The following is a 348,364-nucleotide window of genomic DNA, read 5'->3' as shown; positions in this document are numbered from 1 at the left end:
CTCGACATCTTCTACCAAGGCTAACATCAGACCCCATCTATACGGCGGACCGCAGGTGTGGAGTCCTCATCTTCTGCGTATTATATCGATAATCCCCGGTTCATACATAAGGCCTTCGAACCACAACTTCGAAGATAGTCAGTACCAAGCGAGTGTATAAACTGGAATATCGTCTAACTCAAAAGGTATTTCTGGAATATCTGTACCATTACTCTCGAGACAACAGACGTTCACTCGAGGAATTCACGACAGAAATATCGAATAGAGAGAAACCCGGAGCTGATTTGTGAGAGCGATAGTAGCCACTGCACGTTAATATACACCTGATAGCACGGCAGTTATGCGACTAGTGTGCACATCGTTTCATAGGGCTTGCTGTCGTCAGTGACCGCCGATCGCCGGTCCGTGCTGGCTATCAGCAGAAAATCGGGACAACAGTCCCTATGGTAACAACTGAAACGAGTGACACACAGACCACACAGCTGTCGTGCGAGCTGGTGTGCAGTGACGGTCAGTGGCTACTATAGCAGTTGTTACTATCGCATGTGGCTCAGACGTCGTACAACCGACTCGCCGTCGCTGAGTTCAGTTATGATCGGTATCGACAAGACGGCAAAACCGGTCTTGATGTGGACCCAGATGGCGCCACCTCGAGGGATCGACCGACGGCCAGGGTGCAACCGTCACGCCGACCACCCCGTTTCGGATGCGAAAATCAAAAGTAGGCAGCGACCAGGGGCCAGTGACTGGTTCGGCTCCGGTTCAGAAGCTCCCGTTTCCGAAACCGAGAGCAGTGGTCTCGAGTGGTTCAGTCGTTGGTTTGCAGCCGAATAGTGATCGGCCACAGAACGAGTTTTTTGCGGATGGGCCCTGACGGATTCGAACCATCGACCACTCGGTGTCTCACACAACCGCAGCATGGTGCAGTCGTGTTATGAGCCGAGCGCTCTAACCAGACTGAGCTAAGGGCCCGTTCTATTCGAGGCAAAACGCGCGCCGTAGTTAACCGTTGCTGTCCTGTTCGAGCGACAGGTCGATAGCAACACAACTCGCAGGCGCACTCGAGGGACGCGTGTCGTGGTGTTACTCGTCGGACTGGTAGTCCGACAGCGACTGATCAGTCCCGGCTTGTCGATGGCGTGTCGCAAGTCCGGCGAGGTGTGGGGCTTCAGGGACAATGAGCTTCTCACAGGCGGTTTGGCAGGCGTTCGTACTTCCTGGGAGACAGAACACCGGCGTGTCGACGGCGATGCCTGCCGTTGCACGCGAAGCCATCGCTCGAGTACCGACTTCGTCCCACGACAGTGACCGGAACAGTTCACCGAAACCGGGCAACTCGCGCTCGAACAGCGACTGCGTTGCCTCCGGTGAGACGTCGTCTGCGGTGACGCCCGTGCCGCCGGTGGTGAGTACGATGTCGATCTCTCGACGCGCGACTAGGCCACGAACCGCCGTGCGGATCGCCGAGTAGTCGTCCCGAACGAGCACTCGTTCGCGTACCTCGTGGCCTTCAGCTTCGAAACACGCCTGAATGGTGTCGCCGCCCGAGTCGTCCGGGTCCGTCTCGGCTGCCTGCGCGCGCGAACTCGAGACCGTCACGATGGCGACGTACAGCGGGTTGATGATGTCGTGGCCGTGATCGTCCGTCGTTCTTCGATCGTCTCTCTCGGCTGTCATACTGTGACATCCATGCTGGAAGGCGATAATCTCTCCCCTCGCGGCAGCATTCCAGCGAGCCAGCAGTCGACTCGAGCGACGGTTATTCGACGCTCGAAACCGTCGTCGTGTCACCCATTCCCGTCGGGGCGGGGTTCTCGAAGACAGACCAGTCGGCATCCATCTCGGCGTCGGTCAACAAACAGTCATCGAGTCGAGCCGTGAGCTCGTCCATCGACAGGTTTCGACCGATAAGTGCGAGTCGTGTCTCGCGGTCACCCCACTCCTCGTCCCACGAGAGGTCCGGCTGGGTGTCGCGGAACGCCGCCTGCCGGTCAGCCGAGAGGCTGGCGATCCAGCGACCGGTGACCTCGAGGCTCGTTTCCGTGCCGGCGTAGCTCATCGTAATCGCCTGGCGCTCGCGGCCGGCGATCCAACACAGTCCCTTCGCGCGCACGAGGCCGGCCGGCAGATCGGCGAGGACGGCCAGAAAGCGCTCGGGGTGGAAGGGGCGTCGCCGATGGTAGGTGTCGACTTCGATGCCGTAGCGTTCCGGTGGGTGGACGTGGCCGCCGTGATCGTGGCCGTCACTGTGGTCGTGCTCATCGACAGGGGTCTTGTGGTCGTCAGTGTGGGATACCTCGAGCGCTGCGTCGGCTTCGATCGCTTGCTTCCAGCCGGCTGCGTCGGATGCTGCCTCAAGGTCGAACCGACCGCTGTCGAGCAGCATCGTGGGGTCGACATCGCCGTACTCGGTCGTCACGATGTCGGCGCGGGGCTGTAGGGTCTCGAGCAGCGCCACGACCCGCTCGCGCTCCTCCTCGGAGACGAGGTCGCATTTGTTCACAACGAGCAGATCGCAGAACTCGATTTGCTCGAGTAGCAGGTCGCCCAGCGGACGGCTGCCGGTCTCGTCTGTGCCCTGTTGGGCCGGCGGCGCTGCGGCAGTGCTGTCTCCGAACCGATCGTAAAACCGTCGGGCATCGACGACGGTGACAACGGCGTCGAGATCGTACGGTCCGCCCGCGGGTCCGCGGACGAACTGGCGGGCGATCGGTTCGGGTTCGCCAACGCCGGAGGCTTCGACGACCAGATACTCGAACTCGTGTTCCTTCCAGAGTTGGATGACCGACCGTGAGAGCTCACCGCCGAGACTACAGCAGATACAGCCGTTCTCGAGGGCGAGGACCTCCTCGCCGGTCGTCAGATCGGTTCGGGCTTCGACGAGGTCCGCGTCGACGTTGACCGCGCCGACATCGTTGACGAGCACGGCGATCTCGCGCTCGTCTTCCTCGAGGAGCCGCGATAGCAGCGTCGTCTTGCCAGCGCCGAGTTCGCCACAGAGGATGGTGACCGGAACGCTCATGTACTCGTTTGCAGGCGCGAGTTCACGTCGTTCTTCCGGTTCGAACGGATCGACGCGTGTCACCCAGTCGTCGATCGGTTCTCGATCGGTCGACGGTCACTCATCGAGCAGGACAACCGACTCGGTGGGACCGCACGAAAGTGGTCGAACAGCGACCGGACACCTGCGTGGCCGTCAGGACCGACGAAGGTCCTCGAGTCGATCATCGAGCAGATACTCCTCGGCCCGGTCGATCGTGGGGGTGCCGTCGGCAGCGGTCTCTCGAAAGCGGAGTTCCATCCGCTCGCCCGTCCCCTCAGAAACAGGGATCAGGTACCGATTGTCGTTGACTGGATCGTAGACCGCAAAATACGCCGCCCGCCCGTTGTATCCACAGCCCCCGTAGTCGTCCCGTCGGTGATGGTTGCTAACGGTTTCGAACGCGACCGTCCCCGCACCGGATCGATAGGCGGTCTTGCACTCGAGGCGATGGAACTGGCCGCCGACTTCGACGACAAGATCGTACGCGTCAGTACCGTAGGTCGGGACGAGGACCGGAACGTCGCGCAACACGAACGCCGATTGGATGATCGCTTCGGTGGCGTGGCCGCGTTTCTGTGGTTCCTCGAGATTTTCGTAGCAGGTCGTGCGGTCGAGCATACCGAAATTCGCTGCGGCTTCCGGTATAAACGTCCGTCTCGTGTCGCTGTGTTTCCGGTATCCGTACAGCGCCCTCGCTCTTAGAAGTCGAGCGCTTGGAAAGCGGCGAGACCGGAACACGACTCGTTCCAGTCAGTTCGAAGATTCCGCGGAAAACCGTTGGACGCCGAAGCCAGGACTCGAACCTGGGACAACCTCGTTAACAGCGAGGTGCTCTACCATCTGAGCTACTTCGGCTTATCTCCAAGTAGCCGGGTGTATTTGATAGGGCTTTCGTTTTCCCTGCACCGTGTTCGACACCCTTTCACGCACTGCTCGAGTATCGTCGATCAATGAGCGAGGAGGAAGCTGCAGATGAGGAGTACGACGCTGTGGCGACGGCCGACGATGATGTCGAGTCGGTCGTCAACGCAGTCTCCGACCGCATCGAACCGGACGCAGCGGAGCGAGCACGCCTCCGTGATGTCGCAACGAGACTTGCCACCCGCGCCGAGAACACGGCGAGAGAACGCTGTCCGGACGCCGATGTCTTGCAAGTCGGCTCGACGGCCAGAGACACTTGGATCAGCGGCGACCGTGACATCGACATCTTCGTTCGCTTTCCCCCGACGGTCGACCGCGAGGACCTCGAGCGATACGGCCTCGAGGTCGGCCACGAAACGCTGCCCGAGGGCCACGAGGAGTACGCCGAGCACCCTTACGTCAAAGGCACCGTCGACGGGTTCGATATCGACGTCGTCCCCTGTTTTCGCCTCGAATCGGCAACCGAGATCCGATCGGCCGTCGACCGGACGCCGTTTCACACGCAGTATCTCGAGCAACGCTTAGACGACGACCTCGCTGCGGACGTTCGACTCACGAAACAGTTCCTGAAAGGGATCGGTGCGTACGGCAGCGATCTCCGGACACGGGGGTTCAGCGGCTATCTCACCGAACTGCTCGTCTGTGAGTACGGCGGCTTCCAGCCGCTGCTCGAGGCCGCAGCTGACTGGCAACCGCCGGTCGAACTCGATCCCGAAGAACACGCACGAGCGACGTTCGACGACCCGCTCGTCGTCATCGACCCGACCGATCCCGAACGCAACGTCGCCGCCGTCTGTTCGGCCGAAAACGTCGCGCGCTTCCAACACTACGCCCGCCGATTCCTCGACGCGCCACAGGTCGACCTGTTCGACCCCGACGAGCCGACTCCTCTCACGGACGTCGAACTCCGCAACCACATCGAGCGCCGCGGCACGACTCCTGTCGCCATCCGATTCGACGCGCCGGACCTCGTCGACGACCAGCTCTATCCACAGCTCGAGAAATCCCTCGATGGGATCACGACGGGACTCGACGACCGCGGCTTCGATGTCTTTCGGGCGACAGCGGTGGCCGACGAGACGGCAGCGGTCCTCGTCGAACTCGCCGTCAGCGAGCGGCCGGCTATCGAGCGCCACGACGGTCCACCGGTCCACGTGCGAAATCATGCCGATGGATTCTACGAGGCCTACGCCGACGAGCCCGAGGCGTATGGTCCATTCATCGAAGACGGCCGATACGTCACCGAACGACCACGGGAGTTTACCACGGCGCGTGCGTTCCTCGAGAGCGATCGACTCTTCGATGTCGGCCTCGGTGCCCATGTCGAGACGGCGCTCGAAGACGAGTACACGGTCTTACTCGGCGAGGAGATCACGACGCTACTCGAGGAGTTCGCGGAACCGCTCTCGCTGTATTTCGACCCTCGTCCCTGATTCGATAGGCACGCCACACAGCGCGAGTAAACGTAGAAAACGGTCGTTAGCCGCCGAACTCGAGTCCGTGTTCGTCTGCCACGTCCTCGAGAGTCGACTCGGCTTTCTCACTACAGCCCGAGTCGGGCTCGATCGGTTCGCGGCCATCAAAGGTCTCGTGGACGATCGCGACGCTATCAGCGAGGACATCGAGTCCGTACCCACCCTCGAGCACAAAGGCGAGTGCGGCGTCGACGTCGTCGGCGAGTGTTCGCAGTCGGTCGGTCATGAGGGCATACGCCTCCGTCGAGAGTCGAATCCGTGAGATCGGATCGTGACGATGGGCGTCGAAGCCGGCGCTGATCAGCAGACAGTCGGGGTCGAACGCTGAGAGTGCGCTGACGACCGGTCCTTCGACCGCCGACAGGTAGTCTTGGTCGTCCGTGCCGGCGGGCATCGGGACGTTCATCGTCGTCCCGTCGCCAGCGCCCTCACCGGTTTCGTCGATGGCCCCGGTGCCGGGGTAGAGCCCCTGTTCGTGGATCGAAACGAAGAAGACGTCATCACGATCATAGAAGATATCTTGCGTTCCGTTCCCGTGGTGGACGTCCCAGTCGACGATTGCGACGCGATCGACGTCGTGCTCGTCGGCATCGAGGGCATGCTGGGCCGCGACGGCGACGTTGTTGACGAAACAAAAGCCCATCGCGTCGTCGTAGACGGCGTGGTGACCCGGCGGTCGGCCGATCGAAAACGGCGTCTCCCGGCCACTGTCGCCCTCGAGTGCCGCGTCGACAGCCCAGCAGGCGAGCCCCGCGCTGTGGCGAACCGCATCCCAGGTCTCCTCGACGGCAGTCGTGTCGGGGTCCCAGTTCCCGCCGCCGTCAGCACAGAACTGCTCGACGGACTCGAGGTACGCCCGTTCGTGGACGGTCGCCATCGTTTCTATGTCGCATGGGTCGGCCTCGACGTACTCGACGCCGTGTTTTCGTTTCAGACGCTCTCGGATCGCTCGTAGCCGGTCCGGCGTCTCGGGGTGGCGCGAACCGGGATCATGTGCGAGACAGATCTCGCTGTAACCAAACTGCATCTCACTCGAACAACGAGAAGTACGTCTCGATGTCGTCGTCGATGATCGTCCGGCGGTCAGCGTGGCGCGCAAGGATGGCTGCCGCACGGGCAACGTTGTCCGCGTAGTCCTCGAGAATGTCTGCAAGGGCAACGCGGGCATCCATCGAGACACGATACCGATCATCGATGTCGAGTCGAGCGATACGGTCGACGGGTGCAACCGGCAACTCGAGGCCGTCTTTGTCGACGACCGTTTCGACGCCAAAGTCCGCCGCCATCAGCGTCTTGCGCCCGTCTTCGGTCGCTCGCTCGGCAGCACCGATCGCGAGTTCACTTCCGTGTTCTTGGATCCGTGTTGCAAGTTCCTTCGACGCGTCGGCACTCACCCGAAGATCGCCCGCGTTCCGCCGGATGATCGTATCCACCGGGGCGAACGGGAGTTCGACGTTCATACAATGATAGGCGAAGGTAACTCCCTTAACGCTTTTCCTAGCCGCGCAATGTGGTTGCTCGTGACCTCAGACGGGTTGTGTTCCGATGTCCCGCCGATCGCCAGCACGGGTCGGCGATTGGCGGTCAGTGATTCCAGGAAACCGTTTCAGAAGACGTCGTTTGCCTCGAGTCGGCCGTCGCGGACGACCCCTCTGGCAGTTACCTCCTCACCGAGTCCGACATCGGCGTCGGTGTCGACGCTCATCGTCGTCTCGCCGTCGTCCAAAACAACGGGGGTGCCGGCCTGTACGACGACACCGGTAAACTCGAGTTCGTCGCCCTCCGTCGGCTCGTCAGCGTCGGACGCGTCACCTGTGGCTGCAGTGTCCTCGAGTTCCGTCTCGTCGCCCGTCTCCCCAGTGTCGGAAAACGCCGACAGCCCGGCGTTCTGGTCGCTCGAGCCAGTTGACTCGCCCTCGTCGGTCGTCGCCGACTCGGACTCGAGAACCGTGATCGTCGACTGCCAGCCCGCCGAGGCCTCGAGGTCGTCCTGCCAGCCGTCTTGAATCTCGACGTCACCAAGGGCGACCTCGTCGCCAGGGCCGATATCGATATCGGCTTTCTCACCCCACAGCGCCACACGAATGTCGTCCGTCGCATCCTGTACGCGAACGTTTCGCACCTGCCCCTCGGAGCCGTCGTCGCGGTCGAACGTGCGTTTCGGGTCGGCCGAGCGAACGACGCCCGCGATATCGACCGTCTGGCCGATCTCGAGGTCCTCGATCGGCGTGCTCTCGGGAACGTACTCGACATCTTCGTCGACTTCCTCGACCGTTCCGCGGTTGCCGACGTGAAGTTCGAGACTGCCGTCGCGTTCTTTGACGTAGCCGTCGATCACCTCCACGGTCGTGTTCGGGTCAATCTCCGTCGCGAGATCGGCCTGCTCGTCCCATAACGTCACGCGTACGCGTCCGGTGGAATCGCCGAGCGTGAGGTTCGACACTCTTCCTTCGGAGCCGTCGTCGCGGTCGAACGTCCGGACGCTGCCAGTATCGAGGACGAGTCCGACGAGGTTGACGTTCGAGAGACCGAGCGAAAGCGCCTCGACGGTGTGGGTGTCGGTGACTTGTACCTCGCCGATCTCCGTGTCCGGGTCGGGTTCAACCTGATCGACGCTGATCTCGACGCCGGAAAAGCCCTCCTTGGGGCGGCCCTTGATCCGCAGCACCTGCCCTTCCTCGAGTTCGGAGATTGCGGCTTCGGCGTGTTCATCCCAGAAGGCCGCCCGTACAGCGCCAGTCTCGTCGGCGACCTCGACGTTGACGACACGACCGTCTTCGTCCTCGCCGTCGCGTTCGAACGTGCGAACCTCGCCGATACTCGTCACTTTGGCGACGAACTTCGCCTCCTCCATCCCGGGTTCGATGTCGGCGATACCGCCGACCTCGCTCTCGCCGACCTCGTGTGCGATGAGCATCGCCGCCGTCTCCTCATCTGCGAGTCCACCCATCTGCTCGACTTTCTCCTCGACGGCCTCGCGAAACTCCTCGAGAGAGACGTCGGCCTCGAGGTCCTCATATACGCCCTCGATGTCGCTCATTCTATGCTCGTGCATGAGTAGCCCGCGCATAAGCATTGTCCATTCGGTGTGTTCGAGCCCATCGTCGGGTGGTAGATGATCGTCGCACACTGCCCACTCGAGGGCGGGTTTGCCCGGTCAGCAGGACAGCGATCGCGTCCGAGCGCATACCCATGCTGGCCCCGCGTTAGTATATAAACTCACGTATCCGATAGCTAACAGTAACTCATTTCGTGACAGTTTGAGACACGCATGATCGGCCGATATAGCCCGTATACGACGAGTTCCTTTCGAAAGGCCTTTAATGTCCACGCGGTTACGATGAGATGAGTCCTGGTAGGGTAGTGGACTATCCTCTTGGCTTGCGGAGCCAGGGACCGGAGTTCAAATCTCCGTCAGGACGTTTTCACCGACGCAACACCGACGAGCGGAGCGAGTCGTTCGCGTCGGTGTAAACTCATATTCGGAGATTTGAGCAGACCAGTGGCAGCCCGCGCAACCGAGCGAAGCGAGGTGAGCAGGACCCTCTGGGCGTGTTCAAATCTCCGTCAGGACGATTTGCTTCAGCACAACACTACGAACACAGCGAGCAGTGCGTGCTGGAGGAGAATTATATACGGGATTCAAGCAAATACGTCACAGCTCAGAACGGCCGCTAGACACCATCAGGACGCTATCGAGATCGTACGAATCTATAGCAGCTGAAACGGGTTACAGACCGATCGCACAGCCGTGCTCGGGTGTGGAATGACGTTCAGTGGCTAGCTTCGACGTCCGGTCCAACAGTAAGAACAGGTGTGGAGGCCTCGCGAACGACACGCTGAGAGACGCTCCCGACAACGTTTCGTTCATACTCGTCGCCGCTCGTGCCCATTACGATGAGGTCGATATCGTGCTCGGCAGCGTAGTCGACGATACACTCCGCTGGGCTGCCCGAGTCGATGGTCGTCTCGACCTCGAGGCCGTGTTCGATGGCCTCGGTTGCGATATCGTCGACGGCATCACGTGCGTTCGCGCGGAGGTCGGCACGGACCGCGTCGATCCGGTCGTCATCGAGGACCAGAAACGCACGGTCGTCGACGACCGAGAGGACGTGGACGGTCGCGTCTCTGGTCGCCGCGATTTCGGCTGCGTGGGCGGTGACAACTGCTGCGTGGTCGCTGCCGTCGGTGGGAACGAGGATGTGGTCGTACATTGAGGACTAGTTAATCGAGTGCGTTTAAAAATGGGTTGCTGTGGTTCTCCAGCGGTGGGAACCACGTCCCCTCGAGCGCCGACGCAAGCGTCTCGAGGACCGATCGCAGGGCTTGTGTCGCTGTCGTCCGGTCCCGGCTCGTGCAACTGCTGTGACAGCAGATGGGTTTTTGGGGATGGGATGGGTAGCCGCCGCCAATGGACATCGCCGTCGGGATCGTCGCTCAACGGGACGACACGCGTGCACAGCAACTCGCTGCGACACTGATCGAGACGCTCGAGCGTGTCGCCGACCGCGAACAGACGACCGTCTCGGTCGTCGTCGACGACGCAAGCGCCGAGGCGGTCGATGTCCCTGCTGTTCCGGTCGCGTCGATGACCGACCGCGATCTCGTCGTGAGTATCGGCGGCGACGGCACGCTGTTGTTCGTTGCCCGCGAGGTCGACACCACACCGATTCTCGGGATCAACCTCGGCGAAGTCGGCTTTCTCAACGCCGTCTCCCCCGAAGATGCCCCTGCAGTTGTCACCGACCTCATCACCGAGTTTCGCGAATCCGGCTCGTTCGAGGGCCGCGAACTCGTCCGACTCGAGGCGACCGGCGAAGACGATTGGACGCTCGAGCCGGCACTCAACGAGATCGTCGTCCACGGGCCACGCCGGGGCCACGGTGGCGGTGTAACCGTCGAGACCCGAGTCGATGGGGAGTGTTACGGCGAAAGTCACGCCGATGGCGTGCTCGTGGCGACGCCGACGGGCTCAACCGCGTACAATCTGAGCGAGGGCGGGCCGCTGGTCCACCCGACGACGGACGCCCTTATCGTTACTCAGATGGCTGCCGTCGAGTCGATACCGCCGCTGGTCGTCAGCCCCGAAACCGACCTCACGATCTCAGTGTCGGATGCCGACACCGCCTACGTCATCAGCGACGGCCGAAACCGGCGTCGACTCGAGCCACCCACGACCATCACCGTCTCGCTTGCGCCCGATCCGGTTCGGCTCGTCGGCCCGAAGGGGAGTTTCGTCACGAGCCTCGAGAAACTCGAGTCGTCGTAATCGTCGCTCCCGAGGTCGATTCGCGCGACTCGATCATTCGAAGAGGCGCTCGAACTGTGTCGGCGGAACGGCCCCACGGGCGACCTGTCCCTCGTGGATGAACGTCGGCACACCCGTGATACCTCGTTGCTGGGCCATCGAAAACCGCTCCTCGAGGTCCGTCCGGACGCCATCGTCGTCGATCGCCGATCGAATCTCGTCGACTGGAAGCCCGACGTCGGCTGCGAGATCCGCCAGCACGTCGATGTCGCCGATATCACGCCCGTCCTGCCAGAGCGCAGCGTAAATCGCGTCGTCGAAGGCAGCCCACTGGTCGGGGATCTCCTGTTTGACGTACCACGACGCCTGCTGGGCCGGCAGCGAGTCGACCTCGATCGCGATCTCTTGGGCCATCTCGACGTCGTACTCTGCCTGCAGGCGACGAACGTTCTGTTTGGCCTGTTCGAAATACTGGTCGTCTTTGCCGTCGTCGACATCGTGATCGATCGACCCGTCCGGAGTTCGTTTCCCGCTTCGGAGGTCGAACGGCCGCCAGTCGAGTTCGAGCGGGTCGGAACGCGTCTCGCGGTACTGCTCGAGTGACTGTTTGCCGAGATAACAGAACGGACAGACGTAGTCGGCGTAGCACTCGAGTCGATCGACTGAATCGGTCATACACCTGCTAACGCGTCAGAGCGGAAAAGTCGATGGCAACCGGAACGACTCGCAAGCGCCGATCGGACCCAATCAGCGTCCGTTCGGATGCTCGCCTGCCGGCACGCCACCACTGTCGCCACCCTCGGCCGTCCTCGTCACGTCCGGCAGGTTCGGATCGCGGTAGGGGTTGCGCCCGTAGGCCGGGAGTTCGTCCTCGAGTTGGGCTTTGAGCACACGCCGAAGCCGGTTCAGGCTGGTCGTGTCCAGTCCGTAGTCGGCGGCGAGGCGTTTGAACGTCTCCTCGTCGGTGATGTCGTGGGCTCGGTACTGGCCGAACAACGCATCCATTCGCTCAGCAGAGAGAGCCTGTGCGTCGATGTCGTCCAGCCCGAAGTACGCCTGCCGGTCGACGTCGACGACGTGGCGGATCACCACCAGCGCGACTTTTTCGATCGCCCGCTGGCTGCCGAACTCCCGGAGGTCGATCTCATCCATGACGCCCAACGCGAGATCGCGCTGCCACGGCGTCACATCGAGGGCGTTACACAGCGCCTGCGTCGTCCGAAGACGATCGAGGCGGTGAGCACGCTCGCTGTAGCCCGGCGTCGCCGCGTGCTGTTCGTCGTGGAGGCGACGAACGCTCTCGGAGAGGTCCGCATCGGGCGACTCCGCACGGCCGATGACGGTCGCACTCGGCGTGACGACGCCCCACTGGCGGACCGTCGAATCGCGCTGGACGTCCGCTCGAGAGAGCGAACCGGAGCCAGGTCGTGTCTCGAGGCGCTGGTCCGCCTCGTACGCTGATTGCGGGCTGTCGCCGACGGCCGCAGACTGGCCGGGTTCAGCACCGTCGTCTCTCATTACGTCCCGCTCAGACAGGCAGACAGAAAAAGGCTCGCTCGTCTCGAACCGTCGCTCACGACGACTGTCCATCCGGATAACAACTCCTCGAGCGAGTGCCAGCGCTGGTGCGCTCGAGGAGACGAGGTCCGCGAAAAGCTCTTCGTAGCTTCACTTTGTGACCAGAGACACTTAAAGAGAAGCGACGTAGGTCACACGTCTATCGATAGTCACGACTCGCGAATCTGTGTTCCGGAGAACGTCCATCTCCCGTCATAGCTCTACCTTATGGGCAGAGGAACTTAAAGTGATGTCGAGAGGACGTGTTTGGACACCAGTCGCTGAGTAGTGTTGTGTCCTCGAGAAGCGACCGTTCTCCCGTCGTATCTTCACCTTGTGACCAGAGGCACTTAAATGGAGAACGGGTCGTGACTGCTGAGACGGAGTGCACTACTGAACCGCAGCGATCAGGCCGTCGATAAACTCGTCTAGCCGTTCGATCTCGGGGCCATCGCGTGCGTGTATCGCGGGGTCGATCTCTCGAGGCGGGTGGGCGAACTCGCGCCCGACGGCGTCGCCGACAGTGGCACCACCCTCGCCCGCGCGCTTGCGCTCGAGCAGGTCACGGGCTCGCTCGATCCGGTCGGCGTCGAAGACCGCGGGTGCCTGCTCGGTCAGGAACCGCTCGAACTCGAGGGCCGGCAGCTCGTGGCCGTCACGTTCCCCGGTGGCCTGCAGATAGCGGGCCGACATCGCCGCGCGAGTGATCGTCAGGTTTCGTTTCACCGTTGGTTTAGTTTGGGTTTCGGTGAATCGCTCGTCGTCGGCTGCGATCGTCATCGGTCCATCGTCGGTGTCGACGACGTATGCGTCCTCGAGCACCTCGACGATCGGGAAGAGGTCGTCGTCGCTGCGAACGAGATGGTGCGAGATGTACTTGCGGTAGTTGCTCGTGGCGATGCCACGCCACGTATGATAGAGCTCCATCGGATTATACGTCCGCTCGAGGTAGGTCGCGAGGTCGGCTGGATCGTACACGGTCCGATAGCGGATCGGACTGCGAAGGACGTCGATCGCACCCTCGTTGGAGTCCGCCAGCAGGCCCGCGAACGTGCGGACGTCCCAGCCCTGAACGTCGATCTCGTCGTACTCGCGGTTGATGGTCTCCGTAGGGCCTCGGAGGTGGGCGTACTGGCACAGCTCGGTCGGTACGAAGACGATGCCGACATCGTAGTCGCTGTCGGGACTCGCCGCTCCCCAGGCGTGACTGCCGCGGGCGACTGCCAACGCGACAGTCACGTCGTACTCGGACTCGAGTGTCACCAGTGTGTCGTCGACCGCGTCGAAGACGTGTGTCGGAACCGACGCAATGCTACTGCGTTCGGGTGGGAGTAATAAAAGCGGGCGGACCATGCCCAAATGCCCTTCGTAGCTTCACCTTATGACCAGAGGCACTTAAAGGACCTCGAGCGCTGCAGTCCGGCCCACCGTACTGAACGGCCGACAGTTGTCGTTGCTCGAGGCCGAGTCGCTGCTGGCCCAGCCCCGGCACTGAAATCGATCGACTGATCGGCTCGAAAAGGTCGGCTTCCGAAAGGTTGAATCGCGTCCTACCCTGAGTGCGCACAATGAGTCACCAGCTGCCGGACGTGCAGGCGTCGTCGCCCGACGTCACCGTCGGACTGAGTCAGGTTGGCGTCACCGGCGTCGACAAACTCGTCAAGATCGCCCGCGAGGGAAAACGCCCGATCGTACTCACCGCCGAGTTCGAGGTCTTCGTCGATCTCCCCGCCTGGCGCAAGGGTGCGGACATGAGCCGCAACATGGAGGTCATCGACGAGATCTTGGAGGATGCAACCCGTGAAGAGGCCTACCGCGTCGAAGAGGTCTGTGGGGAAGCCGCAGAACGACTCCTCGAGAAACACGACTACACCTCGAAAGCGCAAGTGTCGATGGAAGCGGAGTTCATGCGCCGCGAGCAGACGCCCGCGAGCGATCGTGAGACCCAACACATGGTCGACATCATCGCCTCGGCGACGGCGACCGAGGACGGCACGCGCGAGGAGATCGGCGCGGAGGTCACGGGGATGACCGTCTGTCCGTGCTCGCAGGGAATGTCCACCTCGCGTGCAAAGGAGACGCTCCAGAACCTCGGCGTCGAAGACGAGACGATCGCGCAGTTCTTGGACGAAGTCCCACAGCCGGGTCACTCCCAGCGAGGGCATGCAACGCTGACCGTCGAATCCAGCGGCGACCCCGAGATCGATCTGAACGACATCATCGACATCGCCCGCGACTCGATGAGCGCCCGGATCTACAACCTCGCGAAACGGCCCGACGAGGATCACATGACCTACGAGGCCCACGCCGACGCGAAGTTCGTCGAGGACTGCGTGCGCGCGCTGGCCGACGGCGTCGTCGACGAGTTCGACCACCTGCCGGACGACGCAGTGATCACGATGGCCCAGTCTAACGACGAGTCGATCCACCAGCACAACGCCCACGCCGAGCGCGTCGTCGAGATGGCGACGCTACGCGAAGAAGTCAACGGCGAGAACTGATCCGGACGCCCGGTTTTCGACGCCGCGCCTCAGAACTCGAGCGGCTCTGCTTCGTTCCACCGGGGAGCGAACTCCTCGTTGACGTTCGCGGCGAACTCGGGGTCTTTGAGGTCGATCATGCCGAACGCTTCGCCCGAGGAGAGCGGGTTCGGCACCTGAATGCAGACCTCGACGCCGTCGATGATGTTGAACGAGCCCGTGATGTCGTCGTTCGTCCGCACGTCGAAGTCCTCGCGCTGTTGAAGGGTTGCTCGGTAGCGCTTGCCCACGTCTTCGGAAAGCGACGAGACCATCTCGCGAGTCATCAGGAGGTCGACCGAGACACCTCGGTCGAGGGCGTCCTCGAGGTGGGCGTTGACCGTCTCGCTGACGGCCTCGACGTCCCACTGTGAGGCTGGATCAGCCGAGACCATGACGATGTGATCATCGGCGGCTGCAAGCCGCTCGAGCAACAGGTCGATCGTCTCCTCCGGACCGACAGCGGCGGTCCAGAACTGGTCTTCGACCGGTTCGGCGGCATCGAGTTCGTCGGCCAGATCGTCGACGATCGACTCGTACTGGTCTGCTTTTTCCTCGAGTTCGCGCTTCTTGTCGTCGAGCAGTCGGTCGAGCGCCGTCGACGGCTCGACGGCGACGTACTTCTTCGGCCGACTTGCGGTCTGGCTCCGGACGAGATTGTACTGCTCGATGCTGTTTAACACGTCGTAGATCCGTCCCATCGGGACGTCGCTCGCACGAGACAACTCCTTGGCTGTTGTGGGGCCGGTGTTGAGCAGTGCCCGATACGCTCGCGCTTCGTACTCCGAGAGCCCGAGATCCCTGAGGCTGGCCATATGAGGATCGATCAACCGAAGAAACATAAACGCTGTGGTGGTTTGACAGCGGCACAGTTGTCCCGCCACAGCCGGGCCTGCTGGCGTTACTCGTGGACGTTCTGAACGCGTTTACTCAACTCGTCGGGGGTTTCAGCGACCGACGAAACGCGGTCGCCGAGTTCGACCCGTGCCGTCCCCGGCTCGAGGTCGGCAGCGGCGGGAACAACGACCTTCTCGTGGTCGGCGAGTCGCAGGGCTGCCCGATGCAGGTCGCTGCCGGGCTCACTGCCAACCCTGATCACCAGCGGCCCCTCGAGCAGTCGCGAGACGGTCGTCGCGTAGCCGGCTACCTGGACACCGAAGCGATCGCTCGCGCCGGCGAAGGCCTCGAGCGTCTCCCGCGCGAGGTCGCGATAGCGCGGTGTGTCCGTCAGCACCGAGAGTTCGAGCAGCCCGTCCGCGATGGCGACGTTCGCGTCCAGCGGCCGCAGCGGGCGGTCGAGCAGGCCGGCCCCCACCGCCGGCGCGTCGAGGAACGAGTCCTCGTCGTGGAGGGAGTCGATCGTCGCGTCCGCGACCGCCGTTGCGTCCTCGAGAGCGCTCGGTTCGATCGTGCTCGCGGCGGTCGTCAGCGCCGACAGCGTGCGGGCCTGCGTGAGCAACAACGGAATCGGGTCGCCGTGTGCGTCGCGTTCGACGCCGCGCTCGAGGGTGTGAGCGGCCACGCCGTCAGTGAGCAGATCCGTTCGGAGCGTCTCGAGGGTGCGTTCGGCGTAGCGTCGTGCGCGCTCGTCGTCGGTGTAGGCGTAGTACGTACACAGCCCGTCGATGGCCAGTCCGTTGGGGCCGGCGAAGACGCCCTCGTCGACCGGCGGCTCGTCGGCGTCGGCGCGGTCCGTTGCATCGAGGGTGTGTGCGTCGGCCTCACCGGGCGCTTGGCTGTTCGCAAAGGCCGCAGCGTCGGCGTTCCACAGCGTCGTCGTGAGATACTCGATAGTTCGGTCGGCTGGCTTTCGATACTCGTCGTTGCCCGTGTGCAGGTAGGCGTTTGCGAACGCCCGAACGAGCGCGCCGTTGGAATCAAGCAGTTTCTCGTGGTGGAGCCCCGACCAGTTCGATTCACTCGCAAAGCGATAGAAGCCGCCATCGTACTCGTCTAACAGGTTCGCGCTAACCGCATCGAACGACCGCAGCGCCATCTCTCGGTCGCGTTTGAGCGCGAACTCGAGGGCGTCGGGCAACGGGAACTTCGGGCTGTCTCCCCAGCCGCCGGCTGTTTCGTCATAGGTTTCGGTGAGTTGGCCGAGCATTGCGGCTTCGACATCGGCCGTCAACTCGCCTGCAGGCGGGCTGTCTTCTCGGAGTGGCCGCGGAATCCGTCCGGCACCGCTTCCGTTGGTGTCCCACATGGTGCGGACGCTGTCGAGTACCTGACGCATCCCGTCCGTTCCGAGATAGCCCGCGCCGGTCAGCATCGAGCCGTCGGGGGCGAGAAACACCGTCGATGGAAAGCCGCCCATGTTGTACCGATCACGCACGCGCGGGCGACGGTCAGCGTCGACCCGGACCGGAACGAAGCTATCGTTGATGTTCGCCGCGATTCGTGGCTCGGCGTAGGTCGTGCGGTCCATCTCGTGGCAGTGATCACACCACGTCGCAGTGAGCGAGAGCAAGACAGGTTTGTCCGCTTCCGCCGCCTCGTCGAAGGCGTCCTGTCCCCACTCGCGCCACTCGACACGCGTCGGATCGTTCATACCGGAGCCTCGGTTGTCGCAGGCGTAAGCCCTTCGTTCGATACTATAGTAGCCACTGAAAGTCAGTGCATACCCAATCGCACGACGGCTGTGCGATCGGTGTGTAAACCGTTTCAGTTGTTACTATAGAGTCGACATCTCCATGACTCGAGGGCCCCACGCCCGACCGCAATCGTTTCGCTCATCCTGTAAAACACGAGAGTAAAGCGTTTTCACTCTCCACCGGCTATACTGTGGCATGCTCCGGTGGATTCTCGCACTATTGCTCATCCCATTTCTGGACGCAGTGTTACTCGCACTCGTTGTCACTCAGTTCGGCTTCATCAACTGGGTCGGGATGATACTGCTGGTCGTCCTGACTGGACTCGTCGGGATGTTACTGGTCCGTGCCGAGGGACGGCGAACGATCCGCAAGATGCAACGGCAACTAGTCGAGGGGAAGCCGCCGACGAACGAACTGCTCGATGGGGGCCTGCTGATCGCCGCTGGTGCCTTCCTGCTCACACCCGGACTGGTCACGGACCTGCTCGGGTTCGTACTGGTGCTTCCGATCACTCGAATTCCGATTCGTGCGGGGCTCAAACGCTTCGTGATCGTCCCCTATGCGGACAAGAAACCCGGCGGCTTCGCCAGCGGCAAGGTCTGGACTGTTGGCTTCCCGGAGGGCGGGATGGCTCAAAACGGGGCCCAGAACGGCACGGGAGAGAGCGGGGCGGGCGGTACGTACGACCTCGGTGCCGACGACTACTCCGTCGACGACACTGGCGAGGAGTCGTACACGATCGACTTCGGGACCGAACGCACGTCGGATACTGCCGACGAGTTCGACGACGATCCAGACGACCCCTCCGCTCGGTAGCGAATCTCAGGGCGATCGGAGAAAGAAACTCTTAAACATACCACCGAACAACTACTGAATGCGAACGCGGGCCAATAGCTCAATCAGGTTGAGCGCCACTCTGATAAGGTGGAGGCTCTCGGTTCAAATCCGAGTTGGCCCACTGGTTCTCCGACGTACAACTTCTCGAGTAGCAAACTCTGCATCGAACTCGAGTTTAAATGTTCGATTCCGGTCGCGGCGCTGGCGACTCGAGTGTCTGTCTCCGTCTCGTATATCCGGGACGGAGCGCTAGAACGGCCCGATGAGTCCGTCAGGACTGTTCCATGGGTTCTGATGGGATGTTCGCTTCGAGATCGGAGAGAGACCGGTCTCGAGTGTCCTCACTGCGTCCCGGTCGTGTTGACAGTTGGGTGTACGCCAGCAGCGAGTCGTCGTTGAGTACGACCTGTAAGATATCTCGTTCTGCGATCTCGTCGAACGTTGCCGTCGGCTCGACGTGCTGGTCGACGAGGTCGCCGTCTTGCTCGAGCAACAAGACGACGTGTTCTCCGTCGACGATTCGATCGACGACGGCGATGTACCGGGTTGCCCCGTCAGGGAGTTCGGCCGGTGCCGTGCCACCCGCTCGAGTGTGGTCGTCGTCTGCTGATGTGTCATCACAGCCGGGAACTGCACTGACGGCTGTCGAACTGACGACCAGTGCCGTCCCGAGCGAGCCGAGCGTCTGGAGCACTGTCCGCCGTGATTGTCGGTGTGGCATACCCCCGTTGGCCCCGTAATCAGTAATAAACGTGGGGACGCTGACGAGCGGCTGACATCGAACCGATCCCGCGGGGTCCACCGGGTGCATTGTCTTACGGTGTTAGCTCGAGACCAATATTGTTCTTCTATCGGTTACATTCGCCGAAGAGATTTTATCAGTTCCAGCCGACAGTCGCGTATGGCATTTACGTTGTCCGATGAGCACCACGCCATTCGCGACGCCGTCCGCGAGTTCGGCGAAAACGAGGTAAAACCAGTTGCCGAAGAACACGACCGCGAGCAGCTCTATCCCGAAGAACTGCGTAAGACGGCCGCCGAGTACGACTTCGTCGCGCCGGCGATCCCGCTCGAGTACGACGGCGCGGGGATGGACAAACTCTCGAGTACGATCGTCACCGAAGAGCTCTGGCGAGCTGACCCCGGGATCGGCTCGGCCGTCGGCAGCGCTGGCTTCGGGACGAACATGATCATCGAGTTCGGCGACGAGTGGATGAAAAAGGAGTGGCTCCCGAAAATCGCCGCCGGAGAGAGCGCCTCCTGTTCGATGATCTCCGAACCCGCACACGGCTCGAACGTCGCCGGGATGGAGACGGTGGCCGAGCGAGACGGCGACGACTACGTCATAAACGGCAACAAGATGTGGATCACCAACGGAACCGTCGCCGACGTCGGCGTTGCGATGGCCAAGACGAGTCCCGGCGAGGGCCACCGGGGAATCACCGCCTTCCTCGTCGAGATGGACACTGACGGCGTTTCGACCGAAAAGATCGACAACAAGCTCGGGATTCGTGCCTCTGACCTCGCCGAAGTCGTCCTCGACGACGTCCACGTGCCCGCCGAGAACGTCATCGGTGAGGTCGATCAAGGATTCTACCAGCTGATGGAGTTCTTTGCGTCCGGCCGTACCAGCGTCGCCGCACAGGCCGTCGGCGCCGCACAGGGGGCGCTCGACGCCGCCATCGAGTACGCCACCGAACGCGAGCAGTTCGACCGGAAAATCGCAGAGTTCCAAGCCATCGAGCACAAACTCGCCGAGATGGCGACGAAAGTCGAAGCCGCCCGCTCGCTGACCTACCGTGCCGCCAGTCAGGTCGAGAACAACAATCAGGACGTCGCCGCCCAGTACTCGAGTATGGCAAAGCTGTTCGCCAGCGAGATTTCGGTCGAAGTCGCCGACGACGGTATCCAGGTCCACGGCGGCGCGGGCTACGTCACGGACCACCCGGCCGAACGCTACTACCGCGACGCTCGTATCACGAAAATCTACGAGGGGACCAGCGAGATCCAGAAGAACATCATCGCCGACCAGCTCCTCTAGGACGGCGTCTGCGACCGGGTCGGGCTCGCTCGAGCGAACGCACGTTCGTCCCAACTGGTTAGGCAGTCAGCTTGTTCAGCTGTGTCGTCTACAGAGACGTGCCATCCGAAGACGTGGATGGCGGCCCCAGGGGCGCACGTGGAAAAACAACGGGGCCATTTTTCGCGCTTAGACGACGAGGAAGTACCACGCCATACCCACGCCACCGCCACCGAGGATGAGGGACGCGGCGTGAACGTCGCGGACGAACAGCACGCTGGTTACGGCTGCCAGAGCAACCGTGAAGCTGTCGACGAACGACTCGAGCGCCAGTGTCACGGTTGCGCCGAGGATCGCCCCGACGACCGCGGCGTTGACGCCGATGAGTGCTGACTGGACGATGTCGTTCTCCCGGACGCGCGAGAAGTACGGGAAGAAGCCCATGATGAACGCAAACGAGGGGCCGAAGGCACCGACCATCGCGACGAACGCCCCGACGACGGCGACCGAGACCAGCCCATAGGTGTCGAGCATGAGTTTGTAGCCGACGAACGCCGTCGTCATCACGACCGGGCCGGGTGAGAGTTGGCCGATTGCGATGCCGTCGACGAACTCGCGGCCGGTCATCCAGCCGAACTCGTTGACGACGTAGAGTTCGATGAAGGGGATCAACACGAGCCCGCCGCCGTAGATGAACGAGCCGGTGTAGATCATGAACGTGAACAGTTGCACCCACGGGTTCGCCCAGATTGCGAGGAGGAGTCCCCACAACGGGCTCGCTTCGATAGTTCGCCGTGTCGCCGGGCCGAGGAGGTCGAATAACCGATCACGAACTGCGAACGCGACGCCGACGACAAGCGCGACGATCGACCACACCGAGACGCGACGCCAGTTTCGACGAACCCACGTCGAGCGGTAGATGCCGACCGCGATCGCCCCGGCGACGACGAACTGAACGACTGGATTGGTGCCGATGGTGGCCGTCACGACGAGTGCAGCAGCGAGCAGTCCTACCAGCAGGTAGTCGATCGACCACGTCTCGGCGCCGAGCCGAAACTCGGTGTCGGCCCGTCCCTCCGCGAGCGCACTCCGTGCCATCGACCACGACGCCCCGACGATGAGTCCGATCACGACCGGGTTGATGCCGTAAAACAGCGCTTCGACCGACGGCACCGCCTGATAGGCGAAATAGAGCCACGAGAAGAAGACGACGATGACGAACGTCGGCAGCATGAAAAAGAAGCCGGCGACGACCGCGCCGAGATTGCCGGCGTAGATCCAGCCCATGAAGATCCCTAGCTGTGTCGAGGCGGGCCCGGGGAGGGTGTTACAGATCGCGAGCCCCTCCATGAACGTCGACTCGTCGGTCCACTCGCGGCTGTCCTCGCCGACGAGGTCGGACTCCATCATCGCGATGTGGACGAGCGGGCCGCCGAAGCCGACGAGACCGATAAACAGAAAGTATCTGGCGATCTCGAGCAGTTTTTGCCGCGACGGCGTCCCGCGATAGGGATCGGCCGACGACGCCGTCGCCGTGGTGGCAGTCACACGGCGAGTGACACCGCCGAAACGGATAACTCTGCAGCCCGAAACTGCGCCGTCTGGACGGTGAGGCTACGATCCGTTCCCGACCAGCTCTTCGTAGCGTGCGCCCGTCTGCTTCAGTGTCTCCGTCGAGTAAAGCCGTTCGTGCTCGACGGGGAGATACTCCGATGCGAGTTCGTCGATCTTGGCGTCGACGGCGTCGGCGTCGCGGCCGTGGATCATGGTAAACAGGTTGTACGACCAGTCCTGCTCCGGCCGCCGAGGCCGATGATAACAGAGCGTGACGTATGGGAGGCTACCTGCCCGCTGGCCCCACTCGTCTAACTGGTCGTCCGGGACGTTCCAGACGACCATACAGTTCGAGTCGAAGCCGGTGACGACGTGGTTGACGACACAGCCGATACGCTTGATACAGCCGGTTTCAGTAAGGCGCTCGATCGCCTCGAGGACGTTGTCGACGTCCGCCTCGAGCTCGTCGGCGAGATCCTGATAGGGCGTTTTCGAGAGTGGAAAGCCATCCTGACTCGCAAGCAAGAGGTCGGCTTCGAACGCGGAGAGGTCGCCGGTCGCCGCCTCGCTGATGTGGGTCGCCGAGGCGTCGGTACCGCCGTCGACGGATCGACTCACGGTGTCGCCGGGCGTCGCAGCTGCGGACTGGTGGGCCGTGCTCTCCCGTGCGAACCGGTCTGCGTTGACGACGGGGAACTCGAGATTGATGTAGTAATCGGTCAGCATCGGCAGGTTGAGCACCTCGCAGCCGGTGTGCGCTTCGATCTCGGTGAGGATCTCATCGCGCCGCGCCTGAGAGCCAGCGGTGACGACGAACCACATGTTCCACTCGTGGTCGCGGGCGTAGTTGTGGTTGACCTGCTGGTACTCGTTGATGATCGCCGCGATCTCGTCGAAGCGATCCGCGGGTGCCTGCACGGCGGCCAGCGTCGACGACCCGATCACCGGCGGGTTGAGGACGGCGCCGAACCGGCGGACGATACCTGACTCGTGGAGTTGGATGACGCGCTCGAGTGCGTCCGTCTCGTCGATGCCGAGTTCCGTGCCGATCCGACGGAACGGGCGTTCCTCGATGGGCACACCGCTCTGGTAGCCGTCGATGAGCGCTGCGTCGACGTCGTCGATGGCCTCACGCCACTCCCCCGAAAGGCTGCTCATTGGTGACCCTAGGGAGAACCCGCCTGTATCGTTTTCGGCTTCGAGTGTCGAAAACCGGCGTCTAGCCCCTCATTTGGCGGGGCCGTCGCCACCGGAAACGGGAGGCTTTTGCCCGGTCCGTTCGAACCCACGCCCATGGCGCAGGCATCCCAAGAGTTCGGCGAGTGGCCGCTCAAACGGCTGATGACCGAAGTCATCGGCTCCGGTCCAAAATCCGCCGACGACATGACGCACGCGCAGGCTCGAGAGGCGTTCCAGCGCATTCTGGCCGGCGAACCAGACGAGACGACCCTCGGGGCGTTCTGGCTGGCGAACCGCTGGAAACGAAACATCCCCGAGGAGCTGGCGGCCTACACCGACGTCATGCGCGAGGAGTCGGTCGTGACGGCAGAACCCGACGCCGACCCCGTCGACTGCGGGGCGAACTACGACGGCAAACACTCCTCGGCCGTCCTCGGCGTCGGTGCGGGGCTCGTCGCCGCGGCCGCGGGCACGCCAGTCGTCGTCCACTCCGGCGATCGCGTCCCCACACAGAAGGCTACGGCGTACAAACACGTCTTGGACGAACTCGGCGTGCGGACAGAACTCGAGCCAACGGAAAGCGCCGACATGGTCGACGAGACCGGCTTCGGCTTCTACTACCAGCCCGCGTTCAACCCCGGCATTCAGGACCTCTACGAGCGACGTGACCAGATGGGCGTGCGCACGTTCGTCAACACGATCGAAACGGTCGCCAACCCCGCAAACGCCGACGTCCACCTCGGCTCGTTCTACCACCTCGCGTTCGCAAAGAAGATGAGCGACCTCATCGCGGAAAGCGACGAACTCGAATTCTCGCGGGCGATCTTCTTCCAGGGAATGGAGGGCTACGACGACATCCGCCCCGGCTACACGAAGGTCGCCGAGTGGGACGAAGGCAACGACGAACTCGAGGACTACGAGATCGAAACCGCCGAGTACGGCATGGAGATGGAAAACGAAGACCTCGAGGTCGACGACGTCACCGCAGACTCGGCGTCGATCACCGAGGCCGTCCTCGCCGGCGAGCGCGACGACGAGTTCGCCGACGCCATCGCGCTCAACGGCGCGTTCCGGATGTACGCCCGCCAAGACGTCGACTCGCTCGAGGAGGGCCTCGAGACGGCTCGCGACGTCATCGCTGATGGCAGCGCTGAAGCGGTCCTCGAGGAACTTCGGGCGTTCTGATCGACAGGGACCGCTGTTCGATCGACTGTCGTGCGTTTTTTTGGTGGCGTCGTTACACACGGACACCGTCTGGTGTCGTTTCGAGACGAGAATCTCTCCACAGTTTCCCACCCGTCGAGTCGTAGTCGCTCGAAAACAGTGAACCAATTTATATAGTGTCCGTCCGATGACCGCGTATGCGACTCGAGAACAAGACAGTTGTTATCACGGGTGCAGCGTCAGGGATCGGCGAGGAGACGGCCAAACGGTGTGCCGAGGAGGGCGCGCGAGTGATCGTGACGGATATCGATCCCAACGGCGGCGAGGAGACCGTCGCCGAGATCGAAGCCGTTGGCGGGGACGCGACGTTCGCCGAACTCGACGTTACCGACAGCGAGGCCGTCCATGCCGTCATCGACGACGTCGCCGAGGACGACGGCCTCGACGTGGTGGTCAACAACGCCGGCATCGGTCACCCCGGTAGCAGCCTCGAGGAGATCGACGACGAGATCCGTGATTTCGTCGTCGACGTCAACATCAACGGCGTCTGGAACGGCTGTCACGCCGCACTGCCACATATGAAAGCACAGGGCCACGGCTCGATCGTCAACATCGGCTCGCTGGCGAGTTTCCTCGGGTTGCCCAAACAGGCAGCCTACTCGACGACCAAAGCCGCCGTGTTGAACATGACCCGGACCATCGCCGCCGAGGCTGGTCCCTACGGCGTCCGTGCCAACGCCGTCTGTCCGGGCTTTACGGAGACCCAACTGCTCGAGCAGTATCTGGCAGGACAGGACGACCCCGAGGCAGCCCGCGAGGCGATGGCCGAGGAGTACCCGCTCAAGCGGCTGGCGGAACCGGAAGAGATCGCGAACGCAGTCCTCTTTCTCGCAAGCGACGAGGCGTCGTTCGTCAGCGGCCACGGACTGGTCGTCGACGGTGGCTTTTCGACCTGCTGAGACGGGGCGTCGCTCACCGCTCGCGGACCAACGCGACACTCGCCAGTTGGTCGCCCGCGACGACGGTCGCCTCCTGTGTGAGCACGTAGAGCAGGCCGCCTCGATCCGTCGACGCCTCGTGGAGCGGCTCGTAGGTCGTCGGATTGTACACCGTCCCGACCGTCGTACCCTCGCTGACGAACTGGCCGACCTCGAGCGTCGGGTCCGGGCGGAACAGCCCTGATTCAGTGGCCGTGACCTGTCCGAGATGGTTGCGAGCGACCGTCTGCGCTCGCTCGGGGATGTCGCCGGGAAGCATTCCGAGGTGGCGACAGACGTCGAGCAGTCCGTCGACACCGATCTCGACGACGGCTTCGACGATCTGCTTGTTGTGTGCGAGTTCGGGTGTGATCGCTGGAATCCCCTCCTCGGCGGCGACGACACGAAGTTTCCCCGCGAACCCGCGCCGGTGCCACTCGTCTCTGGCGTCGTCGTTCGCCTGTTCGGAGAGCAAGAGACCGGTTCCGAACGCTGCCGCGAGCTGTCGGGCATCCTCGTCACCTTCCTGATAGACGACGTGGGGGAGCATATCCGGGCTACCCGTATGGAGATCGACGATAGCGTCAGCCTGACTGATCTCCTCCCAGAGCCGGGCTGCCATACGTTGGTGGAGACTGCCTTCGACGTCGCCGGGCCAGACCCGATTCATGTTCGGGTTGACGCTGTCGAGCACCTCCGGCGTCGTGTAGGAGACGCGATCGAACGTCAGCGGGTTCGCGACGGGGACGGCGACGACGGTCCCAGACAGTTCCTCGAGCGACAGGCGCTCGTGAAACCGTCGGAGCGTTTCAGCGCCGTTGATCTCGCGGCCGTGTTGGGCCGCCTGAACGTAGCAGGTCGGGCCGTCCTCGATGCCGTGATACCGGTGGATCGTCGTCGTGAGTTCTACGCCGGAAGGGAGTCGCGCAAGCGTGACCTCCTCGGCCGTATGCGTTCCAGTGTCCATGCAGCGTCGTTCCACGACCGCCGGTATGTATCTGCGGCCGCCTCGTGCCACCTGCGACTGCCGGGCTTTACGGTGGGTTCGTCGTGGGCACCGCGACTCGAGACCACTACCGTTTTCTGTCGGCCCGCCGTCGCTGACGCTATGGGAGACGTTACTGCGACCCTTCACACTAACAAGGGAGACATCGATGTCGAACTGTACGACGACCGCGCACCACGGACCGTCGATAACTTCGTCGGGCTGGCGACGGGCGGGAAAACGTGGACCGACCCCGAGTCGGGCGAGGAAATCGAGGGCGAGCCGCTGTACGACGACGTCGCCTTCCACCGTGTCATCGACGGCTTCATGATTCAGGGTGGCGACCCGACCGAAACCGGACGCGGCGGCCCCGGCTACCAGTTCGACGACGAGTTCCACGACGAGCTGCGCCACGACGATGCAGGCGTCCTGAGCATGGCCAACTCCGGGCCGAACACCAACGGCTCGCAGTTTTTCATCACGCTCGACGCCCAGCCACATCTCGACGACCGCCACTCCGTCTTCGGGAAAGTCACTGACGGGATGGACGTCGTCCGCGAGATCGGCTCCGTCGACACCGACCGCAACGACAAGCCACGAGACGAGGTCGTCCTCGAGTCGGTCTCCGTCGACTACGAGTAACGCCGAGGCTCGGCGACTCGAGCGAGTCCCATTTTATATCGGAGCCAGTACGGCTCGAGCGATCAGTCTCGCAAACGGCTATTCGACCGATTTGGCCCGGTTGTGGAAGTCACCACCACACTTCTCGCATTCACCGGGATTAGTTTCGGCCCTGACAATGTGTCCACACTGGAGACATTCGTACTCGGATGAAATCTCTGACGTGTCGTTTTCGACGTCTTGGCCGTGAGGCATACCATGATAGTCGGTCGCCAGACACAAAAACCTCGTGTCGTAATAACACACAGTTATGGCGACTGAATGAACGCACCTCGAGCCGTCAGTGCTGGCTGAGATTCGACAGGTGGCGGCCACCATATAGCCACGCAGTCGGCGTTCGACCGTAACGCGAAAGACCACGGAGCCGAACCATCAGCTAATGAGCGACGACGACGGTATCCAGCGCGCGAGCGACGTCGGCTCGTCGGATGCACCGCCGATCGAGGAAAAGCCCTACAAGATCATCTTCGAGGCGAACAAGTGCTTCGGCGCGGGCAAGTGCGCCGAGGTCAGCGACAACTGGGAGATGTCTATCAAATCCGGCATCGCCCAGCCGACCACCTACTTCTTCGGTGAGGACGACCTCGAGCACAACGTTCGTGCGGCGGATGTCTGCCCGGCGAAAAAAGACGACGGCTGTATTCACGTGATCGACCGCCGAACCGACGAGGAGATCGCGCCCGACCCCCACGGCGACGGCACCCTAAGTGTCGACTGGTAACGGCTCGCCGTAAGACGGCGTGTGTCATCCAGTCGGGATCGACATCGAAACGCACATTCCGGGTGGGGTACTATCCTCAAGTGCACTTCTGTGCGAGGGTAGCCAAGCAGGCCAACGGCGGTGGGCTTAAGACCCGCTCCCGTAGGGGTCCCTGGGTTCAAATCCCAGCCCTCGCATGTCGACGCGAACACACCGTGAGTGGCAACTGCAGCATCTGGATTTGAATCAGACCAGTCGCAGCCCGGGAAACGAGCGAAGCGAGTGACCCGGACCGTCTGGGCGTGGTTCAAATCCCAGCTCTCGCCTCCCAACTCGAACGACCGTGAGCGGCGACTGCGGCATCTAGGTTTGAATCAGAACCCTCGCACTGTTGACTCGAGTCCCAATCCTTGCCTCACGCACCCGTCCGAAACGAAAGATCGAGCGACGGTGCCGAATGCGTGAGTGCTCCCATCGAGATCACGTCGACGCCCGTTGCGGCGTAGTCCGGGACGGCCTCGAGAGTGATCCCACCACTGGCCTCCGCGAGGACGTCGTGGTCTTCGAGTGCGCCGACAGCCGCCGCGACGTCGTCGGGAGCCATGTTGTCGAGCAGGACGATGTCCGCTCCCGCTGCGGCCGCCCGCGGGGCGTCGTCGACGGTTTCGACCTCGACCTCGAGTTTCGTCGTGAAGGAAACGCGCTCACGGAAGTGAGAAATCGCGTCCTCGAGGCCCAGTTCGGCGATATGATTGTCTTTCACCATCACCATATGCGAGAGGTCCAGCCGGTGGGTGTCGCCGCCACCCGCGACGACGGCGCGTTTCTCGAGGCCGCGCAGGCCGGGCGTCGTCTTCCGCGTGGCGGCGATCCGAACGTCGTCGGATTCGGTGCGGGCCGCCTCGACGGCCTCGTGGGTGGCGGTCGCGATGCCGGCTGCGTGACCGACGAGATTCACTGCAACGCGTTCGCCACGGAGCACGCCGCGGGCTGGTCCCTCGACGCGGAGGAGGTTGTCGCCCGGTTCGACGGCGGTGCCGTCCTCGAGCGCGTCGACCACGTCGACGTCGAGATAGTCGAAGACCGCCCGCGCGGCCTCGAGGCCCGCCACGACGCCGGATTCGTTCGCGACGAGTCGGCCATCCGTCTCACCCGGCACCTCGTTGGTAACGTCGTGGTGGCCGAGGTCCTCCCGGAGCCAGTCTTCGATCTGTGTGTCAGTAAGCATGGGTGTGGTCGACCGTCTCACTCGAGTCGGCAACGACGTAGTGACAGCCTTTCGAATCGGGGTTCTCGCTCGCTGCCCGTGCGATCAGCAAGGCGGTGACACAGGCGTGCCGAAGTTCGTACAGTTCGCGAGCCGTCCGCGTGCGAATGTAGGCGTCGAGTTCGCCTTTGAGCCGCCGGAGAACGGCGCTCGCGCGGGCGATTTCGTCCGGGTCGCGCTCGAGGCCCAGCGACGCATCCATCGTCTGCTTGAGTCGGATGGCCTTCTCGGTGGCAAAGCGTTCAGGCAGGTCTGGGTCGCTGTTACGAAGGTCGGGTACCTCGACGACGGCGGGCTCGTGACCCGTTGCATCCGCGCCAGCACGCAGCCCCCAGACGAGTCCCTCGAGCAGGCTTGTACTCGCTAGTCGGTTCGCGCCGTGAACGCCGGTCCGTGAACACTCGCCGACGGCGTAGAGTCGGTCGAGCGAGGTTCGTCCGAACGCGTCGACGTCGATTCCGCCACAGAGGAAGTGTTCACAGGGCGCGACGGGGATTTCTGCGCCCTTGACACCTCGGTCGCGACACATCCGTGCGATCGCGGGGAATTCGGATTCGAACTCGCCCTCGAGCGTGCGCACGTCCAAGACGACCTCGCCGGTCGCTTCGCGTTCGTGGGCGACGGCGCGGGCGACGACGTCCCGCGGTGCGAGTTCGGCGTCGGGGTGGTAGTCGGCCATGAACCGATCGCCCTCGCCGTTTCGCAACACCGCGCCTTCGCCGCGCAGCGCCTCGGAGAGCAAAAACGGATCGTCCTGCTCTGTGGCTCCGCCGCTCTGCCTCGAGTCTCGTTGTGCCTCGCAACCGGCGTACGCGGTCGGATGGAACTGGACGTACTCGAGGTCGGCCACCTCGGCTCCGGCCAGCGCAGCCATAGCGATCCCGTCGCCCGTCGCATCGGCGGGGTTCGTCGATCGGGAGTACAGTTCGCCGATCCCACCCGTTGCGAGGATCGTCGCGCCGGCGAAGATCGGGTGACCGTCGGCCGCCTCGTCGGTCAGCACGCCGTGGATCCGTCCCTCGTGAGTGATGAGGTCGAGGGCTGCCGTGTCCTGTCGAATCTCGACGCGCTCGTGGTCGTCGAGGTAGTTGAGAAACGGCCGGAGGATGTGCGTGCCCGTCATCGCGTCGACGTGGAGAATCCGCCGACTCGAGTGGCCGGCCTCGCGAGTGTAGTCGAACCCGTCGTCGCCCTCGTCGAACTCGATCTCGAGGGTCTCGAGCAACACGTCCTCGATGGCGTCGTCGGCCTCCTCAAGGAGGACGTCGATCGCGTCCTCGTCTGCAGTGTCGTCGCTGGCCGCCAGCATGTCGGCTTTCAGGCTCTCGGGATCGCCGCGGGTGGTCGAGATCCCGCCTTGGGCCCAGTCGGTGCTCGCGTCGTCCGGCCGCTGCGCTTTCGTCACGAGGCAGACATCAGCGCCCGCCCGCGCCGCCGCGAGTGTTGCCGCACAGCCGGCGATGCCGGAGCCGACGATCAGTACGTCCGTCGTGTCGTGGTCTGGTGTCTCAGTCATGGTTAGATCTCGAGCATTCGCTCGAGGGCGAGTCCGGCCAGTTCTTTCTCCTCGGGGGCGACGTCGATCACGTTGCGCTCGCGGCCCGCAACGAGTTCCTCGAGTACCCACGTGAGGTAGTTGGGGTCGATCTGGCGCATCGCGTTGCAGTCCATACAGGCGTCCCCACACAACGGGAGGACGTTCACGTCCGGATGCCAGCGCTGGAGATGCTCGGTGAGGTGGATCTCGGTGCCGATCGCCCACGTGTCGCCGGGGTCGGCCTCCTCGACGGTGCGACAGATTTCGGCTGTCGAGCCGGCTTTGTCGGCGGCTTCGACGACTTCGCGCCGACATTCGGGGTGGACGATGACCTGTGCGTCCGGGTTCGAATCTCGAACCTGCTCGATGTGGTCGGTCGTGAACCGTTCGTGGACCTGACAGTAGCCATCCCAGAGGATGATGTCGCTCTCGGCGACCGCTGCGGCATCCTTGCCCTCGGGGTCCCACGGGTCCCACTCGGCGATTGCGTCTTCCATCCCCAGTCTGTGGGCGGTGTTCTCCCCGAGGTGTTTGTCGGGCAAGAACAGGACTTTATCACCCTTCTCGAAGGCGTACTCGAAGGCCTTGTGGGCGTTCGAGGAGGTACAGACGAGTCCACCCTGGCTCGCACAGAACGCCTTCAGATCCGCATAGGAGTTCATGTACGTGATCGGAATGATGGTCTCGTGGGGTGTTGCGGCCGTGATCTCGGCCCATGCAGCGTCGACCTGCAGCGCTTCGGCCATCCCTGCCATCGGACAGGAGGCTTCCATACTCGGGAGGATCACCGTCTGGTCGTCGTCGGTGATAATGTCCGCGCTCTCGGCCATGAACGTCACCCCACCGAAGATCACGTACTCGGCGTCCGCGTTGGCAGCCTCCTTCGAGAGCTGGTAGGAGTCACCGATGAAGTCGGCGTGTTCGACGATTTCTTGGCGCTGATAGTTGTGGCCGAGGATCACGACGTCGTCGCCGAGTTCCTCGAGTGCCGCCTCGATGCGTTCGGTTCGTTCGGACGTCTCGAGGTCCCGATACTGGGGCGGCAACTGCTCGAGGGAGTCGTATTTGAACAAACTTAGATCGGTTTCCAGCTCTGCCGTTTCCATTTTTACCATATCACGTCACCTGTGGTTGCTAGACATCACAAGATGCTATTGAATAACTTTTTCCTTCGGTATCTGATTATGGGTGATAACCACCGACTGGTACGCCAATAGAAAGTGCTAGCGCTATTGGTCTGTTTCGACAACAGGTTTTCGTGTCCTAACCGAACCGATGGCAGACCCATCGCACTGGCCGCGGTTTTCGCTTGAGTCCTCGGTTAAACGCTAGAAGAGCCCCGACGGTGTAGCCAGCCAGCCGCCAAGGAGAGCAACGACGAGCCCCCCAGCCAGCCACGGAAGGACGGGTTTGACGAGGAGTCGTGCTGCGCCGTCCTGCGGGGAGTCAGAGACGACGAACGCCGGCGTCTCCGGCCCGTCTTCGATCACTGCACTCACGTCTCGCATGGTCTCTCGCGCGTCGATATCGTACCGCGACTGGCCGAGGACGTAGCCGTCGTCACCCGCCTCGAGTCGCCGTTCGTGATACCGTCGGTCGTTGCCGGTCACGAGTTCGACGACGCGGAGATCGAGCGCGGTGTTCTCCGACTCGAGATCCGACTCGGTCTCGAGGAACTCCTTGATAGGGTCCGGTTCGGGTTCGCCGCCGTCGACCTCGACCGTAGTTGCCGTCTTCAGCGCCAGCGTGGCCCCGTCGGGATCGACCTGGACGCTCGCCGTCTCGTCCTCGAGTCGGAACCGGACCGCGTCGGACCCCGTCTCGACCGTGTTCCACGACGAGTTCTTGCCGCTGGACTGGTACTCTTCGACCTCGTACTCGTAAGCGAGACAATCACGCTTGGTCAGCGGTGCCGCCACGGTTCCATCAACAATGCTCGCGGTGCCCTCGAGTTCGACGGGGCCCGTGGCGTGTTCAATCGTGACGACGTCGTCGGTGTCGCCGCGATACACGTGATAGGCTGGCCGGAGCTTCCAGCAGCCAACGCCGATCGCGCCGAGTCCGGCGAGGACGAGCAGTGGTCCGATCATCGGTTGACGATTAGATTCCAGCTGGTAATACTGTTGATTCTCGAACATTCGTCGCTCGAGAGGAACACGACAGCGACGTGTTGGTCGGCGTTGGCTGCCGACCTTCCGACGGCACTACTCGTGGCGTAGCGCTTCGATTGGGTCGACACGGGCACCCCGCCAGGCGGGATAGAGTCCGGAGACGACACCCACACCGATGCCGACGACGATCGCGATGACGACCCAGTCGAGCGGGTACGCCATCGGCCACTCGAGCAGCCACACGCCGAGGTAGCCAGCACCGAGCCCGGCGGCGACGCCGACGATCGAACCGATCACGCCGAGGATGACTGACTCGACGAGAAACAGCTGCATCACGTCGCGTTTGGTCGCCCCGACGGCTTTCATGATCCCGATCTGGCGGGTTCGTTCGGTGACGCTGACGATCATGATGTTGGCGATCCCGATCGAACCGACCACGAGCGCGATCGCGGCGACGGCACCGATGAACACCGTCAGCTGATCGACGATATCGGTGAACTGCTCGATCGTATCCTCGACGGTCTGGGCCTGCATCTCGTGGTCGTCCTGTTTCAACTCGGCTGCATCGGAGTCGTCCTCGAGGTACTCGGTAACTGCCTCCTGGGCCGGATCGACGTCGTCGATGCGTTCGGTGCCGACCACCAGCGATGGATACGCCCGTGTTTCTTCGCCACGTGGCGTCTCGACTGTCGTCGTGTAGTAGGAGTCGACGGGCACGAACAGCTGTGGCGGCGTCTGTTCACCGAGTTCGGCCTCGACGACACCGCTGACTGTGACGTCTGCCGTCTCACCGTCTTCGAACGTCAGCGAGAGCTCATCGCCAGCCGAGACGTTGTCGTCGAACAGCTGGCTGGTCTGTTCGTTGATCACGGCTTCGTCCTCCCCTTCGAACGGCTCTCCCTCGACGAACGTCGAATGCTCGAACCGATCAGCCGTCGTCGCCTGTGCGCCGATCACGCCGGTTACCTGCTCGTCGCCGAGATCCGTCTGAGCGAGTTCGAGCGAGCCGTCCGGGGCGACGAACTCGACGTCGTCGATCGCCTCGAGCGCCTCGACATCGCGTTCCGTGTAGATCGGCGTCTCGACGAGCATGATGCCGACACCCGCCTCCGGCTCTGTCTGGGTCTGGACGGTCATCACTGGCTCCTGTTCGGCTTCGATATCACCGACGACGCTCTCTGTGAACCCGCCACCGAGTACCATGAACGTGATCACAGCAGCGATACCGATGATAACGCCAATCGTCGTCAGCGTCGACCGAAGCTTATGCGAACGGATCGAACGCCAACTGATTCGCAGACTCTCCCGGAGATTCATGGGTCCGTTTGCACCTCCTCGTCGGACGGCTGTGTCGCAGTGAGTGCTTGGTGACCGACCGCCACGTCTCGAGGTGCACCGAGATGTTCGATCTCCTCGAGGTAGCCGTCGACGAGGTGGACGATATGATCGGCGTACTCCGCGACCTGTCGTTCGTGGGAAACCAGCAGTATCGTCGTCCCCGCACGGTTGAGTTCGGCAAACAGGTCCATAACCTCGGCACCCGTTTCCGTATCGAGGTTCCCCGTCGGCTCGTCGGCTAACACGAGCGTCGGATCGTTTGCGAGCGCCCGAGCGATGGCAACCCGCTGGCGCTGGCCGCCCGAGAGCTCACTCGGCGTGTGCTCGAGTCGGTCGCCGAGGCCGACGCGCTCGAGTAACTGTTCGGCCCGTTCGTGTCGACTCGCCTCGACAGCGTCGTGAAAGACCAGCGGCAGGGTGACGTTCTCGGCGGCAGTCAGCCGCGGCATGAGGTTGAACGTCTGGAAGACGAATCCGATCTCGGTGCCCCGGAGCCGTGCTCGCTCGGCGTCGGAAAGTGCGCCGATCGCTTCGCCACTGACCGTAACGCGCCCCGCAGTCGGCGTGTCTAGACAGCCGATCAGGTTCATCAAGGTGCTTTTCCCCGACCCGCTCGGTCCCATGACCGCGGTAAACGACCCGTCACCAAGTGACAGCGAAATGCCGTCGACTGCATGCACCGGCTCGGCAAGCCGGTACGTTCGGCGGACGTTCGCTGCGGTGACCGCTGCCGTAGTCGGTTCGCCATTTAATGTCATGTGTTAGCATTCGCTACTCTGGTTGGGCAGTTAACAGTTACAGGTACTGTCTCGAGTGACAGACAGTCCGAGCCAATGGCAAGGGGACGGNGTGTTAGCATTCGCTACTCTGGTTGGGCAGTTAACAGTTACAGGTACTGTCTCGAGTGACAGACAGTCCGAGCCAATGGCAAGGGGACGGCGGCCGACAAGTGGCCGCGCCCTCTGAAACTGCATCTGTGCACAAGCTTGACCACGTCTCGTGTGGACGCCTCCGTATGATCGATCGCAACAGCCGCATCGTCTTCGGCTCGCTCCTGTTGTTCGTGCTCGCCCTCGCCGGGTCGATCATCGTCGAACTCCAGTACGGAATCGTCCTTCGAGAGTATCCGATCCTGTCGTTTCTCCTGTTTGCCGGGGTCGCCATCGCCGCACCACAGCTGTATCTCGCCGCGACCGACGACGACGTCCCACCTCGCACTCGCGTGCAGTTCGCCGCCGTCGCCACGGCCGTCTTAGCGCTCGCGTTCGCTGGCACCGCAGACGGTGGCCGCTCCCTGCTGATCACCACCATCGGCGCGTGTGCCGTCTTCGGACTCGTCTGTTACGAACTCCTCATCGAGTACCGCGCCTCGAGCGAGGAGTCCCCGACGAACGCCTCCTAAGTCCGTCCAGCCCTCGACAGTTCGCGGTTTCGAGCGAGCCGACAGCGTCAGCACTCGAGAAGCGAGATGAGACGAGTGGAATCAGCAATCCTTACGACCGGCCGCTGTCTTGGCCAACCCATGACAGACCCCGAGGACCTCGTCGAACGGGTGCGCGAGGGCGAGATTCGGCTTCACGAACTCGAGGACCACACGGATGCCGACACGGCTGCTGCGGCCCGTCGGCTGTTGATCGAACGCGAGACCGACACCGACCTCGAGACGATCGGCGACTACACGTTCCCCGCCGAGGCCGCGGAGCCGAACATCGAGAATATGATCGGTGCAGCCCAGATCCCGATGGGCGTCGTCGGCCCGGTCGCCGTCGATGGCGGCGCAGCGGACGGCGAGCACTATCTCCCGCTGGCGACGACCGAGGGTGCGTTGCTCGCGTCGGTCAACCGTGGCCTCAGCGTGATTGACACCGCCGGCGGCGCCGACGCTCGAGTGACGAAAAACGGGATGACCCGCGCCCCGGTGTTTCGGGTCGCCGGCGTCGCAGAAGCCGCCGAGACGGTCGAGTGGGTCACCGACAATTTCGAGACGCTGCTCGAGGCTGCCGAGTCGACGACGAGCCACGGCGAACTGATCGATATCGAACCGTACGTCGTCGGCGACTCCGTCTACCTTCGATTCGCCTACGACACGAAAGACGCGATGGGGATGAACATGGCTACCATCGCGACCGGCGAAGCCTGTGAGATCGTCGAGTCGGAGACGCCCGCGTCGCTCGTCGCGCTCTCGGGAAATCTCTGTTCGGACAAAAAACCCGCCGCCATCAACGCCGTCGAGGGCCGCGGACGCTCCGTCACGGCCGATGTCCTGATCCCCGGCGAACTCGTCGAGCAGCGACTGCACACGACCGCCGACGCCATCGCCGAGGCGAACACACGCAAAAACCTCACCGGCAGCGCCAAAGCCGGTAGTCTCGGCTTCAACGCCCACGCGGCCAACGTCGTTGCGGCCGCCTTCCTCGCGACCGGCCAAGACGAAGCGCAGGTCGTCGAAGCCGCGAACACGATCACGACCATGGACGCCCGCGAGCGCGAGGACGGCACCACCGACCTGTATGCCAGCGTCTCGCTTGCCTCCCTCGAGGTCGGCACCGTCGGTGGCGGAACGAAGCTGCCGACCCAGGCCGAAGCGCTCGAGGTCCTCGGCCTCCGTGGCGGCGGCGAGCCAGCCGGGTCGAACGCCGACGCGCTGGCCGAGATCATCGCCGTCGGCGCGCTTGCAGGCGAACTCTCCTTGCTCGCGGCGCTGGCCTCCCGGCATCTGGCAAGCGCCCACGAAGACCTCGGCCGGTAGTTGGAACCCCTATCCGGCGACCTCGCGGTCAGCGTTTCGAGTCCGAATCGTGACGACGGCGATGTAGGCCCCGCCAGCGACGAGCAACAGATAGCCCCCGAGAGTTTGCTCCCCGCTCGAGGCCGGCGCGACGAGGAACAGGCCGAGGGCGGCGACCCCGTGAGCGATGGCGAAGTCCCGGCGACCGTACGCGCCGTGGAGCAGCGAAACCGCAGCGAAGGTCGCGCCGAACGCACCGATCGCCAGCGACGCGGCATCGAGTCCCAGCACCGTCTCGTTGATGTACCGACCGTACGCGAACAAGCCAAGCGCAAGGAGCGTGCCGACACCGATCGCCGTCCCCTGTGCGTCCACCGTCTCGTCCATTTGCCACTCATTGCGGCCCGTGGTGGAAAATCCTGCCGTTCGACACCGCTTCGACTCCTTAGAGCAGTCGGTAACGGCCACGACTCTCGCTGACCACACCACGTCTCGTGAGTTTTTCGAGTACGGTTTCGACGTCCCCCGCCGAGACGCCGCGCTCGCTGGCGTAGTCGACCACCTCGTCTGCTGTCGGTCGCTCGAGGTCCTCGAGCGCCGCTTCGACGATCTCCTTTTTGCTCCCGCTGCGTGTCGGTCCGCGCGGATCACGATCACCGGCCGCTGTGACCGCGTCGACGTCGAGTCCGGATGCCTCGAGATACTCCGCGTCGTCGATGACACCGTCGGCCACCTCGTCCTCGAGAGCGTCGTAGGAGTCCAGTTTGGCAAACGCCTCGCCCTCGCCCTGCCGGCTCGCAAGCATCGATGCGCGCACGTCGCGGGCGTGGCCTGCGTCCTCGGTCTCGACGAACTTCTTGCGTTTCTCGAAGGCCCGCCGGGAGCCACAGCGGGGACACTGGGTCGTCTCCGAGCGACCCTCGATGATCCAGAGGTTCGAACACTCGCTACAGCCGACGACAGCGTACATACCTCGAGATGATCGCGGCTGCTAGTTCAACCTTCGCCACGCGTGGTGAAACTGAAACGGTTGCCCGTCCCGCCGACACCCGGTATTATGCGCCAGCGCGTCCTCTCGAGTCGTATGGAACGCGTGTCACTGTCCGACTGTGAACCGTCCGAAGCCGCCGACGGCGTCCACTTGGCGCTGCTGGCCGGCGCTGAGGACATGAACGTCCAACACTTCGAGATCGAACCCGGCGCGGTCGTCGACGAACACAGCCACCCCCACGAGCAGACAGGGTTCATCTACGAGGGTGAACTCGTCTTCCGCTCGGACGGTGAGGAGGTCGTCTGCGGGTCGGGAGATTCGTACGCGATCCCGGGCGACCAACCCCACGCGGCCGAGAACCGCGGCGAGGAGACGGTCCGCGGCGTCGACATCTTCAGTCCGCCACGGGAACAGCCGAGTTGGCAGGACAACGACTAACGCACTCGAGGCAGCTCCGCTCGAGAGGCTAGTAGCGAGTAATACCATGCTGTTATACCATCTCATCGTCAAGGGAGCACGATGGCAACGGAGACACGATCACAGGAGCGAACTGCGTTCGGAAGGGTGTTCAGCCGATTAGGGCCGACGTGGCTGGCCGGCGCGATTGCGGCGGGACCGGCGACGATGGTCAGCCTGCTCGTCGCCGGAGCGAGTTTTGGCTACGCACTGCTGTGGGTCGTCATCCTTTCGGCGATCCTCGGCACCGTCGGCCAGTATCTCGCGATGCGGCTGGGACTGCTCACCGAGGCGGGAATCGTCGCCGTCGTCGAAGACCATCTCGGCTCGTTTTGGGCCTGGGTGCTCGTCGTCGACGTCGTGTTGGCTGCGGGGCTTGCCCAGCTTGTGATTATGAAAACGCTTGCCGATGTGAGCGCGACGATCGTTGGAAGCGCGGGCATCGGCATCGCTGCACTGGCTGACCCCCGACTGTGGGGACTCACCTGGGCGGTGATCCTCGCGCTTGGGCTGGCGGGTGGTGGCTATCGGTTCGCCGAACTCGGTGCGAAAGTGCTCGTCTCGCTGGTCGTCCTCACGTTCGTCGCGTCGGCGTTCGTCGTCCCGATCGATCCGGCTGCGGCCGTCTCCGGGCTGGCCCCCGAAATGCCAGCCGGTGTCGGCGGTGCCGTCGTCGCCGCAGGCGTCCTCGGTGGCGCAGTCCATATCACGCTCCTGACGATGCAAAGCTACACGATGCGCGCGCGTGGCTGGACAGACGGTGATCGAGATCTCGCCACCATCGACGTCGTGAGTTCGATGCTCGTCGCCTTCGGGATCTACAGTCTCGCGATCTTCCTCGTTGCGGCGAGTGTCCTCCCCGCCGCTGGTGTCGACCCCGCGACGATCAACGAGATTCAGGCCGCCGAAGCGCTCGGCCCCGTCGCCGGCGAGTACGCGACTTGGCTGTTCCTCGCCGGTCTCTGGGGCGCCGCCGTCTCGACGCTCGGCGGGAACACGATCGTGCCGCCGTATCTCGTCGCCGACAAACTCGGCTGGGAGCAGTCTGTCGACGATTCGCGGTACCGGGCCGCCCTCGTCGTCGTCGCCCTCGCCTCGGCCGGCGGCGCGTTTCTCGAGGGCGCGTTCTTTCAACTGCTCGTGCTCGTGCTCGCCTTTGGCCTCGTCGGCACCCCCTTCGCGCTCGCGGTGATCCTCTACTTGCTGAACGATCCCGACGTCGTCCCCGAGACGAACTCCCACCTCGCGAATCTCGGCGGCATCGTGCTGTTTCTCATCGCGACCGTCCTCGCGGGCGAGTTCGTCCTCGAGGAACTCGAGACGGTCACGGAGCCGATGTCGGCGTTCGTCGTCGCCTTCGCGGGCGCGATGGCGCTCGCAATCGTCGGCCTCGTCGGCAAGTACGGACGGGACCGACTCGGTGCCGACTGACAGCCGTCTGGCCCCGCACCGGTCGTTCCGTCGAACGAAGGTTCAAGAGCCATGGCACCAACCACCACTCAATGACAGCACTCGAGGATGACGTGATCGTCGTCACGGGCGCAAGCCGCGGACTGGGACGGGCAATGGCCGAACGCTTCGTCGAGGACGGTGCACGGGTCGTGCTCACTGCACGCGATTCCGAACGGCTCGAAACCGTCGCTGCCGAGTTGCCGGGCGACTCACTCGTCGTGCCGGCGGACGTCCGCGACAGCGACGACGTCGAACGGGTGATCGACCGAACGCTCGAGCGGTTCGGCCGACTCGACACCCTCGTCAACAACGCGGGTGTGAGCCTACTTCACAAGGACGATCACGACGAACTCGGAGATATCACCGAAGACGAGTGGGACAGGGTCCTCGAGGTCAACCTCAAAGGCGTCTTCCTGTTCACCCGTGCGGCCGTCCCCCAGCTGTACGAACAGGGCCACGGGACCATCATCAACATCTCCTCCGGACTCGGTCGGCGTGCGATCCCCGGCGCAGCCGCGTACGTGAGCTCGAAGTGGGGACTCGAGGGACTCACCCGGGCGACCGCCCTCGAGAGCGAGCCCTATGGCGTCACCGTCAACGGACTCGATCCGGGCGGGCGAGTCAACACCGACATCTGGGCCCATCTCCCGGCAGCCGAACGTGAAGAGATCCTCCAGCCCGACGTGATGAACGACGCAGCGGTTTTACTGGCCGCACAGGGGCCCGACGGCGTCACCGGCGAGTCGATGACGGCCCAGGAGTGGGAACAACGCCTCGGCTGAGTGCGCGAGTCGAGTCGGCTGCCACGTCACTCGAGCGATTTTCGCATCTTCACGTGGGGAATGTCGGCTTCCATGAACGCCTCGCCGTACTGTTCGTACCCCAACCCGCGGTAGAACTCGGCGGCGCGAGTCTGTGAGTGGAGTTTGAGCGATGTCAAGCCCTGCTCGAGCGCGCGGGCTTCGACGGCGACCATCAACTCGCGGCCAACTCCCGACTCGCGGCATGACTCGAGTACCGCCACGCGTTCGACCTTTCCGAGCCCCGGTTTGGGTTCCCGCAGTCGGGCGGCCCCGATCGGTTCGTCGCCGTCGTAGGCGACGAAATGGGTCGCTTCGTCCTCGTGCTCGTCGTACTCGAGGGTCTCGTCGACGCCCTGTTCCTCGACGAACACGGTCTGTCGGACCGCAAAGGCGTCCGCCCGTTCCGTCTCGGAGCCGACAACGTGTACCTCAGCCATTGCGGGTGGCTACGTGCGAGCACACCGAGAGCGTTACGACCCGGTATCGGTCGACTCCCACACGCTGGAGCGTGGATCGTCGCCTCACTCGAGCACCGCCCGAACGTCGGCTTCGATCCCGTCCGCCTGACTGTCGGGGACACGATCGATCCAGAGCCGGTCCTCGGGTGTCGGCCGTGGAGTGGTCGGTTCGTCGGCCCCGCCGACGGCCCCCTCGTTCGCTGCGATACTGATCGGCTCGTCGCCGACTGGCTGTCCGGAGACCGGTGCCGTCCGAACGACGATGTTGTACGTCGTGTGCGTCTGGCCGCTGTCGGTGCGAAACTCGATGCGACGGATGCGAACTGGCGTGTCGAGCGTGACGTCGACGCCGGTGACCGCCTCGGCGACCCGACTGGCAGTCGCTGTCCAGTGGTCGTCGTGGCCGACGGGCGCAGCCGGCAGGGTCCAGCCGCGGCTCCCGTCGTTGCTCACCAACACGTCGCCGCCGTCGTTGACGACGCCAACTGTCACGTGGGTCTCGAGATCGCGTGCCGCCTCGAGTTCACCGCGCGTGACGGACCGCGTCTCGGTTTCACACTCGATATCCTCGCGCTCGCACAGCGTTTCCGGATCGGGTGACTCCATACGTGAGACGCATGGACAGCGCGTCGAAAAGCTACTGGTTGGACTCGAGGCCTGTAGGTTCGTTTGCGATGGGGGAGCAAGCGCTGTCCCAGTTCGCTGGTCCAGAAAAATGCAGGAAAGAGAAACGACCGCTCGAAAACTGGCTTATGCCAGTTTCTCGATGTTCTGGCGGCTGCGCCGCCAGAGGACGAAAAGCTCGTTTATGCGAGCTTTTCGATGTTGTCGACGACTTCCTCGGCGAACTCGCTGGTGGCGAGTTTCTCGGCGTCCTCGAGCTGGCGTTCGAGGTCGTAGGTGACCTTTCCGGAGGAGATGGTCTCCTCGACAGCATCACGAACGAGGTCTGCAGCGTCGTTCCAGCCCATGTACTCGAGCATCATGCGACCCGAGAGGATCATGGCGGTCGGGTTGACCTTGTCCTGACCCTCGTACTTTGGCGCGGAACCGTGGACGGGTTCGGCGAGCATCAGGCCCTCACCGAAGTTGCCACCGGGGGCGATGCCGAGGCCACCGATCTGGGCACCACAGGCGTCGGACATGTAGTCCCCGTTCAGGTTCATCGTCGCGACGACGTCGTACTCGTCGGTTCGGGTGAGGATCTGCTGGAGCATGTTGTCCGCGATGCGGTCGTTGACGACGACGGCGTCGTCTGGCGCTTCGCCGTCTCGTTCCTCCCAAAGCGTGTCCTCGGTGATGACCTCGTCACCGTACTCCTCGTTGGCGACCTCGTAGCCCCAGTCGCGGAACTGACCCTCGGTGAACTTCATGATGTTCCCCTTGTGGACGAGGGTCACGGAGTCACGGTCGTTCTCGAGGGCGTAGTCGATTGCCTCGCGGACGAGTCGCTTCGTTCCGAACTCGGTGATCGGTTTGACGCCGATACCGACGGGACCGTCGTGGATGACGCCCGTTGCGCCCATCTCGTCTTCGACGAACTCCTTGACCTGCTGGACTTCGTCGGAGCCGGCTTCCCACTCGATGCCGGCGTAGACGTCTTCGGTGTTCTCACGGAAGGTGACCATGTCCATCTCACCAGGGTTTTTGACCGGCGATGGGACACCGTCTAAGTGATAGGTTGGTCGAACGTTCGCATAGAGATCGAGCAGTTTGCGCAGGCCGACGTTCAGCGAACGGAAGCCAGCGCCGACGGGCGTCGTCAGCGGACCTTTGATTGCGACGCGGTGTTCTTTGATCGCTTCGACGGTCTCGTCAGGCAGGTTCTCGCCGTACTTTTCGCGGGCGGACTCGCCGGCGTAGACGCGCATCCAGTTGATCTCACGACCGGTCGCCTCGGCGGCGGCCTCGAGCACACTCTGTGCGGCGGGACCGACGTCGCTTCCGACACCGTCACCGTAGAGAATCGGGATGATCGGGTTGTCAGGGACCTCGAGTTCGGTTTCGGAACCGTCTTTCAGCGTGATCTTCTCCCCGTCTTCAGGGACTTCGATCTTGTCGTAGCTCATCTCATTTGTACGGTTCTTCGACGGAGGTAAAAGGTCTACCTTTTCCATCTAGGGGCGGCAAAAGTTGGGGCGATACAAAACCGAGTTATACGTGCTACGTGATGTGTTTACGGGGTTTTGCTGACCGAGACGAGCGAAACTCGGATTTAGTGAAATTGGACGTTTGTCTTCCAATATCCGAATATAGATTTGTCTTTCAATTTCATCCCCGCGAATCAGGAGTTTATGGAACAATCGTGTAAAACCCGCGCCAGCGGCAGTCGTGACGAGAACCGGAGGGATGAGAGTCACACCAGCGGATACCGTTCGGTGTAGCCGCCTACTCCCAGTACAGAGCAATCACCGCGACGCCAACAACGATGGCACACCCGCCGACGACCGCCAGCAGTAGCCAGCCGACTGGGGAGAGGAGACGCTCCTCGAGGAACACCCAAAGCGTGGCCAACACCGTGATGCCGACGACAACGAACGTCGTACCGATATCGACGTACTCTGGTTGTTCATCGACGACCAGTCGCCCGATCGCGATCGCTGCCATCACCGCACAGAAGACTGCAAGCAGGGCAACCGGTGTCATCGTCGTCGGAGGTACACAGGCCGGTGTGGTAAGTCTGCGGAATTTCGCCAGCACCGTTCTAACCCAACGGTTCGTCGCCACCCCGAACGGAGGTCTGCAACCGATATCGGGTCGCGAACACAACACACGGGCCGTCAATCGATCGCGCTCGTTCGCATTTCCGATACTAATTTTTCGTTTCGCGCATGCGCGAGAGTCGGCTCATCGCTCGAGCGACACCACGAACGAGGTGGGTAAAAGACGAGCCGTCGACCGGGACTGTGGCCGACAGGGTGGACCCACCTCGAGGCCGACGGAGTCCATCTGCTGGGTCCCTCGCCGGGTCAGACGGACTGCTGTCGTCACGGCCCGCCGAGTTCAGACCCGCCGCCCGTACTCGGGACAGCAGCCCGTCTCAGCCGTGCCCGCCCGAACGTGGCGTCTCTCACGCCGGATACTCTGACTTGCGCGAGCGATAAAACGCCGGTGACTGTTTCAGACAGGTGTGTGACACTATCGTCCGTTTCGACGGCCGTTCGCACGCCACTCGGTACGTCTTCGGGCAATCGTGTCACCCGCAGCGATCCCAGTTGGAGGCGGAACCTCTTTTTGTCGACCGGTACAACCCCGGTGCATGGCCGAATCAGAGGTGGATCTGACATCCGAGAAGTACGAAAAACACCGCGAAGCCGGCGAGATCCTCGCACAGGTTCGCGAAGAGACCGCCGAGCGCGTCGAGGTCGGCGCGAGCCACCTCGAGATCGCTGAGTACGCCGAAGATCGCATCCGCGAACTCGGCGCAAAGCCCGCTTTCCCGGTCAACATCTCGATCGACGAGGAAGCGGCCCATGCGACGCCATCCATCGACGACGACTCGACGTTCGGCGAGGAGATGATCAACCTCGATATCGGCGTCCACGTCGACGGCTGGCTCGCCGACACAGCGATCACCGTCGATCTCTCAGGGAATCCGGAGTTGGCCGAAGCATCCGAACAGGCCCTCGAGGCGGCGATTGATATCATCGAACCCGGCATCAACACCAGCGACATCGGGGCCGAAATTGAGGACGTCATCGACGGCTACGGCTTCAACCCCGTGGTCAACCTCACTGGCCACGGACTGGGCCACTGGGAACAACACACCAGCCCGAACATCCCGAACCGTGCCGTCTCGCAAGGCACGACGCTCGAGGTCGGCGACGTCGTTGCCATCGAGCCGTTCGCGACCGACGGCGGCGGCAAGGTCACCGAAGGCGCAAGCGAGGAGATTTTCTCGCTCCAGCGTGAGGGGTCCGTTCGTGATCGACAGGCCCGCAAGGCCTTAGAACAGATCACCGAGGAGTTCCGCACGCTGCCGTTTGCGACACGCTGGCTCGAGACCGATCGCGCGGAGATGGCGCTGCGTCGGCTCAAGCGAAACAACATCGTCCACGGCTATCCCGTGCTCAAAGAGGACGATGGCTATCTCGTCAGCCAGAAAGAACACACGATCATCCTCACCGAAGACGGCTGTGAAGTAACGACACAGTAGCGCAGCGGCAGCGATCGGCACATCTTCGAGCGTCGACGGCTGTGACTCGAGTCACATCGGGAGACCGGGCAACGAGGGCAAGCGAGTCCGGTGGACCAACAGTCGAGTGAAGCCCTAGGCGTTGTTCATCCGCTGACTCGTTCGGTTACCACACCGTTGACATTCAGCCACACGGTAGGGCTCACGGGAGAACTGCGCGTTCTCTTCTTTGAGACTTTCAGTTCGAATCTGGACGGACACCTCGTGAAGCGTGTCGAGATCGCAGTCGTCGCAGTGCTCGGTCATCCCATTGACGGAGTTGTCTGTCGTTGCCATTATCGGAACAATTCCGTAGTGTAGTCTTAAATCCCTGTTTCATTTCGTGGACTGACACGAACGGATCGAAAGACGTAATTACATCTACTATATTACGGCCTTAGGTCGGCCAAGACTGTTCATAGACCACTCTCAAACGTTTGAACGGTTCAGCGAGCGAGGAACGGGACAACCGCAGACTCGATCGCTCGAGAACGAGCACGCAACTTGGCGAGTCGAGACGACACATTAGTTGCTTGTAATCGATCGGCTGTGTACAAGCGGAGCTTGTACCGGCGCTGAACGGAACGGCCCGCTCTCAGGGGTGCTTGTGAGGTGTTTCAATGGGTACTATACGTCGCCTCGAGTGGGTGGCAGTATGGAACAGGTGTTCGCACCGTGGCGCATCGAGTGGATCAGGCGAGCGGACAAAAACCCCGATATCGACGACTGTGTGTTCTGTGAACTGCCCGAACAGGAGACAGACAGGGAGAATCTCCTCGTCGCACGCAGCGAGCACGCGTTCGTCATGCTGAACAACTATCCGTACAACCCAGGCCACACGATGGTGATCCCCCAAACCCACACTGGCGACTACAGCGAGCTTACCGACGACCAACTGCTCGATCATGCCCGCTTGAAACAGCGAACCTTCGACGCACTCGAGGTTGCCCTCGAACCAGATGGGTTCAACGCCGGCTTGAACCTCGGTGACGGGGCCGGTGGCTCCATCGGAGACCACCTCCACACTCACGTCGTCCCGCGCTGGCAAGGCGACACCAATTTCATGCCCGTCCTCAGTGACACCACGGTGATCGTCGAGGCACTCGAGGAAACGTACGACCTCGTCCACGAGGCGTTCGCCGAACAGGACGGGGCCATCGTCCCCGACGAGAACAGCGCCGTCGTCTTCGAGTGACGGTTACAGTGAGACGGGCTGCTGTCGGCACGGCCCGCCGACTACCGACCCGGTCTCTGGAACTCGGGACCACAGACCGCACGAACGGACGGCGCGTCGTCGAGTCGAGGGGCATCGAGGACGTGGCCACTCGAGCGTGGATTGGGTAGAGCCGGTGACGCGATCGCCGCTAGCCCGGATCGAAGGGGGCTCGTTTGTGATGTGCACGATGATAATATTGTTCTCTCAACGCAATACGGATTGGGCTGTGGAGAGAGCTGTGTCGAGGGAGGTTCTGATATTCGACGCGAAGTAGGCAGATATCCGCTGTCTAATCCGTTTTCAACGCAACTGAGTGCCTTCGCCCTGTTCTGATTGTATAGAATTGGGAAGTCACCGCAATACTTATGGTAGTGGTCCGCCAAGCCAGTATTGCATGTCAACTGAAAACCCGAGAACACTGGCGTTCGATTACGAGTGGGAGTACTCGCCACGCGTGTCGGTCCTATTCGGCGTCTTCACGCTTGTCGCCGTGATGGGCTGGTTAGTGACTGTTGCCCTCACAGCGATCCATTTCTTCGCCATTCCGGCGATTCCCGCCGACGCGCCAGTGCAAGGTAGTATCGAAGTCATCACGAGTCAGTGGGCGTACGTCTTCGGCATCCCGCTCGCGACGCTGGGCGGATTCTACTACCTGACAACCATCGGGCTCTCCCTCTGGTGGTTCGACACGCGCCACCCCTTGATCATCAAGATCCTGACGCCGATCACGGCCAGTGGTGTGGTGTTCTCGTCGTACTTCGTCTACCTCCAGTTGGGCGTCATCGGTGAGATCTGCCCGTTCTGTATGGTGTCCGCGGGCGCGACGATCATCCTGTTCGCCCTCGAGTTGGTGATCCTGCGAAAGAGCACGACGCCGTCGCTCTCGAACATGGCCGGTGACCTCGGCGACGTGATCGGAAAGACGAACCTCCCGCTGATCGTCTTCCCGGTGCTCGTCGGGCTGGTCACGCTCGCTGGCCTGTTCATGGTTACGCTCCTGCCGCTTCCGGACCCGGTTCCGTTCGTCTAAGCCGCTTTCTTCCTGTCGTTCACGTCGCTTGTTCAGCCGGTGAGCCGTCCAAACTGATCGTCACTGTCGAGTGATCTGGACACCTCCCGGTGGCTCGAGTGCGACTCGAGAAGCGAAGACCGCTTGCTGTGGCTGCTGTTGCTCGGTCGGCTGTTTCTTCCCACTCCGCTGAAATGCCGTCGACGAGCTCGCCACTCGGTGAGCAGGTGCGTCGACGGCAGAATCATGCACTCGAGGTCGGAACCGACGCCAAAACACTTGAGACCGAGTCGCTAGATCGGCTTGCCGAACGCGTACATCGTCTCGTGGGCCGTGATCTCGAGGTCGACGAAATCGCCGGGCTCGAGGCCGTGTTCGCTTGCGTTTTGAACGATAACCTGTCGGTAGGCCGAGTCTCGACACTTGACTGAGTCGGCGGTTCCCTCCTCAACGACGAGGACGTCTTCGCGTGTCTCGCCGACCATCTCGGCGTAGGCGTCGGCGACGAGCTCGCGTTTCGCGGCGCTCATCTCCTTGGAGCGCTCCTTTTTGATCGTCCCGCCCAGTCCTTTCATCTCGGCAGCGTCGGTGCCCGGTCGCTTGGAGAATCGGGTGACGTTGATCTTCTCCGGGCGGGTTTCCCGAAGGAGGGCCATCGACTGGGCGTGGTCGTGGTCGGTTTCCGTCGGGAAGCCGACGATGAAGTCCGTCGAGAGCGTCCAGTACTCGAGAGCGTCGTCGAACGTCTCGACGACCTCGAGATACTCATCGACCTGATGTTGGCGGCGCATATCCCCGAGGACGTCGTTCGATCCCGACTGCACGGGCGCGTGAAGGAAATCGTACAGTTCGTCGTGTTCGGCGAACACCGCAGCGAGTTCCTCGCGGATGCCGTGGACGCCTTTCGGGTTGGCCATCCCGACGCGGACGCGGAAGTCGCCCTCGATGGCACAGATTCGCTCGAGCAGCCGGTGGAGCTTTCGTTCGCCTTCGTCCCAGCCGTAGACGCCAGTGTCTTGGCCTGTAATGCGGATCTCCTTTGCACCGGCGTGGATCAGCGCGCGGGCTTTCGCGACGTTTTCTTCGATCGGTGGCGAGTCGATCTTGCCTGTTGCGTGTTTGGTAATACAGTACGAACAGTCGGACATACAGCCGCGAGCGATGGGCAGAATGCCGACGACGCCGTCAAGGATCGGCTCGGCGTCGGGGGTCGTGGTCGGACACTCGCCGTTGGTGACGGCTTCGGGAACCTCATCCCAGTGGAGCACCTGACCGTCGATATCTGCCTGCGCGAACTCCTCGCCCTGTGCGAGGGCCATACAGCCCGTAATGAAGAGATCGGCCGTCTCGTCGGCCAGTTCCTCGGCCCGACGGAGCATGTTCCGTTCGGTCTTCTCGACGACGGTACAGGTGTTCAAAATGGCGACGTCGGCGTCGTCCGGCCCGTCGACCCGGTAGTGGCCCGCATCGCGGAGCCGTCGCTCGATCTCACGGCTCTCTCCGCGATTCGACGTACAGCCGTAGGTTTCGATATGATAGCGGGCCATTCGCGTATCCGCTTCTCCGCGCTCGTCGGGCAAAAGCGCGACGGATTCCGGCGCTCGAGTGGGCTTACTCGTTCGAGCGATCTCCACTCGAGGCCAGCGACCAGAGCACGAGCGTGCCGATGATGACGACGCCGACAACTGCCGCCGTCGTCGCCGAGAGGTCGATGCCGAAAAACCCGAGCACCGTTCGCAGTTCGACGAGCACGACGACCAGAAACGCGATCACCAGAAGCAACTGGACACGAGAGAGAGCCATCGAACGATCACCCACTGTCCGTGTGTATGTTCCACTACATATAGTTTCGCCGGCACATCCACACCGCTCACGACGACCCCGTCTCGTCGCCGAGGCGCTCGTAGTGGTCGTTGACGACATCGAGCGTTGCGAGCAGGGCACCAAGGAGCACTGGGCCAAAGAACAGCCCCATGATGCCGAAGGCGTAGATCCCGCCGAGGACGCCGAGAATGATGACTGCCGGATTGATTTCGGCGTAGCGGTCGACGACAATCGGCCGCAGGTAATCGTCTGCAATACCGACGATGATCGCGCTGTAGATCGCCAGTCCGAGTGCGAGAATCGGCTCGCCGGTCAGCAGCAGATAGCCCACGGCAGGCCCCCAGACGAGAAACGCGCCGATGAGCGGAACCAGTGAGAGAATAACCATGATGAACGTCCAGAAGGCAGCGTTTGGAATGCCGGTGACGAACAGCCCCAGACCGGCGATGACGCCTTCGATGATCGCAATCAGGACGTGGCCGGCCAAGACGGCCCACATGACCTCGTCGAGTTCGCCGTACAGATCGTCCTGGACATCCGCTGGAAGCGGCGTTATTTCCCGGAGCCACACCATCAGCTCATCACCATCCTTGAGCAGGTAGTAGAGCAAAAACAGTGCGAGCCCGAGCCCGATCAGGGTGTGCGTAACCACACTGAACCACGCCGTCGTCTGCTCGAGGACGATAGTTCCGATCTGTTCTGCGGAGTCGACGAGTGTTGCCGTCAGATCGACCTCAAACCCCGTTTCGTCTTCGACCCACGCCTCGAACTCGGCGACCTGTAGTGTTTCGGGGTCGAGTTCCTGAACGAGTGCGGTGGCGTCGTCGGCGACGGCGAGGACGACTAGCACGAACGGAACGATGAAGACGACAACCGAAAGCAAGACGAGTGTAAACGCCGCAACTGTCGGCGAAACGTAGCCCTCGAGTCGAGTCTGTACCGGATAGCAGATGAAGGCGATGAGGACGGCTCCGAGGACGAACTGCAGAAATGGCGTCACCAGTTGCCACGAGAGGTACGCAAAGAGGAGGACGAGCGCCAAGAGATATCCTTTGCTCAGGTTCACAGTGGTTCCCTCCACGAAGTGTCGGATAAAACTGGTCCAGACGTGTCCCTCGATGAGAGTGTCACCGCGACTCGTCACACGGCTTCATGAGTCTGGTTCACTAACAGCCGAACGAATGCCGACCCAGCTCGATCCCCTCTCCCTCTCGGCCGATCTGCTGTATACGGTCACGACCGAGGGTGATACTGACTGGCTGCAAGACCGGCTCGCGACGCTCGAGCGAGCACGGCTACGGCGCGCACTCGCCAGCCGCGAGGGAAAACTCGCCTTCTGGCTCAACTGCTACAACGCCTACGTGCAGTTGCTCTCGGAGGACGACCCATCGGTCCTCGATGGCGGCATTCGAGACCGCTGGCGATTTCGCACCCGTGATCGGATTCCGGTGAGCGGTGTCCGGATGAGTCTCAATGATATCGAGCACGGCATGCTCCGATCGTCGAAACATCCGCTGGGACGTGGCTACGTTCCACGGCTGTTTCCCTCGTCGTTCGAACGGCGGTTCCGACTGGACGACTGTGAGCCACGGATTCACTTCGCGGTGAGTCACGGTGGCGATCACTGCCCCCCAGTGACGGTCTACTCGCCGGCCGACGTCGACACGGAGCTGAACATCGCCGTCGAATGGTTTCTCGAGGAAAACGTGACGTACGATCCGGACGGCAACGTCGCCACCGTGCCGCGGCTGTTTCGTCGCTATCGGGGTGATTTCGGTGGCAAACGCGGTATCGTCGCGTTCCTCAGGAAGCACGACGCGATCCCCGACGGGCGGACGCCATCGCTCCGGTACGAGTCGATGTCCCGGACGCCGGCGGTCGAGTTCGTCCGGGAGCCGTGAGCGCCCGTCAGCGCTCACCGTCCTCGAGTGTCGCCGTCGGTGCGTTGCGCATGACGCCGCGTGCGGCGCGTCTGGCGTTCGATCGCGAGGCGTACCCCTCACCGCTGTCGGCGATGATGTTGCCGTTCCAGTGGACCAACCGCCAGCGCCACTGTCCGGCGCGGTCTTCGTAGACCTCGAACCGACTGGTTCGCTCGCGGTGATCGGTCGCCGATGCATCCGTCTCCGAATCGCCCGCGACTACCGGCCGTTCACCCGGCAGCTCGGACGCGTCCTCGCCGTCCTCGAGTCGGAGCCTCGAGCCGTCCGGATCGTCCCACTCGAGCGTGAGTGTTAGTTCGGAGACCGTCGGCTCGGCATCGTCGTGGCGCGTCCCGACGGTCGCAACCACGTGCGAGGGGAACGTGACTCGGGTGGCCCGTTCGCCGTCGGTCAGCCACAGCGGCTTGTCGGCTGTCAGTGCCGTCTTGAGCTCGTCGACGACGGCGGCGAGTTCGTCGCAGTCGTAGGCTCGCTCGAGGTCGAAACCGTGGTCGGTCGATGGATCGCTCATATCCGATATCGTCTCGCGATCGGCAAAACAACTGGTATCGATGGCCACCCACCCGACAGGTCCCAGCTACCTGTCAGTAGGAGAGTCATTACAATACTCCGAGTATGGGACTGTCGAGTCGATGGGGGGACACTCGAAAGGGGAGTGCCAGCAGTGTGGCTCGTCGTCGGTGACGACCGAACGGATCGTCGAACATCGCTGTGGACACGTTAGCACAGCGACGGCTGTCGAGGACGGACCGTGTCCGAAATGCGGGCAGTCCACGCGGACAGACACGCTGGCGGCAGTCAACACCGTCTGTCGATGTCGTGACTGTGGGCGACGGTTCGAAGTCGAGTCCGAGCCGGCGGGAACCGCCCTCGAGCGCCGGGAGATTACGTTTCCCGAACTGCCGACGCCGACGCCCGGCGGTGAGCTTTCTTGGCTGCCGGATCGGTATCTTCCGACCTCGGATCACGGTCAGCGGCTGTTGGCGTCGGTGCTGGTCGTCGTGATCTTGCTGTCGGGAGTTGCCGTCGCCATCTCGGTCAGTACGGTGTTGGAATCGGAGCAGACCGACGCCGCACCGATCGACCGCACGTGGGAGGAGTACGACACCATCGTCATCTTCAGAAACGATGACATCCAGCCGTGGTACAACCCCGAAGCGATGCGAGCCGTCGATCAGGTGTTTATCGAGGAGGAAGTTCCCGTCACACTCGGGATTATTCCGATGGTCGGCGGCGAACAGCCGATTACGGCAGACGAGACGACCTGTTCGTACCTCCGCTCGCTCGAGACCGAGTATCCGGGCCAGTTCGAGATGGCACTACACGGCTACACACACGAAGCGCAGACCGACTTTTACAACGGCAGCGAGTTCGGTGGCATGCCCGCGACGACGCAGGCGGAGTGGCTGGCCGCTGGCGAGGAGCTCATGCACGACTGTGTCGACCGCCCGTCGAAGACGTTCATTCCACCGATGAACACGTACGACGAGAGCACGGTCGACGTGTTGGCCGAGGCGGAGTACTCGGTCGTCTCCGGCGGTGACTGGTTCACATCGATGCAGTACAACGCCACGCCACCGTTCGAGGCCGACGGCATTCGGCACGTGCCGGAGACTCAGGCGTTCGAGAACTGGACCGCCGCCGAGGACGGGACGGACGAGGTGCCGTTGTACGACCTCGAGACGCTGACCGACTCCTTCGACCGCTCCGTCGAGACCAACGCGGTCCACGTCCAGATGATCCACTACCAGTATTTCACGAGCGACCAGCGCCTCGAGCGCCTCCGGTCGCTCATCCAGCACATGAAAGCGACTGACGACGTCACGTTCATGACCCTCGAGCAGTTCGACGCTGGCCTCGAGGCGGACGAAATCGAAGAGACCGACGACGGCTGGCGGGTGCTCGAACCGATCGAGGCGACGACTGCGAACCGCGGATCGGTGGCGTCATGAGCCGGGTGGCTGCTGTCGGGGCCCGACTCTGGACGCGACTCCGGTCGGTCAGGTGGCTCTCGGTCGCGCTGTTTCTCTCGGCGGTGTTTCCGTTCTGGTTGCTCGTCGGCGTGATGGACGATGGCTCGCTGTACGCCGTCGCTGGCTTCGGGCTGCTCATGGCCTGCTACGTCGGCTGGTCGTACTACGTGGTCACGTACCGGCCCTGGTATCGTGGCGTCTTCGGCGTCGGCACGCTGGCGCTCGTGCTGTGTGGCTATGCGGTCGGCATCGTCGTGATCGGCTGGGTGGCTCCGTCCCCCATCCAGTTCGTCCATCTCATCGCGATCGCGCTCATCTTCATCTACTACTGGTTCATCGCCCTCATCGCCATCTATCACGATCAGGTCAGTGACTCGAGAGCGACGCCGTCGCCACCGTATCCATCACTGAGCGTCCTCGTGCCGGCGTACAACGAGGCCGGCTACGTCAGCCGAGCGATCACCTCACTACTCGAGGCGGAGTATCCGACCGAGCAGATAGAGATCATCGTCATCGACGACGGGAGTACGGACGAGACGGCTGCCGAGGCACGCTCGTTCGATAGCGACCTCGTTCGCGTCGTGACGAAAGCAAACGGCGGCAAGTACTCTGCGCTGAACTACGGCTTGCTGTTCGCTGAGGGCGAGATCATCGCCACGGTCGATGCCGACAGCATCGTCGCACCTGATGCACTCACACGGATCGTCGCCCCGTTCGCCGACGATCCCGACCTCGGGGCAGTCGCGAGCAACGTGACGATCTGGAACCGCGACTCGCTGTTGACTCGCTGTCAACAACTCGAGTACACGATCGGGGTGAACATCTATCGGCGGATGCTCGATCACTTCGGGATCGTCCTGATCGTCCCCGGCTGTCTGGGCGCGTATCGCCGCGACGCACTCGAGGGCGTCTTCGCGTACGATCCCGAGACGCTGACCGAGGATTTCGACGTGACGATGAAGGTCCTCCGTTCGGGTTACCGTGTTACCGTCAGCGACGCCCGCGTCTACACCGAGGCCCCGGATACCTGGGCCTCGCTGTACAATCAGCGGCTCCGGTGGTATCGCGGGAACTACATGACGCTGTTCAAACACCGTCGCGTCCTCGTCGATCCCTCCTACGGGTTACTCCATCGGCTCGCGGTTCCGTTCCGACTGGTCGAGATGTTCTTCCTGCCGATCGCGACCTGGATCATCCTCGGCTTTATCGTCTGGCTTGCACTCACTGGACAGGTCGTTCAGGTGCTCGCACTCTTCGTGTTCTTTACGAGTATCATCGTGCTCATCGCTGCACTCGGCATCCTGATCGAGGGCGAAGACTGGCGATTGCTCGTCTATGCACCCCTGTTCGTCGTCGGCTACAAACACTTTCACGACGCCTTGAATCTGAAATGTCTGCTCGACGTGCTCTCGAATCGCAAACTCGACTGGACACAGGCACAGCGGATCGAACAGCGGCGGGCTGACGACCCACCCCCGAAGTGATCGTGACTGCGCCTTACAGGTCGACGACCGCCTCGAGGGCGATGTCGATCGCGCGGGCGACGTTGTTCTTGGCCTTCTCGGGGAGTTCGTCGTCTTCGGTGTCGGTGCCTTTCTGCGTGCCTTCAACGAGGTTGCCGTCGACAGTACAGATCGCGCCGGCGCGCAGGCCCTTGCGGCGGGCCAGCGAGAAGACGGCGGCGGCTTCCATCTCGACGGCGAGCAGGCCGGCAGCCTCCCAGTCGGCGACGGCGTCCTCGGACTCGGCGTAGTAGGCGTCGTCGGAGGCGATAGGCCCGACGTGAACCTCTTCGTCGTTTGCCTCGGCGGAATCGACGAGCGCCGACAGCACGTCGTAATCCGGGACGGCGGGGTACTCGACGGCCTCGTACCGTTTCGTGGTCCCCTCGTTTTTCGCAGCGCCGGTTGCGACGACCATGTCGCCGATCTCGATGTCGGACTGGAGCGCGCCGGTCGTGCCGACACGGATGAACGTCTCGACGCCGACGTTTGCCAGTTCCTCGATCGCGATCGCGGCCGACGGACAGCCGATCCCGGTCGAGCAGATCGTCAGCTCTTGGCCCTTGTAGGTGGCGTTGACGACCTTGTACTCGCGGTTTTCGGCGACCGTTTCAGCCTCGTCGCAGTGGCTGGCGATCCGATCGACGCGGCCCGGGTCGCCCGGGATAAGGACGCGATCGGTCAGGTCTCCCTCGTCGACCAGCAGATGTGGTTGGGTTGCCATACGCCTGCTTTCGGTGGTGGCGAGAAAAAAGGTTCGAGGACGTGCCTCGAGTCCACCGACGTGAACGACGGCGACCCTCTCCCCACGCGGTGTGGCCGAATCGACGATTCGGACGGCCGACACGCTGTCACTCCCGGTCGGACCGGTCTCGCCCTGTGGTCCGGCCGGAGACTGGCGACAGTCGACCGTCGCAGTGGGTCGTTGTCCCGCCGATTACTCGGTCCGGTACACCTCGATCGAGTCGGGTCGAACCGCGACCGTCACCTCCTCGACTGTGAACTCGACGGTTCCCGACTGTCGGCTACATCCCCGCTCTGTCTCCGCAAAGAGGGCATCGAGTGCGTCGGGATCGATATAGTCGTACAGTCGTGTGTCGGTTTCCGCAACGTCCTCCCCATGATACTGTGCCAGCGCCGTTGCAGCGGCGATACTTGGCGACTCCTCCGTCGTCCGGTCGTACTGGATGCGCTGCCGAAACGTACATCCATGGGACGTACTGCTCTTTCGTTCTGTCATGTCTCTCCGTCACGTTCCCGTGACGTTCTATCCAAGTGGCCAACGCCTCCACTTATATACTTGCCGTCAGACAACGTCGGATGAGAACCGAGAGACAGCGGTCGAATTGGGGGTGTTCAGTTGAGGTGATTGACATATATAAATCACCGGTCACGGGTGATCGGCGAGAAACGCTTCGAGTTCGGCTCTCGTCGGCGCGCTCCGTGCCCCCTCTCGGCCCGCAGTGAGCGCCCCACAGGCGTGTGCGTACTCGAGGGCGGTCTCGATGTCACCACCCTCGAGTCGAGTCGCGAGAAAGCCCGCCGCGAACGCGTCGCCGGCCCCGGCCGTGTCGACGGGTTCGATGTCGAATCCGGGATGAGTGGCGGTTCCGTCCGGCGTTCGAACCGTCGCGCCGTCGTCACCGGCAGTGATGACGACGAGTTGGCCGTCCGTCTCGCCGACGTCGGCCAGCGCGTCGGCTTCGCGCTCGGTGACGAACAGCACGTCGGCGGCCGAAAGCGTCGCGTCGTACGCACGGTCGCCAACGCGGCGGCCGGGATCGAAACTGACGGTGACGCCAGCGTTCGTCGCGATGGTGGCGATCGCGGCCGCGGTCTCCGGCCGTTGACTCGTGAGATGGACGTGGTCGACCGCGCGGATGCGCTCGGCCTCGAGGTCCGCCGGCCGGATGGCCTCGTTGACGCCGTCGTTGCCAAGGATTGCGACCTCGCCGTCGTCGTCGACGAGCAGGTACTTAACGGCCGTTTCGGCCCCCTCAACGACGCGCAGTCCCGACAGCGAGACGCCCGCCTCCTCGAGAGCACGTCTCGCGAGACGGCCGGTGTCGTCGTCGCCGACGCTGCCGATGAGGCCGGTATCGATCTCCAGTCGGGCGAGTGCGGCGGCGACGTTTGCGGCGCTGCCACCGCCGGCTTGGCGGTGTGTACGGATCATCGCCTCGCCGTCGGCTTCGGGGAGGCGGTCGACCCGGAGCGTCACGTCCCAGTTGACGTGGCCAGCAGTGAGGACGGTGGGTGCCATTCGATGCTACAGCAAGACGATGGACGCCGAAAAAAGTCTAGGTGATAATAAAGAGCAAGACGTTGTGGACGCCCGGCCCGAGTCCCACCGCGGCGAGCAGTGCAAGGATCAGCCGGGCCTGTTGGGGCTGTTCGTCGACGTACTCTTTGAACAGTCCGAGGATCACCAGCGCGAGGACGACTTTGACGAGGACGAACAGCCAGCCGGCACCGATGTACGGCTCGGTCGGCAGCGTCTCGCCGGCCTCGAGGATCAGCCGCGAAAGGGGGACTTCCTCGGCGGCACCGAGGACATCGTAGCCGATCGCCGTCGAGACGCCGTCTAACGTGTGGCCGAAGACGACGAGGACACCGGTTGCGCCCGTCGTCGCGGCGACATCGGTAAATCGGAGACTGAGCACGACCCAAGCGAGTGCGGTGACGACGCCGGTGGCGACGACGGCGATAACTGGCCAGAACGGCTCGAACGTTCCCTGCTCCCAGCCGACGTTGAGCGTGATCATCGCGAAGACGGCGAAGAAGGCGGTGCCGGAGATGCCGACGAACCGCGCAATCGTCGGCTGAAGCCCGCCGGCGTACAGGAAAATCGCGATGATCCATGCAGCCCCGGCGACGATCGCCGTCACCAGATAGACGCTCGGCGCCGCAAACAGCGTCTCGATCTGGTCCGGATAGAGATCGAGTCGGTGCAGCACGTGCAGCGTCGAGCCGAACATCATCCACGGTGCAAACGCCAGCACGGTCCGATCAGTCACCGGCGGCTCAAGTGCCCACAGCAGTGCGATGATCCCCGCCAGTACCACAAGTATCGGGACGAGGAGATACCACGGCGGAAGCACGAACCCCTCGGGTACTACCATACAGGTACTGGCACACACCAGCGACTAACACTTTCCGATCCACAACGGCTTACTCGAGTAGATTTTTCTCCTGAGCCGGTGAGAAAGAAGTCCGCGTCGCAGCTGGTGGCCGCCTCGAGTCCTACGGTTCCCAGGGCTCGCCGATCGCGTCGCCGAACAGGTCCCGCATCAGCGTCACAATGCTCTCTGGTGGGAACTGGCCACGCTCGGTGACGATGGCGTCGACGTACCGCGGTGGCGTGACGTCGAAGGCGGGGTTCTCGACGACGAGTCCGTCGTCGGCGTCGCCGGCGTCGCTGGCGATGTCGGCTCGCTGTTCCTCGGAAAGCACCTCGGCGTCGTCTCGCATCTCGATTTCGACGGTGTGGCCGGTCATCGTATCTGGGTGGAGTTTGATCGTCTGTGCAGCGACCATCACCGGGACCCCGCGCTCGCGGGCGTTGACCGCCAACCCGCTGGTGCCGATCTTGTTGATCACGCTCCCGTCGGCGGCGATGCTGTCTGCCCCGACGAGTACGTGATCTGCCTCGTCGAGAGACCGCCGAGCCGCGTTATCGACGATCAATGTCACCGGCACGTCCCACTCGCGTAACTGCCGGGCCGTGATGTGACCTTGCTTGCGGGGTCGTGTCTCCTTGACGATCGCCTCGAGCGATTTGCCGTCCTCGAGGGCGGCCTCGAGACAGGCGAGCGCGTCCGTCGAGTGGCAGTGGGTCATCACGACGTCGCCGTCACACAGGCGATTCGAGCCGATCGTTCCGAGCGTGGTCTGGGCCTGCGCCAGTTCGCGTTGGAACTCCTCGGCGCGGGCGATCGTCGTCGCCCGACGGTCGGAGACCGTCTCGCCGTCCATCCCGCGAAGCACGTATCGGAGTGCGTTTGGGAGGCTCACCGCAGTTGGCCGGGTCTCATAAAGCGTTTTCGCGGCGGCTCGCAACTGGCGCTCGAAGGCGTCAGGCTCCGTTGCCGCCGACCGCTTTGCCTGTGTCGCAAGCGCCTCGGCAGCCGCGTCGGCGATGGTCGCCGCCCCTCGGATTCGCATCGCCTCGATGTCCTCGGCGGTCTCGATGACTGCCGGATCGACATCGGATTGACGGGAGACCATGGTAACTGATTGCACGCCAGCGGCCAAAAGTCATCGGGCGGGTTTTTGATCGTTCGACGAGTCCTCCCTGTATGAACCGCAGCGAACTCGCCCCCCTGATCGACCACACCGTTCTCGGCCCCGAGACCACGCCCGCCGCGGTTCGTCGAACCCTCGACGAAGCGGCCGAGTGGGGAATGAACGCCTGTATCCCGCCGTACGCCCTCGAGATGGCGACCGAGTACGCGCCCGACGTCACGCTCGCGACGGTCGTCGGATTCCCACACGGCCAGAACGACCACGACGTGAAACGGCGGGAGGGCGTCCTCGCCTGGAAGGCCGGCGCGGACGAACTCGACGTCGTCATCAACGTCGGTCGGCTGCAAGCGGGCGAGGACGACGCTGTCAGGGCCGAACTCGCCGAACTCGTCGCTGCAGTACCGATCCCGGTCAAGGTGATCCTCGAGACCGCCCTGCTGACCGACGCCGAGATCGAGCGAGCCTGCGAGGCCGCCGTTGCAGCCGACGCTGCGATGGTCAAGACATCAACAGGCTTTGCCGATGGTGGGGCGACCATCGAAGACGTCGAGCGCATGCGCGAGTATCTCCCCGTCAAAGCAAGCGGCGGCATCGGGAGCTACGACGATGCGATGGCCATGCTCGAGGCCGGAGCCGAACGGCTCGGGGCCTCGAGCGGCGTGGCGATCCTCGAGGGCGCACCGGAGTATAGTAGCCACTGAAAATCACTGCACGTATCGCACGATGGCTGTGCGATGCGTGTGTCAGTCGGTTCAGTTGGTACTATAGGACGGTCAGCCCGACTGCTGGTCGCCGTCGATGAACTGCTGAATCAGGTCGCTATCATCGCTGCCGAGTGCCGACCGAACCAGCAGATGGCCGCCCAACACGGCGGGGCTGATCACCGCGTCCGCACCAGCGTGCTCGAGTTTGCGGGTGTTCTCACGGTCGGTCGCAGCGGCGACGATGCGCGTGTCGGGTGCAAGTTGGTGGGCAGTGAGGATCGCGAGTGCGTCTTCGGCATCACGGTTGGTTGCGACGAGAATTGCGCGTGCGCGGTCAATTTTTGCCCGTCGAAGTGGCCCTTCATCGCTTGGGTTGCCGGTGATCACCGCAATCCCGCGGTCAGTGAGCGACGGGGCGACATCACGGTTGTTCGTTACGACGACGAACGCCTGGCCGTTGCTTGCGAGTTCGTCGACGATCGGTTCCGTCAGTTCGCCGTAGCCGAGGACGAGGATGTGATCCTCGAGCATCTCGAGTTGTGAGTCGGTCATCTTTCCGAGTGTTTTCGTGATTCTCGTCTGAATCGCTGGGCCGACGAGTGCCCCGATGGCGATACCGAAACTAGCCACGCCGAGAACGACCACGGACATCGTAAACAGCATCGCTTCATGGGTCTCCGGACCGATGTCGCCGTAGCCGACGGTGCTCGAGGTGATCAGCGTAAAATAAAAGGCATCGAGAATGTTCGTGATCCCGTCAAAATCCTCGCGGAGCGCGTACGCGCCGAAGGTGCCGTACGCCTGCACACCGACGAGCGCGCCACCGGCCGCGAGCTGTGTCGTGGTCAGCGCTAGCTCTTGGTCGAATCGTTTGCGGGTAAACAGGAGAAACGGAACCGAGAGCATCGAGAGCACGACCAGTGGCAGCGAGTACTGACTCACCTGTAACAGCCCCTGAACCGCCGTTACGGGCATGAGGATCAGCGTCGCCCACCAGCCGGCTCGCAGCCCCCGACGCAAAGCGAGCGCACTGCCGACCATCAGAAAGCCGGTCAGTGCGCCGGTAAAGCCGACAGCCTCCTGAACGGCGGCCGGGACGGACCCCGCGAGCGGGCCGTAATCGACAGTCTCCTGCCCGATATGCAACACTCCCGTCACGACCGAGAGGAGTGCAACGGACAGCGCAAGTCCAACGGCTGCACGAACCGTCACGATCCGTTTCCAGTTGTCCGGGAGCCGCTCGAACAGTGCCTCACCGACCATACACCGGGTCGGAGACGACATTAGTTAACGCCTCCGTCTCCGATGGACGGCCGCGTGGCGATCACCGAACGATGAACTCGCCCGACGACAGCCACCCCGATCGCCTGCCACCGCTCTCGAGTCGTAATCTCTGTGACCGGCTGCCCACGTCGGTACTCCTTTATCGCTCCCGGGCCTGTCGCCCACAATGACACTCCCGGTCGAGATACTGCTCGGGCTCTATCTCGGGCTCCTGACCGGCATCGTTCCCGCGTTCGTCGCCGGCTCGCTTGGCTTTCTCGTTCGCTACTTTACCGGCGTCACGCTCCCCGGGTTCGGTGTCGTCGTGCTCGCGCTGTCGATCGCGAGTGTGCAGGGTGGGCTGCTTGGGCTCGTCGAACCCGACATCGCCCAATCGCCACGGCTGCTCGTCGCCGTTCTCGTCGTCCTCATGCTCGCGCTCTACGCCCACAATCAGGGCGATAAACTCGGCGCGGAGCTCCCGCGCCGACTTTCGTTGACCTCGATCCGCCAGCGGACGCTGTCGGCCGACGTCGTCGAACTCGTCGGGACGATGGGGCAGGTGACGGTTCGCCCGACCGGCGAGATCCGCGATCTGGAAGGCTATCCACCGCTGTCGTCCGAGCTTCGGACCTCACTGAAGGCCGGCTCGTGGCGACTCCCCGCCGACATCCCACTCTCGGAACTCGAGGTTCGACTCGAGGAACGCCTGCGGACGGACCACGATCTGGCCGACGTCGACGTAACGATCGACGAGCAAGCGCGGGCGACGATTGTCGCCGCGCCGCCGTCGGGTGGCCTCTCTCGGCGAGTCCCCGAGGGACAGCGCGCCGTCTCGCTTGCAACGTTGGTCCCGACGGGGTTAGCCCGTGGCGATACCGTTGCGATTCAGTCGGGCGATCGGACGATCAACGGCACCGTCCTGAGTGCCCGAACCGAACGGGATGTGGCCGACGCCGACGCGGCAGCCGATGCCGAACCGGCGACGAACGGCTCGGCCGGAACCGACGACGGCGAGAGGGATACAGAGCCGGAGCCGCCGACCCGCCCGGCCGGGGCGAGTGCCGGCGGCGTCGGTCGTGTCACCGTCGCCGTCGCTCGTCGTGCGGTCGCGTCGCTGCTCGAGGCCGACCAGCCCCGACTCGTCGTGCACTCGCGGGGGACAAGCCAGGAGTTCGAGGCGTTCGGGCTGATCAGACGGGCCGGCTACGTCGTCCGCCGGCTCACGGTCGGCACGGCTGGCACCGACGACGGGCCTGTCACCACGGCGGACGTGACGGTGCTGGCCGTCCGCCGACAGGGCAGCGAGACGAGCGGTCGCCAGCACGGCTGGGTGTTCGGCCCCGGCATCGAACGCGCACTCGAGGCCGGCGACGAGGTGTTCGTCGCGGGTCCGGAGTCGGCGGTCGAGACGTTTTCGGAGGCGGTTGCCCGATGAGCGCGACACCGCGGCCTCGAGGGCGGCGACGAGGTGAGCGGGCGTGATCGAGTCTGTCGTCGCCCAGACGATCACGTCGGAGACGCTGTTCGACGCGATCGGGCGACTGCTTGGCTTCAGTTTGCTCGCGGGTGGCAGCAGTCTCGGCGTTGCGTTCATCTACCGCTGGTACAGTACCGACGAGATTCCCGAAGGGGTGGCGATCCTCTGTGGCGTCTCGATGGTCGCGATCTGGCTGAACACCAAGACGGCACTGCAGGATGCGATCATCGGCGAAACGCCGTTGCTCGACCCGGAGACAGCTGTCTACACGGTCACCGTCTTCGCCGTGAGTGCGATCGCCGCCGACGGCGGCCGGCGACTCGGCAATCACCTCGCTCGAGACGTGTTCTCGATGACGGCTCCGCAGACGATCACCGATGTCAGCGAACTCGTTCGCTCGGCCGGCCGCGTCGTCACCATCGACCTCCCCGCGGAGATCGCGGACGTCGACGGCTACGATCCCGTCCCAGCCGAGACGAAAACAGAACTCGCCGGTCAGACGGTGCTGTTGCCGCGTCGACTCTCGGAGGAGCAGCGCCGGGAGCGACTCACCGATCGACTCGAGCGCGATTACGGAATCGGTCACGTCGACGTGGAGTTCGCAGCCGACGGGACGATCACGTATCTCGCAGTCGGCAGCCGCCCGGCAGGGATCGGCCCCACGCTCGCGCCGGGCAGTGTCGCCGTCGCGATCCGTGCCGACCCTGCACCCGACGCCAGTCCCGGCGACGCCGTTCGCATCTGGCGCTCGGACGTGGCGCCAGCCCGGCGGGTCGCAAGCGGCGAACTTCGCGGTGTCGCGGACGACGTTGCGACCGTTGCGATCGACGCCGCCGACGCGAAAACGATGGGACACCGAGGGGCGACCGAACGGGTGTCTCCGACGGAGGATGATGGACCAGACACCGAAAGCGACGACCCGACGTACCGGCTGGTGACGCTGCCACGGGACGCCGAGGCGGATCGAGACCTCGTCTCGCTGCTTCGGGCGGCCGACGAAACCGTGACCACACTATCGGTCGCCGCGGGCGACACACTCGAGGGAGCAACGGTTGGCTCGCTCCCGGTACTCGCGATCGCCCTCGAGCGCGCCGGGACGGACGACGACCCGCTCGCGTTACCCGACGACGATGTTCGACTCGAGGCCGGCGACGTTGCCTACGTGCTGGGTCGCCCGGACGCCCTACGCCGGGTCGCTGAACTGGAGCGGTGAGGGGACGTCGTCGACGGCAGCACACACAGGGGAGCGGTAGCTACTTGCCGTCGGCACCGATACCGCCACGTATGCCCACGGAATGGAAACTCTTCGCAGATCTCGCCGAACACGCAGGCGACAAACACGTCACCGTCGACACAGCCGCGGGTGACACCGTCGGCGACGCCCTCGAGGAACTGCTCGACGGGCGTCCCGCCCTTGAGGAGCGCGTTCTCGACGACGACGGCGACCTCCGCTCACAGATCAACGTGCTTCGGAACGGCACGAACGTCTTAGTCGAAGAAGAAGGCCTCGAGACAGCACTCGAGGCCGACGACGAACTGGCGCTGTTCCCGCCGGTCAGCGGCGGATAGCCGCCGTCGATCCCGAACCACACAGGGACTCACGCCACCGCGAGATCGATCCCGAGGACGAAATCCGGCTCTTCCGCGAGTGTAACCCCCGTGTAGGCGGCGTCGCTGACCGCACGGGCGGTCTCGGGGATCAGGACACGCGTTTCGTCGGCCCCACAGGCGGTCGCGTCGCGAGCAATCGCCGCGAACAGCGAGCGCGCAGCAGCGGCGTCGTCCCACGCACCGACGCCGTACTCGGCCCACGTTTCAGTGCTCGAGTCGCCCGACTCATCCTCGATATCTCGTTCAACCGTTCGTGAACGGTAGGCCGCACCCGAAAGGCCAGCCTCGCCCTCGACGGCGAAGACGGCCGTCTCGTCCGCGAATCGGTCGAAATCTGCCCGCGTCAGCTCTCTGATCGCCCACGACGCTTCCGGGGCAAGCCCGAGTCCCGAGAGCTGGGTGCGGGCGTCGCTGTGAGTCCAGTAGCGCCACGCAGCGGTGGGATCGCTCGAGACCGACAGTGGTCCCTCGGCGTCCGGATCGGGGGTCGGGTGGGAGAACCGGAACTCAGTGATCGGCTCGTAGCCGCTGGCCCGCGCAGCACCGATCGAGACCGTGTTCCACGAGAAGATCATCACGCGAGCGACCGTTGCCCCCTGCGCTCGCGCCCAGTCGAAACAGGCCTCATTGAGCCGGTGGCTGACACCTCGTCCTCGGTAGTCGGCCGCGACGCGAATGCCCTGAAACCAGGCCTCATCGGCCGTGAGCATCACCGCCTGAACAATACCAGCGGCCTCGCCATCGACCGTCGCGAGGAACGTCTTCTTGCCCGTCTCGTCGTCGTCCTCGAGCCAGTCGTGATAGACCTCAGGAATGTAGTCACCGCCGCGGTCGGTCCAGATCTCGCTCGTAAAGTCGACGACAGCGTCGTAGTCGTCGTGGGTCGCACGGCGAATCTCGATGGAGGGGGTGGAGTCGGAAGCCATTGTCCGTGAAACATATTCACTCAGGTGGCCACACGTCAAAGCACTTCGCAGAATCGACAACCGGTGTCAGGTCCGACTGGACGACTCTATTTGATACGAAAGTAACACATTCAGGTATATTTATCAAACCGTGCGACCTACAGCCATGATAGGGGCTAGCATGAAGTCGGAACTACACCGTTCGGATATCGAACAGGCACGAGAGGGTGTCAAAGAGTTCTTGGAGCGGCGTTGCTTTTCGACGGAGACCGAACGGGAGATCAAGGCAGCTCTCGAGACAGATCCGTTGAAAGCACTTGAAACGGCGCTGCAAGCCCGTAACAACTGAGTTATTCCCAGGGCACCGACCGCTGTTGAATCTCGCCAGCCAGCGACGTCCCCATCGCCTCTTCGACATCCACGCTGTGCTCGAGTGCCCACATCAGTTTGACTTTCGCCGTCCCCGGCAACGTATCGCCGGCTTCGACGACGCCCGCCTCGAGCAGGTCTCGGCCCGTATCGTAGACCCGGTCACAGACTCGGCCCTCGAGACACTGACTCGTCATGACGACCGTCGTGCCGTCGTCGATCAGTTCTTCGATCCGGGGGATGAGGTCGGTGTGGACGTGACCGAGGCCGGTGCCTTCGATGATCAGGCCTTCGCTTCCCTCGACGACGTCGAGGAAGGCGGGGTCCATCCCGGGCGTGAACTTGAGCAGTTCGACGTCGTCCTCGAGGGCCGTGGCTCGCTCGAGGTCGACTGCGCCGCGCTGCTGGTAGTCACGACGGAATGTGAGCTCCTCGGTCTCGTACTCGACTTCGCCGAGCGGCTCCGCGCCGACGGTCTCGAACGCATTTCGGCGGGAGGTGTGGTTCTTCCGGACGCGCGTGCCGCGATGGAGCGCACAGACGTCGTCGCTTTCGGTCGCGTGCATACAGACCAGCACCTCCGCGCAGTCGCTTTTGGCGGCTTCGACGGCCGAGACGGCGTTCATCACGTTGTCGGAGGACGGTCGGTCGGCCGAGCGTTGCGAGCCCGTGAAGACGATCGGCACGGGCGTCTCGAGCATAAACGAGAGCGCCGATGCGGAGTACTGCATCGTGTCGGTGCCGTGCATGACGACGACGCCGTCGGCCCCGGCTTCGATCTCCTCGGCGACGGCGTCGGCGAGGTCCTGCCAGAGCGGTGGCTCCATGTTTTCCGAGAGAATGTTCGCGACGACGCGCCCGCGGTAGTTGGCCCGGCCCGCCAGATCGGGCACGGCGCGCAGGACGTCCTCGGCGTCGAACTGTGCCGTCACCGCACCTGTGCGGTAGTCGACCGTCGACGCGATCGTGCCACCCGTCGAGATGAGCGAGATCGTCGGCAAGTCGTCGTCGAACTCGATTTCCGAGGCGCCGTCGTCGCCCGTCGCATCGGTGCCGTCGATCTCGTAGACGTCCTCCGCGAGCAGTTCGACGTCAGCCTCGGCGCGGTCGATACCGACGTTGTAGCCGCCCTCGAGTTTCACGACGAGGTGGTCATCGGTGCTCGAGGGGAGTAACACGCCTTCGTACGTGCGATCCGCGCGGTCGACGCGAACGCGATCGCCTGGATTCATGCGTGGGCGTTGCGTGGCGTCGGACTTGAAGGCACGCTTTCTGCGGCCAGCGTCTCGACTGCACAGGCACTGTCAGCGCCTCCCCTCAGCCGAACAGACTGAGCAGAACCAGTCCCAGCCCAGTCAGCAGAAGAATACCGGCGATCATCGCGGTCAACAACTCGAGTGAGGACTCGGCATCAGCAGGCAACTCGAGTCGCGGATAGAGGTGGCGAGCAGCAACCAACACCCCGATTCCGAGGGCGAGTGCGCTGACACCGAACGCGAGCAACTCGGCGCTCATCGAACAGTGGTACCGCTCCCGGCGTGAAAAAACGGAGCCCTCGTATCGGGGAGCGAAAACAGCGGTGTGCACCACGCAGGGAAAAACCCATGCTGTCCGCTACGCAATGGGCTCATATGAGCGACCGCTCGGACGAGGTGACCAAACCCCGCGACACCGATGACCTCCTCGAGGAAACGGATCGGCTCCTCTCGGATGCTGGCCTCGAGGCCGGTAGCGATGAGACATCGGCGTCAACGGACTCCGAGAGGGGTCACCGTCCGAACGAAACGCACGCGTCGACGGCAGCCGACGATAGCACGCGGCGTGTCGGCCTCCGGTCGTGGCTTGCGGCAGACTCTTATTTCTCACCGAAGGCGTTTCTCGCGTTCGTCCTCCTTCTTGGAACCGGGTTGCTCGCCGGCGGGACGACGATTCCGATCGCCGGACGGATCATCGGCATCCTCGGCGTCGCGTTTGCGATCGGCCTCTTGACGTCCAAACGGCGCTATCTCGAGCTCACTGCCGCCGGAACGTCGGTCGGTGCGGTGTCTGCAGTGGCCAGTAACGCCTTTCTCGCCGCTGCGGGCTCGTTCCAGACCGTTGTCGCCGTTGGTGTCGCCGTCGGGCTCGTCGCCTCGCTCGTCGGCTACTACTTCGGCCGCGACCTGCGAACCGGGCTCACCCGTGAGATCGAGTGAGGCTGTCGTCCGTCGGGCTACTCCGTCGAGAGCTCCCAGCCACGTTCGGTCCGCTGGACGATCCCTTCGTCCGCCATCGACTCGAGGAGCCCAGCGACGACCTCGCGGGGTGCATCGACGTCTCGACTGAGTTCACTCACCGATTTCGGCTTCGTTCGGATGCTCGCCAGCACGTCGGCGTAGATTCGACTTTCGGGGCCGGTGCCGGCGGTTTCGGAGATCTGGTCGAGCACGTCACAGAGTCGACCTTGTACCCACCGCTGGGCCAGCGAGAGTTCGTTCTCGAGTTGTTCTAAGTCCTCGAGTGCGTGCAACAGGTCGTCGAGGTCGTCCATCTCGTCGGAAAAGACGTCGAGCGAGAGGTGTCTGCACGTCGTCATATCGAGGCTGCTGTTTGCAGGATAGGCGCTCTTGCTCGCAAACCCATACGGCGAGACGTTGACCTCGAGGCGAACGTGACGGGCGATATGGAAGTACTTGCGACGCTGGTCATCGACCCGGCTCTCGATCAGGCCGGCGTCCTCGAGTTTTCGGAGGTGTTCGATGACCGCTTTGGGACTCACGCCGAGGTAGTCGGATATTTCGGTGACATAACAGGGTTTGCGGGACAGTAACCGAAGGATTCGTCTCCGGTTTTCGTTCCCTAACAAATCCAGCAGTTCGGCGGAATCCATCACGAGAGGGTTGGGGGTCGGCGCTGAAAAGCGTGTCTGCTCGCTACTGGCGCTGCTGCCCGATTTACGGTCGGTATCGTCTCACACTGGCGACAGCGACCGGCGTCTCATACGGACTCGTCTCCAGCGTCCCCCGGCTCAGCCTGCGGATCGGGCCACAGACCGTCAGGGTTCGTTCGAATCTGGCTCGTCATCCGCGTCCGGGTCGTCATCCGCATCCAGATCGGCCCTCGAGTCCGATTCGGATGCAGGCTCCACGGTCGCCGTTGCGTTCGGTTCTGGGTCCGGATCGGTCGTCGGTGACGCCTTCTCGGCGCCGACGCCGGCGTTCGGCCCGGTCCCGGAAGTGTTCGTCTGCGGCCCGGCTTCGGCTCCCGTATCGGCGTTCGGTCCAGTCCCCGGCGACTCCGTCGGCGGTCCGGCATCGTCGGCCGGTCCGCCACCGGGTGCCCCGTTTCCGCCACCGAGTCCGCGAGCGATTTCGGCCACGTCGGGACCGCGAAGTTCCGACGCGTTTTCACGGAGGGTGGCGAGCCGGTCCTCGACGTCGGCCCCGTTGGCCCGTTTCTCGACGTGTCCGGCCGATCGCTCGAGGGAGTCGATCTCGACCGTCAGACGCGTCATTCGAGCCTGATACTCCCCACGGGAGAGGTCGTCTTCCCGTTCGCGAAGCTGGTCGCGTTCGGCCTCGAGGGCCTCGAGCCGTTGCTCTAAGGTGGTCGTTCGATCGTGAACGAGGTCCGTCCGGCTCTCGTTGTCCGCAGCGTCGTATTTCGCCTCGAACATCCCGTCTTCGACGGTGTTCTCAGTATCGGCTGCACTGGATTGCATGAACATCGAGACCGAGGTGGTGCTCTCGGACTCGGTGGTGTCAGTATCGGCAGTCGTCTCATCCGTTAACGCTCCAACGACGGCACCGCTTGCGATCGGAGCGACTGTGAGTCCGATCGTGGCGACCAACACGAGGAGCGCAACCGACCGAGTGGTGGTCATCACCATGTCCTATCCTCGAATATACTAAAAAGACGGACCTTCGTTCGAACCGTTCAATCCGTCTACGATCGTTGAAAACCGTTTGAGACGGACTGCTGTCCCTGTGTCCCGCCGATCGCCAGCACGGATCGGCGGTGGGCGAGACGTGACGACAGTAACCCGTCTGAAACGTTTCTCCCACAGCCCACGGTGGCGAGACTGTCGACCCCATGCCAACCTGATGTCGGTGGGTGACACTGATGGCCCCATCGTGTTCGGTCACAGACTGATCTTCTGCCCTGATAGTCCTCCGACTTAACTCTGTGCGAAAATAGTTATGTCTCGCCAACCCATGGTACTAACTACCATGTTCGAGGTGTTTTCCCGGAGCTACTATCTCGGACGACTCTACGTGACCCCCATAGACGGGAGTCACGCCCTCATGGATAGCGGACAACACGAACAGCTCAACGAAGCGCTCTACGCGAGCGGCGAGGGAATCGAGCGCCTCGACGCGCCACTGGTGATGAAACTCGAGTCCCAGCACTTCTCGGTCCACGGCGACGACGCCGTCCCGGCAAACACGCTTGCACTCCCCGAGTCGCTGCTCGAGGGCACCGACGTCCGAAACCCGCCCTCGCTTCGTGAGGTGTTGCTCGCCCGCCGTGAACGCGCCCAGCAGTTGCTCGCGTTCACCGGCGAGTGGTCGGCACCCGGAACCGAGCCGTCGGACGCCGGAACCTAGAAGTATTTTCGCTTCGCCTGTTCAGTCAGATGCTCGATGAGTTGCTCGGCCGCGCCTCGTTAAAAGCGCGCATCGACGAACTCGAGGAGGACAACGAGCGACTGCGAAAGCGCTACGAGGCCGAATCCGATCGCCGCGCGGAGGCCGCCACGGCCAGACAGGACGTCGAAGCGGAGGTGAACCGACTCGAGGACCGCATCGCCCAACTCGAGGGCGAACTCGAGCGAATCGGCGACGACGAAACGGGGCTCGAGGTTCGCCGCCGTGAACAGCTTCGCGGGAGTCGACTCGCCGAGGTGGTCGACCGACTCGCCTCGTTCCGAACGGGTCCCGAAGGCGCGTTGACGGCAGTCGTCGGCGACGACGGTCTCGTAGGACTTCGCGATGAGATCGCCGACGACCTCGAGGACGTCCTCGGCGAGCGAACCGCGCTCGTCGACGATGCCGCCCCCTGCGTGGTATGTGCCGACGACGCCGGCCTCATTAGCGTCACGCTCGAGCCACCAGTGAGTCTCGACGGAAACCACCGGGCCGGCTGGAGGGATCACTTCGCACTCGAGCGCGAGTGGGTCCTGCCGACCGGCCGCTACGCGCTCGCGCTCGTCCGGGCGGATCTGTTCGCGCTCGGAATCTACGACGGCGACGAGCGCGTCGACTACCGCGGGTTCGAAAGCGATGTCAAAGGCAGCCACTCGAAAGGCGGCTTCTCGCAGGCTCGGTTCGAACGCATCCGCGACGACCAGATCGATGACCACCTCGAGCGCTGTGTGGACGGCCTCGAGCACGTCCCCGACGACATCGAGCGCCTATTTATTGTCGGCCAGCGCGGCGTCGTCGACACGCTCGTCGATGACGCCGGCCTCGAGCCAGCCGGGACGGCCGCCGTCGACGCGACCGGCGACCCGAAACCGGCACTCGAGGACGCCCATCGGTCGTTCTGGACGACGGAACTACAGGTGCTTTGAGCTGACCACGCCGCTGGCTGGCATTCTCATGCGCTCATCGGGTCCAGTATTTACGGTTAAATAGGCCGTCGACAATGCTCGAGTATGCGCGTCGCAATTCTCGCACACGAGAAGTTCCCCGACCGGGCCAAAACCGCACTGGGCGTCCTCCGATATGCCGACTACGACGCCGTCGCCGTCCTCGACCGCGAGACGGCAGGCCAGCGCGTCAACGACTTCGTCCCCGACGTTCAGGACGCACCGATCTACGAATCGATGGCCGACCTCGAGACTGACGAGGTCGACGCCCTGCTGATCGGTATCGCCCCGATTGGGGGCGGCTTCGAGGAGAGCTGGCGGGCGGACGTCCGCACGGCCCTCGAGAACGGCTGTGACGTTATCTCCGGACTGCACTACTTCCTCGCCGATGACGAGGAGTTCGCTGAACTCGCCGCCGAGAACGACTGTGAGCTTCGAGACGTGCGAAAACCGAGCGACGACCTGACGGTCAGTCAGGGGATCGCCGACGAGGTCGACGCCGAGGTTATCCTCACCGTCGGTACCGACTGCTCGGTCGGCAAGATGACCGTCTCGATGGAACTCGCCCGCGATGCCCGCGAGGCCGGCTACGACGCCGCCGTGATCCCAACCGGCCAGACGGGGATCATGATCGAAGGCTGGGGGAACCCGATCGACCGGGTCGTCAGCGACTTCACTGCAGGTGCCGTCGAGGAGATGATCCTCGAGAAAGGCGACGAGCACGACTACCTCTTCGTCGAAGGGCAGGGCAGCATCGTCCATCCCGCCTACTCAGCCGTGACCTGTGGCATCCTCCACGGCTCGATGGCGGACAAACTCGTGCTCTGTCACGACGCCGGCCGCGAGGCGATCCACGGCTACGAGTCGTTCCCCCTTCCCGATCTCTCGACGTATATCGACCTCTACGAGAACCTCGCTGCGCCTGTCGCCGACAGCGACGTCGTCGCCGGCGCGCTCAACACGTCAAGCCTCGAGGACGACGCGGCTCGCGAGGCGGTCGACGCGTACGTCGACGCGATCGACGTCCCCGCGACGGACGTCGTTCGGTTCGACAGCGAGACGGTCCTCGACGCGCTGCTATGAGCCTCGAGACGACGTTCGAACGGCGCTCGCTCCCCCTCGAGTACCCGTTCACGATCGCACGCGGAACCGAGACCGAATCCGAGGTCGTCACGGTCCACGTCGAAGACGAGGACGGACGGGTCGGTATCGGCGGCGCAGGGCCGTCTCCGCATTACGGCGAGACCGTCGCCACCGTCGAGGCCGTCCTGCCGGACTTACTCGCCGTCGTCGAGGAAATCGACGACCCGCACAACCTCGCGCGGATCGAACGCCGCATGCGCGAGACGGTCGAGCGCAACCCCGCCGCCCGAACCGCGGTCAGCATCGCCTGTCACGATCTCGCGGCGAAGCGCCTCGACGTTCCGCTCTATCAGTACTGGGGACTCGACCCTGCCGACACGCTCGAGACCTCATACACCATCGGGATCGACGACACGGAGTCGATGCGCGAGAAGACTGAGACGGCACTCGAGCGCGGCTACGGCCGCCTGAAGGTCAAACTCGGCACGGATCGAGATATCGAGATCATCCGGACGATCCGGTCGGTTGCCCCCGACGTCGACCTCTTCGTCGACGCCAACGAGGCCTGGACGCCGCGTGAGGCAGTCAGGAAGATCGAGCGGCTGACCGAGTTCGACCTCGAGTTCGTCGAACAGCCCGTGCCCGCCGAGAACCGCGAGGGCCTGCGGTTCGTCTACGAACGCTCGGCGCTGCCGATCGCCGCCGACGAATCTTGTGTGACACTCGAGGATATCCCACAGATCGCCGATCGCTGTGACATCGCGAACCTGAAACTGATGAAGTGTGGCGGCCTTCGGGAGGCCAAACGGATGATCCACACCGCTCGCGCCCACGGCCTCGAGGTTATGTGTGGCTGTATGACCGAGTCCAACGCCTCGATCGCGGCGGCGGCCCACCTCGCGCCGCTGCTCGACTACGCCGACCTCGACGGCTCGCTGTTGCTCGCCGACGACCCCTACGACGGCGTGTCGATGCCCGACGGTCGGATCGACCTCGTGGCTCTCGAGCGACCGGGAACCGGTGCGGCTCTCGAGTAGTCACGGATCTGGACAGTCAGCATTTTCACCAGCAGGGGTTTATCCGGAGCGTCGGTGTGGAGATTCTGGTATGGACGACAGTGACGGCTATCGGTCTGTTTCCCGTCGAACGCTGCTACGGGCGTCGGCCGGGATAGCGACCGTTTCGGTAGTTGGCGCGGGGCAGGCGAGTGCAACGGAGCGCGTCTCGATCGACGGCTTTGGTGGTGCGTGTCCCGACGCGACCCTCGAGCCGAGCATGGGCCACTGCGTGGATGGCGGGATGGACGGCTGTGCGGACGACCACCCGGCGACGGTCGAACTGCAAGCCGCCGTACAGGAGACGCTCGAGGAGCGGTATCCGGACGTCGGCTCCCTGATCGAGGCGGGCTTCAAGCCCTATTTCGATACGCTCGATTGGGATGCCGACGGCTGGTCACACTGGATCAACCCGGAGTACGTCGGCGACGACGCGGTTCTCGACCCCGAACGGCCGGAATCGGTGCTCGTCGACAACGAAACGTGGCGCTCGATCGGCGTCATGTTCATCGCGACACGGGACGGCGAGCCGATCGAGCCGCCGGCAGTCTACGATGACGACGGGGACCGCTGCTCGCCATGGCACTATCACGCGGGCCTGCCCGGCCGATTCGCGTGGTGGTACTACCGACAGGCCTACGAGCGCGATTTCGAGACCGGCGACGTCTCACTGCCCTGTCGCACCCCCTGTATGTTGCACGTCTGGACGGTCGACCATCCCGAGGGCGTCTACGCCCACGACGGCCCGCCGCGGGAGTACCGCGATGGGGAACCGGCCGACGACCCCGGCTTCGAGACCGACGCCGAACCCGGCACTGACGAACTCGACTGGGATACCCTCCCGGAGAACCTCGTTCCCGAACAGCGCCCGGACGAGCTTGCAGCGCTGGTGCCCGGACTGTAGCGACTCAGCGCTGGTGCCCGAGTCTCACGCGTCGTCCGCGAGCCAGCCCCACGCCTCGAGGGCATCCTCGATCCGATCGACGGCCGTCTCGACGGCGCAGTCGTCGGTATCGATCTCGAGAGCAGCGTCGGGTTCGGCGAACTCCCGGTAGACGACGTGGACACCCTGCTCGTTGATTGGGGCGGCGCGGGTCCGGTTGCGCTCGAGGCAGGTCTCGAGGCTCGCCGTGACGTGGACGAATCGGACGTCCTCGAGGGTTCGAAACTGAGTTTGCCAGTGGCGCTTGTAGAACGTGCCGTCGACGATAGTGAGTTCGTCCGTGGGGTCGGCGCGAGCCCGGTTGGACAACTGCTCGTAGGTTCGACTCGAGAACGCATCGGAGTGATGGAGGGAGACGGCCTCACCGCGGGCCGCGAGTCGGTCGGCGAGCGCTGTCGCAATCGTGGTCTTCCCAGCGCCCGGCGGCCCACAGATGACGAGGATCACACGGCAGTCACGGCTGTCGGGAGGGGCTCGTGACACAACAGTCGTCGGATTCGGGTTCGCGACGGCGGACTTCCGGTACCCGTACCGATTTCCACGGTGCGGTCGAACGACACTGCATGGGCTACGATACTGCATCCAAGACCGACCCGGAATCAGTCGTCCCCGACGAATGGGGCGGTATGTGGTTTCTCAAAGACGAGCTCGGGACCGACCACCTCGGCGTCTCGATCCTCGAACTCGAGCCCGGCGGGAAGGGCAAAGCACACGACGAGACCGAGAGCGGACAGGAGGAAATCTACTACGTGGTCGCCGGGACGGCGGAGATCGAGTTACGCGACGGCGACGAGACGGTGGTGCTCGAAGAAGACGATCTGATTCGACTCGATCCCGACGAATCACGGCAGATCTTCAACCGTGGCGACGAGCGCGCAAAGCTCGTGTTGATCGGCGCGCCACGGTAGGCTCAGCCGAGGTCCTCGTCTCGTTCTGACTCGCGAAGAATAAACGGCCCCATCGCGAGGGTCCGCTGGGCGACCGTTGCGATTCGGAGGATGTACGTGATGAAGACGATGAACGGCGAGATTCCAACCACGAAGCCGGCGCTGGTTACCCAGACGAGATTGTCGATCCCGAACGTCGTTCCGAGCAGGGCGTTGCCGTCGACGTACATGATCATCACCCCCATCACGGTCAGCGCGGGCACCGAGATATAGAGTAGCGCCCGCGAGAGGTTGATCAGCTCCCACTGGAAATACAGCGTCTTGAAATGCTCTCGAGCCGGCCCGAACAGCTGTAACGCATCGATCAGCTGATCAATCTGCTCGGTTGCCTCCTCCGACAGTGAGTCTTCGTGATTCGCCCGGATCTTGCGGGCATCGTAGATCTTTCGCGAATAGTTGAAGTTGAGCGCGTTCCAGATCACTTCGAACGTGCCGAACTGGGCGTCCTCGAGGTCGGTTGTGACGCTCTCGGCGTTCCCAGTGACGTCCTCGACGTAGTTCGCGACCGCCGCCTGAAGGTTGTCGTCCCGTTCGTCTTCCATGACGGCCTCGAATTCAGTTGCAAGCTCGTGGATACCGTCGACGAGTTCATAGAGAAAGGCTGCGGGCTCGGGTGGGCTCGTAGCGCTGCCGATGATCTCCTCGACATCTCGTTGAAAGGCCATCGACTCTTGCATTCGTTCGCGCTGGTCGCCGACCGCGCCGAGTTCCTGTGAGAGCACCAGTTGGCTGATCGTGACGACGATCGAGGTCCCGGTGATGATCGCCCCGATAAACGACGAGAAAAAGAAGCCGACACTTCCCTGTGTGTCGACAATGACACGCAGCGGTGTGACACCGAGTACACTGAACGCGACGAGGACGACGTAGACGACTGCCAGTATCGCACCCGTGAACACCCACCGATTCAGCCGGAGCAAGAGCCACAGTCGAGTGCCACCGAGTCTGTCCTGACTGGCCGGCTCGCCGCTCGTATCCTCATCGTTCATCGACTGTCATAGCGGACAACGCCGAGGGGTAAAATACCTGAGCCGGGAACCGACGGTCCCGCTACCGACCGTCGACACCGTGCTCGACGCCAGCCCCCGGCCACAACGCGCGACCGATCATCGCGCTGTATCACCGATCGCGGTCGCAAAACGCGTCATCCTCGAGCGACAGGGGCGTCGCGTCAGCCCAGTAGTCGTCGATCGTCGTCTGCGCCCACGCGCGAACCGTTTCGTCGTCGGTATCGATCGACGCACGCAGGACGCCGTCGTCGTCTCGCAGGAGGAGGTAGACGACGTCGTCGAGGAGCATAACCGCGAGCGGGACGTCGCCGTCCTGTACGCGTATCGAGGCGGCATCCGTCTCGAGCAGCGTCTCGAGGCGACCGCGAAGCTCTGGATCGGCCGCGAGCGCCTCGATCGCACGCCGGGAGAACACCCCGTTGAACGTCTGTGCACCCGTTGTGGTGCGTTCCTGAACGACCGTTATCGTCTGTTCGTTGAACGCGTGAGAAAGCGTCTGCACGTCCGTGGCGTCCTCGAGCAACCCGAGTAGCCGAGATAACGGCGCGTTCGGTCGGGTCTGGCTCGGCGTCGTGATCGTCGCATCGGCCAGTCGTTTCAAGTCGAACGCCATTGCGTCGGCGGGCAGATAATCGACGACATCGCGAAGCCGTCGTTCGGTCCCGATGATCTCTTGGAGTTCGGTAAATCCCGACGCGACGAGTGTTCCCGTTGCAGTCGCCGAGTACTCGCTGCCCGTCCGACGAATCCACGACCGCTCCTGAAAATCACCGAGGATGCGGCCGAGCGTCGCCTGCGAGGCACCCGTCTCGCTGGCCAGTTCGTTGCGCGTGTGTGCTCGCTCGGCGAGCAACCGAAGGACGTCGACGCGGTTCGCCGAGAGCGCGAGGAACTCGATCTCCTCGAGTTCGGATTCCATACGGGTACTGGTCACTGTCGCACTATAGTGCTTTCGCACCCTGAAATAGTTTCATGGTGTGTAAGCATCCGACGCCGGTCAACTCTTGCTCGGGTACGGAGGCGTTTCTCGCCGCAACATATTTTCTGAACGAAACTATACCCCTGGCGCTCATATGTATTTCTAAGATGCAACTCGCCACCTCCATGCTGATCGGTCACCGATCAGCAAAATTGTTGTACGAACACCGAACAGAGGTGAGTCCGTGATCGATCGCCGCGCGCTCGGCTTTTTCCTCCTTTCGAGTCTGTTCTTCGGCGGAACGTTCGTCGCCGCGAAGGCTGGCCTCGAGTACTTCCCACCGCTTTTGTTCGTCGCACTGCGGTTTGACATCGCAGCACTCGTCATGCTGGGGTACGTCGCCGTAACCGCCTCGCGTGAAGAACTGCGACCCAAGACGCGAGACGACGTCGTCGGGATTCTCGCGACCGGCGTCCTCGTGATCGGGCTGGCAAACGCGCTCATCTTCGTCGGCCAACAGTACGCGACCAGCGCGGTCGGCGCAATCGTCTTCAGCCTCAACCCCATCCTGACGCCGGTGTTTGCAGCCGTGCTCCTCTCCGACGAGCGCCTCTCGCCTCGCGGCGCGGTCGGACTGGTCCTCGGCCTGCTCGGCGTCGCACTCGTGGTCAGCCCCGATCCCGCAAATCTGCTTGGTGGTGACGCCATCGGCCGTGTGATTCTGTTTGCCGGCGCGGTCAGTGCAGCACTCGGGGCCGTCCTCATTCGCCGGGCCGGGTCGAGCGCCACGCTCTCGAGCACGGCCCGGATCGCGTGGGGACTGCCGATCGCCGCAGCCCTCTCACACGGCTTTGCGCTGTCAGCCGGTGAGTCGATGAGCGCGATCACGTGGTCCTCGAGTGCCCTCGTTGCCCTCGCGTACGTCAGTCTCGTCGCCGGCGTCCTCGCCTACATCGCCTACTTCGGGCTGCTCGAGTCGACGGGCGCGATTCAGGCGAATCTGGTCTTCTATCTCGTTCCCGTCGTCGCGACGCTTGGTGGGTGGGCGCTGCTGGGAGAGGCCATCGCACCGCTTGCCCTCGTCGGGTTCTTGCTGATCTTCACTGGCTTTGCCGTGCTGGGCAGCGAGTCCGTCGACATTCGAACGTGGCTCCCTGAGACGGTCGTCGAGACGCCGGTCGCTGAGGAGCGAACGACGGTCACCGAAGAGCCGCGTGGCTTCCGGTCCGACTGAGACTCGAGTCGACCGATTTTGCCCTGCAAGACAGTACAGCCGTTCCCGTGTTCGGGCGCTCCGCGACGAGGAATCGGCGTCACACGCAAATCAGAGGGTTTAGGGGCTTGCCTTGTGAACTGGTGAAATTAGTATGTGTGCGAATTTCACCGAAGACGACATCGGAAAACCCGTCGAACGTACCGACGGAAAGGTGATCGGTACCGTTCAGTCAGTCGACACGGCGACGGCCCACGTCGAGCCGACGCCGGACGTCGTTGACCTCCTCAAGGTCCGCTTCAGCGGGGCTGAGATCGGCGGCCCGTTCATTCTCCACGAACCGGACGTCCGCGACATCTCCGAGACACGCGTTCACCTCGCAGATGGGTTCTCGAAGGCGAACGCACCGACTCCAGCCGGCGAACCGACGGCACAGCCGGACGCCGAAAGCGAACCAGCAGGTGCAAGCGGGTCCGCGGGAGCACAGCGTGCCGATGCGGACGCTGACGCCGGCGGCATCGGTCCGTTCAACACCCCGTTCCAGATCGGCTCCGCCGTCGTCGCGGGGCTGAGCTTCCTCATCGCAGTGGTCTTTCTCTGGACAGGATATCAGGAGTCGGAACTGCTTCTCGTCGGGCCGGAACTGGACATCATCTCCGGCACGGCAGGACTCATGTTAGCCGCGTTCGTTGGCACCGTTGCGCTCATCGCGGCCGTATACATGGAACCGGGCTTCGATCACTGAGCTTGTCGTCCAGTCTGTTTTAGGCGCCGATTGCATTCGAGCAGGCAGTTGTTTCACGGTATCCGACGGGTTTCGACCTCGAGTCGGTACACTGCTGGCCGGGAAAGCCGACGCCGACGCGCGAGTGTCCTCGGTCGGCTGCCGGGTCGAAAACTCAGTTGGGTTTGTGACGTAACAGTTCAGATTACACGCGACCCTGATTTCGCGCTCGAGCGAGGCGTCGACCTAGGAGCGACGTTCGCCGATGAGATCGCGGACGCGACCGGGGACATCGAGCAGGGAGACGCCGAACTCGAACAGCACCATCAGGGCGTAGACGCCGAGTGTCGACGTCCAGACGACGAACATCGCAAGGATCGCCCAGCCACCCGAGAGGAAATAAAACGCCGCGATGGACATCGCGGTGCCGTACAACAAGACGAGATACGGTCCCCAGTCGCGGGCGTGGCCGTGACGAACTCGGCGACGGACGTAGCGTTTGAGCTCGCTCTGGAGCGACTCTTTCTTGACAGTCCGGCGCTCGACGTTGTCTTCGAACGACTCGACGCGGTCGCGCAGCCGCTCGATCTCCTCGCGGAGTGCTTCGGGATCGTCGGATCGGTCCCGCGTTCGGGCGCTTACGCGGGCGCTCGTCCCGGTTTCCGCACCCGTTGCTGCGTGGTCCTCCGTCGCCCCCTCGTCGTCACCCGTGGCGTCGTCGGTCATCGCTTCTGTTGGGACCTGTCGAGCGCCGGGACTTTGTAGCTGCCGATCCATGTCACGGTTGGCAAGGACTGCGTTGAGGATCGCCCCGAAGACGAGGATCATCGCGCCGACGTAGAGCCAGATGAGGACCAGAAAGACAGCACCGAGTGCGCCATAGACGGCGTACTCGGTCGCAAACGCTGCATACAGCGAGAACGTACGACTCAGCACGAACCAGCCGATCGCGGCCACGACCGTCCCGGGAAGCGCCTCACGGATGCCGGTACCTGAATTCGGGAAAATGACGTACAGCGGCAGGAACGTTACGACGAGCCCGACCACGACGAACATCGGCCCGAGAACGCTGACGCCGACGAACGGCACGAACCTGATTATCACCTCGAGGACGGCGACGAGGGTCAGCCCGAACCCGATGACGACGAAGACGATCATCGCGTCCCAAATCGTGTCGAACAGCGATTTTGAGCCGGCAGTGCCGTACACTTCCGAGAACGCCCGATCGAGTCCGCGGAGCACCCGGCTTGCCGCCCACAACAGGCCGAGTGCCCCGAACACGGTCGCACTCTGTCGTCCAGTGTCATCGAGGACCGTCTCGGTGAGCAACTCCTGTGCCGATGGCGTGAGCACGTCGCTGGCGGCATCGGTCAGTTGCTCCGCAAGCGCCTCCCCACCGATCGAGGCGGTGATCCCCAGCCCGAGGAGAGCCAGCGGAACGAGCGAGATGAACCCATAGAAGGCGACGCCGGCCGCCAACAGCGTCAGCTGCTCGTCGCGTGCGAGGATGATAACGTCACGCACGACCTCGAGACCCTGTCTGTAGTCGAGCACGTTCGTCCATATCGACGGCCGGGACAATATGCGGTCGTGTCGGAATCGTTATCTGAAACTGTTGAGCAGACGCAGGAGAGAAAGCGGAGAGTTAGACGAGGTTGTCTTCAGTCGCCGCACGGATCTCGCCGACGCTGGCGTCGGTTTTGAACGTCGTGCCGCCGTAGTGGGCTCTCGAGGCGTCGAAGCCAGACGCCTGCAGATCCGCGAGGAACTCGTCCATCGCGTTGGCCGGCAGCCCCCAGTTCTTACAGAGTTTGTGCTGGTCGTAGTGGGTCGGCTCCTCGAGTTCGGCCGCGAGTGTGTCACAGAGTTCGCGAGCTTCCGGTGCGGTCTCGAACGTGTAGGGGATTTCATCGCGGACCGCAGTGACGAACTCCGTATCCTGAATCGGCCCGAGCCAGACCGGGCCGGCGGTGAGCAGTCGGCTGCCATCGCAGTACGGACACGTCTCGAGTGGGTTGGCGATCATCCCGACGTCCGTCTCGCGGTGGAGACAGTCCTCGCAGTGGTAGATGTAACCCAGTTCGCCGATCGCCGCGTCCGCAGCGGTCGGTTTGTGCTCGAGTTCGAGATAGGTGCGGACGTAGTGGCTGGTCGCGTGGGTGAAGATCGGCTCGATACCGACGTCGAAACGGGCTCCGCTGCGGGCAAGCGCGGAGATGAGAATACGGATGCCCATCTCGGTGTGGTAGTCGGTGTTCTGCGGGACGGCAGCGTAGGATCTGACGCCGCTATTGAAATGAGCCCCACACATCGGCGCGGTGTCGGTCGCGGTGACACAGAGCAGGTCTCGGCAGTTCCCAATGGCCGCATCGGCGAACGGCATCGGCGTTCCATAGGGGTCGAGATCGATCACGTCGAACACGCCCTCGTGCATGAGGGCGTTGACGTTTCGGTGTTCGACCCGTGCCTCACAGTCGTTTCGCTCGAGGTTCGTTCGTGCGAGGTCGACGGCCTCCTCGTTGACGTCACAGCAGGTCACGTCCCAGCCGTCAGCGGCCGCCCGGACGCCACGGACGCCGCTTGCCGTCATCGCATCGAGATACGTCTCGGCGCGGTCCTCGCGCTCGCGATAGGCCCGCAACGTTGCGATCGTCAGATCCCGGTTCAGTTCCTGTCGCGGGTTATAAAATACCGACTCCTCGACGCCCTCGGTCTGTTCGCCGGGGACCTCGAGTTCGACCCCGCCCTCGGTGACGCGCATACACTCTCTCGTCGGTAGCGGGCGAAAAGCGGTGTGGTCTCGAGCGGCATCGTTCGCACAACCAAACCGATTTTACAGTCCGGGACACAGTTCCGGTCGTGCCGGAGGCCAACCCAGTCGAGCGATGGCAGGCGGACCTCGAGGAGACGGGTGAACTCACGCCCGAGATCGTCGGGCAAATCACACGTCTTCACGACGACCGTGGGGTGCGCGCGATCGAGGCCGTCAGCGAGAACCGAGTGAAGGCCTACCGCGATTTCACAATCGTCGTCGGCTACGACGACGAGTACATCGTCGAGGACGGCGGCTGTACCTGCAAGGACAGCGAGTACAATCTCGATCCCGACGATCCAACGGATCGGTGCTGGCACGCCCTCGCCGTGGCAATCGCCCGCCGGGTCGGTCACGTCGACTACCACGATATGTGGTACTCTGACGTTCGCGAACTGGTATAATCGGACAGGTCCGTGTTTCTGCGTTATGCGGTGAGCGCTCGTGTATCAGCCTCGCGAACGCGCCGAATAACGTCTCGGACGGTATCCGCATCGTCCGGATACGTGCCGTAGACGATGGTATCCGCGTGGGTCTCGAGTTGCTGTGTCAGCCCCACGAGTCGGTCGGGATCGACGCCGTCCGTCGCGAGCTGGATCGTGAGGGCCGCCTCGAGATCTTCGAGTTCGTGAGCGAAGCCACGCGCCAGCGACTCCACCCAGTAGGTCGTCCCGTAGCTGACGTCACAGAGGGGGACGACGAATCCGTCAACCAACGGGGCGAGCGCGCTGGGCTCGAGACCGGCGCGTTCGCGGAGATTGCCGGGATAGGGATCGGGGTAGAGCGTCGTAAGAAGATCACCCTCAACGCGATCCGCTGCGGCGGCGACGAAATCGGTGATGACGGCAGTTCGCCACGCGTTGTGGTCTTCGTGGTCGCTCGCGTCGAATCGTCGTTTACAGCGCTCGCAGTGACAGAACGACGCCCCGGGGAATCCAGGTGTCGTGAGCCGAACGTCGCCGACGGCACCGACTCGCTCGAGTCGGTCGAGTAACCCGGCGCGGTAGTCGGGATCGGTCGGACAGACGGTGCCCCAGTGATGGCCGTCGGCGTCGGGTGTCGCACGCGTCCCCTCGGCCGTCACGGCGGCGCGCTCCGGTTCGTTGCGGACGGTTGCCGTGTCGCCCCAGCAGGCGACGGAGTTGACCGCCCCCGAAAGCGGCTCACGGCGCGTTCCATCGACGGACTCGGCGAAGAAGTGCGTAACATCACCGAAGTCGGCTCGAGCGAGGTCTCGGTCTGCAGTGAGGATGCCGTACATAGCCAAACGATCAACGACTGGTATGATAAATGGTGATGGAAGAACGGAACGGCCTCGAAAGAGCGTGACTGATACTGTCGGACAGTATGAAGACAGCGACCGGGTACTGATCCGTCAGTCGGACTCGTTACAGGCCGCGATGATGACCTCCGGATCGTCGATCAGCCGGTTTTCCATGTAGTTGCCTTTCCCCTTGCCGGCCCACTTGCGCTCCTGTTCGATGATCGAGAGGAACTCGAGTTCCGAGAGGATATCCCGCACCCGTCGCAGTTTGAGGTGGTCCGACTGGTCGCGATCACAGAGCCGTTTGTAGAGGTCGTACGCCTCGTTGGTCTTGACCGGGACGTCGTCGCCCTCCTTTTGCTGGGTGAGCAGCGCCATCGCCTCGAGGACGAGTTTCGCGTGACTCGGGCTCTTGGAGATGAGTTCGGCGAGGCGGCTGGTCTCCTCGCGTTCGTGGGCCTGATCGACACAGGCCTCCGTGACGGACTCGAGGTCGTTCTCCTCGGCGATCTCACCGGCGAACCGCAGAATGTCGATCGCCTTGCGGGCGTCACCGTGTTCGCGCGCTGCGAGCGCGGCCACGCGCGGGACGACGCCGTCCTCGAGGACGCCTTCGTGAAACGCGTCGGACCGGGAACGTAAGATTTCACGGATCTGGTTCGCGTCGTACGGCGAGAAGACGTACTCACGTTCACAGAGGCTCGATTTGATCCGTTCGTCGAGTGAGTCTTTGTACCGAACCTTGTTCGAGATGCCGATAACGCCGACCGTGCTCTCGGTGAGCTTTCCGGATTCGACCGCACGCGAGAGTTGCATCAGGATGTCGTCGTCTTCGATCTTGTCGACCTCGTCTAAGATGATCAAGGCGACGTCGTAGCGGCTGTCGACGATGCGCCACAGTCGGCGGTAGTATTCGGACGTACTCAGCCCCGAGTGGGGGATCGAGATTCCCGTTTCGTCCTGCTCGTTGAGCTGGTGGCCGGTCGACTGGACGGCCTGTGTTTCCGTCGACTCCTGCAGACAGTCGACGTAGGCGACTCCGATCGACACCTCGTTGTTCTTTGCACGCTCGATCGCCTGATTCGTGATGAACTTCGAACACAGCGACTTGCCGGTTCCCGTCTTTCCGTAGACGAGGACGTTGTTCGGCGTGTTGCCTCGAGTCGCCGGCTTGATCGCGTTCGCGAGGTTCGTCAGTTCGTCTTCGCGACCGATGATCCGGTCGCCATCCGGGAGGTGTGAGACTTGCAGGAGCTCTTTGTTCTGGAAAATTTCATTTTCGCTCCCGAAGTAGTCCGTGGCGTCCGACATTCAGTTATCCGTGGTATCGGAGGGGGCACTCTTAAGCGTTCGGAACCTGACTGCCGCTGTATTAGTAGGGATTCAGTGTCGTGAGTCCCTCACGCACGAAAAATCACACCCCTTAGTGCCGCTGTATGAGGTGGATGGAACCCCATACTTCCGCTGTATAGACGACACCACACCCCGTGGTTCCGCTGTATAGCTGTGAGACCCCGGAGTGCCGCTGTATCGCGAGTTGTGAGTTCCCCGACACCGGGAAGAAACGACGGACCCGATGGTGCTCGAGGACGGCGGGATACCGTATTTCCGCTGTATGGATTCAAAAGGGTTTCTATAGCGATCGAACTGGACGTTTGACACCCCTCGGTGCCGCTGTATATGAACACACACACACCCCGCGGTGCCGCTGTATCGGTGTGGAGGGGGTGTCGAGTTGAAACGGGGGGACGTGCGGATTCGAAGATCGGTCGACGGGCCGACACAACAGTGTGGGAACTGGGACACAGCAGTGGGAACTGGGACACAGCAGTGGGAACTGGGACACAGCAGTGGGAACCAAGCTACGACAGCAAAATCCGAACTACGACAGCGACACCCGAGCTACTGAGACGAGCAAAACCGTCGAAACGCGATCGAGAACGCTGTGGGATGATCGAAGACCCCACAGAAACTAGTTCGACCAGAGACCAGTTCGACCAGTCTCGTCACCGAGCGATATCGACCACGACGCACACTCCGCTGGATCACTTCCGAACCGATCGCTGTTTTCTCGGTTCGAACGTTATCACACACTCGAGCGCTGTCACTCGAGTTCGGATGCTGTCGCTCGAGTTCGGATGCTGTCACTCGAGTTCAGATGCTGTCGCTCGAGTTCGGATGCTGTCACTCGAGTTCAGATGCTGTCGCTCGAGNTCGAGTTCGGATGCTGTCACTCGAGTTCAGATGCTGTCGCTCGAGTTCGGATGCTGTCACTCGAGTTCAGATGCTGTCGCTCGAGTTCGAACATCGCAATTCGATTCGAAAATCAGCGATTCACGCACGCATCGGATCAACTCGAGTCACGTCGGCGTTCACTACCGAGTGAACGAATTTGCGTTCACTACACTCAATGGACTTTGACACAGGGTCTATATTTAATTCTACTGTGTTTGAGTTATCGATTGGTCCATCTCGTTCCGACTCGAATCTGGAAGAAACCGATCTCTGACAGCGGTCTCGAGCACCCACACCACCTCTTAATCTATACAGCGGCACTCCGGGGTGTGTCTCTCCACTCATACTGTCAGACAGCACGGTTCGAAGATCGGTCGCGCTACTGCGGCCGTCATCCCCGAGGACGGCCGTGAATTCACGACCGACGTCTCACTGACGGCTGTCCGACAGTATTACCCACAGTGACCAAAACGGATAATCACTCAACGACGAAACGGCTGCGACTCGATAACACGGGCCGCTTTCAACTATGCTGTCCCGATCAGTCAACTGTGCTGTGTCGACCAGCTACGGCTCGGCACAGAGTTCGACGAAGTTTCGCAGGATCTGCAGTCCCGTCTCACCGCTTTTCTCGGGGTGGAACTGCGTTCCGAAGACGGTGCCATCGTCGTTGGCGATGATCGAGGGGAACTCGCGTTCGTAGTCGGTCGTCGCGACCGTCGCCTCCTTGTCGTCGGGGGTGGCGTAGTAGGAGTGGACGAAGTAGGCGTACTCTCCGTCGACACCCTCGATGAGCGGATGGTCGCGCTCAATCCCGAGTTCGTTCCAGCCCATGTGTGGGACTTTCTGTCCTTCGGCGAACCGGACGTTCGTGCCCGGAATCAGATCGAGCCCTTGGACGGCCGCGTCGCCGTCGGTTTCCCCTTCTTCGCTCGTCGTCAACAGCATCTGCATGCCGAGACAGATCCCGAACAAGGGGGTGCCGTCGGCTGCGACCTCGAGGAGGTCCGCTCGAAGCGGATCGGCGTTCTCGACACCCTCGCGGAACGCGCCGACGCCCGGCAGAACGACACCATCGGCGTCGGCGAACGCGTCCGGATCGTCAGTGATCTCGACGTCGGCACCCGCACGCTCTAAACCGCGGGTGACGCTGCGTAGGTTCCCCAGCCCGTAGTCGACGACGACGACGGACGCAACCGACTGTGAAGACGAAGCGTTGCTCATACCCGTACTCGTGGTGGCGTGTTGAAGTCAATTACCCTTCGTGCAACCGGGTAGTGGAGTCGACAACACGCGAGGACTCGGCGCTCGAACTGGTGGCCTCGTCGACGCTCGAAGCGATGGTCTCTCTGAACAGTGTGGGGCCCATCGAGAACCGAACGGAGCTATAGTAGCCACTGACCGTCACTGCACACCGCATCGCACGACTGCTGTGCGATGCGTGTGTCAATCGTTTCAGTTGTCACTATAGAACCCGTCGAGCCGTGTCTGCCCACTGTCGCTATCACCCACGTCCGCGAGTTCTGCTGCTCGCTCGAGGGCGTTCGCGAACGTCGCCTCCTGACTGCGGTCGTACAGCGTCGCCGCCGGGTGGACACAGAGCAACACGCGCCGTGGCGTCCCCCCGATACGGACCTCCTCGAGTGAGCCAGCTTCTTTCGTGATCGCCACGGAACGCTCGAGTAAGTGCTCGCTCGGCACTTTTCCGAGGGTAACGATCACGTCCGGATCGAGCAGGTCGATTTCGTGCTCGAGGTAGCCCCGGCAGTGCTCGAGTTCGTCGCTCGTCGGATCGCGGTTTTCCGGCGGTCGACAGCGTACGCAGTTGGTGATTCTGACATCCGCACGCGCGAGGCCAACGTCACGAAGGCCGTCGTCGAGGACGGTGCCGCTGCGACCGACGAACGGTTCGCCCTTTTTGTCTTCCTGTGCACCCGGCCCTTCGCCGATAAACAGCACGTCGGCGTCCTCGGGCCCGGTTCCGTTGACGATCCGGCTCCGGGAATCGACGAGCGCCGGACACCGCGTACACTCGCTGACACAGAGCCCATTCATCTCTTCCATACTGGTGGCACAGACGGACACGCCCTACGTCTTTCGGGTCGTTGCTGTTTGGCACCTCGATGCAGTGGAGAAATTACTCCACAGCCCCGATCCAGTCGCCACTCATTCCAGTGAGTGGACGTACGCGTCGCCGGCTCGAGCGGCCTGCCGAGCCACCCGAATCGGCTCCGGACGACCGCCTTCGGGGGTGAATTCACGGACGATCTCGGCTGCCTCGGCGGCTCCGCAGCCGACGTGTCTGATGTAGATGGTCTCGTCGTTGACTGTCAGCGCCCGACGGGCGGGCAGCGCGCGATAGCGCTCGAGGCGAGCCTCGAGGGCGGGGCCGGAAAACGTCTCTTGAAGGGCGGTCTCGAGGCCGTCGCTCGTCTCGAACGTGACGGCGACCACCGGCCGCTCGGCGATCTCGTGGATGCGATCGACATCGAGTAGATTGTACCACGCGGGGGCGACGGCACCGACCAGCACGTACTGGACGTCGGGTCGGCCGAGTTCGCCGACGAGTTCGGTGACGGCGTCGGTCGCATCGGTGCCGCCGACGGTACACGGACGATACGCGAGGCCGTCGAGGACACGGTCGGCACGGACGACGCTACCGGCGAGTGTGCTTCGATCCTCACTGCGCCCGAACGACTCGGCGATCCCCAGCGCCCGCGCCCCGGGCTTCATCGATCAGCCGTCGTCTTTGATCTCCTGGAGGCGATCGAGTAATTCGTCGCTGGAGGCACCGTTCTCGAACTCGATCTCTCCATGATGGTCGTTTTCACTGGATTGTACCGCGTCGTCATCATCAAAATCGGCGTCGACTTCCTGCTGTTCGGATTCGTCGTAGCTCCCGAATCCCATACAGGACTATCTTCGTGCTTGGAACTAAAAAATCCCATGTGTCACCAAGTCACAATATTCCTCGAGACGTCGTGCGTCTCTGCCGTATGGCCGCACAACGTACGTGACCGCTACTATAGAGGTGCCTGTCAGGCGGCACCGTTTTGGACCCGGCCCTCGAGCCGTCGTGTATGGACATCCATCACGTCACCGACTCTGCGGAGACGTTCACCTGTAACGCGTTTCTGGCGGTCGGCGAGGAGACGACACTGGTCGATGCCGGCGCTGTCTCTTATACACATCTCTGATGGCGCGAGNCGTTATGACACATCAACACGGCGACCACGTCGCCCAGCTCGAGGCAGTCTGCGAGGCGTTCGATCCCGACGTTTACGCCTACGCCGAGCATCCGCTGCGAACCCACGCGATCGACGATGGCGACACCGTCACGATCGGCGACGAGACGTTCGAGGTCGTTTACACGCCGGGTCATGCCGACGACCACGTTTCGTTCGTCTCCGAGACGTCGCTGTTTTCGGGCGACGTGGTCGTCCACGACGACGGCGCGTTCGACTACGGCAGCTTCGGCCGTACCGATATGGCCGGCCAGTCCCGCGAGCGACTCATCGAGAGCATCGAGGACCTCCTCGAGCGACTTCCCGATGGCGGTCGCGCGAGCGACGCGAGTGCGGCCTCGGGCGACGAGCGAAGTGAGTCTGCCGGCGTCGATCACATGTACGCAGGCCACGGTGGCGTCTTCCACGGCGACGTTCGGGACGTCGTTGCGACGGCACTCGAGCGGGCAGAAAAGCGAGAGCCGAAATATACCGACGAGTAGCGTACACCCACTTGTTGACGAAACGCCGGCCGAACGGTACACTCGCTGTCCGGCTATTGGGTTGTAGAAAGTCGAGAAAACGGACGCAGACGGTCGGTTATGCGGCTCGTGCTTCCTTCGCCTTGGGGCGAAGCTTCTTGTAGCCGCATTTCCGGCAGCGGTTTGCGTCCTTGGCGTTGCGAGCATTACAGCGCATGCAGATCATTTTCTCGAGCGTCCGTTTCTCGGCTTCTTCGAAACTGGCCATATCGGTCCGTTAGCCCGTGGTGCATATAATCGCTGTGGTCTCGGGACCGAGCGGTGACGCAGACGAAATTGCAGGCAGTGGTCGCTGCTGTCGTGCTCACTGCCTTTTGGCAGCGTCATTAGCCTACTGCTGTTCGTCCTCGGCAGCCAAGTAGTCATCCTGGACCGCGACGATCTCACTCGAGTCCGCACACTCGCTGTAGCGGCGCAGTGGCTCCTCATTGAGTGTCAGAAACGTCTCGCCCCAGCGGAACGGCTCGAGCAGGGTTTCGGCCGCCTCGTACTCGTCGAAGATACAGCAGGCGGCGGCGAGCGCCTCGACGGTCGTCAGCTGAAACGGACGGCCGTAGTTGACGGGGTTGGCGGCGACGAGAAATGGCAGCGCCCGGTGGACGCCGTTCATCCGGAACGCGGCCGCTTCGGCAGACTCCCACGAACAGTCCAAGGCGACGAGCGTTCCGAGCCCGTCCTCGGCGTCGGCCGGCGACAGCGCCTGCTCGGCGTGTGGGTTGAGGACGACGCCGTAGGGGACTTGCTCCATCCGCCGATGGAGGATCGCCTTGTCGAACTTCTCGAGGCGACGCGCGGTGCATTTCTTCGGGTCGTCGTCGCCTTCGTAGTAGACGTGACACTCCACGAGCGGCCGTACGGACGGCCGAGAGAAAAGCGGTCCGAAACGGCCGCGACCACCCATGACACGACCCGACCACGTCGTGGCTGATGGGAGTCGGGTGCTTTTGTCGACGGCGACGAAGACGTTGGTATGGATACCGAGCCGAATACGGCTACTGACGCGGACGGTGATGGGGCTGCTCTCGTCCGACGGTACTACGCTGCACTCGACGACCACGAGTACGACGTCCTCGAGGAACTGCTCGCCCCTGAGTTCACGCAGGGTCGTCCTGACCGGGTGTTCGAGAGCCGCGCGGAGTTCGTCCGGTTCATGCGCGAACAGCGCCCCAACCCGGACACCAGCCACCGACTTGAGGCGGTCGTCGCCGGCGAAAACAGCGTTGCCGTCCGTGGTCGGGTACTCGACGGTGACACGGCGCTGTTCGGTTTTGCGGACTTTTTCGACCTCGAGGACGGAGAGATAGTCGGCCTCGAGACGTATTCCCGCTGATACTGTCGGATAGCCGTCAGTGAGACGTATCGACCGCGACGGACGGTCCCAGCGCAGCGCTCTCGTGGGGTGGGGGGACCGGGGAGTGGCTACACCATCCCCGTTTCTGAGGAGACGGTCGAAACGTGCGTCACCGGCAGAAGTGGACCCAGTACGTGTGCCCGTTCGAACATGTCACTTTCGTCTGTTCGCCGAACGCGGCAACGGAGTGGCTGAACCGTAACTCCACGTCCCCAGTTGGAATCGAAATACTCGTCGGGGTTCCACAGTCAGGACAGTCGACCTCTCGTATCGCCGTTATTTGCATTCGTGACCACCGTGTCATAATATGGCATGGAAGTATATAACAAATTCTTCGGGGAATCGAACGTGTCTTCATGCTATCATACCAACTGAGACGGTTTACGGTCCCGACCTCCCGCTGCGCACCGGCCCCGCCGCCCGTGATCGACGGTCAGTGATGACAACAGTCCAGACGAACCGAGTAGGGTAGGGTAGTTCACTATACCGTATTCATATGCGAGACACTGCGTGGTTTGGTACATAATGTCTTTCCACGGACATAGTATACCGTGGATAATAGTATGCTGTTAGTTATCAACACCCTTGTCCCTGCTAGCGGTTTGGCGACAATTGTTGCAGTCATGTCGGGGTTTATCTATCATTATATTTCTATACTGACCTGCATGAGTACCATTCGTGGCAACACATCTCACGAAGTGAAATATCGTATACAATTATTAGGGTCTTTGTGCGGACTGATCGGCTCGCGGTCAGCCGCCACGGAACGGGGGATTTCGGGTGAGCTTCCAACCAATGACTGATGCTGAATCCACGGAGACGGAATCGACGGATCGCCGCCTCGAGACCGATGGTGGTCACGACAACGTCGACTATCTCGACGAGAAGATCCACATGTTCAGGCCCGCGACGCCGTTCATGCAAGATCACCTGAAGGTGATCTGGGGGCTGTTTGCCGTCTGGGTGCTGTTTACGTTCGGACCCGTGACTGCGACGTGGGTCGCGACGGATTTCATGACGAGTACGCAAGTGCTTGGCTTCCAGTTGCACTACTTCCTGACTGCGATCGGCTCGCCGCTTGGCGCGCTCGTCCTGTGTGCAGCGTACGCCTGGCAGCGTGACCGACTCGATGCACAGTACGGCGTCGACCACGAGGCCGAGGCTGAAGCCGAGGCCGAAGCCGGCAAGGCTGTCGCCGCAGACGGTGGTGAACAGGCGTGATCGAGTCAGTCGCACTCGAGTCCGCAACCGGCCTCTTCGACGGCGGGTTCAAACTCATTCCGGCGCTGACGCTCGCGGCGATGCTCGCGCTGTTTTTGGGCGTCGGCTGGTTCTTCCGTGTTGCGTCGGTTGACGACATGTGGGTCGCTGGTCGTTCGATCGGGAGCATCGAAAACGGGATGGCGATCGCCGCAAACTGGATGAGCGTCGCCGCCTATCTCGGTGTTGCTTCGACCGTTGCCTTCCTTGGCTACTTCGGATTAGCGTACGTCGTCGGCTGGACGACGGGCTATTTCATCTTGCTGATCTTCCTGGCCGCGCAGTTCCGCCGGTTCGGGAAGTACACGGCCCCCGACTTCGTCGGTGACCGGTATTACTCCGATCTCGGACGGGCGATCGCGGCAACGACGACGCTGCTGATCGCGTTCGTCTACATCATTGCTCAGGGGAACGGCCTTGGGCTGATGGCCCAGTACATCTTCGGCGTCTCGTATGAGGTCGGCGTCATCTTGCTGATGACGATCACGATCGGCTACGTCGCGCTGTCAGGCATGCTGGGTGCGACGAAGAACATGACCTTTCAGTACATCATCCTTATCAGCGCGTTCCTGCTCGGTCTGTACGCGACCGGCTGGACGCAGGGATGGTCGACGGTGCTTCCATTCGTCGAGTACGGTGCCCAGTCGACGGAGATCGCGACGGAGATCGACCGGCAGTTCACCGAGCCGTTCGCGGATGCGGGTTACTACCACTGGATCGCCCTCTGTGTCAGCCTGATTGCCGGTACGTGTGGCCTCCCACACGTCCTCGTGCGGTTCTACACTGCTGACAACGAGCGCAACGCCCGCTGGGGAACCGTCTGGGGACTGGTCTTCACCCTCCTGTTGTTCCTTGGCACGACCGCCTACGCCGCCTACGGGACTCTGCTCTATCAGGAGAACGTCGGCGAGTACACCGAGATGACCGGTACGGAGGCCGACACGCTCGTCGTGCTCACGGCCCATCTCGCCGAACTTCCGGACTGGCTCGTTGGCATCGTCGCTGCGGGTGCAGTCGCGGCCGGGCTGGCGACGACTGCGGGACTGTTCATCTCCGCGTCCTCGGCCGCCGCCCACGACATCTATACGAACCTCTACAAGGAAGACGCAAGCCAGCGCGAACAGATGATCGTCGGTCGCCTGACGATTCTCGGACTCGGCGCAGTCGTCACGTATCTGGCGCTCAACCCGCCGGCGCTCATCGCCGAGGTCGTCGGGATGTCCTTCGCACTCGCCGGCACCGTCCTCTTCCCGGTGTTCTTCCTCGGTCTCTGGTGGGAAGACGCCACGCGTGAGGGTGCCATCGCTGGCATGTTTGTCGGGCTGTTCTTCGGCTTCGGCTCGATCGTCAACGAGGTCCTGCCGCAGTACGTCGGCGCGATCTCCGGTGACGCGATCGTCCCAGCGTTCGCGACGGTCGTCCCCGCGACGTCCTCGTCGCTCGTCGGTGTTCCAGCGGTCATGCTCACGATCATCGTCGTCTCGCTGTTTACCGAGGACCCGCCGGAGGACGTCAAGCGCCTCGTCCGACAGTGTCACAGCCCCAAGCCGATGCAGAAGATGGATTCGGCAGAAGACGTCGCCACTGACGGCGGCACTCCAGCAGACGACTAACGATGTACGATACCATACTCATCCCGACTGACGGAAGCGACGTTGCCGAAAACGCCATCGATCACGCGATCGATCTCGCCGAACAGTACGACGCAACGCTCCACGCGCTGTACGTCGTCGACACTGATGCGATCGATATCAGTCTCGGCACCGAACAGGTCCAGCGCATCAAAGAGGGCAAGTTCGGCGAGATGCCCGAACTGAAAGCGCGTGCCACGGCAGCGACCGACGTCGTCGTCGAGCGAGCAGGAGACGACCTCGAGGTCGTTCAGTCGATCGAAGCCGGCCGTCCTCACGCAGTGATCAGTGAGTACGCCGACGACAACGACGTCGATCTCATCGTGATGGGGTCGGCAGGACGTGGCGGCGTCCGCCGTGCAATCCTTGGGAGCGTCGCCGAACGCACGCTCAGAACCACACGCATCCCGGTGTTGGTCGTCGACGTTCGCGAAGACGACTGACGGGATGACCGATCGACGAACCCGCTCACTGGGTTCGTCTCCCACCGTGGTACTGATACTGTCGGACAGCACGATGTGAAGATCGGCCGCGACTTCGCGACCGACGTCTCACTGATTGCTGTCCGACAGTATGACTCCAGCATGACTCTCCCCTTGATATAGAGGGTTTTCGCTGCCCTATTTCCTACGAGATAAGAAATATAATTCGGATTCAAGTAAACAAGTTCCCTACTGTTATCTGTAGAGGTGACTCACGATGACAACAACTGCGAACAACCGATTGGAAAGTCGCCTCGGAGGCGTTACTCTCGAGGGGAAGCCCCACCATCTGAGCGCGTGGGCGATCGTTGGCCTGCGACTGCTGATGGGGTGGGTAATGCTGTCCGCGGGATGGGGTAAAGTAACGGGTGAGTTCAGCGCCTACGGCTATCTCGCGAACGTCGATCCGGCGAGTCCGGCAAGTGGGCTCTTCGGGATGATGGCCGAAAGCGCTGCGCTGATGACTACCGTGGACGTGATCGTTCCGGCAACGCAACTGCTCATCGGTCTCGCGCTGATCGCTGGCGTCTTCGTCCGACTGGCCGCACTCGGGGCAGCCACCCAGATGGTGCTGTTCTACTTCGGCAGCTGGGACGTCGCGGGCGGGCTGGTCAACGACCAACTCGTCTACGCCGCGATCTTCCTGACGCTGGGCGCGCTGGCTGCCGGGCGCATCCTCGGTGTGGACCGCTACATCGAGACGCACCCGATCGTCGAACGCGTCCCACAGCTCCGATACCTGCTCGGCTGAACGCCCTTTTTCTCCTCCCTCGAAATTTGCTTTAAATTACACCTCGAGCGAAGCCGATGTCACAATACCTACGTCCCCCCATCCGAAACGCGAGTGCAACGATGTCATCGATTCGCTCCATCCTGCGTGGACTTCTCGCCAGCGTCATCGGTATCCTCGTTATCGGCTTGCTGGCGACGATCGTCTTCGCTGTCGCTATTTTCGTCGTCTCGACTGGGGCCGGCCTCGCCGGCTACGATCCCAGTGCCGATTTCGTCGTCCTCTCGGCGGCGCTGGTCGTCGTCGCTGTCATCCTCACTGGCGGGTTCACGCCGCGGCTGTCCGGTGGGCGCGGTGACGACGAAACGGACGAGACGTTCGACGATCGAACATTCAACTGATTTTAACTGGTTTCCGACCGAAGTCGAGCTATGTCCCTCTCAGATGCCGTCACTGCTGCCGTCGCCGTGCTCCGTCGCCGGCCGGCTGACATCCTGCCGTGGTACCTCATCGGCGCGTCCGTCCCCGCGGTCGCCCGTGTGATCCCGTTTCTCGCGTTCACCGTGGGATTCGTCTATCTCGAGGTCACTGGACGACTCACAACAGCACAGGAGGCGATGACTGGACTCGAGACCGAGCCACCGGACCCGGACGCCGACCCCGAGGTGTTCGAGGAGTGGGCAACCGGGTTCGAACCCGTTCTCGAACCGTTGCTCACGCCGGGACTCGTTTTGCTCGTCGTCGTGACGATCATGGCGACGCTGCTCGTGGGCGTGGTCCTCTATGCAGCCGCTACTGCCGGCCAGCTGACGGCCTGTGCTGCGCGGCTTCGTGACGAGCGTGGGCTGACCGCCGGGCTCGCGGGTGCCCGGCGCTACTGGCTGCGGTTTCTCGGGTTGTACGTTCTGGAGATCGTGCTGTGGGTCGCCGTGTTCCTGACGGTCGGGATCGGCGTTGCACTCGTCGCTGCGCTCGTCGCGGTCGCCACCGGCTCGATGCTCGTCGCCGGCCTCGTGGCACTGTTTGCTGGACTCGTCCTCGTTGCTGCGCTCGCTGCCGTTCGGGCGCTGTTCGCGTTCGCGCCGGTGTCGGTCGTCGTCGACGACGCGACCGTCGTCGGATCGCTGTCGAACACCGTTTCGTTCGTCCGTGCTCGACCAGTCAGCGCCGGCTTCTACTATCTCGTCGCCGTCGGCACGATTCTGACGTTCTCGGTCCTCTCGGGCGTGCTCACGCTTGTCGATGTCACTGCCTTCCCCTCGCTGGTCACCGTCTTGCTCGTCTTTCCTGCCCTCGATCTGTTGAAGACAGGGCTCTACAGTGGCTCCCGGGGCCGCCTCTCCCCACCGGCCATGCCTGAACGATCGCTCCGCGACCAGTTCAGTGACGGCGTTCGACGTGGCTGGGCCGAGATGGCGGCGTTCGTCCGGGGCACACTCGGCACGCACGCGGCTGTCGTCGCGCTCGCCGTCATCAGCTTTTGGATCGGTTGGGAGGCCGCCGAACCACTCGTCGATTCGTTCGAGACGTCGATCTCGGCCCGCCTCGAGGGACATATCGCCCCGGCTGCGGCCCTCGAGTTCTTCGGCAACAACTGGCTGGTCGCGCTCACGACGGCACTCTCCGGGCTCGTGCTCGCGATTCCAGCGCTCGTCTCGCTGGTGTTCAACGGGCTGTTCATGGGCGTCTACGCACGCACGGAGGTAGCCCCGATGGAACTGCTCGCCTTCGTCGTCCCCCACGGGATCTTCGAGATTCCGGCGATCTTCATCGCCACGGCACTCGGCGTCCACCTCGGACTCGTCGGCTGGCGGACGATGCGAGGGCGAGCGACTCGAGCGGCGTTGGCCGATACCCTCGAGCGAGCGTTCTGGGTGCTCATCGGCGTCGGCGTCCTGCTGGCGATTGCGGCGGTGATCGAGGGCTTCGTGAGCCCGTACTACTTCCGGCTGTTCCTCTGACCGGCGTCCGGCTCACTCCTCGACGGTAATCGAGATCTCGTCGGGCTCGCCGAACGCACGATGGGGCCCGTCGGCCAGCTGGAGACACAGATCGTACTCGCCGGGCTCGAGTTCGATCTCTCCCTCGGACTGACCGTCGCCCCAGTGGTAGAAGCCGTCTTCTTCGGCCTCGTCGCTCGGACCGGGGAAGGTCTCGCCTTCCTCGAGACAGTCCTGGTCGACCAGCACGTGCAGGTGTCCCTCGCCCTCGACGGCCTCGCCAGCCGGCGCGAGTTCGATGCCCTCAGCCTCGCCTTCGATCTCGACCGGCGAGTCGACGGTGTCGCCGTCTTCTGGTGTCACGAACATTGCGGCCGCGTCGTCGGGTTGGTCCTCAACCGTGACCTGCTCGTCGTCTTCCTCGCCGTTTTCGACGTCGTCGTTGGTGCCGTCTTCCGGGTCGTCCTCCCCGAGACAGCCGCTGACGCTGATAGCACCCAGCACGGCGAGCGACCCGAACGTCCGCCGTGTGTAGGTCGGTTTTTCAATGCCCATAGCTAACACATATCGTTATTGTGCATCAGGCTTGTGAACGTTCAGCCGGGTATGGACAGCCTGTCATAATGGGTCTCTCACTCGAGTGAGTAACAGGTGATTGCGATCCCGTCGAAGCGGGATTACTCCGACGAACCGTCGCTATCGACGGCGCAGACGGCTCAGGCGTACGCCTCGAACTCCGCTCCGAACAGCAGGAAGTAGACGGTTCCGATAGCGCCGATCACTGTTGCAACCGTGAACGCGAGCGTCGGCGAGCCAGCAAGGAGCACCTCACCGGTCAGCGGGTTCGACACCCCTGCCCAGAGCAGCCCGCCGAGGGCGGCACTCGGAATGACGAGCAGGTTCCGAAGGAGGTAGTAACTGCCCGTGACACGGCCGCCAGCACCCTGCTCGGCCGGGCCGACGATCAGCGCCTTGTGGGCGGGTAAGCCGGCGAATCGCAGTCCGGAGACGGCAAAGAGCGCGGCGAGAACGGTCGCGCTCTCGGGTGCGCTAATGAGCAAGACTGGAAAGATCGCGTAGATGGCGAAGCCGACCGCGACGACGGGCTTTAATCCGACGCGCTCGGCGGCCTTCGCGGCCGGAATCATCACCAGCAAGGCGACGAGCATCTCGAGGCCGAGCAACACACCAAAGTACGACTGCGGGCTCAACTCGAGCGTACCGAGTGCGGGCACCGGAAGCGAGAGCCCGACCTCGAGAAATCGAGTGACGACGATGACGAAGAAGACGTAGACCATCCCGTTTCCGAACCGCACGAGCGTGTCGGCGATCAGCAACGGGCGGAGTTCCGTTGGCATGGCTCGCAGGTCCGCGATGAGCTGTGACCCTCCATCGAACGCTTTGCCGAGGCTGTCGGCGTCGGCTTCGTAGAGACTGTGCTGGACGATGGTGCCGAGGATACCGAAGACGATGGCGACGACCAAAATAAGCTGGAAGGCGACCACGACATCGCTATCGCTCGAGCCGAACGGAAAGAACAGTACGGCGGCGAGCAGCGGCCCGACGAGAAAGGCCGTTCGCCGAAACGTCTCGGTGCTTGCAAAGCCGGCAGCGAGCTGGGATGGTGATACGGACTGTTTGACGATCGCGAAACTCGCTCCGAGTCCGAACGATTTCCAGGCCTGTGCAAACACCAACCCGACGAAGACGGCGACGATCGCGAGCGACGTCGGCCCAACAGTGATGGCTGCAAGCGCGGGCGCGGCGAGCCAGATACCAAAGCCGAGCGTCGAACACAGCCCGAACGCGGTCAGCGCGTACCGTGAGCCGATCCGATCGGAAATCGCGCCGCCGGGATAGGGATAGACGGCGCTGATCACGTTGCCGACGGTCCCGAACAGGCCGATGACGACCGCCGTCGCGCCCAGTGCGGTCATATACTCGGCCATATACCGGCTTGTCATCTGGAAGCCGAGACTGAACGCGAACATCGCAATCGAGAGCACGAGCACGTCGCGCTCGAGGGCGAAAAACTGCCGAAACGAATCAAACGGGTCGACTTCTTCGCTGTCCGCCGTCTCCTGCTCGAGGCTCACATCGGTCTCGTTCTGGCTGTATCCGCTTTGCTGTTCCCCTCTGACAACAGTCGTCTGTCGGTAGACTGCGACACTCGAACTGCTCGTCGGCTGGTGAACACCGAACCAATAAAGACCAACGGCTTCGTCGTCAGGCACATGACGACGACGCTCGGAACGGCGAGCGCGAGGCCCGGAGAAATCGACACGGGCCGTCTCGAGGTCGGCGAAACCCGGGACGGACACCCGTTCGGTCTGCCCGTTGCCGTGATAAACGGCGAACGGTCGGGGAAGACCCTCTACATGCAGGCAGCGAGCGACGGCGACGAACTCAACGGCGTTGGTGTCATCCAACGTGTCGTCCCACGACTCGACCCTGCCGAGATCGCCGGCACGATCCTGATTGTCGGGATCGTCAACTACCACGCCTTTCAGGTCGCCGAACACCGCAACCCGGTCGACGATACGAAGATGAACCGGGCCTATCCCGGCAACGAGAACGGCACCTCGAGCGAACGGATCGCGGCCGCGACGTTCGAGGCCGCGACGCGGGCGGATCTGATCCTCGATCTCCATCAGGGCTCGACCAGCCGCATGATCAACGAGGTACGGGTTCGCTGTGGCACCCGCCACCGGCTCCACGACGAGTGTCTCGAGCTCGCGAAGGCCTTCGGCTGTGGCTACGTCTTGGATCAGAAAGGGCCTGACGGCCAGCTTGCCCGTGCAGCACCGAACGAGGGTATCCCGACCGTCGACCCCGAACTCGGCGGCTGTGTCGGCTGGGACGAAACGAGCATTCGAAAGGGTGTCGAGGGTGTGTTCAACGTGCTCACCCACTACGGCTTCCTCGATGGCGATGTCTCGCTCGAGCCCCAGACCCGCGCCCACGGGTTCGAGCAGTTCGGTGCGCCAAACGGCGGCCTCGTTCGCTTCAAACAAGAACTGGGTGCGCGTGTCCGAAGCGGTGACACGCTGTTCGAGGTGACGACCCCCTTTGGCGAATCGAAAGCCGAGGTGACGGCCGACAGCAACGGAATCTTCTGGCGAAGTCGCCGACTGCCACAGGTCGCAACGGGCGAGTACGTCTGCTCGGTCGCGACCGATATCAATACGTACTAACATGCCCGCTGCCCTCCACTGTCCGGCCTGTGACCGTGTCTACGACCCCGGACCCGACGAGCCATGGCGCTGTGGCTGTGGCCACGCCCTCGAGTTCGAAGCCCGGCCACGCCCACAGGGTGAGCCGCTGCCACTCCACCAACTCGACACCAGCGACGGCCTCTGGACGTTCTTCGAGTTCCTGCCGATCGAGAACCACGTCACGTTCCACGAGGGGTTTACGCCGCTCGTTGACGCCCCCGAATGGGACGCACAGTTCAAACTCGAGTACGTCTTTCCGACGGGCTCGTTCAAAGACCGCGGCGCGACGACGACGCTCTCTCGAGCCGTTTCCCTCGGCGTCGAGAAAGTCATCGAAGACTCCTCGGGCAACGCCGGCGCGGCGATCGCGACGTACGCGGCTCGTGCCGGCCTCGAGGCGGATATCTACGTGCCGGCGGACGTGACGCAGTCGAAGCTGATGGCTATCCAGCGGACCGGCGCGCGGCCGGTTCGGATCGACGGCGACCGACAGGCCGTCACGGCGGCGTGTCTCGAGGCCGTCGAGGGCGAAGCCCCTCAGATTCCGGATGCCGAGCGTGGAGCGGCCCCACGACAGACGGGGGCGGGCTGGTACGCCAGTCACGCCTGGAACCCGGCCTTCTATGCGGGGACGATGACGTTCGCGTTCGAAATCGCCGCCCAGCAGGGCTGGACCGTGCCGGATGCCCTCGTGCTCCCGATCGGTCACGGCACGCTCTTTCTCGGTGCCTACCGTGGCTTTTCGCTGCTCAACGAAGCCGGCATCGTCGACGGCATGCCGCGACTACTCGGTGCCCAGTCGGCGGGGAACGCCCCCATCGTCGACGAACTCGGCGGCCGGACGGTCGCCGAAGACGACGCCGACACCGACATCGCCGACGGCATCCAGATCGCCGAACCGGCCCGTAAAGCCGAGATCCTCGAGGCGATCGCTGAAACCGACGGCGACGCCATCGCGGTCGGTCCGGACCCGACCGAGAGCGCGCTCGATCGACTCCACCGCGGCGGCTTCTACGTCGAGCCGACCTGTGCGGTCGCCCCCGCCGCACTCGAGGCGTATCGCGACGCTGGCATGCTCGACGACGACGACACTGTTGTCGTCCCATTGACCGGAAGCGGACTGAAAACCCTATGAACGCCGAGCGCTGACGGTGTGGTAGATGGTCAGCCGTCCAGCCGACTACTGCCCTCGCTGTGGAACCTCCCTCGAGTCGACGACGGTCGATGGTCGCGAACGCGAACGCTGTCCTGCCTGCGAGAACGTGATCTGGCACAACCCAGTCCCCTGTGCGAGCGTCGCGGTCGTCGATCGGTCGCGACCGGAACCCGCAGTGCTCTGTATCGAACGGGCCGTTCCGCCGGGTGTCGGCGAGTGGACGCTCCCCGGCGGCCACATGGAGGTCGGTGAGGAGCCTGCGGTCGCCGCCGCCCGCGAACTCGAGGAGGAAACCGGCGTCTCGATCGCTGCCGACGCCCTCGAGATCCTCGACGCGACGGCGATGCCGCCACGAAACGGCAAGCACGTGACGACGATCCACTACGTCGCCGACTGGACTGACGCAAGCGGCGAGCCGTTGGCTGGCAGCGACGCGAACACGGCCCGCTTTTGGTCGCCAGCGGCCTTCGACGCCTCCGGGGAGACATTTCGCCCGATTCACGAGCAGTGGTTTCGGGCTGCAGTCACGTATTTCGGGTAACTGCCGATCCGACTGTTGACCGACTCGACGATCGACGAGCGGTGAAACCCGACATTCCTTTAGTTGCCCCCTGAATACGAGCGGGTATGTTCCTCTCCCTACGCGCGGAGGTCGAGGCCGCCCTCGAGGGGGCGCTCTCGGAACTCGAGTTCCCGACGGACGACCTCGGGATCGAAGAACCGCCCGAAGACGTACCGAGCGTGCTCGCCTCGAGCGTCGCCTTCCGACTCGCTGGCGAGGCCGGAGCCCCACCGCCACAGGTCGCAGGCCAGCTCGCAAACGAAATCGACGCCGACGACCTGACCTACGTCTCCGAAGTGCAGACACAGGGGCCGTATCTCAACTTCCTGCCGAGTGATGCCTACTTCGCCGCCACCCTCGAGACGGCGACCGAGGAAACCTACGGCGCACTTGAGGACCGTGAGGAGTCCGTCGTCGTCGAACACACGAGCGCGAACCCGACCGGCCCGGTTCACGTCGGCCGCGCGCGAAACCCCATCATCGGTGATGCGGTGGCGAACCTGCTCGATATGGCCGGCTACGACGTCGACCGACACTACTACGTCAACGATGCTGGCCGGCAGATGGCCGTCTTCACCTGGGCGTACGAAACGTTCGACGAGGACGACCTCGAGGACGAGCCCGAACGCGACCGCATCGAGTACGACCTCGTCCGGTACTACCGCAAGGGCAACGCCTACCTCGAGAACGCGTCCGAGAGCGAGGTCGAGGCGGCCGAAGCCGAGATCGAGTCGATCATGCAGGGGCTCGAGGCCGGCGACGAGGAGGCCTACGAGCGCGTCAGCGAGGTCGTCGATCAGGTGCTCTCGGGAATGAAAGCCTGTCTCGGCCGACTGCCCGCGGAGTTCGACGAGTTCGTCAAGGAGACGCGCTTTATGCGCAACGGCGACACCGACGACCTCGTCGCCCGACTCAAAGAGCTCGATGAGGCCGTCTACGAGGAAGACGCGTGGCAGCTCGAACTCGATAACCACGGTATCGACAAGAACCTCGTCTTCCTGCGCTCGGACGACACCTCGCTGTACGCCACCCGCGACCTGGCCCACCACGAGTGGAAGTTCAACACCTACGATCGCGCAGTGACGGTGCTCGGCGAGGACCACAAGCTGCAGGCCAAACAGCTTCGCACCACACTCGAGTTACTCGACAACGACACCGACGGGCTCCAGCAGGTGCTGTACTCCTACGTCAACCTGCCCGAAGGGAAGATGTCGACTCGTCGGGGCACCGGCGTCGATCTGGACGACCTGTTAGACGAAGCGATCGACCGCGCCCGCGAGGAAGTCGAGGACCGACTCGAGGACCGCCTTCGTGACGACGACCTCGGTACGGACGACATCGAGCGCATCGCCCATCAGGTCGGCATCGGCGCGGTCCGCTACGACATCGTCTCGAAACAGCCGACGAAAGCGATCACCTTCGAGTGGGAGCGGGCGCTCGATTTCGAGGCCCAGTCTGCGCCGTACGTCCAGTACGTCCACGCGCGCTGTTGTGGTATCCTCGAGGAAGCCGGCCTCGATCCCGAGGTCGACCTCGCGACACAAGACATCGAACTCGAGGCACTCGAGGCCGACCTGCTCGAGACCGAGGCCGAACGGGACCTCCTCGAGACGATCGCCCGCTTCCCGGCGGTCGTCGACGAGGCGGCCGACGACCTCGAACCACACCAGATCGCGACCTTCACGCGCGAGTTCGCCGACCGCTTCAACGGCTTCTACCGGGAGTGTCCGGTGCTCGCCGACGACGTCGACGCCGATGTTCGGGCGGCCCGACTCGCGCTCGTGGCCGCGTCGAAACACACGGTCGCGAACGCGCTGTCGATCCTCGGCGTGGAGCCGCCACGGTCGATGTAAATAAGGGACGCTCGTCGATTACCCGCCGCCGGGTAGTTTTGATAAAAAGTCGATACTGTCGGTCTGCTCACCGCGTTCGGTTGGCGCTACATTTCTGCCGTTTTGAGTTTCGATTCAATCTCGGCTTTCGATAGCTTGCCCTCGTGGTAGTCGACGAGCCATGCAACGTCGATCGAGTATGCGGCTATCGTCTCGCCGCTGTGGGTGATAAACAGCTCGATGGTCTCGATGCTGTCAGCGAACACCTCGTGGTCGACGAGCCCGTAGTCGAGATCGTCGGCGAGCGTTTCGAAGTCCGCGTACAGTTTCTCCTTCTCAGCCGTCTCGCTGTCGACGGTGATGACGAGCGTGTCGTCCTTGCGTTTGAGGGCCGAAATCGACACGTAGTCGCCGTTGAGCTCGAGTTTGTCTGTATCGTATCCGGGAACGTCGTCGTGTTTTTTGTCGTCTTTCCCTTTCTCGTCGGTTTTCTCCTTCTCGTCGGCTTTCTCCTTCTCGTCTGTCTCGCCGTTGTCACCAGTGTCACCGTTGTCACCGTTCGTCGATGATTCGGAGCCGTCGGTGTTTGATCCGCTCTCGTCGCTTGTTTCCTCGCTGGAACAACCGGCCAAGAGGGTCGCGAGCGCGGCACCACTGCCGAGGAGTACGTTTCGTCGCTCCATGTTCGTGCCGTCGCCATCGTCGGTGATTAGTAATGAGTCTGTTACTCTCTCACAACTCAGAGTGTTCGCTTCGGCTAGGCCTCGTCGCTCGAGTGTGCATCCTCGCCACAGACGAACCCGCTGGAGGGCGGTTTTACGTCGAACTCGATGACAGTATGGATCGCATTACGGTCAGCGATTCCTATTCGGTGCTGGATTCGGCTTCGGTGATCGCACTCGAGACGTCGTCGTGTGCGGCCTCCCGTTCGTCGTGTTCGTCGTCGGCGTCGGACCCGCCACCGGCCTGTCCGGCAGCGACGCTCAGTTCGGTGCCCGTCTCGTCCGTGGCGGTCTCGGGAACGTCGATCCCGGCGAGATCGGCTGCGAGCTGTCGGTAGGCGACGGCTGCGGGCCCGTCGGGCTCGTAGACGATCAGTGGTGTGCCGGCGTAGACGCTCTCGCGAGCCGCTGAATCTTCCGGGATCGTTGCCAACAGGTCCGTCTCGAGGCGCGTGGCGATCTCGTCGTGGGAGATGTCGCTGTCGGGCAGCGTGCGAGTTACGACGAGTCCGGTGACTGCCCCCCCAGCACGCTCGGTCAACTCGAGGGTTTTCTTCGAGTCGTGGACGGCTGCTGGTTCGGGTGTCGAGACGAGGATGACCGAATCGGCCAGCCCGAGCGGAAGGACAGTTTCGTGATTGACGCCGGCACCGACGTCGAGAAAGACGTAATCGAACCGGTCTCGAAGCTCCGCAACGACTTCGCGGAGCCCTTCCGGGGAGGTGTCGGCGTACTCGTCGAGGCTCGTGCCGCTTGGCACGGCGACGATGTTTTCTGTAATACTGTAGATCGCGTCGTCGATCGATGCGTCTCCGGACAATACGTCGTGCAGCGTCATCGAGTCGGGTGTCAGGCTGACGAACCCGGCGAGGTTCGCCATTCCGAGGTCGGTGTCGACGATAGCGACGCGCTTGCCGGCCTCTGCCAGCGCCGTGCCGAGGTTGACCGTCGTCGTCGTCTTTCCGACGCCCCCTTTCCCGCTCGCGATAGCATAGACCGTCTCGTGAGACATACTGGTGTACTGTCCGGACAGTGGCACGGGAACACCTTAAATCGTCACCTCAACTCCCGCCCCATGGAAGCTCGCCGACACGTCGGCGTTGGCGGCGAAACGGCGCGCTGTTCGGTGTTCTCGAGGCAGCCGCTGGCGTCTACAACTGCCGTCGCCCACATGGGATGTGGTCGTGACACGTCGGAAGGTGTGTCAAAGGATTCTTACCCACAGCACCGTTTTGTACGGACAATGAGCCAGGAGGGCGATCAGGAGCAATCCGACCGGAAAAAATACGAGTTCCGGAAGGTCATCGAGGATCTCAAAGATTTCGATGGCTCTGGAACACAGCTCGTGACGATCTACGTTCCCGAGGACAGACAGATCAGTGACGTGGTTCAGCACGTCACCCAAGAACACAGCGAGGCGGCCAACATCAAGTCCAAACAGACTCGAACGGCCGTCCAGGACGCACTGACGAGCATCAAAGACCGGCTTCGCTACTACGACGTCTATCCGCCGGAAAACGGAATGGTTCTGTTTTCGGGGGCTGTCGACTCCGGCGGTGGCCGCACCGACATGGTCACCAAAGTCTTAGAGAGCCCACCACAACCCGTCGAATCCTTCCGCTATCACTGCGACTCGGATTTCCTCACGGAACCGCTCGAGCACATGCTGGCCGATCAGGGGCTGTACGGCCTGATCGTTCTCGATCGCCGTGAGGCAAACGTCGGCTGGCTGAAAGGCAAACGCATCGAACCCGTCAAATCCGCCTCCTCGCTCGTTCCCGGCAAACAGCGAAAAGGTGGCCAGTCCGCCCAGCGTTTCGCCCGCCTGCGACTCGAGGCCATCGACAACTTCTATCAGGAGGTCGCGGGGATGGCAAACGACCTGTTCGTCGCCAAACGCCACGAACTCGACGGTATCCTCGTCGGCGGTCCCTCGCCCACCAAAGACGAGTTCCTCGACGGCGACTACCTCCACCACGAGATTCAAGACAACGTCATCGGGAAGTTCGACGTCGCCTACACCGACGAGTCCGGTCTGAAGGACTTAGTCGACAACGCCGAAGATGCGCTGGCCGACGCCGAGGTGATGAAGGACAAAAAGGAGATGGAGGAGTTCTTCAAGGAACTCAACGCCGGCGACCTCGCAACCTACGGGTTCGAGCAGACCCGACGCAATCTCGTGATGGGCGCGGTCGACCGACTCCTGATCAGTGAGGACCTCCGGAAAGACGTTGTGGTCTACGACTGTTCGGAGTGTGGGAATACGGATTACGAGGTGCTCGACCGGCGCAAGTCGACGCCCGATCACACCTGCAACGACTGTGGTGCCGAGGTCGAAGTGACCGACGACGACCGTGAAGACGCGATCGACCACCTCATCGAGATTGCCGAACAGCGCGGCACCGAGACCAAGTTTATCTCGACGGACTTCGAGAAGGGCGAACAGCTCTACAACGCCTTCGGCGGCTTCGCCGGCATCCTGCGCTACAGCACCGGCGTCTAGATACGAACCTGATTGCGACACCCGCTCTGGTCTTCAGACGGATTGCTGTCCCGATGTCACGTCGATCGCCAGCACCGGTCGGCGATCGGCGGTCAGCGACGACAGTAACCCGTCTCACAGCGTGCCCCGAAGATACACTGCATCGTCGGTGACTTTCTCGATACTTCCCTCGTCGAGCGGGTGCGCCTCGTCGCTTCGTGTTGCCCACCCGAGTTTCGCTTTGATCGTCTCGAGCAGTGTCGGGTTCGGTTCGACGTAGCCGCGGCCGTCACGGACGTCGACGAGTCGACCGATTTCGGTGCCGTCGGTGTTCAGTACGAGTTTCCCTTCGTCGGCTGTGGTGAGCGCATCCTCGGTCATTAGTAGTGAACTCGCCGTCTGCTTCCCGGCCGAATCCGGTCAGCGTCGGGGCCCGAATCAAGTGTTCGCAACAAGGCTGCGCGAGCAATAAACTGCGGAAATCGTTTCCATCAACTGCGGGACTGTTCCATCTCGAGGAGCCGAGCCCTGTTGTGTAGGCGCTGCTTACGCCCGCCGTCAGTCGGTCCAATCCGGTTGTACTCGAGCACAACAGAAGGGTTATGCTGGTAGTCACGTATTACCACTCGATCAATGGCCGAATCCCCGCCATTTGCCGCGTCGTTCGACGATCCGCGGATCACCCCGCAGTTCGTCCGTCGCGTAACTGGACCGACAGGCGAGTATCTCCTTCTCGGCGTCGTTCACGACCATCCGGCAAGCGTCGCCCGTGTCGAACGCGTTCTCGAGTCGGTCGATCCCGATCTCCTCGCACTCGAACTGCCGGCGGCAGCCCTCCCGCTGTATCGTGCGTACGCTCGCGAGGCCACGGCCGAGACGCCGCCGCGGTTCGGCGGCGAGATGAGCGCCGCGATCAACGCCGCACCCGAGGCCACGACTGTCGGCATCGATGCCCCGAACTGGTCGTTCGTCCGGCGACTCGTGATGCGGCTGCTCGCCGACCGCGTCTCGACAACGACGGCCCGACGCGTCATCTCGAGTCTCAGTGGCGCGACTCGAGAGGCGCTGACGTGTCGGCTCGCCGCGACGCTGACCCATGCGACGTCGATGACCGTCGCCTGTGACGACCCGATCGAGTACGACTGCACACACGACGAGTCGCCAGCCGAACAGGCCGCCCACGAACGCGCCCACGTCACCAGTGTGCAGGCGCTGCTTGGCAGCCTCGAGACGACCGACAGTGCCCTTGCGTACCGTGACGAAACCCGCGAGCAGTGCATGCTCGAGCGACTCGAGGAACTCCGGGCGACGACTGACGGGGCCGTGGTCGCCGTCGTCGGTGTCGACCACCTCGAAACGCTTGCGACTGCGCTGTCCGCTCGAGAGTGACAGTCCCGGATCGGACGTAACTCCAGTAACCCGTCTCAGCCACTGCGCGATTCACTGCCGGAGCGACGAGATACAGTTCCAGCAGTAGGTAAACGTCTGATCGGCCTCGTTTCGGACGCCACAGTGTGGACAGCGCATCGTTTCCCCATCGAACTCGAGGTCGTTGTCGTCCGTCTCGTCGTCGGGATCGACGTCGTCGGCCGACCCCGGATAGCGGTCGGAGCCGGCCGACGTGCGTGGGCTCGTATGGTTCGGTTCGACGAACGACGGCGACCCCACGTCGTCGTCGCCGCGGGCGTAGAAAACGTACAGTAGCAGGTGCAAGAGAGCGAACAGTAGTACGTAGCCGACGAGCCAGCCCCAGAGCTCCATCACCGTGACATACGCTCTCAAGACACTTGGCTATTACCCGCGCCCAATCGTGGTGAAAATATCCTGTGCCTGAACGTCTGGCTCGGCTAGAAGTCGCGACCGAACTCGTCGAAGACCTCGAGGTCCTCGGGCAGGTCGTACTCGATGCGGCGCTGTTCCTGTCGGTTGACGCCGGCGTCGTCGAGCGGTGTTGCGACGTCCTCCCAGCCGGGTTTGATCTTGACACTTTTCGCCGGCGCGCCGATCGCGATATGGTGGGCAGGCACGTCGTGCTGGACGATCCCGCGTGCGCCGATGATGGCGTTTTCGCCGACTTTACAGCCGGCACGGACCATTGCGTCGTAGGTGAGTCGAACGTCGTCTTCGACGATCGTGTGGTAGTTACGGACCTCGGTTTGGTCGACGACGTCGTGGTCGTGGCTGTAGATGTGGACGCCGTCCGAAACCGAGACGCGATCGCCGATCGTGAGTTTCCCGCGGTCGTCCAGATGCACGTCGTCGTGGACGACGGTGTTGTCGCCGATGGTGATGTTGTGTCCGTAGGTGAACGTCACGCCCTTGAAAAACCGGCACCCGTCGCCACACTCCTCGAAGAGATGGTTGGCGAGCATTCGGCGGAATCGCAAAGCAAACTCGACGTTGTCCGCAATCGGCAGGCTGTCGAACTGTCGCCACAGCCACTGGAGGTGTTTCGAGCGACGGAACTCCTCTTCGTCTTTCTCGGCGTAATACTCGCTCTCGAGGGTGGTGTTACAGGGGTCGTAACTCTGCAAGCGGACACGTTCGGCCGGGGAGACGTCCCCGCCGTCCTGCCAGTGTTCGTAGGCGTCGCGGTCGCCGGAGAGATCGATCAGGACGTCCTCGACTACTGAACAGGTGTCTTCGTCGCTCGCCAGCCGTCGGTCGACCTCGTCGATGAACTCGCGCATCCCCGCCTCCGCCTCGTCAGGGAGCGAGACGTACCGCTTTGTCATACTCCGACGTATTGCCCGCCGAGTTCATAGGGGTTCGGTTGTGCGGACGCTTTGCCAGCATTCGTGTGAGTTCGACCTGCGGACCCGTCCAGTGACCTCGTTTGTCCGGCTGTCAGCGCAGGACCGTCATAGACTGCTGCAATATATTCCGCTATCGACGACGTGATCGACAATCATTAAGTGCTTCAATCCGGAGGCATCGAACGAATGTCGCCCGACGGACGACGCCGTGGTCGATCGCTGGCCGTACCGAGAGACAGTGTTCCGACCGGCCAACTGGTCGAGAGATGTCCATGAACGCCGTCCAGCGCTCTCTCGGGGCGATCCGCTCGTACTGGACCGCCCTCGAGCGAGACTGGCAAAGCGTCGCCGTCGGGGCGGTGATCGTCGCCCTGACAGTCGGTTTCGAGATACAGATCCCCTGGTAGCGCGATGTCTGTTGACCGGCTGCTTCCGGGGCTTGTTGCGCTCGTTCTCGGAGCACTCGCCGCGCGCGCCATCGGCCTCACCGTCGGTCTCAACCATCTGCTCATCGCTATCGCGCTCGGATTCGCGCTGGCGAACGGCCCCGGTGTCCCCGACCGTCTCAGACCGGGAATCGCGACCCACAAACTCTGGTTAGGCGCTGGCATCGTCCTCATGGGCGCGTCGTTGACCCTCGAGGCGATCCTCGAGGTCGGGGCCACCGTCCTGTTCGTCGTCGTCCTCGTCATCGCCGTGACCATCGTCGTCGTCGAAGCGCTCTCGAGAAACGTCTTCGGGCTCGCCGAACAGCTCGGCTCACTGCTTGCCGCCGGGGCCAGCATCTGTGGCGTGTCGGCCGTCGTCGCCGTTGCGGGGGCGATCCGCGCCCGGGAAGACCAGATCGCCTACGCAGCGGCGACGGTGTTGTTGTTCGATGCGATCACGATCGTCGTCTATCCGATCATCGGGGGAGTGCTCGGGCTCTCGGATATCGTCTTCGGGGTCTGGGCCGGCGTCAGTATGTTCTCGACGGGACCAGTCGTCGCGGTCGGCTTCGCCTATTCGGAGGTCGCCGGCCAGTGGGCGACGATGACGAAACTCTCACGCAACGCCTTGATCGGGGTCGTCGTGCTCATCTATGCGAGCTACTACGCCCAGCAGGGAGAGGGGGGCCGCCCGTCCGTCGGGCTGCTGTGGGCGGAGTTCCCGAAGTTCGTGCTCGGCTTTATTGCACTCGTCGTCCTCGCGAGTGCGGGGGCGTTCTCGCCGGCCCAACAGACCGCGATCGAGAACGCCTACAACTGGCTGTTCCTCCTCGCGTTCGTCGGACTTGGCACCGAAATCCGACTCACTGAACTCCGCAACACCGGCCTCACGCCTGCACTCGCCGTACTGGTCTCGTTTCTCGCCGTCAGTGCGTTCTCGCTTGCGCTGCTCGTGATACTGTTTTAGTCACCGTCGAAGAACACGGCAATATTTTCGATCGGCGTCGTCGTTGTCTCGTCACCGCGAAATCGAACGGCTCAGCGATTGCCAGCTTGCTCGTCACTCGAGTGGTGTCACTCGTCCGGCGTCGACACTACACAGAACCGATCTTATCCCGGTGGAGAGCGGTTGTCGGGCCTGATATCCGGGAGTCCTCCCTCGAGCCCAGTCTGTGTGTGTCGAATACACGCATGAATACGAGAGGTTTGCTGCTTTCGGGTTGTACACCAAAGAATTGCAGCGGAGCAAGAGAGTACAAGTCCCTAGCGAATACGGGGTAATACTCATGGAACGCACCTATTCGCGTCGTTCTGCGCTACAGCTTGCCGGAGTTGGCTCGGTTGTCTCGCTTGCGGGCTGTTCGTCTGTTCTCGGCGGCGGCTCTTCGGTTCGTATCTCGGGTGGGGTCGGCCCACTGCCGATGGTCGAAGTCTGGGCGGACCGCTACGGAGACGACACGGACACCTCGTTCGATATCTCCGGCGGCGGCACTGGTGTCGGCGTCTCCGACGTTTTAAACGGTCAGGTCGACATCGCGATGATGGGTCGCGAACCCGAACCGGAGGAGATCGACCAGGGACTGTTCGCTGTCCCCATGCTCATCGATACCGTCGTCGCGACGGTCAACGCCGACAACCCCGTCCTCGAGGAACTCCAGGAAGACGGCCTGAGCCGCGAGGACCTCGAGGCCATCTTCACGAAAGAGGTCACGAACTGGGGCGAGGTCGTCGACGCGGACGTCGACGAGGAGATCACCGTCTACGGGCGCTCGGACGCCTCCGCAGCCTACAAGCAGTGGGGTGATTTCCTCGGCGGCGAGGACGACGCCTACACGCAGAGCGAACTCGAGGATCTCTCGGATGGCAACCACAACGGCGACCAGCCGGTCGCCGAAGCCGTCGGCTCCAACGAGACGGCCATCTCGCTGAACAACATCAACTACGTCTACGCTCTCGAGAGCGGCGAGCTCGAGGGCGACATTCGCCCGGTGCCACTCGATCACGACGGTGACGGGACGATTTCCGAGGATGAGGACTTCTATGACACCCGAGAGGAGTTCCTCGCCGCCGTCGAGGAGGGTCAGTATCCGGCCCCGCCGGCACGCGAGATGTTCCTCGCTTCCGACGGCGCGTTCGACGAGGAAGCCCACGACTTCGTCGAGTGGGTACTAACCGAGGGTCAAGAGTACGTCCGAGACAACGGCTACGTTCCGCTCGAGGCGGACACACTCGAAGAGGCACAGGACGACCTGGCCGAGGGGCCATAACTGAACGATGGCAGGGTCGACGGAGTCTAGGAGTCAACGGCGACTCGATCGGCGGCTCCTGATCGAACGCCTGAGCAGCCGCTGGTTGCAGGGGGCTGGCTACTTCGCCATCGCGCTGTTTGCCCTGATCGTGCTGGCGCTGCTCTACCAGTCGCTGCCGCTGCTGTCAGAGTATTCGCTGGTGCAGGCGCTGACGTCCTCGAACTGGGACCCCGCACAGAACGAGTTTGGCTTCCTGCCGGCGATCGTCGGCACGATCTACGTCACCGCACTCACGATGGCGATGGGCACCCCGATCGCGATCCTTGCGGCGATCTACATCGCCGAGTACGCCGAGGGACGGGCGAAGACGCTCGTCTCGTCGTTTATCGACGTGCTCGCGGCGATCCCGAGCGTGATCTTCGGACTGGTCGCGCTGATCGTCGTCGTCCCCTTCGTCGGCGACTACCTCGCGCCGGCCGTCGGCTCGAGTGCGACCGGTCTTGGCATCTTCACAGTCAGTCTCGTGATGGCGATCGTCGTCACTCCCTTCATGATCTCGCTGTCGGTCGAATCCCTCGAGGCCTTGCCCGACGAGCTTCGGGAGTCCTCGCTCGGCGTCGGCGCGACGAAGTGGGAGACGATCCGGTCGGTGCTGTTGCGGGCTGCGGGCCCCGGCATCTTCTCGGCCGTGTTGCTCGGCTTCGGTCGCGTCTTCGGCGCGACGATCGTGCCTGCGATGCTGATCGGCGGCCAGACCCACCTGCCGAGTTCGCCGTTTGCGACGGGCCAGACGCTGCCGACGCTGATCGTCAACGATTTCGGTGAGCTGATGAGCCTGCCGCTGACCCAGTCGGCGCTGATCTTCGTCGGCCTCATGCTCGTGGTCGTCGTCTGGCTGTTCAACTTCACGGCGATGCTCGTCCGCCGCCGCCTCCAGCGGAGGTGGCAGTACTGATGGACCGATACGCCAAACAGCGACTCTTCGGCCTGCTTGCTCGTGGCGCTGCCGCCCTCGTCGTCGCCGTGATGGTGCTGGTCGTCGCCGTGACGATCTACCGTGGCGGGCGCGTCTTCCTGACCGACCCCGCGATCGCGATCACGCCGCCGGGCTCCCGATACATGCTCGAGGGCGACGGCGGCTTCCTCCATGCCGTCCTCGGGAGTCTGTTCATCGTCGTTCCGGCGACGGTCGTCTCGGCAGTGCTCGCCGTCTCCACGGCGATCTATCTCCAGAGCGATTACTCGAGCGAGCGGTTCTCGGACGTCGTGAACATGTTCTTGAACGTGCTCTGGGGGACGCCACCGATCGTCTACGGTGTGTTCGTTCTGACGATCATCATCGCGATCGGTGCTCGAACGAGTCTGTTCTTCGGGATCGTCGCGATCGCGATCTTCCAGTACCCGATCATGACCCGCTACACCGACGAGGCGTTGCGGTCGGCTCCTGAGGCGGTCAAAGAGGCGACTTACGGCCTCGGCGGGACGCGATTCGAGGCCGCGCTGATGACGTTCCGCGCGGCGCTGCCGGGGATCATCGCCGGGATCATCATGGGCTTCGCCCGCGGCATCGGTGACGCTGCGACGGTGTTGTTCACCACTGGTCGAAGTACGAATATGCCGGGTGGCCTCTTCGAAGGGGCGACGACGCTCCCAGTGCTCATCTTCGATCAGGCGATGTCGTTCAACGCCGAGGTCCGCTCACACGCCTACGCAGCGTCGTTCGTCCTTATCGTCGCCGTACTCGCGTTGATCATCGTCTCGAAACTGCTTGCCGGACGCTACGCACGCTACGCACCAGGAGGTCGCCACTCATGACAGACACTGCACTCACTACCGAGAATCTCACCGTAACGTACACCGGAAACCGCGAAGTCGAGGCGCTGAAAGGCGTCTCGGTCGAGTTCCCAGCGAATCAGCTGACGGCCATCATCGGTCCCTCGGGCTGTGGGAAATCGACGCTGCTCAAATCGCTGAACCGACTTCACGAGATCCAACCCAACGTCGAGATTTCGGGCGACGTCCTATTGGGCGAGCAGTCGGTCTACAACACCGACGAGCCGGTACCGGAGCTTCGCAGACGGATCGGCTACGTCCCGCAGACGCCGACCGCGCTGCCGCTATCGATCTACGAGAACGTCGCCTATGGGCTGCAGATCCACGGCGACTACGAGTCGAAAGCCGACCTCGATGATCGGGTCGAACACTACCTGCGGAAGGTCAACCTCTGGAGCGAGGTCGAAGACCGACTCGACGCCCCCGGCGCAGAGCTATCGACCGGCCAGATCCAGCGGCTCTGTCTCGCCCGCTCGCTGGCCGTCGAACCCGACATCCTGCTCTGTGACGAGGTGACGTCGGCGCTCGATCCCGTTTCCGCCGAAACGGTCGAGGAGACCCTCGAGTCCCTCAAAGACGAGTATACGATCATCATGGTTACCCACAGCATGGATCAAGCCAAACGGCTCGCCGACGAGGTCGTCTTCCTCTATCTCGGCGACTGCATCGAGACGAACGACACCCGGTCGTTCTTCGAAAACCCACAGCACGAACGCACTGCGGAGTTCGTCTCGGGACATACCGTGGTCGGGGACGACGATGATGACGAGTCGGAGTCGACAGCCGCTGCGACCACAGTCGCAGCCGAGCGATAGCACGACGCGCCTGTCGTCGTCGCGTTCGACAGCCGGGCCGGTGACAGAATATATTTACCGTCCGGGTGCGAGTGGCCGACATATGTCCAATGGCGCGTTCGATGGGTACGGTGGACGCCACGTTCCCGACCCCCTGCAGGAACCACTCGAGCAACTCGCAACTGCCTACGACGAGGTCGCCGACACCGACGCCTTCCGCGCGGAGCTTCGTGAGCTCCTCGAGACGTTCGCCGGCCGGCCGACGCCGCTGTACTATGCAAGCACGTTGAGCGACCGGTACGGAGCCGACATCTACCTCAAGCGAGAGGACCTGCTCCACGGCGGGGCCCACAAGATCAACAACGCACTCGGCCAGGCCCTGCTGGCCAAACAGAGCGGCCGCGACCGGATCATCGCCGAAACTGGGGCCGGCCAACACGGCACCGCAACCGCGATGGTCGGCGCGTTGCTCGACCTCGAGACGGAGATTTATATGGGCGCGAAAGACGTCGCCCGTCAGGAGATGAACGTCTTCCGGATGCGGCTGATGGGTGCCGAGGTCAACGAAGTGACCCGCGGCGACGAAGGCCTCGCCGACGCCGTCGACGCGGCGCTCGAGGACTTCGCCAAAAACGTCGACGACACCCACTACCTCGTGGGTAGCGTCGTCGGCCCCGACCCGTTCCCGCGGATGGTTCGGGACTTCCAGAGCGTCATCGGTCGGGAGGCCCGCGAACAGTTCCAAGAGCGAACTGGCGATCTCCCCGACGCGGCCGTCGCCTGCGTCGGCGGCGGCTCGAACGCGATCGGTCTTTTCCATGCGTTCCGCGACGACGACGTCGACTTCTACGGTGCCGAAGGCGGCGGCAAAGGCGCTGACTCGAGTCGCCACGCGGCCCCGCTCGCGAAAGGGAAAGACGACGTCATCCACGGGATGAAAACGCGCGTGATCGACGACGACGTCGAGGTCCACTCCGTTTCGGCTGGGCTCGACTACCCCGGTGTCGGCCCCGAACACGCTATGTACAAGGCTATCGGCCGCTGTGAGTACACGGGCGTCACCGACGAGGAAGCCCTCGCTGCCTTCCGCGAACTCAGCGAGACCGAGGGAATCATCCCAGCCCTCGAGTCCAGCCACGGCATCGCGCGGGCGATCCAACTCGCCGAAGCGGGTGAGCACGAGACGATCCTCGTGAACCTCTCCGGACGCGGCGACAAGGACATGGAAACCGCGGCGTCGAAGTTCGATCTCTAACGGTATCGGCCGCCGCTCGAGTCGGCTTCCGTTTTCAGAGCGCCGAGCGAATACGGCTCGCTAGCTGTGTCGCCTCACTGTCAGTCAGCTCGCCCCGCGTCAGCGACAGCGCCACGTCATCGGCCTCGCTTCGCGGAACGAGATGGACGTGGGCGTGGTCGACGGCCCCGACTAGCGGCCCGCTGGTGTGAAAGACGCTGAATCCGTCGGGCTCGAGCGCCGCCTCGAGTGCCTTCGCGACGGTCCGAACCGTCTCGAAGACCGCGCTCGCGGTCGGTTCGTCGATCGTCAGCGCGTCTTCTTCGTGGCTGCGTGGGACGACGAGCGTGTGTCCCGTTACTGCCGGGTTGCGGTCGAGAAACGCACACGTCTGCTCGTCCTCATAGAGGACGTGAACCGGCAGGTCGCCGGCGACGATCCGACAGAACTCACAGTCGTCACTCATACTCGAACTGTCTCGTGGACGGATATATAGCCATCCCCACCAGCGCCGTCCTCGCCGTTCGCGTCGGTGTGGAGACTGCCTACAACAGGCCGTACGCTTCCTCGAGCGTTCGGTACTGCTCGAGATACGCCTCGGCGACGGCCGAGCGGTCGTAGTCGGCAAACCGGTCGTCGAACGTGCAATGCTCGAGGTCGCCGGCCGAGAGGATGGCGTCGGCGAGTTCTGCCTCGCTCGTCGTTCGAAAGCCCCGATCCCACCCTTCGACGAGTTCGTGGGCGCTCGAGTCGACGTGGTACTCGACGATGCCGACACAGCCCGATGCCAGCGCCCACAGCATCTCCGTCGGGAACACGCAGTGTTCGGCCGTCTGTGCGAAAACGTGTGCGCCACGGTAGGCGGCGATGCGTTCCTCGAGCGAGCAGTCGCCGACGAACGAAACTCGATCGTCGATCCGGAGATCACTCGCGAGGCGCTCGTACATCGCCCGTTCGGGGCCGTCACCGATGACGGTCGTTCGCCAGTCTCGACCTCGAAGCTCCGCCAGTGCGAGCAACAGGCTCTCGAGGTTTGCCCCCTCGTCGAGCCGGCGGGCGTAGATCACGTCGACCTGCTCGCCCGGCGGCACGTCCTGAATGCGCTCGAGGTCGATCGGGTTCGGGACCGTCTCGACGCGGTCGCCGTCGGCCCCGCGCTCTCTGAGCCACGTGGCGACGAGTGCCGACGGCGTGAGGATTCGAGCGCCCCGTTTCGCCGCCAGCCGCGTCCACCGATCGTCGTCGATCCCGCCGTCGCCGTCCCACTCGGTGAGCATGGGGACACGCGCAAGCGTCGCCCCGACGCTGGCCGCGAGGACCACTGCCGGAGAGTGTGCGTTTACGTGGACGATGTCGGAGTTCGATGCAGCGAGGACGAACGGTAGCCGGGCGAGAAACGACTTGCTGGCCTCGAGACCAGTGACAACCGCATGGTACGTGATCCCCTCTCGCTCGAGGGTCGACGCGTCGTCGGCCCAGAACTTGGCACAGTAGCAGTGGACGTCGTGTCCGTGGGCAGCCAGCAACTCGAGGACAGTCTGGAACCGGTGGTTCGTCTCGCTGTCGCGGTGAAAAACCGTCTCGAACGAGACGAACGCGAGTCGCATATGACGCGCGACGTAGTGACAGGATAAAAAATCACTTCTTTTCTCGAGTTACTCATCGCGAGTGTCAGCTGTCTCGTCACCGAGCGCTAGTCGTCGCCGATGGAGGCCGTTTCGGTGATGAACTCGGAAATCTGCTCGATGAAGTCGCCGTCATCGTCGTCGTCCTCCTCGTCGACATCGTCGTCACCGTCGGTTTCATCTTCTACATCCACGTCGCTTTCGTCCTCGTCGCCGTCAGTGTCGTCGTCAGCCTCGCCCACATCGTCATCAGTATCGTCCGTTTCGTCGCTGTCGTCGTCAGCCTCGTCGTTGTCGTCGTCCGTCTCATCGTTGTCGTCGTCAGCCTCGTCCACATCGTCATCAGCCTCGTCCGTCTCGTCGCTGTCGTCGTCAGCCTCGACATCACTCGCCCCTTCCTCGACTCCGTCGTCATCCTCGTCTTCGATGTCGCCACTGCTGTCGTCGTTCCCATCGTCATCGCTCTCGTCGCGCTCACTCTCGTCATCGGCTGTCTCCTCGCGCTCGTCGTCATCCGCCGTCTCGGTTGACTGCTCGTCGCCGGACCCGCTGTCTGCGTCGGTTCCGATGTCGGTCGAATCACTCCCGTCGTCGATCTCGGACTCGCCGCTCGAGAAGCCAGTGCCGACGACTGCGACCGTCAGCCCGAACGCGACGAGGACGACGAGGATCGTGACGAGGATCGCTGTGGTCGATGTCCCCTCGTCGGTGCGCCCACCCTGCTCTTGCATTACTCGAGCGATTCGTCTCGACGAGTTTTGTTACGCAGTACCTTTGCCCCGCTTCTCGAGCGCGCGTGTTATCAGCCGTGCGCGCTCTCGGACCGCGCTATGCTGGCGACGTGCGTACACTGGACGCTGTATGGCCAGCCTACTTTCGATAGCCGCCGCTGTTGTCACGGTTCCGTAACCCAAACGACTACGCCCTCGAGCGGCTAGCTGCGTGTATGAGCTACGAGATCGCCCGGTATCTCAACATCCGCAGCGCCTACGGCGCATCGTTTGGGCCCGACGGCGAACGGCTGTCGTTTCTGATGGATACGACCGGCACCGCGCAGGTCTGGACGCTCGAGGCCCCCCGCGCGTGGCCCGAGCAGCGGACGTTTTACGACGAGCGCGTGACGTTCGCCTCGTGGGCGCCCGAGCGTCCCGAACTGATCTTCGGGATGGACGAGGGTGGCAACGAGCGCGCCCAACTGTTCCGGCTGGACGCCGAGACGGGCGTCATCGAGAACCTGACGGCGATGCCCGACGCCAAACAACGTTGTGGCTCGGGGGGCCACAACGAGCCTCGCGCTCGCATCGCTCGCGCCAAACACCGCTGGGGCGGCTGGAGCCACGACGGCGAGCGCTTCGCGTTCGCGTCGAACCGTCGTGACGAGTCCGTCTTCGACATCTACGTGCAGGGCCGCGACGAGATTGGCGACGAAGCAACGCTCGTCTGTGAGGGTGACGGCTGGCTCTCGCTGTCGGGCTGGAGTCCCGACGACTCCCGCCTGCTGGTCTCACAAGCCTACTCGAACTTCGATCAGGATCTGTACGTGCTCGACCTCGAGGCCGACGAGCCTGAACTCGAGCACCTCACGCCACACGAAGGCGACGTCCGCTACGGGAGCGCCAGTTGGGCCCCCGACGGCGAGGGTATCTATCTCGTCACGGACGAGGGCGACGCCGACACGCTGTATCTGGCGTATCTCGATCTCGAAGGCGGGGCACAAAGCGCCCCGGAGACTCGAGCGGGGAGGAAAGCGACCCGCGAGACCGGTGTGCTCGAGACCGTTGCCGATGGAGACGGGTGGAACATCGACGGCATCGCACTGGACGACGAGACGGGCCGGTTCGTCTACTCGCGAAACGTCGAAGGCTACACCGAACTCACTGTTGGCGAGTTCGACGCCGACGACCCGACCGAGTTCGAGACGTTCCCCGAACCCGATCTGCCGGGTGGGATCTCCGGCGGCGTGAGCTTCGACCCCGATGCAGAGCGTTTCGCGCTCTCTACCACTGGCGATACGGTCAACACGAACGTGTTCGTGGTCGACATCGAAAGCGGCGAGGTCGAGCGCTGGACCGACGCCCCAACGGCGGGCATTCCACGCGCGTCGTTCGACGACTCCGAACTCGTCCACGTCGAGAGCTTCGATGGCCTCGAGGTCCCCGCCTTCCTCACACTTCCCGACGACGCCGAGGACGGCCAGACGCCCGTCATCGTCGATATCCACGGCGGGCCCGAGAGTCAGCGTCGGCCGTCGTTCTCGAGTGTCAAACAGTACTTCGTCGATCGAGGCTACGCCTACTTCGAGCCGAACGTCCGCGGCTCGGCGGGCTACGGGGCTGACTACGCCGCCCTCGATGACGTCGAAAAGCGGATGGATTCGGTGGCCGATATCGAGGCCTGCGTCGAGTGGCTCCACGACCACCCGGCTGTCGATCCTGACCGAATCGCCGCCAAGGGCGGCTCCTACGGCGGGTTCATGGTACTCGCGGCGCTCACCGAGTATCCCGACCTGTGGGCGGCCGGCATCGACGTCGTCGGCATCGCCAACTTCGTCACGTTCCTCGAGAACACCGGCGACTGGCGGCGTGAACTGCGCGAGGCCGAGTACGGCAGCCTCGCCGACGACCGCGAATTCCTGGAAGAAATCTCGCCGACGAACAATATCGAGCAGATCGAGGCCCCGCTGTTCGTTCTTCACGGCGAAAACGACCCCCGTGTGCCAGTCGGCGAGGCCGAACAGATCGCCGAGAAGGCCGCCGAACAGGGTGTCCCGGTCCGAAAGCTGATTTTCGACGACGAAGGACACGGCTTCTCGAAACTCGAGAACCGGCTCGAGGCCTACTCAGCGATTGCGGACTTCCTCGACGACCACGTCTGAACGCCACGGCGTGGCCCCGAATCGCCGATTCGGCATCGACACCAGACAGACGGTAGGCTCAGTCGATGACGCCGGTCTTCGTCGCGACCTCGCGTGCGGCACGCTCGTCCATGCCGTCACCGAGGATCGTGTACCGATCACGGATTTCGTGACAGGTGGTCAGCGCTTCGATAACGGTCTTGTCGTCGATGCCAAGCCCGTCCGCAGTCGTCGGCGCGTCGATACTCGCGAGTGCGTTCCGAATGTCTCGCCAGATGCCGCGTTCGCCGCCGTGTAAGTACGCAGTCATGATCGAGCCGACACCGACCTGATGGCCGTGTAAGGCCGCGTCGGGCGCAAGCCGATCGAGTTGGTGCGAGAAGAGGTGTTCCGCACCGCTCGCTGGCCGGGAGGAGCCGGCGATGCTCATCGCGACGCCCGACGACATGAGCGCTTTCGTGACGACCCAGGCCGACTCCTCGAGACCGGGGCGGATGAGGTCGGCGTTGTCGACGAGGATTTCGGCGGTCATCTCCGCGAGGGCGGCGGCGTACTCGGAGTACTCGACGTTTTTCAACCGGTGGGCGAGTCGCCAGTCCATCACGGCGGTGTAGTTCGAAATAATGTCGGCACAGCCCGCCGTTGTGAGTTCCCACGGCGCGTTGGCCAAGATTTCGGTGTCGGCGATGACCGCAAGCGGTGGCTCAGCGGCGACGCTGTGACGGGTGTCCCCATCCGGGACGGAGCCGCGATTACTGACGATGCCGTCGTGACTGGCCGCCGTCGGTACCGAACAAAAGCCCATCTCGAGGTGATAGCTCGCCATCTTGGCGATGTCGATGGCTTTCCCGCCGCCGATGCCGACGAGATAGGAGACGTCCTCGGCGTTGGCGGTCTCGATCACTCGCTCGACGGCGTCGAACGTTGCTTTCTCGATCGTGACGACGGCGGGCTCGACGCCGGTGGCTTCGAACGCCGTGACGATCGGCTCCGCGGCGACCTCCCGTGGCGTCGGGCTGGTCACGAACAGCGGCCGACCCTGCAATTGGAGGTCGTCGATGACGTCGACGACCTGATCGATGACCCCGTGACCGACGACGACGTTTCGCGGCAGACGAATCCACGTCGACTTCTCGAACATACGTGCTCTCACTCACCCATATGCCATGTGTTTTTCCTGTTGTCCGAACGATCGACCGACTGTCGGCGACCGACCTTCGAACCGTTCTGTCCGACAGTATGAGGAGTGTCTGGTCGTCGGTGCACCCGCGCCGCGGCAGCACGGGCTGTTGTCGGCCGCTCTCCGTGTGCCGGCTGTCCACCAGTATCACCAGCGATGACAGTCCCGCTCTCACAGGACTGGTTCTTTTCCCCCGTCCGTCGTACTCCCGCTACTCATGTCACCATCCAAGCGATCGGATCGACCCGGTGACTATCCGCTCGAGTGTGATCACTGTCACTACCCGATCCCGAACGATCCGGTGGAGACCGACGACGGCTACGTCTGTTCGACGGCCTGTCACGACGCCGTAGGCGACGACACGACGATGGCCGAGCCGAGCGCGTACAAGCGCATCGCGACGGGCGTCGAACCGCTCGACTCGCTCGTTCCCACCGGTGTCCCGTCGAATTCGTTTCTCACACTCGTCGGCGAGGCAGGCACCCGGTGGCGCGAACTCCTCACCGAACTCGTCTGGCGCGCGCTCGAGCGCGGCGAACCCGCCGCCATCCTCACCGCGACGACGCCACCGACGGCGGTCCTCGAGCGCTTTTTTGAAGCGGGGTGGAACGTCTTGCCTGCCCTTGAGGACGAGCGACTCCGGGTGATCGACTGTTTCACCCATCGGCTCGAAGACCGCGAGACATTCCTCGAGCGACGAAACAGGTGGATCGAGTTCGTCGGCGAGACCGCTGCCGACTCGATCGTCACGCTCGAGGAGCCGACCGCCACCGAGCCGATCCTGTCCGGCCTGAACGAGACACTAGACGATCTCGAGATGACCGAGACGGGGCTGGTGACCATCGATTCACTGGCCGAGTTTGAGGCCAACCATCGCCACGCCTTCGTGGCGGAGCTGCGAGCGTCGGTGTGCAAGGCGCGATACGTGCCGATCATCGCCGGCACGGTCGCCGATATTGGATCGGACTCCAGCAATGCGTTCGCCGACGGGATCGTCGATCTTCGGCTGGCCGACCACCTCGAGTCGGCTGTCAGGCACAGACAGCTCAGCGTTCGGAAACTCACTGGGGCACAGTCTCTCCCCCAATGGATCGCCTACGAGTACGACCCTCCACAGGGACTGCTCGTGCTCGGTTCTGCCGTCGACGTCGACGGACGTTCCACCGTATCGGACTCCGCTGAACTGCACGGACGGCAGTAACACCACGCGATCACGACTCGCGTCGGCACGAACCACGTTCGTTTTTATCACCTCGCCGTTGACCACCGGTATGGGTGGCACATACGTTCTCGTCGTCGACGTGTCTCGGACGACGACCATCGAGGTCGGCGCGCTGGGTACGTGTCCCTTTGCTGTCGGCACCTACGCCTACGTCGGCAGCGCCTTCGGCCCGGGTGGCTTTGCCCGCGTAGACCGCCACCGCGAACTCGCAACCGGCGAGCGCGAGACCCGCCACTGGCATATCGATTACCTGCTCGGTCATCCGACGACGACCCTCGAGCGCGTGGTCACGTTCCCCGACGCCGACCGGGAGTGTGAGCTGGCGACGTCGCTTCCGGGCGATCACGTCCCCGAGTTCGGGGCCTCGGACTGTGATTGTGCGGCCCACCTGCTCGAGACGCCGGGCAGAGACGCCGTCCTCGAGGCGGCAGTCGACGCCGGTGGGCTCGTCGACGAGGAGTGGTGAACTCGGGCCCCTGAGTTATTACGGATGCGTGTGAATCGGTAGCCATGAGTAACTCCGACACCAAGGTAGAACTCAGCGACGACGCGATGGCCCGATTCCCCGTCCCGGCGTTCGACGACCTCCCCGAGGATCTACAGGAGCGAATCGCCGCAGAGACCGACCGCGCTGGCTTCACGCCGAACGTGTTCTCGGCGATGGCGTACAAGCCCTCCCACTTCCGCGCCTTCTTCCAGTATCACGACGCCCTCGTCGAGGACGCCGCCTTAGAGCGCGAGGAGATCGAGATGATCGTCGTCGCCGTCTCCGGCGTCAACCACTGTTACTACTGTAACGTCGCCCACGGTGCGCTCGTCCGGATCTATGCCGACGATCCGCTGCTGGCCGACCAACTCGTCGCCAACTACCGGACGGCGGACATCAACGACGCCCACCGGACGATGCTCGACGTCGCCGTGACACTGACCGAGAACCCGACCGCGGTCGAACCGGCCGACCTCGAGGCGCTGCGCGAGGCTGGCTTCAGCGAGGAGGCGATCTGGGACATCGCGGCCGTCACGGCCTTTTACAACCTGAGCAACCGACTCGCGATGTTCGCGGAGATGCGGCCAAACGACGAGTTCCACACGCTCGGTCGCGAGTAACGGTGTCAAGCGGCCGAATTCCGGTTCCGATTCGAGCAACAGGAAACACGGCCGTAACGTGGACCCCGTCCCGACTCGAGCCGAACGGATCGCGGCGCTACTCGCGATCCTTGCGGTGGTGCTTCTGGTCCCGGCAGCCGCGCTCGGTTCCGGTATTGCCGTCGTCGTCCTGTTGTTCGTCGCGTTCACGTGCGGGACGATCGCGAAGGCGCGGACGGGACTCGACGGACTCCGAACGTTCGGTCTTCATCCGGTTTCCGACGACGACCCCAAAGCCGAACGATATCGTGAGCGACGGAACCGCCACGATGAGTGGGTTCAGGAAGCGGTCTCGTTCGATTACGACCCGCGGCTCGACCGCCTGCTGGCGGTCGGACTGGCAGTCGTCGGGGTCGGCGCACTGGTGGTTGTGGTCACCAGCGGCGACGGTGGTCGGAACACGACACGCCTGTTGGTCATCGCGCTAATCTCGCTCAACTGCGCGCTGATCGCCTATGGGGCGTCGTATATGAACGGTGACGACCGAGCGGAGTGAGTCGAGGGCAGACGAACTGCTGTCGTCATCGATCCCGCCGCCCGTGATCGGAACCGCAGCCTATCTCAGTCGTCGCTCGCCGCGAAACTGGCTGACTCGGCCTCGAGTTCGGTCTCGGGCACGCCGGGCAGTTCGGTGCGGACGTCGTCGCTGCCCTGCTCGGTGATCGCCTCGTGGTAGGCGTCGGGCATGACCTTGACGAAGGCCTCGAGCGCGCGCTCCCAGTTTGCGAGCAGGTGTTCGCCCCGCTCGGAGCCGGTGTAGGCGACGTGGTTCTCGACGAGTCGTCGCAGCATCTGTTCGTCTCGGTCCTCGAGGTCCTCGTGTAGCGAGACCATCCCGGTGTTCGCGCGGTCGGCGAACTCGTCGTCGGGGTCGTAGACGTAGGCGACGCCGCCGGACATCCCCGCAGCGAAGTTCGTCCCCGTCTCGCCCAAGACGGCGACGACGCCGCCGGTCATGTACTCACAGCCGTGGTCGCCAACGCCTTCGACGACGGCTTTCGCGCCGGAGTTGCGGACGGCGAAGCGCTCGCCGGCGACGCCGTTGACGTACAGTTGGCCGTCGGTTGCGCCGTAGAGGGCGACGTTGCCGATCGAGATGTTCTCGGTCGGATCGTAGGTGGCCGTCTCGGGCGTTCGAATGGTAAGCTTCCCACCCGAGAGGCCCTTGCCGACGTAGTCGTTGGCGCTGCCGTCGAGGTGCATCGAGACGCCGCTGGCGAGGAACGCCCCGAAGCTCTGACCGGCCGTGCCCTCGAGGTCGATCGAGATCGTGTCTTCGGGGAGGCCCGGTTCGCCGTAGCGGCTGGTGATGCGGTTCGAGAGCATCGCGCCGACGGTACGATCGACGTTCGTGACGCCGGTCGAGAGCATCACTGGCTCCTCGGTTTCGATCGCGTCGGCGGCGGCGTCGATGAGGTCGCGGTCGAGTTGGGCCTCGAGTTCGTGGTCCTGTTCGCGAATCTTGCGCCGGACCTCGCCCTCAGGTTTGGCAAGCACCCCCGAGAGGTCGACGCGGCGGGCTTTCGGGTGGTCGATATCCTCGCGCTGGGCGAGCACCTCGACGTGGCCGATCATCTCGTCGATCGTCTCGAAGCCGAGTTCGGCCATAATCTCGCGCAGTTCCTGGGCGATGAACGTCATGTAGTTGATGACGTGCTCGGGTTCGCCGGGGAAGCGCTTTCGCAGGTCCTCGCGCTGGGTGGCGACGCCGACCGGGCAGGTGTTGTTGTGACACTGTCGGGCCATCACGCAGCCGCTGGTGACCAGCGAAGACGTCCCGAAAACGTACTCCTCAGCACCGAGCAAGGCGGCGACGGCGACGTCGCGGCCGGTTTTCATCCCGCCGTCGGCGGAGACGCGAATGCGGTCGCGTAGCCCGGTCGCACAGAGCATCTGGTTCGCCTCGGCGAGGCCGAGTTCCCAGGGGAGACCGGCGTTTTTGATCGAGGTGCGCGGCGACGCACCCGTGCCGCCGGAGTGGCCCGAGATGTGGACCACGTCGGCGTTTGCCTTCGCGACGCCCGCTGCGACCGTGCCGATGCCGGCTTCGGAGACGAGTTTGACGTTGATGTCCGCGTCCTCGTTTGCCGCCTTCAGATCGAAGATCAGCTGTTTCAGATCCTCGATCGAGTAGATGTCGTGCAGCGGCGGCGGCGAGATGAGACCAACGCCCGGCGTCGACTTGCGGACGTGGGCGATCATCTCGTTGACTTTCTCGCCGGGAAGGTGGCCGCCCTCGCCGGGTTTCGAGCCCTGTGCCATCTTGATCTGGAGTTCGTCGGCCGAAGAGAGATACGTCGAGGTGACGCCGAAGCGGCCCGAGGCCACCTGCTTGACGTTACACTCTTTCTCGGTGCCAAAGCGCTCCGGCGGCTCGCCGCCTTCGCCCGAGTTCGACTTGCCGCCGATGCGGTTCATCGCAATCGAGTTGTTCTCGTGGGCCTCCGGCGAGAGCGAGCCAAGACTCATCGCCGCGGTCGAAAAGCGCTGGACGATGTCCTTGATCGGCTCGACGTCCTCTATCGGGACCGGGTCGCGATCCGAGTCGAACTCGAGCAACCCGCGCAGGGTCTGGAGGTTCTGTTGTTGGTCGTTGATCAGTTCTGCGAACTCCCCGTAGCGCTCGTAGTCGTTCGAGCGGACGGCCTGTTGGAGCGTGCCGACCGTCTCCGGGTTCCACTGGTGGTGAATCCCGTTCGAGCGGTGTTCGAACTCGCCGTGACGGTCGAGGTCGCCGTCGCCGTCCTCGAAGGCTGCGGCGTGGCGCTCGCGGACGTCCGCCTCGAGTTCGGCGAGACCAATCCCTTCGGTGCGGTTCTCGGTGCCCTCGAAGTACTCCGCGACGAGCGCCGAGTCGAGGCCGACGGCCTCGAAGATCTGTGCGCCTTGGTAGCTCTCGACCGTCGAGATCCCCATCTTAGCCATGATCTTCAGCAAGCCGTCCTCGAGTGCGCCGACGTAGGCGTCGATCGCGGTCGCCGTGTCCGCGCCGTCGGAACCGGCCGTGATGTCCGCGATCGTCTGGTAGGCGAGGTACGGGTTGATCGCGCCGGCACCGTAGCCGACGAGCGTCGCCATGTGGTGGACAGTGCGCGGGTCGGCGGACTCGACGACGAGGCCGACGTGGTTGCGCAGGCCGTTTCGCACGAGATGGTGGTGGACGCCACCGGTCGCGAGCAGGCTCGGGATCGCGGCTCGGTCCTCGTCGACGCCGCGATCCGAGAGGACCAACACGTCGTGGCCCGCCTCGATAGCCTCGACGGCGTCCTCGCGGACGCGTTCGATCGCCCTCTCGAGGTCAGTTCCCGGCTCCTCGCTCGTCGGCTCGTAGGTAATGTCGACCGTCGCGGCCGTGATCCCGTTGGTCGAACAGTCACGGATCGACTCGAGGTCGCCGTCGGTCAGAATCGGTGACTCGAGCACGAGTTGACGGGCGTGTTCGGGCGACTCGGTGAGGAGGTTGCGCTGGTAGCCGAGTCGGCTCTCCATCGACGTCACCAACTCCTCGCGGATGTAGTCCAGTGGCGGGTTGGTGACCTGTGCGAACAGCTGTTTGAAATACGAGAACAGCGGGCGGTTGAACTCGGTGAGCACCGACAGCGGCGTGTCGTCGCCCATCGAGCCGACGGGGTCTTTCCCCGTCTGCAGCATCGGCTCGATCATGTTGTCGAGTTCGTCGTGGGTGTAGCCGAATGCGGCCTGCTGGTCGCGCAGGTTCGAGACCGACTGGCGGGGTGCGCTGTCGTCGGTCGTCCGGATGTCGCCGAGTTGAACCTGTTCTTGCTCGACCCACTCGCCGTAGCGATCGTCGGTGAGGTCCTCGAAGACCTCGTCGTCCGGAATAACGCGTCCCTCGTTCGGATCGGCGAGGAACAGCTGGCCGGGCTTGAGTCGGCCGCGCTCTTCGATCTCCGATGGATCGGTCTCGAGCGCGCCGGCCTCGCTGGCCATAATCAGGCGGTTGTCGGTCGTCACGTCGTACCGACACGGTCGAAGGCCGTTCCGGTCCAACACCGCGCCGACGCGTTCGCCGTCGGTCGCCGCGACGAGTGCGGGGCCGTCCCACGGCTCGACCAGCGAGGCGTGGAAATCGTACCAGTCCTTGCGGTCTTGATCCATCGACTCGTCGCCGCGCCAGGCTTCGGGGACGAGCATTCGAAGGGCGTGCTCGAGGTCCCGGCCGTCTTGCATCAGCAGTTCGAGCGCGTTGTCGACGCTCGCGGTGTCCGACTGGTCCGGGTCGTCGATGATCGGCTTGACCGCCTCGAGATCTTCTAAGACGTCGCTCTCGAGATCGGTCTCGCGGGCGCGCATCCAGTTGATGTTGCCCTGAATGGTGTTGAACTCGCCGTTGTGGATGATGTTCCGGTATGGGTGAGCCAGGTGCCACGCGCCGAGCGTGTTCGTCGAGAACCGCTCGTGGACCATCGCGAACGTCGACTTCATTCGCTCGTCGGTCAGATCGGGGTAGTAGGAGGCGACCTGCTCGCCTTTGAGCAGGCCCTTGTAGACGAGCGTCTCCGAGTCGAGCGAGCAGACGTAGAAGCGCTCTGACCCGTCGATATCAGCGGACTCAACCTCGTTTTCGAGTGCCCGGCGAGCGACGTAGAGTCGCCGGTCGAACGCGTCGCCGGTGACGTCGTCGGTTGGTGTGACGACGACCTGCCAGACGTCGGGTTCGGCGTCGACGGCCGTCTGGCCGAGGTCCGCGTTGTTGGTCGGCACGTCGCGCCACTCGAGGGCCTCGAGGTTGTAGGTCTCGAGCGAATCTTCGATGATCGAGATCAGTTCCTCGCGTGCTGGGTCGTCCTGTGGGAAAAAGATCGAACCGACAGCGTAGGTGTCCGGAAGATCGGCCTCGAGAACATCCGCGAAGAACGCATCGGGCATCTGGAACATGATCCCTGCGCCGTCACCGGTGTTTTTCTCCGCGCCAGTCGTCCCCCGATGCTCGAGATTGACGAGGAGCTCGAGGCCGTCGGCGACGACGTCGTGTCCCCCATCACCGTCGAGGTCCATGACAACACCGACACCGCAGTTCGACCGCTCGTCAGTGGGGTCTGCAAGCCCCTGCGAATGCTTTGCAGACATGTGTGGCTGTGACATACGCACAAGTAGCGAAAACACCTATAAGAGGTTGATCCATAATGACTAAGTGTATTATAGACACATATAATCGAATATAAGGCATATGGTCCTTAATGATAGTAAATAATATACCGTCCGTCAGACGCCACTCGACAGTCGGCCTCAGCGCTCGCTGCTCGAGCCGACGGCAGCATACGGACTGCTGTCGTCACTGACCACCGAGTACCAGGACAGGTCGGTACTCGGCGGGACATTGGGGCAGCAGACCGTCTCACTGATCGAACGGAAATGACTGCCCGGTGTGGGCAGAAGTGTCAGAGGCACGTAGTGCTCACCCACCAGAGTGAACACCACGGTTATTCATTATGTTGCCAGCCATAAGCAGTATGTGGTTAAAGAATTAGGTCTGCCTGTTACTCCCTGCCACGAACTCCGTCGACGTCACAATCCAGTGTCAGGGTACGATCTCTCCTCGAAAATCGCCGGTTGATCGGGCCGCCGATACCGTTTCGACGGTCTCATCCGGACTGCTGTCGTCGCTTACTGCCGATCACCGACCCCGCCGCTGGTGGTCGGCGGTAAATCGGTACAGCAGTCCATCTCAGTAGGACTTCGCGAAGTATGCGATCTCGTCTGCGGGGTCGCCACAGACGCCACACTCGTCGTGGTCGGGTTCGGGAACCTCGCCGGCCGTCGTCCCGCCTTCGTCCTCGAGCGGCTGCATGACGATTTCGGCGGCGATCTTCTCTTTGATGGCTTCCTCGCAGGCCTCGTCGCCACACCACGACGTCTTCACGTAGCCGCCGTGTTTGCCGATCGTGCCGAGGATCTCCTCCGGACTGTACGCTTCGCGGACGTTCTCCTCGAGGTTTGTCTCGGCCGCGTCGTACAGTTTGTCGAAGACCTCGTCCAGATGCTCGTCGACGGCGTCGACGATCTCGTCGCGGTCCTCGACGGACTCCTCGTTGTCCGGCCGGTGAACCAGCGTGACCTCCTCGTCTTCGACCTCGTAGGGGCCGATCTCGAGACGCAACGGTACGCCGTTTAACTCGTGTTCGTTGAACTTGAAACCGGGGTTGCGCTCGTCCCGATCGTCGAGTTCGACGCTGAAGCCGGCCGCCTCGAGGTCATCGGCGATGTCCGCGGAGTACTCGAGGACGTCGTCTTTGGTGTCCTCCTGCCAGATGGGGACGATAACGACCTGCGTGGGCGCGATCGTCGGCGGGAGCACGAGCCCCTGATCGTCTGAGTGGGTCATGATGAGCGCGCCGATCGCTCGCCAGGACAGCCCCCACGAGGTGGTGTAGGCCGTTCGCTCGTCCTCGTCTTCGTCGGCGAACGTAATGTCAAAGGCCTCGGCGAAGCTCTGGCCGAGGTTGTGGCTCGTCGCTCCCTGAACGGACTTGCCATCGGGCATCAGTGCCTCGACCGTCGTCGTGGTGTCGGCTCCGGGGAACTTGTCGTGTTCGGGCTTCTTACCGCGCAGGACCGGAATCGCCAGCACGTCCTCGTAGAGGTTCTCGTACTGGCCGAGTCGGGTCCAGACCTCCTCCCACGCGCTTTCGTCGGATGCGTGGGCGGTGTGGCCTTCCTGCCACATGAACTCCTTCGTCCGGAAGAACGGCTTCGTCTCCGTCGCCTCCCAGCGAACGACCGAACACCACTGGTTGAGTCGCAGGGGCAGGTCGCGGTGGCTGCGGGTCCAGTCGGCCATGAACGGTGCGATGATCGACTCGCTGGTCGGTCGGACGGCGAGTCGCTCCTCGAGTTCGTCGTGGCCGCCGTGGGTCACCCACGCGACCTCGGGGTCGAATCCTTCGACGATGTCCTTCTCGCGCTCCAAGAAGCTCTCGGGGATGAACATCGGGAAGTAGACGTTGTCGACGCCGGTCGCTTTGAACTCGCTGTCGAGGGCGTCCTGAATGCCCTCCCACAGCGCGTAGCCGCGCGGTTTCGTGACGATGAAGCCGCCCATCGGGGCGTAATCCGCGAGACCTGCCTTCTGGACGACTTCGGCGTACCAGTCGCCGGGCTTGTGCGATTTCGACTCGGTGATGCCGAGTTCTTGACTCTCGTCGCTCATTGATTCGACATGCAGTCAGCGCGGGCTTAAACCATGCGAAGGCAGATCCACCCTGAAAACGGGGCGAGAACGGCCCGTCAGTTCACTCCGGTTCTCGGAGCTTTATGCAGGTGTGTGACACAGAGATGGGCATGAAAGCGATCCAGGTAGCTGACTACGGCGACAGTGATCAACTCGAGCTCATCGACGCCGAGCTTCCGGAACCGGGTCCGGGCGAGGTCCGCCTCGAGGTCGAAGCGGCGGGGATCAACTTCGCGGACATCATGCAACGCCGCGGCGTCTATCCCGGCGGTCCCGACGCACCGTATCGTCCCGGCATGGAGGCTGCGGGCACGATCGACGCGACCGGAGAGGACGTCGACCTGGACGAGGGCGACCGCGTCGTCGCGATGCTCAACGGCGGCGGCTACGCCGAGTACGCGACCGCGAACGCACAGATGCTCTTCCCGATTCCCGAGGGGATGAGCTTCGAGGAAGCCGCCGGCTTCCCCGTCCAGTTTCTCACCGCCCACAGCTGTCTGTTCGAGTGGGGCGGCCTCGAGGAAGACGAGTCGGTCCTGATCCAGGCCGCTGCGGGCGGGGTCGGCACGGCCGCGGTCCAACTCGCTTCGAACCACGGCGCGGAGGTATTCGGTACCGCGAGCACACAGGAGAAACTCGATCTCGCCGCCGAGTTGGGCTGCGACCATCCGATCAACTACACCGAGACCGACTTCCGCGAGGTCGTCGACGACGAAACAGACGGCGAGGGCGTCGACCTCGTCTTGGAGAGCGTCGGCGACGACGTCTTCGAACGCAGTCTCGACGCGATGGCCCACTTCGGCCGCATGGTCACCTACGGCGTCGCCAGCGGCGTTCCAGCCGCAGCCGAAAACCGCCGCCTGCTGTTCGAGAACAAGTCCGTTTCGGGCTTTCACCTCGGTCAGGCCGCCACCCACGACCCGAGTCGGATCATGAAGGCCGTCCCCGAACTCACCGAGGGGCTGACGACCGGCGACCTCGAGGTCATCGTCGGCGAGTCGTTCGCCCTCGAGGACGCAGCCGAGGCCCACCAGTACATCGAGGATCGCAAGAGCTCCGGGAAAGTCGTTCTCAAACCCTAACTCGAGGTTTGAGGTTCGTTTTCACGTTTCGACCTGTCGACCAGCGGTTCAACAGCCGTCTGTTCTGATACACTACTTTTCGTCCGAAATGCGGAGCGATACTCCCATTCGGTCAGCAATATACATGAGGCCGCCAAAAGCCCCGAGATATGTGAGGGCATTGAGTATGCCAGTCATCATCTCAACCATATCTATCATTAGTTAGTATTACTGTACGGTAATACTTTTATATTTATTTGTTCTACCGACCGATAATACACTCCTGTAGTATCCATTGAGACCGGTTGCACCTTCACCTATACTGACCGGGCAACTACTGGTGTGAACCCAACGCAGTGTCTTCTGACAGCTATCAATTATGGTGGCGAAGTCGTGCTGAACAGATGGCGCGAACAGCACAAGATTCGGACAGAAAGGATATATATAGTAATTTCGTCCCACCAGACATGAACCGCCGTGCGCTACTCGCTTCTGCTGGAGTTACCTCGGCCAGTTTCGCTGGCTGTTTCGACAACGTACGTTCAACCAGACGACTCGAGTACGAAGAATGCACCTCAATGATAATTCCTATGGATAACGTTCCTGAGGAAGTGGAAAAAGAGGTGACAACCGCTCTCGAAGACGGGTCATACGAGACAGATGGAGACCTCTACCTGACGGACATCATGGACCCCGAATCGTCTTATCTCAAATATAGTGCCCCTGAGTATGGGACCTATGGCGGTCGCTACTACCAACCCGTGATCAAGGCCAGTAACGGAACGACACGTCTCAGGATTGAAGAAGCAATTCCAACGGCCGGTCGGTCGATTCCGCTAGGTAATCTGTCTGGGACGGATATTTTTGTCTCGGTTCACATCACATTTGAACCATATAGTGAGACATTTGATAGCGAGGTTCTCATTGACGATGACTTTGAGGTTTCAGCTGAACAGGATGCTACGCTAGTAGAAGAACCGAAATACGGGTTCTATAGTGCTGAGATTGAATACCATTCAGAGAAGAAGATTGTTGAAGAAGAATGGGAAGTACATGAGAGCGTCAGTCCCACGCTTTACATTGTTGATGAATTTGGTGAAAAAGAACCCTTTGTAGAAACAAGTCCCGCCAGTATAAGATACTGTGAGTGGGACGAATCAGGCGAACTACTGTATTAGTTTGCTGAACCAATTCTGTCTGTTTAGTGTATAGTTCCTAATGTTCATCAGAGAGGTGTAGATAGCCGCTCTGATAACGCCTCCACCTGTACTGATCATTGAAGCTTGATAACCTCTCTCAAGACCGTCCACCGAAGCCCCACCTTCTACTCACGATCGGCGGCAAACGAAACGTTCCACTCGAGGTCGTGCCCGACGAAGTCAGCCTCGTCCAGTGGCCGCCCGCCCTCGAATCGGAACTCGCCGGCGACCGTCTCGCCCTCGAGGACGCCCGGAAGCCAGAGGTGGTCGTCGTCCCACATCTGTTCGTACGGTACCTCGTCGATCGCGACCCACTCGGGATACGCTTCGGCCGAGGCAGTCGCCTCGCCTGCAAATGACCGCGTACGGTAGACGTGACAGAACGTGTGTTTCTCGCCGTCGAGCAGAAAGCTGAGTTCGCCCGCTTTCTCGAGCGCACTGGCTTCGACCTCGAGGCCGACCTCCTCGCGCGTCTCGCGGACGGCACACTCGCGTGGGGTTTCGCCGGCCTCGAGTTTCCCGCCGGGGCCGTTGTACCACCCTTCGCCGAGGCCGCGTCGCTTCTCGATCAAGAGCACCTCCGTCCCGGCGTCGCGTCCCTCCCGCATCGGAAAACACAGCGTCGTCTCGCGCATATCCCAGCGTTCGCTCGCGGTGGGATAAGGATGTTCGCTCTCGAGCGCGGTCAGTCGTCGCTCGAGATCGGTAGTTCGGTGTCCTCCTCGGGGCCGCAGCCAAGCGACCGATGCGGACAGTACTGGCAGTGCTCGCCGGGCGTCGTCTCCTCGAGCGACGGATCGTCGACTGCGATAAGCGTCTCGCGGACGGCCGACCACGACGGGAGGTCGTCGGGTTCGATGAGGTCGACGCGCGGCCCGTCGACGTCGCCGACGTAGACGTAGCCGACGACCGAGAGTGGTTCGTCGAAGCGTTGCTCGCAGGCGCGGGCGTACAGCGCTAGCTGGGTGGCGTCGGTGGGGTCGATCCGCTCGGCCGTTGCCTTGTAATCGAGGACGGCGAGGTCGCCGTCGGGTGTCCGTCGGATCGAGTCGATGTAGCCCACGAGGCTGCCGGTGACGCCGTCGATGTCCTCGAGACTGAACGGCAGTTCCGCGGCGACTGGCTCCCAGTCAGCGACCGGGTCGTCGAACGCGGGAGCACTCGCCTCGAAGTAGCGCCTGATGCAGGCGACCACGGCCTCGCGGTGCTCGAGCAGATCACGCGCGGTCAGCTGTCGGATGGCGGCCGTCTGCCACTCTTTTATGGTTCGGTACTCCCGGTAGAACGCTTCCTCGGCGATGTCGTGAAAGAGCGTGCCGACGAGTCGCGAGCCCGTCCCGACACTGGGCATCGACGCCAGCGGATCGTCAGTCGCCCGCACGACGTGCTCGAGGTAATGCTTTCGCGGACAGGTGTCGTACGTTTCCATCGCCGTGTAGCTGTGTCGCATCGCAACCGGCAGCTCGGTTGCGTTCGAGAGCGTCTCGACGGGGAACCGAACCGTCTCGGTCGTCAGCGCAGACGCCCAGCGACTGCTCGGCACCGGTTGCGCCATCCCCTCGAGTTCGCGCTCGAGGCCGCCGAAACTCGCCGCGTCGGCCGCCGGCAGCAACGTTCCCTCGCGAAGCAACCGGCCGAGTCTGTGGACCGTGTCGATCGCCTCGCGCGTCTCGAGGGGTTCGTGCGGGCGGTCGTCGTAGCCGGCGTAGTAGGTGATGGTTCCCGGACTGCGGGCGGCCGACAGCGCGATCTCGTCGGTTCGGTCGACGACGGTTTCGGGATACGTCTCCTGTACGCGATCGAAACTCGCCCGCAGCGACGTCCAGAGGTTCATCCGTTCGCCTGTGACCGACCACTCGATCTCGCTTGCCAGACACGCCTCTGCGGTCGACGCCGCGAGTTCGCCCTCCTCGCCGTCGTAGTCGTACTCGGAGCCGAAGACGAACAGGTGGTTCTCGGCGCGGGTGAGCGCGACGTGCAGTACTCGCCACTCCTCGCCGACCGTCTCGGTCGCGAGGTCGGCACACAGCGGCGACTCGATCCCGTCGTCGAGCGCCGCCGCGAGCAGGCGGTACTGGGCGCGCTCGGCGTAATCGCGCTCGACACACCACTCCTCGTCGGAGAGGTAGGGGACGAGGACGGTGTCGAACTCGAGGCCTTTAGCCTGGTGGACCGTCATCACGTCGACCGAATCGGTCGACTGCGTGCCCCGCGTCCGGTCGGTGCCGGTCCCCTCGAGCGTTCCCTCCAGTGCGTCGACAAACCGTGGCGTCAGCGTCTCGATCACCGAGTCGGCGGTATACGCCTCGACGAAGCGCTCGACGCGCTCGAGTTCCTCACGCTCCTCGCTCGTCAGGAACCACTCGAGTCGCGTCAGTTCACGGAAGCGGCTGAAAAAGCCGGTCAGTGGATAGACGTCACGGAGCGTTTCGAGTGCCTCGAGGTGGTCGCGCGCTCGCTCGAGTCGGTCGGGGGACTCGAGGATCGCTGGATCGATCCTCATCACGGCATCGTACAGCGTCCCCTCCCGTCGCTGGAGCGTCGCGAGATCAGCTTCGGCGAGTCGGTACCGGTAGAGCAGCACACGCCGGAGGTGGGCGTCGGCATCGGAATCGACGAGCACGCGCAGATACGACAGCAGCGTCCGGACCCCAGGCTGGATCTCGCCGCGTGGCGAGCCCGAAATCTCGTAGGGGATCTGGCGGTCTCGCAGTTCGTCGGCGACCGCCTGTGCGTGGCGGTTCGTCCGCACGATGACCGCGATGTCCTCAAGTGTCCGTTGGGGGACGTTTTCCGCGTCGTCGTTGAGCAGCCTCGAGACGGTCGTCGCGACCTGTTCGGCCGTCGAGCGGTCGATTTCGTCGCTTTCGATTTTGACGACACGATCCGGTGGCTGGCGTTCCGTTCCAGTGCTGTCCTCGTCGTCAGTCGCGTACTCGCCGGGCGTGCGTCCGTCCTCACGCAGCGTTTTCGTCGATTGGGGGCCGTACTCACAGTGATTCGTTAGATCGAGGATCTCCTGTCGCGAGCGGAAGTTGAGCTCGAGTTCGATCGCCTCGTGGTCGTCGTAGGCGTCGGCGAGCCTGTCAAGCCCTTCCCGATCGGTGCCCCGCCAGCCGTAAATCGCTTGATCCTTGTCACCAATAGCCAGCAAGTCGGGCCTGTCGGGACCATCGGTGAGCTCGGTGATGAGCGCGAACTGCGTCTCGTCGGTATCCTGAAACTCGTCGCAGTAGACGTCGGTCCACTGGCTCGTGATCTCGTCGGCGATCGCGGGATCGTCGAGCAGTTCCGTCGCCGTTCGCACCAGTTCGTCGAAATCGAGCGTCCGCTCGTGCTCGAGGTGGTCGTGATAGTCGGCGTACACGTCAGTGTAGTGGCGTGCAAGACGCAGGAACTCGATGTAGTGTTTCAGCCGCCCGAACGGGCTCTGTTCGATCCGATTCGTCGCTGTCCGCCAGATCTCGTTGCCGAACAGGGCACGTGGCAGCTGCTTGGTCGTCGGATCCTCGAGATCGAGCACGTCGATCGTGTTCGTCACACAGCCCTGGAGCACCCGGAGATAGCGCTCGACGTCGCGGACGACGTCGTCTTCGCGGAACGTCGCCGGCGCTTCGGCGATCTGCTCGCGACAGAACTCGAGGAGCTTGCCGTAGCCGACCAGTGACTCGGTGGTCGCCTCGAGGTGGTCGTCGCTGTTGAAGTAGCGCAGCGCCTCGTTGTCGAAGGAAAGGTCGGCGCTCGCTCGGCGCTCGAGCCGGAGGACGAACTCGTTACAGAGCTCGAGGGTGCGGACAGCTGGCAGCTGTGTCTGTAGCTCGTCGGGGGTGATGTCTTCCTGGCTCATCGACTGGATGAACCGGTCGACGTCGGCGGCGAACTCCTCGGGTGTGCCGTCGCCACGCACTGATGCGGCCGCGAAGTCGTAGTCGTTTTCGGCGAGCAGCCGGCCGACGATCCGCCGGCGTGTGCGTTCTGTGATCACGTCGAACTCGGGCGAGTAGCCGAGGTAGTAGGCGTACTCCCGGACCAGCCGGTAACAAAACGAGTGATAGGTGTAGACGTCGATCGCCGCGGCGGCCTCAGGGTCGAGGCGCTCGGCGACCGCATCACGGATGCTGCCGGCGGCTTCGTTTGCGAACGTCAACACCAGAATGTCGTCGGGATCGACGTCGCCGCGTTCGATCGCGTGCTCGATCCGCATGAGCATCGTCGTCGTCTTCCCGGTTCCCGCGCCGGCGTCGACGGAGGTACAGGCTGCCCGGCTGTCGATGACGGCCTGTTGGTTCCCTTTCGGCTCGTCGACGGCCTGCGCTCGGTGTTCACCCATCGAACCGCACCTCCTGGGCGATGTACTCCTGACAGCAGACCGTGTACGAACAGTCCGGACAGGCGTGGTTCGAAATCGAATCCCAGCGGTCGGTCGGATCGAACGCGCCTGTGGCCAGGCGGCCGGCGACAGTCGCCAGCCGATCGTCGACGGTTCGATTGCGGTGTTCGTGTGTCATGCCAAACGTGTGGTGGTCGATGTAGACGTCGGTCAGATCTGCGACCTCGAGGCTCGTCTGGACGGTTTTGCGAGCCCAGTTGACCGCCGTCTGCGAGCGGTCAGCGAGCGGAATCCGGACGTACCGGCAGGTTCGGTCCTCGAGGCCCAACCGCCGGCAGTGGTTGCGAAGCCCGTCGATGACGACGGCGGTTTCGAACAGTGCGCCGACGAACGTCGGCTCGAAGACGTCCGCGTCGGGGTCGAAGTGGTCGGTAAACTGTTCGGCGACGGCCCCCTCCCACTCCGATCGGTAGCGCAGCAGGCCGAGCGATCTGAGCGTCGGGACGAACTGGACGCCGACGATCGCGGAGCCATCGGCGTAGACGTAGTCGACGCTCGCGTCGATCGACACCGTCGTTTCGTCCGTTTCTGGAACCGATACCGTACTCGAGAGCGAAAGCCCCGGCCCGATCACGGCTCCCTCGGTCGCCTCCGACGCCAGTCGTTCGATCCCGGCCGCGTGGTCGACGCCGACGCGGTCGACGTACGCTGTCGCGGTCGCCTCGAGCACTCGCCGTTCGTGGCGTCGCTGGGCCAGCGAGTGAAACGGCTCGTCGTGGCCGTCCCACAGCGTCTCGAGTCGCGTTTTGATGGCGTCTTCGAGGGCCTCACGGTCGGGATCGCCACGTCGAAGCCCGTCACAGATCGCCGTCCGCAAGAGAGCAACGCGGTCGTCGATTGTGGTGTCGTCGTCGCTGCCAGCGAGGCCGTGGTCGTGGGCGAACTCGTACCGGCGCGGACAGTGGAGATACGTCTCGAGGCCGTCGACCGTCAGTTCCATCGCGTCGGCCTTGCCGTCGCGGGCGTGCTCACTCATTGCGAATCACTTCTCCTGCAGCGAACTCGAACTGCGATCGCACTGCTTCGGCGAGGTCGTCGTCGATGTCGCCCGCCTCGAGGACGACCGCGATCTCCTCGAACAGCTCCTCGGTCGTTCCGAGGTCGGCCTCGCCGCCCGTACTCGCCTCCCGGAGGATTCGCTCGAGTTCGCCGTGGGGCTGGGCGAGCAGCGCCTCGAGGGCGTTTGTCTCGCCGTGGATCGCCGCCGTCGGCTCGTCGTCGACGCTCGTCAGCTCAAGGCCGGGCGTCGAGTCGAGCAGGTGCAGGTAACGCGACTCGTCGTACGTTCGACGCAGGCCGCCAGCGCCGCGTTCGTACGAACAGCAGTAGAGCTGCGTGCGGGCGGCTCGAGAGGCGAGGGCGAGCCGTCGCCGAGAGCGCTGGGCGTGGTACGTTTCGAAGGGGTCGCCGACGTCCTCGGGCGCGACGGTGGAAAACGTCGCCGTCAGCTCCGCTCTGGTAGGATCGGTGACGGCCGGATACGTTGGCATCTCGCGCAGCCACGCCGTCGGGAACAGCTGGGTGAGAAACTGCTCGCCGGGGTAGCTGTCGTCGGTCAGATCAAGCACGAAGACGGCCTCTCGCGAATCGTATTTCAGGTCGTCGACGGCACAGACCGTGACGCCGCCGGTTGGCGGTTGTGTGTCGACGGCGTGGACGTAGGGGGCGTCGTACTGGATCGTTCGTCGGAGCATCCGTCGCAGCCCCTGCCAGTCCGGCCCGACGAGATCCGTCTCCTCGACGAACCGGGCGATCTCGAGCACCCGACGGACGCCTTCGTACTGTTCGCGTGCGTCGACCCACGCCTCGTCGCGGGCGATGCGGCCTTTCAGATCCGTCCGGTGGAGCCACCGCTCGAGCGATCGGGAGACGCTCGAGCCGGCACACGACTCGAGTAGGTCGGGCGAGAACTCTTCGACGCGAGCCTGCAGTCGATCGAGCGAGACGTCGAGCGGATCGCCCGCGTCTCGATCGGACGTGGTTGTGTCGAACAGGTCGCGTCGCCCGGAGCCACGCTCGAGGGCACACTGCAGCGTCACGAACGCGTACAGTTCGTTGACGGCAGGATCCTCCGCAAGCGAGGGGGTGCCGATCGTCGCCGTTGGGATCCCGGCCTCGCGAAGCTGGGCTCTGGTTTCGGGCACGCGTTCGATCCGTGGCACTGCGACGGCGACGTCGTCGTACGTCCAGTCGTGGCGACCTCGGAGGGCCTGGATCTCGGTGGCGACGCGTTTGACCTGTCCACGTGCGGTTCGAGCGCGGATTCGGCGTGCCCGACTCGGTGCCTGCTCGGTGGCTTCATCCGCTCCCGCTGCCGACGGTGATCTTCCCGTCGCCAGAAACCGCGTTATCTCCCGGTGTGGCGGCTCGCTGTTCTCGCCGTCTTCGGGCCCTGTCTCGAGCACCTCCACCGCGAGGCCGTCGCCGACGTGGTCCTCGATGCGGCCGGATTCGACACGCGTGCGCTCGACGCTGGCATGGCGCTCGCCCAGACAAACGAGTTCCGCATCGTGGGTGAGCGCCCCGAGATAGCGCCGGTCGAGCCGCCGAAACTCTTCGAATTCGACGGCGAGAACGGCATCGACCGAGTCGGTGACTCTGGTTTGTAGCCCGTCAGCGTCCGCCTCGAGCACGTCGACGGTCCGCGGGATCACGTCTGCCCGCTCGACGTAGCCTCGAGCCTCGAGTTCGGCGTGGAACCGATCGTTCATCGCGTAGAGAAAGGCCAGACAGTCGTGTGGCTCGGCCTCGAACTCATCGCGGCGAAGCCGTTGGCGGGTCGCCTCGAGCAGCAGTTGCCCGACGTCGCGGGCGAAGCTCTCGTGGCTCGCCGCGCGCTCGAGATACTCCGGCACGTCGCGGCTGGCGCCGTCGATCACCAGCGAGATGAGCTCGATCCGCTCTTCGTACTCGAGGCGATCCAGCGTCGGATCGTACTCTTCGAGCACTTTCGAGGCGTGTTCGGGCAACGACTCGACACGTGGCGAGCGCGGGGTGCCGCTGGTCGCGTCGACTCCGGAAAGGGCGCCGGTCAGTGACTCGAGACCCGTCGGGTGTCGTTTCAAGACGAGGACGTTCCGAGGGCCGTACTCGTCGGCGAGGGCGGCGTATTCGGACGCGATCCGCTCGAAAAGGGCATCGCTGGGCGCAGGCTCGGAAAGGAGTTTGCAGGTGCCCTCGAGCGGGGCTGGAGGAGACGCCATCAGTTGATCTGTCCCTCAGTATGGCCGAGTTGGTATTTAAACCTGCGGCGGCTGTCGGCTCGAGCCCCTGCCGCATTGACAATCCTTATCACGTATACGTCGAACAACTAGTTATGGACGATATTTTCGTTGCGCGAATCATGTCTTCGTCGGTACATACGGTCTCACCGGACACGCTCGTCGAGGACGCCGGGAAGCTGATGCTCGAGGAGGACATCGGCTCGGTGATGGTCGTCGACGAGGACAACCAACTTGCGGGCATTCTGACGACGACGGACTTCGTTCAGATCGTCGCCGAACGCAAGCCCAAAGATCAGACGCCGGTCTCGACGTACATGACTCGGGACGTGATCACGGTCACCGCACAGGACGATATCCGTGACGCTGCGGACGTGATGGTCGAACACGGCTTCCACCACACGCCCGTCGTCGACGAGGACGAGGGCGTCATCGGAATGCTCACGACCTCTGATCTGACGTCGTACCTCTCGCGTGCGGAGACGCCGAGTCCGGAGTAAGACGCTGCTTAGCGCTCGTCTTCCTGCGTAGGTTCTGCTGCTTCGTCGGCTTCGGTCATCCAGCGAACGGTCTCGTCGAGGTGATCCCGAAGCGCCCGCGCTTCTGCCGGCGTCAGCGTCACATCTGCGTGCCCCGTCCCGTGATCGCCAGCCATCGCGTCGATACTCACCACGAGCCGATGGCTTCCGTCGTCTTCGGGTCGAACTGAGACGTCCGCTCGGTCGGGGTAGTCCCGCGGTGGCCCGAACTCGAGGTCAGTCTCGCCGCGGGTGACACCCACCTCGACGCGTTCCGGGTGCTCGAGATCGAACGAGTCCGTCGGGTCCTCCGCAATCCGTGTCGGCGTCGACGCCTCGGACTGCTCGTGATTGGTGTCCTCTTGCATAGGAACCACTTGGTCCGCATTCGCCTTGGCTGTATGGCCGACCACGGACCGATGACAGTCTCGTGCGGACGCCTGTCCGTCAGCTTCAGGACAGGATCCGTCTCAGTCGACAGCGAACGTTTCAGCTCCGAGCAACGCGCCGCCGACCCAGCACTCGCGGGCGAACCACGCGAAGTAGCCCACGACGAGGGCGGTGATGGCGATCTCGAGCGTTCCGAGCCCGGTGATGCCGTCGCCCTCGAGCAGTCCCACGGCGCTGATGGTGGCCCAGCCGACGGCGAGCAACGCGATCGCGACGGCGGCCACACGGGGCCACTCGAGGGTCACCGACCCGACCGAGACGCGCTCTCGTGTGCCGGCGGCGACCATCGAGCCGCCGACGACGACGAGCCACGCCACCAGCGCGACCGTGGCCGCATTCGTCGGCGTTCCGAGAACGAGGAAGCTAGCCGCCAGCAGGAGTGTGCCGAAGCCACCACCGGTGAGTCCGTGGCGAACGACCCGTTTTCGGCTGTTCATTGGGCTGTGTTTTGCGACCAGCCGCCGTTAACGGTTCGGATCGCTCCCCGAACGGTCGATCAGCATCCGCCTCGAGGCGTGACTCGACTCGCAACCGACGCCACGTCCGCCGTCTCGAGCGGCGGATGTCCAGTGTAGCCCGCGACGTTATCAGCGATCGGACGTAAGAGAGCGTCTATGGGTGAAAAAGCCACACAAACCGTGACCATGTTCATGGGGCTCGGCATCTTCATCTGGTACGTTTCACTGGGCGTCACGGCGAATCCGGTCGTTCGGTTGGCAATCCTCATCGGAGTGGGGGTGGTCGTGCCACTGCTCATCAACGAGCCGAGAACGAAACCGCAGCCTGTGAACCGCCTCGGGGTCAAGCCCCGAGGCTTCCCGTGGGTTAGTCGGACACTCCCATCCGACCATCGGCCTGATAGCCTCGAACGGTCGGGTGGGTCACGGTCGGGGCGTCCACGGCCCCCGATGCCTGCCGTCGTCGTCCGAAAATCGAAGATTTTCGTGATCACGAGAGACTCCGTCTCTCGGTCGACACCTTCCGAACAACTGGAAGGCTGTTGAGAGCAGGCACATTCCAATCTTGATGCTTCTTGATGCCTTTCACGGCGATATTGACGCTTGCACCACGGTCGCTGTGGTCTTGATGGGAACACGACCGACACTTGAACCGCTTCTTGTTGCGGTTCGCTCGCTCCGTATGTCCGCACATCGGACACCTCTGACTGGTGTACTCGGGGTTAATCCACGCGGTCGGAACTCCGTCGAACGATGCCTTGTAGGACGTATAGAACTGGAGGGCACGGAACGGGAGGTGGTGCAAGCGTCGGTTCATCCGCGTGCCGTAGTCGATACTGTCGTGCATCTCTTTGAGGTCTTCAAAGACGATGCACGGCTTCTCAAACTGCTGACTCCACTCCACGATGTGACGGCTCACTTTGTGGAGTCGGTCACGGACGAACCGTTCCTCACGCCCTTCCAACGTGTCGTGGATGCTGTCCTTCCTCGCGTTCTGCACGCGCTTTCGCATCGTGAAGTAGCGGTGGCGCTCGAACTTGATTTCGGGGAAGTCGATAACGAGCGTGCCTTCGACGCCATCCTCGGAGAGTGCGGTGAGGGACACGTTGTCCTCGTTCACGTCCACACCGATAACCGTCCGTGAGTCCTGCTTGTCTCGAACAGTCTGCTCGGTGTTAGTGACGTTGACGTGCAACTCGGCGCTCCCGCCGTGGAACAGGGCTTCCGCCGTCCCGATCTTCCACTCATCACTTTCGAGTGCGGTCTTGAGAATGTCGAGGTGGGCGTTACTTCCTTTGAGGACACCCTTGACGTGATTGTACGGTTTCGCGCTGATTCGGAACGCCACGTCACCGTCGTCGGTGAGAGACAGGTTGTACCCTTCCTCGTAATTGGCTCGAAGCGGGTACGGGCCGTCCTTGGTGTGACTCGGTTGGCCGAAGTCGTCGTACTCGTAGTAGTTCTCCATCGCTCCGAGTGCCTTGGCGACGACACGCTGTGTCGTGTTCTTCACGAGGTTGGCGTCGTCGGCCACGTGGTCGGGAATCGCATTCCAATCCACGCCTTGCTTGGCGAGGCGGATGGTTTCGTTGTACACCGAGCGGGCTTCGAGGGTGGCGTCGTACAACAGGCTCTCGTTGTCACTCTGGATGTCGAGTTGGAAGTCCAGCGTCTTGACGAGAGCCTGTTCGTCGGTCATTCTTCGTCTTGTTCGGTGGGTTCTGAGGTTCGGACGACCTTCACGTCAGCTCCCCGCCAGCGTTTGGGGACGGTGACGTGGGCGCTGTTCCCGAACGGCTTGACCTCGCCGTCGAGAACTTCCTCGCCGTCGATTTCAAAGCGATTCGCCATATCTATGTATATCCTTTGGATATACTTAACTGTATCGGTGGAGTGGGTTCGACATGGGCGAGAAGCGGTCGAACCACACGGTGTACAACGTCAACTACCACTTCGTGTGGTGTCCGAAGTACTGCCACGCCATCCCCTAACCAATCGAGGAGTCGCTGGAAGCGAGTTTCCGCGACGTGTGCGACGAGTACAGCTACGAGATACTGTCGTCGTCCGAAAATCGGAGATTTTCGGGATCACGAGAGACGAAGTTTCTCGAACGACACGCTCCGAGTGAGATTGTGCGAACGGTCAAGAGCATCACGGCACGGGATATGTGGGAACAACATGAGTCGTTCTTGGAGGAGTACCTGTGGGTGGTGGGTTTTGGGAGGAATCGTACTACGTGGGCACGGCAGGCAATGTTTCAACCGACACGATTGAGCAGTATATCGAGCGAACGGAACACGTTTAGCGTGGCTTACGGCCTTCACCCTCGGGGTCAAGCCCCGAGGCACTCGGCCTGCTCCGCCTGTAGACGATCCGCAGTGAACCGACGGCCGTGCCGGGGACCGCTTAATCGTCGTCCATCGGTGCCGTCACGGGCTCGACGCGTTCGCCGCGTGGCCCCTCGAGATCCACGTTCGGCAACAGGTCGCGCAGATACCGGCCTGTGTGGGAGTCCTCGAGGCGGGCGACCTCTTCGGGCGTGCCGGTGGCGACGATCTCGCCGCCGTGCTCGCCACCCTCGGGGCCGAGGTCGATGACGTGGTCGGCGTTTTTCACGAGGTCGAGTTCGTGTTCGATGACGACGATGGTGTTGCCGTTGTCGGTCAACCGGTGGAGGACGTCGATCAGCTTGCGCTCGTCCTCGCTGTGCAGACCCGTCGTCGGCTCGTCGAGCAGGTAGAGCGTCTCACCGGAGTCCTTCTTTCCGAGTTCCTCGGCGAGTTTGACCCGCTGGGCCTCCCCACCGGACAGCGTCGTCGAGGGCTGGCCGAGCGTCATGTAGCCCAGTCCGACGTCCTTCAGGAGTTGGAGGCGGCGGCGGATCTGGCTCGAGGACTCGAAGAACTCGTATGCCTCCTCGACTTCCATCTCGAGGACATCGGCGATGGTCTTGCCCTTGTAGGTAACGTCGAGCGTGGCGTCGTTGTAGCGTGCGCCGTCACACTCCTCACAGGGGACGTACACGTCCGAAAGGAAGTTCATCTCGATTTTGACCGTTCCTTGCCCGCCACACTCCTCACAGCGGCCGCCTTTGACGTTAAAGGAGAACCGCCCCTTTTCGTAGCCGCGCTGTTTCGCGAGTTTGGTCGACGCGAACAGCTCCCGTATGTAGTCGAAGACGTTCGTGTACGTCGCCGGGTTCGACCGTGGCGTGCGGCCGATCGGTGACTGGTCGATCAGGCGGACGGTTTCGATCTCCTCGAGTCCCTCGAGGGCGTCGTGGTCGCCCGGAATGACGCTCGTGTTGTCGTTCATCTCGCGGGCGAGACCTTTGTAGAGCACCTCGTGCATCAGCGTCGATTTCCCGGAGCCAGAGACGCCCGTGATCGCGGTGAAGTTGCCAAGCGGGATGTCGACGTCGACGTCGTCCAGATTGTGCTGGCGCGCCCCGCGGATCGTCAGCGCCCCGTCGGGATCGCGGCGCTCGTCGGGCACGGGAATCTGCCGGCGGCCGGAGAGATAGTCGCCGGTGATGGAGTCCTCGCAGGCTTTGATCTCCTCGACGGAGCCGTTGACGACGACGTCGCCGCCGCGTTTGCCCGGCCCGGGCCCCATGTCGATGACGTTGTCGGCCTGTCGCATCGTCTCCTCGTCGTGTTCGACGACGATCAGGGTGTTGCCGAGATCACGCAGTTCCGCCAGCGTGTCGAGCAGCCGGTCGTTGTCTCGCTGGTGAAGCCCGATCGAGGGCTCGTCGAGCACGTAGAGCACGCCGACGAGGCCGGAGCCGATCTGTGTCGCCAGCCGAATGCGCTGGCTCTCGCCGCCCGACAGGGTGGAGGCCTCTCGGTCGAGCGTGAGATACTCGAGGCCGACCTCACACATGAAGCCGAGTCGTGAGCGAATCTCCTTTAAGATCTCCTCGGCGATCACCTTCTCGCGCTCGGTGAGGTCGGCTTCCATCGACTCGAAGTGCGCTAAGGCGTCGCCGATGCTCATCGCGTTGATCGCCGTGATCGAGGTGTCATCGACGAGCACGGCTCGGCTCGCGGGCTTCAGCCGAGTTCCGTCACAGGCCGGACACTCCGTGACCGACATGTAGTCCTCGATGTGGTCGCGCGTCGAGTCGGAGTCGGTCTCGAGGTAGCGTCGCTCTAAGTTCGGAATCACGCCCTCGAAGCGCTTTTGCTTGCGCCGGGTGCCGTTTTTCGTCTGTCGTTTGAAGACGACTTCGTCGTCCGTGCCGTAGAGAAACGCCTGCCGGATGTCCGGGTCGATCTCCTCGAACGGTGTCGACAGCGGGATGTCGAAATGCGCTGCGACGGCATCCAGCCGGGTCTGGTAGTACGACCGGTTGTAGCTCCAGGGTTCGAAGACGTGTTTGAGCGGCTTGGACGCGTCCTGAATGACGAGGCTCTCGTCGACTTCCTTGGTCTCGCCTAACCCTTCACACTCGGGGCAGGCCCCGTGGGGCGAGTTAAACGAAAACGAACGCGTCTCGATCTCGGGGACGTCGATCCCACAGTGGGTACACGCCAGATCCTTCGAAAACTCGACGACGAAGCGGTCGTCATCAGCAGACTCATCGCCCAGCGCGCCCGTCTGGCGGGCTTCCTCGCCAAGATCCGCGGCGACCGCTTCGGAGGCCTCGGGGAGGATCACCTTCAAGACGCCCTCGGCCTCCTCGAGGGCCGTCTCGACGCTGTCGATGATCCGCGGGCGGTCCTCTGCGCTGACTTTCACGCGGTCGACGATGACATCGACCGTGTGATCGAAGTTCTCGTCTAAGTCCGGTTTCTCGAGCGTGAGATCGTGTTCCTCGCCGTCGACTTCGACGCGGGCGTACCCCTCCGAAACCAGTTCGTCGAACAGGTCCTCGAACGCCCCTTTCTGGTCGCGGACGACGGGGGCGGCGAGTTTGGCTTTGGTTCCCTCGGGGAGCTCGAGGATGCGTTCGACCATGTTCTGAGCCGACTGTTCGCCGACCTCGCGGCCACAGTCGGGACAGTGGGGAGTGCCGACGCGGGCGTAGAGGAGTCGGAGATAGTCGTGCAGTTCCGTCACCGTTCCCACGGTCGAGCGAGGGTTGTTCGCAGCGTTTTTCTGATCGATCGAAATCGCGGGTGAGAGCCCTTCGACGGTCTCGACCTGTGGTTTGTCCATCTGCCCGAGGAAGTTCCGGGCGTACGCCGAGAGACTCTCGATGTAGCGGCGCTGGCCTTCGGCGTAGATCGTTTCGAACGCCAGCGAGGACTTGCCGGAACCGGAGAGCCCGGTGACGACGGTAAACGCCTCTCGAGGGATCGTCACGTCCAGATCCTTGAGGTTGTGTTCCTCTGCCCCCCGTACCTCGATGTAGTCTTTGCTCATGGGTTGGTGGTGGCTGGTCGCGACATCGGTTGCGGACTCGCTGCTCGGTTCATTATGGATGCATCAGTGGCCGAACGAACTTAACGAGTCTGAAAGGCAAATAGCACGGTGTGTGCTAACAGCGGTTGACCGACGCGGTCCAAACTGACTTCGGCTGGAAGCCCCAATGGGGAGCTATGAGCGACGACACTGGAGCCGGGCTGTCGGTCGACGAGTTCGTCGACTACTGTCAGACTCAGGCTGGACTCCTCTCCGGACGCGTCGAGACGATGCGTGCCGAAGCCGACGACCTGCTCTCCGAGATCGATACGGAGATGGCTGAACTCCGCGGCCAACTCGAGGCACACACGGAAACAGTCGAGGGCCCCGACAGCCCGTCGACACCGGCTGGACCAGACAGCGGCGATCCCGATATCGACGCCTTCGAAGCCCTCGAGCGGGAGGTCAAAGAGAAACAGCTGCTCGTCGAGGCCAAACAGACGCGGATGGAACTCTTTCAGGAGTTGGCCGCGGGCTACACCGACCTCGCCGCAGAGTTACAGTCGTCGGTCGATGACGCCGACGCGGCGTTAGAACGGGTGGTCCACTTCGAAGCCGACCACGACGCGCCGGCGTACTTCGAGGAGCGACAGACGATGGTCGAAGCGGTCACGGACGCGCAACCGTCGATCGATGGCGAGTAACGCCGTCCACCGGTCATCGGCGTAGAACTCGACGTGATCGTCACGATGGCGGCCGGGGACGTGGACGGCTGCGTCCGCTTGGCATACCGACAGCAGCCCGTCTCACTCCGTCTCGTCGGTATGGACCGTCAACACCGGCGTCGTCGCCGTCCGCAACACACGTTCCGTGACGCTGCCGAGCAAGAGTCGGTCGAGTCCGCGTCGGCCATGTGTCCCCATCACGACGAGGTCGGCGTCGACGTCGTCCGTATAGGTCCGAATCCGTCGGTGCGCCGAGCCGTGTTGGACCGTCCGCTCGGCATCGACACCCAGCTGTTCGGCCCGTTTTACCCCTTCATCGAGGACCGACTCTGCGTACTGTTCGAACTGCTCGAGTCGGATATCGTCGCGCTCGTCTATGCCAACGGGGGCGACGTCGACCACCGAGAGCAGATGAATGGTCGCATCCAGCTCTTTCGCAATCGAAAGCGCCTCATCGAGGGCGGCATCGGCGTGACTGCTGCCGTCGATCGGGACGACGATCGTCTCGAGCGGATACTCTCGCCTGACCTCCGCGGCTCCCCGAACGACGAGGACGGGGACGGGAGCGTCCCGGACGACCGCTTCGGTCACGCTGCCGAGCAGGAGCCGACCGACGCCGCGTCGGCCCCGTGTACCCATGACGATCGCGTCGACGTCGTGGGTCGCGGCGTACTCGAGGATCGCCTCCCGCGGCTCGCCGGTATGGACCTCATCGATGACTGGGCTACCGGTTTCGCCTGCCCACTCGCGCCCGTCCGCGATCGGCTCGTCCGTCTCGTCCGGTCCCGAATCCGGGTCGATCACGTGCAGGATATGGACGGTCAGATTCTCCGCGGCAGCGATCGCGCCGGCGTACTCGAGTGCGGCGTTCGCCGGGCCGCTGCCGTCGGTCGGAACGAGAATGCGTTCGAACATACGATATCGTCACCGCAAGATCACTTACCGCTTCCCCACTGTTCCCAGCGGCCGGGAGGTGTCTCAGGCCATCCGGAGCGCCTCGAGTAGCGTCTCGATCTCCTCGTGGGTGTTGTACGCGTGGACCGACGCCCGAATCGCGTCGGGGCCAGGGAGCGTCCGGACGACGATGTTCTGCTCGGCGAGTCGCTCGACGGTTGCCTCCGGGTCGTCGACGGCGACCGTCACGAGTCCCGACTCGTACGCTCGCGGGCTCAGCAACTGCTCGTCGGGAACGCCGGCTTTCAGCTGCTCGGTGAGCGTCTCGATTCGGTCCGTGATCGACTCGAGGCCGATCTCCTCGAGACAGTCGATCGCCTCGAGCAGGCCAGCGTGGGCCACGGGACTCGCCGTTCCGACCTCGAACCGGCGAGCGCCGGCCTCGTAGCGATACTCATCGGCGTTGGCGTCGACGACGCTCCGGTAGCCGATCGCGGCGGGGACGAGTTCGTGCTCGTCCTCGAGGCCGGCTCGCACGTACAGAAAGCCGGAGCCGAACGGGCCGACCAGCCACTTGTGGCCCGAGCCGACGACGAAGTCGGCTCCCCACTGCCGGACGTCGATCGGGACCTGTCCGGGTGCTTGGACGGCGTCGACGAGCACGAGTGCCCCGGCGTCGTGGGCGATGTCGACGATGTCCGCGACCGGGAGCCGAGTGCCGTGGGTCCAGGTGAGCGAACTCACACAGAACAGCGTTGCCCCATCCGCCGCTGCGTGCACGTCCTCGAGATCGAGTCGTCCGGCTTCGGTCTCGAGGACCCGGACGTCGACGCCGTACTCGCGCTCGAGGCGCTGCCACGGGAGGATGCCCGAGGAGTGCTCGAGGTCGGTCCGGACGACGACATCGGTCTCGTCCCAGTCGATCGCCGTGGCGACGCGGTTGATCCCGTCCGTCGTGCTCTCCGTGAGGGCGATGTCGGTCGGTTCGGCACCGAGCAGCCCGGCGACGGCCGTTCGCGCGTCGTCGTACACGTCGAACGCGGCGGGGTACATCCCCCCCGGTCGTTGGCGACTCGTACTCGTGGGTCTCGAGACACGATTCGGCTGCGTCGACGACACGACGTGGGCTCGGGCCGCCAGCACCCCAGTTTAGGTACGTGCCGGTCTCGAGTGCGGGGATCGTCTCGCGCAGTTCCAGAGGCGTCATTGGCTACCCGTTAGTGGGCCGACGGGTTATACTGTCGGACAGCAGTCAGTGAGCTGTTTGGTTCTGTTCCCGAACGGCGGTAATTTGGTGATAGGTTTTATGGATCCCAGTGTCCAGTCACCCGTACCCATGCGTCTCTTCGCCCCGACGATCACGTTCGATGCGAGCGATCCCGAAACGACGGTCGCGATCGGCCACCTGTTCGCGTACCTCGTGATCGGGATCGCTGCAGTCGTGTTGTTGTATTACACGTTCGTCTACGTCCGTGACATCCTCGCGGCCGATGTCAGCGACGCACAGTGGTATCTTTTCGCCGGGATCGGTGCAGCGATCGTCTACGCGGTCGCCGGTGTCGGGACGCTGTTGCTCGAGGCCGACTGGCTCGCCGTGTTCGTCGAGGGTGCCATGTTGTTTTTCATCCTCTTTTTCGCGCTGGCGATCCGCGCGATGTACCACGCCGAACGGACCGGGAACGGTCGCTCGAGACTGCTCCCCGCGTGGGCTGATTACGCCGTCATCGCCGTCTTCGTCGCCGCGTGGTGGGGAACGTTCCTCGCCGGTGCCGACTGGACGCGTCCGGTCGTCGCGGCTGGCTGGGTGCTCACCTCCGCATGGGCGCTCCTCTATGCCGTTCAGGCCGTCCGTGTCCACGAGGGGACGACGCTCGCCGCGCTCACTCGCCACCTGTTGCCGGCGATCCTCTGTGTCGCCGGGATCGTCTTCGTCGATCTGGTGACGGGCTATCTCGCCGGCTACGGCGCCCTCGCCGACGCGACCTGGATCGTCGGGACGACACTGGTCGCCGCGTTCCTCTTCAACACCGCCGTCGCCATCCGCCAGCAGGGTGGCGAACTCGAGCGACTGTACGACTGGACGACCTGGCGCGAGCAGTCACTCGACTGATCCGGCCCGCCAACTCACTCTTTTATTCCTGCTCGAGGGACACCCGACGAGATCGAGCCGTTTCTCGCTGTCTTTTCGGACTGGGCGAGAGATTCTCCGTCCTGGATATCAGTAATATTCACTGGTATACTAGCCGAATGTGGTTTCAATTACTGCGTTGTACAATATTTTGGGGTTATATACCGGAATATCTGGCTGCTATCTCGGCTACTTTGTGAACTGACACCATAGATCATGTAGATGGCTGAAGAGACACGCAGTCGTCGTGGATATCTGAAATACGCAGGTGCCATCAGTGGGATTGCACTCTCGGGCTGTCTCAACGATGATGCTGACGCGTCGGATGACGACTCCACCGAGAACGACGAGACGGACGACGAACAGTCGGACGAACACGAAGTGATCGCTGGACCGGACGGCGACTGGGAATTCGACCCTGAAGAGCTCACGATCGCGGTGGGAGACACTGTGACGTGGTACTTCGACAGCCCCGGACACAACGTCACGTCGCATCCGGACGCAGACAACGCGTGTGAAAACCCGGAAGGAGCGGAGCCGTTCACCTCCTATGACGGGGACAACCACAACGCGGTCGTAGAGGAGGGGGGCGAATTCGAGCACACGTTCGAAGTCGCGGGGGAGTACGTGTACGTCTGTACACCACACACCCCACAGATGGCTGGAGAAATATACGTCGAAGAGTGATTATGTCATCAGAACACACAACCGACCGAACTCGAGACGAACAGGCCGACCAATCAACGAGAGACGACCGCCGCCGACGGTTTCTCGATCGGCGACGGTTTATGCTGGCAACCGGGACCGCAGCGACCGTCGCGCTTGCTGGCTGTGCCGGTGAGGAAGAGGCCGACGACGACGGCGAGTCGGACGACGACGCCGACGGCGACCCCGAACCCGGTGACCGAGAGTACTTAGAGGAGAAGTTCCCTGGCTTGCTGATCCACTCGGCGGACCCGGAGAACGCGGAAGCCGCCGAACGAGAGACGTACACCGAGTACATCACACCGTCCGAAGAACACTACATCCGAAACCACTATCTGGCCCCACGGATCGACGAAGACGAGTGGGAAATCTCACTCGGCGGACTCGTCGACGAGGAGACGGAACTCACGATGGCAGAACTCCGCGAGGAGTTCTCGACGGAGACAGTCACCCACGTGATGCAGTGTTCCGGTAACGGCCGATCGTACTTCGACCCGGAAATCGGCGGCAACCCGTGGATTTACGGTGCAGTCGGCAACGCCGAGTGGACCGGTGCGCCGCTCAGTGAGGTCTTAGAAGAGTACGGAGCCGACACGAGCGACGGGATGTGGGTTATGTTCGCCGGCGACGACCACCCCGAAGGCGAGCGCGTCTTCGCTCGGTCGATTCCGATGCAGAAGGTCATGGAAGACTGCATCCTCGCCTACGAGATGAACGGCGAGGAGATGACCGCCGAACACGGCCATCCCGTTCGTGTCGTCGTCCCGGGCTGGTACGGCAACAACAACGTCAAATGGCTCTCGGAGATCGAGGTCATGGAACGGATGATGATGGGCGACGACGAAGAACTGTTCTTCGAGGAGTACGAGACCGACGACTACGAGAACTACCTCCACTGGCAGCACAACTCCTACCGCATCCTCGCCGAGGGTCAGGAGTCGATCCGCGTCGAGTCCATCGACGAGTTCGATACGCGAGAACAGATGGATATGGAAGACAGCGGGGAGATGGAGGTTCCGCCGTACATCTACGACCAAACCGTCAAATCGTTGATCGGCTACCCCGGCATCGACGACACCGTTTCGCCACGGGATGAAGACGGCATGATCGAGGTCATCGGCGTCGCTTGGGCTGGTGACGACGAGGTCACGGAGGTCGAAATCTCCGACGACGGTGGCGAGACCTGGGAGAACGCGGAGTTCTTCGGCGAGGACAACGGTCCTTACGCCTGGCGACAGTTCCGCTACATGTGGGACCCCGAAGAGCCCGGCGACTACACGCTCGTCTCTCGAGCCACCGACGAACACGGTCGCTCACAGCCACGGGACATCTCGGACATCGACGACGGCCAGATTACCGTCGAAGACGACAGCTTCCCCTACGAAATGGGCGGCTACTGCCTCAACGCCTACGAACCCCATGGCGTCGATGTGACCGTCGAAGAGTAGTCAGTCCGACTGTCGTTTCCCGTACTTTTTCTCCCACGTTTTCGGGCTGTCGTCGCCCGGCTCGCCGTACACGTCGAGCAGTCTGACCTCGACCTCGAGGCGTTCGCCCGCGAGTTCGTGGTTGAAATCGAGCACGACGCGGTTGTCATCGACGGCCGTTACCCATCCCGTCCGGTTGTCTGCAGTCGTCACGAGGCTGTCTTCTGTGGGCACCTCACCGACCAACTCTTCGACGGCCTCTGTGTCGAGTTCGTGGACGTCATCCTCGTCGTACTCGCCGAAAGCCCGTTCGGGCTCGGCGACTTCGGTTCGTGTCTCACCCGTCTCGAGGTCCGTCACGGCGTCCTCGAGCACCGGTGCAACGCCGCCGTCGCCGACGCGGAACTCGAGTGGTTTGTAGTCTCGATGGTTGTGATAGATGCTTTCGCGCTGTGCGACGTCGACATCCGTCGTATCGACGATCGCTCCCGACTCGGGGCCGTCGACGAGCCGGGCAGTGTAATGGATCACCGCGATCTGCCCTTCTTTTGCCATATGAACACGTGTGACACGACACAGTAAAAAATCATCGTCGAGGCAGCCGACTGGATCGGCCAGTGTCGGCTATTCGAGGACGCTCTCGAGGGCGTCCATCGCTCGGTCGACCGTCTCGAGGTCGGCGTTGTACCCCATATGCCCGACTCGAAGGATGTCGTCGGCCATGTCACCGAGGCCGGTCGCCAGCACGACGTCCTCCTCGTCGGCGACTCGCTGTTGGACCCGTTTCGCCTCGCCCGGCAGCCGAAACGCCGTCACGGTCGGCGAACACCGTTCGGGGTCGGGATAGCACTCGAGGCCGAGGTCGGCCCCGCGCTCGCGACAGCGTTCGGCGGCCGTTTCGTGGCGCGCGTAGACGTCCTCGAGGCCCTCCTCGAGAAGCAGGTCGAGTGCCACGTCGAGTGCGGCGACGTTCGCGCTCAGATGCGTGTACGGGAACCCCTCGGAGACGTCTCGCCACGGGAGGAAGTTCGTATAGAGCGACGACGGTTCGCGGGCGTCCATCGCGGTCCACGCGCGGTCGCTGATCGCCGCCGTCGTCAGCCCCGGTGGGGCGCTGAAACACTTCTGTGACGCACCGAGACAGACGTCGATTCGGTCGGTCGGCACCGGCGTCCCGCCAAGCGAGGAGACGGCGTCGACGACGCTCACCACGTCGTGGTCGTCGAGCAGGTCAAGCACGGGCTCGAGATCGTTGAGCGTCCCCGTCGGCGTCTCGCAGTGGACCATCGTCGCCAGCGTGTACGGCTCGCCGTCGTCGGCCGCCTCGAGCGCTGCTGCGATGGCCTCGAGGTCGTAGGGCTCGTCGTATGGCACGGAAACGAGGTCGGCTTCGCCGTCGTAGGATTCGACGAAGTCGGCGAAGCCGTCGCCGTAGAGGCCGTTGGAAATGCAGAGCACGCGGTCGCCGGGTGCGACCAGCGAGGCGATCGCCGCCTCGAGGCCGAGGATGCCTTCGCCGCCGGGGACGACGACGTCGTGGGACGTGTCGTAGATCGTCTCGAGTTTCGCACAGACATCGGCGTAGCGATCCGCGAATGCGGCTTCGATATCCGGATTCGGCTGCGGGTCTGCCATCGCCTCCCTGACTGCCGGTGGCACCGCCGTTGGTCCTGGCGTGACGTTCATGCACAGTCATGGGACCCGCTCTCATTAGCGAGTTGCGGTTGGCACCGTCGTGAGGACCACTGCCAGCAGTGCTGGCCGGCTCAGATCGTTCCCCGAAGAACGATCTCGTCGCCGATCGACTCGAGCATCGACTCCGTGACGACGTAGTCTTCTTCGTCTTCGCCCTCGATACCCAGCGACGCGAGCACCTGTTCTGCGATCGAAGGGTTCGGATCGACGGCAGCGCGATTGTCGTCGACTTTCGCGACGATGCCGAGTTCTTTCCCCGCTGCGTCGACGACCGTTTTGCCGACATCGTCGTCAGTCAGTGTCGTGTCCATACCGTCTGCTTTCACGACGACTCGGATAACGTCCAGCCCGTCCCATGCCGGCCGAGACGTCGTCGGCGATGGTGGGCGTTGACCAGACGTCATCGCTCTCATCTGAGTCAGTTTTCCTGCCCCGACCTATTTGATGACGGCCGGCGATAGTACGACCGAAGCAACTGCTTCGTGACAGCCATGACCCACACAATCGAGATCAGCGACGACCTGAAAGAACGACTCGACAACCACTGCGAGGAGGACGAAACCTACGCGGAGTTCCTCGAGGAACTGGTCTCGATCTACGAGACCGAAGGCGCGTTTCTTCAGGAAGGCTACTCCGAGTGACCGCGGCGGATGGCACTCGAGTATCCGTACTTCCTGATCAATTTCAAGACGGCTACGGAAACGATCGGCGAGGAGGGGCTCGCGCTCGCCCGGACGATCGAGCGCGTCCGAGACGAGACGGGGTGTCGATTCGTCGTTGCCCCACAGCTCACGGATCTCCGACTCGTCGCCGAGCGAACGGCGCTCCCAGTGGTCGCGCAGGCCGCGACGCTCGCTGAGAACGCCGTGATGGGGGAGCCGACGTACGAGGCGGTCGCCGCCGCCGGCGCTGACGGCGTCTTCATCAACCATCCACAGAACGAGGCCACCTTCGCCGATGTCGCCCGCGCGGTCGATCGTTGTGCCGACCGCGGCCTCGAGTCGATCGTCTGTGTCAACAGCCGCGAACAGGGCCGGGCCGCGCTCACCTTCGATCCCGACTGCCTGCTGTTCGAGCGCCCCGACGACATCGCCAGCGAGTCGGGGATGGTCCGAACACATCCCGAGCGAATCGCGGCCTTCGTCGACATGGTCGACGCCGAGAACCCGCACACGAGGGTGTTCGTCGGCGGTGGCATCCGGACGGCCGCGGACGTTGAGCAGGCCTTCGCGTGTGGCGTCGATGCGGCCGGGGCTGCCTCGGCAGCGCTCGAGGCACCGGATCGAGCAGCGTGGTTGGAGTCGATCACACGTGGCGTTGTCGACGCGAGCGAGGAGACTCGAGGCTAGGGTTAGTCGTCGCTCGAGGGTCCATGTTCGCCCTCATGGTCCTGTTGTAAGTGCTCGATCGCGTGTAACTCCACGACGGGAACGACCTTGGCGACCGTGAGGAAAAACAGGATCACCATGCTGATCGTTCCGATGACGGACATGATCTCGATCAGACTCGGCACGTACACGCCGGGTGTTGCAGCGTAGATCTCGAACGTCGGGTGAAGCAGGCCGTCGACGACGAAGAGGATCTTTTCGGTGAGGGTTGCAGTGAGGATCGCGAGACTGGCGACGACGGCTCGTTTCTTACTGAACAGTGCGGGGCGGATCGCCTGTGCGAAGATGTAGGCGAGCGTCACGAGGACGAGGCCGATCGCAAAGAGGTAGAGTACGTTCGCGAAGTTCGCCTCCCAGACGGCCGCCAGTTCGATGGGTGCGGCGAACGAGCCGGTAACCATCTGCTGGAGCTGCAGCCACAGAAACAGCATCGAGAAGAAGCCGAGCCAGAGCGTGAGTCCGCGGAAGATGTCGTCGGTGATGATGTGGTCCCAGTCGTAGGCCCACCGGAAGCCATACGAGAGCAAGATCACGCCGCTGATTGCAGAGGTGAGCGCGATCGTCAGGAACTGCGGGCCCTGAACGGCCCCGAACCAGCCGGGCATCGACGGGATCAGGGCGAACAGCCACGGGATAACGCCGCCGTGGAGCAACAGCGGCGCCATGATGATGATGGCGAGTGCGAGCCACCAGACCATGCGCTCGACGACTTCGTCCTCGTTCTCTGAGTAGCCGATCGTCATGAACCTGTAGAACGGGTCGAGACGGTCGGGCAACTCACCGCGCAGTCGCGTGATATCGTACCGGAGCGTCAGCGAGAGATACGTCGCGGTCAACACAAAATACGCCGTGATGACGGTCACGTCCCACACCAGCGGCGAGTTGTGGACCGTGATATGGTAGTGTGTGAGCACGCTCGTCACCATTCGATCGGGTCGGCCCAGATGGATGATAATATAGAACCCCGCCGCGGAGAGGCCGGCGATCGTCAACAGTTCGGCCAGCCGGGCGACCGGCATATACCGCTCCATGCCGAGCAGCCGAACGGCGGCCGAGAGGATGATTCCGCCGTGGGCGATGCCGACCCACCAGATGAACGCACCGATGTACAGCCCCCACGTCACCCCACCTCCGGTCCCCCAGTCCGACAACCCGGTTACGACCATCCCCTGATACAGTTGATAGAGCCAGCCGAGCAGAAAGAGCCCAAAGAGCGCTCCGGCAACTGCGACCAGTACGAAGTACGTCTTTGACGTGTTCTGTATGGGTCGCAGAATGTCGGCCTTTTGTGGTGTTTTCGTACTCATTGTGGTAGGCTATCACTAGCATACTCAGTCCACGTTCCTTACAGCACCCGTTGGCCATGCAAGCCGCCCGAGCGAGACCGTCGTGGCAGCTGTGTGTCGAGGACGAGACTGAAGTGGCCACCGCCGCTACTGGCGTGTATGGTGCTGGTGGTCGCGCTCGACGATTCGGAGCCGGGGTGGAACGCTCTCGAGTACGCACTCGAGACCCATCCCACGGACGACATCATCGCCGTTCATGTGCTCGATCTCTCCAGCAGCGAGTACGGCGAGTTCGCACACCTCGGGCGGAAGGCGATGCGTGAGCGCCGTCGGGAGCGGGCGACCGCCCTGTTCGACGAGGCCCACGAGCGCGCGGCAGAACGCGACTGCGAGGTCGAGACCGAACTGCTGGTCGGCCACCCTGCCGCGTCGATCGTCGAGTACGCCGACGACCACGCCGTCGACCGCCTCGTCGTCGGCAGCCACGGCCGAGCCGGTGTCTCGCGGGTACTCCTCGGCAGCGTCGCAGAACGGATCGTTCGCCGGGCTCCAGTTCCCGTCACGATCGTGCGATAAGACATGACATCACAACTGGCGGTAGCGTATTCAAACACCCAGTAACGGGTCTCGGAGCCGCCGAACGGCGGGAATTATATACAAACCACCGCACATGTTCGTCCACTCACACGCCGTCGTGACTGAATAAACTAATATGGTTCCGAAATAGTCACAGGGTTATGAACAACCGCTACGATGTGGTCATTGCTGGTGCCGGGCCGGCCGGCGGCCAGTGTGCACGTGACCTCGCTGCTCGAGGCTACGACGTCGTGGTCCTCGAGACCGAGTCCGAAGACGAGTTCCCGCGCCAGAGCAACAAATCGACTGCTGGCACGTTCCCCTCCATGATGGCCTCGTTCGGGATTCCGGACGATGTCGTGATGCAGTACACCGACAGCGTCGTCCTCGAGTCGCCGACGAACCACTACGTCAACGAACAGCCCGGTGCCGTCCTCGAGTTCGCCGATTTCAAACGGTTCCTCGTTGAGGACAGCCGCGCCGATGGCGCGGAGTACCGATTCGACGCGCGTGTCACCGCACCGATCATGGAAAACGGTGAGATCGTCGGCGTCACGTACAACGGCGACGAGGAAGTCTACGGCGAGATCATCATTGACGCGACGGGGCCGGCCGCGCCGCTCGCGAAGAAACTCGGCGTCGTCGATCTCAAACGAAAGAACCACGCGATCGGTATCGAGTACGAGTTCGAGGGCATCGACATCGACCGCCCGGGCTTTGCAGACCTCACCGATGCGATGATGCTGCGACTGGACCACAACATTGCTCCCGGTGGCTACTCGTGGATCTTCCACACCGGTGGTGACACCGCCAAGGTCGGCCTCTGTTACATTCAAAACAGCAGCCACGACCAGTACGCACGTGACGACTTCTCGATCGACGATTATCTCTCCTATTGGGTCGAGACGGACCCGCGCTTCCGAAACGCCACGCGACTCGAGGGGAAACAACACCGTGGCTCGGCCCACATCCAGCTGCCGGAGACGATGCACACCGACCGATTCATGGCGATCGGCGACACCGTTCCGACGATCGATCCACTCTGGGGCGAGGGAATCAAGAAGTGTATGCAGTCGGGGCGCGCAGCGGCCGCGACGGTCGACAGCTGTCTCAAACACGGCAACCTCGAGCCGACCGCCGAAAACCTCGAGGTGTACGACACCCTCTGGCATCGTGACGTCGCGCCGAACCAGCGAAAACGGCTGTTGATGACGCAACTGCTCTATCTCGCCCCCAACGAGCGATACGACCAGTTCATGGCCGACCTTCGTCGCCTCGACAACGACACGCTCGCGAACGCAAATCGGGGGAACATCCCGGCGATCGCGAGACTGTTCGAGCCAAGTGACATCCCGATGCTGGCGAAGTTCGCCAAAGAACGGCTCAGTCTCGACAGCTTCCTGTAACAGCGCTCGAGCCGTCGGTGTTCGCCTTCGCTGTCGAGGTCGCCGCCGCGACGGTCTGTGGCGACCCCATTCGGCAGGGATTTGACGACTCTCGCTGTAGTCGGCCGTACGATGTTCGAGACGATTCTGATTCCGACCGACGGCAGCGACCACGCCGAGGCGGCCGCCGAGACGGCCATCGAACTCGCAACAATTCACGACGCTGCGGTCCACGTCGTCTGTGTCGCCGATACCGGGCCACTCGGTGACCTACGGCTCCCCGGCGACGCCGCAAGCGCCGAAGAGGCGATGCGGGGTCGCGCCCAAGCGCACGTCGATTCGATCGTCGAGCGCGCCGACGCGGCGGGTCTCGACGTGACCGGGACGGTCCTCGAGGGCCCGCCCGAACACGAACTCCTCGAGTACGCCGACGAGGTCGGCGTCGATCTCGTCGTGATGGCAACCCGCGGCCGCGGCGGCGTCCAGCGGATGGCACTGGGGAGCGTGACCGATCACGTTATTCGATTCGGTGAGATCCCCGTGTTCGTGGCCAACGCCGACGACGAATCGCCGTGACCTACCGTCGAACGATCGCATTGATCGCTTCCGTCCGGCGACCGATCGACCAGCCCAACAGCGCGAGGCCGACGTAGATCCCGAGCGCGGGCACGACGTATGCCTCGAGGATCGCCTCCGGTGTGAAGCCGAACGCGTCGAGTGCGGCCCCGAGCAACAGCGAGACGAGAAAGAGCGCGATCCCGATATCGGCAGTTCGCATGCTCGGCAACTCCTGTGGGTTCGAGCGGAGTCGCCCGGCCGCATAGAAGACGAGCGCGTAGGTCACCCAGCCGGCGACGAGTGCCAAGCCGGTCATGAACACCTCCTCGGGGAAGTATCGCGGGACGAACGAGAGATGGATCACCAGCGTGACGAGCAACGCACTGCCAAACAGCACGAACAACAACGGCCGTCGGTCCGAACTCATTAGCTCGACAGACAATCTCTGTACGCATTACTATTGTGTCATCACCCAGTTTCGAGGAGTGGCGTTGCACATCGCCGTGCTCACAGTCTCACTCGCGGACGGTGCCGTGTTCGTCGATCTCGCCGTTGACGATCCGGGTCGAGGAGATCCGTTCGCCGTCGTCGGCGAGGACGTACGGCGCGACGATTCCCGACAGCGGCTCGAGACCGCGCTCTCGGCGGCGTGCGTTGATCTCCTCGAGTTCGGGTGCCGTCTCGGGTGAGACGACCAGCGCGTCGATCGCAGGGTCCTCGGCGGCGATGCCGTGTTCGCTGGTGAGTTCGCGGATCTCGACGTCCCGATCCCAGTCGTCGATGGCGTCGATCTCGTCGGTCACTGCCTGCACGCGCTCAGCAAAAGTCGGAATCGGACGTGGCTCGTGGCGCGTTTCGACGGCGAGGTCGTCGCTCGTCAGCGCGACGACGACGCCATCCTCGCCGAAGCGCAGCGCGTGCTCGAACAGGGTTCGATGCCCGTCGTGGATCGGCCCGAATGTTCCGGCGACTACCACTCGCATGACTCACTCGAGGACGGGTCCGTCCATAACGGTGTTCCCGATCGGCAGTCACTCGAGCAGGTCGGCTGTCGTCATCACCGTCGCGAACTCGCCCTCGAGGTGGGCCAGCGCGGTTCGGTGGACCGTCTCCGCGTCGAAGCGCTCGCCGTCGAAGCTACGGTCGAACGTCGCGGTCGCGTCGGCGACGACCGTCACGTCGAAGCCACGGTTTTCGGCCATACGAGTAGTCGTCGAGACACAGTGATCCGTCGTCAACCCGGCAAGCACCAGCTGCTCGAGGTCGCGCTCGCGGAGCCACTCTTCGAGTCCCGTGTCGATGAACGCGCCGTTGACCGATTTGACGAACGTCGCTTCGCCCTCGAGCGGGGCCGTCTCGGGTTTGAACGCGAAGCCGGGTTCGTCGCCGCGCAACGGCGAATCGGGTTCGGTCGAGTCGTGACGCACGTGGACGATCGGGCGAGTCGTCTCGCGCCAGCGCTCGAGCAGGCGCGCTGCGTTCGCTTCGGCGTCGGGGTTGTTCCGCGTGCCCCAGCGGTCGGCGTCGAACCCCGTCTGGAAGTCGATCAGGACGAGGACAGCGTCCTCGAGCGTATGAGCCACGTCGCTCATGGGAGTCGCGCGGCGGGTTTCGGGTGCGCTCGCGTGACCGTCATCGGACACTCATCAGGAGCCTGTTCGTCGTCCGACGAGAGCATGTACTGGTGCCACTCGCGGTCGCCCTCGACACCCCAGTCGCCGATATCGGCGTGTGGACAGACGCCGTCGTACTCCTCGATACGATCCTGAATGACCTCTCGGGCGCGCTGGCCGGCGTCGGTGTCGGCCGTCACACCGAGGTTCTCGAACAGCGCTCGGGGCTGAAACGTAATCTCGAGGCCGATGGGACAGTAGCGGCTCTTTCGCTGGTCGTAAAACGGCGCTCGGCAGGTCGGGAACATGGGCTCGCCGCCGAGGCTGAACTCCCAGTGGGGGTCGTCCGGATCGGTTGGGATGTCCTCGGGCCACGGCTCGGGATCGTGTAAGTGCAGCGTCTGGAGGATGTGCCACAGCGTCTCGTGATACTCCCGCTCTGAGAGCGGCGCTTCGGGCGGCTTGAAGAACGTGACCATCGAGGCCCGATCGGAGTGGTCCTGATAGACGTCGAGGTACTCGAGGATTCGATCCCGTAGCGTCAACAGCGCGTCGGCGTCGCTCATCGAGGGGACGGCAGTGTACAGCGGCTCACCCTGCTGAACCGACTCGACGCCGAAGTAACACGGGAACGGACTCTCGTTTCGCTCACCGAGCAATCCCTCCTGAAACGACGCCCAGTGATCGGCGACCCACTCCGGAGTGTCGCCGTTTCGGACCCGCTGGTCGAGCGTCTCTTGATCCATCAGCGATTGGACTCCCGGCTCGTTCATGCTGTGACTCTTAGCGCTCGCAGGAATGTATGTTTAGGTTCGTCTCCCGAATTGGCTCACCGAACATATCCGGCTGGTCGCCGATAAGTTACACTCGTTCGATAGTCGCTCCCGGACGGATAACGCCACTCTCGAGGACCCGTGCACGAAGCCCGCCGCGATGGACGAGCGCCTCACGAACGCCCTCTCGCTCGAGGTGGGCCTCGAGATACGAACACGGCTCACAGAGCTCGGTCCCTTCACAGACGAGGTCACCGACCCGGAACCGCTCGCCGACGAGGTGGTTCAGCGCGACTCCCTCGGTCGTGAGATTCCGGCGATGGATGCCGTCCTCGAGGGCGATGTCGTAGTCGCGTTCGACTCCCTCGAGTGCCTCGCGTTCGATCAGCGTGCAGTCGCTGCCCGCCCGGTCGGCGAAGGTTCCTTCGGTGTCGAAGTAGCGGTCGCCCTCGAGGCCGCGGCCGGCGACCGCCCGCACTGACTCACGCGGTTCCATCGGCGCGCCCTGTTCGGCCGCAACGTGGATCGCACGGATCGTTCCAGTCGACGTCATTGCTCGAGCCAACGGACGCACGCAGGGTATATTGATCGTTCCTCGCACGGCGTCTCCGCGCGGCTTCTCCGCTGCTTATCGCCAGCGCCGGTTTCTCGAGGACGTGATGTCGACGCCGTGGCTGTAGTAACAGATCGGCGATCCCGCGGGCGGTTCGAACCCGTTGGCCTCGAAGAGCGTGTTCGTCTCGATCGTCACCGACGCCTCCCGGAGCGACCACGGCTCGTGGTCGATGTCGGCGTAGCGAATCGCCCCGTCACGGCCCGTCGTGTAGTAGCGATAGCGCTCGGTGAGAAACGCCGCGAGCGAGTCCGGCTCGGGACCGAACGACTCGCCGACTGGCGTGTACGTGCCCGAAAATCTGGCCGGGAACGCGCCCGGATGCCGGCGGTCGCTCTCGAACACGATCTCGCCGTCGGCGACGGTCATGTCGATGTCGGCGTAGTAGTACGGCAAGTGATGAAAGAGGCGCGCACCGAGGACGCCGAGGCCCCCCTCGGCGTCGAGACTGAAGAAGTAAATCCCGGGCTCGCCATCCCGGGTGACGTACGTCCGGAGGTTGAGTTCGGGCAGTTCGAACCCAACACCGCCGGGAACCCCGCGCGGGCGGACGTCGATGTTCAGGTACGGCACGACCGAGAGCCACGCCCGACCGTCGTACGTATCGACTGTGAGCCCCGCTGGAAGCCGTGTCGCGACGACGTCGGGATCGACTGGCCAGTTGGCAAACAACAGGTGTCGCCACTCCATCGCGATCGGAAGCACCATACACGACGTTGGTCGCACCGAGGTTTCAACCCGCTGCCAAACGAGTGATGCCGACTCATACGGGCTGCTGTCGTCACTGACCGCCGATTACCGACCCCGCCGCTGGTGATCGGCGGTAACTCGTTACAGCAGACCGTATCAGACCGTCTCGGGGAGCCAGCCGCCGTCGACCTCCACGTTTTCGCCACTGATGTACCCACTATCCGGATCGAGGAAGAAATACAGCGGGGCGGTCAGGTCCTCGAAGCTCGCAGGCCGCCCTCGAGGGAGGTCAGCGGGGAACTCGTCGGAGTTTTCGACGACGTACGGCGAGATGGCGTTGACGGTGATCCCGTCGTCTTGCGTGTCGGCCGCGAGCATCCGCGTGAACATCAACACGCCTGCTTTCGCGACGAAATAGGGGAAGTTCTTCGGGCTGACCAGCCCCTGCTCGCTCGAGGCGTAGCCGATGTTGACGATCCGGCCGTACGATTCCTCGCGCATCGCCGGCAGCGCGCGTTTCGAACAGAGATACGTGCCGTTGAAATTGGTCTCGAGCACTCGGTTCCACGTCTCGAACTCGAGGTCGGCCCAGTGGGCGGGCGCGAAATCACCGACGTTGTTGACGAGCACGTCGACGCTCCCGAGTTCCGACTCGACGGCCGCAAAGAGGTCGTCGACGCGTTCGGGATCGGTGACGTCACCCTGAACCGTCATCGAGTCGCTCGCGCCGCGTGCTGTTGCTTTCGCGGCCACCTCATCGGCTGCATCCGCACTCGAGTGGTAGTGTACGGCCGTCTTCGCGCCGCAGTCGGCCGTCGCTAACAGCAGTTCGCGGCCGACGCCTTTCGCACTGCCCGTCACGAGCACCGTCTGTCCCTCGAGGTCGGGTCCGTCCATACACGATGGTCGGCGACCGGGTGGAAAAGCACTCGGGACCGGATCTCGAGGCGTCCAGCTGCACAGCAGACACCGATTTGACAGGACGTCCAGAAGTTAAGTAGGCTGCCGAGGATAGTCGGGCTATGCCGCTTGATACTGTGCTCCTCGCTGTTGGTCCCGGTGACGCTGATCGACTCGACGAACTGGCCGAGGCTGTCGTCGAGGTCGCCAAACCGGCCGACGCGACTGTTTCGCTTGCCCACGTCTTTACGAGCGATGAGTACGACGAGGTGGTCTCCCGACTCGACTTCGCCGCCGGAGACGACGAGATCGACCCCAACGATGTCGCACGACGACATTCGACGATCCACGATCTCGCTGCGGTGTTCGACGACCACGACATCGACTACGAGATCAGCGGCGCGATCGGTGAACACGGGCCGACGATAATCGACCTCGCGACCAGTGTCGACGCGGACCGGGTCGTCGTCGGCGGCCGACGGCGCTCGCCGACCGGGAAAGCGGTCTTCGGCTCGACGGCACAGGAAGTCCTCCTGTCGGCACCGTGTCCAGTGACGTTCGTCAGAAACGACGCGTGATAGGGACTGGTGTCCCGATGTCCCGCCGATCCGTGGCTGGCGATCGGCGGTCACTGACGACAGCAACCCCTACGAGACGGCGTTCGTTCGGTCCTGCGTCTCGACCCGTTTCGGGACACTCACGGATAGCCCGTGGCGACTATCGTCGGAATACTGTGTCGACAAGAATACTTAAGCAGGTGGCACTACCACTGTGCTGACATGGCGATCGATACGATACTGCTTGCAGTCGGGCCGATGGATACCGTACGCGCAGAGGAACTCGCAGACACCGTCCTCGAGATCGCAGAACCACTCGATGCGAAGGTCGTGATCGGCCACGCCTTCACAGAAGACGAGTACGAAGACATCCACGACGACCTCGGCTTCGACGCCCGTGTCGACGACGTCGACCCCGACGAAGTCGCTGCCCGACGCGCACCGGTCGGCGACCTCGAGGAGATCTTCGCCGATGCCGGCGTCGAGTACGAGGTTCGAGGGGCACTCGGAGAGGTCAGCAGCAAGGTCGTCGACATGGCGATCGACGTCGATGCTGACCGAATGGTTGTCGGCGGCCGACGACGCTCGCCCGCGGAAAAAGCCGTCCTCGGCTCGGTTTCACAGGAGATCATCCTGCAAGCACCGTGTCCGGTCACGTACTTCCGTGACCTCGACGTGATGGAGTAATCCTGTCCGACAGAAGCCAGTAAGAAGTCGCGAACAGACGTCTTTTCGGACCGATTCGTGCGAACTGTCGAGCGCAGTGTCTCAGGATCGCTTATCTATCGGAACGGTTACTCGTTGCCGAGTACGATCTGTGTAGTTAAGTACGGTGACGGTCGTCGTTAGGACAAGATGGACTACTACGCGGGCGTCGATCTCGGCGCGACGAACGTTCGGGCCGCCGTCGCGACGAACGATGGGACGACGGTCGGTATAGACCGCCGTCCTACCCCACGCGGCCCGACGGGGATCGATGTCACGGAGGGTGTGCTTCGCACGGTTCGGAGTGCGTGTGGCAATGCGGGAATCACTCCCGAGGAGATCGCGGCGGCCGGAATCGGCTCCATCGGCCCGTTCGATCTCGCGGAAGGGGCCGTGATCGACCCGGCAAACCTGCCCGATTCGATCGATCGTATCCCGCTGACGGGCCCGATCGAGAAACTGATCGACAGCGACGACGTGTATCTCCACAACGACACCACGGCTGGCGTCATTGGCGAACGGTTCCACGCCGACCGCAACCCCGACGACATGGTCTACATCACGATTTCCTCGGGAATCGGTGCCGGCGTCTGCTGTGACGGCGTCGTGATGGACGGCTGGGACGGCAACGCTGGTGAGGTCGGTCACTACGTCGTCGATCCGCGCGGGCGACTGACCTGTGGCTGTGGCCACGACGGTCACTGGGAAGCCTACTGTTCGGGTAACGCGATCCCGAACTACGCGCGACTGCTCGCCGAAGACGACCCGACGATCTCGACCGACATTCCGCTCGAGAGCCCCGACTTTTCGGCCAAAGACGTCTTCGACTTTGCCGGCGAGGACGAGTTGGCCGATTACGTCATCGACCAACTCGCCCACTGGAACGCGATCGGTGTCACGAACGTGATCCACTCCTTTGCACCGATCGTGGTCTCCTTCGGCGGGGCCGTTGCCCTGCACAACGAGGAGCTGGTCGTCGACGCCATCCGCGAGCGCGTCTCGGAGATGGTGATGACAAACATGCCCGAGATCCGTGTCACCGACCTCGGCGACGACGTCGTCCTCGAGGGCGCGATCGCAAGCGCTCTGACCGGCGGCACGGGCGATCGCAAGCGACTGTAACGACGCCGTCGTCTCCGCGCCGTCGTGTCACTGCGTGCTACCGACCACGCGTTATTTGACCGGTCGGACGCTGGGTTCCGTATGCAGCGGAGAGCGTTCCTTCGAACGGGCGGTGTCGCCGGAGCCGCCGTGGCCCTCCCACAGTCGGTCGTCGCGTCGACAGCGTCCGGCGCGTCGACTGCACTCGAGTCCAGTCCCGACGGTGAGCCACTCGGCCGTGTCGAGGTCGACGGCGCTGCCGAAGCGGTCGTCGGCGACGACGGCGAGACGGCGTATCTCGCCGCCACCACTGGCTTCGTGACTGTCGACATCAGCGACCCTGCCGATCCCGCCATCCTCGCTGAGCGACTCGCTCTCGAGGTCGACGGCACTCGTATGACTGAGATCCTCGATGTGAGCGTCGACGGCGATCGGCTCGCTGTCGTCGGCCCGGCGAACAGCACGTCCGCAGATGTCTTTCACGGCTTCGTGATCTACGACGTGAGCGATCCTGCTGATCCAGTCGTCGTCAGCCATTACGAGACCGGCTTTCACATCCACAACTGCGTTCTCGAGGACGACCTGCTCTACGTCGTCGAAAACACCCCTGATGCTCACTCGCTCGTGATCTTCGACGTCGGCGACGAGCCGACCGAGATCGGCCGCTGGTCGTTGCTCGAGTACGAACCCGAGTGGGCCGACGTCTACTGGCTCGCCAGATACCTCCACGACGTCACAGTCGCCGACGATATCGCCGTCCTCGCCCACTGGAACGCCGGCACCTACCTGCTCGACGTCAGCGACCCGACCGATCCTACAATGCGCTCGCGGGTGCGAGAGACCGACCTCGAGACCCAACTCGAGCGTGGAAACGAGGACGCCCAGATGGGGCTGCCGGGAAACGATCACTACTCGGCTATAGACGACAGTGGCGACCTGCTCGCGGTCGGTCGGGAGGCGTGGGACACGGGTGGTGACGCCCCGGATGGACCGGGTGGAATCGATCTCTACGACGCCAGCGATCCGACCGCCCTCGAGTTTCGGGCGACGATCGACGCGCCCGCGGCCGATGACGCATCCTACTACGGCGGGCAGTGGACGACGGCGCACAACTTCGAGTTGCGTGACGATCGGCTCTACTCGTCGTGGTATCAAGGCGGTGTCAAAGTCCACGACGTGAGCGATCCTGCCGCACCCAAAGAACGCATGCATTGGCACGACGCCGACACTGCGGGGTTTTGGACCGCTCGTGTCGCCGACCCTGGCGACACGTTCATCGCGAGCAGTACACCACTGATCCCGAACACGGACACTGTGGGGGCGTTGTACACCTTCCGGACCGACCCCTCCGAGACGGCATCGAACGCGGACTCCACCGATTCGATCCCCGGCTTCACCGGCCTCGCTGGGGCTGTTGGACTCGCCGGTGGGGCCATGACCCTCGAGTGGCTGCGTCGCCGCCGCGGTGTCGACGAGCGCTGACAGGCTGGCGTGTCCTCCAGAAACGTTCAGGAACGACCGTGATGGTCGGTAGCAGCCGTCAAAACCTTATTGACCGCTCGAGTTCCTAGTTCGAACAATGACGGATTCCGACGCCAGATCCCACGCCGACGCCGAGCCATCACTCCACGAGCGGGTCGAAAACTGGCTCAGCCGCGAGATGCCGATCATCCAGATGCACGGCGGGACGAGCGCCGTCCGTGCGGCTGATCCGGAAACCGGTGAAGTGATTATCGAACTCGGTGGCGGCTGCAAGGGATGTTCGGTGAGCAACATCACGACGAGCAACATCGAGGCTGAACTGCTCACGTGGCCCGAAATCGACGACATCACGGTTCGCGTGCCCGATGCCCGCGAGAGTCTCGGCGGCCCCGATCAGGCCGAGTCGATCATGGGTATCGACCGGACTGAAGGCGGGCGCGGTGACTGGGGCTCGTCGAACCCGGGCAAAGACCACCTCTGAGACGGGCCGTTGTCCCGATTTGCTGACGGGTCGTGACTTCGTTGGAACCGACGGACAGCGGTCCGTCCGCCACCACGGCTCCGGCGCAGCTCTCGGCGTCCGTGACCCGCCGAACGACTGTGGAACGGTAACGTGGCTGGTGCGCTTTGGGAAGTCCTATATCCTTTTACGCTCCCACTACAGAGTCATAGACCATGATGACGCGTGGACGCCTGAACGCAGGAGGTGGCGGCAGTGAGTGACGACCCCGTCGACGAGGACGAGGCGGAAACAGATGGCGGCGTTCGCGCCTACACTGTTCGTCTCGAACTGGTCGATGAACCCGGCGAACTCCTTCGTGCACTCTCGCCGATCGCCAACAACGGTGGCAATCTGTTGAGTATCCACCACGAGCGCGGGAACATCACCCCTCGAGGGCACATTCCCGTCGAGGTCGATCTCGAAAGCCCGCCGGACCGATTCGACGGCATCGTCGATGCGCTTCGTGACGCCGGTGTCAACGTCATTCAGGCCGGTGCCGAACACTACGGCGAGGAGATCAGCGTCGTGCTGGTTGGCAATCTCGTCGAACGCGACCTCTCGAACACACTCTCGCGGATCGAAGACGAAGCCGACGCGGTCGTTCGCGATCTCTCGCTTGCTGCACCCGACGGCACGGACGCCGTCTCGAGCGCTCGAATCCGACTCGCGATCGATTCCGGTCGCTCCGATGCCGCACTCGAAGCGATCCGTGCGATCGGCTCGGAGAAGGAACTGACTGTCGTCGAACCACTCCTTGGAGGTGATTCCGCATGAAACTCGCAATTCTCGGTGCCGGAGACGTCGGCCGCTCGGTCGCCGACCTCGCCGGCGAGTACGGACACGACGTCGTTGCACTCGCTGACTCGACGACCGCCACAGTCGATGACGACGGAATCGACATCGCCGGCGCGCTCGAGCGAAAAGCCGGCGACGAAGCACTCGGCTCGAGTGAGCCCGACGACGTCTTCGACGCCGACTACGACGTCCTCGTCGAAGCGACCCCGACCACGCTGGACGACGCCGAACCCGGCTTCTCGCACGTCACACGCGCACTCGAGGCCGACCGTCACGTCGTGTTGGCCAACAAAGGCCCTGTCGCCGAACGCTACGAAGAACTCCGCGCGCTCGAAGCCGATAGCGCGGGCTCGATTCGCTTCGAGGCCACCGTCGGCGGCGCAATCCCAGTGTTGTCGACCATCGAAGACTCGACGCCACAGGCTGTCACCGCGGCCCGCGGCGTTCTGAACGGGACTGCGAACTTCATCCTGACGCGGATGGCCGCCGAAGGCCTCGACTACGAACACGTCCTTGCGGAGGCCCAGGACCTCGGTGTGGCTGAGGCCGACCCGACCTTCGACGTCGACGGCACCGACGCCGCACTCAAGTTCGTCATCCTCGCGAACGTCCTCGCTGATGGTGGCTTCTCGCTCGAGGACGCCACGGTCGAAGGCATCCAGAACATCCCCGGCAGCGCACTCGATCTCGCCGCCGAAGACGGCCGCACGATTCGGCTCATCGGCGAGGCGACCCGCGACGGCGTCCGCGTCGGCCCGCGACTCGTCCCCGAAAACGGCCCGCTTGCCGTCACCGGCACGCGAAACATCGTCCAGATCGAGACGCGAAACGCCGGCTCGCTGCACTCGAGCGGTCGCGGTGCTGGCGGCCCGGAGACGGCGACGGCAGTGCTCTCGGACGTTGGCCGGCTCCCACCGCTGTAGTCTCTGCCCGACGCGCCCCATCGTACACTTTTCATAGAACGTATCCTCTCCATCCGGAGACTCCAAGACCCGACCTTCGGTGGTGGCTCTCGGTTCTTCGGCGGGGAACTCTGCACGCAAACGATACTCCTCATGACTCTCGCAGTTCGTATAGGCGCCACTGAACGTCACTCCACACCGCATCGCACGACGGGAGCGCGGGTCGACGCGACCGTCGGAGTGTGCGCGGTTCGGAGCGTGCGCGGGTCGGAGCGAACGACGTGAGCGAGAACCGCGGATACGCGAACGGGGAGGAACGACCCGTGAGCGAACGACGTGAGCGAGAACCGCAAACTGGCGAGCGCGGAACGACGTGACCCGTTCGCCGTGCGATGCGTGTGTCAATCGGTTCAGTTGGCACTATATCACCCGGGACCCGCGGTTTCTCGAAAGCCGTACGCGTGAGCGCCGACTTCTCCCCCACATTGATATGTATCGCCTCGAGTGGGCGCGGGGTAGTGCTACCCGACGGCTTTCGCCCTGAAGTCGCTCGGTTTGGCGTATCGTTTCCGTCGATTGAACGTCTTGTGCCGTGTGAATACTAGACAAACCGCAAGAAGGCGTCGGGGTCGACAGAATACGCTTTCGAAATGGTTTTAACCGCAACGAGCAAAAGAGACCGATATAAGCGCCTCTGCGCGTGAGCTACAACAATGAGCGAACAACACCAGAACCTGGCCGTCATCGGCCACGTTGACCACGGGAAAAGCACGCTCGTGGGACGCCTCCTCTACGAGACGGGAAGCGTACCAGAGCACGTCATCGAACAGCACCGCGAAGAAGCAGAAGAGAAAGGCAAGGGCGGATTCGAGTTCGCCTACGTCATGGACAACCTCGCCGAAGAGCGAGAGCGTGGTGTCACCATCGACATCGCCCACCAGGAGTTCACCACCGACGAGTACGACTTCACCATCGTCGACTGTCCTGGCCACCGCGACTTCGTGAAGAACATGATCACGGGCGCATCCCAGGCGGACAACGCCGTCCTCGTCGTCGCCGCTGACGACGGTGTCGCGCCCCAGACCCAGGAGCACGTCTTCCTGGCTCGTACCCTCGGTATCGACGAACTCATCATCGGCGTCAACAAGATGGACGTTGTCGACTACAAGGAGTCGACCTACGACGACGTCGTCGAAGAAGTCACGCAGCTGCTCAAGCAGGTCCAGTTCAACACCGAGGACGCCTCGTTCATCCCGATCTCGGCGTTCGAAGGCGACAACATCGCCGAGGCCTCCGACAACACGCCGTGGTACGACGGCGAGACCCTGCTCGAGGCACTCAACAACCTGCCAGCACCACAGCCACCAACGGACGCACCGCTCCGACTCCCAATTCAGGACGTCTACACGATCTCCGGCATCGGTACCGTCCCAGTCGGACGTATCGAGACCGGTGTCATGAACATCGGCGACAACGTCTCCTTCCAGCCATCGGACGTCGGTGGCGAAGTGAAGACGATCGAGATGCACCACGAAGAGGTGCCAAAAGCCGAGCCCGGTGACAACGTTGGATTCAACGTCCGCGGCATCGGTAAGGACGACATCCGCCGTGGTGACGTCTGTGGCCCAGCCGACGACCCACCAAGCGTCGCCGAGACGTTCCAGGCCCAGGTCGTCGTCATGCAGCACCCATCCGTGATCACGGCTGGCTACACGCCGGTCTTCCACGCCCACACGGCTCAGGTCGCCTGTACGATCGAGTCGATCGACAAGAAGATGGACCCCGCAAGCGGCGAGGTCGCCGAGGAGAACCCCGACTTCATCCAGTCGGGTGACGCTGCTGTGGTCACCATCCGACCACAAAAGCCCCTCAGCATCGAGCCATCCAGCGAAATCCCCGAACTCGGGAGCTTCGCCATCCGCGACATGGGTCAGACCATCGCGGCCGGGAAGGTTCTCGAGGTCCACGACAAATAAATGCAGCAGGCACGCGTTCGACTCGCGGGCACGAGTCCAGATGACCTCGACAACATCTGCGACGACGTCCGTGAGATCGCGAACAACACCGGCGTCAACCTGAGCGGTCCGATCCCGCTGCCGACGAAGACCCTCGAGGTGCCGACCCGGAAGTCGCCTGACGGCGAGGGCACCGCCACGTGGGAGCACTGGGAGATGCGCGTCCACAAGCGCCTGATCGATCTGGACGCCGACGAACGCGCACTCCGCCAGCTCATGCGCATTCAGGTGCCAAACGACGTCTCCATCGAGATCGTCCTCGAAGACTAACGGCCGATCGCGATCGGAATCCGTTTTACACCGTTTTCTTCACATCGTCCCGGAGCGACGGCGTTCGATCGGCTTCAGACCCTCGCGTTGCCGTGAGGGCTTTTAGTTCTCGCCGCCGATACTCCGCTATGGCGAATCGCGCGCGTTCGCGGTCGGGACACAGAACCGGCCCGACCACCGACGGCTCGAGCAGCCCCATCTACGACCTGCTGGTCGTCTTCGCCCTCGTCTTCGTCCTCCAACAGCTGACGGCGTTGCTCAGTCTCGGTCTCATGGCCGGCCTGTTCGTCCTCACGCCGCCGCTGTCGGCGAACCCGTGGACGATCGTCACCAGCGTCTACGCCCACGGCAGCCTCGGCCACCTGCTCTCGAACAGCCTCGCGTTGGTCGTCTTCGGCTGGCCGGTCGCTCGAGCGACGACGCGGCTGCGCTTTCATCTCTTCTTCCTTGTGACGGGGGCGATCGCCGGGCTCTCGCAGATCCTCCTGACGAACGCCGCGGCCACGGTCCCGCTGATCGGCGTCGCCGGCACCAGTGGTGTCCTCGGAGCCAGCGGGGCCGTTTTCGCACTCCTCGGCTATCTCGTCGCCTCGAACCGGCTCTCGAGTGGCCTCCTCTCGGTCGTCGAGATTCCCCAGTGGCTGGCCGTCGTTATCGTCATCGCGCTCGCAACGGCCGTCACCCTGGCGACTGCGGCCCCCGGGGTTGCGCTGCTGGCCCACTTTACCGGGTTCGTCCTCGGATTGGTCGCGGGGCGTGCTCGCGTTCTCGCGGTGGCTCGCGCTGGTGTGTAATATGGCAGCCGCTGCCGCCGTCTTCGAAACACAAGCTACAAATACAAACCCCGGGTATGAATGCTCGAGGGCTCGTAGATCAGTGGCAGATCGCTTCCTTCGCAAGGAAGAGGCCCCGGGTTCAAATCCCGGCGAGTCCACTCCTTCACATCGCTTCGCTCGTTCAGTCGTGACTCGCCGAACATCGCAAACGCTTCGCGTTTGCTCAATCCCNATCCCGGCGAGTCCACTCCTTCACATCGCTTCGCTCGTTCAGTCGTGACTCGCCGAACATCGCAAACGCTTCGCGTTTGCTCAATCCCGGCGAGTCCATCGACAGTGTGTCCCGTCTCGAGCACCTCGAGAGTCGCTTCTGTAGCGATTCGATCGTACAAACACTCTCTCGAAGTTGAATGATTGCCGGTTCGGGATTCAATCTTGCACTGGCTGACGATTTTCTCGACGCTGAAGCACGACAACTATGAAAACGCACAACGGGTCGCTCGAGAGGCGATCGAGAAGTGGCGCAAGTCGGGGAACGATCCAGCCGACTTCGCGAGAATCCACATGGTCTGGCAGTCACCGGAAGGCGACACCGCGGCCCGTCCGCTTGGGAAGCTCGCGCCTGACTGGTAGCGCTGTCCCTCTGAGTGGCAACACTCGCTCGCCCCTTCTTTTCAGCAATTCAGATTGTGTTAGAGGTGTTATTGTCCAACTGTGGTTGTTGTTTGTTCCTCGAGGGCGGGGTCGGCACTGCGATCGCACCGCAACAGCTGCGGGGTCGTTTCGCGCTGCGTGCGAAAGCCCCCTTGGCGGGTGTCCCCAAGGGGACTGAGCCAAAAAATTACAACGCCCCCGCCCCGCCTCCGCACGCAGAACTCCAGTTGATCCACTCGAAATATAGGTAGCTATCCTTTGTGCCGTATCACTGTCCAAAACAAAGTCCAAAAGTAAATCAGAGGAAGTGCAAAAAGAATCATTGCTATTAGTTCTGGTTCACTACTTGATCGAAGATAATCTAGTAGATGGTAATAAATCGCAGCCCCCGCGATACCGTTAAGTACAGTGACTGTGTATCCAAAAAACCGCATTCTGTTTTGCGGCCATATTAAATCTAAAAGAATTTCCCAAGGATTCACATCCTCTCTCGTATTTCGATTTCTGGTTTTGATCTCACTCTGTAATCCTCTAATCTTCTCCCTCAGGTTCTCCAATTCGTAGTAGGAAACAGATGCTAGTGGGATTAATACACACGTCGCTATTAGCTTCCATATTTCTGGCGAAACAGTGTACAAGTAACCGAGAGATGCTACAGTCCAGAAAGCCATTTCTTCTTTACCCTCAGTGGCGGTTTTGGCTAATTCTGTGTTCATACCAAATGCGTTCAGTTAGTCCACATAATGTGTAACGGTTAGAGGCATTTGCTCCTAAGGGGGCAGGGCAATTGCACGGCGCGCAGAACACGCGCCGCGCTGAGGATAAGACAAACTGGCCGATGCCGGACAGTACAGAGATGTTGCAGCAGTGGTAGATGGGTGTGAGACCATGCTAACCGGAACTAGCGGAAGCGCTTAGGCGAGGGTCAGAAAATCGGATCAATTGAGATCGTCGCCTGTTCGGTCCTACAGTGATCCCCAATAGCTATTCGGGCATGACTAGCCTTTGATATTCTTCTCTAAGGTAATCATGGCAGTGACGTACAAATTCAGTTAACTCTGGCTCACCACCACTTTCATTTATTTCCTCTAGAGCTTCACCCACCCAGCGATTTTTTCGCACACCCAAATCTATCCACTCCTCTAACTCTCCAACAGGGACAATAAATATACCAAATTTTTTACAATCGTCTATGATGTTTCCTATCAGATTTTCCACCTCGCCACTAGCAGCAGCAACACCTTCATCTTTCAATTCCTCCCAATCTGGGCCAACATAATCGTCTTCTCCCATTAATGTGTTTATTTCATCACATTTTCGGTTTATTGGTTGTGACTCAGAATGGCTGCTATATGAGCGAACAAGGCCAACCAGGTCCTGTGGATTCCGTATTATGTCAAGGTCGACAATAGCAGCGCTCGGTATATCTGCTTCAGTAAGAACTGTAGTTATTTTTTTAATTGTCTGTTTGTTTTGACCATACGTATACAGGATATCTCGCTCATCTAAATTTTCGCTCGCAACGAAGCGATACACAGTAGCATCTGAGTCTGCCTCACAGACTACAACACCCTCGTGAAATATACCCTCAATGACTCGTTGAGAAGATAAAAGTGGATCAGAAGAAAGTTCTTGAGTCGTTTCAATCGACATTTCATTAAAAGTAGTCTGATCATCTCTGCGATTCAGACGGTGTACCGTAATATCAGGGCTGCTTGAGAAGGCTCCCCGAAGAAAATTAGAGTTATGAGTTGATATAATAACCTGCCCAGGTATTTGGTCGACATGATCTGCTAACCAACCGCCAAACTCTCTGGCCTGTGCAGGATGCAAAAATGCTTCAGGTTCATCGAGTAATACTGTTCGGTTTTGGCTTAATAAGAGGCTTAATACAACTCCAGCAAGGCTTCGATATCCTGCTCCTTGCTTATCTAACAAACGATAATCCTCGATTTCATCATTCGGGCCTATAAGATTGTTTTCTACGTCTCCAAATTCGTCATGCACCAATAGTTGGAATTTCTGTAGCCTTCTTATATCTAATATTACGTCCTTATTGAAAATCTGTTTAAAGGCAGCTCGCATCTCTTTCCGGGCCTCTTCTTCTTCATAGAGTTTTTGAACAGGATCTGTAGCAAAATCAGACTCTACGTCGTATGAGTTGGTTGATTCTGCTATTTCAAGGCGTGAACCAGCATCAAGATATGATATAGCGAATTGCCTAAAATTCAGATTTCTTATCTCTAGTTCGAAAAGTGAATCTGCGTTCTCCACTTTGTTTTCATGAGCCGGCTTGACCGTGACAGCGGGATAACCCTGTACCTCTGGACCCATACTGCGGAATTGTGTCCGCCCTCTCTGATCGACCGTCTCATCTAACTGGTCCACAAATTCGTCAAAGGTAACATCCAGCAGATCAATATCTTGAATAAGTATGGTTTCTGGTTCGTTCCTATAACTAGTTGTCATAATCTCTCTTATATCCCTTAATGTCTGTGATTTCCCAGTATTATTCGGCCCGACAAGAATGGTGAAATCACTGAACTCGACGAACTCTCCACTCTTTGTAGTCCCGCCTTCAATCATTATTATCTCCACTCATATTTCGAACACTAGTGTTAACTCCTTTTGATCTTTTCTGTACGAATTGCTCATTTGCCGTTACTGTTCTCTTTTGTCCGGAGCTACCTCCTCGGGGTTGTACGTCGGCAGAATCCATGCCCCAAATCTGCACACGAGATCGGAACCGCCGTGTTCACATTGCGAGTCGATCGCCACCTCGAGTCGGGAGTCATCGATCATGGCCTGACAGACCACTCTCGTTTTGGGCCGAGATAGGCCGTTGCGTGAGCCGAAAACCGAGGACTTCGGGGGTCGTGTATACGAGCGTGCGAATCAGAACCGACGGCGACTACGCGTCTCGACAGACGTAATCGAACGAGCAGTTGGTGTCTCCGACGGCAACAGGACAACGGTCGTGGTCAGTGCCTGCGATGCCGTCCCACACGTCGGCCGTGCTAGTCAGCCGGTCCTCGAGCGGGATATTTGACACTCGAGCAGCGCGGGACCGAATCAAAATTATGTACGATGAGGTGAACCTGCTGCTGTATCTCTGTCAAACGATAGAATCGATCGCGATCCTCGCCTGTTGAGTCCCGCGGTGGTCGCCGTTGCTGTGCCACCGGAGGAGCGGCGTTCGGCCGCACGAACCATCCGAATGACTGCGAACCAGAAATAGTGACTCGAGTCCGTCGAAAGGGCTGGAGCGGTAGGTGGTGGTTCGTTCCCAGCCCACATTTGGATTCATGAACCAGACTCTTTAATCACACGATGGGCCGTTTCGAAGCGGGAGCATGGCTGATCTCACGAGCGGCGAGTCAGAGGGATTGCTGTCGGCAGTGACCGCTGATCGCCGATCCGTGGCTGGCGATCGGCGGGAACTCGAGACACCAGTCTCTATCACACGATCGGACGCGCCCAGCCGGTTTCTCTCTGCACTGGCCGGCCGTTGTCGGGCGACTCCGCACTCGAGTAATGCAGAACCATTATAGATGCAGACGGAGAAGTATGCAGTTGGCTGGAGCGGTAGGTGGTACTGAACTCCAGTCCGACGTTCAGACTGCGTTGTGGCTCCGTCCGTGTTTTTTGCGCTCGAGGGGCCAGCAGTTGCGGGCCAACCGGTCGCAATCGGTCAGGAGTACGGGTGACAACTCGAGCACCGATTACCGCCCGGGCTTGCTTGCCAGCCAGCAGTGGACCCGTTCGACGACGGCTGCTGCGACAGCCGCACCGATCCGTTCGGGTGACTCAGTGAGATCCCAGCGATACTCGCCGTCGCGGGTGACGGTGGTCCAGTCGACGTAGCCGCCGCGATCCAACTCGAGTAAGACGGCCTCGAGCGTCGCCTCGTCGAGTTGGCAGTCGACCGTCGCCTCGATACGGGCGGCGAGCTGGCTGGTCGTCGCGAGGACGCGGTCGTCATCGGTCTCGAGTGCGGGGCTGGCGGGTAGCGTTGGGGACGGTGGTCGCTCAGTCATCGCTGCCCGAGTGGTTGTGAGGTGGCTCGCATGAAGCTGGGCCTTCATATCGTCGACAGCCAAGTGTGCCCCGAATCGTTAGGTGCTCGCGCCCCATCTAAGCTGGTATGCCGACCGTCTACGCTGCCCTCCGTGACCGCTTGCTCGCCTGCTCGAGCCCCGACCGTGGTCCCGAGACGTGGACGACGACGACAGCACTCGAGGGCCACACGCTCGAGTGTGTTGCCGCCTCGCCAGATCGACCGGACCGGGTGTTCGTCGGGACGTTCGAGGACGGCCTGTTTCGATCCCGGACGGGCGGTGAGTCGTTCGAGCGCCTCGAGACGGAGTTTGTCAGCGACGCCGTCATGTCGCTCGCTGTTAGTCCGCACGATTCGGACGTCCTCTATGCCGGGACGGAGCCGAGTCGCGTCTATCGCTCGACGGACGGTGGAGATAGCTGGACGCAGCTCACGGGGCTGACTGCCCTCTCCTCTGCCGACGAGTGGTACTTTCCGCCGCGGCCCCACACCCACCACGTTCGCTGGCTCGAGGTCGATCCGTTCGATCCCCAGCGGCTGTACGTGGGAATCGAAGCGGGAGCGTTCGTGTTGAGTCCTGATGGTGGCGAGACGTGGCTTGAGCGGCCTGCCGGCTCCCGTCGGGACAACCATACGCTGGCGACTCACCCTGAATGGGAGGGCCGGGTCTACACCGCTGCTGGCGACGGCTACGCCGAAAGCACTGATGGTGGCGAGACGTGGACACGCTCACAGGACGGACTCGCACACACCTACTGTTGGGGGCTGGCTGTCGATCCCGCCGATCCGGACGCGGTTATCGTTTCGAGCGCACACGGTGCCTCGAGCGCTCACACGGCCGAAAGCGCGGAGTCATACGTCTACCGGAAGACGGGTGGGGAGCCGTGGGAACGACTCGATGATCGTGGCCTGCCGATGGGTAGCGGTGTCGTTCGCGCGGTGTTCGATACGCCCGACGAAGAGGGCGCTGTCTACGCGCTGAACAACCAGGGACTGTTCGTCACCGACGATTTCGGCGACGAGTGGGGTCGCATCGGGATCGACTGGGACGAGGAACTCGAGAGCCAGACACCTCGCGGGATCGTGGTCCTGACGTCGTGACACGAGCGAACGAATCACTCGAGTAACCCGCGATTACGTCAGTTGGCGACGCTCGAGTGCTCGAGCAGGACGACGATCGCGACGGCGTGGACTGGTGCCAGGAGGGCGGTCGTCGCGACCGTCCCACCGGGAAGACTCGCGAGCGCCCACCCGGCGAGGCCGACGACGAGGATCACGCCGAAGACCGTCCAGCCGTGGCCACGCGTTCGGCGGACGCTCTCCAGCAGCGCTCGCTTCGGACTGCGGCCCGCGACGAGCAAGCCCGGAACGGCAAAGAGCCGGACGATGACAGCGAGATACAACACCAGCAGCGGCAGTCCCCACAGCCCCATCCCTTGGAGCGCGTCGATCGATCCGAGCCCCCGCTGGACGAGGTCGAACACGATAACGAACCCGAAGACGGTGCCCACGGTCGCGAGCCGTACATCCCGATTCATCGCGCGAGCCATCGTGATGACTCCCGCGAGGACGACCGCTACCAGGGGAAGCAGATACAGTGTGAACCCCCAGGCGAGATACTCCGGGTGGAGACCGACCAGCGACTCGAGTGGCGTCGCCGTCTGTGCCACGCCGGTCGGATAGCCGGCGTACTCGAGGTCGATCGAGAGGCCGTTCTCCCAGGGAATCTCCCGCTCGAGGGACGGGATGGGATCGTGCCGTCGGAGGGCGTCGGCAACGGCGAGAACGATTCCTGCGGCGACGAATGGAACGAGCATCGCCGGAGCCTCCCGGAGCCGACCGACAGCCGTCGAGAGGACGACGCCGACGGTCAACTCCCGCCGGCCGCCCCCGTCAGTTCGGTTGTGTGACACGGTCAGTTCGCCTCCTCGAGGGCCAACAGTCCTTCGTCGGTAAGGACGTACAACACGCCGTCGCCGACGATCGGCTGCGTGAAGTACGTCGCCCCCTCGTAGGTCCACCGTCGGTCGCCCGTCTCGGCGTCGATCGCGACCAGTTCGGAGATCTGGTAGCCGAGGTAGACGACGCCGTCGGCGACGACCGGGTCCGTGTCGGGACTGTAGTCGGCGATCCACTCTCGCTCGCCGCTCTCGAGGTCGATCGCGTGCAGCGACTCCACGCCGTCGGTGACGAACACTGTCCCGTCGGCGACGGCGGCGCTGCCGTCGGTGCCGTTCCCGTCGTGAGTGTACTCCCACAGCACGCTCCCGTCGGCCGGATCGAGCAGCGTGACCCCTTCTCGGTCGGGGACGACGAGTCCCGAATCGGTCGCTGTTGCCGGTCCGAAATTGCGGTATCTCAGGGTGCTCTCCGGGTGTGGTTCGGGTCTGACGCTCCAGCGAGTGTCGCCCGTCTCGGCGTCGAACGCGACGACGTCGCCGGGACGACTCGAGACAAAGACGGTCCCGTCGCGGACCGCCGGTCGGTTCGAACCGCTCGATTGTTCGTCGCCGACCGTACGCTCCCACCGGACGCGGCCACTGCTTCCGTCCACGGCGACGACGCGATCAGTATCGGGAACGATCGCGTACACCGCACCATCCGCAGCGACGGGTGACGGTTCCTGCGGAGACGAACTGGACCAGCGCTGGGTTTCCTGGCCGTGACTGGACCAGCGCTCGGCGCCAACCGACCGTCCGAAAACCTCGTAGCCGCCGTCCGCGCTTAGTCCGAGCAGTCCCTCCCGGCCACTGACGGCGAGCGTGTCGCTTCGGTAGGCGCTCGCCGTGGCTCGAGCCGGAGTCGACCAGTACTGGCCGTCTCGCGTGAACCGAATCTCGCCGGTGTCACGATCGAACGCGACGAGCGACTGCTGGCCAGTCGCGTACAACGTCTCCCCGACGAGAATCGGTGCCGTCAGCCCGTGCATGCTCGAGTCCGTATCTCGCTGCCACGCGACCTCGACGCCGTCTTTCGGCCCCCTCGAATCGGGGTTGTACCCGGTTCCCGCGGGATCGTACCGCGCCATTGGCCACTCGATTTCGGATACGCCTGAGACCGATATCTGTCCGTCTAGGAACCGGACACCGCCAACGAGACCCGTGAGGGCGAATCCGCCACCGGCGAGTACGTGTCGTCTGGAGGGCATCACCGAAGGGGTTCGTCCACAAAACATGTAAACACTCTCATTTGTTTGGGCCGAATTCAACGGCGGCCGTCAGCTTTGGCGTACTCAACAGAGCAGCGTTCTCGCCGGCCGACGGGAGAGACCGACTCGAGTGCCCGTGCAATTGGGTGCATGCTTCGAAATCCTTTTAGGCGCTACACGGCATAGTAGAGTAACTGAGTGATATCATGGACGTCGACATCATCTCCGAAACGGAGAACCCCATGTTGCATCGAGCGGACGTTACCTTCGAACTGACCCACGAGGACGCTACCCCCTCCCGTCTGCAGGTCCGCGACAGTCTCGCGGCCAAACTGAACAAGGACGCCGACGAGGTTGTCATCCGCAAACTCGACACCAAATTCGGAATGCGAAAGACCGTCGGCGAGGCCAAAGTCTACGACACGGCCGACGACGCCCGCGAGGTCGAACAGGACCACATGCTCGAGCGAAACAAGATCGGTGCCGAAGAGGCAGACGCTGAAGCGGAGGAGGCATAAGATGGCGCGCTACGAACTCTACAACGACGACGGAACGACCGACCGAGAAAAATGTCCACGCTGTGGCGACGTCTTCCTCGCCGACCACGGCGACCGCACCCACTGCGGCAAGTGCGGCTACACCGAGTGGGCATAAACCGGCACTGAGCGGTTTCACCACGTATCGCGTATTCCTGTAGACACCACACGTGAGTTCTGACACCCGAATTCTCGGCATCGAGGGCACCGCCTGGGCAGCCAGCGCAGCGGTGTACGACTGTGCGACCGACGACGTCGTCATCGAAAGCGACGCCTACGAACCCGAAAGCGGCGGCATCCATCCTCGAGAGGCCGCCGAACACATGCACGAGGCGATCCCGCGCGTCGTTGAAACGGCTCTCGAGCACGCCCGCCAAACCCACGACGGCCCGGAAACGGAGCCACCAGTTGATGCCGTCGCCTTCTCGCAAGGTCCTGGCCTTGGCCCCTGTCTGCGAATCGTCGGGACGGCCGCGAGGGCACTGAGTCAGGCCCTCGAGGTCCCGCTGGTCGGCGTCAATCACATGGTCGCCCACCTCGAGATCGGTCGCCACACCGCCGACTTCGACTCGCCGGTCTGTCTGAACGCGAGTGGGGCCAACGCCCACCTTCTCGCGTATCGCAATGGCCGTTATCGCGTCCTCGGGGAGACGATGGACACCGGCGTCGGCAACGCGATCGACAAGTTCACCCGCCACGTCGGCTGGTCACACCCCGGCGGCCCGAAGGTCGAAGCGGCCGCGAAAGACGGCGCGTACGTCGACCTCCCCTACGTCGTCAAGGGAATGGACTTCTCGTTTTCGGGCATCATGAGCGCCGCAAAGCAGGCCCACGACGACGGCGTCCCCATCGAGGACATCTGCTTTTCACTTCAGGAGAACATCTTCGGGATGCTCACGGAAGTCGCCGAACGCGCGCTCTCGCTGACCGGCAGCGACGAACTCGTCCTCGGCGGCGGCGTCGGACAGAACGCCCGCCTGCGCGAGATGCTCGAGACGATGTGCGACCAACGCGGGGCCGACTTCCACGCCCCCGAGCCCCGATTCCTGGGCGACAACGCGGGCATGATCGCCGTTCTCGGCGCGAAGATGTACGACGCCGGCGATACGATCGCACTCCCCGAGTCGCGTGTGAACCCGAACTACCGGCCCGATCAGGTTGCCGTAACGTGGCGTGGGGAGTCCAAGCGAAGCGAGGACCTCGAGCCCGACGCCGGCCGCGAGACGGGGACGGAACAGGGCGCCGAAGCCCTCGTGGACCTCGAGCCCGACGCCGGCCGCGTGAGAAAACGCCGCGAATCGAAGGGGTATCGCCACCCCGACCTCGACGATCGCCTTCGGCGCGAGCGAACGACGCTCGAGGCTCGGCTGACGAGTCTCGCCCGTCGTGAGGGCGTGCCGACGCCCGTCCTCTCCGATGTCGACCCGCTCGAGGCGACACTCGAACTCGAGTACGTCGGTGCGACCGATCTCCGTGAGGGGCTCTCCGTCGAGCGGGTGCGTGATGTCGGCCGTCATCTCGCACGCCTCCACGAGGCCGGATTCGTCCACGGCGACCCGACGACGCGAAACGTCAGGGTCGGCCGGCGCGCATCCGACGGTTCCAGTGGCGATGCGCCACGAGCGCGCACGTATCTCATCGATTTCGGCCTCGGCTATCACACCGATCACGTCGAGGATTACGCGATGGATCTGCACGTCTTCGACCAGAGTCTCGTCGGCACCGCCCCCAATCCCGACCCGCTTCGTGCGGCCGTCCGGGACGGATACCGCGAGGTCGGCGACGAGCGCGTCCTCGAGCGTCTCGCGGACGTGGAGGGTCGCGGCCGGTACGTGACCGCGTGATCACGCCTCGAGTCGAGCACCCAATACTCATATCACGGGAGACCGTACGGTCGCCCATGGCAGACAAGCCGACTTCCGGAGAGATTCTCGGGGTACCGTACAACTTCGAACGACCGAACTTCAGCAGCATGCTCTCTTCGTACTGGCAGCCCGGCGAGGGGATGCTCGTCGAGAAACCGTTCGGCGTCGGCTACACCCTGAACCTCGCTAACTGGCGCTCGTGGGTCGTCGTGCTCGTCGCGGGTGCACTCCTGTGGCAGCAAGAACAGGGCTCGTCCGAGGAGTCCCAAGACGCCGAAGACGAACCCGTCGAAGTCATCGTCGACGACGACAACTAACGTCTTTTACGGGTCACAGTGTGACCCGAATTCGAGTGCGTTCCCGAGACTCGTCTGAAACTGTGAGCCGCAGTGTTCCATCCCTCGAGCGAAGCGAGCGTCAGCAACCGACGCCTATTTTCCGTCCGGGACCCCCGCCTCGTACATGGCCATTCGATTCGTCACCGGTAACGAGGGGAAAGTTCGGGAGGCACGCGAGTACCTCGCCGATATCGAACCCATCGAGCAGATTTCCTACGACTACACCGAGATCCAGAGCGACTCGCTGGCCGAGATCGCCGCCCACGGCGCTCGAGAGGCTTTCGACGAGGCCGGCGGCGAACAGCCGGTGCTCGTCGACGACGCGGGCCTGTTCGTCGACGCCTTGGGCGGGTTTCCGGGGCCGTACTCGGCGTACGTCGAGGACACCGTCGGCGTCGAGCGGCTCTGGCGACTCGCACGCGAGGAAGAAAACCGCCGCGCACATTTCACGACCGTCCTCGCCTACGCGGACGAAACCGGCACCGAGACGTTCGAGGGGTCGGTTGCCGGCACGCTCGTCGCCCCGCGCGGCGAGGGTGGCTTCGGCTACGATCCAATCTTCGAGTACAACGGCCAGACGATGGCCGAGATGAGTACCGAAGAAAAGAACGCGATCTCCCACCGTGGTCGCGCGCTCGCTGCGTTCGTGGAGTGGTACGCCGACCGCGAGGCGTAACTCGAGTTCGAGCCCTATTCTCGCGGGTCCCGATCCGGACCCAGATACGACCCGCCTTCGACGGCCGCGTAGAGGCTCTCGGGATCAAACAGCCGTGCGAACGCGTCCGGCGGGCGAACGCTGACCGAGACGCGAGGCTGTAACGTAAGCCCGGCCCGTGCCGATCCGAGCGCGTCGTCGTACGACAGCAGGTGGGCCGCGCCGCCGCGATAGGCCGACGCGAGCGCCGGGTGGTCGCCTTCGGGCTGGTCGACGGCGACGCGGTCGGCCTCGAGCCGCGCCCGGTGGTCAGCCGCAAGGTCGGGATCGGCGAGGGTCGCAACCAGTTGTTCCGTCTGCTCGAGCAGCGGATCGCTCGCGACGAGGTCGACCCACGAGTGTCGACGGACGTGATCGAGCGCTTCGCGGGCGTCGCCGTCAACGAGGAGGTCGGCGGCGAGCACGTCTGCGTCCGCGACGACGCGTGCAGGGTCGGGCTGATCAGGCATCGTCGCCATCCTCTGTAGCCGCCAGTTCGTCGATCGTCACGTGGATCGACTCGAGGTCGACGTCGTACGCCGCGGCGCGGTCGAAGAGGGCGTCCCAGGATGCTGTCATCGCCGGCTGTTGGATGGCTGGGGGGAAAAACGGTCCGTCTCCCTGCTGGACTCGGTGTCGTGTCTGCTGGTCGCCCGGCACAGATCTGTCATTCGCGCTGGGAAACGAACCAGAACGCGACGGTCCCGAGGACGAAAGCGACGCCGACGTTGACTGCCACTCCGACGATGCCGACGCCGACGACGACCGCAATCCCGCGGTGGCCGTCGACGGGGGAGACGGCCGCGCGCGCGAGTTCGAGGGCGACGACGACGAGTAAGACGCCGAGTATGGACAGTGGGAACGCAGCCAGCAGCGCTCCGGTGGCGACCAGTGCGAGCGCGAGGTAGCCGACGCCGAGGATGATGTTCGCCCCGCCGGTTCGGGCACCGAAGGCGTACTTCCCCGCGAGTCCGCCGCTGCCGTGACACATCGGGATACCGCCGATCGGGATCGCCGCGAGACAGGTGACACCCATGCTCGTCGAGAGGGTATCGGGGGAGACATTTCGGTCGTAGAGATCGCCACAGAGCAGGGCGGTCGCGATCGCCGCGTTCCCGACCGTCATCCCGAGCTGGGCGACGGTGCCCTCGAGGGCCGCACCCGAAAGCGACGGCGTGCCTGCGGGAAAGAGCACGGGTGCGGGCATCTGCGGCGCTGGAAGGCCGGCCGTCACGACGGCCACACTGCCTCCGAGACCGAGGACGAGCAAGACGCTCACCTGTCGATAGCCGACGACGGCGAGCATCCCGACGACCGCGAGGCCGGCGACAGCAGTCGGGAGCGAGCCACTCGAGAGCCCGACGGCTGCCTCGAGCAACAGCAGGGCAACGGCGAACTGGACGCCGCGAATCACGGGCTCGCCGACGACCGTCTGAATGCGACCGACGAGGCCGAGGTTCCCGAGCGCGAGCAAGACGCCACCCGCGAGCAGCCCGGCGGCGGCGAGTTCGGGATAGGAAAGCGAGCCGACGATCGCCAGCCCGATCAGGGCCTTCATCGGCTCGACGGAAAGCGGCATACCGTAATACAGGCCCCAGACGATCTGGAAGACACCGAAGCCGACCAGCACATGGGGCAGCGAGACGCTCGTCGTCGCTGCGAGGGCGACAAGCAAGGGGAGGACCGTAACTGAATCTCCTAGCGCACCCGTCAGTTCTGCCGTCGAGAATTCGAGGCCGGAAGCGTTCCATAAACGGGGCGAATACGCCATCTACGGGTGATAGCGCCCCGACCGGTTTCACTCTTTTCAGTAATGGCTGTCAGTTACGTCTGCCAGCTCGAGAAAGCAAATACTGTTACCCGCCGCCGTCCCGTCAGCTCGCCTCGACGCTGCGGGACATCGTGTCGACGGCTCGTGACCGCCACTCGCCTCGCGCCACCGCCGAGCGGGCTTACTCGCTCGTGGCGGGGTCGATGTCGGCGATCACGTCGGACATCGAGTCGGCCGTCGAGACCGCCTCGGGGTCGACGTCGTCGGCGGCTCTCGCCTCCGGCAGCTCGTAGCCGCTTTCGGTGTCGTAGTGCTCGAGATGGGCGTTCAACTCGCCGGCGTGTTCGGTCAGCACGGTCGCGCTGTGGGCGACGTGTGAGAGCGCATCGGCCTGTGCGGCCGCCCGTCGGGCCACCTGCGCCGACGTCGTCGCCGTCGCATTGCTCGTCTCGGCGGCGTTTTCGACCAGCACGACGACCTCCTCCGTCGCGGCTGCCTGCTGTTGGGTCGCCGCAGAGATCTCCTGAACGCCGTTGTTCGTCTGCTCGGCGAGCTCTGCGATCTGCTCGAGTGCGTTCGCAGCGTTTTCGACGTCGTCGACGTTGTCTTCGATCCGATCGCGGCTGGTCCGGACCTCGTCGGCTGCCGAGATCGCTCGTCCTCTAAGCGTCTCGAGTCGTTCTTCGACGGATTTGACCGAGTCGTAGACTCGCTCGGAGAGGTTCTGAATCTCGTCGGCGACGGCACCGAACCCTTGCTCACCGCTGGCCGAACGGGACGCTTCGATGTTGGCGTTCAACGCCAGCATGTTCGTCTGCTCGGCGATGTCGCTGATCGAGTCGACGAGGTCGTCGATCTGTTGGGCTTCGGCTTCGAGCTGTTCGATCTCCTCGAGGGTGCGTTCGGTCTCGGTCTGGATGACGTCCATCCCGTCGATCGCATCGCCGGCGGCACGACTCCCCTCTTGGCCAGCCCGTGCAGTTCGGTCCGCCGTATCGGCGACTTCCGAGGCTGTCGCGGCGATCTCTTCGATCGTCGTGGAGAACGACTCCATCTCCGCGGCGACGGTCTGAAGCTGTTCGTGTTGTTCCTCGTTGTCCTCGGCGACCGTCGTCAGCGCCTCGCTCGTGCGGTCGCCCTCGGCCTGAACCGTCTCCATGCTCGTGTTCAGTTCGTGGCTGTAGGTGACGACCTCGCCGGAGAACGACTTCAGCGTCGAGAACGTCTCCTCGATCTCGGCGAGCATCTCGTTCGAGTTGTCCGCCAACGACACGACTGCGTCGTGGTCAGCAGGATGCTCGAACCGCTGGGTAAGATCGCCGTCAGCGATCGAGCCGGTCGTCTCGGCGTGTGTCTCGACGATGCGCTCGAGATCGCTCAGCGACTGATCGGTTCGTTCACTCGCGACCAACTGATCGCGAAGTGACGCGAGCGAGGTCTCGAGGTCGGCGACGGCGTCGTCCCCGTCGGTTCGAAAGTCGACGTCGCGGTCGCCGTCCTCGAGTTGGGCCGTCCGATCAGCGACGTCGTCGATCGCCGCACGAAGCTCGTCGCGCTGGCGTGGTGCGGTCCGGGCATCCGAGACTGCGGCAATGGCGATGGCGGCCACGCCGGTGGCGACGACACCGCCGGCACCGACGCCGAGCAGTTCCGGCGTCAGGGTGTCGAGGCCAACGGCAGCGAGGCCAACAACGGCGAGCCCGACGACGACGACGGCCAGTCCGAACCCAAGCGGTCGGGCCGTCTGTATCGCACCGGGAAGCGGTGAGCCATCGTCCGCACTCGAGGCGGCGTCAGTCATCGCTCCCTCCGGTGGTCGTGCTCGATGACTCGAACTCGAAGGTGGCCGCCGACTCAGCGTCGGCGTCGATCGTGGCCGTTTCGGTGCCGCCCCGTCGAATATCGAATCGGCAGGCGTCGTCACCCTCATGCATACACGTCTGTTCTTCGGCGATGAGGTCCTCGTCGAATCGCTCTGCGACGCCGGCGATCGCGCCGCGAGCGACATCACACAGCATTCGATCCGAATCGTAGGTGATCCGGACTCGGTCCTCGCCGAGGCGCTCCGAGCGGATTCGCGGTGTCGTCAGCGTCGTCAGATCCCGCGTCCGCAACGACGTGTGAAACTGTTGGATGTTCGCGATGAGTTCCAGCCCGTTCCACTCGTCGTCGATATGCAGATCGTACGTCTCGAGCAGTGACGGAACGACCCATTTGCCGTACTGGGTCAGGATCGTCCGTGGACTCTGATCGGTGAGTTCGCCGGCCGTACGGGCGAGTTCGTAGACGTCGCGATCCGGATAGACCGTTACCGGTACGTAGACTTTCTCCTCGATGTCCGCCTCTCGTTGAACGGAAAGCCAGGCATCTTCGCCGTACGTATCGACGACGAACGCCTGTAGCGTTTTTAGAATAATCCCGTGCATTCGGTCCCTCCCGACGCGGTTGGTCGGCTCGTTCTCGTGAAAAATAATTCAATATTCATGAGAGTCATTCTCTCTTTCAACTATACCCTGTTAGGTGTTTCCATCACCCCTGTGATATGTCCGGTATCGCTCTCTGCTGCCGGCGCTCGCCGTTCTCCGGCGAACGACTCGAGGACCACCACTGCTAAGCCCACCCAGTTTGATCTCTCGAGCGTGAGCGACCTCGGCAAAATCGACCGTTCGTTCTTCGACCGGCACATCGCGCCGAACCTCGGCGCGGAGCGCAGCGACGTCGCAGTCGGCCCACAACACGGTGTCGACTTCGGCGTCGTCGATATCAACGGGCAGGCACTGGTGACCGCGACCGACCCCGTCTCGATCCTGCCGGCGCTCGGCTTCGAGCGGGCAGCCCGGTTCGCCCTCGATCTCATCCTCGCGGATGTGGCAGTCAGCGGGATCGCACCGTCTCATCTCTCGATCTGTTTTACCCTCCCCGAGACGATGACCGACGACGAGTTCGCGACGGTCTGGGAAACGATCCACGAAGAGTGTGCCGACCTCGGCGTCGCCATCGTTACGGGCCACACCGCCCGCTACTCGGACCCCTCGCATCCGTGGGTCGGCGCGGCGACCGCGATGGGCGTCGGCGACCACGACGCGATCGTCCGCCCCGACGGCGCACGAGAGGGCGACCGCCTGCTCCTGACGACCGGCCCCGCCGTGGAGTCCGTCGGTCTCCTGAGTACCCTCTTCGGCGATCAACTCGAGCTCTCTGACGACGTCGTCGCCGACGCACAGGACCGACTCGAGGAGGTTTACTGCGTTCGCGATGCGCTCACTGCGGCCGCGGCCGGTCCCGTCAGGGCGATGCACGACGTGACCGAGGGTGGCCTCGCCGGCGCACTCAACGAGATGGCCGCCGGCGCGGACGCCCGGTTCACGATCGACCGTGACGCCGTCCCCATGCGTCCCGGCGTACAGGAGGTCTGTGCGGCCCTCGAGATCGACCCGTGGGCGGCGACCAGCAGCGGCTCGCTGTTGCTCGCTGTCGATCCCGGCGGTGTCGACGCCGTTCGCGACGCACTCGAGGATCGGGGAACCGTCGTCGCCGAGATCGGGCGCGTCGAGTCCGGGTCGGGCGTGGTCGTCGACGGCGAGGCACTCGAGCATCCGGACGTCGATCCGTCGTGGGACGCCTACGCCGAACTGGCCGACGCGGCCGACGAGGCCGACGAGTGACGCCGACTCCGGCTCCGTCGACGGCTACTCGCTGGCTTTCCACTCCTCGATGAGGTCGGATGCGGTCGTGCGGTCGGCGTTGTAGACCCGCGCTAAGTAGTCGAGACCGTCCTCGTACTCGTCTTCCGTGAACGCGTCCGTGCAATCCTCAGGGACGACGATCTCGTAGCCGTTGAAAAACCCAGTCGCGGACGTGTGGCGGACACACATGTTCGTATGGAGGCCGGTTATCACGAGCCGATCGACGCCGAGACTGCGGAGATGCTGGTCGAGCCCCGTCTCGAAGAACGCGTCGTAAAAACGCTTCTCGAAGACGTGGTCGTCGGCGTCGGGCTCGAGGTCGTCAATCACCGCGGCTCCCTCCGTCCCGCGCATCGCATGTTCGCCCCAGACCTCGAGTTCGAAGTCCTCCGGTCGATGCGCGTCGTTGGCGTAGACGACCGGCACGCTGTGTTCGCGCGCCGCTGGCAGCAACTCCTCGCGGAGCGTCGGAATGATGTTCTCGGCGCGGTCGGCGGCGATCTCGCCGGTCACGAAGTCGTTTAGCATGTCCAGGACGATGACAACATCTCCCATGATATCCGTTTGCTCGAGCGAACGATATCGCTTTGGGGTACAACACAGTTTCCCGGACTGTCACGGCTGTCTGCAACGACCGTAAGCGACAGCGCGACCGACGCCGACCGACCGACCATCACCGCTTAGTATAACCGCGGAATACTCTCTTACATGAGAACGCCCGCACCCGACAGCCGACCCGTGGCGCTGACGATCGCCGGCAGCGACTCCGGTGGCGGCGCGGGGATTCAGGCCGACCTCGCGACGATGGCTGCCCACGACGTCTTCGGGACGTCCGCGATCACCGCCGTTACTGCCCAGCACACCCGCGGCGTCGAGTCCTCGCACGTCCTTCCGATAGCGGAAGTCGAGGCCCAACTCGAGGCTGTCACGGACGATTTCGACGTCGGCGCGGCGAAGACGGGGATGCTCGCGACGACTGAGATCGTCGAAACGGTCGCCGACCACGCCACAGCGTTCGAGTTCCCGCTGGTCGTCGACCCCGTGATGGTTGCGACCACTGGTGACCGGCTGCTCGAGCCCGAAGCCGAACACGCCTACGAGACTCTACTCGGAGAAGCGACGCTTGCGACGCCAAACACTGACGAAGCCGCGGTTCTGACCGGGATCGATGTCACCGACGAGGCGACGGCTCGCGAGGCGGGTGAGACGATCCTCGAGACGGGCGTCGATGCGGTGTTGCTCAAAGGCGGCCACGTCCCTGGCGAGACGGTTCGTGACCTGCTCGTCACCGACGATGGGACCCGCGCGTTCGAGCATCCGCGGATCGACACCGATGCAACCCACGGCTCCGGCTGTACGCTCGCCGCCGCCATTGCGGCCCGGTTAGCGAAGGGCGACCCGCTCGAGGTCGCCGTCGAGGGGGCGACCGACTTTCTCGCCCGTGCGGTGCGCTACTACGCCGACGTCGGAGAAGGCCCCGGCGCGGTCAACCACACGGTCGAGTTGCGAAACGCCGCTCACCGAGAGCCAACGGCCGAAGCGGTGCAGGCGATTGTGGACCGACTCGTTGACGCCGACGTCTCCGCGCTCGTTCCCGAAGTCGGGATGAACGTCGTCGGCGCAACGCCCTATGCCGAGTCCGTCGCCGAGACGGCGGCCGTCGAGGGCCGTATCACGCGGACGCTGTCGGGGGTTCAGCCCAATCGCGGCGTTCGATTCGGCGCCTCGAGCCACGTCGCCCGATTCCTGCTGTCGGCACGCGAGTTCGTTCCTGACCTCCGGTTCGCGGTCAACTGCCGGTTCGGACCAGATGTCGAAGACGCACTCGAGGCACTCGAGTGGCCGGTCGCCGAGTACGACCGGGACGAGGAGCCAACCAAAGACGCGGAGGGGAGCACGATGGGCTGGGGCGCACGCCAGGTCTTCGAGGGCCGGACGGAGCCGCCGGTCGCCGTCCTCGACCGTGGCGACGTCGGGAAGGAAGCGATGACGAAACTCGTCGCGAGCGATCCCGAGACGCTCGCCGAGCGAGTGCTGGCGCTCGATCGTGAGGTGACCGAATGACCGCTTCCGGGACCGAAGGTGGAATCGAAACCGCGGCGGCAACCGAACTCGACGTCGGCATTATTCTCCCCCAGTACGGGACCACTTTCGAGACGGTTCGGGAGACGGCCCTCGAGGCTGAATCGCGTGGCTACGACGCCGTCTGGCTCGAGGACCACTTCCAGTCGTGGATCGGCGAGCCACGGCGAGCCACCCACGAGTGCTGGACGACGCTCAGTGCAATCGCCGAGGCGACCGACCGAATCCGACTCGGGACGCTCGTCACGAGCCAATCGTATCGTCATCCCGCGTTGCTGGCGAAGATGGCCGCGACGGTCGACCACGTAAGCGACGGGCGACTCGAACTCGGCCTCGGTGCGGGCTGGTACGAAGCCGAGTACGACCGCTTTGGCTACGAGTTCCGGGAGCCGCCGGCCGAACGACTCCGCCGACTCGCCGAGACGGTCGAAATCCTGCAGGGATTGTGGACGAACGATACCTACAGCCACGAGGGACGACAGCTCGAGGTCGACCTCGAGGACGCCTTCTGTGAGCCCCAGCCCGTCCAGGAGCCCCACCCGCCGATCTGGATCGGCGGTGGCGGCGAGCAGTTCACCCTCCGGTATGCGGCGGAACTGGCCGACGGCTGGAACTACGGGACGCTCGAGCCCGAGGGATTCGCCGAGAAACTCGACGTGCTCCGCGAGCACTGCGAAAGCGAGGCGCGCTACGACGAGATCCGAAAATCCGCCGAACTGTTCGTCTTCGTCGGCGAGACGACTGCCGAGGCCGAACGAAAGCGCGAGCAGTTCCGACGTGAGGTCCTGCCCGACGAGCCCAGCGAGCCACGTGAGTTCTTCCTTGCGGGCTATCTCGAGACGGCTCCCACGGGGACCCCCGAGGCGGCTCGCGAGCGACTCGAGGCGTATGCGGCCGTCGGTATCGAGACTGTCATGCTCGCGATACCGACCGCGGCCGACGACGGCGACGACAGTCTGGCGCTGCTGGCCGACGAACTGCTCGCGTGAAGGTGGTCCGCAGGCCGTTTTGGGTCGGGATGCCGGAACGGGAAGGCTCATTTTCGTGGCATACAGTGCCATGATACATGGTCGAGAATCCGTTTGAAACGGAGATCCGTGTCGGCGAAGTGCTGGAAGCGCAGGCGTTCCCCGAGGCGAACAAGCCCAAGATGACCAAGCTCTGGATCGACCTCGGCGAGGACCACGGCGAGGTCCAGTCGGCGGGACAGTTGGACCATCATTACGAGCCCGACGATCTCGAGGGCAGACAGGTGCTCTGTGCGACGACGCTCGGCTCGGTCCGAGTCGCCGGCTTCAAATCCGAGGTGTTGACCGTCGGCGTCCCCGACGAGGAGGGGTACCCGGTCCTCGTCGAGCCGGAGACGGACGTGCCACTCGGTGGGGTCCTGTTCTGATCGTCGACGACGGCGGCAACTGTTTCCCCCCGCCTGTAGTCAACAGTAACAATATAGGCCCGGCGTGAATCACGGCCAGTATGGGTGATACGTCGCCGTCGACTGACGGGACCAACATCGAAGGCGAGTCGCCGCAGGTCGAGCCGACGATCGAAACAGATGAGGCGACGATCACTGACGACGCCGAACTCGAGCGAACGATCGGGCTCACTGGCGGGCTCGCGATCGGGATCGGGACGATGATCGGTGCGGGTATCTTCGTCTTCCCCGGGCTTGCGGCGGGCAACGCCGGCCCGGCTGCGGCAGCGTCGTTTGCGATCGGAGCCGTCGTCGCGTTGCTCGTCGCGTTACCAGCGTCGGAACTCGCGACGGCGATGCCAAAGAGCGGCGGCGGCTACTACTTCATCTCGCGCGGGCTGGGCACGCTCGCGGGAGCCGTCGTCGGGCTCTCGCTGTGGTTCGGGCTGGTGTTCGCGACGGCCTTCTATCTCGTCGGCTTTGGCTTCTATGCCGTCGACACGCTCGCCGAACTCGGGATCGCGGTCGGAAACGAGCTCGTGATCCCGATCGCGGTGCTGTTCGGTGCGGGCTTTACCGTGTTGAACGTCACCGGAACCGAGAACGCGGCGAAACTCCAGAACGGGATCGTCGCCCTGTTGCTCTCGATTCTGGTCGTCTTCCTCGGCTACGGCGGCCTCGATGCGGCGGGAATCGTCGGCGACCCATCCGCACCCGAGCAGTTCGCGCCGTTCGGGACGATGCCCATCCTGACGACGGCCGCGCTCGTGTTCACGTCGTATCTCGGCTTCGCACAGGTGGCGACCGTCGCCGGCGAGATGAAAGATCCCGGCCGGAACCTGCCGCTGGCGATGGTCGGCTCGGTGATCATCGTCGGCGTGCTCTACGTGGTGACGATCTTCGTCGCGACGAGCGCGCTCGGGAGCGAACGCCTCGCGGAACTCGGCGAGACGGCGATGGTCGAGGTCGGTCGCCACTATCTCGGTGCGGCCGGCGCGTTCGCGATCGTCTTCGGTGGCCTGCTCGCGACGATGTCGAGCGCCAATGCATCGGTACTGAGCACGTCCCGCTCGATCTACGCCGTCTCGAGGGACGCCCTGTTGCCGAAACGGGCGAGCCGGATCAACCTTCGCTACGGCACGCCACACGTCGCACTGGGGATGGCCGGCGGGCCGATCCTCGTTTTGACCGCGACCGGGCAGGTGGAACTGCTCGCTGAAGTCGCCTCCTTCCTGCATCTCATCATGTACGGGCTCATCTGCGTTGCGCTGATCGCGCTGCGTCGCAACGAGCCCGACTGGTACGACCCCGACTTTCGGGTGCCGGGCTATCCCATCGTCCCGGCGCTCGGGGCACTCGCTAGCTTCGCCCTAATCGGGTTCATGCAGCCCGCCTCACAGCTCATCGGCCTCGCGATCATGCTCGTCACCGCCGGGTGGTATTTCTACTACGCCCGAGACGTGACGCTCAAGGGGAAACTGTAATGACACGCATACTCGTTCCACTGGCGATCCTCGAGGGTGAATCGGTCTCGGCCGGGCTCACGACGTTGCTCGAGCCGATGTACGTGACTGTACTCGGCTATCACGTCCTGCCCGAACAGACGCCGCCCGATCAGGCGCGGCTGCAGTTCGAAGATCGAGCAACCGATGCACTCGAGGACCTCGCGGCGGAGTTCGGAGCCGACGAGGGCACTGCCGACTATCGGCTCGTCTTCACCCACAACAAAAAACAGACGTTCGATCGGGTCGCCGCGGAGATGCGATCGGATGCCTACGCCATCCCGGGCACAACCGGGCCGGTCGATCAACTGCTCGTGGCCCTGACGGGCGACGTCGCCGTCGATCGGATCGTCTCGTTCGTCACCGAACTGGTCGGCGACCGCGATATCGGTGTCACGCTCTTTCTGGCAACCGACGACGAACACGCCGGTCAGGAGTCCCTCGAGGCGGCCGCCGTGACTCTCTTCGATGCGGGACTCCACGTCCGAACCGAACTCGCGGTCGACGAACCGCCACTCGAGGCGCTCGTCGACGCCGCCGCCGACCACGACGCGATCGTTATGGGCGAGCGAGCGCCGTCGCTTCGCTCGCTCATTTTCGGCGAGGAGACCGAACGCGTCGCCGCCGAGTCGGTCGGCCCGGTGCTCGTCGTCCGGAACACAGCAGACCGCGATGACACGGCGGACGCCGCCGATCAGCCGTCACCGTCCGACGTCGACGACTCTTGACCGACTTCGGGGGTATGTTGGCCAGTGACCCGCGAGACGTGGCCTCGAGCGCGTTCAGGACTCGTTGTCAGGGTCGTCTACATCGTCGGCTGTTGACGTGTCCGTCTCGTCGCCGATCGGGAGCTCAGTGTCGTCGACCGTGAGCTCGGTGTCATCGGCCTCGAGATACTCTCCACGAATCACGAGCACCGGATCGACCGTCCCCTTCGCCAGCGTTTTGGCCCGATCTCTGAAAATGAACCGCCGAATCGACGGCCGACTCTCGCCGACGACGAGCAGATCGTGCTCGCTCGCGGCCTCGAGAATCGCCGCCGTCGGTGAGCCGTCGACCACGAGCGAGCGGTCAATCCGGTCGCGGTCGACGCCGGTGTCGGCCAGCGCGTCGACGGCGGCATCGAGGAGTTCGGTGCCACGCTCACGATCCGTCTCGTCGGCGACGACGTGAAAGAACGTCACCGTAAGCTCGGTGCCAGCAAGCAGCGTCTCGAGATGCAGCGCAATATGCTCGAGGTTGACCTCCCCGCGGATCGCGACGAGTACCGACTCGAGTACGGGGGCCGGGTTGAGCAGCAAGACTGCATCACACGACGCTTCGACTGCGATGCGTTCGAACGTCTGCAGGCGATCGTGGGTGAAGACGAGCCGCGAACTGACGTCGAGACAGCCGGCGTCTTCGAACGCGGTGTGAAGTTCCTCGAGTTCGGCTCGAGCACGCGTGCCGTACTGGTCACGGGCCTGATCCGTCCCGGTCTGGTCGGGTAGTTCGCGATAGCCGAGCAAGACGATCGGAACAGATGCGAACGCATCGATGACTGTCGCGGGAACGGATTCGCCACCGAGGACATCGACCGGGATGAGGACGCGGTGGTCGCGGGGAGCAGCCATTATGGGATACCAGCCTCTAGGTCGAGGAGCGTAATAGTCCTCCGTAGCCCCATCGATGACTGTCATCGCGGCCAACCTCCCAGTCACCTGTCCATCGCGGATCCCGCAGGGTTTTAGCGATGGAAGGACAGTCACCGGGTATGACAGAGGCGACGGGAATCGTCGGGGAGTTCTTTTCACTCAAAGAGCAGACGGACGCCGAGTTGCTGGCGATGCAGTGTGGTGACTTCTACGAGTTCTTCGGCGAGGATGCCGAGACCGTCAGCGACGAACTCGATCTCAAGGTGTCCAAGAAGTCTTCCCACGGCTCGTCGTACCCGATGGCCGGCGTTCCACTCGCCGATCTCACGCCGTATCTCAAGGCGCTGGTCGAACGCGGCTACCGCGTCGCCGTCGCCGACCAGTACGAGACCGACGACGGCCACGCACGCGAGATCGTCCGCGTCGTCACGCCCGGCACGCTCCTCGAGACGACCGACGCCGACGCACAGTATCTCGCTGCAGTAGTCGACGGCAGTGGCTCGGACGCCTACGGGCTCGCCGTTGCCGACGTGACCACCGGCCGCTTTCTCGTCACGGAGGCCGACGACGCCGACGACGCGCTGACGGAACTGTACCGATTCGACCCGGTCGAGGTGTTGCCCGGCCCCGAGACGCGAACCGACGACGACCTGCTAAGCCTGATTCGCGAGCGCACCGACGCGGCGCTGACACTCCACGAGACCGAGAGTTTCGCCCCGAAACGAGCGGCCCACACCGCTCGCGAGCAGTTCGGCCGAGAGACGGTCGATCGACTCTCGGTTGGCGAGTCGACGATTTCGGCCGCCGGAGCGATTCTCGACTACGTCGAGGAGACCGGCACGGGTGTCCTCGCCTCGATGACCCGCATTCAGGCCCACCACGGCGACGATCACGTCACCCTCGATGCGACGACCCAGCGCAACCTCGAGTTGACCGAGACGATGCAGGGCGACAGCGACGGCTCGCTGTTCGAGACGATCGACCACACCGAGACTAGCGCCGGCGGCCGCCGCCTGAAAGAGTGGCTCCAGCGACCTCGCCGTTCGCTTTCGGTCCTCGAGCGACGCCAGGAAAGCGTCGCGGCACTGGCCTCGGCCCCACTCGCCCGCGATCAGATTCAGGACGTGCTGAGCGAGGCGTACGATTTGGCACGACTGGCCTCGAAGGCGACCCACGGCAGCGCGGACGCGCGGGATTTCCTCTCGGTTCGGGACACGCTGGCCGTCCTTCCCGAACTCGCCGAGGCTATCGCCTCGAGTCCCGATCTCGCGGCCTCGCCGCTCGCCGAAATCGTCGACCGACCCGACCGCGATGCCGCGCGGGAGCTACAGGACGCACTCGCAGCGGCAATCGCCGAGGAGCCGCCGTCGACGGTGACACAAGGTGGGCTCTTCCAGTACGGGTACGACGAGGAACTCGACGGGCTCATCGAGCGCCACGATGAGGTCATCGAGTGGCTCGAGACGCTTGCAGACCGCGAAAAGCAAACCCACGGTCTCGCTCACGTCACGGTCGACCGCAACAAGACCGACGGCTACTACATCCAGGTCGGCAAGTCCGCCGCCGACGGCGTCCCCGACCACTACGAGCAGATCAAGACGCTGAAAAACTCCAAACGGTTCACGACCGACGAACTCGAGGAGAAAGAACGCGAGATCCTGCGCCTCGAGGAGCAACGCGGCGACCTCGAGTACGACCTCTTCGAGGACCTCCGTGAGGACGTCGCCGCCCACGCCGAACTGCTCCAGGACGTCGGCCGGACGCTCGCGACTGTCGACGCGCTGGCCAGTCTGGCGACGCACGCAGCCGAAAACCGGTGGGTTCAGCCCGACCTCCACGGTGGGGATCGCCTCGAGATCGAGCAGGGCCGCCACCCCGTCGTCGAGCAGACGACGGAGTTCGTTCCGAACGACGTTCGACTCGACGAGGAGCGGGGCTTTCTGGTCGTCACCGGCCCCAACATGTCCGGGAAGTCGACGTACATGCGCCAGGTGGCCTGTATCGTCCTGCTCGCACAGGTCGGCAGTTTCGTTCCCGCCAAGGACGCCGAGATCGGCCTCGTTGATGGCATCTTCACCCGCGTGGGTGCGCTCGACGAACTCGCACAGGGCCGCTCGACGTTCATGGTCGAGATGAGCGAACTCTCGAACATCCTCCACACGGCGACCGACGAGTCACTGGTCATTCTGGACGAGGTCGGCCGTGGCACCGCGACCTACGACGGCATCTCGATCGCGTGGGCCGCGACGGAGTATCTCCACAACGAAGTGCAAGCGAAGACGCTGTTTGCGACTCACTACCACGAACTGACCGGCCTCGCCGAGAACCTGCCCCGCGTCGCCAACGTCCACATCGCCGCGGACGAACGCGACGGCGACGTTACCTTCCTTCGCACCGTTCGGGACGGCCCGACCGACCGCTCGTATGGCATTCACGTCGCCGACCTCGCCGGCGTGCCCGACCCCGTCGTCGACCGCTCGAGGGACGTGTTAGAACGCCTACGCGAGGAGAAAGCCATCGAAGCGAAAGGTGGGGCCTCGAGCGAACCCGTGCAGGCGGTGTTCGATGTCTCGAGCGGTCAGTTCCGCGGCCCGGCGAACACTGATGGCGGCGAGTCAGGCGAGGGCAGCGAGTCGATCGATCCCGAGACGAAGGCCGTGCTCGAGGACCTCGAGGGAATCGACGTGAACACGACGCCGCCGGTCGAGTTGATCGCGAAAGTCCAGGAGTGGCAAGCGCAGTTAGGGGAGTAACTGGCCGCGAATCGAGCGAAGAAACTGGCGAATTTTAATCTCTGGGACCGCAGACGAGAGCTGAGAACTGGAGTCGTCGTCTCTATTATCACTGATCGTCTCGCCGCTTGGATCGGCTGGAAACTTTACGTGAGCAGGACGATCGAGTGCGTTCCGTCAAGACACTCGAGAGCGAACCAGTTCTGACCGATCCTGCGGTTTGCCTCGTCGCCGAATCGGGGTTGTCGCGACAGTCAACTACTGATCGAGAGCTGGCGGTTGAATGCGTTGGCCAGTGGCACTCAGCCGAAATAACCATTGTTTTCCTACAGAGAGTGTTTCGGAAACGTCGTATAGGTATTCACGATATTCTCAACTATCGGTAACATTATACCGTGGTGGCGATGAGTTAGCATAATGCACGAATCGGATTACAGCGTGGCAGGTGAGACTGCGATCGTCACTGGCGCAAGCCAAGGAATCGGTCGAGCGATCGCAGAGACGCTCGCGGCGAGCGGGGCGAACGTGGCGATCTGCTCGCGCTCGATGGATCGTATCGGCCCGGTGGCTGAGGGAATCAACGACGCCGAGAACACGGGCGAGGCACTCGCCGTCGAATGTAACGTTCGCGACCGAGAGCAGGTCCAACGGCTCGTCGACGAGACCGTCGAGGCGTTCGGCGATATCGATATCCTCGTCACCAACGCCGGCGGCGAGTTCGTCGCCAACTTCGAGGATATCTCGGCGAACGGCTGGGAGACGATCCTCGATCTCAACCTCACGAGCACTGTCCACTGCACCCAACTCGCCGGCGAGGTCATGCGCGAGGGCGATGGTGGCGTTATCATCACCCTTTCGAGTGTCAACGGCCAACACGCCGCCCCCGGCGAGAGCCATTACGGCGCGTCGAAGGCGGCGATTATTCGGCTGACCGAGACGCTGGCCGTCGAGTGGGCCGACGATGGCATCCGCGTCAACTGTATCGCACCCGGTCTAATCCAGACGCCCGGCGTTGCCGAGACGCTCGGTATCGACAGCGAATCCATGCCACCACGCGAGAAGACCGATCGCCGTATCGGCCACCCCGAGGAGATCGCCGACGTCGTTCAGTTCCTCTCGAGTCCCGCCGCGTCGTTTATGACTGGCGAGACGGTGACCGTCAAAGGCGTGCCACGCGCGGGTAACTCGATGTCGCAGGGGCTGGGCCTCGAGTAAGACTGCCGGACGGAAGTCGTGAAAGATTCTCGCCGCCACGGGGTGGCGAGAATCTTCACACAGTTCCGTCCGATAGTATACCGGCGAGCAGGTATGTTTTTGCAGTCGCCGCGAAATCACCATGGTATGGACCTACAACACGCACTACAGGGCATCACCTGTCCGGTTGTTACGCCGTTCGACGACGCGGGCGCGGTCGACGACGACGCGTTCGGCGATGTCCTCGAGCATCTCCTCGAGCACGATATCGACGGCGTCTTTCCCTGTGGGACGACGGGCGAGTTCGCCAGTCTCACGCGCGAGGAACGCCGCCGCGTCCACGAACTCGCAGTCGAACACGTCGGCGGCGAGGTGCCGGTGCTCGCGGGGGCAGCCGCGACGAGCCGTTCCGACGTCCTCGCATACGCCGCCGACGCCGCCGACGTCGGTGCCGACGCCATCGTCGTCACACCGCCGTACTTCCACACGGCAAACGATCCCACCGGGAACCAGCAGTTCCTCGAGGAGGTCGCAGATCGCTCTCCACTCCCTGTGTTGCTCTACAACATCCCGGTCTGTACCGGCGGGCGACTCGAGCCCGAGACCCTCGCGACCGTCGCGACCCACGACAACATCGTCGGCCTGAAGGACTCGAGTGGCGACCTCGAGTACTTCCTGTCGGTCATGCGCCAGACGCCCGACGACTTCTGCATGCTGCAGGGCTACGACGCCCTGCTCGTCCCCGCACTCCGAATGGGCGCTGACGGCGGGCTGAACGCCCTGTCGAACGTCGCGCCCGAGGCGTACGGCGACCTGTACGAGACGTTCGACGAGCCTCGTGGCGAGGCGTTACAGGACGCCATCGCCCCACTGTTCGACGCCTGTGTCAGCTATGGCTTCGCGCCGGCGACGAAGGCTGCCCTCGAGCACCGTGGCGTGATCCCCACCGACGCCGTCCGGCCGCCGCTCGTCGAAGTCTCCGAAGACAGTCGCCCGGCGATCGCCAGCGCTGTCGATGGGCTGCTCGAGTCGGGACCGTAACTGCCATCGAACGCACTGGTCACCAATCCACAGTTTAACTTCGATTGAACGCAAGCCACAACGCATGCACCGAACGATCGGAACCGATGGGCGGCCGCCGACTGCCGCCTCGGATCGACTGCAAGAGCGTAGCACCTGCTTCCGGTCCGACGTTCACGAGCAGCCCGAGCTATGACCGGTGACCAGTCACCAGCGACCGATATCCACCAACTCGATGACGACACCGTCGCCCGAATCGCCGCCGGCGAGGTCGTCGAACGCCCCGCCAGCGCAGTCAAGGAACTCCTCGAGAACAGCCTCGACGCCGACGCCTCGAGCGTCGACGTCACCGTCGAAGACGGCGGTGCCGAACTGATCCGGGTCGCGGACGACGGCGCGGGCATGAGCGAGGCCGACCTTCGGGCTGCCGTCCGCCAGCACACGACGAGCAAGATCGAGGGCCTCGAGGATCTCTCTTCGGGCGTCGCCACGCTCGGCTTTCGCGGCGAGGCGTTACACACTATCGGCTCCGTCTCACGGCTGACGATCGAATCCCGGCCCCGAAACGCCGACGGCGCGGGTACGAAACTCGTCTACGAGGGCGGCGAGGTGACGAGCGTCGAGCCAGCGGGCTGTCCCGCAGGCACCATCGTCGAGGTCGACGACCTCTTTTACAACACGCCCGCGCGTCGGAAGTTCCTCAAGACGACGGCGACCGAGTTCGCCCACGTCAATCGTGTCGTCACCCGGTATGCGCTTGCGAACCCCGACGTGGCCGTTTCCCTGACTCACGACGGCCGTGAAGTGTTTGCGACGACAGGACAGGGCGACCTGCAGGCCGCTGTGCTGTCGGTCTACGGCCGCGAGGTCGCGTCGGCGATGATCCCCGTCGACGCCAACGGCGAGGACCTGCCACCCGGCCCCCTCGAGTCCGTCTCCGGGCTCGTCTCTCACCCCGAAACCAATCGCTCGAGCCGGGAGTATCTCGCCACCTACGTCAACGGTCGCGCCGTCACCGCCGATGCGGTTCGCGAGGGAATTATGGGTGCCTACGGCACTCAACTGGGTGGCGACCGCTACCCCTTCGTTACGCTCTTTCTCGAGGTCCCCGGCGACGCCGTCGACGTCAACGTCCACCCGCGCAAACGGGAGGTTCGATTCGATGACGACGACGCCGTCCGCCGACAGGTCGACGCCGCCGTCGAGTCGGCGCTGCTCGAGCACGGTCTCCTTCGCTCGCGTGCGCCTCGGGGCCGGTCGGCACCCGGCGAAGCGCGCCTCGAGCCCGGTGGGACGCAGGTCGACCAGCCACCAGCCGACGACCCCTCCACACAGGAGACGATTTTGAACACGGACGAGGCGGCTCCTGACGTGCGTTCGTCGTCGACAGCTGACACCTCGTCTACTGTCGCTGACTCGAGTGAGACGTCGTCGGAGACGGACGCACGCGAATCGGCAGGGTCGACTGCTCCCTCGAGTCAGCCATCCAACAGCGACGAGTCGACAGCTCGCTCGCTCGAGTCACACTCGACAGTCGACGCTGGCAGCGACGGGTCGGCGGCGTCTGACACCGGTTCGGCGAGCGACTCGCCGTCTGCAAACAGCCGTTCCGGGGCTCGCTCGAGTACCGAGCCGTCGACAGCCAGTCTTGACTCGAGTCGAAACCGCGAGCCGGGACGCAAGTTCGACGCCGGCACCGAACAGCGGACGCTCGCGGGCGATGTCGCGACCGTCGACGAAACCGCGTTCGACTCGTTGCCGTCGCTGCGCGTGTTGGGGCAGTACACCGACACGTACCTCGTCTGTGAGACGGCCGACGGCCTCGTTCTCATCGACCAGCACGCCGCCGACGAGCGAGTGAACTACGAACGCCTCAAGCGGGCGTTTGCCGACGAGCCCGCCGCACAGGCGCTGGCCTCGCCGGTCGACCTCGAGTTGACTGCCGTCGAAGCCGAGGCGTTCGAGAGCTACCGAGAGGCGCTCTCCCGGCTCGGATTCTACGCCGACCGAGTCGACGACCGAACGGTCGCCGTGACGACGGTGCCCGCCGTGCTCGAGGAGACGCTCGAGCCCGAACAGCTCAGAGACGTCCTCGCGTCGTTCGTCGAGGGCGACCGCAAGACGGGTGCCGAGACGGTCGACGCGCTGGCCGACGAGTTCCTCGGTGATCTGGCCTGTTATCCGTCGATAACCGGAAACACGTCACTGACCGAAGGGTCGGTCGTCGACCTGCTCGAGGCGTTAGACGACTGTGAAAACCCTTACTCGTGTCCACACGGCCGACCAGTGCTCGTCCAGTTCGATCAGACGGAGATCGAAGACCGGTTCGAACGGGATTATCCGGGCCATCAGGGCTGACCAGACAGACGTCGCTGTGGCGCCTGCTGGCGTTTGTGCGTTTTTGTCGGCTAATTCAAGCTGTTCGCTTAATCTCATCTCGGCCGGAGCGGCTGTCATGAACGTCCCAACCGATCGGCTCTTGCTGATGCTCGTCGCTGCGACTGGGTTCGCCGTCGTCGCTGGCGGGTGGGCAGCGGCTCTCGTCCACGCCGAAGCAACCGGACTGGAAGCGCTCATCCTCCGGGTCGCGATCGGGGCTGTCTTCTTTGTCGTCCTGTTTGGCTTTTGGACCCTCCTTTCTCGCACGGACGATCAAGCGGCGTGATACTGTCGGACAGCACGTGTCGCGCTGCACAGGTATAGTAGCCACTGAAAGTCAATGCACATCGCATCGCACGACGGCTGTGCGATGCGTATGTAAATCGTTTCAGTTGTTACTATAGACGGCCGTCGATGTGACGTGTCGATTCGAACTGCTCGAGCGTGCCGTTGCACTCAAACGACACGGACCCCACTCCGTCGACGACTGGGGCATCAGCGTCGCTCGTGACGATAGAGCCAGATCGCACAGAGAAATGCGATCGCGCCGGCGGCTGTCGCAATGGAAAACGCGATCTGGTAGCCGATTTCGGTGTAGACACGGGTGCCGCCGACGAGGTCTCCTGCCCAGTAGTCATCGAGTGCCCATCCCATCACCGTCGGGAGGATCGCCGCGCCGAAAAAACTCGCGCCGTTGATCGTCCCCGTTGAGAGCCCGCTTGCATTGGTCGGGTGGCGGTCCTTGACGATCGCATACGCAAGCAGGAACGATCCGATCAACAGGCCACTGAGAAAGTACACGAGGCCAACGATCGGCAGCGGCGGGTCGCCAACGACGGCGATGACGCCGAGACTACCCGTAAACAGGCCACCACCGACGACCATCAACTCGACTCGCCGCTCGAGTCGATCGGAGAGCCAGCCGATTGCCGGTGGGCCGATCATGATGCCGACGCTGCCAAACAGGGTGAATACGGACGCGTACGTGACCGAGACATCGTATATCTGGACGATGTAGGGGACACCCCAGAGGCCGAACAGGGTGAGGTTCACCCCAGTGACACAGAACAGCATGACGCTGACGACCCAGACCAACGGATCTCGAAGAATGTCCGAAAGCGACGTCTTGAGCTGTGTGTTCGTCAGTGTCGACTGTCCCGGTACCCCCTCGAGCGGCTCGAAGCCGGCTTCTGTCGGTGTGTCACGGACCAGCGCGAAGACGACGATGGTAAACAGCAGGCCGACGACGCCGAAGCCACCGATCGCCGTACGCCAGCCGGCGCTGTCGACGAGTATCGCAAGCGGCGTGGTGGCGAGGACGCCACCGAACCCGGAGAACGCGAAGGTGAGGCCGTTCATCGTTGCGAACTCGTCGGCGCGATACCAGTTCGCACAGAACCGAAGTATGCAGACGAAAATCACGCTGCCGCCGAGGCCGACGAGTCCGCGGGCCACGATGGCTGTGAGATAGCTGTCGGCGAACGCAAACCAGATCACGCCGACGTTCATCACCGCCGCACCGGCCGTCGCCGTTCGCCGTGGCCCGATTCGGTCGGCGAGGATCCCCGTCGGGATCTGCATAACGGCGTACACCCAGAAGAAGATCGCGTGCAGCGTTCCCAGTTGTGCGCCCGTCGTCCCGAACGCGCCCATGAGTTCCTCCGCGAGCACCGCCGAGGAGAGCCGATTCATGTTGACGAGCAGAAAGACGACGCCGAGCGTCGCCCAGAGGAGCCAGCGCCGTCTGAGTGGGTCCGCCCACAGTCGCATTCGCTGACAGTCTCTACTGACGGAGTGAAAAACTTGGCCAAGCGGCACGCTGTGAATCGCCGTCGCCGTGGACCCGGCCACACCACCAACGGTAGGATACTCGAGGCCGTACCGGCTGCTATGACCGCCGTACGCGAACTCGACGGGTCGGAGGCGGGCGGACAGTTCGTCCGGACCGCGCTGACACTGTCAGTACTGGAAAACGAACCCGTTCGAATCGAGAGAATCCGCGACAACCGGCCGAATCCGGGGCTCGCCCACCAGCACTTGGCCGTCCTCGAGACGATGGTCGAACTCTGTGACGCCGAGGTTTCGGGGGCGGAACTCGACTCGAAGACGGTCGCGTTCGATCCTGCCCTCGAGTCGACGGCGAATGCGACGGGCTGGCGTGGTCAGGACCGCGGCCGCCTTTCCGGTGGCAGCTATACCGTCGACATCGGCACCGCCGGCAGCATGACGCTGCTGTTTGATACCCTCCTCCCGCTCGCGTCGGTGCTCGACTCACAGCTTTCGGTGACGGTCACCGGCGGGACGGACGTCAAGTGGTCGCCGCCGCTGGATTATTTCCGCCATGTCAAACTCCCACTGCTCCGCCGGTTCGGTCTCACCGCCGCTTGTGATGTCGATCGACGCGGGTTCTATCCCAACGGTGGCGGCCGGGCAACGCTGCATCTCGCCCCCTCGAGTCTCGAGTCGATCGACCTCGTCGAGCGCGGCTCGCCCGCTGAGATCCGGCTCCACTCGGTCGAGTCGGCGTCGCTTTCGGATCGCGACGTGGCTCACCGGCAGGCCGAGGGCGCACTCGAGCGACTGTCGCTCGAGGACACCGGGATCGAACTCACCGAGCGCCGCGAATCCACTGTCTCGAGCCCGTCACCGGGCTCGGCGATCGTGCTCCGACTCGATCATGGAACCGGCATCGCGGGCTGGTCGGCACTCGGCGAACGAGGCACGCCAGCCGAACGCGTCGGCGAGGACGCCGCCGACGCCGCAAACCGGTTCCTCGAGGCGACGGGCGAGCCAGCGTCGCCGGTCGACCGCCATCTGGCCGATCAACTGCTCGTCTATCTCGCCCTCGAGGGCGGACAGCTACGCGTGCCCACAGTCACGGATCACGTCGCCACGAGCTGTGACCTCCTCGAGGCGTTCGGCGCGCAACTCGAGGTCGCACACGACGAGGCGGGGGAGACGGCGCTCGTGACGGTCGAATCGACGGTCGACGCGTAGGCGGGTGCTCGAGGCGTCTGCTGACGCGCCAGCTCCTCGCAAACACTCTAGGAAACCAACATAACGTCACAACTTATACGATAGCCGTTCGTTGGTCCGAGTATGATCGGCACACACCGTATCGAAACGCACGTCCAGAGGGCCGAGCCGTGAGCGATCTCGTCACCTTCGGCGAGACGATGCTTCGGCTGTCGCCGCCGGACAACGAGCGCCTCGAGGCCGCCGCCGAGTTCGAGGTGCGTGCGGCGGGTGCAGAGAGCAACGTCGCGATCGCCGCGGACCGGCTGGGTGCGACGGCGACGTGGCTCTCGAAGGTGCCGGAGACGCCGCTTGGCCGCCGCGCCGTCGGTGAACTCCGTCAGTACGGCATCGAGACTGATGTCGTCTGGAGCCACCGCGGCCGGCAGGGGACGTACTACCTCGAGCGGGGGGGCAAGCCCCGCGGGACGAACGTCATCTACGACCGGGAGAACGCCGCGGTCACGACCGCGGAGGCCCGCGAGTTCGATATCGACCGGATACAGGACGCCCGCGTCTTCTTTACGACCGGTATCACGCCCGCGCTCTCTCCGACGCTGCGGGAGACGACGATGAACATGCTCAAGGCGGCCAAACAGGGCGGGACGACGACCGCGTTCGACTTCAACTATCGTCGCAAGCTCTGGTCGCCCGAGGAGGCCAAGCAGACGATGACGAAACTGTTTCCGGGGATCGACGTGCTCGTGATCGCCGCTCGCGACGCCCGAGACGTCCTCGGCTTCGAGGGCGACCCGCGACAGCTCGCCCACAAACTCGGCTCCCAGTACGACTTCACCACGGTCATCGTCACCCGCGGGGCCGACGGCGCGGTCGGCTGGCACGACGGCGTCGTCCACGAACAGGGCGTCTACGACACCGAGACGGTCTCACAGATCGGCACCGGCGACGCCTTTACCGGCGCGTTCATCGCCCGCCGACTCCACGGCGAGGACATCCCGACTGCGCTCGAGTACGCCGCGGCGACGGCGGCGCTCAAACGAACGATCCCCGGCGACATCGCGCTGGTCACCAAAGACGAAGTCGACGCGGTCATCGCCAAGGGCGGGACGGCGGTTTCCCGCTGACGACAGCAGGCCAGTTGCCTAATCGACTCGTTTTCGTCACTCCCCGTTCGAAAGCGCTGTTCTTCTCGCTTCGGCAGACGCAGTTACCGCACTCGACTCGAGCGCACTGTCGACTCTGATACCGTCGTGTGACTGTCAGGCTCTGAGGCTGGTGAACAACGTTATACTAGCCGATGGGGTGTATGCGGACGGATCATGGGGACTGTCACCACCACACAGCTCCGGTCGATGTACGAGGATATGGTCACGGCGCGATACTACGAGGAGCGCCTGCAAGAGGAGTACATGGAGGGGAAGACGCCGGGGTTCGACATCAGCGCCGGGCCGATTCCGGGCGAACTCCACCTCGCGGCGGGCCACGAGGCAGCCGCGGCCGGCGTCTGTGCACATCTGACCGACGAGGATACCGTCACGGCACCGCACCGACCACACCACATCGCCATCGCGAAAGGCGTCGACCTGAAACGGATGACCGCGGAGATTTTCGGCCGCGAGACGGGGCTTAGCGCCGGTAAAGGCGGGCATATGCACCTGTTTGACCCCGACGTCAACTTCGCCTGCAGCGGCATCATCGCACAGGGCTGTCCGCCCGCCGTCGGCGCGGCGCTGGCCGCCATGAAGCGCAACGAATCCAGCGTCGCAGTCGCCTATCTCGGCGAAGGCGCGATCAGTCAGGGAGCCTTCCTCGAGTCGCTCAACCTCGCGAGCCTGCACGACCTCCCGGTAATCTTCGTCGTCGAGGACAACGACTGGGCGATCAGCATGCCCAAAGGGCGGATCAGCGTCCCACAGGACGGCTCAAAACGCGCTGCCGGATTCGACATGCCGGGGGTTCGGATCGACCACGACGACGCGACCGCGGTCTACGAGGCCGCCGCCGAAGCGGTCGGGCGCGCTCGAGACGGCAACGGGCCGACGCTCATGTCCGTACAGGTCCACCGCCGGATGGGTCATTTCATGGGCGATCCGGAGACGTATCGACCGGAGGCGGACCAACAGCGCCATCAAGAACGAGATTCCATCGAGCGACTGGCGGCCGACCTCGAGGCCGCCGGCGTCGACGAAGACGAACGGGAGACGATCCGCGAGGACGCCCACGCACGCGTCGACGATGCGATCGAATGGGCCAAAGACCAGCCCGAACCGGAGCCGGATGCCGCCCTCGAGGACGTGTTCTCGAACCCGCCGTCGGGTGTAACGGACGAGGACCCGACGCCCGAGTTCGCCGGCAACGGAGGTGCGGACCGATGAGCGACGACGAGGGGCGACAGGCGACGATGAGCACGGCGATGGTCGAGGCCATCGCGACCGAGATGCGAGATAACGACGAGGTGTTCTACATGGGCGAGGACGTCGCCGACTACGGCGGCATCTTCGACTCGACGGACGGCTTACTCGAGGAATTCGGCCACGATCGGATCATGGACGTCCCGATCAGCGAGACGGCCTACATCGGCGCGGCGGTCGGGGCCGCCCAAGCGGGAATGCGGCCGATTGCCGAGTTGATGTTCGTCGACTTCTTCGGCGTCTGTATGGACCAGCTCTACAACCAGATGGCCAAAAACACCTACATGAGCGGGGCGAACGTGAACGTCCCGATGGTCCTGACGACGGCCGTCGGCGGCACGTACAGCGACGCAGCCCAACACTCTCAGACGCTGTACGGCACCTTCGCCCACCTCCCGGGGATGAAAGTCGTCGTTCCCTCGACAGCCTACGACGCCAAGGGGCTGATGCACAACGCCATCCGGGACGACGATCCGGTCGTCTACATGTTCCACAAGCGGCTGATGGGTATCGGCTGGATGCCGGCCCCCGATGGCCCGAAAACCGCCGTTCCCGAGGAGCCCTACACCATCCCGTTTGGACAGGCCGACATCAAGCGCGAGGGGGCCGACGTCACCGTCGTCACGCTCGGCTTGCACGTCCATCGCGCGCTCGAGGCCGCAGCGAAACTCGCCGACGACGGCATCGATGTCGAGGTGATCGACCTCCGGACGCTCGTGCCACTGGACGAGGCGACGATCCTCGAGTCGGTTCAAAAGACCGGGCGACTCGTCGTCGTCGACGAGGACTACCGCTCGTTCGGCCTCACTGGCGAAGTCATCTCCCGCGTCGTCGAGGCCGAGCCGGATGCCCTCGAAGCCGTCGAACGGCTCGCCATCCCCGACGTCCCGCTGCCGTACGCGCGCCCGCTCGAGAACAGGGTGATCCCGGACAGCGACGACATCGAAGACGCGATTCGGAAGACCCAGCCATGAGCGACGACAGATCGCGCGTGGCGCTCGATTCGGCCGACTTCTGGCCCGAGGATACGGACGAAGCGGAGGGACTCGTCCTCGAGTGGTACGTCAGCGAGGGCAGCCAGGTCGACGACGGCGACCTGCTCTGTGAGTTCCAGGTCGAGAAGATCGATGTCGAGGTCGCCGCCCCGACGGGCGGGACCGTCGACGAAATCGTCCTCGAGAAAGACGCGGAACTCGAGCGCGGCGACACGCTTGCTTACCTCACGCCTGACTCGGGCACTGTGGACTGATTTCGCGGGCGTTATCCCGCGGTTTCGCCAGCCCGAACCGACTGTGCGTCCGGACGTGTGGACGGTTTTGTCAGAACCTACTTTATATGCGACTCGAATGTCCCGGGTACGATGACCCGAACTGTAGCTGTCGTCCTCGCAGTGCTCGTCACGACGGCGACCCTCTCGGCCGCCGCTGCTGGCGGGGCTGTGGGTGCGTCACAGCCAACCGAATCGCTGGCGGCGACGGATGCACAGGCCGACGGATACGCTGGCAGCCATATCGAATTCGCCACCTCGAGCAACGCCGTCGTCGACTACCGCGTCGGCGGCCAGCCGGTGTTCGAGAACGTCTCCGTCGAATCCCGAAGTGCCCACCACAGCCAGACTGGGATCGGTGCTGACGTCGGTCTCTCGGCCGTAACGAACCTCTCCGGAATCGGCCTCGAGATCGCAGCCCAGACCGAGACGCGGGCTGAGATCGCCACTGAGGGTTCGGCGTCGCTGTCGGCCCACGACACTGACCGCGGTATCCTGACGGTCAACGCCGGTGAGGACGCCCAGTACGTCCAGTTGAACCTCTCCGAGGAGAGCACCGCCGCAGTCAGCGACGAGGGCGACCGCGTCCACGTCGACAGCGGCGACCGAACCGGCGTCTTGCTCGTCGCTGGCGACGGCGACGTTGCCGTCACTGACACCGGCGATGTGGCTGCCGACCTCGAGCGCGAGTCGACGCTGGTCTTTCGCTCCTATGCCGACGACGAGCGCGACGACGACGCCGCCGAACAGGAACGGCTGATCGCCGACGGAACGGCGCCCGCCGAAGTCTACGCCGACGACCGTGACGGCGACCGCGTTGCAGACGTCGCAACCTATGGTCAGGACGTCGCCGTCGAGACCCATGATGAGGCCGCCGATCGCCTCGAGATGGCCGTCGAACGCGCCCAGCACGAGGGGACGGTCGTCATCGTCAGCGTCTCAGAGGCCGCACTCGAGGCCGTTGGCAGCGCCGACGACCTCGCGGTGACCGTCGACGGCGAGGCGGCCGCCGAAGCCGACTCCTACAGCGACCTCGAGGGCGGCATCGGCGAGGAACCGCGATATATGGTGACCCACTCGAGTGAGGCATCCGCAGCTGCCGACGTGCTCGTCGCAGTGGACCACTTCTCGGAGCGCGAGGTGGCGATCCAGAGCGACACCGAAGACGGTGCTGACGACGGCGACAGCGACAGCGTGCCCGGCTTCGGCATCGTCGCTGCCATCGGCGCACTGCTCGCCGCTGTCGGTGCACGCGTCCGGTAAGCTACTGCTGATACTGCCGGACAGAACTATTCAACGACCGGTCGCGCTACTGCGGCCGTCATCCACGGAGACGGCCGCGATTTCGCGACTGGCGTTTTANGAACTATTCAACGACCGGTCGCGCTACTGCGGCCGTCATCCACGGAGACGGCCGCGATTTCGCGACTGGCGTTTTACTGACTTCTGTCCGGCAGTATGAGTTCCGACGTGTGACTGTCGACGATTGGAATTGCTGCTTTTCACACTATCTCGCCAATACGCGTGTCAGCATACGTCTAGAAATCCTTATTATTGTGAATCGCCTACCTAATTTCCGATTATCAATGAAATCGTTCGATGAGATGAACCGCATGTTCCGTGAGATGGACCGCACGTTCGACCAGCTCCGATCGGCCTGGCTGTCCGAGTTTGCCACCCCCGGACTCGAGCCTGCCCTCGAGAGCCGGAGCGAGCGCGAACTGATGCCTCTGATGTCCGGTGGAGAGACGACGGCAACCCTCGAGGACGAGGGCGACCGCTACGTTTACGTGATGGACCTGCCGGGGTTCGAAAAGGACGAGATCGACCTCGTGTTCCACGATGGGCTCCTGTCGATTCGCGCTCAGACCGACGTCGAGACGGGTTCCGACGCGTCTCGATCCGTCCGCTCGCGGCGGCTCAGTCGACAGGTCCCCATCCCGAAGGCGGTCGTCACCGACGCGATCACCGCGAGCTACCACAACGGCGTCCTCGAGGTCCACCTGCCGATCGTCGACGACGACCGTGACGACCACGGCCACCACATCGACATCGAGTGAGCCGACCGCGGGCTTCGATCCGACCGGTCTCTCTGCTGCCGCAGCCATCTCATACGGTCGGGTGCAAAGACGGCACAACTCGAAGCCGATCTCGTGCAACAGGCCGGCGTCTTGTTTAGAACTTATCAGTTACCGCTGCTGAACTCTCTCCACACTCGATGCGATCTGCGGGCTTGAGGACCCGTTTGGCAGAATCTCTCTGGCACAACTATATGTTTTCGTATAGAAACTCAACGGCCGGCCACGCACTTTTCCCTTCTGACGTGATACTGGCATGTGTGACTCGAGCCGTCCGGCAGGCAACCACCGACGACATCTGGGCGATCCACGTGACCGCTCGCGAGAGTTGGCACGCCGCCTACGACGACCTCCTCGGTCGCGAGACCGTCGACGACGTCGTCGACGAGTGGTACGCGATCGGTGATCTCGAGTCGTCGATCAGCGACGCGAGCGAACGCGAGGATGCGGTCTTTCTGATCGCCGAAGACCGAACTGTCGACGACGCGTTCGCAGGCGACTGTCTCGGCTTCGCGCAGGTCGTTCCGTGGCCGGAGGACGTCTCAGTGGGGTATCTAACCAGACTCTACGTCCATCCGGACGTGTGGGGCGAGGGCGTCGGAACCGCGTTGCTCGAGCGCCTCGAGACCGCCCTCGAGAGGACGTTCGACCGGCTTCGGCTGGCCGTCCTCGCCGACAACGACAGCGGGATTGCGTTCTACGACGCCGCGGGGTTCGACCACGTCACGACGCGTGAGACGGATCTGGCCGACGGCCTCGAAGAGTGTGTCTACGAAAAGTCGCTTTGATCGGCCGTGTAACTGTCCAGCGAGTGAGAACGCTGGCCGCTGCTTACAGCGTTTTCTCCGCGTCTTCGTCGTCGACGACTTCGATCCCGCGGTTGTTGACGGCCATCGGATCGAGGCCGACCTCCTGCAGGAAGGTCTTGTACTCGCGTTCGCACTGCTCGGCGTCTTTCTGTTTGTCGCTGGCCCGATCACAGAGTTCGACGAGGTTCTCGGGAACGTCGTTCTGGTAGACGATCCAGTGGTTGATCAGGTCCGAAAGTCGGCGAATCGGGCTCGTGAAGTGGCCGTAGATCTCGAAGTTCAGCGCGTGGTGGCCACCGAACGGATCGTTCATGTACTTCGCGCGCGGCATCACCTTCATCACCGCCCACTGGATCTTGTCGAGTTGGCGACCTGGGGCGTCCTCGAGCGTCGCGTTGACGGCTTTTCGCGGGTCGTCCCACGTGTCGCCGGGAATGGAGACGCCATCTAGGTCCTGAATCTCTCGGAGCGCTTCGGACCACTCGTCGGGACTTGGCTGCGGGTGGACTCGGTACATCGCTTCGACGCCGCGATTCCACATCAGTTCGTGCGTGACGGCCTTGTTAGCCTTGAGCATACACTCCTCGATGATCGTGTGCGCACGGTCTCGAGCGGGGTTCAAGACGAGCGAGCCGTCCTCTTTGCGCTGTTCGTGCATCCGGTCGGCGACCTCATGCACCAGTTTGTTCTCCTCGTGCAGCGGCGCGTCGGGATCGTCGAGTCGGTTTTCGGCCTGCGAGTAGGTCAGTCGTTCGTCGGACTCGATGACCGACTTGTAGATGTCGATGGTCTCATACGAGAGGTGCTCCTTATCGAGGTGCATCTCGACCGTGTGGGCCAGTCGGTCCTCGTTAGGAACCAGTGAACAGACCGTCTCAGCCAGCACGGGCGGGAGCATATGGATCGTATAGCCCGGCAGATAGACTGTGTTCCCGCGCTCGACGGCTTCGTCCCACATCGCCGCCTCGGGGTTGACGTAGTGGGTCACGTCGGCGATGTGCACCCACAGGACGTACTCATCCTCGCGTTCTTCGATCGACAGCGCGTCGTCGAAGTCCTGTGCGTCGATCGGGTCCGTCGTCCACGTCGTCAGGTCCCGCAGATCTTTGCGCTCGTCGAGTTCGTCCTGAATCTCTGCCTCGACGCCTTCGGTTCGCGCCTTGGCTTCCTCGAGGACGGCCGAGGGAAACGCATCACGGATCTCGAACTTCTCGAACAGCTCTTCGCGTTTGTTTTCGAGATGTCGTGCGAGGTCTTCGCTGATCTCGACGGGGCCCTGCCCTTCGGCCGTACCGGCTTCGGCCTGTGCGTCGTCACTCATACGGTGGGGTACGAACGAAAGGGTGAAAGTCGTGTCGGGACGGCCGAGACGTTCGGAACGAACGCGAACGAGTTAGGATTCTTCCTCGAGTCTCCCATACCGTTTCTCGACGGTCTCGAGATACGCCGAGAGAAACGTCTCCTCGTCGGTATCGCCGGCTCCAATCTCGACGAGGATCGCCTCGAGGTCGGTTCGTGGGTGATGACACAGGTCGCTGTGACAGGGCTTGCAGAGATACTCGAACGTCTTGTCTTTGCGATCCCAGCGATCGCCGTACTTGTCGTACTCACGAGCCATCGACCGGGTAAACTGGTCACCACAGGCCGTGCAGATGACCGTTTCAGTGCGGCTCCGGGAGGGCCACATGAGTGCTACGACATCGTGATACTATTTAGCAATTGTCACATTCCTCGATCGGATCGACTGTCATGATGGGCGATCGGTCGCCGGAACGGGCCTTTTATTTCCGGACCACTCGTTTAGCTGGGTATGCAGGTCAAGTCTCGCCACCATCTCCGCAGCGATGCGGTCTCGGACCTCGAGGACACCTTGGCAGCGCAACTCGGCGTCTCGCCCGACGGCGACACCTATGAACGCGTCGAGTTCGAGAACACCGACTGGGAAGTCATCCTCATCGACGGCGAACCACAGGTCGCCCACTTCGACGAGGAGCCGTTCCTAACGGTTAGAGGAGCAAACGCGTACGAGCCCGACCAGCGGCTGGTCACGGTCGACGCCGGCGCGATTTCGTTCGTCAGCGACGGTGCGGACGTGATGCGTCCCGGAATTACGACGGCAACTGAGGATATCTCGCCCGGCGATCTCGTCATCATCGCCGAGGAAACCCACGGCAAGGTGCTTGCTGTCGGGCGCGCCAGTGTCGAGGGGACAGAGATGGTCGGTGATGAGGGCAAAGTCGTCGAGTCGCTCCATCATGTCGGTGACGACCTCTACGAGTTCGCTGGGTAGCCGTCGGCCACGGCCGACAGTATCTGCACACAAGACTGTGTCTGACGTAAGAACTATACTGGCGGCGACGGTGAGTTACGCCAATGGGATTTATGAGTAAAATTCTCGGTGGGAGTCAGTCACGGACTGCCGAGGATTACGTCGAACTGAATCTCGACGACGTATCGGCAAGTTCGGCCGACGCGGCGATGCAGGTCCATATCGCCGAGGTCAGCGGGCAGGCCGACGCCATCGACATCAAAGACGCCGTCTACGACGGCGACATCGTCATTGCGGACATCACGCGACTCCGAACCGAAGATAGCACCGTCGAACACATCGTCGACGAACTTCGACAGGTCGCCCACGAGGTCGACGGCGATATCGTCCGGAAAGGCGACGACCAGATGATTATCACGCCAACTGGCGTCCGGATCAGCCGCGAAAAGCTGGGCCAGCGGGCCTGAACGCCGTTCGAAATCGGGTTCTGTAGGGGTGGACCTGTCCCCCTAAACGGTCCCCGCTCGAGTGACCAGCAATCGAGTGTGTTTTCATCGGCCGGGAATTCGACGGCCGGTTATTATGTGCGAGACACTAGCGAGATGCATGAGCGGGTTTCGAGCAACGGTCGTCGTCAACGAACCGACCGACTGTCCGGTCGCCGACGTCTCGGCGACCATCGACGAACCGATCTCATCCGTCGCGCGCTCGAGAACGGCCACGGACGGGACCGTTACCGAGGAGTTTGGCGTCACTGCCGGGTCGTCGACGGAGGCGGTGTCCGACGGTTCCGGGACTGAACTGACCACGCTGCAGACGACCACTCACGAAGACGTGTACCGATTCGAGCGCGACGCTGGGACTGGCTGTGCGTGTGATATTATCGAGCAGACTGGAACGCCGGTCGCCTCCGTGCGCGCCCAGAACGGCTCGCTATTGTTGACGTTTCGAACGCTCGAACTCGAGCGAGTCTCCGAAATCGTCGGTGACCTCCGCGCGCAGTTCGACGGTGTCCTCGTCGAAGACCTCACACAGGGCGAAGACGAATCGACGGACCCCGTCATCGTCGACCGCGAACTACTGACGACGCGCCAGCGCGAGATCATCGAGACGGCCCACGAGTGTGGGTATTTCGAGTATCCGAAAGGGGCAAATGCGACGGACGTCGCCGATGAACTCGACATCGCGCGCTCGACGTTTACCGAGCATTTGGCGGCGGCGCAGACGAAGCTGATGGCTGCCATCCTTGAAAAATAATGTAAAATAATCCACCCCAATGATTAAACAGTGATCATGTGTTCATCTAAAAGCCGGAATTAACCGTTCAGTTTACGATGAGATGCAACGAAACGGTGACATCACACGTGTTCGAGCGTGACAGCGAACAAACGACAATACTTTTCCATCGGGGTGCGAAATGCCGAGTATGGTTGACGATCTCAAGAAAGGATTGGAGGGAGTCCTTGTTGCAGAGTCCGGACTCAGTTCGATCGACGGTGACGAAGGTCGGCTGATCTATCGCGGCTATACGATCGAAGAGCTCGCCCGTGGTGCGAGCTACGAGGAAGTGGTCTATCTCCTCTGGCATGGCCACCTGCCAAACGCGGACGAACTCGAGTCGTTCACTGCCGCGCTCAATGAGGAGCGCGAAGTCAGCGACGACGTGCTCGCGACGATGGAACGACTCGCAGCGGCTGACGAGGAGCCCATGGCCGCACTCCGGACTGCGGTCTCGATGTTTTCGGCCACTGAACCCGAACGCGATGCCGATCCCGAAGACCTCGAGGCGTCGCTTCGAAAGGGACGGCGGATCACCGCCAAAATCCCGACCGCGCTGGCAGCGTTCGAGCGCTACCGACTCGACGAGGAGCCGCTCGACCCTCACCCTGACCTGGGGCTTGCAGCGAACTTCCTCTACATGCTGACCGGCGAGGAGCCGGACGATATCCACGCCGAAACCTTCGATCAGGCGCTTATCTTACACGCAGACCACGGCCTGAACGCCTCGACGTTTACGTCGATGGTGATTGGCTCGACGATGGCTGACATCTACAGCGCCGTGACCGGCGGCATCAGTGCGCTCTCCGGCCCACTCCACGGCGGCGCAAATCAGGACGTCATGGAAGTCCTCAAGGAGATCGACGAAAGTGATCTCGACCACCGCGAGTGGGTCGAACAGGCGACCGACGAAGGACGACGCATCCCCGGCTTCGGCCACCGCGTCTACAACGTCAAAGACCCACGAGCGAAGATCCTTCAGGAACGCAGCAAGGAACTCGCCGACAACGGCGAGGACAAGTGGTACAACTACACGACGACCATCGAGCAGTATCTCTCCGAAGAGAAGGGACTGGGCGAGAAGGGCATCGCCCCGAACGTCGACTTCTACTCGGGCTCGGTCTATTACCAGCTCGGCATCCCGATCGATATGTACACCCCAATCTTCGCGATGAGCCGTGCCGGTGGCTGGGTCGGCCACGTCCTCGAGTATCAGGAAGACAACCGACTCATCCGCCCACGTGCGCGCTACACTGGCCCGCAGGACGCGGAGTTCGTCCCGCTCGACGAGCGATAACGTCGTTTCGGACTCCGTTCGGACTACTCCAGCTTTTGTTGCTCTCACCGGAAAGGGTACTGTCAGTGCTGTAAGCGAGCGACCCGGACGCCTGTCGTCATCGCCGATGAGCACCACACACAAGACGACCGACCACGACTGTCCGACCGTGTTGGTCTTCGTGTACGGGACGTTGACCGATCCGGATCGGGTCGAGACGCTTCTGGGCGACGGCCCCGGCGAGTACGCGTTTCGAGGCGACGCTGTCCTCGAGGGACTCCACCGTGTCGACGGCCGGTATCCGACGCTCGTGCCCGGTGAGTGCGTCGAGGGTCGCGTGCTCGAGGTCGACGACCGGACACTGGAGCGACTCGACCGGTATGAGGGTGTCGACTACGGACTGTACACGCGGGTGTCGGTGCCCGACACGGAGCAGCGACCTGTGCAGGTGTATGTCGGCGATCCGGTCCGACTCGGTGTCGAGGCCGATGTGGGCTGGCCCGACGCGCCGTCGTTTCGCCAGTCCGTCCGCGCAGCACTCGAGCGAGCGGATGTCGTGCTTCGATATCCCGAATGACGTCCGTCTGCCGGACGTCGGACATCCTGATCTCCGACGCCACGTCTTGCGATTTCACTTTCGCCCCGGAGCCATGAGCTTTATATGCCACGCACTCCCTTCTACACTCGCACGTCACACGCCGTGCATTTCCTGTATTCCCTGTCGTGTTGCCCACCGGGCAGCACAGTTCTGTCCGGGGACTCGGTCCGAGCCGATCCAACTGGCTGCCCAGTCCCCGACAGTCTTACAACACCTGCCGAGTAGTCGACCGTATGCTCGAACTTGCCGACATTCTCGAGGCACACGAGCGGGTCCGGGAGACCTCTCGACACACGCCGCTCGAACATGCACATACGTATTCGGCGATGACCGGGGCCGACGTCCACCTGAAACTGGAGAACTTCCAGCGGACGGGGGCGTTCAAGATCCGCGGCGCGACGAACCGGATCGCAACCCTCTCCGAGGAACAGAAAGCCGCCGGCGTCGTCACCGCGAGTGCCGGCAATCACGCTCAGGGCGTCGCCCTCGCGGCGACACGATCCGGTGTCGACTCGAAGATCGTCATGCCCGAGCACGCGCCGATTTCGAAGGTCAAAGCAACCAAAAGCTACGGAGCCGAGGTCGTTCTCTCGGGTCGAGACTACAACGAGGCCGCCGAACGCGCCCACGAGATCGAGCGCGAGGAAGGCCGAACGTACGTCCACGCGTTCGACGACGAGGACATCATGGCCGGACAGGGAACGATCGGCCTCGAGATCTTAGAGGACTGCCCCGATGTCGAGACCGTCGTCGTCCCGATCGGTGGCGGCGGGCTCATCAGCGGGATCGCAACCGCGATCAAAGAACAGAAACCCGACACGCGTGTCATCGGTGTACAGGCCGAAGGAGCCTCGAGTGCCGCGGCCTCCCTCGAGAAGGGCGAACGCGTCTCGCTCGAGGGGGTCGACACCATCGCGGACGGGATCGCCACCCGGAGCGTCGGCGAGCAGACGTTCCCCTACATCCAGCAGTACGTCGACGAGGTCGTCACCGTCTCCGACCCCGAGATCGCCGTCGCGCTGGTCTATCTCCTCGAGCGGTCGAAGACGCTCGTCGAAGGAGCGGGTGCCGTCCCGCTCGCGGCGGTGCTCTTCGAGCAGTTCGACTACGACGAGGACGAGACGATCGTCGCCGCCCTCTGTGGCGGCAACATCGATCTCAACACGCTCACGAACGTCATCGTCCGCGGGCTCGTCGAAACCGGCCGGTATCTCAAGATTCGGACGGTGTTGAAGGATCGGCCGGGCGCGCTCGAGGACTTGCTCGACATCTTCACCGCCCATCAGGCAAACATCTACGCGATCCACCACGACCGGACCTCCCGTGACGTCGAGATGAGCGACACCGAAGTCGAGATCGAACTCGAGATGCGCGGTCCCGATCACGTCGACGCGTTCCTCTCGGATCTCCGCGGCGCTGGCTACGACGTCGACATCCTCGCGTAGCGGTATCGCCTCGTTTTAAGCCCGAGCACGCCGAGGAGTGGGACATGAAACGGATTATCCAGACCGACGACGCACCGGCCGCGGTCGGTGCCTACAGTCAAGCGACGACCGACGACTCGCTGGTGTTTACCGCGGGCCAGATTCCCCTGACGACCGACGGCGAACTCCTCGATGACGAACCGATCGACGTCCAGACCGAGCAAGCGCTCTACAACCTCGATGCCGTCCTCGACGAGGCCGGGGCGACGTCGGCTGACATCCTCAAAGTCACCGTTTTCCTCGACGACATCGACGACTTCGACGCGATGAACGAGGCCTACGCTAGCTACTTCGACGACGAGCCGCCGGCCCGAAGTGCCATCGAAGTCGCTGCCCTCCCCAAAGGCGTCGGCATCGAACTCGAAGCCGTCGCCTCGCTCGAGTAAGGCATGCGAGCGACCGTTGCTGGGTTCTCCCCACGGACCCTCTCAGCGCTGTTGTGGGGCGCTGTCGGGTTCATGGCCTTCCTCGTGCTCGTTCAGGGCTACGCGCTGGTCGTCGACCCACTCGTCTCGATCGTTCAGGGCGTCGTCGTCGCCGGTCTCGTCGGCGCTCTGACGGCGGGCAGTGCGTACGTCCTCGAGTATCGGATCGCCACGTGGTCGACCCGCCGGGCAATGGATGAAACCGGGTCACACGGCGACGATAAAAGTAAGAGTTAAACGACCGACGTTGTTATGAGCAGGTAGGCCAGGATGGCCGAACGGTAAGGCGCACGCCTGGAAAGCGTGTTCCCTTTCGGGATTCAGGGTTCAAATCCCTGTCCTGGCGTCTTCTTCCGCGAGCAAACCGCTGAGCGGGGCGTCGACCTTTCCAAAAACCACTTTTTACAACTGGGAGTCGAAAAAACCATGGTGCGGTGAGCGACACCGCAGACAGGACGGTTACCGCGCTATCTCAGCCGGCGAGTCGGTTGCGAGCCAGCAGTTGGGGTCGTCCGGATCTCGAAGCTCGAGCGTTCCGTTTTGACACACCACCATCTCGTATCGATCCGTCATCGTGACCCCAACGAGTGCTCCGGTGGAATCGGATATCGTAACAGGGCGCTTACCGTCCCGTTCCGGCGAGGTATGGACCGCATACTCGAGTCAGCGATCGGTCGTGCCGACGGGCGGACAACGATTTACTCGAGGCTCACCAAGTGGGTGGTATGTGCGGTCGCTACACGCTGATGGTCGAGCCGGCGGCCCTCGAGGATCGATTCGATGCGCGAATCGCCGACTCGGGAGTGAACACGCCACGGTACAACATGGCTCCGGGCCAGCAACTGCCAGTGATCACGAGCGACGAACCCGAGACGATTCGACGACTCGAGTGGGGGCTGGTGCCGTCGTGGGCGGACGACGACAGCGGCGGGCTGATCAATGCACGGGCCGAGTCCGTCGCCGAGAAGCCGAGCTTTCGCGAGGCCTACGAACGGCGGCGGTGTCTCGTTCCCGCGGACGGCTTCTACGAGTGGGTCGAGACCGAGGCGGGGAAACAGCCCTATCGGGTCGCGTTCGAGGACGATCGCGTCTTCGCGTTGGCTGGTCTCTGGGAGCGCTGGGAACCCTCTGAGAAGACGACACAGACTGGTCTCGATTCCTTCGGCGGCGGCCTCGAGGACGCGCCCGAAGATGACGGGCCACTCGAGACCTTCACCATCGTCACCACCGCTCCGAACGAGCTCGTCTCGGACCTCCACCACCGGATGGCCGTTATCCTCGAGCCCGAGCGCGAACGCGAGTGGCTGACTGCCGACGACCCACAGGCGTTGCTCGAGCCGTATCCAGCCGACGAGATGCGGGCCTACCCCGTCTCGAAGGCGGTCAACGATCCGTCGACCGACGAGCCGTCGCTGGTCGAGCCACTCGAGTCGTGACCGCAACTCCACTCACTCTTAAATATGGCGGTGTATCCCATTCTATCATCGCTGAAGATGGCTGTTAACACACACCATGACTAGCGCGGTATCGGACCGCAGTACGGTGGTTTCGGTGGATTATGGTTGGCGCTGTGCGCTGTGGCGAATGTCGAACAACGGAATCTTTATGTAGAAGGACAATCAATGAATCAGCTGACTATGAGCCAGCGAATGCAGCAGGGACAGCCGATGATCGTGATGAGCGAGGATTCCCAGCGCGTTAAGGACAAGGACGCGCAGGATTACAACATCAGTGCAGCCCGTGCAGTCGCCGAGGCTGTACGCTCGACACTCGGTCCAAAAGGGATGGACAAGATGCTCGTCGACTCGATGGGATCGGTGACGATCACCAACGACGGCGTCACCATCCTTCAGGAGATGGACATCGACAACCCGACGGCCGAGATGATAATCGAAGTCGCCGAGACGCAGGAGGACGAGGCCGGCGACGGCACCACGACCGCCGTCGCAGTCACGGGCGAACTCCTCAAAAACGCCGAGGACCTCTTAGAGCAGGACATCCACCCAACGGCGATCATCAAGGGCTTCCACATGGCAAGCGAGCAGGCCCGCGAGGAGATCGACGACATCGCAAGCGAGATCGACACCGACGACGAGGAGCTCATCCGGAAGACGGCCGAAACCTCGATGACCGGCAAGGGCACTGAGGTCAACAAAGAACACCTCGCCCAGCTTATCGTCGACGCCGTCCGTCAGGTTACCGTCGAAGACGCGGAGGGCAACAACGTTGTCGACCTCGAGTTCCTCAACCTCGAGACGCAGACCGGTCGCGCTGTTGGCGAGTCCGACCTGCTCGAGGGCGGCATCGTGGACAAAGACCCCGTCCACGACAACATGCCGACCGAAGCCGAGGACGCTGACATTCTGCTGCTGAACGAGGCAATCGAAGTCGAAGAGACTGACGTCGACACCGAAGTCTCCGTTACCGATCCCGACCAGCTCCAGAAGTTCCTCGACCGCGAGGAGAAACAGCTGCGTGACAAAGTCGACCACATCGTCGACCTCGGCGCTGACGTCGTCTTCTGTCAGAAAGGCATCGACGACCTCGCCCAGCACTACCTCGCCAAGGAAGGCATCCTCGCCGTCCGTCGTGCCAAGAAGTCCGACCTCGAGTTCCTCTCGGAAGTCGTCGACGCCGCGGTTGTCTCCGACTTAGAGAGCGCGACCGCCGAGGACCTCGGCTTCGGTGACGTCACCCGCGACGACGAGGACGAACTGTTCTACGTCGAAGGCGAGGACGCCCACGGCGTCACGCTCTTGCTGCGCGGCTCGACCGAGCACGTCGTCGACGAACTCGAGCGCGGTGTCAACGACGCACTCGACGTCGTCGCACAGACGGTCTCCGACGGCCGCGTGCTGGCCGGCGGCGGTGCGACCGAGGTCGAACTCGCCTCGCGACTCCGTGATTACGCTGACTCCGTCTCCGGGCGTGAGCAGCTGGCCGTCGAAGCCTTCGCCGACTCGCTCGAGCTCGTCCCACGCGTGCTCGCCGAGAACGCCGGCCTCGACTCCATCGACACGCTCGTCGACCTGCGTGCGGCTCACGACGACGGCGACGTGCAGGCCGGCCTGAACGTGTTCTCGGGCGACGTCGAGAACACCTTCGACGCTGGCGTCGTCGAACCGGCCCACGCCAAAGAGCAGGCCGTTACCTCCGCTGCTGAGGCCGCGAACCTCGTCCTCAAAATCGACGACATCATCTCCGCCGGAGACCTGTCGACCGACAAGGGCGGCGACGAAGAAGGCGGCGCACCCGGCGGCATGGGCGGCATGGGCGGCGGCATGGGCGGCATGATGTAAGTTCGGCTGTAACGCCCCATATCCATCCACGCTGTCGTTGCCACGCTGCACCGTCGACGATCATCACGACGCGTTTTTTCTGCCGACCCAACCTCGAGCGCCGAGCCAGTGCTCGACTCGAGCGAGTCGGCTGTCGACCATTGCCGGCATTCCGTATATCTCCGACGTGCTGACTGACACGAAATGTAACAGGCAAACGAACTATAGGGCCGGCTGATGGAGCTCTGGTATGGCATACCGAACGACTATCGGCTGGTCACTGTTTTCCTCCGGCGTCGTCACGCTCGGTTTGAAACTCCTGCCCGGCGACTCGCTGTGGTGGGGACTGCTGTTGCTCGTCCTTGGCGTGTTGGTGTTGTATCTCAGATAGCTCTCGAGGCGGTGACGGCTGTCTGGTGGCTGGTAGAGCTACTCGAGAAGACGGTCAGTCCGTTCGGTTGAACGATCGGCTCAGGTGTCGTCGATCTCGAGTTCGAACTGTTCGTTCTCGGAGACGGCGTTGAGAACGACGCTCGTGTTCGAGGCTTTGATGTCTGGATCGGTCAGCAGCTGTTTGATCTGGTCGTTCATCCCATCGGTGTCTTTGAACTTGCCGATGGCGATGACGTCGTAGTCGCCCGTAACCTCGTAGACGCTGATCATCTGTCGGTGGTCGCGCAGCGTGTCAGTGATGTCGGGCAGCGCGTTCCCTTCGACCTGCAACTGGATGACGGCGGTGACGTCGTAGCCGACGGCGTCGTAGTTGACTCGTGGTGTGTAGCCCTCGATTACGCCCTCTTCTTCGAGATCAGAAAGGTGGTTCGAGATGGTCGTCACGGAGACATCGAGCTCCTCGGCAAGGCTGCGGAGGCTGGCTCGGCCATCGCCCAGAAGTGCATTTACTAGTTTTGCATCGAGATTTTCGTACGTCATCACATCCAACCTCTCACTCGAGCCTTTAGAACTTTACGAATATACAGTTTCAAGCGGTGGAGAGAAGATTTGCTTGGAGCAGTAGGGTTTTAGTAGCGGAGTTACTTGGGTAGCACGACGAGAAAGATGACAAGCGGAAACATCACTGAGACCGAGCAGGCCGTACTCGACGAAATCGACGAGAAAGAAATTGACTTCCTTCGACTGCAGTTTACGGACATTCTGGGAACGGTCAAGAACGTCTCGGTGCCGGCCCGACAGGCCGAGAAGGCGTTTGCCGACGGGATCTATTTCGACGGCTCTTCGATCGAAGGCTTCGTACGGATTCAGGAATCGGACATGCGTCTGGTCCCCGATCCGGACACCTTCGCCGTGTTGCCGTGGCGAAACCGTGAGGATGGTTCGTCCGCCCGCATGATCTGTGACGTCTACAACACCTCTACGGGCGAACCGTTCGAGGGCGACCCACGCTACGTGCTCAAGCAGGCACTCGAGCGCGCTGACGAGATGGGGTATACGGTCAACGCGGCCCCCGAACCCGAGTTCTTCCTGTTCGAAGAAGACGAGGAGGGACGTGCAACGACCAAAACGAACGACGCTGGCGGCTACTTCGACCTCGCACCGAAAGACCTCGCAAGCGACGTGCGCCGTGACATCATCTACGGACTCGAGAACATGGGCTTCGAAGTCGAGGCCAGCCACCACGAGGTCGCCGAGGGCCAACACGAGATCAACTTCGAGTACGACGACGCGCTGACGACGGCGGACAACGTCGGCACCTTCCGAACCGTCGTTCGCGCCATTGCGGCCCAGCACGACTATCACGCGACGTTCATGCCGAAACCGATCCCGGAGATCAACGGCTCGGGGATGCACACCCACATCTCGCTGTTCACCGAGGACGGCGAGAACGCCTTCCACGACGGTGACGACGAGTTCGACCTGAGCGCCACTGCCAAGTCGTTCCTCGCGGGCATCCTCGAACACGCCCCCGCGATCACCGCGATTGCGAACCCGACGGTCAACAGCTACAAACGCCTCGTGCCGGGCTACGAAGCACCCGTCTACGTGGCCTGGTCCGACCGCAACCGCTCGGCGCTGATCCGCAAACCAGCCGCCCGCGTCCCTGCGGCCTCGCGTATCGAACTGCGTTCGCCCGACCCCTCGTGTAACCCCTACCTCGCCATCGCCGTCATGATCCACGCCGGTCTCGACGGCATCGAACAGGACCTCGAGGCACCGGACCCGGTCCGGGACAACATCTACGAGTTCGACGAGGCCAAACGCGACGAACACGGCATCGAGACGCTGCCGTCGAACCTCGGTGAAGCCGTCGACGCCCTCGAGGAAGACGATGCAATCGCCGGCGCACTCGGCGACCACATCGCCTCGAAGTTCGTCGAAGCCAAACGCCAGGAGTTCGAGGAGTACCTCATCGACGTCTCCGATTGGGAACTCGATCGCTACCTCGAGACGTTCTGATCTGGTCGCTACCGCTGTCTACCCCGTTTTTGGCCGTGTTTTGATTCGGTTGCTGACTAAACTCGAGACTGTCACCAGCACTTATATGACGACCTCACGAGCGACTGGTCGTCATCTCTGACTGTGACGGTGTGACAGCCGTTTGGCCGACCAGCCGTGGGAGTCCAACGACGAGTACTCCGCCCGCGAATCCGATAGCCAGCCAGACGAGTGTCGTGTCGACGACGAGGAAGACGAGCGCGACAGCTGCGAGTGCACTCAGTCCCAGGGCTGCCTGAACGCCGATTCGAACCGTCACCGGCCACGGCTCTCGAGGCGGCCGTGCGTACTGCCAGACGAGAACGCCCCAACACAGCCACCAAACAACGCTGCTGTGTCTGGCTGGCCGCTGGCGCGGATAGCCAAGAGTGCAAGCCCGCTTCCAGCAGCGAACGTCACGCTAGCTCCAGCGTGATCGCGGTGGCTCTCGGCTACGGTTCGAATCGGCAGTAGCACGGCCAGATAGCAGACACCGACTATCACGCCAGCGATCACGTCGATCGGATAATGAACGCCAACGCCGACTCGGGAAACCGAGACGAGCGTAATCAGTATCGCAGCACCAGCCAGTCGCCACTGCCGGCTGGTTTCTGGTTCCCTGCGTGACGCTAGGCTCCCGTCGAACTCGAGGCCGACCATCGTCCAGATGATCGTCGCGGCAATTGCGTGGCCACTGGGGAAACTGGTTGTTCCGACCGAACGGCTGGTGCATACAGCAGTGCAACGGCCGTTGGGAGTGACTCAGGGGCAATTGCTGGACCCACACTGGCCTCGGCGTTTCGAAGACTCCCTTGAGGCCGATCATAAGCGCGTAGCCGCCCATGATGATCCCCAGCCATGAGGAAACCGGTAGCGGTCGTGGAACCAGTACGCCAGGACGACAGCCGGCGCGACGAACCAGACGCTTCCGAGGTAAGAGAGGATCGCAAAGCAAAACGCCATCCACTCCGGAAACGCATCTCTCACGAGTTCGACCTGTGTCGACTCGAACCACATCGATCCTATCATTTTCGAGAGTGGTTTGTCTATCTGACGGCAGTACGATTTTCCGAGACGTTACTGTGGGCGTGTCCCCGCGGCTCCGGTGTGTGGTCCACAATCGTGATCTGTCGCCTCGAGGGAGAAGCCGTCGGGGTCGCCCTCGAGCGTATAGTACCGTTCCCAGGCGGGTGCGAGGCTCACGACGCGGGTGCCGTCGATCTCGGTCTCGCGGTGGCGGTGATGGTGTCCGACCAGACAGAGCGCCGGCGACAGCGTCTCGAGCAGGCCGTCGATGTGTTCACAGCCTGGATCGTAGCCGTACGACAGCAGGCCGGTCGGCGCCTCGTGGGTGACCAGGATGTCCACGTCGGACAGCGTGGCCGCCCGTTCGACGTCTTCGTGGGTGAAATGGCGACGACGGTCCCCCTCGAGTTCAGTTCGCGTACAGTCGTACTTCGTCGGCGCGTAGTTCCCCGAGAGACCAGCGACGCGCCAGCCGTCGACGGTCGCGGCTGTACTCGCAAGCAGGGTGGCGGTCACGCGCGTCGGTGGCTCCTCGCCCGCCCGAAGTGCCTCGATGACGTCGAGATTTTCGTTGTTGCCCGCGACGAACCACGTCGGCGCTGGCGGGTCGTACAGTTCCAGATCGCCGGCTTGCAGTACGTACTCGGGCTCGAGGCTTCGGTAGAGTTCGAGTAGCGTCTCGCGACGAGTCGGATCGGACGCGTGGGCGTCGCCGAGGACGAGCATACTGGTCTGGTGGCGTCCGAGAGGGAAAGCATCGGTGCCGTCGAGGGCTCCCCAGTGCTTCGGTCGAGCGACACGCATCGTCGGATGAGGGTCACAGAACCCGTAACGAACGCTTATTATCGGCGACGTGGGCCGCTTTCTCATGGTGGACAGTCGACAGTACGCGTTCGAAGGGACGACACCAACGATCGACGATTCGGCATCGGTCAGCCGGGAGGCAACGCTTGTCGGTGACGTGACGGTCGAGGCCGATGCGAGCGTCTGGCCGGGAGTCGTCCTTCGTGGTGATATCGGTCCCGTCCGCATTGGGCAACAGGCACATATCGGTGACAACGCAACGATTCACGCCTCGACGCTCGCAGACCGCGTCATGGTTGGCCACGGGGCAGTGCTCAACGAGGCGACCATCGACGAACAGTCGCTGGTCGGGTTCAACACGACGGTCAATACGGGTGCAACGATCGGCTCGAACACCGTCGTCGCCGCCGGAACGGTGATCCCCGACGAGTACGACATCCCGCCCGAGTCGTTCGTTCGCGGCGTCCCCGCTGAAATCACGCCGCTCGAGGAGACGACAATCGACCCCGAGGAGATCTTCGAGATGTTCTCCTCGGGTGAGTACACGGATCTCGCGGAACGACACGAAGAACTGTTCGAATGACGTCTTCCGAGGGGCGTCTCACTCGCTGACTCGAATGCCATGACCCTCGCCGGCGTCGATTCGAATCGGGTCGTCCTGCCAGTCGATCTCGAGTCGGTTCCGTGAGAGGTACGGCGCGAGCATGGACGCGGAGACGAGCCCACAGTAGGTCTCGCCGTCGACGACTGGCAGGTGTTTGACGCCATCCGCTTGCATCAGTTCGGCGGCAGCGACGAGTGACTCGCCCGGTGAGATCGTCGTGACTGGCGACGACATGATCGTCTCGACCGAATGAGGCTCGAGCGTTTCGGCCACGAACGCAACGACGTCCGATTCGGTGAGGATACCGACCACAGCCTCGTCCTCAAGGACGACCAGCGTCGACACCTCGGGTGCACGAAGCTCCACGGCGGCCTCGGTAACGGGCGTCTCCGGCGCAATCGTCGGTGCGGCATGCTTCAGCACGTGTGTGACTGGAATCTCTATCATGGCTTGTACAGCGGTACCATGACCCAGTATATATCCGCTGTGGGTGTATTCTCCGTATGTGCTAGAATAGTGACTAAATGTCTATTATTTCGATAAAGAGTGGATATATGTCTATATTGGATCGAAAACACCCTCAAAAGTCCACTCGAGAGCCAGCGACGAGTCCTCAGCGCCCTGTCGCTTCGCCGCCGCGATACCGTGTCGCCGTGGAACGAAGGGGTCCACCACAGTCCGGACAGTTCGCTCGATACGAGACGGGATGAACTTCTGTTGCACAGTCACGACACTCGTATCGGCTATCGTATCGCTTCATTCAGTACGCACCCGAGTACTGCAATGATATCGTCCCTAATAACTATTTTCCTGGACGAACATCCAGTTCGAGTCTGAAGGGCCGACGGCCGGCCTCGACGAGTGGGCGTGTACTGCCGGTTACTGGCCGCGGTAGGGCTCGTCTCGACGGACAGTCCCGGCCTCGAGAAGCGCGTCGATCGCGTCGTCGTCGTACCCGACGGTGGCGAGATACTCGCGGGTGTGTTCGCCGTGGGCGGGCACAGTCTCGTCAGCCGCCTCCGGCACGTCGCTGCCACGAGCGGGAAAGCCCAGCCGTGGCGGTGCGTCGTCGGGCCGGACGACGAGGCCTCGAGCCTGAAACTGGGGGTGGTCGACCATCTCCGCGGGCGTGTAGACGCCGGCAAACGCCGCATCGACATCGTCAAGCATCGTTTCCCACTCCGCTCGCGTTCGTTCGCGAAAGAGGGCTTCGAGTTCGTCCTCGAGTGCCTCGAGCACGGCTGGGTCCTGCGAGCCGTGTTTGTCGACGAGGTCGTCCCGGTCGACCGCCTCACAGAACGCTCGCCAGAACTTCGGCTCGAGTGCGCCGAACGTGATCCACTTGCCGTCGGCGGTCTCGTAGCTGTCGTACCACGGGACGCCGCCGGTCAGCGGCGTCTCCCCCGGTCGCGGCTCGGCTGGATCGCCGGTCACCGACTGGTAGGCAACCGACTGGGAGAACGAGGCGACGACGTCGGCCATCGCGACATCGATGTACTCGCCGCCGGTGTTGCCAAGCTCGCGCGAGAGCAGCGCGCCGACGATAGCGAACGCAGCGAACAGCCCGCCGGCTATATCGCCGATCTGGTAGCCGGGCACCTGTGGCTTCTCGCCAGCGGCGTCGCGGGTCAGATCCATCAGCCCAGCCAGTGAGACGTAGTTGATATCGTGGCCGGCCCGATCCGCCCAGGGACCGTCCTGTCCGTAGCCGGTGAGCGAACAGTAGACCAGTTCGTCGTTGTACTCGGTGAGCGTCTCGCAGTCGATCCCCAGTCGGTCGACGACGCCCGGGCGAAAGCCCTCGAGGACGACGTCGGCCTCTTCGACGAGTCGGTAGAACGCCGCTCGCCCGTCCTCGCTTTTCAAGTCGATCGCGACGCTGTGTTTCCCTCGGTTGACCATCTCGAAGATCGCGCCGATGTCACGATCTGTCAGCGGCTCCATCGCTCGAGCGTAGTCACCGACGCCGGTGTCTTCGACTTTGATGACCTCTGCGCCAGCATCTGCGAGTAACTGCGTGGCATAGGGGCCGGGCAATAGTCGCGAGAGATCGAGCACGCGAACGCCATCGAGTTGCATATCGAACGGATACTCGTACCGATACTTTACGTTACGGGGCGATCGTCGATCTCTTCACCCGGTTTACTCCGTAAGTCCCAACTCCTTGGCGATCGTGTTGAGTTGAATCTCGTCCGTGCCCTCGACGATTCGCAGCATACGCGCCTGATGGAGCAGATCCATGTAGGGGTTTTCCTCGGCGAGGCCGTTCGCCCCGTGGACCTGCACCACGGCGTCGGCGACCTCCCACATGACCGTCGTGGCGAACCACTTGAACACGGACGCGTCCATCACGGTCCGTTCGTCGGTGGCCATCTTCCAGGCGAGTTTCAACCCGGCCGCGTCGGCCGCGTACGTCTTGGCCTTCCCGCGAGCGAGGCTCGCCGACACCTGCTGGAAGTTTCCGATCGACTGGCCGAACGCCTCGCGCTCGGTGACGTACTCACGAGCCTGCTCGAGAGCGTACTCGCTGTAGCCGACGGCTTCGGCGCCTAACTCGAGGCGACCGAGCGAGAGAAACGCCATCGCCGCGTAGAAGGCGTTGTCAACCTCGCCGAGCACCCTGTCTTGCGGAATACGGACGTCGTCGAGGACGATCTCGGCCTGTGTCCCTACCGCGCCGACGGCGTTGTTGTACGATCCGAGGTCGTACTCGTCGCGTTCGACGAGAAAACAGGTGATGCCGCCGTAGCGTCCGGCTTCCTCCTGTGGGGTCGTCCGCGCGAACAGTTGGACGAAGTCGGCATACGGCGCGTTCGTGATCCACTGTTTGCGCCCGTTGAGTACCCACTCGTCACCGTCTTTCCTCCCGACTGTCTCCATGTTCGGCGAATCGGAGCCGACGCTCGGCTCGGTCTGGGCGAACGCCGTGGATTTCTCGCCCCGGACGGTCGGCTCGAGGTAGCGCTCGATCTGGTCGCCCGCTGCCTGCAACAGGAGCGGTTTCGGCCCTTCCGGCCCGGCCAGCACGTAGCGCGATAGCCCGGGGCCGTGAGACGCGAGGTGTTTTTTCGCCCGATACCACGTCACTGGGGAGACGTCCTCACCGCCGACGGCCTCGGGCAGGTTCATCGCGTAGAAGCCGGCGTCTGCGGATCGACGCCGGATCTGCTCACGGGCCTCGAGCACCTCGTCCGTCAGGCGGCCGTTCTCGTGATGGCCCGTGCGCGGATTCGTGTCGACATCGCCGAGGTCGTCGAGGAGCGGCTCGACTTCCTGCTCGAGGAACTCGTCGAGACTGTCGAGGATGAGCTGTGTTTCGTCGCCGACACCGAACCCCACGCCGTCGGTGGTGTCTACTGGCATACGTGAACACGTGTCTGTCGAGTGGCTTAACTGTCAGCCACGGAATCACCCCTGATCGACGGTCGCGAGTCGACCCCTGCTGCTCGCGAAAAATCAGGCCCGCTGTGGCGTCACGCCGATCTCGAAGACCTCCTCGTAGAGGCTGTCGGCGAGCGTGTCGAGATTGGCCGCCGCCTCGCTTGCATCCATCGTGTCGCCGACGCCCTGCCACTCGACCGAAAGTTGGGCGATGGGAACCAGTGCGACCCCGCCGACCGTCACGTCGCCGTCCGGCGTGTGAACGGTCCACTCCGTTCGCATCCCGTCGGCCGACCGCGTGACGTCGTCGATCTGTCCGCCGGCCGCGGCCCACCGCTCGACGAGGCCGTCGGTGATCCGGCGCAGTTTTCGCTCGCCAAGGACGTGACCGACGACGCCGCCACCCACGAGAACGACGAACGCAGCGAGTGCGACGGGCACGCCACCGTAGGGAATGTTCACCGACGCGGCCAGCCCCGCTGTGACGACGACGAGACCGAGCACTCGCACGTCGAGCGCGCTGGGGATCGTGCCGCTCCAGTCGGGGTCCTGTGTCGGCTGCTCGAGTTGCATCGTATGCGAACGCAGCGACGACGTGGCCATAGTTGCTTCCCTGTCCTATTGCGCGAGTTATATTGGACCTGTCAAACTCATTCGTAATCGAGTAATTCGTCATCACCGTGGGTGTCCCGGAGCGTTTCGAGGGCGGCTCGCTGTTCCTCGAGTCGCGGCGTCGGCTCGTCGTACGTGTACTCGAACATCTCGAGCGGATCGCGCTCGCCGGCTTCGGCACGGTCGATCAGCGCCGCGAGGGTGTCGTCGATCTCGGCTTCGATCGTGTCGATCCGCTCGTCGTCGAGAACCCCGTCGTTCCGCAGATAGGCCTCGAACCGGTCGATCGGGTCCTTTGCGCGCCAGCGTTCGACCTCTTCGTCATCCCGGTAGACGGACGGATCGTCGGCCGTCGTGTGCGCGCCGTAGCGGTACTGGATCGCCTCGATCAGCGTCGGCCGTAACTGGTCGTCGCCGGGCTCGAGCGCCCGTTCGCGTGCCGCTTTCGTGACGACGTAGCTCGCGAGCGGGTCCATCCCGTCGACTTGAATGCCGTCGAAGCCGTAGGCGTGGGCTTTCTGGGCGATGGTCGCGCTCGCGGTCTGGTCCTCGCGCGGGATCGAGATCGCCCACTGGTTGTTGTTACAGAAAAATATCGTCGGCGTATCGAAGACGCCCGCGAAGTTCATCGCTTCGTGGAAATCGCCCTCCGAGGTGGAGCCATCGCCGAAATGGGTCAGACAAATTCGCTCGTCGTCTTTGAGCTTCGCCGCCCACGACCAGCCGACGGTGTGGGGGAGGTGGCCGCCGATCGAGATGTTCAGCGGGAAGACGTTGATCTCAGCCAGCGCGGCGTTGCCCTCCTCGTGGCCCATCCAGTAGTACAGGTACTCCCACGGCATCCCCCGCGCGGCGACTGCGCCGTGTTCTCGGTACTGAAACGACAGCAGATCCGCTTCGGCGAGCGCGTACGTCGACCCGATCTGACTCCCCTCTTGGCCGGCCAGCGACGCGTAGGTGCCGAGACGACCCTGCCGCTGGAGGCTGATCATCCGTTCGTCGAACCGCCGGGAAAACCGCATATCTCGGTACATCGCTCGCAGTGTCTCGGGCTCGAGGGCCGGCTCGAGAGCGGGTGCGACGACGGTCCCGTCGGCGTCGAGGATCTGCACTCGATCGTCGGGTTCTCGATCGAAGACGGCGGCCTCGAGGGCGTCTTGTGACATGGATGCACTGTCGGAGGCTCGATACATATACTGATCGCCGCCTCGAGCAACTGCTCGCCACCGACGACGTGTCGAAAAACGCTATGTGCTGGCCCAACAACCCCCACGCATGACATGGACGGTGATGCCGACGTTTGACGAGCACGCGCAGGCAAGGGAGACGTTTCAGTGGGACCTTCCCGAGTCGTTCAACCCCGCCGTCGATTTCCTGCGGAAACACGACGACACGAGTCGCACGGCGCTTCGATACGAACAGCCCGACGGCGGCCTCGAGACCTACTCCTTTGACGACCTCGACGAGCGCTCCGATCGGCTCGCGGCCGCCCTCGCCGACCTCGGCGTCGAGGCGGGCGACCGTGTCGGCGTCGTCGTCCCGCAGAAACCCCAGAACCCGCTGACCCACCTCGCGAACTGGAAGGTGGGTGCCATCTCTGTCCCGCTCACGGTGCTGTTCGGCCGCGACGCCCTGCAGTACCGACTCGCCGATAGCGAGGCCGTGGCCGTCGTCGTCGATCCGAGCGTGCGCGAGACGGTCGACGAGATTCGCGACGACTGCCCCGCCTTAGAGCACGTGATCGAACTCGGCGACGACTCGTCGGTCGACGGCGACGCACACGCTTTCGACGACCTGCTCGCGGCCCACGAACCCGGCATCGACATCTACGACGCCACGCCGGAGACGCCGACGGCGATCATGTACACGAGCGGCTCGACGGGCCCGCCGAAGGGGGTTCGTCACAGCCACGCGCTCTGGCTTGGTCGAGCGGCGGCGGCGTACAACTACTTCGATCAGGGCCTCGAGGCGGGTGAGACCACGGTGTGGACGCCCGCCGACTGGGCCTGGGGGGCCGCCCTCGGTGGGACGCTCTTTGCGGCGTGGCACCACGGTTGTACCGTCGTCGGCTGGCCCCGCGACGGGTTCGACCCCGAGGCGGCCTACGACCTCATGGAACGCCACGGCGTGACCAAGGCGTTCATGCCGCCGACGGCGCTCCGGATGCTAATGGCCGTCGACGACCCCGAGGGGCAGTTCGACCTCGCCCTCGAGACATTCGCCTCGGCGGGCGAACCGCTCACCTCGGAAGTCGTCGACTGGGTCGACGAGACGTTCGCGGACGTCGCGATCAACGAGTTCTACGGCCAGACCGAACTCAACCTCGTCGTCGGCAACTCCTCGAGTTGGTTCGATACGCGTCCCGGGAGCATGGGCAAACCGTTCCCCGGCTACGAACTGGCGGTGCTCGACCCCGAGACGCACGACGAACTCGAGCCCGGCGAGGTCGGCGAACTCGCGGTCAAGCCCGGTGATCGCCGCGTGTTTTTCGACGAGTACTGGAGGCTGCCCGAGAAGACGGCGAACAAACAGACTGCGGAGGGGTGGTTTCTCACCGGCGATCTCGTCAAACGCGACGCCGAGGGCTACCTGTGGTTCGTCTCCCGGACCGACGACGTGATCCTCACGAGCGGCTACCGCGTCGGGCCGATGGAAGTCGAGGAGGCGATCCTTCACCATCCCGAGGCCGAACAGGCGGGCGTCATCGGCGTCCCCGACGAAACCCACGGCGAGGCGATCAAAGCCTATGTTCAGCCAGCAAGTGACGACTACGACCCCGACGAGTTCCGCGAGGAGATCCGCAACCTCGTCCGAGACCGCCTCGCCGAGTACGAGTATCCACGACGGATCGAGTTCGTCGACGAACTGCCGACGACGACCACCGGCAAGATCCAGCGCCGATCGCTGCGCGACCGCGAGCCGTGAGACACGATCGGGCGTGTACTGACTGGTGTCCGGCAGTATGACTCCCATCGGCTGTCCGTTCTACGGAACCGACAGTCGGAGTCGGTTTTATTACTGTGATGTGTGAACACCTTCCTATGCATCGCGTTCTAGTACCCGTCGACACGAACGAAGATCGAGCGATCACACAGGCCAGATACATCACATCGCTGCCCGACGCGGCCGAGTCGGTCGAGGCGTATCTACTGTTCATCTTCACCGACGAAAGCGAGGACCTTCCCAAGGATTTCAAACAGTTCAAATCGGCATCTCGAATCGGGTCCGTTCGCCGGGCGAAAGAACACCTCGAGGACAACGGTGTCGACGTCACCGTCCTCGAGGGCAGCGGCGACGTCGAGGAGGGCGACATCCTGACGCGGGCCGACGAGTACGACGTCGATGCGATCGTCCTCGGCGGGCGGAAACGCTCCCCGGTCGGAAAGGCGGTGTTCGGCAGCGTCACGCAGTCCGTGATCTTGAACACTGACCGCCCGGTCGTCGTCACCGGCGGCAGCGGCGACTGATCGGGTCTCGAGCGCTTCTCACTTTTTTGCACAGTGCTGCGGACAGCAGTGGCGCTGTCGCCCGACGCACTGTGTCGTGCCTCGAGTGCTCTCCGAGTTCACCCGGCTCCCCCATTTGATATCGCGCTCACGGATTGATACTGGACGTTGCCATCGGCACCCGCGGCGTGATGGAAACTCGAGACACGTTCGACGGCGTTGATACGTGCGTCCGGTTTAGGGAGCCTTATCAACGAGCCGATGGATGCGAACATATGACACGCTCGAGACCCGACCTCTCCGGACAGACGGCGTTTATTACGGGAACGACTCGCGGCATCGGTAAATCGATCGCGCTCGCGCTGGCCGAGCAGGGTTGTAACATCGTCTCGACCGGCAAGACGAGCGAAGAAGACGACGACTACGCAGACAACGACCTCGAGGGCTCGATCGAACAGACGGCCCGCGAGGCGGAAGCACACGGCGTCGACGCCCTCTCGCTCAAACTCGACGTTCGCGACGAAGCGGCGGTCGAGGCCGCGGCCGAGCGCGCCATCGACGAGTTCGGCACGGTCAACATCGTCATCAACAACGCGAGCGCGATCCAGCTGGCGGCCGTCGAGGACCTGCCACCCAAGCGGTTCGATCTGCTGACCGACGTGAACGTGCGGGGCACGTATCTCACCTCGCGGGCCTTCGCCGACCACCTGCGCGAGGTCGACAACGCATGGCTGCTGACGAACGCGCCGCCGGTGGGGATCGATCGCTCGCCGGGCTCGGGTCCCTACGCGTGGTCGAAACTCGGGATGACGTTCATCACGCTGTCGCTTGCGAGCGAACTCGGTGGCGACGACGTCGGCTGTAACGCCTTCTGGCCTGTGACCGCGATCGATACGCGTGCCACGCGGTACTTCGGGATGGGAACCGAAGACGACTGGCGCACCCCCGAGATCGTCAGCGACACCGTCCTCGAGATCCTCAGCCGCGATCCAGCCGAGTTCACCGGCAACAGCGTCTACGACGAGGAACTCCTCCGAGAGGCCGGCGTCGACGACTTCTCGACGTACAACCTGACGGAGGGCGATCCGGCCCCAACCTCGGCACAGTTGTTCGATCCCGACTACAGCCGACTCGAGTGAGCCGGCGGTTCCGACTGGCCGAACAGAAAACATATACTTGCCGACACGATCGGTGGGAACATGCCAGGCGCACGTGTCGAGAGTGGTGAGCGAGTCACGCTCCGGACAGTCGAGAACGAAGACGTCCCGTTTCTCCAGCGCGGGAGCGCCAATCCGGCGCTTCGCTACCCACTCGGTGCACCCGTCAGCACGCAGTCGGAAATCGAGGAGTGGGTCGAGGACCCCGACGACGACCAGTTTCTCGTCTGTCTCGACGGTTCGACGGAGTGCGATGGAACGCGTCCGATCGGCTTCATCTCGGTGCAAGACGCCGACTGGCGGCGTCCCGAACTGGGGTACTGGCTGCTCCCCGAGGTCCACGGTGAGGGGTACGGTCGGGAGGCCGTCTCGCTGGTTATCGAGTACGTGTTCAGAACGTACGACACACCCGGTGTCTGGGCGGTCGCCTACGATTTCAACGACGCGTCCCGCGGCCTGCTCGAGTCGCTCGGGTTCAGTCAGGAGGGTCGACTCCGGAAGGACCGCTTCGTTGACGGTGAGTACCGTGATACGATCCAGTACGGCCTACTTCGAGCGGAGTGGTCGGAGTGAGAAGACAGCGGCTTCGACAGAACACCCCATCGAGGACGAACCCACCACGCGTCCGGAACCGTCGCAATCTATATTGGTCACGGACGTGACGTGCTACGCGATTACAATGTACGACCGGATACTCGTGCCGACGGACGGAAGCGACCCAGCCACCGCCGCAATCAAGGAAGCAATCGAACTGGCCGCACAGAACGACGCGGAACTTCACGCGCTGTACGTCGTCGAGCCCATTCCGCTCGGCGGCTTCTCGGCCGGTGCGGAGCCGGCGTCGGCCGAGTGGAGTGACGTCGTCGAAAAACAACGAGACGAAGGGAACGCTGCGACCGCAGAGATTGCCGAACTGGCACGCGAACACGACCTCGAGGTCGTCGAAGCGATCGAACACGGCAAGCCCAACGTCCAGATCCTCGAGTACGCCGACGAGCACGACATCGATGCGATCGTGATGGGGACCCACGGCCGATCCGGTGCGGATCGACTCGTTCTCGGCAGCGTCACGGAGAAGGTCGTTCGAAAGAGCGAGGTTCCTGTCCTCACCGTTCGGATGGGGTGACGACGAGTGGCGGCTCGAACGCCGCCTGTTGTGTCGCCGCGTGCAGTGGTCCACCGCCGGCTGACTGAGCAGGGGCCGGTGACTCGCTCGAGTCAGCGGCCGTCTCCTCGATCACGTACCGTTGGCCCAACATCGGATCGAGGAGGCTGTCGACCTCGCCACGGTCGTCCCGGAGGATCGGGGCCTCGTTGCCGTCGGAATCGGCCATGTGGTTGTCGATGGCGTCCGACAGGTCGACGCTCAGCGCGCGCGCGTCGTTTCGTTCGGCGAGATCGCCCTCGCTGAACCCGGTTTCGTGGTTCGTCGCCACGATCTGAATGTTCTGGATGGCGTTTGACTCCGAGGTGCGGAAGCTGTAGGTGTCGGGGAAGGCCTGCTCCATCGTCCGCTGTTGGGCGTGATAGAACTCGGCGGCGGGACCACTCGGCGAGGCGATGACGTTGGCGTGGAACACGCCGTCGTCGGCGAGTCGGTCACTGACAAGTGACATGAACTCGACCGTCGTCAGGTGGAACGGCACCTGATCCTGCTTGTAGGCGTCGAGGACGATGACGTCGTAGGTCTCGTCCGTGTTTTGAAGGAACTGCCGACCGTCGTACGTGTGGCTGGTCATCGTCTCGCTTTCCTCGAGGCCGAAGTAGTCCTCGGCGGCGGTGGTGACGTCGGGATCGATCTCGACGACGTCGACAGTGGCGTCGTACTGGTCCTCGAAGTCCTGTGGTCCGACGTAGCCCCCACCCCCGATGAACAGCACCCGGTCAACGTCATCGACATCCTCGGTCATGAGCATCGGGAGGTGAAAGTAGCGCGTGTACTCGAAGACGTGTCGGTTCGGGTCCTCGAGGTCGATCGCGCTGTGGCGAGCGCCATCGAGGAACATCGTTCGGGTGTCGCCGTCGTCGACGATCTCGAGTTGCTGATAGGCGGTTTGGCTCTCGTGGACGACCTCACCACGGTGGTCGTACGCGATCGGGCCGCCACCGGCCGCAGCGACGAGCAACAGGATGACGATGGCGCTCGCGATAAGCGGCGGCCGTGAGATCGATGGCAGCGTCAGGACGACGGCCGTGCCGACGAGGAGGATACCGAAGAGGAGGCCGATGGCATCGATACTCATCGCGGGAATGAAGACGAACGTGGTCGCGGCCGAGCCGAGGATGCTGCCGATCGTGCCGAGTGCGTAGACGTGGCCGGACGCTTCGCCGGTGCCTGTCTTCTGTGAGAGTTCGGCGGCGTACGGGCTGATAAAGCCGAGCAGGTACGTCGGCGGCCCGAACAGGATGATCGCGGCCGGGAGGGACGCATATCGCGGCGGCAACGCCAGTGTCGACGTCTGTATCAGGAGCATATCGCTGGCGTAGATCACGATCGCGACGTACACTGCCGTCGCAAGCAACAGCCACGACATCTCCCGATTCGTCGCCCCGCGTGCACGCTTGCCACCCTGCCAGTAACCGAGGCTCAATGCGGCGAGGACGACCGTCAGAATGCCACCGACGGTGTAGATATGACTGCCGAACTGCGGGGCAATGATCCGCACCGCGAGGATTTCGAGGCCCATACTGGTGACCCCGGAGACGAAAACCGCGAGTTCGGGCTTTGTCGGTCGGTAGGCCGCGGCGGTCCGCAGATCCATTAGCTGAACCCAGTCGATCCGGCCGTGAGTACTTATCGGGTCGTTGCAAACGCGTGAGTTCGTCGCCGTCGTTCGTCGGCTTCGATCGCGGTGGTCCGTCTCAGCGTCGTGCCATCACGTATGTCAGGACGAACAGCCCGACGGCCACGCCCGCGACGGTCGTCATCCGGTACTCGAGCGCGCCGATGAGCGAGGCCCCCTGAACGATCATCACGGCAAACAACACGGAGAAGAGGGCGTTCAACACGGCCAGTACGCGCGGGTCGCCACGGGAGGACTCGAGGCCCTCCCGAAAGCCGTCTCGATCAGCGTCGGACTCAGTCATGCCGAGATACGGGACCGTTGCTCACTTAGCCGTTTCCCTGTCTTCAGTGCCGTATACGTCGCCGTCGTCGACGGCCGGTGACAGCGGCATTTATGCCAATCGCGCCGAACGTGGTCGGTATGCGGGAAGTCAGGGTGTCTCGAGTCATCGATGCGTCGCCCGTCGTGGTGTCGCGCTGGCTCGAGCCGCCGACGATCGTCGAGGCGGAGGGGAGTTTCACTGTCGAGACGATCGACGAGCACGCCGACACCACCATCGTCGTCGCCAGCGGGCCCGGCATGCAGTTACCGCTGCGCTTCGAGGAGCGCGACGACAGTGTCTACTACACGCAGGAGGGCGAACAGGGGCCGTTCTCACACATGGAGACGTGGATCGATGTCGAAGACGCCACCGACGGCACGCGGGTCACGTTCCGCTCGTCGGTTTCGCTTGCGGCACCGCTTCCCTTCGGCGACCGGATCGCCGCTTGGAAACGAAAGGGCGAACTCACGCGCGCGCTCGAGACACTCGAGGCCGAACTCGGCTAACGACCAGCCCCGAGCGACTGCTTCTGACACGACGACGCTCAGGGCTCTCGAAGCACCACGTCGTCGGTCTCGTCGGTCGGGAACGGGTTCTCGAGGGTGTCCGCTCGGTTCCATTCCTCATCGGTTACCAGAGAGTCCTCGAGTCGTGCGTGCAACTGCTCGTCATCGATGCCGGTTCCGATGAAGACCAGTTCGGTCTGGCGATCGCCGTGTTCGTCGTGCCACTCGAGGTCGGGCCGATTGGAACGGTACAGCTCTTGTCTGATCTCGGGCAGGGCCGCGATCCACGGCCCCCTGACGGTCGCCCGGATCGAGGGGCCGGCTTGGGAGAGGTCGACTTTGCCGTCCCGGCCGGCGATCCACGCGAGCCCCTTCGATCGGACGATACTCGAGGGGAGGGCTTCGAGAAACGCCGCGAACCGCTCGGGGTGAAACGGCCGGCGCGCGCGGAACACGACCGAGTCGACGCCGTAGCGTTCCTCGGGATGACGGTGATCGTGGTCGTGGGTGTCGTCGCTCCCATCGTCGTGGTCGTGGTCGCGATGCTGATCGTCTGCGTCCTCCTCGGCCAGCGCGTGCTGCCAGCCGGCTAACTCGCCCATTCGGGCGGCATCGAACAGGTCGACGCCGAGAATCCGGTCGGGATCGACCGCGCTGAACGCCGTTCGGATCGTCTCGGCGCCGGGCTGGAGCGCGCCGACGAGTGCTTCGGCCTCCTCGAGTTCGGTCTCGGTACAGAGATCGGTCTTGTTGAGTAAGACGAGGTTTGCGACCTCGAGTTGCTCGATCATTAGATCCGCAAGCGGGCGCGTCTCGTTGGCTTCCGTCTCGCCGCGGCGTTCCGGCACGTCTTCGCCGGCGAACGTGTCGAGAAAGCGCCGCGTATCGAGGACGGTCACGAGCGCGTCGATCTCGTAGCTGGCGGCCACCCGTGAGGCGGTCGTAAACAGCCGTGCGACCGGTTCCGGTTCCGAAATTCCCGATGACTCGACGAGGAGGTGATCGAACGCCCGTTCGCGGGCCAGTCGAACGACTGCCGTCTCGAGGTCGTCTTGCAGTTCACAGCAGATACAGCCGTTCGAGAGTTCGGTGACGCCGCCAGCGTCGAGATCGGACCCTTCGGCGACGAGGTCGGCGTCGACGTTGACCGACCCCATATCGTTGACCAACACGGCGAGGTCACGTCGGCCCGCGTTCTGCAGGAGGTGATTGAGAAGCGTCGTCTTGCCCGCGCCGAGACTGCCAGAGAGGACGGTGACGGGGATCTCGTCTTCGTGCATACCGTGTCGTTGTGACTCGAGCGGCAAGAAGCGTCGTATTGGCTCACCCTGTCGTCTCGAGGGGAGACATACTTCCGTCTTCGGGACAGAGCATGGGTGACGATGACACTCGCCGACCGGATTGAATCCTTCCGTGCCACACTCGAGGAGTGGCTTCGTGGGCTCTATCACGGGATGTTCACCCATCCAGCCTACGAGAAGATCGAAGCCGAGGCCGAAGACACCGAGGACGCGTTCATGCTCGCGTGTTTCCCCGATGCGTTCGGCATTCCGAGTCCCGTCTCCTACTACACGGCCGAACTCCTGCCCTATCTCGAAGACGAGTATCAGTCTTGGGAGCGTCGGATGTGGGACCGCCAGTCCGTCATCGAGCGCAAGGGCCACCAGTACCACTTCTAATCGATGTCCAAATTCACCTTCTTCGGCGGCAAAGGCGGCGTCGGAAAAACGACCGTCTCGAGCGCCTACGCGCTCGAGTGTGCCAATTCGGGGTTCGAAACGCTCGTCGTGTCGACGGACCCGGCCCACAGTACGGCCGACGTCTTCGATCAGGCGTTCGGCGACGAGCCACGGTCCGTCGAGGGCTACGACGGGCTGTCGGCGATGGAGATCGATCCCGAACAGGAGGTCCAAGACCACCTGCAGGATCTCAGACGGCAGTTGAACTCCCAACTGAGCGCGGCGATGGTCAACGAAGTCGACATCCAACTCGAGATGGCCCACCAGACGCCCGGGGCCTACGAGGCCGCGCTGTTCGATCGGTTCGTCGACGTGATGCGAAACGCCGATCCCTACGACCGGGTCGTCTTCGACACCTCGCCAACCGGGTCGACGCTCCGGTTGCTCGCCCTGCCGGACCTCCTCGAGCGCTGGATCGAGCGGCTGATGGACAAACGAGAGCGCAGCATCGACCTCTTCGAGAAGGCCGCGATCGGCAAGCAAGAGCCTCGGCGCGTGATGGAGGGCGATCCGATTCTCGCGCGCCTACAAGGGCGCAAGGAACGCTTCGAGTACGCCGGCGAGGTGTTGCGTGACCAGTCTGCTTTCTATCTCGTCTTGAATCCCGACGAACTTTCGATCAGGGAGACAGGGCGCTCGCTCGAGACGCTGTCCGACGCCGAGTTACCCGTTCGCGGGCTCGTCGTTAACCGCCTGACGCCTGAACCGGAGCCCCACGAGGAGGGCCGCGGGGCGACCTACCTCCGTGACCGCGTCGACACCGAACGCGACCGCCTCGAGCACATCGAGGAGACGTTCGACGCTCCGGTCGTCGCGACCATCGAAACGCGCGTCGAAGAGGTCCGCGGGAGCATTCTCGAAGACGTCGCGCGCGACCTCGAACTGGACGACGTGGACGCCGAATTATCTCAAGCGAATTGAAGGTCTCTGTCGGTCATTTTACTCAGCCACCGGCTCTCGCTATATCTATCCACTGAATGACGGTATCCATACACGTATACCTCCTCTCGTGGAGAATTATCTCTAGGCTGACGGATTTGTTAGAACTCAATGAATTATATTTATGTTCCTCCCGTTCAACTCACGGTTAGTGAGACGATAGCATGGCAGGTATCATTTGGATCGTGGCACTGGTGCTGACGACGTTTACCGTCGCGTACGTGGGGTACGGGCGGTACCTTGCACAGTTCGTGGGGCTCGACGATAGTCGGGAGACGCCAGCACACAAGTACCAAGACGGACAGGAGTACGTGCCGGCGAAGAAGCCGGTACTGTTGGGGCATCACTACTCGAGTATTGCGGGCGGTGCACCCGTTGTCGGCCCGATTACGGCCGCACTGGTCTGGGGCTGGGTGCCTGCGGTGTTGTGGGTCGCGATCGGAAATCCGATTTTGGGCGCGGTTCACGACTTCATCTCGCTGTCGAGCAGCCTTCGACACGAGGGGAAGTCGATCGGCTACATCATCGGCGAGTACGTGGGTGAACGCGGCAAGAACATGCTGCTGTGGTTCGCGTTCTTGCTGACGATCCTCGTCGTCGCCGTGTTCGCCCTCGTCATCGGGGTCGTGCTGGACGCCTACCCGCAAGCCGCGACCGCGAGTCTGCTATACGTCACGCTCGCGTTCGTCTTCGGAATCTGGCTCTACCAGCTTGGACTGCCGTTCTCGGTTGGGACGGTCGTCTTCGTCGCCGGTGTGTTCGGGTCGGTCTGGGTCGGTATTCAGTACCCGCTCGCGATCGTCCCCGGCGACTACCCCGCGGGAACGACCGTCTTGCTCGAGTCGGCGGCGTTCTTCCCGGAACTGCTCGGCAGTGCGAACATCGGTGCGTGGGTGCTGGTGATGCTCGTTTACGGTGCTGCCGCCAGCGTCCTGCCGGTCTGGATGCTGTTGCAGCCGCGTGATTACCTCTCGTCGTTCCTTCTGTATGCAGGGGTCGGTGGGAGCCTGCTCGCGGTCATCGTCGGCACGTTCATCACCGGGATGGGAAGCGACGCCGTTCATCCCGAAACCGGCGACGCGCTGACCTTCGAAATCACGACGGGGGCCTGGTACGGCTTCCTCGGACAGGGTGGCCCGCTCGCGGAGATGATTCCGCTCATGCCGCTGTTTCCGCTGTTGTTCCTCACCATCGCGTGTGGGACCATCAGCGGCTTCCACGCGCTGGTCTCGTCGGGAACCACGGCCAAACAGTTGAACAAAGAAAGTGACGCTCGACTGATCGGCTACGGCGGCATGCTCGCGGAGGGGCTGCTGGCGGCCGTTGCACTCTGTGCGGTGACGATCGTCGCGATCCCGGCTGCCGACGGCGGTATCGGGCTTGCGCTGCCGAACTTCGCGACCGGTGGTGGGGCGATTCTCACTGCCCTTGGCATTCCGTTCGAGTACGCCGCGCCGTTCATGGCGCTCGTGCTCGCGAGTTTCCTGCTGACGAGTATGGACACCGCCGTCCGTCTGGGTCGGTACATGTTAGAGGAGATCGTCGGCACACCGGAGACGCCAGTCGAAACGTACGCAGCAAACCGCTACATCAACACGACGGCCATCGCGGTCGTGGCGTTCTTCCTGCTCGGCAGCGGTCGGTGGGAGGACCTCTGGACGCTGTTCGGCGGCGCAAACCAGCTGCTGGCGTCGCTGGCGCTGCTGACCGGCACCATCTGGCTGGCCAACTGGAGCGAATCCAAACAGCTGATCTCGACCGGCGGTCCGATGGCACTGATGGGCTTTATTACGGTCATCGGTCTCACCTGGACCGGACTCTACCAGATCCTTGGCGGTCGGCTGCTCGGTATCACCGCCGAGGCGGAGACTGGGCTGATCGGGCAGGTTTCGGCCGTCGCTCAGATCATCATCATCGCGATCCTCATCTACCTCGCGCTGTCGCTGTTCAAGATCGGCTACGACAACATGACGACAGCCCGAAACACTGGTGACGGGGTCGCAGCTGACGTCGGCTCGGACGACTGACCGCGACGACGACGAGTCGCGGTTCGACTGCTGTGGCGCTTTTGACTTTTTTGACTCGAGTGTGTGACTGCTGTCGCTCGTGTGCCGACACGTTCGTCTCGAGAACGAGTCCGTCTTGGAGTGCCGGCCTATCGCCGGAGCCGTCGCGAGAGCCGCTCGAGCAGTCCCGACTCATCTGCGTCGAGCGGTTCCCAAAGCCGAAACGCGGTCGCCACGTCGGCGTTGTCGCTCGCGACGAGGGCCGTGCTGTCGGGGGCGACGACGGCCAGATTGATCTCGTAGTGGCCGTGGAAGCCGTACTTCAGCATCGTTCGCCCGTCGAATCCCGCAACGCGCTCGCGGATCGAGTCGGGAATCGAGGGCGCGATCGCGACGAACGTAAACTCCGTCGCGAAGTGTTCTTCGTTCGGCTCGATCCACTCGTCGGCCAGCCGCTCGCCGAGATCGACGAACCGATCGAGCGTCCGGTCGTCGACGCGGTCGACCCGCCTGACGAACAGGTGTTCGGTCGACTCGTGTTCGGCGATCGAGAGCGATGGATGGAGGAACTGCTTTTTGCTGATTAGTTCCATCTTGCCATACAGTGTGAACTGCTCGCCCTCGAGGCTGTAGTCTTTCTCGAGGTCGTAGTTGTGCAGGAGCCGGTCGCTCACCCGGTCGACGTACTCGTCGTCCCAGTCGGGAACACCCTCGAGGCGCTCGTCCATCCGCCGGTCAGCCGCCATCTCGCGTGACTCCGTGGCGGACTCGTCGTCGTCCATGTGTGGTGATGCCACGTCGCGAGTAAAAGTCCGTCGCCACTGCGGTCGCGGTCGGCTGTGCCAGCAGTTAAGCAGTGGGAGTCCGTACACTGAGACGAACACACATGCCAAAGGAACGTGAGGCGTGTGGTCGCTGTTCAATGTCGGTCGCCGTCGACGTCGCCAACAGCGATCGAGACGCCGACGAACGGGCTGCCCGCGATCCGTACGGCGACGCGCGGATCGAAGTCGACGAAAAGCAGCTTCGAACCCTCTCGCCGAGCGCCTGGCTCGAGGGGCTCTCGAGTCGACTTGACGATCTTGCGAATCGGCTTGTCTGGCGACAGTAGGTGTCGGTCCGACGCTGCGTGTCGCCGGTCAGTTCGTCGTGATGACTTCGATCACGTCGCGGGGCTCGACTTCGTAGTCTTTGCCCAGCTGGCGGTTCGACCGACAGTCGATCGCGTGGAGGAAACCGTCGCCGATGTCGGAGTGGAGACTGTAGGCGAAGTCCTCCGCGGTCGAGTTCGGCGGAATCAGATAACAGTCGGGCAACACCTCGCCGCGTTCGTTGCCCAGTCCGTTCGCGCCGCCGGGGAACACCGGCGTGACCTCGAGGACGTCAAAGAGCGCGGACTCGAGGGCCGCCTGCACGCCCGTCGCGCCGTACTCGGTGAGGAAATCGCGAATCTGCTCGAGACCCTGTTCTTGCTCGCCCGAGATGTCGCCGACGATTTCGAAGTCGTCGTCGCCGGGTCGGTAGTCGACGACGCCGGCCTGATCAGCCGACTTGAGCGCCTTCTCGGCGTGAGCGCTGCAGGGAACGATCGTCAGATGCTCGTAGTCGGGATCGGATGTGATCTCCTCGTAGTTTTCTTGTGCTTGAGGGGTGTCCATCTTGTTCGCCGCGATGACCATCGGCTTGGTCTCCTTGCGGATCTCGCGGGCCAACTCGAGTTTGTCATCCTCGTCCCACTCCTCGGGCTCGAAGCCGACGTCGACGCGTCGGATGAGGCGTTTGATCTCGTCTTCGTTGGTCTTGAACGCGCTCATCTGCTCAGCGAGTTCCTCCTCGATGGCGTCGTCTTCGGTCGTGTAGCCGGACTCGTAGCGGTTGATCCCCTTCTCTAAGACGCCGAGATACCACTGGTCCAGTTCCTCCTCTAAGAAGGCGATGTCGTCGCGGGGGTCGTGGCCCTCGGTGGGTTCGCCCTCCGAGTCCGTCTCGCCGGAGAAGTCGACGACGTGGACGAGCACGTCGGTCTCGTTCAGATCCGAGAGGAACTGGTTGCCGAGTCCGTTGCCCTCGTGAGCGCCGGGAATCAATCCGGCGACGTCGACGAGTTTCGTCGGCACAAAGCGGGTGCCGTGGTCACAGTAGCCCACGTTTGGGGTACACTCCTCGTCGAACTCCGGGGCCGCACAGTCGACGCGAACGTAGGCCTCGCCCACGCTGGGGTCGATCGTCGTGAACGGATAGGCCCCCTCGGGTACGTCGTTCATCGTTGCTGCGTTGAAAAAGGAGGACTTGCCGACAGAGGGTTTGCCGACGAGTCCGATCCGGTAACTCGTACTCATTGTCCATCCCTAGAACGGCCCGGCTAAACGGGTTTTGTTCCGCCGTTGAACTGGTATGCGTACACAACTCACGATTGTCCAGATTATTTGACGATGGCTCTAATTGCGGCTGTAACCGTCTCTCGTGGCCTTTCGCCACGACGTGTGGGACTAATCCACAGGAACGTGGTCGTGGTACCGCGACCCTCGCAAGTCTTATCCGTGTATCGGCTGTACATTTGTTTGTAATGGCGAAAGGTAACGTTGATTTCTTCAACGACACAGGCGGCTACGGTTTCATTTCGACGGACGACGCGGACGATGACGTTTTCTTCCACATGGAAGACGTTGGCGGTCCGGACCTCGAGGAAGGCACAGACATCGAATTCGACATCGAACAGGCCCCCAAGGGTCCCCGCGCGACGAACGTCACCCGCGAGTAATATCGGCATCTCCGTCGCCTGACGGCGACTTTGTATGACGACATTTTCCAGACAACTACGCTCCACAGTCACGACGCTCTGATCAGTGTTCGGTCTCACATCGACCATGACTGTCAGTGGCGACGCTTGTCTTCCTCGAGTCGCTCCGGTATCCCTATCAGGGATCGGTACTGACGAGACGCTATGAAGATCGGCGCACACGTTTCGATCTCCGGCTCGCGCGTCTCCTCTGACGACGAAACACCGCCGTACGACGACGTTCGGAACGCGGTTCATCGCCAACTCGCGTTCGGCGGCAACTGCGGACAGATCTTTACGACCTCGCCACAGGTCTGGGCTGAACCCGAGATCAGCGACGAAGCCGCCGAAGGCTTCCGAGCGGAGTCCGACGAAACCCTCGAGGGGCCGTGGGTGATTCACTCCTCGTATCTGGTCAACCTCTGTACGCCCAAAGACGACCTCCGTCGGAAGTCCAAAGCAAGCATGCAGGCGGAGCTCGATGCTGCCGAGAAGCTCGGCGTGCCCTACGTCAACGTCCACCTCGGTGCGCACACGGGCGCTGGCGTCGAGGGCGGCCTCGACAACGCGGCGAGTCTGATCGACGAACTCGAGGTCCCTGACGGGGTCGAGATTCTAATCGAGTCCGACGCGGGTAGCGGGACGAAACTCGGCGGCGAGTTCGCCCACCTCGCGGGGATCATCGATCGCACCGAGACCGACATCGGCATCTGTATCGACACCGCCCACACGCTGGTCGCCGGCAACGACCTCACGACCCCCGAAGCCGTCGACGAAACGGTCGGCCGCTTCGACGACGAGGTCGGCCTCGAGTACCTGAAATATCTCCACCTCAACGACTCGAAACACGACGTCGGCACGCACAAAGACGAACACGCCCACGTCGGCGAGGGCTACATCGGCGAGGACGGCATGCAAGCGATCGTAAACCACCCCGACCTGCGCGAACTGCCGTTCGCACTCGAGACGCCGACTGAAGACGGCCGCGGCTTCGCGTGGAACATCCAGAAAGTGCGGGAACTGCGCGAGTAGCCTTCGCTCGGCGCGACCGTCTTTTTTCGACTGTCCTAACGGGAAGCTATAGGACAACTCGCCGATGAATACGCGTATGGACACAGCTGAAACGACGTCCACGCTCGGGATCGTCCTCGGCGCGGTCCTCGTCGTCGTCGGCATCGCCGCCTACGTGGTCTCGGACTTTGCGAGTATTACTGCACTCATCCCGGCCGTTTTCGGCGTCATCATCGCTGGCCTCGGCGTCGTGGGTCGCCAGACTGAGCGACGCCGCCTTGCTGTCATCGGGATCGGCGTGCTCGCCCTGCTTGGCGTCGTCGGCTCTGCCCGTGGGATTTCCGACGTGATCGCGCTGTTGACCGGCGGGGCCGTCGACTCGACTGTCGCCGCGGTCGCACAGGGATCGATGATCCTGATCGGTCTCATCCTGCTTTTCGCTGTGGGTCGAGAGCTGGGCCGGACCTAGGAATCGACCCGCTTTTACTCGAGACGGTCGAACGACCTCTCGTGCGCGAGTTCTCCGAAGACTACCTCCAGCGGACCCGCCAGGGGATGTGGGACGACTCCCGGGAGGCGCTTGCCCCGCTTGCCCTCGAGTCCCGCGAGCGAATCCTCGACGTCGGCTGTGGCACCGGCGAGCTAAGCCGTGTGCTCGAGGCCGAGTCGGCGGCCGACGTGATCGGTTGTGACGCCGATCCGGACCTGCTCGCGGCGGCCCGCGACCACGTCCCGGTCGTCGCCGGCGACGCGCTTCAACTCCCGTTTCCCGACGATACGTTCGACCTCGTGGTCTGTCAGGCGCTGTTGATCAATCTCCCCGATCCGGTGGCCGCCCTCAGAGAGTTCGCCCGCGTCTCGAGCGACCGCGTCGCCGCCATCGAACCCGACAACGCTGCCGTCGAGATCGACTCGAGCGTCGACGCCGAGAGACAGCTCGAACGACGGGCGCGACAGGCCTATCTCGAGGGCGTCCCGACGGATGTCGCCCTCGGGGCTGATGCTCGCGAGGCGTTCGAGGCGGCCGGCCTCGAGGGCTGTGAGACACGCCGGTACGACCACGTCAGGACTGTCGAACCGCCCTACAGCGAGGGGGCGCTGCTTGCGGCCCGGCGCAAGGCAACTGGGGCGGGATTGGCCGACGACCGCGAAACGATGCTCGCTGGCCCACTAACTGAGGCGGCGTACGACGACCTCCGTGGTTCGTGGCGACAGATGGGACGGGACGTCATCGCCCAGATGGAAACACGGGAGTACCGCCGCGAGGAAGCCGTGCCGTTTTTCGTCACTGCTGGCCGAGTTGTCTGACAGCGCTGTCCGACACCCGGCTCACTCGTGTTCTTGACTGTCTTGCTGGCCCAGCAGCGAGATGACAATACCTGCGAATCCGAGCACGACGATTACGATGCCGGTGAGTAAGTCGACCACGCCGAACAGGGCAAGCACTGACCCCGTCATCACGAGCGCGAGATTGGCACCCATCGCGACACGGGGCGAACGGAGCTGCTGTAGAACCGATGAGACGCTCATACGAGGACACTCGTTGGGAGCGCAAAATCCGTTGTCATCGCACTCGAGCACCACTGCGGTCGCGTCGATGAGTCCTTACTCTGAGTGAGTGCTCGGGTACACCGTGTTCTCGGTGAGGGTTTTGACTCCCCGACGGAAGCGCTCGGAGGTCGCGTTCGGCGAGATATCGAACTGCTCGCCGAGTTCGGCGAGCGAACACGAGCGCGGAATGTCGAGATAGCCGGCGTCGACGGCGGCGATGAGCGTCTCGCGCTGTTGGTCGGTCAGCCCGAACTGGCTGTCGCCGCCGCCAGTACGTTCCTCGTAGAGTCGCTGTAACTCGAGGCTGACGTCGTTCTCGACGAAAAAGCGGTGAAACCGCTCGAGTGCGCCCTCGGTGGGAAACACGGCACGAAAGTGCCACCCCTCGTGTGTCGCCGTAACGGTTCGCAGGAGACTCCCATCCTCGATCAGTATCGGGTACACACTCTTCTCTCGGCCGTCGGGTGTCAACTCGAGGTGATAGAGCCGCCGGTCGTCGAACTCGACGACCCGCGTGGGCGGTTTGACGGTCGGATCGTCCTCGAGGGCCGCGTCGAACGCGTCATCCGACTCGCCTTCGACCCAGACGAGCATTCGATGGTCGCCGTCCTCGGTGAGATCCGACTGCTCCCACGTGACCGTCACGTCCGGTACAGCCGACAACGTATCGCGAAGGATCGGGTAGTCGATCCAGAACGTACTGAGTAGCATCTGAAACGGTCTGTATTCTCGCCCCCGCTGGATGGGGCCTGTCTCCCTATTCTGCCTGATTGATCATAAAGGACGTGAATATTTCCGCATTATTTCTATCCGATGGCACGGTCACTAGTCGGATAATGACCGACAGGAACGTGGTGGGGGCGTCGGATAACACCTGCACAGCGATCTCGTTCGATCTCCTGAGCGACCCTTGCCGCCAATCTATCTTTCAGTACGTACTGCAGACACGAACGGACAGTGTCTCGTTCACGGAACTCGCCACCAACGTCGGTCCTCGGCCCGCGTCGTCGGCCGAGACCGATGCTGAGTCGCAGGCGCTCGAGCTGGAGCTTCGTCACGTACATCTACCGATGTTGGACGATGCAGGGCTGCTCGAGTATGAGCCCAGCACCGACCGGATTCGTCTCGATCGGACCGCGTTCACGGACTGTCTCGAAGACATCCACTCGACGGTGACGGCGCTGCAAAACCCCTCGCTCGAGCAGGCGCACCCGCGTTAGACGACATCGCCGCGGACCGTCACTCCCTCCTGTTGTTCGCGCCATGCGTGGAGTTCCTGTGCTGCTGTTTTGGCCGCCTCGCTCTCGAGGCCGAGCATCTCGAGGGCAGCCGACAGCGTCGGCAGCGCCAACTCACTCTCGCGGAGTTTTCGGAACGCCTCCTCGCTTCGGGTGCCGTCGGCCCAGAGACAGACGCCACGCGGATCGAGCAACTGCGTGTAGTCCTCACGCAGTGTCGCGCCACGAAGCCGCTGGGTGACGTTGTCCTCGAACGAGGCGTTACAGACTTCGAGATGGATCGGTTCGTCGTCGCCGAGCAAGTGGGCCGCGAGACATTTTTCGGGTGCGGCATGCCCGTTGGCGTTCGCCCGAAGGTAGTGGGGGTAGTTGGCGGCCCAGTCTACGCGAACGGATTGTCCGACACCCTTGACGTCGTACGCTTCGCTTGCGTCGGTCCCTCTGTGAGTGGGCTCGCTGTCGTCTCTCACGAGGATGTCTTTGGTCAGGTAGATATCGAGTCGGTCGACGGGATCGACACCGAGTGCGACATCGCCGAACGCCCAAATCTCCCGCACCGGGACGGGCATTCGTTCACTCTCGACGGTGTCGACCAACTCCTCGAGCCGATCGACTGCGTCACGGCGATCAAAGCCACTCATTGGCGGGTGTGGGGCCTCGAGTCGCAAAACGGTTTCTTCGGACCGTGCTCACCGCCGCGGTCGGCCCGTCTACGTGCCTCGGTCGTTCGCGATGTAGACCGTTTTCCGAACGGTTGCGTGGACCGTTCCCTTGGCATCGACGAGGTTGACGGTGTAATGGCGGTCGATCGACTCCGCCCCTTCTGTTTCGAGTTCGGCTCGGATCGCCTCGAGCTCTTCGTCGGCGAGTCGAAAGTTCGCGTACAGCGTCTCTCGCCCGGGCTTTTTGAATCGAATCTCGGCTTCCTTGTCCCAGACGACGTACTCGTCACCGAGCGTTTTCAGCAGCATCATCATATAAAACGGGTCGACAGCCCCGTAGATGCTGCCGCCGAAGACGGTGCCAACGTAGTTGCGCGTCCGCCACGACAGCGGTAGCTTGATGTGGACTTCCTGCCAGTCGGGTGCGACGTACGTCACGCGGCCGCCAGTCCCGCGGTAGGCCGGAAACAGATTGAACCCCAGCCGGTAGAGCCGTGCTCTGAGAGCGTCGAACATGGGTTCGACTCGAGTGGCCGCTCGGAAAGCTATTTGTGAACGCGTGACCCGATTCTTGCCGTTTTTCCGCCGATGGCGGACGACGTAATGACCACGGTGAGTTCGTGTCAGGAGAGCACCTTTTTTATCCGTTCCCGGCGAACAAACCCGTATGAGACACCGGATCTTCAACGAAGACGGCGACGACGAGCTCGTGTTCGTCATGGGCTGGGGCAACCGCTGGACCCACGAGAACGTCAGTTGGCTCATCGGGAAGCTCACTGATGCCGGCTACCGTGTGCATGCGTTTGAACTCCCCACGAACATCGACGACTTCAAAGCCGACTGGCTCGAGCCAATCGCCGAATACGTCGTCGACCTCGAGGAGTACCAGTTGCTCGGCCACAGCGCGGGCGCACTCATCGGCCAAGCGTTAGACGGCGCGGACAACCACGTCTACCTGAGTCCGTGGTGGGGGTACAGCGAGGTGTACCCCGAACTGGCACTGACGGCGGTGTCGAAGCTGCCGACGACGTTTCCCTGTCTCCCGATCGGTGAAATGGACCGCACAGCCCTCGGCGAGAAGGCAACTGACCACCAGCTCGCGACGATGCCACGTTGGGTGTCGCCGGCGTTCGTCCGGGAAACCCGCCGAGCCCAAGCCGAGTTGCTGACAATCGACCACGACGCGGTCGTCTTCTGTTCGCTTCGCGACCCCGTCGTCAGTCTGGCTCCGATCGGCGAGCGGGTGCCTGCCGAACACGTCGTCCTCTACGATGGCGGTCACGAGCTGTTCTCCTCCGCGAGCCGCGACCGCCACATCGACACGCTGCTTGCTGCCCTCGAGGACGGGGCCGACGCCGTCGAGGAAGACGATGCGACGGACGACAAAGAGCCGGTGCCAGCCTGACACGAGGTCGTCGGTGGCCAAGCGATAGGCATCCAGCTCTGCCCTTGATACTGTCGGACAACACTCTTTGACGATCGGTCGCGCGACTGCGACCGTCACTCCCGATGACGGCCGCGACTTCGCGACCGACGTCTCACTGACGTCTGTCCGACAGTCTGATCCGAGCCGAACGGAGCCGACGGGGAGACGAAACGGACATACGCGTTCGTTGGTTACCTGACGCCGATGGACTGTAATCGGTGTCCCGAGGAGGCAGTGATGCACGCCGCCTACTCCGGGGCGCATCTCTGTGCGGACCACTTTCGTGAGTCGGTCGAAAAACGGGTGCGCCGCCGCGTGCGCCGGGACGATCTCGTCCCACACGACGCGACGCCCGAAACCCCACAGACGTGGGTGATCGGCCTCTCCGGGGGCAAAGACAGCGTTGTCCTCACACAGATCCTCCACGACACCTTTTCGGACGACCCTCGTATCGAACTCGTCGGCCTGACGATCCACGAGGGTATCGAAGGCTACCGAGACAAGAGCCTCGAGGCCTGTCTCGACCTCACCGACGACCTCGAGATCCGCCACGAAGTCGTCAGCTACGAGGAGGAGTTCGGCGTTCGGATGGACGAGGTCGTCGAGGACGACCCCGAAAACATGGCCGCCTGTGCCTACTGTGGGGTCTTTCGACGTGACCTCCTTTCGAAATATGCCGACGAACTCGAGGCCGATCTCCTGTTGACCGGCCACAACCTGGATGACGAGGCCCAGTCAGCGCTGATGAACTTCCTCGAGGGCGACGTCGAACAGATGGCGAAACACTTCGACGCCAGCCTCGGACCGCTCTCCGAACGCGATGAACAGGACGAGTTCGTCCCGCGGGCGAAACCACTCCGAGACGTCCCCGAAAAGGAAGTCGCACTCTACGCACACCTCAACGACCTCCCCGCCCACATCACCGAGTGTCCCCACTCGAGTGAGGCCTACCGCGGTGAGATCCAGCAACTCCTCTACGGACTCGAGGAGAACCATCCCGGAACGCGCCACTCTATTCTCTCGGGCTACGAAGAACTCGCCGGCATCCTGTCCGACGAGTTCAGCGGCGACGACGGCGCTGACTTACAGGACTGTGTCGAGTGTGGTTCGACGACGACCCGCGATATCTGTCGGAAGTGTTCGCTGCTTGAGTCGCTCGTCTGAGTCCCATTTGAGCGCAGTCTTCCGGTGTCCTCCGAGGACGTTCGCTCGTGCCCTCGAGGCGAAACGTTGCTTTTGTGTCTGTATACGGCTGTAAACAGGCGTCTCGCCGGCCACAAAGACGAGACGCAATTGGTCTTGCAGCAAACCGTCTGTCAGACACCCCAGCTCTGGAGACGGTTGTTGTGACTCTCGAGCGCTGTCGATGAAAAATGAGGACGGCAAGACCGAGCCGTCGATCGATCGTGATTCGGTGTGCCGCGTACGGCAGGTGGTGTGTCAGGTGCCGCGTGCGGCGAGTGGTGTGTCAGGTGCCGCGTGCGGCGAGTGGTGTGTCAGGTGCCGCGTGCGGCAGGTGGTGTGTCAGGTGCCGCGTACGGCAGGTGGTGTGTCAAGTGCCGCGTACCGATTACCGGATCACGTCGACGCCGTTCTGTTTCTCGAGTTCCTCGCGGCCGCCGTCGCTGTGTGCGCCGACGTTGGAACCGCCGTCTTCGATGTGATTGCTCGCGTCGAAGTCGGTATTTTTCACGCCCTCGATGCTTTGTCGGGACTTGTCTGCCTGTTTCTGTGTGGTTGGGCCGAGCACCTGCGCGCTCTGGACGCCGGTCATGATCGCCATGACCCGCACCTTGCCCTTGTAGTTGTCCTGGATTCGTGCGCCCCAGATGACGTTCGCCGAGGCCTCGAGGCGCTCGGTGATGTTGTCCGCGATTCCCTCTGCCTCTTTGAGGGTGAGGTCGGGACCGCCAGTGATGTGGACGAGTCCACCCGACGCGCCGCGGTAGTCGACGTCCAGCAGCGGGTGGTTCATCGCGTCTTTGACGACCTCGTCGGTCTTGTTCTTGTCCTGGGTCTCGCCGACCAGCATGACGGCGACGCCACCCTGGTTCATGATCGTAGACATGTCCGCGTAGTCTAAGTTGATCAGCGAGGGCTGGGTGATCGTCTCCGAGATCCCCTTGACCGTTTCGGCGATGATCTGGTCCATCACCGAGAACGCCTTGCCGATCGGGAGGTTCGGGACGTAATCGAGCAGGCGGTTGTTGTCGAGGACGATGATCGAGTCGGCCTGATCGCGCAGTTTCTCTAAACCTTCCTCGGCTTTCACCGTGCGAGCACGCTCGACGTTAAACGGCGTCGAGACCATCCCGACGACGATCGCGCCCTGTTCTTTGGCGATCTTCGAGACGACGGGGGCAGCACCGGTGCCGGTCCCGCCACCCATGCCCGCGGTCACGAACACGAGGTCCGCATCCCCGAGGACCTCTTTGACCGTGCTCTGTGCCATCTCGGTCGCCCGTTCGCCCATCGACGGATCGCCGCCAGCGCCGAGCCCGTTGGTGAGCGATTTGCCGACGAGGATCTTCGTGTCGGCTTCGATCATCTTGAGGTGCTGTTTGTCCGTGTTGATCGCCACGGTATCAGCACCGTCGACGCCGATGTTGTACAGCCGGTTGATCGTGTTGTTACCCGCACCGCCACAGCCAACGATAACGATCCGTGGGTCGCCGAACTCGTCGCCGTCCATGTCGGCGTCCATCTCTCTGGACTCCTGCTCCGCGTTTTCGAGTGCGTCTTGAACGATATCCTGCATCGTTACACCTTGGCCCACGTTCGTTTACCGGACTGTTCGCTCGGCCCGTCCTGTTGTTCGTTGATCATTTCACGGACGGCCGACCGGATCGCCTCGCTCCGGTTCGGGTACTCGCCCGAGTCGACTAGTTGTTCGACCTCCTCGATCTGCTGTTTCGGAATTCGCAGTGTCACACGCTCCATGGTTGTATTCCCTGTAGGGTAAGACGGCGGCGCGCCCCTGTCAGACGCGGCGTGTCTTACACGGTAACCGCCCGACATCGGGCGTTTTTCGGCGTTTGCCGATCGTTGTAAGACAACCGTCTTACGCGACTAAGTGGAAGACTGTCATAGGCAATAAAACTTTCGTCGAATACGACTTTCTGTGTCTTACACTAGTCGTTATGGATGACTGTCTCGATTTAGTACATTTGCGGCCGGCGTCCGACGGCCACAGCTGGGACAGAACGACCAGCCGGAGCGGATTTCGTCACCACACTCGCAGAATAGCCGTCTCGAGGTCTTCTCGCCACAGTTTGGGCAGTACATGTGGTCATCGTCGACGTGCTCGCCACACTGCTCACAGTGGGTCTGTGGTCCGTCGTCGCTCGACTGCTGGCCATGGGGCTGTTCGCGCTCGGCCGTGTCATACATCTCGCGATCGTGTGGCTGTGCGCGAGCATCGGCGACTGTGTGGTCACCAACTCGAGTCGATCGGTCCGGAGCCGACTCGAGGCCGAGTTCGTGGAGTCGATCAGCGAGCAGTTCGTCGACGCGATCCTGTACGAGTTCGTCGAGTGTCCCCGTTCGTGTGGATTCGATCCGCTGCTCACGTTCTCCCCCTCGAGTTTGCCCGTTGCTGGCGAGATACGCGCGCAGCGCCTCCCGCATCGCTTCGCTTTTCGAAATCTCGAGGGTCTCGAGTCGCTCGACGAGGGCATCGTCGGCGCGGAACGTGATCTTGCTCATCTGCGGGTTATCATCTCTGTTGAGACTCCATCTATATCAATCATTCTTCCATTTCGGTCGACGGCGGCGTCTTCTGCCGTCGAAAATAACAACTCTTATGTTATCCAGAGCGGCTACGTTGAAGTGCAACCGCCCTTAGCTCAGACTGGTAGAGCAGTCGACTGTAGATCGACTTGCCCCCCGTTCAAATCGGGGAGGGCGGACTCGTTTTCAAGCTGATTCGTGGTCGTCTCTCCGACTCGACACTCGAGGACCCATAGCTGCTCCATAACCGTCGGCTGAGGCGAACGTTTTTCTCGTCCCGGTTCGACCCACCCGGTATGAGCGATTTCGACCTCGACCTCCGCGCTGTCGAGGAACACATCGACGAGGAACTCGAGATCGAAGGCAGCGTCGTCCTTGGCGTCCTCGATGGGACGACGCCGGCGGCGGAGTGGCTCGAGGTAATCTCGAAGGGAAACCTGCTCGTCCTCAACGTCGAGGGCGACGTCAACGAATTAGCGTCGGGCTTTGCCCGCGATGTCAAGGAGTCGGGTGGCAGTCTGATCCACTTCCGGGGCTTTCTGCTCGTGGCACCGCCGGGCGTCGACGTCAGCACTGAGCGCCTGTAAACGTCAGGAAGTGCCCGTCAGGGTCGCGAACGACGACCGAGTCGTCCGTCTCCCGTTCGACGGCACGGACGCGATCCGAAATTGCCTCGAGCGCCGCCGCTGGCTCTTCGGTCTCGAATCCGAGATCGACGTGGACACCGCCGCGAGCGTCGGCGATCCCCAGGTGTGGCTCCCAGAGTTCCAGCGCCATCGGGCCGTGCAGACGGACGCGTTGTCGGTCGCTCCCCGTATCGACCGTCTCGAACCCGAGATCGGTGTAAAACGCGGTCGCCCGCTCGAGTGATTCGACCTCGAGGACGACCTCGAAGATCCCGTCGATCCCCGGCCCCGAAACGTCCTGTTGGCCGAGTTCGACGCAGTTGCCGTCGGGATCGTCCAGATACAGCGAACTGACGGGGCCGAACTGGGCCTCCTCGAGTTCGTACGCCTCGCTCAGCCGCGCCCACCAGTCGTCGTACTCCGCGTGGGGAATCGAGAACGCGTAGTGGGTGTGGAGCCCGCCACGTGGGAAGGCGGTGGGGCGGCGGAGGATTAGCTCGGTCTCGCCCGCCGCAAACACGAGTTCGTCGTCCCGCTGTGTCGTCACAGCAAGGTCCAGTGTCTCCTCGTAAAACGTACGCGCTCGCTCGAGGGACGTGACTTCGAGGGCGAGCCAGGACAGCCCAGTGAGCATACCCGTTCTACACCCGGGAGAGGCATAGATGCTCTGGCGGGGCCGGTCGGTGTCTTGTTCCTGTTGGCTACACGTTTATACACCGCGCGGTCATACCACTGACAGATGACATTCCGTGTCGACGAGCGTGCGACGGACTTTCGCGAGATCGACCGCTTCGACGGCGGTGTCGGCTGGATCGCCCATCCCGACGAACGGATGCAGCGGGCGAGCCACGCCCTCGAGGTCGATGGCAAGGTCTGGGTTATCGATCCCGTCGATGCCGAAGGGATCGACGACCTGTTCGCCGACTTCGGCGAGGTGACCGGTGTCGTCGTCTTACTCGATCGTCACAAGCGCGACGCCGCAGCGATCGCGAATCGCCACAACGTGCCGGTCTTTCTCCCCGACTTCTTCGAGGGTGTCTCCGAGGAGCTCGATGCGCCCGTTGCTCGCTTTTCGCGGACGCTTTCGGATACTAACCTCGAGGCCCGGACCGTCGTCAACAACCGTTTCTGGCAGGAAGCCGCACTCTACAACCCGGCCGACGGAACCCTGCTGGTCCCCGAATCGGTCGGCACGGCAGCGTACTTTCTCGCCGGCGGCGAACGCCTCGGCGTCCATCCGATGCGACGGGCCATCCCACCGCGGGCGGAACTGGGCCGGTTCACACCCGAGCGGGTGCTCGTCGGTCACGGCCACGGCGTCATGACCGACGCCGCGACGGCCCTCGAGGACGCGCTTGCCAACGCACGTCGGCGTACGCCGCTGCTGTATGCGGGGATGGCTCGACAGCTTCTTCCCATATAGACTGTCTTACGACGGTGGTTTCGAACCGACCAGCTCGTCCCCAGCGGCGCCCGCGTGGCATACAACTAACTACGAGCCACGCCTAGAGCGATCACTGTGGTCTACATCACGCGCGCCCTCGCCGACGTCCTCCTCGATCTGGCCAGCGACGCCGACCCGGACCGTGTGACGACCGGCGTCTCGGTCACGCCTGCGGGCGAACTCGAGGGAACTGGGATCGACGTTCCGCCCGAGACGCCGGTGTTTACGGACTTTTACCTTCCGGACCCCGGAAACGCCGTCAACGCCGTCTTCGGCGTCGATCTCTCGACACCCGCACGGCAGGCACAGGGCCAGTTCGTCTCACATCCGATCCGGGAACTCGAGGTCACGAGGCGAGACGATCTCGCGGAGGTAGTCTTCATCGCCGTCCCGCCGTGGGACCTCGACGAGCGATCGTTCGCCGCCTTCGACCGCCGTGGCGAACGCCAGCCACTCGAGGTCATCGACGCCAGCCCGCCGGAGCAGTCGCTGTGACTGGCTTGAACGGCCGTGATGACCGGATCGGAAGCGTGTGTCGCTGTTACTCGAGATAGCCGAGGCCGCGAAGCTGTTCGGTGATCTCTTCGAACTCGGCTTCCGTGAGTTTGCCTTGCTTCTGGTGTTGGATGACGATACTGCGAAGCAGGAATCGAGTCAGGTCGCTCGTGCTCTGGAAGCTGGTGCCTTCGATCGTGTCCTCGACGCGGTCAGCGAGATCTTTCGGGATCGAAACCGTCGTGTACTCTGTCATACGCCATACTCCGTCGCCGGTGCCAAAGGCGTGTCGACCGCGTGGGCCCCGCGACAGTCTTCGTAGCGGTTTTGCTGTCGGACACGATACTGGTTGGTATGGGAGTCCGGCCACCCTCGAGCGGAGACGACGACGAACCCGAAAGCGTCGAGTTCGGTATCGCCGCGATCGACGCACACCTCAGAACAGCAGAGCTCTCGTTTCCGGCGACAAAAGACGATGTCGCCGCCGAACTCGGCCACGAGCAGATCCCCTATGACGTCCACGGCAACGACGTCGCGCTGGGGGCGATGCTTGAGGAAGTCGAGACAGCGGAGTTTCGCTCCCGGCAGGAACTGCTGAACGCGCTTCACGAGCCGTTCGAGGAGTACCGACGGGAGCACTCCGGCGGCGTTTTCCAGCAGGTTCGATCGATGCTGCCGTTCTGACGTTATTTTCCGTCGTCTCGCTCCCGATCCGTGCGCGTAATCTGTTCGAGACGGCGTCGCTGCTCACGATGGAGCGTGACGAGCATATCCGAGAGCACGCCGAACATGAGCAACTGGACGCCAAGCAGGATGGCAGCCGCGGAGACCATCGCCATGATTTCGTGTCCCTGTCCGTGCTGAATCCACTGCCAGAGGACGTATGACGCGATGATCCCACCGGAGACGATGCCGCCGATGCCGAGGCTACCGAAATAGAACAGCGGATTGTTCGTCTTGGCGAGTGTGTAGAGCGCGAGGATGATCGTCCCGCCGTCTTTGAGCGGGTGGAGGTTCGTCTCCGAGGCATCCGGCCGGGCGCTGTAACTGACTGGGACGACCGTCGTCTCGAGTCCGTGTTTGACACACTCGACGGCGAGTTCAGTCTCGATCGTAAAGCCGTCCGAGTCGAGCGAGAGTCGCTCGAACGAATCGACGGTAAACGCCCGGTATCCCGAGAGAATGTCGTCGTAGTCGGCTCCGTGGATGAACCGGAACGACTTGTTGATCAGCCGGTTCCCAACACCGTTCAACGCCTTCATCGCGTCGTCGTCCATATCGGCAAACCGATTGCCGATCACGTGCTCGTACCCGCGCGAGAGCGGCTCGAGCATCCGATCTGCGTCGGCCGGATCGTAGGTCCCGTCTCCGTCGAGCATCAACACGTAGGGGACGTTGACGTACTCGAGGGCCTCGCGGACGGCCTGTCCTTTGCCGTCGCCGGACTGGACCAGCACGTGTGCACCGCGCTCGCGGGCGATCTCGCGCGTGTCATCCTCGGAGTCGCCGTCGACGACGAACACGTTCGTGTAGCCTTCGGCGTGAAAGCCGTCGATGACGTCGCCGATCGTGGCCGCTTCGTCGAGCGTCGGGATAAGGATACAGACGTCCTCGGCAGCGATGTCGCGCGTCTCACGGCTCATGGAGAGGACCTCCCCATCGCCGATCGACAGCCTCGAGTCCGCACGAACCGCGTCATTGTCCATCGCCAAGGAATCTCCGCTGTGACTGCAAAAACGTACTGATCGGCCAGTGACGGGTTTCTGATTGCGACTCGAGCGAGCCGGACACTACCAGGTCAGGCCCTCGTACACGTCGAGGTCGGCCTCGTCGACGTCGATCCGGCGACCGTCGACGACCACGCGCTGGGCCATCCCGTCGAACGCGAGGTCGTCGAACTCGGGCCAGTCGGTCGCGACGACTGCGCCGTCGGCGTCCGCGAGTGCGTCGACGGCCGAGTCGGCGTACTCGACATCGGGATACATCGGTCGGACGTTCTCAACTGCGACGGGATCGTAGGCGACGACGGTTGCGCCGCGATCCTGTAGATACTCGATCACGTCGAGCGCGCGTGACTTGCGGATGTCGTCGGTACCGGGCTTGAACGACAGGCCGAGCACCGTGATCCGTGCGCCCTCGAGGTCGACGTGGGTCGCAAGCGAGTCGACGAGCCGGCGCGGCTGGGCGTCGTTGACCGCGACGACGGCGTCGAGCAGGGCTGGATCGTACCCCTGTTCGCGAGCCCCGGCCCGCAGCGCGTCGACGTCTTTCGGGAAACAGGAACCACCCCACCCCAGCCCCGATCGCATGAACCGCTCGGAGATGCGGTCGTCGAGGCCAACCGCCGCGAGCACCTCGTAGGCGTCCGCGCCGTACTCCGTTGCGATGTTGCCGAGTTCGTTGACCAGCGAGACCTTCGAGGCGAGGAAGGCGTTGTTGGCGTACTTGATGAGTTCAGCCTCACGGATGTCGGTCTCGACGAGATCCGTCCCTTCCCGTGACAAGATCGGCGCGTACAGCTCACGAAGCGTCGTGGCGGCGTCCTCGCTCGTCGCGCCGACGACGACCTTATCGGGCTCGAGGAAGTCCATCACGGCTGTTCCCATTCGCAGGAACTCGGGGTTCATCGCGAGCTCGAGGCCGTCGCCGACGTGTTTTCCGGACTCGTCCTCGAGGATGGGGCCGACGACGTCCTCGGTCGTGCCCGGCAGGACGGTGCTCTTGACGACGACGAGGTGGTCGTCGGCTTTCGCCGCGAGCGCGCGACCGAGGGATTCGGAGCCGGCACGCATGATCGCGAGGTCGAGGCTGCCGTCGTCGGCCTGTGGCGTGGGCAGACAGAGGAAGGTGACGTCGGTGTCGCGAACCGCCGCGTAGTCGGTGGTCGCCCGGAGATTCGTGCCCGCGTGCTCGGCGATGCGCTCTGCGAGGCCCGACTCGTGGATCGGGGCCTCGCCGGCGTTGATCGTGTCGACGATTTCCTGATCGATTTCGATGTTGACGACCTCGTGGCCGAGATCGGCCAGACAGGCCGCAACCGTGGTGCCGACGTAGCCGCTGCCGACGATAGAGACGTGCATGCTCCTTCCGAGGAAGGGGTGGCGTTAGTCGTTTTTGGCTTCAGTTTGTGCGAATCGCGTGCTGGCCCGATCCACACCGCTTATTTCGGTTCGGCCCGCCCGTTCGAGCAATGACGAATCAGGCACTCATCGATGCCCTGCGCGAGGCTGATGCCGTCCAGTTCGGCGAGTTCGAACTCTCTCACGGCGGGACCAGCGAGTACTACGTCGACAAGTACCTCTTCGAGACCGACCCGGGCTGTCTCGAGGCCATCGCCGACGCCTTCGCCGAGCGCGTCACGCCGGAGGACAAACTCGGCGGCGTCGCACTCGGCGGCGTCCCGCTTGCGGCCGCAACGAGTGTCGCCGCCGGGGTTCCCTACGTCATCGCGCGCAAGCAGCGCAAGGAGTACGGCACCGCGAACTTAGTCGAGGGCCGTCTCGAGGAGGGCGAGGAAGTCGTCGTCCTCGAGGACATCGTGACGACGGGGACGAGCCTTGTCGACGCCATCGAAGCCCTCAGAGACGCCGGGGCAACCGTCGACCGCGCGCTGGTCGTCGTCGATCGACAGGAAGGCGGCCGCGAAAACGTCGAGGCCGCGGACGTCGAGATGGAGGCGCTTGTCACCGCCGAGGAGCTGCTGGCCGATCGGGACTGACGCCGAGCGCTCGGCTCGTTTCGCTGTATCTCGTCCGTTCTGCCCAGTCTCGAGTCACCAACCAGGGACTCACTGGCTGTGCTTGTATCGCCGATATCCGACGACAGCCAGGCCCAGGGCGAGCACCCCACCGATCGCAAGCGCGCTGCCGACGACCCACTGACTCCGGAAGCCGACCAACAGCACGCCGAGGCTGGCGCTAAAGAGGCCAGCGTGGACGAGCACCGCGACGATGATGAACGCAAGCAGTGTCGATCGCGACCCCTCGCTGAACGCTTCCTCGAGGTCGTCGTCACCGTCTCCGCCGCCGATCGGGTCGTCCGCAAACGGGTCCTCGAGTGGATCTCCCGCAAACGGGTCCTCGAGCGGGTCGTCTCCGAACGGGTCGTCAAACGGATCGTCGTCCGGCGGCGGATCGAAGCCCACGACCTGCTATAGCCCGTTCGGAGCCAAAACCGTTCGGCTGACGACGCCCCATCACAATGTTTTTATCCCGCTCGAGACTACGCATAGCCACGATGGTAGGTGTCCGCTTTACAGGGGCTTTCGCCCGTTTCTAACCTACACCTACCGCTCGCTGTGTCGACACGGCTCCACAGACGAGCGGCCAGAGCGGACGTCCAATCGGACTTCTTACCGAAGTTCACGAACACGCCATAGTAACATCCATGTCAGAATCAGATCCACAATCGCAGGAGCAACTCGTGGTCGTACTGCCAGACGGTTCCGAACTCGAGGTCGATGCGGGGTCGACGGTCGAAGACTGTGCCTACGAGATCGGTCCCGGCCTCGGCCGTGACACGGTCGCCGGCAAACTCGACGGTGAACTCGTCGCCAAAGAAGCGCCCGTCTACGACGGCGTCGACCTCGAGATCGTCACCGACCAGTCCGACGAGTACCTTCGCGTGATGCGCCACTCGGCCTCGCACTGTCTTGCACAGGCCGTCGAACGCCACTACGACGACGTCGACCTCGCGATCGGGCCGCCGACGGACGACGGCTTTTACTACGATTTCGACAACCTCGACATCGACGAGGAAGACCTCGCCGCCCTCGAGGGCGAAATCGAGGCTATCATCGCCGAGGACTACGAGATCGAACGCGAGGACGTCTCGATCGAAGAGGCCGAAGACCGCCTCGCGGACGACCCCTACAAACTCGAGTTACTCGAGGAGTTCGCCGACGAGACCGACGAGGTCTCGTTCTACAAACAGGGCGAGTGGGAAGACCTCTGTGCCGGCCCGCACGTCGACTCGACGGGCGAGATCGGCGTCGTGAAACTGCTCGAGATCGCCGGAGCCTACTGGCGCGGCGACGAGGAGAATACGATGCAGACGCGGATCTACGGCACCGCCTTCGAGGACGAAAGCGACCTCGAGGCCTACCTCGAGCGCCAGCAGGAAGCCGAAAAGCGCGACCACNCCTCGCGCCATCAGAGATGTGTATAAGAGACAGAGATGAACCTGTTCTCGATTCAGGACGTCACCGGCCCCGGACTGCCGCTGTATCATCCGCCGGGGAAGACGGTGCTCAAAGAACTCGAGGACTTCGTCGAAGACCTGAACAAAGACGCCGGCTACGACTACGTCGAGACGCCCCACGTCTTCAAGACGGACCTCTGGCACCGATCGGGCCACTACGAGAACTACGCCGACGACATGTTCATCTTCGACGTCGGCGACGACGAGTTCGGCCTGAAGCCGATGAACTGCCCCGGCCACGCTGCCATCTTCCAGGACCAGTCTTGGAGCTACCGTGACCTCCCGATCCGCTACGCCGAAAACGGGAAAGTCTACCGCAAAGAACAGCGCGGCGAACTGTCGGGCCTCTCGCGAGTCTGGGCGTTTACGATCGACGACGGCCACCTGTTCATCCGACCCGACCAGATCGAACGCGAGGTCGAGGAGATCATGGACATGATCACGGACGTCTTGGAGACGTTCGACCTCGAGTACGAGATGGCACTGGCCACCCGGCCCGAGAAGTCGGTCGGCAGCGACGAGATCTGGGAGCACGCAGAGGAGCAACTCGAGAACGTCCTCGAGAAGCGCAACCTCGACTACGAACTCGAGGAGGGCGACGGCGCGTTCTACGGCCCGAAGATCGACTTCGCGTTCGAGGACGCGATCGGGCGCTCGTGGGACGGCCCGACGGTCCAACTGGACTTCAACATGCCCGACCGGTTCGATCTGTCTTACGTGGGCGAGGACAACGACGAACACGAGCCGGTGATGATCCACCGCGCGCTGTATGGCAGCTACGAGCGGTTCTTTATGATGCTCATCGAGCACTACGAGGGTCGCTTCCCACTGTGGCTCGCGCCCGAGCAGGTCCGCGTGCTGCCGATCTCGGATAACAATCTCGGCTACGCCCATCAGGTCGCAAACGAGTTCGACGAGTTCCGTGTCGAGGTCGACGACCGCGACTCGACGCTCGAGCGCAAGATCCGTGCGGCCCACGACGACCGCGTGCCCTACCAGATCATCGTCGGTGACAACGAGCAAGCCGACGGCAACATATCGGTCCGTGACCGCTTCGAGGATCAGGAGTACGACGTCGAAATCGACGCGTTCAAGGCCCATCTCGAGGCCGAACGCGACGAGCAGCGGACGGAGCCGGACTTCCTGCAGGACTGAATACGACCGCTCGAGCCCGTTTTTCGCGTTCGATCGGTGCCGTGGCTGTCGACGCTCGTGAGTGTCTCGTCTTTACTCCCGGAGGTCGATCCATGTTTGTGGTAATCTCACTCACTTCTACAATCGAAATATCCATAGTTGCGGAATCGTGCATACCTGTATGAACAGAGCCGAGAAGGCGACCCTCCAGCTGCGGGCCGTCGACGTGTTGCGGATGTTAAAGGAGACACGAACGTACGACGAACTCGCCGAGACGACGGCGCTCCCAGCGGGCGATCTCAATCGGTACGTCAACGGCCACGTGCTTCCGGGCGCGGATCGCGCACGCGAAGTCGTTGAGGATCTCGGTCGGGAGGCGCTGGCCGAGGAACTCGAGTCGCGAATCCGCGTCGACGAAGAGGGCTACGTCGACAACTCCGCGACCGTCTTCGACCAGCCGTTTCTCGACCTCGTCGCCCCTGTCGTTGCGAACGGCTTCGACTTCGACCGGCCCGACGTGGTACTGACCGCCGCGACGGACGGCATCACCCTCGCCGCGTCACTCGCGAGTTACTACGGGACGCGGTGTGCCTACGCCAAAAAACGCAAAGAGACCGCCGTCGAGGAGTTCATTGAGGCGCGTGAACGACTGCAGTCCGGAATCGAACTCACTTACTATCTCCCCCGATCGGCTATCGATGCCGGCGAGTCGGTACTCGTCGTCGACGACCTCATCCGCTCGGGTGAAACGCAGGAACTCCTGCTCGATATTGCCGATACTGCTGATGCGGACGTCGCTGGCGTCTTTGCCCTCATCGCCGCTGGCGAGGACGGCATCGAACGGGCTCGAAACCACACCGATGCGCCGGTCGGCGCGCTGACGACCGTCTGATCGTTCGACACGCGTTCTCTCAGATGGACTGCTGTCGGCACGGCCCGCCGCCCACGATGACGAGACAGCAGCCGTTCTCAGTTCGACTCGAGCAGCGGGCGCAACGACTGAAACGGGGCAGACACCCATCGTACAGCTGTCGTGTACGGGTTTCCGGTGATGGCCAGTAGCGACTATCTGCCGTCGACTGGCACGGACTTGCGAAATTCTGGATGAAAGACCATGTGAAACACTGCCACATTATTAATCATTAGGTTTATGGTGCTCCCCCCTGTTGGTGGAGGTACGACCATGACGAAGACAGTCATCCTCGGCGTGATCGGCTCCGACGCACACGTCGTCGGGATCACCATCCTGGAACAGGCGTTTGAGGCAGCCGGCTTCGACGTTATCAACCTTGGAGTCCAAAGCTCCCAGGAAGAGTTCGTCGACGCCGCAACGGCTCACGACGCCGAGGCTGTACTCGTTTCCTCCCTCTACGGTCACGCGAAACAGGACTGTGAGGGCTTCCACCAGAAGATCATCGACGCTGGCCTCGAGGACGTCACGACCTATATCGGCGGCAACCTCGCCGTCGGACAGGACGACTTCGAGGAAACTCGGCGATTCTTCCGGGAGATGGGCTTCGATCGAGTCTTCGACTCCGAGACGGACCCCGAAGACGCTATTGAGGCGCTCCGGGCCGATCTGGACATGCGCTCTTCGGAGTCCGAACGGGAGAGCCACACCGTCTCGGCCTAAGCCGCCGCAACTCGAGCCCGCAGTTTCATAACCACGCGGTCGCGCGCTGCCGTTTTTTGCAGTTTCTCAGTCGGCTCGCGCCGACTCGATTTCGTCGAACAGCGCCTCGACCCGCGCGTTCACGTCGTCACGGATCTCTCGAACCGTCTCGCTGTCCCGTCCGTGTGGGTCCGGCAAGTCCCAATCGCGGACGTCGGTGTCGGCCTCGAGTTCGAGTGTCGAACACCCCATTGTTGCGACGTAGTCACAGTTCTCGAGGGTCTCCGTGGCGATTGCCTGTGGTTTGCGACCGGAGAGGTCGATTCCGACGTCGGCCATCGCCTCGCGGACGACGTCGTGGACGGCATCGGCGGGATGTGTCCCACCGGAGTGGATCACTACGTCGTCGGTGAGCCCGCGAATCTCGCGTTCGCGTTCGGCGTAGGCGGTTGCCATCTGACTTCGGCCGGCGTTCTGGACGCAGACGAGCGCCACGTGTGTCTTGCCGTCGGACATACTCGCCACGATGGCGGGACCGTTCCTAATCGTTCGTATGTGCGTCACTGTGAGAAACATACACACGGATAGCGCTCGAGAACAGCTGTCGACCGGTGTGATCACCGAACGATCGTCACCGGGACCGGAGAGCGACGGGCCACCTTCTCGGCGACGCTGCCGAGGAGGATACGACTCGCACCCGTTCGACCGTGGCTGCCGATCGCAATGTGATCGACGTCGTGGTCGTCGGCGTAGTCGACGATCGAGCGCGAAATTCCGCCGATGACGTGGTCCGTCTCGATCTCGACGCCGTAGTCTGCAGCCTGTCTGCGTGCCTGCTCGAGCAACTCCTCGGCTCGAGTCTCGTGGTGTTTCTGAATCTCCTCGTAGTTCGTCATCGCGCCGCCTTCGATCCCCGTCGAGCCATAGAAGTCGCCGGGATCGACGACGTGGAGTGCCGTGACCGTGGCATCACCGTGCTCCGTGCACGCGAACTCGAGTGCATCCATCGAGTGTTCCGAACTGTCTACCGGGACGAGAACGTGGTTGACCATGCGTGACGATGTACAGCACCCATCAAAATAAGCCTCCGGCTGTCCCTCTGTCGACAGTTCCGACCGGCCTCGGAGCTGGTCGGTGGGTTCGACGCCGGCAACACCGCTCGAGGGGGATCTTGAATCGCGAAAATCGATTCGAAACCCGTTTGACCGGAGTTACTTCGCGCGACCTTGGCCGCCGTTGTTAGACGGACGGACCTTTTCGGCACCTTTGCCGCGGTTGTTGAGACCACGGTTGGCCTTGCCTGCGTTGGTCAGGCCACGGAAGGCGCGGTTCTGGTGTGCGCTGTCGCAGATCCAGTTGAGGTCGTCGTCGTTCTCGATTGCGGGGTGGTTCGGATCGACGAGGATCACTTCGAACCACTTCTGCGAGCCGTCTTCCCCGACCCAGTAGCTGTTGAGCACGCGCAGGTTGGGGTACTTCCGGGAGACGCGCTCCTCACCGATGCGCTGGATGTTCTTGCGCCGTCCGATACGGTTGACACCCTGTCGCTTCGTTCGGCGACCGGCCGTAAAGCGCTCTTTTCGGGCAGTCCCTTTGCGGACCGACACGCGGGCCACGACGATGCCCTGTTTGGCTTTGTAGCCGAGTTCGCGTGCCTTGTCGAGGCGGGTTGGGCGCTCGATCCGTTCGATCGCACCCTGCTTGCGCCATTCCTGCTTTCGCTGCCACTGCAACTCCCCGAGCTTACCGTCGTCGGGGTCTTTCCATGCGTCCTTGATGTGGGAATAGAAGCTTTTTGCCATTGTATGTTCCCGCGGGCGTTTTCTGGTTCAATCCCGACCGGGGCCATGCCCCGCGGATCACATCCCGACCTGTAGCACAGAGACGTGCTGCGCAGGTGCCCGCTGACGCCCGCGACCCAGCGAGTCTACGACCATCTACCCAACTCTCGAGTATAAGGCCTTCGAACTCCCGGACCAGACGGGTCGGTGTCGTGGCTGGCTCGAGGACGGGACCGTACTCGATCGCGTGACGGACGGGTGGACTCGACGGACTATCGCTCGAGTGGCACCCGTCTCTCGACGACTCCCGGCGTGATGCCGTTGATCGCGGCGAAGACGGCACCCAGCACTAACCCGTAGACGAGATGCCCAAGCGCGAACAGCAGTGCGCTAACCAGCTCTCCAGCCATCCCGGGAATGGGCAAGAACGGGAGGGGCAGCGTCTCCACCCCCGCGCCAGCCATCGCCACTGGGAAGAGGACACCGCCGGCGAAGAGCCCGATGAGCGCGCCGAACGCCAGCCCGACGATCACGTAGTCGATGAACGTCTCCACCAGCTCCTGGACTGCCCCTCTCGAGACGAGGGTTGCAAACACCAGCCCGAACAGGACGCTGATGATGAGGTGAAACGTCCAGCCGACCGCGGCTGCTGTCCCGGCGCCGGGAACGAGTCCACCGAGCAGTTCGATCTGGTTCGCTCCGAGATGGAGGACCAGCCCCATGGCGATACCGCCGACCAGTCCACCGGTGAATCCACCACCCCAGATACCGACACTGTCGAGACTGTGCGTGGTTTTCTCATTCATGATTTGAACTACGGGCGCGAGCGGAATCAATGCCACCATCCGTCGGTAATCGTGACTCTCTCCAGAGGGCAATCGTCAGTGTCGTCCGCCAAGCCGTCTTGACACCGTGGATGAACACTGCTCGAATCGAACGAACACGACTATTTCATATTGCAGTATATGATTTATCAAAAGAATTTCGAAGCGGAACGCTACCAAAAGAACAGGACACAGGACCCGAAACTGCCGTCGTCGCCGTTTCTGCGATCACAACCGCGGAACTGCGCTTCGACCGCGTCCCGTTATGAGCGGCCGCCGGTGACGCTCTCGAACGAACCCGTTTCGATCTCGACAGCCAACTCCTCGCTGTTGATCTCGTCCGGAACGTGCTGGGGGTACTTCCGACGGAAATACCCCAGCGCGTTCGTCAGGTCTCGTCGGAGGAACTCGGTCGCGTTCTCGTGATCCGTCGGAATCGCCTGCGGCCAGTCGAAAATCTTCACGCCGTCCTCGCTGACGAAGACGTTGTACTCGCTCATGTCGGCGTGGACGTAGCCGGTCTCGTAGGCGAGTGCGATCTCCTCGAGCAACAAATCGAGAACGCCGAGGACCTGATCGTCCGTGAGTCTCGTCTGTGAGAGCTCGACGCCGTCCATCTTCTCCATGACGATGACGTGGCGATTCTGACCGATCGGCCGCGGAACCGAGACGTCCGGATACAGCGCCTCGAGGATGTCGTACTCCCGCTCGGCGGCTTTTCGGGCGGTGTACATCCAAGAGACGTGCTCGTTGTCCGACGTGTAATCGCGTTCTTTGTGGACTTCCCGGAAGTTCGTATAGCCTTCACGGTGGTACTTCAGTGCGAGTGGCTTGTAGGATCGGACCTCGTAGACGTCACTCTCCTTGCCGACACCCAGCGGCGAGCCGAACTCGCTGATCGTGTCCTGCTCGACGAGTGCTCGCAACGCGAGGACGTCGTACCCCTCGAACTGGAGGGTGTACCCCTCGTACTGGATCGTTTTCTTTTCGACTAACCCGCGCTTGAGACAGCGCTCGAGTCGGTAGTCGACCTCCTCTTCGGTCAGGCCGGAGAACTTCGGGAGTTTCTCCCGCTGGACCCACTCCGAAAAGCGCATCCCCTGTTCGACCCCCGAAAGGAGATAGAAGTCTTCGGCCTCGAGTTCCGGAAGTAATCCGGCGACGTTCCGCACCATACCACGGATAGCTGGTGGATACGTAAAAACGTCGTGACCCCGTCGTTGGTGGGTCAGTGTCGGGCCGTGACACGGTGCTCGAGTGTATCCGTCTCGGTTTGCTCAGACGCAGGGCTGTCGGCGCTGTGTGCCGACACTCACGCGGCGGTACTGCACCGAGATAAATTCCATACTGCGATATCAAAATCGGCGGCGTCGAAACAGTCTGCTGTGCTGTCGCTGAACGCGAGCACGTACCGATCATCACAGGTCACTCGAGAGGGGGTTGCCCCGTCGCGTTACCGGAGAGCGCACACGATCGTCCTGCGGTGAGTGTCTCAGACGGTCTGCGATCCCGAGATAGGCGGCGAGGTCGGTGATCGGCAGTGACACCAGCACTCCGTCTCAGTGGTGTTCGATACGCACGGGTGTCGGCGTCGTCTATCGGCTATCGGACGCGTTTCCAGTCTTGCACCGTGGGATACGCTCGAGCGACGCAGCGACGGTCGCGGTAAAAAACGGACGGCAGTTACCGACGGCGGCGATTCGACGGCCAACTGAGCGGCCGTCCTGACTCGTTCGGCTGTGGCGTTATCCCTGGCCGACCATGCTGTCTTCTTCGTCCCACTCCTCCTCGCGGAGTTCGTACTTCTGGATCTTGCCCGTCGCCGTCTTGGGCAGTTCGTCGACGAACTCGACGCGGTGGACGACCTTGTAGCCGGCGAGTTTCTCACGGGTAAACGCCGTCAGTTCGTCCGGGGAGATCGGTGGGTTCTCGGGATCGTCGTTCGACGGCACGACGAACGCCTTCGGCGTCTCGCCCCACTTCTCGCTCGGTGCTGGGATGACGGCGACGTCAGAAACGGCGTCGTGGTCGAACAGCGTGTCCTCGAGTTCGATGCTCGAGATGTTCTCGCCACCGGAGATGATGATGTCCTTCTCGCGGTCCTGGATGGCGATCATGCCGTCGTCGTTGACAACGGCCAGGTCGCCGGTGTGGAACCAGCCCTCACGTTTGTCGTTGAACGCTTCGTCGGTCTCCTCGGGTTTCTCCCAGTAGCCTTCCATGACCTGGTTGCCACGGACGAGGATCTCGCCGATGGTTTCGTCGTCCCACGGAACCTCGTTGCCCTCGTCGTCGACGACTTCGACCTGGGTCGCCAGCGGGGCAATCCCCTGACGCTTTTTGAGCGCGAAGCGGCGCTCGCTGTCCTCGTCGATGAGGCGTCGAGTCGCGGAGGTGCCGATGAGCGGGCCGGTCTCGGTCGCGCCGTAGAGCTGGCGGAAGTGCCAGCCGAACTCTTCTTCGACGGTTTCGATGATGCTTTCCGGCGGTGCCGCGCCGGCTGCGGTGACTCGCATTGGGTTGTCGCCCGTCAGTTCGACGTCGTTCTCCTCGCGGTACTCCTCGAGCAGGCTGAGCACTGTCGGGGCACAACAGAGGAACGAGACGTCTTCGGTGGCGATGTCGGTGAAGATCTGTCCGGCGTCGACGCCGCGGGTACAGACGTGTTTCGCGCCCATGCCCGTGATGGCGTAGATGTGGCCCCAGCCGTTGACGTGGAACATCGGGAGCGTCCAGAGGTAGATGTCGTCGTCGGTGATCTCGTGGTGGATCGTGACGAGCTGGGCGTGTAGCGACTCGGTGCGGTGGGTTCGCATGACGCCTTTCGGGTCGCCGGTCGTCCCTGAGGTGTAGTTGATCGTGATGACGTCGTCCTCGCTCATCTCCGGGCGCTCGTAGTCGGGTTCGGCGTCCTCGATGAGTGCGTCGAAGTCTTCCCACTCACCCTCGACGGCGTCGGCGTCGTTCGTGATGAACGTCTCGGTGGGGACCTCGTCGCGAATCGCTTCGATCTTGTCGGCGTACTCGTAGTCGGCGATCACGGCCGTGACGCCGGCGTCGTTGAGCATGTACTCGTAGTCCTCGGGCGTCAGCCGGTAGTTCAGCGGCGCGTGGATCGCACCGAGTTGCATGATCCCGTACGCCGACTCGAGGTGGTAGTGCGTGTTGGGGTCGAGCACTGCGACGCGGTCACCCTTTTCGATGCCCCGCTCTTGCAACACTGCGGAGAGTCGGTCGGCCCGGTCGCCGAACTCGTCGTAGGTGAACCGTTCGCCTGTCGTCGCAACGATCGCTTCTTCGTCGCCGTAGTACTTGCGCGCTCGGTCAAGGAAATCGGTTACGAGGAGCGGGACTTCCATATGGACCAGTCTTGAATATTGTTTATAATATTCTTTATGGATTCTTAATCGACATCTATTCTAGATGAACGGCCGAATGGCGAAGATGTTCGCCTCGAATCGAGTTCTCGAGAAAACGGCGAAACGATTCAATGAGAACACGACGACGGAGTACACGTGTTATCAACAACCACTTTCTAGTTGTGAGCAGTGTTCGGCAAGCGAGACCATTCGTATCGCGAACCGTTTCGGTGTGGTGGAGCTGCCCGTTCGTGGGCCGTCTCTCGGATTTCATACCCTTGTCTGACACGGACGACGCTCCGTCAACGAAGCGAGGGAGGGCTCCACTCGGTTCGTCCCCGCAATCCCTAACTCGGTTGCCAGCGACCGGACGAGTATGACCGACCTCGCCGAGCGTTCGTGGCGGTTGCTTCGGGACGAGCCCCGTGATGGGGCGACACAGATGGCGCTCGAGGAAGTCGCGGCTGAGACGGCCCTCGAGGACGATCTGCGGACAGTCAGAGTCTACTCATGGGAGCCGAGTACGCTCTCGCTTGGGTACCGACAGGACGCCGACACGGTCGACTGGGCGTACTGTGAGCAGGAAGGAATCGACGTCACTCGCCGGCAAACCGGCGGCGGCGGGATCTATCACGACCGATATGCAGACATCTCGTATACCATCGTCGCCCCCGCTTCGGAGGTGCCCGGCGACCTGATGGACTGTTACGAACTGTTCTGTGAGCCGGTGCTTGCGGGCCTCGAGGCGATGGGCGTCGAGGCCGATTTCGCCGCCGTCGAGCAGTCGTCGATCTACTACCCCTCGTGTTATCTACGGGATATCAATCCGGCTCACGACGTCGTCGCGCCCGCGAGCGACGGCGTGGACGCACGGAAAATCAGCGGCAATGCCCAGTACCGCCAGCGTGACGTCGTTATCCAGCACGGCTCGATCAGCTACGATCTCGAGCCCACGCATCACGTCGGTGTCTTCGAGACGGACCTCGAACTCGAGACGTTTACCGACCGAGTAACGAGCATCCGAAACGAGGCCGGAATCGACCGTGAAGACGCCGTCGAGACGCTCGCAACGGCGCTGGAGGAGTGGTGTGACGCGGACGAGGGCGACTGGCGCGACGACGAACTCGAGGCAGCCGCCGACCTCGCCGATCGGAAGTTCGGTGCCGACGGCTGGGTTCGGAATCGAGAGGTGCTCGAGACCGGGGTGCAGTAAGCTGAGTCGGTTGGAGAGACCGACGGCGTCGGTCGAGCCGTTGGCCGGGTTAGCTGACGATCGCCCTCCAACTCCAGCCACCGAGGATGATAACGACGAGTGCGAGGACGAAGAACGCGCCCCATTGCTGACCTTCGGTCTCTGCGATCGGTGCGAAGAACTCGACGACGCCGGTCAACTGCAACAACGCGATCGCGACCAACAGCAGCGACAGTATCGAGACGACGGCGATCCCGAGCCAGTTTCTGGCCATCCGCTGCCCGTCAGCTTCGGCCTCCGCTTTGGAGGTCGTCGGCGTTTCAGTCGGCTCTCGGTCCGGTTCTGACATACCCCGTTCTACAGTCGGGTCTCGGGAAACGGTTCCACCTGCAGACTCCGGGTTCGATGCCGACCGAATTGTCCGGTGGGCGACTCCTCAGACGGAGTGCTGTAACTGTGTCCCGCCGATCGCCAGCACGGGTCGGTGATCGGCGGGACGTGACGACAGGACGCCGTCTCACTCGAGGAGGCCGTCTCGGCGGCGACACACCGTCCCCCGGACGAACGGTGTCGCCGGAAAGACCCCGAACTCGAGGCGCTCGATCTCTGCGACCGAGAAGGCGTCGTGGCCGACGAATCGCGGGATCGTCTCGCGGGTGAGTTGGCAGCCACCCGCGACGCGCTCCCAGAGGGGGTTGAGCAGTCGCTGGCCGGTTCCACGCCAGCCGTCGGCGTGGACGTGCTCGAAAAATCGGAACTCACCGCCCGGTTTCAACACGCGTGCGACCTCTTCGACGGCCGTGTCGGGGTCCTGTATCGTACAGAAGACGACGCTGGCGAGCACGATATCGAAACTGTCGTCGGGATAGGGCAACGATTCGGCGCGGGCGTCTCGGAGGTCGACCTCGAGGCTGAGCTCGCTGGCCGTTCGTGCTGCGCGCTTTCGCATGTGTGGGTCGGGTTCGATGGCGTGGTATGCCAGTGGCTCCGGGTCGGTCTCGGCGACGAACGGAAACAAGTCCCCGGTGCCACAGCCGAGTTCGAGAACGCGCCCGGAGAGATCTTGAACGAGGGTGGTTCGGTGGGGTGCGAACAACGTAGACTGTGGGAACCAGTCATACAGCGTCGCGAACAACGGGTGTGAGATCGGTGACTGGGTCGTGTTCGAGTCGGACATCTATCTCGACTGTCGAGCGAGAAACTGGTAACCGTTTCCCAGTGATCGACGAGGGGACCAGCAACCACCTACAGCGAGAGTCGTCGGTGCCTCGAGACGGGTTATCTTGCGGTGCAGGGCGCTAAAACCTCGCGCCCTTCAGTGGTATGGAAAGAGTTTCGCTCTCGCTGCAACGGAAAAGCCTCGCTTTTCGAGGACGGGGATACAGCGTCCGTCTTCGTTCACTTTCACTGTGCATGGCGACCTTTCACATCCCACCGCGTCGTATTGGGGATATGCGTGGAAAACTGGCAGTTGACTCGGTGTTTGCCACGGCGAGAGTTCTCGCCGAAACCAAAACAGTAAGCCGACCACGCCGACCGACACAAAACAACCAGATAACTCGCTACCCCACGTCGGGGGCGGGTATCGGTAGCGTGGCACTGCCAGCGCCGTCGGTCGCAAACCGTAGATTCCCAACCATCCGAATTGACGGAAGTAACATCAGAACCTCGGGAAGCGTCGCCCTTTAACGCGGCGAGGATGTCACTCGATCGGCATCTGCCGGTTTCGCATGTCGGCTCCGCATTTTGGGCACCGCTCCGGTGCTGTTGCACGGATGACCGTCCCGCAACTGAAACACTCGTAGGTCGACTCCTCTCTCGGGTTGAATTTGACGTCTTTCATGGGATCTGGGAGCTTCGATTTAGGAATAATAGGGATATTAGGATATGCGTATTCGTCAGATAGCTAGCGTCGACGATTTGCTATGGTTCAGTATTCAACCCCCTACGCAGGGGTTGCCGGAACACCGAGCTCTTCGAAGACGATCGTGAACAGTTTCCGCTGTACAGTTCGGATGTGGCGATAGAACGCGGCCGGCGAGATCCCGAGCGTGTCGGCGACCTCTTCACCCGACCGCTCCCGCGGCGATTCGAAGTAGCCGCCGTAGTAGGCCAACTGGACGACCTCGAGTTGTCGATCGGTGAGTCGCTCGAGCAGTTCGGCTCGAAGATCACGGACGGTCGTTCGGTCGACAGTACGCTTTGCGTGCAAGTCGACGTCTGAGAAGGCACTCGAGACGACGTCGATACTCGCTCTGGCGTCGACGGTCTGTGGCACGTCAACGACGATCCGTGTCCGATCCGGCGTCGCTTCCACGCTGTGTAACACGACGCCGTGATCGGCGAGTTGCAGGGCCAAAAACGGCGACGCCAACTCGAGCAGGACCGTCCCGCCCCCGCTGTGTTCGCCGCCGCTGATCACCTGTGCGCGCTCGATGGCGACGAGTCCGGCGGCCGCGTCGACGACGGCGTCCGGATCGGCGTTTTTGACCGTCGCGAACACCGCAGCACCGTCTTCGTGGAGGCGGACGCCGCCGTCGAACGACAGCACACAGCCCGTCGCCCGCGCGAGGCGAGCAAACACGAAGCTGTCGTCGAAGACGTCGAACTCGAGACGCGTTCGGGAGTCGGTCAACAGTGCCTGTTTGCGTTCGACGGCGGCGATCGCGGAGGCGATCGTCTCCCCGAGTTCTGCGAGGACGGCCCGTGTGACCTCGCCGAACGCGTCGGGCTGGTCGGCGTAGACGGTCACCACGCCGTAGGTAAACTCGTCGTAGGCAAGCGGGACGCTGGTGATCGACTGATACTCTCGTGAGAGCGCTTCGGAGCGCCACGGCTCGTCGTGGAGCCCTTTGGCGACGTTCGAGACGACGGTCACTTCGCGGGTGGCTGCCGTGCGCGCTGCGGGCTCGCGGCCGTCCGCAAGCGAAAGCGAGACGCTGTCGAGGTAGTCCTGCCTGCGTCCCGTGCCGCCGTGTGCGCTCGGGACGAGCCGTTCGCCGGTCACGTCCGTCGCGCCGATCCAGGCGAACGAAAACCGGTCCGCGGACGTGAGACGCTCGCAGACGGCCGTTTCAATCTCCTCTCGAGTCTCCGCTCGAACTAATGCCGTGTCGATCTCCCGGATGATCTCGTTGATCTGGTTGAGCCGCGTCAGTTCGCGGTTGCGCTGTTTGAGTTCCCGGTCGCGTTCGCGCAGCGTCCGTTCGCGCTCGACTCGATCGAGGGCTGCTTCGGCCGTCGTCGCCACCAGATCGGTCAGCTCTCGAGCGACATCGTCGAACGCGTCGGACCGAGACGAACCGACGACGAACACGCCGTGATCGCCGAGAGGGACGAACGCGCCGCTTCTGAGATCGGTCGTCGGATCGGAGAGCACGTCCGCATCGTGGACGTCCGCGAAGAATCGGGACTGCCCCTCGACGAAGACGCCGCCCGCAATGCTGTCGGCAGTGGCTCGCTGCACCGAGAGCGGCCCGTGGAGTCGCTTCAGCCCCGCCGAGACGGCGGCCGGCCGAAGCACGTTCTCGTCGGTATCGAACAGGAACACACCACTCGCCTCGAGATCGAGGATCTCGGGGGCGTCTTCGACGACGATCTCGGCGATCTCGCGGTCGGTCTCGGCGTAGAGCAACTGGCGCGTGGTCCGGTGTAGCGCCGTCAGCGCCTCCTCTCGGTGTTTCCGTGTCGTCACGTCCCGGCAGCTATAGAGGAGCGTGCCGTCCTGTATCGAGACCTCGCGAACGTTGACCAATAGCGTGTGCTCACGGCCCGCCCTGTCGGTCGCCGTACACTCGATGTTGGTCAACACGCCCTCGTCCTCGAGGGTCTCGCGGTCGAACAGGTCCGAGCCGAGGAGTTCGTCGATCGTCCCCATCTCGTGGATCTCCGCGTCGGTGTAGCCGAAAATGAAGTGAACGTTTGGGCAGACGTAGGTAAACTCGCCCGCGTCGTTCGTGATGAGGACGGTGTCGGTCATGTTGTTGAGCGTCACCCGATGGAGTTCCTCCGACTCGCGTAGCTCCTGTTCGAGGTGGACCCGTTCGGTGACGTCGACTGCTCGTGCAAGCAGCGAGACGACCGTTCCCGAATCGTCGGTGACCGGCTGGATCGTCACCTCGAGCGTGCGCGAGTCGGCCCCGTCACTTGCTTCGTCGCCGACCTGTGCTCGTGTCACCTCCCGGTGGACGAACTCGCCGGCTGCCGCCCGGTCGATCGCTGCCTCGATCACGCCCCGGCCTTCCTCGATGCCGCGCCACCACGGGAGGTCCGCGAACGGCCGCCCGCGAACGTCGGTGTCGGCTCCGACGGCCGCCTCGAGGGCGCTCTCGTTGGCGCGGCGAACCCGCCCATCTGGATGTAACACCCACGAGTACGTCTCCGGCGCGTCGAAGATCGCGCTGAACTGCTGTGATTGAGCCCGCCGTTGTCGTCGCTCTCGACCCGTGTCGATCGCTCGCTCGAGTGCTGCGGTGAGGTCCGTATCGCGTCGGTCTGCTGGGACGTACTCCGTGACGCCTGCTGCAATCGCGTCGCTCGCGAGCCCTTCATCGCCAGTCGCCGGCGCGAGCACGACCGGACAGTCAGGATCACGCTCGCGAACCCGTTCGAGCAGGTCGAGACCGCTCGCGTCCGGCAGCCGCTGTGGCGTCAGGAGACAGTCGATCGGGTGTGCCTCGAGGACCTCGAGCGCCGACGCAGCGCTCGAGACCGTCCGCAGTTCGGCGTCGAACTCGCGCTCGGAGAGACGCGAGCGCAGGTCGTCACTGTCGGCCGGCACCTGTTCATCGGCGGTGACGACGAGGAGGCAAGCGTCGTCGGTCCGTACAGAACCCATTCATGATCACTACCAGTTGATCGTGATAGAACCTATCGGTGTTCTGTACGGCGACAGCGGCGTTCCGAACGAGCGAGCGTGGACTCGAGTCGATCACCCTGATATCGACGACGGGGTGGAAATCAGTTGGTTGGCAGTCGGCTCACAGCGACGTGGCCCTTCGTTTCACTCCTCGTCGAAATCGAGCGCCACCGAGTTGATGCAGTAGCGCTTGCCGGTTGGCTCGGGGCCGTCGTCGAAGACGTGCCCGAGGTGGCCACCGCAGGTCGCACACAGGACCTCGGTTCGGCGCATCCCGTTGCTCGTGTCGAGGCGGGTTTCGATGCGCTCGTCATCGGTGTCGTAGAAACTAGGCCAGCCACAGCCGGATTCGAACTTCGTCCCGGAGTCGAACAGTTCGGCACCGCAGCCGGCACAGACGTAGCTCCCGTCTGCCTTGTGGTCGACGTACTCACCGCTGAACGGTGGTTCGGTCCCGGCCTCGCGCAGAATACGGTACTCCTCGTCGCTCAGTTCGGCTTGCCACTCGCTGTCGGTCGTCGGCTGGGTGTCGGCGGACCCGTGATCGTTCGTTTCGTGTCCCATACGACAGACTAGCGTCGAGACACCCAAGAGTCTGTCTGCGCCACGGGACCGTCAGCGGCTCGTGATGATATCCGTACTCTCACACTCCGGACACTGCGTCATCCGCCCCAGTTTTGGGACCTCGATCCGTCGCCACGCATCGTCGCCGCCGGGGGCTTCGAATCCACAGTTTCGACAGCGTGACTGCCCGAGCCTGACTGATTCGCTTACCATATGCTCGAGTATGATAGTAACTGCCATAGGTATTGTTCACGCTGATGGTGAGACTCATCGTAATGGACAGGTTCGGGCTCGAGACTGTCGGCCGAAACCGCCTTCCCTGGCCCACTCTCGAGGGCGACGCGTGGTTCAATCGGAGCGAGATGACGGCAGTTCGATCCGGCCCTGCCCGTCGCTGGTCGTTCGATCGTCCGGCCGGTCGATGATCCGCTCGTCGTGTTCCGATCCGCCGTCGGCGGGCACCGACGGGTCGATCTCGTCGTCGACGAGCGCAGCGAGTCGATCGAAGACGTCGATCGTCTCGTCGCCGTCGCGACACGGTGCCACGTGGAGGAGTTCGTCGTCGCCGTTGAACTCGGCGAGCGCGATCGTCGGCAGTCGCCACACGTCGTACCGTTCGTCCGTGATCGTCGATTCGATGCGGATGGTTCGAAAGAACGGTTCGAGAGAGCGACTCGTTCGTGCCGCCCACGACTCGAACGCCTCGAGTCGCGTTTCGATCCGCTGGAGTTGCGGAATTCGTTTCGCGTGTTCCGTCCGCTTGATCGCTTTCCCCCAAACACCGACCTCGAGCGACTCGATCGGCGCGTTTGACTCGAGGTCGTCCAGTCGCTCGAGGGCGCGCTCCTGGGTTGGGCCTGCGCTCATGGGGGTGAACGAACGGATCCATAGCTCGACCGTCTTTGGAGTGGTGGTGTGGTGTGACACGCTGATCTCTTCTGAGGCTGTCTACGGATGTGTACAAAAGTGTTGGTTGAGTTATCAGTTCACCTGACCTATCGCCTCGCCGTAGCCCGAGTTCGTTATGTGGTTTAAGCACAAATCCCCGTCCAATGGAGCACCGGCACGAACTCGCCGAAGCGACTCTCGAGACGCTGCCGCTCACCGTTGCCGTCATCGACACCGACGGCGAGATCCTGCTGACGAATCAGGCGTGGCGTGAGTTCGGCTCGGACGACCACCAGACGGACCACCTCGGCGTGGACTACATCGCAACCGCCGCGATGGACGACGACGAGCACGCCAGACGCGCTATCGATGGCCTCGAGGCCATCATCGACGGCGAGCAGGAGACGTTCTCGATGGAGTACCCCTGTCATACACCCGAGCAAAAGCAGTGGTTCCTGATGCGAGCCAACCGGTTCACCGTCGACGGTGACGTCCGCATCTCGGTCGCCCATCTCGAGATCACCGACCGCAAGCTGGCGGAACTCGCCGTCGAGGAGACCACGGCAGAGCTCCGCGAGGAACATCAGGCCCTCGAGCACGTCCTCGACCGTGTCAACGGCATGCTCCGTGACGTCACCGACGCTGTCGTTGGCGCGAGGACACGCGAGGAGATTGAACGGCAGGTGTGTCTGCGCCTCTCCGACACCGACCCCTACGTCCTCGCCTGGATCGGCCGCGCTGATGTCACGAACAACCGCCTCTCGCCACGCCAGTGGGAAAGCCGAGGCGACATCCCGCTCGAGGACGGCGACCTCGTGCTCGGGGACGACGCCAGTCATCCGGCAGTGCAAGCACTCGAGACGGGCGAGCCGCAGGTGATACAGGATCTCGAGACGTTCGACGACGCCGACCGGTGGTGGCCAACAGGGGCCCCCCAGTCGTTTCAGTCGGTCGCTGCACTCCCGCTGACCTACGGCGACGTGACCTACGGCGTGCTCGTTCTGTTCGCCGCGGAAGCGAACGCCGTCGCCGAGCAGGAACGGCTCGTCCTCGAGTCGCTGACGGAGACGATCGCGACCGCGATGAACGCGATCGAGACACGACAGATGTTGGTGAGCGATACCGTCATCGAACTCGAGGTCGCGATCGAAGATCCGTCGCTGTTCGTGACGGCACTGGCTGACGACCTCGAGGCGACGATCACCTATCGGGGACTGACCTACAACAAAGACGGCGAGCCGGTCGCGTTTTTCCATGTTGATCGGGCCGTTGACACCCCGCCTTCGGCGGCGACGATCGAGGGCGTGACGGACGTGACGGTCCCGTCGACGTACGACGAGGGAGCCCTGCTCGAAGTCGACGTTCGTGATAGCGTCGTCGCCGCACTGGCCGAACACGGCGCGTCGATCCGTCGGTTCGATGCCAGCGCCACGGCGGATCACGAGACACGGTCGACAGCAACCGGCGAGACGGTCGTCGATCTCACGATCGACCTCCCGAACGGCCAGTCCGCCCGCTCGGCGTACGACCTGCTCGAGCAACGCTACGACACCGTCGAACTGATCAGCTACCACGAGACGGACCACCCGACGCAGACGCCACAGGATTTACGGGGCCGTCTCGAGTCGTCACTGACTGAGCGCCAACTCACGGCGCTGCGGACGGCCTACTACGCAGAGTATTTCGAGTGGCCGCGCAACGTCTCGGGTGAGGAACTCGCGCAGTCGATGGACATCTCTAGGTCGACGTTCCACCAGCATCTCCGGACGGCACAGCGAAAGCTCCTCGACGAACTGTTCGACGACTGGGCGGATTCGCCGACCGATCGGTAATCTGTCGACAGCCGCTATCTGCGACCGGCGTGGACGACGGCTATCGACTCCGTTGGCTGTCGATCGAACCTTCATTTCGCGTCACCTGTTCGCTGGTGAGACAATCAAAACCCCACTAGTGAGGGGGTGCTATTTTATACGTATCTGTCGTATTGATATCATCCCATTGCGGTCTGCGGATACGAGGCTGAGAATGCAACAGGAACACATTGACAAAGGCAAGGCGATCCAGAAGGAGACCGGCAAGACGTTCTATCTCGCGACCAAATTCCTCCCGAAACGGGTTCGCCACGCCACGCACGTCCTCTATGCGTTCTTTCGCATCGCCGACGAAGTCGTCGACGACGCAGCAGGCGTTCCGCCGGCCCAACAGCGTGCCGAACTCGAGGGCCTTCGCGAGCAGGCCCTCGGAAAGACAGCGCCGGATGGCCCCGTTCTCGAGGCGTTCAACGAACTCCGCCGGGAGTACGACATCAGCGACGCCGAAATCGAGACGTTCATGGACGCGATGCAGTCGGATATCGACACCGACCGCTACGAGACGTACGCCGACCTCGAGTCGTACATGCGCGGATCGGCTGCCGCCGTCGGCGTGATGATGACCGCGATCATGGACTCCGACGACCGGGAGACGGCGCTTCCCCACGCCGTCAAACTCGGCGAAGCGTTCCAGATGACGAACTTCCTGCGGGACGTCCGCGAGGATATCGTCGATCGGGACCGGATCTACCTGCCACAGAAGACACTTCGCGAATACGACGTCTCGCCCGCACAGATCGAGCGCCTCGAGTACTCCGAGTCGTTCGGGCGGGCCATGGCGGCGGAACTCAAGCGAACGGAGGACCTCTATCGCGAGGGCGTTGCCGGCATCCGCTATCTGCCAGCGGACTGCCAGCTTCCGGTGTTGCTCGCGGCTGTCCTCTATGCAGAACACCACACGGTCATCCGCGCACAGAACTACGATGTGCTCAGTCAGGAGCCGTCGCTGTCGACGGCCCGCAAGCTGTGGTGTCTCGCCAAAACGCGCTGGCACTGGCACTGGAATCGCGACCCTGAAGCCGTCTTCCAGCGAGTCTCTGCCGTCCCCGCACTCGAGACGGATCGAAGCGAACCCGGCCACGGCGGCCGCGTGCCGACGCGGTAACTCTCTGCTCGTTTCCGACTGACTGAGACGGTCTGCTGTACGTCAGTTCCAGTGGGACCGCGACCGTCCTGCGGTCCCACCGGGAAATCGGTAGCAAACCGTATGAGACGGTGTTCGTACAGCAGACCGTATCACAGCCTTTCACTCGGAGATATCCGATTCAGTCTGCGCTTCGATCTCGGCGACGACGAACTTCGCCAGCGTCTGTTTCGTATGCACCGCGACGAGATGGTCCTCGACGTTCCGATCACGTGATGGGACGTCGTGACAGATCGGGCACTCGATAACGTCTCTCGTTGCCATATGTCATCCACTGCCTCGAGAACCAAAAGGGTAGAGCACGCACGTCCGGCCCGTGTGGACCTCGCCGCCGATCGGCGGCGTCGGCTGTCGATCTTAGGATTCGCGACCGCTAAGGACACTCGAGGGGAGCGCCTGCCGGATCAGGTCGCGATCGTAGCGGTCGGTCTGGAACAGGCCGAGACAGAACAGCCCGGCGACGCCGGCCGCCAGCCAGTTGCCGTAGAGGACGTTGATCGCGCCCCAGAGCAGGACGAAACTCACCAGATCGTCGAGGATGAACTCACACTCGCGGACGCGCTCGAGCAACGACGCACGATCGAAGGCGAGATCGACGAGGACAACGGCGACGGTGCCCGAAATGACCCAGCCGACGTAGTTCGACACCGGGACGCCGTAGTAGACGCCGGCGGGGATGAACTCCCAGAAGCCGATCGCAACGGCCGCCGGGTCGAGGACGAGGTCGATCGCGACGACGGCGACGATCGCACTGAGCACTCTGATGAGTGGGTTTTCGCTCCACTCGCCGAGGACCAACAGCGTGAGCAGGTAGGCGTTCAGGACCAGCGGGATGAAAAACAGCGGGAGCGCCAGCGGTACGTCGCCGAACAGCATCGGCCCCAGTTGGATGGTGTACTCGAACGCACCGTAGGGCCAGTCCGTCCGTACGCCGACGATCTCGATCGCATACGTGTACGCCGTCAGCAAGCCGAGCAAGCCAAGCGCCCACCAGCCGATCTTCGGGAGCAAGCCGACGACCAGCGGCGAGCGCATCACCATCGTCCCGAAGAGGATCAACAGCGGGTTGTATGCAAGCGGTTCGGGCAGGACCCCTTCGGCGCTTGCCACCAGTGTGACCGCGCCGATAACCGGAAAGACGACAGCGATCGTAAAGCGATTCTCGCGGATGATCGCCTCGAGACGGCGCTGGACGATCGTTCGTGTCGTGTCGGTCCGTGATAGTGAGTCGTGGTTAGCCATGGAGGAGCCTCCAGAGTCCGCCCATCGTCAACGCTGCGCCGACGACCGTGTTGATCGCCGGGAACCACCAGTACGCTCTGTCTACGGCGACGCTCGAGGAAACGAGCACTCCGATGAGCGCGGGGTAGACGAGCATGAGCGCGCCGAGCCGGGGATCGAGCAGGCCGAATGCGAGCGCACTCGCGAGCCAGACGAGTCCACAGTAGGCGTAGGTTCGTGATTCGCCGAAAACCGTCGCGGTCGTTTCGATTCCCGTCTCGCGATCGGGTTCGATGTCGGGGATCGCCGAAAACGTATGCATGCCCATCGCCCACAGCCAGCCGCCGACGACGGCGAGTGTGGCTGGCTGTGTTCCCGCGACGGCGGCGTAGGCCGCGGCTCCCGGCATGATGTACAGGCCGTTCGAGACCGAATCAAGCACTGGCGTGGTCTTGAACCGGATCGGTGGGGCGCTGTAGGCCGCGCCGAGGACGAGAAAGCCGACGAGCCATGGCCACGCCGCCGTGGGGATGAACGGAACCAGCGCCAGCGGGAGCAGCGCACAGAGCGCCACCGCGAACGGCACGATCTGTTGGCCGCGATAGCGTTCTTCTTTCGTCTCCTTTTTCGGGTTCGCGGCGTCGATCTCGCGATCGTAGATGTCGTTGATCCCGTAGAGGAAGACGTTTCCCGGAACGAGGAAGTATGCAAACAGCACGACCGCGGCCGGCGCGAACAGCTCGCTGACGGTGTCGGCAGCGTACGCGACACCCACGAGTACCGGCCCCGCCAGATAGAGCCAGAACCGGGGCCGAGACAGCGTCAGCAGATACGAGAGCTGTGTGGCGAGTCCGCCATCGCTCGAGGCCGTCGATCCCGTGTTCATACCAGCCTCCCGATCACTGTTCTGTCGACGTGCCGTAGTCCTCGAGAACGGTTTCTGCGGTTAGTTCGCCGCTGATGAGACACATCGGCATCCCGATGCCGGGCGTGGTGTCACCGCCGACGAAGTAGAGACCATCGACCTTCTCGGAGCGGTGTGGTGGTCGGAACAGGGCGGTCTGGCGGAGTGTGTGGGCCAAGCCGAGTGCCGTGCCGTCGTAGCTGTTGTAGCGGCTGGCGAAGTCCTCGATACAGAACTGTTCCTCGAAGACGATCCGGTCGCGAAGGTCGGCCCCGGTGTTGGTCGCGATATCCTCGAGGATCGACTCGCGGTACTCGGCTCGGATCTCGGGGGTGTCCTCGAGGCCGGGGGCGATCGGCACGAGGACGAACAGGGCGCTGTGGCCGTCGGGCGCGACGGTGTCGTCGGTTTCGGAGGGGACACACAGGTAGTAGGCGGGTTCGTCGGGCCAGGCGGGCTCGTCGAAGATCTGATCGAAGTGGTCCTGCCAGTCGGTCGGCAGGACGAGCGTGTGATGGGCCAGTTCGTCGACGTCGCCTTCGACGCCGAGATAGAGCAAGAACGCGGACGGCGCGTACGTGCGTGAGTCCCAGTAGTCGGCGTCGTGACCGCGGGATTCGGGTGGCAGAAGCTCCTGTTCGGTATGGGCGTAGTCGCCGTTGCTGACGACCAGATCCGGCCGCAGCGGACCCTGTGGCGTGTCGACGAGAAACGCCCCTTCACGGCCTTTGATCGCCGTTGCCGGCCGGTCGGTGTCGTAGGTGACGCCCAGTTCGGTGCCGAGGTCGACGAGCGCGTCGATGACAGCCCCGATCCCACCCTCGGGGTACCAGACGCCGAGGTTGAAATCGACGTGGCTCATCAGATTGTACAGCGCCGGCGTGTTCGTCGGCGAGCCACCGAGAAACACCAGCGTGTACTGCATGATCTGCTGGAGCTTCGGATGCTCGAAGTAGTTCTCGACGTGGCCCTGCATCGACCCCAGCAACGACAGGCCACGGGCCTGTCTGGCCACATCCAGCGTGAGGTAGTCACGCAACTGCGTGCGGTCCTCGTAGACGAAATGTTTCATCCCAACCTCGTAGTTCTCGCGAGATTTCTCGAGGTAGCGCTCTAACGCATCACCTGCACCCGATTCGTACTCCTCGAAGACGCGTTTGGTGCGCTCGAGATCCGGCGTGATGTCGACCTTGTCGCCGTGTGCTCGCGGGCTCTGCCCGCTCGCATCGTTCGCGGAGCTTTGCTCCGCGCTATCTTTGAAGAAGAGTCGATAGTGGGGGTCGAGGTGGGTCAGTTCGTAGTAGTCCGACGGCGTTCGGTCGAAGTCGGCAAAAAACCGCTCGAAGACGTCGGGCATCAGATACCACGACGGCCCCATATCGAACCGGAAGCCGTCTCGCTCGAGGCGACTCGCCCGGCCACCGAGCTGTTCGTTCTTTTCGATGACGTGAACGTCAGCACCCGCGTCAGCGAGGTAGCAGGCCGTCGAGAGGCCGCCGACACCAGCCCCGATCACGACGACGGACTCACCGGCCAATGATGTCATAGTATACATGAATGTCGGCGGACGCATAAACGTACGCCATACGCACGTAGGGGTGGGCCGAAAGCGCCGACACAACGGTGATGGACTGTGTTCATACTGCCGGACTGTCGTGGCCAGTATGAACATAGGTTCCTGTACGTGCTGTCCGTACATACCCCATGGACGAGTTGACAGTCGTCATCACTGGTGGCACCCGTGGAATCGGTCGCGCAGTCGCCGAGGCGTTCGCCGAAGGCGGCGCGACGGTCGCCGTCGGCGCTCGAGACGGCGATGCGGTCGCGGAAACCGTCGACACACTCGAGGCTGCGGGGGGCGTTGCGGCCGGCGTTCGCACAGACGTTCGTGACGAGTTGGACCTCGAGCGACTGGTCGAGACCGCGTCCCGAGCCGGCGACGGCGGCGGTATCGACGTCGTCGTCGCCGCAGCGGGCGTCTATCACGGTCAGCCGGGTGCGACACCGACGGATGACGACTCCTATGCGGCCGTTGACGACCACTGGCAGATCAACGGACGTGGCGTGTTCGCGACGATTCGGGAGTCACTCCCGCATCTCAACGACGGGGCGCGTGTGCTCGTGCCGACGGGATCGATCGCTCGCGAGACGAAACCGGGCTACGGCTCGTATGCGATCTCGAAGGCGACTGCGGAGGCTGTCGCTCGAGGCTTCGCCGCGGATATCGACTCCACAGTCGGCTGTCTGGACCCGGGACAGGTCGCGACGGAACTGTCCGGTGGGGTGGGGCGCGATCCGGAGTCGATCGCAGGGATGTTCGTCTGGGCGGCGACGGCGGCCGACCCGGAGACGGTCGATGGTGCCGTCGTCGGGTTACGGGAGTGGAAACAAGCGACACGCTGAGAAGCCGTCCGCTCGGCTGCGAGCCGGTGTATAGAAAGTGCTGTCGCTCGGCTGTCGGCGGTAGACTGCGGTAAAATCTCGTTTAGTGGCCGAAACCGAGGTTCAATCGATGTGGCCTTCGCGACGCAGTTGATCTGCGTCCTGGCTAGTGTAGCGCCACTCGATCGTGGCTTTCTCGTCTTGCCAGTCCCAGGGCTCGGCGACGACGATGTCGTCTTGCTCGATCCAGGTGCGGTATTTCATGCGTCCTGGGATGCGGCCGAGCCGTTCCTCGCCGTCCTCACAGCGGAGTTGCACGTGGTTGCCTCCGAGGTGTTCGGTTACGACGGCGAATACTTCATCGTTGTTGGGCATACGGAGGTTCCGTCGCCCGGATTCTTCTGTCACAGGTTGACTACGTGGCCCACACGTTTAAACCATTGGAGACGTGTGGTAACGTTCGGCTTGGGAACGGGCCGTCTGCCACTCGTTTGTGACCGACTCGAGCGACGGTACCGCCGCTCGTACGGCTACAGTTCTCGGTCCGAATCGGGGTTCTCGAGTTCCCACAGTACTTCCGGCAGGAACGCCTCGAGGTTGTCGATCACGGAGCGGTCGCTGACGTTCAGCCCCTCACAGTGGTCGTGGGCCGACTCCCGAATGTCGACGTGGAGGTCGCCGTCCTCGAGCCAGACGCCGAGCGGAAAGACCGAACAGCGTGTCGGTTTCCAGTCTTCCTCGAGATGGAGGGTACAGAGGCCGTCCTCGCGCAAGAACGCACAGGCACAGCCGTCCTCGGCGACGTGGTCGTCGCGGGCTTTCGTCTCGCGGGTGACGAACTTCTCGCCGCGAAACTCGGTCGTCGTCTCGGCGAGATTCGCCCGCTGGGCGAGCTCGAGTAAGTCCTGATCGTACAGCAACACGCCGTGTTGGCAACACCAGGTGCAGTCCTCGACACATTCGAACGTGAGGCCGGGGTCGAACTCGACGACGACCTCGCGGCCGGGATAGACCTCGACACGTCGCGTGGCGTCAGCGCTCACATTGGCGGGGAGGGGCCACGTCGGCAAGTGCCTTTCCTCTCGCGTTGGCGCTTACTGGCCCGACTCGTCGTCGGTCGCGTCGACGACGGTGTTCTCGAGCGTGCCGACGCCCTCGTAGGTAATTTCGACGGTGTCGCCGGGTTCGACCAGTCCGGGGTTGGCGGGGCTGCCGAAGGCGATCACGTCGCCGGGGCGGAACGTGAATCGCCGGGAGAGGTAGGCGACGATCTCCTCGGGGCCGAACAGCATCAGTTCCGTGTTCGCCTCTTGTCGGCGCTCGCCGGCGACGTCGGTGTACATGTCGATCCCCGACGGGTCGACGGCGGTCTCGATCCACGGCCCGAGCGGGCCGGAGCCATCGAACGCCTTGCGCGCCGTGCGGCCCTGCTGGTCGAGTGCGTCCATGTCGTTCATGATGGTGTAGCCCCGGACGACGTCCGACACCTCGTCTTCCGTGAGGTTGCTGCAGGGTTCGTCGATGACGGCCGCGAGTTCGCCCGCGTAGGTGAGTTCCTCGGTGAACTCGGGGTAGGGGATCGGCTCCCGGTGGCCGAGCAACGACGCCGGCGGTTTGATGAAGAAGTCGGGTTCCTCGGGACGTTCGTACTCCATCTGGTCGAGCGTCGCCGCGTAGTTGCGCCCGACGCAGTACAGCGCCGAGGGCTCACAGGGCGGCAGCATACGGCCATCATCTCCGACCTCGTAGACGCCGTCGTCCACAGCGACGACGCCGTCCTCGTACCGTCCCGTAACCGGTCCGTCGTCCGTCTCGATCCGTGCGAGTCTCATTATCGGCGGTCTCGGTTCCGACGGATTAGGCGTACCGGTTTGCTTTCGAATCGTTCCGGTCGAACCGACGTGAGACGGTGTTCATCTGCCTGTGGGAGCCAGCTGCGTCTGCCCGAACACGACAGTTTCGTCCGCTCAGACGGCCTGTGGACCCGATATCCCGCCGATCACGGGCGGCGGGGTCGAAGACCGGCGGGCAGTGACGACAGCAGTCCGGCTCACTCCTCGAGGACGAGATACGTTCGTCCGCTGCGGTGCTTGAGCGAGACGGCATCGGTGTCGACGTTCTCGTCGACGAATGCCTCGAGACCCGCGGCGTGGACCTCGGTGACGTCGATCCGGCGTCGTCGGGGTTCGGCCTCGAGTGTGGCGGGTCGCTCGCGGCCGGCAGTCGCCTCGTTGCGGTCGTCAGTGCGGTCGACGATCAGTGCCATAGCAGGTACTCGGACGGACGGGATGTGAATGCGATCCAGCCGGAGTGAAAGTGAAAGTACGGGACGGCGTCGATGTGTCGCGGTCACCAGTGTCGCTGTGCGATCGACTCGAGGCCGACTTACCCGATCTGTTTGAGTTCGACCAGCTGTGGTCCGTCGTCGGTGTCGATCGTGGTCGCCTCGAGGATCGACTCGCGCGCTCGAGCCTGCCATTTCTCGACGGCGTCGGCGTGGCGTTTGCGAATCTCGTCGGTTTCGTCGGGCGTGGCGTCCTCGAGTGCCGCCTCGAGGCGAGGATAGTCGTCAATCACGTCGCTCGCGATGACGGATTCTGGCGGGATATGGATGGCCCCGGTCAGTTCGGTATCGTCGCGCTGGTAGACGTGGAGTCGAGCGCGCATCCGGCCGTGAAACGGCGGCGTCACCCGAAGGACGGCCTCACCGGGATTCTCCTGCGTGTAGGCGTAGGCGCTGGCAGCGTCGTCCGGCGAGAGCGCGAGCGAGCGGATCGTCGTCGGGTCGTCGTCCTCGGCCATTGTTCGACGGTTGGACTCGAGGTGGGTTAACGTTTCGAGGTCGGGAAGGGATCAGTCCTCGAGTGAGGGCCGAAAGACGGTCGCCCGAATATCGGTCGAGACGCCGTAGGGCGCGTCGGAAACGGCGTCGGGGAGCGTCGAATCACTGCCCTCGTAGTGGGCTCGAAGGGTGGCCCGGAGCGCCTCGCGAACGCAGGCTCGAGTCGCCGCGCCGACATTAGTGGCGCTGCCCGAGAAGGATACCTGCTCGCCCGTCGGGTCGTGGCCGACGATGATCGCGTCCGTCGTCGTCCCCGGATAGCCGGTTTCGGCGAGCAGCGTCGCGGCTTTCGCCTCCGCGGCGACGGCGACGAGGTTCGCCAGCGCGCCGGGGGCCAGCGCCGTCGTCGTGCCGACGATGACGTTGACCGTTCCGTGGCCGGGGGGCTGCTCGTCACCGTCCGGGACGGACCGTTCACCCTCCCCGTCGGGGTCCATCGGCAACGCGGCCGGGTTCGAGATGCCGGCCGTCGCGTAGGCCGTCACGGAGCCACACCGAGCGCCGCGGGCGTCGCGCTGTTTGGCGCCGGTCAGCAGCGCCGGGCCGAGGTCGGTTTGGGGCTGGCCACGGTCGGCGAAGCCGGCTCGCTCGAGTCGCTCGGCAATGTATGCATCGAGGTCCGTCCGCTCCCAGCCGTCCGGCACCGTGACGTTGTAGACCGCATCCGACGTCCGTTTCCCGCCGTTCCACCCCGTCGACAGCCACTCGGTGTCGGGCCGAGAGACGCGGAGAACCCCCGCCCGTCGAACCGCATGGTAGGCCGGCTCGCTCCCGGTCATTTGCGGGCTTCGGCCCCATCCGTTCCGGTTCGGTCGTCGCGCTCGAGCACGTCGAGCGCTGCGAGCAGTCGATCGTTCGCCTCGCGGTCTTTGACGGCGACGCGGACGTGTGACTCGAGGCCGCGAAACGTCGTCGCGTCGCGGATAGCGACGCCGTCCGCGCGGGCCGAGGCGATCACGTCGTCGACGGCACGGTCGCCGACGTCACAGAGCAGGTAGGGGGCCTCGGAGGCAACGACATCGAAGCGTCGCTCGAGCGCCTTGCGCATCCGCGCACGCTCGCTGGCGACCCGCTCGCGCGTCTCGCGGACGAACGCGTCCTGACGCAGGCAGTGGGCACCGACGCTGGCGGCGGGCGTGCCCAGCGACCACGCCCGGCGGGCCGTCTCGAGGGCGTCGCGTTGTTCACCGCTCGCAACGGCGAAGCCGGCCCGCAGTCCCGGCAGCCCGAACAGCTTGGTGAGCGAGCGGGCGACGATCACGTGCTCGGCCTCGAGGCCGGCCGCCGACGGACGGTCGGTAAAGCCGAGAAACGCCTCGTCGACCAGCAGCGTCGTCTCGTGCTCGCCACAGCGGGCCGCAAACGCAGCCAGTTCGTCCGCGTCGGCCACCTCGCCGGTCGGGTTGTTCGGCGTACAGACGACCGCCAGCGCAGTTGACTCGAGGACGTCGCCCTCGGTCTCGAGGATCTCGTCGTGGGGGACGAACTGCGGCGATGCACCCTGTAGCCCGACCTCGCGGGCGTACTCGCCGAAACTCGGATACGGAACCAGCGCGTCGTCGCCGGGCTCGAGCGTGAGCTCCATCGCCAGCCGAATCGCGGCCAGCCCCCCGGGTGTCGGGATCACTCGCTCCGGCGCACAGCCGACGAACTCGGCTGCCGCGGTCCGGAAGTCGGGATAGTCGTCGTCGGGGTAACGGCGCGACTGCTCGAGCGCGCGGTCGTACACTTCCGCGACGCCGTCGGGCGTGTACGGGTTGGTGTTCGCCGAGAAATCGAGGACGTCGGGATCGGTGTCGCCGCCGTGAGGGACGCGCTCGCCCGCGCGAACCGACTCAGGGTCCACGCTCGGCCTCCGGCCTGTCCGATCCCGCCGAGTCGGCGTCGTCGATGCCGAGTCGGGCACACACCGTCTCGAAGCGATCCAGAACCTCGTCGAATCGGTCGTCGGGAACGAGCGCGAGCGCACCACCCATCGCGACGCCCTCCTTTGCTTCGCCGGCGCAGTAGCGGTTCATCGAGACGTGGTCGCGAGCGTCGAAGCCAGGATCGGTGACGGTCAGCTCACAGTCCAGTCGCGAACAGGTCTCCTCGAGTCGGTCGCCCTGTTCGGCCTCGACGAAAGACGTGGTCGCGATCGACAGCGGCGCGTCGACGTCGGCGTGGCGAAGGAGCGCCGCGACGGCGACCATCTGGGTCCCGCCGGCGAGTGTGACGTCGATTCCCGCCTCGAGCGCGCCAGCGGCGATTCCCGTGACGGTCGCCTGCACTGGGTCGCCGACGGCTCGGATCGCCTCGACCGGCTCGCCCTCGAAGCTGCCGGGCGCGGCGTCGCTCGCCTCGAGTGCCGCGTCGACGACCTCGCGTTTGCGCTCGATCGGGTTTTTCGGAAGCGACGAGGAGACGCCGGCTGGCTCGCCGAGGGCGGTGAGCACGCCGAGTGCGGTCGTCGTCCCGCCGGGGACCGTCTCGCCGATCATGAGTTCGTCGTCGGGCAGACTGCCGCCGTAGGTGTGTGCGCGGTCGAAGATCGCTGCCGCGTCGGGGACGGCCGCCGACTCGCGGATGTCGTCGCCGGGGTCGACGCCGAGGTCGACGGTGGGCGCGGCCGTCGGCTGGGCGAGGCCGGCGTCGACGACGGAGAGGTCGAAGTCGACCACCTCGCGGACGGCCCGAGTCACCGCCGCCGGCGTCGGACAGCCGTTCGGGCTAACCGGCGTCACCGGAGCGACCGTCGGCTCGCCGTATGCGAGGATCTCGACGTCCGCGGACGGCGTGTGCTCCATCAGCTCCGGGGCGGCCCCGGCGGCGCTGATGCCGTCGATCAGGCCCGTCTCGGTCGTGCCGGCAGGGAGGATCACGCGCATCGTTACCGGTCCTCCACAGCCAGTCGGTCGGCTGCAACACGGGCGTCTTCGCGTCGGTTCACGTTGATCGCGAGTCGTGGATCGTAGCTTACGTGTGTCATGGATTCAGGTTCGTTCGCATCGCCGACGACGTTGACCCCGGTCGGCGCGAGGTGGTCGTCCGGCTCGAGCGTCGAGTCGATACTGACGCCGAGCCGGCGCTTGAGGGCGACGGGCACGCAGACGGTCTGCGAGCCGTTGCTCTCGCCGTGGACCGCGAGCACCCGGTCGACCGTGGCTCCCGACAGCAGCGGGAGATCGGCCGCGACGGTCAGGACCGGGGGCTCGATTTCGGGACGCTCGAGCAGCGCCACGAGGTCTGCCACGTAGCCGTCGCCGTCGGTCTCGACCGTCGTCACGCCGTCGGCTTGCTCGAGATGCGCCTGCGTCTCCGGCGCGTTCGGCGAGACGGCGGCGTAACGGGTGTCGACGCGACTGGCCTCGAGGGCCGAGCGCACGCGATCGACCATCGCGACGCCGTCGATCGGGTGGAGCGGCTTCTCGTGGGAACTCTCGAGGCGGCTGCCTTCGCCGCCACACATCACAACAGCGTCCATGCGATCACCCCCGCGTGGACGCCCGCGACGCGGCCGATTTCGTTTGCCGCGCCGAAGATGTCGCCGTTGAGCCCGCCGAGATGCCGGCTCGCCCAGTACCAGGGGAGCCCGATGCCGGCGATGGCTCCAGCGAGTGCGACCGCGCTGGCTGGGTGAGGCCACGCCAACGCGACCGCAGGGAGGGCGACGACGGCCGGGACAACAAACGAGGCTGGGCTCGAGGCTGTGGTGAACTGTCGTCCCATCCCTTCGTGGCTCGCGTGGCCGAAACAGCACATCGCGGCCAAGCCGAGTTTCGTCCCGACTTCCGCGGCGATGGCGATGGCGACTGCCGCGAGCACGGGCAGGCCAGCCAGTGCGAGCCCGGCCAGTCCGAGTGCGGCGACGACGACCGAGACAGCGAGCAGCGCGCCGACGCCGGTCGTCGTGTCCTTGAGGACCTCACGGCGGCGCTCCATGTCGCCGTGGACGACGAGCGCGTCGCCCAGATCCGCCACGCCGTCGAGGTGGTGGATACCGACGACGGCGTAGGTCGCGAGCAGGTAGCCGACGGCGACCGTCGCCGCCGGGAGCACGTCGGCTGCGAACAACGGCACCGCAGCCAGCACCCCGGCGACGTAGCCGACAACCGGAAACGCCGCCGGCCGCGAGCGAAACGCGTCCCAGTCGCCGTCTTTGTAGCCGACGGGAAGCCGGGTGAGAAAGCCGAGCGCGCCGCGCACCGCGGCGAGGTGGTGACGGATCATGAGATGACCACCTCGAGCGAGCCCGCCAGCGCTGTGATTCCGGCTGCGAGCACGACGGCAAGAAGCGCTGCGACGACGGCTCCCCGGCCGACGACGGCGACGGCGCGCTCGCCGTCTGCGACCGTCGGTAGCGCGGCGTCGGTGTTCAGATCGTAGACACCCGGCTTCGTGAGTCGAACTGAGAGCACACAGGCGAGCGTCGCCATGGGCCACCCCGAGTTGGGCGAGGGTGGGTCTCGTGCCCACTCGCGCGCACGAAAGACTGCTTTTAGATCGGTGCCAGCGAGTGCGATCGCGACTGCCGTCACTCGAGCCGGGAGCCACATCACCAGATCGTCGAGGCGGGCGCTCCCGGTACCGTGGGGTTTCGACGGATAGCCGAGCATCGAATCCAGCGTGTTGACGCCTTTGACCCACGCCGCGGCGGCCGCGGCGGCCGGCAGCGAGACCGGCGCGAGCAAGGCAAACGGAAGGAGTGTCGCGACCAGCCCATCGGCGAGGTTCTCGCCGGCGCTCTCGACCGCCCCGCTGCGGATCTCCGCCGGCGACAGCGTCGACGTGTCGCGGCCGACGAGTCCCCGGATCTCCTCGCGAGCCGTCTCGAGGTCGTCGTTATCGGTCGCCGCGACGACCGTCTCGGTCAACTCGAGCAGCGAGCGCAGGCTCGACGTGGCGAACAACACGAGTCCGGCGGCGAGAGCACCGAGGAGCGGTGAGAAGACACTTATCGCCAGCACGAGCCCACCTGCAGCGGTCGCGGCAATGAGCGGAACGACGAGGGCGATAGCGAACCCCGCCAGTCGCTGGCCACGCTCGCTGTCGGCCCACTCGCGGTCCAGCGGGGCAATAAGTCGGCCCAACCACGCCACCGGATGGACGGCGTTCGGCGGCTCGCCGACGAGGAGGTCGAGCGTGAGCACCAGTCCGATGACGATGATCGTCGTCAGCAACACGGCGTCTCCTCCCCGCTCGTCCGGTCGCTTTCCGTACGCCGTTCATCGCCCAGCCACACGCTCATGGATCGCTCGTCTGCTCGTGGCCCGCCAGCCGGGCCGGAATCGACTCGAGTGGATGCTCTGTGAGCAACAGCGCCGTTCCGCCAACGGCTTCGATTCCGCCGTCGGTCCGCGGATCGTCGCCGACGTGGACGAGGTCGGCTGGGTTGGCGTCGAGTTCGGCCGCGGTGAGTTCGAAGATTTCGGGGGCGGGTTTGCGCCAGCCACAGCCGACGCTCGTGACGATCGCGTCGAAATCGTCGCGGTCGAACGCGGAGCGAACGAGCGTCCGCCCCACCAGTTCGGGCACGCTACAGTTCGAACAGATCGCGACGGGTCCGTGCTCGCGGGCGGCCGCGACTGCCTCGACGGCACCTGGTCTGGTCTCGACCTCGGGATCGAACGCCGAGACGACCGCTCTGCGGGCCGCGTTTCGCTCGTAGCTAACGCCGCGACTCTCGAGTGCGCGAGAGACGTGCGCCGGCAGCGGGACCTCCGCGCCCTCGGGGGCGTCGATGTGGAGTTCCGTGTACGCGTCGTCCCAGTCGTCGGGGACGTCGACGTCCCGTTTTTCGAGTTCCGTCGCGACGGCTGCGGCCGGATCGGTCGGTCTGTCGGCGGTCACGAGCGTGCCAAAGAGGTCGAACGAGACTCCCACGTTCGCGTAACTAGTGCAAGTTGACTTTAGCGTATCGAGGCTGGGTCGAGCATCGCAGTTGGTCTCGAGAGGCGAGAGCGAAAGACAAGAGAGACGAAAAGCGGAACGCGAAGAGATGTGAAGCTGTCGTGCGTGCTCAGGCGAGTCGCGCGAACGCGAGGTTGCCGGAGATGTTCTTGATATAGATCTCGACGACGTCGCCTTCGTCGGCGCCGGGGACGAAGATCGTGTAGTTGCCTTTCTCGGCGACACCGTCGCCCTTGCGGCCGGTGCCGGTGATCTCGACCGTGTAGGTTTTGCCCTCTTCGACGGCGTCGGCCTGCTGTTGTTGCTGGCTGCTCGCCGAGCGTTTGGTGACCGGGCGGAACGCACCACAGGCGTCACAGCGCAGCATTGGCGTGCGGTCTTCGCGCACGAGGCGGGTGTCCGGCAGGCCACACTCCGTACACAGGACGTACTCGTCGACGTAGGCGTCGACGGCCGCGTTGAAGTCCGTCTCCGAGAACGTCCCGTTGTATCGGCCACGGCCGTCCTCGAGTTTGCCGCTGGTCCCCATCTCGCGCTGGATGAATCGGTGCAGGTGTTCGTCTTCGCGCGAGAGCACGTCGGCGATATCGTCGAGGTTCGTAAACCGCGTGAACGCACCGTCTTTCTGGGTCTCCGCATCGGGGATCTGCAGTCGCTCTTCGTCGCCACCGATGTCCGGAACGTCTTCCATCGCTCGGTCGAGACTCGATTCGTAATCCATACGCGAGAACAGAGGATGCTGACGTAAATCGGTTCTGCTATCACAGTCGGGGACGACGCGGTGGTGGGCCAACTGTGGATGACGCGTCGCTACAGCGAGTCACGCCTGCGGTCGCTGCTCGAGCCCTGATGCTCCTCCTCGAGACTGGCGAGGTCGCGTTCCGGGTTCGCCTCGTTCGGCGATCCGGCTTGGCCCGTGAGTTCGCCGTACACTGCCTCGCGGACCGCCTCGACGCTGTCGAACTGCTCGCCGGCCAACCGATCGAAGACGCTGCCGAGCGACTCCGTCTCGTTCGGCAGGTCGATCGACTCGTTGGCGTACTCGGCGGCGAGTTCCTCACTCGTGGCCGGGTACTCGAGCGCGCCAAGGTGGCGCTCGATGTCCTCGAGGATGGTCTCGGTCGTCTCGGCCCGCTGTGATTGCCGTCGTTCGGCACGATCCTGTGCGCGGTCGCGGTTGGGGCTGTCGTCGCTCATGGCCGACGCTACCGGTGAATGGCTGGCCGGCGATCGCGAGTCGTCAGTCTTGTGGGAATTGCTTTTTGAAGCCGCGGAACTCGGTGTGGTGGGCCTCCTCGTCGGCTAGAATCGTCACCGCGACGTCTTCGGTGACGGGATCGTTCGCTTCGGATGCCGCTTCGTGGAGCGATCGGTAGGTCTCGATCGCGTCGTCTTCGGCCTCGAGCACGCCTTCGATGACCGACTGGACGTCCGTCGTGTCTTCGGGTGGCTGAAGGCTGTGCTGGCTGGCCTCGAACGCCGCCGAACCCGGCGGCGACTCGTCAAGCTGTTTCAGTCGCTCGCCGAGCATTCGGGCGTGGTCGAGTTCCTCTTGGACGTCTTCCTCGAGGCTCGTTTTGACTTCCTCGGCGTGGACGCCGTCCAGCACGATCGCGTTCGTCAGGTAGTTCATTACGGTCTCGAGTTCGCTGATGTAGGCCTCCGTCAGGAGGTCGGTGATCTCGTCGGTCGTCATGCCGAGACGCGCTACCACGGCGACTCCTAAAACGGTATCACGTGGCTCCGATGACAGTCATGTCGATCGTGAGTGACGCTCTCTCGGGTGGCAATACCAGCCCTCTTGACGCTCGCAGCCTAATCGATCACGTATGCGCGACCTCGACGACACCGACCTCGAGATCCTTGAGTTACTGCTCGAGGACGCCCGCCGGCCGTACAAGGAGATCGCCGACCACGTCGGGCTGACGCCGCCTGCCGTCTCGGATCGAATCGCCCGCCTCGAAGAACAGGGGATCATTCAAGGGTTTACCATCGATGTCGACCGGGAGCGACTCCGCGGGGACGTGCCCGTGCTGGTCGAACTCGAGGCGAAACCGGACGCCGTTGACGACGTCTACGCTGCTGCGGCCGAGTTGCCGGGCGTCGACACCATCGCCGAGGGGATGGACGGGCGCGTGGTCGTCCACGCAACGCTCCCCGACGCAACCGCTCGCTCGTGGCTCGAGTCCGAACTCGACCTCGAGACGCTGACTGGCTATAATGTGACGCTGCTCGCGCGCTCGGATCGGGCCGTCGGCCTCTCCGCCGACGGGTTCTCCCTCGAGTGTGTGGTCTGTGACAAACAGATTACGGGCGATGGCGTGACGCGAACGGTCGGCGGCGAGGTGAAGACGTTCTGTTGTTCCTCCTGTGAGGCCCGCTACGTCGACGAGTACGAGACCCGCCAGCAAGCGCTCGAGTAGCGAGCCCCCTCTCGACACGACGCTGCCGACAACCCGGGCTGACTCGAGAAGCGGCAGCTCGAATGCGACAAAAGTAGACGAGAGATGGGTTCAGTGGTGAATAATTGACCGTTTCGAAAGGTAAGATGGTCGGAAACAGTGTGATATGACCAAACGTCCACCGACGAGCGCGCGCGAGCGTGTCGGTGGGTTCGTGGCGGCCGATCACGCGCTGTTTCGGGGGGCTGTGAGCGCTGCTGACGAGTGAACTCGACTCGAGACCACTATGATAATAGGAGCTGTAAGTATGTATTAGGTCGTTGGTGTCTTGCGATTTCGTCCATTTGGTGTGGGCTGGTCCCATCCCGTCATATCAGTGATCGCCCATCACAGCGTCAGGTTTATATATGTCGTCCCACCTGGGATTCAGATACAATGTCTTCACAAGACAACCCGTCCTCTGACACCAGTCAGGGGGGTCGAGTTCTTCCAGGGCACGTTAGATTCCACTGACGAAATAGAGTCAGCACGTGTCTTTGATACCACCCTCCGGGATGGTGAACAGTCTCCCGGAACTTCGTTCTCCTACGACGACAAACGGCAGATCGCCTCCGTTCTGGACGAGATGGGGACCCACGTTATCGAAGCCGGGTTCCCTGTCAACTCCGACGCGGAGTTCGAGGCCGTTCGTGACATCGCGTCTTCGACGCAGGCAACGACGTGCGGGTTAGCCCGCGTTGTCGATGCGGATATCGAAGCCGCACTGGATTCGGGCGTCGAGATGGTGCATACGTTCGTCAGCACCAGCGACGTCCAGATCGAGGATTCGATGCACACCACACGGGACGAAGTCGTACAGCGCGCAGTCGACGCAGTCGAACGTGTCACCGAGACGGGAACGACCTGTATGTTCTCGCCGATGGACGCGACACGGACCGACGAGCAGTTCCTGATCGACGTGATCGAGGCGGTCACGGAGGCAGGCGTCGACTGGATCAACATTCCCGACACTACTGGCGTCGCAACGCCGACCCGGTTCAAGGCCATGATCGAAAAGGTCTGTGCCCACACCGACGCGCGGATCGACGTCCACGCACACGACGACTTCGGACTGGCCACCGCCAACGCGTTGGCCGGTATCGAAGCGGGAGCAGACCAGGCACAGGTCTCCGTCAACTCCATCGGCGAGCGGGCCGGTAACGCCGCCTACGAGGAGTTCGTGATGGCCGTCGAGTCGCTCTACCAGACCGATACGGGGATCGACACGACTCGCATCACCGAGCTCTCGGAGATCGTCGAAGAGAAAAGCGGAATGGGGACGCCGGGCAACAAGCCGATCGTCGGCGACAACGCCTTCTCTCACGAGAGCGGGATCCACGCCGCTGGCGTCATCGAAAACTCCGATACCTTCGAACCCGGCGTCATGACGCCGGAGATGGTCGGTGCCAAGCGCCGACTGGTCATGGGCAAACACACCGGGACCCACTCGGTCCGTGAACGCCTGCACGAACGTGGCTTCGATCCGACCACAGAGCAAGTCAAAGCAGTCACCCGCCGCGTCAAAGACTACGGCGCCGAGAAACGACGGGTCACCGTCGACGATCTCGAGCGCTTCGCCAAAGAGGCTGGCGTCGAACGCCAGACAGAGGAGGAGGTGCGCGTCTAAGGGATGGCTGCCACGTTTGCCACCGCCCGCGAGCCCCTGCTGTGGCGCTCGAGTGGGTCGACCGACGAGACTCGCAAGGATTATGTCCCTCGAGGAACCTACGTCATCAATAATGACGGTCCGCGCTCAGCTGTCCGGTCGCCTCGTTGCGGTCGACAGCAGCGCGCTCGCTCCGATTCGTATTGTAGGGGCGTCCTCGCCCCATCTCTAGTCCGTAGCTCCGATCCCGAATTCGTCGCACCGTTTTCACAGCGACACGCAATCCAGCAGATGACACCACACGATACACCCAGCGCGAACCACATGGATCGCCGCACGGCGGCGGGAGGCAATAAATGAGCGAACGCGCAGCAAAGGTCACACCAACCGAGGCGGACGAACAGGACGACGACCAGATCACCGACAGCGCAGCGCCGGACGCCGCTACTGACGACACCGAGTCGGCCACGGCGACGACACCGACGCCGGTCACCAACGGTGCCCAGTCGGTCGTCCGCGCCCTCGAGAACGCCGGCGTCGAGTACGCCTTTGGCGTGCAGGGTGGGGCGATCATGCCCGTTTACGACGCGCTGTACGACTCCGAGATCTACCACGTGACGATGGCCCACGAACAGGCGGCGGCCCACGCGGCCGACGCCTACGGCATCGTCTCGGGCGAGCCGGGCATCTGTCTGGCCACGTCCGGTCCCGGCGCGACGAACCTCGTGACGGGGATCGCCGACGCCGACATGGACTCGGACCCACTGGTCGCCCTGACGGGCCAGGTGCCGACGGAGTTCGTCGGCAACGACGCCTTCCAGGAGACCGATACGACCGGCGTCACGAAGCCGGTCACGAAGGACAACACGTTTGCAAGCGACTCGGATCGGGTCGGTACCGACGTCAGCGAGGCGTTCGCACTCGCCCGCGAAGGACGACCCGGCCCGACGCTGGTCGACCTGCCCAAAGACGTTACCAACGGCGAAACCGAGACCGAACCCGACGAGCCGAAAACGCCCGACACCTACCACGTGCAGGAACGGGCCGACGCCGAGATCGTCGCTGCCGCAGCCGAGCGACTCGAGAACGCGGCTCGCCCCGTCATGCTGCTCGGCGGCGGCGTCATCAAAGGCGAAGCCAGCGAGGCCTGTCGTGAGTTCGCGATCGAACACGAGATCCCGGTCGTCACCACGATGCCCGGCATCGGGGCGTTCCCCGAAGATCACGAACTCTCGATGGAGATGGCTGGCATGCACGGCACCGGGTTCGCCAATATGGCGATCACCCACTGCGATACGATGCTGGCGATCGGGACGCGATTCGACGACCGCCTGACCGGCGGCATCGAGACGTTCGCGCCCGACGCAGAGATCATCCACATCGACATCGATCCCGCCGAGATCAGCAAGAACATCTACGCCGACTATCCGCTTGTCGGCGACGCCGAGACGGTCGTCGACCAGCTCTCGGCTGCCGTCGAGACCTCTCCGGAAGCCAAGAAGTGGCGCGCCCAGTGCCAGCAGTGGAAATCCGACTACTCGATGGCCTACGACGCGCCCGAAGACGAGCCGGTTCAACCCGAGTTCGTCGTCGAGGCCTTAGACGAGGCGACGGCCGACGACACCATCGTCACGACCGGCGTTGGCCAACACCAGATGTGGGCCTGCCAGTACTGGACCTACACCGAGCCCCGAACGTGGGTCTCGAGTCACGGTCTTGGGACGATGGGCTACGGCCTGCCCGCAGCGATCGGCGCACGACTCGCGGCCGACGACGACCAGGACGTCGTCTGTATCGACGGCGACGGCTCGTTCCTGATGACGCTGCAGGAGCTTTCGGTCGCGGTTCGCGAGAACCTCGATATCACCGTCGCGGTGCTCAACAACGAGTATATCGGCATGGTCCGACAGTGGCAGGACGCCTTCTTCGAGGGACGCCACTCCGCGTCGGACTACCACTGGATGCCCGAGTTCGACAAGCTCGCCGAAGCCTTCGGCGCAGCCGGCTTCCGTATCGACGACTACGACGACGTCGCAGAGACGATCGAGGCGGCAATCGACTACGACGGCCCCTCGGTGATCGACGTCCACATCGACCCCGAAGCGAACGTCTATCCGATGGTGCCAAGCGGCGGCGACAACGGACAGTTCGCACTTACGGAGGATCAGCTATGACTGTCGGACAAACATCGTCCGACTGCAACCGAAATACGAGGTATTTCGCATGAAACGTGGCTTAGATGGACCGGCACCCGAGGAGCGACCAACGCCCGCGGGCCGGCGCAACAAGCAAGGCATTCGTATCGATCCCGAAGTCGAGGCGACACACGACCCGCGTCGGACGGTCATCTCGGCGCTGGTCAAACACGAGCCCGGCGTGCTCTCTGACGTCTCGGGGCTGTTCTCGAGACGGCAGTTCAACATCGAGAGCCTGACCGTCGGCCCGACCGAAGACGAGGAGCGTGCCCGAATCACGGTCGTCGTCGAAGAGCCCGACCCCGGTATCGACCAGATCAAAAAGCAGCTGCGAAAGCTGGTGCCGGTGATCTCGGTGCGCGAACTCGAGCCCGACGCGATGCGCCGCGAACTGGCGCTCGTGAAGGTCTCGGCTGACCGACCCGATCAGGTCGCTGCCGTCGCAGAGATGTACGGCGGCAAGACCGTCGACTCGTGTCCGGAGACGGCGACGATCGAAATCACGGGTGCCCGACAGAAGATCGAGGCTGCGGTCGAGACGTTCAGTCAGTTCGGCATTCGGGAGATTTCCCGCACCGGACTGACCGCACTCGCGCGTGGCACCGACGAGACGGCCGCGCCCAGTTCGGCGGGTGTTGCCGCCGACGAGATGAATCGACAGGACGAACACCCCCACACCCAAACTGCAGACGATGACTGACGAATTCACCACCGACATCTACTACGATGACGACGCAGACGTATCGACGCTTGACGACGAGACCGTAGCCGTCCTCGGCTACGGCAGCCAGGGCCACGCCCACGCGCTGAACCTCCACGACAGTGGGGTCGACGTCGTCGTCGGCCTGCGCGAGGACTCCGCCTCGCGCTCGGCAGCCGAAGCCGACGGGCTGACGGTCACGACGCCAGCCGACGCCGTCTCGCAGGCATCCTACGTCTCCGTGCTCGTTCCCGACACGGTTCAGGCGGACGTCTACGAGAACGCCATCGAACCGAACCTCGAGGCCGGTGACACGCTCCAGTTCGCCCACGGGCTGAACATTCATTACAACCAGATTCAGCCGCCGGAAGGCGTCGACGTGACGATGGTCGCCCCCAAGAGTCCGGGCCACCTCGTCCGCCGGAACTACGAGAACGACGAAGGAACGCCCGGCCTGCTAGCGATCTATCAGGACACGACCGGCGACGCACAGGAGCGAGCCCTCGCGTACGCGAAAGCGATCGGCTGTGCCCGCGCTGGCGTCATCGAGACGACGTTCCAGGAAGAAGTCGAATCCGACCTCTTCGGCGAGCAGGCCGTCCTCTGTGGCGGCGTGACCGCGCTGGTCAAACACGGCTACGAGGCGCTGGTCGATGCGGGTTACTCGCCCGAGATCGCGTACTTCGAGTGTCTCAACGAACTCAAACTGATCGTCGACCTGATGTACGAAGGCGGTAACATGGAGATGTGGAACTCCGTCTCCGACACCGCCGAGTACGGTGGACTCACCCGTGGCGACCGCATCGTCGACGACCACGTCCGTGAGAACATGGACGAGGTCCTCGAGGAGATTCAAAACGGCGAGTTCACCCGCGAGTGGATCCTCGAGAACCAGGCCGGTCGACCAAGCTACAGCCAGCTTCGACAGGCCGAACAGGAACACGAGATCGAAGATGTCGGCGCGCGACTGCGCGAGCTGTTCGCCTGGGCCGACGACGAAACCGAAACAGAAGCCGAGTCCGCCGAAGTGGCGGCCGACGACTAAGCACACACGACAATGAGCGAAAACGACACGACAGAGACAATGGCGAACGTCAGCCACACCAACCCCTACACTGGGGAGACGGCAGGCCGACTGTTCAGCCGCGGCCCAACCGTCGCGACGGACGGCGGTGAGCCACGTGAACCGACGGCGACGGATCGGAACGGCCGAACCGAGAACCGAACGATGAAAGACGTCGACCACACGCCGCCGAAACAGGCGGCCGACGCGAACCGTGTCTTCGAACGCGGGAGCGAACACGAAGACACCGTAGAGGACGCAGAATGAGTGAGGGAACACTGTACGACACGGTCTGGAATCGACACAAAGTCACCACGCTGCCGACTGGACAGGATCAGCTGTTCATCGGGCTCCACCTCATCCACGAGGTCACGAGCCCGCAGGCGTTCGGGATGCTCCGCGAGCGCGACCTCGAGGTCGCGTTCCCGAAGCTGACCCACGCGACGGTCGACCACATCGTGCCGACGGCCGACCAGTCCCGGCCGTACAAAGAAGACGCCGCCGAGGAGATGATGGCCGAACTCGAGGAGAACGTCCGCGAGGCAGGTATCGACTTCTCGGACCCAACGTCCGGCGATCAGGGGATCGTCCACGTCATCGGTCCGGAGCAGGGGCTCACCCAGCCCGGCAAGACGATCGTCTGTGGGGACTCCCACACCTCGACCCACGGCGCGTTCGGCGCGCTCGCGTTCGGGATCGGGACCTCTCAGATTCGGGACGTGCTCGCGACGGGCACCGTCGCGATGGAGAAACAGAAGGTTCGCAAGATCCAGGTCGACGGCGAACTCGGCGAGGGTGTCGAAGCGAAAGACATCATCCTCGAGATTATCCGCCGACTCGGTACCGAAGGCGGCGTCGGCTACGTTTACGAGTACGCCGGCGAGGCCATCGAGAACCTCGGCATGGAGGGTCGGATGTCGATCTGTAACATGTCGATCGAAGGCGGTGCTCGCGCGGGCTACGTCAACCCCGACGAGACCACCTACGAGTGGCTCGAGCAGACGGACTACTTCCAGGACAATCCCGAGAAGTTCGACGAGCTCAAACCGTACTGGGAGTCGATCCGATCGGACGAGGACGCCGAGTACGACGACGTCGTCACCATCGACGCAAACGAACTCGAGCCAGTCGTCACGTGGGGAACCACGCCTGGACAGGGCGTCGGCGTCACCGAGCCGATTCCAGCACCAGAAGAGTTGCCCGAGGAGAAACAGGACACGGCCCGACGCGCTCAAGAACACATGCGTGTCGAGCCCGGCGAGACGATGGAAGGCTACGACATCGACGTCGCCTTCCTCGGCTCCTGTACGAACGCCCGTCTGCCCGACCTGCGCCGTGCCGCCGAGATCATCGACGGCCGACAGGTCGACGATGACGTCCGTGCGTTGGTCGTCCCCGGCAGCCAGCGTGTCCAGCACACCGCTGAGGAGGAGGGCTTGAAAGACACCTTCGAGGAGGCCGGATTCGAGTGGCGCAACGCCGGCTGTTCGATGTGTCTCGGCATGAACGAAGACCAACTCGAGGGCGACGAGGCAAGCGCCTCCTCCTCGAACCGGAACTTCGTCGGCCGACAGGGAAGCAAGGACGGACGCACCGTCCTGATGAACCCGCAGATGGTCGCCGCGGCGGCGGTCACCGGGGAAGTAACTGACGTGCGCGAACTGAAGGAGGTGACCACTGCATGAGTCGCGAGGACGAGCACCGCGAGGCCTCGGAACGAGCGAGCGGGCGAACGCCCGCGAGCAGCGACGCCGAGGTTCGGGAGATTCGAACCGACGGCGGCGACGACGTCGAGATTCCGGAAGTCGACTACGTCTCCGGCTCGGGCATTCCGATCCGTGGCAACGACATCGACACCGACCAGATCATTCCCGCGCGATTCATGAAGGTCGTCACCTTCGACGGGTTGGGCGAGTTCGCCTTCTTCGACCTGCGATTCGATGACGACGACAACCAGAAAGACCACCCGATGAACGAGGAGCGATTCCAGGGTTCGTCGGTGATGGTCGTCAACAGCAACTTCGGCTGTGGCTCCTCGCGCGAGCACGCCCCGCAGGCGCTGATGCGCTGGGGCATCGACGCGATCATCGGCGAGAGCTTCGCCGAGATTTTCGCGGGCAACTGTCTGGCGCTCGGCATCCCGACCGTGACGGCCGACAGCGAGACGATCCAGGACCTGCAGGCGTGGGTTGACGAGAACCCCGACGCGGAGATCGACATCGACGTCGAGGCCGAGGAAGTGACCTACGGAGAGCAGACGATCGACGTCACCGTCGACGAGGCTCAGCGGAAAGCCCTCGTTGACGGCGTCTGGGACACGACGGCGCTGATGAAGTCCAACGCCGGCGAAGTCCGTAAGAAGGCCCAGGAACTGCCCTACGTCGACGACGCGGCGATTCCCGAAGCAGAGTAGACGTTCCCGCGGACTCGAGTCTCACACTCGAGTTCACTTGCGTGTCGTTTTCACGTGGTACATCGCACGAGGAGCGTCGGCGACGGGTTCCGAAACCGCCAGCGCTTTCGGAGATTCGCCCCAATAGACTGTATGTCCCGTGCCCTCGATGTCTCGCTCTTTCTGCTCCTCGCCGTGCTGTGGGGGCTTTCCTTCCCGGCGATTTCGGTCGGGCTCGAGTATCTCCCGCCGTTGCTGTTTGCGGCCTTCCGGTACGATATCGCAGCCGTCTTGCTGTTGGCGGCGGCCGTCGTGCTGACCGACGACTGGCGACCCACCGGGTGGAACAACCTCGTTGCAATCGCGGGCGGTGGACTCTTTCTCGTCGCTGGCAACGGCCTGTTGTTCATCGGCCAGCAGACCGTCCCCAGCGGCGTCGCCGCCATCTTGCAGGGGTTGGTTCCGATCATTACGGCCCTGTGGGCGATCCTGTTGCTCGGTGAGCGGCTCTCTGCGGTCGGGGCCGTTGGCGCTGCGGTCGGCTTTCTCGGCATCGGACTCGTCGTCCAGCCGGACCCGGCTAACCTGCTTGCAGGTGACACCGTCGCACGACTGCTTGTCATCGGCCAGGTCGTCAGCGTCGCCCTCGGCGGCGTGGTTGTCCAGCGGGCCGCACCAACGATCGAACGGGTCCCGCTCGTCGGCTGGTCGATGCTCGTCGGTGGACTCGTCTTACACGCTGGCAGCCTGCTGCTCGGTGAGTTCCCGACCGCCGACGCGGTCGCTCCGATGGCGCTCGTCATGCTGGTCTACCTCGGCGTCTTCTCGACGGCGATTGCCTTTTTCATCTACTTCCGGATTCTCGAGCAACACGGCGCGTTCGAGGCGGCGCTGGTCGCGTACGTGGTCCCGATCGTCGCGACAGTGGCGGGCGTCTTCCTGCTCGGTGAGTCGATCGGTGTGGCGACCATCGCTGGGTTCGCCCTCGTCGCCCTCGGGTTCGTGTTGCTCAAACGGCGCGCGATCGCCGATGCGGTGGGGATCACGTCCAGCGTTAGCAGCCCCTGAAACCGTCGTAGCCGCGATCTCGGCGGGGTTGCCCCGCGATACGGTTTCACATCTGTCGCCGTCGAAAGGGAGAAAACACTTATAGTACTGTTGACAACCCTGGGACACTTCGACAGCTCCCTACGATGACAGGCCCTCCCACTGATCGAACACCGACCCAGCGGCGACGCTCGAGTGGTCTCGAGTCGTTCCGAGCGGTCCTCGAGTCGCGTCTTGGCATCGACCAGCGGGCCCTCGGTGCGTTCCGGATCACACTCGGCGTGCTCTTGCTCGCCGATCTCGCACTCCTCCGGTTGCCGGGGCTGGACACGTTCTACACCGATGCGGGCGTCTTTCCGCGGTCGACACTGCTGGAAGCGTATCCGACGGTCGGGCGGGTGTCGATCCACGCGCTGTCCGGGGCGGCGTGGTTCCAGGCGGTGTTGTTCGCGATCGCCGGCGGGTTCGCACTCCTCTTGCTCGTCGGCTACCGAACCCGCCTCGCGACGCTTGGCTCACTCGTCCTCTTCGCGTCGCTGCACGCCCGAAATCCACATCTGGTTAACGGCGGTGACACGATCCTGCTTAGCTTCCTGCTCTTTGGCCTGTTCCTCCCGCTCGAGGCCCGGTGGTCGCTCGAGGCCCGTCGCCAGCCCGACCCTCACGGTCGTCGCGTGTGCTCGATCGCAACGGCGGCGATCCTGATCCACTTCGTGGCCATCTACGTGACGAACGCGGTGCTCAAGTTTCAGAGCGAGCCGTGGATGGACGGCACGGCGGTCCAGCAGATCTTTCAGTTGAACCAGTATCTCACGCTGCTTGGACCGGCGCTGTCGGCGTACCCGACGGCACTCGCCGCGACCAATTGGCTCTGGACGGCCGTGTTGACCGCCGGTGCGCTGTTGCTCGTCGTCACCGGCCGACGTCGCATCGCGCTCGTGGCGGCGTTCGTCGCGACACACCTCGGGATGGCGGCGACGATGCGGTTGGGTGTGTTTCCGTTCGTCATGATCGCTGGCCTGCTGGTGTTTCTCCCGCCGGGCGTCTGGGATCGGCTCGAGCGGCTCCTCGTTGCGTTCGACCTCGAAAACCGGCTCGGCGCTCGCTCGGCGGGAGACGGTGACGACGCGCCCGCGAACACGGTGGAAGACGACGCGCCGTCTCGTCTCGGACGCGGTCGTCGACTCGTCGTCTCCGGGCTCGTCGCGTGTCTGCTGCTCTCGAGTCTGCTCTGGCAGGCGGCTGGAATCGGCGTCGTCGACACGCCGGCGGTGGAGGGTGAACTCGACGAGGCGGGCTGGACGTTTTTCGCACCGACTCCGCCGTCAGCACACAGCTGGTACGCCATCGAGGGGACCCTCGAGTCCGGCGAGACTGTCGACGTGGCCAACGCACGCCTCGATCGGCCGCCGACCGCCGCGGAGACGTATCCGAGCACGCTCTGGAAACGCTACGGGATGGACCTGCGCTACGCCGGCGAAACGCAGTACGAATCGGCGGCCGCATCCCTCTGTGAACGGACGGACCGCGAGGTCGACTCGCTGACTATTTCGCTTGTCGAACAGCCCGTCGATCCTGATGGCCCGGTCGGCGAGCCGACAGTCTACGAGCGACTCGAGTACGACTGTTGAGCGTCGCCCGTATCGATACCCTCTTTTCTCACCCCCAGAGAGATGCAGACATGACTCACGAAATCGCCGTCATCCCTGGCGACGGAATCGGACAGGAAGTCACACCAGCCGCGATCGAGGTCCTCGAGGCGCTCGACATCGACTTCGAGTTCGTCGAAGCCGACGCTGGCGACGCGGTCAAAGAAGCAACCGGCGAGGCGCTGCCCGAGGAGACCTACGAGCTGGCGGCCTCGGCCGACGCGACGCTGTTCGGTGCGGCCGGCGAGACGGCGGCCGACGTCATTCTGCCGCTTCGGGATGCAGTCGGCTCGTTCGTCAACATCCGACCCGCGAAGGCGTATCCCGGCATCGACGCCGTCCGTCCCGAGACGGATCTGGTCTTCCTGCGAGAGAACACGGAGGGCGTCTACTCGGGCCACGAGGACCGCCTGACCGACGACGTCTCGACGCTGACCCGCGTCGTCACCGAGTCTGCCTCGAGAGAGCTCGCCGAGTTCGCCTGTGACTACGTCGACACAGACGACCACGACGGCTTCACGATCGTCCACAAGGCAAACGTCATGCGCGAGACCGACGGCCTGTTCCGCGATACCGTCGCCGAGGTCGCCGACGAGCACGGCGTCGAGACTGATGAAGTGCTGATGGACGCCTTCGCGACGCACGTCTGTCTCGACCCCGAGCAGTTCGACGTCGTCGTCTGTCCGAACCTCGCGGGCGACGTCCTCTCGGACCTCGCAGCCGGTCTCGTCGGCGGGCTCGGCCTCCTGCCCAGCGCCAACGTCGGCACCGAGCGCGCCCTGTTCGAACCCGTCCACGGCACCGCACCCGACATCGCCGGCGAGGGCGTCGCGAACCCGGCCGCGGCGATCATCTCCGCCGCGATGATGGTCGAGTACCTCGGTTACGACGAGGCCGCCGACGCCATCAACGAAGCCGTCGAGGCCACGCTCGAGGAGGGCCCACGAACGGCTGATCTGGGCGGCGACGCCTCGACGGCGGACGTGACGGACGCGATCGTCGACCGACTGTAAGACACCGCGTCACCACGGTCAGAATCGGTCGTCGCTGCGGTCGTTTTTCAACCAGTCTAACTGCGCTGACAGTCAGCCGGCTTACAGTTATAACGGGCCACGTGGTAGCGCCTGCCCATGACTCGAGACGACACCCTCGCTGGCGTCAGCTCACGTATCATCGACACCGACCGACTCGAGACGCATCTCCTCGAGTCGGGTGGCCAAAGCGAGTCGACCGAAATAGATGGCACCGTCGTCTTCCTCCACGGCAACGTCTCTTCCTCGCGGTTTTTCGAGGATCTCGTGGCCAATCTGCCAGCCCGGTATCGGGCGATCGCCCCCGACCTGCGAGGGTACGGCGATTCGGAGCGAAAGCCAGTCGATGCGACGAACGGGCTCGGCGATTTCGCGGGCGATCTTCAGGCGCTGCTCGCCGACCTCGAGCCCGACCCGCCGCTGACGCTCGTCGGCTGGTCGAACGGTGGCGGGGTCGCGATGCGATACACGATCGATAATCCCGACGCGGTCGACTCGCTCGTCCTCATCAACCCGCTCTCGCCCTATGGCTTCGGCGGAACGAAAGACCTCGAGGGAACGCCCTGTTTCGACGATTACGCCGGCTCCGGCGGCGGCCTCGGTAACGACGAGTTCGTCGCCGGCCTCGCGGACCGCGACCGCAGCGAGGGTGGGGAGTCGTCCCCGCGAAAGGTGTTGCGAACGTACTACGTCAATCCGACTCACGAGTTCGACGCGGAGCGGGAGGAATCGTATCTGACCGGCATGCTCGATACGGCCACCGGCGACGAGAACTATCCGGGCGACGCGACGCCGAGCGAGAACTGGCCCGGCGTCGCGCCGGGCGACACTGGCGTCAACAACGCGATTTCGCCGAAGTACTGCTCGCTCGAGTCGATCACCGAAATCGACCCCGACCGGAAACCACCGATCACCTGGATTCGCGGCGCGTCGGATCAGATCGTCTCCAACGAGTCGCTGTTCGACGCGGGCACGCTGGGTGAGATGGGTGCGATGCCGGAGTGGCCCGGCGAGGACGTTTTCCCGCCCCAGCCGATGGTCGACCAGACGCGGGCCGTCCTCGAGTCCTACGCCGACGCTGGCGGCGAGTTCGAGGAGGTCGTCTTCGCCAACACAGGCCACACGCCACACCTCGAGGTGCCCGGCGAGTTTCTGGACCGACTCGAGACGGTGCTCGAGGGGTGAGCAGTTCGCTCAGCTGTCGGTGACCTCGAGCGTCCAGTCACCGGTGGCTTCGATGTTGAGCCAGACGGCCCCACCGGCGCGGTACGATCGCGAGTTGTCGACCGTGCCGGTCTGGTTGACGATCGACTCCATGCTGCCGTCGGCACCGTAGCCGTCGACGATGAAGTCGCCGTCGCCGTCGTGGGTCACCTCGAGTCTGACGTCGCTGTCGGTCCAGATCGGGCCGACGAAGCCCGACCCCGAGCCGCGTGCCTCGACCGGGAGCGAGTCGAGGTCGTCGGCGTGCACCTCGGGTTGATAGAGGTCGATCGACCACGTGCTGTCCGTGTCGACCTCGAGTCGGTACGTTCCGCTTTCGACCGCGGCGATCGACTCGCCGGCGGTGATCCCGGACGTGGTCACCAGCGAGTCGTCGCGACCGTCGCCCGTCGCGATCAGATCGACGGTAAAGTCGCCGTCGCCGTTGTGAGAGAAACTCGCACTGAGAACGCCGTCGTCGAGGTCGATCGTCAGCGACTCGGACGATCCCGACCCTTCGAACGCGTGGGATTGGCCTGCCTCGAGGATCGTCCCCTCCGGCCGACCGTCATTAAACGTCTCGTCACCGTCGTCGTCGCTCTCGAACGTCCCGTCGACGAGATCCGACGGTGTGATGACGTCGAGTCCGCGGTGCTCGAGGTGGTTGAGTAGGTGTTCGAAGTCATCGAGCGACATCCGGTTCGCGTCGGGGTGGACGTCCTCCTCATCGACGATCCGCGGGATTCGAAGCACGGTGAGGACCTGATACTGATCGGCGAGGTTGATGTGGCGACGCACGCCGTTGTGAAGCGCAGGCCCCCAGATCAGCGGGATCGTGTGCATCCCGGTCGGAGGGATGCCGGCCGTACAGGAACCAAAGAGAAAGGCCGAGTCGTAGACGTCCCTGATGAGTTCGTTGGTCGTCGCATCCATTCGGTCCTCGGGGATAAACAGATGTCGTGCGCCGTCTTCGAAGCCCGCCGACTCGAGTAGATCGCGGTTGGTCTCGAGGACCTGTTGCTGTCGGCTTTCGGGCATCTCCGGCAGGGCCATCGAGACACGCGGATACGAGCAGATGTCCCAGCCACGATCCTGAAGCTCGTGGAGTTGGCGCTGTCCCATCCGACCCTGATCACCGATTCGGTCGGGGCTGATAGCGGCTGCCGCCGCCCAGCCGCGTTCTTCGAGCAGCTCCGCGGCGATGTCGTAGTGGGAGTCGTGGCCGCCGTAGAACGCCAGAATCGCTTTGCCGTTGTCGGCTCCCGTGGTTCGACGGAGGTCGTCGACGAGCACTCTCGTTTTCCCGTCTTCTGGCCCCACCGCCACGATGTTGATGCGGGTGACGTTCGACAGATCCGGCTCGCCCTCCGGCTTGTGCTCGTAGCCACAGTCGAGGCGGAACCAGCCGTCGAACTCGTCGGGAATCGTTCGAACGGTGTTGAGTCGTGCCTCTCGATCCGGTGCGAGGAATTCGACGACGATCCGGGTTGCGTTTTCCGGCTTGACCGCAAGCGATGTGTCCCACTCACGGAGGTCGAGCCCGTCGGGGAAGCGGAGGTTGATACTGGCTTCTCGCTCGTCGCTCTCGATGACGGCCGCCTGCGTGCCGATCCGCGCCTCGTCCGGCGCAGCTGAGAGGTCGGTCTTCCAGGCGTTCCACTCGTTGAGATCCTCGAAGTCGGAGAGCGATTCGCCCTCGTCGATCGCGGGCCAGCGAATCGAGCCGCTGGCGGCGCCAGCGCCGCTCTCGTCGTCACCGCCCTGTGAGGTAACTCCATCCGCCACGGAGTCCGCCTCCGAGAGGAAGTCCGTACAGCCCGCCAGCGCAGCCGATGTCACTCCGGCCGTGGTCAACAGCCATCGTCGAGAGCGCCCATCGCTCGAGTTGCGTTCGTCGTTCATCCTTACCGGAGTCGTCCCAGCCGGTGTACTTGTTAATAGAGTCGTTAAACTGACTGTCACCCGAACTCGCCACTCCCAAAATTAGATACAATCGCTTAGTGGGGTGTTAAGCGCCGTTCACGACTGTTTTTGGCGCGTTCAGAATCGGCTCCGTTCCGGTCGATCTGGCCTGAAAACCGCTCGGTCGAACGGTTGTTCGGCTCAGACGACGTCGAGATCGGCTCGATCGACGCCGGCGAGTTCGACCAGCGCGTCGGCCTCGAGCAAGTGACAGTCGCCAGGAACGACGAGCAGGTGCAGCGGGTCGCCGAACTCGCGCTTGGCGAGGGCGGTCATCGTATCGGCCTCGACGAGCGGGTCCGGGCTGCCCGCGCGGGCGACGACGACGCCGACGAGGTCGGGGTACTCCTCGGCGAGTAGGTCCGCGGCCACGTCGGCAGTCATGTACTCTTCAACCGTCTCGTCTCCCTCGAGACGGTTCGTCGCGGCGTCGTTGTCCACTTTGATGTCGAGATAGACGACGGTGTGCAGGCCGTCCTCGCGGTTGTCGTCGATCGTTCTCGTTACGCTCGCGGGAAGCCCGTCAGCGCCGTGTGCATAGGGGAACGGCAGCGTCGTCGCCTTCCCGAAGCGATAGTTCTGGAGTCCGGTTAGCGCACTCGTGGCCGTCTGAGCTGTGACGCCGTGGATCACCCGCGTCTCGATACCGCGCTCGTGGGCGCGCAACCGAAGGTCGACGTGGGTCGTCGAGATCATCGTATCGCCCGCGGTGAGGAAGGCGACGTTCTCGGCTTCGGCCGCCGCGAGGATGTCCTCGGGGTGTTGTTCGACGCCCGCGCGGTCGCGAACCTCGATGTCGACGTCGTGGTGGGCCTCGAGGTCGTCGACGGTCGTCCCGATCAGGTTACTGGTGTAGAACTCGGCGTAGGCGCGGTCGGCGTTGCGAAGCGCCTCCTGGCCCTCGACGGTGATCGATCGTTCGTCGTAGAGGCCGAGACCGATGAAGGTGAGCATGGCGGGCCTAGCGCCAGCACGTGCTATAACGTTTCGAGTTGGGGCTCCGAATCCAATCGCCATCCGAACCGGGTGGGCTCCAGGAGAATCGATCATCGTCCCTTGGTGAAACACCGATAGGTCGGACCCCTCCGGCGTCAGTACCTCCGGGTAGCCGTGTGAACAGTTGTCGATGTCAGATTCGAGATCACAGCCGGGAGTGGACGAACTCGATGCTGTCTTCGCGTCCGTGAGGATAATTAGACTAGGCTAATATTAGTGTTTTAATCCACAAACTTATTAACAATTAGGACTACACTTGCTAGCTGATGGACCTCAGTCCGATCGCAGAGGAGTATCTGAAAGCGATCTCTACCCTCGAGACTGAGCATGCACGCCCGATCCGAACCGTCGAAATCGCTGACGAGATTGGGGTTACGTCCGCCTCCGTCTCGAGTATGATCGACACACTCGATGAACGAGGACTCCTCGAGCATACACCGTACAAGGGCGTCGAACTGACCGGTGACGGCGAGGAGATCGTCACGACACTAGTGCGGAAACATCGACTGCTGGAAACGTTTCTGACGGACCATCTCGACTATCGGTGGACCGACGTACACGAGGAAGCGGACCGGCTCGAGCATCACGTCAGCGACGAGTTCGCCACGCGGTTGGCGACGTTTCTCGACGATCCCACGACAGATCCCCATGGTGATCCGATTCCGGACACTGCGCTGACCGTCAGCGAGGAGTCAGTACAGACTCCACTGACCGAATACGAAGCCGGTGAGACCGTTGTCGTTGCTCAAGTCCCCGACCGTGACCACGACGTTCGTGAGTACCTGTTCGAGCACGGACTCGAGCCGGGGACGGAGCTATACCTCGAGGCGGTGACGGCGGTCGGTATCCTCGAAGTCGTTCCCGACGACGCCGACGACTCCGTCTCGATACCGACCAAGATCGCACGGCACGTCAGTGCTCGAGCGACGTCACGATAAGGAGAGGAGGCTATTAGATAAGGCTAATCTATAATTTAGAAACCAAAAATTCAAATGGAGACTTCTCTAACGGAGTAGTATGAGATCCGACCCACCTAACGGGAACGGACCACGAAGCGTATCGCGAAGGAAATTCGCGGCTCTCGGTGCGGGAGCGCTCACGACCGGGTTAGCCGGGTGTTTCGGGGATGCCTCGGAGGACGACGACCAGAACGTGGCAGTCGCGTCGTTCTTTACGTTCTACGACTTTACCCGGCAGATCGCCGACGGAACGTCGTTGTCGGTCGACAACCTCGTTCCCGTCGGTCTCCACGGCCACGGCTGGGAGCCGGACCCGTCGATCACACAGGACATCGTCGACGCCGACGCGTTCGTTCACGTCGGCCCCGACTTCCAGCCCTGGGCCGATCGAGCGATCGAAACCGTCCAAGACGACGACGCGGGGACACACCTGGTCAACGCCCGAGAGGGAATCGAACTGCTCGACCTCGCCGAGACCGTCGAAGACGACGAGGAGATCGAGGGCGGCAAAGACCCTCACTTCTGGCTCGACCCGGGGCTGGCAAAGCAGGCAGTCGACAACATCGCGGACGGACTCACGGAAGTCGTGCCCGACCACGAGGGCGAGTTCGCCGACAACGCCGACGAGCTCAAAGGCGAGTTAGACGAACTGGACGCCGAGTGGGAGGCGATCTTCGAGGGGGCACAGCGAGAGTACGTTTTCCTGGCGGCACACAACGCCTTCGAGTACCTCGGCCAGCGCTACGGCGCGACGATCCAGCCGCTGATCGCGAACCTCGCCGCCTCGGACGACGTTCGGACGAGTGATATGCAGTACGCAGAGGACATGATCGCCGAACACGACATCCAGTACATCGGGGCGGCGATCTTCGAACCCAACTCCTGGGCAAAGCAGCTGGTCGACGAGACCGACGCCGAGGCGTACTACCCCGTGACGCCCTACGCCGGGACGAAAGACGAGTGGGTCGACCAGGGTTGGGGCTACTTCGACATCGCCCGTAACATCAACATGCCGACGTTCGAGATCGCCCTCGATGCGGCAGATCCGGAGGAGACGGACCTCGGCGAGGAGTGGCGCAACTTCGACTGACACGATCCACACACGACACCGAATCATGTTACAATGACACACATAACAGTCGAGGACGTCTCGTTCGGGTACACCGCAAGCCCTGTCGTCCAGGACATGACATTTTCCGTCGAGGAAGGAGAGTACGTCGGCGTGATCGGCCCGAACGGCTCCGGCAAGAGTACGCTCCTCCAGTTGATCTTGGGGCTGTACGCACCCGATCAGGGTATCGTCGAGCTATTTGGCCGGCCGTCTCGAGCCTTCGTCGACCGCGACCGCGTCGGCTACGTCGCACAGGACGTCACCGAGAACACGAAGGAGATGCCGATCACTGTCGCGGAAGTCGTCCTGATGGGACGGTTCCCCCACGTCGGTTTCGGCCGAGTCGGCTCTGACGACCGCGAGCGCACGCGAGAGGCGCTCCGGACGGTGGGGATCGACCACCTCGCCGAGAGGAAGATTACGAAGCTCTCGGGCGGCCAGCGCCAGCGGGCGTACATCGCACGGGCGCTCGCCGGCGAGGCCGACCTGCTCGTCTTAGACGAGCCGACCGTCGGCGTCGACGCCGAGTCCGTCGGGGCGTTCTTCGACCTGCTCGACGGTCTCAACGACGACGGTATGACCATTCTGCTCGTCGAACACGACGTTGAGGCCGTCCTCGAGCATACCGACCGCGTCCTCTGTCTCAACCGTGAGCTGTACTTCGACGGCCCGCCGGCGGAGTTCGCCGACAGCGACGCACTCGAGCGAGCCTACGGCATCAATACCCGGCAACGGGAGGGGGCGACGCCATGACGCCATCACCGACGACGCTGCCGACCGCGGGTGTCGATAGTGTCAGCGTTCCCGGTGTGACAAGCGTGCCGACCGATGCCCTCGGCTGGCTCATCGACCGCTGGAGCGACCTGCTGTCAGCCGTCGGCAACGCTACTGGAATCGAAATGCTCCAGTACGGCTTTATGCACCGGGCGTTTCTGGTTGGGATCCTGATCGCCGTGATGGCACCGCTGATCGGAACCTTCCTCGTCCACCGCCAGCTCGCGCTGATCGGTGACGCGCTCGCACACACGGCCTTCGCCGGCGTCGCGGTCGGGCTGTTCGTCAATGCGGTCCTCGATGTCGGTGTCTCGCCGTATCTCACCGCCGTCGTCGTCGCGATGATCGCCGCGCTCGCGATCGAGCTGATTTCGGAGGTCACCGACGCCTACAACGACGTCTCGATGGCGATCGTCCTCTCGACCGGGTTCGCACTCGGGGCCGTACTGATCAGTCTCAACGCCGGTGGGCTCGCCGTCGGGATCAACCAGTACCTCTTCGGCAATCTTGCCACGGTCTCGCGGTCGAACGCGATGATCCTGATCGGCCTCTTTCTGGTCGTCACGCTCGTCGTCGGGGTTACGTACAAACAGTTGCTGTACGTGACCTTCGACGAGACCGCCGCCAGGGTCGCCGGCCTCAACGTCCCCTGGTACAATCGCGTCATGACGATGCTCACTGCAATGGTCGTCGTCGGCGCGATGCAGATCATGGGCGTGATCCTCGTCGCAGCGATGTTGGTCGTCCCAGTCGCCGGCGCGGCCCAGCTCGCCCGAAGCTTCCGGGAAGCGTTGCTGGCATCGATTATCCTCGCCGAGCTCGCGGTACTCGTGGGTATCACACTCTCGTTTCAGTACGAGGCGACAGCCGGCGGGACGATCGTCCTCGTCGCCGTTGCACTCTACGTCGGGGCTGTTCTCCTCGGAAAAGTCCAGTCCAGTCGAGAAACGGTGGGCGATATCCATGCATCCGCCGAGGAACGCACGGCCGACTGATCGTCCTCGGTCAGATAGCGGTCTTCGATGGCGTCTTCCGCTTATACTACTGGAACGTTACGACCGGACCAATGATCGTTCTCGTCTTTGCTGCTACCGCCCGTCCTCGAGCGGCTCGAGGGGACGTTAGTGGGTCCCTCTCATGCTCGCTGGCCAGCCGTTCCCGGTCGTTTCCGATTGTGTAATTAGCCGAGTCTAATTTTTATATTAGAATAAACAAATTTAAGTGCATGCCCCGAATAGCATCGACTGCGCTTCGGAACGGCCGAAGCGTGCTGTCAGATCGTCCTCCGGATTCGCCAACAACTGGCGGGTTCCGGATGAGCTCCTGTAACGGACTGCGAGCGCCTGTGGTCAGTCACCCGCTCGTGATCACCTAACCGAGCACAGCAGGTCGCACGCTCGGGTTATCTCTATCCTCGGACACAGAAGCCAGTACAGACGGCGATCACAACGAGATATGAGAGGTCGAGTCGGGCCCGTCGTCGTCTTCACTGATGCCGCCCTCGTGGAGGAACGTCAGTTCGTCGTCGGTGAGATACACGGTACCGTCGCCGCTGACGGTGATGTCGACTGAGGGGAGCGTCGTCCCGGCGGCGTCGCCGTTGTCGCAGTGGCCCGAACACGCATCGAACATCGAGCCGTGTCGGGGACAGATGAGTTGGCCGTCGCGCATCGGGACGCCCCGTCCCGTATCGAACTGCTGTGCTTCGTGCGTACAGCGGTTGACCCACGCCGCAACGCCGTCGTCGGCCGCAGACCGACTGCTCGTCGAGTGCTGCTCGACGCTGCCGTCGCAGGGGACGAGGATGATCTCCTCTTGCTCGCCGTACTGATTTCGAACCGTGAACAGCCACGACCCCTCCTCGTGGACCGTCTCTACGGTCGTGAGTTCCTGCATAGGATCGCTAGCAGTGCCAGTCTGAAAACCGTTTACCGGCTCGGTGGCTCGAGGCCGTTCCCACGGCCGCCGCGAAACGTCACCGTTACGGCGGGCGACCGGCTTTTCGAGGGTATGGAAGTGCCGTGTGTCCGCGTGTCGCTCGAGGAGGGGGAGCAGACGCGTCGCGAACTGGCGGACGCGGACCTGATCGACGACGAGTACGAACTGACTGTCGAGGATGGACGCCTCTACGTGCCGGTCACCGACCCCGGTGCAGTTCCGGACGCGCTCGAGGTCGTCTCGATGACCGTTCCCGAGCGCGAGACGCAGACGACGCCCGCCGACGTGCTCGGGTTCGACCCCTCTTACGAGCGACTCGGCAAAGCGGTCTTGCTCGACGAGGACGACGACGAGCGTGCACGGGAGATCGCCGACGCCGTCCTCGAGTCGGATCTGCCCGTCGACACGGTGTTGAACAAGCAATCGAAGGTCAAAGGCGAGACGCGAATCCGCGACTGGGACCTGCTCGCGGGCGCGGATACCGAGGTCGTCCACCGCGAGTACGGCTGTGAGTTCACGCTGGATCTCGCCGCGGTCTACTTCTCGCCGCGACTCGCGACCGAGCGCCATCGGGTCGCCGAGCAGGTGAGCGAGGGTGACCAGGCCTTCGACATGTTCGCCGGCGTCGGTCCGTTCGTGATTCCCTTCGCGAAACGCGGCGCAGAATGTGTCGGCGTCGACGTCAACGCGGATGCGATCGAGTATCTGCGCGAGAACGCCAGCCGAAACGGCGTCGAAGAGCGGGTGACGGCGATCTGTGCGGACGTCCGTGAGGTCGCTGCCGAGTACGAGGGGTGGGCCGACCGCCTCGTGATGAACCTCCCCCACAGCGCCGATGAGTTTCTCGAGACCGCCATTACCCTCGCGGGTGACGACTGTGTGCTCCACTACTACGACATCCAGCACGAAGACGACCCCTTCGGTCCCGGCGAGCGTGCGATCCGTGCGGCTGCCGAATCCGAGTACGAGGTCAGCGTCGAAACCCGGCATACGGTCCGTTCGTACGCACCACACGAGCTCAACGTCTGTCTGGACGTTCGACTCGAGCGATAAGGACGGCCACGATAGCCACTCGCACAACCGAGCCGATTCGCAATCCTTATGACTGGTATCGGTCCTACGAATGAATGCACTCGCATCGGACAGCGACGGGCCGATGGCGTGCCGGTGTAGCTCAGACTGGCAGAGCGAATCCTTCGTAAGGATTAGGTCGAGGGTTCAAATCCCTCCACCGGCTTCCTTTTTCGGGATCAAGGCAAATGCATAGACGGCGTAGAGGTGCTTATAAAGTCCTATCACGGCAAACCACACATTTGATGACTTTTTGGCGTAGCTCTTGCCGGTTCAAATTGAACCCTTCGCGGATACGGTACTGCCCCGTACTGCGGTTTTGAAAAAGGAGTAGTGTCGCGTGACACGTTGCGCCCGAACTCGGGTATGCTATAATAACGCAGCCTCTATGTATGAATCACCTTATAGGAAACAGTTAAGCTGATGTGCAGCGAAGCTGCAGGGGAGAAGCGGGGACAAACGGATCTCACTAATCAGTTACCGAATTAGTGACAGCGCTTCCGTTATCCCGATCGACTACACTCCGACGTTCCTCTCACTACTCTTTCCTGTTACCTCTCTCTGGTAGCGGAATGGGCAATAAGAGGAAAACAGAGTATGGGCCGCTTCCGCCCAACAGAACGTGTAGTCACTAATCACAACCAGAAATAGACAACCAAAGAGAGACCGTTATTGGTTGTCACTTATTCGTTGTTCTTGATCTCAAGAAGCGCCTCGTGGAAATCGTCAATATCGTACTCATCGCTTTGAGCTATGTGAGTAGCTGCGAGGACTTGAGTCTGGTTGGCATCGTAAAAGTAAGATTCTATATCGAGTTTCTCCTTCCCTAACCAGAACACTTCCTTGAACGCTTCCTGAAACGTCAAATCATTTTCCTCGGCATATTCTTCGACTTTCTTAGATTCCTCTTCAGTAAGCTCAATTTCAATCTCTTCCATGGTCATACGTCTCACTAAACATATAAGTAAATTGTTGGTACAGTAAATAAGGGTTTACTCGTCGCGACCGAGTAGGGTAGCGCACTCGTCTCTTAGCTTGGCTGCGGAAGCTCGGCGGGATCGATGCACTTCCTCGTTCTCAGCCAGCCCGCTCATCTCTTCGTAGATCAGTGCGAGCTGTCGAACGTCAACCACGAGAAGGGCTTTGGATTTTAACATCACATATTATATGTTTTAGAACATAAAATAGATGTTGGTTATGCTCAGCAGTTTTATGTCTGATTGTGACGTTTTCCAAATATTTATCGGGGCCTGCTAAGATGATTTCACCAGTCAACTAATCTCTCACCCCTATCATGGCTCCAGAATCAGCGAACTCAGCCGCGACGGAATTTGTTGAGCAGGCTTTCGATACAACAGTCGATGAAGAAGACAGAGTAGAGCTTCTGGAAGTTATCGACGAGACAATCTCGAATCTGCGTGAGCAGATGAAGGATGATACGCTCGAGAGTATGTTGCGAGCAGACTCCGGCTCCTATCTACTCAGAGGCAGTATGACACGGGACGGGCTTCAACCCGAACCGTTCACGCAACAGGCTGTCATTGAGCCGCTCCTCGACACACTTGGACACGAATACGCGACGGAAGCGGGCGGTCTTTCGGGGGGACGCACGATGGTTGCGGATTACACGGTCTCCTTGCGCGATTACGATGACATAGATTCTACTCGCTTGCTTATTGAGGCGGAGCCGATTAACAAGAAACTCGATTCACGCGAGCACGGGGCAGGTCAGGTTCGCGATTGGCTCAGTCAACGTGAGTTCGAGTCAGACTTCGGCTTCGCTACGGATGGGGTTCGATGGATGTTCATCCGGTATGATCCTGACTCCTATTCCCACAACACCATCGAGGAGATCGATCTTCAGCCGGTGTTTCTTGCGCTATTTCAGAATCAAGTCGGTGAGCGGAAGCCGCTCGAAGAGGCTGTCTTCGATGCAGACCTCGAGCAAGTGGATCGGTTTATTCGAACCTTCGAGTTTCACAACTTCGTCTCCATCGCAGGAGAAGCCCGTCAAGTCATCAAACGGAAACAAGAGGAGATCACTGACGAGTTTTACGACGATTACATCCAGTACGTCTTCGGTATCGTAGACGAGGAAGAAGAGACCCAGCGGTCGCTAATCCACGATGGAGTTGTTTCCCCACCTGGTGCGACGGGCGATGATACACGGCTGTTCTCAGTCGAGTTGATGAACCGGCTGATCTTCATAAAATTCCTCGAAGACAAGCACATTGTTCGTCCCGATCTTCTCAAAACGATTCTCGACACCTACGAAGACGGACTCTACACTGAATCGCTCTACAAGTCCTTCGTTCAACAGCTGTTCTACGACGTACTGAACAAACGACCTGACGACCGCCCACCACAGATCCAAGACATCAGTCTGTTTGATGACATACCATATCTCAATGGTGGCTTGTTCCGTCCCTCGATTAGTCACAACGGAAGTGGTGACAGAGAGGCCTTCCAAGAACAAGACTTCGACGTTCGAGACAGCGTTCTCATCTCGATCATTGAACTACTTGAGGGCTACAGCTTCTCTGCTGACGGCTCACCAACTGACCTGGACCCAAGTGTGCTTGGGAATGTTTTCGAAAAGACGATCAACTACATCACAGGTGATAACGCCGACCAGAATAAGGATCTCGGAGCGTACTATACTCCGAAGGAGATTACCAGATTTAGTGCAGAACAGACCGTTCGACCGGCATTATTTGATCGATTGAAAGACGTTCTGATCGAAGAACGCGGGTGGCCTGAAGCAGAACTCGAGAACTACGATACGGTCTATGAACTCATCGAAGCAGTTCCCCCCTCACTTGATCTAATTGGGGCTATGCTCGATGAGGTGAATGACTTCCGTGTCGTTGACCCTGCCTGTGGAAGTGGACACTTTCTCACCTCTGTACTCGAAGAGATTGTCGGTATTCGACGGGCATTGTGGGCACAAAATGAGTCATATCCTCATGAATATCGTCTGAAAAAAGTTACAGTTCAAAATAATATCTACGGTGTGGACATTGTTGGACCAGCTGTCGAGATTGCCAAACTTCGGTGCTGGTTATCAATTATTTCAGAGCTTGAGGAAACGGATGTTGACAAACTAGATCAAGAGGAATTAGCGTTGCCAAATATTGCCTTCAACCTACGGCAAGGAAATAGTTTAATCGGATATACTGGGTTTCCTGAGACGACGGACGATGGCGATCTCTATACCCTTGAGAGCTTCAACGAAGATACCGTCAGAACAAGATACCAAAATATTATAGATGAAATTAAGGCATATGAAGAGGCAATAACTGGAGAGCAAGCTGAGGAACACCGTCGAGAGGCAAATAGGCTCTTACAAAAAGCTCGTGATGAACTCGTTGACGATGTTCAAGACGAGTTTCTATCGGCAGGTGTAGAAGGAATTAGCACTCAGAAGGTTGAAAACTTTGACCCATTCCACTGGGTACTTGAGTTCGCAGAGGTCTACGCTGATGGCGGATTTGACGTGGTTGTCGGTAATCCTCCGTGGGATGTGCTACGAACAAACCGAGATGATTACTTTTCTCGTCATGATCCACTCTTCCGGTCCCGGATGCCATCCGATAAGGACGAAATGATGGAGAAACTGTTGGAAGATCCGTCTATCGAAGAAGGATGGGAAGAGTATAATTGGGAAATGCAAGCACGGGCTGATTATTTTAATAATGCCGAAGACTATTCACTTCAAAGTCCGACTGTCGATGGAAAAGATGTCACTGCGGAAAATGAATTATCAGCGTTGTTCTTAGAACGTGTATTTAAGTTATCAAACAGTGATGGGTACGTTTCGTTTGTTGTACCTAATGTGATATTCACTGGTGCATCTGGAAAAGACCTCCGACGACACTTACTTGATGAAACCTCTATCACATCAATACTCCACTTTGAAAACAAAGGCATATTCGATGGGATTGACTCCCGTTATCGGTTCGGTATTCTCACATTCAAAAACTCTGGAAAAACGGACATAGTTCAGGGTGCTTTCGCTGAGCAATCACTCGATATTATAGATGAGTTCGAAAAACGAACTGTCGAAATCCCACGTCGAGTTTTGAAGGAGTATTCACCAGAGGTAGGAATTTTTCCACAGGTGTCGTCGATAAAAGACATAGAAACAGTATCTGAAGTTGAGGTTTTGGACTCTATTTTACAACATCCATCTATTGACGAAGAAGTTTCAGAAGCGTGGAACGTCCATATTCATCGAGAACTTGATCGAACCTATGATGCAGATCGATTTGTAGAAGAACCCTCAGAAGGTGACTATCCTGTTTATGGCGGTAAGAATATCTATCAGTTTACTCATGACAGTCAATTCTACGAAGTTTCACCACCCGAGTTCTGGAGTGTTGAAGAGGCCAAGAATCCAGAATTAAGTGCAAAGAACCGGATTCGAGAGAAGGAAGTACGGAACCTTAAAACAGCACTCTACGAGGCGTTCAACGGAACCGGATCACAAAAACAGTTTGTCAACGACCTCCTTGAAGATGTTCGTGGTAAACCGTTGAGCGAGAAGGACGTGAAGTTAGACTGTACTGAGTACCGGATTGTCTTCCGAGATATTGCAAGGTCAACCGATGAACGTACGCTCATTGCATCAGTTATCCCCCCCAATGTTGTTTGTCACAGCAAACTGAGAACCCTGCGCCCGCATTTGGTTGAACCAGAAAGTGAGAGTGATTTAGAGGAATATCCTCTTCAAAGCGTATATGAGCCGGTTTTCTCTCCTGAGGAGATGTTCGTAGCTACGGGATTGTTAAATTCACTCCCGTTTGATTACTTGATGAGGACAAAAATTGACACGACGATTGTTGCATATAAAGTGAGAGAATCGAAGATGCCACGGTTAACTAAAGGCGATCAATGGTTTGAGTATATTTGGAAGCGGGCTGCTCGTCTCAACTGCTATGGCGATGAGTTTGAAGAAATGCGGGAACGACTTGGTGGTATTGAGCCAGCTGATGAGAAACCAGAACGCCGAAGAGTACAGGCAGAACTTGATGCTGCTGCATTCCATGCTTATGGACTTAACCGAGAGCAAACTGAATTCGTATTGGAGGATTTCAACCGCGTACAGAACCCTCGAGTAATGGACAACGAATACTTCGATATGGTTCTCGAGAAGTACGAGGAACTAGAAGAGCAAGAAGTAAAAGAACCAGCCACATAACTGCTTAGAGTTAGACTCACAAAAGTTGCCTTCCGTGAATCAACGTATCTGTGTAGAGTGAGACGAGATACATAATAGACTTTGCAGAATACTTCACTACCAGCGGGATTTTTCTTATAGGAATTTCTACTTGCTATATGGCAGATCGAACCTGCGATGCTTGCGGTGAATCCTTCCGAACGCTGTCCAAACTTCGACTTCATGACTGTCCAGGTCAAGGTCTGATTGACGACGCATTTCTCCCTGAACCCCAACCCGACGAAATCCCTAACCGAATTTTGGAAAAAGATGAGTTTAACGAGTTGAAAAACGACTCTCGGATCGACAGGGTAGAGAAAATGTTGAATATGCCTCTTCCGGGCACACAGGAGGCAATCTCATTCGTAGTGCAGATCGACGGTCATACATACGGACTGCACTGTGACCACTCCACGAGCGAATGGGATATTGTTGCTGAAGGATCAGACTGGGACAAAGTGAAACAATCACATTCCGAGTGGCTATCGGATGATATTGGGAAAGTCACAGGAGACTCTCCTGATCCCGAAAATCTTGATGGGGCAGAGATACCTGAAGAAATTACGACAGACTGTAATATGTGTGATGGAACCCACACACTATCGGCACAGCCCGATTCGTTCACCTCTGCTATGGGATTCCTCGAATACGAGGGGTTCTGTGAAGAAACCGGACATCCGATAATCATCACTAAGAATCCCGACGAGTTCCTCACACAGTAGAACTAGATTTGACGCATTACGTTCCCGGTAGAATCCATGCTAATACTGAATACTGCTATACGAAGTCTGCAAGGCTCGATTGCCCGACCACTTCTGGTTGACCTCGTTTGATCGTCGCTCCCCTCTCTTCGATGCGTTCAGGATGGAGACGCCGCTCGATGATTGGCCAGCGACACTCCCAACAGAGGAACTCGTCCATATCCGTGTCGAAGTGGCGGAATCGCGCAACGTTCTCTATCTCACCGCAGCGCTCGCACTCGAGTGTCATACGAACGCCGACAGCCCTGTCTGAAGCTGGTTCTTGATCGCTGCGTCAACGTCCACATCAACCGCGTCGAGGATCGTCCCGAGTGGACTGACGATGAGCGTGTCCGTCATTCGTGTCGTGTCCAACTTGACCGTGGGCGGAAGGCTCGAGGGATCATCGAAGCACAACACGTCGATCTCGTGGTTGAACCCGTCTTCATGGTACGGCTGCACGTAGATCCGCTTCGGCTTGCTGCCACCGCTGAAGTTCGTTCCGTACAGCTCGTTCGAGAACCACGCCCCTCGTGGATGCGGGTCCTTCGGCGTGCCGTTCGTCCAAGCGTATTCCTCGATCGGCTTCGATAACCCACCAGGGATACCAAGATACTCGAGGTCGCTTCCTGTCGGTTTGATCTCTTTGGCGGCCTCGTAGACGCGCTGTCCGAGTTCGATCTCGGTCGCGCCCTCAAGGATCATCTCGAGGATTTCGTCTTGCAGCTCCGTTGTGAGCATCGAAATGTCGCTCCGAGTAAATCCGGTGATGCTCACCTTCGGCTTGCAGTCCTGGCCGTCTTTCCAGGTGCAGAGGTAGGCATAGCGCTTCTTTTTGCCCGCTTGGAAGTACCGCTCCATGTAGGCCTCGACCTCGATCTCCCACAGGTTATCCGCAGCAGGAATACCGTGATCCTCAGCGAGATCGGGATACACGACGTTGTTCAGTGCTTCCGCAATCTCCTGTGCTTCCTCGAGACACCGCTCTTTCGTCCAATGACTGGGGAACCGGAGGTAGTTTGAATCGGTGTCTCCGTATATCACTTCCCCGTCAGTTTCTTCGTTGATGTAGCGCTGCGTGGCCTTGATTACCTTTTGTCCGGTCGTTGTAACCGCTTCAGCCACTCTCTCGTCGTAGAGGAAGAACCGTTCCCACCCCGTAACGCCGTAGATCGAGTTGCAGATTGTCTTACTTACGTCGTATTTTTCACTGTATTCTTCGTACTCAGGCGTACCTGCCTCGTACTTGTTCCGCTCTTTCTTGTAGTCGGCTTTCAGCGCAATCGCGTCATCGACAAGCTCCTTGAAGATGCCATCCCGATCGAGGCGGAACCTCGCACCGTTCGGGGCCACCGAATACGGCACGTCGTGGTTGCCAAGATCGAGGACCGTCTCTGGCGAAGCGTTCAACATCGCCATCGTCATCGGGTACAAGCTAGCCAGATCCATTCCCACGACGTTCTTCGCAACACCTGTGTACGGCTCGAAGACGAACGCTCCCTCATACTTCTCGTCCTTGGGCACGTACTTTGCATCCGGCCCGATCACGCCGCGCTCGTGGAGCTTGCGGCGCGTCATCATCTCGATCACACCGCTGTTCGAGTTCGTATCCTCGAGATCCGCGCCCACCTCGTGGCGGAGCGTTTGCTTGAAATCGAGGACGCCCGAGGCTTCCGCAACCTCAACAGTTAGGCGAACGTCGATCGCGTTGTAGCGCATCAGCTTGTCAGCGTCGTCGCGCCACATCTCGTAGATCGACTCGCCCGTGTGATCGAGTTTCTTCTCGCCCAACTCGGCTTCAGCTACGTCGTCGAGCTTGTACGATCGCAGCTCGCCGCGCTTCGTGGACTTGTACGCCTCGAGCATATCGTAGACCGTCATACCCGAGATGATCGCCTTGCCACCCCGCGTGACCGTGGCATAGTACTCACGGCTCAGACGGTTCGGGTTCAGCCCGATCTCTCCCATCCGAGCCAGTACATACGGCGCGTCGAAGTCGATGTTCCACGCCGTGAGAACGTCGGGATCGACGGCGTTCATCCACTCCGTGAAGCCGTTCAGCATCCCCTCTTCGTTCTCGTAGTAGTGCAGTGCGGTCAGGCCCTCGGGTTTTCCATCGGGAAAGGCGTCGGTGACGGAACGGCCATCGAGGTCGATGAACCCGTGGTACTCGTCCGAGTAGCTGTCGTGTGCCACGATCGAGAGGATCGGTTTCTCACCCGGCTCGGGGAACTCGCCCCGGTCGTCCGTCTCAATGTCGAACGTGACGATGCGTGGTTCCGCCACGAATTCACACGGTTCGATCTCGCTGTAGTGGCACTCGGTCGCTGGAGCTTCGACTCCCTGAAACAGCGACCACTGCACGCGCGCGTGTGTCGTTACATGAACGTCGGCCTCGAACGTCTCGCTGAATAGCTCTTTCACCTCCGCTACGGCCTTCTGTGACGTGACTTCGATACGGCCCAGTGGATCTCCGAAAATGCTCTCGTAGCCGTCTTCTTCGATCCCCTTCACGCTCTCGTTGGTGAACAGTGAGTCGCGCCGCTCAGCTACTTCATCAGCCGGAGCGTAAAAATGAGGGAAGAACCCGTACAGTTCGACCGTCTCGAGGTCGTTCTCGTGTGTTCGTCCGTGTAGCTTAATCGTCTGTTGTGCCCTGTCCTCGTTCCATGCCGTCGTTATGTTCGTTACGTATAGTTTCATTTCGTGTCTTAGCTGACGCTATAATCTCGTCCGATAGCTCGAGGACGCCATTTTCGTGTAGCCACTCCTCGAGCTGCCAGTTGTTCACATCAACAACGAACCACATCCGCTGCTCCTCGTGTATCCACTGATCGGCGTAATCGAGGAAGATGCGGGGAACGTTGTAGTACTCTGTCTGGTAGTAATCGGTTGTTTTCTGCTCTGATCCATCCAGAGCTTGCTTGAACCGAGTAATTTCCCAAAAACACGTTTGGGTTGGACCACCGGGATACCACAGGAACGCCTCTATATCGTCATCAATCGACCAGTTGCCGTCTTCATCGAGACGAGCGTGCCGTATCTTCAACTCGGGAACGTCCAGGCCATGTTTCAGTATCCGGGCAAGGCCAGGAAGTAGGGGGATCAGATCAACTTCCGATCGCTTGATTCGAGGAGTATAGACATTGGATTCCATAGTTACCTGCCGAGATGTCGCTAACACCGTCAGTGGCGAGCGTGCCCAACTCGGTAATCAAGCTCTGTAAATCTCGATAGATAATAACTTTTCCCGTCAATAATTTCACGACGTGGGCTTCACATCGATACCTCGACCGGTATTCTTCTCTCGCCACTCTTCGATATCGTTCTCGTAGCACCACGCTCTTCCAGGGAACGGGATTTCTTCGTCATCCATGAGATAGTCCTCGACCTCGAACGGATCGTTGTCGTAGATCGGGTTGCCGCTCAGCGGCTTTGGATACTTCCAGCGCATCTCACGAGACGAAGAGTAGCGATCGGGATTCCACTCTCTCCAGAGAGTCGCGAAGCTCTCTTCGATGCTTCCGTAGAAGCCCTTCCGCTTCCGTATGAACTTCTTTCCCGTCCATACCTTGCCCCAACGCGCCCTCGAGATCGGAACGGCGGTATCGAGAGAGCACACGGGGACGTAGTACTTCCCGATCTGTGTTTGCTTCGCCGGGTTGCCACCGAGGAGATGCACCTCTTTGCAGTTCGCGTACTCGGTCCACGGATGCGGAGTCCCACCGAAACGATCCTGGCAGGGCATTCCAACCCGGAACTGTCGTGGCACATCTTGAGGATGAACCGATTTCGGAACCACGATCACTGTATCACAGTAGCGCTGTAGTTTCAGCGCGTATTGGATCGCCTCGATGTAGCCAACGTGCTCGTCTATATCGGGGGCAACTGCGTACTTGGGTCGTTCTCGCTTCACCACCGCAAGGTGTTGTTCGAACACCTCGTCGATGGCGGAACCCTCGTCTATCTTGCGAAACGGCCAGTCTACGAAATCGATCGGGATCTCGTCCGGTGGTCGCGTCTCGCTTGACTCATATCCGATCAGAACACCGGATCGTGCGGCTGCATAGGCCGTATCGGTCCCACCGTTGACGGTCGTGATAACGTCAACAGGCTCGAGGCGCTGTTTCGGGATCGGGTCAAGGCTGTCGCTAATCAGTTGGGCTTGGCTCATCGTTGAGAACTACCGCAGTGGTTTGTTCGTCGCCCGTTCGATGTGACACTCTTCCAGGTCCCAAGTGTGCAGCGCTTCCGACACCGGGACGCAGTTGTTCACCTCACCGTTGTCTCGAGCGTGTAAGCTCTCGACTGTCTCCGACGTGAGTGTCGTATTGAAGAACTGCGTGAGGTCGAACTCGAGGACGCGATCGTTATCGACTTCCAGTACGGCGATCCGGTCTGCGCCGAGAGCCTTCATGACCTCGAGAGCAATATCGTCGTAGGTGTATCCACCACAGAGCCGGAAGTAGTCCTGCTTCCCACCATCGTAGGAGTGTCGGTGACGGTGTGAAACGACGACGTTCTGGTCGCGATTACTCGGCCCGGCCCATCCGATTAGGCGTCCTGCCGCCTGTATCGGATGTATCTCGCGTACTCGGAGCGGTTCGACGTTTTCGTAATCGAATAATGTGGCCGACATTGGTTAGCTGTATGTTGGTCCCGGTCCACCGGGCTGTCCCCACGTTGACGGGCAGATGCTGTAGAAATCGCACTGGCAGTCATCGTCCGGCTTCCACTTACAGAGTGGCTGCTCCTTGATAGGGAAGTTCTCGAGGTCGTCACTGGCGGTCATTTCCTCGACGTACTGGTAGATGCGTTCGCGCCGTTCGGAATCGAGCGGGCTGACCACGAAATCGTCGTTCATCGGGAAGTATCCCGCAACGGCTGCTACGTCCAACTGCTCTTCGAACAAGACGGCGTAGTACTCCCCTTCGAGGAAGATTCCGTCATCGCGGTACTTCGGGTCGGGAGTTTTCCCTGTCTTGAAATCCACGATCACGACGCCGCTATCACGATCTACTTGCGGAACGCTCGAAGCGTTCACGATCACGTCAGCGTATCCCATCCACGGTGGGGATTGTTCCCAGTCCCACCCCTCCGCTTCCACTGCAACTGGTAGGTACTCCTCTGGAGTAGCCGCTTCCGCCAGCCGATCCTGCTCGAACAAGATGAAGTTCGAGATGTACAGCTCGATCCAATCCGCCCACAACGAAACGTCCGACGGCAGCATTTCCGTGAGATCCTCGGGAATCTCGCCCGTCGCCTCGTAGTGCTCGAGCACGTTCTCGTAGTAGCGCTCATATGCTTCGTGGACCTGCCGACCCCGTTTTGTGTAGTACGTGTCCGGGGTTCGAAGCCCCTTGATGTACGTCAGGTAGAACTTGCGAGGACACGTCTTGTACGTCGTAATGCGGCTCTTGCTGATGTACGGAAGCTCACCGTCCTCGGTTTCGTCTCGCAGCTCCGCGAGAACGTCACTCTGCTCGGGCATCCCCACCCATCTCCTCGAGTTTCGTGACGTGGCTCGTGATGTCGGCCACCGTTGTCTCACCGTCTTCGTTCGTCGTGAACTCGATCACGCACCGAGGCTGCGCTCGAGCGTGTGACAGGATCTCTACGAGTGTCTCTCGGTTAGTGAACGTCATATCAGGGACTCTCCGGTCTGTTTTTCGAAGGTCAGATTCCGGTAATCACGCTCGACCTTCTGCTTGTGAACTGCTTGGAGTACCGTTCGGTTCGCCGCAATCTGTTGATCTACGCGGTGGATCAGCTCGTCGAGGTCACTCATCATTGACCCCAACAGACGAATTGTACTCTGTAGGCTTCTCTCGGTGGTAGTTCACGACCTCTGGTTCTCTCGCCTTCCGCTCACGATCGTACTTATTCTCGGCCTGCATCGCAGCATAGACCGTCTCGTCCTCGTCAGCGTCAGTTGCCGCTTCAAAGTTCATCGAGGTCGTGAGGAACTCCCCGTTGAAGCTGCGAGCGAACTTATCCAGACGACGTGTGAACAGCCCTGCGGCAATCCAGTCTTCGGGTGAATCGAGGACGACTGGTTGCTCATTCGCGAGCGTATAGAGGATGTGTCCGATGTTCTGCCAGCTTTTCCCGTAGTCTTCGTTCTTGAGTTCGTAGGTCTCAGCGCTCTCTTCGAGGATTTCGGTAACTGTTTTGGGTTCCATGATTGTGATTTCGGTCTTGTCACTCGAGGTGCTCTTGCCGCATTCGGATCACCTCTCCGCTACGTTCGGAGACAACTCCGTCGTGGTGTGCGATTTTGATCGTCCCGTTCGGGAGTTTCAGTACGTCAACGACGCCAGTGTACTTCGACGGCTTATCATCCACTTCAGGGTGAATCCAAACCGCCCACGTCGTATCTGGCGTCGGCTCTGGTTCGTGAACTTCTGTGACAGGCATAGGTGTCGGAAGGCCCCGCGTTTCATGACATATTTCAAACTGGGGGCAACCGCTGGTTACAGCTCGACGAACTCGTCAGGGCGCACTGCCTTATCGTCGCAGTACATATCCGACCCACCCTTCGCCATCATGATGCCGTGAAACGGAACGCCCCACATCGTGAGCATTCCAACCAGTTCGGCGGCATCGGACCACGGACGGGCCGTCCAGACGATGATCGTCTTTCCGCTATAGTACGCCTCGAGTAGCTTGTCAACTACTTCCGGGTTCGGTGACTGCTCTCGAGGGGGCAAGTACTCGTCAGTAGATCGCTCCGTGATCGTGTGATCGAAGTCAACGTTCAGGGTGTCAACCTCGCCCCACGGGATCGAGGGGAACGTCATGTGTCGGCCTCGTCTTCGTCTTCCTCGTCGTGTTGCCAGCACAGCTCATCTGGACCGTCAACGTCACGGGTGCAGGTTCCGCCACTCGATAGCTCCGCACCACATTCGTAGCTCACTCCTTCGGATACCGCTTCACCATGTCCACTGAACACTGTGGGTTCTGCCCGTTCAACCAGAACCGTAACGCGGCTCTGATGCGGCGAATGCGAGAGGACCGCAACAACGCGGCCATCAACAGCAAACCCACAATCATCGTAGCAGTGGGTCTCCCGTGAGTACCACATCATCACTCACCTCCATCGACGATATCCTCGACTGTTTCACCGGCCTCTTCGACCTTTTCTTCAGCCCCTGCTCGAACCGCCTGGTCGCCGTACTCGAGCCGAAGGAATACCGTCTGGACGTAGAGCATCAGATCCTCGATCTCGGTAGCGTATTCCGTCTCACCGTCTTCGACCAGCCGTTCGTGTTCGGAAGCCAGCCACTCAATCGTCTCGAGCGACCACTCTTTCAGTCGATCGAGTGACTCGTGTACCGTGTTTACGTCTTCAGCCACCTGTGCGGGGGAAACGAACTCCTCGCCATCGACACGGTTCAGCATGGAGCCAAGCCTTTCAAACATGGTGAGTCTTAGGCCTCGTTGCTTTCACCGCCAGGGTAGAGATCCGCACTGTCCATCGGCGTATCTGGCCCGAATCGCGGCGCTGAATCGTTTAACGCCGGAAAACCAGAACTCTCGAAACCGCCTCGAGACTCGAAATTGAAATCCTCGGGCCACATCTGCTTACGGTTCCCATTGCAGATCATCCCACAGACGGGACACACTTCATCACCGATCTCATCCGTCCAGGCAGGGATCGTATGCTTACCACCCTCGTCTTCGCACTCTGGACACATTGTCGTTGTATATTCGACTGTCTTCGAGACGACAGTGCCACCAGGGAGTGACACCATGATCGGGCTACCGTCACTGCGTAGGTCAACATCGCTTACTCGGAAGTGATCTGCTCGGGTGTTTCGTCGGTCAACGTGCATAGTAGTGATAGTTAGGTTGTATGCCAGATGTTCGGACGGCTATTCTTAGACGTAGACCTCAACAGGTCGAACGTCTACCTGACAGGCACACGTTGCACCAAATGCGATGGCGATCACATGACCGCGAATCGTCGCTTCGGTGGCGGAAAGCGCGTCGATATAGATGAACGACGGCTCGAGTGCAGCCTGACACTCTTCTGCGAGCCATAGGTGGTACAACCCACGCTCACCGGCTCGCTTGTCTCGTTTCTTCTCCGCAGTCGATGAGTCCGGTTCCGGTAGCCGATCTTCAATCTCGTCGAAGTTCGATGGAACAGACGTCGGGTGGCGATCCGCACCCATTAGACCACCACAGCACACTCTGCGGAAGCGTCGATGACCGTCCAGTAACGCTTCCACTCGTGAAGGAGTGCTCCAATTGCTCCTTCGTGGGTGGCCGCCATGCCTTCCAGTAACGGGGCGTCATCACCGATATAATACGCGAGGTAGAGACCGTCATCGTGTCTCACCATCACGTTCTCGGCCTTCATTGTGACACCTCATTCTGAAGGCACAGAATGTCTGTTTTTCCGGTCTCATCGATAGCGTGAATGCTGTAATACATAGTAAGCTTTCCTATAGTGTTTCCTTACTCGAGATTCTTAGGCAGACGTAGGAAGAACGCCGGGAGACGCATCAGAAGCCGTCGGACCCTCGGAGCCGTTCTCCATGTCACGGAACTGCACTGGGTACAACCAGGCCAACGGATACTCGTCAGTGACTCCGTGGACGGTTGCTGCTGGTTCGCTCCACACCGAGAGGGACTCTTCGTAGTCTGACGGCGGGCAGATCGAACCCGACATGAGAACTGGGCGGTTCATGACGTGCTCGAGTTTGAACTCGTGGTAGTGCCCTCGATAGGCGACATCGAACTGGTGCTTGATCTGCCAGCCGCGCCACTTGTTCTGCCCGCTCGAGGTTCCGATGTGAGAGAGACAGTTCTGACCGTGGCGTAAGTGGCCTCGGTGGAGGCCGTTTCGCATCTCGAAGTTGATGAACGCCGTCGCACCAGATCGGATGAACGTGACGTTCTCGAGGTCGCTCATCCGCACCATCCGATCGAGCATCATGTAGACAATCCGGTCGGCGTTCGCCTCCTGGCTCATCCCGTTCGCTCGCAGCTCGCCGTGATTACCAGCCTGACAGACTACCTGAACGGTGTCGAACCGGGTGGCCAGGTGATGAATCTGCTCCATGTATAGCTCACAGGCGAGATCGATCTGCTCGTCAATCGTGAGGTCAATCTCGTGAGGCTGGTGGGAGAAGATGTTCTCGCCGGTCACGGTGTCACCGCCAAGTAACAGATGGGCGGTATCGAACTGTCGATCGGCCTTCTCCTCGCGGTCGATCAGATCCATCACGGAATCGGTCACACTACGAATCCGCTCGGCGGCAATGTCCTTGTTGAACACGAGGTTCCCGAACTCGTCGTAGACCTCCGCGCCGATGTGATCATCCGAGCGGTGGATCACCACGTCCTCGTTCGACGGATCGTAAGCAAGGCCACCGTCAGCAACGGCGGGAGCACTCGTATCGAGCAGGTGGGCGAGTCGATCGTTGAGATCCGCGAGGTGCTGATTTGCAGCCTTCGTCTGGCTCGATTTGGTGTTGCGGTTCGATCGCTCGTTGTAGTTCGATGGATGAGACTCGAGCGTTCGAAGCTCGGTAGCTGGATACCGAACGCCGTCACGGTTGACGAGGGGAACCTCTTCATCGATCGCGCTCAGGTGATCGCGTACTGTGGACTCCGTGATTTCCAGTGCTTTCGCTACTTCTGCGACAGTTGCGGGGAGCTGTTCGTAGACGGTTCTCTGTGCAGGCGTGAAGTTGTAGCTCATGTAGGGTTAGGTGTAGGTGTAGCAGTAGGAGGGATAGATCGCGCCACCTCAATGGGTGGCTTCTGTCCCTGTGTACCGACTATAGAGGTCACACTCGTCAGGGCCGAGGCAGAACATCTCCGCTTGTGCCCAAATCGTATCGCAGCGATACGGATTGAGCTGGTGAGCGATTACCTTCTCGATCTGGTGACGAGTGAACTCCTCGTTGAACTCCGGTGCATCGCTGAAGAACTCCACGATCACGTCGATCGGAACGCGCTCTTCAACGAGGTGTGCGATTACGTTCAACTCCATTGCGTGACTCGCAGCGCCGTGTGCAAACATATCTGCGCGCTCGCGAAACGCACCAATACACGGCTTCCTGCTCATCAGGAACGGTACATCCTCGAGTGTGAGATCCTCGTTCTGCTCGTCCTCGTAGCGCTCGAGCGCTTTCGGGTCGAACCGGCTGGCTCCTCGATAGTGGCCGCCGGTAGCGTCGCGGATGTACTGTGTGAGTACGTCATGCGCCCGATGACTCGGGTTTCGACGGCACTCTTTCGGCACAGGACGAGGTGAGCGAGTGAGCTTCGCATACTCGTTGGGCGTGATATTGGCAAGCTCTCTGATCGATACAGGTACACAGTACCGATCTTCATCGAAGGCCACCGACGCCCCACTATGTCTCGTGTTCGGAAGGCGGCACAACCGGGCCAAGTCACTGCTGTCAACGTCAACCCAAGCCTCGAGATCAAGGTACGTCTGCGATTCGAGATAAGAGATCAACTCGTCAGCGTACTGCCTCATCCCGTTCTTGAACTGCCCTGGCGTCCCCTCATCAGGATCGATCGTCGGGAAGTCCAGGTAGAGGTGAACGCCCTTGTGACCCGAAAGCGCTGCCCGATAATGGTGATCCAACCCCTCGCGAACGAGGAGCCGGCACACCTCACGGACTCGAGTCAATAACGCGCTCATGTCCCGATACCACGCTTGCGGATCGGGGTTCGTACTCCGATATTCGCCACCGCTTGGAATATCGAAGTCGATGAACAGCGTATCAATGGCCGGAACGCCGCCCTCCTGCGTGTGACCGTTCGGGAAGCTGTAGACACTCACGAACGGTGCAACGTCGGTTCCATCAACCGCCTTGATCCGCTTGCCAACCTCGAGCGGCGAGGTTGCCCAGTGCTGGTGGGCCGTCACTCGACGTGGATAACTCGGACACCATACGGCGATTGCCGATGCGATCTCTGCGGTCATTCATTCTATCAATCTGTGACAGTTGCCACAACGGAACTCGTCGTCGCGGAACTTCGCCGTCTTCTTCCGTTTCACGAGTACTTGCCGCTGGCAGTATTCGCACCACTTCACATCAACGTCCCCTGCCCCGCTTCGCTTCCCTCGACGGTTCCGAAGTCACCGACAGGAATTTCTACTTCTTCGTCCTCGTTGCCTTCCGACTCGTCAGCGCTCTCATCTGTGCCCCACAGTGGCGTGTTGAGGACATCTTCGATTTCTTCTTCGGCCTCATCGAGCGCTTCTTGGAAGCTCGTATCCTCGGTGATGTTGACCTGCTCACCCGTGATCGGATCAGTTGCGATCAAGCCTTCACCGCGACAGTAGCGCTCGATATACTCTTCTGCGATTTCAGGCTCGAGGACCTCGTGGGCGATCTCTTCGGTGCGATCGACGAGCTTCGTGTAATCGATCCCCGCAGGGTGATCGACGACAGAGGCGAATCCTGTCGCGTACCACGTTTGCGGGTTATCCGCCTGGTTCACATCGACGTAGGCCTTCGTCTTCATCGACTTGAGCGATGAGTGAACGTCCCGATCGGTGATATTGTATCCCTGTCCACGTTGGCGAACCTCGGCCTGGATCTTCGAGACGGTCATCGCGGTCGCCTCCTCGCGAAGTAACTCGAGGATCACGAGATCGATCTCGCGCAGGTTCAGCGCCGACATAATCATCTGTTCACCGAATACCTTCATTCCGTACCAGACGTCGATCGGCGTCACGAGCAGCGTCGGCGCGCCATCGTGGATGATCTCCATACGATCCTGGTAGTGGAACAGACAGACGCTCTCGATGAACTTGTTCAGCCGCTTGTAGTCGTCCCGTGCCTCAGTGAAATGCGTCGGAACCGGGTCCTGTTCGCGTAGCGGTCGGCCACCGGGGATATTCTCGATGGACCCCAGTGAATCCTCTCGAGCGTAGCGGCTCACAGGGATCGAGCCGATATACTCCTGAATCCACTCGAGTTGTTCATCGGTGAGTTGCCGTTCGTACAGGCCGCTCATCTCGTCGGCCTGCCGGTCAAGGATACGCTCGGTCTGTTCCTGCGAAGCGTCGTTGCTCACGATCAGTCCCCGGTTTCGCAGCTCGGGGAAGTCGTTGATGTCAACGCTTTCGTTGTCACTTGCGATCCCGACGATGATACAGTCTGGTGGGTCGATCGTCATACGGATCGTCTCACCGGAGGTAACGTCGGTAATCTCCCTGCTGGCCGGAAGACCCTCCGCAGTCGCTTTCAGGACCGCTTCGACGTGCTCTGGTAAGCTCGCCAGGTCCTGATAGACGTGAACCCGGCATTTGTTGATCTCATCAGCAGCGTAGTAGAGAGCGGTCGGTGAGAGAGTCGTACTCATCTCGTAAATGTCGTTCTCAGGGATCGGCTTGCTCATGCACTGTACTGTGAACGTTTTCCCAACCCGTGACGGACCAAGCATGATAACCAGGCCGCCACGGATCATGGCAGTGAACACCGTGAGCGCAGTCTCTTCTTCGCCTACCAGACCAGCATCTTGCGCTGCACGGAGTACATCGTACAGTTCAGGCGTTTCTTCGTGGGTGTGTAGTTCGGACATTCTGTGATGGTGGATTTCCGTCGTCACGGAGCCGATGCTACTCGTTTCATGCATCTTTCAAACTGGCAGCCGCCCCAGGACTACGGAAAACGGTCGTCTACTCTTCGTCGTCGTCTTCCATCTTCTTCGAGAGGACGCGCTTCAGAACGCGGCGCTCAACGTTCTCTCGAACGAGATCGTCGAGTTCTGACGAAACCTCTTCCAGATCGTCGCCTTCCTCGAGATCAACGGTCACGCTCTCGCTGACCTCGATCGGCTCGAAGCGCTCGAGTTGCACGCGACGACTGTAGCTAACGGTGTGCTCTTTGAGTTTCATGATGGTGGTGGACCTGCTTAGTTGACGATCGCCTCGACGATCGCGTCAGTGCCGACTTCTTCGACCATTTCAGGGGTCAGGGAGTTGTCTGCCTCTTCAGCCATGTCGTTTAGGTTCTCGAGAATCTGGCTCTCATCAGTTAGCCCGAAATCGCGACAGAACTCCACAAAGTCGGACACGGGTTCGGGGATCTCCGAAGAGGGAGCACCGCTTGTATCCGACTCAGGAGTGGCGGAAGCGGGAGACTCTTCAGGTGCAGGACTGCGAGACGCCGACTGTTGGCCGCCTTCCGCCGCCGACGAGCTGCCGCCACCGTTTCCGATCATGACCTGCTTTCCGGTTTTCACATCGATCACGACGGGGCTGTGGAACTTGTGCTTGTCACCCTGTTTGACGACCTTGAACACGTCCACCTCACGACCGATCAGGTCCTCGCGTAACTCCACGTTCTGCACATCGAGCCAGTTGTTGATGTCGTTCTTGTCCACGATTACGTCTCGTCCTGGCGTCGTGAGCATCTGAGCGAGGACCTTCGCAGTCGAGGACGGCTTCTTGCCGCCGTCTTCCCACACGATGAAGTCCCCGAAGTCGATCGGCTCGGCGGGATCGGATTCGATACCTGCCCCTTCGTCGCCCTCCACTCGAGCGCCAACGAGCTGGTAACGGTACGTCTTTCCAACGATCTCCTCGGTGAATACGTCGGGAGCGTCGTCAGCCGATAGACTCTCGTCGAGGATCACGGGCATATTCTCCCACGCGAAGAGCTTGATCGTTCCATCCGGCTCGTTCGTATCGCGGTCCAACCGCTCCATCAGAACGCCATCGACAAGCTTGCCGTCCGTGAATTTGACACCGATCGACTGACCCCACTGGTTGTCCCCCGCGTGAACTGCGTCGAGGACGCCACGGAAGGTCGCGTTCGGCTTCCACTTGAGCTGCGTATCGCGTTCGTATCCATCGTCACCGCTGCTGGTGGTGCTGTTGGTGTTGCCGGTTCCGGTCTGGTAGCTGCTGTATTTCGAGTTCATGTCTAGTACTTTCTTACTATGTCTTTCTTATGGACGATACAGGTGGGGTGAAGACTCTCTCAGTTCTTGACGATCACCCGAAGGCCTCGAGTCGGACTTGCACCGAGCTGTTGGCTACAAACCAATCGAGACAGGGAAATGGGATGACTGGTGGAAGTCAACCCAAACGAGCGGTAACTACGGTGGTGGTTAGTGCCGACGATGGCACTCCGGGCAATGCCCGGAAACCGTGTGAGGGATTCGAACCCCCCGTGAGCCATTCACGGCGTCTAGTAGAAAATTTGAGACTAGTGTTAAAGAGTTGATGGCCAGTATGCGGTGGGACAACCGCCGGGCTTTCCGAACCCGGAAGGGCCACGTCGGGAATCGAACCCGAACGGGCAACACCAGTTGCGTGACTCCCGTTCCTTCACCCCTGTAGTATTCGCGGTAGACCTCATAAAGATTTCCTATAAAGAGATTCTTATGGCATTATAGGATACGCTGTGTCATAGGTCTCTCCTTGTAGGATAGACTTATGAGTGCTCAGCGGTTACACAGAGGTATTGTGAGCGAAGACTCTCAACCGCGCTACAAGCAACATACGGGCGAAGAGGACCTCGTCAAGTGCCCGTACTGTGAAGACGAAAAACGATCGCGTGGTCTCTATCTCCATGTCTACCGGTCAGGCGATGAGGCCCACGGCGGTCACAAGGACCTTCCCGACACATGGGAACGAGATAAGGAGAATCTCGAGGTCGTCGGCCAGGAAGAGACGACGGTCAACTACCCGAGTAGCATCGACTTCAACAACGAGCTACTGCTCTGCAAGTGGTGTGGTGAGCGTTTCAAAGGCACTCACGGCCTTGCTACGCACCTCGGGAGAATCGACGACGATACGCACCCGAAGAACGCGAAAGTCGAGACGAGCGGGGTCCGTATTCCCGCTGGTCCAGACGTTGACGAAGAAACGATCGAGGACATCTCTGATGAGCACGACCTCGATCTCGATCCAAAACGATGGACGGACGAAGCCATCTTACAGAAGCCCTCCTCAGAAGCTGCTGACGCGCTCTCTGGTGAGGCGGAAGCACCAGACAACGCAGTGCCTATCCCTGATCTCGTAGAGCTTGCAGCGCACTACGAAGGCCGTGGACGGGAGCAGTGTGCCGATGATCTTCGGTCACTGATCTCGAAGTATCGCTAACAGTAGTGGCAATACGGCTTCTTCATTCAGAATAGGTTGTGAAACTCGCGTTCAGTATAGAAGATGTACTTACCGTTCGGTGATCAATCGGTGGATGAATATGTGAATTTTCCTATAACAGTCTCGTACAAATTAACTGAGAAGAGTGAGTTAGTCTCCATTGTAGACTCTAGTATATTTCAGTACAATCCTTCCCTTATCATCCTCCTCAGTCTCAATAGCGAACACGTCCCCACGCTCGATATCATGCTCTCGAGTTACAGATGCTGGAATAGAGATATCCATCGTCGCAGTACCTTTCCGCCCACGCACCTTCACAGTCTTCTTCGTCATCGTGCCAAGGGCAACGCAAGATTGTCAGAAGCACTTTTTTAGACATTATGTTGTTTATGTACATAAATAGTTGGCTTATTGATTTATCCGGCAACGTTATATGGGTCAGGTCATTACCTCCACTCGGGGGATATGGGGGATTCCTCCATTTCGCCCATGTACCACAATGGAATACCAAACTGACAGCGACGAACCCACAGCTACCGCTGTTGTCCAAGCTGTTGCTGACTACAAAGGGGTCCAACATGAAGAGATGGAACCAATTTATGAGTTTATCGAACCTGATGCCTTGGATTCACTGGTAAGCGCAGACTCTGATGTTGTGGTTCAGTTCAAATATGCTGGTGTGGTTGTTACAGTTGGGCCTAATCAAATTCGTTTGGGCAATAAGGGAGATACCATGGAGCGGCTTAGCGAAGACAGCTAGTCGTCTAAATCCACATCCGTTCCAAAATCGGCTTGTAACTCATTTCGGATGTGGAAATCCTTCTCGCTAGCTTCATCCACTTGGAGATTGAGCTGTAGATTCACATATCCGTGTCGCTATGATTCGCTTTCAGATATAATTCTGATCAAAGAAATCGCACTCCTACCCACTACTAAGCTCTTCAGACCACAGCTCTTCGAAGTACTCTGCGTTGTACTTCGGCGTGCTACCACTGGTTGCCTCTCGAACCATATCGGCGTACTCGATCGTCTCGAGGAAGCCGTCTTTCGTTCGATGGGTTCCCTCATCGAGACGTGGCAGAACTTCGTTCAGGATGAGTTGCGCCGTGTTATCGTGGACGATTAGGTACGGCTCGAGCAACTCTAAGAACTCGCGAACGTCATCACGACTTTGTAGCTTCCACTCGAGCGAGTCGTTCTTCTCGATGATGCTACCGCGAATACCGTGCTCTGTTGCCCACTCATCGATCACCTGTAGGATGGCTGGGTTCCGCCGCCGTAGGGAGATCGTCGGCGTGATGTGGTATCCAAGACGGGCCTTCGAATCCTTGCCGACAACGACTGTGATGGCGCTTCCGCCATCGATCACTCCGGCAACGTAGAGACCCATCGCTTCGTACTCTGTCACTAGCTGTCTATACTTCTCTTGCCATCTTTCGTGTTTCGAATCTGGTGTGCTAACTTGTTCCATATTAATGTCCGACTCGCTGTTTAGTCAATACGCTACACTAAGAAAGGGTTTATAGGAAAGGCTTAAGCTGTTGTGTAGCGAAGCTACAGGGGAGAACAGCGAGCCGAACGAACAAACACTAAACAGTGGAAACTGAGGACTTCCACTGAGTAGTGACACACACTGTAACTGAGGAGTTACAGAGAGTGATTAGTCAGTTGCTGTTGGGCGGAAGCTCACCATAGTAGGTATATTCCCTAGTCTGGTGGCGTTCCGCCCACTAGATAGCTGTAACTAAGAACTCTACTTAGCTACTCCAGATAGGTACACTGATTGGTGTAGTAAGTTACAGCCAATAGGTTACAGCCTATAGTTCTCTATAGGTTACACTTCTTAGTTACACTTATTGGTTACACTTGTTGGTGTCTTTCTGGCACGCTCGCACGCTCTCTCTGTCTTGTTGCGGCTCTGATCTACTATGCAATTCGATGAGTATGACGAAGCGGCAGAAGAACCGATCATCTCACCCGATACCCAAAATGCGACTCACTTCCACGCTGAGGAAGCTCCGTTTGAACACCGAGCGAAGTTCAAACGATTCCACGGATACAACTCCGGCGTCTGGAACGGCTACTGGGCCGATAAAACGGAACTTCGACGCCTCGATAACCTCGCACTGTATGATGCCATCTCGAGCCAACTCGAGCTAACGAACTACCAGAAGCGTCGAGGTCGAGGACTCTTCGACTCGCTCAATCTGAACGCTCTCGGGCACAGTGCAGCACTGATCGCTGTCTGTGTCTGTGCTTACGTCTGCCGAGATGACGGTCGGATGTATCACCCGTACCGGAAACTCGAGAACAACGATTCCCTCTTCGTCGATTTCGTCGAGGGACTTGGTGAGCGCAAAAACGTTGTCGCCGCCTGCTACAATCGCGTCATCCGAGCACTTGAATGACAGTCAGTGAGTACACGATCGTCAGAGACTCTCGAGAGAAGAAGCCGTACAGCTTCGATGGCTACGATGTGGTCACGAAGAAGCTGGATACTGGCGACTACACGGTCGAAGGATACGAGGACGTGTTTGCCGTTGAACGGAAGTCGCTGTCCGATCTACTCAAGTCGATTACGTGGGATCGAGACCGCTTCAAGAACGAGATCGTTCGTGCTGACGAGCTGCTCGGCTTCGTCGTCGTTATCGAGGCTGACGTGCAGACGGTGCTGAACTGGAACTACGATCGGAAGGTCCATCCCAACAGCGTCATGGGGACGATCGAGAACTGGTCGTCGTATCACAATGCCGACTTCGTCTGGGCAGGTAATCGACAACTCGGTGAGGAAGAGACTATTGGAACTCTCGATCGCTGGTATAATTCATACACATCAATTTATATATGACCTCACTGGCGCAATCACACTATGAAAGATAGTTCGTGAATAGCTTCAAAGATTTCACTTTCAGTTCCCTCTCATAATCATTAAGTCTGATGCGCGGCATACGAAGATAAGGGTCGGAGCGTACACGGGCGCGTCCTACGACCCCGCAGGACACCTGAGAGTATGACCGACGACAAAAACACCAGTGAGAATAACCGTCGTAAAGGAAAACGAGAAGAGAGACGAAAATCTAGGGTTTCAGAGACATCGGATCGTGATCCGCGACGCGACGATGGAGGAAGTAGTTCTGATGAGTGATGAAAGCTTTAAAAAAGATGAAAAATGGCTAGAGCATATTAGTCAGAACTCGAGAGTCTCGAAAACTTCATCTTTCGATCCACGAGAAGTGTCATGTAGCGAGCTACAAGGCGAGGCGGAGAAGAAGTCTAATAGCGACGACTGAAGATGGTCGTCCCCGTTGAATCGTTCGGCCTCATCGCCGCAATACTGCTACTAACCCCTGGGTTTTTATCATACAAAATTTGTAAGAAGATAGCTGTGATTAGGAGAGAACATAGCTCGTTTGATAAGAGCGTCTATACGGTTATCGGTAGCGGCATTTCCTTCACAATTGTGATTTCATTAATTGTATTCGCTGTTTATCTTCTTGAAGGACATATTTGGCAACCAACTCTTGAACAGACAGAATTACCAGTGTTGGCTGTAATCTATATTTTTTCGGTTGCTGTTGCAGGGGGACTTGGATTAGTTTCTGGAAAGATTTTCTATAAACTCATTCATGGGGATGATGACGTTCGTGATCCTCCTGTTTGGGAACTTGCTGACGAGAATCGAATAGAACCCACTCAAGTGACAGTAATCACACATTCTGGTGATGAAATTTGGGGCGAAATCAATGTTATTGATCTTGAGCCAGATGGTAAAGATTTACTCTTACAATATCCTGTACGTAAGACTAGAGATGTTGATGGAAATGTGATAAATGAAACAGAGTTAGGGGATTTCACTTATGTTTCTGAAGATTCGATTTCTCAAATACATTATGAGACGGAAATTGACATATGATCATGACACCTTATCAGTGATTTATCATCCGGTCGGAACTCGGCGTAAGCGTTGTTGTAGTACTCGCCATTCTCGTAAGCGTAGGACTGTGAACCAGCCTGCGTCGTTTTGAAGCCCTGCTCGGCCATGAACTCGAGCGTGTAGCCCTCAGCGTGTCGTTCGCTACGGAATGCAACACCAAGATGCTGTATCTCTTCGTCGTACACCGAGACGAGGATTACGCCTTTTTGCGTGTATAGTTCCTCAGTGAGCCACCGCAGGTATGGGTCCTTGAGATCCTCGGGGTCGGTTCCACGAGTAACGAGCAGCTCTCTCATGTCGCCAGTGCTGATTCGCCGGTTCAGGTCGCCGTCCTTAGTGATGTAGTAGCTCTGTTTCATAGCGTGGTGTCGGGTTCCATTTCGATGTAAGCGGTTCCGAGGTCGCTCAGATCGAGCGTCAACTCAAAGTACACCTCGACTTCTTCGAGAACAGGCTCCGGCGGATTGATCGGTCCGTAGCCGTGGTTCGGTCCTGCCGGGATCATCCCGACTGTAACTTCGGTGCTGTAGCTGCCGGTGAACGTAACCAGGTAGCCGTCAACGTCGGCGCTCTCGACGCCCTGGACAATTTTCAGTGGGTCCTCGAGTAACTCATCGTCGTACTCGGAATCCCACCACGTCTTCCAGTGGCGTTCGCCGTTGTGATCGC

365 protein-coding genes, 9 tRNA genes and 6 pseudogenes (1 of these 380 running past the window's edge) are annotated in these 348,364 nt (G+C 62.5%); 185 read left to right on the top strand and 195 right to left on the bottom strand.

Going from position 1 to position 348,364, the window contains the following annotated elements; all coding sequences use genetic code 11:
* Positions 1-864: 864 nt before the first annotated feature.
* From C495_RS05470 to C495_RS05450, 5 genes are all read right to left on the bottom strand, one after another.
* Positions 865-972: transfer RNA gene (locus C495_RS05470), tRNA-Ile, on the bottom strand.
* Positions 973-1,083: 111 nt separating this feature from the next.
* Positions 1,084-1,677 (bottom strand): MogA/MoaB family molybdenum cofactor biosynthesis protein, encoded by a 594-nt coding sequence (locus C495_RS05465; protein ID WP_008160755.1) that lies wholly within the window; start codon positions 1,675-1,677, stop codon positions 1,084-1,086.
* 82 nt (positions 1,678-1,759) lie between these two features.
* Positions 1,760-3,022 (bottom strand): CobW family GTP-binding protein, encoded by a 1,263-nt coding sequence (locus C495_RS05460; protein WP_049890166.1) that lies wholly within the window; start codon positions 3,020-3,022, stop codon positions 1,760-1,762.
* A gap of 174 nt (positions 3,023-3,196) precedes the next feature.
* A complete protein-coding gene (locus tag C495_RS05455) occupies positions 3,197-3,661 on the bottom strand; it encodes a group I intron-associated PD-(D/E)XK endonuclease (RefSeq protein ID WP_008160752.1) in 465 nt (154 codons plus the stop codon).
* Between the two features lie 164 nt (positions 3,662-3,825).
* A tRNA-Asn gene (locus C495_RS05450) sits at positions 3,826-3,898 on the bottom strand.
* Between the two features lie 95 nt (positions 3,899-3,993).
* On the opposite strand from C495_RS05450, the gene cca reads away from it, so the two are divergent.
* Positions 3,994-5,397, top strand: a complete 1,404-nt coding sequence (gene cca / locus C495_RS05445) for a CCA tRNA nucleotidyltransferase (RefSeq protein WP_008160751.1) — start codon at positions 3,994-3,996, stop codon at positions 5,395-5,397.
* Between the two features lie 46 nt (positions 5,398-5,443).
* Here the strand turns inward: cca and C495_RS05440 are convergent, their stop codons facing one another.
* The 3 genes from C495_RS05440 to C495_RS05430 form a co-directional block, all read right to left on the bottom strand.
* Entirely contained in the window at positions 5,444-6,466 is a 1,023-nt protein-coding gene (locus tag C495_RS05440; RefSeq protein WP_008160749.1) for a histone deacetylase family protein, read from the bottom strand.
* 1 nt (position 6,467) lies between these two features.
* Positions 6,468-6,899 carry a histone gene (locus tag C495_RS05435; RefSeq protein WP_008160747.1) on the bottom strand — a complete coding sequence of 144 codons (432 nt, stop codon included), beginning with the start codon at positions 6,897-6,899 and terminating at the stop codon, positions 6,468-6,470.
* Between the two features lie 146 nt (positions 6,900-7,045).
* On the bottom strand, positions 7,046-8,479 hold the full coding sequence (locus tag C495_RS05430) for a single-stranded DNA binding protein (protein ID WP_008160745.1): 1,434 nt from the start codon (positions 8,477-8,479) through the stop codon (positions 7,046-7,048).
* A 309-nt stretch (positions 8,480-8,788) separates the two neighbouring features.
* On the opposite strand from C495_RS05430, the gene C495_RS05425 reads away from it, so the two are divergent.
* A tRNA-Arg gene (locus tag C495_RS05425) sits at positions 8,789-8,861 on the top strand.
* Between the two features lie 351 nt (positions 8,862-9,212).
* Here the strand turns inward: C495_RS05425 and C495_RS05420 are convergent.
* Both C495_RS05420 and C495_RS17585 read right to left on the bottom strand, forming a co-directional pair.
* Complete coding sequence (locus tag C495_RS05420) at positions 9,213-9,653, bottom strand: universal stress protein (protein WP_008160743.1); 441 nt, start codon at positions 9,651-9,653, stop codon at positions 9,213-9,215.
* Positions 9,654-9,663: 10 nt separating this feature from the next.
* Entirely contained in the window at positions 9,664-9,858 is a 195-nt protein-coding gene (locus C495_RS17585) for a hypothetical protein (RefSeq protein WP_152418867.1), read from the bottom strand.
* Here C495_RS17585 and C495_RS05415 point away from each other — a divergent pair.
* On the top strand, positions 9,851-10,708 hold the full coding sequence (locus tag C495_RS05415; RefSeq protein ID WP_008160742.1) for an NAD(+)/NADH kinase: 858 nt from the start codon (positions 9,851-9,853) through the stop codon (positions 10,706-10,708). The two genes, C495_RS17585 and C495_RS05415, sit on opposite strands and share 8 nt — an antisense overlap.
* A gap of 33 nt (positions 10,709-10,741) precedes the next feature.
* On the opposite strand, the gene C495_RS05410 is transcribed toward C495_RS05415, so the two are convergent.
* The 3 genes from C495_RS05410 to C495_RS05400 form a co-directional block, all read right to left on the bottom strand.
* The gene (locus tag C495_RS05410; RefSeq protein WP_008160740.1) at positions 10,742-11,362 is read right to left on the bottom strand and encodes a DsbA family oxidoreductase; all 621 of its coding nucleotides are present in this window, start codon (positions 11,360-11,362) and stop codon (positions 10,742-10,744) included.
* 72 nt (positions 11,363-11,434) lie between these two features.
* A complete protein-coding gene (locus C495_RS05405) occupies positions 11,435-12,205 on the bottom strand; it encodes a hypothetical protein (protein WP_049890165.1) in 771 nt (256 codons plus the stop codon).
* Between the two features lie 429 nt (positions 12,206-12,634).
* Positions 12,635-13,597: a nucleotidyltransferase domain-containing protein gene (locus tag C495_RS05400; RefSeq protein ID WP_008160737.1), complete on the bottom strand. Its 963-nt coding sequence runs from the start codon at positions 13,595-13,597 to the stop codon at positions 12,635-12,637.
* A gap of 215 nt (positions 13,598-13,812) precedes the next feature.
* Between C495_RS05400 and mptA the strand changes: the two genes are divergently transcribed.
* Positions 13,813-14,745 carry a GTP cyclohydrolase MptA gene (mptA, locus tag C495_RS05395; protein WP_008160735.1) on the top strand — a complete coding sequence of 311 codons (933 nt, stop codon included), beginning with the start codon at positions 13,813-13,815 and terminating at the stop codon, positions 14,743-14,745.
* A 29-nt stretch (positions 14,746-14,774) separates the two neighbouring features.
* On the opposite strand, the gene C495_RS05390 is transcribed toward mptA, so the two are convergent.
* Both C495_RS05390 and C495_RS05385 read right to left on the bottom strand, forming a co-directional pair.
* Positions 14,775-15,578, bottom strand: a complete 804-nt coding sequence (locus C495_RS05390) for a TrmB family transcriptional regulator (RefSeq protein WP_008160733.1) — start codon at positions 15,576-15,578, stop codon at positions 14,775-14,777.
* Positions 15,579-15,664: 86 nt separating this feature from the next.
* Positions 15,665-17,314: a DUF255 domain-containing protein gene (locus C495_RS05385; RefSeq protein WP_008160731.1), complete on the bottom strand. Its 1,650-nt coding sequence runs from the start codon at positions 17,312-17,314 to the stop codon at positions 15,665-15,667.
* Positions 17,315-17,552: 238 nt separating this feature from the next.
* Between C495_RS05385 and C495_RS05380 the strand changes: the two genes are divergently transcribed.
* Together C495_RS05380 and C495_RS05375 are read left to right on the top strand one after the other, a co-directional pair.
* The gene (locus C495_RS05380) at positions 17,553-18,173 is read left to right on the top strand and encodes an FxsA family protein (RefSeq protein ID WP_008160729.1); all 621 of its coding nucleotides are present in this window, start codon (positions 17,553-17,555) and stop codon (positions 18,171-18,173) included.
* A gap of 68 nt (positions 18,174-18,241) precedes the next feature.
* Positions 18,242-18,315 (top strand) — tRNA-Ile (locus C495_RS05375).
* 150 nt (positions 18,316-18,465) lie between these two features.
* On the opposite strand, the gene C495_RS05370 is transcribed toward C495_RS05375, so the two are convergent.
* The gene (locus C495_RS05370) at positions 18,466-18,915 is read right to left on the bottom strand and encodes a hypothetical protein (protein WP_152418866.1); all 450 of its coding nucleotides are present in this window, start codon (positions 18,913-18,915) and stop codon (positions 18,466-18,468) included.
* A gap of 180 nt (positions 18,916-19,095) precedes the next feature.
* Between C495_RS05370 and C495_RS05365 the strand changes: the two genes are divergently transcribed.
* Entirely contained in the window at positions 19,096-20,235 is a 1,140-nt protein-coding gene (locus tag C495_RS05365) for an acyl-CoA dehydrogenase family protein (protein ID WP_008160726.1), read from the top strand.
* Between the two features lie 168 nt (positions 20,236-20,403).
* On the opposite strand, the gene chrA is transcribed toward C495_RS05365, so the two are convergent.
* Positions 20,404-21,762 carry a chromate efflux transporter gene (gene chrA / locus C495_RS05360; RefSeq protein WP_008160725.1) on the bottom strand — a complete coding sequence of 453 codons (1,359 nt, stop codon included), beginning with the start codon at positions 21,760-21,762 and terminating at the stop codon, positions 20,404-20,406.
* 66 nt (positions 21,763-21,828) lie between these two features.
* The gene (gene ahbB, locus C495_RS05355) at positions 21,829-22,926 is read right to left on the bottom strand and encodes a siroheme decarboxylase subunit beta (RefSeq protein WP_008160724.1); all 1,098 of its coding nucleotides are present in this window, start codon (positions 22,924-22,926) and stop codon (positions 21,829-21,831) included.
* 135 nt (positions 22,927-23,061) lie between these two features.
* Here ahbB and C495_RS05350 point away from each other — a divergent pair, with 135 nt between their 5' ends.
* Together C495_RS05350 and C495_RS05345 are read left to right on the top strand one after the other, a co-directional pair.
* Positions 23,062-24,132, top strand: a complete 1,071-nt coding sequence (locus tag C495_RS05350; RefSeq protein WP_008160723.1) for an anthranilate phosphoribosyltransferase — start codon at positions 23,062-23,064, stop codon at positions 24,130-24,132.
* A 176-nt stretch (positions 24,133-24,308) separates the two neighbouring features.
* On the top strand, positions 24,309-25,070 hold the full coding sequence (locus C495_RS05345; protein WP_008160722.1) for an SDR family NAD(P)-dependent oxidoreductase: 762 nt from the start codon (positions 24,309-24,311) through the stop codon (positions 25,068-25,070).
* Positions 25,071-25,083: 13 nt separating this feature from the next.
* On the opposite strand, the gene C495_RS05340 is transcribed toward C495_RS05345, so the two are convergent.
* Positions 25,084-26,055: a succinylglutamate desuccinylase/aspartoacylase family protein gene (locus C495_RS05340; protein WP_008160721.1), complete on the bottom strand. Its 972-nt coding sequence runs from the start codon at positions 26,053-26,055 to the stop codon at positions 25,084-25,086.
* A gap of 141 nt (positions 26,056-26,196) precedes the next feature.
* On the opposite strand from C495_RS05340, the gene C495_RS05335 reads away from it, so the two are divergent.
* On the top strand, positions 26,197-26,715 hold the full coding sequence (locus C495_RS05335; protein WP_008160720.1) for a peptidylprolyl isomerase: 519 nt from the start codon (positions 26,197-26,199) through the stop codon (positions 26,713-26,715).
* Positions 26,716-26,793: 78 nt separating this feature from the next.
* Here the strand turns inward: C495_RS05335 and C495_RS17580 are convergent, their stop codons facing one another.
* Entirely contained in the window at positions 26,794-26,949 is a 156-nt protein-coding gene (locus C495_RS17580) for a rubrerythrin-like domain-containing protein (protein WP_152418865.1), read from the bottom strand.
* A gap of 184 nt (positions 26,950-27,133) precedes the next feature.
* Here C495_RS17580 and C495_RS05330 point away from each other — a divergent pair, with 184 nt between their 5' ends.
* On the top strand, positions 27,134-27,475 hold the full coding sequence (locus C495_RS05330; protein ID WP_008160719.1) for a ferredoxin: 342 nt from the start codon (positions 27,134-27,136) through the stop codon (positions 27,473-27,475).
* Positions 27,476-27,567: 92 nt separating this feature from the next.
* A tRNA-Leu gene (locus tag C495_RS05325) sits at positions 27,568-27,651 on the top strand.
* A gap of 218 nt (positions 27,652-27,869) precedes the next feature.
* Here C495_RS05325 and nadC read toward each other — a convergent pair.
* From nadC to C495_RS05295, 6 genes are all read right to left on the bottom strand, one after another.
* On the bottom strand, positions 27,870-28,682 hold the full coding sequence (gene nadC, locus C495_RS05320; protein ID WP_008160718.1) for a carboxylating nicotinate-nucleotide diphosphorylase: 813 nt from the start codon (positions 28,680-28,682) through the stop codon (positions 27,870-27,872).
* Positions 28,672-30,237 (bottom strand): L-aspartate oxidase, encoded by a 1,566-nt coding sequence (locus C495_RS05315; RefSeq protein WP_008160717.1) that lies wholly within the window; start codon positions 30,235-30,237, stop codon positions 28,672-28,674. Before C495_RS05315 ends, nadC begins: the two co-directional genes overlap by 11 nt.
* Before the next feature lie 2 nt (positions 30,238-30,239).
* Positions 30,240-31,373 carry a quinolinate synthase NadA gene (gene nadA, locus C495_RS05310; protein WP_008160715.1) on the bottom strand — a complete coding sequence of 378 codons (1,134 nt, stop codon included), beginning with the start codon at positions 31,371-31,373 and terminating at the stop codon, positions 30,240-30,242.
* 213 nt (positions 31,374-31,586) lie between these two features.
* Entirely contained in the window at positions 31,587-32,348 is a 762-nt protein-coding gene (locus tag C495_RS05305; RefSeq protein ID WP_008160713.1) for a GIDE domain-containing protein, read from the bottom strand.
* A 114-nt stretch (positions 32,349-32,462) separates the two neighbouring features.
* Positions 32,463-33,686, bottom strand: coding sequence for an ABC transporter permease (locus tag C495_RS05300; RefSeq protein WP_008160710.1), 1,224 nt, complete (start codon positions 33,684-33,686; stop codon positions 32,463-32,465).
* The gene (locus tag C495_RS05295) at positions 33,683-34,465 is read right to left on the bottom strand and encodes an ABC transporter ATP-binding protein (protein WP_008160709.1); all 783 of its coding nucleotides are present in this window, start codon (positions 34,463-34,465) and stop codon (positions 33,683-33,685) included. The genes C495_RS05300 and C495_RS05295 overlap by 4 nt, the downstream gene beginning before the upstream one ends.
* Before the next feature lie 257 nt (positions 34,466-34,722).
* Here C495_RS05295 and C495_RS05290 point away from each other — a divergent pair, with 257 nt between their 5' ends.
* Together C495_RS05290 and hmgA are read left to right on the top strand one after the other, a co-directional pair.
* Complete coding sequence (locus tag C495_RS05290) at positions 34,723-35,109, top strand: hypothetical protein (RefSeq protein WP_008160707.1); 387 nt, start codon at positions 34,723-34,725, stop codon at positions 35,107-35,109.
* A 120-nt stretch (positions 35,110-35,229) separates the two neighbouring features.
* Positions 35,230-36,456: a hydroxymethylglutaryl-CoA reductase (NADPH) gene (hmgA, locus tag C495_RS05285; RefSeq protein ID WP_008160705.1), complete on the top strand. Its 1,227-nt coding sequence runs from the start codon at positions 35,230-35,232 to the stop codon at positions 36,454-36,456.
* A 9-nt stretch (positions 36,457-36,465) separates the two neighbouring features.
* Here the strand turns inward: hmgA and C495_RS05280 are convergent, their stop codons facing one another.
* Positions 36,466-36,822, bottom strand: a complete 357-nt coding sequence (locus C495_RS05280) for a hypothetical protein (RefSeq protein WP_008160704.1) — start codon at positions 36,820-36,822, stop codon at positions 36,466-36,468.
* Positions 36,823-36,880: 58 nt separating this feature from the next.
* Entirely contained in the window at positions 36,881-37,405 is a 525-nt protein-coding gene (locus tag C495_RS05275) for a DUF5817 domain-containing protein (protein WP_008160702.1), read from the bottom strand.
* A gap of 114 nt (positions 37,406-37,519) precedes the next feature.
* Here C495_RS05275 and C495_RS05270 point away from each other — a divergent pair, with 114 nt between their 5' ends.
* From C495_RS05270 to C495_RS05260, 3 genes are all read left to right on the top strand, one after another.
* On the top strand, positions 37,520-37,864 hold the full coding sequence (locus C495_RS05270) for a cupin domain-containing protein (RefSeq protein WP_008160699.1): 345 nt from the start codon (positions 37,520-37,522) through the stop codon (positions 37,862-37,864).
* 81 nt (positions 37,865-37,945) lie between these two features.
* A complete protein-coding gene (locus tag C495_RS05265; protein ID WP_008160697.1) occupies positions 37,946-39,313 on the top strand; it encodes an NRAMP family divalent metal transporter in 1,368 nt (455 codons plus the stop codon).
* Between the two features lie 71 nt (positions 39,314-39,384).
* A complete protein-coding gene (locus tag C495_RS05260; protein WP_008160695.1) occupies positions 39,385-40,116 on the top strand; it encodes an SDR family NAD(P)-dependent oxidoreductase in 732 nt (243 codons plus the stop codon).
* Between the two features lie 26 nt (positions 40,117-40,142).
* Here C495_RS05260 and C495_RS05255 read toward each other — a convergent pair whose 3' ends face one another.
* The 4 genes from C495_RS05255 to C495_RS05240 all read right to left on the bottom strand — a co-directional run bounded on the left by C495_RS05255 (position 40,143) and on the right by C495_RS05240 (position 43,241).
* Positions 40,143-40,574, bottom strand: a complete 432-nt coding sequence (locus C495_RS05255) for a GNAT family N-acetyltransferase (RefSeq protein ID WP_008160692.1) — start codon at positions 40,572-40,574, stop codon at positions 40,143-40,145.
* 84 nt (positions 40,575-40,658) lie between these two features.
* Positions 40,659-41,201, bottom strand: coding sequence for a hypothetical protein (locus C495_RS05250; RefSeq protein ID WP_008160691.1), 543 nt, complete (start codon positions 41,199-41,201; stop codon positions 40,659-40,661).
* Positions 41,202-41,401: 200 nt separating this feature from the next.
* The gene (gene icd, locus C495_RS05245; RefSeq protein WP_008160688.1) at positions 41,402-42,664 is read right to left on the bottom strand and encodes an isocitrate dehydrogenase (NADP(+)); all 1,263 of its coding nucleotides are present in this window, start codon (positions 42,662-42,664) and stop codon (positions 41,402-41,404) included.
* 319 nt (positions 42,665-42,983) lie between these two features.
* On the bottom strand, positions 42,984-43,241 hold the full coding sequence (locus tag C495_RS05240) for a hypothetical protein (RefSeq protein ID WP_008160687.1): 258 nt from the start codon (positions 43,239-43,241) through the stop codon (positions 42,984-42,986).
* A 613-nt stretch (positions 43,242-43,854) separates the two neighbouring features.
* Here C495_RS05240 and map point away from each other — a divergent pair.
* Positions 43,855-44,751: a type II methionyl aminopeptidase gene (gene map, locus C495_RS05235; protein ID WP_008160686.1), complete on the top strand. Its 897-nt coding sequence runs from the start codon at positions 43,855-43,857 to the stop codon at positions 44,749-44,751.
* Positions 44,752-44,865: 114 nt separating this feature from the next.
* On the opposite strand, the gene C495_RS05230 is transcribed toward map, so the two are convergent.
* Positions 44,866-45,066 carry a DUF7835 family putative zinc beta-ribbon protein gene (locus C495_RS05230; protein ID WP_008160683.1) on the bottom strand — a complete coding sequence of 67 codons (201 nt, stop codon included), beginning with the start codon at positions 45,064-45,066 and terminating at the stop codon, positions 44,866-44,868.
* 358 nt (positions 45,067-45,424) lie between these two features.
* Between C495_RS05230 and C495_RS05225 the strand changes: the two genes are divergently transcribed.
* Both C495_RS05225 and C495_RS05220 read left to right on the top strand, forming a co-directional pair.
* Entirely contained in the window at positions 45,425-45,964 is a 540-nt protein-coding gene (locus C495_RS05225; RefSeq protein ID WP_008160681.1) for an HIT family protein, read from the top strand.
* 415 nt (positions 45,965-46,379) lie between these two features.
* A complete protein-coding gene (locus tag C495_RS05220) occupies positions 46,380-47,015 on the top strand; it encodes a vitamin K epoxide reductase family protein (RefSeq protein WP_008160679.1) in 636 nt (211 codons plus the stop codon).
* 272 nt (positions 47,016-47,287) lie between these two features.
* Here the strand turns inward: C495_RS05220 and C495_RS05215 are convergent, their stop codons facing one another.
* The 3 genes from C495_RS05215 to C495_RS05205 form a co-directional block, all read right to left on the bottom strand.
* The gene (locus tag C495_RS05215) at positions 47,288-48,541 is read right to left on the bottom strand and encodes a tRNA (N(6)-L-threonylcarbamoyladenosine(37)-C(2))-methylthiotransferase (protein WP_008160677.1); all 1,254 of its coding nucleotides are present in this window, start codon (positions 48,539-48,541) and stop codon (positions 47,288-47,290) included.
* Positions 48,542-48,605: 64 nt separating this feature from the next.
* Positions 48,606-48,797: a hypothetical protein gene (locus C495_RS05210; RefSeq protein ID WP_008160676.1), complete on the bottom strand. Its 192-nt coding sequence runs from the start codon at positions 48,795-48,797 to the stop codon at positions 48,606-48,608.
* A 67-nt stretch (positions 48,798-48,864) separates the two neighbouring features.
* The gene (locus tag C495_RS05205; protein WP_049890163.1) at positions 48,865-49,884 is read right to left on the bottom strand and encodes an AI-2E family transporter; all 1,020 of its coding nucleotides are present in this window, start codon (positions 49,882-49,884) and stop codon (positions 48,865-48,867) included.
* 115 nt (positions 49,885-49,999) lie between these two features.
* On the opposite strand from C495_RS05205, the gene C495_RS05200 reads away from it, so the two are divergent.
* The gene (locus C495_RS05200; protein ID WP_008160672.1) at positions 50,000-50,719 is read left to right on the top strand and encodes a DUF547 domain-containing protein; all 720 of its coding nucleotides are present in this window, start codon (positions 50,000-50,002) and stop codon (positions 50,717-50,719) included.
* A 7-nt stretch (positions 50,720-50,726) separates the two neighbouring features.
* On the opposite strand, the gene C495_RS05195 is transcribed toward C495_RS05200, so the two are convergent.
* Positions 50,727-51,272 carry a YegP family protein gene (locus tag C495_RS05195; RefSeq protein ID WP_008160670.1) on the bottom strand — a complete coding sequence of 182 codons (546 nt, stop codon included), beginning with the start codon at positions 51,270-51,272 and terminating at the stop codon, positions 50,727-50,729.
* Positions 51,273-51,393: 121 nt separating this feature from the next.
* Between C495_RS05195 and C495_RS05190 the strand changes: the two genes are divergently transcribed.
* On the top strand, positions 51,394-52,713 hold the full coding sequence (locus C495_RS05190) for a DUF2334 domain-containing protein (RefSeq protein ID WP_008160668.1): 1,320 nt from the start codon (positions 51,394-51,396) through the stop codon (positions 52,711-52,713).
* A complete protein-coding gene (locus tag C495_RS05185; protein WP_008160666.1) occupies positions 52,710-54,218 on the top strand; it encodes a glycosyltransferase in 1,509 nt (502 codons plus the stop codon). Before C495_RS05190 ends, C495_RS05185 begins: the two co-directional genes overlap by 4 nt.
* Before the next feature lie 13 nt (positions 54,219-54,231).
* Here C495_RS05185 and C495_RS05180 read toward each other — a convergent pair whose 3' ends face one another.
* The 5 genes from C495_RS05180 to C495_RS05160 all read right to left on the bottom strand — a co-directional run bounded on the left by C495_RS05180 (position 54,232) and on the right by C495_RS05160 (position 58,463).
* Complete coding sequence (locus tag C495_RS05180) at positions 54,232-54,960, bottom strand: nucleoside phosphorylase (protein ID WP_008160665.1); 729 nt, start codon at positions 54,958-54,960, stop codon at positions 54,232-54,234.
* Between the two features lie 213 nt (positions 54,961-55,173).
* Positions 55,174-55,476: a HalOD1 output domain-containing protein gene (locus tag C495_RS05175; RefSeq protein WP_008160663.1), complete on the bottom strand. Its 303-nt coding sequence runs from the start codon at positions 55,474-55,476 to the stop codon at positions 55,174-55,176.
* Between the two features lie 150 nt (positions 55,477-55,626).
* Positions 55,627-56,499 carry a carbohydrate kinase family protein gene (locus tag C495_RS05170; RefSeq protein WP_008160662.1) on the bottom strand — a complete coding sequence of 291 codons (873 nt, stop codon included), beginning with the start codon at positions 56,497-56,499 and terminating at the stop codon, positions 55,627-55,629.
* A 37-nt stretch (positions 56,500-56,536) separates the two neighbouring features.
* A complete protein-coding gene (locus C495_RS05165) occupies positions 56,537-57,358 on the bottom strand; it encodes a DUF63 family protein (protein ID WP_049890149.1) in 822 nt (273 codons plus the stop codon).
* 121 nt (positions 57,359-57,479) lie between these two features.
* Positions 57,480-58,463, bottom strand: a complete 984-nt coding sequence (locus tag C495_RS05160) for a ribose 1,5-bisphosphate isomerase (RefSeq protein WP_008160658.1) — start codon at positions 58,461-58,463, stop codon at positions 57,480-57,482.
* 71 nt (positions 58,464-58,534) lie between these two features.
* Between C495_RS05160 and deoC the strand changes: the two genes are divergently transcribed.
* Entirely contained in the window at positions 58,535-59,182 is a 648-nt protein-coding gene (gene deoC / locus C495_RS05155) for a deoxyribose-phosphate aldolase (RefSeq protein ID WP_008160656.1), read from the top strand.
* A gap of 72 nt (positions 59,183-59,254) precedes the next feature.
* Here deoC and C495_RS05150 read toward each other — a convergent pair whose 3' ends face one another.
* Complete coding sequence (locus tag C495_RS05150) at positions 59,255-60,448, bottom strand: NAD-binding protein (protein WP_008160655.1); 1,194 nt, start codon at positions 60,446-60,448, stop codon at positions 59,255-59,257.
* A gap of 187 nt (positions 60,449-60,635) precedes the next feature.
* Here C495_RS05150 and C495_RS05145 point away from each other — a divergent pair, with 187 nt between their 5' ends.
* From C495_RS05145 to C495_RS05135, 3 genes are all read left to right on the top strand, one after another.
* Positions 60,636-61,886, top strand: coding sequence for a hypothetical protein (locus C495_RS05145; protein ID WP_008160653.1), 1,251 nt, complete (start codon positions 60,636-60,638; stop codon positions 61,884-61,886).
* 43 nt (positions 61,887-61,929) lie between these two features.
* A complete protein-coding gene (locus tag C495_RS05140) occupies positions 61,930-63,141 on the top strand; it encodes a hypothetical protein (protein ID WP_008160651.1) in 1,212 nt (403 codons plus the stop codon).
* 71 nt (positions 63,142-63,212) lie between these two features.
* Positions 63,213-63,497 (top strand): ubiquitin-like small modifier protein 1, encoded by a 285-nt coding sequence (locus tag C495_RS05135; RefSeq protein WP_008160649.1) that lies wholly within the window; start codon positions 63,213-63,215, stop codon positions 63,495-63,497.
* 29 nt (positions 63,498-63,526) lie between these two features.
* Here C495_RS05135 and C495_RS05130 read toward each other — a convergent pair whose 3' ends face one another.
* A complete protein-coding gene (locus C495_RS05130) occupies positions 63,527-64,465 on the bottom strand; it encodes a GNAT family N-acetyltransferase (RefSeq protein ID WP_008160647.1) in 939 nt (312 codons plus the stop codon).
* A gap of 160 nt (positions 64,466-64,625) precedes the next feature.
* On the opposite strand from C495_RS05130, the gene C495_RS17575 reads away from it, so the two are divergent.
* Positions 64,626-64,793, top strand: coding sequence for a hypothetical protein (locus tag C495_RS17575; protein WP_161605554.1), 168 nt, complete (start codon positions 64,626-64,628; stop codon positions 64,791-64,793).
* 1 nt (position 64,794) lies between these two features.
* Here the strand turns inward: C495_RS17575 and gatD are convergent, their stop codons facing one another.
* Positions 64,795-66,045 (bottom strand): Glu-tRNA(Gln) amidotransferase subunit GatD, encoded by a 1,251-nt coding sequence (gene gatD / locus C495_RS05125; RefSeq protein WP_008160646.1) that lies wholly within the window; start codon positions 66,043-66,045, stop codon positions 64,795-64,797.
* Positions 66,046-66,130: 85 nt separating this feature from the next.
* On the bottom strand, positions 66,131-66,328 hold the full coding sequence (locus C495_RS05120) for a hypothetical protein (RefSeq protein WP_008160644.1): 198 nt from the start codon (positions 66,326-66,328) through the stop codon (positions 66,131-66,133).
* Positions 66,329-66,444: 116 nt separating this feature from the next.
* Here C495_RS05120 and C495_RS05115 point away from each other — a divergent pair, with 116 nt between their 5' ends.
* Entirely contained in the window at positions 66,445-67,008 is a 564-nt protein-coding gene (locus C495_RS05115) for a hypothetical protein (protein ID WP_008160642.1), read from the top strand.
* Between the two features lie 17 nt (positions 67,009-67,025).
* On the opposite strand, the gene C495_RS05110 is transcribed toward C495_RS05115, so the two are convergent.
* Complete coding sequence (locus tag C495_RS05110) at positions 67,026-67,682, bottom strand: metalloregulator ArsR/SmtB family transcription factor (protein WP_008160641.1); 657 nt, start codon at positions 67,680-67,682, stop codon at positions 67,026-67,028.
* A 165-nt stretch (positions 67,683-67,847) separates the two neighbouring features.
* Positions 67,848-68,675, bottom strand: a complete 828-nt coding sequence (locus C495_RS05105; protein WP_193788004.1) for a hypothetical protein — start codon at positions 68,673-68,675, stop codon at positions 67,848-67,850.
* A gap of 346 nt (positions 68,676-69,021) precedes the next feature.
* On the opposite strand from C495_RS05105, the gene C495_RS05100 reads away from it, so the two are divergent.
* The 5 genes from C495_RS05100 to C495_RS05080 all read left to right on the top strand — a co-directional run bounded on the left by C495_RS05100 (position 69,022) and on the right by C495_RS05080 (position 73,424).
* Positions 69,022-69,399, top strand: a complete 378-nt coding sequence (locus tag C495_RS05100; RefSeq protein ID WP_008160636.1) for a DUF5802 family protein — start codon at positions 69,022-69,024, stop codon at positions 69,397-69,399.
* A gap of 29 nt (positions 69,400-69,428) precedes the next feature.
* Positions 69,429-70,364, top strand: a complete 936-nt coding sequence (locus C495_RS05095) for a Vms1/Ankzf1 family peptidyl-tRNA hydrolase (RefSeq protein WP_008160635.1) — start codon at positions 69,429-69,431, stop codon at positions 70,362-70,364.
* A gap of 84 nt (positions 70,365-70,448) precedes the next feature.
* Positions 70,449-71,465 (top strand): DUF1611 domain-containing protein, encoded by a 1,017-nt coding sequence (locus tag C495_RS05090; protein ID WP_008160633.1) that lies wholly within the window; start codon positions 70,449-70,451, stop codon positions 71,463-71,465.
* On the top strand, positions 71,462-72,502 hold the full coding sequence (locus C495_RS05085; RefSeq protein ID WP_008160631.1) for a dipeptide epimerase: 1,041 nt from the start codon (positions 71,462-71,464) through the stop codon (positions 72,500-72,502). The genes C495_RS05090 and C495_RS05085 overlap by 4 nt, the downstream gene beginning before the upstream one ends.
* A gap of 70 nt (positions 72,503-72,572) precedes the next feature.
* Positions 72,573-73,424: a hypothetical protein gene (locus tag C495_RS05080; RefSeq protein ID WP_008160629.1), complete on the top strand. Its 852-nt coding sequence runs from the start codon at positions 72,573-72,575 to the stop codon at positions 73,422-73,424.
* Between the two features lie 24 nt (positions 73,425-73,448).
* Here the strand turns inward: C495_RS05080 and C495_RS05075 are convergent, their stop codons facing one another.
* Positions 73,449-73,910: an ATP-binding protein gene (locus C495_RS05075; RefSeq protein WP_008160628.1), complete on the bottom strand. Its 462-nt coding sequence runs from the start codon at positions 73,908-73,910 to the stop codon at positions 73,449-73,451.
* Positions 73,911-74,026: 116 nt separating this feature from the next.
* On the opposite strand from C495_RS05075, the gene C495_RS05070 reads away from it, so the two are divergent.
* Positions 74,027-74,371 carry a cupin domain-containing protein gene (locus C495_RS05070; RefSeq protein ID WP_008160626.1) on the top strand — a complete coding sequence of 115 codons (345 nt, stop codon included), beginning with the start codon at positions 74,027-74,029 and terminating at the stop codon, positions 74,369-74,371.
* A 2-nt stretch (positions 74,372-74,373) separates the two neighbouring features.
* Here the strand turns inward: C495_RS05070 and C495_RS05065 are convergent, their stop codons facing one another.
* Both C495_RS05065 and C495_RS05060 read right to left on the bottom strand, forming a co-directional pair.
* Positions 74,374-75,399 carry a hypothetical protein gene (locus tag C495_RS05065; protein ID WP_008160624.1) on the bottom strand — a complete coding sequence of 342 codons (1,026 nt, stop codon included), beginning with the start codon at positions 75,397-75,399 and terminating at the stop codon, positions 74,374-74,376.
* A gap of 130 nt (positions 75,400-75,529) precedes the next feature.
* Complete coding sequence (locus C495_RS05060; protein WP_008160623.1) at positions 75,530-76,339, bottom strand: helix-turn-helix transcriptional regulator; 810 nt, start codon at positions 76,337-76,339, stop codon at positions 75,530-75,532.
* Positions 76,340-76,583: 244 nt separating this feature from the next.
* Between C495_RS05060 and C495_RS05055 the strand changes: the two genes are divergently transcribed.
* Positions 76,584-77,573, top strand: a complete 990-nt coding sequence (locus C495_RS05055; RefSeq protein WP_008160621.1) for a DMT family transporter — start codon at positions 76,584-76,586, stop codon at positions 77,571-77,573.
* A 133-nt stretch (positions 77,574-77,706) separates the two neighbouring features.
* A complete protein-coding gene (locus tag C495_RS05050) occupies positions 77,707-78,297 on the top strand; it encodes a hypothetical protein (protein WP_008160619.1) in 591 nt (196 codons plus the stop codon).
* 225 nt (positions 78,298-78,522) lie between these two features.
* Here C495_RS05050 and C495_RS05045 read toward each other — a convergent pair whose 3' ends face one another.
* Together C495_RS05045 and C495_RS05040 are read right to left on the bottom strand one after the other, a co-directional pair.
* Positions 78,523-79,830, bottom strand: a complete 1,308-nt coding sequence (locus tag C495_RS05045; RefSeq protein WP_008160618.1) for a YihY/virulence factor BrkB family protein — start codon at positions 79,828-79,830, stop codon at positions 78,523-78,525.
* A 91-nt stretch (positions 79,831-79,921) separates the two neighbouring features.
* Positions 79,922-81,037, bottom strand: a complete 1,116-nt coding sequence (locus C495_RS05040) for a tRNA (guanine(26)-N(2))-dimethyltransferase (RefSeq protein ID WP_008160616.1) — start codon at positions 81,035-81,037, stop codon at positions 79,922-79,924.
* Between the two features lie 98 nt (positions 81,038-81,135).
* On the opposite strand from C495_RS05040, the gene C495_RS05035 reads away from it, so the two are divergent.
* The gene (locus tag C495_RS05035; protein ID WP_008160615.1) at positions 81,136-81,492 is read left to right on the top strand and encodes a hypothetical protein; all 357 of its coding nucleotides are present in this window, start codon (positions 81,136-81,138) and stop codon (positions 81,490-81,492) included.
* A 23-nt stretch (positions 81,493-81,515) separates the two neighbouring features.
* Here the strand turns inward: C495_RS05035 and C495_RS05030 are convergent, their stop codons facing one another.
* The 6 genes from C495_RS05030 to C495_RS04995 all read right to left on the bottom strand — a co-directional run bounded on the left by C495_RS05030 (position 81,516) and on the right by C495_RS04995 (position 87,497).
* Positions 81,516-82,349 carry a hypothetical protein gene (locus C495_RS05030; RefSeq protein WP_008160613.1) on the bottom strand — a complete coding sequence of 278 codons (834 nt, stop codon included), beginning with the start codon at positions 82,347-82,349 and terminating at the stop codon, positions 81,516-81,518.
* A gap of 114 nt (positions 82,350-82,463) precedes the next feature.
* Entirely contained in the window at positions 82,464-83,663 is a 1,200-nt protein-coding gene (locus C495_RS05025; protein WP_008160611.1) for a Cdc6/Cdc18 family protein, read from the bottom strand.
* Positions 83,664-85,154: 1,491 nt separating this feature from the next.
* Positions 85,155-85,811, bottom strand: coding sequence for an imidazole glycerol phosphate synthase subunit HisH (gene hisH, locus C495_RS05010; protein WP_008160608.1), 657 nt, complete (start codon positions 85,809-85,811; stop codon positions 85,155-85,157).
* A 231-nt stretch (positions 85,812-86,042) separates the two neighbouring features.
* A complete protein-coding gene (locus C495_RS05005) occupies positions 86,043-86,651 on the bottom strand; it encodes a uracil-DNA glycosylase (RefSeq protein ID WP_008160606.1) in 609 nt (202 codons plus the stop codon).
* Positions 86,652-86,753: 102 nt separating this feature from the next.
* Positions 86,754-87,320: an endonuclease dU gene (locus C495_RS05000; RefSeq protein ID WP_008160605.1), complete on the bottom strand. Its 567-nt coding sequence runs from the start codon at positions 87,318-87,320 to the stop codon at positions 86,754-86,756.
* Between the two features lie 3 nt (positions 87,321-87,323).
* Positions 87,324-87,497 (bottom strand): DUF5786 family protein, encoded by a 174-nt coding sequence (locus C495_RS04995; protein ID WP_008160603.1) that lies wholly within the window; start codon positions 87,495-87,497, stop codon positions 87,324-87,326.
* Between the two features lie 170 nt (positions 87,498-87,667).
* Here C495_RS04995 and C495_RS04990 point away from each other — a divergent pair.
* A pseudogene (locus tag C495_RS04990) lies at positions 87,668-88,314 on the top strand (MBL fold metallo-hydrolase).
* A 97-nt stretch (positions 88,315-88,411) separates the two neighbouring features.
* Here C495_RS04990 and C495_RS17220 read toward each other — a convergent pair.
* Entirely contained in the window at positions 88,412-88,561 is a 150-nt protein-coding gene (locus C495_RS17220; protein WP_008160601.1) for a 50S ribosomal protein L40e, read from the bottom strand.
* Positions 88,562-88,684: 123 nt separating this feature from the next.
* Positions 88,685-89,197: a DUF367 family protein gene (locus C495_RS04985; protein ID WP_008160599.1), complete on the bottom strand. Its 513-nt coding sequence runs from the start codon at positions 89,195-89,197 to the stop codon at positions 88,685-88,687.
* A gap of 126 nt (positions 89,198-89,323) precedes the next feature.
* On the opposite strand from C495_RS04985, the gene C495_RS04980 reads away from it, so the two are divergent.
* Positions 89,324-89,683 carry a nuclear transport factor 2 family protein gene (locus tag C495_RS04980; RefSeq protein ID WP_008160598.1) on the top strand — a complete coding sequence of 120 codons (360 nt, stop codon included), beginning with the start codon at positions 89,324-89,326 and terminating at the stop codon, positions 89,681-89,683.
* Positions 89,684-89,813: 130 nt separating this feature from the next.
* Here C495_RS04980 and C495_RS18655 read toward each other — a convergent pair whose 3' ends face one another.
* Positions 89,814-89,990, bottom strand: a complete 177-nt coding sequence (locus tag C495_RS18655) for a hypothetical protein (RefSeq protein WP_449406468.1) — start codon at positions 89,988-89,990, stop codon at positions 89,814-89,816.
* Between the two features lie 509 nt (positions 89,991-90,499).
* Here C495_RS18655 and C495_RS04975 point away from each other — a divergent pair.
* The 6 genes from C495_RS04975 (at position 90,500) to C495_RS04950 (ending at position 95,768) form a co-directional block, all read left to right on the top strand.
* The gene (locus C495_RS04975) at positions 90,500-90,925 is read left to right on the top strand and encodes a DUF4212 domain-containing protein (protein ID WP_008160596.1); all 426 of its coding nucleotides are present in this window, start codon (positions 90,500-90,502) and stop codon (positions 90,923-90,925) included.
* Complete coding sequence (locus tag C495_RS04970) at positions 90,922-92,577, top strand: sodium:solute symporter family transporter (RefSeq protein ID WP_008160594.1); 1,656 nt, start codon at positions 90,922-90,924, stop codon at positions 92,575-92,577. The genes C495_RS04975 and C495_RS04970 overlap by 4 nt, the downstream gene beginning before the upstream one ends.
* A 2-nt stretch (positions 92,578-92,579) precedes the next feature.
* The gene (locus C495_RS04965; RefSeq protein ID WP_008160592.1) at positions 92,580-93,038 is read left to right on the top strand and encodes a universal stress protein; all 459 of its coding nucleotides are present in this window, start codon (positions 92,580-92,582) and stop codon (positions 93,036-93,038) included.
* Positions 93,039-93,294: 256 nt separating this feature from the next.
* A complete protein-coding gene (locus tag C495_RS04960) occupies positions 93,295-93,828 on the top strand; it encodes a DoxX family protein (RefSeq protein WP_049890146.1) in 534 nt (177 codons plus the stop codon).
* Positions 93,829-93,929: 101 nt separating this feature from the next.
* Entirely contained in the window at positions 93,930-94,208 is a 279-nt protein-coding gene (locus C495_RS04955; protein ID WP_008160587.1) for a hypothetical protein, read from the top strand.
* 30 nt (positions 94,209-94,238) lie between these two features.
* Positions 94,239-95,768 carry a stage II sporulation protein M gene (locus C495_RS04950; protein WP_008160585.1) on the top strand — a complete coding sequence of 510 codons (1,530 nt, stop codon included), beginning with the start codon at positions 94,239-94,241 and terminating at the stop codon, positions 95,766-95,768.
* A 12-nt stretch (positions 95,769-95,780) separates the two neighbouring features.
* Here C495_RS04950 and C495_RS04945 read toward each other — a convergent pair whose 3' ends face one another.
* Together C495_RS04945 and C495_RS04940 are read right to left on the bottom strand one after the other, a co-directional pair.
* Complete coding sequence (locus C495_RS04945; protein ID WP_008160583.1) at positions 95,781-96,302, bottom strand: DUF4399 domain-containing protein; 522 nt, start codon at positions 96,300-96,302, stop codon at positions 95,781-95,783.
* A gap of 161 nt (positions 96,303-96,463) precedes the next feature.
* A complete protein-coding gene (locus tag C495_RS04940) occupies positions 96,464-97,843 on the bottom strand; it encodes an MFS transporter (RefSeq protein ID WP_049890162.1) in 1,380 nt (459 codons plus the stop codon).
* A gap of 138 nt (positions 97,844-97,981) precedes the next feature.
* On the opposite strand from C495_RS04940, the gene C495_RS04935 reads away from it, so the two are divergent.
* From C495_RS04935 to argS, 4 genes are all read left to right on the top strand, one after another.
* The gene (locus C495_RS04935; RefSeq protein ID WP_008160580.1) at positions 97,982-98,941 is read left to right on the top strand and encodes a succinylglutamate desuccinylase/aspartoacylase family protein; all 960 of its coding nucleotides are present in this window, start codon (positions 97,982-97,984) and stop codon (positions 98,939-98,941) included.
* Between the two features lies 1 nt (position 98,942).
* The gene (locus C495_RS04930; protein ID WP_008160578.1) at positions 98,943-100,097 is read left to right on the top strand and encodes a pyridoxal-phosphate dependent enzyme; all 1,155 of its coding nucleotides are present in this window, start codon (positions 98,943-98,945) and stop codon (positions 100,095-100,097) included.
* A gap of 25 nt (positions 100,098-100,122) precedes the next feature.
* Positions 100,123-100,659 (top strand): NUDIX hydrolase, encoded by a 537-nt coding sequence (locus C495_RS04925; RefSeq protein WP_008160576.1) that lies wholly within the window; start codon positions 100,123-100,125, stop codon positions 100,657-100,659.
* 86 nt (positions 100,660-100,745) lie between these two features.
* Positions 100,746-102,533: an arginine--tRNA ligase gene (gene argS / locus C495_RS04920; RefSeq protein WP_008160574.1), complete on the top strand. Its 1,788-nt coding sequence runs from the start codon at positions 100,746-100,748 to the stop codon at positions 102,531-102,533.
* An 86-nt stretch (positions 102,534-102,619) separates the two neighbouring features.
* Here the strand turns inward: argS and C495_RS04915 are convergent, their stop codons facing one another.
* Together C495_RS04915 and minD are read right to left on the bottom strand one after the other, a co-directional pair.
* Positions 102,620-103,195: a hypothetical protein gene (locus C495_RS04915; protein WP_008160573.1), complete on the bottom strand. Its 576-nt coding sequence runs from the start codon at positions 103,193-103,195 to the stop codon at positions 102,620-102,622.
* 181 nt (positions 103,196-103,376) lie between these two features.
* The gene (gene minD / locus C495_RS04910) at positions 103,377-104,246 is read right to left on the bottom strand and encodes a cell division ATPase MinD (protein WP_008160571.1); all 870 of its coding nucleotides are present in this window, start codon (positions 104,244-104,246) and stop codon (positions 103,377-103,379) included.
* 231 nt (positions 104,247-104,477) lie between these two features.
* Between minD and prf1 the strand changes: the two genes are divergently transcribed.
* Positions 104,478-105,737: a peptide chain release factor aRF-1 gene (gene prf1 / locus C495_RS04905; RefSeq protein WP_008160569.1), complete on the top strand. Its 1,260-nt coding sequence runs from the start codon at positions 104,478-104,480 to the stop codon at positions 105,735-105,737.
* A 114-nt stretch (positions 105,738-105,851) separates the two neighbouring features.
* On the opposite strand, the gene C495_RS04900 is transcribed toward prf1, so the two are convergent.
* Positions 105,852-106,097, bottom strand: a complete 246-nt coding sequence (locus C495_RS04900) for a hypothetical protein (protein ID WP_008160567.1) — start codon at positions 106,095-106,097, stop codon at positions 105,852-105,854.
* A 252-nt stretch (positions 106,098-106,349) separates the two neighbouring features.
* Here C495_RS04900 and C495_RS04895 point away from each other — a divergent pair, with 252 nt between their 5' ends.
* A complete protein-coding gene (locus C495_RS04895; RefSeq protein ID WP_008160565.1) occupies positions 106,350-107,105 on the top strand; it encodes a hypothetical protein in 756 nt (251 codons plus the stop codon).
* A gap of 51 nt (positions 107,106-107,156) precedes the next feature.
* Here C495_RS04895 and C495_RS04890 read toward each other — a convergent pair whose 3' ends face one another.
* Both C495_RS04890 and C495_RS04885 read right to left on the bottom strand, forming a co-directional pair.
* On the bottom strand, positions 107,157-107,477 hold the full coding sequence (locus C495_RS04890; protein WP_008160563.1) for a DUF7577 domain-containing protein: 321 nt from the start codon (positions 107,475-107,477) through the stop codon (positions 107,157-107,159).
* A gap of 86 nt (positions 107,478-107,563) precedes the next feature.
* Positions 107,564-108,451 (bottom strand): acyltransferase, encoded by an 888-nt coding sequence (locus C495_RS04885; RefSeq protein ID WP_008160562.1) that lies wholly within the window; start codon positions 108,449-108,451, stop codon positions 107,564-107,566.
* A gap of 293 nt (positions 108,452-108,744) precedes the next feature.
* Between C495_RS04885 and C495_RS18465 the strand changes: the two genes are divergently transcribed.
* The 7 genes from C495_RS18465 to trpB all read left to right on the top strand — a co-directional run bounded on the left by C495_RS18465 (position 108,745) and on the right by trpB (position 115,031).
* On the top strand, positions 108,745-108,879 hold the full coding sequence (locus C495_RS18465; RefSeq protein WP_275039962.1) for a hypothetical protein: 135 nt from the start codon (positions 108,745-108,747) through the stop codon (positions 108,877-108,879).
* Between the two features lie 4 nt (positions 108,880-108,883).
* The gene (locus C495_RS04880; RefSeq protein WP_008160559.1) at positions 108,884-109,867 is read left to right on the top strand and encodes a YeiH family protein; all 984 of its coding nucleotides are present in this window, start codon (positions 108,884-108,886) and stop codon (positions 109,865-109,867) included.
* A 319-nt stretch (positions 109,868-110,186) separates the two neighbouring features.
* The gene (locus C495_RS04875; protein ID WP_049890145.1) at positions 110,187-111,167 is read left to right on the top strand and encodes a PstS family phosphate ABC transporter substrate-binding protein; all 981 of its coding nucleotides are present in this window, start codon (positions 110,187-110,189) and stop codon (positions 111,165-111,167) included.
* Between the two features lie 7 nt (positions 111,168-111,174).
* Positions 111,175-112,104, top strand: a complete 930-nt coding sequence (gene pstC, locus C495_RS04870; protein ID WP_006064929.1) for a phosphate ABC transporter permease subunit PstC — start codon at positions 111,175-111,177, stop codon at positions 112,102-112,104.
* Complete coding sequence (locus tag C495_RS04865; RefSeq protein ID WP_006064928.1) at positions 112,104-112,964, top strand: PstA family ABC transporter permease; 861 nt, start codon at positions 112,104-112,106, stop codon at positions 112,962-112,964. Before pstC ends, C495_RS04865 begins: the two co-directional genes overlap by 1 nt.
* Positions 112,961-113,797, top strand: coding sequence for a phosphate ABC transporter ATP-binding protein (locus tag C495_RS04860; RefSeq protein WP_008160552.1), 837 nt, complete (start codon positions 112,961-112,963; stop codon positions 113,795-113,797). The genes C495_RS04865 and C495_RS04860 overlap by 4 nt, the downstream gene beginning before the upstream one ends.
* Positions 113,798-113,879: 82 nt before the next feature.
* The gene (gene trpB, locus C495_RS04855) at positions 113,880-115,031 is read left to right on the top strand and encodes a tryptophan synthase subunit beta (protein WP_008160550.1); all 1,152 of its coding nucleotides are present in this window, start codon (positions 113,880-113,882) and stop codon (positions 115,029-115,031) included.
* Positions 115,032-115,065: 34 nt separating this feature from the next.
* Here trpB and C495_RS04850 read toward each other — a convergent pair whose 3' ends face one another.
* From C495_RS04850 to C495_RS04840, 3 genes are all read right to left on the bottom strand, one after another.
* Positions 115,066-115,476, bottom strand: a complete 411-nt coding sequence (locus tag C495_RS04850; RefSeq protein WP_008160548.1) for an HIT family protein — start codon at positions 115,474-115,476, stop codon at positions 115,066-115,068.
* Between the two features lie 79 nt (positions 115,477-115,555).
* Positions 115,556-116,617: a glycosyltransferase family 4 protein gene (locus tag C495_RS04845; RefSeq protein WP_008160546.1), complete on the bottom strand. Its 1,062-nt coding sequence runs from the start codon at positions 116,615-116,617 to the stop codon at positions 115,556-115,558.
* 86 nt (positions 116,618-116,703) lie between these two features.
* A complete protein-coding gene (locus C495_RS04840; RefSeq protein WP_008160544.1) occupies positions 116,704-117,366 on the bottom strand; it encodes a hypothetical protein in 663 nt (220 codons plus the stop codon).
* Positions 117,367-117,581: 215 nt separating this feature from the next.
* Here C495_RS04840 and C495_RS04835 point away from each other — a divergent pair, with 215 nt between their 5' ends.
* Entirely contained in the window at positions 117,582-119,510 is a 1,929-nt protein-coding gene (locus C495_RS04835; protein ID WP_008160542.1) for a S9 family peptidase, read from the top strand.
* Between the two features lie 58 nt (positions 119,511-119,568).
* Here the strand turns inward: C495_RS04835 and C495_RS04830 are convergent, their stop codons facing one another.
* Positions 119,569-120,630 carry an NAD(P)-dependent glycerol-1-phosphate dehydrogenase gene (locus C495_RS04830; protein WP_008160541.1) on the bottom strand — a complete coding sequence of 354 codons (1,062 nt, stop codon included), beginning with the start codon at positions 120,628-120,630 and terminating at the stop codon, positions 119,569-119,571.
* 256 nt (positions 120,631-120,886) lie between these two features.
* Between C495_RS04830 and C495_RS04825 the strand changes: the two genes are divergently transcribed.
* The 4 genes from C495_RS04825 to C495_RS04810 all read left to right on the top strand — a co-directional run bounded on the left by C495_RS04825 (position 120,887) and on the right by C495_RS04810 (position 123,533).
* On the top strand, positions 120,887-121,870 hold the full coding sequence (locus C495_RS04825) for an RAD55 family ATPase (RefSeq protein WP_008160539.1): 984 nt from the start codon (positions 120,887-120,889) through the stop codon (positions 121,868-121,870).
* Positions 121,871-121,940: 70 nt separating this feature from the next.
* Positions 121,941-122,357 carry a GIY-YIG nuclease family protein gene (locus C495_RS04820; RefSeq protein ID WP_008160538.1) on the top strand — a complete coding sequence of 139 codons (417 nt, stop codon included), beginning with the start codon at positions 121,941-121,943 and terminating at the stop codon, positions 122,355-122,357.
* Between the two features lie 44 nt (positions 122,358-122,401).
* A complete protein-coding gene (locus C495_RS04815) occupies positions 122,402-122,998 on the top strand; it encodes a peroxidase-related enzyme (RefSeq protein ID WP_008160537.1) in 597 nt (198 codons plus the stop codon).
* A gap of 58 nt (positions 122,999-123,056) precedes the next feature.
* Complete coding sequence (locus C495_RS04810) at positions 123,057-123,533, top strand: hypothetical protein (RefSeq protein WP_008160536.1); 477 nt, start codon at positions 123,057-123,059, stop codon at positions 123,531-123,533.
* Positions 123,534-123,598: 65 nt separating this feature from the next.
* Here the strand turns inward: C495_RS04810 and gltB are convergent, their stop codons facing one another.
* Together gltB and proS are read right to left on the bottom strand one after the other, a co-directional pair.
* A complete protein-coding gene (gene gltB, locus C495_RS04805; RefSeq protein ID WP_083902447.1) occupies positions 123,599-128,143 on the bottom strand; it encodes a glutamate synthase large subunit in 4,545 nt (1,514 codons plus the stop codon).
* Between the two features lie 583 nt (positions 128,144-128,726).
* Positions 128,727-130,208, bottom strand: a complete 1,482-nt coding sequence (proS, locus tag C495_RS04800) for a proline--tRNA ligase (RefSeq protein ID WP_008160534.1) — start codon at positions 130,206-130,208, stop codon at positions 128,727-128,729.
* Positions 130,209-130,339: 131 nt separating this feature from the next.
* Here proS and C495_RS04795 point away from each other — a divergent pair, with 131 nt between their 5' ends.
* Positions 130,340-131,311, top strand: a complete 972-nt coding sequence (locus C495_RS04795; RefSeq protein WP_008160533.1) for a quinone oxidoreductase family protein — start codon at positions 130,340-130,342, stop codon at positions 131,309-131,311.
* Positions 131,312-131,757: 446 nt separating this feature from the next.
* A complete protein-coding gene (locus C495_RS04790; protein WP_152418862.1) occupies positions 131,758-132,468 on the top strand; it encodes a hypothetical protein in 711 nt (236 codons plus the stop codon).
* A gap of 146 nt (positions 132,469-132,614) precedes the next feature.
* Here C495_RS04790 and C495_RS04785 read toward each other — a convergent pair whose 3' ends face one another.
* Genes C495_RS04785 through C495_RS04770 form a run of 4 tightly spaced genes read right to left on the bottom strand, consistent with a single transcriptional unit; the run spans position 132,615 to position 140,082 of the window.
* Entirely contained in the window at positions 132,615-133,124 is a 510-nt protein-coding gene (locus C495_RS04785) for an 8-oxo-dGTP diphosphatase (RefSeq protein ID WP_008160531.1), read from the bottom strand.
* Positions 133,125-133,174: 50 nt separating this feature from the next.
* Positions 133,175-136,819, bottom strand: coding sequence for a UvrD-helicase domain-containing protein (locus tag C495_RS04780; RefSeq protein WP_008160530.1), 3,645 nt, complete (start codon positions 136,817-136,819; stop codon positions 133,175-133,177).
* A complete protein-coding gene (locus C495_RS04775; RefSeq protein ID WP_008160529.1) occupies positions 136,812-137,855 on the bottom strand; it encodes a PD-(D/E)XK nuclease family protein in 1,044 nt (347 codons plus the stop codon). Before C495_RS04775 ends, C495_RS04780 begins: the two co-directional genes overlap by 8 nt.
* A complete protein-coding gene (locus tag C495_RS04770; protein ID WP_049890144.1) occupies positions 137,848-140,082 on the bottom strand; it encodes a hypothetical protein in 2,235 nt (744 codons plus the stop codon). The genes C495_RS04775 and C495_RS04770 overlap by 8 nt, the downstream gene beginning before the upstream one ends.
* A 113-nt stretch (positions 140,083-140,195) precedes the next feature.
* Between C495_RS04770 and C495_RS04765 the strand changes: the two genes are divergently transcribed.
* Entirely contained in the window at positions 140,196-140,600 is a 405-nt protein-coding gene (locus C495_RS04765) for a CBS domain-containing protein (protein WP_008160528.1), read from the top strand.
* 8 nt (positions 140,601-140,608) lie between these two features.
* Here C495_RS04765 and C495_RS04760 read toward each other — a convergent pair whose 3' ends face one another.
* The 4 genes and pseudogenes from C495_RS04760 to C495_RS17215 all read right to left on the bottom strand — a co-directional run bounded on the left by C495_RS04760 (position 140,609) and on the right by C495_RS17215 (position 143,377).
* On the bottom strand, positions 140,609-140,986 hold the full coding sequence (locus C495_RS04760) for a hypothetical protein (protein WP_008160527.1): 378 nt from the start codon (positions 140,984-140,986) through the stop codon (positions 140,609-140,611).
* A 102-nt stretch (positions 140,987-141,088) separates the two neighbouring features.
* The gene (locus C495_RS04755; protein WP_008160523.1) at positions 141,089-141,505 is read right to left on the bottom strand and encodes a hypothetical protein; all 417 of its coding nucleotides are present in this window, start codon (positions 141,503-141,505) and stop codon (positions 141,089-141,091) included.
* 388 nt (positions 141,506-141,893) lie between these two features.
* Positions 141,894-143,225: pseudogene (locus C495_RS04750) on the bottom strand (RNA-guided endonuclease TnpB family protein).
* Positions 143,222-143,377 (bottom strand): DUF2080 family transposase-associated protein, encoded by a 156-nt coding sequence (locus tag C495_RS17215; protein ID WP_007540613.1) that lies wholly within the window; start codon positions 143,375-143,377, stop codon positions 143,222-143,224. Before C495_RS17215 ends, C495_RS04750 begins: the two are co-directional and overlap by 4 nt.
* A gap of 53 nt (positions 143,378-143,430) precedes the next feature.
* Here C495_RS17215 and tnpA point away from each other — a divergent pair.
* Positions 143,431-143,831: pseudogene (gene tnpA, locus C495_RS17210) on the top strand (IS200/IS605 family transposase).
* A 101-nt stretch (positions 143,832-143,932) separates the two neighbouring features.
* Here tnpA and uvrA read toward each other — a convergent pair.
* On the bottom strand, positions 143,933-146,896 hold the full coding sequence (uvrA, locus tag C495_RS04745; protein ID WP_008160510.1) for an excinuclease ABC subunit UvrA: 2,964 nt from the start codon (positions 146,894-146,896) through the stop codon (positions 143,933-143,935).
* A gap of 176 nt (positions 146,897-147,072) precedes the next feature.
* Between uvrA and C495_RS04740 the strand changes: the two genes are divergently transcribed.
* A complete protein-coding gene (locus tag C495_RS04740) occupies positions 147,073-147,579 on the top strand; it encodes a hypothetical protein (RefSeq protein WP_008160508.1) in 507 nt (168 codons plus the stop codon).
* A 102-nt stretch (positions 147,580-147,681) separates the two neighbouring features.
* Here the strand turns inward: C495_RS04740 and C495_RS04735 are convergent, their stop codons facing one another.
* Together C495_RS04735 and C495_RS04730 are read right to left on the bottom strand one after the other, a co-directional pair.
* The gene (locus C495_RS04735) at positions 147,682-148,515 is read right to left on the bottom strand and encodes a universal stress protein (RefSeq protein ID WP_008160507.1); all 834 of its coding nucleotides are present in this window, start codon (positions 148,513-148,515) and stop codon (positions 147,682-147,684) included.
* Positions 148,516-148,578: 63 nt separating this feature from the next.
* Positions 148,579-149,701 (bottom strand): annotated as a pseudogene (locus C495_RS04730) (aminotransferase class V-fold PLP-dependent enzyme).
* Between the two features lie 129 nt (positions 149,702-149,830).
* On the opposite strand from C495_RS04730, the gene C495_RS04725 reads away from it, so the two are divergent.
* From C495_RS04725 to C495_RS04715, 3 genes are all read left to right on the top strand, one after another.
* Positions 149,831-150,604: a hypothetical protein gene (locus C495_RS04725; protein WP_008160504.1), complete on the top strand. Its 774-nt coding sequence runs from the start codon at positions 149,831-149,833 to the stop codon at positions 150,602-150,604.
* 240 nt (positions 150,605-150,844) lie between these two features.
* Positions 150,845-151,309: a cupredoxin domain-containing protein gene (locus C495_RS04720; protein WP_008160502.1), complete on the top strand. Its 465-nt coding sequence runs from the start codon at positions 150,845-150,847 to the stop codon at positions 151,307-151,309.
* 2 nt (positions 151,310-151,311) lie between these two features.
* Positions 151,312-152,775 (top strand): sulfite oxidase, encoded by a 1,464-nt coding sequence (locus tag C495_RS04715; protein ID WP_008160501.1) that lies wholly within the window; start codon positions 151,312-151,314, stop codon positions 152,773-152,775.
* On the opposite strand, the gene C495_RS04710 is transcribed toward C495_RS04715, so the two are convergent.
* From C495_RS04710 to C495_RS04700, 3 genes are all read right to left on the bottom strand, one after another.
* Positions 152,776-153,309 (bottom strand): FKBP-type peptidyl-prolyl cis-trans isomerase, encoded by a 534-nt coding sequence (locus tag C495_RS04710; protein ID WP_008160499.1) that lies wholly within the window; start codon positions 153,307-153,309, stop codon positions 152,776-152,778.
* A 69-nt stretch (positions 153,310-153,378) separates the two neighbouring features.
* Positions 153,379-154,440, bottom strand: coding sequence for a pyridoxal-phosphate-dependent aminotransferase family protein (locus C495_RS04705; protein ID WP_049890143.1), 1,062 nt, complete (start codon positions 154,438-154,440; stop codon positions 153,379-153,381).
* Between the two features lie 80 nt (positions 154,441-154,520).
* Positions 154,521-154,760, bottom strand: a complete 240-nt coding sequence (locus C495_RS04700) for a hypothetical protein (protein ID WP_008160495.1) — start codon at positions 154,758-154,760, stop codon at positions 154,521-154,523.
* A 180-nt stretch (positions 154,761-154,940) separates the two neighbouring features.
* Here C495_RS04700 and C495_RS18040 point away from each other — a divergent pair, with 180 nt between their 5' ends.
* Positions 154,941-155,090 carry a DUF7557 family protein gene (locus C495_RS18040; RefSeq protein WP_008160494.1) on the top strand — a complete coding sequence of 50 codons (150 nt, stop codon included), beginning with the start codon at positions 154,941-154,943 and terminating at the stop codon, positions 155,088-155,090.
* Positions 155,091-155,099: 9 nt separating this feature from the next.
* A complete protein-coding gene (locus C495_RS04695) occupies positions 155,100-155,798 on the top strand; it encodes a triose-phosphate isomerase (RefSeq protein ID WP_008160493.1) in 699 nt (232 codons plus the stop codon).
* Positions 155,799-155,800: 2 nt separating this feature from the next.
* On the opposite strand, the gene nrfD is transcribed toward C495_RS04695, so the two are convergent.
* Positions 155,801-157,144 carry an NrfD/PsrC family molybdoenzyme membrane anchor subunit gene (gene nrfD, locus C495_RS04690; RefSeq protein WP_008160492.1) on the bottom strand — a complete coding sequence of 448 codons (1,344 nt, stop codon included), beginning with the start codon at positions 157,142-157,144 and terminating at the stop codon, positions 155,801-155,803.
* 138 nt (positions 157,145-157,282) lie between these two features.
* Between nrfD and C495_RS04685 the strand changes: the two genes are divergently transcribed.
* From C495_RS04685 to C495_RS04675, 3 genes are all read left to right on the top strand, one after another.
* Entirely contained in the window at positions 157,283-157,699 is a 417-nt protein-coding gene (locus C495_RS04685; RefSeq protein ID WP_008160491.1) for a universal stress protein, read from the top strand.
* 161 nt (positions 157,700-157,860) lie between these two features.
* Positions 157,861-159,105 carry a digeranylgeranylglycerophospholipid reductase gene (locus C495_RS04680; RefSeq protein WP_008160489.1) on the top strand — a complete coding sequence of 415 codons (1,245 nt, stop codon included), beginning with the start codon at positions 157,861-157,863 and terminating at the stop codon, positions 159,103-159,105.
* A 111-nt stretch (positions 159,106-159,216) separates the two neighbouring features.
* Positions 159,217-159,660, top strand: a complete 444-nt coding sequence (locus C495_RS04675) for a universal stress protein (RefSeq protein WP_008160487.1) — start codon at positions 159,217-159,219, stop codon at positions 159,658-159,660.
* A gap of 1 nt (position 159,661) precedes the next feature.
* Here the strand turns inward: C495_RS04675 and C495_RS04670 are convergent, their stop codons facing one another.
* The 7 genes from C495_RS04670 to C495_RS04640 all read right to left on the bottom strand — a co-directional run bounded on the left by C495_RS04670 (position 159,662) and on the right by C495_RS04640 (position 164,228).
* Positions 159,662-160,069, bottom strand: coding sequence for a hypothetical protein (locus C495_RS04670; RefSeq protein ID WP_008160485.1), 408 nt, complete (start codon positions 160,067-160,069; stop codon positions 159,662-159,664).
* A gap of 88 nt (positions 160,070-160,157) precedes the next feature.
* Positions 160,158-160,625, bottom strand: a complete 468-nt coding sequence (locus tag C495_RS04665) for a phosphopantetheine adenylyltransferase (RefSeq protein ID WP_008160483.1) — start codon at positions 160,623-160,625, stop codon at positions 160,158-160,160.
* A 48-nt stretch (positions 160,626-160,673) separates the two neighbouring features.
* The gene (locus C495_RS04660) at positions 160,674-161,234 is read right to left on the bottom strand and encodes a cysteine hydrolase family protein (RefSeq protein ID WP_008160481.1); all 561 of its coding nucleotides are present in this window, start codon (positions 161,232-161,234) and stop codon (positions 160,674-160,676) included.
* Positions 161,231-162,028, bottom strand: coding sequence for a YqcI/YcgG family protein (locus C495_RS04655; RefSeq protein WP_049890141.1), 798 nt, complete (start codon positions 162,026-162,028; stop codon positions 161,231-161,233). Before C495_RS04655 ends, C495_RS04660 begins: the two co-directional genes overlap by 4 nt.
* An 88-nt stretch (positions 162,029-162,116) precedes the next feature.
* The gene (locus C495_RS04650; protein ID WP_008160478.1) at positions 162,117-162,581 is read right to left on the bottom strand and encodes an MOSC domain-containing protein; all 465 of its coding nucleotides are present in this window, start codon (positions 162,579-162,581) and stop codon (positions 162,117-162,119) included.
* 75 nt (positions 162,582-162,656) lie between these two features.
* The gene (locus C495_RS04645; RefSeq protein ID WP_008160476.1) at positions 162,657-163,349 is read right to left on the bottom strand and encodes a YqjF family protein; all 693 of its coding nucleotides are present in this window, start codon (positions 163,347-163,349) and stop codon (positions 162,657-162,659) included.
* A gap of 138 nt (positions 163,350-163,487) precedes the next feature.
* Positions 163,488-164,228 carry an SDR family NAD(P)-dependent oxidoreductase gene (locus C495_RS04640; RefSeq protein ID WP_008160474.1) on the bottom strand — a complete coding sequence of 247 codons (741 nt, stop codon included), beginning with the start codon at positions 164,226-164,228 and terminating at the stop codon, positions 163,488-163,490.
* A 125-nt stretch (positions 164,229-164,353) separates the two neighbouring features.
* On the opposite strand from C495_RS04640, the gene C495_RS04635 reads away from it, so the two are divergent.
* The 12 genes from C495_RS04635 (at position 164,354) to C495_RS04580 (ending at position 173,969) form a co-directional block, all read left to right on the top strand.
* The gene (locus C495_RS04635) at positions 164,354-164,809 is read left to right on the top strand and encodes a universal stress protein (RefSeq protein ID WP_008160472.1); all 456 of its coding nucleotides are present in this window, start codon (positions 164,354-164,356) and stop codon (positions 164,807-164,809) included.
* A gap of 201 nt (positions 164,810-165,010) precedes the next feature.
* Positions 165,011-165,475 (top strand): universal stress protein, encoded by a 465-nt coding sequence (locus C495_RS04630; RefSeq protein ID WP_008160470.1) that lies wholly within the window; start codon positions 165,011-165,013, stop codon positions 165,473-165,475.
* A 168-nt stretch (positions 165,476-165,643) separates the two neighbouring features.
* On the top strand, positions 165,644-166,615 hold the full coding sequence (locus C495_RS04625; RefSeq protein ID WP_008160468.1) for an ROK family protein: 972 nt from the start codon (positions 165,644-165,646) through the stop codon (positions 166,613-166,615).
* An 81-nt stretch (positions 166,616-166,696) separates the two neighbouring features.
* The gene (locus C495_RS04620) at positions 166,697-168,076 is read left to right on the top strand and encodes an LVIVD repeat-containing protein (protein WP_008160466.1); all 1,380 of its coding nucleotides are present in this window, start codon (positions 166,697-166,699) and stop codon (positions 168,074-168,076) included.
* Positions 168,077-168,173: 97 nt separating this feature from the next.
* Positions 168,174-168,557, top strand: a complete 384-nt coding sequence (locus C495_RS04615; RefSeq protein ID WP_008160465.1) for a NifU family protein — start codon at positions 168,174-168,176, stop codon at positions 168,555-168,557.
* 225 nt (positions 168,558-168,782) lie between these two features.
* A complete protein-coding gene (locus tag C495_RS04610) occupies positions 168,783-169,352 on the top strand; it encodes a hypothetical protein (protein ID WP_008160463.1) in 570 nt (189 codons plus the stop codon).
* Positions 169,349-170,296, top strand: a complete 948-nt coding sequence (locus C495_RS04605) for a homoserine dehydrogenase (RefSeq protein WP_008160461.1) — start codon at positions 169,349-169,351, stop codon at positions 170,294-170,296. The genes C495_RS04610 and C495_RS04605 overlap by 4 nt, the downstream gene beginning before the upstream one ends.
* Positions 170,297-170,988: 692 nt before the next feature.
* Positions 170,989-172,251, top strand: coding sequence for a translation elongation factor EF-1 subunit alpha (gene tuf / locus C495_RS04600; RefSeq protein WP_008160459.1), 1,263 nt, complete (start codon positions 170,989-170,991; stop codon positions 172,249-172,251).
* Entirely contained in the window at positions 172,252-172,560 is a 309-nt protein-coding gene (gene rpsJ, locus C495_RS04595) for a 30S ribosomal protein S10 (RefSeq protein ID WP_008160457.1), read from the top strand.
* 128 nt (positions 172,561-172,688) lie between these two features.
* Complete coding sequence (locus tag C495_RS04590; protein WP_008160456.1) at positions 172,689-173,354, top strand: rhomboid family intramembrane serine protease; 666 nt, start codon at positions 172,689-172,691, stop codon at positions 173,352-173,354.
* Between the two features lie 68 nt (positions 173,355-173,422).
* Positions 173,423-173,494 (top strand) — tRNA-Ala (locus C495_RS04585).
* A 277-nt stretch (positions 173,495-173,771) separates the two neighbouring features.
* Positions 173,772-173,969 carry a hypothetical protein gene (locus C495_RS04580; RefSeq protein ID WP_008160454.1) on the top strand — a complete coding sequence of 66 codons (198 nt, stop codon included), beginning with the start codon at positions 173,772-173,774 and terminating at the stop codon, positions 173,967-173,969.
* A gap of 272 nt (positions 173,970-174,241) precedes the next feature.
* On the opposite strand, the gene C495_RS17555 is transcribed toward C495_RS04580, so the two are convergent.
* Together C495_RS17555 and C495_RS17205 are read right to left on the bottom strand one after the other, a co-directional pair.
* A complete protein-coding gene (locus C495_RS17555; RefSeq protein ID WP_152418860.1) occupies positions 174,242-174,706 on the bottom strand; it encodes a hypothetical protein in 465 nt (154 codons plus the stop codon).
* Positions 174,707-174,974: 268 nt separating this feature from the next.
* On the bottom strand, positions 174,975-176,576 hold the full coding sequence (locus tag C495_RS17205) for an ATP-dependent nuclease (RefSeq protein ID WP_083902446.1): 1,602 nt from the start codon (positions 176,574-176,576) through the stop codon (positions 174,975-174,977).
* Between the two features lie 302 nt (positions 176,577-176,878).
* On the opposite strand from C495_RS17205, the pseudogene C495_RS18330 reads away from it, so the two are divergent.
* Positions 176,879-177,086: pseudogene (locus tag C495_RS18330) on the top strand (DUF7692 domain-containing protein).
* A gap of 626 nt (positions 177,087-177,712) precedes the next feature.
* Here the strand turns inward: C495_RS18330 and C495_RS04575 are convergent.
* A complete protein-coding gene (locus C495_RS04575; RefSeq protein ID WP_049890161.1) occupies positions 177,713-178,027 on the bottom strand; it encodes a hypothetical protein in 315 nt (104 codons plus the stop codon).
* A 107-nt stretch (positions 178,028-178,134) separates the two neighbouring features.
* Here C495_RS04575 and C495_RS04570 point away from each other — a divergent pair, with 107 nt between their 5' ends.
* Positions 178,135-179,148, top strand: a complete 1,014-nt coding sequence (locus C495_RS04570; protein WP_008160450.1) for a WD40/YVTN/BNR-like repeat-containing protein — start codon at positions 178,135-178,137, stop codon at positions 179,146-179,148.
* A 38-nt stretch (positions 179,149-179,186) separates the two neighbouring features.
* Here the strand turns inward: C495_RS04570 and C495_RS04565 are convergent, their stop codons facing one another.
* Entirely contained in the window at positions 179,187-179,960 is a 774-nt protein-coding gene (locus C495_RS04565) for a hypothetical protein (RefSeq protein ID WP_008160449.1), read from the bottom strand.
* A 2-nt stretch (positions 179,961-179,962) separates the two neighbouring features.
* On the bottom strand, positions 179,963-181,195 hold the full coding sequence (locus C495_RS04560; RefSeq protein WP_049890140.1) for a PQQ-binding-like beta-propeller repeat protein: 1,233 nt from the start codon (positions 181,193-181,195) through the stop codon (positions 179,963-179,965).
* Between the two features lie 206 nt (positions 181,196-181,401).
* Between C495_RS04560 and C495_RS04555 the strand changes: the two genes are divergently transcribed.
* From C495_RS04555 to C495_RS04535, 5 genes are all read left to right on the top strand, one after another.
* Positions 181,402-181,713 carry a 30S ribosomal protein S24e gene (locus C495_RS04555; protein WP_008160446.1) on the top strand — a complete coding sequence of 104 codons (312 nt, stop codon included), beginning with the start codon at positions 181,402-181,404 and terminating at the stop codon, positions 181,711-181,713.
* Position 181,714: 1 nt separating this feature from the next.
* Complete coding sequence (locus C495_RS04550; protein ID WP_008160444.1) at positions 181,715-181,849, top strand: 30S ribosomal protein S27ae; 135 nt, start codon at positions 181,715-181,717, stop codon at positions 181,847-181,849.
* Positions 181,850-181,901: 52 nt separating this feature from the next.
* Positions 181,902-183,575, top strand: coding sequence for a bifunctional N(6)-L-threonylcarbamoyladenine synthase/serine/threonine protein kinase (locus C495_RS04545; RefSeq protein ID WP_008160442.1), 1,674 nt, complete (start codon positions 181,902-181,904; stop codon positions 183,573-183,575).
* 56 nt (positions 183,576-183,631) lie between these two features.
* Positions 183,632-183,913 carry a DUF5808 domain-containing protein gene (locus C495_RS04540; protein ID WP_008160440.1) on the top strand — a complete coding sequence of 94 codons (282 nt, stop codon included), beginning with the start codon at positions 183,632-183,634 and terminating at the stop codon, positions 183,911-183,913.
* 145 nt (positions 183,914-184,058) lie between these two features.
* Entirely contained in the window at positions 184,059-184,610 is a 552-nt protein-coding gene (locus C495_RS04535) for an XTP/dITP diphosphatase (protein ID WP_008160438.1), read from the top strand.
* Positions 184,611-184,624: 14 nt separating this feature from the next.
* Here C495_RS04535 and C495_RS04530 read toward each other — a convergent pair whose 3' ends face one another.
* The 4 genes from C495_RS04530 to C495_RS04515 form a co-directional block, all read right to left on the bottom strand.
* Positions 184,625-185,098, bottom strand: coding sequence for a DUF7384 family protein (locus C495_RS04530; RefSeq protein WP_049890159.1), 474 nt, complete (start codon positions 185,096-185,098; stop codon positions 184,625-184,627).
* A 197-nt stretch (positions 185,099-185,295) separates the two neighbouring features.
* The gene (locus C495_RS04525) at positions 185,296-186,399 is read right to left on the bottom strand and encodes a putative sulfate/molybdate transporter (RefSeq protein WP_008160433.1); all 1,104 of its coding nucleotides are present in this window, start codon (positions 186,397-186,399) and stop codon (positions 185,296-185,298) included.
* Between the two features lie 181 nt (positions 186,400-186,580).
* Complete coding sequence (locus tag C495_RS04520; RefSeq protein WP_008160431.1) at positions 186,581-188,200, bottom strand: methyl-accepting chemotaxis protein; 1,620 nt, start codon at positions 188,198-188,200, stop codon at positions 186,581-186,583.
* Positions 188,193-188,825, bottom strand: coding sequence for a heme NO-binding domain-containing protein (locus tag C495_RS04515; RefSeq protein WP_008160430.1), 633 nt, complete (start codon positions 188,823-188,825; stop codon positions 188,193-188,195). The genes C495_RS04520 and C495_RS04515 overlap by 8 nt, the downstream gene beginning before the upstream one ends.
* Positions 188,826-189,038: 213 nt before the next feature.
* Between C495_RS04515 and C495_RS04510 the strand changes: the two genes are divergently transcribed.
* Positions 189,039-190,064: an AIR synthase family protein gene (locus tag C495_RS04510; protein ID WP_008160428.1), complete on the top strand. Its 1,026-nt coding sequence runs from the start codon at positions 189,039-189,041 to the stop codon at positions 190,062-190,064.
* Positions 190,065-190,088: 24 nt separating this feature from the next.
* On the opposite strand, the gene C495_RS04505 is transcribed toward C495_RS04510, so the two are convergent.
* Entirely contained in the window at positions 190,089-190,640 is a 552-nt protein-coding gene (locus C495_RS04505; RefSeq protein WP_008160426.1) for a cysteine hydrolase family protein, read from the bottom strand.
* Positions 190,641-190,793: 153 nt separating this feature from the next.
* On the opposite strand from C495_RS04505, the gene thiD reads away from it, so the two are divergent.
* From thiD to C495_RS04480, 5 genes are all read left to right on the top strand, one after another.
* Complete coding sequence (gene thiD, locus C495_RS04500) at positions 190,794-192,149, top strand: bifunctional hydroxymethylpyrimidine kinase/phosphomethylpyrimidine kinase (RefSeq protein ID WP_049890139.1); 1,356 nt, start codon at positions 190,794-190,796, stop codon at positions 192,147-192,149.
* Positions 192,146-193,156 carry a TIGR03560 family F420-dependent LLM class oxidoreductase gene (locus C495_RS04495; RefSeq protein ID WP_008160421.1) on the top strand — a complete coding sequence of 337 codons (1,011 nt, stop codon included), beginning with the start codon at positions 192,146-192,148 and terminating at the stop codon, positions 193,154-193,156. Before thiD ends, C495_RS04495 begins: the two co-directional genes overlap by 4 nt.
* A gap of 77 nt (positions 193,157-193,233) precedes the next feature.
* On the top strand, positions 193,234-193,563 hold the full coding sequence (locus C495_RS04490) for a tRNA-binding protein (RefSeq protein ID WP_008160420.1): 330 nt from the start codon (positions 193,234-193,236) through the stop codon (positions 193,561-193,563).
* A gap of 80 nt (positions 193,564-193,643) precedes the next feature.
* Complete coding sequence (locus C495_RS04485; RefSeq protein WP_008160418.1) at positions 193,644-195,065, top strand: APC family permease; 1,422 nt, start codon at positions 193,644-193,646, stop codon at positions 195,063-195,065.
* Positions 195,065-195,811 carry a universal stress protein gene (locus C495_RS04480; protein WP_008160417.1) on the top strand — a complete coding sequence of 249 codons (747 nt, stop codon included), beginning with the start codon at positions 195,065-195,067 and terminating at the stop codon, positions 195,809-195,811. Before C495_RS04485 ends, C495_RS04480 begins: the two co-directional genes overlap by 1 nt.
* Positions 195,812-195,865: 54 nt before the next feature.
* Here the strand turns inward: C495_RS04480 and C495_RS04475 are convergent, their stop codons facing one another.
* On the bottom strand, positions 195,866-196,696 hold the full coding sequence (locus C495_RS04475; protein WP_008160415.1) for a universal stress protein: 831 nt from the start codon (positions 196,694-196,696) through the stop codon (positions 195,866-195,868).
* Between the two features lie 140 nt (positions 196,697-196,836).
* On the opposite strand from C495_RS04475, the gene mutS reads away from it, so the two are divergent.
* The 5 genes from mutS (at position 196,837) to C495_RS04450 (ending at position 204,328) form a co-directional block, all read left to right on the top strand.
* Positions 196,837-199,470, top strand: coding sequence for a DNA mismatch repair protein MutS (gene mutS / locus C495_RS04470; RefSeq protein WP_008160413.1), 2,634 nt, complete (start codon positions 196,837-196,839; stop codon positions 199,468-199,470).
* Positions 199,471-199,866: 396 nt separating this feature from the next.
* On the top strand, positions 199,867-200,664 hold the full coding sequence (locus C495_RS04465; protein WP_008160411.1) for an SDR family NAD(P)-dependent oxidoreductase: 798 nt from the start codon (positions 199,867-199,869) through the stop codon (positions 200,662-200,664).
* A gap of 126 nt (positions 200,665-200,790) precedes the next feature.
* Positions 200,791-201,684 carry a dihydrodipicolinate synthase family protein gene (locus C495_RS04460; RefSeq protein WP_008160408.1) on the top strand — a complete coding sequence of 298 codons (894 nt, stop codon included), beginning with the start codon at positions 200,791-200,793 and terminating at the stop codon, positions 201,682-201,684.
* 171 nt (positions 201,685-201,855) lie between these two features.
* Positions 201,856-204,021: a DNA mismatch repair endonuclease MutL gene (mutL, locus tag C495_RS04455; protein WP_008160406.1), complete on the top strand. Its 2,166-nt coding sequence runs from the start codon at positions 201,856-201,858 to the stop codon at positions 204,019-204,021.
* A gap of 97 nt (positions 204,022-204,118) precedes the next feature.
* Positions 204,119-204,328, top strand: coding sequence for a hypothetical protein (locus C495_RS04450; RefSeq protein WP_008160404.1), 210 nt, complete (start codon positions 204,119-204,121; stop codon positions 204,326-204,328).
* A gap of 209 nt (positions 204,329-204,537) precedes the next feature.
* Here C495_RS04450 and C495_RS04445 read toward each other — a convergent pair whose 3' ends face one another.
* Positions 204,538-205,812 (bottom strand): MFS transporter, encoded by a 1,275-nt coding sequence (locus C495_RS04445; protein ID WP_008160403.1) that lies wholly within the window; start codon positions 205,810-205,812, stop codon positions 204,538-204,540.
* A gap of 120 nt (positions 205,813-205,932) precedes the next feature.
* On the opposite strand from C495_RS04445, the gene rtcA reads away from it, so the two are divergent.
* The 8 genes from rtcA to C495_RS04405 all read left to right on the top strand — a co-directional run bounded on the left by rtcA (position 205,933) and on the right by C495_RS04405 (position 213,562).
* Complete coding sequence (gene rtcA, locus C495_RS04440) at positions 205,933-207,039, top strand: RNA 3'-terminal phosphate cyclase (RefSeq protein ID WP_008160402.1); 1,107 nt, start codon at positions 205,933-205,935, stop codon at positions 207,037-207,039.
* 149 nt (positions 207,040-207,188) lie between these two features.
* A complete protein-coding gene (gene kdgK1, locus C495_RS04435; RefSeq protein ID WP_008160401.1) occupies positions 207,189-208,142 on the top strand; it encodes a bifunctional 2-dehydro-3-deoxygluconokinase/2-dehydro-3-deoxygalactonokinase in 954 nt (317 codons plus the stop codon).
* A gap of 195 nt (positions 208,143-208,337) precedes the next feature.
* Positions 208,338-209,393 (top strand): thiamine pyrophosphate-dependent dehydrogenase E1 component subunit alpha, encoded by a 1,056-nt coding sequence (locus C495_RS04430; RefSeq protein WP_008160400.1) that lies wholly within the window; start codon positions 208,338-208,340, stop codon positions 209,391-209,393.
* Positions 209,390-210,403: an alpha-ketoacid dehydrogenase subunit beta gene (locus C495_RS04425; protein WP_008160399.1), complete on the top strand. Its 1,014-nt coding sequence runs from the start codon at positions 209,390-209,392 to the stop codon at positions 210,401-210,403. The genes C495_RS04430 and C495_RS04425 overlap by 4 nt, the downstream gene beginning before the upstream one ends.
* Entirely contained in the window at positions 210,400-210,678 is a 279-nt protein-coding gene (locus tag C495_RS04420; protein WP_008160398.1) for a lipoyl domain-containing protein, read from the top strand. The genes C495_RS04425 and C495_RS04420 overlap by 4 nt, the downstream gene beginning before the upstream one ends.
* 111 nt (positions 210,679-210,789) lie before the next feature.
* Positions 210,790-211,959, top strand: a complete 1,170-nt coding sequence (locus C495_RS04415; RefSeq protein WP_008160397.1) for a hypothetical protein — start codon at positions 210,790-210,792, stop codon at positions 211,957-211,959.
* 323 nt (positions 211,960-212,282) lie between these two features.
* A complete protein-coding gene (locus C495_RS04410) occupies positions 212,283-212,756 on the top strand; it encodes an Hsp20/alpha crystallin family protein (protein ID WP_008160396.1) in 474 nt (157 codons plus the stop codon).
* 278 nt (positions 212,757-213,034) lie between these two features.
* The gene (locus C495_RS04405) at positions 213,035-213,562 is read left to right on the top strand and encodes a GNAT family N-acetyltransferase (protein WP_008160395.1); all 528 of its coding nucleotides are present in this window, start codon (positions 213,035-213,037) and stop codon (positions 213,560-213,562) included.
* 43 nt (positions 213,563-213,605) lie between these two features.
* Here the strand turns inward: C495_RS04405 and C495_RS04400 are convergent, their stop codons facing one another.
* A complete protein-coding gene (locus C495_RS04400) occupies positions 213,606-214,904 on the bottom strand; it encodes an RNB domain-containing ribonuclease (protein ID WP_008160394.1) in 1,299 nt (432 codons plus the stop codon).
* A 72-nt stretch (positions 214,905-214,976) separates the two neighbouring features.
* The gene (locus C495_RS04395) at positions 214,977-215,270 is read right to left on the bottom strand and encodes a DUF7562 family protein (RefSeq protein WP_008160393.1); all 294 of its coding nucleotides are present in this window, start codon (positions 215,268-215,270) and stop codon (positions 214,977-214,979) included.
* A gap of 123 nt (positions 215,271-215,393) precedes the next feature.
* Here C495_RS04395 and C495_RS04390 point away from each other — a divergent pair, with 123 nt between their 5' ends.
* From C495_RS04390 to C495_RS18035, 12 genes are all read left to right on the top strand, one after another.
* Positions 215,394-215,873 carry an RNA-binding protein gene (locus C495_RS04390; protein ID WP_008160392.1) on the top strand — a complete coding sequence of 160 codons (480 nt, stop codon included), beginning with the start codon at positions 215,394-215,396 and terminating at the stop codon, positions 215,871-215,873.
* A gap of 83 nt (positions 215,874-215,956) precedes the next feature.
* A complete protein-coding gene (locus tag C495_RS04385) occupies positions 215,957-216,319 on the top strand; it encodes a cell division protein SepF (RefSeq protein ID WP_008160391.1) in 363 nt (120 codons plus the stop codon).
* Positions 216,320-216,458: 139 nt separating this feature from the next.
* The gene (locus tag C495_RS04380; RefSeq protein WP_008160389.1) at positions 216,459-217,109 is read left to right on the top strand and encodes a helix-turn-helix domain-containing protein; all 651 of its coding nucleotides are present in this window, start codon (positions 216,459-216,461) and stop codon (positions 217,107-217,109) included.
* A 169-nt stretch (positions 217,110-217,278) separates the two neighbouring features.
* Positions 217,279-218,427 carry a citrate synthase gene (gene citZ / locus C495_RS04375; RefSeq protein WP_008160388.1) on the top strand — a complete coding sequence of 383 codons (1,149 nt, stop codon included), beginning with the start codon at positions 217,279-217,281 and terminating at the stop codon, positions 218,425-218,427.
* Positions 218,428-218,533: 106 nt separating this feature from the next.
* On the top strand, positions 218,534-218,983 hold the full coding sequence (locus tag C495_RS04370) for a gamma-glutamylcyclotransferase family protein (RefSeq protein WP_008160386.1): 450 nt from the start codon (positions 218,534-218,536) through the stop codon (positions 218,981-218,983).
* A gap of 254 nt (positions 218,984-219,237) precedes the next feature.
* Positions 219,238-220,449, top strand: coding sequence for a threonine ammonia-lyase (ilvA, locus tag C495_RS04365; protein WP_008160383.1), 1,212 nt, complete (start codon positions 219,238-219,240; stop codon positions 220,447-220,449).
* A gap of 44 nt (positions 220,450-220,493) precedes the next feature.
* Complete coding sequence (locus C495_RS04360) at positions 220,494-220,874, top strand: Rid family detoxifying hydrolase (protein ID WP_008160382.1); 381 nt, start codon at positions 220,494-220,496, stop codon at positions 220,872-220,874.
* 3 nt (positions 220,875-220,877) lie between these two features.
* Complete coding sequence (locus C495_RS04355) at positions 220,878-221,150, top strand: hypothetical protein (RefSeq protein ID WP_008160380.1); 273 nt, start codon at positions 220,878-220,880, stop codon at positions 221,148-221,150.
* A 27-nt stretch (positions 221,151-221,177) separates the two neighbouring features.
* Positions 221,178-221,259, top strand: a tRNA-Ser gene (locus tag C495_RS04350).
* 379 nt (positions 221,260-221,638) lie between these two features.
* Complete coding sequence (locus tag C495_RS04345; RefSeq protein WP_008160377.1) at positions 221,639-222,349, top strand: SOS response-associated peptidase; 711 nt, start codon at positions 221,639-221,641, stop codon at positions 222,347-222,349.
* Between the two features lie 213 nt (positions 222,350-222,562).
* Positions 222,563-224,212: a thermosome subunit beta gene (thsB, locus tag C495_RS04340; RefSeq protein ID WP_193788005.1), complete on the top strand. Its 1,650-nt coding sequence runs from the start codon at positions 222,563-222,565 to the stop codon at positions 224,210-224,212.
* Between the two features lie 229 nt (positions 224,213-224,441).
* A complete protein-coding gene (locus C495_RS18035) occupies positions 224,442-224,582 on the top strand; it encodes a hypothetical protein (protein WP_006064806.1) in 141 nt (46 codons plus the stop codon).
* Between the two features lie 80 nt (positions 224,583-224,662).
* Here the strand turns inward: C495_RS18035 and lrp are convergent, their stop codons facing one another.
* Entirely contained in the window at positions 224,663-225,124 is a 462-nt protein-coding gene (gene lrp, locus C495_RS04335) for an HTH-type transcriptional regulator Lrp (RefSeq protein ID WP_008160375.1), read from the bottom strand.
* A gap of 126 nt (positions 225,125-225,250) precedes the next feature.
* Here lrp and glnA point away from each other — a divergent pair, with 126 nt between their 5' ends.
* Entirely contained in the window at positions 225,251-226,606 is a 1,356-nt protein-coding gene (gene glnA, locus C495_RS04330) for a type I glutamate--ammonia ligase (protein ID WP_008160374.1), read from the top strand.
* A 94-nt stretch (positions 226,607-226,700) separates the two neighbouring features.
* Here glnA and C495_RS18325 read toward each other — a convergent pair whose 3' ends face one another.
* The 4 genes from C495_RS18325 to C495_RS04310 all read right to left on the bottom strand — a co-directional run bounded on the left by C495_RS18325 (position 226,701) and on the right by C495_RS04310 (position 228,376).
* Positions 226,701-226,904 carry a hypothetical protein gene (locus C495_RS18325; RefSeq protein WP_006064803.1) on the bottom strand — a complete coding sequence of 68 codons (204 nt, stop codon included), beginning with the start codon at positions 226,902-226,904 and terminating at the stop codon, positions 226,701-226,703.
* The gene (locus C495_RS18320; RefSeq protein WP_338036866.1) at positions 226,901-227,293 is read right to left on the bottom strand and encodes a phosphatase PAP2 family protein; all 393 of its coding nucleotides are present in this window, start codon (positions 227,291-227,293) and stop codon (positions 226,901-226,903) included. The genes C495_RS18325 and C495_RS18320 overlap by 4 nt, the downstream gene beginning before the upstream one ends.
* Before the next feature lie 153 nt (positions 227,294-227,446).
* Positions 227,447-227,641: a hypothetical protein gene (locus C495_RS18315; RefSeq protein ID WP_241430584.1), complete on the bottom strand. Its 195-nt coding sequence runs from the start codon at positions 227,639-227,641 to the stop codon at positions 227,447-227,449.
* 60 nt (positions 227,642-227,701) lie between these two features.
* Positions 227,702-228,376, bottom strand: coding sequence for a metallophosphoesterase family protein (locus tag C495_RS04310; protein WP_049890138.1), 675 nt, complete (start codon positions 228,374-228,376; stop codon positions 227,702-227,704).
* Between the two features lie 142 nt (positions 228,377-228,518).
* On the opposite strand from C495_RS04310, the gene C495_RS04305 reads away from it, so the two are divergent.
* Positions 228,519-229,037 carry a gamma carbonic anhydrase family protein gene (locus C495_RS04305; protein ID WP_008160371.1) on the top strand — a complete coding sequence of 173 codons (519 nt, stop codon included), beginning with the start codon at positions 228,519-228,521 and terminating at the stop codon, positions 229,035-229,037.
* Between the two features lie 18 nt (positions 229,038-229,055).
* Here C495_RS04305 and C495_RS04300 read toward each other — a convergent pair whose 3' ends face one another.
* The 6 genes from C495_RS04300 to pdhA all read right to left on the bottom strand — a co-directional run bounded on the left by C495_RS04300 (position 229,056) and on the right by pdhA (position 234,217).
* A complete protein-coding gene (locus C495_RS04300) occupies positions 229,056-229,505 on the bottom strand; it encodes a CBS domain-containing protein (RefSeq protein ID WP_008160369.1) in 450 nt (149 codons plus the stop codon).
* 166 nt (positions 229,506-229,671) lie between these two features.
* Positions 229,672-229,818 (bottom strand): rubrerythrin-like domain-containing protein, encoded by a 147-nt coding sequence (locus C495_RS17545; protein ID WP_008160368.1) that lies wholly within the window; start codon positions 229,816-229,818, stop codon positions 229,672-229,674.
* 119 nt (positions 229,819-229,937) lie between these two features.
* Positions 229,938-231,137 carry a CaiB/BaiF CoA transferase family protein gene (locus C495_RS04295; RefSeq protein WP_008160366.1) on the bottom strand — a complete coding sequence of 400 codons (1,200 nt, stop codon included), beginning with the start codon at positions 231,135-231,137 and terminating at the stop codon, positions 229,938-229,940.
* Between the two features lie 63 nt (positions 231,138-231,200).
* A complete protein-coding gene (locus C495_RS04290) occupies positions 231,201-232,421 on the bottom strand; it encodes an acyl-CoA dehydrogenase family protein (RefSeq protein ID WP_008160364.1) in 1,221 nt (406 codons plus the stop codon).
* 93 nt (positions 232,422-232,514) lie between these two features.
* Entirely contained in the window at positions 232,515-233,012 is a 498-nt protein-coding gene (locus C495_RS04285; RefSeq protein WP_008160362.1) for a hypothetical protein, read from the bottom strand.
* Between the two features lie 77 nt (positions 233,013-233,089).
* On the bottom strand, positions 233,090-234,217 hold the full coding sequence (gene pdhA, locus C495_RS04280) for a pyruvate dehydrogenase (acetyl-transferring) E1 component subunit alpha (RefSeq protein WP_008160359.1): 1,128 nt from the start codon (positions 234,215-234,217) through the stop codon (positions 233,090-233,092).
* Between the two features lie 109 nt (positions 234,218-234,326).
* Here pdhA and C495_RS04275 point away from each other — a divergent pair, with 109 nt between their 5' ends.
* The 5 genes from C495_RS04275 (at position 234,327) to C495_RS04255 (ending at position 238,780) form a co-directional block, all read left to right on the top strand.
* Positions 234,327-235,976, top strand: coding sequence for an acyl-CoA synthetase (locus C495_RS04275; RefSeq protein WP_049890137.1), 1,650 nt, complete (start codon positions 234,327-234,329; stop codon positions 235,974-235,976).
* 116 nt (positions 235,977-236,092) lie between these two features.
* Entirely contained in the window at positions 236,093-236,518 is a 426-nt protein-coding gene (locus C495_RS04270; protein ID WP_008160356.1) for a universal stress protein, read from the top strand.
* A gap of 254 nt (positions 236,519-236,772) precedes the next feature.
* Positions 236,773-237,636 carry an SDR family oxidoreductase gene (locus C495_RS04265; protein ID WP_008160353.1) on the top strand — a complete coding sequence of 288 codons (864 nt, stop codon included), beginning with the start codon at positions 236,773-236,775 and terminating at the stop codon, positions 237,634-237,636.
* A gap of 60 nt (positions 237,637-237,696) precedes the next feature.
* The gene (locus C495_RS04260; RefSeq protein ID WP_008160350.1) at positions 237,697-238,227 is read left to right on the top strand and encodes a GNAT family N-acetyltransferase; all 531 of its coding nucleotides are present in this window, start codon (positions 237,697-237,699) and stop codon (positions 238,225-238,227) included.
* A gap of 106 nt (positions 238,228-238,333) precedes the next feature.
* Entirely contained in the window at positions 238,334-238,780 is a 447-nt protein-coding gene (locus tag C495_RS04255) for a universal stress protein (protein WP_008160349.1), read from the top strand.
* On the opposite strand, the gene C495_RS04250 is transcribed toward C495_RS04255, so the two are convergent.
* Both C495_RS04250 and C495_RS04245 read right to left on the bottom strand, forming a co-directional pair.
* Complete coding sequence (locus C495_RS04250; RefSeq protein WP_008160347.1) at positions 238,761-240,416, bottom strand: spermidine synthase; 1,656 nt, start codon at positions 240,414-240,416, stop codon at positions 238,761-238,763. The two genes, C495_RS04255 and C495_RS04250, sit on opposite strands and share 20 nt — an antisense overlap.
* A 100-nt stretch (positions 240,417-240,516) precedes the next feature.
* On the bottom strand, positions 240,517-240,741 hold the full coding sequence (locus C495_RS04245; RefSeq protein ID WP_008160345.1) for a hypothetical protein: 225 nt from the start codon (positions 240,739-240,741) through the stop codon (positions 240,517-240,519).
* 119 nt (positions 240,742-240,860) lie between these two features.
* On the opposite strand from C495_RS04245, the gene C495_RS04240 reads away from it, so the two are divergent.
* Entirely contained in the window at positions 240,861-241,268 is a 408-nt protein-coding gene (locus C495_RS04240; RefSeq protein WP_049890156.1) for an SRPBCC family protein, read from the top strand.
* A gap of 38 nt (positions 241,269-241,306) precedes the next feature.
* Here C495_RS04240 and C495_RS04235 read toward each other — a convergent pair whose 3' ends face one another.
* Positions 241,307-242,548, bottom strand: a complete 1,242-nt coding sequence (locus C495_RS04235) for a CobW family GTP-binding protein (protein WP_008160341.1) — start codon at positions 242,546-242,548, stop codon at positions 241,307-241,309.
* Between the two features lie 102 nt (positions 242,549-242,650).
* Between C495_RS04235 and C495_RS04230 the strand changes: the two genes are divergently transcribed.
* The 3 genes from C495_RS04230 (at position 242,651) to C495_RS04220 (ending at position 245,973) form a co-directional block, all read left to right on the top strand.
* Positions 242,651-242,947, top strand: a complete 297-nt coding sequence (locus C495_RS04230) for a hypothetical protein (protein WP_006064785.1) — start codon at positions 242,651-242,653, stop codon at positions 242,945-242,947.
* Positions 242,948-242,950: 3 nt separating this feature from the next.
* The gene (locus C495_RS04225; protein ID WP_008160339.1) at positions 242,951-243,928 is read left to right on the top strand and encodes an ArsA family ATPase; all 978 of its coding nucleotides are present in this window, start codon (positions 242,951-242,953) and stop codon (positions 243,926-243,928) included.
* 182 nt (positions 243,929-244,110) lie between these two features.
* Positions 244,111-245,973: a carbon starvation CstA family protein gene (locus C495_RS04220; protein ID WP_008160337.1), complete on the top strand. Its 1,863-nt coding sequence runs from the start codon at positions 244,111-244,113 to the stop codon at positions 245,971-245,973.
* Between the two features lie 128 nt (positions 245,974-246,101).
* Here the strand turns inward: C495_RS04220 and C495_RS04215 are convergent, their stop codons facing one another.
* On the bottom strand, positions 246,102-246,734 hold the full coding sequence (locus C495_RS04215; protein ID WP_008160336.1) for a hypothetical protein: 633 nt from the start codon (positions 246,732-246,734) through the stop codon (positions 246,102-246,104).
* A gap of 104 nt (positions 246,735-246,838) precedes the next feature.
* Between C495_RS04215 and C495_RS04210 the strand changes: the two genes are divergently transcribed.
* Entirely contained in the window at positions 246,839-247,063 is a 225-nt protein-coding gene (locus tag C495_RS04210; protein WP_049890136.1) for a hypothetical protein, read from the top strand.
* A 28-nt stretch (positions 247,064-247,091) separates the two neighbouring features.
* Here C495_RS04210 and C495_RS04205 read toward each other — a convergent pair whose 3' ends face one another.
* Positions 247,092-248,291: a redox-regulated ATPase YchF gene (locus tag C495_RS04205; RefSeq protein ID WP_008160332.1), complete on the bottom strand. Its 1,200-nt coding sequence runs from the start codon at positions 248,289-248,291 to the stop codon at positions 247,092-247,094.
* Positions 248,292-248,518: 227 nt separating this feature from the next.
* Between C495_RS04205 and C495_RS04200 the strand changes: the two genes are divergently transcribed.
* From C495_RS04200 to C495_RS04185, 4 genes are all read left to right on the top strand, one after another.
* On the top strand, positions 248,519-248,713 hold the full coding sequence (locus C495_RS04200) for a cold-shock protein (RefSeq protein WP_008160330.1): 195 nt from the start codon (positions 248,519-248,521) through the stop codon (positions 248,711-248,713).
* Between the two features lie 183 nt (positions 248,714-248,896).
* Complete coding sequence (locus C495_RS04195) at positions 248,897-249,763, top strand: deoxyribonuclease IV (protein ID WP_008160328.1); 867 nt, start codon at positions 248,897-248,899, stop codon at positions 249,761-249,763.
* 76 nt (positions 249,764-249,839) lie between these two features.
* The gene (locus C495_RS04190; protein WP_008160326.1) at positions 249,840-250,211 is read left to right on the top strand and encodes a hypothetical protein; all 372 of its coding nucleotides are present in this window, start codon (positions 249,840-249,842) and stop codon (positions 250,209-250,211) included.
* A 41-nt stretch (positions 250,212-250,252) separates the two neighbouring features.
* The gene (locus tag C495_RS04185) at positions 250,253-251,050 is read left to right on the top strand and encodes a class I SAM-dependent methyltransferase (RefSeq protein ID WP_008160325.1); all 798 of its coding nucleotides are present in this window, start codon (positions 250,253-250,255) and stop codon (positions 251,048-251,050) included.
* A gap of 21 nt (positions 251,051-251,071) precedes the next feature.
* On the opposite strand, the gene C495_RS04180 is transcribed toward C495_RS04185, so the two are convergent.
* A complete protein-coding gene (locus C495_RS04180) occupies positions 251,072-251,272 on the bottom strand; it encodes a hypothetical protein (protein WP_008160322.1) in 201 nt (66 codons plus the stop codon).
* Positions 251,273-251,347: 75 nt separating this feature from the next.
* Positions 251,348-252,004, bottom strand: coding sequence for a helix-turn-helix domain-containing protein (locus C495_RS04175; protein ID WP_008160321.1), 657 nt, complete (start codon positions 252,002-252,004; stop codon positions 251,348-251,350).
* A gap of 125 nt (positions 252,005-252,129) precedes the next feature.
* On the opposite strand from C495_RS04175, the gene C495_RS04170 reads away from it, so the two are divergent.
* Positions 252,130-252,513, top strand: a complete 384-nt coding sequence (locus C495_RS04170; protein ID WP_008160319.1) for a DUF7344 domain-containing protein — start codon at positions 252,130-252,132, stop codon at positions 252,511-252,513.
* Here the strand turns inward: C495_RS04170 and C495_RS04165 are convergent.
* Both C495_RS04165 and C495_RS04160 read right to left on the bottom strand, forming a co-directional pair.
* Complete coding sequence (locus C495_RS04165) at positions 252,510-253,172, bottom strand: DUF7095 family protein (RefSeq protein ID WP_008160317.1); 663 nt, start codon at positions 253,170-253,172, stop codon at positions 252,510-252,512. The two genes, C495_RS04170 and C495_RS04165, sit on opposite strands and share 4 nt — an antisense overlap.
* A 69-nt stretch (positions 253,173-253,241) precedes the next feature.
* Positions 253,242-253,709 (bottom strand): DUF4442 domain-containing protein, encoded by a 468-nt coding sequence (locus C495_RS04160; protein ID WP_008160316.1) that lies wholly within the window; start codon positions 253,707-253,709, stop codon positions 253,242-253,244.
* A 151-nt stretch (positions 253,710-253,860) separates the two neighbouring features.
* Between C495_RS04160 and C495_RS04155 the strand changes: the two genes are divergently transcribed.
* Both C495_RS04155 and ncsA read left to right on the top strand, forming a co-directional pair.
* Positions 253,861-254,598, top strand: a complete 738-nt coding sequence (locus tag C495_RS04155) for an alpha/beta fold hydrolase (protein WP_008160314.1) — start codon at positions 253,861-253,863, stop codon at positions 254,596-254,598.
* Positions 254,599-254,823: 225 nt separating this feature from the next.
* Positions 254,824-255,783 (top strand): tRNA 2-thiolation protein NcsA, encoded by a 960-nt coding sequence (ncsA, locus tag C495_RS04150; RefSeq protein ID WP_008160312.1) that lies wholly within the window; start codon positions 254,824-254,826, stop codon positions 255,781-255,783.
* Positions 255,784-256,189: 406 nt separating this feature from the next.
* On the opposite strand, the gene ftsZ is transcribed toward ncsA, so the two are convergent.
* From ftsZ to C495_RS04135, 3 genes are all read right to left on the bottom strand, one after another.
* Positions 256,190-257,377, bottom strand: coding sequence for a cell division protein FtsZ (ftsZ, locus tag C495_RS04145; protein WP_008160309.1), 1,188 nt, complete (start codon positions 257,375-257,377; stop codon positions 256,190-256,192).
* A 2-nt stretch (positions 257,378-257,379) separates the two neighbouring features.
* Complete coding sequence (locus C495_RS04140; protein WP_008160307.1) at positions 257,380-257,559, bottom strand: ribbon-helix-helix domain-containing protein; 180 nt, start codon at positions 257,557-257,559, stop codon at positions 257,380-257,382.
* A 198-nt stretch (positions 257,560-257,757) separates the two neighbouring features.
* Positions 257,758-258,324 carry a double zinc ribbon domain-containing protein gene (locus C495_RS04135; protein ID WP_008160305.1) on the bottom strand — a complete coding sequence of 189 codons (567 nt, stop codon included), beginning with the start codon at positions 258,322-258,324 and terminating at the stop codon, positions 257,758-257,760.
* Between the two features lie 129 nt (positions 258,325-258,453).
* Between C495_RS04135 and C495_RS04130 the strand changes: the two genes are divergently transcribed.
* Together C495_RS04130 and C495_RS04125 are read left to right on the top strand one after the other, a co-directional pair.
* Positions 258,454-258,527: transfer RNA gene (locus tag C495_RS04130), tRNA-Tyr, on the top strand.
* Positions 258,528-258,644: 117 nt separating this feature from the next.
* Positions 258,645-258,935, top strand: a complete 291-nt coding sequence (locus C495_RS04125; protein ID WP_008160303.1) for a DUF5779 family protein — start codon at positions 258,645-258,647, stop codon at positions 258,933-258,935.
* Here C495_RS04125 and C495_RS04120 read toward each other — a convergent pair.
* Positions 258,916-259,608, bottom strand: coding sequence for a VOC family protein (locus tag C495_RS04120; protein WP_008160301.1), 693 nt, complete (start codon positions 259,606-259,608; stop codon positions 258,916-258,918). The genes C495_RS04125 and C495_RS04120 overlap by 20 nt on opposite strands.
* A gap of 105 nt (positions 259,609-259,713) precedes the next feature.
* Between C495_RS04120 and C495_RS04115 the strand changes: the two genes are divergently transcribed.
* A complete protein-coding gene (locus C495_RS04115) occupies positions 259,714-260,397 on the top strand; it encodes a hypothetical protein (RefSeq protein WP_008160300.1) in 684 nt (227 codons plus the stop codon).
* Between the two features lie 96 nt (positions 260,398-260,493).
* Positions 260,494-260,913: an MPN domain-containing protein gene (locus C495_RS04110; RefSeq protein ID WP_008160298.1), complete on the top strand. Its 420-nt coding sequence runs from the start codon at positions 260,494-260,496 to the stop codon at positions 260,911-260,913.
* 46 nt (positions 260,914-260,959) lie between these two features.
* On the opposite strand, the gene C495_RS04105 is transcribed toward C495_RS04110, so the two are convergent.
* The gene (locus C495_RS04105) at positions 260,960-261,169 is read right to left on the bottom strand and encodes a ribbon-helix-helix domain-containing protein (protein ID WP_006064759.1); all 210 of its coding nucleotides are present in this window, start codon (positions 261,167-261,169) and stop codon (positions 260,960-260,962) included.
* Between the two features lie 98 nt (positions 261,170-261,267).
* Between C495_RS04105 and C495_RS04100 the strand changes: the two genes are divergently transcribed.
* The gene (locus tag C495_RS04100) at positions 261,268-261,597 is read left to right on the top strand and encodes a DUF5789 family protein (RefSeq protein ID WP_008160296.1); all 330 of its coding nucleotides are present in this window, start codon (positions 261,268-261,270) and stop codon (positions 261,595-261,597) included.
* A 2-nt stretch (positions 261,598-261,599) separates the two neighbouring features.
* On the opposite strand, the gene aglJ is transcribed toward C495_RS04100, so the two are convergent.
* A complete protein-coding gene (gene aglJ, locus C495_RS04095; RefSeq protein ID WP_008160294.1) occupies positions 261,600-262,619 on the bottom strand; it encodes an S-layer glycoprotein N-glycosyltransferase AglJ in 1,020 nt (339 codons plus the stop codon).
* A gap of 84 nt (positions 262,620-262,703) precedes the next feature.
* Positions 262,704-263,993 carry a UDP-glucose 6-dehydrogenase AglM gene (gene aglM / locus C495_RS04090; RefSeq protein WP_008160292.1) on the bottom strand — a complete coding sequence of 430 codons (1,290 nt, stop codon included), beginning with the start codon at positions 263,991-263,993 and terminating at the stop codon, positions 262,704-262,706.
* 110 nt (positions 263,994-264,103) lie between these two features.
* Here aglM and pyrE point away from each other — a divergent pair, with 110 nt between their 5' ends.
* Positions 264,104-264,631, top strand: a complete 528-nt coding sequence (gene pyrE, locus C495_RS04085; RefSeq protein WP_006064755.1) for an orotate phosphoribosyltransferase — start codon at positions 264,104-264,106, stop codon at positions 264,629-264,631.
* 69 nt (positions 264,632-264,700) lie between these two features.
* On the opposite strand, the gene C495_RS04080 is transcribed toward pyrE, so the two are convergent.
* Complete coding sequence (locus tag C495_RS04080) at positions 264,701-265,057, bottom strand: DUF7322 domain-containing protein (protein ID WP_008160290.1); 357 nt, start codon at positions 265,055-265,057, stop codon at positions 264,701-264,703.
* Between the two features lie 242 nt (positions 265,058-265,299).
* Here C495_RS04080 and thrS point away from each other — a divergent pair.
* The 3 genes and pseudogenes from thrS (at position 265,300) to glmS (ending at position 268,879) form a co-directional block, all read left to right on the top strand.
* Positions 265,300-267,267 (top strand): annotated as a pseudogene (thrS, locus tag C495_RS04075) (threonine--tRNA ligase).
* Positions 267,268-267,427: 160 nt separating this feature from the next.
* Positions 267,428-268,138 carry a phosphoribosyltransferase family protein gene (locus C495_RS04070; protein WP_008160288.1) on the top strand — a complete coding sequence of 237 codons (711 nt, stop codon included), beginning with the start codon at positions 267,428-267,430 and terminating at the stop codon, positions 268,136-268,138.
* A gap of 291 nt (positions 268,139-268,429) precedes the next feature.
* Positions 268,430-268,879 carry a methylaspartate mutase subunit S gene (gene glmS / locus C495_RS04065; protein ID WP_008160286.1) on the top strand — a complete coding sequence of 150 codons (450 nt, stop codon included), beginning with the start codon at positions 268,430-268,432 and terminating at the stop codon, positions 268,877-268,879.
* A 66-nt stretch (positions 268,880-268,945) separates the two neighbouring features.
* Here the strand turns inward: glmS and C495_RS04060 are convergent, their stop codons facing one another.
* The 6 genes from C495_RS04060 to C495_RS04035 all read right to left on the bottom strand — a co-directional run bounded on the left by C495_RS04060 (position 268,946) and on the right by C495_RS04035 (position 274,822).
* Entirely contained in the window at positions 268,946-269,374 is a 429-nt protein-coding gene (locus C495_RS04060; RefSeq protein ID WP_008160285.1) for an arsenate-mycothiol transferase ArsC, read from the bottom strand.
* Positions 269,375-269,475: 101 nt separating this feature from the next.
* Positions 269,476-269,910, bottom strand: coding sequence for a universal stress protein (locus tag C495_RS04055; protein WP_008160282.1), 435 nt, complete (start codon positions 269,908-269,910; stop codon positions 269,476-269,478).
* Between the two features lie 159 nt (positions 269,911-270,069).
* Positions 270,070-270,660 (bottom strand): 50S ribosomal protein L15e, encoded by a 591-nt coding sequence (locus tag C495_RS04050; RefSeq protein WP_008160281.1) that lies wholly within the window; start codon positions 270,658-270,660, stop codon positions 270,070-270,072.
* Between the two features lie 251 nt (positions 270,661-270,911).
* Positions 270,912-271,445 (bottom strand): hypothetical protein, encoded by a 534-nt coding sequence (locus C495_RS04045; RefSeq protein WP_049890154.1) that lies wholly within the window; start codon positions 271,443-271,445, stop codon positions 270,912-270,914.
* A gap of 281 nt (positions 271,446-271,726) precedes the next feature.
* Positions 271,727-272,638, bottom strand: a complete 912-nt coding sequence (locus tag C495_RS04040; RefSeq protein WP_008160277.1) for a serine/threonine-protein kinase RIO2 — start codon at positions 272,636-272,638, stop codon at positions 271,727-271,729.
* A gap of 570 nt (positions 272,639-273,208) precedes the next feature.
* Entirely contained in the window at positions 273,209-274,822 is a 1,614-nt protein-coding gene (locus C495_RS04035) for a long-chain-fatty-acid--CoA ligase (RefSeq protein ID WP_008160276.1), read from the bottom strand.
* Between the two features lie 376 nt (positions 274,823-275,198).
* On the opposite strand from C495_RS04035, the gene C495_RS04025 reads away from it, so the two are divergent.
* Positions 275,199-276,035, top strand: coding sequence for a lipoate--protein ligase family protein (locus C495_RS04025; protein ID WP_008160272.1), 837 nt, complete (start codon positions 275,199-275,201; stop codon positions 276,033-276,035).
* 49 nt (positions 276,036-276,084) lie between these two features.
* Here the strand turns inward: C495_RS04025 and C495_RS04020 are convergent, their stop codons facing one another.
* The 7 genes from C495_RS04020 to C495_RS04000 all read right to left on the bottom strand — a co-directional run bounded on the left by C495_RS04020 (position 276,085) and on the right by C495_RS04000 (position 282,303).
* Positions 276,085-276,363, bottom strand: coding sequence for a hypothetical protein (locus C495_RS04020; protein WP_008160270.1), 279 nt, complete (start codon positions 276,361-276,363; stop codon positions 276,085-276,087).
* A gap of 168 nt (positions 276,364-276,531) precedes the next feature.
* A complete protein-coding gene (locus tag C495_RS04015; protein ID WP_008160268.1) occupies positions 276,532-277,191 on the bottom strand; it encodes a class I SAM-dependent methyltransferase in 660 nt (219 codons plus the stop codon).
* Positions 277,192-277,716: 525 nt separating this feature from the next.
* Entirely contained in the window at positions 277,717-277,857 is a 141-nt protein-coding gene (locus C495_RS17540) for a rubrerythrin-like domain-containing protein (RefSeq protein ID WP_008160267.1), read from the bottom strand.
* A 102-nt stretch (positions 277,858-277,959) separates the two neighbouring features.
* Positions 277,960-280,851, bottom strand: coding sequence for a bacterio-opsin activator domain-containing protein (locus tag C495_RS04010; RefSeq protein ID WP_008160265.1), 2,892 nt, complete (start codon positions 280,849-280,851; stop codon positions 277,960-277,962).
* 165 nt (positions 280,852-281,016) lie between these two features.
* Positions 281,017-281,436, bottom strand: coding sequence for a peptide-methionine (R)-S-oxide reductase MsrB (gene msrB, locus C495_RS04005; protein WP_008160263.1), 420 nt, complete (start codon positions 281,434-281,436; stop codon positions 281,017-281,019).
* Positions 281,437-281,487: 51 nt separating this feature from the next.
* A complete protein-coding gene (locus C495_RS18030) occupies positions 281,488-281,649 on the bottom strand; it encodes a hypothetical protein (protein ID WP_008160261.1) in 162 nt (53 codons plus the stop codon).
* Positions 281,650-281,784: 135 nt separating this feature from the next.
* Entirely contained in the window at positions 281,785-282,303 is a 519-nt protein-coding gene (locus C495_RS04000; RefSeq protein ID WP_008160260.1) for an HTH domain-containing protein, read from the bottom strand.
* A gap of 185 nt (positions 282,304-282,488) precedes the next feature.
* Here C495_RS04000 and C495_RS03995 point away from each other — a divergent pair, with 185 nt between their 5' ends.
* Both C495_RS03995 and C495_RS03990 read left to right on the top strand, forming a co-directional pair.
* Entirely contained in the window at positions 282,489-284,156 is a 1,668-nt protein-coding gene (locus tag C495_RS03995) for a bacterio-opsin activator domain-containing protein (RefSeq protein WP_008160258.1), read from the top strand.
* Positions 284,157-284,349: 193 nt separating this feature from the next.
* Entirely contained in the window at positions 284,350-285,300 is a 951-nt protein-coding gene (locus C495_RS03990) for a phytoene/squalene synthase family protein (protein ID WP_008160257.1), read from the top strand.
* A gap of 141 nt (positions 285,301-285,441) precedes the next feature.
* On the opposite strand, the gene C495_RS18025 is transcribed toward C495_RS03990, so the two are convergent.
* From C495_RS18025 to C495_RS03975, 4 genes are all read right to left on the bottom strand, one after another.
* Positions 285,442-285,603 (bottom strand): hypothetical protein, encoded by a 162-nt coding sequence (locus C495_RS18025; protein WP_008160254.1) that lies wholly within the window; start codon positions 285,601-285,603, stop codon positions 285,442-285,444.
* 93 nt (positions 285,604-285,696) lie between these two features.
* Positions 285,697-286,581: a bisanhydrobacterioruberin hydratase gene (cruF, locus tag C495_RS03985; protein ID WP_008160251.1), complete on the bottom strand. Its 885-nt coding sequence runs from the start codon at positions 286,579-286,581 to the stop codon at positions 285,697-285,699.
* Entirely contained in the window at positions 286,574-287,446 is an 873-nt protein-coding gene (locus tag C495_RS03980; RefSeq protein ID WP_008160249.1) for a prenyltransferase, read from the bottom strand. Before C495_RS03980 ends, cruF begins: the two co-directional genes overlap by 8 nt.
* A 13-nt stretch (positions 287,447-287,459) precedes the next feature.
* Positions 287,460-289,010, bottom strand: coding sequence for a phytoene desaturase family protein (locus C495_RS03975; RefSeq protein WP_008160247.1), 1,551 nt, complete (start codon positions 289,008-289,010; stop codon positions 287,460-287,462).
* A 158-nt stretch (positions 289,011-289,168) separates the two neighbouring features.
* On the opposite strand from C495_RS03975, the gene C495_RS03970 reads away from it, so the two are divergent.
* Positions 289,169-289,867, top strand: a complete 699-nt coding sequence (locus C495_RS03970; protein WP_008160244.1) for an SDR family oxidoreductase — start codon at positions 289,169-289,171, stop codon at positions 289,865-289,867.
* Positions 289,868-289,969: 102 nt separating this feature from the next.
* Here C495_RS03970 and C495_RS03965 read toward each other — a convergent pair whose 3' ends face one another.
* The 15 genes from C495_RS03965 to C495_RS03895 form a co-directional block, all read right to left on the bottom strand.
* Positions 289,970-290,254: a translation initiation factor eIF-1A gene (locus C495_RS03965; RefSeq protein WP_083902445.1), complete on the bottom strand. Its 285-nt coding sequence runs from the start codon at positions 290,252-290,254 to the stop codon at positions 289,970-289,972.
* A 122-nt stretch (positions 290,255-290,376) separates the two neighbouring features.
* Positions 290,377-290,889, bottom strand: coding sequence for a hypothetical protein (locus C495_RS03960; RefSeq protein WP_008160235.1), 513 nt, complete (start codon positions 290,887-290,889; stop codon positions 290,377-290,379).
* A 51-nt stretch (positions 290,890-290,940) separates the two neighbouring features.
* Positions 290,941-291,678: a fumarylacetoacetate hydrolase family protein gene (locus tag C495_RS03955; RefSeq protein ID WP_008160233.1), complete on the bottom strand. Its 738-nt coding sequence runs from the start codon at positions 291,676-291,678 to the stop codon at positions 290,941-290,943.
* Positions 291,679-291,896: 218 nt separating this feature from the next.
* Positions 291,897-292,112: a hypothetical protein gene (locus C495_RS03950; protein ID WP_008160231.1), complete on the bottom strand. Its 216-nt coding sequence runs from the start codon at positions 292,110-292,112 to the stop codon at positions 291,897-291,899.
* 119 nt (positions 292,113-292,231) lie between these two features.
* Positions 292,232-292,648, bottom strand: coding sequence for a hypothetical protein (locus tag C495_RS03945; protein WP_008160229.1), 417 nt, complete (start codon positions 292,646-292,648; stop codon positions 292,232-292,234).
* 51 nt (positions 292,649-292,699) lie between these two features.
* On the bottom strand, positions 292,700-293,467 hold the full coding sequence (locus C495_RS03940) for an adenosylcobinamide amidohydrolase (protein ID WP_008160228.1): 768 nt from the start codon (positions 293,465-293,467) through the stop codon (positions 292,700-292,702).
* A complete protein-coding gene (gene cobD / locus C495_RS03935; protein WP_008160225.1) occupies positions 293,464-294,534 on the bottom strand; it encodes a threonine-phosphate decarboxylase CobD in 1,071 nt (356 codons plus the stop codon). The genes C495_RS03940 and cobD overlap by 4 nt, the downstream gene beginning before the upstream one ends.
* Complete coding sequence (gene cobT / locus C495_RS03930) at positions 294,524-295,555, bottom strand: nicotinate mononucleotide-dependent phosphoribosyltransferase CobT (RefSeq protein ID WP_008160223.1); 1,032 nt, start codon at positions 295,553-295,555, stop codon at positions 294,524-294,526. The genes cobD and cobT overlap by 11 nt, the downstream gene beginning before the upstream one ends.
* Positions 295,556-295,557: 2 nt before the next feature.
* Positions 295,558-296,136 carry a GTP--adenosylcobinamide-phosphate guanylyl transferase gene (locus tag C495_RS03925; protein WP_008160222.1) on the bottom strand — a complete coding sequence of 193 codons (579 nt, stop codon included), beginning with the start codon at positions 296,134-296,136 and terminating at the stop codon, positions 295,558-295,560.
* Positions 296,136-296,897: an adenosylcobinamide-GDP ribazoletransferase gene (gene cobS / locus C495_RS03920; protein WP_008160219.1), complete on the bottom strand. Its 762-nt coding sequence runs from the start codon at positions 296,895-296,897 to the stop codon at positions 296,136-296,138. Before cobS ends, C495_RS03925 begins: the two co-directional genes overlap by 1 nt.
* Positions 296,894-297,850, bottom strand: a complete 957-nt coding sequence (cbiB, locus tag C495_RS03915) for an adenosylcobinamide-phosphate synthase CbiB (RefSeq protein WP_008160218.1) — start codon at positions 297,848-297,850, stop codon at positions 296,894-296,896. The genes cobS and cbiB overlap by 4 nt, the downstream gene beginning before the upstream one ends.
* 61 nt (positions 297,851-297,911) lie before the next feature.
* Positions 297,912-298,550, bottom strand: coding sequence for an HAD family hydrolase (locus C495_RS03910; protein WP_008160215.1), 639 nt, complete (start codon positions 298,548-298,550; stop codon positions 297,912-297,914).
* Positions 298,551-298,686: 136 nt separating this feature from the next.
* Positions 298,687-299,298, bottom strand: a complete 612-nt coding sequence (locus tag C495_RS03905) for a translation initiation factor IF-2 subunit beta (RefSeq protein WP_008160213.1) — start codon at positions 299,296-299,298, stop codon at positions 298,687-298,689.
* An 89-nt stretch (positions 299,299-299,387) separates the two neighbouring features.
* A complete protein-coding gene (locus C495_RS03900; protein WP_008160211.1) occupies positions 299,388-299,774 on the bottom strand; it encodes a DUF5789 family protein in 387 nt (128 codons plus the stop codon).
* A 43-nt stretch (positions 299,775-299,817) separates the two neighbouring features.
* Positions 299,818-300,273: a ferritin-like domain-containing protein gene (locus tag C495_RS03895; RefSeq protein WP_008160209.1), complete on the bottom strand. Its 456-nt coding sequence runs from the start codon at positions 300,271-300,273 to the stop codon at positions 299,818-299,820.
* A 133-nt stretch (positions 300,274-300,406) separates the two neighbouring features.
* On the opposite strand from C495_RS03895, the gene C495_RS03890 reads away from it, so the two are divergent.
* From C495_RS03890 to C495_RS03835, 12 genes are all read left to right on the top strand, one after another.
* Positions 300,407-301,000: an Lrp/AsnC family transcriptional regulator gene (locus tag C495_RS03890; protein ID WP_008160207.1), complete on the top strand. Its 594-nt coding sequence runs from the start codon at positions 300,407-300,409 to the stop codon at positions 300,998-301,000.
* A 403-nt stretch (positions 301,001-301,403) separates the two neighbouring features.
* On the top strand, positions 301,404-302,645 hold the full coding sequence (locus tag C495_RS03885; RefSeq protein WP_449406469.1) for a LeuA family protein: 1,242 nt from the start codon (positions 301,404-301,406) through the stop codon (positions 302,643-302,645).
* Between the two features lie 335 nt (positions 302,646-302,980).
* A complete protein-coding gene (gene ilvB / locus C495_RS03880) occupies positions 302,981-304,798 on the top strand; it encodes a biosynthetic-type acetolactate synthase large subunit (protein ID WP_008160204.1) in 1,818 nt (605 codons plus the stop codon).
* A gap of 49 nt (positions 304,799-304,847) precedes the next feature.
* Positions 304,848-305,519 (top strand): acetolactate synthase small subunit, encoded by a 672-nt coding sequence (ilvN, locus tag C495_RS03875; RefSeq protein ID WP_008160203.1) that lies wholly within the window; start codon positions 304,848-304,850, stop codon positions 305,517-305,519.
* The gene (gene ilvC / locus C495_RS03870) at positions 305,512-306,564 is read left to right on the top strand and encodes a ketol-acid reductoisomerase (RefSeq protein ID WP_008160202.1); all 1,053 of its coding nucleotides are present in this window, start codon (positions 305,512-305,514) and stop codon (positions 306,562-306,564) included. Before ilvN ends, ilvC begins: the two co-directional genes overlap by 8 nt.
* Positions 306,565-306,576: 12 nt before the next feature.
* Positions 306,577-306,849 carry a hypothetical protein gene (locus C495_RS03865; RefSeq protein WP_008160201.1) on the top strand — a complete coding sequence of 91 codons (273 nt, stop codon included), beginning with the start codon at positions 306,577-306,579 and terminating at the stop codon, positions 306,847-306,849.
* Positions 306,846-308,267 (top strand): 3-isopropylmalate dehydratase large subunit, encoded by a 1,422-nt coding sequence (leuC, locus tag C495_RS03860; RefSeq protein WP_008160200.1) that lies wholly within the window; start codon positions 306,846-306,848, stop codon positions 308,265-308,267. The genes C495_RS03865 and leuC overlap by 4 nt, the downstream gene beginning before the upstream one ends.
* The gene (gene leuD / locus C495_RS03855) at positions 308,264-308,995 is read left to right on the top strand and encodes a 3-isopropylmalate dehydratase small subunit (protein ID WP_008160199.1); all 732 of its coding nucleotides are present in this window, start codon (positions 308,264-308,266) and stop codon (positions 308,993-308,995) included. The genes leuC and leuD overlap by 4 nt, the downstream gene beginning before the upstream one ends.
* A 132-nt stretch (positions 308,996-309,127) precedes the next feature.
* Positions 309,128-310,042: a DMT family transporter gene (locus C495_RS03850; RefSeq protein ID WP_008160198.1), complete on the top strand. Its 915-nt coding sequence runs from the start codon at positions 309,128-309,130 to the stop codon at positions 310,040-310,042.
* A gap of 125 nt (positions 310,043-310,167) precedes the next feature.
* A complete protein-coding gene (locus C495_RS03845; protein WP_008160197.1) occupies positions 310,168-311,652 on the top strand; it encodes an HTTM domain-containing protein in 1,485 nt (494 codons plus the stop codon).
* Positions 311,653-311,702: 50 nt separating this feature from the next.
* Positions 311,703-312,683 carry an isocitrate/isopropylmalate family dehydrogenase gene (locus C495_RS03840; protein ID WP_008160196.1) on the top strand — a complete coding sequence of 327 codons (981 nt, stop codon included), beginning with the start codon at positions 311,703-311,705 and terminating at the stop codon, positions 312,681-312,683.
* 117 nt (positions 312,684-312,800) lie between these two features.
* Complete coding sequence (locus C495_RS03835; protein WP_008160193.1) at positions 312,801-313,886, top strand: alpha/beta fold hydrolase; 1,086 nt, start codon at positions 312,801-312,803, stop codon at positions 313,884-313,886.
* A gap of 9 nt (positions 313,887-313,895) precedes the next feature.
* On the opposite strand, the gene C495_RS03830 is transcribed toward C495_RS03835, so the two are convergent.
* Both C495_RS03830 and dph5 read right to left on the bottom strand, forming a co-directional pair.
* Complete coding sequence (locus C495_RS03830) at positions 313,896-315,806, bottom strand: polysaccharide deacetylase family protein (protein ID WP_008160192.1); 1,911 nt, start codon at positions 315,804-315,806, stop codon at positions 313,896-313,898.
* 201 nt (positions 315,807-316,007) lie between these two features.
* A complete protein-coding gene (dph5, locus tag C495_RS03825; protein ID WP_008160190.1) occupies positions 316,008-316,820 on the bottom strand; it encodes a diphthine synthase in 813 nt (270 codons plus the stop codon).
* Positions 316,821-317,128: 308 nt separating this feature from the next.
* On the opposite strand from dph5, the gene C495_RS03820 reads away from it, so the two are divergent.
* The 4 genes from C495_RS03820 to C495_RS03805 all read left to right on the top strand — a co-directional run bounded on the left by C495_RS03820 (position 317,129) and on the right by C495_RS03805 (position 320,701).
* On the top strand, positions 317,129-317,800 hold the full coding sequence (locus tag C495_RS03820) for a metal-dependent transcriptional regulator (protein WP_008160189.1): 672 nt from the start codon (positions 317,129-317,131) through the stop codon (positions 317,798-317,800).
* 79 nt (positions 317,801-317,879) lie between these two features.
* Entirely contained in the window at positions 317,880-318,911 is a 1,032-nt protein-coding gene (locus tag C495_RS03815; RefSeq protein ID WP_049890133.1) for a metal ABC transporter solute-binding protein, Zn/Mn family, read from the top strand.
* A 33-nt stretch (positions 318,912-318,944) separates the two neighbouring features.
* Positions 318,945-319,685 carry a metal ABC transporter ATP-binding protein gene (locus C495_RS03810; RefSeq protein WP_008160185.1) on the top strand — a complete coding sequence of 247 codons (741 nt, stop codon included), beginning with the start codon at positions 318,945-318,947 and terminating at the stop codon, positions 319,683-319,685.
* Positions 319,682-320,701 (top strand): metal ABC transporter permease, encoded by a 1,020-nt coding sequence (locus tag C495_RS03805; protein ID WP_008160183.1) that lies wholly within the window; start codon positions 319,682-319,684, stop codon positions 320,699-320,701. The genes C495_RS03810 and C495_RS03805 overlap by 4 nt, the downstream gene beginning before the upstream one ends.
* A 448-nt stretch (positions 320,702-321,149) precedes the next feature.
* On the opposite strand, the gene C495_RS03800 is transcribed toward C495_RS03805, so the two are convergent.
* Positions 321,150-321,602 carry a Rieske (2Fe-2S) protein gene (locus C495_RS03800; protein ID WP_008160181.1) on the bottom strand — a complete coding sequence of 151 codons (453 nt, stop codon included), beginning with the start codon at positions 321,600-321,602 and terminating at the stop codon, positions 321,150-321,152.
* A 114-nt stretch (positions 321,603-321,716) separates the two neighbouring features.
* On the opposite strand from C495_RS03800, the gene C495_RS03795 reads away from it, so the two are divergent.
* Positions 321,717-322,697, top strand: coding sequence for a class I SAM-dependent methyltransferase (locus C495_RS03795; protein ID WP_008160179.1), 981 nt, complete (start codon positions 321,717-321,719; stop codon positions 322,695-322,697).
* A 110-nt stretch (positions 322,698-322,807) separates the two neighbouring features.
* Positions 322,808-322,881 (top strand) — tRNA-Thr (locus C495_RS03790).
* A 517-nt stretch (positions 322,882-323,398) separates the two neighbouring features.
* Here C495_RS03790 and C495_RS03785 read toward each other — a convergent pair.
* Positions 323,399-323,653: a hypothetical protein gene (locus C495_RS03785; RefSeq protein ID WP_049890132.1), complete on the bottom strand. Its 255-nt coding sequence runs from the start codon at positions 323,651-323,653 to the stop codon at positions 323,399-323,401.
* A gap of 356 nt (positions 323,654-324,009) precedes the next feature.
* On the opposite strand from C495_RS03785, the gene C495_RS03780 reads away from it, so the two are divergent.
* The 3 genes from C495_RS03780 to C495_RS17835 all read left to right on the top strand — a co-directional run bounded on the left by C495_RS03780 (position 324,010) and on the right by C495_RS17835 (position 328,947).
* The gene (locus C495_RS03780) at positions 324,010-327,915 is read left to right on the top strand and encodes an Eco57I restriction-modification methylase domain-containing protein (RefSeq protein WP_008160175.1); all 3,906 of its coding nucleotides are present in this window, start codon (positions 324,010-324,012) and stop codon (positions 327,913-327,915) included.
* 137 nt (positions 327,916-328,052) lie between these two features.
* Positions 328,053-328,655, top strand: coding sequence for a hypothetical protein (locus C495_RS03775; protein ID WP_083902444.1), 603 nt, complete (start codon positions 328,053-328,055; stop codon positions 328,653-328,655).
* Between the two features lie 142 nt (positions 328,656-328,797).
* A complete protein-coding gene (locus C495_RS17835) occupies positions 328,798-328,947 on the top strand; it encodes a hypothetical protein (protein WP_161605553.1) in 150 nt (49 codons plus the stop codon).
* On the opposite strand, the gene C495_RS03770 is transcribed toward C495_RS17835, so the two are convergent.
* From C495_RS03770 to C495_RS03690, 17 genes are all read right to left on the bottom strand, one after another.
* Entirely contained in the window at positions 328,920-331,376 is a 2,457-nt protein-coding gene (locus C495_RS03770; protein ID WP_008160172.1) for a DNA-directed DNA polymerase, read from the bottom strand. The genes C495_RS17835 and C495_RS03770 overlap by 28 nt on opposite strands.
* Positions 331,312-331,830, bottom strand: coding sequence for a hypothetical protein (locus C495_RS03765; RefSeq protein ID WP_008160170.1), 519 nt, complete (start codon positions 331,828-331,830; stop codon positions 331,312-331,314). Before C495_RS03765 ends, C495_RS03770 begins: the two co-directional genes overlap by 65 nt.
* A 105-nt stretch (positions 331,831-331,935) precedes the next feature.
* The gene (locus C495_RS03760) at positions 331,936-332,847 is read right to left on the bottom strand and encodes a DUF6610 family protein (protein ID WP_008160168.1); all 912 of its coding nucleotides are present in this window, start codon (positions 332,845-332,847) and stop codon (positions 331,936-331,938) included.
* Positions 332,848-332,856: 9 nt separating this feature from the next.
* Positions 332,857-333,312 (bottom strand): hypothetical protein, encoded by a 456-nt coding sequence (locus C495_RS03755; RefSeq protein WP_008160166.1) that lies wholly within the window; start codon positions 333,310-333,312, stop codon positions 332,857-332,859.
* 3 nt (positions 333,313-333,315) lie between these two features.
* The gene (locus C495_RS03750; RefSeq protein WP_008160164.1) at positions 333,316-334,164 is read right to left on the bottom strand and encodes a RecB family exonuclease; all 849 of its coding nucleotides are present in this window, start codon (positions 334,162-334,164) and stop codon (positions 333,316-333,318) included.
* Positions 334,148-334,318, bottom strand: coding sequence for a hypothetical protein (locus C495_RS17830; RefSeq protein ID WP_161605552.1), 171 nt, complete (start codon positions 334,316-334,318; stop codon positions 334,148-334,150). Before C495_RS17830 ends, C495_RS03750 begins: the two co-directional genes overlap by 17 nt.
* 135 nt (positions 334,319-334,453) lie before the next feature.
* Positions 334,454-334,855 carry a hypothetical protein gene (locus C495_RS03745; RefSeq protein WP_008160161.1) on the bottom strand — a complete coding sequence of 134 codons (402 nt, stop codon included), beginning with the start codon at positions 334,853-334,855 and terminating at the stop codon, positions 334,454-334,456.
* Between the two features lie 19 nt (positions 334,856-334,874).
* On the bottom strand, positions 334,875-335,090 hold the full coding sequence (locus tag C495_RS03740) for a hypothetical protein (protein WP_008160159.1): 216 nt from the start codon (positions 335,088-335,090) through the stop codon (positions 334,875-334,877).
* A gap of 56 nt (positions 335,091-335,146) precedes the next feature.
* On the bottom strand, positions 335,147-335,473 hold the full coding sequence (locus tag C495_RS03735; RefSeq protein WP_008160157.1) for a hypothetical protein: 327 nt from the start codon (positions 335,471-335,473) through the stop codon (positions 335,147-335,149).
* Between the two features lie 286 nt (positions 335,474-335,759).
* A complete protein-coding gene (locus C495_RS03730; protein WP_152418857.1) occupies positions 335,760-336,095 on the bottom strand; it encodes a hypothetical protein in 336 nt (111 codons plus the stop codon).
* A 458-nt stretch (positions 336,096-336,553) separates the two neighbouring features.
* Entirely contained in the window at positions 336,554-336,850 is a 297-nt protein-coding gene (locus C495_RS03720) for a hypothetical protein (RefSeq protein ID WP_008160151.1), read from the bottom strand.
* A complete protein-coding gene (locus tag C495_RS03715) occupies positions 336,850-337,038 on the bottom strand; it encodes a hypothetical protein (RefSeq protein ID WP_008160150.1) in 189 nt (62 codons plus the stop codon). The genes C495_RS03720 and C495_RS03715 overlap by 1 nt, the downstream gene beginning before the upstream one ends.
* 111 nt (positions 337,039-337,149) lie before the next feature.
* The gene (locus tag C495_RS03710; protein WP_008160148.1) at positions 337,150-338,385 is read right to left on the bottom strand and encodes a hypothetical protein; all 1,236 of its coding nucleotides are present in this window, start codon (positions 338,383-338,385) and stop codon (positions 337,150-337,152) included.
* 48 nt (positions 338,386-338,433) lie between these two features.
* On the bottom strand, positions 338,434-339,624 hold the full coding sequence (locus tag C495_RS03705) for a hypothetical protein (protein WP_241430583.1): 1,191 nt from the start codon (positions 339,622-339,624) through the stop codon (positions 338,434-338,436).
* Positions 339,625-339,731: 107 nt separating this feature from the next.
* Positions 339,732-341,012: a hypothetical protein gene (locus C495_RS03700; RefSeq protein ID WP_241430582.1), complete on the bottom strand. Its 1,281-nt coding sequence runs from the start codon at positions 341,010-341,012 to the stop codon at positions 339,732-339,734.
* A gap of 316 nt (positions 341,013-341,328) precedes the next feature.
* The gene (locus C495_RS03695) at positions 341,329-341,547 is read right to left on the bottom strand and encodes a hypothetical protein (RefSeq protein WP_008160145.1); all 219 of its coding nucleotides are present in this window, start codon (positions 341,545-341,547) and stop codon (positions 341,329-341,331) included.
* Positions 341,548-341,564: 17 nt separating this feature from the next.
* Complete coding sequence (locus C495_RS03690) at positions 341,565-342,575, bottom strand: single stranded DNA-binding domain-containing protein (protein ID WP_008160144.1); 1,011 nt, start codon at positions 342,573-342,575, stop codon at positions 341,565-341,567.
* Between the two features lie 547 nt (positions 342,576-343,122).
* Here C495_RS03690 and C495_RS03685 point away from each other — a divergent pair.
* Together C495_RS03685 and C495_RS03680 are read left to right on the top strand one after the other, a co-directional pair.
* The gene (locus C495_RS03685; RefSeq protein ID WP_008160143.1) at positions 343,123-343,761 is read left to right on the top strand and encodes a hypothetical protein; all 639 of its coding nucleotides are present in this window, start codon (positions 343,123-343,125) and stop codon (positions 343,759-343,761) included.
* A gap of 499 nt (positions 343,762-344,260) precedes the next feature.
* Positions 344,261-344,521 (top strand): HalOD1 output domain-containing protein, encoded by a 261-nt coding sequence (locus C495_RS03680; RefSeq protein WP_008160142.1) that lies wholly within the window; start codon positions 344,261-344,263, stop codon positions 344,519-344,521.
* Between the two features lie 162 nt (positions 344,522-344,683).
* Here C495_RS03680 and C495_RS03675 read toward each other — a convergent pair whose 3' ends face one another.
* The gene (locus C495_RS03675) at positions 344,684-345,169 is read right to left on the bottom strand and encodes a hypothetical protein (protein ID WP_241430581.1); all 486 of its coding nucleotides are present in this window, start codon (positions 345,167-345,169) and stop codon (positions 344,684-344,686) included.
* A gap of 520 nt (positions 345,170-345,689) precedes the next feature.
* On the opposite strand from C495_RS03675, the gene C495_RS03670 reads away from it, so the two are divergent.
* The 3 genes from C495_RS03670 (at position 345,690) to C495_RS17535 (ending at position 347,674) form a co-directional block, all read left to right on the top strand.
* Positions 345,690-346,169 (top strand): hypothetical protein, encoded by a 480-nt coding sequence (locus tag C495_RS03670; RefSeq protein WP_008160140.1) that lies wholly within the window; start codon positions 345,690-345,692, stop codon positions 346,167-346,169.
* Positions 346,166-346,609 carry an ERCC4 domain-containing protein gene (locus C495_RS03665; protein WP_008160138.1) on the top strand — a complete coding sequence of 148 codons (444 nt, stop codon included), beginning with the start codon at positions 346,166-346,168 and terminating at the stop codon, positions 346,607-346,609. The genes C495_RS03670 and C495_RS03665 overlap by 4 nt, the downstream gene beginning before the upstream one ends.
* Positions 346,610-347,053: 444 nt before the next feature.
* Positions 347,054-347,674, top strand: coding sequence for a DUF6338 family protein (locus tag C495_RS17535; RefSeq protein WP_161605551.1), 621 nt, complete (start codon positions 347,054-347,056; stop codon positions 347,672-347,674).
* Here the strand turns inward: C495_RS17535 and C495_RS03655 are convergent.
* The gene (locus tag C495_RS03655; protein ID WP_008160136.1) at positions 347,650-348,054 is read right to left on the bottom strand and encodes a hypothetical protein; all 405 of its coding nucleotides are present in this window, start codon (positions 348,052-348,054) and stop codon (positions 347,650-347,652) included. The genes C495_RS17535 and C495_RS03655 overlap by 25 nt on opposite strands.
* Positions 348,051-348,364, bottom strand: partial view of a hypothetical protein gene (locus C495_RS03650; RefSeq protein WP_152418853.1) — the 3' portion only. 82 nt of this gene lie beyond the right edge of the window; 314 of the gene's 396 nt are visible here — the last part of the coding sequence; its start codon lies off the right edge, out of view — the gene reads right to left on this strand; the stop codon is at positions 348,051-348,053. Before C495_RS03650 ends, C495_RS03655 begins: the two co-directional genes overlap by 4 nt.

Origin of the sequence: Natronorubrum sulfidifaciens JCM 14089, from assembly GCF_000337735.1 — an archaeon.
In the GTDB taxonomy this organism is placed as follows: Archaea; Halobacteriota; Halobacteria; order Halobacteriales; family Natrialbaceae; genus Natronorubrum; species Natronorubrum sulfidifaciens.
This window is presented reverse-complemented; position numbering and strand designations above follow the sequence as displayed.

Coding starts and splice junctions, on each gene's coding strand:
- C495_RS05465 (WP_008160755.1), bottom strand. CDS start 1,677: ATGACAGCCGAGAGAGACGATCGAAGAACGACGGACGATCACGGCCAC.
- C495_RS05460 (WP_049890166.1), bottom strand. CDS start 3,022: ATGAGCGTTCCGGTCACCATCCTCTGTGGCGAACTCGGCGCTGGCAAG.
- C495_RS05455 (WP_008160752.1), bottom strand. CDS start 3,661: ATGCTCGACCGCACGACCTGCTACGAAAATCTCGAGGAACCACAGAAA.
- cca (WP_008160751.1), top strand. CDS start 3,994: ATGAGCGAGGAGGAAGCTGCAGATGAGGAGTACGACGCTGTGGCGACG.
- C495_RS05440 (WP_008160749.1), bottom strand. CDS start 6,466: ATGCAGTTTGGTTACAGCGAGATCTGTCTCGCACATGATCCCGGTTCG.
- C495_RS05435 (WP_008160747.1), bottom strand. CDS start 6,899: ATGAACGTCGAACTCCCGTTCGCCCCGGTGGATACGATCATCCGGCGG.
- C495_RS05430 (WP_008160745.1), bottom strand. CDS start 8,479: ATGAGCGACATCGAGGGCGTATATGAGGACCTCGAGGCCGACGTCTCT.
- C495_RS05420 (WP_008160743.1), bottom strand. CDS start 9,653: ATGTACGACCACATCCTCGTTCCCACCGACGGCAGCGACCACGCAGCA.
- C495_RS05415 (WP_008160742.1), top strand. CDS start 9,851: ATGGACATCGCCGTCGGGATCGTCGCTCAACGGGACGACACGCGTGCA.
- C495_RS17585 (WP_152418867.1), bottom strand. CDS start 9,858: ATGTCCATTGGCGGCGGCTACCCATCCCATCCCCAAAAACCCATCTGC.
- C495_RS05410 (WP_008160740.1), bottom strand. CDS start 11,362: ATGACCGATTCAGTCGATCGACTCGAGTGCTACGCCGACTACGTCTGT.
- C495_RS05405 (WP_049890165.1), bottom strand. CDS start 12,205: ATGAGAGACGACGGTGCTGAACCCGGCCAGTCTGCGGCCGTCGGCGAC.
- C495_RS05400 (WP_008160737.1), bottom strand. CDS start 13,597: ATGGTCCGCCCGCTTTTATTACTCCCACCCGAACGCAGTAGCATTGCG.
- mptA (WP_008160735.1), top strand. CDS start 13,813: ATGAGTCACCAGCTGCCGGACGTGCAGGCGTCGTCGCCCGACGTCACC.
- C495_RS05390 (WP_008160733.1), bottom strand. CDS start 15,578: ATGGCCAGCCTCAGGGATCTCGGGCTCTCGGAGTACGAAGCGCGAGCG.
- C495_RS05385 (WP_008160731.1), bottom strand. CDS start 17,314: ATGAACGATCCGACGCGTGTCGAGTGGCGCGAGTGGGGACAGGACGCC.
- C495_RS05380 (WP_008160729.1), top strand. CDS start 17,553: ATGCTCCGGTGGATTCTCGCACTATTGCTCATCCCATTTCTGGACGCA.
- C495_RS05370 (WP_152418866.1), bottom strand. CDS start 18,915: ATGCCACACCGACAATCACGGCGGACAGTGCTCCAGACGCTCGGCTCG.
- C495_RS05365 (WP_008160726.1), top strand. CDS start 19,096: ATGGCATTTACGTTGTCCGATGAGCACCACGCCATTCGCGACGCCGTC.
- ahbB (WP_008160724.1), bottom strand. CDS start 22,926: ATGAGCAGCCTTTCGGGGGAGTGGCGTGAGGCCATCGACGACGTCGAC.
- C495_RS05350 (WP_008160723.1), top strand. CDS start 23,062: ATGGCGCAGGCATCCCAAGAGTTCGGCGAGTGGCCGCTCAAACGGCTG.
- C495_RS05345 (WP_008160722.1), top strand. CDS start 24,309: ATGCGACTCGAGAACAAGACAGTTGTTATCACGGGTGCAGCGTCAGGG.
- C495_RS05340 (WP_008160721.1), bottom strand. CDS start 26,055: ATGGACACTGGAACGCATACGGCCGAGGAGGTCACGCTTGCGCGACTC.
- C495_RS05335 (WP_008160720.1), top strand. CDS start 26,197: ATGGGAGACGTTACTGCGACCCTTCACACTAACAAGGGAGACATCGAT.
- C495_RS17580 (WP_152418865.1), bottom strand. CDS start 26,949: ATGCCTCACGGCCAAGACGTCGAAAACGACACGTCAGAGATTTCATCC.
- C495_RS05330 (WP_008160719.1), top strand. CDS start 27,134: ATGAGCGACGACGACGGTATCCAGCGCGCGAGCGACGTCGGCTCGTCG.
- nadC (WP_008160718.1), bottom strand. CDS start 28,682: ATGCTTACTGACACACAGATCGAAGACTGGCTCCGGGAGGACCTCGGC.
- C495_RS05315 (WP_008160717.1), bottom strand. CDS start 30,237: ATGACTGAGACACCAGACCACGACACGACGGACGTACTGATCGTCGGC.
- nadA (WP_008160715.1), bottom strand. CDS start 31,373: ATGGTAAAAATGGAAACGGCAGAGCTGGAAACCGATCTAAGTTTGTTC.
- C495_RS05305 (WP_008160713.1), bottom strand. CDS start 32,348: ATGATCGGACCACTGCTCGTCCTCGCCGGACTCGGCGCGATCGGCGTT.
- C495_RS05300 (WP_008160710.1), bottom strand. CDS start 33,686: ATGAATCTCCGGGAGAGTCTGCGAATCAGTTGGCGTTCGATCCGTTCG.
- C495_RS05295 (WP_008160709.1), bottom strand. CDS start 34,465: ATGACATTAAATGGCGAACCGACTACGGCAGCGGTCACCGCAGCGAAC.
- C495_RS05290 (WP_008160707.1), top strand. CDS start 34,723: ATGATCGATCGCAACAGCCGCATCGTCTTCGGCTCGCTCCTGTTGTTC.
- hmgA (WP_008160705.1), top strand. CDS start 35,230: ATGACAGACCCCGAGGACCTCGTCGAACGGGTGCGCGAGGGCGAGATT.
- C495_RS05280 (WP_008160704.1), bottom strand. CDS start 36,822: ATGGACGAGACGGTGGACGCACAGGGGACGGCGATCGGTGTCGGCACG.
- C495_RS05275 (WP_008160702.1), bottom strand. CDS start 37,405: ATGTACGCTGTCGTCGGCTGTAGCGAGTGTTCGAACCTCTGGATCATC.
- C495_RS05270 (WP_008160699.1), top strand. CDS start 37,520: ATGGAACGCGTGTCACTGTCCGACTGTGAACCGTCCGAAGCCGCCGAC.
- C495_RS05265 (WP_008160697.1), top strand. CDS start 37,946: ATGGCAACGGAGACACGATCACAGGAGCGAACTGCGTTCGGAAGGGTG.
- C495_RS05260 (WP_008160695.1), top strand. CDS start 39,385: ATGACAGCACTCGAGGATGACGTGATCGTCGTCACGGGCGCAAGCCGC.
- C495_RS05255 (WP_008160692.1), bottom strand. CDS start 40,574: ATGGCTGAGGTACACGTTGTCGGCTCCGAGACGGAACGGGCGGACGCC.
- C495_RS05250 (WP_008160691.1), bottom strand. CDS start 41,201: ATGGAGTCACCCGATCCGGAAACGCTGTGCGAGCGCGAGGATATCGAG.
- icd (WP_008160688.1), bottom strand. CDS start 42,664: ATGAGCTACGACAAGATCGAAGTCCCTGAAGACGGGGAGAAGATCACG.
- C495_RS05240 (WP_008160687.1), bottom strand. CDS start 43,241: ATGACACCGGTTGCCCTGCTTGCAGTCTTCTGTGCGGTGATGGCAGCG.
- map (WP_008160686.1), top strand. CDS start 43,855: ATGGCCGAATCAGAGGTGGATCTGACATCCGAGAAGTACGAAAAACAC.
- C495_RS05230 (WP_008160683.1), bottom strand. CDS start 45,066: ATGGCAACGACAGACAACTCCGTCAATGGGATGACCGAGCACTGCGAC.
- C495_RS05225 (WP_008160681.1), top strand. CDS start 45,425: ATGGAACAGGTGTTCGCACCGTGGCGCATCGAGTGGATCAGGCGAGCG.
- C495_RS05220 (WP_008160679.1), top strand. CDS start 46,380: ATGTCAACTGAAAACCCGAGAACACTGGCGTTCGATTACGAGTGGGAG.
- C495_RS05215 (WP_008160677.1), bottom strand. CDS start 48,541: ATGGCCCGCTATCATATCGAAACCTACGGCTGTACGTCGAATCGCGGA.
- C495_RS05210 (WP_008160676.1), bottom strand. CDS start 48,797: ATGGCTCTCTCTCGTGTCCAGTTGCTTCTGGTGATCGCGTTTCTGGTC.
- C495_RS05200 (WP_008160672.1), top strand. CDS start 50,000: ATGCCGACCCAGCTCGATCCCCTCTCCCTCTCGGCCGATCTGCTGTAT.
- C495_RS05195 (WP_008160670.1), bottom strand. CDS start 51,272: ATGAGCGATCCATCGACCGACCACGGTTTCGACCTCGAGCGAGCCTAC.
- C495_RS05190 (WP_008160668.1), top strand. CDS start 51,394: ATGGGGGGACACTCGAAAGGGGAGTGCCAGCAGTGTGGCTCGTCGTCG.
- C495_RS05185 (WP_008160666.1), top strand. CDS start 52,710: ATGAGCCGGGTGGCTGCTGTCGGGGCCCGACTCTGGACGCGACTCCGG.
- C495_RS05180 (WP_008160665.1), bottom strand. CDS start 54,960: ATGGCAACCCAACCACATCTGCTGGTCGACGAGGGAGACCTGACCGAT.
- C495_RS05175 (WP_008160663.1), bottom strand. CDS start 55,476: ATGACAGAACGAAAGAGCAGTACGTCCCATGGATGTACGTTTCGGCAG.
- C495_RS05170 (WP_008160662.1), bottom strand. CDS start 56,499: ATGGCACCCACCGTCCTCACTGCTGGCCACGTCAACTGGGACGTGACG.
- C495_RS05165 (WP_049890149.1), bottom strand. CDS start 57,358: ATGGTAGTACCCGAGGGGTTCGTGCTTCCGCCGTGGTATCTCCTCGTC.
- C495_RS05160 (WP_008160658.1), bottom strand. CDS start 58,463: ATGGTCTCCCGTCAATCCGATGTCGATCCGGCAGTCATCGAGACCGCC.
- deoC (WP_008160656.1), top strand. CDS start 58,535: ATGAACCGCAGCGAACTCGCCCCCCTGATCGACCACACCGTTCTCGGC.
- C495_RS05150 (WP_008160655.1), bottom strand. CDS start 60,448: ATGGTCGGTGAGGCACTGTTCGAGCGGCTCCCGGACAACTGGAAACGG.
- C495_RS05145 (WP_008160653.1), top strand. CDS start 60,636: ATGACACTCCCGGTCGAGATACTGCTCGGGCTCTATCTCGGGCTCCTG.
- C495_RS05135 (WP_008160649.1), top strand. CDS start 63,213: ATGCCCACGGAATGGAAACTCTTCGCAGATCTCGCCGAACACGCAGGC.
- C495_RS05130 (WP_008160647.1), bottom strand. CDS start 64,465: ATGGCTTCCGACTCCACCCCCTCCATCGAGATTCGCCGTGCGACCCAC.
- C495_RS17575 (WP_161605554.1), top strand. CDS start 64,626: ATGAAGTCGGAACTACACCGTTCGGATATCGAACAGGCACGAGAGGGT.
- gatD (WP_008160646.1), bottom strand. CDS start 66,045: ATGAATCCAGGCGATCGCGTTCGCGTCGACCGCGCGGATCGCACGTAC.
- C495_RS05120 (WP_008160644.1), bottom strand. CDS start 66,328: ATGAGCGCCGAGTTGCTCGCGTTCGGTGTCAGCGCACTCGCCCTCGGA.
- C495_RS05115 (WP_008160642.1), top strand. CDS start 66,445: ATGAGCGACCGCTCGGACGAGGTGACCAAACCCCGCGACACCGATGAC.
- C495_RS05110 (WP_008160641.1), bottom strand. CDS start 67,682: ATGGATTCCGCCGAACTGCTGGATTTGTTAGGGAACGAAAACCGGAGA.
- C495_RS05105 (WP_193788004.1), bottom strand. CDS start 68,675: ATGACCACCACTCGGTCGGTTGCGCTCCTCGTGTTGGTCGCCACGATC.
- C495_RS05100 (WP_008160636.1), top strand. CDS start 69,022: ATGTTCGAGGTGTTTTCCCGGAGCTACTATCTCGGACGACTCTACGTG.
- C495_RS05095 (WP_008160635.1), top strand. CDS start 69,429: ATGCTCGATGAGTTGCTCGGCCGCGCCTCGTTAAAAGCGCGCATCGAC.
- C495_RS05090 (WP_008160633.1), top strand. CDS start 70,449: ATGCGCGTCGCAATTCTCGCACACGAGAAGTTCCCCGACCGGGCCAAA.
- C495_RS05085 (WP_008160631.1), top strand. CDS start 71,462: ATGAGCCTCGAGACGACGTTCGAACGGCGCTCGCTCCCCCTCGAGTAC.
- C495_RS05080 (WP_008160629.1), top strand. CDS start 72,573: ATGGACGACAGTGACGGCTATCGGTCTGTTTCCCGTCGAACGCTGCTA.
- C495_RS05070 (WP_008160626.1), top strand. CDS start 74,027: ATGGGCTACGATACTGCATCCAAGACCGACCCGGAATCAGTCGTCCCC.
- C495_RS05065 (WP_008160624.1), bottom strand. CDS start 75,399: ATGAACGATGAGGATACGAGCGGCGAGCCGGCCAGTCAGGACAGACTC.
- C495_RS05060 (WP_008160623.1), bottom strand. CDS start 76,339: ATGGAATCCGAACTCGAGGAGATCGAGTTCCTCGCGCTCTCGGCGAAC.
- C495_RS05050 (WP_008160619.1), top strand. CDS start 77,707: ATGTGTGCGAATTTCACCGAAGACGACATCGGAAAACCCGTCGAACGT.
- C495_RS05040 (WP_008160616.1), bottom strand. CDS start 81,037: ATGCGCGTCACCGAGGGCGGGGTCGAACTCGAGGTCCCCGGCGAACAG.
- C495_RS05030 (WP_008160613.1), bottom strand. CDS start 82,349: ATGTACGGCATCCTCACTGCAGACCGAGACCTCGCTCGAGCCGACTTC.
- C495_RS05025 (WP_008160611.1), bottom strand. CDS start 83,663: ATGTCGGACGCCACGGACTACTTCGGGAGCGAAAATGAAATTTTCCAG.
- hisH (WP_008160608.1), bottom strand. CDS start 85,811: ATGAGCAACGCTTCGTCTTCACAGTCGGTTGCGTCCGTCGTCGTCGTC.
- C495_RS05005 (WP_008160606.1), bottom strand. CDS start 86,651: ATGGAAGAGATGAATGGGCTCTGTGTCAGCGAGTGTACGCGGTGTCCG.
- C495_RS05000 (WP_008160605.1), bottom strand. CDS start 87,320: ATGAAGCCCGGGGCGCGGGCGCTGGGGATCGCCGAGTCGTTCGGGCGC.
- C495_RS04995 (WP_008160603.1), bottom strand. CDS start 87,497: ATGGGATTCGGGAGCTACGACGAATCCGAACAGCAGGAAGTCGACGCC.
- C495_RS17220 (WP_008160601.1), bottom strand. CDS start 88,561: ATGGCCAGTTTCGAAGAAGCCGAGAAACGGACGCTCGAGAAAATGATC.
- C495_RS04980 (WP_008160598.1), top strand. CDS start 89,324: ATGGATACCGAGCCGAATACGGCTACTGACGCGGACGGTGATGGGGCT.
- C495_RS18655 (WP_449406468.1), bottom strand. CDS start 89,990: ATGCAAATAACGGCGATACGAGAGGTCGACTGTCCTGACTGTGGAACC.
- C495_RS04975 (WP_008160596.1), top strand. CDS start 90,500: ATGACTGATGCTGAATCCACGGAGACGGAATCGACGGATCGCCGCCTC.
- C495_RS04965 (WP_008160592.1), top strand. CDS start 92,580: ATGTACGATACCATACTCATCCCGACTGACGGAAGCGACGTTGCCGAA.
- C495_RS04960 (WP_049890146.1), top strand. CDS start 93,295: ATGACAACAACTGCGAACAACCGATTGGAAAGTCGCCTCGGAGGCGTT.
- C495_RS04955 (WP_008160587.1), top strand. CDS start 93,930: ATGTCATCGATTCGCTCCATCCTGCGTGGACTTCTCGCCAGCGTCATC.
- C495_RS04950 (WP_008160585.1), top strand. CDS start 94,239: ATGTCCCTCTCAGATGCCGTCACTGCTGCCGTCGCCGTGCTCCGTCGC.
- C495_RS04945 (WP_008160583.1), bottom strand. CDS start 96,302: ATGGGCATTGAAAAACCGACCTACACACGGCGGACGTTCGGGTCGCTC.
- C495_RS04935 (WP_008160580.1), top strand. CDS start 97,982: ATGACGACGACGCTCGGAACGGCGAGCGCGAGGCCCGGAGAAATCGAC.
- C495_RS04930 (WP_008160578.1), top strand. CDS start 98,943: ATGCCCGCTGCCCTCCACTGTCCGGCCTGTGACCGTGTCTACGACCCC.
- C495_RS04925 (WP_008160576.1), top strand. CDS start 100,123: ATGGTCAGCCGTCCAGCCGACTACTGCCCTCGCTGTGGAACCTCCCTC.
- argS (WP_008160574.1), top strand. CDS start 100,746: ATGTTCCTCTCCCTACGCGCGGAGGTCGAGGCCGCCCTCGAGGGGGCG.
- C495_RS04915 (WP_008160573.1), bottom strand. CDS start 103,195: ATGGAGCGACGAAACGTACTCCTCGGCAGTGGTGCCGCGCTCGCGACC.
- minD (WP_008160571.1), bottom strand. CDS start 104,246: ATGTCTCACGAGACGGTCTATGCTATCGCGAGCGGGAAAGGGGGCGTC.
- prf1 (WP_008160569.1), top strand. CDS start 104,478: ATGAGCCAGGAGGGCGATCAGGAGCAATCCGACCGGAAAAAATACGAG.
- C495_RS04900 (WP_008160567.1), bottom strand. CDS start 106,097: ATGACCGAGGATGCGCTCACCACAGCCGACGAAGGGAAACTCGTACTG.
- C495_RS04895 (WP_008160565.1), top strand. CDS start 106,350: ATGGCCGAATCCCCGCCATTTGCCGCGTCGTTCGACGATCCGCGGATC.
- C495_RS04890 (WP_008160563.1), bottom strand. CDS start 107,477: ATGGAGCTCTGGGGCTGGCTCGTCGGCTACGTACTACTGTTCGCTCTC.
- C495_RS04885 (WP_008160562.1), bottom strand. CDS start 108,451: ATGACAAAGCGGTACGTCTCGCTCCCTGACGAGGCGGAGGCGGGGATG.
- C495_RS18465 (WP_275039962.1), top strand. CDS start 108,745: ATGAACGCCGTCCAGCGCTCTCTCGGGGCGATCCGCTCGTACTGGACC.
- C495_RS04880 (WP_008160559.1), top strand. CDS start 108,884: ATGTCTGTTGACCGGCTGCTTCCGGGGCTTGTTGCGCTCGTTCTCGGA.
- C495_RS04875 (WP_049890145.1), top strand. CDS start 110,187: ATGGAACGCACCTATTCGCGTCGTTCTGCGCTACAGCTTGCCGGAGTT.
- pstC (WP_006064929.1), top strand. CDS start 111,175: ATGGCAGGGTCGACGGAGTCTAGGAGTCAACGGCGACTCGATCGGCGG.
- C495_RS04865 (WP_006064928.1), top strand. CDS start 112,104: ATGGACCGATACGCCAAACAGCGACTCTTCGGCCTGCTTGCTCGTGGC.
- C495_RS04860 (WP_008160552.1), top strand. CDS start 112,961: ATGACAGACACTGCACTCACTACCGAGAATCTCACCGTAACGTACACC.
- trpB (WP_008160550.1), top strand. CDS start 113,880: ATGTCCAATGGCGCGTTCGATGGGTACGGTGGACGCCACGTTCCCGAC.
- C495_RS04850 (WP_008160548.1), bottom strand. CDS start 115,476: ATGAGTGACGACTGTGAGTTCTGTCGGATCGTCGCCGGCGACCTGCCG.
- C495_RS04845 (WP_008160546.1), bottom strand. CDS start 116,617: ATGCGACTCGCGTTCGTCTCGTTCGAGACGGTTTTTCACCGCGACAGC.
- C495_RS04840 (WP_008160544.1), bottom strand. CDS start 117,366: ATGCAAGAGCAGGGTGGGCGCACCGACGAGGGGACATCGACCACAGCG.
- C495_RS04835 (WP_008160542.1), top strand. CDS start 117,582: ATGAGCTACGAGATCGCCCGGTATCTCAACATCCGCAGCGCCTACGGC.
- C495_RS04830 (WP_008160541.1), bottom strand. CDS start 120,630: ATGTTCGAGAAGTCGACGTGGATTCGTCTGCCGCGAAACGTCGTCGTC.
- C495_RS04825 (WP_008160539.1), top strand. CDS start 120,887: ATGTCACCATCCAAGCGATCGGATCGACCCGGTGACTATCCGCTCGAG.
- C495_RS04820 (WP_008160538.1), top strand. CDS start 121,941: ATGGGTGGCACATACGTTCTCGTCGTCGACGTGTCTCGGACGACGACC.
- C495_RS04815 (WP_008160537.1), top strand. CDS start 122,402: ATGAGTAACTCCGACACCAAGGTAGAACTCAGCGACGACGCGATGGCC.
- gltB (WP_083902447.1), bottom strand. CDS start 128,143: ATGTCACAGCCACACATGTCTGCAAAGCATTCGCAGGGGCTTGCAGAC.
- proS (WP_008160534.1), bottom strand. CDS start 130,208: ATGAGCGACGAGAGTCAAGAACTCGGCATCACCGAGTCGAAATCGCAC.
- C495_RS04795 (WP_008160533.1), top strand. CDS start 130,340: ATGAAAGCGATCCAGGTAGCTGACTACGGCGACAGTGATCAACTCGAG.
- C495_RS04790 (WP_152418862.1), top strand. CDS start 131,758: ATGAACCGCCGTGCGCTACTCGCTTCTGCTGGAGTTACCTCGGCCAGT.
- C495_RS04785 (WP_008160531.1), bottom strand. CDS start 133,124: ATGCGCGAGACGACGCTGTGTTTTCCGATGCGGGAGGGACGCGACGCC.
- C495_RS04780 (WP_008160530.1), bottom strand. CDS start 136,819: ATGGGTGAACACCGAGCGCAGGCCGTCGACGAGCCGAAAGGGAACCAA.
- C495_RS04775 (WP_008160529.1), bottom strand. CDS start 137,855: ATGAGTGAGCACGCCCGCGACGGCAAGGCCGACGCGATGGAACTGACG.
- C495_RS04770 (WP_049890144.1), bottom strand. CDS start 140,082: ATGGCGTCTCCTCCAGCCCCGCTCGAGGGCACCTGCAAACTCCTTTCC.
- C495_RS04765 (WP_008160528.1), top strand. CDS start 140,196: ATGGACGATATTTTCGTTGCGCGAATCATGTCTTCGTCGGTACATACG.
- C495_RS04760 (WP_008160527.1), bottom strand. CDS start 140,986: ATGCAAGAGGACACCAATCACGAGCAGTCCGAGGCGTCGACGCCGACA.
- C495_RS04755 (WP_008160523.1), bottom strand. CDS start 141,505: ATGAACAGCCGAAAACGGGTCGTTCGCCACGGACTCACCGGTGGTGGC.
- C495_RS17215 (WP_007540613.1), bottom strand. CDS start 143,377: ATGGCGAATCGCTTTGAAATCGACGGCGAGGAAGTTCTCGACGGCGAG.
- uvrA (WP_008160510.1), bottom strand. CDS start 146,896: ATGAGCAAAGACTACATCGAGGTACGGGGGGCAGAGGAACACAACCTC.
- C495_RS04740 (WP_008160508.1), top strand. CDS start 147,073: ATGAGCGACGACACTGGAGCCGGGCTGTCGGTCGACGAGTTCGTCGAC.
- C495_RS04735 (WP_008160507.1), bottom strand. CDS start 148,515: ATGTTCGAACGCATTCTCGTTCCGACCGACGGCAGCGGCCCGGCGAAC.
- C495_RS04725 (WP_008160504.1), top strand. CDS start 149,831: ATGCGTCTCTTCGCCCCGACGATCACGTTCGATGCGAGCGATCCCGAA.
- C495_RS04720 (WP_008160502.1), top strand. CDS start 150,845: ATGGCTGAAGAGACACGCAGTCGTCGTGGATATCTGAAATACGCAGGT.
- C495_RS04715 (WP_008160501.1), top strand. CDS start 151,312: ATGTCATCAGAACACACAACCGACCGAACTCGAGACGAACAGGCCGAC.
- C495_RS04710 (WP_008160499.1), bottom strand. CDS start 153,309: ATGGCAAAAGAAGGGCAGATCGCGGTGATCCATTACACTGCCCGGCTC.
- C495_RS04705 (WP_049890143.1), bottom strand. CDS start 154,440: ATGAACGTCACGCCAGGACCAACGGCGGTGCCACCGGCAGTCAGGGAG.
- C495_RS04700 (WP_008160495.1), bottom strand. CDS start 154,760: ATGGACACGACACTGACTGACGACGATGTCGGCAAAACGGTCGTCGAC.
- C495_RS18040 (WP_008160494.1), top strand. CDS start 154,941: ATGACCCACACAATCGAGATCAGCGACGACCTGAAAGAACGACTCGAC.
- C495_RS04695 (WP_008160493.1), top strand. CDS start 155,100: ATGGCACTCGAGTATCCGTACTTCCTGATCAATTTCAAGACGGCTACG.
- nrfD (WP_008160492.1), bottom strand. CDS start 157,144: ATGAGTACGAAAACACCACAAAAGGCCGACATTCTGCGACCCATACAG.
- C495_RS04685 (WP_008160491.1), top strand. CDS start 157,283: ATGGTGCTGGTGGTCGCGCTCGACGATTCGGAGCCGGGGTGGAACGCT.
- C495_RS04680 (WP_008160489.1), top strand. CDS start 157,861: ATGAACAACCGCTACGATGTGGTCATTGCTGGTGCCGGGCCGGCCGGC.
- C495_RS04675 (WP_008160487.1), top strand. CDS start 159,217: ATGTTCGAGACGATTCTGATTCCGACCGACGGCAGCGACCACGCCGAG.
- C495_RS04670 (WP_008160485.1), bottom strand. CDS start 160,069: ATGAGTTCGGACCGACGGCCGTTGTTGTTCGTGCTGTTTGGCAGTGCG.
- C495_RS04665 (WP_008160483.1), bottom strand. CDS start 160,625: ATGCGAGTGGTAGTCGCCGGAACATTCGGGCCGATCCACGACGGGCAT.
- C495_RS04660 (WP_008160481.1), bottom strand. CDS start 161,234: ATGAGCGACGTGGCTCATACGCTCGAGGACGCTGTCCTCGTCCTGATC.
- C495_RS04655 (WP_049890141.1), bottom strand. CDS start 162,028: ATGAACGAGCCGGGAGTCCAATCGCTGATGGATCAAGAGACGCTCGAC.
- C495_RS04650 (WP_008160478.1), bottom strand. CDS start 162,581: ATGACGTCGACTGGAACGATCCGTGCGATCCACGTTGCGGCCGAACAG.
- C495_RS04645 (WP_008160476.1), bottom strand. CDS start 163,349: ATGGTGCTTCCGATCGCGATGGAGTGGCGACACCTGTTGTTTGCCAAC.
- C495_RS04640 (WP_008160474.1), bottom strand. CDS start 164,228: ATGGACGGACCCGACCTCGAGGGACAGACGGTGCTCGTGACGGGCAGT.
- C495_RS04635 (WP_008160472.1), top strand. CDS start 164,354: ATGCCGCTTGATACTGTGCTCCTCGCTGTTGGTCCCGGTGACGCTGAT.
- C495_RS04630 (WP_008160470.1), top strand. CDS start 165,011: ATGGCGATCGATACGATACTGCTTGCAGTCGGGCCGATGGATACCGTA.
- C495_RS04625 (WP_008160468.1), top strand. CDS start 165,644: ATGGACTACTACGCGGGCGTCGATCTCGGCGCGACGAACGTTCGGGCC.
- C495_RS04620 (WP_008160466.1), top strand. CDS start 166,697: ATGCAGCGGAGAGCGTTCCTTCGAACGGGCGGTGTCGCCGGAGCCGCC.
- C495_RS04615 (WP_008160465.1), top strand. CDS start 168,174: ATGACGGATTCCGACGCCAGATCCCACGCCGACGCCGAGCCATCACTC.
- C495_RS04605 (WP_008160461.1), top strand. CDS start 169,349: ATGAAACTCGCAATTCTCGGTGCCGGAGACGTCGGCCGCTCGGTCGCC.
- tuf (WP_008160459.1), top strand. CDS start 170,989: ATGAGCGAACAACACCAGAACCTGGCCGTCATCGGCCACGTTGACCAC.
- rpsJ (WP_008160457.1), top strand. CDS start 172,252: ATGCAGCAGGCACGCGTTCGACTCGCGGGCACGAGTCCAGATGACCTC.
- C495_RS04590 (WP_008160456.1), top strand. CDS start 172,689: ATGGCGAATCGCGCGCGTTCGCGGTCGGGACACAGAACCGGCCCGACC.
- C495_RS17555 (WP_152418860.1), bottom strand. CDS start 174,706: ATGAACACAGAATTAGCCAAAACCGCCACTGAGGGTAAAGAAGAAATG.
- C495_RS17205 (WP_083902446.1), bottom strand. CDS start 176,576: ATGATTGAAGGCGGGACTACAAAGAGTGGAGAGTTCGTCGAGTTCAGT.
- C495_RS04575 (WP_049890161.1), bottom strand. CDS start 178,027: ATGACTGAGCGACCACCGTCCCCAACGCTACCCGCCAGCCCCGCACTC.
- C495_RS04570 (WP_008160450.1), top strand. CDS start 178,135: ATGCCGACCGTCTACGCTGCCCTCCGTGACCGCTTGCTCGCCTGCTCG.
- C495_RS04560 (WP_049890140.1), bottom strand. CDS start 181,195: ATGCCCTCCAGACGACACGTACTCGCCGGTGGCGGATTCGCCCTCACG.
- C495_RS04555 (WP_008160446.1), top strand. CDS start 181,402: ATGGACGTCGACATCATCTCCGAAACGGAGAACCCCATGTTGCATCGA.
- C495_RS04550 (WP_008160444.1), top strand. CDS start 181,715: ATGGCGCGCTACGAACTCTACAACGACGACGGAACGACCGACCGAGAA.
- C495_RS04540 (WP_008160440.1), top strand. CDS start 183,632: ATGGCAGACAAGCCGACTTCCGGAGAGATTCTCGGGGTACCGTACAAC.
- C495_RS04535 (WP_008160438.1), top strand. CDS start 184,059: ATGGCCATTCGATTCGTCACCGGTAACGAGGGGAAAGTTCGGGAGGCA.
- C495_RS04530 (WP_049890159.1), bottom strand. CDS start 185,098: ATGCCTGATCAGCCCGACCCTGCACGCGTCGTCGCGGACGCAGACGTG.
- C495_RS04525 (WP_008160433.1), bottom strand. CDS start 186,399: ATGGCGTATTCGCCCCGTTTATGGAACGCTTCCGGCCTCGAATTCTCG.
- C495_RS04520 (WP_008160431.1), bottom strand. CDS start 188,200: ATGACTGACGCCGCCTCGAGTGCGGACGATGGCTCACCGCTTCCCGGT.
- C495_RS04515 (WP_008160430.1), bottom strand. CDS start 188,825: ATGCACGGGATTATTCTAAAAACGCTACAGGCGTTCGTCGTCGATACG.
- C495_RS04505 (WP_008160426.1), bottom strand. CDS start 190,640: ATGGGAGATGTTGTCATCGTCCTGGACATGCTAAACGACTTCGTGACC.
- thiD (WP_049890139.1), top strand. CDS start 190,794: ATGAGAACGCCCGCACCCGACAGCCGACCCGTGGCGCTGACGATCGCC.
- C495_RS04495 (WP_008160421.1), top strand. CDS start 192,146: ATGACCGCTTCCGGGACCGAAGGTGGAATCGAAACCGCGGCGGCAACC.
- C495_RS04490 (WP_008160420.1), top strand. CDS start 193,234: ATGGTCGAGAATCCGTTTGAAACGGAGATCCGTGTCGGCGAAGTGCTG.
- C495_RS04485 (WP_008160418.1), top strand. CDS start 193,644: ATGGGTGATACGTCGCCGTCGACTGACGGGACCAACATCGAAGGCGAG.
- C495_RS04480 (WP_008160417.1), top strand. CDS start 195,065: ATGACACGCATACTCGTTCCACTGGCGATCCTCGAGGGTGAATCGGTC.
- C495_RS04475 (WP_008160415.1), bottom strand. CDS start 196,696: ATGGCTGCTCCCCGCGACCACCGCGTCCTCATCCCGGTCGATGTCCTC.
- mutS (WP_008160413.1), top strand. CDS start 196,837: ATGACAGAGGCGACGGGAATCGTCGGGGAGTTCTTTTCACTCAAAGAG.
- C495_RS04465 (WP_008160411.1), top strand. CDS start 199,867: ATGCACGAATCGGATTACAGCGTGGCAGGTGAGACTGCGATCGTCACT.
- C495_RS04460 (WP_008160408.1), top strand. CDS start 200,791: ATGGACCTACAACACGCACTACAGGGCATCACCTGTCCGGTTGTTACG.
- mutL (WP_008160406.1), top strand. CDS start 201,856: ATGACCGGTGACCAGTCACCAGCGACCGATATCCACCAACTCGATGAC.
- C495_RS04450 (WP_008160404.1), top strand. CDS start 204,119: ATGAACGTCCCAACCGATCGGCTCTTGCTGATGCTCGTCGCTGCGACT.
- C495_RS04445 (WP_008160403.1), bottom strand. CDS start 205,812: ATGCGACTGTGGGCGGACCCACTCAGACGGCGCTGGCTCCTCTGGGCG.
- rtcA (WP_008160402.1), top strand. CDS start 205,933: ATGACCGCCGTACGCGAACTCGACGGGTCGGAGGCGGGCGGACAGTTC.
- C495_RS04430 (WP_008160400.1), top strand. CDS start 208,338: ATGGGGACTGTCACCACCACACAGCTCCGGTCGATGTACGAGGATATG.
- C495_RS04425 (WP_008160399.1), top strand. CDS start 209,390: ATGAGCGACGACGAGGGGCGACAGGCGACGATGAGCACGGCGATGGTC.
- C495_RS04420 (WP_008160398.1), top strand. CDS start 210,400: ATGAGCGACGACAGATCGCGCGTGGCGCTCGATTCGGCCGACTTCTGG.
- C495_RS04415 (WP_008160397.1), top strand. CDS start 210,790: ATGACCCGAACTGTAGCTGTCGTCCTCGCAGTGCTCGTCACGACGGCG.
- C495_RS04410 (WP_008160396.1), top strand. CDS start 212,283: ATGAAATCGTTCGATGAGATGAACCGCATGTTCCGTGAGATGGACCGC.
- C495_RS04400 (WP_008160394.1), bottom strand. CDS start 214,904: ATGAGTGACGACGCACAGGCCGAAGCCGGTACGGCCGAAGGGCAGGGC.
- C495_RS04395 (WP_008160393.1), bottom strand. CDS start 215,270: ATGTGGCCCTCCCGGAGCCGCACTGAAACGGTCATCTGCACGGCCTGT.
- C495_RS04390 (WP_008160392.1), top strand. CDS start 215,394: ATGCAGGTCAAGTCTCGCCACCATCTCCGCAGCGATGCGGTCTCGGAC.
- C495_RS04385 (WP_008160391.1), top strand. CDS start 215,957: ATGGGATTTATGAGTAAAATTCTCGGTGGGAGTCAGTCACGGACTGCC.
- C495_RS04380 (WP_008160389.1), top strand. CDS start 216,459: ATGAGCGGGTTTCGAGCAACGGTCGTCGTCAACGAACCGACCGACTGT.
- citZ (WP_008160388.1), top strand. CDS start 217,279: ATGGTTGACGATCTCAAGAAAGGATTGGAGGGAGTCCTTGTTGCAGAG.
- C495_RS04370 (WP_008160386.1), top strand. CDS start 218,534: ATGAGCACCACACACAAGACGACCGACCACGACTGTCCGACCGTGTTG.
- ilvA (WP_008160383.1), top strand. CDS start 219,238: ATGCTCGAACTTGCCGACATTCTCGAGGCACACGAGCGGGTCCGGGAG.
- C495_RS04360 (WP_008160382.1), top strand. CDS start 220,494: ATGAAACGGATTATCCAGACCGACGACGCACCGGCCGCGGTCGGTGCC.
- C495_RS04355 (WP_008160380.1), top strand. CDS start 220,878: ATGCGAGCGACCGTTGCTGGGTTCTCCCCACGGACCCTCTCAGCGCTG.
- C495_RS04345 (WP_008160377.1), top strand. CDS start 221,639: ATGTGCGGTCGCTACACGCTGATGGTCGAGCCGGCGGCCCTCGAGGAT.
- thsB (WP_193788005.1), top strand. CDS start 222,563: ATGCAGCAGGGACAGCCGATGATCGTGATGAGCGAGGATTCCCAGCGC.
- C495_RS18035 (WP_006064806.1), top strand. CDS start 224,442: ATGGCATACCGAACGACTATCGGCTGGTCACTGTTTTCCTCCGGCGTC.
- lrp (WP_008160375.1), bottom strand. CDS start 225,124: ATGACGTACGAAAATCTCGATGCAAAACTAGTAAATGCACTTCTGGGC.
- glnA (WP_008160374.1), top strand. CDS start 225,251: ATGACAAGCGGAAACATCACTGAGACCGAGCAGGCCGTACTCGACGAA.
- C495_RS18315 (WP_241430584.1), bottom strand. CDS start 227,641: ATGTGGTTCGAGTCGACACAGGTCGAACTCGTGAGAGATGCGTTTCCG.
- C495_RS04310 (WP_049890138.1), bottom strand. CDS start 228,376: ATGCTCGTCCTCGGCGACGCCCACGCGTCCGATCCGACTCGTCGCGAG.
- C495_RS04305 (WP_008160371.1), top strand. CDS start 228,519: ATGGTGGACAGTCGACAGTACGCGTTCGAAGGGACGACACCAACGATC.
- C495_RS04300 (WP_008160369.1), bottom strand. CDS start 229,505: ATGATAGAGATTCCAGTCACACACGTGCTGAAGCATGCCGCACCGACG.
- C495_RS17545 (WP_008160368.1), bottom strand. CDS start 229,818: ATGAAGCGATACGATAGCCGATACGAGTGTCGTGACTGTGCAACAGAA.
- C495_RS04295 (WP_008160366.1), bottom strand. CDS start 231,137: ATGCAACTCGATGGCGTTCGCGTGCTCGATCTCTCGCGACTATTGCCC.
- C495_RS04290 (WP_008160364.1), bottom strand. CDS start 232,421: ATGCCAGTAGACACCACCGACGGCGTGGGGTTCGGTGTCGGCGACGAA.
- C495_RS04285 (WP_008160362.1), bottom strand. CDS start 233,012: ATGCAACTCGAGCAGCCGACACAGGACCCCGACTGGAGCGGCACGATC.
- pdhA (WP_008160359.1), bottom strand. CDS start 234,217: ATGTCACAAGACGCCCTCGAGGCCGCCGTCTTCGATCGAGAACCCGAC.
- C495_RS04275 (WP_049890137.1), top strand. CDS start 234,327: ATGACATGGACGGTGATGCCGACGTTTGACGAGCACGCGCAGGCAAGG.
- C495_RS04270 (WP_008160356.1), top strand. CDS start 236,093: ATGCATCGCGTTCTAGTACCCGTCGACACGAACGAAGATCGAGCGATC.
- C495_RS04265 (WP_008160353.1), top strand. CDS start 236,773: ATGACACGCTCGAGACCCGACCTCTCCGGACAGACGGCGTTTATTACG.
- C495_RS04260 (WP_008160350.1), top strand. CDS start 237,697: ATGCCAGGCGCACGTGTCGAGAGTGGTGAGCGAGTCACGCTCCGGACA.
- C495_RS04255 (WP_008160349.1), top strand. CDS start 238,334: ATGTACGACCGGATACTCGTGCCGACGGACGGAAGCGACCCAGCCACC.
- C495_RS04250 (WP_008160347.1), bottom strand. CDS start 240,416: ATGGATCTGCGGACCGCCGCGGCCTACCGACCGACAAAGCCCGAACTC.
- C495_RS04245 (WP_008160345.1), bottom strand. CDS start 240,741: ATGACTGAGTCCGACGCTGATCGAGACGGCTTTCGGGAGGGCCTCGAG.
- C495_RS04240 (WP_049890156.1), top strand. CDS start 240,861: ATGCGGGAAGTCAGGGTGTCTCGAGTCATCGATGCGTCGCCCGTCGTG.
- C495_RS04235 (WP_008160341.1), bottom strand. CDS start 242,548: ATGCACGAAGACGAGATCCCCGTCACCGTCCTCTCTGGCAGTCTCGGC.
- C495_RS04230 (WP_006064785.1), top strand. CDS start 242,651: ATGACACTCGCCGACCGGATTGAATCCTTCCGTGCCACACTCGAGGAG.
- C495_RS04225 (WP_008160339.1), top strand. CDS start 242,951: ATGTCCAAATTCACCTTCTTCGGCGGCAAAGGCGGCGTCGGAAAAACG.
- C495_RS04220 (WP_008160337.1), top strand. CDS start 244,111: ATGGCAGGTATCATTTGGATCGTGGCACTGGTGCTGACGACGTTTACC.
- C495_RS04215 (WP_008160336.1), bottom strand. CDS start 246,734: ATGGACGACGACGAGTCCGCCACGGAGTCACGCGAGATGGCGGCTGAC.
- C495_RS04210 (WP_049890136.1), top strand. CDS start 246,839: ATGCCAAAGGAACGTGAGGCGTGTGGTCGCTGTTCAATGTCGGTCGCC.
- C495_RS04205 (WP_008160332.1), bottom strand. CDS start 248,291: ATGAGTACGAGTTACCGGATCGGACTCGTCGGCAAACCCTCTGTCGGC.
- C495_RS04200 (WP_008160330.1), top strand. CDS start 248,519: ATGGCGAAAGGTAACGTTGATTTCTTCAACGACACAGGCGGCTACGGT.
- C495_RS04195 (WP_008160328.1), top strand. CDS start 248,897: ATGAAGATCGGCGCACACGTTTCGATCTCCGGCTCGCGCGTCTCCTCT.
- C495_RS04190 (WP_008160326.1), top strand. CDS start 249,840: ATGGACACAGCTGAAACGACGTCCACGCTCGGGATCGTCCTCGGCGCG.
- C495_RS04180 (WP_008160322.1), bottom strand. CDS start 251,272: ATGAGCGTCTCATCGGTTCTACAGCAGCTCCGTTCGCCCCGTGTCGCG.
- C495_RS04175 (WP_008160321.1), bottom strand. CDS start 252,004: ATGCTACTCAGTACGTTCTGGATCGACTACCCGATCCTTCGCGATACG.
- C495_RS04170 (WP_008160319.1), top strand. CDS start 252,130: ATGACCGACAGGAACGTGGTGGGGGCGTCGGATAACACCTGCACAGCG.
- C495_RS04165 (WP_008160317.1), bottom strand. CDS start 253,172: ATGAGTGGCTTTGATCGCCGTGACGCAGTCGATCGGCTCGAGGAGTTG.
- C495_RS04160 (WP_008160316.1), bottom strand. CDS start 253,709: ATGTTCGACGCTCTCAGAGCACGGCTCTACCGGCTGGGGTTCAATCTG.
- C495_RS04155 (WP_008160314.1), top strand. CDS start 253,861: ATGAGACACCGGATCTTCAACGAAGACGGCGACGACGAGCTCGTGTTC.
- ncsA (WP_008160312.1), top strand. CDS start 254,824: ATGGACTGTAATCGGTGTCCCGAGGAGGCAGTGATGCACGCCGCCTAC.
- ftsZ (WP_008160309.1), bottom strand. CDS start 257,377: ATGCAGGATATCGTTCAAGACGCACTCGAAAACGCGGAGCAGGAGTCC.
- C495_RS04140 (WP_008160307.1), bottom strand. CDS start 257,559: ATGGAGCGTGTGACACTGCGAATTCCGAAACAGCAGATCGAGGAGGTC.
- C495_RS04135 (WP_008160305.1), bottom strand. CDS start 258,324: ATGAGCAAGATCACGTTCCGCGCCGACGATGCCCTCGTCGAGCGACTC.
- C495_RS04125 (WP_008160303.1), top strand. CDS start 258,645: ATGAGCGATTTCGACCTCGACCTCCGCGCTGTCGAGGAACACATCGAC.
- C495_RS04120 (WP_008160301.1), bottom strand. CDS start 259,608: ATGCTCACTGGGCTGTCCTGGCTCGCCCTCGAAGTCACGTCCCTCGAG.
- C495_RS04115 (WP_008160300.1), top strand. CDS start 259,714: ATGACATTCCGTGTCGACGAGCGTGCGACGGACTTTCGCGAGATCGAC.
- C495_RS04105 (WP_006064759.1), bottom strand. CDS start 261,169: ATGACAGAGTACACGACGGTTTCGATCCCGAAAGATCTCGCTGACCGC.
- C495_RS04100 (WP_008160296.1), top strand. CDS start 261,268: ATGGGAGTCCGGCCACCCTCGAGCGGAGACGACGACGAACCCGAAAGC.
- aglJ (WP_008160294.1), bottom strand. CDS start 262,619: ATGGACAATGACGCGGTTCGTGCGGACTCGAGGCTGTCGATCGGCGAT.
- aglM (WP_008160292.1), bottom strand. CDS start 263,993: ATGCACGTCTCTATCGTCGGCAGCGGCTACGTCGGCACCACGGTTGCG.
- pyrE (WP_006064755.1), top strand. CDS start 264,104: ATGACGAATCAGGCACTCATCGATGCCCTGCGCGAGGCTGATGCCGTC.
- C495_RS04070 (WP_008160288.1), top strand. CDS start 267,428: ATGAACAGAGCCGAGAAGGCGACCCTCCAGCTGCGGGCCGTCGACGTG.
- glmS (WP_008160286.1), top strand. CDS start 268,430: ATGACGAAGACAGTCATCCTCGGCGTGATCGGCTCCGACGCACACGTC.
- C495_RS04060 (WP_008160285.1), bottom strand. CDS start 269,374: ATGTCCGACGGCAAGACACACGTGGCGCTCGTCTGCGTCCAGAACGCC.
- C495_RS04055 (WP_008160282.1), bottom strand. CDS start 269,910: ATGGTCAACCACGTTCTCGTCCCGGTAGACAGTTCGGAACACTCGATG.
- C495_RS04050 (WP_008160281.1), bottom strand. CDS start 270,660: ATGGCAAAAAGCTTCTATTCCCACATCAAGGACGCATGGAAAGACCCC.
- C495_RS04045 (WP_049890154.1), bottom strand. CDS start 271,445: ATGAATGAGAAAACCACGCACAGTCTCGACAGTGTCGGTATCTGGGGT.
- C495_RS04040 (WP_008160277.1), bottom strand. CDS start 272,638: ATGGTGCGGAACGTCGCCGGATTACTTCCGGAACTCGAGGCCGAAGAC.
- C495_RS04035 (WP_008160276.1), bottom strand. CDS start 274,822: ATGGAAGTCCCGCTCCTCGTAACCGATTTCCTTGACCGAGCGCGCAAG.
- C495_RS04025 (WP_008160272.1), top strand. CDS start 275,199: ATGACCGACCTCGCCGAGCGTTCGTGGCGGTTGCTTCGGGACGAGCCC.
- C495_RS04020 (WP_008160270.1), bottom strand. CDS start 276,363: ATGTCAGAACCGGACCGAGAGCCGACTGAAACGCCGACGACCTCCAAA.
- C495_RS04015 (WP_008160268.1), bottom strand. CDS start 277,191: ATGTCCGACTCGAACACGACCCAGTCACCGATCTCACACCCGTTGTTC.
- C495_RS17540 (WP_008160267.1), bottom strand. CDS start 277,857: ATGAAAGACGTCAAATTCAACCCGAGAGAGGAGTCGACCTACGAGTGT.
- C495_RS04010 (WP_008160265.1), bottom strand. CDS start 280,851: ATGGGTTCTGTACGGACCGACGACGCTTGCCTCCTCGTCGTCACCGCC.
- msrB (WP_008160263.1), bottom strand. CDS start 281,436: ATGGGACACGAAACGAACGATCACGGGTCCGCCGACACCCAGCCGACG.
- C495_RS18030 (WP_008160261.1), bottom strand. CDS start 281,649: ATGGTAAGCGAATCAGTCAGGCTCGGGCAGTCACGCTGTCGAAACTGT.
- C495_RS04000 (WP_008160260.1), bottom strand. CDS start 282,303: ATGAGCGCAGGCCCAACCCAGGAGCGCGCCCTCGAGCGACTGGACGAC.
- C495_RS03995 (WP_008160258.1), top strand. CDS start 282,489: ATGGAGCACCGGCACGAACTCGCCGAAGCGACTCTCGAGACGCTGCCG.
- C495_RS03990 (WP_008160257.1), top strand. CDS start 284,350: ATGCAACAGGAACACATTGACAAAGGCAAGGCGATCCAGAAGGAGACC.
- C495_RS18025 (WP_008160254.1), bottom strand. CDS start 285,603: ATGGCAACGAGAGACGTTATCGAGTGCCCGATCTGTCACGACGTCCCA.
- cruF (WP_008160251.1), bottom strand. CDS start 286,581: ATGGCTAACCACGACTCACTATCACGGACCGACACGACACGAACGATC.
- C495_RS03980 (WP_008160249.1), bottom strand. CDS start 287,446: ATGAACACGGGATCGACGGCCTCGAGCGATGGCGGACTCGCCACACAG.
- C495_RS03975 (WP_008160247.1), bottom strand. CDS start 289,010: ATGACATCATTGGCCGGTGAGTCCGTCGTCGTGATCGGGGCTGGTGTC.
- C495_RS03970 (WP_008160244.1), top strand. CDS start 289,169: ATGGACGAGTTGACAGTCGTCATCACTGGTGGCACCCGTGGAATCGGT.
- C495_RS03955 (WP_008160233.1), bottom strand. CDS start 291,678: ATGAGACTCGCACGGATCGAGACGGACGACGGACCGGTTACGGGACGG.
- C495_RS03950 (WP_008160231.1), bottom strand. CDS start 292,112: ATGGCACTGATCGTCGACCGCACTGACGACCGCAACGAGGCGACTGCC.
- C495_RS03945 (WP_008160229.1), bottom strand. CDS start 292,648: ATGGCCGAGGACGACGACCCGACGACGATCCGCTCGCTCGCGCTCTCG.
- C495_RS03940 (WP_008160228.1), bottom strand. CDS start 293,467: ATGACCGGGAGCGAGCCGGCCTACCATGCGGTTCGACGGGCGGGGGTT.
- cobT (WP_008160223.1), bottom strand. CDS start 295,555: ATGCGCGTGATCCTCCCTGCCGGCACGACCGAGACGGGCCTGATCGAC.
- C495_RS03925 (WP_008160222.1), bottom strand. CDS start 296,136: ATGTGTGGCGGCGAAGGCAGCCGCCTCGAGAGTTCCCACGAGAAGCCG.
- cobS (WP_008160219.1), bottom strand. CDS start 296,897: ATGATCCGTCACCACCTCGCCGCGGTGCGCGGCGCGCTCGGCTTTCTC.
- C495_RS03905 (WP_008160213.1), bottom strand. CDS start 299,298: ATGGATTACGAATCGAGTCTCGACCGAGCGATGGAAGACGTTCCGGAC.
- C495_RS03900 (WP_008160211.1), bottom strand. CDS start 299,774: ATGAGCGACGACAGCCCCAACCGCGACCGCGCACAGGATCGTGCCGAA.
- C495_RS03895 (WP_008160209.1), bottom strand. CDS start 300,273: ATGACGACCGACGAGATCACCGACCTCCTGACGGAGGCCTACATCAGC.
- C495_RS03890 (WP_008160207.1), top strand. CDS start 300,407: ATGCGCGACCTCGACGACACCGACCTCGAGATCCTTGAGTTACTGCTC.
- ilvB (WP_008160204.1), top strand. CDS start 302,981: ATGAGCGAACGCGCAGCAAAGGTCACACCAACCGAGGCGGACGAACAG.
- ilvN (WP_008160203.1), top strand. CDS start 304,848: ATGAAACGTGGCTTAGATGGACCGGCACCCGAGGAGCGACCAACGCCC.
- ilvC (WP_008160202.1), top strand. CDS start 305,512: ATGACTGACGAATTCACCACCGACATCTACTACGATGACGACGCAGAC.
- C495_RS03865 (WP_008160201.1), top strand. CDS start 306,577: ATGAGCGAAAACGACACGACAGAGACAATGGCGAACGTCAGCCACACC.
- leuC (WP_008160200.1), top strand. CDS start 306,846: ATGAGTGAGGGAACACTGTACGACACGGTCTGGAATCGACACAAAGTC.
- leuD (WP_008160199.1), top strand. CDS start 308,264: ATGAGTCGCGAGGACGAGCACCGCGAGGCCTCGGAACGAGCGAGCGGG.
- C495_RS03850 (WP_008160198.1), top strand. CDS start 309,128: ATGTCCCGTGCCCTCGATGTCTCGCTCTTTCTGCTCCTCGCCGTGCTG.
- C495_RS03845 (WP_008160197.1), top strand. CDS start 310,168: ATGACAGGCCCTCCCACTGATCGAACACCGACCCAGCGGCGACGCTCG.
- C495_RS03840 (WP_008160196.1), top strand. CDS start 311,703: ATGACTCACGAAATCGCCGTCATCCCTGGCGACGGAATCGGACAGGAA.
- C495_RS03835 (WP_008160193.1), top strand. CDS start 312,801: ATGACTCGAGACGACACCCTCGCTGGCGTCAGCTCACGTATCATCGAC.
- C495_RS03830 (WP_008160192.1), bottom strand. CDS start 315,806: ATGAACGACGAACGCAACTCGAGCGATGGGCGCTCTCGACGATGGCTG.
- dph5 (WP_008160190.1), bottom strand. CDS start 316,820: ATGCTCACCTTCATCGGTCTCGGCCTCTACGACGAACGATCGATCACC.
- C495_RS03820 (WP_008160189.1), top strand. CDS start 317,129: ATGGACCTCAGTCCGATCGCAGAGGAGTATCTGAAAGCGATCTCTACC.
- C495_RS03815 (WP_049890133.1), top strand. CDS start 317,880: ATGAGATCCGACCCACCTAACGGGAACGGACCACGAAGCGTATCGCGA.
- C495_RS03810 (WP_008160185.1), top strand. CDS start 318,945: ATGACACACATAACAGTCGAGGACGTCTCGTTCGGGTACACCGCAAGC.
- C495_RS03805 (WP_008160183.1), top strand. CDS start 319,682: ATGACGCCATCACCGACGACGCTGCCGACCGCGGGTGTCGATAGTGTC.
- C495_RS03800 (WP_008160181.1), bottom strand. CDS start 321,602: ATGCAGGAACTCACGACCGTAGAGACGGTCCACGAGGAGGGGTCGTGG.
- C495_RS03795 (WP_008160179.1), top strand. CDS start 321,717: ATGGAAGTGCCGTGTGTCCGCGTGTCGCTCGAGGAGGGGGAGCAGACG.
- C495_RS03785 (WP_049890132.1), bottom strand. CDS start 323,653: ATGGAAGAGATTGAAATTGAGCTTACTGAAGAGGAATCTAAGAAAGTC.
- C495_RS03780 (WP_008160175.1), top strand. CDS start 324,010: ATGGCTCCAGAATCAGCGAACTCAGCCGCGACGGAATTTGTTGAGCAG.
- C495_RS03775 (WP_083902444.1), top strand. CDS start 328,053: ATGGCAGATCGAACCTGCGATGCTTGCGGTGAATCCTTCCGAACGCTG.
- C495_RS17835 (WP_161605553.1), top strand. CDS start 328,798: ATGGAGACGCCGCTCGATGATTGGCCAGCGACACTCCCAACAGAGGAA.
- C495_RS03770 (WP_008160172.1), bottom strand. CDS start 331,376: ATGAAACTATACGTAACGAACATAACGACGGCATGGAACGAGGACAGG.
- C495_RS03765 (WP_008160170.1), bottom strand. CDS start 331,830: ATGGAATCCAATGTCTATACTCCTCGAATCAAGCGATCGGAAGTTGAT.
- C495_RS03760 (WP_008160168.1), bottom strand. CDS start 332,847: ATGAGCCAAGCCCAACTGATTAGCGACAGCCTTGACCCGATCCCGAAA.
- C495_RS03755 (WP_008160166.1), bottom strand. CDS start 333,312: ATGTCGGCCACATTATTCGATTACGAAAACGTCGAACCGCTCCGAGTA.
- C495_RS03750 (WP_008160164.1), bottom strand. CDS start 334,164: ATGCCCGAGCAGAGTGACGTTCTCGCGGAGCTGCGAGACGAAACCGAG.
- C495_RS17830 (WP_161605552.1), bottom strand. CDS start 334,318: ATGACGTTCACTAACCGAGAGACACTCGTAGAGATCCTGTCACACGCT.
- C495_RS03745 (WP_008160161.1), bottom strand. CDS start 334,855: ATGGAACCCAAAACAGTTACCGAAATCCTCGAAGAGAGCGCTGAGACC.
- C495_RS03740 (WP_008160159.1), bottom strand. CDS start 335,090: ATGCCTGTCACAGAAGTTCACGAACCAGAGCCGACGCCAGATACGACG.
- C495_RS03735 (WP_008160157.1), bottom strand. CDS start 335,473: ATGACGTTCCCCTCGATCCCGTGGGGCGAGGTTGACACCCTGAACGTT.
- C495_RS03730 (WP_152418857.1), bottom strand. CDS start 336,095: ATGTTTGAAAGGCTTGGCTCCATGCTGAACCGTGTCGATGGCGAGGAG.
- C495_RS03720 (WP_008160151.1), bottom strand. CDS start 336,850: ATGGGTGCGGATCGCCACCCGACGTCTGTTCCATCGAACTTCGACGAG.
- C495_RS03715 (WP_008160150.1), bottom strand. CDS start 337,038: ATGAAGGCCGAGAACGTGATGGTGAGACACGATGACGGTCTCTACCTC.
- C495_RS03710 (WP_008160148.1), bottom strand. CDS start 338,385: ATGAGCTACAACTTCACGCCTGCACAGAGAACCGTCTACGAACAGCTC.
- C495_RS03705 (WP_241430583.1), bottom strand. CDS start 339,624: ATGACCGCAGAGATCGCATCGGCAATCGCCGTATGGTGTCCGAGTTAT.
- C495_RS03700 (WP_241430582.1), bottom strand. CDS start 341,012: ATGAGTACGACTCTCTCACCGACCGCTCTCTACTACGCTGCTGATGAG.
- C495_RS03695 (WP_008160145.1), bottom strand. CDS start 341,547: ATGAAACTCAAAGAGCACACCGTTAGCTACAGTCGTCGCGTGCAACTC.
- C495_RS03690 (WP_008160144.1), bottom strand. CDS start 342,575: ATGAACTCGAAATACAGCAGCTACCAGACCGGAACCGGCAACACCAAC.
- C495_RS03680 (WP_008160142.1), top strand. CDS start 344,261: ATGGAATACCAAACTGACAGCGACGAACCCACAGCTACCGCTGTTGTC.
- C495_RS03670 (WP_008160140.1), top strand. CDS start 345,690: ATGCAATTCGATGAGTATGACGAAGCGGCAGAAGAACCGATCATCTCA.
- C495_RS03665 (WP_008160138.1), top strand. CDS start 346,166: ATGACAGTCAGTGAGTACACGATCGTCAGAGACTCTCGAGAGAAGAAG.
- C495_RS17535 (WP_161605551.1), top strand. CDS start 347,054: ATGGTCGTCCCCGTTGAATCGTTCGGCCTCATCGCCGCAATACTGCTA.
- C495_RS03655 (WP_008160136.1), bottom strand. CDS start 348,054: ATGAAACAGAGCTACTACATCACTAAGGACGGCGACCTGAACCGGCGA.